Source organism: Vreelandella aquamarina (assembly GCF_044805175.1).
In the GTDB taxonomy this organism is placed as follows: Bacteria; Pseudomonadota; Gammaproteobacteria; order Pseudomonadales; family Halomonadaceae; genus Vreelandella; species Vreelandella aquamarina_B.
In genome coordinates this window covers 401,588-862,960 of sequence record NZ_CP085232.1, presented here as the reverse complement: position 1 = coordinate 862,960, position 461,373 = coordinate 401,588, and the positions used below count along the sequence as shown (strand labels likewise).

The window sequence follows — 461,373 nt, the reverse complement described above, 5'->3', positions numbered from 1 at the left end:
CTGCAAAGCACTGATCATCCCCGTACTTTCAATTCCCTAACGGTTACCGTGTGGGGCTGAAAGTGTTGCGCCACCTGTCGGTGGCGCTTGGTTGTTGCTTAGCGAATTATTTACGCTTCTTACGGTTAGCCATATGGATCGCATGGCCTTCTACCGCAAGTGCTGCCTCATGTACGGCTTCCGACATGGTCGGGTGCGCGTAGCAGGTCAGCGCGAGGTCTTCGGCGCTAGAGCCAAATTCCATCGCGATCACACCTTGGGCAATCATTTCACCCGCGTGTTGACCGACGATGTGCATGCCGAGGATACGGTCGGTTTCCGCATCAGCAATGATTTTGGCGCTACCTTCGGTGGCGTTGTTCGCCATAGCACGACCGCTGGCCGCGAACGGGAAGCTACCGGTTTTGACTTCGATACCCTTGGCTTTGGCGTCCTGCTCGGTCATACCGACCCACGCTACTTCCGGGAAGGTGTAGATCACGTTCGGAATGGTGTCGTAGTTCATCTCGGCTTTGTGGCCCGCGATGATGTCAGCCACCATGATGCCCTCTTCGGACGCTTTGTGCGCCAGCATCGGACCACGTACACAGTCACCGATGGCGTAAACGCCCGGCACGTTGGTACGGCACTGGTCGTCAACAAAGATGAAGCCACGCTCGTCCAGCTCGATGCCCACACCGTCGGCAATCACGCCTTTGGTGTAGGGGCGACGGCCAACGCAAACGATCAGCTTGTCAAAGGTCATTTCCTGTTCGCCGTTGGCATCGGTGTACTTGACGAGGACTTCTTCGCCTTTCGCTTCCGAGCCAGTCACACGGGCGCCCAGTTTGATGTCCAGACCCTGCTTCTTGAGCAGTTTTTGGGTCTCTTTGGCGATCGCAGTGTCAACCATTGGCAGGAAGGAATCCATCGCTTCCAGTACGGTCACCTCGGAACCCAGGCGGTTCCATACGCTGCCCAGCTCCAGGCCGATAACGCCCGCGCCGATCACGCCAAGACGCTTCGGCGTTTCTTGGAATTCCAGCGCGCCGGTAGAGTCAACGATCAGGCCTTCGGTCAGCGGAGTCGGCGGAATTTCTACCGGCACAGAGCCCGCTGCGATGACGATGTTGTCGGCGTCATAAGCGGTGGTGTTGCCGTCGAGGTCGGTGACTTCAACCTGCTTACCAGATACGACTTTACCGGTGCCTTCAATGGCGGTCACGCCGTTGGCCTTAAACAGGCCAGAGATGCCGCCGGTCAAGTTCTTAACGATCTTGTCCTTGCGGGCCATCATTTTCTTGACGTCCATGGTGACGTCACCGGCTTCAATACCCATGTCGTCGAAATCGTGCTTGGCTTCAACGAACTTATGCGACGCTTCAAGCAACGCTTTGGACGGGATACAGCCTACGTTTAGGCAGGTGCCGCCGTGTACGACCTTACCTTCTTTACCGATCCACTTTTCAACACAGGCGGTTTTCAGGCCCAGCTGCGCAGCGCGGATAGCCGCTACGTAACCACCAGGACCCGCACCGATAACGATCACATCAAACTTGTCAGCCATGTTGGCTCCTTTAGCTTGGTTGCCTCCTCCCATTTGGATGACATTGGGGAGGAGGCCGTGTGCGATTGCATAAGAATGCTAATGAACAGCGAAGGCGGATCAACGCGCTTCGTTATACGTCCAGCAGCAGACGAGCCGGATCTTCCAACAGCTCTTTAATCGTAACCAGGAATTGTACCGCGTCTTTGCCATCGATCATGCGGTGATCATAAGAAAGCGCCAGGTACATCATCGGGCGAATTTCAACCTTGCCGTTCACCGCCATCGGACGCTCCTGGATCTTGTGCATGCCCAGGATAGCGGTTTGCGGCGGGTTGATGATCGGTGTCGACATCAGCGAGCCAAAAATACCGCCGTTAGTGATGGTGAAAGTGCCGCCCTGCATTTCGTCGATGCCGAGCTTACCGTCGCGTGCACGCTTGCCGAAGTCGACAATGGTCTTCTCGACGTCAGCAATTTTCATGCTGTCGGTATCACGCAGAACCGGTACCACAAGGCCACGGTCGGTAGATACTGCTACACCGATATCCTGGTAGCCATGGTAAACAATGTCGGTACCGTCGATAGAGGCGTTGACGTCCGGGAAGCGCTTGAGCGCCTCGGAGGCTGCCTTAACAAAGAAGCCCATAAAGCCGAGCTTGGTGTCGTGAGCCTTCAGGAAGGTGTCTTTGTACTGCGCACGCAGCGACATGACCGCACCCATGTCCACTTCGTTGTAAGTGGTCAGCATGGCGGCTGTTTGCTGGGCCTGAACCAAGCGCTTAGCGATGGTTTGGCGCAGGCGGCTCATCGGTACACGCTTCTCGGCGCGCTCGCCCTCTACCGCAGGCGATGCCGCCGCTTTTGCCGGTGCAGAAGACTTCGCTGCTTTCTTGGCAGAGCCATCTTTCACAGCTTTCTGAACGTCTTCTTTCAGAATACGACCGCCTTTGCCGGTGCCTTCGATTTTGGACACATCCAGATCGTGCTCGGCCACCATTTTACGTGCTGCCGGGGCAAGAATTTTGTCGCCCACTTTCTCGTCAGCGCCTTCATCGTCGCTGCTGGAGGCATCGTTAGAAGCCGGTGCGCTGGTTTCATCGCTGCCGCCGCCTTCAACGAAGGTCGCCAGAATCGCTTCGGATTCTACTTGGCTGCCCTCTTCGGCTTTGATTGCTTCCAACGCGCCATCTGCCGGTGCAACGACTTCTAGCACGACTTTGTCGGTTTCGATATCGGCCAGCACTTCATCACGCTTGACCGCTTCGCCGACCTTCTTGTGCCAGGTAGCGACAGTGCCTTCCTGAATAGACTCAGGGAAGCTCGGCGCTTTTACGTCATGCTTTTTACCGCCGCCAGCAGGCTTGGACGCTGCTTTTGATTCGGTTTTTTCAGCGCTATCGCTGCTAGAAGAGCTCTCTTCCTTGCCGCCAGCGGCGCTGCCTTCGCCAATTTTGCCCAATACTTGCTCAGACTCAACGGTATCGCCCTCTTCGGCCATCACGTCGGTCAAGGTACCCGCTTCCGGTGCGACGACTTCGAGCACCACTTTGTCGGTTTCAATTTCAACAATCAGCTCGTCGCGTTCGACGCTGTCACCCGGCTTTTTATGCCACGCGGCCACAGTGCCTTCGGCAACGGATTCCGGAAAGGTTGGCGCTTTGATCTCAGTAGCCATGTCGTTTCCCTTATATGTTCTCTAAACCTGGTGGGCGCTTATACATTAAAAGCGTCTTCCACCAGCTGGCGCTGCTGTTCAGTGTGGACGGACATGTAGCCTGCTGCCGGAGCAGCCGAGGCAGGACGCCCTGCGAATTTCAACTCACGCCCAAGGCCGTCTTTCAACATATCGGCCACGGCACGCATGTGGTGCTGACTGGAGTACCAGGCGCCTTGGTTAAGCGGCTCTTCCTGACACCACACAATGTCTTCCACATTGGCATACGCCTGGAGCACTTCCAGAAGCTCTTCTTTCGGGAAGGGATACAGCTGCTCTAGGCGAATAATTGCCGTATCGTCACGCTCGTTCTCAGCGCGCCAGTTAGCGAGGTCGTAGTAGACCTTACCAGCACACATGATCACGCGGGTAACTTTGTCGGCGGCGAGATTCGCTTGGTCCGGCAGCACCATGTGGAACTTGCCGTGGGCGAGATCTTCTAGGCTCGATACTGCTTCCTTGTGACGCAGCAACGACTTCGGTGACATGACCACCAGCGGCTTGCGCAGCGGGCGAATCACCTGACGGCGCAGCAAGTGGTAGATCTGTGCGGGCGTTGTCGGTACACACACCTGCATGTTGTGCTCGGCACACAGCTGCAAGAAGCGCTCTAAACGGGCTGATGAGTGCTCAGGCCCTTGGCCTTCATACCCGTGAGGAAGCAGCATCGTTAAACCACACAGGCGGCCCCATTTGGTTTCACCCGAGGAGATAAACTGATCTACCACGACCTGAGCGCCGTTAAAGAAGTCACCAAACTGGGCTTCCCAAATTACCAGATCATTCGGAGCGGTGGTTGAGTAGCCGTACTCAAACGCCAGCACGGCTTCTTCCGACAGGAAGGAGTCGTGGATAGTGAAACGCGGCTGGCCATCGGCCATATTCTGCAGCGGCACATAGGTCGAACCATCTTTCTGGTTGTGCACAACCGCGTGACGGTGGGAGAACGTACCGCGACCCACGTCTTGGCCAGTAATCCGGATGGGGTGGCCTTGATCAAGCAGCGTGGCGTAAGCCAGCGTTTCTGCAAAGCCCCAGTTGAGCCCCATGCCGCCCGCCTGCATCTTGCGGCGATCTTCGTAGATCTTGGCAACCTGGCGCTGAACATCGACGCCATCGGGGATTTCACACATCTTCGCGGCCAGCTGCTGCAGGCGCTTCATATCGAAGGTGGTGTCTGCGTCACCGGTCCACTCATGGCCCAGGTAAGGCGCCCAATTAACAAACAGCGAGGTATTGGGTTCCTGTACCAGCGCGTTGGCAACGTGATTACCTGCCACAAGATCATCGCGGTAGGTTTCCACCATCGCCTTGGCATCGTCTTCAGTGATGACGCCCTGCTCTACCAAACGCTGCGCGTACAACGTGCGCGAGGAAGGGTGGTCTTTAATTTTGGCGTACATCATCGGCTGGGTGCCTGACGGCTCATCAGCCTCGTTGTGGCCACGGCGGCGGTAGCACACTAGGTCAATCACAACGTCTTTCTTAAACTGCTGACGGTAATCCAACGCCACTTGGGTCGCATGAATCACTGCATCCGGATCATCGCCGTTAACATGGAAAATCGGCGCCTGAACCATCTTGGCAATGTCAGTACAGTATTCCGTAGAGCGTGCATCCAGGGGGTTCGAGGTGGTGAAGCCTACCTGGTTATTGATGACAATATGTACCGTGCCGCCCGTTTTATAGGCACGGGTCTGAGACATCTGGAATGTCTCCATCACCACACCCTGGCCGGCAAAGGCGGCGTCACCATGGACGTTGATCGGCAGTACTTTGCTGCCTTCGCTGTCGTTGCGACGGTCCTGGCGGGCGCGTACGGAGCCTTCTACCACCGGAGCGACGATTTCCAGGTGCGACGGGTTGAACGACATGGCCAGGTGCACTTCACCACCCGGGGTCATCACGTTCGAACTAAAGCCCTGGTGGTATTTCACGTCGCCGGAACCGCGCTCGATGACCTTCTTGCCATCGAACTCATCGATCAAGTCCGCCGGGTTTTTACCCAGGATGTTGACCAGCAGGTTTAAGCGGCCACGGTGGGCCATACCGATCACAACCTCTTTGGTGCCGTAACCGCCTGCGCGCTGGATCAACTCGTCCATCATCGGCACGAACGACTCACCGCCTTCGAGACCGAAACGCTTAGTCCCCGGATACTTGGACGCCAGGTAGTTTTCCAAGCCTTCCGCTGCGGTCAACCGCTCCAGTACGTGCTTGCGCACGTCGTCGCTGAACTTGGGTGCACTGCGTACCGACTCAAACCTGCGCTGCAGCCAGCGCTTCTCTTCGGTATCGACGATGTGCATGATCTCGCAGCCGATGGAGCGACAGTAGGTCTGCTCCAGCGCATCCACGATATCGCGCAGCGGCGCTTTATCAATACCCAAGAAGAACGAACCGGTTTGAAACTCGGTGTCGAGGTCAGCCTTGGAGAGCTGATGGAACGACAGATCGAGGTCAGGAACGGGGGTGGGATTACGCAGCCCAAGCGGGTCGATATTGGCCTTCTGATGGCCACGGAAGCGGTAAGCGTTAATCAGCTGCAGGACTTTAACCTGCTTTTTGTTCTCACCGCTGTCGGTGGCGGCGGCTACCCGGCCCGGGCGGCTTTCACGGCCCAGTTGGTAGAACTGATCACGAATGGGGCTTAGTGGAACATCGTGGGAGGCACTGCCTTCAGGACGCGGCAGCTGATCAAAATAGCTGCGCCACTCGTCTGAGACAGAATCAGGATCGGCGAGGTACTGCTCGTAAAGCGCTTCCACGTAGTGGACATTGCCACCACTAACGTGAGAGGAACGCCACATCAACTCCATTATGCCTTGTTGCATCTCTCGGTCACCCTGCACTGATGGGGTGGTATCGGCATCGCTGCATGCTAGCAACGACATCGCTATTGCCCTGCCGGCGGGGCGGGACGTTTGCCGGCGGCGCCGACCGAAGGCCGGAAACCCTTATTCATACACGTATTTGCGACGCGATTCACACTCAGTTCATGCTCAAAAGCCGGTACTTAAAGCACCGGCTTTTAAACTTGGCTGACCACAGTGCGACGCGTCGCCGCACCGTGGAGGCCCCTATGATAACAAGCGAAGCGCCACGATTTAAGTAGCTTTATGCTGCAACTTACGTGGTACTCGCTTTTTTTCATAGGATTAGATGGTTACGTAGCATCTGCAAGCAACATTTCACGAATTTTACCAATCGCACGGGTCGGATTGAGGCCTTTCGGGCACACCGCCACACAGTTCATGATGCCGCGGCAGCGGAAAACCGAGAACGGATCTTCCAGGCTGGTTAGACGCTCACGGGTTGCCGTGTCGCGGCTGTCGGCCAGGAAGCGGTAGGACTGCAGCAGACCCGCAGGCCCTACGAACTTATCCGGATTCCACCAGAACGACGGGCACGAGGTTGAGCAGCACGCGCACAGAATACACTCGTACAAGCCATCCAGCTTGTCGCGCTCTTCCGGTGACTGCAGACGCTCAATGGCCGGTGCCGGGGTGTCATTCTGCAGGTACGGCTGAATACGCTCGTACTGCTTGTAGAACAGACCCATGTCAACCACCATATCGCGGATGACCGGAAGGCCAGGCAGCGGGCGCAGCGTCAGCTTGTTGTTTTTCACAACGTCTGACAGCGGCGTGATGCATGCCAAGCCATTTTTGCCGTTCATGTTCATGCCATCAGAACCGCAAACGCCTTCACGGCAGCTGCGGCGATAGGCCAAACCGCTATCTTGCTCTTTCATCAGGTGCAGAACATCCAGCACCATCAGGTCGCGGCCTTTGGTATCGACCTGAAACTCCTGCATATAAGGCGCGGAGTCGGTTTCCGGATTGTAGCGGTATACGGATACCTGAAGATTGGACATGGTGACTCCCTCTCGTCAGTGCGGAGATTAGTAGGTGCGAACCTTAGGCTCGAACGTATCAACGGTTTTCGGCTTGAAGTTGACGTCGCGCTTCTTCAGCTCTTTGGTCGCTGGGAAGTAGAGCGAGTGTTTCAGCCAGTTGACATCATCACGGTCAGGGTAGTCGTAACGCGAGTGGGCGCCGCGACTCTCTTTACGCTCAAGGGCAGCAATCGCCGTTGCTTCTGCCACTTCCATTAGGTTGTCTAGCTCCAGCGCTTCCACGCGGGCCGTGTTGAAAGCGTTGGACTTATCCGGCAGGTGCGCATTGGCAATGCGGCCACGCAGGTCCGCCAGCTTTTTGACACCTTCTTGCATATTTTTCTCTTCACGGAATACACCGAAAGAGTTCTGCATGATGTCTTGCAGCTCGGCCTTCAGCTCAGGGATGCTTTCGCCGCCTTCAGACTCGTTCCAGCGCGTGATGCGCTTCATCGCGGACTCGATATCAGACTCTGAAGCGTCAAGGTACTCGATACCTTCGTTCAGCGCGCCTTCGATGAACATACCGGCCGCGCGACCGAATACCACTAGATCCAGCAGCGAGTTGCCGCCCAGACGGTTAGCGCCGTGCACGGATACACATGCCGCTTCACCACAGGCAAACAGACCATTAATAATCTGGTCGTTGCCGCTTTCGTCCTGCATGATGGCTTGACCATGCACGTTGGTCGGAATACCACCCATCATGTAGTGACAGGTTGGTACCACCGGAATCGGGTCTTTCGCCGGATCAACATGGGCGAAGGTCTTGGAGAGCTCGACGATACCCGGCAGGCGCTTGCCAAGAACTTCTTCGCCCAGGTGGTCAAGCTTCAGGAAGACGTGGTCGCCTTTCTCGCCACAGCCACGGCCTTCAAGGATTTCCATGACCATGGAGCGCGCTACTACGTCGCGGCCTGCCAGGTCTTTAGCGTTGGGCGCGTAGCGCTCCATGAAACGCTCGCCATCTTTATTGATCAGATAGCCGCCTTCACCACGGCAACCCTCGGTCACCAGGGTGCCCGCACCGTAAATACCGGTCGGGTGGAACTGCCACATTTCCATATCCTGCATCGGGAAACCAGCACGCAGTGCCATACCGATACCGTCGCCCGTGTTAATCAGGGCATTGGTGGTGGACGCGTAGATACGACCAGCACCGCCGGTGGCTAATACAGTGGCTTTCGATTTAACGTGAACCACTTCACCGGTTTCAATGCACATGGCGATACAGCCAACGACATCGCCGTTGCTATTTTTTACCAGATCTACGGCATACCACTCATTCAAGAACGTGGTGTTGTTCTTGAGGTTATTCTGATACAGGGTATGCAGCAGTGCATGGCCGGTACGGTCGGCTGCCGCACAGGTACGTGCCGCCTGGCCGCCTTCACCGAAGTTTTTCGACTGGCCGCCGAACGGACGCTGGTAGATACGGCCGTTATCGAAGCGTGAGAACGGCAAGCCCATATGCTCTAGTTCGAAGACCGCCTTAGGACCTTCGGAACACATATACTCAGCGGCATCCTGGTCAGCGATATAATCGCCACCTTTTACCGTGTCGTACATATGCCAACGCCAATCATCGTTTGGATCAGCAGACGCGATGGCACAAGTAATACCACCTTGGGCGGAAACCGTGTGGGAGCGGGTTGGGAACACTTTTGACAGGACGGCTGTCTTCTTACCAGATTTCGCCAGCTCAAGCGCAGCACGCAGGCCAGAGCCACCTCCACCAATGATAATGGCGTCAAATGTCAGGCTACGAAGGTTAGACATGTATCAAGCTCCCCACAGAATTTGAATGCCCCACACCAGGTACACGAAGATGGCCAGAATGATTAGCGTCTGGACACCTACGCGCAGGCGAGTGGACTTGAGATAATCGGTGGTGACTGTCCACAAACCGATCCAGGCATGCGCGGCAATAGAGATAAACGCTAGCAGCGAGAAAATGCGCATCCAGGTTTGCTCGAACAGCCCGCTCCAAGCGTAGTAATCCAGGTTCGGGTTAAACAGCAGGTAGGCGACAACAAATACCGTATAAAGAGCCAGAATCACTGCGGAAACGCGCTGCATTAACCAATCAGACAGCCCGCTACGGCCAAAACTTGTGATGTTGGTTACCATACCCAAACTCCTGCCAGAATAATCAGAACCACACTCACTACCACGGTAGCTTGTGCTTTTTTAACGCCACCTTCTAACGTCACACCGATGTTGGCATCCATCAGCAGGTGCTTAATGCCAGCCACAAAGTGAAATGCCAAGGCAGACAGCAGCCCCCACGCAATGAGCTTGGCCAAAAAGTTGTTGGCTAGAGCATCGCTGACAGCCTCAAAGCCAGCCGGAGATGACAGGGATTTACCCAATGCCCAAAAAGCGAAAATCAAGCCAACGAACAGGATCACACCCGTGATACGGTGTGTAATCGACGTTAGCGCCGGCAATGGGAAATGTATCGTAGTTAGGTCTAAGTTTACGGGTCGTTTGCTATTCACGGCGTTATACACACTCTCTTGGCCCGCTCTGCGACAGGTCGGGCATAGCCCGAGCGGGCAGTGGTTGCTGGAAGGGGCTCGGCCGTTGCCAAGTCGGGCACGACCACCTACCTGCCGGTCGCGCGCCGTGGATTATAAGAACCTTAGCCCCTGCTGACAAACCGAACTCAGGCTTAACTCGACCATGGTGCAAGAAGATTACCGCAAGCCTGAGTCGATTTTGCGTTGCAGCATGGTTATAGTGACACTAGATTGACGGTTTGATAAGCCTGTTAACGTATCGTCAATCCCCTGACACTTCGCTGCTATGAATTCCTCGCCTATCATATACAAAGTTTATTCATAGCAACAATATGCGTATAAGTCTGTCTAGCACTTAGGCTAATTGACAAAACGTCGCACGCTTCTATAGTGGGCAAGCCTTTTCGCCGGCGCGGCATGCGAAACAACGACTTTACGTCCCAAACCGAATTCGAAAGGAGGCCAGCATGGCTGACAGGAAAGCGACATTGACGGTAGACGGTCTCGACAAAACGATCGAGCTACCCGTGTATTCCGGCACACTTGGCCCCGACGTCATTGACGTACGCGGCTTAGGTGCTGAAGGCCTGTTTACCTACGACCCCGGCTTTATGGCCACCTCTTCCTGCCAGTCCGCAATCACCTATATTGATGGCGGCAAGGGCGTACTGCTGCACCGCGGCTACCCCATTGACCAATTGGCAAAAGAGTCGAACTTTGTAGAAGTTTGTTACACCCTACTGTTCGGTGAGCTACCCAACGACGAGCAGTACGCTGATTTCGAATCGCGCATTCGCAATCACACCATGGTGCATGATCAGATCAACAACTTCTTCAAAGGGTTCCGCCGCGATGCGCACCCAATGTCGATTTTGTGCGGTGTTGTAGGCGGCCTGGCGGCTTTCTACCACGACCATATGGATATCACCCAGGAAGAAGATCGGGTGATTAGCGCTATCCGCCTGATTGCCAAAATGCCCACCCTGGCGGCCATGTCGCACAAATACAACGTTGGCCAACCTTTTAACTACCCGCGCAACGACCTGAGCTATGCAGAGAACTTCCTCTACATGATGTTCAGCAACCCGTGCGAAGAGTACAAAATCAACCCGGTATACGCGAAAGCCATGGACCGCATCTTTATGCTGCACGCGGATCACGAGCAGAACGCGTCTACCTCCACCGTGCGTCTGGCAGGCTCTACCGGTGCCAACCCGTTTGCATGTATCAGCGCCGGTATCGCAGCCCTGTGGGGCCCGGCCCACGGCGGCGCTAACGAAGCCGTACTGAACATGCTGGATGAGATCGGTGATGACTCGGAAGAGAACATTCAGCGCTTCGTGGATAAAGCGAAAGACAAGAACGACCCGTTCAAGCTGATGGGCTTTGGTCACCGCGTCTATCGCAACTTCGACCCGCGCGCTAAAGTGATGAAAGAAACCTGCGACGAAGTGCTGGCCGAGCTGGGTATGGCCGACGACCCGCAGCTCAAAATCGCTAAGCGCCTGGAACAGATTGCCCTGGAAGATGAGTACTTCATCGAGCGCAAACTGTACCCGAACGTTGACTTCTACTCGGGCATTATCCTGAAAGCCATGGGCATCCCCACCAACATGTTCACCGTGATCTTCGCGGTATCACGCACCATTGGCTGGATCTCTCATTGGCACGAAATGCTCAGCGATAGCTATAAAATTGGCCGTCCGCGCCAGCTGTATGTTGGCCATGAAAAACGTGACTATCCTAAAAAATAATCGATTGCTAACGCATTGAGCAATCTGATGAGTTACTAGGATAAAGGCCACCTCATGGTGGCCTTTTGCTTGCTATCACCCAGCATTCTTGCACCCACCCAACAACAAAGGTGTTCTATGCCATCGATTACCACCGTTGCGTTTATCGGATTAGGCGTCATGGGCTACCCCATGGCAGGCCATCTCGCCAAGCAAGGCTTAACTACGCGTGTCTACAACCGCACAGGCAGCAAGGCAGAGGCCTGGGCCAAGGAATTTGGCGGCACAGCCCACGCAACGCCCGCCGAAGCTGCTGAAGGTGCCGACTTGGTATTGGTATGCGTAGGTAACGACGATGATGTACGTCAAGTAACCACTGGCCCGGAAGGCGTTCTCAGCGCCATGGCTAGCGGAAGCTATTTGGTTGATCACACTACCGCATCGGCAGATTTAGCTTTGGAGCTAGATACCGCTTGCCGCGAGAAAGGCGTAGCGTTTATCGATGCGCCGGTATCAGGCGGCCAGCAAGGTGCCGAGAATGGCGCACTGACGATTATGTGCGGAGGCGAACAAGAGCACTTCGACACAGTAGCCCCCTTTCTCAACCACTACGCCCGGGCCGTCACGCTGATGGGCGGAGCCAGCAGCGGCCAGCTCACCAAGATGGTCAACCAAATCTGTATTGCGGGCTTGGTTCAGGGGCTGGCAGAAGGGCTGCATTTTGCCGAGCAAGCAGGCCTGGATCAGCATCAAGTCATCGACGTGATCTCCAAAGGAGCCGCTGGCTCCTGGCAAATGGAGAACCGCCACAAAACGATGATCGCCGATGAGTACAACCACGGCTTTGCCGTGGACTGGATGCGTAAGGATCTGGGCATCTGTTTAGAGCAGGCGCGCCGGCTTAATGCCACCCTCCCCGTCACCGCTCTCGTCGATCAATTCTATGCGGATATACAGCGCATGGAAGGCGGCCGCTGGGACACTTCATCACTGCTAAAACGGCTGCGAAAGCCGGAATAACGCTTGACTTTCCGGCACTGCCACCCTGAACAGGGTTTTCCACACTATCTGTGGATAACCCTGTTCACAACCACTACAAAACGTCCCACAATCGCCATGAACAGTGGCTCAGGCTTAAATTGGTTATTTTTTGATCTAAAGTAACTTATTGATTTAAAAAGACTTTAAGTAAATCGCTGATTTTTTGCGTCATATTTATGCGGTTGTGCACAACCCGTTTCACAGAGACGCAAAAGTGGACAAGTCAAGCATAATCTGGGCAAAAAACGCGTGAAATAGACGCAAGTTCTAAACGGCGGGAATGCAAAAAGAGCAAGTGAGAAAGCTCATTGCTAGTTGCGAATCATCATAATTGAGCGTGCGGATAAAGCGTGAGGTGGCGTCCCATAGGGGGTTCGAACCCCTGTTCCCGCCGTGAAAGGGCGGTGTCCTAGACCACTAGACGAATGGGACGTATCTGACCTGAAAGCGCCTTTGACAGGACAATATCAACGAGGCTGATATTGGTGGAGCCTAGCGGGATCGAACCGCTGACCTCAACACTGCCAGTGTTGCGCTCTCCCAGCTGAGCTAAGGCCCCACATGTCGCGAAGACGGAGCGTATATTACTGATTCGCCGCATCTTCGTCAAGCTTATTTACTGAAGAAAGCGCCACGCTATTCAGCAGCGATAGCGTGGCGCTTTTCCATGGCCGACAGCTAGGGCTAGTTACAGGTCGCGGTACTCTTTTTCAAAGCGTTTCGCCTGCTTTTTAGAGACACCGCCTAGCACAGCAATGGCATTGCGAAGCCGTGCCCGAGTCACGTCGGAGCCTAAAATCGCCATGGCATCCATGACCGAGGTGCTGGAGGTGCTACCCGTGATAGCAATAAACACCGGTGCCAAAAAGGCCTTCATTTTTAGCTCAAAGTGCTCTGCCAGGCTTTTCACTTCCACCAACAGTGCTTCTTTGTGCCACTCAGAGACACCTTCAAAGCGCCATACCAGGAACTGCAACAATTTCATCAGCTCTTCGCTGTCCAGCTTCACGCTGTCAAAATCATCCTTGGTGATGGCGGGCAAGCCGGAGAAGAAGTGGCCTGCCAGTGGCACTACCTGGGAGAGCGTTTCAACCCGCGGCCGCACCTGGGGCAGAATCTGCTTCACATAAGCATCGTTAAACGCCCACTCACGCAGTGCCTGCAGCAGTGCGTCATCGTCCAGATCTTCACGAATATAGACGCCGTTTAGCCACGTCAGCTTTTCCAGATCAAAGACCGGCCCCCCCAGAGAGACACGCTGGATATCGAACTCCGCCATCATCTCAGACAGGCTAAACTTTTCGCGCTCATCGGGCATCGACCAGCCCATACGGCCCAGGTAGTTGGTTACTGCCTGGGGTAAAAAGCCCATACGGCGATAGTAGTTAATCGACGTTGGGTTTTTACGCTTGGAGAGCTTGGACTTATCCGGATTGCGTAGCAGCGGCATGTGGCATAACTGCGGCATCTCCCAACCAAAGTACTCATACAGCAATTGGTGCTTGGGTGCGGAGTTAATCCACTCTTCGCCTCGCAGCACATGGGTAATGCCCATCAAATGGTCATCTACCACGTTAGCCAGGTGGTACGTGGGCATACCATCTGACTTCATCAGGATCTGGGCATCTACCTGGGTCCAATCCACTTCAATCGTGCCGCGCAACATATCGCTAACCACACACACGCCTTCGCTGGGCACGTTCATACGGATCACATAGGGCCAGCCCTCCTGCTCGCGGCGCGCTTGCTCCTCGGCATCCAAGGCTAAATCCGCTGGCTTCAACGCCAGGTGCAGCCCAGCCTCTTTACGCGATTCGCGCAGCTCATCCAGCTCTTCACTGGTACGATAGCACTTAAAGGCATGCCCGGCGTCTAGCAATTGCTGAGCATATTTTGCGTAAATATCCCCCCGCTCGCTTTGCCGGTAGGGGCCATAGGGGCCACCCACATCCGGGCCTTCATCCCACTCAAGGCCTAACCAGCGCAGCGAATCGAGAATCATCTGCTCTGATTCGGCAGTGAACCGTACCCGATCAGTATCTTCAATACGCAAAATGAACTGACCGCCGTGCTGGCGAGCAAAACAGAGGTTAAACAGCGCGATATAGGCCGTGCCTACATGGGGGTCTCCAGTGGGAGAAGGCGCGATACGAGTACGTACGGTCATCAACATGTCCTTTTGGCAATTAAGCGTGGCGCCATTATACGCACCCAACGAGTAACCAACAGCACCGGAGAGGGAACGAGTTTGCCTTAAAAGCGTCTGATCGAAAGCTCTAAGATCATAGATAGGAAGATGCGCGTTAAAGCACAATCGCTTAGTATGGTGTAGTACCTATGATTCGTGTTCATGCATGAGAATGAATCTCTCTATTTTCAGCATGTTCAGAGAGCCGCCCTAACAGGTGGAAGTACATTCAACGAGCTGATTTAGCTCATCTACAGGAAAATGAAATGGAATCGCTAGGCTCACGTATCAAGCAACTGCGACTTCGGGCCAAGCTCAACAAAGCTGCCCTTGCACGTAAAGTTGGCGTGTCAGATGTCACCATTTCTTATTGGGAGTCCGGGGCGATCAAGCAAATCGGTCACGAACGCTTAGTAGCGCTCGCCGATGCCCTTGATTGCTCGCTGGCTACCCTTTTGGAAGGTGACAGTGCGCCTCAATTGTTGACCCTGACCCATACTGGTCCCCTCCCCTGGGAACAGGTTCAGGCAACCACCATTACCGTTCCACATCATCTGCCGTTGAAGATTGATTGGAAAGCCCCCTGCGTGATGGCGACCCCAGGCAAAGAAACGGATTTTTCACCGGTATCCCCTGGTGACTTGCTGCTGCTTGGCCCGACACATGTGTTTCATAAAGCAGGCCACTACCTCATCCAGCGTGATGACCGTTTTGTTATTGAGCACTTCTCAAAAGCGCCCAGTGACACCTCGATTCATGCGGTGCTGTTAGCACACTGGTGTCCTGCCTAAAGCAACTACCTCCCCATCCCCTATTTGTCCTCAATAATGTCCACCTGGTCGCGCGTTCGTCTTGGTTCACTGCCTACCAAGAAACGGCGCGAGTAGGTGGCCACCTGTCCTAACCCATGGCGGGATTGGCTGACAAGCTCTCCCGCCAAATATTCACCCTGAGTGCCAATACGTGCCTGCACGTTTTCTGGCTGCACGGTAGCTTCACCTAGCTGCACGGTAACGGTATAGCTGCCATCCGGCAGGCCGCTTCCAGAACCCAACGGGCCCGCTTCAAATTTGCCATCCACCACGTGTGTGCGCTCTTGCCAACGTACACGGCTAATTTCGCGCTCTACCACCACTTGTAACTGGGCATCATTAGGCAAGTTAGTATCACCTTCGACCATGATGCGCCGGTCAGGCCGCAGATACGCAGAGAGAGACATCGTCACATTCAGCGGCTCAACCTGCGGTGCAGGCGGCTCCGGTTCGGAAGCACGCTCTTCAGCCACTGAGTTAGGCTGGGTTTGTGCAACTTCTTCCTCGGGTCCACTACAGCCGTGCAATAGCAGGGTAGCCACTAGCACCACGCCAACATAACCTAGCGTTTTCCCCATCATGACTCCTCGTCTTTTATGATCGGCGTCATCGCTGCCTCTTCCAGACTCTTACCATACCGCTTTTGACCGCAAAATACGCAAAAGGCTTCGCCACTATGGCAGCACACCCGTTATAACCTACGATGCCTAAACCACTTATCAGGAATTTTGTGCTTTCAACCACTTTTTTCGTACAATAAACGCCCACAGCCACCCAAGCTTCCTGCTGTCGATGACAACACCTCCGTGCCCACCACAAATCGAATTCTTCACTGTTATACGGACGATCAGCAGCATCTTTGCTAGCCTAGCGGCACTCAATGAACATTTATTCGCATACAAAGTATGCAAGTGACTGATATGACGAAACAAAGCCCAGCAGATGCGGCCCGCCGATTTTCGGTGGCCCCCATGATGGACTGGACTACCCGAGACTACCGCGCTTTCGCGCGCACGTTAACCAAGCGGGCGCTGCTGTATACCGAGATGGTGACCACCGGGGCGGTGCTGTATGGCTCCCCTCGCGAGCGCTTTTTGGGCTATAGCGAAGTGGAGCATCCGATTGCCCTGCAGCTGGGAGGCAGCGATGCGGGTGAGCTGGCGGAGTGCGCGGCGATTGCTGAAGCATGGGGCTATGATGAGGTCAACCTGAACGTGGGCTGCCCCAGTGATCGGGTGCAGAACAATATGATCGGCGCGTGCCTGATGGGCCACCCTGAAAAAGTGGCGGAAGCGGTAAAAGCCATGCAGGCGGCGGTGTCGATCCCGGTCACGGTGAAGTGTCGCATTGGTATTGATGACCAGGATGAAGACGCCGATTTAGCGCGGTTTATTGATATCGTGGCATCGGCGGGCTGTGAGGTGTTTACCGTTCATGCCCGCAAGGCGTGGCTCCAGGGGCTATCGCCGAAAGAGAACCGCGATATTCCACCGCTGAATTACCCCCGCGTGCACCGCCTAAAGCAGAGCCATCCTGAGCTGCACATTGGCATCAACGGCGGCATTAAAACTCTTGAGGAGTGCCAAGCGCAGCTTAAGCAAGTGGATAGCGTGATGGTAGGCCGTGAGGCGTACCAAAACCCATGGCTACTGGCGGGTGTAGACGAGCAGCTCTACGGTGAACCCGGTCCGGCGCGCACGCGTTTGGAAGCGGCCACGGCGTTTCGCCCTTACATTCAGCAGCGCTTGGATGAAGGGGCCAAGCTGAACCATATTACCCGCCACCTGCTGGGGCTGTTCCAGGGCTGCCCGGGCGGGCGGCGGTTCCGTCGCCATCTCTCGGAACACGCGCATAAAGAGGGCGCGGGCCTACGCTTGTTTGATGAGGCGTTGAGCCTGGTTCGGGAGCCGGAGAACGAAGCGCAGGAAATGGCATAGCCCACAATCTAGTGGCCTGTAAGCAGTGCCTACAGAACAATATAAGCTACCAAGCGCCCAGCGGTGTTGCCGCTGGGCGTTTTTTTGAGGTGTTACTGCGCGCGAACGCCTTGCACAATACGCTCGCCTACCTCTTGGTCGATATTGCGCCAGTAGTCAAAGGCGCGCTCCAAGACCGGCTCGGTAACGCCGCCGGAGAGGTGCCCCACGACATTGGAAACCAAACGGTCGCGCTGGGCATCGTCCATCACCTCACGCACCAGCGCATGTGCCTGGCTCCAGTCATCGTCGTCTTGTCTGAGGGTATACGCAGCGCGCACAAACTGCCCATCCGTTGACCACACTGCGTCTTCTGGATAGCGCTGCCCGTCTGCCTTGGGGCCGCCCTTGCTGTTCGGGACGTATACCGGGTCGGTAGCGTGGCGCATACGCATCGCGCCGCCCTGGCTATAGCTGTGCACGGGGCATTTGGGCGTATTCACGGGGATATGCCTATAGTTCACCCCCAGCCGTGCGCGGTGGGCATCGGCGTAGGAGATAGAGCGGGCCAACAGCATTTTATCCGGTGAAAGCCCGGTGCCCGGCACCATGTTGTTGGGCTCGAAGGCGGCCTGCTCGATCTCGCTGTGGAAGTCTGTGGGGTTACGGTTTAACGTCAGCTTACCCACCTCGACCAGCGGGTAGTCTTTATGGGACCACACCTTGGTCAGGTCGAAGGGGTTTACCCGATAGGTTTTGGCCTCCTCAAACGGCATGATCTGCATCTGCAGCGTCCAGGTGGGGTTATCCCCGCGCTTGATGGCCTCGAACAGGTCGCGGCGGTGGTAGTCCGCGTCGCTGCCGGCCATCTGGTCGGCCTGCTCTTGGGTCATGCATTTAATGCCTTGATCGGTTTTGAAGTGGTACTTCACCCAAAACCGTTCGCCTTCCGCATTCACCCACATATAGGTGTGGCTGGAGTAGCCGTTCATGTGCCGCCAGGTGGCCGGTACGCCGCGGTCGCCCATTAACCACGCGACTTGATGGGCGGATTCCGGTACCAGCGTCCAGAAGTCCCACTGCATATCATGGTCGCGCAGGCCGTTATCCGCGCGGCGCTTTTGGGAATGGATGAAGTTCTGGAACTTCATTGGGTCTCTCACGAAGAACACGGGGGTGTTATTACCCACCATGTCGAAATTGCCTTCCTCGGTGTAGAACTTAATGGCGAACCCCCGTGGGTCGCGCCATGTATCCGGGCTGCCGCTCTCCCCCGCGACGGTCGAAAAACGAACCAGCACATCGGTTTTGGTGCCCGGCTGCAGGAAGCTAGCTTTAGTGTACCGGCTGACATCTTGGGTGACTTCGAAGTGGCCAAACGCCCCGCTGCCTTTAGCGTGGGGTTGGCGGTCGGGAATCATCTCACGGTTAAACGCTGCCATTTGCTCCATCAGATAGTGGTCGTGCATCACAATCGGGCCATCTGCGCCCACTGATAGCGAATGTTCGTCGCTGGATACCGGAATACCGACTTCATTAGTGGTGGGATGTTGGCTATCACTGCTCATTGCTTTTCCTCCTTGTCACACTCGACATGGCACGGTCTGTACCACTGAAAAGCACCGCCCTTCGCAGGTGTATTTAACGTAAGCTAAAGCGGCCCCCACACAGGTATAGCTAACGAAGAAGTATTGCGCCATCCATGGCACCTGACTCTTGGCTATTAGATCAATAATCTTTCGCTATTAATTTTAGCTAATCAATACATCGCATCCGGTGGCGGAGCGAGGCTAGACTGAAAACTCTCAATTGCGGTTTCAGCTTCTTCGATTTCATCAAAACGTGCGATGTGGTAAAGCGCCTCGCCTTCATTCGCCAATGGTAAGCGGCTCATACCAATCACTATACCGTCGGCCATAGCGAGCACTTCGCCTTCGTCGTTACCAAATGGGTCAGCGACTTTACCGAGCACCTCCCCCTTCGCCACCCGTGCCCCCAGGCGCACTTTGGGGCGCAAAATACCGTCAATCGGCGCACGCGCCCAGCTGGAGCCATTGGCCAGCTCTGCCGGTGCCGGCGAGCGGCGGCGCTGTTCACCAGCCAGCATGCCTAAACGCCGCATCACCCGCAAAACACCTTGAACACCGGGAGCAATCGCCCACTCATCAAAACGTAGCGCTTCGCCAGCTTCATAAGTGAGTACCGGAATTCCACGATTCTGGGCATAGTGACGCAGGCTGCCTTCGCGCAGTTCTGCGTTTAGCACCACAGGCGCACCAAAGGCATCGGCCATGCGCTCAGTTTCACTACCCACACTTAGCTGCGCGCGAATCTGCGGCAAATTAGTGCGGTGGATAGCCCCTGTGTGGAGATCAATAATATGTGTGGCGTGATCAACAATCTCCTCGCGGAACAGCGCCGCAATACGGCCACCCAGCGAGCCTTTCTCACTGCCAGGGAAGCAGCGGTTCAAGTCACGCCGATCTGGTAGGTAGCGTGTTTGTTGCAAAAAGCCAAAGACGTTGACCACCGGCACTGCAATCAGCGTGCCACGCAGGCTGTTAATCGTTTTAGAGCGCAACAACCGGCGTACGATCTCTACACCGTTAATCTCATCACCGTGGATACCGCCGCATACCAGCATTACCGGCCCATCTTTGCGACCGTGCACTACCTCTACCGGAATATGCAACGGCGTATGGGTATACAGGCGCGCCACCGGCACATCGATCTGTAAACGTTGCCCAGGCATCACGGTATGCCCAGCTAAAGTGAAAGGTGCTCGCGCCATGGCTACTCCTCAGGTGTACGTTAATGCTGTGTTTGTTTAGCCACATAGCATATGTGGCCGCAAGCGTTTTAAAACAGCGTTTTCAAATATGCCTTATACGCCTTTTCAGTCTAAATGACGAGTTTCCTAACCTACATTATCAACTTAAACGGTTATCCATACAGTTTTGAATGTAAAAGAGGCAACACTTCAGATAAAATGTGCCCGTCACGTGTCGATATCGAGGTTATGGGTTCATGGCAAGGAAAACCAAAGCGGAGGCTGCCGCAACTCGCGAAGCGCTGTTAGATGCCGCTGAAGAGGTGTTTTTCGCAAAAGGCGTTGCGCGCACATCGCTGGAGCAAATTGCCCGCCATGCCGGCCTGACCCGGGGGGCTGTTTACTGGCACTTCAAAAACAAAGGTGACCTGTTCATGGCGCTGGTTGAACGGGTGCGTATGCCGTTCCAGTCACTCATGGAAGAGGTCAGTAATACTGACCCAGCCATTTCCCCGCTGGAGGCCATTCGGCTAGCTTGCCACGCGGGGTTAAACCGTCTAGAACAGCCATCACATCAGCGTATCTTATCTATTTTGCTGCATCGCTGTGAATTCTTCAGCGATATCAACCCGATCGAGATGCAGGATGAAATTGCTGAAGAGTGTTTCGATGAGATGCTCGCTGTATTTCATGTTGCCCAGCAACAGCAATTACTGCGCGAGGACATCACCCCTGAAGTTGCGACACGGTTGATGCAATCGACACTGGGCGGCCTCTTTCACGATTGGCTACGTAACCCCGATGCTTTCTCCTTAAAAGCTAGAGGTGGTGAGCTTATCGACACACTGGTCAAGGTGCTTGAACGCTAGACGTCTCGCTGCATAGCAGCAATAAACCTATACTGGGCAGGTCACCGTATAGGAGCCATCAATGGATTTACTCGAGTTCGTTCGCGTCCGTGAGCTTGATATCGCTGTCCGCATTTGGAACCCTCATGCCAAACGAACTCTGATTGCGTGGCATGGGCTTGCTCGACACGGCGGTGATTTTGCTGGCCTTGCTCGCGAACTGGGCAGTGAGTGGCGAGTCATTGCGCCCGATACACCGGGGCGCGGGCTTTCCAGCTGGTCGCTATTCCCCTCTCACGACTACCTCTACAGCCATTACATGGCCGTCGCCATTGCGCTGTTGGATCACTACCAACTCGAATACGTTGATTGGCTAGGTACTTCCATGGGTGGCCTGTTGGGCATGCTAATCGCGGCAGATGAGCAGCATCATCCGCGCATTGCACGGCTTATTCTTAACGATGTCGGGCCAGAGTTAAACAAAGAAGGACTTATTGCGCTCTCCAGCTACTTTGGCGTTACCCACCGCTTTAACAACTTTGCCGACTTAAAAGCAGAGCTGACCAAACACTACGCCAGTTTTGGCATTTCGAGTGAAGAGGAGTGGCGTGAACTTGCGCTGGGTAGCGCACGCCGCCTACCCGATGGAAGCTGGACATACCATTTCGACCCGCGCATTGGCGAGCAGTTTATCCACGATACGCCCCGCGACACCTGGGCCGATTGGGCCAATATTCGCTGCCCTGTGATGGTCATCCGCGGTGAAACCTCTACTCTGCTGGATGCCGATACTCTACCCAAAATGGCTCAAGCGCAGCCCACACTTCAAACGTTTACCGCAGAAGGCTGTGGCCATGCGCCTATGCTGAATAACGCAATACAGGTAGCGCCCATTCGACGTTTCTTAGACGCACCGTTGAACACTTTTCGTGCGCCGGAACAACCAGCCACCGCCTCGCCCTCGTTTATTCACTGGTTAGCAACGCATTGGCGGCGCTGGTTTCATTAATACAAGCGTGCGTCAGGTTGAGTAGCCATTGGGGTGGTGCTTATGTTGCAAACGCAGCTTATTGAGACGCACGCGGGTGTCCATGTAGTGCTGCTCTCCAACGCTGCGGTAAGCACCTTCACCTGCTAAGTATTTCACCAGTACGCGTCGCTCGCCCAGCTGAGGGCAGTCACCCGCTTTACAGTGCAGCTTAACGGAGCTATTGGGTTCATTCACCAGGGTCGCCGTGGCGTACTCTTCGTCTTCTCGTTCTGCCACGATCACCGTTGCCCCTAACAAGCAGCGACGCTTAAAGAGCGGGTAACGGTGCAAGGCGCGCTGGATTCCGTGACACACGGCGGCGGCAATGGGCGATGCAATCGCAAAGGCCGCCCACACCACGAGTACGCCTACCGGAACCCTTAGCATCCCCAACGATAGCCAACGCAACGCCAATAGCTCGATGGCGAGTGAAATCCCCCCTGCAAAGAGCACTAACATGCTCAGTGCCAGCGTTGCAGGCACCCCAGCAAACCCCAGAGAGACCAAGGTGCTGGCCATATGATCATCCCTCAGGCTATCACGCTCAAACAGCTCCAAAGGCGCTAGCCGAACCAGCACCAGCAGCCAATAGAGCGCTAACAGCGCCAAAAGAAAGGTAAAGATGATTGTGGGAAACTGCAGAGCAGCAGAAACGAGTGTTTGCATGGCGCGTTCTCCTCCAGGCAACTTGCCCAGTATTGCTTTCGCCTGACGTAAGCTTTATTTGTTAGCACAAGCTGAAAACGATGCTCCCTACTAGCGTAGCTCATCCTATTAGCATGCAGAGTGTCTCGTTTGAGCCGTTTCAGTACCCACCAAAAAAACGGGCACCCTGATATGAGGGTGCCCGTGGTAAGCCTAGTTTCAGGTATTACGACTGCTCGTGGCTTAGCGCAGCCTGCTCTTGTCTATCCTCTCTATTGGAATGCCGCTTACGGTAGAGCCAATCTGATACCGAGGCAATCATGGCGTAGAAGCTGGGAATAAACAGGCTGCCCAGAATGGCCACTGATGCCATACCCACCGCTACGGTAGTACCGATATGGTGGCTACTCACGTCACTTGCGCCAGTCGCCAAAGCCAACGGCATGGTGCCGAAGATAAACGCCAGCGAAGTCATGACAATAGGCCTAAAGCGGAGCTCTGCGGCAGTCACAGCCGCTTCACGGATTGATTTCCCCAGCTCTTTACGCTGCAGCTCGGCAAACTCGACAATCAGGATAGCGTTTTTCGCCGCCAGGCCCACGACCACCAGCATGCCAATCTGGACATACACACTGGTATCCAGGCCCCGCAGAACAATACCGCCGATACCGCCTAGGAAAGCAAAAGGCGTTGCGGTGAGTACCGCCAGCGGCAGCGACCAGCTTTCGTACTGTGCTGCCAAAATCAGGAACACCATTAAGATACCGAACACAATCGCCAGCGTAGCGGTATTCCCCAGGTTGGATTCCTGATACGCCGTACCGGTCCAGCCCATGCCCCAGTTATCACCCAAGGTCTCTTGAACCACCTCTTCCATGGCAGTGATCGCCTGGGCCGAACTATAGCCCGGTGCCGGGCCGCCCTGGAACTGGGCACCCGCGTATACCCCAAACCGTGACACCACTGCAGGCCCTGTTTGGCGCTCAAGGGTCACAAACTCAGAGAGCGGGATACGCTCGCCGTTACCGCCGCGTACATAGACGTTGTTGACGTCTTCCGGCGTTTTACGGAATTCGTCTTCGTTCTGTAAGTACACCTGGAAGTTACGGTTTTGGTAACTGAAGTAGTTCACGAACCCATTACCGAATGTGTTCGCCAGCGCAGAGTTAATATTCTCAAGTGCCACGCCGTAGCTAAGCGCCTTTTGCTGGTCGATTTCTGCCCTGTAAGAGGGCACATTCACGTTAAAGGTGGTGAATACCCGATTAAGCGCAGGGTGCTGATTCGCGGCCTGCATGATTTTCAGCGAGGCTTCATATAGCTCACGCGTCGATGCACCATCAAACGATTGCAAGTAGCCAGTAAAGCCACCGGTGGTAGATAGCCCCATGATCGGCGGCACGTTAAAGGCCATCGCCGAACCGCCATCAATACTCGCCCCTAGCTGCATAATGCGGCCTACCAGCTGGCTAGCCGTTAGGTCGCGCTCTGCCCACGGCTTCATGTTGATAAACATAATGCCACGGGCCGTATTCACCGCACTCGACAGAATATCGTACCCCGCCACCGCAGAAGAGTACTCAACGCCAGGGATAGCCTCTATCTGCTCACTCAACTCAGCCATATACGCCTGAGTACGGCTTAGCGATGCAGCATCTGGAAGGGAAACGCTGACCAGGACAATCCCCTGATCGGTTTCCGGCACCAGCGTTGAGGGTGTATTGGCATAGAGCCAATAGGAACCCGCACCAGCGACCGCAGTTAACGCCAGCGCCAGCACCCAGAAGCGCACCAGCTTCTTCACAAACCACATGTAAACAGCGGTGAAACCGGCAAAGAAACGGTCAAACAGCCGCAGCGGCGTGCTGATTGCACGCTTGAACGCCGACTGTTTGGTTTTATGCAGGTTATGCTTGATGAAAATAGCCGACAGTGCCGGAGTAAAGGTCAACGCCATTAACGCAGAGAGCGCCACCGAAATAGCGACAGTGATAGCGAACTGCTGGTAGATTTGCCCGGTAAAGCCACCCAGGAAAGCTACCGGCACGAACACCGCCGCCATAATCAGTGACGTGGCGATGACCGGCCCGCCGACTTCCTTCATCGCGCGGATGGTCGCATCCCGAACGCTAATATCATCCTCTTCGCTAAGCACCCGCTCTACGTTCTCGACCACCAGTATCGCGTCATCCACCACGATGCCTATCGAGAGCACCAGGGCAAACAGCGTGAGCAGGTTGATAGAGAAATCAAATAGGTAAAAACCGGCGAACGTACCGATAACTGATACCGGCACCACCGACATAGCGATGACGGTGAAGCGCCAGTTCTGCAGGAAGATAAACAGAATAACAATAACGATCAGGAACGCTTCGATAAACGTTTTGAGTACCGTTTCCACCGACGCGTCAATGAACAGCGTGGTGTCATAGGGCGTTACGTACTCAAGCCCTGGCGGAAAGCGCCCCGCCAGTTCTTCCATGGTCGCCCGCACCGCATCAGCAGTTTCTAACGCATTCGCGCCAGGCTGCTGGTTAATAATAATCGGCGTCATAGTGGCGCCGTTCAAGCGCGCATCAACACCATAAAAGGAGGCGCCCAGCTCGATACGTGCCACATCTTCCAAGCGCAGCGAGGAGCCATCCGGGTTAGTACGGAGATAGATATTCCGAAAATCATCGGTGCTCGACAGTCGACCGCCAGCGGTGATCGTGTAGGTATAAGCACGTGGGTCGCTTTGTGGCGTCGCCGCTAGATTACCGGCGGGAATCTCGGTGCTCTGAGTTCGAATAGCGCTAGCCACCTCGCTAGGCGTCAAGTCGTACTGAGCCAGCTTGTCAGGATCCATCCAGATACGCATGGCAAACTCGCCGCCGCCCAGTACCTCGGCGTTACCCACCCCGGGCACCTGGCGTAGCTCATCCAGAATGTTGAGCGTGGCGTAGTTCTGCATGTAAACCTTGCTGTAATCCCCGCTGGGCGAGGTCAAGGCAACAAGCATCAGGATGGAGTCTGAGCGAAGCTCTACGGTAACCCCCTGGGACTGCACGGCCTCCGGCAGTTGCGAAAGCGCCCCTTGCACGCGGTTATTGACGTTAATGGTATTGATGTCGCCGTCAGTACCAATATTAAACGCCACACTCAAGCTCATCGTGCCGTTATCGGCGCTGTTTGAGGTCATGTAGAGCATGTCCTCAACACCGTTGATCGCTTCCGCTAACGGTGCTGCGACCGTCTGCGCCACCGTTTCTGCATCAGCCCCAGGAAACCGAGCCTGTACAGAAACGGTAGGCGGCACCACGCTAGGGTACTGCTCAATTGGCAGTACCCGCATAGCCATCACACCCACCAGCGTCAAAATAATTGCCAAAACCGTGGCAAAAATCGGACGGCTGATAAAGAAGTTAGAGAAATTCATTATTGTGCGCCCTCTTCCCCTTCAGCAGCGGGTTGTGCACCACCGGCCTCTTGCATGGCTTCGGCCGCTTGCGCTTGCTCCTGGGCTTGCTCTTGCTCAGCCTCTTCTACGACGTCAGAAGCGCTACCCTCAAACGGCTGGGGATCAATCACTGTACCGGCTTCCAGACCGGCGGGATCACCTACTACCACGCGGTCGCCTGGTTCCAGGCCATCACGGATGATTTGCCACGGCCCGGCTACCTCACCAAGCTGCACGGTACGCTCGCGGGCTTTACTCTCTTCATCCAGGACATACACCTGCGGCCCCATTAAGCCTTGGGTGACGGCAATTTCCGGCACGGCCAGTACGTCAAAGCGCTTCAGACCTTCAATACGCACGCGCACAAACTGACCTGGCAGTACCGTGCCATCCGGGTTAGCGAACGTTGCGGATGCCTGGACGGTGCTGGTACCGGTATCTACCCGCGAACCCAAAAAGTCCAGGCGCCCTTCTAGCTCGCTTCCCGCGCGGCCATCCAAGCCAGGCACGCTAAGAATGGCGGTAATCTCGGAAGCATCACCGCTATTGCCTAACTGGCGACGCAGTTCAAACGCATCACGCTGGGGCAGTTGAAAACGTACTTCCAGTGGGTCCAGTGGCGTAATGGTCGCTAGCTCGGTACCGGGATTGACCAAATTACCAACGTTGACCTGGCTCAAACTAATCATGCCCGATACCGGTGCGGTCACGTTGGAGTACCCTAAATCCAGATTGGCACTGGTCAGCGCGGCCTCCGCCTGGGCAACGTTGGCTTGCGCTACGCGCTGTTCGGCAAGGGCCTGGTCGTACTGCTGACGACTGACAGAGTTTTGATTTAGCAGCTGCTCAAATCGCTGGGCATCGCGCTGGGCTCGGGCTAGCTCAGCACGGGCGCTCTGTAGGTCTGCCTCGCGCTGGTTAACAGTCGCTTGGTACAAGTCCGGCTCAATGGTGTAAAGCCTGTCGCCCTTTTCAACCATTTGTCCCGGCTCGAAATGACGCTCTTCGAGAAATCCACTCACCCGTGCAACCAGAGTCACTTCACTGTCGCTACGCAGCAACGAGGGATAAGATTTCTCCAGCGGTATATCTTGACGCGCTATTTCAGTGACCTCTACTGGGTGGGGCGGGGCCTCCTGTTGCTGGCTCTGCGGCTCTTGTGGCTGCTCCTGACCACACGCCGTGAGCGCCAACGCGGCTATCAGCGTCACTAGACTCGCTCTACCTGAGTGAATCACTCTATTCATGCGTCAATTTCCCATTCATTTGTCTAAATATTGACCGATAGCCACAGGGGCCTAAACAGCGGAGATTAGGTGCCTGGGGTAGGCGGCGCGCCGATATCCATGGCGCGCTGGTACGCGTCAGGCTCATTACTTTCTGGAAGGATGAAGTTCACGTCATCACCGGTCAGCCATGCGTTTACTTCTTCAATCGCTTCTACATCCAGTAACCCTGCCTGCTGGCGCAGCGACAGCAAGTTCACGACATAGTCGTAACGCGCTTCGGCGTAGTTAGCGATGGCGTTGTAGAGGTTTTGTTCGGCGTTCAGCACGTCAACGATGTTGCGCGTGCCCACCTCGTAACCGGCGCGGGTTGCCTCCAGGGCGCTACGGTTGGAAACGATGGCCTGCTGGCGGGCCTCTATCGTTTCAACGTTGTTGCTGACCTGGGTATAGAGTGAGCGTACCTGCTGAATCGTGGTGCGGCGCTGAGACTCAAAGTCGTACTGGCTGCTTTCTAGTTGGAAGGTGCCCTGGCGAATGCTGGCACTGGTGCTGCCGCCAGTATAGATCGGCAGGTTTGCAGATACCCCCACCTGAGCAGACGTGCTGTAACCACTGGCCAGGTCACTATCGCTATCGGCATACTGGTAGTTGGCAAAGGCCTGTACCGTGGGTAGGCGGCCGGCGCGCGCCAGCTCTACTCCCACGCGCGATACGTCAATACCCGCCTGCTGGGCGAGCACCTGGGGGTTACGCTCAATGGCTTGTTCTACCCAATAGTCACGGTCGGTGGGGGTAGGCAACGCGATGGGCATACTATCCCCCAGCGCCTCGATACTGGCATAGCGCTGGCCGGTCAGCTGCTCCAGCACCTCAAAGGCTACCTGGAGGTTGCTCTCTGCGGCAATGCGGTCAGCCCGGGACTGGTCGAAACTCGCCCGCGCCTCTTCCACTTCGGTAATTGCAATCAAACCCACCTCAAACTGCTCCTGAGCTTGCTCAAGCTGGCGGCCAATCGCCCGCTCTTGGGCCAAGCGCGCTTCCAACACTTCATGGGCACGCAGGATATTGAAGTAAGCACTAGCTACATCAATCAGCAGCTGCTGCTCGGTGGCAGCCAGCAGATACACCTGCTGATCGATCTGGCGCTCTGCCCGGTTAACTTCCTGGCGGGTAACGGCATTGAACAGCGCTTGAGTAGCTTCCAGCGTTAAAGAGACCGTGTTGTAGCTGTCGTCACTCACGCCGGGGTTGGGACCGCTTCCCGTGCCTCCACTGCTGGCGGAGCCCTGGCTCTCGAACTGCTCATTGTGAACGGCGCTACCAGAGGCATTCACCTGGGGCAACAGCCCACCACGGGCAACGTCGCGCGCCGCCTCGACGCCGGAAAACTCAGACCGGGCAGAGGCCAAGGCAGCATTGTTATTCAATGCGTCACGGGTGATGGTCACCAAGTCCGCCGCTTGCGCTGGCAGAATAAAAGAAGTTGTGAGCACTGCTAACAATAAGGGGCGAAAAGGGGCATTGACTGCCCAGTGTGCTAGTCGCATGGGATTGCCTCTAGGTGTCAACGTAAGAAGACGCAACAAGGCGCCATTCTGAAAGGGTGGCATTATAGTTACATTCATGTATGTATGCCAGACTTGAACTCGGTCAATTTGTGTGTACAAGCCGCATGTCAGCGCCTGCCTCTTTACCTTAGTCCAAGGTATCGTTTGCAGGGCATTTTTCATACCACGCCAGCACTATTTGCAAGTCAAACAGCCGGGGGAAACATTTAGGCCGCTACTAGTCGGTTACTCGATTAGTAGGTTCAGGCACGGTGGTACAGCAATCGACCTCGCGCTAGTAACTCGCCCCGAACAGTAGTAAAGGGATCGTAAAGAGGTGAGTAGAAGGATGAGCAGCGGGCAGGATTGGGATAGCGCTTCACGCCTCGGCCAGTCGGCCGAGGCGCTACCGCTCCATTAGGCTTCGAAAAAGCCCTTAGCTGGGGAGCCAAACAGCGTCAGCATGAAGCGATGGGGGCAATGCGTGACTAAAGCGGGTGGCGCTGCGTCAGGGCGGCCAAATAGCGCTGATAGGCCCCTTCATAGGCGGCCACACGCTCGGCATCAGGCTCCGCCAGCGAGGCCGCATCCAGATGCACCAAGCGCTCGCAGAGCGATGCCAAACTAACGCCCTCGGGCTGTAGGCCGCACCAGGCCGCTTGAATGGCTGCCCCCAGCGCGGCGGCATCGGTAATCTCGGGGCAAATCACCTGGGTATGGGTAATGTCAGCGACCATTTTCCGCCAAACCGGGCTTTTCGCCCCGCCGCCAATCAGCCGAATCTGGCTGGTGCCCGCGGCTAGCTCGCCCAGCAGCTCCAGCCCATAGCGGAGTCCAAAGGTCGCGCCTTCCATCACGCCTCGGCAGAGGTTAGCCTGGGTCATATTCAGGCTGGTCAACCCGAGAAAATCGCCGGTGGCATCGGGCAGCATGGGCACTCGTTCGCCGTTAAAAAACGGCAGCACGGTGACGCCCTCGGCACCAATCGGGGCGCTGGCGACCTGTTCGCCAAAGGCGGCCAAATCCAACCCAAACAGCTCACGCACGCGAGTCGTTGCCGAGGTCACGTTCATGGTGCAGATCAGCGGCAGCCAACCGCCGTGGCTAGCGCAAAAATTCGCCACCATGGCGCTGTCACACACCACAGAATTAGGTGAGTAAGCGCACACCGTGCCGGAAGTGCCCAAACTGAGCGTGACCAGCCCCTGGGTAATATTGCCGGTGCCAATCGCCCCCATCATGTTGTCGCCACCGCCGGAAGAGACCACCACGTTATCGCTTAGCCCCAGCTCCTGGGCCACTAGCGGGCGCACGCGGCCAGCGGGTTCATGGGCGTCAATAATCCGCGGCAGTACACGGTCAGGGTCTAGTTCTGGCGCAATGGCGGCAAACACCTCTTTCTGCCAGCACTGGGTGCGGGTATCGAAGTACCCGGTGCCCGAAGCGTCGCCTGCCTCGGTGACCCGTTCGCCGGTTAGCCAGAAGTTCAGGTAGTCATGAGGCAGCAAGAGCGTGGCGATACGCTGGTAGGCATCGGGATGATGCTCGCGCAGCCAGGCCACTTTTGAGGCGGTATAGCCGGTTTGCAGCACCAGGCCCAGCTTCTCCAGGCAGCCCGCCTCGCCCCCTAGCGTTTCCACCAGCGCGCTGTTTTGGGCGCTGGTTTCGGTATCGCACCACAACTTGGCGGGATACACCGGCATGCCATCGGCATCGAGTGCCACCATGCCGTGTTGCTGGCCAGACACACCAATACCGCGCACCTGCTTGGCATCGATCCCGGCGCGCTCAATCGCTTGAAAGAACGCGCCTTTGAGCGCCGCCAGCCACTCTGCCGGTGCCTGCTCACGGCGGCCATGCTCCCCTTCATCCAGGCGATGCGGGCGGCTGCCCTCGCCCAGAATGACGCCCCGCTCTACATCCACCACCACGACTTTGGTACTTTGCGTACCGCAATCCACCCCGATATACATCACAACGTTCCTTTGGACGCGACCAGAGCCTCAAGAGTAGCCCGTGCGCCCCGTTCATGCAGCGACTTCAGCGCCTCCAGGTAGGCGTTAAGGAAGCGAGGTTGGTCCGCCAAGTCGCCAAACAGCTCGCGGTTTTCCACGAAGGCCGCTGGATGGGTGCGGTTATTGGCGGCAATGGCCATTAACGGCTCGCGCAAGCGGTCTACGATCTCAATGGTATTACCCTGCTCGTCGACGCCTTCAGCGTAGCGTGCCCAGCTGGCCACCACGGCGGCGCTGCGCTTAATCTCACCGCCCTGGGCAAGCTGCTGGCGAATCACCGGCACTAACCATTTAGGAATGCGATCCGAGCTTTCGGCGCACAGCCGCGCCAAGGTGTCTCTGATTTGCGGGTTCGCAAAGCGCTCAATCAGCGTCAGCCGATAAGTTTCTAAATCCACCCCCGGCACGGGGGCCAGCGTCGGTGTGCCCTCTTCGCGCATGTAGCCGAGCAAGAACTCGACGAACAGTGGGTCTTGGCACACCTCATGGGCGTAGCGGTAGCCCGCCAGATAACCAAAGTAGGTAAGCGCTTGGTGGCTGGCATTGAGCAGGCGCAATTTCATTAGCTCGTAAGGCTCGACATCGTCGACGACCTGAACGCCGACCTTCTCGAAGGCTGGGCGGCCCAAGGGGAAGTGATCTTCCAGCACCCACTGGGTAAAGGGCTCGCACACCACGGGCCAAGCATCTTCAACGCCAAAGCGCTGGGAGAGCTCTTCGATATCCGTGGGCGCGGTCACCGGCGTGATGCGGTCTACCATGGCGTTGGGGAACGCCACCTCGGCGGCCAGCCAGTCGCCCAGCTCCGCACTGCGGGCGCGGGCGTAGGCGCTGAACATGCGCTTGGCGACATCGCCGTTGCCTTGAATGTTATCGCAGGACATCACCGTAAACGGCGCAATACCCCGTGCCCGGCGGCGTACCAGGGCTTCCACCACTAAGCCAAAGCTGGTGGAGGGGCGTTCAGGATGGGCGAGATCGTCGCGCACCTGGGGGGCGTCCAGGTTGAATTCTCCGGTGACCGGATGAAAGTTGTAACCGCCCTCCGTGACGGTGAGTGACACAATTTTGATGGCAGGGTCGGCCATGGTTTCGATCACCGCCTCGGGGTCTTCAGGGGCAAACAGGTAGTTCACCATGCTGCCAATCACCCGAGGCTGATACTCGCCATCGGGGTGCTTAACCACAAGGGTGTAAAGGTAGTCTTGTGCGGCGAGGGCCTGCTGCATGCGTTTGTCGCCGGGCATGACCCCAACGCCCACGATGCCCCAATCCAGCGCTTCGCCTTGGTTCATCAACGTATCCACGTACATCGCCTGATGGGCACGATGAAAACCACCGACGCCAATATGGACGATGCCAGGCGTCACGGCCTGACGATCATAGGTCGGCGTCTCAACCGCCGCACTGAGGGCACCCACATTGTGGTGATTAAGCTGGGTCATCGTCACTCTCCGGGTTATTGGCTGGGCAAGCGCGTCCTAGCGCCAGCGCTGGTCAGGTGGCACGCTGCTGGTTTTGACCAGCGCGGCGTTCAGCATGTCTTTTTGGTGGGTGCGCTCAAGCGCGCCGCTGTGGTCTTGGCCCATACAGAGCCAGCGGTTTACCAGCCGCTCCACGAGCACGGCGTCGTCCACGTCGATCATTAGCGTCCAGTCGAACAGCGCGTGCAGCGAACGCCACGGGTCTTGGTCCAGCAGCAGGTAGTTGCCTTCCACAATCACAATGCGATGCGCAGGGGTAATCAACCGCCCACCGGCACGGGCAAGGTCCAGCGGCCGATCAAAGACTGGCACGGCCACCGGCTTATCCGCTTGGCGGATGCGCGCTAAGTCGTGGCGTAACCCCTCCACATCAAAGGTGTGCGGCGCGCCTTTCACCGGCAGCTGCTCATCGCCCAGTACGGCGTTATCGAAGTGGTAGCCATCCATCGGCACCACTGCCGCCTGCCCTGGGCGCAGCTGGTTGATCGCCTCGCAGAGCAGCGCGCTGCGGTAGGATTTTCCGGCCCCCGGCGGCCCCGCCAGGGCAACCATAAAGCGCGCCTTGCCTTCGGCGGCATCCAGCAGTTGGTGGCTTAACGAAACAAGGTCAGGGCTCATGGGCGTCTTAGCTCATCCAGTTGCCGCCATCGACGTTGAGCGTCTGGGCGACGACGTAATCACTATCCTGGCTGGCGAGAAACACGGCGGCGCCGGTGTGATCTTCCGGCAGCCCCATGCGGCCATAGGGCACCGCCTCGCCCACTAGGCGCTTTTTCTCGCCCAGCGGGCGGTTCTCGTAGCGGGCAAACAGCGCATCAACCTCTTCCCACATCGGGGTGTCCACCACGCCTGGGGCAATGCCGTTGACGTTGATGCGGTGTTTGATCAAATCGAGCCCACAAGACTGGGTCAGGCTAATCACGGCGGCTTTGCTGGCGCAGTAAACACTCACTAGCGGTTCGCCACGTCGGCCCGCCTGGGAGGCCATATTGATAATTTTGCCTCCCTGACCTTGGGCCACCATGGCGCGGGCCACGGCCTGCAGGGTGAAAAACATGCCTTTAGTGTTCACCGCAAATTGTTTGTCGAAGCTGGCCTGGGTCACTTCCAGCACCGGCGCCATATCGAACACCGCCGCGTTATTGACCAAAATATCAATGCCACCAAAGCGCTCGGTGACGCTCTCCACCATGGCATCGATAGAGCCTTGGTCGCACACGTTCAGCACCACGCCCATGACCCGCTCGGCGCTGGCATCCTGCTGCAGCGTGGTGAGTGCATCTTCAATGGCCTTGGCATCGATATCGGCCACCACGACACTGGCCCCTTCAGCCAAATAGCGCTGGGCAATGGCGAGTCCGATGCCACGGGCACCGCCAGTAATCACGGCACGTTTATTGAGCAGTTTCATTGTTATCTTGTCCTTGCAGATGTAATTGCCACTCGTCCACTAAGGCGCGAAGCCCGCGCATATGGGGCAAAATTCGCCAAGCACCCGCCGCGAGCAGGCGGTTAGGCTGCTCGTCGTCGATATGGCTGGCGCCCACAAAACCAATCACCCGCATGCCGGCGGCATGGGCAGCGGTAACGCCTGCCACGCTATCCTCAACCACTAGGCAGCGGCTGGGCGGGCAGCCAAGCTCATGCGCCGCCAAGCGGTAAATTGCTGGGTCCGGCTTAGGGTTATCGACCTGCTCGGCCGTGAAAATCGGCACATCGCCCAACGCCTCTTCCAACTGTGTTGTTGCAAGCGATGCCAATACGCGGCAGCGGCGGCTGTTGGAGACCACGGCCTTAGGTAAATCGAGACTACTAACGGCGTCGTGAACCCCTGCAATCGCGGTAAGTTCTCGTGCCAGACGCGCTTCTATGGCGCTATCGACCCGCTCGGAGGCATCGGGCGGCAGCTGATGGCGGCTTAACTGCGCCAAGTGCTTAAGGATGTCGGCGGTCGTCATGCCCAGGGCTTGGCTGAGCAGCGTTGGAATATCCAGATCCGGCAGCCACTGCCCAAGGTGAGTTTCCAGGGTCTCTTCAGCCAGGGCTTCGCTATCCACCAGGACGCCGTCACAATCAAAAATCAGCGCTTTCATACCTGCGCCCCTGGCGCAGCAGGCTCGGTAGCCGCACGGTTATCCTGGCGGGTCAGGCTAGCCAGCGGGTGTTGTGACAGGCTCTCTAGCGCCAAGCCTTGGGCGTCGAACAGATGAGCACGCTCGGCGGCAAAGCCAAACTGCACGGTATCGTTCACCCGGTAGGCCACGTCGCCATCGGCCATAATGGTGATCAGTAGCTCGCCCATCTGCACGTACAGCGAGGTCTGCCCGCCTAAGCGCTCCAACACTTTAATCTGCCCACTCAGCGGGCCGTTTTCATCCAGCTGTAGATGCTCAGGACGAATACCCAGCTCCAGCGCTTCATCGCTGGCGAGCTGTTCGCCCGCCACAGGGATAGTGCAGGGCCGCCCGCCAGGCAGGCGCACGGTGACGCCATCATCACCAATGGACTGCTGCTCGACGCTGAAGAAATTCATCTTGGGCGAGCCGATAAAGCCTGCCACGAAGCGGTTACGCGGGTGGTGATAGAGCGCCATGGGCGAACCCACCTGCTCCACCACACCATCGTGTAGCACGACGATTTTATCGGCCATGGTCATGGCTTCTATCTGGTCGTGGGTCACGTAAATCATCGTGGCATCCAGCTCTTCATGCAGCCGCGCCAGCTCGATACGCATCTGCACCCGCAACGCCGCGTCCAAGTTGGAGAGCGGTTCGTCGAACAGGAAGATACTGGGGTTGCGGACAATCGCTCGGCCAATCGCCACCCGCTGGCGCTGGCCGCCGGATAGCGCTTTGGGCTTACGATCCAGCAGCGGTTCAAGCTGGAGGATCTTGGCGGCTTCCAGCACCTTGGCACGGCGCTCCTCTTTGGGCACCCCGGCCAAGCGCATGCTGAAGCCCATGTTGCCCTCAACAGTCATGTGCGGATACAGCGCGTAGCTTTGAAACACCATCGCCAAACCGCGGTCGGCGGGGCCCACCTCGTTCATGCGCTTGCCATCGATGAGAATATCGCCGTCGCTGGCGCTCTCTAGGCCTGCGATCATGCGCATCAGCGTGGATTTACCGCAGCCCGAGGGGCCAACGAACACCACGAACTCACGATCGTTAACGTCGAGATCAATGCCCTTGATGACCTTGGTGTCGCCAAACTGCTTGGTAATGTTCTTGAGTTGTAAGGTTGCCATGGGGAACTCCTTTACTTGACGGCGCCAAAGGTCAGGCCGCGCACCATTTGTTTTTGGGTCATCCAGCCGAGGATTAGGATGGGAGCGATGGCCATGGTAGAAGCCGCCGACAGCTTGGCCCAGAACAGCCCTTCGGGGCTTGAGAAGGAGGCAATGTAGGCGGTTAACGGCGCGGCTTTCGACGAGGTGAGGTTGAGACTCCAGAACGCTTCGTTCCAGCTCAAAATCACCGAGAGCAGCCCAGTCGACGCAATCCCTGGCAGGGTCAGCGGCAGTAGCAGGAAGAACACTTCCTGCAGGGTAGAGGCACCGTCCATCCGGCCCGCTTCGAGAATGTCTTTGGGCATATCTTTAAAGAAGGTGTAGAGCATCCACACCACGATGGGCAGGTTCATCAAGGTATAAATAATGATCAGCCCAGTACGGGTATCCAGCAATCCGACATCTCGGAAAATCAGATAGATAGGTACCAGAACACCCACCGGCGGCAGCATTTTGGTGGAGAGCATCCACAGCAGCGTGCCCTTGGTGCGCTTAGTGGGCAAAAAAGCCATGGCGTAGGCCGAGGGAATGGCGATCAGCAGCGCTAACAACGTGGAGCCAAACGCTACCGCGATGCTGTTCAGCGCAAAGCGGGCGTAGCCCGAGCGTGCCTGCACTTCCTGATAGCTTTCCAGCGTGGGTGAAAAGAGAAAGCTGGGGTCGGCAATCGCCGCCGTCTCGGTTTTAAAACCGGTCAGCACCATCCACAGGATAGGGAAAAAGATAATCAGCGCGATCGACCAGCCCAACAGGGTCAATACCAGTTGCCGGATGGGCAACGAGCGAGTGTGTGCTGGTGCGCTATTACGATGAGTTGTCATTGAAATGCTCCCAAGACGCCCTGGTGCCGGGGTCAGTCTTCTAAGTTCTTAGCGACCATACGGACAAGGAAAATCGCGACGATATTGGCGAGAATGATGGCAATCACCCCACCCGCCGAGGCCATGCCCACATCGAAATCCAACAGCGCTTGGATGTAGATCAAATAAGCCAAGTTGGTGGTAGCAAGCCCAGGCCCACCGGAGGTGGTGACAAATATCTCGGCAAAAATCGTCAGCAGGAAGATCATTTCAATCATGATCACCACGCTAATCGCACGCTTTAGGTGCGGCAGCGTGATAAAGAAGAAAATCGCCAGCGGCCCCGCACCATCCATCCGTGCGGCTTCCACTTGGTCTTCATCCAGCGACTGCATCGCCGTCAGCAGGATCAGTAGCGCAAACGGCAGCCACTGCCACGAGACGATGATGATGATGGAGGTCAGCGGTAGCGATGAGAACCAGTCCAGCGCGGGGAGTCCCAACGACTGTGCTAGCCACGCCAACACCCCGTTAGAGGGGTGCATCATCATATTTTTCCATACCAGCGCGCTTACCGTTGGCATGACAAAGAAGGGAGAAATCGCCAGCACGCGGGCAATGCCCCGCCCGGCAAAATCCTGTTGAAACAGCACCGCCAAGAGCGTACCGCCCACCACGGTAATCACCAGCACCCAACCCACCAGCAGCAGCGTGGTGCCCATGGCCGACCATAGCGCGGGGTCGGTCAGCAGGTACTCATAGTTTTCCAGCCCGGCGAAGCCGGTCATCTCGGGCATCAGTAAGTTGTAGCGCTGGAAAGAGAACCAGATGGTCATACCCAAGGGCACAATCATCCAGAGCAGCAACAGCGTTACTGCGGGCGCTTGAAGCGAAAGCGTTCTCAGCCCGCCGACCGTACGGCCAGAAGCACGTGTTCTATTCATGGAAATACCTGCAAGAAAACAGACCTGCGAGAACCACCGAAAGCGCCTGCCCGTGGCCAGGCAGGCGCTGAAGTGCATTAACGTTCGATATAGCCCGCCCGCTGCATCGTGCGCTCGGTAGCGCGCTGGGCGTTGTCCAGTGCCTGCTCCACCGACGTATCACCTGTCAGGGCAGCCGCAATGGTTTGGCCTACTTGTGTGCCAATCGACTGGAACTCGGGAATGCCGACAAACTGCACGCCCACATAGGGGTTCGGCTCTAGAGTAGAATCGGTAGGGTCGGCCTCTTGAATGGCGTTCAGTACGAAGCCAGCAAACGGCGCAGCCGAGGTGTACTGCTCATTGGCGTAGGTAGACTCACGGGTGCCCGGCGGTACGCTGGTCCAACCGTTCGTTTCACCGACAAGTTCGATGTACTCTTCAGACGTGGCCCAGGTAATGAACGCTTGAGCAGCCTCTTTGTGCTCAGAGGAGGCAGGGATGGCGAGCGCCCAGGACCATAACCAGTGCGAACCTTTGGGGGTTTCCGCAATGGGCGCTGGCGCAAAGCCTAGCGTACCCGCCACGTCAGATTCACTCTCATCAAAGAGCTTGCCTGCCGCCGAGGTGGCATCGACCCACATCGCGCAGTTGCCGCGTGAGAAGAGCGCTAAGTTCTCGTTAAAGCCATTGGAGCTGGCACCAGGCGGGCCGTAGTTACTGAGCAGGTCAACGTAGAACGAAATTGCGTTATTCCATGCCTCAGAGTTCAGCTGCGGATTCCACTGCTCATCGAACCAGCGGCCGCCGAAGGTGTTCACCAGCGTCGAGACAAAGGCCATGTTCTCGCCCCAGCCCGGCTTGCCGCGCAAACAGATACCCGCCAGGCCCTCTTCGCTGCCGTGGAGCTGTTCGGCCCAATCACGCACCTGCGACCACGTGGGCTGCTCGGGCATCTCGATACCTGCCTGCTCGAACAGATCGGTGCGGTAATACATCATCGAGCTTTCTGCATAGAACGGCAGGGCGTGCAGCGTGCCGTCCAGGCTCAAGCCATCGCGCACCGATGCCAGCAGATCGTCTTCGTTGTAGTCATCGGGCAGGCTGTCCAGCGGCTCCAGCCAACCGCGCTCCGCCCAAATGGGTACTTCGTAGGTGCCGATGGTCATCACGTCGAATTGCCCACCACCGGTGGCAATATCCGTGGTCATACGCTGACGCAGCACGTTCTCCTCGAGCACCACCCAGTCCAGCGTGATATCCGGGTGCGCTTGCTCAAAGGCATCGGTCAGGCTCTGCATGATGACCATGTCGTTATTGTTCACCGTCGCGACGGTGATCTCAGTTTGAGCCTGGGCTTGACCAGCCACCGCAATGGCAGCCGCTAGGGTCGTGACGGGCAAATGACGCGCGAGACGCATACAGCACTCCTCTTGGCAAATATTGGCATTGTTGTTGCCTTGATCTTATTGATCATCAACCGAACAAATGATCGTATGCAAGCCAAAAAAAAGCAAAGCCTGGAGAGTTAGACTTTACGCTAATTTATTCAATTACTTGCATATTGCAGCTGCAAAAACAGTGGTTATTCAATAGCCTCCACGATATGTCTGGCCGCAACCTCATCAGTAATCAAGCCCTTCAGCCAGCCACCACGCAGCGCGGCTAAAATGGCGGGGGCTTTATCCCGGCCACCAGCAATCCCCACCATCAGGTGTTTACCAAAACGCTCCAGCGGCAAGCTGGTGACACGCCGAGTAATTGAGCAATCAATCACTTCACCACGCCGGTTTAGCGGCCAGCCTAGCAGCTCCCCCACCGCCTCGCGGCCCAGTAGCTCATCCAGCTCGCTTTCGCTAATGAAGTGATCTTGGAAAAGCGTAGCTTGACGGTCGATGCGGCCAATGCCGATAAAGGCGGCTTCCGACTCCCGCGCCACGTCGGCAATCGCTTTAAACAGGCGCTGTGAGAGCATGGCCTCTTTTTCCGCCAGCGACTCTGCCACCACAGGGGCAGGCAATAAAAAGCGCTCGCCACCGGTTTTATCCGCTAGCACCATCACAGCGTCATAGCGGTTGGCGGAGCCATCCCGGGCGACGTTGCCCACTAGTGAGACAAAGCGATGCTGCGGCCTTTCCACGCGGCTGAGCGCTTCCACCGCTGCCCGCACAGAACGCCCGGTACCCAACGAGAGTGTGAGCGGGTCGCTGCGCTCCACTAGTCGCGCGATACGTTCAGCCCCCGCCACCGCCAGATAGTAAGCGGCACTCTCGGGGGCTTGGGTGTCGGCAGGCACCACATCGCAGTAAGTAAGATTAAAGTGTTCACGGAGCGCACTGCCAAGCGCCATGCAAGTGGAAATGGGGTGGTCAATATGCACTTTCACTAACCCCTCTTGGCGTGCCAAAGCCAGCAAGCGCTGCACGCCTGGCCTGGAAACGCCAAGCTGGGTAGCAATTTCGTCTTGTGTCATCCCACCCACGTAGGACATCCATGCGGCCCTCGCGGCCTGGTCGAGCTTTACTTCAAACTTATCCATGGGTTGGTTAGCCGCTTATGTTGAAAAACGTCATCATACAAAGCCAACGTCAATACCCATAGTGTGCTATCCGCTAACATAGGCAGTACAACGTTGCCTCAATTCCCATCAACCCCCTATTGTCAGATCACCCAAAGGGAGGCTCATAGTGATGTATAAGCTCGCATTTTTTGTGCCTATTGAAAGTGCTGAAAGCGTCAAAAACGCTGTATTCGAAGCGGGTGCAGGACGTATTGGCGATTACGAACACGCCTGTTTTCAAACCCGTGGCACCGGTCAGTTTCGGCCTCTTGAGGGGGCGGACCCACATATTGGCAAAGTGGGAGCGCTGGAAACCGTCGAAGAGCTTAAAGTTGAGATGGTGTGTGACGAGGCGTACATTCACGCCGCCATTGCCGCGCTCAAGCTCGCCCACCCCTATGAAGAGGTGGCTTACGATGTGTGGCAGCTAGCCGACCTTTAACCGGCGCAGCGCGCTACGCACTAAACGCTAGGCGCTGCCAAAATAGCGCTCCCGATCCTCGGGCGTAATTTTGCTGATATGCAGCGGAAACACGGCGCTTTCGCGGTCGGCAAAGTAGTGACGTAGCGTGCGCTCAATAGTGGGAAAGGCCAGCGCATCCCAAGGGATCTCATGCTCTTCGAATAGCGCCACTTCGAGGCTCTCTGGCCCGGCGCTAAAACCACCCACCAAATCGGCACGGAAAATCATATACACTTGGTTAATATGCGGTAGATCAATCAGCGTATACAGGTCCCCCAGCGTAACCTTGGCAAACGCCTCTTCCCAGGTTTCCCGCGTGGCGGCCTGCTGGGTGGTTTCGGCGTTTTCCATATAGCCGGCAGGGAGTGTCCAGTAGCCTTTACGCGGGGCGATTGCCCGCTTGCAGAGCAGCACCTTTGAGCCGCTGACTGGCAGCGTACCCGCCACGATACGGGGGTTTTGGTAATGGATCGTGCCACAGCCGTCGCATAGGTAGCGGGGGCGGTCGTCACCTTCGGGCACTGCAAACCGGACTTTCTCACCGCACTGACTGCAAAAGTTCATCGCGTTTTCTCTACGGCTGGTGGATAGAGGCATCACCGTGCTTGACGATGATTACCGTGGCTGGGTAAAAGAGAGCAAAGTAAAGAGACTCCTATGTTAGAGAAACTGCGCAAACAGCTGCAACAGCATACCCCTCAACGGCTAGACCACGTAGCGCTGCCGGAAGCCGCCGTACTGATGCCGATTGTCGAGCACCCTGCCCCCACGCTGCTGTTCACCCGCCGGGCTAGCCACTTGAATACCCACCGTGGTCAGGTCGCCTTTCCTGGTGGTAAACGCGAACCCGGGGATGCCGACCTGTACGCCACGGCACTGCGGGAAGCAGAGGAAGAGATTGGGCTTACCCCTGGGCTGGTGAAACCTTTGGGGCGGCTGTCAGACGTGATTTCGCTGCACGGTATTCGCGTGACGCCCTGGGTGGGTATTATTCCGCCGGACCTACCGCTGGTGGCTGACCCGGCGGAGCTGGATGCGATTTTTGAAGTCCCGTTAAGCCACTTTTTAGATGACCGGCGCACCCATACCGATGTGATTACCGTCGATGGTGTCGCCCACTATGTGCCCAGCTATCAAGTAGATGGCCACGTTATTTGGGGGCTTTCCGCGATGATGCTGGTTGAGCTGCTGGCCGAAGGGTTTGGCATGGGCATTGATCTTTACCAGCGCCCTCCCGGCGCCCTACGCCACTACCCTGAGCGCCACACCCCGCAAAAAAGCCGCCAAGGCCGCCCATCTGCAGCCGAACGCACGTCCGTTACGAGACACACGAAATGATCGCTTTAACTGAACTGGAAGCCCCCGCCCTCGACCGCAAGGCCCACCTTGGCATTGTTGAAGCGCTGGTGGAGCAGGGTTGGTATGTGGGTAAAGGCGTGATCGACCCAGCGCTTTGCCAAGCGCTGCATCGAGAGATCCATCACCTGGCCGAGCACGATGCCCTGGATGAAGCGGGCATTGGCCGAGGGCAACAGCACCACCTGCGGAAAGATATCCGGGGTGACGCCATTCACTGGCTAGACCGGGAGAGCGAAGCCCAGCGCCGCTACCTGGATGCCATGGCAGAGCTGCAGCAGTCGCTCAACCAGACACTGTTTCTTGGCCTGTTTGAGTACGAGGCCCACTTTGCCCACTACCCAGCAGGTGCCTTCTACCAGCGCCATCTGGATAGCTTTCGCGGGCGTGCCAATCGGGTGGTCTCCACCGTTGGCTACTTAAACCCCAACTGGCCTGAAGAGGGTGGGGGTGAAATGGTCATCTACCACCCCGATGAGCCTACCGTGGAAGTAGCCCGCGTGGTGCCCGAGGCAGGTACCTTTGCCTGCTTTTTATCGGAAACCATTCCTCACGAAGTACTGCCCACCCGCCAGCCCCGCGCCAGCATTGCGGGCTGGTTCCGCCGCAACGCATCGCTGGGTGGCGTGCTCGACCCTGCCCGCTAATCCATAAGCGATACGTGTTCATGAGCGATGGGAGAGAAGCCGCCCTGGCGGCAAAAGTGGCCGCCCTAGAGGCGCGCAACGCCGCGCTTGAAGAGGAGAAGCGCCACTACCAATGGCTGGCCGAGAGCACAACGGACCTGATCTCCCGTCACGCCCGGGACGGCACGTTTCTGTATGCCTCCCAGGCCGCGCGGGAGCTGCTGGGCTACGAGCCAGACGAGCTGATCGGCGTCTCCGCCTATCAGCTGTTTCATCCGGCGGATTTGAGCGACCTGCTGAATAAGTCGCCACGAGTGTACTACCACGATGGCTTCTATCAGCAAACCTACCGTTTCCGCGCCAAGGCTGGCCATTACGTATGGTTTGAAACCACCAGCCGCACCCGGCGCGATGCCACCACCGGCGAGTTATTGGATATTCTGTGTGTTTCTAGGGATGTGGGGCGACGTATCCAGGCCGAAGCCACTCGCGAGCGTCTGGCCCAAGTGGTCGAGTCCACTACCGACTACGTGCTGTTTTTAGGGCCGAACCAGCAGGTATTTAGCGCTAACGAAGCCGCCCGCCGCTGCTTTGCTCTGCCCACGGCGTCGCCCACCGCGCTAAGCACGCTTTACCAAGAGGAGTCGCTGCGCCTGCTGAACGAAGTGGTGTTTCCCGCTGTCGAGCGCTACGGCTCATGGAGCGGCGAGCTGGATATGCGCAACAACAGTGGAACCGTGCCGGTACTTAGCGTGGTACTGGCCCACCGCAGTCGGGGCGCCGAGCCGGGGCACTTTGCGTTAGTTAACCGCGATATTAGCGCCCGCAAAGCCGCCGAAGCCCAGGCGCGCCGCCACCAGGAGCAAATCGCCCACGCCAACCGCTTGGCCGCTGCAGGCGAACTTGCCTCCAATATCGCCCACGAGCTGAACCAGCCCTTGGGCGCGATTGCCAACTACACCAGCGGGGCGCTGCTCAAATGCCAGCAGCAGCCCCCTCCACCCGCCAGCGCGCTACAACTTCCGCTTGAACGCATTGACGAACAGGTGCAGCGGCTTGCCCAGCGGCTACGCCACCTACGCAGTTTTGTGCGTAAGCGTAGCCACCAAGTGCGGCCCCTGGTACTGTCGGAGGTGGTCGCGGCCGCCTGCCAGCTATGCGAATGGCAGTATCAGCAAGCGTCAATTGCCCTGACGCCGCAGCTCCCCAACGGCCTACCGCGTATCTACGCCGACCCGATTGCTCTGGAACAGGTTATCGTTAACCTGCTGTTAAATGCGCTTACCGCTAGCCGCCGAGTTAATACTGCCAAAGCGGTGTATATCAGCGCCCGGAGAAGCGGCCAGCGCCAGGTCACCTTAAGCGTCGAGGATGAAGGGCCTGGGGTGGAAGAAGCTCACCGCGATACGATTTTCGATGCCTTCTTTACCACCCGCGACGAAGGGCTCGGCATGGGGCTGGCGATCAGCCGCACGCTGGTGGAGAGTATGGGAGGCGCGCTCTCCCTACGTACCGATAGCGCCCAAGGCGCCTGTTTTGAAGTCTCACTACGTACGGAGACCGACGCGTGATGCTGTCATCCACTTCTCATTCACTCCCTCCCACCGTGATCGCTGTAGTCGATGACGATCAGGCGCTGCGTGAATCGCTGGTATGGCTGCTGGAATCCGTGGGGCTAACCACCCGCGCCTTTGCCAGCGGCGACGCCTTTTTAGCCGCCGCCCATGACGCGTTTGGCGCGCTACTGCTGGATGTTCGTATGCCGGGCATGAGCGGGCTGCAGGTGCAGCAGCAGTTAGTCGACCGGCACGCCAGCCTGCCGATCATCATGATGACAGGGCACGGCGACGTGCCCATGGCGGTGGCGGCGCTGAAAAACGGCGCCTTTGAGTTTATCGAGAAGCCTTTTAACCATCAGCAGCTGATCGAAGTGGTACAGCGGGCGTTAAGCAGTGCCGGGCAGCAACATCAGCGCAAGCAGGCACTAGCGCAGCTACGGGCGAGCTTTGAGGCGCTGCGCCCGAAAGAGCAGCGTATTGTGGTCCATGTGGCAGAGGGCATGACCAACCGTGAAATTGCCGGTCATATGGGCATTAGCGCCAAAACCGTCGAGGTTTACCGGCTGCGTGCCATGAAGGTGATGGGGGCGGCGAATGTGGCCGAGCTGGTGCGTCAGGCCGTGGCGCTGTCGCTGGTGCCCGCGCTACTGCCTGACGCTGACTAAGCCATGATTCGTTACGTCATGATCAGCTCAGCCATAATTAGCTCAGCGGCACGATTCGGCCGTTGGCATCTTCCAGCACGCGGCTGACCTGTTCGTAGTTCGCGCGGCCTTCGCCTTCGTGCTCTTCGATAAGACCGATCACGTTGAGCAGTGTTTCCATACCAAACGCTTGCTCATCGGTTGCGGTGAACGCTTGAATGTAAGCGTCTCCATCTGCCCCCCAACCCAGCTTAATCGGGGCATCGATAATATTGACTTTCGTCCCTACCGGCACCCGCCAGAACACCGCCTCGATATCCTCGGGGTACATACGGATGCAGCCACGGCTGGCACGCATCCCGATTCCATCCGGCTGGTTGGTGCCGTGAATCAGGTAGCCGGGGATGTCCAGCAGAATAGCGTACTCCCCTAGCGGGTTATCCGGCCCTGGCGGTACAACCTCCGGGGGAGGGTCGCCACGCTCGGCAGCCTCGCGGCGAATCGACTCTGGCGGGTACCACGCCGGGTTCTCCAAGCGCATGGTCGTTTCTGTAATGCCTAGCGGCGTGCTGTAAGCATCACGCCCGATACCAATAGGGTAGGTTTCTACCCGAGGCGCCTCCCCCTCCTCTACCTCAGGGTAGTAGTACATACGCAGCTCGGCCACGTTAATCACGATGCCGGTGCGGGGCTCGTCGGGGAGAATAAATTGGCTGGGAATGGTGACTTCGGTGCCCTCGCCAGGTAGCCAGATACTGACATCCGGGTTGGCCATACGAATCTCTTCATAGCCAACGCTATGTTCTCGGGCAATATCCAGCAGCGTATCCTCTGCGCTGGCGGTCACGGTATAGTTCTGCCCCACTATATTGCCCTCTTCTGGTAGCAAAAAGTGGCCTTTTGGCAGCTCGGCTTCGCTGGCTAATGCCCCTGATGCCATCAGCCATGCGCTAAGCGCCACCACGACGTTTGCTACACGGTGCTTAACATGATGAATCGTTAAGAAATATTCAACCAGGGTCATGCATTCTCCTTTTTTGCCTTACCGAAGGTAGCGTTGATATTAGTTAAGTGTTCGTTGGCTATATTGCAAAACAGGGCACAACATCTACCTTGAGAAGTGTCGCTACACAGCGAAGTGCGGGGCAATTATGCCTCTATCACTGCATTAACGACAGGAAGGAGCCGTAGCGCGTGGCCTAACAATTAGCGTCACGTTAACACTACGACGTTATTTAGGAATTAACAGGCTGGCTGTTAAGACCTACATGAACACGCAAGGAGCAGCAATGATGAAACCGACTTTTCTCAGCACGCTGATTATTCCGGCTTTAGTGGCAACCTCGGGTATCGCTCTGGCCAACGAAGCCAATGAAGAAGGCAACGTTAAGGAAGCCTCCTATCTCTCCCATGCACCGCAAGGCACCTTCCACTCGGACTCGTTAACTGGCAACCAAGTACGCAGCAGCGTTGAAAACGATGAGGATATCGGCACCATCAACGACCTGATTATTGATGAAGACGGCAAAATCAATGCGGTTGTAGTTGGTGTTGGCGGTTTTCTGGGAATGGGTGAAAAGAACGTCGCCATCGAATGGGAATCACTAGAACTGGTTAAAGAAGAAGACGGCGAAGATTACGTGATTTCGGTGAACGCTTCCGAAGAGGCCTTACAGGAAGCCCAAGAGTACCAACGCAACGACGATGAAGGCCTACATACGGAGCGTGACACCGAAATGAACAATAGCCAAGATTAATGGTTTAGTCTCGGTAGCCCATTGGGTTGCCATTGCTCGCAAAAAAGGGCCTTGCCACTCGGCAAGGCCCTTTGGGTAGGACGCTGCCCGAGGGCGGCGCCCTAGATATTCACCTTGCCGTATTAACCTTTCAGCTTGGCCGACATAGTAATATCGGCATTGAGCACTTTTGATACCGGGCAGTTAGCCTTGGCGGTTTCAGCGGCCTCTTGGAAAGCGGCCTCGTCGGCACCGCTTACGCTCGCTTCTACATCCAGATGGATACTGGAAATATCGAAACCTGCATCGCTTTGCGACAGCGTTACCCGTGCGTTGGTGTCAATGGCTTCCGCTGTGTAGCCCTTTTCACCCAGAATCATGGAAAGAGCCATGGAGAAACAGCTGGCGTGGGCCGCACCGATGAGCTCTTCGGGATTGGTACCAGGCTCGCCTTCAAAACGCTGCTTAAAAGAGTAGCCTGCGTCTAGTACGCCACTCGCTGTGGCAACTTTACCTTGCCCATCTTTAAGTCCACCTTCCCAATGTGCGCTTGCTTTACTATCCATTCTGTTCTCCTTTCCTAGGCTAGTTTGCTTCTCACAGGGAAAACGCAGTTATGCGCTCTGTGCCCATTTAGCGTAGCTGAATCTTTGCACCGATTCTATTGACGCTAGCAAATCACTGTAGCGATGCCGCGACAAGCGGTTCCGCCGACTGCACTGGGGCTGGCTGCAGCGACGTTAGGGGGCGCTCTTCGCGTTCTTCAAACGGGGTGCTGGCATCAATCGTGAGTTCTACGCGGCGGTTCAACGCACGCCCTTCAGGCGTATCATTGGTGGCCAGCGGACGGGTTTCAGCGAAGCCTTGAATCATGAGCCGCTCCTCTGACAGTTCTCCAGACTCTGCCAACACATTCGCTACAGAGGCAGCGCGCATGGCGGAAAGGTCCCAGTTACTGCGAAACTGAGCCGTATCGATGGGCACATCGTCGGTATGGCCCTCAATAGACACCATACCGGTTAAGTCCTCTAGTAGGATTGCAAGCTCTTGTAACAAGCTAGCGAAGGCAGGGGTCACTGTCGCGGTACCAGAGCTAAAAGTGCCATACTCCGCAATTCGCACTACCACGCGATACTCATCAACTTCAATCTCTGCCACGCCGTCTGGCAGTGAAGACTCCAACAGCGACTCTATACTGTTAGCCACCTGCAAGACTCGCTGGCGCTGCTGCGCTTCAATTATGCTGCGCATCGACTCTAATTGAGGTTGGTTCTGCATGGTGCGCTGGCGCACCTCCTCAAGCAAAGTACGGTCAGGCGTTGCTGGAGAAAAGTGCTGAAGGGCTGCGCTGGTGCCCATAGGCACCTGCATGGCTTCTATATCCCGCTGCACGCCAAAGGCCTTTGAAAGCTCATCTGCAACACGGCGAAACTTCTGTGCATCAATTTCAGCAAAGGAGAGTAGGAGTACAAAAAAGCACAGCAGCAGTGACATCAGATCGGCATAGGTCACCATCCAGGCGGGAATATTGGTCTGTTTCTGTGCCATAACTTATGTCCGTTTGCCTGCTGCGGCGCGCCCTTCGCTGCCCTCTTCAATACGGTGTTCGGGGGGGAGATAAATGGTTAGCATTTGCTCAAGTACACGGGGGTTCTTATCGCCTTTAATGGCTAAGAGTGCGTCAATCCACAGCTCCTGCATCTTAGCCTCCTGCCGCATACGCACCCAAAGTTTGTCTGCCAGAGGGATTGCAATCATGGTGGCAATCATCGCGCCATATAACGTAGTAAGTAGCGCGACCGCCATAGCAGGGCCGATGAGGGAAGGGTCGCCCATATTGGAGAGCATCTGCACAAGCCCAACCAGCGTACCAATCATGCCCATAGCAGGAGAGACTTCACCGAGCGCAGAGAAGACTTGGCCACCTGCTTCGTTGCGCTCTAAGGTGAGTAAACGCTCCTTCTCCATCATTTCTTTTATCATGTCGGCGCTAAATCCGTCCGCTAGCATTTGCAGGCCTTTTTTTAGAAACGGGGAGCTCACCTCTCGGCTCTCCAAGGCAATCATGCCCTCGCGGCGGGCAACCTTAGAAAGCTCTACCAGCTCGTCAATACTCTCTTGAGTCCTGGGTAGCTGAAACTTAAACGCCCGTGCCGCCGCTTTAAATGCAAACTTAAACTGCGTGAGACTAAACTTAGCTAAAACAACAAAGAGACTTCCGCCAACCACTAGCAGCAGCCCAGTAGGGTTCATAAATACTTCGGGCGAGGTCCCCATAATCACAGAGGCACCTACCAGCACGGCAGCCCCTACCAGACCAATCAGCGTTGCGAGATCCACGGCGCTTCCTCAACGAGTCAACAAAGCCATTTTACGAATAGCTGGGACAGTAGAGACTCCTGCCACAAGCGTCAATGTTGAATTAGTATTATCACAAAAGTTGACAAACTCGCCCTCTTCCCAATAAGCCTACTTCGCTTTTTGTCACTTTATCGCTAAGCTAACGGCTAACTTAATAAAAAAAGCCGTTATCTACATAAGGATACGCCATGTCACCGGCCGATGCGCTGCGCCTACTGCTGCTCTCCTCTTTATGGGGGCTGTCGTTTATTTTTATGCGCGTGGCATCACCGGAGTTCGGTGCCGTACCGTTAGTGTTGGTACGCATGGGGGTCGGAGCCTTATTACTGGTACCGCTGCTGTTGAGTCTGCACTACCTGAGGCTTATCTGGCAGCACAAAGGGCCGCTTCTGCTGCTGGGTATTGTTAATCATGTCCTACCCTTCTCGCTCCTGGCGCTGGCGACTACACGCTTAGAGGCGGGCTTTACCTCACTGATTAATGCCACCACGCCGATTTTTACGGCACTTTTAGGTGCCGCCTTTTTTGCCACGCCGGTGCAACGTCAACAATACATAGGGTTAGCGCTAGCACTGCTGGGGGTGTATGTGCTCTCGGCAAATCGGCTGGACTTTGGTTTGGGCGGCGACGGCTGGTTTATTATCGCCGTGTTAGGCGCAACCTTTTGCTATGGCATTGCAGGTAACTACTCTAAAACGCGCCTAAGTCATTTGCCAACGCGAGTGCTGGCAGCTGGTAGTAGCGCCATGTCGGCATTGGTATTACTGGTGCCCGGTGTACTGCTTTGGCCAAGCGAGCCAGTTAGCACGCTGGCTTGGGGCAACGCGTTGGCACTGGCCATGCTCAGTACCACGCTAGCGTTTCTGCTCTACTTTGGGCTGTTGGCAAGCGCAGGTGCCACTGCGACTTCAACGGTAACCTTTTTAGTCCCCGTTAGTGCTCTGCTGTGGGGCTACCTACTACTGGATGAAACCCTAAGCCTTCAGGTCGTCACGGGCATGGTGATTACCCTATTGGGCACCGCGATTGCCACCAAGCTACTGCGCTTTAAGCCTCGCGGGGCGTTACAAACACAGCATCCCCCACACGAATGACACTGCCCTCTCCTGCCGTTAACGTGGCGTTTTGGCCGAAATGCGCGCCTTTTAAATGGGGCTGAGTATTCAACGCCAAGAGCGTTTTCAGTGGTTCAGCCTGAGTAGGAATTGTGCCGGTTTGCTGATCCACAGTGGTGATTTTGCAACGCTGGCAGGGTTTGCGCAGGGTTAGTCGGCAAGCGTCGGTGGCCAGCGTTGCCCAGCGATCCTCTGCCCAAGCGTCATCGCACGCCACCACAATATTGGGCCGGAAGCGGTTCATGGGAACCGGTGGGTTCCCGCCTGCTACCAGCGCTTGGTTCAAGGCATCCAGCGAGCCGGTGGTGGTGACCAAAAAGGGGTAACCATCGGCAAAGTAGGTGTGAGCTTCGCCACCTGCCAGAAAGTCCTCTTCCACCGCACGGGTGAACGCAGTCGCAAAGCGTACCAGGCTGATACCTTTGGCCTGCTCGCCCAGCGCGGTCTCCAGCCATGCGGAAACCGCTTCGCTCTCCGCCAGCGCTTTACAGTGGTCGTCCCATACCGAGACTAACCGTAGATTGCCCTGGGGCTCTTCTAAGGAGATGGAGATAGGCGCCACGGCTGGATGGGAAAGCACAAGCGAATCCGCCGTTAGCGCTACCGACACCGTCGCCAATGCGGGCAGCTGGCGCTGGGTGACAAAGCGCTGGTGGGCATCCACCAGCATCCAGCGGCGGTCCCAGGCGAGGCCGTGGGCATGGATCTCGCTTTGGGTCACATCAATCCCCTGCAGGGATTTCACCGGATAAACCGTTAATTGGGTAATCTTCACAGCGGCCTCGCACGCTCGGGCGTCATAGGATAAAACGCTAGCCTAACGAGGTTATCGTAAGCAGCCAAACAGTTTTTAGGATGGGCGCTATAGCGTTTTACCCGTTTCGATACGATACCCCAAATCCACCACTTTCTGCTCCAGCGCTTCGCCACGGATCCGCGCTAGCAGGGCCTTTGCGGCGGCTTCGCCAATTGCCTTACGGGGCGTGACAACGCTGGCAAGGCGAGGCGTCATTGCCTGCCCAACATCGTGCCCGTGGAACCCGGCAATCGCTATGTGTTCGGGTACACCGATACCTTGGCGTAAACACTCGAAGTAAGCGCCCACGGCCACGTCGTCATTGGTACAAAAAATAGCGTCTGTTTCTGGGTAGTTACGCTGAATTTCCTGCATCAACGCAGCCCCCACGGTATAGGAGGAGCGCTGGCTGCTCTGCAGCGTCACGGGGGGTAGCCCATGCTCTTCCATGGCTTGACGATAGCCCAGCTCACGCTGGCGGGTACGTTCATCCAAACGCACGGCCAAGTAGATAACTTGGCGACGGCCGCGGCGAATCATCTCACTGACCATGTCGTAAGCGGCGCGAACGTTGTCGTAGCCCACCGCCTGCTGCAGCGGCGGACGGTGGGTATCCATGATCTCGACAATGGGAATACCCGCCGTTTCCAGCATGCGCAGGCTGCGCGGCGTGTGGTCACGGTCGGATAGGATCACACCGTCAACGTTATAGGAGAGCAGCGAGGCAAGGCTGCGCTCCTCGAGCTCTTGACTGTAGCCGTAGTGGGAAAGCATCAGGTGGTAGCCGGCTGGCTCGGTGTAGGCTTCGATCCCAACGATGACATCAGCAAATACCTGGTTGGTCAGCGAAGGAACCAACACCCCAATCGAGTGGCTGGTAGCACGGGATAGCAGGTCTGGGGCGCGATTGGGAATGTAGCCAATCTGTTCGGCAATGCTAAAAATACGTTCACGAAGCCCTTCAGAAACCGTCTCGGGGTCGCGCAAACAGCGGCTGACGGTCATCTTGGTGGCACCAACACGGTCAGCAATATCTTGTAATGTAGGGCGTTTTTTCTTCAATGGCGGCGCTGCCTTATACAATGGATGGCGATCGGGCCCTACCATAGCGAATCGCATGGCCCATCGCCTATCCCTTCCTTTAGCCTATTGAGCGGCGCGGCTCGGGTGCCAGTGTGGCGATAAAACGCTCCACTATCTCGTTAGGTGCCAGACTAATAGAGAGCGTGACCGCTTCATCACCAGCCGGGGGCTCTAAGTCCGCTAGCTGGCTCGCCAACATGCTATCGCCCTTAAAGAAGTGCCCGGCGCGGGTTTCTAGGCGCTCGCGCAGCAACTCATGGGTGCCTGCCAGGTACAGGATACGCAGAGCGCTATCCCCTTCCCGCAGGCGATCACGGTAGCGCTGCTTCAAGCCGGAACAGGCAATCACCACCGACTCATCCCGCGCCTTGTAATCGGCAAATAGCTCGGCCAGGGTCGACAGCCAGTCACGGCGGTCATCGTCATTCAGCGGTGTACCGCTAGCCATTTTGGCGACATTAGCGGGCGAGTGGTGATCATCGCCATCGATAAAGGTGGCCCCTAAGGTAGCCGCCAGCTGGTGACCCACATGGGATTTCCCCGACCCAGACACCCCCATGACGAGAATACGATGTGAATAAGTAGTCACTCGTGTCTCCTATCAGTTACCGCGAACAGCGGTGAGGTCAGGTAACCAAGTCACAATGCTTGGGAAGGCAATTAACACCACCAGCACGACCAGCAGCGCGGCATAGTAAGGCAGCATGGCTTTCACCAGCGACTCCATAGAGACTTTGCCGACGCCACACCCAACATAGAGGCAGGTGCCCACCGGCGGCGTTAGCAGCCCAATCCCCAGGATGAAGGCCATCAGCACGCCAAAGTAGGCGGCATCTACGCCGACTGAGGTGACGATGGGGGCCAGCATTGGTGCCATAATCACCATGGCGGGAGTAAGGTCCATCACAAAACCGACGAGCAGCAGGAGTGCCGCCACAATCAGCAGCAGCAAGAACGGCTCCTGGGTAATGGCCTGTACCTGACGCACCAGCGTTTGCGGAACCATGTTAATGGTTAGGAACCAGGCAATGACGGTGGCAAAGGCCAGCAGCATCATCACCATACCCGTCAGCCTTGCAGTACGAATCAGCATGCCCACAAGCTCAGTAAGCTTAAACTCGCGGTAAACCAGCAGCGAAATTGCCAGCGAGTAGAGCAGCGCAGCTACCGCCGCTTCCGTCGCGGTAAAGATGCCACCAATGATACCGCCAATCACAATCACTGGTAGCACCAGGGCCAGCCAAGCATCTTTAAAGGCTTTCCACAGTACGTCCCAGCGGAACTTACGCACGCCGCCGCCCTGCTTACTGGCCAGAATAAAGGTAGTAGCCATCAATGCAGCGCCAATGAGCAGCCCAGGTACAATGCCGGAAATAAACAGACGACTAATGGAGGTTTCGGTGACGATGCCGTAAAGAATCAACGGAATAGAGGGCGGAATAATAATACCGATCACCGAAGAGACCGTATTAATCGCCGTGGCATTGGCCGCGGTGTACCCCTGCTGCTTCATGGAGGGAATCATCATCGAGCCGGTGGCAGCCGTGTCGGCCACCGCAGAGCCGCTAATACCGCCGAAGAACATCGAGCCGGTAATCGCCACTTGGCCAAGGCCGCCGCGCATAAACCCTACCATCGCGCCAGCCAGCTCCATCAAACGGCGCGCAATGCCGCCGTTACTCATCACCTCACCAACGAGAATAAAGAACGGAATTGCCAGCAGAGGGAAGCTGTTCACCCCGCGGATGGACTGCTCAATCATGATGGAGAGCGGAATATCAGAGAGCACCGCCATCACCAGCGCAGCCACTCCCAAACCAAACGCAATGGGCAAGCCAATCACAATCGAGACTAATAAAATAGCGAGAAAAATCCACAGCATGGCGGTCACTCTCCTTGCGATTTAGCCGATGGGCCGTGTGGTTGAACAATAACGCGCACGCTCATCCATACCCGCCACAGCGATACCGCAGCGATAAAGATGACGCACAGCACGAGGGAAAGACTGACCAAACTGAGCGGCACACCCATGATGGCGGAGCGACCGCTTGAGTGGGCCAATACTTGATAACCGCCCCACACCATCACCAGCATAAGGCCGGAAATAATCAGGTGCTGTAAGCAGTAGAGCATGTGCGCAAAGCGCAGCGGTAGACGCCGCACCAGCGCATCCACGGCAATATGTTCATAGCGGGCAAATGCCGCTGCCGCACCAATGAACACCAGCCAGATAAACAGCATACGCGCCAGTTCGTCGACCCACGGTAGCGAGTGGTTGAACAGCGAGCGCCCCACCACGTTGCTGGACACCGCCACAATCAGCGCGACTAAAATCGCGCCAATCAAATACTCCATACCAAGCGTTAACCAGCGAAAGAGTGCCGGTCCTTGGCGCGTCTCTGTATCAATTTCCAGCAGTTTGCGATTGGGGTCGTCTAAATAGACCGACGGATCTTCAAACGCGGGCGCATCCAAAGAGGGTTCTGCGTTGGGAGGTGTAGAGGAGGATGTCATAAGAACTCCAGGGGGCACTGACAAGTCGGGCAGGCACAATGGCCTGCCCGATGGCGCGCTAAACGGTGCGTATTAGTTGCTGCTTTCTTCAACAATCTGCTGGATTTCAGCGATCAGCTCTTCGCCAATGCGCGGCGCCCACTCTTCGTAAACAGGCTGCACGGCTTCTTGGAACGCTGCCAGCTGCTCATCGCTCAAGCGAGTAATTTGCATACCACGGGCTTCTAACTGCTCACGCGACCAGTCATCGTACTCAGAAGAGAGCTGGATTTCGTACTCAGCGGATTGACGGGCAGCTTCCAGCACCAGCTCTTGGTACTCGGGGGCCAGACGGTTCCAAGTGCGCTCGGAGAGCATCATGATGAACGGCGTGTAAACGTGGCGGGTTTCGGTGCCGTAGTCCTGCACTTCGTTGAAGTTAGAGGTCAGAATGGTGCTCCAGGGGTTCTCCTGGCCATCCACGACGCCCTGCTCAAGGGCAGAGAACAGCTCGCCAAACGCCATCGGCGTGGGGTTAGCGCCCAATGCTTCCCAAATCGCCAGATGAACCGGGTTCTGCATGGTACGTACGCTCAGACCACGCACATCCAGACCGGCAACGTCTTCCGGCGATTCAACGGGGCGTGCGCTGTTCGAGAGCTGGCGGTAGCCGTTTTCAGAGAAGGTCAGCGCTTTTAGCCCAGTACCTTCAAAACCATCCAGCATCTCTTGGGCAACATCGCTCTGCATAACGGCAATCGCCGCTTCACGGCTGGGCAGCAGGAACGGCAGGTCAAATACAGCCAGCTCCTCTACATAGCTGGTGGTAGCCGAGCTGGAGGGATAAGTCATGTCCAGCGTGCCCGTCTGCAGCATCTCCATCATCTGAACATCGTCACCCAACTGGCTATTGGGGAACACGTTGACCGTAATGCGGCCTTCGGTGCGCTGCTCAAGAATCTCGCCAAAATACTGGCTGGAGAGAAACTGTGGAGAAGTTTCAGAAAGGCCGATGCCCATCCGTAGGGTGTGGCTACCGTGGTCAGCCACGATATCCCCATCAATGGCAGGCGGGTCGGAAAGTTCGGGGCTTTGGGCGTGGGCCATGCCAAAAGTGAGGGTGGTTGCGCCAACTAGAGTAAGCGTGCTGCGCCAAATCGCTGTCATGACGTTATCTCCAAACATTCGTTGTTGTTGATTGCTAGGTGGTTAATTGCCGGCTGCTGACTGTTGCAGGCAGGTGCGGCTACCTTGTCATTGAAGGCTATCGATTCAGTGTGGCTGCTTTTGCTAACCCTCACATTGTTACCGGTAACATTCATGAGGCAAAGGCTAGCGACCGCTTGGCACGGTGTCAAAACAAAACTGCCGACTTAAGACCAACGTCTAGGTATAACCACACACTCACTGGAAAAGCCAATATCTAAAGCGCTAGCCACCGGCAGTGACGGCACTCACCCTAAACAGCTATCTTCCACTGGCTGCTATGCCTGCATCCAAGGGGTGTCACGTCCATACACAATAAAGACAAGTTGTCTATTGGCAGCTAAACCGACTATTAGTAATTATTATTTTACAGGCTAACGATTTACCCTTGTACATACATGTTACGCCCCCATAGAGCAGAGATAACCCTTAGATTAGGCGGTTGCACTGCTCTCTTTTTCACCTATTTAACAGCGAGGCTACCATGAGCGACACGACCTACACGCCACCACGGGTATGGAAGTGGGAACCGGGTAACGGCGGCAAGTTTGCCAATATCAACCGCCCCGTGGCGGGCGCAACCTATGACAAAGCGCTACCGGTTGGCAAACACCCGCTACAGCTTTACTCGCTTGCCACCCCCAACGGGGTCAAAGTAACAGTGATGTTGGAAGAGCTGCTGGAAAAAGGCATTACGGCAGCCGAGTACGATGCGCATCTGATTCAAATCGGTGAAGGCGACCAGTTTGGCAGCGGCTTCGTTGAGGTTAACCCCAATTCTAAGATTCCTGCGCTGATGGATCACAGCGTCAATCCGCCACAGCGTGTGTTTGAATCGGGCGCCATCCTGCTTTATCTCGCCGAGAAGTTCGGTGAATTTCTGCCTTCAGACCCTGCCAAACGTACCGAATGCCTCTCTTGGCTATTCTGGCAAATGGGCAGCGCACCGATGCTAGGCGGTGGCTTTGGTCACTTCTACGCCTACGCACCTGAAAAGTACCAGTACCCCATTGACCGCTACACCATGGAAGTAAAACGCCAGCTAGACGTGCTGGATCGCCACTTGGCCGACAACCGCTTTATGGCAGGCGATGAGTACACCATTGCCGATATGGCGATTCACCCTTGGTACGGCGCGCTGGTGAAAAACCGCGTGTACGAAGCAGCCGAGTTCCTAGAGGCGCACACCTACACCAACGTGCTGCGCTGGACAGAGGAGATTGATGCCCGCCCAGCGGTACAACGTGGCCGCATGGTAAACCGCACCTGGGGCGAACCCAGCGAGCAGCTTCACGAGCGCCACGATGCCAGCGACTTCATCGAGAAAACCGAAGATAAGCGTTAATTCACGTATTAGGAAAACACACGATGTTCGATCCGAAATACGCCCAGCTGATATTTTCATGCCTGATGGCACTGTTTATGTCATGCATTATGTCGCTGGTGATTACGCTGTATAACGTGGGGTTCGTGGAAGGGATCGTGATGGTTTGGCTCAAAGCATGGCTTTTTGCCTTTGCCGTCGCGCTACCGGTGATTAACTTGGTTTCCCCCATCGTGCGGCGATTGGTGAAGCTACTGATCAAGCAGCCACACTAATGCCACCCACTCACAGAGAGTCTCATAAACTAAACGGGGCCTGCTCATCGCAGGCCCCGTTGTTATGTGGCGTCATGCCATCGCACGTGACGTGCTCTCTGCGTTAAAACTGATAACGCACATTCGCCGTGACGCTGCGACGGTCGCCGTAGCCACAGTCACCGCCGTCATAACGGCACCAGGAAACATACTCTTCATCGGTGGCGTTTTTCAGATCCACCGAGAAGTCCCCACCATCGCATCGTAAAGCGTGCTAGAGGGCACCACCGGCGCACCGCCAGAGCCAACGTTATCACCAACGTAGCGAACGCCTGCGTCAAGCCCGCGCACTTTGGCGCTGTCGCCACGGGTATCAAAGCCAAAGTTACCGGCATAAACAAGTCGTTAGGCAATACAGGCTTGGAAAGTGGTGCTGTTATTACTGCAGGCGAGAGTTGTTCAGCGAGTAGTTCCATACCCGGTAAAAGTAGAAAATATAGCCAAGCCCCAAGGTGAGAAACGAGATCACCATCCACAAAATGATATGGCCGATATTACTGAAAATATTGATATCGCAAACCATTTTCCGCTCAACGCCCGTGGCGTTATCTACCACGCTGGTACGGTTGATCACGAAGCGGGCAAAGGAGTAAGGGAAGAAAAACAGTGCAATGCCGAAGGTCACAAGGGTCAGCAGCACCCAGATCAGCAGATGGCCAATAATATCCAAAATCGAGAGATCAGCTTTGATGTTCACGGGTTGCCCTTACGCGGTGAGAAAGGGGCGCAGATTACCACTGTGCTCGCTGCCCGTGAATGGCCTATAGCGCTTTGGCCCAACACCTACTACTGGCTTTTAGGGCCGCGCACCCCCGTTAAGCTAGATTCGCTTTCCCCACCGCGCTTCACCACGCTTAACGAGCCGTCAGTTTCCAGTACCACTGCCTGCGCAGCCTCTAGGCTTAACAACCCGCTGCTACGTACGGCGGAGCGCACTTCGTCTTGGGTAACCCGCGCCTTGTGCAGTGAAGCGAGCAATAACTCACCATCATAAAGCAGCATAAGCGGTTCGCCTGTAACTACCCGCTTCACCCAGCCCACACGCACACTGAGCCACGTAATGATGAACTGCAAAGAAATTAGCAATCCTAGCGCCAGAGTGCCTTCCGCCAAGGCCACGTTTTTCGACAGCAGTACTGTCGCCAGCGTGGAACCCAAAGCCACGGTAACAATAAGATCAAAGGCATTCATTTTAGATAGCGTGCGATTGCCTGAAATGCGCAAAAACGCGACCAACACGGCATAGGCAAGCACCCCAACCACCAAAGTGCGGGCTAAGCTTTCCCAACTGCTAAAAAAGACCATGTCCATATATACTCGCTCCTAAGGGATGAAAGAGGCGTATCTTCCATTGCTCAGGGTAGCAACCATGGTTTAGGAGTGCGACGCCCACAGCTGGGTACAGCAGGTAACAGGGATTAAAAGCGCTTGGTCAGCATCACTACACCGAACTTATCCTGCTCCTCTTGGCCGTCGAACTCGCGGGTGCGCTGCAAGGCAGCGTAGGTTATCTGCCACTCTTCCCAAGCCAGTGCCACCCCAGCAGAGGCTTCGGCCACCCACTCGTTACGGTCTACCGAGTGACTATTTCTGAAGGTATTGCCATCCAGCGTTAAATTCTGCGCCATATAGTAGCCCTCCAGATTTGCGAACAGGTACCACTGCCAACCACTATTGCCATTCATCTGGTGGCGGTTGCCAGGATTAGGCGTCAACGTGGGAATACCCTGGGCATCGTCGCCCCAACGGACGCTGTAACCGGCGCTGGCATAGGTATACAGGTTACCAAGCGCTACCCCAACACTGGGGCCGTGGGAAAACTGTTTACCTGCCATTGAAATATCGTGCCACCACTGGCGGCGCATGGTCAGATTGACGATTGCCTCATCACCCAACTGGTTTTGCCAACCACGCGGCCGGTCACTGTCAGTCAATCGGTGCACTTCCCGCTGAATGCTATCCGCCTGCGAAGAAGGCCCCACTAAACCAATATCCAAATGTAGGTCTGTAGCCTGCTGCCACTGGCCAGCCGGTTTGTCTTCGTAAAGCGACACACCGCCATACACCAAGCCAGCATAAGGCCGGCCATCCTCAATCAGACGGCGGCGCTCAATCACATTAGGGGTATAAATTTGATGCACTAATCGGTAGGAAGCGCGATCAGCTTGACTGATGATGCTATCCGGCAACGCTGCCGCTAAATGCTGAGTCCAGCTTTGAGGTTTGGGGGTAAACATCCAATTCAGCTCGAAACCACTGGTGAAGTGGCCGTCATCGCTGCTGGCTAACCCATCATTTTCTAGCTTGACGGAAAGCGCACTCTCATCAGCTGCTGCCATAATAGGCAGTAGGCTAAGCGGCAATACAAACGGCACTATTTTCTTGCTAAATACGGCTCTGCGACATACAGCAGGCGTCATCATGGCTCATTCCTTGAGTTAGTCGCTGTGCAGGTATGTATCTATCAATCGAGGACAGCAAACATGGCTGATTGTATGTAATCATGCAAATAGATAGCAAGCTACTTGATGGCGTTCACTCACCTGCCCAGCATTATTTTCCTATCACGCACGCACTATTGGCACGTCAGTAAAACCTAGCACAAACTCGCCTACCGCTCCCGTAATAGCCACTGTGGCGTAATCTCATGCTGGCCGTTTTCGTCGGTGATAAAGAGAGAACCATCGCTAATCATCACCGCCCAGTTAATCGCCCGGGGCAAATCTGCTGCCACGGTGGATAGCGCCTCTTGGGGCAGCCCGGCCACGTGGACATTTTTTAACGAGGCGACAGCGGGCAGCACCTTATTCTCCCAAAGGTCTACCCGGCCATAGGCAAGTAGCGATACCCGTTCGGCCCGCCGCGAACACCAGGTCAAACGCTCGGCATCGGGCAGGCCTACCTCAATCCAGTGCAACACCCGGCCATCCAGGCTTTTTTCCCACAAGGCGGGTTCATCTACATCGGACAACCCGCGCCCGAATGCCAGCGATTCGCTGTACCAGAGGATATAAGCAATCAGCCGCGCACACAGTCGCTCTTCGGTTTCTGAGGGGTGGCGGGCCACGGTAAAACGCAGCGTCTCGTAGACGCTGCGATCAAGATCGGTCAGGTTAACATCGACTTTGTAAGGGGTAGCACTTAGCGCCATGGGAGTATCTCGTGAAGAAATTAGCGCCAGTGTAGCGGATTTACGTCATCGCCGCGCAGCTATGCGCCTTTCATCCCCAGTGCGCTCACTGCCCATTTCGACTTGACCATAACCGAAGCGATTTAGAAGTTGGGCTTACGCTTCTCAACGAAGGCGCTCATGCCCTCTTTCTGCTCCTGGCCTGCAAAGCAGAAGGCGAACAGGCTGGTTTCGAGCGCCAGGGCGCTATCAAGGTCTTGGTCCATGCCGTCGTGCACAGCCTGTTTGGCACCGCGTACCGACTGCGGCCCGTTGCCTTTGAGCTGTTGGGTAAGCTCTTCGACGTAGTTCTCAAGCTCTGCCTGGGGCATGACACGATTGACGAGGCCAATACGCAGCGCTTCGTTGGCGTCGATTTTGCGACCGGTAGTGACTAAGTCAATCGCCATAGCGGGGCCGACTCGGCGCGGCAGGCGCTGGGTGCCGCCAAAGCCTGGGATAACCCCTAGCAGCACTTCCGGCTGGCCGAAGATGGCGTTGTCGCTGGCCACTGCCCAGTCGCAGGCCAGCGCCAGTTCGCAGCCGCCGCCAAGGCAAAACCCGTTCACCAGCGCGACCACCGGCACGGGCAGCGTTTCGAGTCGCTTGATGGTGCGCAGCGCCTGACTGGCAAACGCGCGGGCCTCCTCGGGGGTCTTATCACGCATTTCGGTGATGTCTGCACCTGCCACAAAGGATTTTTCACCGGCACCGGTAATCAATACCGCACGCAATCCAGGATGTGACTCAAGCTCGATTAAATGAGCTTCTAAAGCGCTTAGCACCTCGCTATTCAGCGCATTCAAAGCTTTGGGGCGATTAATAGTGAGGCGCACTACGCCGTCGTTATCAACCTTCTCGATCACTGCGTCGCTCATGGTGGCTCCTTAGTTGTTATTGCACAGGGAAGTAGTGACCACTCAACCCTAGCGAACGCTTGGTTGGGTGGCAATCACTTCTTTTGTCGCGCTTCTTCGGCCAACGCCGTTTGTTCATCACTCGTAAATATAGAACCCACGGCCACTCTTACGGCCCAGGTAGCCTGCGGCCACCATTCGCTTAAGCAGCGGGCAGGGGCGGTATTTGGGGTCGCCAAAGCCCTCCTGCAGCACCTCCATAATCGCCAGGCACACATCCAGGCCAATCAGATCCGCCAGCGCCAGTGGCCCCATAGGGTGGGCGGCGCCTAGCTTCATGGCCTCATCAATGGCCTCCGGCGTGGCGGTGCCCTCCTGCACGATGAAAGCAGCCTCGTTAATCATCGGCACTAGCAGGCGGTTCACGGCAAACCCTGGGGCGTCCCCCACCGGTACCGCAGTTTTGCCCAGCGCTTTGGCAAGCGCTTCAATACGCGCCACGGTGGCATCCGAAGTTTGCTCGGCGCGAATCACTTCCACCAGTTTGAGTACCGGCACTGGGTTGAAGAAGTGCATCCCTACCACCCGCTCGGGGCGCTCGCATACCGCGGCTAGGCGCGTTAGCGAGAGTGATGAGGTGTTCGAAGCGAGAATGGCATCGCTGCTTAAATGGCTGAGGTCGCGGAACAGCTTCTCTTTTAGCGCGGGCTGCTCGGGGGCCGCCTCGATGATGACACTGCAGTCGCTCAGTGCATCCAAGGCGGTGGTGGTAGAGAGTCGAGCGAGCGCCTCCTGCTTCTCTTCAGCGGTCATCCTCTCTTTCGCAACAAGCTTCTCAAGCCCTTTATCGATAGCGCCTTGGGCGCGGCTAAGCTGCTCATCGGCGACATCGTAAAGCCGCACGCTAAAACCACTGGCGGCGACGACCTGGGCGATGCCTTGCCCCATGGTACCCGCGCCGACTACCCCAATCCGTTGTTCACTCATTGCGCTTCCCCTGACTGGTGCTGCTTGGCTTCTTCGCGCAGCACGAATTTTTGAATTTTGCCCGTGGAGGTTTTCGGCAGCTCGCTAAAAATCACCGTTTTAGGCACCTTAAAGCCTGCCAGCTTCTCTCGGCAGTGGGCGATGATATCGGCCTCGGTAATTTCGCCGTAGCCAATCTTTAACTTAACAAACGCACAGGGCGTTTCGCCCCACTTCTCGTCCGGCTTAGCCACCACCGCCGCCTCTTCGACCGCCGGATGGCTGTAAATGGCATCCTCTACCTCAATAGTGGAGATATTTTCGCCGCCAGAGATGATGATATCTTTCGAGCGGTCTTTAATCTCGATATAGCCATCGGCATGCCAAACCGCTAAATCACCGGTGTGGTACCAGCCACCTTCCAATGCTTTTTCTGTGGCCTCGGCGTTTTTCAAATACCCCTTCATGACGTTGTTGCCACGCATCAGAATTTCGCCAATGGTTTGACCATCTTTCGCTACCGGCTCTAACGTCACCGGGTCAGCCACGCAGAGCGCTTCCAGCATGTGGTAGCGCACCCCTTGGCGAGCTTTAATCTTGGCGCGGGATTCTAGCGGTAGCTCGTTCCAGGCCTCGCGCCAGGCACACACGGTCACCGGGCCGTACACCTCGGTAAGCCCGTATACGTGGGTGACTTCGATGCCCAGCTTCTCCACCCCGGCAATCACCGAGGCGGGCGGCGCGGCTCCTGCGGTGGTCACCTTCACCGGATGATCGAACACCCGCTTTTGATCGGCCGGCAGGTTCACCAGCCCATTGAGCACAATCGGCGCGCCGCTGAAATGGGTGACGCCCTCTTCGGCAATAAGGTCGGTGATACGTTTAGGATCGACTTTACGCAGACACACGCTAACGCCCGCATTGGCGGCAATGGTCCAAGGGAAACACCAGCCGTTGCAGTGGAACATCGGCAGCGTCCAGAGATACACTGGGTGGTGGGGCATGGCCCACTCGAGGATATTACTCACCGCATTCAGGTAAGCACCGCGATGGTGATACACCACGCCTTTGGGCTTGCCGGTGGTGCCGGAGGTGTAGTTCAGCGAAATCGCCTGCCACTCGTCGCTGGGCAGCCGGTAGGCGTATTCAGGGTCGCCCTCGGCCAGCAGCGCTTCGTACTCCACCTCACCGATGCCTTGGGTATCACCTAAGAACTCCGGGTCGGCCACGTCAATAATCAGCGGCTTGCTGTCTAGCTTTTCATCCAGTTTAGCCACGGCATCGCGAATCACCTCGGCAAACTCAGGGTCTACCAGGATGGCTTTGGCTTCGCCGTGGGCCAGCATATAGCTGATGGCATCAGCATCGAGGCGAATGTTGAGCGTATTCAGCACGCAGCCCGCCAGCGGCACGCCGAAGTGGGCCTCGAACATCGCGGGAATGTTGGGCAGCATGGCGGCCACCGTTTGCCCCGGCTGAATACCGCGTTTTTCCAGCGCCGAAGCGAGCTGGCGACAGCGTGTCCAGGTCTCGGCCCAAGTGCGTCGTGTGGTGCCGTGTACCACCGCGGGGTAGTCTGGGTAGACCGCTGCGGAGCGCTCAATAAAGGTGAGCGGCGACAGCGGCACGTGGTTCGCTACCGTGGGTGGTAAGTCTTGTTCAAAGATAGAGGTCATGATCGGTGCCTGCACTCTTGGTGTTATTAACGTGGATGTTATTAACGTGGGTGTTGTTATAGAAAGCTTTGTTATAGAAAAATTTTGTTATGGAGAGTTTTGTTACTAGGGATTCATGACCACCACCGCCGCCTCAAAGGGCGGCGGTGGTGGTTAGTTAGTAAGCGGCGTGGCTATCAAACTGGCTGAAGCACTGCCAACCCGCCTCAATCACCGCACGCTGGGCGCGGCCCACCGGCAGCCATTGGTAAATAGCAAATTCGGCGCTGCATAGCTTGGTGCGGTAAAAAGGCTCATCGCTGCCGTTATTGAGGGCGTGATGGGCATGTAGGGCCGCCATGCCCATTTGCCATGCACACAGCACATGCCCCGCTAAATTCAGCAGCGGCGTGGCATAGGCCTGTACCGCGTCGGGGCCATGTTCCGGGTTACTGCCCTGCTCTAGCACCACGGCCATCGCAGCGCCCAGGTCGTCGGCTCCGGCAGCCAGCGCACTTCCCATACCCGCCAACGCAGTCTCGCCACGCAGCGCTTCAGCGGTTTTATGCACCTCATCCAGCAGTGCGGAGAGTGCCGCGCCGCCGTCTCGCTGCAGTTTGCGGCCCGCTAAATCCAGCGCCTGGATGCCGTTAGTACCTTCATAGATAGGCGCGATGCGGGCATCGCGCAAGAGCTGGGCCGCGCCGGTCTCTTCCACATAGCCCATGCCGCCGTGCACTTGCACTCCCATGGAGGCGATATCCACCGCTTGGTCGGTAGAGAAGGCCTTCACGATCGGGATCAACACGTCGGCGCAGGCTTGCGCGGCTTGGCGTTCGGCGTCGCTCTCTGCGTGGCGAGCAATATCTAACTGCCCTGCACAGTAGAGCGCCAATGCACGCAACGCATCGGTGCGGGCGCGCATGGAGAGCAGCATGCGGCGCACGTCAAAGTGGTCGCTAATGGTGCACTCACTGCCGCCCCGCTGTTTGGGCAAACGGCCCTGGGTGCGGTCGTGGGCGTAGGCAAAGGCGTGTTGGCAGGCGCGCTCGGCAACCCCGATGCCTTGCACGCCGACCTTATGGCGCGCCTCGTTCATCATGGTGAACATATGGTTCAGCCCGCGCCCCTCCTCCCCGACGAGGTAGCCCACGGCACCACCATTTTCACCAAAGCTGAGGGTGCAAGTGGGCGAGCCGTGAATACCGAGCTTGTGCTCAATCGAAGCGCAGGTGACATCATTACGCTCGCCGAGCGTGCCGTCGTCGTTGACCAGAAATTTGGGAACCAGGAACAGGGAAATGCCCTTATTGCCTTCCGGGGCATCGGGCTTGCGGGCAAGGACGAGGTGAATGATATTCTCGGCGGCGTCGTGTTCGCCCCAGGTGATATAGATCTTTTGGCCGCTAATGCGGTAGTGATCGCCTTCCGGCACGGCCTTGGTACGCACTTTGGAGAGATCCGACCCCGCTTGGGGTTCGGTAAGGTTCATGGTGCCGGTCCAGGAGCCCTCGACCAGTTTGGGCAGGTAGGTGGCTTTTAGCGCATCGCTACCGTGGTGGGCCAGCGCCTCAATGGCACCGGCGGTGAGCATGGGGCATAGCCCCAGGGCCATATTAGCGCCGTGGAGCATCTCTTGCACCGCACTGGCCACGACTTCTGGCAGGTTCTGCCCGCCTAGTTCTTCAGACACGCCAATGCCGTTCCAGCCGCCCTCGACATAGGCGTGATAGGCGGCGGCGAAGCCTTCCGGCGTGGTCACGCTGCCATCTGTATGGCGTTTAGCCCCCTGGCGGTCGCCAACGCTATTGAGCGGGCCCCACACATCGCCCGCCAGCTTCGCGGCCTCTTCCAGCACAGCCTCAACGAGATCGGGTGTGGCCTCTTCAAACCCCGGCAACGCCAGAGAGCGGTGCGCTAACATCTCTTCGAGTACAAAGCGCAGATCGCGGACCGGCGCGGCATAATAATTCATAGCAAAACCTCAGGCAGACGCGGTGGAGTAGCAAAACCCCTAAAATAGTAAAAACACTATCACTGATAGTAGTTTCCCTACTTCCACCACACCATTAGCCCAAGGTCTCAACCTACCGGTAACCCTGTTAGCTTACTTACGCACCTCGGTTTCCACGTCATCGTAGTAGGTAATATGGCTTTCGTCTTCCTGGGGCGGGCCTACCACCGGTTCGGCAACGTCCACCTCAGGCACTACATCAGAAAGATCCTCCAGATGCTCGTGCTCCAGCGCCCCTTGTACCAGCTCTTCGGTGACGACTAACTCGGCCCCTGCGGCGGTCATCGGGGTTGTGGGCGTAAAGGGTGCCACCGGTACCGGTGCCGGACGCACGCTACGACGCCAGCCAAAGAACAGCACAAAGAATAAGCTCAGTGAACCAACAGCCCAAAATAGGCCCGCATCGCCCACGGCGGTCATCACCGGCGAGATCATCAACGGGCTGACAGTGGCACCAATCGAGTTAATCAACAAAAGACCCTGACTCATACGCACCAGTGCACCGGCGGGGGCACGGTCAGCGGCGTGGCTAACGGCAACGGGGTAGAGCGCAAACACGCCTCCGCCCAGCAGGAATAGCAACACAGCGAGCAGCGGTGTGGAGAGCGGCAGCCACAGCATGGCCGCCGAGATCACTACACAGAATGCGCTGATACCGATCAGTACCATCTGACGGTCATGGCGATCCGACCAGCGGCCAATCGGGTACTGCAGCAGCATCGCACCAAGAATCACCACCGCCATCATCTGGCCTACCTGGTTGACACTCATCCCAATGCGCTGCAGGTAGAGCGGCAGCAGCGTATAGGCCGCGGCCACCACCATGCCTGAGCCAAGGCTGCCCATCACCCCAGTGGGTGTCATGGTAATCAAGCGGAACGGCGGCAGTGGTTCGGCATGCTCAATCAGCGGCGAGACGCGAGGAATCATCGCCATCGGCAATACCGATAGTGACGCCAACAGGCCGATCACCATAAAGGGCGCGGTATCGCCCATGGAGCTGGTAATACCCAGCATTAGCTGACCAAGCACCCCGGCGGCATAGAGCGCGATCATATACAGCGCCAGCAGGCGGCCACGCACCTTTTGGTCACCAGCAGTCAGTAGCCAGCTTTCAATCACCAGGTAGACACCTACCGTGGCCCAACCGCCGATCAAGCGCAGCGCAAACCACGCCCAGGGGTCGAAGAATAGCCCTTGAAGCAGCACAGTTACCGCCACTAACGAGGCAAAGCTACCATAGGCGCGGATATGGCCGATACGCAGTAGCAGGCGATCATTAAACATCGCCCCCAAGGACAGGCCAATAAAATAGGCCGATGAAACAATCCCGATCACCGTTGCCGATTCGCCCGCTGCGTCTAAACGGACGGTAATCAACGTAGCAAGAAAGCCATTGCCAATCCCGAGAATAAACAGCCCTAACAGGGGTGCCATTGCCATGGCCAACAGTTGCCGCGACATGCGTACCTCACCTTGCTCAATGGATGAATCGTTGCCGTTAACACGCCATCACATCAAGCAGGCAAGAAAACGGGCGCGCAATTATTGCTTCCATAGGCGCAAAGTCAATGCTTTTTCGCCTTTATAGCAAGCAGATTAGTGTTTTCTAAAAATTACCACGTCATTGCCAGGAAATTCGACTGTTAAGCCTTGGTCAGCAGCCCACCAGCGAAAAGTCGCAACACTAAAAAAGCAAACGTGGGTTGGGTCATTAATATAGTGCCAGCGGGCGAAGGCTGCTTGGCTTGTGACCCGCTTGGTCATCAGCCCAAGATAGCCGCCGTGGTGAAGTTGCGCGACCCGCTGTTTCAGAACCTTTCCCGGTGCCGCCAGATGCTCTACCACCTCGGTTGCGGTAATAAAATCGTACTGGCGGGCCAGATGAGCGGCAACGGGCGCATAAAAAATATCGTACTCATCCATATCAAAGCCCGCTTCTGTAAACATCACAGAGAGCGTTGGCCCAGGGCCGCAGCCAAAATCCAGCCCTTGTGCGCCGGGGGCCAGCTTGGCTACCAGTGGAGTAAATAACCGCCCCAGAAAGCGCCGGTATCCCTTATCCTGTGGAGAGTTTTGGTGCCGGTCATACTCGTTTTTTTCATCCACGGCGCTTAAATGCTGCTCGCTAGGCACAAACACCAGCGCACACGTGGCACACTGGTAATAATCACGGCGACGGTCTTGATGGTAAAGCGCAGGCTCCTGCGTATGGCATAGCGGACAGCGTCGCATCATCGTATTCTCTGGTTTTACGTTTGTATGAAGGAAAGAGGCATGCTCTCAGGTCTGGATCATCTTGTTGTTACCGTGACCGATATGGGTCGCGCAGTGGACTTTTACTCACGCGTATTAGGCCTGGATGTACGCTACCGGGACGCCCAGCGCGTTGACCTGATGTTAGGCGATACAGCCCTGCGCCTACACCAAACCGATACCGATATCGCACCGATTACCGCCACGCCCACCCCAGGCAGCCTGGATTTATGCCTGCGCTGCCAGCTACCGCTGGATGAGTTCAAGCAGCACCTGGACGCCTTATCCATTGAGGTAGAGCTTGGCCCCGTGGCCCGCCAGGGCGCCAGCGGCCCGATTGAGTCGCTTTACCTGCGCGACCCAGACGGCAACCTACTGGAAATCTGCCGCCCAGCGGCGCGTTAAGCACCCCCCCTAAGCGTGGGCGGCCTGCGGGTGATAACTCGCACCGCCCACGCTATCATAGCGCGCAGAAAAGGTGTCCGCCGGATGCTCGAATTGAACTGAATGGAGTAGGAACGCCCATGCGCGACGACGCCCCACTGGAAGGCGAAGTGGTCGACCACCACGCTTCGCCGGAAGAGACCTCCCCCGCCCCCGATACGACCATGGCCATGGTGATTTACGCCCTCTACCTAGCCAGCTTTGTGGTGGGCTTTACCTCGCTGATCGGGGTCATTATTGCCTATGTCTATCGCGGCAAGGGGCCGGTATGGCTCGATGAGCACTACCGCTATCAGATCCGCACGTTCTGGATGGGCCTGCTCTACGGCAGTGTGGCCACCCTACTAACTCTCGTCCTGGTTGGCTTCCCCATGCTGCTGGCCCTGGCCGTTTGGTTTATTGTGCGCTGCGTGAAGGGCTTTAAAGGGCTACAGGAGAAGCGCGCGCCCTCCAATGTCGATAGCTGGCTGCTGTAACCCATGACTGAACAGGCAACTCCCCCAGCAGCAAGCTTTCAGGCCCGTGCCATTGCTAGGCTGTGGCGCACCCTCTCCCGCTGGCCGCTGCGCTGGCTATGGCGTAGCGCAGCACTCGTTGGGCCGCAGGTGTACCGGTTTAGCAAACGTGAACGCCAGGTCACCGAGATCAACCTGAAGGTGGTCTACCCCGACACCCCTGCCAGCCAACGACAATCCCTGGCCAAACAGAGCCTTCAGCACTCTACCGCGACCATGCTGGAACTCGGCCACGCCTGGATGGCATCCCCCGAGAAGGTAGAAGCCAGCATTCTAGCAGTGCATGGCCGCGATAAGCTGGACAGCGCACGGGCCGAAGGGCGCGGCGTGATTGTGCTGGCCCCTCACTTTGGCAACTGGGAAGTACTGAACTTCTGGCTATCCAGTCATTTTCCGTTTACCGCCATGTACGAACCACCCAAGATTACCGGCCTGGAGCCGATTATCCGCCATGGCCGCGAACGGATGGGCGCGAAGCTGGTGCCCACAAACCCAAGGGGCGTGGCGGCACTGCTCAAAGCGCTGAAACGTAGCGAGGCGATTGGTATTTTGCCGGACCAGGAGCCGGACTGGGGCAGCGGCGTGTTTGCACCCTTTTATAGCCGCGACGCCTACACCGCGACGCTACTGCCAAAACTGGTGGCGCGCACCCAGGCGCGAGTAGTCACCGGCGTGGCCCTACGCGTCCCCGGCAAAGGCTTTGAAATTCACTTTTTAGATGCCGACGAGCGGGTCTATAGCGCTGACGATACGGAGTCAGCGACCGGCGTAAATGCCAGCGTGGAGGCCTCCATTGCGCTAGACCCGGCGCAGTATCAGTGGGAGTACAAACGCTACCGGAAGGTGATCCAACAGCAGCAGGGCGTGCAAGACGCTAACCGCTTTCGTATTTACTAAGAGAGACCCTTATGGCCGAGCACTATATTCCGAAACAGGATACGCGTCCGACACAAATTATTTATGCTCTTTATCTAGCAGGGCTGGTCACGGCTAATGTGACGCTATTGATCGGCGTGATTATCGCCTATGTCTACCGCAAAGAAGCGGCCCCTTGGCTACAAGAGCACTATCGCTACCTCATCCGCACGTTCTGGATCGGTAGCCTCTACTTTATTGTCACGTTTACCCTGAGCCTAATCTTTATCGGCACGCTGCTCTGGCCGCTACTGGTGGTATGGCTAGGCGTGCGCTGCATTATCGGCTGGGTGGCGGTACGTAAAGGCCAGCCACCAGCACGGCCGGGCAGCTGGCTCTGGTAAACCGCCCTGGTAAATAGGAGCCGCTACTCGTCGCTGTGGCGAGCGTACACATCATCCAAACGCTCGATATCATCCTCGCCCAGGTAGCTACCCGACTGCACTTCGATCAGTTCCAGCGGGATTTTTCCTGGGTTCTCCAGGCGGTGCAGTGCGCCAATGGGGATATAGGTAGATTGATTCTCGCTGACTAGAAACGTGCGTTCCTCCACCGTTACCCTGGCCGTACCGCTGACCACCACCCAATGCTCGGCGCGATGGTGGTGGCGCTGCAGCGACAGCCGCGCACCGGGGCGCACGGTAATATGCTTCACTTGGTAGCGCTCGCCGCTGTCCATCGCCTGGAAACTGCCCCAAGGGCGATGAACCTGGGGTGAAGTATGTGGCTCGCTGCGCCCGGCTTGGGTCAGCGTTTCGACAAGCTGCTTAACGCCCTGCGCCTTGTCCCGATGGGCCACTAGCACGCTATCCGAGGTTTCCACCACGATCAGGTCTTCAACGCCGAGCGTGGCCACCAAACGGTGGTTCGCCATCACGAACGAGCGCTGGGTCTCACTCAGTACGCCATCACCCGTGACCACATTACCTGACACATCGTGTGTGTGTGCGCTCATCAGAGCATCAAAGCTGCCTATATCGCTCCACTGGGCATCCAAAGGCACCACGGCCGCTTGGCTGCAGTGTTCCATCACCGCGTAGTCGATCGACTCACTCGGGCAACGCTGAAACGCCTGTTCATCCAAGCGCAGAAAATCCAGGTCACGATGAGCACAAGCCACTGCCTCTTCGCAGGCCGCCAGCATATCGGGCTGAAGCCGCTCAAGCTCCGCCAAATAGCGGGAAGCGCGCAGCAGGAACATACCGCTATTCCACAGGGTATCGCCCTGGGCCAACAGCGCTTTGGCGCGCTCTAGGGCAGGCTTCTCGATAAACGCCGCCAGATGGCGCCCCTCCCCTAACGCCTCGCCGCAAGCAATGTAGCCATAGCCGGTTTCCGGATGCGTAGGCACCACGCCAAAGGTGACGAGATAGCCCTGCTCCGCTAGCGGCTCGGCACGCTGCACACTATCGATAAACGCCGCCGCATCGCCTATCACGTGGTCGGCAGGTAGTACCAGTAGCAGCGGGTCTTCGCCCGATTGCCTTGCCAGCAGTGCCGCGCAGGCAATCGCAGGGGCGGTATTGCGCCCTGCTGGCTCTAGTACAATCTGGCCCTCTTGCTGAGCTTCGCGAAGTTGCTCTGCCATCAAAAACCGGTGGGAGTGGTGGCCCATCAGCATGGGCGGTAGCGTCGTCAAGCCTGCCAATCGGGCGATGGTCTGCTGAAGCAAGCTCTGCGCGCCGGTTAAACGTAAAAACTGTTTAGGCATCTGCTCACGTGAGAGCGGCCAAAGCCGGGTGCCGCTGCCACCGCTCAAAATAACCGGTTGAATCATGGTGTCGTCCTTGGTGGTTGTGCTAACGGCCAAAGTCCTGCTGCAGCCAATGGCGCAGTTGGCTCATGGGCGGCGCGTCCTGCGGGCGGGCTAGGGGGGGCAACATGCCCTCCACAAAGCCGCGCTGTTTAAACGGTGCCAGTAGTGCCGGGTCACCGCTGATAATATGCACGGGCACGGCGGCGCTGGCGTCATCACCGGTAATCAGCGGAGCGGGCTGGTGGTCGCCCAGCACGATCAACAGAGTGTGTTCATCCACCACCCGTTCGGCCCAGCGCCCCGTGACGCTAACAGCGTAGTCCACTGACCACGCGTAGTGGTCACGGATGCGCTCCAAGTCCCGCCAAATCACCTCTGGCGGATCGCCTGCGTTCTCCCAGGGCGCATAGATACTGCCATCGCCCACCAGCGACCAGTTCTCCAGCACCGGTAGCACCGGCGTCCAGGGCGCGTGGCTGGAAATCAGCGCTAGCTGTGCAAACAGCGGCGCATCGCCAAGCAGCTCCCGCTGGGTGTAGTCCAGCGTAAACTGGTCAGGCATGGTCACCCAGTTGAGTGGCGGCCCTGCGTAGGGAATATCCTTAGCGGCGGCGATCTCGTCAAACCCGTAAGCACGCCCTTCCGGCCATGCCAGAGTAATCGCAGGCATCACGCTGAGCGTGCGCTGACCGGTTGCACGAAAGTCATCGATCAACGTCGAGTGGCCACTATCTAGCATCAGCCGGTACCACAGCTGATTGTCGATCCAGCGGCCGCTAAGCGTGGTGGCATGGGCCAGCCACGACTGCCCGCCTTGTATCGGTGATTCCACTAGACCCGATACTACATGCAGCTCGCTTGCTGCTAATCGGCGATTAATATCTTCTAAAGTGAGTAGCAGCGTTCGGTTATAGCGGGGGTCGTTGAGCGCAGAGACACCATACGACTCAATAAACGTCAGCAGCACATTACGCCCCGCCAACTCTGGCAGCGCCTGGGCCGCCAGGGGCGCCTCCTCCAATTGCGCAGTAAACGCTTGCCGGGCGCGATGGGTAGCCACCCCCTGCTCCCATTGAAAATGCGCCGTCTTGATAATCGGTAAAGAGGCATTGGGAACCAAGCCGCTACCCTGGAGCTGTAATAGGGCTAAACACGCCGCCGCCCCCAGCACTGCCAACGCTACTTTCCTTCGCCCCTGGCCGCGAGCCAAGTGGGTAGCGGGCATCAGCCAGCGCAGTAATCCCCAAAGCAGTAACAACAACAGCACGCCGCCCGCCAACAACAGGCAAACCGCCACAGGTTGGCCTACATTACCTACAAGCAGGTGGTAAATAGAGCGCACCAACGGCACATCCAGGTAGAGATTAAGCGGCCTTCCAAATGCTGTATAGGTGGCGGCTTCACCGAGATTGACTGCGGTTGCCAGCGCCACCGCGCTGACTACGCCACACCCGATCAAACGTCGCCAACGGCCTGAAGGTAGCAGCAGCATGGCGGGCGCAATAAACCATGCTTCCCACGCGATTAGCGGCGAACCCAACGCGCCAAATCGCCACCATAGGGGCAGGACAAGGAGCAGGTTTAGCGCGCTGGCCGTTAATAGGAGACGGAGCATTAGCACCTCTAATCACAGGCATTGAAAACCCTATAACCAACCGGGCATCGGTAGAAGGACATAGACGGTAAGCGGCTTAGAAAGGTTCGTACCGTTTACACAGCCGTTTTTTGGACCCAACTTGTTAAGCGTATAGTTTTTGTTTAGATATTTCACACAATGACGTGTTATTGACTCTCTAACAGGTAACGAAAGGAACTCGCCCATGGGTTGCCGTACTGCTGCAAAATGGATGTTGTCGTTAAGCTGGTTATTCACCCTACCCGCCACAGCCAGCGAAGATGCTGTCTTTCAACAGGTGTTAGCGCGTGCCAAACAGTTAGCCGCCTCCCCTTATCAAGCGCCCCAGGCAAACCTGCCCGATGCCCTCCAGGCGCTCGATTATGATGGCTATCGGCAAATACGCTTTAACCCAGAGCGCGCCTACTGGCGCGATGAAAGCCCCTTTAACCTACAGCTATTCCACAGCGGGTTTCTATTCCAAGCGCCGGTGACGCTGAACTTGGTAGAAGCAGGCGAGGTGACGCCACTCGACTTCACCACCGATGACTTTCGTTACGACGGTGAGGCCAGCACTCTGCTTGAGCATGATTTAAACGGCAGCGGCCACGCGGGGTTTAGGCTCCACTACCCAATTAATAACTCCGACTACGCCGATGAGTTCGCGGTGTTTTTAGGCGCCAGCTACTTTCGTTTGGTTGGTCAGCATCAGGCCTACGGGTTATCCACCCGTGGGCTGGCGATCAACACGGCCTCCGCTCAAGGCGAAGAGTTTCCTGCCTTTCGTGAATTTTGGCTGGTCACACCTGACAACGACACCGAGAGTGTCACGCTGATGGCACTGATGGATAGCCCCTCGCTCAGCGGTGCCTACCGCTTTACCCTCACCCCCGGCGAACACACCGAAGCCGAGGTGGAAGCCGAAATTTTTGCCCGCAGCGATGTGGAGAAAGTAGGCATTGCGCCGCTCACCAGCATGTTCACCTATGGCGAAGCCTCGGCCCAGCGGCCAGACGACTTCCGCCCCCAGGTGCATGACTCGGACGGCCTGTTAATGCATACCGGTAGCGGCGAATGGATTTGGCGGCCGCTGAGCAACCCTACAGCGGTGAGGGTCTCAAGCTTTGCCGACGATGCACCCCAGGGGTTTGGCCTAATGCAGCGAGAGCGCGACTTCGACCGCTACCTTGACCTGGAAGCCAACTACCACCGTCGCCCCAGCCAGTGGGTAGAGCCGCTGGAAGCTTGGGGCCAGGGCCGCGTGGAGCTAGTGGAAATCCCCACGCCGGATGAAACCCACGACAACATCGTGGCCTACTGGGTATCCGACGACACGCTAAGTGCCGGTGAATCCCAGCGCCTGCACTACCGCACCTACACCCTTAACGAACAGCCCGAAGAGCACACACTAGGGCAGGTAATTCGCACTCGCCACGGCACTGCCGCCGTACCGGGCGAAGTGGATTCCCCCTCAGCGAACCAGCGCCAGTTTGTGGTCGACTTTGCCGGTGGCGAATTAGATAACCTCGCCCCTGATGCCGAATTAGCGCTAGATATCAGCGTGCTCAACGGCGAAGCGCTGCTGCCCCAGGTAAAAGTGCTGCCCGATAACGGAAGGCGCGCCACGTTCCGGCTGCCACCCAACGGTCAGCCTAGCGATATTCGCCTACGCCTGATGCACGACGGTAAGCCGGTGACAGAAACCTGGAACTATGTGTGGTATCCCGATGCGTGATCTACACACTCCCACCCCGCCTATGCCGTGGCTCAACGCACGACGCGCCCTACTGGCCACGCTGGTCATTGGCACCAGCGCCGCAGGCTGCATAGCGATGGCCCACGTGGTCGCCAATTTAACCCTTAGCTGGCAAGTCGCTATGCTAACGCTGTTCGGTATGACCTTTAGCTGGATCGCACTGGCCTTTTGGGGAGCCGTTTGCGGCTTTGTACTCTGTGCGCTGCGCCGGAACCCATTAAGCCTTAAACGCTTAACCGCCGAGCGCCCCACGGCCAGCCGCTTGGTCAGCCGTACGGCGCTGGTGATGCCGATTTATGCGGAACCGCCCATTCCTACTATTGCTGGCCTGGAAGCCACCTGCCGCTCGCTACTGCAGCAGCCCACTCCTCAAGGTGACGACACCGCCAACGTTATTCGTCAGCATTTTGAAGTTTTTATCCTCAGCGATACTCAGGATGCTGCCCACGCTGAAGAAGAAGCTGCCCACGTGGCCGCGCTGCAGCAGCGCATGGCTGGCCAGCTAGCGATCCACTACCGCCGCCGCCCCAATAACCACGGGCGTAAAGCGGGCAATATTGCCGATTTTTGTCGGCGCTGGGGGCGCCGCTACGACTATATGGTGGTGCTGGATGCTGACAGCCTGATGAGCGGTGACACGCTGCTGCACATGGTGCATCAAATGCAACGCTACCCCACCGTAGGGCTCATTCAAACCGTGCCGATCCCCGTTGGCCAGCGCACGCTGTTTGGCCGCTTTACTCAACTGGCTTCAGCGCTTTACAGCCCCATGCTAGCGGCGGGCCAAAGCTTCTGGCAGGGCGATGCCGCCAACTACTGGGGGCATAATGCGATTATCCGAACCCGTGCCTTTATGGCCCACGCGGGGCTACCCACACTGTCGGGCAAGCCACCGCTGGGGGGTGAACTGCTAAGCCACGACTTTGTGGAAGCCGCACTGCTTAAACGCGGCGGTTGGCAAGTACTGCTGGACACTTCCGCCACGGCAGCCCTATCTCGGCGCAACCCCCACGCCAGCGCCTCGCGCAACAGTTTTGAAGCCATGCCCAGCAACCTGCTCGACTTTGCCAAGCGCGACCGCCGCTGGCTGCAGGGCAACTTACAGCACTTACGCCTGCTGACTGGCGCAGGCTTCCACCCGATCAGTCGCCTGCACTTCTTTTTTGGCGCTTTTGCCTATCTCTCGTCGCTGGTCTGGCTGGGGCTTTTACTGTGTACCAGCTTGATGGTGGGCTACCACGCCATTGACGACGCAGCCGAACCGCTACTGCCCCAAGCGCTCTCCCTGTGGCTACTAAGTACCACCTTGGGGATGCTGATTGCGCCTAAGCTACTGGGCTTACTGCTAACCTTCTGCCAATGTCCCCACGCCTTTGGCGGGCGCTTTAAACTGGTGGTCAGCACTCTATTGGAAATGGTGTTTGCCGCCTTAATTGCCCCATTGATGATGGCGTGGCATAGCCTATTTATTATTAACGTATTGATTGGTCGCGCCATCGAGTGGCAAACCCAACACCGGGGCGAGCGCTCGCTAAGTTGGCGGGAAACCTGGCGGCACACCGGCTGGATGACCCTGTGCGGCGCGCTATGGGCGGGCACCATGATGCTCTTTTCACCCTCCGCGTTTGGCTGGCTAACGCCCGCCTGGCTCGGGCTAGTGGCCGCCGCGCCGCTGGTTAAATACTCCAGCAGCGGCACCTGGGGCGGCGTGATTAGCCACCGCTTAGGCTTACTGCATACGCCCAGCATTAGCTTGAAACCGGTGCTTTTACAGGATTTTGCGAATCTCATGGCACGCAGCCCCCAACTATTAACGGAAGCACCCACGACTATACTGATGATGCCACCAGCGGAGCTGCTGGGTGAAATGCCCTGCCAGCTGCTTAAACCCACTAAATCTCCTCAAGAGCCGCCTACCTCACGCGCTAAGGAGCCCTATTAATGCCCCCGTCCACGTTACAGCGGCTACGCAGCGCCAGCGGGCTGGCCCGCTCGCTGTTTATTTACTGGCGGCCTGGGCGCCAGAGAAGCCTACAGCGGCTCTACCAGCCGTTTGTGGGGCCAGGGGATATCGCGTTTGATATTGGCGCCCACCTAGGCGACCGCAGCGCGGCCTTTCAAGCGCTGGGTGCGCAGGTAATTGCCTTAGAGCCTCAACCAGCGCTCGCCAAATGGTTCCGGCGGCTTTTAAAAAGCCCGCATATCTCACTGCTGCCGATGGCGGTTGGCCCCGAGTCAGGCTATGCGGATATCGCCATTAGCGTAGCCAACCCGACCCTCTCCACCCTAGCGACCGAGTGGCGTGGCCAAGTGGGCGAACGTAATCCCGGCTTTCAGCGGGTGCGCTGGGAGCAAACCCTGCGGGTAGAGATGACCACCCTGGATGCTTTGATTGAGCGCTTTGGCGAACCACGCTTTATCAAAATCGACGTAGAAGGGTTTGAAGCCGAGGTGCTGCAGGGGCTTAGCCATCCGGTGGCCGCGCTCTCGGTAGAGTTTGTCGCCGGCATGTTAGAGGTCAGCCACGCCTGCCTCGCGCAGATCAACCGGCTAGGCGACTACCGCTTTAACGCCATTGCCGGAGAGCAGCGCCAGTTCCGGTTTGCTACGTGGCAAACACCGGATGCCATGTCGGCATGGCTTGCTGAAGGCGCAGGGAACCTCGCGTCAGGCGATATCTACGCCTGCCGCAGTGACCACCCGCTGCTGGCGGTGCCACTCGACAACCACTAGCTGCTGACTATCCCCTCACCTAACTAACGAGATTGACATGATTTATCACTGGCAACATCTGACCGCCCCCCAGCTGCGCGCCCTTACCCAGCGCGACCCGGTGGCCGTTATCACCCTCGGGGCCATTGAGCAGCACGGCACGCACCTCCCCTTAGGAACGGACCTGATCATTGGCGAAGGCCTGCAGGCTGCCATGCTCGACAAGCTGGACCCAGCTCTTGAAGTGCTGTGCCTGCCCGCTATCGCCATCGGAGCCAGCGACGAACACGCCAGTTTTGCAGGCACCCTCAGCCTGCCCGCGCCGCTGGCGATCGCTACATTGGAAGCCTACGGCGAGAGCATTGCCCGTGCGGGCATTTATAAGCTCGTACTGATTAATAGCCACGGCGGCAATAAAGCGGTAATGGATCTAGCCGCGCTGACGCTGCGGCGGCGCTGTGGGATGCGGGTAGTAAAAGCCACTTATACACGACTACCACCGCTAGAGGGCGCCATACATGCCGACGAACTGCGCTACGGGCTGCACGGCGGGCTGCTGGAAACCGCCATGATGCAGCACTTAGCGCCGCAACTGGTGACGTTTGAAGGCTATGAACCCGCCGCTCCCGCCACGCCGCCGGAGGGCGCTCTGGTCAGCCCGGAAGGCAGCGCTGCTTTCGCTTGGCTGGGGGAGGATTTGAGCCACCACGGCGTAGCGGGAGATGCCAGCCAAGCCAACGCCGCCCTAGGTGAGCGGCTTGTTCATCACTATGCTGCACAGCTTGCCCAGGTGGTGGCGGAAACGTCTCAGCTCCCGCCGTTGGAGACATCAGCAGCGGCAGGTAAACGTTAGCGGCTGCGGCTTTCTAGCACTTCATCCAAAAAGTGGCCCGCCCGGTTGGCTTTGGCGCTCAGGTAGCGATGGTTATGGTCGGTCACGCTGCCATACAGCGCCTGGCGGGATACCACCTCAATACCGCCTTCGCGCAACGCGGCCATTTTCAGCGGGTTGTTGGTGAGTAGCTGTACCTGATCAATACTCAGAGCGTTCAGCATGTCCACCGCCACCGCGTACTGGCGTTCGTCGTCGCCAAAGCCCAGTACCTGGTCGGCATCCACCGTATCCAGGCCGCTATCCTGCAGCGTATAGGCGCGCAGCTTATTGGCTAAGCCGATCCCCCGCCCCTCTTGGGCAAGGTAGAGCAGTACACCGCCCCCCATCGCCTGGATATCGGCCACGGCATTACGCAGCTGCTCGCCGCAGTCGCAGCGCAGGCTGCCAAACAGGTCACCGGTTAAGCAGGCGGAGTGCATACGCAGCGGCACGGGGCCTTCCAGGCTATCGAGTTGGCCGATGACCACGGCAACGTGCTCGCGCAGGCCATCCGGTTCGCGGAATAGCACAAAGCGGCTATGCGGGGCATCCTCAAGGGGAATATTGGCCTCGCTCACCCGTTTCAGCATGCCGGGCGCGCCAGCCAAACACGCCAGCGCCTCTTCAGCCTTCACTTCCAACAGCCGCCCTTGGGCAATTTGCTCGGCCACCTCCTCCTGTGCCCGTTCGCTGACCACCGCAGTCAGCGCTGCCGGAATCAGTAGCGCCCGCCGCATTAGCGCTACCGCACTACGCTCTGCCGCCCCGGCGGGCTTCAAGCCGCTGAGTAGCGCGCTAGGCTTAGTGGCTGCATTTGCTACCGCTAGCTGGTTTAGCTCGTGTTCACTCACATGCTCTGGTAGTGGCAGGCAGGCGGCCTCGGCGGTGAGCGACATGCCCATGGCCTCCAGGCGGTGGCGGGTGAGTACCAGCGTGGGGCGCGCACCGGAGAGGCGTGCCAGGGCATCTACCGAGCGGCTGCCTTCCAACGCTTGCACCAGAAGGCGCTGCTCACCGCTGTTAATAACCACCGGCAAACCACGGCGAATATCAAAAATAGCGCGTTCAATGTGATACATGTAGGCCTCCAGATTGCCTAGTGATGTGGGCAAAGGTCGCTTGCGTTGAGCCGCACCGCCCCGCATGATCGGTGGTTGTTTTCAGTATGGAGGCGTCATGCCCGACTCCCGTAGTCCCCAGCAATCCTCTCCCATCGATAGTGAGACGGCGTGGGCGTGGCTGACAGCCAAGTGCGAAGGGCCGCCCGGTGCTACCGGTATATCCCTTGCCAGCGATGGCCAGTGGCACTCGCCCCAGGTGGTAACGCCTCAAGCTCAGGCGCTGTTGGATTGCCTGACGCCGCTGGCGGCCCGTCCCACCTGGGTCGTCGCCCAGTTGGGGCAGAGCCTTGATGGGCGAATTGCCACGGAAAGCGGCCATTCCCACTACATCAACGGCGCGGAAAGCTTGGTACACCTGCATCGGCTGCGTGCCTTGGCCGACGCGGTGGTAGTGGGTGCAGGCACCGCCGCCGCCGATAACCCCCAGCTCACCGTGCGCCACGTGAGCGGTTGCCACCCAACCCGCGTGGTGCTCGACCCGCGTGGTCGCGTGCCCAGCGATATCGCGCTGTTCACCAACGGAGACGTGAAAACGCTGCACCTTACCGGGCCAGAGGTCACGCCTTTGGCCAGCAGCGCTGAGCACTGCGTACTGCCCCTGAACGCTAGCGGGCAGTTCAGCCCCGCCGATGTAATTGCCCTGTTGGCAGGGCGCGGGCTGAAGCGTGTACTGGTGGAGGGCGGCGGTATCACTATTTCCCAATTTATTGAGGCTAACAGCGTAGACCGACTGCACCTGATGGTGGCACCGCTGCTGATTGGCTCCGGCAGGCCGGGCCTGCAAATGACGCCCATCGAGACCCTGGAGAACGCGCTGCGCCCTACGATGCGCTCGTTCCGGTGCGGCGACGACACGCTGTTCGATGTGGAGCTGCGGGCTTTCTAAACCACCCGACGACGATGGCCCAGAAAAAGCGGGGCCGTGCCCAGGCGTGGCGCGGGCACGTTTACCTAGCGCCACCCAAATGCCCGGTAAGCTAGAGAGCAGTACCAGCACGCCATACGCCAGCGAGATGGCGACTCCCTGGGCGGCGGGTAACCCCACCAGCACCCAAATACCGGCAGCGGCGCCTTCGCGCAGCCCCCACCCCGCAATCGAGAGCGGCACCAACATGGCTAACAGCAGCACTGGTGCTAGCGCCAGCACCTCAAGGGCAGGCATCTCGCTGCCAATAGCTCGGGCGGCGCACACCATTACTAAGCCATAGCTGAGTACAATCGCCAGCGAGGAGGCTAACTGCAGCGGCCATACGCCCCGCTGCAACAGCCCCCGGCGAATATCTCGGCCCATCGCATTGCACCAGGCGGGTAGCGTGACTCCATGCCCACGACGCAACCACTCACCTAACGCCACCAGCGCCAACAGCACAGCCACAAAGCTGGCAGCCAGCGTGAGTAGCAGGGGCACGCCTAGCGCAGCGTGCCAGAGGGGCGACGTAAACAGCGCCGCTAGCGTGAGTAGCGCCACCGCCATTTGCCCGGACGCTCGCTCAATCACCACCGCACGCCAAGCGCTGCCTTTGGAAGCCGTCTGACGAGCGTGACGGTGGGCGCGCCCTGCATCTCCCAATACGCCCCCCGGCAATAGCTGGTTGACCAGCAGCGCTAGGTAGTATTCGCGCAGGGCATAGCTAAAGCGTAGCGGGACATCCACCAAACCAGCGGTGAGCTTCCAGCGCCAAGCGCTGAGCGCTACCTGCAGCACGCTGATGGCAAGCGCCGCTAGCACCCATAACGGGGCAAGGCGCTTCACCTCCGCCAGAATGGCCGCTGGTTTTACCCATAAGGCCACCGCCGCCAGCAGCGCAAGGCTGATTAAGCCGCGCTGCACCCACGGCTGCCGCAGAAAACGCCACGCAGGCATGGGCTAGCCCTTCGCCGCTGGTAACGCCAGCAGGTCGTAATGGCCTACCCAAACACCCGCTTGCCCTCGCTCCACGGCATCCAGGCGCGCAGTGCGCCACTCGGCAATACGGGTAGCGGCATCGGGGGCCTGCTCGGTAGCCGCCTCTGCCCAACCGTTTATCAGCGAGCTAACCAACGGCTGCTGCTCATGGCTGTCCGCCACAAGCTGCCAAGGTGAAGGCGCCTCCTCCACGGTGTAGCCGTGCTGCTGTAACGCGTTCACCAGTGCCCCGTGGGCAGCGCCGCCAAGCGCCTCGCCCAAGCCTTTATCCCGCTGCTGGTGGGCGTTAAACAGGCCCAGCACAAAGCGGTCTTCCGGGTCGTCGATGGGCTGCTGCTCGGCGTCTACAAAGTACCACTCGCCGGTGACGCTTAAGCTCACCATCAGCGCCTGCTGACGCTTTGCACACTGCGCGGCCAGCGCGTCTATCCACTGTTGGGATACCAGATCCATCAGCGCCGAGGCGCTCACGACATCCACGTCTTTTAACGCCGGATGGTCGAGATTGGACAACGAGGCGCAGTGGGTTTCCACTTTCAGCGGCTGCCCCGCGGCATCGTGCAGTGGTCGCACCCGTGCTCGCGCCTCTTGCAACAAGGCCGCATCGTGGTCAAACAGCACCCAGCGCTGCGCGCTAGAGAGCCGTGGCGCTAAGAACTGCATATTGCTGCCCCGCCCGCAGCCTAGATCGGCCAATGCGGCAGGCGCAGAACGGGCCGCTAGCCACTCGTTTAGGCGGCTGACCAACGCTTCACTACGTGCGTGGCTATCCACCGCTTCGCGCAGGGAGAGCCAACTGGCGGCAAACTGGCTGCCCGCCGAGAGTTCGGTCGAGCTTTCGTCGTTCAATGCTTTGGCAAACGCGACGCCCGCCGCTTGCCAGTCGTTTAGTTCACCACGGGCTACCGCCACACCGGCACGCAATTCCGTTCGCAGCGCCTCGTTGGTGCAGAAATTGGTAATCGCGGCACTTAACGCCTCAACATCGCCCGGGGTAACGCTAATACCCGCACCTTCCGGCAGGGTATCGCGCAGCGCGCCACCGGTCGTGGTAATCACCGGCAGGCCGTGGGCCAAGGCTTCGGTGACCACCATGCCGTACCCTTCATACCAGGAGGGCAACACCAGCGCATGAGCGTTCTGGTAAGCAGCTTCAAGGGTAGGAGCATCGCATTCGCCATGCAGGGTGACGCGCTCGGCGAGCTGATGCTCATCAATCAGTTGCTGCACCTTGGCGCTGAACGCCGCATCACGGGCACCGCCATAGCAGTCACACTGCCACTGGCTACTCTCCACCTGCGCTAACGCCTTGACCAGCACATCTTGGCCTTTGCGCGGGGTTAGCGTTGCCACGCACAGTAGGCGGATAGGCTCGCCCTCGTTAGGTGCCGGGCTCATCGGTGCCTGGGCAACACCGGGCTCGACAACGGTAATCGGCGCGGTAACCGGCAGTGAGTAGTCGTTTGCCAGTTCACTTAAACGGCGGGCGGTGAAACGGCTGGTGACGATAACCCGCGCCACCGAGGCTAACCCGGTTAGCTCGCAGCGGTGCAAGCGCTGCTGCTCTTCGCTGGAAAGCCCCTGCTCGTCCCCCAGCGGGTGGTGCAGCAGCGACGTGATATCCAGCCGGTCCGCATGGCGGGCCACGATTTCCGGCAACGCGCCCATGGCAAGGCCATCGATAATCACCCGCTCGCCATCGGCCAGCGCGTCTAGCGCCTTACTCAGCGCTTGGCTGGCGGTATCATCAGCATCTGGAAAGCGGCCCTCTAGCCCTATCACGTCTACCTCAAGCCCCTGCTCGCGCAGCGCGGAGACAATCTGGGCATCGTAGATATAGCCGCCGGTGCGCTGGTTCGGGTCACCGGCGACCAATAAGGTATAGCGCTGGCTCATAACGCCCCTTCATAGCTTGCCCAGGCCACATGGGATTCATGCAGCTTGATTTCCATTTGGGTAAGGCCTTTCGCGGTCTCGCCCATTCTGCCCGCCTTAATGGCCGCGGCTAGCTGGTCGAAGATCACCTTCGCCATAAATTCGGTGGTGGTGTTCTGGCCGGAAAACTCGCTTACCTCATCTAGGTTGCGGTAGTTGTAATCCGCCAGTACTTCTTTGACGGTTTCGCTGGCCAGGCCGATATCAATTACCAGCCCGTCTTGGTCCAGCTCCGGACGCTGAAACACCACATCCACCACGTAAGTTGCGCCGTGGGTACGCTGGGCCGGGCCGAAAATCTCGCCTTTAAAACTGTGGGCGATCATAAAGTGGTCGCGAACGCATAAACGGTACATAGACTCTCCTGTGGTCATTCATCGCGCTGAATTAGGGGTAGCGTATCCGGTGGCAGAGCGCGGTGCTGTGCGGCCCGAATAGCTTAGGCGCCAGCGCGGGTAACTCGGCAAAATCGCTTTCGCCGCTGATGAGGGCATCCAGGCTAGCATCGGCCAGCAGGCGTAACGCCACTTCTAGGCGGCGGCGGTGGTTCCAGCGGGGCTGCAGTTTGGCGGGTAGCTGACCCACCTGGCTGGCACGCAGGGTTAAGCGCTGGGAGTGAAACGCGCCGCCTAACGGCAGAGAGACTTCGCCCTGGCCAAACCAGCTCATTTCAATTATGCGGCCCTCGTTGCCCACTAAACTCATGGCATGGCGTAGGCCATCCGGGTGGCCACTGGCGTGAATCACGCAGTCTTGATCCGTAGGTGCCTGCTCAGGCAGAGCAAAAGGAATGCCCAAGGCGCGGGCAAGCGCTTCGCGCTCGGGGTTAACATCAATCAGTTGCACCTCTACCCCAGGGATTCGCGCACATAAATAAGCGACCAGCGCGCCGACAACGCCAGCGCCCATCACACACACTCGCTCACCCAGCATGGGGTTGGCATCCCACACGCCGTTCAGGGCGGTTTCCATATTGGCAGCCAGTACCGCACGGCGGGCAGGCACATTATCTGGAATCGGCACCACCATCGTAGCGGGCACGATATAGCGATCTTGGTGGGGGTAAAGGCAAAAAACGGGTTGATCGACAAGCTCGCGGGGGCCGTGGGCCACGCGCCCCACGCTGCAGTAGCCGTACTTCACCGGGGTAGGGAAATCGCCCGCCTGGAAAGGCGCACGCATCCGTTGCACCTCGCTTTCAGGTACGCGGGCATTAAATACCAGCGACTCGGTACCGCGACTCACCCCGCTGTAGAGGGCACGGACCAGCACCTCGCTTTCGCCTAGGGCAGGTAGCGGTTCGTCCATTAGTTCACCGTGGCCTGGGCGTGTCACCCAAAATGCCACGGCCTTATCGGGCGCCGACATGACATTTCCTTATCGTTGAAGCGCTGTTTCCATCCATAGTGTTTAGATCACGGCGCTTAGCGTTGCTAAGTTTTGGCGTCTTTTCAATGGCACACCTATAGCTTAGCGTAGAAAGGGCATTGGTCTATTAACGCTTGCCAGCCGACACGCCGGATGGAAAAAGGGCGCGTGATGTATAGACAACCCTACACACCTATACAAGAATGGTACATAGTTAAATAATTGTATCGTTAATTTCAACTGCGGTTGGTTATCCCGCTTCGTGAGCCACCATGCCCCATGTCTCCAACTCCTCTAGCGATTCGTTCCCTAAGCGCCTTTACAGCGTCGCTGAGCTTCTGTTGGGCGCGCTGTTACTGGCCGTGATTGGCGCACTGCTCGCCCCGCTGACGGCCAGCGCAGCGAACTGGTGGGTAGCGAGTGGTTTTTATGCACTGATTAGCCTGCTGGTACTGGCGTTTTGGCCCCACGGGCCGCTGGGCTGGGCCAACCGAGTCACCCTTGGCCGCTCAGTGCTAATTTCGCTAGTGGCAGGAGCGCTGGTTGGCGAAGCGTTTATTCAGGCAATCTGGCTATGGCTGGGCGTGGCGGTCATTGCCCTGTTGCTGGATGGGGTCGATGGCTGGATAGCCCGGCGAACACGCAGCCACTCCCCGTTTGGCGCCCGGTTTGATATGGAGCTGGACGCCCTGCTGATCACGCTGCTCTGTATCGGGCTGATTGTGGAAGAATCACTCGGGCTCTGGGTACTGCTGATTGGCAGTATGCGCTACCTGTTTGTTGCCGCTAGCCTGCCCTTCCCCTGGCTGAATGAACCGCTGAATGAGAGCTTTCGCCGCAAAGCCGTCTGCGTGTGGCAGGTGGTCGCGCTACTATTAGCATTAACACCACTAACCTCGTCTTTTCTCGCCGGTTTGCTGGCGTTGAGCGCCCTGATGAGCCTTGTCTACTCATTCGGTGTGGACGTGTGGTGGCTATACCGGAAAGCCGATCATTGCAAAACTCCGCACTAACCCAGCCCATGTCGCAAGGGACCTGATGCTGCTTGGCCGACCAGCCAAGATAAGCTTGGATAAGGTGATTTTTCCTGACTATAGTAAATTTCACACGCCCCGCGCTCTGGGAGATTCTCATGGATCACTCGACAGTAGCTCCCCTCCCTTCTGCTCGGCAAACCGCACAGGCGATTGCTAACGCTTGCGAGCCTCTTCCCACGCTGGAAGAGGAAGAAGCCTTCGGCGCTCAATTTGACCGTTTCGGCGAGGCCAAGATGGTATTGCTGGGCGAGGCGTCCCACGGGACTTCCGAATTCTATCGAGCGCGGGCAGCAATTACCCAACGGCTTATCAAACATCACGGATTTAATATGGTGGCCGTTGAAGCGGACTGGCCCGACGCTGCGCATATTGACCGCCACGTTAGGCACCGCGCGGTAGTAGGCGAAGAGCGGCAGGCGTTCACTCGATTCCCCGCCTGGTTGTGGCACAACACTGAAGTTGAAATCTTTACCGAGTGGCTGCGCCAACATAATGCCAGCCTGCCCTTTGAACAGCGCACCAGCTTTCGCGGCCTGGATATTTACTCACTGCGTGCCTCCATGGTTGCCGTGCTGGATTATCTAGACCGAATCGACCCCGATGCCGCTAACCTTGCCCGCCAACGTTATGGCTGCTTAACGCCCTGGCATAGTGAACCCGCTCTGTACGGACACGCCGTCTTACGTGGCGAGCGAGACGCTTGCGAAGAGGCAGTGGTGGCGCAACTTCAAACGCTACTGGACCACCGGCTTGAGTACATGGCCAAAGAGAACGGCGAGGCCTATTTCAATGCGACCCAGAACGCCCGTGTGGTGAGAGCGGCGGAACAGTACTACCGGCTGATGTATCGTGGCTCCACCCAATCCTGGAACCTGCGTGACCGGCATATGTTCAATACGCTGCAACAGCTTATCCAGGCCAAAGGCCCTGATGCCAAGGTAGTGGTGTGGGCGCACAATTCCCATATTGGTAACGCCTCTGCCACAGAGATGGGCTGGCAGGGGCAGTTCAATATCGGCGAGCTATGTCGCACCGCTTATGGGGACCAAGCAGTGCTTATCGGTTTTGGGACGCATACCGGGTATGTCGCCGCCGCCGATAACTGGGATTCCCCCATGCAGATCAAGCAAGTGGTGCCATCACGTGCTGACTCCTTTGAGCGCATTTTTCATGAAACGCGGCTGCCACGCGCCTTAATGGATCTACGGCATTCTCACCACATGGATGCTCGTGACCGCTTAATGCCAACGCGTTTAGAACGCGCCATCGGTGTTATCTATCGTCCTGAAAGCGAATACTACAGCCACTACTTTAAGGCCTCGCTAGCAGAGCAGTTTGATGCCTACGTGTGGTTTGACGAGACCACCCCCATCACGCCGCTGCCTAGCGAAAGACCCCATGGCGTACCCGATACCTACCCGTTTGGTGTTTAGGAGCGACTCATGGCCGCTTATAGAGCACTGTTCGAAAATCGACGTGATGCAGGCCGTAAACTCGCCCAAGCATTGACCGGATCGCACTACGACCTAGTGCTGGCACTGCCCCGCGGAGGAGTGCCTGTGGCCTACGAAGTAGCCACCCGGCTAAAGCTCCCGCTTGACGTGATCATTGTGCGCAAAATTGGTGCCCCTGGGCAGCCTGAGTTTGGGCTTGGCGCGGTTGTTGATGGCGACCCGCCGCAGGTAGTGCTAACACCGCAAATGGTAGACATCTTCCAACCTTCCGAACGCTACCTTGAAGCAGAAATTCAGCGGCAGCTGGATGAGATCACCCGCCGCCGCCACGCGTACATCGGCCAGCGCCCACCGGTTAACGTTAGCGGCCGCCGAGTGTTACTGATAGATGACGGTATTGCCACTGGTGGAACGGCCAAGGCAGCCGCCAGAGCATTACGCCAAGCGGGCGCCACCAGTGTTACTCTAGCGGTGCCCGTCGCCCCGGAAACTGCATTAACCGAGCTGGCCGCCGAAGTAGATGACTACCTCAGCCTGATGACCCCCGACTATTTTAATGCCGTTGGCGCGTATTATCAGGACTTCACTCAAACCAACGATGACGAGGTGATCGCGTTATTACAAAAAGCCCAGGCTCTCAAAAACAAATAAATAGATGCTTTGTCCTTATGCTTATAACTTAAAACCACCGTAAAACAGCAATCTTTTAACTGTAAACACCTGCTACTGCCCGCCTCTTTTATTTAATAACTTCAGATCTCACCCACTTACCTTAAAAAACAAAAAAAGATGAAAAGGCCAACAAAATCAGCTAACAGACACATTGTTAGCCAAGGCTATATTAGTTCGCTATTACAAACTTTATTTTTCACTCCTTGCCTTGTTCAATGATTAAAAGCTGATAAGATTCACCGCTATTGAATCCCCCACTTTTGCGCTCAGGTATGCGGTGTAACGCATGCTGACGCAGTCGCTGTGCGCAAATGTATTACCAAAGAGTACATGTGTCATGACACCTGTTGCCCTACTATTTTTAGCGGTTTCCATGTCGGCGGATGCCTTTGCAGCTTCCATCAGTAAAGGCGCGGAACTCACCAAACCCCGCTTCCGCCATGCGGTCGGTATTGGCTTGGTATTCGGCATTATTGAAGCGATGACGCCTGTACTCGGCTGGGTAGCAGGCAAGGCTTCTCAGCAGTACGTAGAAGCCTGGGATCATTGGGTTGCATTTGTTCTACTGACCATCATTGGCCTGCATATGATGTATGAAGGGCTGAAAAAAGAAGAAAAAGTAGAGCACCGCAAACAAACGCTGTGGCTGCTGGTACTGACGGCCACCGCCACCAGCCTGGACGCCATGGCCGTGGGCGCCAGCTTGGCATTTATTGATGTGAACATCATCACCACCAGCCTTGCTATTGGCCTTGCCACCACCGTGATGGCATCGCTGGGTACACTGCTTGGTCATAAGTTTGGTAAATACGTAGGCCACTGGGCGGAACTGATAGGCGGCGTGGTGCTGATTGGGATTGGTGTCATGGTGGTCGTGGAGCATACGGGCGTATTGTAATAACGCAGCCATAAGTATGAGCAGCTGTGTTTAAGATAGAGTTTAACAGCGCTACCATTTCGGTGGTTCTAAAGAAAAACAGATATAAAAAACGGGTGGCCTATTCGCCACCCGTTTTTTATTAGTTATCCGCTAAGACGTCTTGAACCACTTCGCCTAAAGACGCAATGGCCGCATTACGCTCCTTAAACGATGCCTCGGTTTCGGTGATATAAAACACCACGACGGTGGGTGGCTGCTCCGGTGGCCAAATAATCGCGGTAATCGAGCGCGAGCCGTAACCACCCGCACCGGTTCTGTCTGCCATTACCCAATCAAACGGCATCGCAGCACGAAACAGGCCATCGGCCACCGCGTTCCCCTTCATCCATGCCTCTAACTGCTGACGAGACTCATCTGATAACACATCCCCAAGCACCAGCTTTTCTAACGTAGCCAGCATGGCGTTGGGTGTGGTGGTATCCCGCTCATCCCCTGGCGTGGCTTCGTTTAACTCGGTTTCGAAGCGGTCTAGGCGGGTAACGGGGTCATCCATGCTGCGCGCAAACGCCGTCACCGCTTCCGGTCCGCCTAGCGCTTGCAGCACTAGGTTGGCGGCGGTGTTATCGCTGGTGGTCATGGTGGCATCGCACAGCTCGAACAGCGTCATCGGCCGATGGCCCGCGTACTGCTCGGTGACCGGCGAGTAGGTGACCAAATCGGACTCTTCAAAACTGACCTCGGTTTCCAGCGCCAGTTGCCCCTCATCCACCTGCTCCAGCAGCGCGCCACAGGCCAGGGTTTTAAAGGTGCTGGACATGGCAAAGCGCTCATCCGCATTCACTTCCCAGCGCTGGCCCGTGGCTAAATTGTGGGCGGCAAAGCCAATACGCGCACCCAGGGTTTGCTCGATGCGCTCAAGCTCGGCGGTAATGCGATCCTCCTGCGCCATGACAGAAGACGAGGCAAACAACAGGCAAGCCAACAGCGCAGCACGCATCCAGCGTGGGTGGCGGTGGTTCATTGTAGATATTCCTAAGCAGTTAGGGGAAAGCGTCCGTGCTGAGTTTAGCAGGCAAGCTCTGTAAGATAAGGTACGAAATTAAAACTGAATCTCGGTCACCACATCGGTCTTAACGGAGTTAGCGATAAAGCACTTTTCATGGGCAGCATGATGAATCTGCTCAAGCGCCTCCATGGAGGGTGGCTCCCCTGCAAACACCGCCTTTGGCCGCAGCGTTACTTGGGTCATGGCGATCTTCCCATCGCTGCCCTTCTCCATTACACCCACCGCGTTATCCACATAGCTTTCTACGACAAAACCCTGCTGCGCGGCAATGGCGAGAAAGAACAGCATATGGCAACTGGAGAGCGAGGCCACGAACGCCTCTTCCGGGTCGACGTTGGCCTCGACTGAATAAGGCAACGGCACTACATGAGGCGATGACGAAGCAGGCACGCGAACGCCGCCATCAAACACCCACTCGTGCCCACGGCTATAGCGCTGATCTAGAAAGGCTTCATCAGCCCCACGGGCCCACTGAATGGAAGCGGTATACTCGGCCATTTGGGTTCCTCTGGTTAAATAGCTAGGTAGAGTAACGTCAATGCGTAAGCGCAGAACCCAGCTTAAATGTAAGGCTCGTTGATACTTGCGGCACGGTCTTTCGCTAGCTCAATGACGGCATGCCCCAGCTGCACCAGCGTGCCAAAATTAGGCTTGGTTTCAGGTTTTAATGAACGGTAAGCGCTGGTGCGACTTTTGATACCTGCTTTCGCGATCACTTGGCTATGACCAAATTGCTCCACATAAGAGCGAATAGCGGCTTGCAAAATATCAGGGCGGCCCTCTTTCATTGACTCCCAGGAAGCCTGCTTAATCACGGCTTCCATTTCTTGAACGTTAAAAAAAACGTCTGCAGACTTTTGCTCACCTTTGGTAATGGCACGCAGTGTTGCCGCAGAAAGCTCATTGCCGCTCCAATTGAGGGAGCCTTCCGGAGTTAAGGAAAAACGCTTGAAGTCTTTGATCTCAGAAAAAGGAGGCTTACTGAAGTAAGCTGCCAGATCAGCGCGGCCCTGGTAACCATCGCTGAACGTTAGCGCCAGGGCATGATCTGAAATGATATCAACATCCACGATTTTTAGCATACGTCACCTAGCTTACCTGGGTTTTCGCCATTCACTGCTTTGTGCCACATCACCATCAACTGTTCACGGTGCTCGAAAATATGGCTCTCTGCTCTCTTACGCTGCTTGCTAGGCAGATAGCCCTCTAGACATTCTCCCGTTTCAATCGCAATGATTAGCTCGTAGCTACCATACTTCACATGAAGGTGGGGTAGCTTATGTTGCTTGTTATCAAAAAAATACAAGCAAAAAGAAAGGCCTAGCAACGCATCAATTTCCGGCATGGTATCTCTAACGCCTGTTATTTCAATAGACTATAGCACCGTATCTTTAAAGAGACAAAATAGAAAAATTTCGAGGCACGGATCGTCTACGATGGAAGCATGAACGGCGATGGCCTTGGGCAGTCAGAACCGCATCGCAGAAAGAAATGACACTAGGAGAGCGAGATATGCAGACAATAGATCTAGGCGGCGTTAGCGTACCCCGTATCGGCCAAGGCACCTGGCATATGGGCGAGGATGTCGGGCAGCGACAGGCTGAAATCAGGGCGCTGCGTGAAGGCCTGGACCTGGGCATGACGCTGATCGATACCGCCGAGATGTATGCCGAGGGCGGCGCTGAAAAAATCGTTGGCGAAGCCATTCGCGGGAGGCGCGATGAGGTGTATCTCGTCAGCAAGGTTTACCCGCACAACGCCAGCACCCAGGGGGCTCAAGCCGCCTGCGAACGCAGCCTGCGCCGATTGGGCACCGATACGATTGATCTCTACCTGCTGCACTGGCGCGGCCAGTACCCGTTGAGCGAAACCGTGGAAGCGTTTGAGCGGCTGCGCGAGCAGGGCAAGATACTGCGCTGGGGCGTGTCGAACTTCGACGTTGACGACCTAGCGGAGCTAAACGCGCCCGCTTGCGCTACCAATCAGGTGCTCTACAACCCCGAAGCCCGCGGCATTGAATACGACCTGCTGCCCTGGCAAGCACAGCACCGCATGCCGCTTATGGCCTACTGCCCCATCGGGCAAGGCGGCGCGCTACTTCGTGACGCTACCCTGCAACGCATCGCCGATAAACACAGCGCCACTCCCGCGCAAGTCGCGCTTGCCTGGGCACTACGCCACCCCGGCGTCATCGCGATCCCTAAAGCCGTGAACCTGGACCACCTCAAACAGAACGCTGATGCTGATAAGGTCAGGCTCGATGACGAGGATTTGGCACAGATGGATGCCGCCTATCACCCGCCAATGTGTAAGCAGTCTTTACGGATGGTGTAACCAAGCGCCCATCAACGGCCCGTTCAGGAGAACCCTTATGGATGTCATCAGCGACACCATCGCTAGTATCCATCTAACAAAAATCATGGAGCAGGTCTGTGAATACCACTCCCCTGTGATCATTACTCGGAGTAAATCCCCATCTGTGGTCATGATGTCTCTGGAAAACTACGAGGCATTGCAAGAAACCGCTTACCTTCTACAAGCACCAAAAAACGCACAGCGCTTGCTGGAATCCATTGCCGAGCTGAAGCAAAGCGGCGGTTGAGAGAATACACGTATTGAGTGCAGTCCATACTCACCGCAAACGCCAGGGAAGCGATCTATATGGGCAAAAGGCCGATAAAAAGCTTCTTAGCCGATTCGGTAACATAATCAAAATTCACTGTTCACTCGATCCACCACCTACAATCCTCACTTGCATCTCCCCCCACCCGCCTCCTACACTCCACCCACGAACAGCTTGACGGGGTGCCGGTGATATCCGGCTGAGATGGCGCAGGGTGGGCTTTTGGCTACCAAGCGCTGGTCCCGCTGAACCTGATCCGGCTAATGCGCTGCTTTGAACGTGGCGCGGGTACCGGCGTAGGGATCAAGCGATGGCCGCGGCGCTCCTTTTACGCCACCCTTCCGTGCCATTCCCTCGATCTTTCTCGCCTGCCCTCCGGATCATTACCACCGGAGGCATCATGGGCTACCGCTTTACCGATCTCACCACCGCTTGCCAGCAAGATTGGCGCGCTTATATCGAACACGATTTCGTGCGCCAGCTGGGCACCGCCACGCTGCCTGAGGCATCGTTTCGCCACTACCTGAAGCAGGATTACCTGTTCTTGATCCACTTCGCCCGCGCCTATGCGCTGGCCGCTTACAAAAGCCCCACCCTGGCAGATTTGCGCCAAGCCCATGAAAGCTTAAAAGCCATCGTGGATGTGGAGCTGGGCCTGCACGTGGGCTTTTGCCAGGAGTGGGGTATTTCCGAGCAGGAGCTTGCCGAACTCCCCGAAGCCCGCGCCACGCTGGCTTACACCCGCTATGTATTGGATACCGGCAACCGCGGCGACCTGCTGGATTTGCACGTGGCGCTGGCCCCTTGCTTGGTGGGCTACGGCGAAATTGCCAACTGGCTGAACGCACAGCCTTCCACGCTGCGCGGCGAGCAAAACCCTTTCGATGCCTGGATTGCCATGTACGAAGGCGAGGAGTTCCAGGCCGCCATGCAGGCGGAGCTTGCGTGGCTCGATGCCCGCTTGGCCGATGTCACCCCCGCCCGCTTTCGTGAGCTTGCCAAAATCTTCCGCGATGCCACCCGCCTGGAAATCGATTTCTGGCAGATGGGTTTAGACCTTTCTCAATAATGACCAACAACAAGGAAACCGTCATGACCAAGACCGTCAAAAGCAAAACCGCCCATTTTTTAGCCGAAACCGCCCAAGTAGATGCCGCCGCCGTGGCCCCCCTGCCCGGCTCGCGCAAGGTGTACGTAGAAGGCTCGCGACCGGATATTCGCGTGCCGTTTCGGGAAATCACCCTCTCGCCCACCAAAACCAGCGGCGTGGATGAGCAGAACCCGCCGCTGCTGGTGTACGACACCTCCGGCCCCTACACCGACCCCAGCGCCCGCATCGATTTGCGCCAAGGCCTGCCAGAACTGCGCCGGGCCTGGATTGAAGAGCGCAACGACACCGAGTTTTTAGATGGCCCCACCAGCCAGTACGGCCAGCGCCGCGCCAACGACCCCACGCTGGCCCAACTGCGCTTTGATTTAACCCGCACCCCGCGCCGGGCAAAAGCGGGTAAAAATGTGACCCAGCTGCACTACGCCCGCCAGGGCATCATCACACCGGAAATGGAGTTTATCGCCCTGCGGGAAAACCAGCGCCGCCAAGCGTTAGGCACGGCGGAAGTGGAGCGCATTCTGGGCCATCAACATGCGGGCCAGAGCTTTGGTGCCAGCCTACCCAAAGAAATTACCCCGGAGTTCGTGCGCGATGAGGTGGCCCGTGGGCGGGCGATCATTCCCAACAACATCAACCACCCGGAAAGCGAGCCGATGATCATTGGCCGTAACTTCCTGGTGAAAATCAACGGCAACCTGGGCAACTCGGCGGTCACCTCTTCCATTGAAGAGGAAGTGGACAAGATGACCTGGGGCATCCGCTGGGGCGCGGATACCATCATGGATCTCTCCACCGGGCAGAACATTCACGAAACCCGCGAGTGGATCATCCGCAACTCGCCGGTGCCGATTGGCACGGTGCCCATCTATCAGGCGCTAGAGAAGGTCAACGGCATTGCCGAAAACCTCACCTGGGAGATCTTCCGCGATACGCTGATCGAGCAGGCGGAACAGGGGGTGGATTACTTCACCATTCACGCGGGGGTGCTGCTGCGCTATGTGCCGCTCACCGCCAACCGCGTCACCGGCATTGTCAGCCGTGGCGGCTCCATCATGGCGAAGTGGTGTTTGTATCACCATCAGGAGAGCTTCCTATACACCCACTTCGAGGAGATCTGCGAGATCTGCAAGCAGTACGATGTGGCGTTCTCGCTAGGCGACGGCCTGCGCCCCGGCTCCATTGCCGATGCCAACGATGAAGCGCAAATGGCGGAGCTGAAAACCCTGGGCGAATTGACCCACATTGCCTGGAAACACGATGTACAGGTGATGATCGAAGGCCCCGGCCATGTGCCCATGCACCTTGTGAAAGAGAACATGGATAAGCAGTTGGAGTACTGCGACGAAGCGCCCTTCTATACCCTTGGGCCGCTGGTAACGGATATCGCGCCGGGCTACGACCACATTACCTCCGGCATTGGGGCGGCGATGATTGGCTGGTTTGGCTGCGCCATGCTCTGCTACGTGACGCCGAAAGAGCACCTGGGCCTGCCCAATAAAGACGACGTGAAAACCGGCATCATCACCTACAAGATTGCCGCCCACGCAGCGGATTTGGCTAAGGGCCATCCGGCGGCGCAGCGTCGCGATAACGCGCTCTCCAAGGCGCGCTTCGAGTTCCGCTGGGAAGACCAGTTCAACTTGGGCCTAGACCCCGACACCGCGCGGGAATTCCACGATGAAACCCTGCCGAAGGATTCCGCCAAGGTGGCGCACTTCTGCTCCATGTGCGGGCCGAAGTTCTGCTCCATGAAGATCAGCCAGGAAGTGCGCGATACCTACCGCGACCTTACGCCGGAAAACGCCGCTGAAGGCGATGCCGAAGCGGTGAAACGCGGAATGCAGGAGCAGGCGGAGAAGTTCCGCCGGGAAGGCAGCGCGCTGTATCAGGAGGTATAAAACAAGCGATATCGCACGCTGCCGATGGCCCTCAGGAAACCTTGAGGGCCACTTTTAATACACCGTCGCGCTGGTGGGAGAACAGGTCGTAGGCCTCGACGATGTTCTCAAGCGCGTAACGGTGAGTCACCATGGGGCCAAGATCCAACCGTCCGGCGGCAATGATGCTCATCAGCCTGCGCATGCGCTCTTTGCCGCCAGGGCAAAGTGAGGTAACGATCTTGTGGTCGCCTAGGCCCGCACAGAAAGCGCCCAGCGGAATCGTCAGGTCTTGGGAGTAAACGCCCAGGCTGGAGAGCGTTCCACCGGGTTTTAGCACCCGCAGAGCGGACTCAAAAGTCTGCTGCAGGCCAAGCGCTTCAATCGCGGAATCGACGCCGCGCCCGCCGGTGATTTTGAGAATTTCCTCGACCACATCCACCTTGCGGAAATCCAGCGTTACATCCGCGCCCATCTGCTTGGCCATCTGTAAACGCTCATCAACACCGTCTACCGCAATGATCATCCCGGCCCCACGCAGCCGCGCACCCGCCGTGGCGCATAGGCCAATCGGCCCTTGGGCGAATACCGCCACAGTGTCGCCAATTTTGATACCAGCGGCTTCAGAACCGGCAAAGCCGGTGGACATAATATCCGGGCACATCAGCACCTGTTCGTCGGTTAGGCCATCCGGCACTGGCGAGAGGTTGGCCTGGGCATCCGGCACCAGCAGGTACTCAGCTTGTGCGCCGTCGATGGTGTTACCAAAGCGCCAGCCGCCCATCGGTTTATACCCGTGGCCGTGGTGGCCGCCATCCTGCGAGCAGCAATCATCCTGGCAGGCGTAGGAGGTAAAACTGGGGCAAATGGCACCAGCAATGACCCGCTGGCCTTCTTGGTAACCTTTTACATTGGCACCTAGTTTTTCGATCACGCCCACGGGTTCATGGCCAATGGTCAGGCCGCGCTCCACCGGGTACTCACCTTTCAGGATATGTATATCGGTGCCGCAGATCGTGGTGGTGGTCACACGCATCAGCGCATCGTTAGGGCCGATCTCTGGAATAGGTTTTTCGTCAATCTCGATGCGGCCTGGCTCAACGAAAATGGCCGCTTTCATCATGGTAGGCATGGAACACTCCCTCAGTGTGGTGAGTCATGGCACATCACCATTACGTCATAGCAGGCGTTCCGCTGCCTTGCACTCCATCAAGGTTGTGCACGATAAAAATAGGCGTCTGATCGGTTGTTTGTTGACCTAAATCAATGCGATCAATTATCCATAATTAGCTGCAAATACTAAAATAGTGTCATCAACTTCACCGTAGTGCTGTTTCCCTGAGCGTGGCGGCGATACTCATGGTTTCCATCTTTTCTGGCGCGATTCCGCAAAGCCATTAACCATCTTGCTTGAAGCAATATGATTGAACCCCCATAACGCCAACAGGGGACCGAAGCCCCCTGTTAATAATTAGTGCTGCATCCATTTATCGCTGTTTTTTCTGGCTCCCCTTGGCGTCACCTTTGCCTTTTTGCAGCTCGCCTTTTGCTTGCTGGGCTTTACCTTTGGCTTCGGTTTTGCTGCTGTCGGTGGTCTTGCCTGCCGCTTCTTTTACTTTACCTGCGGCTTTATTGGCCGCGCCTTTCGCTTTATCTTCTTTGCCACTTGCCATGACGAACACCTCTAATCCGTTAGTAGGGAAACTGCCGAGCGTCGAGTCAACACTGGCTACAACGTCGGCTCACTTTTCAGAGTAGTCTTTGTTATGAAAAGTGCCTCAACTAGTTTCAGGCAAGCGCGCTGGTTCCCAGCGGTTGAGCAAACATGCACTACTTGCACATTAGCCCCCAAGCGGCCACTTTCGAATGGAGTAGCGCCAGAAGGCACATTTCAGCCTCGCAAAAACATTAGCACGCTAAAAATGTATGTAAAACCCCCGCTGCAGCGTCCTTGCTCAGTCAGCGGGGTGCTTGGTTAGCGCATTAGTGCCGCTTTAGAAGCGGTAGCGCAGACCAACGCTGTAGGCATCCAGGTCATACTCCGCTTGGCTTAGGTAACGAGTGACATCAGCGCTAATGGCGAGGGAGTCAGACACATCAACTTCTGCGCCAGCGCCGAAAGAGACGTCATCATCGCGGCCGCTTTCATTTAATCCGAAACCACTGGCGGTCAATTTCACTTCTGAATAACCTAGTAGACCGAACAAGCGTGCGTTATTGCTCAGCGGAACGATACCTTTCAAGAAACCGCCAACCAGATAATCTAACTCCATATCAAGACCGTAAAGATCATCAGAGCCACCTGTCGCCCCATGGAACTCAACAGCGAGGTACTCATCTAGCTTCACGCCTGCCACAAGGCGCAGGCCAACAGCGTCAAAACTTTCATCAGCACCATCCAGGTCTAACGTCCACGCCATGGCATCAGCGCCCACATAACCCTGTGGATAGCCTGCGTCGTAACCTACGCCAAATGATTGCGCGTGTGCAGCGCCGCTCATTAACAGTGCAGAGGCAACCACTAGTGCTTTAGCTGAGACTTTCATCTTGTTCCCTTAACGTTATGGCACCTTTAAGGCACCTTTAATAAAGGCCACAAGATTAACTATATTTAACAAAAAATACAATTAAAAACCCCGCTGTATAAACTATTCGCTTAGTACAGCGGGGCTGTATTCCCTTGATAAATTATTTACTTAATATGGTAAATGCTTAGAACCGGTAACTCAGTCCTATGCTTGCTGCATCAAAATCATAAGCTGATTTATCCAGGTAGCGCATGTAGTCGGCACCTACTGATACATTTGGGGCGATATCCATTTCTGCACCCGCACCATAGGAGAAACCGCTTTCACGGTCGCTGTTGATATCAACCTCGGTGAAACCCGCTAAACCATACAGACGTATTTCAGACGCTATAGGGACAATCCCTTTTGCGTAAGCACCTGCTATGTGATCTAGTTCGGCTCCCCCATCTGAACCGCCGGTTCCCAGATGGCCTTCAACAGCAAAGTAGTCGTTAAATTGCGCGCCACCGCGCAAACGCAGCCCAACAGCATCACGTGAAGAACCACGGTCAGGGTTTAGGCTCCAGAACATGGCATCACCGCCCACATATCCTTGTGGGTACTGAAATGATTGCTGGGCTTGAGCTGATGCCGCGAAAGTACCTGCACCAACCAGAAGCGCTGCGGAGGTGAGTGATAATACGGTCATCTTCATAAGTTAAACCTCAGTTAAAGAACAGTGTTTCCTTACACAGATAAGTGTGGCCCTGCTTCTGTAAAAACGCAAATGTTATCGGCTCTTCGATAAACTCAGCACCACAATACCGCCCACTACCACTGCCCCACCGACTAGCTGACTGAAGCTCAGCATTTGGCCGAGCACCACATAGCCGATAAGCAGCGATGCCACTGGCTCGAAATTCATCACCGGGGCATTGCGCGCCATATCCAGCCGGGGCACAAAAATAAACAGAATAGAGAACGCGCTGCCGTAGAGCAGCGCCAACAGCGTTAACCCTATCCACCCCGTGCTGTTATCTGGCAGGCTCATGCCGCCAGGCATCGCGCCCAGCAACCCGCCAATAACGATAGCAATAAACACGGTCTGCATAGTGAGAAGACTACGTAGCGTACTGCCTACACCGGCTAAGCGGTGCTCGGTAATCCACAGGGCGCAGGCAAACGCAAAGGCGGCCAGCAACCCAAAACCGATACCTGCCAACCACTCTGGCCCCATGGCGTCGGCGTTGGCGATCCAGCTAGGAATATCCAGCACCACCAATAGGCCAATCAGAATGGAGCCCATAATCAGGCAGCTGCGCAGCGATGGCCTGGGGCCGCCCAGCGCCCAGCTCAATAGCGCTAGCTGGATGGGAAACGTGTTCACCAGCAACAACGCAATCACGACCGGCAACCGCGCCACGGCAGAGTAGAGGCTGACACTCTGCAGGGTAATCAGTAGCCCCACTGCTAACTGCCACGGCCAGGTGCCGGCCGGTAGCCAGAGGCGTTTTTTCTGTAGAATGACGAGCGTGAGCAGAATCAAACAAGCCACGCCCGAACGCATCAACACCGCCAGTAGCAGCCCCGTGCCGTTATCAAACGCTAGGCGGGCAGAAACATGGTTAGCAGCAAACATGGTCGCCACAGTCATCATCAGCAGAATGGCAATATGACGCGGTAGCATAGCGGGGCTTGAAGTTGGGGGCATAGGCACAGAGCGGCTCACGATAGGTAATATAAGAAACGGGACGCCGACATTTTACATAGACGGCTAACGAAATTCTCCACTGATGTTCCGCGTCGCAGGATGTTAAACTAAAGTCTATTCCTCATACCTTTTAATTACTTTATTTACAAAGGCTGTTATGAACGCACCGGTACTGGTTATTAACTGTGGCTCTTCCTCTATTAAATACGCTTTGATTGATGCTGATCCGCAGGTACCGCGCTTAGCTGGGCTAGCTGAACGCTTAGGCAGCCATGACGCCCGCTTAAAAGGCAAAACCAGCACCGGTGAGAGCTTTACCCAACCGCTGCCTAACGCCGACCACGCCGAAGCCCTGAACGCCATTCTGCAGCGTTTAGAAGGCCGCGTGCCGGGCGCGGTAGGCCACCGCATTGTTCACGGCGGCGAGCACTTCACCCAGGCGGCGCTGATTGACGACAGCGTGATCAAGGCCATCGAAACCACGGCGGCCCTGGCACCGCTGCACAACCCGGCCAACCTGGCGGGCATAGCCGCCACCCGCAAGGTGTTTCCCGAGCTGCCTCAGGTCGCCGTGTTCGATACCGCGTTCCATCAAACGCTGCCGCCCCGCGCCTACCGCTATGCACTGCCAGAAGCACTCTATACCCAGCACGGCATCCGCCGCTACGGTTTCCACGGCACCAGCCATGCGTTTGTTAGCCAGCGCGCGGGCGAACTGAGTAGCCGTGGTGCGGGCGGCTGGCTAACCGCCCACCTGGGCAACGGCTGCTCCACCAGCGCGGTATGGAACAACCAGAGCCTGGATACCAGCATGGGCTTAACCCCGCTGGAAGGCTTAGTGATGGGCACCCGCAGCGGCGACGTTGATCCTGGCCTACATGCCCACCTGCACCGCCAGCTAGGCTGGTCGCTGGATGAGATCGATAATGTGCTGAACAAGCAGAGCGGCCTGCTGGGGCTTTCCGGCCTAACCAACGATATGCGCGAAGTAGAGGGCCAAGCGATAGCCGGGCACCCTGGCGCCAAGTTGGCGCTGGACGTGTTCTGCTACCGTATCGCCAAATCGCTCGCCGCCCTTTCCTGTGCCTTACCTGCGCTGGATGGCGTTATCTTCACCGGCGGTATCGGTGAAAACTCGCCCATCGTGCGTCGTGAAGTGCTGGCGCTGCTGCCCCACTTTGGTTTCAGCTTAGACGAAGCGGCCAACGAAGCCACCATCCGCGGCAAAGAGGGCAAGCTGGATAGCGCCGGTCATCAAGGCCCGGAAGTGTGGGTGATCCCCACCGATGAAGAGGGCCGCATTGCCATGGAAACCCGCCACTGCGTGGAGACCCCCGAATGAACAGCTCCCCCGAGCAACCCCAAGCCATTCTACTGGTGCCCACCAGCGTCGGTGCCGGGCTTACGTCCGCTTGCCTTGGTTTGATTCAAGCGCTCGACACCATCGGCCTAAAAGCCGGTTTTTTAAAGCCGTTTATGCAGAACGAGCTTAACGGGCCTGGCCTTGACCGCTCCACCGCCCTGGTATCGCGCACATTGAGCCAGCGCCCGCCGTCGCCCATCTCCCAGGCGCGCCTGGAGCGCTTGCTGCGCGACGACCACACCGACGAGCTGATGGAAAACGTCATCGAGCTCTACGAGCAGGTGGTGCAGCAGGCCTATCGGGACGGCAGCGCGTTGGACTTGGTCGTGGTGGAAGGCGTGGTGCCTACCCAGCACACTACCTATGCCACCCAAACCAACGCGCAGTTGGCCCACGCGCTGAATGCGCGCATTATTTTGGTCGGCACCGGTGACCTCAACGAGCCACAGGCACTGGCAGAAGAACTGGATATGCACGCCCGTAGTTTCGGCGGCGTCAGCTCTAGCCGCACCCTGGGCGGCATCCTGATGCGTATGAAGAACCTGCCCTACGGCCAGGAAGATGACCTTTCCGCCGCGCCGGGCACTATCAAGCCGCAGTTGGAAGAGCCAGTACTTAACGAGCTGCGCCGCTATTCTCCAGCGCTCGCCACCGATCGCTTCCACCTGATTGGCGTGGTGCCTTACAGCAAAACCCTGAGTGCCCCGCGCACCCTGGATGTCGCACGGGCGCTGAATGCCAAAATGTTCAACGAAGGGGAAGCCGCCAGTCGCCGTGTGCTCTCTACCAGCCTGTGCGCCCGCAGCGCGGCCAATGCGCTACACATCTTCAAACCTAGTAGCCTAGTCGTAGCCTCCGGCGACCGTGATGACGTGGTGCTGGCCTCGGCACTGGCGACCATGAACGGCACCCAGTTGGCGGGCGTGCTGCTGACCAACGGTTTTTTACCTAACGACGGCATGATTGAAATGTGTCGCCCAGCGCTGAAAACCGGCCTGCCGGTGCTGGTGGTAGAGACCGACAGCTTAACCACGGCGCAAAACCTGAGCCAGCTAAGCAGCGAAATCCCCATGGATGATTTCGAGCGCGCCGAGCAGGTGGCACGCTACGTCGCCGCCCATATGGATTTAGAGTGGCTAAAAGCCAAACTCAGCCGAGGCTATGCCCGCCGCCTCTCACCATCGGCCTTCCGCCATCAGCTAGTGAAGCTGGCCCAGCAAGCCAAAAAGCGCATTGTGCTACCGGAAGGCGACGAGCCGCGCACCATCGAAGCGGCGATTATCTGCCAGCGCCGTGGCATTGCCGACTGCGTCCTGCTAGGTAAGCGGGAAGATATCGAGAGTGTGGCCCACCACCGTGGCCTTGCGCTACCCGATGAGCTGACCATTATCGACCCCGAAAGCACCCGCGCCAGCTACATTGGCCCGATGGTGGAGCGTCGTCGTGGCAAGCTCAACGAGCTGACCGCCGAAGCGCAGCTACAGGACAACGTGGTGCTGGGCACCATGATGCTACAGCTCGATGAAGTGGATGGCCTGGTTTCCGGCGCGATTCACACCACTGCCAATACCGTTCGCCCAGCGTTTCAGTTAATCAAGACGGCACCGGAGTACAACCAGGTGTCGTCGATCTTCTTTATGCTGCTGCCCGAGCAGGTGGTGGTCTACGGCGACTGCGCGGTCAACCCGGATCCTGACGCGGAAACACTGGCGGAGATCGCCTTGCAGAGCGCCCGCTCCGCCGAGGCCTTCGGCATCGAGCCGCGCGTAGCGATGATTAGCTACTCCACCGGCGACTCCGGCACCGGCGCGGATGTAGATAAAGTCCGCGAAGCCACCCGCATCGCCAAAGAGCGCGCGCCGCATCTAGCCATCGACGGCCCGCTACAGTACGACGCTGCCGCCATCGAGAGCGTGGGCAAACAGAAAGCCCCCGACTCCCCCGTGGCGGGCAAGGCCACCGTGTTTGTATTCCCCGACCTCAACACCGGCAACACTACCTATAAAGCCGTACAGCGTAGCGCCCGTGTGGTCAGCGTTGGCCCGATGCTGCAAGGTCTGAACAAGCCGGTGAACGACCTCTCGCGTGGCGCGCTGGTAGATGACATCGTCTACACCATCGCCCTCACCGCGATTCAGGCCAGCCAGCGGGAAAGCTAAGCACTCGCCACTTTCTACCTACGCCAACAAACGCCCCGAACAGTGGACTGTTCGGGGCGTTTTAGGCTTTGCGTCAGGTTGAATCGTTAGGTTGGTTACCAAGCATCACGCCCACATGGGCACCATGGCTTCCAGCACCATCACTAAGCTCATGGCGGTAATGGTCAGAATCGACACGCCGAACACCTTCTTCGCCCAGCGCACGTCATCGCCTAAACGGTAGCCGCATAGCGCCAGGTAGAGCCAGTAGCCACCCATGGTCAACGCCACACACAGGTAACCGGCACCTGCTTGGCTGGCCAGTACCAGCGCCAGTGACGCAGGGATGAACGCTACGATATAGCCCAGAATGTGGTGCTTAGCCCGCTTGATGCCGTGGACCACCGGCAGCACGGGTATCGAGGCGCGGCGGTAATCCGCGTAGCGGAAAATCGCAATGGCGTAGGAGTGTGGCATCTGCCACAGGCAGAAAATCACCAGCAGCATAAAGGCACCGCTGTCGAACTGCCCCGTTACCGCGCAGTAGCCCACCACCGGCGGCATCGCGCCGGAAAGGCTGCCCACTAGCGTGCCGTACTCAGAGTGGCGCTTCATGTAGAGGCTATACACCCCGACATACACGCCCCAGCCAATCACCGCCAGCGCCACCGTCAAACCGTTAGTGCCCAGCGCCAAACAGACCACGCCGGCTACCCCCAACAGCGCTGAAATCCCCAGCGCCTGGGTGATCGAGATGCGCCCCTTGGCCAGCGGGCGATGGCGCGTACGCGCCATCAGTGCATCGATATCCCGGTCAATGACGTTATTACAAGCACAGCCTGAAGCAATCACCAGGGCAATGCCCACCATCACCGAGGCAAAGGTGACCCAATCGAAAGTGCCGTGGGCAGCCAAAAAGTAGCCGCCCAGGGTTGCAATCAGGTTGCCACCAATGATCCCCGGCTTAGTAAGCGCCAGCACGTCGCGCCAGCGGCTAGGAGCCACGTTTAGCCGATCATCATGTTGAGATGCAGATGCTGCATGATCCATAACGAGCCCCCTACCACCAGGACGAATATCGTCAGTGTGAAAACGAAGGACATCACGTTCCAGCCCTCGTCGGCTTTGGTATTCATCTGCATAAACATGACCCACTGAACCGAAGTCTGCAGCACGACTGTTATAGCGATGATCACCACCGTCGTGGCGGTGCGTAACGCACCGCTCATGACGACCGTAAACGGAATCACGGTTAGCACTAAAGATAGCAGAAGCCCCGTAACATACGATTTAACGCTACCGAGGGAAGAGGCCGCCGTGCCTTTCATCATCACGGCGTAGGTGGAAGCGCCCGGTTAGGCGAGGGTGACGCTCAGCGTAGGCAACGGATGATGCGCTAACAGGCCGGGGGCACGCTCATCGTCGGTCACCACGATATCGAAATCCTCCAACGAGGCAAAATAGGCCGGGCGCACCACGCCGAACTTACTGGCATCGACAATCAACAGTCGCTTCATCGCGGTGGCAATGGCCGCCTGCTTAGGCCCTACTTCATGGAAGTGGAAGCAGCTTACTCCCCGTTCACAATCCACGCCTGCGGCAGAGATCAGCGCTTTATTAATACCCAAACGCTCAATCGCCGCCCCCATGCCGTCGCTGCCAAATGATTGGGAGGAGGCGTAGAACAGCCCGCCCAGCAGCACTAGGCGCACATTGGGCAGCGCTGCCACGGCGTTGGCAACGTTAAGGGCATAGGTGACCACCGTTAATTCATGAAAGCGGCTTAGCTGGCTGAGCAGCGGAATCAGCGTAGAGCCGCAGTCGATAAACAGCGTATCGCCCTCTTCAATAAAGCTGGCAGCCCGCTGGCAAAGGCGCTGTTTTACTTGATAGTGGCTCGCCTGCTGCTCGGAGAGATCGTAAACCGGCGTGACGCCAGGGTAGCTGGCCATCACCAGCCGCCCCCCCAATAGGCTAATCGCTGAAGGTTGCGTTGAAAGGTCCCGCCGAATCGTCATTTCGGAGACTCCGCACAGTTCGGCGGCATCGCGAAGATGCAGTGTTCCCCCGCTGGCTAGCGCTTCTTGCAGCATCGCCAAGCGCTGTGCGCTCCGGTCGTTCATAGCAGGCATCTCCTTATGATGCATGTTGTTATCAATATTAGACCCAACTGGGCTACCTATGCTGCGCTAGCCCCTCGCTTATTTCCACTGCGGCGCACCATTAGACTCCGCCATGATGCGATTACCACATTTAAACATCGTTGATGTGACAATACTTGCAAATCAACGTTAAAAAAATAACACTCAATGTTATAATTTTAACATTAACGCCAGCCCACACGACCCACAACGCCGGTACGCCAGCTGCTCTGGCACCGAGATACAACCCTGTTGAGGCTTCTATGACAGCTCTACCCCTTTCCCGCTCTTCATCATTCGTCACGCTTGGCGCTGGCGTTTTACTAACAGGCGCTGCTTTAGCAACCCCCGCGTTTGCTGACGATGCCGAGCCGCACACCCTCGACCGTCTGTGGTCGTTTGCCAACGTTTCGGTGAACTACCTGGACTGGTCGAACGGTACCGAAGCACGCACCGCCAGCAACGCGGCGAAAAGCGACTTTACGTTTGTTGAAATCGAAGGCGGCGTCGGCTTTAGCTGGGGCGAATTTTACGGCTTCTTCGATTTCGAGAACCCGACTAACGATCAGTTCGACCAAGCCAGCGGCGGTAAAGACAACTTCCGCACCGCCGGTAAAGTGACATCGCACATCTACCTGGGCGACAGCCCACTATCGATTTACGCCCACCTGTACGATTTCCGCGACTACGGCTATAACGCCCGCGAGCAAGATCAAATTCTCGGTCTGGGCTACCGCAAAACCTTTGATAATGGCCTATGGTTCAAACCGTTCATTGGCGCAGCGCGGGTACAAAGCAATAGCTACACCGGCATGAACGGCTTTATGGCAGGCTGGGTAGCGGGCTACGACTTTACGGCTCTGAACCAGAACTTCAGCGTGACCAACTGGCACGAGCAAACCTTCGGCCGTGACGACGAGTACCTGACTCAGAACTACGTGGGTGACAAGGCCGGCAGCGTGGGCACCAACGGCGCGCTGAGCCTGTGGTGGCACCCGTCTGATTTAATCACTACCGGCGTGCAGTACCGCTACTCAGAGAATAAGCTGGGTACCCCGGACGCTTACCAAAATGCGATGATCTACTCAGTGAAGTTAAACTTACTGTAATCGCTCCACACCTCACGATCTGAAGGTACTCCTATGACCCTCATCATGAGCTTGGTTGGTATGGTCACCCTAGTGGCCATCGCCCTGATCTTCTCTTACGACCGCAAGTCGATTCGGCTACGCACCGTGCTGGGTGCCTTTGCTATCCAGGCAGGTATCGGTGCGTTTGTGCTCTACGTACCGTTTGGCCAGGCAGTGCTACAAGCCATTTCAGCAGGTGTTAGCCAGGTACTGGTGTATGCCAACGACGGTATCGGTTTCCTGTTCGGCGGCCTGGCCGATGTGGAAAACGTTGGCTTCGTGTTTGCCATTAAGGTATTGCCGGTCATCATCTTCTTCTCGTCGCTGATTGCCGTGCTCTACTACCTGGGCATTATGCAGTGGGTTATTCGGATTCTGGGCGGCGCCCTGCAGAAGGCGCTGGGCACCTCGCGTACCGAATCGCTCTCCGCGACCGCGAATATTTTCGTGGGCCAAACCGAAGCGCCGCTGGTGGTGCGTCCGTTTATTGCCCGCATGACCCCTTCCCAGCTATTTGCGGTGATGTGTGGCGGCTTGGCCTCGGTGGCTGGTTCTGTTCTAGCGGGCTATGCCGCGCTGGGCATTCCGATGGAGTATCTGGTGGCGGCCTCCTTTATGGCGGCGCCAGGCGGCCTGTTGTTCGCCAAACTGATCATGCCGGAAACCCAAGACTCCGAAGACAGCGACAGCGTTTCTAAAGTCGATGAAGAGCTGAAAGAGCAGGACGACAAGCCCACCAACGTGCTGGACGCAGCGGCGTCAGGTGCGACCTCCGGCTTGATGCTGGCAGCCAACGTTGGCGCGATGCTGCTGGCGTTCATTGGCCTGATCGCGCTGATTAACGGCATTTTAGGCGGCGTTGGCGGCTGGTTCGGCTTTGAATCCCTGAGCCTTGAGCTAATTCTGGGCTGGCTGTTTGCACCGCTGGCATTCCTGCTGGGCGTGCCCTGGGAAGAAGCGACCCTGGCAGGCTCGTTCATCGGCCAGAAGCTGGTGGTCAACGAGTTTGTGGCCTATATCAACCTGGCACCTTACATCGATGGGGAACAGGTGGTGGCGGCAACGGGTCAGATGATGACGCCGCATACCATGGCGATTCTCTCCTTTGCCCTGTGTGGCTTTGCCAACCTGTCGTCCATTGCCATTCTGCTGGGCGGCCTGGGTAGCATTGCCCCCACGCGCCGCAAAGAGATTGCCCGCTTCGGTGTAAAAGCCGTGTTGGCCGGTACGCTCTCTAACTTGATGTCTGCTTCTATTGCCGGCTTCTTTATTGCGCTGAGCAACCTCACGGCGTAACGCAGCGAGTACGACACCATGCAACGGGCGCTGCTATGTTTTCGCAGTGCCCGTTTTGTCTTTTATTGATTTGCGAGAATTTCATGAACGCGACTGCCTCCCCCCAGCTCACTCAAGCCCAACTCACCCAAGCCGCTCGCCAAGCGTTGACGCTGATGGATTTGACCAGCCTGAACGACAGCGACACCGACAGCGTGATCGAAGCGCTGTGCCAGCAGGTGAAAACGCCGTTCGGCAACCCGGCGGCGGTTTGCGTTTATCCGCAGTTCATCGTCACCGCTGCCCGCGCGCTTAGCGCCCACAAACTGGAGGGTCAGGTCAAGATCGCCACGGTAACCAATTTCCCCCACGGCGGCGACGACATCATGGGCGCTGCCCGTGAAACCCGCGAAGCCGTGGCGTCTGGCGCTCACGAAGTCGACGTGGTGTTCCCCTACCGCGCGCTGATGGCCGGCGATGAAGAGACCGGCCGCGAGCTGGTAGAAATGTGCAAAGCCGCCTGCGGTGGCCAAGCGCAGTTAAAAGTCATTATTGAATCCGGCGAACTCAAAGAGCCTGCGTTAATCCAACGCGCTAGCGAGCTGGCCATTGAAGGCGGCGCGGACTTCATCAAAACCTCCACCGGCAAAGTACCGGTCAACGCCACCCTGGAAGCCGCCGAGATCATGCTCAACGCCATTAAGGCCAGCGGCAAAGACGTTGGTTTTAAAGCCGCAGGCGGGGTACGTACCGCCGAAGAGGCCGCCGAGTACCTCGCGCTGGCCGCTGACATTATGGGCCCGCAGTGGATCACACCCGAGCACTTCCGGTTTGGCGCGTCCAGCCTGCTGGGTAACTTATTGAACACGTTAGGCGGCAATGCTGATGCCGCGACCAATGGAGGCTACTAATGCCGTCTACCGCTTCCCACCACGCCCTGCTTCCCCAAGAACTGATTCGCCTAAAACGCGACGGCCAGCCGCTGCCCGCCGAAGAGATCAAAGCCTTCGTACAGGGCATCGCCGACGACCGCATCAGCGACGCGCAGATTGGCGCCTTCACCATGTCGGTGTTTTTAAACGGCATGAGCCGCGAAGAAGTCGTAGCGCTGACTACCGCCACGCGGGACTCCGGCCACGTCATGCAGTGGGATTCGCTCAACCTGCCTGGCCCGATTGTGGACAAACACTCCACCGGCGGCGTAGGTGACCTGGTATCGCTGGTGCTAGGCCCCTGGGTCGCCGCCTGCGGCGCGTTTGTGCCGATGATTTCTGGCCGTGGCCTGGGCCACACTGGCGGCACGCTGGATAAGCTGGAATCAATCCCTGGCTACGACCCCTACCCCGCGCCCGAGCGCTTCAGCGATGTCGTAAAATCCACCGGTGTGGCGATCATCGGCCAAACCGGCAACCTCGCCCCGGCAGACAAACGCATCTACGGCGTGCGTGACGTGACTGCTACCGTAGAATCCATTCCGCTGATTACCGCTTCCATCCTGGGTAAAAAGCTAGCGTCTGGCCTGGACGCCCTGGTCATGGACGTTAAGGTCGGCAGCGGCGCGTTCATGCCCACCCCGGAAAAATCCCGCGAGCTGGCGAAAAGTATCGCCAACGTGGCCACCCAAGCAGGCACGCCCACCACCGCGCTGTTGACCGATATGAGCCAGCCGCTGGCCCCGTGTGCCGGTAACGCGGTGGAAATCGTCGAAACCCTGGCGCTGCTGCGCGGCGAGCGCGCCAACAGCCGCGTGATGCAGGTCACCCGCGAACTCGCCGTCGAGATGCTGATTGCGGGCAAACTCGTAGCCAACCGCGAAGAAGCCCTCGCCAAGCTGGACAAAGCGCTCACCTCTGGCGCGGCGGCGGAAGTCTTCGCCCGCATGGTGCGCGAGCTGGGCGGCCCCGCCGACTTTATGGAGCGCTCGGACAGCTACCTGGCCACCGCCCCGGTGATTCAGGCGGTGTACCCCGAGCAGAGCGGCATCGTGCAGCGCTTCGATACCCGCGCCGTGGGCATGAGCGTGGTGGAACTGGGCGGCGGTCGCCTGCGTAACGACGCCAGCGTCGACCACAGCGTCGGCTTTAGCGATATCGTCGAAATCGGCGACCGTGTGGATAGCCAGCGCCCGCTGGCCATCGTTCACGCCCGCACCGAAGAGGCCGCCGCTCGCGCCGCTGCTCAGCTACGTGCGGCGGTCACCGTCGGTGACGCCGAGGCCACCGCCGACACCCTGCTGCAAGAGACCTTCCGAGGAGAAGCCTAATGCGCCGTGCCATTGTTTTAGTACTCGACTCTTTTGGAATCGGTAGCGCGCCGGATGCCGCGACCTTTGGCGACCAGGGTGCCGATACCCTGGGCCACATCGCCGCTGCCTGCGCCCGTGGGGAAGCAGATACTGCCGAGCGTTCCGGGCCGTTGAAGCTCCCCAATATGGCCGCGCTCGGCCTGTTCCACGCCCACCGGGATGCCACCGGTAGCGTGGCGGAAGGCGTCAGCCTGCCCGAGCAGTTGAAAGGCGCTTACGCCCACGCGAAAGAGATCTCCAGCGGTAAAGACACCCCCTCCGGCCACTGGGAAATTGCCGGTGTGCCGGTGCGCTTTGATTGGGGTTATTTCAGCGACAAGACCGACAGCTTTCCCCAAGCGCTGCTGGATAGCATCGTTCAAGAAGCCGACCTGCCCGGCGTGATCGGTAATTGCCACGCCTCGGGCACCGAAATTATTGCCCGCCTGGGCGAAGAGCACATCCAAAGCGGCAAGCCGATCGTGTATACCTCGGCGGACTCCGTGTTCCAGATTGCCGCCCACGAAGAGCACTTTGGCCTAGAGCGCCTCTACGCCCTGTGCGAAACCGTGCGCGAGCTGCTGGAGCCGTACAACATTGGCCGCGTCATCGCCCGCCCATTTACCGGCAACAACCGCGACGACTTTGCCCGCACCGGAAACCGCCGCGACTACAGCATTGAGCCGCCGACCCCCACCGTGCTGCAAAAGCTCGCCGACGCCGGTGGTGAAGTGGTGTCGATTGGCAAGATCGCCGACATCTATGCCCACTGCGGCATTACCCACAAGGTCAAAGCCAGCGGCCACGACGCCCTGATGGAGGCCACCCTGGCCGAAGTGGCGCGCACTGCCCACGAGACTAGCAACCGCCCGACCATGATCATGACCAACTTCGTGGATTTCGATTCGGTTTATGGCCACCGCCGGGACGTGCCGGGCTACGCCGCTGCGCTGGAGCACTTCGATGCCCGCCTGCCGGAGCTGCTCGCCGCCCTCAACGACGACGACCTGCTACTGCTCACCGCCGACCACGGCTGCGACCCCAGCTGGGAAGGCACCGAGCACACCCGCGAATACGTGCCGATCATGGTACGCGGCGCAGGCTTCGCCCCCGGCCCGCTGGGCGAGCGCGGCACCTTTGCCGACATTGGCCAAACCCTCGCGGCGTTCTTCGCCGTAGACGCCATGGCCGATGGCGAGAGCTTTTTACCGAACGCGGCGTAAAGGCCGACAACCCCATTAGCACGTTAATGTGCACAGCCAGCATCAACCCGTAGCGGGGGTCTTTCGCCAGGGCCGGAAAGTGTTCCCAACAATTCCGGCATTTCCGCCATCCATGGCGGTCAGATGGCGGAAGTAGCGCCCAGGGAAGGGTTTACAGCGCCCCCGCCTAGGGTTGTTCTGGCTACTAATTTTTGTAGAGGAGTGTTCCATGGCTACCCCACATATCAATGCCGAGAAGGGCGATTTCGCCGATACCGTACTGATGCCCGGCGACCCGCTGCGCGCCAAGTACATCGCTGATACTTACCTGGAGAACGTGCGCCAAGTAAACGACGTGCGCAGCATGTTCGGCTACACCGGCACCTACAAAGGCCGCGAGATTTCCGTAATGGGCCACGGTATGGGCATCCCCTCCGTCTCCATTTACGCCAAAGAGCTGATTACCGATTACGGCGTCAAGTCGATCATTCGCGTAGGCTCCTGCGGCGCGGTACGCGACGATGTCAACGTGCGCGACGTGGTGATTGGCATGGGCGCCTGCACCGATTCCAAAGTGAACCGCATGCGCTTCAACGACCACGACTTCGCTGCCATCGCCGATTTTGAGCTGACCAGCCACGCCGTTGCGGCCGCCAAAGCGCAGAACGTGCCGGTGAAAGTCGGCAACATTTTCTCTGCGGACCTGTTCTACAACCCGCAAACCGATATGGCTGAGCTGATGAAGCGCTACGGCATTGTCGGCGTCGAGATGGAAGCCGCTGGCCTGTACGGCGTGGCAGCCGAGTTCGGTGCTCGCGCACTGACCATCTGCACCGTGTCTGACCACATTCTAAAAGGCGACTCGCTCTCCAGCGCCGACCGTCAAACCACCTTCAACGACATGATGGTGATTGCGCTCGACACCGTTCTGCGCGACGACGCTGCCAACGCTTAACCGCTTGGAATCAAGCGCCCACTGAGAGGATAACGCCATGAGCCAAGCGGATCAGGCATTGGTAGACACGCTGTTGACCACCCTGGGCAACGCCTACGCGCCCTACTCCAACCATCCGGTTGCAGCGGTCATGGAGTGCCCGGATGGTCAGCAGTTTGCCGGTAGTAACGTGGAAGTGGCCCACTACAAAGGGCTATGCGCCGAAGCCTCGGCTATTTCTGCCATGATTACCGCTGGCCAGCGCGAGCTTGCCAAGGTATACGTGATGGGCCCCGGCGAGCATCTCTGCACGCCCTGCGGCGACTGCCGCCAGCGCATTCGCGAGTTCGCCACCCCCAGCACGCAAATCATGGTGCTCTCCAAGCAGGGTGAAGTGCTAAAAACCTACACCATGGACAGCCTGCTACCCGACGCCTTCGGCCCGGAGCAGCTGCCGGGGCGTTAAGAGGTTTCTCGCAACACAAGCGCCACCGGCAGCGACACATGCCGGGGCGCTTTTCCCGCCAGCGCTTCGCTCAATAACTCGACACTCATCGCCGCAATGGCCGCAATATCCTGACGCACCGTAGTCAAGCCCGTAGCCAAGGTAGGCAGGTCGTCAAAGCCGGTGACGGCCACGTCTTCAGGCACGCGGATATCGCGATCTTCCAGCGCGGCGACACAGCCGAGCGCCAGCTCGTCGGTGGCGCAGACCAGCGCATCGAATGGTAGTTGCTCAGCGCCTTCATGATTAAGAAAGCGATTGAGATGGCGGTAGCTGGTCAGGGAGTCGGAGGTAAACCGATGGGGCAGGCTCAACAGCTGCTCGCTCAGCCCCGCCTCGGCCATCGCTTGTTGATAGCCGGAAAGGCGGCTGTGGGGGCGCGGCACGTCCAACTCCCCGCCCACAAAGGCAATCCGCGTTCGCCCGTGATCAATCAGGTGGCGGGTGATTTGGTAAAGCCCCGAGACATCGTCCGGGGCCACCGAAAAGCCTTCCCCGGCGTTGCCAATGCGTACAAACGGAGTGCCCGCCGCACGCAGTACGCCTGGGCGCTCGTCTTCCCCGGTTTCCCCTAACAAAATTGCTGCGCCTGCCCGTTCGGGCAGCTCATGGGTTTGGTCGTGGTGAAAGAAGATCGGCACCATGCCCTGCTGGTGCAGCGCTACGGTCAGGTGCTGGTAGAGCAGAATATAGTAAGGACGCAGCTCGATATCCTGACGCCCAAGGGAGATTCCTACGACGGCGGCTTTGCCGCTGATGAGCTGCCGGGCCGCCGCGCTGGGCTGATAGGCCACTTCGCGGCTGATGGTAAGAATTTTATCGCGCAGCGCGTCGCTGATTCCTGGCTTGCCATTGAGCGCCCGGCTTACCGAGGCAATCGAGACCTCGGCGCGCCGGGCAATTTCACGAATGGTGGCGGTTTGCGCGCTCGGTTTGTTCTGTTTCATGCCATGCCTCAGCAATTCGGGCCCTGATTGTACAAAAAGCGGGGCCGAAAATCGCTGACTGCACAGCCTGCAGAGCCATCAACGCTACCAGCCACGCCGCCCTAGTCGCGCCAGCTCGCTATCCAACTGCTGCACCGCCTGCTCCGGCGTGACGCTGCCGGACAGCGCATCGTGAACGCGGTTGAAGATCGCGTTGGAAACACGCGGGTAGGCATCGCCGGTGACGCTGGCCGGGCGCGGCACGCCGTTCATCACCGTTTCATACAGCTCGCCAATAAACGGATGCGCGGCCAGTACCTCTTCGTCTTCATAGAGTGCTGGGCGTGTTGGGTTACGGCCAAACTCGATGGCGTGAGCTTTTTGCTGGGCTTCGGCGGTGAGATAAGCGACCAGGTCGGCGGCTGCCTGCGGCTCATCCGAATAGCGGGAGACCGCCCAGTTCCAGCCGCCCAAGGTCGCTACTGACTGCCCTTCCGGCCCGCTGGGCAGCGGCGCCACGCTGAACTTGTTCTGGATGGGCGTGCCGTCCGCTTGCCCCAGCGACCAGACATAAGGCCAGTTGCGCATAAACACCGCGTTGCCCGCCTGGAAAACGCCGCGGGCTTCCTCTTCCATGTAGTTACGCACGCCCTCCGGGCTAATATCCCCCACCCAAGAGGCCGCCAGCGCCAGGGCTTCCACCGCCTGGGGATTGTTCACCGTGACCTGCCCCTCGGCATCCACAAAGGTGCCGCCGCCGTAGCTGGCCACCCACTCCAGCGCGTTGGTGGTCAGCCCTTCGTAGGCGCGCCCTTGAAAGACGAAACCATGCATGCGCTCGTTGCCCGCTTCCCGCTCGGCGTTTTGAATGCGTCGGGCGGTATCGGTCAGCGCTTGCCAGGTCTGCGGCACGTCAGCGTCGTACTGCTCAAGCAGGTCGTGGCGGTAGTAGAGCAGTCCGGCATCGGTAAACCACGGCAACGCGACCAGCTTGCCCTGCACGGTGTTGTTCTCCATTAGCGAGGGAATAAAACCTTCCGCTGCGCCCTCCGGCAGGTAATCGTGCAAATCCACCAAGTGCTCAGCCAGCAGGCCCGGCCAGACGATATCCACCATCAGCACATCAACATCCTGTGACTGGCTGCCCAACAGCTGTTGATAGAGCGACAGTTTTTCGGTGGCCGACGCAGGCGTGGTGACGATATTGACCTGATGGCCGTTGGCCTCGGCCCAGCGCTGAGATAGCTCCGGGCAAAAATCCGCCGCCCCACCGTCGCCGCAGGCAACGGTGATCTCGGCGGCCATCGCAGGCAGCGCCGTGGGCAGCAGGGTCATAAGTAGCAGCGGTGTTTTCAGGGTATGGCGCATCGTGGAGTCCTCGTATTGTTATTGGTTGTCTTACGTTATGGATGCGTGAGCATGACAATACCTAACTAGCAATCGCCAGGCTGCGGTCCTCCAAGCTGGACACAAAGCAGGCGTCCAGCACGGTTTGAATGGCCGCACCGCGGGCAAAATCAGGCTGGTCGTTCTCCCCCGTGCGAATGCTCTCGATAAAGCGCTGATAAATGCTGGGCGTAGGCGGCGCTTTGACCGTGCTCCAGCGGGCAGGATGCACGTCATCGTTCAGGCATACCTGTACTTCGTCTTTGGAGGCATCCAGATCCACACGAATCGCGCCTTTATCGCCGTGGACGCTCAGCGTTAGCGAGTTGTGATGGCCGGTGGCCCAGCGGGTCGCCTGAATGGTCCCCATAGCACCATTAGCAAAGCGCACGCGCATTAGCGCGGTGTCGTTGGCGTCCAGCACGTAGTCGCCAATGCGGTTATCCGGCGCTTTATCGAAGCAGGTAAGCTCGCAGTTGACGCGGGTGATATCGCCCACCGGGAAGCTGGCGAAATCGACGATGTGCACACCAACATCGCCCAGCACGCCTTTACTACCGTGGGCTTCCGAGAGCCGCCACAGCCACTGGCTCTCCTGGTCCCAGCGGCCCCAGGCGTTGCTGACCAGCCAGCTTTGGCGGTAGCTGGCGTCTACATGGCGCACGGTGCCAATGGCGCCGCCGGTGACGAGCGCGCGGGCGTGCTGAATGGCGGGGGCATCCCGGTAGCTCAGGTTGACCATGTTGATGACGTTGGCAGCCTTGGCGGCGGCGGCCATCTCATGGGCATCCTCGGCGTTGGTGGCCAGGGGCTTTTCGCACAGGATATGTTTACCTGCGGCAATGGCGGCCAGCGACGTGACCTTGTGCACGCCATCCGGGGTGACGTTGCTCACCGCGTGGATATCGTCCCGGGCCAGCATGGCGTCCAGGTCTTGATACACATCGGCAATGCCGTGGCGCTCGGCAAACGCCTGGGCTTTTGGATAATCGCGGTCGCATACGGCCACGACCTCAACGCCTTCGATGCGGCCATAGTGCTTGGCGTGTTCGCCCGCCATGCTGCCTGCGCCAATAATCGCTAAACGGATCATTTGAAGCCCTCCTCACCGGGTTTATGCAAGCTTTCGCCTTTGATCTCGACCGGGTTGGGCGCCTGGTCGGCGGGCACGTTGGGGCAGCTGTCGATCCAACGGGAGCCTTCCGGCTGCGCCCAGACAACGGCATTTTTGAGTACCCGCTTCACCTGCTCGTCGTAGTAGATCGGGTAGGTTTCATGGCCAGGGCGGAAGTAGAAAATCTTGCCGTTACCGCGCTTATAGGTCAGGCCGGAACGGAATACTTCGCCGCCTTCAAAGGCGCTGATAAAGATCACCTCATCCGGGTTGGGCACCGCAAAGGGCTCGCCGTACATTTCGGTATGGGGCAGTTCCAGATAATCTCCCAGGCCCTGCACGATGGGGTGGCCAGGATTAACGACCCAAAGGCGCTCGCGCTCGCCGGCTTCCCGCCATTTCAGCGAGCAGGTGGTGCCCATCAGCCGTTTGAAGATTTTGGAGTAGTGGCCGGAGTGCAGCACGATCAAGCCCATGCCCTGCAGCACGCGCTTTTGCACGCGATCAACGGTCTCTTCCAGCACGTCGCCGTGGGCGGCGTGGCCCCACCACAGCAGCACGTCGGTATTCTCCAGCGTCTCTTCGCTGAGCCCTTGTTCTGGGTCTTGCAGCGTCACGGCAGTGGCCGACATTCCTTCTGCCTCATTCAACCCATCGGCGATGCACTGGTGCATGCCGGTAGGATAAATGCGCGCTACCACCTCGTTGGTTTGCTCGTGGACGTTTTCGCCCCACACGGTGACTCGCAGTGTCATCGCTCTCTCCCAAGCGTGTTCGTGTATGACTTCACCAGCCGTTTCGACCGGCGCCTGGGCAAAAAGTAAACGTTTACGTGATTAGAGTAAACGCTTACTTATTAGTTTTTAGTCGCATGTTCAATGTCGTGCCGCAGAGATTAGTTATCGGTGTTTTCCGCCACGCGTTCTACATCCACGATACCCGAGCGGCTGACAACGACTTTCCAGCGCGCTAGGTAAGGGGAATCTTCGCTACCGGTTTCGCGCACCACAAGGTTGAACAGGTGGCGACGCTGGACGCTTTCGCGCACCGCCTGCCCCTCTTTCAAACGGTAGATGTGGTGCTTCTCCTTGCTCATGAGGCGGGTCAGCATAGAGAGGTCGATATGCAGCGTTTCCCGGGTGTGTTCGTAACCACTGAGAAAGCGCGTGGGCGACATGCGCGAGCTGGAGCGGTAGTGCATCACCACTTCGTCCCGCTGGGCCACGGTGCGCCGCCGCATCTGCTGGATATCATCATCCAGGGCGGAGTAGCGCTTGTAGTCGAACCACTCCAACTGCCGCCCTACCAACACGTTACGGGTTGGATCAATATACTGGCGGCGCCATTTCGGGCGGCCACGGCGTAACCAGCGCCAGAGAGTATTACGCAAGTCATCCTTAAAGACTTCCCGCAGTGCATAAAGCAGCGCCATGGCCAGCACAAACAGCGCGGTGATATCCCCCAGAGCACTGCGTAGCTGCAGCACGCCCAGCGAGACAAACGCCATGACCACCGCCGTGGCCAGTGCCTTCACCGCTTTTTGCTCGCCGCTTCCCAGCTCCAGGGCGCGCTGCTTGAGGGTGATAGGGTGCTCAATCAGCCGCCGCAGCAGGCGCATTTTATTGGACATACGGGTAGGGTCTTCTACCACCCGCTCGGCGTTATACTCTTGCGCCTGCCGATACGCCGCTTCCCGCTGGCAAACCGTAATAAATCGCCGCTTGATGTCACTAAACTGCCCGCCTCGGGGCATGTGCGCTACCAGAGCCAGTAGCTGCTGCTCGGTAAACCAGGAGAGATAGTTATCGATATTGGCAAAGTACTTATATAGCCGTTCGTCGTTGGGCGGGTTGCGGCGCAGGCGTTTTAAAATGCCGTCGCTCAAGTCGCTCATTTCAATAAGTTGCTCACCCAACGCGGCAGATTTTTCCTCTCTAGCGGGCTGGTCATCCAACGGCTCCCGGCGGAGCTTACGGGCATCCGCCAACATCGCTTGGGTGGTACGCTCCAGCGCGCCTACGTACTGGTAGGCGTAGAGGCTGAGGCTCAGCCGGTAGGAGTCACTCCCCAACTGGTTACGGCTTGCCAACCGGCTGTGTACTAACGGTAAATGGTACTCATCGCTGTAGTAGGTACGCGAGACGCTAATGGCACCGTGATAAAATGCCTCTTCGGAGATCACATGGGTGCTTAGGCCCAGCTCTTTGGGCACAAACAGATACACATCAAGCGTATGCGAGGTTTCTTCTTTTAGCCGCCGCGATAGGCGCAGTTGGAAGCTGTTTTTACGCTCGACATTGATCACCTCACTAATCTCCTACTTCATTGCCAAACACGATGATATACCATGGCTAATTCACTATAGTGGCCTGCTGCAGCATGGCTACGGTTTACTTCTTCGCCTTGGAGCTAGGGAATGTCCATCGCCCGTTTTTCACCCTTTGAGCTGCTGCTGCTAAAAAGCCGCAGCCAAGTGGATACGGCTACACTGCTACTGCTGGGCTGGGTGTTGGTACACCGCCAGCACGTCTCGGAAGGCCAGCGGCGGCGCCGCTTGGCCCAAGTGACGGCGCAGTTCCGCCACGGGCACGAGCTGGGGCCGGTGATGAGCATTGCCCACAGCCAAGACCTCCATGCCATCCAACTGGCCGCCGAAGTGGTACGCAAGGAGTGCTCAAAAGAGCGTAGCCTAAGCGTGATGCACCAGGCGATTACCGTGGCGACGGATGATGGCGATATTTCGCTGGCTAATCACTATATCCTGCGCTTTTTGGCCGACCTGTTAAACGTCTCCCCCGCTACCCTGGGCACGCTTTTCCAGGAGCTGACCGGCAAACCTTTACGACCACCGGAAGACCCCAGCCGCGACGCCTACTGGCAAACCCACGACCCGGCGTATTACGCCCAAAAGGCCAAAGAGGAAGCGGAAGCCGCCCAGCGCGAAAAAGCGTCGCAAGCCCAGGAAGAACAGCAGCAGCGGGCCAAAGCGGATAAACAGCAGGAAAAGAAGCAGAGGCAGCAGGAGAAACAGCAGCAAAAAGAGGACACACGCCGTGCGAAAGCGCGGGCAGAACAGGCCAAAGCAGAACAAGCCCGCCAGGAACAGGCCCGACAAGAGCGCCAGCGCCAAGAGCAAGCCCGCCAGGAAGAGGCGCGAAGGCGCCAACAGCAGCGAAGCAGACCGCCACCGCCTGACCGCACTACGCGGGCCCTGGCCGTTCTGGGGCTGACGCCTGGCGCTAGCAAAACTGACGTGCGCCGCGCCTACCGGCGCATGGCCCAATTACACCACCCGGATCGCTACTATTCGGAGAGCGAGCATCAGGTAGCACTGGCATCGGCACGTTTTCAAAGAATTAAAAATGCTTATGATTACCTGATGCAAACTTACTGATGAGCCCCCCAACCACCGAGAATACCGTTCGAGGAGAGATAGCCTGGACTATGCGCGACCTGTATCAACGCCTAGACCTTTCGCCTGGTGCGAATGAACAGCAGATTAAAAGCGCCGTAGCCCGCTGCCCAAACAGCGCGCTACGCCAGGATGCCACCTCGGTACTAGCGGTTGAAGCGCACCGGGAAACCTACGACGCTCTGCACACTACATTAAGTGATATCGGCTGCCTGCGGGCCCGGCTGGGCCTCACCCATGGCGCCCACTGGCAGGGCGATGTGGCCAACGACTTCTCCATGCCGCCAGACAACGCGATTTCACGCCACGATGAACTGGTTGACCGCGTGAGCCACGCGGTCTCGCTTTACAACCGCTGGCGCCGGCTGCGCGGCCCCTGGTTAATCGTCGCCGTTTTCACCGTGGGGGCGGGCATAGGCCTCGCGCTGGGGTTTGCCCTGAGCCTGGGGCTTAGCATGAGGTGAAGCACCGGAGCGCTCCCGCTCATCCTGGCGTATCTCCCGCTGGGTAGGACGCGGCGCGGGTTTAGGCGGTGCCGGCTTTTTCGGTGTCTCTTCCTGGGTAGAGGGCGCCTCCTCTCCGCCTTGTTCCAGGCTCACATCGGTGCCAGAGGTATCTTCCATACGCGACTCAGAGCGCGCTTCCATACTGACACTCAAGCGCGGTACGCCCAGGTCAATCTCTTGGGCTTCCATCCGCTGCTTCAGCAGCAGGTTAAAGGCACGGGCCACATCCCACTGCATTTCCGGCGCGGTACGAAAGCGCATCCGTAAAATCGGGCAGCCCTCTTCAAAGCCCTGTACACCCTGCATTTCCAGCGGCGACCAAATATAGTGGCGCATCATCGGGTCTTTGCGCAGCTCCTGGGCAGTCTCCTGCATGAGGGTAATTGCATCGTCGATTTTCATATCGTAGGGAATACGGATACGCATCAAGGCAATGCCAAACTGGCGGGACATATTGTGGATCGACTCAATGCGGCTAAAGGTGATGATATGCACCACGCCATCGAGGTCTCTTAGCCGCACCGTGCGTAGCGTTAAGCCCTCCACCGTGCCCATATGACCGTTGATCTGCACGAAGTCGTCCACCGCCAGCGAGTCTTCGATGAGGATGAAAATACCGGTGATTAAATCCTGCACCAGCGTTTGGGCACCAAAACCGATCGCCAGACCGATCACACCGGCACCCGCCAGCAGCGGCGTCACATTAACCCCGAGGTTGGCTAGCCCCGCGATCACCGCAATGATCAAAATAGTGACAAAAATGACGTTGCGGATCATAGGAGTAATGGTTTGCGCCCGCGCCTGATTCACCCGCCGCCCACGGGAGCGTGCCGAGGAAGTTAACGCCCGCTGAATCGCGGTGTCGGCAAAGATCCACACCAGCCATGCCAGCAAAACCGTGGCCCCCAGGCTTACCAACGCCTGCCCGATTCGGGCACTAGCCACCGCCTGCTGGCCAAGCCCAAACAACGAGCCGCCCCATACCTGCATGGAGAGTTCGGCAAACACCATCCACGCGCATAGATGCGCCAGCACAAAGCCAAAGCGCTCTAGGCGCTTGCGATATTGGCTGAAGCGGCGGCGGTGGCGTCGCTTGTTAAGCCGCTCTGATTGGCGGCGCAACAGCCCGGTGACCACTAGCGTCAATACCAGCAGGCTGGCGGACACAATCGAGCGCGCCAGCGCCGTACCCACATCGCCCACGGTAATAAAGATGGCCAGCAGCGAGCCGCCCACCATTAATAGCGCGGGGATATGCCAAAGCCCGCCCAGGGCGCGAATCATTTCAACGGCGGTGCTGGCATCGCGACGCTGCTTATAGGGCCGATTGCAAATCAGGTGGCGTATCGGCCGCTGGAATTTAAAGATAAAGCGGGCGGATAATAGCGCCGCCAGCATATTCGCCAGCACCGAGACGAGGCTAGAGAGTTCAGCCCCAAGCAGCTCTACCAAACGCGTGGAGTTCACCGCATCGCCCAGGGCAATCAGCGCACCAATGACAAACAGCCCCCGCAACGCTTTATGCTGTAGCACCTGCACCGCAGGAAAGCGATGCCCTCGGCTGAAGAAGGCAATCACGGTTTCAAACACCACCGAGAGTGCACGGCCGCAGAGGCAGATATACGCCACCACCAAGACCACAGCCCGGCCCGGGCTATAGGGCAGAACTTGACCAATCCCCAGAGTAATCGCAAATGCCAGCGTCCACGGCAGCATACGGCGCAAAAAGTGGACCGCCAGCAGCCATGCCTTGGGGTCGCGGGGAAGGTCTAACGGCCAGTGGCGGCGAGTGGCTACCAAGCGCCCGAAGGCAATCATCACCACCAGCAGCACGCTCCATACAAAGGCCAGCACGGCCCCGTCAGCGACCGCACGGATAGCCTCCCCTTGGTCCGCGCCATCATTTAAGGCGCGTAAATCCTCTGCCCCTTGCACCAACTGGCGCGACCACTCATCAATAGGCGAGCCCCCCGCCTGGGCCTGCTCGCCAATGTCGGTTAGGGTATCGGCCAGTGCCCCCAGTAGCCCTTGACGTACTACGCCATCGTCCTCAGTAGCACTGGTGCTTACCTGTAGCTCCCGCAACGATGCGAGCAGCGCGGTACGCTGCTCCTCGTTCTCCAGCATGGAGATCACATCATTCAGCGACCGCTGGAACTCTTCATTGCTTACCTCGGGTTGCTCTGACGAGTCGCCGCCAGCCAGGTTAGGTAAGGAAACCCCCTGCCCTAGTGCCGTTGCGCTGAACAGCATGCCGAGCGCCACGCCTACGATGATTTTGATTATCCAGTGCTGTCGCACACGCCACTCCCAACATAAACCGGCTACAGATACCGGTAATTAACATTTACTTTGTTGAAGACGCTCAGCCTTACCGCGTGATTATGATAGGCTGACTTTTCAAACGTTCACCTCAAGGATACCGAGATGACGCTGCAAGCCCCACCTAACCGCTTAAATAAAGATGGCCAACCACGCTGCGTCGGCGTTGAAATCGAGTTCGCCGGGCTGCCGCCCCGCGACACCGCCGAGCTGGTACGCACCCTGTTTGGTGGGGAGCTTAACGTGGTAAGCCCCCATCGGCTACAGGTGGAGGGCACGCGTTGGGGGGAGTTTGGCATTGAACTGGATACCCAGTACGCCCACCCCGATAAAGCGCTGCTGGAAGAGCACCGTGAAATCGACAGTGAGTGGGCGCGCCAGCAGCACCAGCGACGGATAGAGTTCCATCAAAAAACCCGCGAGCTGATTGGCGATATGGTAACCGGCCTGGTGCCCACAGAAATTGTATGCCCGCCGGTACCCTGGGATGAGCTGGAAACACTCGATACGCTTTTTGAAGCGCTGCGGGAGAAAGGCGCCAAGGGCACGGATGCCAGCTTGCTCTATGGGTTTGGCTTGCACCTTAACCCTGAAGTCGAGCAGCTAGATGTAGAGTACCTGCTAGCGATGATGCGCGCCTATCTATTGCTGGCTAGTTGGCTGCGCGAAGAGATTAAGGTGGATATCACCCGTGAAGTGCTGCCCCACGCCAACCCGTTCCATAAAGAGTACGCCTTGAAGGTGATGGATGCCCGCTACCAGCCAGACCTAGATACCTTTATTAACGACTACCTGCAGCACAACCCTACCCGCAACCGGGAACTGGATCTGCTACCGCTGTTTGCCTATTTACGCCCCGACCATCCCCATGAACTGTTGCATGGCGAATTGACCAAGCCGCGCCCCACCTTTCACTACCGGCTGCCTAACGCACAGCTTTCCCAACCGGGTTGGGGGTCTGTCGTAGAGTGGAACCGCTGGGTGGAGGTGGAAAAGCTAGCGGCGAATACGGAGGTGCTGCGCGCGCGCTGCGATGAGTATGTGGCAGAACACAGCAAACCCTGGTGGGCGCGTTTAAAAGCCAAACTGCTCGGCCCCTTCGGTGCGTCTTAGACCTGCCGCCATTTGTTCACGCCACTTTTTCACCTTTACGGAACAACGAGACGCTATCTGCATGGCTCGACCGCTGATCGGAATTACCACGTCGGATTACAAAAGCCAGCTTGCCTGGTGCTTTGACTGGTTTGCCGTCTGGCGCCACGGCGGTAAGCCGCTGCGCCTTTCCCCCTCCCGCCCGATGCCCGAGCATCTGGATGGGCTGATTATCGGCGGTGGCGATGATATACAAGCGCACCTTTATGGTAGCGAGGTGCAGCTAGACGTGCGTTTGGACCCTGCCCGTGACGAGCTGGAGTTAAACCTGCTGAACCGCTTTATTCCACAAAATACGCCGGTGCTCGGCATTTGCCGAGGTGCCCAGCTCATCAATGTGCATTTAGGCGGCACGCTGGACCCCGATATTTACACTACCCACGAGGGCCTGAAGCGGCGGCGTACCGTGCTGCCCCGTAAAACGGTGGATATTGTCGGTGGCAGCAAGCTTTATCAACTGCTCGGCGTGACTTGGTGCCGGGTCAATAGCCTCCACCATCAGGCCGTTAACCACGCAGGAAAAGGCATTAAGATTGTTGCCCGGGATAGGGACGGGCTTGTGCAGGGAATTGAGTCCGAAGCCCACGACTTTCTAATTGGCGTACAGTGGCACCCGGAATGGCTGATCTTCAACCGCCCCCAGCAGCGCTTGATTAGCGCGCTGGTGGCGGCTGCCAAGAAAAATCGCGAACGGACTAGCTGTTGAGCGCCGCCAGTGCCGCCTCGTAATCCGGCTCGTTTTTCAGCTCAGCCACCAGCTCGCTGTGTAGTACGCGGTTGTCCGCATCCAGTACCACCACGGCACGGGCGCACAGCCCTTCCATGTTGTTGTTACACAGCGCCACTCCCCAGGCTTCCTGGAACTCCCGATGGCGGAAGGTGGAGAGCGTCTCAACGTTATCCAGCCCCTCAGCACCGCAAAAGCGCTTGGCGGCGAACGGCAGGTCAGCCGAAACCACCAATACAACGGTATCTTGCAGGCTGGAGGCCAGTTCATTAAACCGCCGGGTAGACATCGCACAGGTAGGCGTGTCCACACTGGGTATAATGTTCAACACTTTACGTTTGCCTTGGTAGGTGTCCAGCGTGACATCTTCCAGGTCGCTGTTGGTCAGCGTCATCGCCGGGGCAGCTTGGCCAACGGCAGGCAGCGTACCGGCCACATCCATCGGCTGCCCTGCGCGAGTAATCTGTTGCATATCAAGCTCCTAATGTATGGTAAAACGATAATAGCGTGAGATGTTCCAGCTTACAGCGGAAAGCCCTCTTTCGGCTATCTTTCCTCAGCCGCGACACGACAACGAGAATGCCATGGCCTGTTTAGTCATTATCAAAACCGGGGATGCCTTCCCTGAAGTGGTCGACCAACACGGTGATTTTGAGCAGCTATTCATTCAGCGGCTGGGCGATGCCTTGCCGGCGCACTTAACGCTAAGCGTATGGGATGCACGGCTCAGCGCCACCCCACCCGAAGAGATGGCGGGTGCCGTGATTACCGGTTCGCATAGCATGGTGAGCGAGCAGCCGCCCTGGAGTGAGGCGCTGAAGCCCTGGTTGCAGCAGGCGTTAGCCGATAACCTGCCGCTGCTGGGTGTGTGTTATGGTCACCAGCTAATGGCGTCCGCCTTTGGCGGTATTAGCGACTACCACCCCGCTGGCCGAGAGTCAGGCACGCGGGCTGTGCGCTTAACCCAAGCAGGCTTGCAGGACCCGCTCTTTAGCCAGCTACCGGGACACTTTCCCGCCCACCTCACCCACGCCCAGTCGGTGATGCAGCTCCCCCCTGGCGCAACAATATTGGCCCACAACAGCCACGATGCCCACCAAGCGCTGCGCTACGGGCCACGGCAGTGGAGCGTGCAGTTCCACCCTGAGTTTTCGCCTTCGGTTATGCGCGCCTACATTGAACGCCAGCGCGCCGCCCTGCGTGACCAGGGTGACGACCCGGACCAACTGCTCAATGAGATTCGCGAGACGCCGGAGGCCACTAGCCTGCTGCAGCGCTTTATCGGCTTTATTTAACGCTTCTTTTGATCTCGCCGCGACGCCAGCCGATCCGCTAAGCGGGTCGGCTCTGGTAGCTTGGTTGTGCCTAGGCAGCGCACTACCCACTCAAGGGACGTTGCCAACGTTAGCCGGTGCCCTGGCGAGACGAATACCGGCTTTACGTTAGCTCGGGAGCGTAGTACCGCCCCAATTACTTCTTGCCCGTCCATCAGCGGCACCCAGTCCCCTTTTGCCTCACCAACTTCGTCGTGCCTGCCGGTCAGCCGCGACTTGGCGATACCGATGGTGGGTAGGTCCAGCCATAGCCCCAAATGCGCCGCCACGCCAAGCCGCCGAGGATGGGCGATACCTTGGCCATCGACCATCACCAGCTGCGGCTGGGTGGTTAACTTGGCGAACGCGCCCAGCGCGGCAGGGATTTCACGGAACGAGAGCAGCCCTGGAATATAGGGCATGCGGGTGGGTTCGCGATGCACCACCTGCTCCACCACCGGTAGTTGCGGGGTCTCTTCTGGCGACCACTTCACCACGACCACCGCCGCACGAGTCACTGCCCCACTCTCTTCAAAGCCAATATCTACCCCCGCGATATACGTCACCGGGTCAATGCGGTCACGGCTCTCCAGCTGCTTGGCGAGCTGCGACTGCAGCGCAATCGCCTGCTTGGGCGAGAGGTCCCATTCATGTAGTGCAGCGTCCATGCGAACTCCTTGTGACGATTAAAGTGAGGTGGCTATAGCGTAGCCAAAAAAAATCCCCCTACGCCAGTTGGCTCAGGGCCAGTGGCATAGGGGGATCGACGTGACTCAAACGTTAGGCGATGTTAAGTGCCCAAGACTGAGTTACGCACGCTCGCGGCGGCGAACCGGTGCGTCACCATCGTCACGGCGGCGGCGCGGTGCACGCTCAGGCGCACGGTCTTCACTGATTTCCAGCGGGCGGCCAGCCACACGGGCACGAGCCATTTTCGCCAGAATCGTAGAAGGCAGGCCGCTGGGCAGCTCGACCACGGAGAAAGCGTTACGGATATCGATACGACCGATACGCGCACCTTCGATGCCACCTTCATTCGCCAACGCGCCTACCAGTTGGCCAGGCTTCACGCCGTCTTTATGGCCAACGGAGACGCGGTAGCGGGTCATGCCTTCGCTGGGCGCGCTGGAGCGTTCGCGACGAGCGCCACCCGGCTTGCCCGGTGCGCCATCACGCGGAGCACGCTCTTTACGCGGTGCCTGCAAGCGGCCAATCGGCGCTTCGTCGGCGCGGGCCATGGCGGCAAACGCACAGGCCAGCTCGACGGCATCGTGGCCTTCTTCCACCAGACGCTCGACCAGGGCGCGCTGCTCTTCGGCGCCTTTGGTCAGCGCGGCAACAACACGATGATGGAATACTTCATCACGGTGGGCGCGGATAGCGGCTTCGTCGGGCAGCGGCATTTCGGTCATTTTCTGACCGGTAGCCTGCTCCATCCAGCCGACTTTGCGGCCTTCACGGAAACCGGCGAAAGTGATCGCGATACCGCTACGGCCCGCACGACCGGTACGACCGATACGGTGTGTGTAGGCTTCCGCATCCTGGGGCAGGTCGTAGTTGATGACGTGGGTGATGCGCGGAACGTCAAGGCCACGGGCCGCTACGTCGGTGGCAATCAGCACGTCGACTTTGCCACGCTTCAAGCGAGTAATCGTACGCTCGCGCAGGCTCTGGTCCAGGTCACCGGACAGGCCGGCGGCGTTGACACCGCGAGCGGTCAACTGCTCGACCAGCGTGGTACACGCCGCACGAGTGCGCACGAAGACAATCGCGGCATCCACCGGCTCTACTTCCAGGATGCGCGACAGCGCTTCTAGCTTGGCGCCACCGTCAACGCGAACCAGGCGCTGCTCAATGTTTTCACCCGTGGTGGTACGCGATTCAATCGCTACCTTCACCGGGTTAACCAAGTAGCGGTTGACGATGCGCTCAATTTCCGTCGGCAGGGTGGCCGAGAAGAACACACGCTGGGCATCTTTCGGGGTATCGGCAACCACGCGTTTGACGTCGTCGATAAAGCCCATGCGAAGCATTTCGTCGGCTTCGTCCAGCACTAGCGCAGAGAGGCCGTCCAGCTTCAGGCTGCCACGGTCCAGGTGGTCAATCACACGGCCCGGCGTGCCCACTACCACTTGGGCACCGCGCTTTAGCGCGCCTAACTGTTCACGGTACTCTTGGCCGCCGCACAGGGTAGCAACTTCCAAGCCCTGCAGGTTTTGGCCATATTTACTAAAGGAAACAGCGACCTGCTGGGCAAGTTCGCGGGTGGGAGCAAGCACCAACACTTGGGGCTCGCGGCGCTGCATGTCGAGACGCGACAGCAGCGGCAGTGCAAAAGCAGCGGTTTTACCGGTACCGGTTTGTGCTTGGCCCAGCATATCGCGGCCTTCCAGCAACGCAGGAATGGTCTGCGCCTGGATCGGCGAAGGGATTTCATAGCCCTGTGCTTCAACAGCAGACAGAACGGCAGGCAAAAGAGCCAGATCGCCGAAGCTCGGCGAGGCGACAGAAGTCGAGGTCATTAATCACACCTTGGTAGGCCGGCTGTACCGGCAAAAAACATCGTAAGCGTCTCTGACTCTGTTTCCTGGCGCGCGTAACAGTGCGTACCAAAAAACAAGGCTCCGCAGAGCGGATATCGTCATCAGTGGAGTCGGAGACGCCGGTCGCACCTAGCATCCGGTTGGCAACACCGCTCATGCGGGCCAACCGCTGTGGCGACCTTCTGCGCCGATTTCACCCGTTTGGTGAAATACTGGAGGCGCGCCATCTTCACAGCAATGAACATCTGCAGTCAGTGAGATGTTCCCGCAAACGTTTCTGCATAGCGTGGCGGTTTCTGCTCGGCTACGGCGAAGAACGTTTATCGTCGTGATGGAGGGGTCAACACATGCGAGGAGGGCGCATCCTAACACCGCCAATAGGTTCTGACCAGTCTTTTTAATTTAACCCACATCAATACCCCGGCTTGCACTTATGTATATGTCTTCTAACCTAAGAGATGCCTGATGGCGTTCACGAACTTCAAGGAGTGATGCACATGAACTGGGATCAGATTGAAGGCAGATGGACTGAAATGAAGGGTAAAGCTCGCGCTAGCTGGGGTGAACTAACAGACGACGAGCTAACACAAATTGGCGGCAAAAAAGATCAGCTAGTTGGCAAGTTACAGCAGAAGTACGGCCTGGAACGCGAAGAAGCGGAGCGTCGCGCTGATGATTGGGCAAACGGGCTGTAAGGTCACCACCCCTTTCTGGTGCATTGGCCCCAGCGGTTAAAATGCGCTAACCCTGTCGAGCGCAAAGCGCCACCTTTTACAGCCACCTTCTACAACCACTTATTATAGCTACATGGGTTATAGCTACATGGAGAGAAGCTATGCGTAAATCAGTTCTTATCACAGCGATGACAACGGCCCTGTTGAGCGGTATGGCCTTTGGCGTTCAGGCGCAAACAGAGCCTCAAGGCATGTACGCCGCCGACGATATTCTTGATGCGGACGTGTTTTTTGCCAATGGATCAGGCGAAGAGATCGGCGAAGTCGACGACATTCTGTTTGATGAAGAGATGCGTATTTCCGCCCTCGTGATTGAAAGCGGTGCGGTACTTGGCCTAGGCGGTCGCGAGATCGTCGTGGAAACCGACCAATTCACCCTTGAGACGCACACCGAGGACGATGGTGATACCGAGCACCGCATCATGCTGAACGCTACCGCTGAAGAAGTGGAGTCGTTCCCGACGTATGACCGAGATTGGTGGGAGCAAACCAAAGCTAACGCTCGGGATGCCTGGCAAACCACCAAAGAGGGCGCAAAGAGCGCTTGGCAGACGACGCGCGAAGCAGTGGACGCCAACGAGTAACCTGACGCTCACTTCATTACTGCTAAGCGCGTTACTGACACGGAACTGATATGGAAAGGGCCACCCGTTCGCAGTGGCCCTTTTGCGTATCCTGCAAGCCGTGCTTAGCGGCGGCGTATACCCTGCCCTGGTAGACGCTCCCGGTCATGCGGGCGCATAAAGTCCAGCAGCGGCCCCGCTGGCACAATGCGCGTGGGGTTAATCGTGTCGTGGCTGTAATAATAGTGGCGCTTGATGTGATCCATATTGACGGTTTCCGCCACGCCCGGCCACTGGTACAGCTCACGCACATAGTTGGAGAGATTCGGGTAATCCTCTATGCGCTTGAAGTTGCATTTGAAGTGGCCAAAGTAAACCGCGTCGAAGCGAATCAATGTCGTGAAGAGCCGAATATCCGCTTCGGTGAGCCACTCACCCGCCAGGTAGCGCTGCTCTGACAGCCGCTTCTCAATGCGTTCCAGCGCGTCAAACAGCGCCGTCACGTGCTTTTCGTAGACCTGCTGATCAGTGGCAAAGCCAGATTTGTAAACGCCGTTGTTGATATGGTCGTACACGTCATCGTTCACTTCATCGATAACGCTACGCAAATCTTCCGGGTAAAAATCCAGGTCATTACCGGTCAGCTCGTCGAAGGCCACGTTAAAGATACGCAGTAGGTCAGCGGACTCATTGTTGACGATAGCGCTACGCTGTTTGTCCCATAGCACCGGTACCGTTACCCGCCCCGTGTAGGTCGGGTTGGTCATGGTATAGAGCTGGTGGTGGAACTCTACGTGGTTAACCGGGTCACCGCTGGAGCCTTCCTCCTGGTGATAGGTCCAGCCGTTATCCAGCATTAGCGGGCTGACGTGGGAAGTGCCTATCAGCGATTCCAACCCTTTCAGTTTGCGCATAATAAGCGCACGGTGCGCCCAGGGGCAGGCGAGCGATACATACAGGTGATAGCGATCCGCCTGCGCCGGATAACTGTCGCCTTGCGACTCTTCACTACTGCCCACCCAATCGCGCAGTTGCGCGGACTCGCGTACAAACTCGCCACCATGCTTTTTAGTGTCGTACCACTGATCAACCCACTCACCGTTTACAAGCAGTCCCATCGGGCGTCTCCTATCTTGAACGTTTTATAATGCAATTAACGTTCAGCATACTCCCGCATGGGTTAGGCTCAAGCGCATGTTTTACGGCTGTTCATTCGAGGGAATCGAATGTTGCTCGCACACCTCATTTACTGCCCGCCTTAATGCGTCAGCCATGGCGTGTGCCGCAGGGCCAGCTCGATCACGGTCACGAAAGATCAGCTGCACGGGCACCTCGCGGATAGCACCGGCACTTAGCGGCAGCGGTTTGAGCTGCCCGCTTGCCAACTCATCGGCAATGCGGGTCTCTGGTATCCAGGCAAACCCTAGCCCGCGCTTCAGCATATCCAGTGAGGTGCCCACATGGCTGACCGTCCAACGCTGTTCGGCCTTTAACCAGCCAGCATTGGTGGATTGGCGCAGCGCCGAGTCACGCACCACCAACTGGCGATGCTGGGCAAGATCACGCAGATCTAATGAACGCCCTAGCTGATGGAGCGCGTGGCTTGGATGCGCCACCGCTACAAAGCGGACGTTCACCAGTGGCTCACCTAAAAAGCCTTGGGCTTCAATACCGGTGACGACTAAATCCGCCCGGCCATCGTAGAGCATTTCGGTGCCGCCATTGAGCACGCTCTCATGCAGTTGCACCCTTACCTGCGGGTAGGTTTCCGAAAAGCAATCCAGCGCTTTTGCTTGCGCTGCCGCTGGAAAAATCTGGTCAATCGCAACGACCACTTCCGCCTCTAACCCGGCAGCAAGCCGTGAAGCAACATCTTCCAACGAGGCTGCACTCTCGATCAACTGGCGCGCTCGGCGTAGCAGCAGCTCGCCTGCTTCGGTTAAGCGCACCTGCCGACCTACCGGCTCTAGCACCTGAATGCCTAGTTGCTCTTCTAATTTATGAACCGCATGATTAAGCGTGGAGGGGCTTTTATGGATCGCCTCTGCCGCTCGTGCAAATCCACCGTGGTCCACCACGGCGGCCAGCATCTGCCACTGTGCAAGTGTTACCCGAGACATTTCGATTTCCTCGACGCTAAACAGCGAAACAGTCCGCTTCATCTTCGAAAAAACTTCACTAGGATGCCAGGAAATAGCGCTGAGTACCCGTTCACTGATAAATATTGCACAAACGGCTGCTAGCAAAGGCGGCGCATCACCCACCCTAAAACACAAAAAATTACAAAAATACTGTTCATTAACGTTAGCGCTGCCCCAATTATCTAAATTATTAGCATCGTATGTACTGAGGTTTTAGTTTAGATTCTCCACTTAGGCGCTACTAGGTACTACTTGGCAGCTCATCAAGGACATAGGAGGAAGGAAAAGCCTTTTAACCTATACGAAAACTGTATAACTCTTTCGATATGAGCAATTTTTGTCTACGATTTAAAACAACCGATGGCGGGCACTGAGCGGAAACACGCGCACTTATCATTACTTTTATTAGCAAACAGCGTTCTTAAAACTTCACTATCGTCGAATAATTCCGTTTTTCAGCGGAAGTTCGTTTTGTGTATAGATGTACAGTCTATTCACCCCTGCTTTCATGGGGTATGGTTTCCGAGTTTGCTTACTTTTATGTTAATTTTATTTCACGAACTTGGCGGCCCGTTTACCCATGTTGCGAATCCTTCATTCGCTGCCCCGCACGCATAAATTATTGTTGTTACCCGTGGCCACCATGGTCACTGTGCTGGGCGCACAAAAACTCATCACAACCTATCATGACTTAAACCAACCCCAGGCTTCCGTGGAGAGCGTGCTGGTTCCGCTACCCAGCGACTCAACCCCCGGCGTGCCTTCGCTTCATCAGGAGCGAACGCCCGTTACAGAAGCCATTGACCGCGCCTCTCGCGCGCTCGATGCTACCCGTGAACATATCCCCCTAAACGAATTAACCGCTACCGAGGTCGTTGACCTAGACGTTGTTACCAGCGCGGAAGCCTCCATGGCGAGCGAAGCCGAGGAGTCCAGCATAGCGCAGCCAGAAGCGGCGCTAGACGATGGTGCCCTTCACATAGCCATTGTGGTTGGCACCCTGACAAGCGGCATGCTCAATATCGACGACCCCGTCGACATCGCAGATGCCACTTCTTACGAAGATTATGGTGTAGAGCTTTACGACGACGATGTCTCCTTTCTTGAGCTTGAGCTTGCGGCAGACGAGCCATTTGTCCCTGAGTGGAAAACGCACATCGTTGAGCCTGGCGAAACTTTCGCCGTTCTAGCACAAAATGAACTGGGGCTGGGTTATAGCGAAGTATTATCCTTACTGGATGATCTACCCAACCCTCGCATGTTGACTCATTGGCGAGCAGGACACAGCTTCGACTATCAGCTGGATGAAGATGGTCGCTTGCTCTCCCTACGCATGATGAAGACTACCCGTGAGGGAGTACTGCTGGAGCGTGACAACGACCACTATGCGATTACGACTATCGAACGCCAAGGCGAACCGGTACAGCGCCTCTACGCCGGTAGTGTCAGCGGTAGCTTTGCGCGCTCGGCACAAGCAACCGGCCTGAGCAGCAGCTCGGTTACCGAACTCACTCGCCTGCTGGAAAAGAAGCTGGACTTCCGCCGCGACAGCCGCCGGGGGGATCAGTTTCAGGTCTTAGTTGAGTCCGATATGCTCGATGGGGAAACACTGGATTCCCGTGTACTGGCGGTGAAATACGACGGCGAGCGTATGGATCTCACCGTGGTTCGTAATGCCAACGACGACAACTTCTACACCCCAGAAGGCGGCAGTCTCGACCCTGCGTTTGCACGCCGCCCGTTTGAAGGCAACTACCGGCTGAGTTCCCACTTTAACCCGCGCCGCCTGCATCCGGTGACCGGCCGTGTTAGCCCACATAATGGCACTGACTTTGCGATGCCTATCGGCACGCCTATTACAGCGCCCGCCAATGGTCGCGTCGAGCGTGTCGGTAATCATCACGCAGCGGGGCGCTATATTGTCGTGCGCCATGACAACGGCTACCGCACTCGCTATCTGCACCTCTCCCAGCCGCTGGTTAGCCAAGGCGAGCGGGTGAATATGGGTGAGCGTATTGCCCTCTCCGGCAACACCGGCCGCAGCACCGGCCCCCACCTGCACTATGAAGTCATTGTGAACAACACGCCGGTGAACGCCATGACCGTAGAGCTGCCTGAAAACACCAGCCTAAGCGGCGATACGCTGATTGCCTTCCAGCGCCAAGCCGAGCCTCTGCTCGCGGCGCTCGAAAGCGGTGAAACCGGCACCATCAGCGTGGCCAACTACCAGCGTGAGGATGAGAGCGACGAGAGTGTCCAATAACCGCCCTCGCTCTTGCCGCAAAAAGCCGCCTGCTGAAAGGCGGCTTTTTTGTCACTGGTAGCGGCGCTTGCTATACCGCTCCATTAGAGAGCGCCGCTAACAGCGCGGCATCGCGGCGGTAGATATCTTCCCTGAACACTACTTCCCCCTGGCTATTGGGCCAGGCGGTTAGGTAGTGCAGTGCCACGGGAATACGTGTGGGCAGGTTCACATTACGGTCACTACGGCCACTGTTGATCAACGTGCTTAGTTGGTAACGGCTGCCACTATCCTGCAGCAAGAGTTGCGCGAACTCAGTAACGCCTTCCACCCGGACACACCCGGAACTTAACGCTCGCTGATCCCGCTGAAACAGCCCTCTTGCCGGAGTATCGTGCAGGTAGATCATATCGTTATTGGGAAAGCGCACGACTACTCGGCCAAGCGGGTTACTGCTGCCCGCCACTTGGCGAAGCATCACCCCGCCTGGGCGCTGCCAATCGACTGCTTCCGCATCCAGCGCTTCACCGGATAGGCTCACTACCTGAATATTCTGTCGCGTTAGATACTCCACATCCTGTCGCACCCGTGGCAGCACATCCTCACGCATGATGGTGGGCGGGATGGTCCAGCTCGGATTGATCGTTAAATGGCTAATGGCGGAGTGGATAATCGGCGTTTCACGGCTGGGCGTCCCCACTACCACCCGAGTGTCCCAGTGCTCTCCGTTGGGGCGAATATAGTGTAGCCGGTAGCCTGCGATATCCACCCATACCCGCGGCTCGGGCCGCTGCGTAGGACGAATCCAGCGGGCGCGTTCAAGGTTAACGCGCAGTTGATCGATCCGTGCCGTAACGGGCATATTGAGTGCAAGGCGGGTGCGCTCACCGACCACACCATCCTCCTGTAGCTGATGCCGCCGCTGGAAGCGCTTGACTGCCCTTTCGACCTCACCGTCGAAGGCGCGCCGGTCACTGCTGGAGGACTCCACTCCAATCATAGGGTAAGCACTGCTATCCGCCGTTAGCAGTCCTTGTTCTCCCCATAGCGTCAGACGCTGGCGTAGTGTTTGAACATCGTCACCAATATCGCCAAGGCGAAGCGGCTCTTCACGCCCGGGCAAGTAAGGCACGCTACCCTGCTTTGCCAAACGGCGGTAATGCGCTAACGCTTTGCGCAGTTGGGCATATTCGGGGGATGCTGGGCGGGCATAAGCTAATGCCTGCTGTACATCCCCCTCTTCAACTGCCTGAACTACCCGAAGAAGGGCGTAACTGCGCTCTGGGCGTGGCAGATCCCAATTAGGTTCAACGTCGCCTGGATTCACTCTACCCAGCGATAAATGATCCAGCGCCAGTAGCAGAGAGCGGGTCGCACGCACATCGAAGGTTGCTTTTGCTTGGGCGTCTAACTGCTGGCTGAGCTGGAAGTCATCCAGCAGCGAGTCGGCTTGGTAATCACTCGGTGTCAAGCCATCATCCATCAGGCTATCCAGCGCATCAACCAGTGCTTCAACACGGCTGAGGGTCTGCCAGGCAGGCTGTCCACCCCTCAGCTGGTAAAATGACCCTACCGGCAGTACCTCCCCGCTCTGCTGGATATGTTGCGCCAGTGCTTGCTGTAATGCGCCGCTACTGGGTTCGTTGGCGGTGGCAAAAAGCGGCTGGGTCAACGCAAAACAGAACGCGGCTCCCATCATCCATTGCCTGAGTGGCTGATTCTCGTTCATCGCGTCTCCTTGCGTTACTATGCAGCGCTACTATGCAGCGTTGTCGTGCGGTCTCACTCTTATCACTTGATGCCGTACAGGCTGTTCCCGTTACCGGTACGCACTGCCTCATCATAGCCGCTTACACTTACCCATCGTCAAACTATAAGCAGGATAGCGCCCAATGATTTTTCGTTCACGTATCACCAATATACTGTTTTATTTACCATTCTTATTAATTGCTTACCCGCTTCAAGCGGCCAGTTTTTTCTCGCAAATCGCAGCGGCTCCGCCCAGTGGGGTTTCTCCGCTTCACCACCAATTGCTTCAACTAGCGCCGGGGGCTACACCTGAGGCACTGCGCCTGGCTGCCCAGGCACTTAACTGCGCCGACCCTTATGCCGAACGCTTAGCCGTCATTGACTACTCGCTACCCTCCACAGAGCCACGCATGTGGGTGTTTGACCTTCAACAACACACGCTACTGTTTGAAGAGCTGGTATCCCATGGCAAGGGGTCAGGCGATGCAGTGGCCAACGCTTTCTCTAATACGCCTGATAGCCACCAATCCAGCATTGGCTTATTTCGCACTATGAACAGCTATTATGGGCGCAACGGTTATTCGCTGCGCCTAGACGGGCTAGAACCCGAAGTGAATGACCTGGCCTTTGAGCGGGCGATTGTTATCCACGGTGCGGATTACGTCAGCGATGATTTTATTGCCCAAACCGGTCGCTTAGGCAGAAGTCACGGCTGCCCCGCCGTGCGCGAAGCGGTCACTTACCCGCTGATTGATAGCTTAAAAGAAAACCAGTATGTGTTTGCTTACTACCCAGATGAGGAGTGGCTGGCTACTTCCCAGGTGATCAACTGCCCCAATGCGCTGTCATTAGCTCACCGTTAAAAAATAGGTAACGCTGAAAAACAATCACCCAGCCAAGGGGCTGGGTGATTGTTTTTCTGAGCTTAACGTAGCTCTGAGCCTAAAGTAGCTTTGCGTAAAGCCAGCCTTAGCCGCTTAGAAGGAATCCCAGTCATCGTGTTCGTGCTGACGGTTGGAGGCCTGAGGGGCTGAAGGTTTGGGTTTGGTCGCGGGCAGAGCACTTGAAGCCTGGCTAGGCAACGCTGGCGACGGAGCCTCATCGCCTAACACAAACGCAGCTAGCAGAGTGGATAGGCGCTCAGTCCCCTCCCGCAACTGTTGGGCAGCCACCGCACTATGCTGCACCATGGCCGCATTTTGCTGAGTCATGCTATCCATTTCTGCAACGGCTGTATTGATCTCACTAATGCCCGAACTCTGTTCACGGGCACCCGCGCTGATCTCGGCAATGACATCGGTGACCCGTGTCACGCTTTCAACGATCTCCTGCATGGTCGCTCCTGCATCATGCACGATTTCACTACCCTCACGGGTACGTTTAACGGAGTTATCGATCAGTTGACGGATTTCACCTGCCGCCTCGCTAGAGCGACCCGCTAGCTTTCGTACCTCTTCAGCCACTACAGCAAAGCCGCGCCCATGTTCACCAGCTCGTGCCGCCTCCACAGAGGCATTTAGCGCCAATATATTTGTTTGAAAAGCGATAGCATCCATCATGGTAATAATTTCACCAATCTGAGTGGCTGATTGGTCAATTTCAGCCATGGTGCTTTCAACCCGCTGCATAGCGGCATTGCCCTGGCGAGCCACATCAACAGCGCTATTGGAGAGCTGAGACGCTTGCTCGGCTCCCTCGGTCGTGTGGTGCACAGTAGAGGTAATCTCCTCTACCGAGGAAGAGGTTTGCTGTAAATTAGCGGCAGCTTGCTCGGTACGGCTGGCCAACTCATTCGTACCTTGGTCAATCTCATGCGAGGCTTGCAGCACACTTTGCGTTGTACGGCTAACATCTTGTAGCGTGAGCTGGATACGCTCAACAAAGGCATTAAACTGACGGGCTAGGTTACCCACCTCATCGTTTGACTCGACGGTCAGACGCTTCGTTAGGTCGGCCTCACCAGAGGCTACATCGTTCATTGCAGCGGCAGCATGGCGTATCGGGCTCAGTGCGCGACGAACTAAGAGTGCCATTAATACACCCACAGCGATAAGCAGCAGCAAAACTACCAGCCCTTTTTGCCACTGGTCTTGCTTAAACTCTTGCCATGCCTGGGCCTCAACAGCTTCCAGCCCCTCATCAATGTCACTTAGGTAGATACCTGTACCAATCATCCAGTCCCACTCGGGTATTGGCATGGCAAGCGAGTGTTTGGGTTCGGTCTCTCCTGTTGCTGGATTGATCCACAGGTAGTCATAGAAGCTATCATTACCGGTGCGAGCACGCTCTATAAGGTCGTCTACAAAAGCATTGCCTTCACTGTCGGTAATACCTGACATATCGGTATCGATGCGCTGGGGCGCTGCAGCAAGCGCTTTTGCCGTACCATCATAGCTAAAAGCAAAGACGTAGTTCTCATTGCCAAAACGGAAGTTTTGCAAGATTTTCTGAGCTTCGGCTTGGGCTTCGGCTTCGCTTAGATTTGGGTTGCCAACCAAGTGCGAAATTGCATTGCGCGCCGATTCCACCAAGTAGCGTACCGTGGTCTCTCGCTCATCCACCAGCACCTCGCGCTGTTCTACTAATGTTTCTTCGATCCGCGACATAGAGCTTTGTATTTCTAGCAGCGACAGCACCAACGCAAGCACCACCATTGGTAGCAGCGTCAACAGCACCATCTTGCTCTGCAGCGTCAACTTTAACCGCGATGAGTTGACAGTTTTCATGTAGCCCCCCTCAAAAATCATTATGATTATTTATGAAAAACAGTTACCTATTACTTTACGTAGACGTAAATGCAATATTTATTTTATTGGTTTAGTGCACCATAATTTTCCCAACACGCCAAGAGCCTTTAAGGCAAAATTCCAGCCACTCAGAGCAACGACAACCTAAAGTAACTGAGTGATGATACAAAGCAATCATCAGGTATGACATAACTCCTTTCCATATAGATGCAACAGTTTGATTTTTATCACTTAGCAGCACTCTCTTCAGGCAAGCACAAAAACCTTCTGCAATACTTTGTGACAAAACATCACATAGTGTCTCATCACTGCAGGTATCGGCTATGTTTGCCTTTATGCGCCCCTTTCAAACGATCCGCCGTTTAGAGCAGGAAGTCGCCAAGCTGCGTACTCAGCTGGCCGCAGAAAAAAACCTTCATGGCTGCCGCGCCATCAGCCTGATGTCTCCGGTTGAGTCAATGACCATGCTTCAAGCCAAGGGAGCGGAAATGCTCAACTCCTTGAGCACGGGTGCCGACCACCATGCCGAGCAGTTAGCTAGCGAGCGGGCCACGCTAACGGACTTGTTTACTCGGCTGCATCATGCCGAACAAACGGCCCAGGCGATCAAGCATCAGTGTCAACGCTTCCAGCAGGCAGGCATTCACTATGCTGCCCCCTTAGCGAGCGAACAGGCACTCAGTGAGCTGCGCAAACTTGGTGTAGAGCTATCTCGCAACGCTGGGCATACACGAGCGCTTGCCATGACCACGGCGCTTGAAGCGGCCCATCTGCAGCAGGAACCGTCAGGATTATCGGCTATCGTCAGTGACATCCAGCACCTTGCCGACCATACGCAGCACCTAGGCCACCAGTTGGATCACTGGGTTGAGCAGTTCACTTTATCGCTAAAAGAGGATGCCCGCGTACAGGCACATCAGCGGGAAACTACCACGGCGCTGGCCAACGCAGCCCAGGCAGCCGAGCAGGTCATAGAGCAGCTTACCGACCAAGCTCGCCACATGTACAAAGTGATCCACCACAGCACCACAACGGCCTGCCTGCACGCCGCTAAACTAGAGCACGCGGTTTGGAAAAGTCGTATCTACCATCAGCTACTTTCCGCCTGTTCCGATGACCCTATCACTGACCATCAGCACTGCACGCTAGGCCGCTGGTATTTTATGGGCGAAGGACAGCGCTATAAACATACTGAAGCCTATCGATTGCTGGCAGCTCCTCATCGACGCTTCCATGAGAGCGGCCTGGACGCGTTGCGCTATGCGCACCAAGGCGACCATACGGGGCAGCTGTCTTCCCTAGCGCTAATGGAGGAAGCCAGCGTGGCACTTGCCAAACAGATCGACCAGCTTATGGAACAGGCCGTTTACGAAATACCGATGCCGGCAGGCCACCCTTCCCCGCTGGCTGATGCGCCTTAAATCACTCTCCATACGTTCTTCTGTCGTACAGCTGTCTTCCTGACGACTCTCCTTCCGTAATGTGCGATTTGTGCCATGCTAAGCATGGCACTCACAACGCACACGCAAAGGATGACGATGGTAGCGGCAAAGAAGCTAGATCTCGCGTTACAGGGCGGTGGAGCCCACGGCGCTTATACTTGGGGAGTCATTGACCGGCTGCTGGAAGATGACCGTATCGAGATTGAGGGCATCAGTGGCACCAGCGCAGGCGCGATGAATGGCGTGGTAATGGCAGACGCCCTTACCCGTGGCGGAAAGCAAGCCGCACGCAAGGCGCTACGTGATTTTTGGCAAGCGGTTAGCCGTGCCGGCATGGCAAGCCCTATCCGCCGCTCGCCACTGGATGTCATCACCGGCAACTGGAGCCTGGACCACTCCCCTGGCTATATCGCGATGGACTTGATGACCCGCCTGGTGTCGCCCTACCAACTTAATCCGCTCAACCTGAATCCGTTAAAAGACATTGTCGCCGCCCATATTGACTTCGAACGGGTACGCCAATGCGACCAACTCAAGCTCTTTGTTGCCGCCACCAATGTGCGTACCGGCAAACAGCGTGTTTTTCGCCGTGAAGAGATGAGTGTCGATGCAGTCATGGCATCGGCCTGCCTCCCCTTTATGTTCCAAGCGGTGGAAATCGACGGCGAAGCGTATTGGGATGGGGGCTACATGGGCAATCCGGCCCTCTTTCCCTTAATGGAAGAGTGCAGCGCACGGGATATTCTGCTGGTACAGATCAACCCGATTCGCCGCGATGAGCTGCCCACCTCTGCGTCGGCCATCATGAACCGCCTTAACGAGATCACCTTCAATGCCGCGCTGATTAAAGAAGTACGCATGATCGCGCTGCTGAAGCACGCCCTGGAAGAACAGGGCATTGAAAACTGCTATCAGCAAGCGCTTTTTCACCGCATTAGCGGCGACCAGGCACTCGATAGCTTATCGGTCTCAAGCAAGCTTAACGCCGAATGGCCATTTTTATGCCACCTGTTTGACCAAGGCAGAGAGGCGGCAGGACACTGGATCGCAGCCAACTTTGATGCCATCGGCCAACGCTCAACCCTCGATATTGATGCGGTTTACCTGCACGAATAAGCACCTTCGACAGCCAGCGCTGCCCCATCTTAGCGCACTCTGCCCATAGGGAGTGCGCCTACTCGATGAGTTTGGTTATGTCGCCCTTCTCTGCACCGCTAAAAAAACCTTAACCTGCTGATTTAAATAACCGATGACACAGATGGCGGCATATTTGCTTACTACTAAGCAGTAGTAGTAGGCGTGGACCAGGCCCGCAAGGGTACGAGTGCGTCGAACCTGACCTTCAACGGCGAAGGCATGTTCCCGTAAACCCACAACGCACAGTGCGTTGTGTCTCGGCAACCCCGTTCTATGCTCTGTGAGGCCATCCATGGACATTCGTAATAAAGCCAACCGCATTCGGCTGCTGAACTTCTCGACCCCGCAAATGCGGGCATTTCACCTCTCCTGGTTTGCATTCCATATCTGTTTTTTTGGTTGGTTCGGCATTGCGCCGCTGATGGCAGTAGTCCGTGAGGATCTATCGCTGACCCAAACGCAAATCGGCAACACCATTATTGCCTCAGTAGCCATTACCGTGGTCGTGCGCCTACTGATTGGCGTGCTATGCGACCGTATCGGGCCACGCAAAACCTATACGGGCCTTTTGATGCTTGGCTCTATCCCCGTGATGGGCATCGGCCTGGCGAACAGTTTTGAAACCTTTTTGCTGGCACGGCTGGCGATTGGTGCCATTGGCGCTTCGTTTGTCATCACCCAATACCACACCACCATGATGTTTGCGCCCAACGTGGTCGGCACGGCCAACGCCACTAGTGCGGGCTGGGGCAACCTGGGGGGCGGCACCACACAAATCGTTATGCCGTTGATTTTTGCGGGCATGCTGATGCTAGGCGTCAATGAAGCGCTTGGCTGGCGTCTTGCCATGATGGTGCCTGGCGTTGTGCTGTTCTTTACCGGTATCGCTTATTGGCTGCTCACCCAGGATGCTCCAGACGGCAACTTCAGCGAGCTACGCGCTCGCGGTGAGCTACCCGCCGCCACCGGCGAACACGGCGCGGCCCAGAGCTTTTTAGCGGCGGCTAAGGATATCCGCGTCTGGGCGCTGTTTGTGGTGTATGGACTCTGCTTCGGCGTCGAGCTGACCATTAATAACATCGCGGCAATTTACTTCTTCGATCAGTTCGACCTCACCCTAGCAACCGCAGGCTTAATTGCTGGCCTGTTTGGCTTAATGAACATCTTTGCCCGCACCCTGGGCGGCGTCTTTTCCGATCTGTTTGCTAAGCAGGGCGGGCTTAAAGGGCGTGTACGCTGGCTGTTTATCGCTCTAGTCTGCGAAGGCATCGCGCTGGTCGCGTTTTCGCAAATGCATGTACTCAGCTTGGCGATTGGCATCATGCTGGTGTTCAGCCTATTCGTACAGATGGCGGAAGGTGCCACCTTTGGTGTCGTCCCCTTCATCAATAAAAAAGCGCTGGGTGCAGTGGCCGGTATTGTCGGTGCAGGCGGTAACGTAGGTGCGGTATCGGCCGCGTTTCTCTTCCGCAGCGAAAGCCTCAGCTACCAGCAAGGCCTCTTTTACCTTGGCGTCACCGTACTGGTGCTAGCCTCCTGTGTACTGGTCGTTCGCTTCAGTGACACCACCGAAGCCGAAGAAGCCAGCGCCTACCGCGAGGCCGCAGGTAGCGACACCGGAGCGGGGGCGCTCTCACTGCGCTAGCCGTCATTAACCCCGCCCCTGCCTGTGCATCACTGCAGGGGCGTTGTGCCGTTAGGCGGCGAGTAATAAGGAAATCAACATGTCTTCTGCCCAACAGCTACTCTTAACCGCCCTGCGCTGCGACATTGATAACCTTCACCACTTAGCGGCCACGGCCGATATCGTCAGCGATATTAGTCGGTTTATTCATATGCTGCAGCGGGAACGGGGGGCCTCAACCATCTACTTGGCTTCCAAAGGTAAGCGGTTTAAAACCCGGCTCACCACCTATGTGCAGCATAGCCAAGCGGCGGAGGCTGCCATGCGCCAGCGCTTGGCAGCGCTCGGCCAAGAAGCGCGCCCGCAGGCTACCGCGCGTTTATTACGCCGTATTGCCGCTGTCTGGCTAGCGCTGGATGAACTGAGTGAGCGACGGCAAGCGATTGACACTCTTAGCATGTCGCCAGACGCAGCCACCCAGGCATTTAACCACTTAATTAGCGGTTTACTGGCCATCGTTTTTGAAGCGGCGGATACCGCCGTTGACCCTGATATTACCCGCTCCCTGGTGGCTATTTTCCATCTTATGCAGGGCAAAGAGTTGGCGGGGCAAGAGCGCGCTTGTGGCGCTTTCGGCTTTACCCTGGGCCACTTCGATAACGCCCACCGCACGCTGCTTAACCAGCTCGTCGACACCCAGCAGCGCTGCTTCGATACCTTCGCGGAGTTTGCCACTCCCGAAGCACTCGGTGCCTGGCAGCAGGCCATATCACCAAGGACCCTGGCGGGTATCTGCCAACTTCGCGATATTGCCTGCCAGCGCTCTTACCAACAAACAGCTTCAGGCAATACGCTGGGGGAAACCTGGTACGAACTCACCACGTTGCGTATCGATACCATTAAAACGGTTGAAGATACCCTTAATACCCAATTAACCGCCCTATGCCACCATAAAATTGCCGAGGCCCAAACAGCGCTGGACCACGCAACCGCGACCCCGGAAAGATCGCTCTCGGCTCCCTGCGAACAGTTGTTAGCTCTTACACCCTCTCAGCCGCTAGGCGACCTGACCGCCAGCACCCTTCAATCCCCGCTTAGCCGCTCACTGCTTGAGCTTACCCATGCCCAATCGAGCCGCCTACAAGGGCTAAGTGACGAGCTGGAAAGTACCCGCAAGGCTCTCCGTGAGCGCAAGCTGATTGAGCGGGCAAAAGGGTTAATTATGGCTCACCAATCGATGAGCGAAGAGGAGGCTTACCGCTTTCTACGGAAAACCTCCATGGACCAAAGCAAGAGTATGGCGGATATGGCACAGTCCATCCTTGATCTTTCAGCCATGCTACAGCGAAAAGAGGAGAAACAGCACTAACCCTAATTTGCAACCTGAGTGGGTTTTAGCCATGCTGAAAGCTTCCTAGTTTAATGAGCAAGGAGAGCCAGCGATGCATGATCGTGTACTATTAATTACCGGCGCTTCCAGCGGTATTGGTGCGGCCACCGCCCGTGCGGCAGCCCGCGAAGGCTATCAGCTGGTACTTGCCGCGCGCTCAGCCGATAAGCTGGCATCGCTCGCCCAGGAACTTGGCCCGGAAAATGTGCTCACCTGCGAAGTCGATGTCACCGACCTAAGCCAACAGCAGGCGATGGTGGAACATGCCCTGGAAACCTTTGGCCGTATCGACGCGGTATTCGCCAACGCGGGTCGCGGCGGCTCACCGGGCGGATTTAGCAGCGCCGACCACGCAGCCTGGCGGGAGATGATTCTTACCAATATCTACGGCGTTGGCCTGACGCTGCAGGCCTGCTTACCGGAGTTGAAACGCCGCCAAGGCCATGTGCTACTAACCGGCTCTGCCGCGGGCCGCACTACCATTCCAGGCTCGATGTACAGCGCGACCAAATGGGCAGTGACGGGCATTGGCTACAACCTGCGGGAAGAGCTTCGCGGTACCGGTATGCGGGTGACGCTGATTGAGCCCGGCATGGTCGATACTCCCTTCTTTGATGAACCACCCGAGTACGCCCTACAAGACCGCGATATCGCCAATGCGGTGGTCTATGCGCTATCCCAACCGCCCCATGTGGACGTTAACGAAATTCTGGTGCGCCCTACGCCACCCAAAGAGTGACTCTGCCAAGCCGTCGGCTTGCATTTGCCCGCTCTTGCATTTACCCACGACCGCCCGCATAAACACAGCATTATGAAGCGTGCTAACAATTTGGCACGCTGACCATGCATGTTTATCAGGTGATTTATGAGCCAACTTGCCTCAACCGCCCTCTCTGTACTCGACCTAGCGCCCATTCGCCAAGGCGGCAACGCTGCTGAAACGTTTCGTGATAGCGTCTCTCTAGCCCAGCACACGGAGTCTTTGGGCTATCAGCGCTACTGGTTAGCCGAACACCACAACATTGCAGGGATTGCCAGTGCGGCCACCGCCGTACTGATTGGCCATGTGGCGGGGCAGACATCTACCATTCGCGTGGGTAGCGGGGGCATTATGCTGCCCAACCACCCACCCCTGGTAATTGCCGAACAGTTTGGCACCCTGGAAACCCTCTACCCTGGGCGCATTGACCTTGGCCTTGGGCGCGCGCCCGGTTCGGATGGCGCCACGATGCGTGCCATGCGCCGCCACGCCCATGCCGGAGTCGATGACTTTCCAGAGCTACTCGAAGAGCTACGCCGCTACCTAGGCGATGAAGACCCTCGCCAAACCGTTAAAGCCGTTCCAGGGCAAGGCACCCATGTCCCCATCTGGCTACTTGGCTCCAGCGGTTACAGCGCGCAGCTCGCGGCCAAGCTAGGCTTACCCTTCGCCTTCGCCGCACAGTTCGCACCGGGGTATCTGTTTGAAGCGTTACGCCTCTACCGCGACAACTTCCGCCCATCCGAACATCTGAATGCCCCCTATGCCATGGTGGGGCTACCCGTCATAGCAGCGGAAAGTGACGAGATGGCGCACTACCTAGCCACTACCGCCCAGCAAAAGTTCTTAAATTTAATCCGTGGCAAGCCGACCCAATCACTGCCACCCGTAGATGCACTCGACTGGTCCCCCATGGAGCGCGCCCAGGTAGAACAGTTTTTAGGCGCAGCCATTATCGGCGGCCCGGAAACGGTAAAGGCTCAGTTGGAGGAGTTTCAAGCGCACACCGGCGCTAACGAGCTGATGATCAATAGCGACTTCTACCGCCACACAGACCGCCTACGTAGCTATGAGATTGTTGCCCAAGCGGCAGGTCGTGCTACCTAACTCACCCTTTCGCGACAAGAAAAGCACCCGCCGCCACCATCAGCGAACCAGCAGTGCGGTTGGTGCCTTTCTGGGCGCGTTCTGATTGAAAAAAGCGCCGTGCAGAAGAGGCAAATGAGGCGACGAGCATTAAGCCCATCATCAGACCTACGAGCGTTAGGCTCACCACCAAGACCATATCACTCCGGTTAAGAACGGTGAGATCGATAAAAGTAGGTAAAAACGCGATATAGAACAGAATGACTTTTGGGTTGGAGGCCGAAATCAGAAAGCCTTGCAAAAAGCTTTTCACGATATCAAGACGCCAAGCACCGCTGCTCAGCGGAACAGCATCTAACGTCTGAGGGGTGACCTCCGCTGTCCACATTTTCCACCCTAGATAAAACAGGTAAGCCGCCCCAGCGTAGCGCAATAGCGTGAAGGCCTCTCCCCAATTTTCAGCCAGCGCTGCTAACCCGTAGAACGCCAGCAATAAATAGATTACATCGCTGACTGTCATGCCCAACGCCAGCGGAATACAAGGTCGCGCACCCGCCGACATTCCCTTCGCTAATAGCGCAAAAATACCCGGCCCTGGCGTCACCGCAAACACAAAGATGGCTAAAAAGTAGGTCAGTGCGCTTTCGATGGTCATTGCCAGGCCCTCTCTCGGTCATTTAGTGGCTTACTCGGTGGGTAACGATGCCGACTGCGCCGAGTCGCATCAGAATATGCTAACGTAGCCTGCGCCTTAATAAACGAGAAAATCCCTATGCAAACCCTTCATTTTTCGCCGATGACAGCGGACGAGTTTGCCCTATTCTGGCCAACGTTTCATGGCATTGTAGCGGCTCAGGAAACCTATGCGATAGACCCTAACATCAGCTATGAGGACGCTTTTTCACTTTGGTGCAAAACACCACTACTTAGCATCGTAGTAAAAGATGAGCAGGGTCAGCTGCTAGGTAGTTATTACTTAAAAGCGAATGCCGCTGGCCCTGGAAGCCATGTATGTAACTGCGGCTATATGGTAACCCCAACAGCGCGGGGTAAAGGCGTTGCGCGAGCCATGTGTGAACACTCCCAAGAAGCTGCGCGTCAACACGGGTTTAAAGCTATGCAGTTCAATGCCGTAGTAGCCAGCAATCAAACAGCCGTTGCCTTATGGCAACGGCTAGGGTTTAGCATTGTTGGCACGGTGCCCAACGCTTATTGCCACTCATCGCTTGGTTATGTGGATACTTACGTTATGCATAAGTCGTTATAAGGCTATTAAGAGGGTTTTCTTCTTACTGCCAGCAGGTTGCTAGCCTGCTGGTCTTCCAACGCTGCATTAAAAATGGTCTGCAAACATAAAAATTAATTTAGGCACCCTATGCAAATTAAGGCAGGTTGTAGCATCGCTGCAGCTGCGCCTCAGCGGTTTCGCTGCCTAACGCTGTTAAGTAAGCGATATTTCGTTCAGGGATAGCGGCCGTGTCGCCGTAAAAGGCAATGGCTTTCTCAACGCTGGCTTCGCGGAGCAGATGAACCATGGCATAGGGAGAACGGTTGGAATAATTCGCCGCATCCTGCGGGTCCGCATCTGCAAAGCAGTAGTCAGGATGAAACGTCGCCAGTTGGTAAACGCCTTCGTAGCCGAGCTCAAACAGCAGGTTTTCGGCAAGCTCTACATAATCAAGGTAGTGATCGAAGCTTTTAAATAGCGTGGGAAATACCAATAGCGTAGTTTCTGTCTCAGGATGCTCATTGAGCCACTCAATTTCAGCTACTAACTCTTCGAGGGCCACATCAATTTTTTTCGAGCGTACCACTTCAACGCGAATCGTGCTGTTCTCTAACTCTCGCTTAGCAAACGGACAAATATTGTGTTCCACAATAAAACCACTTACCCACGCTAGCGTTTGTGAAACTACCCGCTGATCTGTTTCTTGCGCCATACCCGACTCACCTACGATCTCAAGCCTGCTGCTATGATTGAGTGTGGCTAATGCCACATGCTAGCCACCAGTGTACAGGCAAGCCTCCTCAAATACGCTAGGCATGCTGCTGATAACGGGCCAACGCGACTTCGTAGGATTTGTGAATATGATCGCCTAGCAGTGCTCGTGCGGCTGTCGCGTCGCGCTGAAGTGCCAATTCCACTAATTGATGGTGCTGCTCATCCAGCTCTTGACGAATGGTGGGCATTTTTGGCCCCAAGCGCCGGTAGCGGTCAAACTGGTCGTGCAACTGCTCAATGAAGCGTAGCAACCATACCGAACCGCAGGGCGCCACCAAGGTGCGGTGGAACTGGGTATGCAAGCGCTCCCACTCTTCGCCTTTATCTAGTGTAATGTCAGCACGCTTTAGACGATGGGCCGCCGCCAAAAGGTCTGCTTCCCACAGCGCATCGCCATGAGCAATAGCTCGTTCCAGCGCCATCCCCTCAAGCTCGGTTCGCAGCCGTGCAATATCGTCAAGCTCTTCACGGGAAAGCTTCGGCACCCTGAAGCCCCGCTGGTTTTCCTGCTCCAGCAAGCCGTAGGCCGCCAGTTTATTAAGCGCTTCCCGCAGCGGACTTAGCCCCACTTGGTACTGCTCCTTGAGCGTATTAATGGCGAGCTTCTCCCCCGCTTTAAAGCGCCCTCCCACCAAATCGCGGCGCAATACATCATAGATAGAGCGAGATGCTTTCGTAGAGGAAAGCTGAATTGGCTTGTTCATACCGGATTCCTTTTGCGTACTTTCGCAAGGCATCAGTTGACGGAGTTTCCATAGCTAGGTGTTGACCATAGCTAGGTGTTGACGCCTCTTGTCTGGCTCACCTATATTCTATTTTAGACAAAATAATCGATTTTTTAATCTACAAACGATAAACAGACCATCGTGATGCTTTTTACTGTGATGTTAGCGCTGCGAGCAATGAGCGTATGAAGCAAACAGCTCTCTTTTGGGCGTTTTTCCGCGTCGGCATTTTCGGCTTTGGCGGCGGGCCCGCCATGATACCGCTGGTGCACGCGGAAGTCGTAACACGCCATCAATGGCTAACCGATGAAGAGTTTGCCGACGTATTAGCCATCGGTAATACCCTGCCTGGCCCCATTGCCACCAAAATGCCCGGCTACATCGGCTACCGCGTGGCCGGTATCAGCGGCTGCGCGGCCGCGGTAATTGCCATCATTCTGCCGATGATTGTGGCCATGATTGTGATGTTAGGAATTTTTAGCCGCTACCGCGATATTGGTTGGATACGCGGCATGGGGCAGGCAGTCATTCCGGTAGTGATGGTGATGATGGGCCAGCTTACCTGGGATTTCTTCGATAAATCCAAGGCGGCGCTTGGCTGGCTCACCAGCACAGTCATGGCCGCAGTAGCAGGTGCAGTGATTTATTGGCTAGGCGTACATCCCGGCTGGGTCATTGGCGCTATTCTGCTAGTCGCCCTACTGCGCCCTTCCCGTAAAAAACGCGCGGAGGGTGCCGCATGATCTACTGGGATCTCTTTTTAGCGTTTTTTATTCCCAATATCATTGGTTACGGCGGCGGCCCCGCCATTATTCCGCTGATTGAAGCGGAAGTAGTGGGTCGCTATGGCTGGATGACATCACAAGGCTTTGCTGAGACTCTGGCGCTCGGCAATGCGCTCCCCAGCCCCATTGCGACCAAAATGGCAGGCTACGTTGGCTATGAAGTCGCCGGTGTTGGTGGGGCATTCGTGGCTGTTGCCGCCACGGTGATTCCTTCGCTGCTACTTATGATCGGAGCCTTGGGGCTTCTATACCGTCACCGCGACTCCCCTCGCGTTAAACGGATGAGCCAGTGGGTGCGCCCAGTGATTGCCATGATGATGGCGTGGCTCACCCTCGGTTTTTTCACAGAAAGCATGGCGGCAAGCGGCATCATCCACACGCTGATTATCGGTACCGTGGCAACGATTGCCCTGGTCCGCTTTAACACCCACCCTGCCTTTGTCGTTATCGGTGCTTTGGTTTATGGAGGTCTCTTCCTAGGCTGATAACACCCGTATTTAGTCATCATCAATACAAATAAGAAGGGACTCCAATGCACAACGATGCACTCTATTACCCCAGCGCTTCACGGCGTATGGTTACCTTTGGCAAACGCGGTATGGTCGCCACCTCTCAGCCGCTCGCCGCCCAGGTAGGTATCACTATTTTACAGCAAGGCGGCAATGCCATTGATGCGGCGATTGCCACCGCCGCCGCGCTTACCGTGGTAGAGCCCACTTCTAACGGTATTGGCAGCGACGCCTTCGCGATTGTGTGGGTCGATGGAAAGCTACATGGCCTCAACGCCAGTGGCCCTGCCCCACAGGCGGCCACCATTGAGGCTTTGAAAGCACTGGGTCATGACACTATGCCCAACCACGGAATGCTGCCCGTCACCGTTCCCGGCGCGCCCGCTGCTTGGGTAGCTCTCTCCGAACGTTTTGGCAAGCTGCCATTCGCAGAGCTGTTAGCGCCTGCCATTGCGCTGGCGGAAGAGGGCTTTGCAGTAACGCCAGTGATCCACCAAATGTGGGAAGAGGCCTTCCATCACTACGAGGCCTACCCCGATGCTGCCTTTCAACCCTGGTTCGATACCTTTGCCCCTAAAGGCCGGGCACCGCGCCCTGGCGAGTTATGGTCCGCCCCTGACCACGCGAAAAGCTTAGCCGCGATTGCCAACACAAACGCCGAGGCGTTTTATCGCGGTGAGCTGGCCGGCGCTATTGATGCGTTCTCCCGCGAGCATGGCGGCCTCCTCCGCAAAGAGGATTTGGCCGCTTACCAGCCCGAGTGGGTCGACCCGATTAGCGTGCGCTACCAAGGCCATGATATTTGGGAAATTCCACCGAACGGCAGCGGTATGATCGTGCTGCAGGCACTCGGTATGCTGGAACGGTTAGCCCCGTGCCCAGGCGATACCGTTGAAACCCTGCACCGCCGAATCGAAGCCACGAAGCTGGCCTATATGGATGGCTTCAAGCACATCACCGAAAGCAGCGCGATGGCCCCTACCACCGAGCAAATGCTGGATGATGCCTACCTCACCGCTCGCGCTGCTTTGATTGGCGATCAGGCCGTTGACCCGTCACACGGCAACCCGCTGCAAGGCGGCACCGTCTACCTAGCCACCGCTGACGACGAAGGCAATATGGTGTCGTTTATCCAAAGTAACTTTAAAGGTTTTGGTTCTGGCATGGTGGTGCCCGGCACCGGGATTAGCCTGCAAAACCGTGGCTGGTCATTTTCGCTAGACCCTGAGCACACGAATGCCCTGGCTCCCGGCAAGCGCACCTACCACACCATCATTCCAGGCTTTATCACCAAAGATAATCAAGCCGTGGGGCCGTTTGGCGTGATGGGCGGCTATATGCAGCCTCAGGGCCAAGTGCAGGTGGTCACCGCTATGATTGAGGATCAGCTCAACCCACAAGCAGCCCTGGATATGCCCCGCTGGAAGTGGACAACCGGCAGAACCGTTGAGGTAGAAGCAGACTTCCCTAACCATTTGGCGCTGGCTCTCGCTCGGCGCGGCCATCACATCGTCAAGGTCGCTGACTCTATCAGTTTTGGCCGCGGTCAAATCATCCTCCGCGACCCTAAAACCGGCGTACTGCAAGGCGGTACTGAACCGCGCACCGATGGGGCCGTGCTGCCACTGTAGCGCTTTTCACCTCATCACCTGCTGCCCTCTAAGGGGCAGCAGGCTGGCTATCAACGCCAAAGCACCGCATCATGGCGGCCTATTGATGCTGGTGCTCCTTACTTCGATGTTGCTAACGCTATGATGCCGCCCTCCTCTTCCCCCTCATCCTCTCCGTTTAACGGTTTTTTTAGCGTGTTTCGCTACAGTCGCCGTGCGTTGGCCCTGGTATGGGAAACCTCCCGCTGGATGATGCTGGGCTTAGCGCTCTGCACGCTTGTGGCTGGCGTACTGCCCGCCGTGGCCGCCTATGTGGGCCAATTGATCGTCGATGGCGTGCTGAAGGCCATGGAAAGCTATGAGGCGGCGAGCAACCCTAACTTATGGGAGACGCTCACTCCGGTGCTGGGGTTAGTGGCGTTGGAAGGCGGCATCATTGCCCTGATGGCGTTAGCCCAGCGTGGCCTCTCGGCTCAGCAGTCGCTGTTAAGGGCGCTGCTTGGGCAGAAAGTCAACGTCATGATTTTGGAAAAAGCGGGCACGCTGTCGCTAAGCCAATTTGAAGACTCAGAGCTTTATGACCAGCTCACCCGCGCCAGGCGTGAAGCCTCGACCCGCCCACTAGCACTGGTCAATAAAACCTTTGGGCTGCTGCAAAACGCCATTTCCCTTGGCAGCTTTGCCTTTCTGCTGGTGCAGTTTTCCCCCTGGGCGCTGCTGATTTTAGTGGTGGGGGCGCTGCCGGTGTTTCTTTCCGAAGCGAAATTCTCCGGCGATGCCTTCCGGCTATTTCGCTGGCGCTCGCCGCAAACCCGCATGCAGATGTACCTGGAAACCGTGCTGGCTCGGGAAGACAGCATTAAAGAGGTCAAGCTGTTTGGTTTAGAGCAACGTTTCCTGCAGCGCTACCGGGATATCTTCCATCAGCTGTTTGCCGAAGATCGCCGCTTGACGCTGCGCCGGGAGGGTTGGGGTTTCGTGCTAGGTCTATTAGGCACGCTCACCTTCTATGCCGCTTACGGCTGGGTGGTCATCGAAACCGTCGCGGGTACGCTGACGCTGGGCCAAATGACCATGTACTTAATGGTGTTTAAGCAGGGGCAAAGCGCGCTTTCCGCCAGTCTGACCGCCATCAGTGGTATGTATGAAGATAACCTCTACCTTTCCAACCTCTACGAATATCTGGAGCAGCCCACCGAGGCCGATGCAGGCCACTTGACCCAAGGCGCCGTGCCCAACGACGGGCTGCGTTTCGAACAGGTGAGCTTTGCTTACCCCGGCGGCCACGACGTGCTGCACGATATCTCTCTGCATATCGTTCCCGGCAGCAGCCTTGCCCTGGTGGGTGAAAATGGCTCGGGCAAAACCACACTGATCAAGCTCTTGACCCGGCTCTACCGCCCCACTAAAGGGCGCATTTTGCTGGATGGCAGCGACCTTAACGACTGGGACACCCAGGCGCTGAGGGAAAGAGTTGGCGTGATCTTCCAAGACTTTGTTCGCTACCAGCTAACGGTGGGTGAAAACCTTGGTGTAGGCGACACCCACGCCTTTGAAGATACTCACCGTTGGCAGCAGGCAGCAAAAGAGGGCATGGCGGATGGTTTTATTAGCCGCCTGTCCAGCGGCTATCAAACCCAACTGGGGCGCTGGTTTAAAAACGGCCAGGAGCTATCCGGCGGCCAGTGGCAGAAAGTGGCGCTTTCCCGCGCTTACATGCGTAAAGACGCCGATATTTTAGTACTAGACGAGCCTACCGCCGCTATGGATGCCGCCGCGGAAGCCGATGTCTTTGCCCGCTTTCGTGAACACTGTCGCGATAAGATGACGATTCTTATCTCTCATCGTTTTTCAACCGTACGTAGCGCTGACCAGATTATTTTCATTGACCAAGGGCGCATTATTGAGCGCGGCACCCATGAAACGCTCCTAGAAGCCAACGGACGCTATGCAACGTTGTTCCATTTGCAGGCAGAAGGATACCACTGAGCACCCCCGCTTACTTTCAGCGCTAGTGTGCTTGTGACGAGGAGGCACTTCAAAAAAATCTTTTACAACATCGTTAAATGTAAAACTTTGTGTCACACCCCTAATCTCAACTAGAATTGGAACATTATTTTTACCCTTCCTGCGGTGTGAGATTTATCACACGATAAAATAGGTAATATTCTATGCATATCGGTGTGCTTGAAGATGATCTCGACCAACAGGCGTTTATTGAGCAGTGTCTTCTTTCTGCAGACCACGATGTATCACTGTTTGGCCGGGCAAGCGAGCTAAGGCGCGCAACTCAAGAAAAGCGCTTCGACTTTTTCATTATTGACTGGCGCCTGCCGGATGGTTGTGGCATGGATATGGTTGGTCACCTACGCCAAAATGACGGCTGGCGCGGGCCAATTTTGTTTATCACGGCAAGTCAAGATGAAGACGATGTTGTCAAGGCACTTGAACAAGGTGCCGATGATTTTTTGGCTAAACCCCTACGCCCTAAAGAGTTTCTTGCTCGAATTGCCGCCCTAGGCCGACGCGCTGGCTACGATACTCCTAGACCCTCAGCTACATGCCCAAGTGACTTTGAGATCAACAACGAGGAGCATGCTATTAGCGTGGCAGGTAAATCTGTTGAATTAACCGAGCGAGAATACCGTCTAGCCACTCTGTTTTTTTCCAAAATTGGCGAACTACTCACCCGTGCACACATTCTGGAGCTGGTATGGGGGATAAAAGGCAATGTATCAACCCGCACCGTTGATACCCATGTAAGCCGCCTACGTCGCAAACTAGAGCTAGATGGTCGTCATGGGCTTCGGCTACGCAGCATTTATCAATCAGGCTACCGGATGGAAGTTTGCCATATGGTACCGGTTGAGAGAGTGGTTAATTAAAAAAGCCGACTCGGTGGCCGGCCAAGCTGATGAGAGTCTGCAGGCTGGCAAAACAGCGTGCAGTGATGCCTGGGGAAGACATCGCCAAAACGCCTGGCTAAGCGGCTTGGCGATGCCTTCCCAGTGCGCCGTGACGGTCGTTGCGCCCTTTACGAGAGTAGCTGCCCTTACCCTTTTTAGGGGTTTGCTGCTGCATCTTAAACATCGGGGTGCGTAGCTGCGCTTTTAGCGCATTATCGCGAACTTTATGCTGTTTCACGCTTAACTCCTGGTTAATGAAGGAGAAACCTATAAGGCGTCGTTAATGGCCGCCGCCCTATAGGAACACCCTCTGCACCAACAGTTCCCATTGATACAGAGGTTTTTACTATACGCCCGTTTAGCTACCTAGCGGCTGATCATCCCATTGAGGGGCAAAATCCGGGTTCGCTATACGCTCGTGGCGATCAAGCCCAGCAATTTGCGCCATTTCCGACTCGCTCAATTTGATAGCGTGTTAACACACATGGGGAGAGCACTCTGGAACTTCAACCCTGACCTTTGTAAAAAAACGACATCCTGCCATCAATACTGCTGGTGAAGCTGCGACTGCGCGCTGGTGACGGCGGGGCTATGGGCCACCATGCTCACCACGCTACCCACCATAATCAAGCAGGGCGATGGCAGCGGCTGTGCGGCGAGGCGCTCGGGCATATCGGCCAACGTGCCCACTAGGGCCTGCTGCTCCGGCTGGCTGGCGTTGGCCACCAGCATGATCGGCCAGGTATCGGGTAGGCCCGCTTGGCGTAGGCCGTGGCAAATAGCCGCCACTTTGGAAAGCCCCATATAGAACACTAAAGTTTCATCCTGGCGCGCCAGCGACGTCCAGTCCGGCATACCCCCCTCCCGACATAGCTGCGCCGTAATAAAACGCACCTGCTGGGCGTGGCCGCGGTCGGTAAGCGGAATCCCCATCCCCGCTGCCGCCGCTGAAGCGGCGGTAATGCCCGGCACAATCTCTGCAGGCAACCCGGCCTCCGCCAAAGCTGCCAACTCTTCGCCCATACGCCCAAACACGCCGGGGTCGCCGCCCTTCAAGCGCACTACCGATTTGCCTGCCTGGGCCAGGGAGACGATCAGCTCACCAATCTCCGCCTGGGGCACGCTATGATGGCCGCTTGCCTTGCCGACGTAGTAGCGTTCGGTGCCCGGAGGAATGAGTCCTAACACCTCGTCGCCGACGAGGCGGTCATACACCACTGCGTCTGCCTGCATCAGCAACCGTGCGGCTTTCAGCGTCAGCAGTTCGACATCACCGCTGCCCGCGCCGACCAAATAGACGGTGCCTGAGTGGCAGGCACCGCTTAACGGCAGGCGTAAACGGTCAGCGGTATCGCGGCTGAAGGACGCCCACGCCCGCTGGCCCAGGCGACACAGCGCCTCAGGCCATTTCTGGGTTAACTGTTTGCTTAGTGCGCGCATGGGGCCGCTCCTCTTCAAGTATTGCTTTCAGTTCCGGTAGGCAGCTGCCGCACTGGGTGCCGCAGGCCAGCCGTGCGCCCAGCGCTTCAACGCTGGTATCGCCTGCATGAATCGCCTTCACAATGGTGGTTTGGCCTACTTGGTGGCAGCTGCATACCACGGGGCCGGTATCGACAGCGCCATCATCACAACCAGCCAGCAGACGTCGGCGGTGTTGTAACTCCAGGGTAGCGTCGTTAAACCGCGCTTCAAGCCAGGCAAGCCCAGGCAGCTCTTCGGGTGGCCCGACCATCAACCACCAGCGTAGCTGCCCATTCTCAATGCCCGCTGCGCGCAGCCTGCCTGATGCGGGGTCGTCACACCACAGCGAGGCAGGCACACCGCACCATGCCTCTACCTGCGTTAGCCAATCCGTGACCGGTTGGCTATCCGCTAGCTGCCACCGGGTACAGCTTGCCATCGGGATACGAGCCCAGTAGTCGCTGCGACACCATGGCGATGGTTGCGCATCAAATTCGTTGGCTAGCAGCAGGGTCGCCTGCCAAGCAACGGGGAGTTTGCTCACCGCTACCGCCCCCTGCTTGGCTTCCGGCTGCCCGGATAGCGGGTCGGTATAGCCTTTAATCAGTGCCCCGCTGCGACCCTGCTTGGTAAAGCAGTCGGTCCAGTGCATGGGCACGAACACTTCGCCTCGGCGCTGGGCGTTGGAGATTCGCACCCGCCCTCGGTACTCACCGGCGGCAGCGCTTAGCCTAGCCAAACCTTGATCCGCCAAGCCCGCCTGGGCGGCGTCCTCTGGATGCAGCTCGATAAACGGTTCGGCGCGGTGGTTCATCAAGCGCGGCGCACGAGCGGTTCGCGTCATGGTGTGCCACTGGTCCCGCACGCGGCCGGTATTCAGGCGCAGCGGGTAGGCGGCACTCAGCGGCTGCTGCGGCAGGCGTGGGGTAATCGGCAGTAGTTTGGCCCGACCATTTGCCGTGGCAAACTGGCCATCCTCAAATAGCCTTGCCGTACCGTGGGGTGCCTGTTGGGTAACGGGCCACTGGATCGGTGCGAGCGCATCATAAGCCGCTTGGCCCAAGCCTGCCAGCCCTGAGATATTGAACAGCCGCTGGGTGTCGCCGCTATTCTCATACCCGGAGAGGCGCGCGTGCTCATCGAAAATCTCCCACGGGTGGGTATAGCTGAACGCTTCACCAAAACCTAGGCGCTTAGCCACTTCGCAGAGTATCCACCAGTCGTGCTTCGCCTCGCCGGGGGGAGGCAGCATCCCCCGCTGGCGGGAAATTCGCCGCTCTGAGTTGGTCACCGTGCCATCCTTCTCCGACCAGCCTGAAGCGGGCAGTACGATATCCGCAAAGGGCAGCAGGTCGGTATTGGCGACGCACTCCGAGACAATTACCAGCGGGCATTTTGCCAGCGCGCGGCGCACTTTCTCTCCATCCGGCATGCTCACCGCTGGATTGGTCGCCATCACCCACAGGGCGGTAATCTCGCCACGCTCGATGGCATCAAAGAGCTCTACCGCCTTGTAACCCGGGGCGTCAGGCAGTTCTGGGGTTAAATGCTTGGTGGTCCAGAAGCGGCTAACTAACTCGCGAGCGCCCGGCGTGTGGTAGTCCATATGCGCCGCCAGTTGATTGGCCAACCCACCCACTTCTCGCCCGCCCATGGCGTTGGGCTGGCCGGTAATCGAAAACGGCCCCGCCCCCGGCAAACCGATTTTCCCACCCGCTAGGTGGCAGTTGATGATCGCGTTGCACTTATCGGTACCGCTGGAGGATTGATTCACCCCCTGGGAGTAGAGGGTGACCACATGCAGCTGGCTGGCAAACCAGTAATAGAAGGTTTCCAGGCGTTCAGGGTCCACATCACACTCGCGGGCGACGGCTTCCACGCTGCCCGCACTCTGTCCTAAACTCTGCTGGGCGGCGCTCAGCGCACCTTCCACCCCTTCGGTGTGGCGCTCTAGGTACACATTATCCAAGCGATTGTGGGCGTCCATCCACGCCAACAGCCCGTTAAATAGGTAAGCATCGCTACCCGGGCGAATGCCCAAATAGAGATCGGCAATTTCGCAGGTGTCGGTCACTCGCGGGTCGATCACCACGACTCGCATGAGCGGGTTGCGCTCTTTGGCTACCTTCAAGCGCTGATACAGCACCGGGTGATTCCAGGCAAGGTTAGACCCCACCAGCACCACCAGCTCCGCCTCTTCTAAATCCTTATAGTTGCAGGGCACCGCATCGGCACCAAAAGCGCGCTTATAGCCCGCCACGGCGGACGCCATGCAGAGCCGCGAGTTAGTATCCAGGTGCGGGGTGCCCAAGAAGCCTTTAAACAGCTTGTTGGCGACGTAATAATCTTCGGTTAATAACTGGCCAGATAAGTATGCCGCCACCGACTGCGGGCCGTGGGCGCTGCGCTGCGCCTGCAAGCGTTCGGCGGTGGTGGCGAGCGCCTGCTCCCAAGCGACCTCCTGGCCATCTACGCGCGGCTTGAGCAACCGCCCCTGTTCGCCCAAGGTTTCGTGCAGCGCGGTGCCTTTCACGCACAGGCGGCCATAGTTGGCTGGGTGCTCGCGGTCTCCTTCGACGGCGATGAGCTGCCCGTTTTCCAGCGTGGCGGTAACGCCGCAGCCGACGCCGCAGTAGGGGCAAGTGGTTCGGGCGAGCCGATTGGCCTGTGGCATGGCAGTCTCCTCCGGCGTTAAAAAGCAAAAAGCGCCCAAGCCAGCCTCTAAAAGAAGCCTGCCTGGACGCCGTTGTCTCAGGGGCACCGCTTACCGGGTGCCGTACTCATCAGTGATTTGCTGCAGTTGGTATTGTTCGACGCAATTAGTCGTTGTAATCGTTATGGGCAAAGACCCTGCACTGAGCCGTTGTTGCTTGTTACCAGAATAACTGCAAACCCTGCGCCCAGGCCGCTAAATAATCATAAAAATGTTTTAAAAACATACAATTAAAAAACACCTCATAACCCTATCGCTTGCCAAAACGCTGACCCTTGACCGATAAGCGTTTGAAGAGAGTGCACCAGCCTCCTCCAAAGCACCAACATAGGGCAAGCCTAGTAAACCGTTAGCGGCCTGCTTTTTCCTCAAACACTCTTAATATGCTGATTAGGCTGATTTTAATTCACCTGTGGCAAAAGCTGGCGGGCTTTTTGCTCACCGTAAGGTAAGACAGTTCGGCAGCCAACGGCGGTTGCTGTGCGTTATCAACAACGCCAACGGGCAACGGCGCCCCTGACACTCCCTTCTTGAAAGGGCTGTGTCAGGGGCGTTTTTTATTTGCTGAACATTATGTTTCAACCACAGGAGCTACCTATGGAAACCGCTTCCCGGTGCTCACCGAACGAACACCTCGTCATTATCGGTAACGGTATGGCTTGCCACCGACTGCTTGAAGCGCTGGTTCGCCATCCGCAGCGCCTCCGCCGTATCACAGTGGTGGGTGAGGAGCCAGTACCTGCCTATAACCGCATTTTGCTCTCTCCTTTACTGGCGGGCGAACTGGCGCCTGAGGCGCTCACTCTGCAAGACGCCGCCTGGTACGCCGATAACAACATCACACTGACGCTTGGCGACCGCGTGACCTCCATCGACCGCGAACGCCGCCTGCTTATCACGCATCACGGCGAAACCTTAAGCTATGACCGCTTGGTGCTGGCCACTGGCTCGCGCCCCACGCTGCCAGCGGTGCCTGGCATCACGCTTGACGGTGTTCACACGTTTCGTGACCTGCGCGATGCCGACGCGTTGGAAGCCATTGCACAGCAAGGCGGCAACGCCGTGGTAATTGGCGGCGGCTTACTTGGATTGGAAGCCGCTGAAGGGCTGCGTAAACGGGGCGGTAGCGCGCTCACCGTCAGCGTTTTGCAGCGCAGCGAGCGGTTGATGAACCGCCAGCTAGACACCACTGCCGCCCAATTGCTGGAAGCCACGCTGCGCGAGCGTAGTATCACTATTGAAACCGGCGCATCGCTTGCTGCCTTGGAAGATAACGGCCACGGGCAGGTGCAGTCGGTCACACTGAGCGATGGCCGAAAGCTAGCTGCCGATAGCGTCATCGTGGCGGCAGGCATTACCCCCAATGCAGAGTTGGGCCAGCAAGCCGGGCTTGAGTGCGACCGCGCTATTCTTGTGGATGGGCACCTCACCACCTCAGATGACCACATTTATGCCCTGGGCGAATGCTGCCAGTTCGAGCAGCACACTTACGGGCTGGTGGAGCCAATTTGGCGGCAGGTAGAAGTGCTGGCCGCCGTGCTGTGTGGTGAACACCCAGCGGCGTATCAAGAAGCCCCCACGGCCACCAAGCTAAAAGTCAGCGGTGTCAGCCTGTTTGCCTTTGGCCCCACCGAGGCCGCCGCCAAGCACGAAGAGCTTCGTTACCAAGACCCGGAAACCGGCGACTACTGCCGCCTGCTGCTCCATCAAGGCCGCCTCATCGGCGCGGTGCTGTATGGCGATACCCGCCACGGCCCCTGGTATTTCGAGCAGGCGCTGGCCGCGACCGACCTAACCGCGTGCCGCCACCTGTTGCTGTTTGGCGCAACCGATGCCCAAACAGCGCTCGATAACCCTCTCGACACCCTGTCATCCCCTTTATCTCTCACCCGTGAGGCGGCTTAGCTATGGTGAATCACACAATGTCTACTCCAACCACGTCTTCCAACACGCAAAAGTTGATCATTGTAGGCAACGGCATGGTCGGCCACCATTTTGCCGAGCAGCTCGTGGAAAGCGGCGCGCTGGCAGGGTTTGAGGTGACGATTTTTGGCGAAGAGCGCCACCGCGCTTACGACCGCGTACATCTATCCGAATACTTTAGCGGTCGTGATGCGGAGTCGCTGGCGCTGTGCGATGGCGATTACTACCGGACCCACGGCATCACCCTACGCAGCGGTGAAGCCGTCACGGCCATTGACCGCGAACGGCAAGTGGTAGTGACCGCGCAGGGCCGCTACCCCTATGACAAATTAGTGCTTGCGACCGGCTCCTTCCCCTTTGTGCCGCCCATTCCCGGCAACGACAGCGAAGGCTGCTTGGTCTACCGGACGTTGGATGACTTGGATGCCATTCAGGCAGCGGCCAAAACCGCCACCAACGGCGTGGTCGTGGGTGGCGGCTTGCTCGGTCTGGAAGCCGCCAACGCGCTGCGCGGGCTGAACCTGGATACCGCCGTGGTGGAGTTCGCCTCGCGCCTGATGCCCATGCAGGTAGATAGCGAAGGCGGCGAGCTGCTGAAAGAGAAAATCGAATCTCTAGGGGTTCAGGTGCTCACCGAACGGGCCACCCAGCGTATCGAACCCGGCGAATCCAGCCGCCTACGCATGGTCTTCCAAGACGACAAAGTGCTGGAAGCCGACCTAATCGTCTTCTCCGCCGGTATACGCCCCCAGGACACTTTAGCCCGCGAATGCGGCTTGACCATTGGCGAGCGTGGCGGCGTGGTGATTGATGACCAGTGCTGCACCAGCGACCCGAACATTCTCGCTATTGGCGAGGTGGCGCTGTGGAATCAGAGTATTTTTGGCCTCGTGGCGCCTGGCTACCAAATGGCCAAAACGGCCGTCGCCACGCTAACAGGAGGAGACACCCGCTTTCGCGGTGCCGATATGAGCACCAAGCTAAAGCTGCTGGGTGTGGATGTCGGCTCCATTGGCGATGCCCACGGCAATCAACACCCCGGCGCCCGCATGTTCCGCTACCTAGACCCGCTCACCCAGGTCTACCGCAAACTGGTCGTCACCAGCGACGGTAAGAAGCTGCTGGGGGCCATGCTGGTGGGCGATAACAGTGTGTATGACACGCTGTTGCAGTACTACGCCAACGGGATTGAACTGCCCCAGGAGCCTGCTTCACTCATTCTGCCGCAACAAAGCGGTGCTGCCCCGGCGCTGGGGCCGGATGCCCTGCCGGAAACGGCGATGATCTGCTCCTGCCACAACGTGACGAAAGGCAGTATCTGTAGCGCCATTGATACAGGGGCTATTGACCTTGGCAGCGTTAAAGGCACCACCAAAGCCAGCACCGGCTGCGGCGGCTGCGCGGCGCTGTTGAAAAGCGTGGTGGATCACGAATTGGAGGCCCGCGGCGTTGAGGTGGATAAATCGATCTGCGAGCACTTCTCCCATACCCGCCAAGGGCTTTACGACATCGTGCGTGTCGAAGGCATCAAGACGTTCAGCGAGCTGATGGAGAAGCACGGCAATGCCGACACCCACCGCCTGGGCTGCGATATCTGCAAACCGGCGGTGGCCTCGATTCTCGCCTCCTGCTTCAACGAACCGATTACCGATGCCGCCCACGTGCCGCTGCAGGACACCAACGACACCTTCATGGCCAATATGCAGAAAAACGGCACCTACTCAGTAGTGCCGCGCATTGCGGGCGGTGAAATTACCCCCGACAAGCTGGTGGTGCTAGGTCAAGTGGCCCAGAAATACCAGCTCTACACCAAGATTACCGGCGGCCAGCGCATCGACCTGTTCGGCGCACGGCTAGAAGACCTGCCGGCCATTTGGGGCGAACTGATTGAAGCGGGCTTTGAGACCGGCCACGCCTACGGCAAGTCGCTGCGCACAGTGAAATCCTGTGTGGGCAGCACCTGGTGCCGCTACGGCGTGCAGGACAGTGTCGGCATGGCAATTCAGCTTGAGAACCGTTACAAGGGCCTGCGCGCACCGCACAAGATCAAGTTCGGGGTTTCCGGCTGTACCCGGGAGTGCGCCGAAGCGCAGAGCAAAGACATTGGCATTATCGCCACCGAAAACGGCTGGAACCTGTACGTGTGCGGCAACGGCGGCATGCGCCCCCGCCATGCGGAACTCTTCGCCACCGATTTAGATGACGAGCAGCTCTACCGCACCATCGACCGCTTTTTGATGTTCTACGTGCGCACCGCTGACCGTTTGCAGCGAACCTCGGTATGGCGGGAAAACCTGGAGGGCGGCCTGGACTACCTGAAAGAGGTGATTCTAGAAGACAGCCTGGGTATCAGCGATGAGCTGGAGCGCCAAATGCAGCACGTGGTGGATAGCTACCAGTGCGAGTGGGCCAACGCCATCAGCGACCCGGAAAAGCTCAAGCGTTTTAGAAGCTTCGTGAACGATGCGCGACCCGACCCTTCCATCATCATGACTTCCGAGCGCGGCCAGCTACGCCCTGCCTAAACCAGCCCCTACTAATGGAGGATCACCATGACCGCCACCGCACTGAAACATACGGTAAGCACCGACGCTTGGCAGCCGCTTTGCACAAAAGCAGACCTCGTGGCCTTTTCCGGCGTCGCCGCTTGGCTGAACACACCGGAAGGCCCCGCCCAAGTGGCGCTATTTTACCTGCCTGGCCACGGCAACGAGCTCTATGCGCTGGATCACTTCGACCCTTTCTCAAATGCCTATGTGATTGCCCGCGGCATTGTCGGGGATATAAAAGGCAGTCCCGTGGTTGCCTCCCCCCTCTATAAACAGCACTTCCGTCTGGAAGATGGGCAGTGCCTGGAGGACGACAGCCTACAGCTACGCGTCTGGCGCGTGGGTTTTAAGGGCGATGAAGTATGGATTGAGGGCCAATAGACTCACCAGTAAATAGCGCCGCCGCCAAGCGGCGTTATTTTACTGCGGTATAAACCACTGACATTGCCCACCATGATGTTGCTATGCTTCCCAGCCTCTTGATTCGCTAGGCATGGGAGCCATACGTTCGTGAAGACAGAATCCAGTACTTTAGCCTTTTCCGCCTTCATGGCGCTGCTGATTGGCTGTGCCGGTATCGTGGCGACGCTAGCCTCGAACTCCCAAGCCATTATGCTGGATGGCTTGTTTAATCTTATCTACTTTAGCGTGGCATTAGTGACCATCAAGGTCAGCAAACTTGCCAGCCGCCCGGATAGCGAGTCGTACCCTTTTGGCTACAGCTATTTCGAGTCACTGGTTAACTTATGCAAAGGGTTACTGATTTTAGGCGTCTCTATCTTTGCGCTGGTGGACGCCATGGCGGCACTGCTCACCGGCGGGAGGGAAATTTCAGCGGGATTGGCGGTGATTTATGCGATCTTTGCCACCGCCGCCTGCTCGCTGACCGCCTGGGTCATGCACCGTAGCCAGCGCCATGTCAGTAGCCCTCTGGTGACTGCCGATAAAATGAACTGGCTGGTCAACAGCGTGATTTCAGGGGCAGTGCTGGCGGCGTTCTGCTTGGTGATACTGTTTGAACGCTTAGGCTGGCGGGCCGTGTTGCCCTACGTAGATGCCGTGCTGGTGATTGCAGTGGTAGTACTCTGCCTGGGGGTGCCCGTGCGTATGGCATCACAAGCGCTTAGGGAGTTACTCAACAAAACCCCGGAAGAAGCCGTTGCCGAGCCGGTACGCCAAGCGGTAGCACGCGGCCTTGCCGATATTGACACCCAGGAAGTCCGCGTGCGTATGGTGCGCCCTGGCCGCCTGCTCTACGTCATTGTCCATGTCGTACTCCCCAAAGCGTTACCCGAGGCAACGCTAGCGAACCAAGACGCCCTGCGCCAGCGCATCGATGAAGAAGTGCGCCGCTACTATTCGCCCGTAGTGTGCGACGTGGTCTTCACTGCTGACAACCGCTGGGCAGCGCCCTCTTGTGGGCTGCTAGTAGAGAAGCATTCCGCTTAACCTACATGGCAAAAAATGGCAAAGAGCGGCTCTCGGGCCGCTCTACACCTTATCGCGCTGCCGGTTTTTCTTCCCTGACTGGCCACACATCCTCATCCACCAGCTCTGGATTTTTGAGTATCGCGGGGTCGAACAGCGGTTCCTCGATGCCCTGGCGCCGCTGGCGTTCGTAATCCTTCAACACCGAGACCGCAATCGGTGCCATCAAGAGAATGGCAAACAGGTTGGTGGTCGCCATCAGCCCCATGGCAAGATCGGCAAAGTCCCAGACTACGCTGAGTTCCGCGACGGAGCCCAGCAACACCATGGCGAGGATGACGATTTTAAAAACACCAACCGCTTTTTTGGCGTGGCGGCGGAACAGGTACTCAATATTCACCGAAGAGAACGAGAAGTTCGCCAGAATAGAGGTAAAGGCAAAGAACAGAATAGCCAGCGCGATAAAGATTTCACCAAAGCCCCCCAGGTGATCCACCATGGCATCTTGGGTAAGCTGAATCCCTTCGATGCTCTCCCCCGGCGACTCCGACAGCAGCCGCTCGTACACACCGGAGAGCAGAATCACCACCGCCGTGCAGCTGCAAATCACGATGGTATCGACAAACACCCCAAAGGATTGCACCAGCCCTTGGGCCGCTGGGTGCTTCACGGTGGCCTGGGCGGCTGCGTTCGGGGTCGAGCCCATACCGGCCTCGTTAGAAAAAAGACCGCGCTTGATGCCGTTTTCCATTGCCGCCTTAATGGCGTAACCCGCCGCGCCACCTACCGCCGGGCCTAAACCAAAGGCGCTCATCACGATCAGTGAAAGCATATCGGGCACGGCGGAGAGGTTGGCAAATAGAATCCATAGCGCCACCAGCAGATAGGCAATTGCCATCACCGGCACAATCTTCTCGGCGGTGCGCGCTACCGATTTCAGGCCGCCATAGATCACAAAGCCAGCCAACACGGCAATGACCAAGCCGGTCAGCCAGTTAGGAACACCGAACGCACCGTTCATGCCCTGGGCAATGGTATTGGATTGAGCGGCGTTAAATGCCAGTCCGTAGGCAATGATCAAGAACACGGCGAACAGCGACCCCAACCAGCGCCAGCCGAGACAGCGCTCAATATAAAACGCGGGGCCACCGCGAAAGACGCCATCTTCGTTGCGGTGCTTATACACTTGTGCCAACGTCGACTCGATAAAGGCAGTAGCGAAGCCCAGCAACGCCGTCACCCACATCCAAAAAATCGCCCCTGGCCCGCCAATCCACAGCGCCAGGGCCACCCCTGCGAGATTACCGGTACCCACCCGGGCCGCCATGGAGGTGGCAAATGCTTGAAAGCCACTGATGCCATCACCAGCCCCACGAGCCGTGAAAGTCACATACGCCATATGCCTGAACAGACGAAACTGCATCCCACGCGTCATCATCGTGAACAGCAGGCCAGCACCGAGCAGCAGATAAACCAGGATATAGCTCCAGATAAAGTTGCTGACGGGCATCATGACCGCATATAAACCATCACGAAGTGGTCCTAGCACCGTTTCTAATAATTCCATCGCCTATCACTCCCTGTGGTTGTATGAGCAACTGTTCGTCACAGGTAGGAGTGTAGCTAGGTTATAGAGCAGCGCGTCATTTCAGCCCTTATTCGCCCACTGTGACCACCCAATCAGGCCGAAACATTGGCGGCGAAAACTCATCAGGATAGCCGCCGGGATTGGCGATAACGCGGGTGCCGCTGTGTAGCATATCCACCGGTTCATGTACGTGGCCGTGAATCCACAAGTCCATCTTTCCCATTAGCTGCGGGAGGTGGGAGGCAAAGGCGGGAGAGAGCGCATCGCCCAGGTACTGCTCGGGAATGCAGGCATGCAACGGTGCATGATGGCTAACGACGACACGGGGGCCATCGAAAGGCTGGTGGAGTTCACTGTTCAGCCATTCCAGCGCCTCACGGTGCACATCTTGGCTGGCTTGAGGCGTGAACACCTGGCCGGGAGACGTGGTAATAATGCGGAAATCGGGCATGTAGCGCAGCGCTTTAGCTTCGGTCTCGGCGGGGTCGCGGGTGGGGTCATCGGCATAGAGCGCAAAGTCCGTCCAGAGCGTCGTGCCGTAAAAGCGCACGCCATCAATGGTCACGCTGCGATTATCCAGCAGCTCAATATCATACCGAGCAGCTTCTAGCGCTAACTCTTGGCGCAGCAACGGCATGCAGGTGCCGTAGAACTCATGGTTGCCCGGCACGTAGAGAATAGGCAGGTCGGGAAACTGCTGCCGTGCCCACGCCAGGCCTTCTGCTCTGCGATGAATATCCCCTGCCAACACCACCACATCTGCCTCAACAGGCGGCAGCTCACGATGGCCATCAAAATGCTCTAAATGAAGATCGGATAAGACTCTCAAACGCATAGAACGTCTCACGTGATGCTTACATGGGCTTAGGCCGTTAATAGGCAAGGCGAGCGATAAATTGGCGGACGAACTCCACTACCACGTCTTCCGCCTCCCGGTGAGGAATATGACCGATACCGGGCAGCATTTCGCAGTGAGCGGGGCCTTGGGTATAGCGGGCAATGCGCTCAGGCTGGCGGTGCGAGCCGTACTCGTCTTTCTCGCCATGCAGCACAAGCGTCGGGCACTGCACTTGTTCAAGCGCAGGGATGAGTGACCACTCTGCAAACTCGGGGCTTAGCCAGGTGTTCGTCCAGGCGTTGAGCACCCAACGGGCTTTATCGCCGTGGTACTTGGCCAGCTTGGCAAACTGTTCCGGCGCTTCAAAAGCAGCTTTTGCGTCCTCAATCCCCTGCCGCGTGCGGTTTTCATTAAACGCTTGGGCGGCAATGGTCACCAACCCCTGGCACTGATCCGGGTAGCGCCCGGCGCAGTGCACCGCCATGCAGCCACCCACGCTATGGCCCAGGGCAATAAAGCGCGTTATCTGATAGGCCTCGCGTAGTGCTGCAAAGCTTCCTGTGGGTTCATCATCGATAAAACTGAGCGGCGGAGGCGTTCGGCACGCATCGGAGCGGCCAAAGCCAAGCCTATCGTAAGCAATGACCGGCTGCCGCGTCGCGGCACATAGCGCTGCGGGAAAGCTGCGCCATAGATCGACACAGCCTAGCGAGTCGTGAAACAACACAATGGGGACATCTGAGCGTGCATTGGCTGGTTCCCAGGTACGGGTAAACACGTCACCACTTGGGGTGGGCACCCAGCGGTCACATGGCTGGGTAGCCGAGGGGGTCGTCATGAGCGTCATCAGATTTTGCTCTTAGTTATTGGTTTGTTATGCGCTTAACCACCAACATAGCATGGCGCGGGACGTGTCCGCTTCTCCAGACGCAGCAACACTTCACCAGCACTATGCTGCAGCGCAACAAAAAAGGGGCTACACTGGTAAGTGTTGTCCCACCGGAGGACCATGTGATGACTATCATCAGTGCAATACCGGCGCGTGATGAGGAAGTGCTGGCTTTTTGGCAATGCCAGGCACAGTGGCAGCACGCGGCTAACGAAGCGTTTATCGCTTATTTTTGCTGAATAGCGCGATTTTCTTACTTTTACCCCTCTATAGACGAAAAGATAACACCCCAAGCCGACGCTGCCTGTCGGCTTTTTTGTATTATGAAAACCTTTTCCATTCAATGATCTATATATTTTAGCGCTTTTTTGTAAGCATTTTCTTACACGCAGTAGCAAATTGCTTACTTCTTTTGGACTAGTCAGGTCCACTGGAAGCGCCTAATATTCACACCACAGCTAATTTACCGCGCTACACAACGCAAGCTGTGTATAACAAAAACGATTCATCAACCTCATCAGGAGTGCTCGCCATGCACCATGTAGCTAAACAATGTCAGGCGATGGAAGTCGATGTCATGGAAGTATGGGCGCAGCGTGCCCAGCAGCAGCAAACGGCTTTTGATGCCATTGCAGCTTATATGCGCCAGCAGTAATACGGCGGCCAGCGCCCGGCCTTGGTGAAATACCAACCAAGCGGGCGCTGCTAATCAACGCTCACTAGATGAATTTAGCGCCCCCTAGCCCCACCCGCCCTCTTCTGCCGGCTGCCCGCCTAACTGCGCCAGATACGTCTCCTGCAGGATATACATCCGCTTTACATCACGGTATTTGCCGTTGATGAAAAACTCCTGCACTAAGTGCCCCTCTTCAATAAACCCACTCTCCTCATAGAGGTGGATCGCTTTGACATTCTGGACTGCCACAATCAAGTAAACCTTGTGCAGGTTTAAGATCGTGAAGGAGTAGTGCAGCGCCTGGCGAATCAACGAGCGGGCGAACCCTTTGCCTTGATGCTCCGGGGTAACAATGATTTGAAACTCAGCGCTGCGGTGGATGTAGTCAATCTCAATCAGCTCCACCAGCCCAATCGCGTTACCGCTGCTGTCTTCGGCAACGAAGCGCCGCTCCGCATTATCGTGAATATGCTTGTTATACAGCTCCTCCAGCTCATCAAACGACTCGTAGGGCTCCTCAAACCAGTACGACATAATGCTCTGGTTATTGTTGAGCTCATGCACAAAGCGCAGGTCGTTACGTTCCAGGGCACGCAGATAAAGGGTGGGACTCATGAAAGGCACTCGCTTATCAAACACACGGCACTCTATACAGTACTCTACACAGTACTCTACACAGCACTATCCAACAGGCAGGCGATATCAGTACATGACATAGCTATTCGTAGTGTAGCGCTTTACCCGCTGCTTAGTTATGTATCATGCCGCTCCCGCTGAAACGAGAACAGTGCACTTAATGGGTGCTGGCGTCTTTCAATCAGCGCACGCAGCAGTTGGGCACCTATCATGCTGTAAGTAATGCCATTCCCCCCATAGGCCATGGCGAAATGCACCCGTGGCCCCAGTGCTTCGTGGGGGCCGAAGTAGGGCAAGCCGTCGTCGGTTTCCGCAAAGGTGCCTCCCCAACAAAACGTCGGGTTAATCTTGAGGTCAGGCCAGAGCGCTTCGACCTTTGCCGCCAGCGTTTGAGCTTTTTCCATTACCCGCGCGTCCCGACGCTCGGCAATATCTTCATCGTCATCCTCTCCTCCGATCAACAGTCGCCCCTCTTGGGTGGAGCGCAGGTAGAGGTACGGCCGCGCCGACTCCCACACCAGGGTGTGGCCAAGCTTGCCTAACATCTCGCGGGGCAACGGATCGGTGACAAACGCATAGCTGCTGCGATTGGTAGCCACTGGCGACGGTAGCCATGACTGGCTTTCGTACCCTGCGGCGATGATGACCTGCTGACAGCGCAGCATGGCACCATTGCGTAGCCTAACGTCCACACCCTGGTCGTCACTCTCCAGCCGTTCGACCTGGGTGCGATCAAATACCTTGCTGCCCCGCCGCACCACGCCCTCCAATAGGTGATACGTCATGCGATAAGGGTCGGCGCTGGCGGCCAGTGAGGAGAGAATCGCCCCTGGCGCTGAAAAGCCGTAGCCCGCTTCGATGGCGGGCCGATCCAGCCAAGCCACCTCAAAGCCGTAGCGCTTGCGCATTGCAATTTCGGCCTTCAAAGCAGCAACGTCCTCTTCCTGGCTTGCAAAGTAGAGGCTTTGCTGGCGGCTAAACGCCACATTGCCTAGCTCAGCGGCCAAGCTTTCCAGGGAGCGGATTGCGTCGGCACAGCGACGATACGCCATTACCGCGTTGGCTTCGCCATACTGTTCGGCCAAATGCACCATATGGGTATCAATCTCATACTGCAGTAGCGCTGTACTGGCGGCAGAGCTGCCCCACCCTACGTCGCGACGCTCTAGTACCGCTACCTGATGGCCGTAACGGCTTAGCTCATCGGCAATTAAGGCGCCGGTGATCCCTCCCCCAATAATCACTGTTTCCGTTTGCAGATCATGGGTAAGCTGCGGAAAAGGGGTTAACAAACCATTTTTGACCGTCCAAAACGGGTAGCCACTTTTAAGGTCCATCTTATCGCCTATGCTAGGTTGCCATACGGTAGAGTTGGATATAAAACGATGTCGCAATGTCTGCGATAACCATAGCTGTTTATATTCATAGTGCCCTTTTCGGGAGGGCCACCTGAGTGAGAGTCTTATGATTGATTTACGTAGCGATACGGTGACACGCCCCACCGCTGCCATGCAGGAAGCCATGATGTCGGCTCCGCTAGGGGATGATGTATGGGGCGATGATCCAACGGTGAATGCCTTTCAAGCCACGCTGGCCGAGCGTACCGGTAAAGAGGCCGCGCTGCTGTTCCCCAGCGGCACCCAGAGCAACCTGGTGGGGTTAATGGCTCACTGCGAGCGGGGCGATGAGTATATTGTCGGCCAGAGCGCCCACACCTATCGCTATGAAGGGGGCGGCGCTGCCGTGTTGGGCAGCATTCAACCGCAGCCGATTGAAAACGCCCCGGATGGCAGCCTGCCGTTGGAAAAAATCGCCGCCGCCGTCAAAGCCGACGATTTTCACTTTGCCCGCACCCGGCTCTTGGCGCTGGAAAACACCATTGGCGGGAAGGTACTGTCTGCCGAGTACGTGCAGCAGGCCACCGCGCTGGCTAGAGAGCATGGTCTCGCTACCCACTTAGACGGTGCTCGGCTCTTCAATGCCGTCGTCGCGACGGACACCTCAATAAAGCAGCTTTGCCAGCCCTTCGACAGCGTTTCACTGTGCTTTTCGAAAGGGCTAGGCACGCCCATGGGCTCGGCACTGGTGGGTTCCCAAGCTTTTATCGACCGCGCTCGGCGCTGGCGTAAGGTAGTAGGGGGCGGCATGCGCCAATCAGGCATTATTGCCGCCGCCTGCCAGCACGCGCTGGATCACCACGTAGCGGATTTGGCCCACGATCACCGTCGTGCAGCTCGTCTGGCCGAAGGCTTGGCCGCCTTTCCCGCCATTGAGGTGACCTCACAGGCCACCAATATGGTGTTTGTTCAGATCGACAAAGCGCATGTCGCGCCGCTGGCCGCTTGGCTCAAGGAACATGGCGTGCTGATAGAACTGCTCTACGCCACACGGATGGTGGTGCATCGTGATATCAGCGACAGCGATATTGAGCAGGTGCTGGATATCATCAAACGCTACTTCGATCAGGCGTAACGCGTCAATCAACCCCTACAACAGCGCCGAGCCGAGCGCGAGGTGCACCGCGATGGCAGCCATCATCAGGCCAATCAGCCCATCAATGGTGCGCCAAGCGCCGGGGCGGGTGAGCCAGGGCGACAGCGCCGCGCCGCCCCAGGCCAGCAGGCTAAACCAGAGAATCGACGCCGTTGAAGCCCCTGCCACAAACACGCTGGCGCTCTCTTGCTGAGCGCCAATGGCGGGAATTAACAGCAACGTATCCAAATACACCTGCGGGTTAAGTACCGTGACAGCCAGTGTCGCCAGCAGCACGCCGCGCAGGCTACGCGCTTTGGCGCTGTTGGCCTTTAAGCCTTCGCGGCCGCTGGCGGCGCGCCACAGCGCTTGTGCCGCTAGCCAGCTCAAAAACAGCACGCCTACCCAGCGCATGGTTTCCATAGCGTTGGGCATAGTGAGCAAAAACGCGCTGGCACCAAACATACCGGCCGTGAGCAGGATGATATCCGCGCTAATGCACAGCCCCGCCGACCACCAGTGATACTCGCGGCGAATGGCCAGCCCCAGCACATAGGCGTTCTGCGCCCCAATCGCCATGATAATGCCGCCGCAAACCACTAAGCCCGTTAGATAGCTTTCCCACATCGCCACTCGCCTTATGCTTGAGTAAAGAAGGCGTTAGGGTAAGGCAAAGCCTGCATAACGAAAAATCATCTTACTAATAGTGCATTAGCACAGCTTATAAGCGGCGCAGCCCCCACATAAAGTAGGCACCACCGATCAGCGAGGCCACTAAGCCCGCCGGAATCTCATAAGGGAACATGATTTGGCGGCCCACCCAGTCGGCCAGCACCATCAGCAGCATACCGATCAAGGCAGCGCCCACTAAGTGCTGGCGGGCGCGGGAGAAGCCCATTAACCGGGCCATATGCGGTGCCAATAAGCCAATGAAGGAGAGCGGCCCCACCACCAGCGTGGCGCAGGCGGTGAGCAACGCGACCAGCAGTAACAGCGCTAAACGCGCACGATTAAGACCAATGCCCAGCGAACGCGCTGTTGCGGCTCCCATCGGCATGATGTCTAGCCAGCGGGTGAACGGCAACGCTACCAACGCCAGCCCCGCCGCCATGCTGCCTACGAGCAGCGCACTGCCTACATCAACGTAATAGGTAGAGCCTGCCAACCAGGCGATGACCTGCTGACCTCGCGGGTCGCCGCCCGCCAGTAGCACGCTGCGTACCGCATCGAACAGTGCGCTAATCGCCACGCCGCTGAGCAGCAAACGCTCAGGCACGAAGCCGCTTTTACGGTTGAGCGCTACCAGCACCAGCAGGGTCGCCAATGCGCCCAGCGTGCCAATCGCCACCAATAGGGCATTGCTTGGGGCAGGCAGCAGGTAGATACCTAAAATCAGCGCAATGGCACAGCCGCCGCTAATACCCAATACTTCCGGGCTCGCCATGGGGTTGGCGGAAAGGCGCTGCAGAATCGTGCCCGCAATCGCCAGCATCAAACCACTGGCCGCTGCGGCTATGACGCGCGGAAAGCGCCACTCAATCACGCTCCAGTTCGTCGGGGCGATCATGCTCCAGCCGTTGGCCCCCTGACCCACCAAATGGCCCACCACCATGGCCGCCACCAACGCCAGCAGCAGACCAATGGCTAGCCGGTTAGGCGCGGCGTGGCGCGTTATCACCACGCCAGACGCTTGGGGAGGACGGTCGCCCTGCAGCTTAAGGCGCTGAATTAACCACATCAGCAGCGGTGCACCTAACGCTCCCGTCACGGCGCCGGTGGGAATCAGCGTCGCCACCATGCCGGAAAAACGCTGCAGCAGGAGATCCGTCGTGGCCAGCAGCACGGCGCCTAATAGCGTCGACCAGAGCAAGCGCGCACGCAACGTGCGTGCCCCCGCCATACGCACGATATTGGGGGCCGCTAACCCAATAAAGCCGATGATACCCACCACGCTCACCACGCTACCGGTCATAAACACCGCCAGCCCTAACCCGGCAAAGCGCAAATGCTTCAGCGAAATCCCCAGGCTTTTGGCGCTGGCGTCGTCTAACTCTAAAACCGCCAAAGGACGCAGCAACAGCCACGCTGCCAAGCCGCAAATGGCCAGCCGTGGAGCCAGCGACGCCACCCCATCCCAGCCATTTTGCGCCAGGGAACCCGCGCCCCAAATCAGCAGCCCAGCCAGGGTTTCATGGTTGAACAGCAGCAAGGCCGTCGAGAGCGCGCCCAGGTAAAGATTAACCACCAGCCCCGCCAGCACCACCGCAATGGGCGCTAACCCCTGCCGCCAGGCGAGCGCAAATACCAACCCTACAGCAGCAGCGCCACCCAGCAGCGCAATCCACTCCCCGCCGATGGCCAACATCCCAGGTGCCATCAATGTGGCCGCCATCAGCGCCAAGTTAGCGCCTGATGCCACTCCCAAGGTAGTCGGCGATGCCAGCGGGTTGCGTAGCACCTGCTGCATTAACACCCCGGCTAGCGCCAAACCGCCCCCCGCCAACAGCGCAATTGTAAAGCGCGGCCACCAGGTAAAGTGCAGCAGCAGCTCATCGACGTTCTCAAAGGTAGGAAACAGCAGCGCTTGAAAGCCCGGCACGATACCGCCCTGCTGCTGAAGGCTGAGTACCAACAGCACCAACAGCGGCAAGCTCAGCAACAGACAGGTTTGCACAGGTGATGTGCCACGGCGCATTAGCATAACGACAATACCCCATGAACGACGGAAACAGAGGCATTGGCAGGCATTGTCATTGGCGCGACCTTGGCAAGCGAAAGGGTTGAAAAAATAAATGAAAGGGCGAGATTCTAAATGATAAGTATTAACACTACAATTGGGGGCATTACAGCATTACCATCATCACCACCACCTTCAGGAGCCGTGCATGTTCGACGTTCAGGGTGCCACCTTCGCTATTAACGGCAAACCCCTTCTTCAGCCCGTCCACCATACCTTTGAAGAGGGCAAGGTGTATGGCCTGATTGGTCATAACGGCTCTGGAAAATCGACACTGATCAAGCTATTGGCGCAACAGCAGCCCGTCAGCAAAGGTGAGATCTATTTCGACCAGCGCCCGTTGCATGAGTGGGGCAACCGCGAATTTGCCCGCCAGGTAGCCTATCTCCCCCAGCACCTACCTAGCGCGGAAAACCTCACCGGCCGCGAGCTAGTGGCCTTTGGGCGCTACCCCTGGCACGGGCTGCTAGGCCGCCACAATCAAAAAGATAAAGAGGCGATTGAGCGCGCCATTACGCTGACCCACACGGAAGCCTTCGCCGACCGCTTGGTAGATACGCTCTCGGGCGGTGAACGCCAGCGGGTGTGGCTCGCCATGCTGATTGCCCAAGGCAGCCGCTTTTTACTGCTGGATGAGCCGCTGGCAGCGCTGGATATCGCTCACCAAATGGAAGTATTGGCGCTGATTCGTAAGCTCTGCGACGAGCTGAACCTGGGTGTGATCATAGTTCTCCACGACATCAATATGGCGTCGCGCTACTGCGATGAGCTGATGGCTCTGCACAGCGGCCGCCTGCTGGCCCACGGCACGCCCGATGCCTTAATGCAAAGCACTACGCTGGAAGCCATTTATGGCCTACCCATGCAGGTCATGCAGCATCCTAACGGCGGGCATCGCATTGCCGTGGCCCAATAAGCGCCGATAACGGACGCAAGACTGAAAAAGAGTCGTTCTCAATTAACTCTTCAACTGATAAGCATTATCGCTTATGCTGGCGACCTGTTTACGTGCCCTCATCACGTCTTGGAGTTCGGTTATGCCTCTTGCCTTGCGCCAGCCCGACACCGCTACGCCGCTCATGCTTGCTGATTGCTATCAGGGGGCGCTTGAGCACTTTACGCCGCCGCTGATCGGCGGCGCAGTGCCGCAGAGGGCTATCAAGGCATCGCGGTGGCGCAACCCCGCCCTGCTTGAAGAGGATATGGCGCGTTACGCCAGCCGCTATCCCAACGGAGACAAGCGGGCTATTGCCTCGCTCTGGTCGAAGTGGCACTTCAGCACCGTGACCGTCCCTACGCTGACCGCCCACCTACTGTTAAATCGCGACTTACCGGTCGGGCTGGATGATCTCTATGTGATGCAAAACGAGGAAGGCTGCGCCCAGCGGATTTGGCTGCCCCATGAAGGCGAGCGTTTTACCACCCTGGACACTACCGAGCGCTTTACCACGCTGATCGAGCAACACTGGGCCCCGCTGATCGAGCGCCTTTCGGCGATTTCCGGGGCCGCGCAGCGGGTATTTTGGAGCAACGCCGGTGGCTACGTGGATTACTACGTGAACGCCCTTGCCGGGCATCCGCTGGTCAACCGGGGTGCCCTGGCCGCCACCCGAGCGCTGCTGGAATCACGCACCCTCAACGGCCAGCGCAACCCGCTGTTTGAGCCAGTACGCACCTACCAGCCTAGCGGCAGCGAAGAGGTCAAGCGGGTGCGCAAGCTCTGCTGTTTGCGCTACCTGCTTGATGAGTTTGAAGTGTGCGGTAACTGCCCGCTGGAAGGGTGCGACCGCCAGGCACGTCGCAAAGGCTGATAAGCCACCATTTACGAAGCAACCACTTACGAACTGATCTGTGCCACCGCGTCTTCACTCGCCTGGGCTCGCTGCTCACCGGTCAGCTCGCAAAGCCGCCCTTTGGACATTTCTAATAAGCGGTCCGCATGGACGAAGTAGCTGTCGTCGTGGCTAATGGCAAACACGGTTTTGCCCATCGCTTTCAAGTGGGGCAACAGCTCGCGGTAAAACAGCCGCCTGAACTGCGGGTCCTGATCAGCCGCCCACTCGTCCAGCAGCAAAATATCCCGCTCTTCGGCAATCGCCAGCAGCAGCGCCAAGCGCTTGCGCTGCCCTTGCGAGAGCTGCGTATTTACCACTCGATCACCCTGCCACTCCAGCTTCTGCTGCATCTGCAGCCGCTCAAGCCATGTCGCCACCAGTACCGGGTCGGCCGCTTTGCCACCCGGCCCCATGGCTTGGTCGAACTGGTGAAAATCGGTAAAGACGCTGGCAAAGCGCGCCCGAAACGCGGCCCACTCCTGCGGGCTTAGCTCCTTGCCATCCACACTGATCTGGCCGCTTTGCGGGCGGTAAAGCCCCGACAGCAGGCGCGCCAGCGTCGATTTACCGCTGCCGTTGCCGCCAATCAAAAACACCTGCTCGCCACGCGCCAACGTGAGATTAAGCGGCCCTACCTGAAAACCCTCGCCGCCGGATGATGGCGTGTAGCGATACACCACATTCGTCAGCGTTAAGCGCTGCCAGCCGCGGAAGTGATCCTTCACATCGAAGCCAGACTGGAACTCGGCTAGCTCCAGGCTTGCCAGCTTATCAAACGCCACCTGGGCACTGATTAACGTGGGCCATGCGCCCACGGCCTGAATTAAGGGCGTGCGTAAAAACAGCAGGGTTAAAGCAAAAGTGGCCGCCACCGCCGGGCTTGCCCAGCCCAGCACGTTGGCCATAAAGAACACCACGCCAATGGCGCCCAGCATCATAATATTGGACCAGTTATTGGCGCTGAGGTGGTAGGTGTCCGCCCGAATAATATGGTGCCGGTACGCATTGGCATTGGCGGTATAGGACTCATCGAAAAAGCGCCGTGCACGGTCGCGGTTGAGCGCCAGCTCTTTGCGCCCCTCAATGGCCGATTGATAATCCTTATACAGGCGGTCCTCGCTTTCGCGCACCTGATGGAAGTGACGATACACCTTCGACACCAGCACCCAGCCAACGCCCATGGTGAAGGCCATCCAGAGTACCGTAATGACCACCATTTCAGGCGAGAGCCACGCCAGATACACCACCGAGGCCAGGGTTAGCACCACGCCCTGCACCAGCTCCGGCAGGCGCACGAAGCCGATGGTGATATTACGCACATCGCTGGAGAGGCTTGCCAGCAGCGTGGCGTTGCCCACCTGCTCTAAGCGTTCGATATCGGTATCCAGAATCCGCTTCACCAGTCGGGAACGCAGGTCAAAAACGAAGTGGTGGCCCAGCACGGTCAGCGCAAGCTGGGTGCCCAAAGTGACGGCCAGCAACAGCAGCAGCAAGCCCAAAAACTGCGGCAGCGCCGACAGCGTACTGCCCGCCTCGATCAACCGCTGGTTAATAAAGGCGATGACGCCCACCCCAAGCCCGGCACTGAGTAAACTCAGCGCCAGTGCGCCGATAAACGGCCAGCGGTAGTGACGAAATACCACCCGCAATAACTCCATGGTGCTCCCTCTTTACACATAGGCGGCGAATTGTGACGCACTTCCCTGTCAAGTCAAACAAGAGACTGATTTTCATTTGCGGACAAGCGCCCAACTCGCTTTTACTAAGCGCCTCGGTATAACGTCACCGCCACGGCAGCTGGTAGATGGCGGTTAGTAAATGATGAATAGTAGATGGCAAATAGTAGGCAGTAGGGATAAAGCGATGGTGGACTACAAACTTCTTCAAGCGCTGGCGACCGTGGTGGAGTGCGGCGGTTTCGAGCGGGCGGGCGATTTGCTAGGCCTCTCGCAGTCGGCTATTTCGCAACGCATCAAGGCGTTAGAGGTCCGCCTGGGCCAGCCGGTCCTGGTACGCCACCCCGCTCTCGCGCCTACGCCTGCCGGCCAGCGGCTACTCGCCCACTACCAGCAGGTGCAGCTCTTAGAGCGCGATTTACACCAGGCGCTACCCACGTTGGAAAAAGCCGCACCACGCCTACGCATTGCCGTAAATGCCGATAGCGTGGTGACTTGGTGGGCCGATGCCGTGGCCGAGATTTGCCAGTCAGAAGAGGTACTGCTGGATTTGGTGATTGAGGATCAAGAAGTGGGCTTGAAGCGCCTGCGCGATGGCGATGTTGCGGCCTGCCTGTGCGCCACGCCCAACCCAATTGCCGGTGCCCGCTGCCTGCATGTAGGGGATATGCCTTATCAGCCGCTGGCTTCTCCCAGCTATGCCGCGCGCTTTTTCCCGCAAGGGCCAAGCACGGAGGCCTTTCAAACAGCACCGGCCATTGTGTTTGGCCCACACGATCAGTTACAGCACCGCTTTCTTGCCGAGTGCGGCTACCACGGCCACTTCCCCTACCACCTCTGCCCCTCTTCAGAGGGCTTTGTGCGCTTTGCCACGGCGGGAATCGGTTACGGCATGATTCCGCAGCTCCAGGCCGCCGAGCAGCTGCAAACGGGGCAGCTTGTCAATATCGCCCCCGGCTACCGCCTTAACGTACCGCTTTACTGGCACTTTTGGCGGCATAGTGGACAGCTCATACAGCGTCTAACCGAAAGGCTGAACCACATCACGCTTTAGCACCATTTTTGCTCAAGGCGCTGCAAAGAGGGCTACACTCAAGATGCTTCTAGGCTCCTGAGTCATAAAAATCTCGCACATGGCAAGTTATAAAAACGCTACTAATCTGTTGCAGCAGAACAGCCTATTGACCTATTAGCAAACAGCACAACTATCAAGCTCTTCGAGACAGGCTAGGGGTGGGGTGCGCCTGTCCGGAGCCAAAAAAAACCAAAATAGCGATATCTATGGATGCTCACTGTTGGTTAAAGCGCCTTTCGGCTGGCTTGATTGCGTTTCTTATGAGTTGGCACCTCCCGGCAAGTGCCAGCAGTACGCTGTCTCTTTCACCCGAACAGCCGCGCTACGCTTTAACGGCAGCCAGCAGCTACTGGCATGCCACGGAGCCACTCACCCTGCAAGCGCTATTAGCCCTTAACCCGCCGTTTCAGGCAGCTGATGACGAGCCAAGTTTGCACTTTGGCTACACCCAAAGCGATACCTGGCTGACCACTCGGCTCCATAATGCCTCACCGCGCCCTACTACCTGGATGGTAACGTTCGAGTATCCCTTTTTAGATCACGTCACACTCTATACCCTGCGTGAGCAGTTTAGCGACGTGCAGCACAGCGGCAGTGCCGTACCCGTGGCAGAACGCGCGTTAGCCCATCGCCAGGCGGTGTTTCCCCTTACGTTAGCCGGGGGAGAAACGGTCACGCTGTATAGTCAGGTTAGCGCTGCAGGCAGTAAGGTACTGAATTACAGCGCCATGAGGCCCGAAGCGTTTTATACCCAAAACGACCGTCATAATTTTTGGTTGGCGACCTATTTCGGCATGTTATTGGCCCTGGGTATCTACAATCTCCTGCTATTTCTTGGCCTGAAAGAGCGGGTATTCCTGCACTACACGCTGTTCACCTTTGGCTTCACGCTGGCCATTTTGACCTTTAACGGCATGGGCACGCTGATGTTCTGGAGTTTTTTAGGGGAGCACACCGCTCGGCTTGTGGCGATCGGCTTCACCTTTGCCTCGGCCATGGCCACGCTGTTCGCCCAGAGCTTTCTTAACACTGGGCGCTACAGCCCTGGCTGGCATCGCACCCTTTCGCTGTTTCGTATTGGCTGCTGGCTAGTACTTGCCGCCGTTATTGTCATACCGACCCAGCTAGCGCTGCTATTGATGGATATAACAGGGTTTATCGCTTCGCTGCTGCTATTGCTATGCGGTATTTACTGCAGCTGGCGCCGCGTGCCCAGTGCGCGGCTCTTTGTGCTGGCTTGGTCGATTTTCCTACTCGGTGCCGCCGTGTTCGCACTGCGCAATATGAGCATTCTGCCCGCTAATTTCATTACGCTACACGGTATACAGATTGGCTCTGCTATTGAGATGTTGCTGCTCTCTTTTGCCCTGGCGTCGCGCTTTAATAAGCTAAAGTGGCAAAAGGAGCGTGCCCAGGCCGAAACCGTTGCGATGTTAAAAAAGCAGGAAGCAGCACTAGAAGCGAAGGTTGCCCTGCGCACCCAAGCGCTTGAGCGGTTGGCTAACCACGATACGTTAACCGGCTTACTTAACCGCCACGGACTCGTACACCGCGCCACCACCGCCCTGGAGCGCAGCCAGCGCGATCATATTCCGTTTGCGTTAATTATGTGCGACCTCGACCGTTTTAAACCGATTAACGATAAATACGGGCATGAAGCCGGTGACTTTGTCCTTCAACAGGTAGCAAAACGCTTGGAGCACATTGCCAGGGAGAGCGACCACTGCGCCCGTTTCGGTGGGGATGAGTTTATTGTGCTGCTGGAGGACATCCAACAGCCGAAAACGCTAGAAGAGGTGTGTAACCGTATTGTGCAAACCGTTAGCTCGCCCATTAAGCTTCCCTGCGGGGCGATGGTAAACGTGGGGGTAAGCGTTGGAGTGAGCCTAAGCAGTGAAGATAACAATACGCTGGAAGACCTACTACGGGAGGCCGACCGGCAGATGTATGCCGAAAAGTCACGCCAAACCGCCCGCTTTTATGGCTATGGCTCAGCGTGACGTCGTAGAGGAGACGTGGACAGCGATTTAATCAAACAGGCTCATACGCTTCATTACATTATCGCGCTTGATACGCCAGTGGAACAGTGCGCCAGCCACATGCAGCGTAATCAGTAAGATCAGCGCCCAACCCAAGCGCCCGTGCCACATAAACAGCGTTTCCGAGAGCGCCTCATGCTTGCCCAAGAGCCCTGGCAGGTGCCAATGGAAAAACTCCACCGGAAAACCGCCCGTGGCGGTCGCTGCCCAGCCTAGAAGCGGCATGATCACCAGCCCCGCATAAAGCAAATGGTGCACACTGGTGCTCACAATGCGCTCAAAGGCATTCAAGGGCGGGTCGTGGTCCGGCACCACGAAGGCAACCCGGGTAATAATCCGCAACGTCATCAACAACAGGATGGTAACGCCCAGCGTTTTATGGCTGGTGTAGAGCAGGTTGGTCAGCGTATTCCCCACCAGTGCAACGGTGCGCTCATAGCCCAAAAACCCGAGGGTTAAGCCGCTGGCCAGTGACAGCAACACCGCCAAAGCCACCAGCCAGTGCAGCACCCGATGTGGGTAGATATAGTGATCTAACTCGTGCATTCAAAACTCCCTGCCCAGTAGCGTCGTCACCGTTAGCTTAGTTCAGCGGCGTCACGATAGAAAAATGATTGTTAGGTAATGACATACCTTATAACGCTTCGCTGGGAGCCGCTAGCTGTTCGCGAATCAATTCACCCAGCCGTCGAGCTGGCTCTGAAGGCCGGTGCGGCGCACGGTGCAACGCCAGCTCAATCATCGGCAAAGCAGGCAGCCCGCTACTCTCATCTAACGGTCGCAGCGTAGGTGTGAGCATACTCCGCGTCACAACCACCACTGCCAACCCTGCAGTCACAATCGGCGCAAGCCCCGCCATAGACTGGCTAGTGTAAGCCACTCGCCAATTCCGCCCGGCGGCCTGTAAGACCTGCTCCGCCACCTCACGAAACACATCCGCCCCTGGGGAATATAGCGCTAGCGGAATAGGGTCGCTCAATGATGGCTGCTGGTGAACCCCTACCGCCCAGACCAGCGGCTCACGGCGAATCACATCGCCCCCTGGGGAGTTGCGCTGGCGCGTTACCAGTGCAAGATCCAGTTCCGAGGCTTTCACTTGCTTGACCAAATGGGCACTGGTGCCGCACTTAACGGTTAACCCCACCGCCGGATAGAGCTGGTGAAAGTAGGCAAACACCGACGGTAGCAGCGAGGCGTAATCCTCAGGGATGCCGAGGGTGAGATCTCCGGTAATCTGGCGGGCCTGCATATCGCTCCAGGCCTCGTCGTTCAGCGTTAACAATCGGCGCGCATGGGCAAGTAAGCGCTCACCTTCAGCGGTAAAGCGCAGCCGCCGCCCATCCCGCTCATGCAGGCTAACCGCTAGCTGCGCCTCTAACCGCTGTAACTGCATACTCACCGTGGACTGGGTATAAGCCAGCCGTTTTGCCGCTGCGGTCACGCTACCGGTATCCGCAATCGCTACCAGCGTTCTTAACAGCGTTAAGTCAAACGTGGGCGCACGCATTCATCACCATTGTTGATGATATTGATCATAAAAGATCGTTATCTTGATGGTTAAAGGGGGGAGTATGCTGCGCGGCATGGACTTATTTCAAGGCTTGTTTCACTTCAAGGCTTGGATCACTGCAAGGTTTCAGGAGACGTGCTATGCACCCCATTCACTCGACGGTGGTGGTATCCCCTAAATACAGCGTATGCGCCGCCTTGGTGGCAGTGACCCTGTGGAGCGTTGCACCGCTGCTGGCTGAGTTTGCCCACGCCACCGCTCCCCTGCAGCTAACGACACTCACGCTGCTGGCAGGCGCGCTTACCACGCTACCGTTAAGCCGGCGTGCCGCTACGCAAACCTGTTCGCTAGGCTGGCGGCTAAGCGTGTGGCTCGGTATTCCGCTGCTGATCGTTGGGGCCGTTAGCAGTTACTTTATTGGAATGCGCCTAGCCCCCGCCGCCGAAGCGGCGCTCATCACCTACACCTGGCCGGTACTGTTTGTGTTATTAAGCCAATGGAGCCGCTGGGGTCGCCTGCAATGGGCGAGCGTGGCTGGTGCACTGATTGCCTTTTCCGGCGCAGCCATTTTGCTACTTCCCCAAGCGCTGAACGGTGGCTTTGGTGGCGCGGCGTCCGGCTATGGGTTGGCCTTGCTCGCCGCCTGCTGTTGGGCATTTTACTCCTGGCTGGGGCAGGCAGCCCCGATCTCTTTAACGCCCCTGCTACCGCGCTTACTGCTAGTGGCCTGTGCCATGACCAGCATCGCCAGCCTACTGCTGGAGGGCAACGCCGCACTGCCACGTGGCGAAGCGCTGCTGGCAGGTATCGCGTTAGGCCTTGGCCCTTACGGTATTGCCATGGTGGCCTGGGATAAAGCACTGCGCTTTGGCCAGGCAAGCCTGGTGGGAAGCTTGGCCTACGGCGTGCCCATTCTGGCGGCCTTGCTTCTGGTGCTGGCCGGAGTGAGTGCTTTTGATTGGCGGCTGCCCACCGCTGCACTGCTGGTGGTCGTCGGCTGCCTAAAGGCGAGCCGTTGAGGCTGGCATCATGGTTTCACTAAACAACACGCTGGCCATCAGTTCAGGCAACCAAGAGGGGGAAAACTGTGCTGCCTCGGTACGCTGCATCTCAGCCAGCGGCCACCACTGATAAAGCGGCACGGCTGCCGTTGTTGCTGTTAGCAACAGCTCCCCTTGCAGGCTGCCTTGTTCACTATCGTGATGTTCAGGGCAGCGCACCAAGAAAAAGCGCTCTTCTACCGGGTGGCCCGTCGCCTCAATGAGTTCACGCTGGCGCAAAAGCGGCCCAAGGGGGCAGCTTAGCCCGGCCTCCTCGTGCAGTAAGCGTATCGCCGCGGCGGGGTAGTCTTCGTCGTTTAATAGCTCGCCTCCCAGTGTCTTCCAAGGGGTGAGCGAAGCGTCACGTTTGAGCAGTAGATGCCCTTGTGGGTCAACAACCAGCAGGCGTACCTGCCGATGGGTTTTATTATCAATATTCATAAGCGATCCATGCCTACTGGAAAACGAATGGTGGTGAAACAAAAAAGCAGCTCCGGCAACGTGACGTTGCGGCGGGCTGCTTTTAGCGTAGTTGATAACCGTGGATTTGTTTTAGGCCATTAGACGCAGCGCGTACTAAACGGTCTACTTATTGAATAACCTGCTTTTCCAAAACAACCTGCTTGTCCAAAACAATCTACTTGCCCAAGTAACGCGGCTTAGCGACACCCTCTAACGCATCAAGTGAAACGGTAGCAAGGGCGCTGGCATAGTGGGGCAGTGTTTATTTAACGCTCAAACGTCTGGCTGCATTTCGGTGGGTTGAGCGTTCATCTGTAGCTCGAACATACCGCTGCCGCTAGCGCTAAAGCCCTGCACACTGACGGTGTAAGTACCCGGCAACAGCGCCTGCTCTAAGCGTGCGTTAGTGCCACCACCGCTATCGTCGTCGCTGTAGGAAACCCCTTCGCCGTAAAGCTCAAGATAGGCGTCGAAATCATTGGAGTTCATGCTCAGCGTCACCAGAGAGCTCTCCTCCAAGGTGAGCTGGTAGGTCAACGCTTCGCCGCTATACCAACCATTCACCATCTCACCTGGGGTTAATGCACCTTCATTGCGCAGCTCTACACCGCTGGGCAGGTCACGCGGCTCAATGGAGAGCGTGAACAGGCCGCTGTCGGTGCCGTATGCAGTACGGGCGGTTAGCTGGTAGTTACCCGGCGCGAGAAAATCAGCAATCCGCGCATCCAAATTACCAGCACTATCGTCATCTTCACGGTAGTAGCCGCTTGGGCCTTCTAATATCAGATATGCATCCACATCGCTGGAGCGCATATCGATTTGGTACATACCTGCTTCGTCGATTGCTAACTGATAGGTGATATCCTGACCACTGTACCAGCCGCTTAGCGTCTCGCCGGGCGACACTCCGCCCCCGTTCCGCAGCTCGCCATCACCAGGCAGTTCGCGCGGCTCAGCCAACAAGGTAAACAGTCCGCTCCCCTCGCCAAAGGCTGTGCGTGCGGTCACCGTGTATTCGCCAGGAGCGAGAAAGTCAGAAATACGGGCGTTTAAATTACCGGCACTGTCATCATCTTCGCGGTAATACCCGTTGGGGCCTTCAAGCTCTAAATAGGCATCAAAGTCATCGGCACGCATTTCAATCTGGTACATGCCCGCTTCTTCGATGGTCAGCGTGATCTCGCGCTCGGCAGTGTCGAGCCAGCTATCAATGGGCGTGCCCACCCCCATGGTCCCCGCATCGCTCAGCTCAATGGTGCGGCTCTCCACATTAAAGGGGCCATAGCTATGGGTATCCATACCGCTCACTACCACCATGTAATCACCGCTCTCTTCAATATGGTGGCGCACCGTATCAGCATTGGCTAACAGCTGAAGCTGGTCGTCGTATAGCGCAACAACCCCTTGAAGCGCTCCACTTAAGGATATTTCCACCAACGTGTCTTCATCGAGACGAATCCCATAGCGCTCAAATCGGCTGCCGTCCTTACCGTTCAACTCACTTGCAGCCGTAATCTCTCCTCGTGTGCCCTCACCCAGTGTCAGGTAGTCCAGGCCATGCAGTGCAGTAGGCACTGCTTCCTGTTCAACCTCTTCATCCGTGGCAGTCGCTTCAGCTACCCGCTCTTCAGCAGCAGGTGTTTGACTAGGGAGCCCTTGAGCAACAAAGTAACCAACGGCAATGCCGCCAAGTGCCACGACGAGAAGAGTAAGAGAAGAAGACTTGGCCATAGGGGCATCCTTGGTCATTGGCAATAAACGCGGTGATAGCAATACTGAATTATATGGCGCTCAGTGAGTTAAAGTGAGTACTTGATGAAAAATATTGCAGTGCAAAAAAACCCACCATTAGCCACTTTCATTGGAGTGGCATAACTCACTGAAAAGCAAGAGCATAACGATACCCAGCAAAAAGCGTGATTATGAGGGTAATTGTGCCGATCTTCTTAAAGCTTGCTGACTCCAGCAACGCCAGCTACTATCCATACGCCTACTCGGCAATTTATTGATGAATGTGGAGTCTGCTTTACGAACCACCGAGGAACTCCTATGGGAGCTTATAAGCGTATTATCCGAACGAGCTGCTTGGCTGCGCTGCTTCTATTTTTTACCGCAAATCAGGCAGTTGCTAACCAAGCAGGGTCAAACACCGAGTTACAGGAAGGAGTCGCATCGTTCTATAGCGACCGATTCCAAGGGGCCACCACCGCTAGCGGCGAGCCCTTCGACCAGCAGGCACTAACGGCGGCGCATCCAAGCCTACCGTTTGGCACCAAGGTTCTGGTCACCCGCCCGGATACCGGGCAAGAAGTTGAAGTGCTGATCAATGACCGCGGTCCTTTTGTTAAAGGGCGCATTATTGATCTCTCAAAGCGGGCAGCGCGTGCACTGGGGATGATCCGCCGCGGCACGGCACCCGTGATGATTACCCTGGTAGATTAACGGATAACACACCCGCAAGCGTGTGATACCCCTTAAACGATCAGCGTTGCAGCATAATGCTGACTAAAAGCGGCCTTTACCCAGGGCCGCTTTTTTATGTGCCTGCGTTCATTCGGCGAACTTGCAAGCCTGCTAATAGTCTTTACCCTGCAGGAAGCGTTACCCACCATCTTGATGCAGGAGGCTACGATGCTATCTCGTTTCTATACCCTAACCGACTACCCTACCGGCTTACCCAAACGCGAGCTGTTTTCCCTGGAGAGCCAGGAGCTACCCGACTTGCAGGAAGGCGAGGTTCGCATCCGCAACCGCTGGCTTTCGGTAGACCCCTACATGCGTGGCCGGATGAGCGGCGTACACACCTACGTAGCGCCCTTTGAGCTTGGCAAGCCGATGGAAGGCGGTGCAATTGGTGAAGTCATTGCCTCTCACCACCCCAATTTTAAAGCGGGCGACAAGGTGAGCCACATGGGTGGCTGGCGTGACATCGCCCAACTACAAGGAGATAGCATCACCGCCCTTCCCGATAGCAACGTGCCTGACCAAGCCTACCTCGGCGTGCTGGGTATGCCCGGCATGACCGCCTGGACAGGGCTAAACCTGATCGCGGAGTGCAAACCGGGCGATAACGTGCTGGTGAGCGCTGCTAGTGGCGCGGTGGGTTCACTGGCGGTGCAATTGGCGAAGGCGAAAGGCTGCCATGTTGTAGGTATTGCAGGCGCGGCGCATAAGCTTGCCTGGCTAGAGTCATTGGGCGTTGAGCCGGTCAGTTACCGCGACCGCGATGCCCGGGAATTAAGCGATGCTATTAAGCTGGCAAGCCCCAACGGCATTGATGTCTATTTCGAGAATGTGGGCGGCATCTGCCTGGAAGCGGCACTCAGCCAGCTAAACGAGGGGGCACGCATTGCCGTATGCGGCATGATTGATAGCTACAATGCAGAAGCCCCAACCCCAGGCCCAAGCAACTTATCGCAGCTGGTGGCACGTAAGGCCAAAATGCAGGGTTTTATCGTGGCCGATCACTGGGCCAGCTACCGCTACTTTTTGAACGAGGTAGCCCCACAAGTGGCTGAGGGCAAGCTGGAGTACAAAGAGACCGTGAAAGAGGGGCTTGAAAGCACTCCCGATGCTTTTTTAGCGCTGTTTGAAGGCGGCAATACCGGCAAAATGTTGGTAAAGCTGCCTGATTAAGCGCAGCCTGCCGCTAACGAGGTTGCGCTAGGTTAAATCCAGCGTATTTCCCCTCCCCTATTTCCCAAGCCGCGCTATGGTAAGTAGCGCGGCTTTTTTAATTATTGCTGGAAATAATTAGCCAGCTAAAAGTTAGGCCAAAGCTAGTTGCTTATTAAAATGACAGATCATCAATGTGTGTTTTAACCCATCGGCCCTGCCGATGGGTTAGGGCACGTTGGGGAGCCGTCGCTTCTATCCTTGGCTCTATCTCGGATAAAGCGGCATCAACACGTTGTTAATAGGGGTTTAACTCATGGATGAACACACGCGTGCCCGTGGTAAATGGCCGGCACTCTTATTCGGCCTGCTGCTTGTGCTAGCAGGCCTAGCCTTAGCAGTGGGCGGCGTTCAGCTGCTAATGCTAGGGGGGAGCGCTTACTATTTGATCGCCGGGGTTAGCGTTCTGGTGGCAGGGTTATTATTGGCACTGCGTAAAGGCGCGGCACTCTGGCTCTATGCGCTGATTCTGTTTGCCACGCTCGCCTGGGCGCTCTGGGAAGTAGGCCTGGACTGGTGGCAACTGGTGCCCAGGGTCGCCATACCCTGTTTAATCGGCATCATCATGCTGCTGCCCTGGTGGCGCAAGCCGCTTAACTCTCGCGGTGGCAGCATCGCTCTTATGGCCAGCATCGGCGCAGCTATTATTGCGGCCATTGCCAGCCAGTTTAGCTACCCGGGCACTATCGAAGGCACCATCGAGTCCGCCAATAACACCGAGGACGTTAACCCTGCCCAGGTAGCAGGCGACGACTGGCCCGCCTACGGCGGCACCAATGCCGGTACCCACTACTCATCACTGAGCCAGATTACCCCCGAGAACATTGGCGAGCTAGAGGAAGTGTGGCGCATACAAACCGGCGATGAGCCGGGCCCCAATGCCCCGCCAGAAATCACCAACCAGAATACGCCACTGAAAGTAAACGACAGCCTGTATATCTGCACGTCGCATAGCCGTGCCATGGCGCTGTCACCGGAAACCGGCGAAACCCTATGGGAGTTTGACCCCAATATTAGCACCATGGGCGCGGAAGACTTCTCCGGTTGGGCACATATGACCTGCCGTGGCCTCGCCTATTACGATGCTGCTCACTACGAAGCAGATGACATCGAGGGAAACAGCGCTAACGATAGCGCAGCGTCCGTGGCAGACAGCACGGCCACTGCCAGTGCCCTGTTTGATGACGGCAGCCGGTTTGCTCTCGATCTCGCCTCCCTGCTGTTTATCAGCGGTCTCGGCGATAGCCCCGCTCTGGCATCAGGTGAAGGTGAGTCTTCTGCCATGCTCAGCGCCACCGACGTCATGTGCCCCCGCAGGCTGTACCTGCCCACCGCCGATGCCCGCCTGATTGCACTAAATGCCGATACCGGCGAGCGCTGCGAGAACTTCGGCAACAACGGCGAAGTGGACCTCACCAATAACATTGGCGAGTTCTCCCCTGGCGGCTACTACTCCACCTCGCCGCCCACGGTGACTGAAAGCCTCGTTATTCTAGGTGGCCATGTCACCGATAACAGCTCCATCGACGAGCCTTCCGGCGTCATTCGTGCTTTCAATGTGCATACCGGCGAGCTGGTATGGAACTGGGACAGTGGCAACCCAGACGACACCGCCCCACTCGAAGAGGGTGAAACCTATACCCGCGGCTCTCCCAACGTGTGGGCACCCATCAGCGTCGATGAAGAATTGGGGCTTGTGTATCTACCCATGGGCAATGCCACCCCGGATCAGTACGGCGCTGACCGTTCTGAAAACGATGAAACCTACAGCGCAGGGCTTGTGGCGCTGAACCTGGACGACGGCCAAGTGGCCTGGGTATATCAGTTTGTCCACCACGACCTTTGGGATATGGACACGCCGGCCCAGCCGGTCTTGATTGACCTTGCCACGGAGAGCGGCACCCAGCCCGCCGTGATTCAGCCTACTAAACAGGGCAGCCTGTATGTACTCAACCGGGAAACCGGCGAGCCTATCGTACCGATTGAAGAAGTACCTGCTCCCCAGGGTGCCGTTGAAGGCGACTGGACTGCGGAAACGCAGCCACGCTCGGCACTGAACCTGCTGCCACCGCCGCTCACCGAGCGGGATATGTGGGGCGCGTCACCGTTCGATCAGATGATGTGTCGTATCCAGTTCCGCTCGCTGCGCTACGAAGGCCAGTACACGCCGCCCTCCTTGGAAGGCAGCATCGTCTACCCGGGTAATGTGGGGGTAATGAACTGGGGTGGCGTTGCGGTGGATCCTGAGCGCCAGGCACTGTTTACCGGCGCGAAGTACCTCGCATTCGTGTCTACGCTGGTGCCCCGTGACCAAGTGCAAGAGGGCCAAGGCTCCGCCAGCGAGCAGGGCCTACAACCCAACGAAGGTGCGCCTTATGCCGTCGAGCTGGGCCCGCTGTTGTCGATATTAGGCTTACCCTGCCAAGCGCCCTCCTGGGGCGACGTGGCGGGTATCGACCTGCAGGATGCAGAAGTCGTTTGGAAGCATCGCAACGGCACTACCCGTGACAGTATGCCCTTTGGCCTGCCAATTAGTTTAAAAGTGGGCGTTCCCGCACTGGGCGGTCCGCTGACTACCGCTGGCGGCGTCTCTTTCCTCAGCGGCACGCTGGACCAGTACCTGCGCGGCTACGACATCACCACGGGGGAAGAGCTCTACAAAGCGCGCTTACCCGCCGGTGGTCAGGCCACGCCGATGACCTATACCGGCGCCGACGGCCGCCAGTACGTGGTGGTCACGGCCGGTGGTCACGGCACCTTTGGCACCAAGATGGGTGACTACGTGATTGGCTACGCGTTGCCGGAATAACCGCTAGCTCCACGGAGTCAGCTAGCGTTTGCGGGAGGGAGCTTCAGCTCGCGACTGGTGGCTTAGCCAAGGCGCCTGACGGCGCCATTCGCCCGCTAAAGCGGCCTCCCACAGTAGACTTACCAAGCGTAATTGGTAGATCAATACTCTAACTGACTGACATGGCGGCCATAGGCCGCCCTGTATCTGGTGCTACCTCCCCCCCTGAGGCAGCCTTAAGCATAGCCAGTATTAAAAACTCAGTTCTACACCGCCGTATACGCTGCGCCCTGGGGCGGGTTCATAAAAGCGCCCAAAGGTGCCGTTCAAGCGCACATTTGAGTAGTGCTCTTCATCCAGCAGGTTACGCAGGCCCACATAGGCGCTTAGTCGAGTCTGTTGGCTTAGCTGCCAGCCGTCGCCTACCCGCAGGTTCACCAGCCAGTAGCTATCCACCGCTGTCTCATTGGCGTTATCGGCCACTAAGTCACCTACGTATTCAATTTCCAGTGTGGCAAAGCGCTCGTCGAGGTTCTCCCACGTTAGCTGGTTCACCCAGGTTTGTTCTGGAAGGCCAGGAATACGGTTGCCATCGAAGCCCTCAGAGGGGGTGGCAAACTCGTCGAACTCATAACGTGCCAGGGTGAGCGCGCTGTTAAAGCGCCACTGCTCGGCCAACTGCCACCCCAGCGCCAACTCGACACCATCACGGTTGGTATCCCCAGCGTTCTGATAGAACGTGCGGCCGCCTTCGTCGTAGGGCACCAGCTCATCGCGCACACGGACGGAGAAGAGCGCTACATCGTAATCCAGCGCCAGCGGCTCGATGTAGCCACGCAGCCCCACTTCACGGTTCCAGGCTTTTTGCGGCTCTACGCCTGGGTTGAAGCCACCGCCAGCGGGGTTGGCAAACTCAGAGAACGTCGGCGTCTCAAAGGCCGTGCCGGTATTGATATACGCCTGATGCTGTGGGCGGTAGCGGTAACTCAGCCCGGCAGAACCGCTCCACTCGTTAAAGGTGCGCTGGCCGCTCTGGTCGCCGTCGGCCAAATAGCGGTCATCTACTTCTAGTTCCACTCGGTCGAAGCGCGCTCCCAGCGAGAGTGTTACCTGCTCGGTCAGGGACAAATCCCCCTGGGCAAACACCCCAGCCGAGGTGGCGGTCTGTGTCTCTTGCGCCCACTGCTCACCGACTACCCCCTGCGGGTTAACGCCGTTGCGAAAACGCTCGTCGTCCTGGCGGGCCACATCAACCCCCGTGATATAGCTCAGCGGCAGGCTACCCAGGCTGATGTCATGGTGATACTCGGCGCTCACCCCCAGGTAATCGCGCTGGTAGCCGATGCGGCTATCACCCACATAAGGCAGTTGCTGCTCAAAATCGCGCCGCGCGATAAAGCCTTTCAGGTAAAGTTCGCCATCGCCCGCCGCTAAATCCTCGTATTGAAGGCCGACCATCTGCTGTTCAACGTTTTGGCCAGCATCCAGCGCCAGTGAATTCGGCGCGGCCTGGTCGCGGCCTTCGGCGACCTCATCAGCCTTGAGCGCGCCCGGGTCTTCCGAGCGCGGGTTATCCAGCAGGTTAATAATCGCCGTCAGCGCCCGCTCGCTGCCCAGCTTGCGGCGCAGCTTGGCATTGAGCAGATACTTCTCGGTGGAACTCTGCTCCCGGTAGCCATCTACGTTCAGCGCGGTGAGGCTGATATGGTGCGACCACTCCCCCTGCACGCCGCCATTTTGCAGTGCCATCTTCCGGTAGCCATCGCTACCGGCTCCCGTGCGTAGCCGCGTGCCGGGATTATCCCGCCCGTCGGCGGTGGTAATGTCGATTACACCACCCGCCGCATTACCGTAGAGCACCGACGACGGCCCGCGAATCACCTCAATACGCTCGGCGCTATCCAAGTCAATGGCATCCAGTTGGGCTTGCCCATCCGGCAGCGTGTAGGGAATGCCGTCCACCATGACGGTAATACCCCGTACCCCGAACGGCGCACGGGCACCAAAACCACGAATGGCAATACGCTGACCCTGGGCAAAATTATCGCGGTTCTGTAAAAACACTCCCGGCACCTGGTTGAGCGACTCATCTAAATGCACCCGCTGCTGGCCTTGAGCAATGGCGTCTTGCTCGACTGTAGAGACCGCCGCAGGCGTAGCGTAAAGCTCCCGGGCCAGGCGCGGCGCACTAACCGCCACGGTTGGCAGAACGGCTTGCGGCTCTGTGGTTGTTTGTGACCACCCAGGAGCGGCAAAGGTGGCGCTGGCCAACAACAGTGGCAGGGGTAAATGACAATTCATGGCATCCTTTCCTAACATTTCAGCAACGGGCTTTGTTAGCAACGAGCTTTGAAAGCAGTGTGGCTTAAGCGTGTGAACGATAACGGAAAACCGTAGTCGTATTTATGCGGCATTGATTAGCTAAGTGTAGCCGTAACTTCTACACTGGCGTTTATTTAGGCGAGACAACATTAACGGTGTAAGCAAAGGAGGCTTCATGGCGTTTACCGCGACTGACCCAATCAAGATGATTTTTGCAGTTATCCTTCCCCCGCTAGGGGTGTTTTTTGAGGTCGGTTTCAAAGGGCACTTTTGGCTAAATATCATATTGACGCTATTCGGCTTCATTCCAGGCATCATTCACGCCTTCTACGTCATCTTGAAGCACTAGCCTCGCATTGCAGCATTAGCAAACAAACGCCGCCTTGCCTTACGCAAAGCGGCGTTCTTTTTAACACTAGCGTTAACGGTACCAACACTTGCCGTAAAGGCAGTCATTCACAGTTGGCCGTTCATCCGCGCACCTACTAGCCGTTCCCAACAGCGTGGCCGCCTTCTTCATCAGGCGCTTCAGCCAGCGTATGCCCTTCACTTCGGGCAATCACGGTCGTGCCGACCAAGTCTCCCGTTACATTCAGCGCCGTTGCCCCCATGCCTACCAACGCATCGATGGCGGTGAGCAGCGCCACGGTTTCGATGGGCAGGCCTACTTGGGCAAACACGGTGGCGATCATGATAATGCCCGCTCCCGGCACCCCGGCCGTGCCTACCGTTACCAGCGTGCCAATCAGCACAATTTGCACCATGCTCATGAAATCCAGCGGCGAGCCGATCACGTTAGCGGCAAACACCGCTGAAATGGCAATACGGATCGCCGCCCCGTCCATATTGAGCGTCGCCCCCAGCGGTAGGCTAAAGCCTTGACCTCCTCCCCTTCTTCAGCTTCTTAGGAAGCTGCCGCCTGCGGCGGAAAGGAAAGGGATTCCCTGGTTGTCGCCTTCCAGGTTCCTGCTTCGCTGTCCGTTGCCTTCAATGCCTTGGCATTGCCGGTCTGACACAAACTCAACAGGCGTCAATTCCCGAGGGCCCCTCGGTATTTGCTGCAACTCTCGGCACCGGCGAGTAGCGCGGTGCCGGCTTGTAGGATGTTTCGAGCGGCATTGAGGTCACGGTCAATGCCCTGGGTGCCGCAGCTTGGGCAATCCCAGACGCGCACATCGAGCGGCAGTGCCTCCCGCACAAAGCCGCAGCCATGGCAGCGTTTGCTGCTGGGGTACCAGCGGTCGATCTGGACAAACTGCCGTCCCGCCCACGCTGCTTTGTACTCAAGCTGGCGAACCAACTCCCCCCAGCCGACATCGCTGATCGCTTTGGAAAGGTGACGGTTTTTAACCAGGTTCTTCACCTGCAAACTCTCCGCTGCGATCACTTGGTTGTCGTTCACGATCTGGCGGGTGAGTTGATGCAGGTGGTCACGCCGAGTATCGGCAATCTTGGCATGGCATTTAGCCACTTTTAACCGCGCCTTGGCACGGTTATTCGAACCTTTTTGCTTACGGCTCAATTGCCGCTGCGCCCGCGTCAGCTTGCGCGCATAGCGTGCCGTATGGCGGGGATTGTTGACCCGCTGACCCTCGCTGGTGACGAATAGGTCTTTCAGCCCCAGGTCGATACCGACCATTTTGGGCGTGATCGGCAGCGCTTTAGTGTCCACTTTGCACAGGCAGCTAATGAAGTAACGACCGGCGCGGTCTTTGGAAACGGTCACCGTGCTGGGTGCTGAGGGCAGGTCGCGGCTCCAGCGGATGTTGAGCGGTTCGCGGCACTTGGCCAGCGTGATTTGGCCATTGCGGTACGAAAACGCCGAACTGGCAAAGGTGGCCGACTGCCGGTGTTTCTTGGATTTAAAGTGGGGGTAGCGTGCCCGCTTGGCAAAGAAGTGTTTGAACGCGGTTTGCTGATGGCGCAAGCATTGCTGCAACGGCACCGAACTAACCTCGGTTAGAAAGGCGGTGTCCAGCTGCTTCTTGAGTTGCGTCAGGAACGCACTGGCGTCGTGATAGCCGATTTTCTCCTGGCGCTGATAGAATGCATCGGTGCGATAGCGCAGCACGGCATTCCACACAAACCGGACGCACCCGAACGTCTGCGCCAGCAGGGTTGCCTGCTCGGGCGTCGGATAGAAACGGTATCTGTAGGCGCGTTCGGTTGTCATGGCTTACACATTAGCCATCTAGTGGTAAGAAAACAAGGCGTCCTGGCGGACGCCGCGCTATCCATCCGCTCACTAAAAGTAAGCGGTTTTCCGCGCTGACTGATAAATGCTTTTCGGGATGCCTAAACGCTGTGCGGCGTTGATCGTGATGGGCAGTGTGCCGGAGCTGCTTTGGGTCGCGAAGGCGGTGGCCATCGGCGTGCGCGCCTCACCGAAAAAAGTGCGCAGCTTCACACCGAACAGCAGCATGACCGCGCAGTAAATCAACAGCTGCGCGCCAAGTGCGATATACAACACCATCACCATATCACCCAGAGAAAGCAGCGTTTCCATCCCCTGCTGGCTCACCGTTTCCGCGACGATGGCAAACACACCGATAGGTACAAAGTGCAGCACTCCTGACATCACTTTCAGGGTGACTTCGTTCAACCCCTCAATCACGCGGTAAAGCTGCTCGCCAAGCGCGTGCTGGTGCTCGGATTGGCGCATTTTCAGCAGCGCAATACCAAATACCAGCGCTGTGAAAATAATCCCCAGCATATTCAGCTCGGCAAAGGCAGACACGATATTGCTAGGCACGATATTCAGCAGTGCATCAACCACGCCAGGGTTTTCGGGCACCGAGAAGCTCGCGCTGTCGTTGAGCGTCATGCCGCTACCAGGGCTAAACAGCGTAGCAACGGCTAGGCCCACCATAATCGCCAACGCCGAGGAGGCTAAATAGTAGATAAACACTTTACCGCCCACGCGTCCTGCACTGCCTTCCCGCGATTGGTTCACCCCAACCATCAGCGTGAACAGCACAATCGGCACGATGAGGAAGGTCAGCAGCCGCAGCAGAAGATCGCCCAAGGGAGCCAGCCACACAGCCACCCCGTCGCCGCCCACAATGCCCACCAAAACGCCCAACACCAGCGCGATAGTCACGCGGAGAATGAGCGATGCCTGAAGATAGCGCTTCCAGAGATATGTCATTGAATGCCTTGTCCTGTTGATGTGAATCCGTGGCACAAACCACGTTATGGAACATCATTCATCGTTGCAGAAACAGCGTCGCTTTTTGCGTGAGTATCCTCACGCCGTTTAAATAGCTTAGCATGCCACCTATAACGACTTTTGATAGGGACGTTTGTGCCTCCCTCCTCAACGCCACGCCAGGAGCTACCATGAACAGGATCAATCCAAACAAGCTACACCACAGCAAATGGACAGCCGTGACGCCACGCAATAAGGAGAAACACTTTATCGTGACCCAACTGCTGCGTGATGAAGAGGAGAACGTGGTAGACGTTGTGCTAGAAGCCGTCCACTCCCACCGTGAAACGACGCTGGCATGGCAAGCGCTAAAAGACGAGAGCACCTGGAAAATGGGTTGGAAGTAGCGAGCTTTCCCCTACGTTAAGCAAATAAATGCAAAAAGGCTTTGACCTAAGCTCAGAAGCATGACACTGTAGCGTCAGTTGGTTAGCAAGCAGCATGGTTTCAGAAGTGTACGATCTTTTTCGGCAGCCTGATATTGTATTCCTTGTTTCACCCGCTACTTCATCTGGGTAATACCAGGAATTTTATTACGGCGCTTTAGCGCAAAGGATCTACACAATGGCAACTGGCACAGTTAAATGGTTTAACGACACCAAAGGCTTCGGTTTCATCGCTCCTTCTGACGGTGGCGACGACCTGTTCGCACACTTCTCTGAAATTCAGTCTGACGGCTTCAAAACCCTTCAGGAAGGCGCTAACGTCTCTTTCGACGTTACCCAGGGTAAGAAAGGCCTTCAGGCTTCTAACATCAAGCAAATCTCCTAAGCCCTATCTTACTAGATAGCGCTGAAAAGTTTGCTAGAACCCTCACCCTCTAGGTGAACGGTTCGAACAGAAAGGCCCGCTCAAGCGGGCCTTTCTGCGTTTGGGTGTTAAATCCGCTCCCATACGATCAGCTGAGCATCAATAGTCAGCGTTAGCTGCTCCAAGTTGGCTGCTCGCTCGCGCCCCTCCGCACTAGCACGATACAAATGCGGCGTCATGGTCAGCAAATCGCGGATAACGCCTGTCCCTTCTAGCGAAATAGCGTAGCGAATCTGCTCGGAAGCTCGGTGGGCAAACCCTTCCGGTACGTTGGTTTCTTTCTCACGAGTAGGTTTTAAGGTGGGATAAATAATTTCCCGTAGCTCGCGCAGGTGCTCCGGCCCCGCTTCTACTTGAAGCAGTTGCCCGCCCGGCTTAAGCACGCGTGCAAACTCACCGTGTACTGGAAAGCCAAACATACACAGCACGCTATCCAGCGTTGCCGACTGTACCGGCAATTGGGCGTTGCTGCCCACTACCCAACGGCTGATCGGTGCCAGCTTATCGTCTTGCTTCGCCGCCGACTGCACCGCCCACTTCGAGATATCCAGCCCCATCAGTGAAAGCGCCTGCGCGTCTGTCAGCTGTTGGGCCAACTGGCGCAGGTAGTAGCCCTCACCACAGCCTGCATCCAAGCAGCTGTAAGCTTCTGGCTGCTCACAGTGGCGCATCACTGCCTGGCTAAGCGCCTCGGCAATAGGCGCGTAATAGCCCGCCGCCAAAAAACGCTGACGGGCTGCCACCATGGCTTTGCTGTCGCCGGGGTCGGTGGAGCGCTTCTGCTGCACGGGCAGCAAATTCACGTACCCTTGTTTGGCCACATCGAAACTGTGGTTTGACGCACACCGCCAAGTGCCGCCTTCCAAATGGAGCGGTTCGCCGTCTAACGGGCAGGCCAGGGCCTGAAAAGGGGTACGATTGATCACAAAGAAGTCTCGTTGGGGCGTTTGTTGGGCATGGAAGCGCGGGACACATCTTTAAACAGCGTGGATTGCCACTGGCGAACTGCCAGCACCGAGGTAGTCCCAAAGCGCTTATGAATAGGCAGACTACTTTCTCGTTCGCATAGGGCGTGAAACTCGTTCGCCAAGCGCTGCATAATGTGCTGCCATTCGGCGCTGCCTGCCTGGGACAGCAGGCCATTCAACACCATGAGCTTGTCGGTGTCGCTATCAAAGCGCGACTGGAAAAACTCTGTAGCAATATGCTGCTGGAAAAACTGCTGAATCGGCCCGCCAGGGCGCCAACGAAAATTGGCCGCTACGCGTTTGCGTATACGATTACCCGGCAGCAGCTCGATCAGCTTTAACTGCTCAAGAGTGAGCAGATGGCGAATACACTGCGTCTCGCTCAGCTGATACTGGTGGTGAATCTCTTCGAAGCGGTAGCCATTAATCACGCACACTGCGACCAAAAACAGCTCGCGGTCGTCGACGATGCGCTGCTCTTGCGCTTGGGTCAGCTCCTGCACGCGCTGCTCGTCGGCCTGCATGGCGCTGATCAATTCAGCGAACTCCAGGTTAAGCTGGTCGCAAATCACCTCTAGGCGCTCTAAGGTAAAGTGCTTATCCGCAAATAGCCGCTTCACCGAGGCTTCGCTAAGCCCAAGCCATCGTGCCACATCGGCATAAGTATTGCCCTGAGCGCGCAGTTGGCGCTTCAGCGTATCAACCAGCGTACTTGTTTGGCTCACATGGCCTCCGACGCTTAAAAGTAGCATATAACGATACCGAAAAGCCTATATAACTCAACTTGAACGATGAGCGTTGCAACACTCACCCCGTTTGCCGACAGTGCGTTAACTTTCGGCGACTAAGGCGACACACCATGCAACCTTTGCTGCGCATCGCGGGCGCTTGGCCCTACGTGATGGCCATTTTTCTCAATGCCTTCGTAGATCTCGGGCACAAAATCGTCATTCAGAATACGATTTTCAAAAGTTACGATGGCGCGGCCCAGGTCGTGCTCACCGCCCTGGTGAACGGGCTGATTCTGCTGCCGTTTATTTTACTCTTTAGCCCGGCGGGCCATATTGCCGACAGCACGCCCAAAGTACGTGTGCTAAGGCTCTCCGCCTGGGCCGCCGTCGCAGTATCGCTGGGGATCACGGCCGCCTATTACCAAGGCTGGTTCTGGCTTGCCTTTGCGATGACGCTGCTGCTGGCCATTCAGTCGGCGTTCTACTCACCCGCCAAGTACGGCCTAGTGAAAGGGCTATTTGGTAAACCCCGGCTAGCCGAAGCCAACGGGCTAGTGCAGGCGGTTACCATTGGCGCGATCTTGGCCGGTACGGTGGCGTTTACCGCCCTGTTTGAACACTGGGTCACACCCAGCGCCAGCACGCCAAGCGACCTACTGCGCCATATCGCTCCGCTGGGCTGGCTACTGGTGCTTAATAGCGGCCTTCAGGTCGTCGCCCTTTATCGGCTCAAACTGGATGAAGCACAGCCTGCGGCTATCCCGCTCACCTGGGCACGCTACCGCAGCGGCACTGCGCTCAAAAACAATCTGAGTATTCTTGCCCGCCAGCCGGTGCTGCGCCTCTCCATCATTGGGTTGGCAACGTTCTGGTCGGTGGGGCAAGTGCTGCTGGCCGCTTTTCCCGCCTATGCCAAAGAAGCGCTCAGCCTTGAGAACACGCTGGTGCTGCAAGCCATTCTCGCCGCCAGCGGTATCGGCATTGCCCTCGGCTCGCTGCTAGCCAGCAAGCTCTCCCGCAACCGTATTGAAACTGGGTTAATTCCACTCGGCGCTGTCGGTGTCGCCGTTGGGCTGTGGTGCCTCCCGCTCCTCACCACACCCACCAGCCAAGCGCTGAACTTTGTGTTCATCGGGATGATGGGCGGGCTGTTTATTGTGCCGCTCAACGCGCTGATTCAGTTTCACGCGGCGGATCACGAGCTAGGCACCGTGCTGGCCGCCAATAACTGGATCCAGAACCTTTCGATGCTGGGCTTTTTGGTGCTCACTGCGCTGTTCGCGCTGGCGGGGGTCGATAGCCACTACCTGCTGCTGTTGGTCGCCAGCGTGGCGATGGTGGGCGGTGGCTACACCATTTTCAAACTGCCCCAGAGCTTAGTGCGCTTCATTCTCAGCTTCCTGCTTACCCGCCGTTACCGCGTAGACGTTCACGGGCTGGAAAACCTGCCCGCCCAAGGCGGCGTGCTGCTACTGGGCAACCACATTAGTTGGGTAGATTGGGCGATGGTGCAAATTGCTAGCCCGCGCCCGGTGCGCTTCGTGATGCTGAAAAACATCTACCAGCGCTGGTACCTACGCTGGTTCTTTAAAGCGCTGGGCTGCATTCCCATTGAGCGTGGCGCAGGGGCGGAGAACGCCCTGGCCGCCGTGGCCGAACAGCTCAACGCAGGGGAAGTGGTTTGCCTGTTCCCCGAAGGGGCGATTAGCCGTAATGGCCAGCTGGGTGAGCTGCGCCGTGGCTACGAACGCGCCTGCAAACATGCCCACCCAGACGTGCGCATCGTGCCGTTTTACCTGCGTGGCCTGTGGGGCAGCCAATTCTCCCGCTCGTCTAGCAAACTGAAAGAGTTACGCAACGCACCGCTGCACCGCTCGGTGGTGGTGGCCTTTGGCAAACCGCTGCCCAAAGACACCCCCGCCGACGTACTCAAACGGCGTATTTTCGAGCAGGCCACCCGCTCCTGGCTACACGCCATGGAGGAGTTGCCAACGCTGCCCAGTGCCTGGATCAACAGCGTCAAACGCAGCCCTAGCGCACCAGCACTTGCCGATACCTTAAGCCGCCCGTTGAGTGCAGGCCAAGCGCTCACCGCTAGCCTGCTGCTCGCCAAGCGCTTTCGCAAACTCAGCACCAGTGAATCGACGCTTGGTCTACTGCTGCCTACCAGTACTGCTGGGGTATTGGCCAATATGGCCACGCTGCTCGCGGGTAAAACGCTGGTGAATTTGAACTATACCGCCAGCCAAGCTGCCCTTGCCTCCGCGCTGCAGCAAGCCGATATTCGCACCGTCGTCACCTCGCGCCGCTTTGTGGAAAAGCTGAGCCAACGGGGGCTGGCAGTGGAATCGCTGCTGGAAGGCAAACAGGTGATCTACCTGGAAGACCTGCAGGCGGGGATCTCCCGGTTAGAGCGCGTCAGTACGTTTCTTGCCGTGCGCCTGCTGCCCGCTTGGCTGCTGCAGAAGCTGTTTTGCCACGGCCAGGATGCCGACGCCACGGCGGCCATTCTGTTCTCCAGCGGCAGCGAGGGGCAGCCCAAGGGCGTGATGCTGAGCCACCGCAACCTAATGGCCAATATCAAACAGACCTCCGACGTGCTGAATACCCAGCACGACGATGTGGTCATGGCCTCGCTGCCGCTCTTTCACGCGTTCGGGTTTACCGTCACCCAGCTACTGCCGCTGATAGAGGGGCTGCCGCTAGTGTGCCATGCTGACCCCACCGATGCCCCCGGCGTTGCCAACGCGGTAGCTAGGCACAAAGCCACCATCATGTTTGGTACGTCCAGCATGTTTCGCCTGTTCAACCGTAGCCCGAAAGTACAGCCCGCCCTGCTGGAAAGTTTGCGTGTCGTGGTAGCTGGCGCCGAGAAACTGGATGACAGCGTGCGCCAAGCATTTGCGCAAAAATTCGATAAGGCGATTTATGAAGGTTACGGCGCGACAGAAACCGCCCCCGTGGCGGCCGTCAATCTACCTGACGCCGTGGGCGTTCACTACCGACAGGTACAAAAAGGCAATAAACCCGGCACCGTGGGTATGCCCCTGCCTGGCACCAGCGTCAAAGTGGTTGACCCAGAGAGTTTTGAAGAGCTGCCCACCAACGAGCCAGGCATGATCATGATCAGCGGGCCGCAGGTGATGCAGGGCTATCTCAACGACCCCCAGCGCACCGAACAGGCCCTCAAAATCTTCGACGGTCAGCGCTGGTACATCACTGGCGACAAAGGGTTTATTGATGAAGATGGCTTTTTAACACTGATCGACCGCTACGCCCGTTTTGCCAAAATCGGCGGCGAAATGGTCAGCCTCAGCGCCGTTGAAGCCGCCGTCAGAGCCACACTAGATGACCCCGACACTCCGCTGATGGCGGTCAGCCTGCCCGATGCACGCAAAGGCGAACGTATCGTCATGCTTGGCGAAGCACCGCTGGATGCCGCAACGCTCAAAACCGCCCTACGCAGCCAGGGTACGTCCGCGTTAATGATCCCCAGCGACTGGCTCACCGTGGAAGAACTTCCCCGTCTAGGGTCAGGAAAAGCAGACTTTGCCGGCGCGAAACGGCTTGCCAAGGCGCAGATGGTGTTTGAGGGCAGTTAACCGCATTAGTAAAAGGGGCAGCGGCCTAGCCGCTGCCCTTTGGTTAACTACTCGGCACTGCCGTCGGGTTGGCCGCTGGGGTCGCTTGAATCACTACTGGTTTGTCCAGCCGCGCCTTGATGCTGGCTGTTTGATTTACCGCGCTGCTCCCCCCTGGCAACATCATGATGGCTAATCACCACAACATCACGGGGCCACCAATCGGGGTGCTCGTCGCGAATATAGGCCATCAGCTTCTCGCGGATGTTCATTTCCGCCGTCCAGCCTGCCATCGGGTCGGAGGTCATTAAATAGCAGGTAACCGTTTGTGCATGAGCGGTTTGGCCGGTGACGTAGCAGAGCAACTTGTGGTGCTCAATCACGCTATCCTCTTCCTTGGCGTACTCTAAAAACTTCTCGCGTACCTGGGAGATATCCGCGCTTAGGTGCAGGGTTAACTCCATAAAGCGGTACATCTTGGTGCTCTTCACCGAGAGGTTTTCAAACGGCTTCGAGGTAAAGTAGGTAACCGGCACAATTACCCGCCGCTCATCCCAGGAGCGCAGACGGATAAAGGTATAGAAAATACCCTCCACATAGCACCACTGCCCTTCAAAGATGACCAAATCGCCAATGCGGATGGGCTTGGCCAGCGAGAGTTGAAACGACGAAAGAATGTTGCCCAGCACCGCCTGTCCCGCGATACCGACCAGCACCGCCAACACGCTGGCCGAGGCCAAGAGCGATAGCCCTAACGATTCAAACAGCTGGATTTGCCCCAGCACATACACCGAAACGGCCACGACGGTAATTAAAATAATCACTCGCCGCAGGGCATAGAGCGTGGTCAGCAGCCGACGCTTATCTTTAGGTTTGGTATCGTCGATCTCCCCCACCAAGCGGCGGGTCATGCGGAGCATGATGGTATCCACCAGCCGCAGGGCAATGGTGCCTGCGCCCCACGCCATAATCGAAATCAACAGCACCCTAAAAGTCGTGGTGGCCACTGCGGAAAACGACACCACATAATCCAGCAACAACTGGGTCACCAGCGACATCACAATCAGCGCAACTGGGATACCGATCTGGTCGGCAAAAATAGTGGTAATACCCGAAGGCAGAATCCGTGCAATCAGGCCCACCACGTAGTAGGTGGCGACCCCTACCGCGCCAATGGTGATCAGGAAAATAGGGATCGCCAGCCACTCCCAGATTTTCAGCAAGCCAAACGACGCTTTGAAGCGTTCGGGAATATAGCGTTCCAGCATGGAGGGGCCATACTCCTCATACAGCGCGGGAATCGACGACACGCTCTCCGGCATAATCAACCATACGGGGTCTTCCTCACCTACCCGGTAGCGGCCTAGCCGCACATCATAGGCTTGCCCCTCTATTTGTAGCGCGGCTAGCTCGATGTTTCGCCGCGGCTGGCCTGCCATAGGGTTTTGGCCGGAAGGGTCCTCAATGGCAGCATCCTGGCGGCCCGGTAAGTCGGAAGCATTCAGCCACTCGCCCCGCCTTAACACCTCAGCGAGCTGCTTGGCCAGCTCCGCTCCCCGCTCTGGTTGCTCGGCGGGAGCGATATCCGCCAAGTTCAGCAAATGCGCTGCATCGGCGTAATTCTCATCTTCAGTGAAGTTGAGGAAGCTACGGATCGTCTCCCTGGGCGACATCCGTTTCGCCTCTTCTGGCACCTTGTCCAACCCTGCATTGATGGCATCCATGGTAAACCAACGCGGTTCCTCGCTCTCATCTCCTTGTGTTTGTGCCAAGCTAATGCTGGAAAACAGTAGCGTGACGGCCAGCACTATCCCTAGTGGCCACGAGCGGTAATTTTTCATACTTGCCTTATCGAGTGAATGTGAGCCAATACCCACCATCAACCACGCCCCCTATTGGTGGCTCTCCGTGTCGATGGTTGGTCAAAGTACAGACCACGTTACCCTATCCGGCAAGCAATCGTGGCCAGGAGGCTTACCGAGCGTGTTAGGCAGACAGCGTGCTATGGCGCTGCCACCTTTTCATATGCCATAAATATTGTACGCTTGCATAAGATTTGACGAACTTAGTTCCCCCACAGACGTCTTAAAGAAAATGATACTGCGTCTACCCGATAGATTTTTCACCCGGAGGCCCCATGTTGATAAAAATTGCAAAACCAAGCGATCTTACTGAAGCGGATGTCACCCCGGAGTCTATCTACCTGTCACGCCGACGCTTTATGGGGGGAGTCGTCGGGCTAGGGGCAGGCCTCGCCCTCTCCAACCCCGCACGCGCCAATGCCGATTACTCCGATGTTCCGCAAGGAGACGCACCCGCTTGGCTAAAAGAGAAAATTAGTGGGACAGAGTGGCGAGCCATCACGCCGGACGACCCCGATAAAGATAAGATCGCCCCTTATGATGACGCCAGTAACTACAACAACTTCTACGAGTTCGGCACCGGAAAGACAGACCCTGCCCGCCGCGCCGGAAGCCTACAGACAGAACCCTGGAGCGTCGTTATTGATGGTGAAGTCAATAATGGCGGGCGGTTTGCTCTTGAGGATATTGCGAAGCCATCGCAATTTGAGGAGCGCATCTATCGGCTGCGCTGCGTAGAGGCGTGGTCCATGGTAATCCCTTGGCTGGGCATTCCTCTGGCCGACATTATTCAGCGCGCCGAACCCACCAGCAAAGCCAAATACGTGCGCTTTGAAACGTTGGTAGACCCTGAGCAGATGCCGGGGCAACGCTCGTCTTTCTCGCTGATCGACTGGCCCTATGTCGAAGGCCTAAGGCTCGACGAAGCGATGCACCCATTAACGCTACTGGCCATGGGCATGTATGGCCGCGAACTGCCGAACCAAAACGGAGCGCCTCTGCGTTTGGTGGTGCCATGGAAGTATGGCTTTAAGAGCATCAAGTCGATTGTGCGTATTTCACTGGTAGAAGAGCAGCCGATGAACTCCTGGCAACTCATCGCGCCCAACGAGTACGGTTTCTATGCCAACGTGAATCCCGAGGTTGACCACCCACGCTGGAGCCAAGCCACGGAAAGACGCTTGCCTAACAGCCTATTTAGCCCCAACACCATCGATACGCTTATGTTTAACGGCTACGCCGATGAGGTTGCCGAGCTATACGCGGGGTTAGATTTAAAGGCGAACTACTAATGGCATCACCACGGATTTGGCTGGCTTGGCGCTTGGGCGTTTTTCTTGCGGCGCTGGCACCACTGCTGTTTTGGGGCTGGCAGGTCGCCAACCACGCTGCAGGCCCCGAACCCGGCCGTTACTTGCTGTTGAATCTAGGCATCGGCGCGCTCTGGCTGCTGCTGCTCACCTTGAGCTTAACCCCGCTCACCAAACTCACCCGCTGGAAAGGGTTTACGCTCATACGTCGGCAGTTGGGGCTATGGACGCTTGCCTATGCCACGTTGCACTTGCTTAGCTACGCTCTCTTTATTTTAGGGCTTAACTGGGCACTGCTGGGCAGCGAGCTGGTGAAACGCCCCTATATCGTTGTAGGCATGATAGCGCTCATTGGCCTTATCGTGCTGGGCGCCACCTCTAACCAGTGGTCGATGAGACGCCTGGGTAAGCGCTGGAAGCCGCTGCACAAGTTTGCCTATGTCATATTAGGCTTAGTGCTGCTCCACTTCTTCTGGGTAGTGCGTGCGGATCTTAGCGAGTGGGCGGCCTATGCCGTTGTATCGGCGCTTATTATGGCGACCCGCCTACCGCCGGTCGCCCACCGGCTGCCCAAGCTGCGCTACCGGCTTAGCCGGTAGCGCACGCTCCCCTTTCCCAAATCCCCATTTCCCCAAACTCCCACTTCCCAACGTACTCAGCTATTTATGAATTTTCTCGCAAAGCGGCTGCCAACGCAGCATGCCCAAGCCCCGGAAGAACGCTAAGCGGCGCTTGCTTGCTTCGCTTTGGGTAAAACTTGGCCCCTGACCTACACTGGATAGGCAACACAGGAGGTCGTTGCTTGGTGGAACGCCCATCATCCCATTAGCCAAGCATGGCCATTCGCTAGATCAGCATAAGGAGCATGCCGTGACAGCCAACCACACGCATACCTATCAGCGTGGGTTACCCCTCTTCCATGCGGTTTTTCTGGTGGGGTGCCTACCGCTTTTTCTAGGCGCAACGCTCTGCGACTACGCCTACTCCAATAGCTACCAAATTCAGTGGGCTACTTTTGCCTCTTGGCTCAACGCTGGCGGGCTAGTATTTGCCGGGCTAGCACTGATCAGCTCACTGATTAGCTACTTCCGCGCCCATCCGCGCAGCATTATGCTGCTGATCTATCCAGCGCTACTGCTACTGACCTGGGTGCTCGGCTTTGTAAACGCCTTGATACACGCACGGGATGCTTGGGGCATGATGCCGATTGGTTTTGCACTCTCCATGGTGGTCACCATCTTTGCGGGTACCGCCGTTTGGGTCGGTTTTTCTCGCTTTGGCCACGGAGGCAAACCATGAAGGATGCCATTCAGCTCCCTCGCCTTTACGCCGCGCCGCTCTGCTTGCTATTGGTGGTGGGCAGCGCCAGTGCCCAAGAGATAACGCGCTACGGCCCCAACCCCACGCTGCCCGAGCCTTCCCGTGGCCTGCTGCCGGATATGGGCGTGCCCGAACCCGCCGAGTGGGGCAACACCCTACCCAGCGTGCCGGAGGGCTACACCATTACCGCCATTGCCACCAACCTGCAGATACCCCGCCAAACCCTGGTACTGCCCAACGGCGATATTTTGGTGGCAGAAGGCAGTGGCGGCAGCGCCCCGCAGCTCAAACCGAAGGATTTCATTGCCGGGCTGATTAAATCCCAGGGCACCACCTCGGTGCAGAGCGGTAATCGCCTGACTCTGCTGCGCGATGCCGACGGCGACGGTCGCTATGAAGAGCAAACCACCTTTGCCGACGATCTCAACGCGCCTTACGGCCTCGCACTGGTGGATAACAACCTCTACGTGGCCAACCAAGATGCCCTGGTGCGTTTTGACTACGAAGAGGGCCAAACCCAAGCCAGCGAGCCGCCGGAGGTAATTACCCAACTACCCGCCGAGATCAACCACCACTGGACCAAAGCGATGACCGCCAGTGCCGATGGGCAGTTTCTCTATGTGGGAATTGGCTCCAACAGCAACATCACCGAACGCGGCATGGAGGCAGAGGTTAATCGAGCGGAAATTTGGCAAATCGACCCTGACACCGGCATGCACCGCCCCTACGCCACCGGCCTGCGTAACCCCACCGCTATGGCGATTCAGCCTGGCACCGAGCAGCTATGGACAGTCGTCAACGAGCGCGACGAGCTAGGCCCTGACCTCGTTCCCGATTACCTCACCACCGTGCAGGAGGGCGGCTTTTACGGCTGGCCTTACAGCTACTGGGGCCAACACGTAGACCACCGCGTTCAGCCCCGCAACCCGGAGAAAGTCGAGAGCGCCATCGCACCGGATTACGCCTTGGGTTCCCACGTGGCACCGCTAGGCCTCGATTTTTCCAATGCCGCGATGGGGGAAGCATTTGCCGACGGGGTGTTTATTGGCGAACACGGCAGCTGGAACCGCGCCGATCCGGTGGGCTATAAAGTGGTGTTTGTGCCGTTTAGCAACGGCCAGCCAAGCGGCGACCCTATTGATTTTGTCTCGGGCTTTCTCACCGATGATGGCCGCACTCGTGGCCGCCCGGTAGGCGTGACCGTTGACCCGGATGGCGCGCTAATCATTGCCGATGACCTGTCTAACGTTATTTGGCGGGTGACGCCGAATAGCCCATAAGCCCTCGGCGGGTGGTCTGCCACCCGCTCACTCTTCACGTTCCTACCCACATTGCCTCCCCATCGCGCACTTGCTTAGCGGCACTCACTATAGTTTATTAAGTGCTATCGCTACGCGGCGCTTAGCGCCTTAATGCTCACTTCGCTGATAAGAGACCGCCTATGCCCGCTGCCAATGCGCTTCACGATACACTTCTTCACGCCCACCATACGCACGGGCACGGTGCCTGCTGCTGCGGTTCGCCCATGCTTCAGCAGTTTCACGAGCGGGTGATGGCCGACCTCACACGCCGCCAGATGCTTGGCGGCACCGCTGCAGTCATGGCCATGTTTGCCGGGCTTAATGTGCCTTCAGTGGTCAGCGCGCAGCCCCGCCAAACCAACGGCCCGCTGCTGCTCACCAATCTGCAGCTCTTTGATGGTAGCGGCAGTGCCCTGCAAAGTGGCGTCTCGGTACGTATCGAAGAGGGTCGTATTCACTCCTTACTGCCCGCTGATGCCGCTGCCGAAGGGGCGCAGGTGATCGACTGCGGCGGCCGCGTACTCATGCCAGGGCTCATCGACGCCCACTGGCACACCACGCTGGCGGCAATTACCCAAACCGCCGCCATGACCGCCGATGTGGGCTACATCCACCTGGTGGCGGCCCAGGAAGCCAAGCGCACGCTGATGCGCGGCGTGACCTCGGTGCGGGATGTGGGCGGGCCTTCGTTTGCGCTACAGCGCGCCATTAATGAAGGGATTGTGGATGGCCCACGCATTTTCCCCGCCGGGGCGATGATCTCGCAAACCTCAGGGCACGGCGATTTCCGTATGCGCCACGAGATACCACGGGGCACGAACACCCCGCTTAGCGAGCAGGAGCGCCAAGGGGTCGCGGCGATTGCCGATGGGGAAGATGAAGTGCTGCGGCGCACCCGCGAACAGCTGATGCTGGGCGCCTCGCAAATCAAGCTGATGGCCGGAGGCGGCGTTGCTTCGTTGTATGACCCTCTGGACAGCACCCAGTTTACCGAGCGCGAACTGCGGGCGGCGGTAGAAGCCGCCGATGACTGGGGCACCTATGTGATGGTGCATGTATACACCCCGAAAGGCATACAGCGGGCGCTGAAGGCGGGTGTGAAATCCATCGAACACGGCCAGCTGGCCGATGAAGAAGCCGCCCGCATGATGGCAGGCGAAGGCGCCTGGTGGAGCCTGCAGCCATTTTTGCAGGATGAGGACGCCAACGTGTACCCCGACGCCGCCCGTCGCGAATCCCAGCGCCAAGTGGCCGAAGGCACCGTGCGCGCCTATGAACTCGCCCAGCGCTTCGATATTAACACCGCCTGGGGCACCGACATTCTGTTCAGCCCCCAAAATGCACCCAACCAGCTGCGCCAGCTGGCCAAGCTCACCCGCTTTTACGACCCACTCACCGTGCTTGCTATGGCCACCGGGCGTAACGGCGAACTGCTAGCGCTCTCCGGCCCGCGCAACCCCTACCCCGGCACGCTAGGCAAAATTGAACCCGGCGCCTGGGCAGACCTACTGCTGGTAGACGGCGACCCCAGCCGTAATCTGGATTTTCTGCACGACCCAGAGCAGAACCTGCGCATGATTATGAAAGGCGGGCGTATTTACAAAGACACCCGCTAGGCCACGGTTAAAACCCCAACGACGTTTAAAAGCCCATTAAACGGCGGCGCACAGGCCGGATCGCCACCAGCGCCAGCACCGCCAAAGCCAACCACTCTAACCAGTGGGGCAGCAGCTCTTGCACTTGGCTGGCCTGCTCCACCGGGTTCCAGCCCATTATTCCAATCGCCACATCGAACAGCCAGCCCACTAACACGGTCACTGCCAGCACGCTGGCAAGGTAAACGGCCAGGGCCGGGTTGCCCAACTCGCGGCGCAAAATGGCCAGTGTTGCGAGGCTGGTAATCGGCCCCGCCAGTAAGAACACCAGCGCCATGCCAGGGGAGATGCCCGCCAACAGCAGCCCCGCCGCCACCGGCGTGGCTGCCGCCGCACAGATATAGAGGGGAATACCCACCACCGCCATCAGTAGCAGCGCCAAAATGCCGCCCGAGTAGTGCGCCAGCGTATCTGGCGGTACCAGCGTCACCAACACCCCCGCCAGCAGCAGCCCGGCAAACATCCACGCGCTAATATCATCCAGCAGGTCGCTAAACGCATAACGCAGCCCCGCCTTCAGGCCGCTAGGCTCGCCGGCTTCCGCGGGGTGGTCATGGCAGCCACTTGAAGAGCAGCAGCCGCCGGAGGCTACGGCGGGTGCGGCCACGGCGGCTTCACGGGTAAAGCCCACCAGCAGGCCAGTCACAATGGCCGTTGCCAAGGCGCCGCCAACACGCACCACCACCATCAGCGGCCCCAGCAGCACGCTGGTGAGCAGAATCGAGTCCACACCCACGCCTGGGGTACTGATTAAAAACGACGTGGTAGGCCCGCGCCCCGCACCGCCCCGATGCAGCGCAATGGCGGTAGGAATCGCCCCGCAGGAGCACAGCGGCAGCGGCATCCCAATCACTGCCGCCCGCACAATGCTGCCCAGGCCGCGCCCGCCCATCCAGCGCTGCAGCAAGGTTTCCGGTAACCAGGCTTTAATTAACCCCGCAATCACCAACCCCAACAGCAGCCACGGGGCGGCGGTTAGCGCAATTTGCAACAGCTCGGAAATAAGCGTCATCTCATCACCTGCTTGCTCACAGTGGGAATAAGCGCTAGCCTAAACCCTGTAATCGTTACAGGGTCAAGCCGATGACACATGCCTACCGCATCGGGGAAGTGGCTACCCGCACTGGCTGCTCGCCAGAGAGCATCCGCCACTATGAAAAACTGGGCCTGCTGCCGCCACCCAAACGCGGCGAACAGGGTTATCGGCTGTATAACCAAGCCGCCCTGGAACGTATCGGGTTTATCCGCCATGGCCGCAGCCTGGGATTGGATCTTCACAATATCCAAGAGCTGCTTGCGCTTTCCGACCACCCGGACACCGACTGCAGCGCCGCCGATGAGATCGCCAGCCGCCATTTAGAGCACCTGGAAGAGCGTATTGCCAAGCTGCAGGCACTAGCGGATGAGCTACGCCAGGTAGTCCACCAATGCCGAGGCGGCAAAGCCGCCGACTGCCGGATTATTCAAACGCTCTATGACCACCAACCCGCCTGTAGCGCGCGGGGGTGTGGAGCCAGCGCTCGCTCCAAAGCAAGCGTTTAAGCAAACCGTATTCGCTGCTTACTCCACCGAGTCACCATGCCACTAATCTATCCTCTTTATGTAAAAATTTACTTAACCTTATTAGCAATCAAGAGAGCTTCTCACTCTGAGTTCTCGTAACTCACAGCTAACTAGCATTACGTGTGGAAACGCTCTTTTTAAAAAAAGCTATTTATAATGAGCATCAAACCTCCAAAACGAGCCCCAAAAAGCTCACTATTTTCATAATGTTATGAAAAATCTCTCTACCAGCGCAAAACATTGACCCCGGTCAATATTATCGGCCCTATTTTTCACATTATTTCACAATGTGGCAATTGCATGCTTATACAACAAAGCCCACAATCCACTCATCAAGAAAGGGAAAAATCTACATAAACCCTCTCTAAAAAATAATAAAAAAGTAAACACGCACTCCCAAATGACCATATCAACCTTGCCTAAGGGTTTATGAAATGAACCGAATCATTCATAACTTATCTATAAAGAAAACATTGACCATTGTCATGGCCACCCTAGTTTTCTTTATGCTGCTACTTTCTGCGTTGAGCATTGTCATAAATAAAAACGGGTCAAAGTCACTCTATGAGTTATCTGAGATGGGTGTGACTCAAATGAACGCTATCAATCGCTCAGAAGCTAACTTATCCCAAGCGAATGGAAGCATACGTGAATATTTAAAAACCTGGGAAGAGGGTGAAAACAGCAGTGAAGTGGAGCGCTGGAAGTCTGAAGCGGAAACCTCATTAGCCTCAGCACAGCAGCGCATAGATGAATTTAATTCAATCACCCCTCCTCCAGGTAGCCAGCGCGAAGCACTGGCTTTGGAAGCTAACCAGGCTTACCAAGCGTACATCTCACTGCTAAACAATGTACTGCAAGCCACTACCCTAAGTGCAGCCCAAGATGCTTTGCTACAAGTAGCCAGCAACAGAAGAGACTTTCAAGCTAAAGTACGCGAATTTGTACAATTAACAGAAGCTAGAAGCGCAGAAGTTTTAGTTCAAGATGAAAAGAACAGCCGCCTATCACTTATCGCCACAATCGCGATTATTGGGTTTGCACTTATCATGGTGATTTTAGCGCGAATCGTTATTATCAGAGCCATTGTCAACCCAATTAACAGCATTCTAGTCAACCTAACCGCGATCGCAAAAGGCGACTTAACGCAGGACATTCAACTGCTTGGGCGCAATGAAATCGGTGCACTACTCAATGGTTTGCAAGAAATGCAGACACAGTTAGCCGACATTGTCCAAATGCTGAAGCTGAACAGTGACAACTTATTCACCGGCACGAATGAGATCTCCATAGGCACACAGGACCTCTCATCGCGCACTGAGGAACAAGCCGCTGCGCTACAAGAAACCGCTGCCAGCCTTGATGAGCTAACCGCCACCGTCAAAATGAACGCTGACAACGCCGCAGAGGCCAATAAAATCACCTCTCGTGCTGCCAAAACAGCGCATACGTCTGCTGAAGAAGGCGAGCAGATGCTAACAATGATGCGTGAATTAGAAGAGAACGCAGCCAAAATGGGAGAGATCGTTAGTATTATTGATGGCATCGCCTTTCAAACTAACCTGCTGGCGCTCAACGCCTCTGTAGAAGCAGCACGAGCAGGTGAACAGGGCCGCGGTTTTGCAGTGGTGGCTAACGAGGTTCGCCAACTTGCCAGCCGAAGCTCGCAATCGGCTAGCCAAATCCGCTCTATGCTGGAAATGAGCCGCTCTAAAACAACCGAGTGCTCTACCCAAGCCCAAAAAAGCGGTACAACCATTCGTGAACTAGCGGAGAACGTTGGCAAAGTCTCTGCGCTAATGGCAGAAATTACCCAGGCCTCTGAAGAACAAAGCCGGGGTATTGACCAGGTAAACATTGCGATTTCACAAATCGATTCTGTCACCCAACAAAACGCTGCGCTAGTGGAAGAGTCCAGCAGCGCAGCAGCCTCACTGGAAGACCAGGCACGGCAGCTGGCAGATATTACTGCTAAGTTTAAAGTGTCAACGTATACCAAGGCGAACCACCACGCCCTAGCCACTCCAACATACTTAAAACAGATAACAAAGCGTGAACATGCAGATTCAGAAGCGGACTGGCAAACCTTCTAACTATCGGTAATAACGCTGAACCCCAGGGCGGCCCACAAAGGCCGCCCTTCTCTTTTGGAGCGCCCCGCTCGCCTTCCTACAAGCACTCGGCTAGGGTGACGTTATTTAACCGACAAACGAGAAATATCCGATGATCCAGACCAAGGAAGAACTCGACGCTATTAAAAAATCGTGCCGAGCGATGGTGACCAAAAGCGCCGGACTTTCCGCAGGCACCGCGATTATTCCGGTACCGGGCTTGGATGTTGGCTCGGACGTGGCCATTCTGATGCGGATCATTCCCAAAATTAACAGCAAGTTCGGCCTCACGCCGGAGCAGATCGACAGCCTGGACACCGAAAACAAGCTGTTCGTGATGACCGCCATCTCCAACACCGGCAGCAAAATGGCGGGCAGATACATCACCCAGAACCTGATTATCTCGCTACTCAGCAAAATGGGCGTGCGGGTAGCGGCGAAAAGCGCCTCCAAATTCGTGCCGCTAATAGGCAGCGCCGTGGCAGGCGGTATCAGCTTTACCGCCATGAAGTACATGGGCAACAGCCATATCGACGACTGCTACCACATCGCCCTCGCGGCACTGGAAAACCAGCAGCTTGAACGCGCGAAGGATAACGAAAGCGTGATTGAAGCGGATGCTCCGACCCAGGCCAATGAATCCCATAGCGACGCTTCATAGGGCCGCACCTCTAGGCGGTGGTATGCTTTAGCGACTTTTCATATTACGTAGGAGAAAGGAATGCCCGCTTATATCGTTCTGACCCGTGAACACACCCACGACAACGAAGAAATGCAGCGCTACAGCGAAAAAGCCAAAGCCGCCCGCGAAGGCCACGACCCGCAGCCGCTGGCGTTTTACGGCGATTTTGAAGTGCTGGAAGGCAGCGCGATGGAGGGCGCGGTCATCCTACGCTTTCCTGATATGGCTGCCGCCCGCGCCTGGTACCAAAGCCCCGCCTACCAAGAAGCCCGCAAACACCGTTTCCTGGGTGCCGACTACCGCGTCTTTTTGGTGGATGGCATCGAAGAGGCGTAAGGCGGCACCCTATTCGGCTCACTTGTTGAGCCGAATAGCCTCTGTATTCGGCTCAAACTCTTCTCGCGGTTCCTCTACCCCAACAATAGGTCGCGCTCGATGGGGATGAACTCGCTTGCCGCATGAATGAGCGAGGCAGCAGTGAGCTGGGGCACGCCGTAGACCTCGACGCGCTTACCATGCACTTCACGGATTTTCTGGGCCAGCAGGTCGAAATCACCATCGCCAGACACCAGCACATCCGCTTTCTCGGCGTATTCGATGGCATCAAGAGTGATGCCCACGTCCCAGTCGCCCTTGGCGGAGCCATCCGCGCGCTGAATAAACGGCTTTAGCCTTACCTCGAAGCCAATCGAACGGAGGATATTCTGGAACTCACGCTGCTTAGCGTCGCCTTTATCGATGGCATAGCAGCGGGCGGCCACCACCTCCCGGTTGGCCGTTGCCTGGGCCCAGAAACGGCGGTAATCGAAGTGTTTGCCGTAGGCCTCGCGCACGGTGTAATAGACGTTCTGGGTATCCACGAAGAGAGCAACGCGTGTCATGGCAAGGGGCCTCGGCAGTGAGTGTGCCACCATGGTACGCGATAACCGTTGCACGCGACCTTAGCGTTTGGCTCTCCAGCCCTTCACCCGCTCCTGAAGGCCCATCACGAACACGAAGAACACCGGAACGAAGAGAATCACCAGCAGTGTTCCGCTGACCATGCCGCCGAAAACACCCGTGCCTATCGCATGCTGGGTGTTGGCGCTGGCGCCAAACGCGACCATCAAGGGCACCACCCCTAAACCGAAAGCGAGTGAGGTCATCAGGATCGAACGCAGGCGCAGACTGGCGGCCTCCACCGCGGCCTCCATCAATCTCTTACCTTGCTCACGCAGTTGTTTTGCAAACTCAACAATCAGAATCGCGTTTTTCGCCGACAGCCCGATCACGGTGACCATCCCCACTTTGAAGAACACATCGTTCGGCAGGTCACGCAGCAGCATAGCGGCCACCGCCCCCAGTAGCCCCAACGGAACCACCAAGATGACCGACAGCGGAATGGTCCAGCTCTCGTAGAGCGCGGCTAACACCAGAAACACCGCCAGGATGGATAGCGCCACCAGCATGGGTGCCTGCGCAGCAGACTGTTGCTCCTGCAAGGACTGCCCGGTCCAGGCCACGGCGAAACCGGGCGGAAGCTGCTGCGCTAGACGCTCCATCTCAGCCATCGCTTCACCGGTGGAAGCCCCCGCCGCCGCACTGCCGGAAATACTAGTGGCGGGATAACCCAGGTAGCGCAATTTGTAGCGGTGTTTCGTCCCACACCGGCGTCACCACCTCTGAGAGCGACACCATGCCTCCCTGGCTATTCAGCACATGCAGCTTGAGCACATCGTCAACCTGCATGCGTGCCGACGCATCCGCTTGCATAATCACCTGCTGCATTCGGCCCTCATTCGGGAAATGCTTCCTGAGCGCCTTCCGCTTCGCTTGCCGCCGTGGCACCGTCGCGCTGCCCCCACTCCTTTAACGTGGTGAACGCCAGCGCCGTATTCGCGCCAGAGCCTGAGTCGTCAGGCGTTGCTGGCGCTGCTGGAAAACGTTCGCCAGCATGCATCGCCAGGACCCATCACCATCCAAACGCGCCAGGACGACGCTGGGTATGTGCTGCGTGTCATCGACGCTGGCCCAGGCATACCACAGGAAGATGCCGCTCATATTTTCACGGCGTTCCGACATGCACGGGATACCGAAAATGGTACGCCTGGAGACAAGCGAGGAAGTGGGCTCGGATTGGCGGTAGTCGCGGCGATTGCGAGAGCCCACCGTGGCGAGGCCAGATGCACCCCCTCTGATGAGGGCGGCTCTTGTTTTGAGTTGCGCTGGCCTACTCAATCACATAGCACGTGATTGCTTGAATAATCGGCGGTCGGTGCCATGGCATTAGATCTCAGCGCTGCCTTATTGATAGCTTCATTCGTCTTTCAGCAGTATGAAATGCTCAATCAGCCGAATCATCAACGTTTTCTGATCGGGTAGGCTTTCAGCCACTAACAGCGCTAATGCGACAAGCGTATTGTCGTTGATCAGTTGCTCAACGGGCCGGGCTAGCAAAGCTGCATTGCGACGCAAGTACCATAGAAACAAAAACGATCCACAGCGCTTATTTCCATCGGCCAGAGGGTGATTCTTGATCACAAAGTAAAGCAGATGCGCCGCTCGGGTGGCCACATTGGGGTAAAACAGTTCGTCGCCAAATCCCTGTTCGATGGTGGCCAAGGCTGAGGTCAAACCGTCGCCCCGCACCTGCCCAAACAGTTCGGTTGCTTCACCTTTAGCGATTAAGGTCTGTTTTAACTCGCCAATAGCTTTCAAGGCTTCTTCCAACTCAAGTGAGTGCATACCGGGCTGTTTGATGTTTAGCTCGGTCAATTGTTGCTCGTCGTAGCCTTGCAGCAGGCTCCAAGAACGAGCGTAATCGCTAATCACACGAGCAACCGCTTCTCCTTCTGTTGAAACCAAGCCTTGATTGGTCAGGGTTCGGCTGAGCAGATTCACCGCTTGCTCAAACTCTATGCCACGCTCGGTTAGACGGCGCTGGTTGAGGGTATAGCCTTGCACCAAATGGTCTTTTAATACTTGAGTTGCCCACTTTCGGAAATGGGTGGCACGCTTTGAGCTAACCCGATAACCAACAGAAATAATGGCATCAAGATTGTAGTGTTTGGTGCGGTATCGCTGCCCATGCTCAGCCATATGTTCCAAAATGGAACATGTGCTGTCTTCATTCAGCTCTCCACTTTTATAAATATTACTTAAGTGCTTGGTGATTGCAGGGCGCTTGGTGTTAAACAGTTCTGCCATCTGCGCTTGGCTTAACCAAACGGTCTCTTGCTCAAGCGTTACCTCTAGATGTGATTGCCCATCTTCGCTGATGAATATCTGTATTTGCTGGTCATTCATGAATGTTGCCTCTCAGGTTTACTTAAAGCGCTGTGCGACTTCAAAACAAGCACCTCCCAAGCAAGCAGCACTCAATCCAGCAGTACTCAATTCAGCAGTACTCATCTTTGCATACTAAAAGAGAGACTCCAGCGCGCCCGCCCTCAGGTGGTTAAGTAAACCTTAGCATAAAAACTGTCTATTTATACAGCAAATGTTACTAGCGCTGGGCAGGAACGAAGCGCAACACACCCACCACCACCGAGCCCACCAAAAAGCCAATCACCGCAGAGCACAGCGTATTGAAACTCCAGCCAAGCGTGCCGCCCAAGGCGCCGGTGGCCTCGCGAATGCCTAGCTCGATATGGTGTACCCATTCATAGGGCGCGTTGAACCATCCCGTTCCCTCGGCACCCAAGTTAACCATTAGGATATGCCCACCCACCCAGAGCATAGCGACAGTACCTACCACCGAGATCGTTGCCAGCACCTTGGGCATGGCCGTGACCAAGCCACGGCCCAGCGCCTGTATGCCTGAATGATCACGCTGGGCGAGTTTCAGGCCCACATCGTCCATCCTGACCAGCAGCGCCACCACGCCATACACCAGTATCGTGATAACAAACGCCACCACCACCAAGCTGGCTAGCTGTGACCAGAGCCCCTGATGAGACACCGTCGCCAGCGCAATCACCATAATTTCAGCCGACAGAATCAGGTCGGTGCGGATGGCACCACTGACGATCTTATTCTCGGCTTCTGGCCCTTTTTCGACCGCGGGCTTGTCATCGTCATGCTGGCCAGAGAGCTTATGCCATACCTTCTCCGCGCCCTCAAAAGCCAAGTAGGTGCCGCCTATCATCAGGATGATCGGCAGTAGCCCGGGCAGAAAGTGGTTCAGCAGCAGCGCCGCCGGTAGAATAAACATCAGCTTGTTGCGGATGGAGCCCAGCGCGATCTGCTTCACAATTGCCAGCTCACGCTCTGCCACTACCCCGTGCAAATATTGCGGCGTCACCGCCGCATCATCCACCACCACCCCTGCCGCCTTCGCCGTCGCACGACCAGCGGCGGCGCTCACATCGTCCAGTGATGCGGCGGCTAGCTTCGCCAAGGCGGCAACCTCATCCAGTAATCCTATTAAACCGCCAATAGCCATGGGTGCTTGCTCCGTGAATAAGCATTGCAGACAGTAAAGCACACGGTGGCTGGGGCGGGCGGTCTCTTTCGCATCCCGATTTGTACCTCTTATCCCAGCAAGTGCTCCAGCTCATGGCGTTGCTCAGCATGTTTCGAGGCGTTATCGCTTTTCAGTTTTTTCAGGTTGATGAGTTTCCAGCGTACAGCAGGCAGATTGGCTGCTTCTGGGCGGCCGATGGCATCAAAATCCGGTATACCGTCATGCAGGCTCAGTAAGAAGCGTTTGGTATTTTCATCAAAGCGTGACTGAATATCCGCAATCAACCGCTTACGTATGCTCAACAGTTCTTCGAGGCTAACAGGAGTTCTGGTCATACCCTCAAATTCTTGTGTATAAGGCTGATCAAGATCGATGAGGTTTGGATTCAATAGCTCATGTGAAGGGCGCGAAGAACTCTTCCTTAGCAACATACGGAAGGATACGTACCAGTAGCGCAACCTGCGCCTCATAAATCTCACGTGCCATCGCTAGCCCCCTCCCCCGTAAATTCTGCAGGCACCATAATACGATAGCGTGGATGAATCTTACCGCCTTTGACGAGTGCCCTATCGCCACTGCCAAGGTTGAACGCGGTGGCATCAAGACGCTTGCGCCAAGGGTGGTCATGGCGATCCGCAAAGACAAAGAATAGCCGCTTTACCTTAATCTTCTTACAACTGTGCAACAGCACGGACAGCACTTTTGGGCGTAACGTCGTCAAGCTCTCAAAGAGCATATCGAGGTGATGAAAGCTCTCGTGGTCGGGCAGCTCATCCATAGCTTCCATCACCGCCCTTTCGGGCATCGACATATTAAGCATCCACTCCCATGGCAGTGCGTCTTCATCATTGTTTCTCTGATTAGCTAGCCCTAGCGATGAGTCAGAAAACAGTGACGTGTTGCGGATTTTGATGGGGGCGGTAAGTGGTAGCTTGCTGAGCCAGCTAGGGATCGTATCACCGTATACCCAAACAGGCGCATTGCTGCCCAAACGTAAATAATGATCATACCCCTGCAAGGAGAGTGCCGTGGTGCCACCGACATGAATGTCATAACGCATGATGTGCTGCATGGAGAGCAGGCAGGTTTTCCAATCGATGGCTGTGCTGGGCGCAGGACGCCGAAATACACCTCGGTTAATCCTCTCTAGCCAGCCGTTCTCGACGTATTTACGTGCCAGAAAGCGGCTCACGCCCTGTCGTTCAAGCCAAGCGGTATCCGCCATAAACCCAGGTGGTATGGCTTCTAATACATTCTTTAATATTAATTTTTTTTGTGTACTCATAGGACACAAAGTAGCATTCAACTAAAGGATTTACTACACTCGACTTTGAAAAATATAAATTTGGTGTACCTAAAGACCACAAACTACCAGATCTATAAAGAAAAAGAACGGTATGCTCATTTACTTGTTTGTTTTCAATCCTGATACTCCCGCTGGGACTCATCGCCATAGCCTATGCTCATTAGCTATCAGGCAGCGTGATTTGCCCCATTAGATAAGGCGCAACGCGGCCTTTAATCATCACGCGCTCGCCTTCTACCACGCAGCTAAGCGCACCTTGGCGTGCCCCACCCTGGCGAGCAGTCAGCGCTTGCTTACCCAAACGCGCTGCCCAGTAGGGCGCAAGCGAGGTATGGGCCGAGCCGGTCACCGGGTCTTCTTCCACGCCGACCTTGGGGCCAAACCAGCGAGACACAAAATCCTCGTCGTCGCCTTTCGCGGTAACGGCCACACCTCGCCCTGGTAACTGTTTAAGCCGCTGCATATCCGGTGCCAGGCGATCAATCACACTCGCCTCTTCAACTACCACCACAATGTCATCCGAGATCAGCAGTTCCTCGATTTCGATACCGCCCAGGGCAGCGGCTACCTCTGCGTGCATGTTTAGCGGTGCGAGCATTTTTGCGGGGAAATCCATCACCAGCACATCGCCCTCGCGGCGAACGGTCAGTACACCGCTTCTGGTTTCAAAGGCCACCGCCTCGGCCACCACGCCCAAGGCATGGAACACCACCCAGGCCGCCGCTAAGGTGGCATGGCCGCAAAGATCCACCTCCACCGAAGGCGTAAACCAGCGCAGGTGGTAGCCCGCTTCCGTGGGTACGAAAAACGCGGTTTCGGAAAGGTTATTCTCCGCTGCAATGGCCTGCAGCAGCGCATCATCCAACCACGCCTCCAGCGGGCACACGGCTGCTGGGTTGCCTTCAAAGGGTTTTGAGGCAAAGGCATCTACTTGGTATAGGTCGATTTTCATGGCATCCAACTTATTAAATAAGCTTTTGAGGACAGAAACATATCAATACTCAGGTGACTCATTGGACTAGCCTAAACACCACTGCATAACGCGTGCTGCGCCCGCCGCCGGGCAGCTTGGAAAGGCAGCCTTTCTCCACCAGTTCTGCTAAATCCCGCGTGGCAGTGGCTTTACTCACCTTAGCCAACGATTGGTACTTGCGGGCATTAATACCCTGTGCAAACTCCTCCCCTGCGGTATCCAACAAACAGTTCAGCACATTAATTTGCCGTTCGTTCAGCACAGTAGTGGCATGGCGCTGCCAAAAGGTCGCTTTCACTAACACACGATCAATTCTTAACAGCGCCTGCTCAAGCGCCTCTTTTAGCGTATCGAGGAACCACAACAGCCAAGGCGTAATATCGAGACTTCCCTTCTGGGTGCGTTCGAGGTAGTCGTAGTAAGCGCTTCGTCGCGCCATGATCGCCGCACTTAGAGAGTAGAAACGCACCAATTGCCTCTCTGCCTGCGCGAGCGCCCGGTCGGTGACTGCGCGGGTGACGCGCACATTGCCATCGTCAAAGGGATGCAAGGTAACCAACCATAGATGTGCAATACCTGCGCGCACCAACGCATCCAGCCCCTCTGGCGGATGGTTGAACCACGTCAGAAACGCACCCAATTCGGCATCCAACTGTTCACGGGGTGGCGCTTCGAAATGGACGGTAGGCCGTTCAAGTCGCCCTGAGACTACCTGCATGAGGTGATCACCACGCAACTCGCCCACACGCATCTGACTCATCAGGCCAGGGCCTTGCACAAACAGCATGGACTGCCAAAGGCACAGCCGCTCATAGGTAAGCGGCTCATCTAACTGACGCGTAGATTGCAGCAACAGCGCTATCAGTGCCTCAGATTCTGATGTCGTTCTGCCAGGCATACCGGCCAGCTCGACACCCAACTGGCGAGCCACGGAAGACCTCACCGAGCCAACATCCAGGCGTTCGCCTTCAATTTCGCTGGTACAAATAGCATTCTGAATCAGCGCATCCATCTCCACATCCAGATCCGCCTGCCCGGGCGCAGCCTCGGATTTACCCAACACACGCCCCTGCAGCAGCCGCACGGCATCTAACGTAGGCCGCAGCGCGGATTCGTCCCACTCAAAAAGCGGCCAATGCTGTTGTTCCCAGATATACATGAGCTGATTGCCCCGCCTATTCAGATCATATTATGGGTCGTTTATGGTTGATATTTGGCTCATGGGCTAGTCAAGTCAGGAAGTTGTTTCAGGTGGGATAAAGAATACAGAAAAGCACACATTCCACTAGGGCAAGTTGAAAAACGTTTTGGCTAAATAACTGATAACTTTACGTTTTGGATAGCTTTCAAAGTTTTTCCGTTAACATCCTTCCAAGCCAAACGGCCGTTGGCGCTACCGCCCACTAATACGCCCGCTGCTGTTGAAGGAGAGGAAAACCGAAAATCTTGGGTGAATATCAATTTTCCATTCTGTGGCGCTAGTACGCCACGCTCTTGCAGGAGCTGGCGCTGCTCGCGCATGTAGTCATGGATGGAAAGAGTTTCTTCAGCACGTGCCAATGAGCCTTTGAGTACCACAAAGCCATCGGCGACTTCTTTACCAGTGCCTTCAGCCCCACGTTCGTTAAGATAAAGTGTCAGCGGCGGCTCGACTTGATCTGAAGATGACGCAGCGGCTTGGCTGCTAGCTGATTCAAACGCATCAATTCCCAATAGCGGAAAAATCACCAGCATCTCGGCTAAAAACCACTCGGCATCGGCACGGTCGGCTTCAGAAAGCGGGGGCGGTGCCGGAAAGGTGCCGTTGTCTAGCGCCCACTGGTTAGCAGTCTTCGCCAGAGCCAGTAAACCAGCTTCCAGATAACGCACGTTGGCTTTGTTCAAGCCTTCATTAGTGCTAGTAAAGGCAACCACCCGTGTCCAAAACTCCTTCCCCGACACATGCTGCTTGATACGATCTCCGAGCGAATCGGCTTCGCCTACATACAACTTGGCCGCACCATCTTCCGTTTGACCGGTGAGCACATAGACGCCCGGCTGCGCCATTTCGCTTCTGGCCAGTGCACGCTCAAGCTGTGAGCGATTAGCCACCACTGCCCTGCCCGTCCAGTTAGATTTCTCGACCACTCGTAGCCCTTCGGGCGTGCCGTCGGCGAGGAAGATGCGGATGGAGGTTGGGCGTGGGTGACTGGATGTCATTAGTCTCTCTCTTGGTCACGATACAGCGCGAGCTTTTTAGACAAGCTCACTTTTATACATTTCTGCCCAGCCCAGGGTTTTGCAGCGCATTTTTAAGGCTTTGATAAAACGCCGCCTTGAACGTCGGGTCCTGGGCGTGGAGTTTGTATAACTCCATCTCCTCCTTGCGCCGTTTCAACATCACTTCTTTCATGATTTTATCGAAGGCGATTTCACGCGAGTAGGGGTCTGGGTTATCGCTGAATTTCTGCTCGAAATCTGGATGTGCTCTCACGCTGTCCAAAATATTAAGAAACTTGACGCGCTGCTCTTCTGGCGTAGCACTCCAGCCTTGAAACCAGCGCTCGTTAAAGGTCTTGATGATCTCCTCGAGCGGGTCCTTCTGGCTCTCTTCTTCACGGTACCCACGCGGATTGGGGTTTTGCGGATCGAGCGTGGCCTCCTCGGCATCCAGTGTAATGGCATGGTTGAGCTTCGTTCTGCCCAATCCGTAGGAGGAAAGATCGACGGCCTCAAGCAGCTCATCGAGTTCATCCTGGTCCGGGTCCTGAATCTTTAGCTTCGGAATGAGGAACTTCATAAACCAGAACAGCTTTTCCCACGCCACGACTTCGAACGGCATGATCGATGCCATTTGACCGTAGATCTTGACGAACTGCTTGGCCTTGATCTTGAAGTCGATCTTGTCTTTATCCTCGAGCCCCAGCTCCGCGTTGAACCGCTCGGCGGCTGTATCAATGAGTGGGCTCAGCTTCTGGGCATCCTCCTGGTTGAAGAAACGCTGGCAGAACTCGTCCACTTCCTCCCACTCGTAAATACCGGTTTCATCGAGTGCATCTTTCAAGGCATGCAGAACGTTGACATCCGTCGCCTGCGACAGCGTCGTCACGGTGAAGAAGGGGTCGAACGCCTTTTTGATGTCGTCGACCTCGTTGAAAAAATCGAGCACGAACAGGTCTTCGGTCCGCTTGCCCAGTTTGGGCGCCGAGCGATTCAAACGCGATAGCGCCTGAACGGCCAGCACCGACTGCAGCTTTTTATCCACATACATGGCGCAAAGCTTGGGTTGATCAAAGCCGGTCAGATACTTATTGGCCACCACCAGTAACCGAAAGGTGTTCTCGACGCTCTGGCCGTTCAGCAGCATCGGCTTGCCTTTATCGTCGTAGCCATCGAAATAGAAGCGCGTCTTCTCCTCGGGGAAACCGTTCATCTCGGCTTCCGTGTACTTGATGCCGTCGACCTCCTTATCACCCGAAAAGGCAATCAACGCTTTGAACGGATTGCCGCGCTTCTCCAGCTCCTTCTGTACCGCGCGATAGTAGCGAATGGCCATCTCGATATTCTGGGTGATGATCATTCCCCGAGCCTTACCGCGCAGCTTCTTCTTGTTGACCACGTTATCGACGAAGTCTTCCACCATGACCTCGGCCTTGATGTCGATGGTTTGCTGGCGGTGTTCGACGAAGGCGCGCAGCTTCTTCTGCGCCTTGGCGGTATCGAACAGCGGGTTGTCCTCAATGGACTTCTGAATCTCGTAATAGCCTTTGTAGGTGGTGTAATTGGCCAGCACATCGAGGATGAAACCCTCCTCGATCGCCTGTTTCATGCTGTAAAGATGAAATGGCTCGTATCCGCCCTCTGGCTGCTTTACGCCGAACATTTCCAACGTACTGTTCTTGGGGGTAGCCGTGAAGGCAAAATAAGAAGCGTTGCCCCGCTGCTTGCGTGCCCGTATGGATGTGAGAATCTTGTCCTGGTTGTCCTCCTCGTCCGTTTCCGAACTTCCCCCCATGGCCTTGTTCATGTTGCCTTGAGAGTGGCTGGTTTGGCCGCTGTGGGCTTCGTCGATAATCACGGCAAAACGCTTATCAGAGAGGTCCGCGATGCCATCGATAATAAAGGGAAACTTCTGAATCGTGGTGATGATGATCTTCTTACCGTTCTCCAGCGCCGCTCGGAGATCCGAAGAGCGCATCGCCGGGGCGACGATGTTCTTCACCTCGGAGAAGTCCTTGATGTTCTCGCGCAGCTGCTTGTCCAGCAGGCGGCGGTCGGTCACGACGATCACACTATCGAACAGCGGCGCATCCAGCGCCTTCGCGCCGGGCAGGTCGGCCTGCTCGGGGTAGCTTTCGATCAGTTGGTAGGCGGCCCAGGTAATCGAATTGGATTTTCCCGATCCGGCGGAGTGCTGAATCAGGTAACTCTGGCCCACCCCATGCGCAGCGGTATGGGCCAGCAGCTTGCGTACCACGTTGAGCTGGTGATAGCGCGGAAAGATCAGGCTTTTCTTCGCCAGCGGGTCGGTGCTTTTACCTTCCAGCAGCACGAAGTGCTGGATGATACCGGCGAGACTGTCGGGCTTGAACACCTCTTCCCATAGATAAGCAGTACGGTGGCCGTTCGGGTTAGGCGGGTTGCCCGCGCCTTCGTTATGCCCTTTGTTGAACGGCAGAAACCAGGTGGCGTCCCAGGCGAGCTTGGTCGCCATCCAGGCTTCATCGGTATCGGCGGTCATATGGACCAGCACTCGCCCGAACTGCAGCAACGGCTGGGAGGCATCCCTGTCGCGGTACTGCTTCTGGCCGTGGTAACGCGCCGTCTGTTGCGTCCAGGCGTTTTTCAACTCCAGGGTGACGATAGGCAGGCCGTTGACGAACAGCACCATATCGATGGATTCGTTGGGGTTCGCCAACGAGTGATGCACCTGGCGCGTCACGCTCCACACGTTGGCGGCGAAGTTGTCGTGCACCGTCTGAGCGGAACTGGCCAGCGGCGCGGGGTACATCAAGATAAGGTGGGCATCCTCGACCAGCAGGCCTTTTTTCAATAGGTGCAGCACGCCCTTGCGCTTAATCACCTTGTCGTACTGGCCGAGAATGCGCGCCCGCCAATCGGCGGGGTGGCGGGTCTTGAGCTTGTCGAGTGCTTTCGGCTGAGTGGTTTCGAGAAACTCCCAGAACCGAGGGGTATCCAGCGCCAGCGCCGCATCGAAGTCGCTGGCATGGCCAAGGCGGTAAGCACCACTCACGCCGTAAGTAGCAGGCTCGGTAATGCCCTGCGCCTGCGCTTCACTCGTGGTGCCGGTCAGGCTGCGTTCGATGGCCTTTTCCAGCGCTTTTTCCGTGGTGTCGCTTACCGCATAACTCATGACTGCCCCTTAACTGACCTTGATTTTGCCCGTCACCGCCGCGTTGATCAGGGTGGTTTTGTATTCCTTCAGTTTGGAAATCTGCTCTTGCTTGATCGAAATAGCGTTATCCAGTTGCTCTGTTTTTTCCGCCAACCAGTCAGCGATTTGAATCTGTTCTTCAAGCGGAGGAGAAAACACTGGAAGATTTTTCAGTAATTCCTGTCCAAGCGATGCACGAGTCACGATATTCACCTCATGAGCAAAAAAAACTCGGACATAATTACAACGAAATAGAAACCGCGCGAATTCCGAGGCGATGCTTCCAACATATGGCCGGAAACGGATAAGAAATCCTGAAAATGTTGCTTTCGGCATATCGACCATTGCCGCCGAAGCGATGCCAATTTCCGAGGCAACTTCGGATGTTCTTGTAAAAAAGATGTCTCCAGCTTTTACCGAATATAGATTTTGAGTCCGAACATCCGACCTAGCCAACCCTGAAGCACTCTCTGGAAGTATTTCATTTTTGAATACATCCCCATAGGTCACGAAAGGGTCTCCTGAACCAAAATAATCCGCACCTTCACTGATACCGTTCTGGAAACGCCCCATATTGCGGAGTTTCAGGACCTCCCAATGAGCAGGAATCTCCCCAATCCAGTCGATGCCGCTGTCCTTCATAGGCGCATCAGGATTCAGGCCACGGGTGACGGCCTGCTGGATCAGGATCTGCCGACGCTCGCGAAGGAGCTTGATTTGCGCTTCCTTGATCCGCACCGCCTCGTCAATTTTGGCGCATTTGTTATCCAGAAATGACGCGATGGCGCGTTGTTCATTTAAGCCAGGAACGGGCATTAAAGAATATGAAAGCTCCTCGAAGCTGATATTCTTGCCCTCACGAATACCGACAATAGAGGTCTGAAGTTCAGAGATGAACGCCGCACTCTTGAAAAGGTAACGATAATACGCTGGAAGCAAATTCTCGCTTTTGCGTTTTAGGACCGTATAAGCTGGGGAGATAATGCCGTCATGATGACAATACTCCAACCCACCTTCGAATGAGCGAAGGCTGATAGCGAAGTCGCCTTTTTCGATGAACTTAAAGCTTTTAAGGTTTCCAGACGGCATAACCATGCGACTTTCAACCAACGTTCGCGGAACTACCCCTTGATTCTGCGTCACTGACAGCAGTTCCGCGTTCGGCATTTCCTTCTGCGAATGATCTCGGAAAAGGAACTTCATTTTTTTGATGCCCCAGTCCGCTGGAATATCCCCAAGCCACGCAGTGCCGCTGTTTATCGTAGTGTGGTATTTTGCAAAGGTTGCCGCGATATTCATTCCGCCGACTCCAACTTGGTAGCGACCTCGACACCCAGAATATCGGCAATCAAACCGTCGGCCTTTTCCTCCAGCGCTAGAATATCGTGTGTCACCTCTTCCAGACTCCGCAGTGGCTTGTGACGGTAGAAGTACTTGTTGAAGCTGATCTCGTAGCCAATCTTCACCGATTCCAGGTTGATCCAGGCTTCATCCACATGCGGTTTCACCTCGGCCTGGAAATAGCGGTGGATGCTGTCCTTGAGCGGCACGCTTTCCGCATCGCGCAAGTCGGTTGCGCTTTCATAGGTCAGGTAGCTGCCATCGTCCTGACGGTAGTAGCCGAAGTCCGAAAGTGCTTCCTCGGTACAGCCGTAGCGCTCGGTCAGGCCTCTCACACCCTCTTTCGAGAGCGAGTAGCGCTTTTCGATCACTTTATGTGCACGCTCGTCGTACCAGCTCACGGCGTTCAACAGCGCGGTTTTCTCTCCGGCGGTTAGCTTGATCTTCTGCGCCTTGAGCGTTTTGGTGACAGTGTCGCGGAAGGCGTTGAAGTCATCGGTCTCTTCCGTGCCGATCTGCTTCATCAAGGCGGTGGCGGCATCATGCAGATCGCGCAGCTTGAGCCAGTGGCGGGTATCGGTCAGTTTGCCGCGCTGCTTGGCGTTCAGGGTCATGCCCTGCTCTTCGCACCAGGCGGCAATGGCTTTGGCTTCGCCTTTCAAAAAGCCTGGTTCGTAAACCTTGTCGCCGTGGGCTTCCCACAGCCACTCCATCGGCTCCCGCAATGCTTTATCGAAGCGTAGCGGTGCGATGCGCTCGGCGCTGAAACCGGCGCGTCGGCGGTCGGGGCGCTCGATAGTGACCTTGTAGTAACCGAAGTCGTCGTTATCGAACACCTGCACGGCGATGCCCTGCGGGTCGTTGTTGGCGTCGATTTCCCGCTCGATGGGGGCGAAGTCTAGGTAGGCGTTAGTGATCGTTTCTATATGCTCGGGCGCAAATTCGCAGTTCTTGTCGCCCAGGTTCTTGCGCAGCTTGCGGTAGAGCAGATTGGCGTCGATCAACTGGACACGCCCTTTTCGGGCTTCCGGCTTGGCGTTGGTCAACAGCCAGATATAGGTGGTGATACCGGTGTTGTAGAACAGGTTGTTCGGCAGCTGGATGATGGTATCCAGCATGTCGTTTTCGATGATGTAGCGGCGGATGTTGGATTCGCCGCTGCCCGCGTCGCCGGTAAACAGGCTGGAGCCGTTGTGAACGGAGGCGATGCGCGAACCAAGCGGGCTGGTGCCCGCAGGCTTCATCTTGTTGACCATCTCCATCAGGAACAGCAACTGGCCATCCGAGGAGCGCGGAGTGGCGTCTACGGTCTCTTTATTTCCCCAATAATCCGCCAACTCCACCTGAAAGCGAGGATCGATGACATCCTTGCCCTCCTTGATGTACTTGACCTCGCTGCTCCAGCTCTTGCCGTAGGGCGGGTTGGAGAGCATGAAGTCAAAGCGTTCGGCGGAAAACTCATCGCTGGAGAGTGTGGAGCCAACGCGGATGTTCTCGGGGTTGTTACCCTTGATCATCATGTCCGATTTACAGATCGCGTAGGTCTCGTCGTTGATCTCCTTGCCGTAGAGATAGACGTCGCCGCTGGCCTTGATCTGGCCTTCCGGGTCCTTGATGTAGTTCTGCGCCTCGGTCAGCATACCGCCCGACCCGCAGGCCGGGTCATAAACCGTCATGAGCGGGGGAAGCCGATCTTTGATCGGGTCAAACATCAGGTGCGTCATGAGGTGGATCACCTCGCGCGGCGTGAAGTGCTCCCCGGCTTCTTCGTTGTTCTCTTCGTTGAACTTGCGAATCAGCTCTTCGAAGACGTAGCCCATGCCCAGGTTGGAAAGCCCCGGTAGGGTGTTGCCTTCGGGGTCTTCCGTATCGTGAGGCGTGAGGTTGATATAGGGCGAGACGAAATTCTCGATGACATCCAGCAGCACCTGTTTGTCGGCCATGTGGCGCATCTGATCGAAAAGCTTGAAACGGCGGATGATCTCCTTGACGTTATCGGAGAAACCGTCAAGGTAGTCCTCGATATTCGCCAGCAGAATCTGCTGGTTGTTGGTGGCGGTGCCGTGCAGCTTCTTTAGCGTCCAATGGCTGGTGTTGTAAAACACGTAGCCGGAGGCTTCCTTCAAGGGCTCCTCATCCAGCTCTAACGCGCCTTCGTCTTCTTTCTGGTAGCGAACCTCTTCGAGCACCGCGTCCTTGGTCGGCTCCAGTAGGGTATCCAGGCGGCGCAACACCACCATGGGAAGGATGACATCACGGTATTTGCCGCGGACATAAATATCGCGCAGGCAGTCATCGGCAATTTTCCAAATAAAAGAGACAAGGCTGTTATGAGAAACCTGATTCATTGATGAAATGTAACCTTATGATATTTAACGCTAGCCCGATTTTTAGGGCGCATGAACTGCTGTTCGCAAGCCACTAAAAAACAGGCAGAAACAGAAAGCCCGCTCATCGGCGGGCCAAGGAAATGCGACTGCTCAACAGCTAAGCTAGCAATTCAGCTCTTTAGCTTGGTCGAGAACACGCTTCTGACGAGCGATGGCGTTATGGATGACCTTGTTACGCACGGCTTGTTTCTGCTCAGCGCTCGCATGACGCGCAAAATGCGTTAGCGGGGTAGATTTCGACATTTTATCTTTCATGACTCATCCTCGCCTGATAGTAGGCTTTTCAGCTGTTCATGAGTGTAGCGCTCGGGCAGGAATGGATCAATCGAATCGATATCCTCTTCCCAGTGCTGATTTGTGTGGTCTGTGTCCTTGATGATGAGGTCGAGACAGACCCTTGAGCCGAATTCTCGTTTGACTCGATTCACCACCTCTTGAACACTGAGGAACTGTTCAATAAAGCTTTCGAGCGGAATATTTCGGCCTTCGACCTTCTCGCGACCGCAGACGAACTGCCAAGCCAGCAGCGGATGCTGATAGACATAGAATATTTGGACGTCACGCTCTCGCTTCAAAGAGCGGGCAATATTCTTGCTGGCGATATCAAAGCTTGCAAGTGTGCCATCCAGAAGGAAGGACTGCCGCTGTTTCAGCATGACGTCGTGAATTCTATCCACGAGTATCGAAACCGCGCCCTGGAACAACCTGGAATTGCTACCCGTATAGCCTGGGAGCTCTTCTCTCAGGTCATCAGGATCAATACGCAGTATTCTGCCCAGCCCTTCGAACCCTTGGGACTCTAATTCATCCAGCGCTGCAACATACTCCTTGGCTATCTCGGTCTTTCCTGCTCCAGGAGAACCCGCCATAAAAATGGAGATAGGTCGCTCTTCCGGCGCGTACTGCTCGATATCCGTTCGTTCAGAGGCAATGCGCTTCTTATGTCGCTTGGCAAAGGCTACTGCATTGGCTTTGACTTCCTCGTCGCTCATCATGCTCATTCCTGTAGATATAAGCGCACCATACAACAAAGCCGCTCAATCATGGAGCGGCTTTGCTAAGTTTAGCTAGCGATTACCTTAATTGGCGCAGAATCACTCCCACTCAATAGTAGCAGGCGGCTTACTGCTCACATCATAGGTCACCCGCGAAACCCCTTCCAACTCATTGATAATCCGGTTGGAGACCTTCTCCAGCAGCTCGTAGGGCAGGTGCGCCCAGCGGGCGGTCATGAAGTCGATGGTTTCGACGGCGCGTAGCGCGATGACCCATTCGTAGCGGCGGCCGTCGCCGACGACGCCTACCGATTTCACCGGCAGGAACACGGCGAAGGCTTGGCTGGTTTTTTCGTACCAACCGGCGGCGCGCAGTTCTTCGATGTAGATGGCATCCGCGTCGCGCAGAATGTCGGCGTACTCTTTCTTCACTTCACCGAGAATCCGCACGCCCAGGCCGGGGCCAGGGAACGGGTGGCGGTAGACCATATCGTAGGGCAGGCCGAGCTCTAGGCCGAGTTTGCGCACTTCGTCTTTGAACAGTTCGCGCAGCGGCTCGACCAGCTTCAGCTTCATGGTTTCCGGTAGGCCACCCACGTTGTGGTGGGATTTGATCACGTGCGCTTTGCCAGTTTTCGAGGCAGCGGATTCGATCACGTCTGGGTAGATGGTGCCCTGTGCCAGGAACTCCACGCCTTCAATTTTGCTGGCTTCTTCATCGAACACGTCGATAAAGGTGTTGCCGATGATTTTGCGCTTGGCTTCCGGGTCTTTCTCGCCTTCCAGCTTGCTGAGGAACAGCTCTTCGGCGTCTACGCGAATCACCTTCACGCCCATATGCTTGGCGAAAGTTTCCATCACTTGGTCGCCTTCGTTCTTACGCAGCAGGCCGTTATCGACGAACACGCAAGTCAACTGGTCGCCAATCGCTTTGTGCAGCAGCGCAGCCACAACAGAAGAGTCGACGCCGCCGGAAAGGCCCAGCAGTACGTGGCGGTCGCCTACTTGCTCGCGTACGCGCTGTACTTGGTCTTCGATGATTTGGGCGGGGGTCCACAGCTTTTCGGCTTTACAGATATCCAGCACGAAGTGCTCAAGAATCCGCTGGCCTTGCAGGGTGTGGGTCACTTCCGGGTGGAACTGTACGCCGTAGAACTGCTTCTCTTCCCAGGCCATGGCCGCAATCGGGCAGCTCGGGGTAGAGGCGGTCACGGTGAAGGTGTCGGGGGCTTTGGCAACTTTGTCACCGTGACTCATCCACACATCCAGCAGCGCTTTGCCGGTCTCGGCGTCTAGGTGGTCTTTGATGTCTTTGAACAGCGCGCTTTCGGCATCCAGGCGGATCTGGGCGTAGCCAAACTCACGCTGATGAGAGCCTTCTACCTTGCCGCCCAGCTGTTCGGCCATGGTTTGCATGCCGTAGCAGATACCAAATACCGGCAGGCCCATTTCGAACACGCACTGCGGGGCGCGGGGGGAATCCAGTTCGGTGACGGATTCCGGGCCACCGGCCAGAATGATGCCGTTGGGGTTGTACTCGCGAATCTCTTCTTCGGTGATGTCGAAGGCGCGGATTTCAGAGAATACGCCGATTTCGCGTACCCGGCGGGCGATCAGCTGGGTGTACTGGGAGCCGAAGTCGAGAATCAGGATCTTATGGGCGTGAATGTCACTCATGGCGGAGCCTCTATAACGCGGAACGGCCGCATTGGCTAAAAAGCAAGCGGCGGGGCAATGCCCGCCGCCGTGTAACTTAATGCGCTGGTTAGCTCACCCGGTAGTTGGGGGCTTCTTTGGTGATCTGCACGTCGTGGACGTGGGACTCGTTAAAGCCAGCGCCGGTGATTTGTACGAATTCCGGCTTGGTGCGCATTTCCTGGATATCGCGGCAGCCGGTGTAACCCATGGAGGCGCGCAGGCCACCCATCAGCTGGTGGACGATGGCGCTCATCATGCCTTTATAGGGCACGCGGCCTTCGATGCCTTCCGGCACCAGTTTTTCGGCACCGGCATCTTTGTCCTGGAAGTAGCGGTCGGCGCTGCCTTGGTTCTGGGACATGGCACCCATGGAACCCATGCCGCGGTAGGCTTTGTAGGTACGGCCTTGGTAAAGCTCGACTTCACCTGGCGCTTCTTCGGTACCGGCCAGCAGGCCACCTACCATCACGGCGCTTGCGCCAGCGGCAATGGCTTTGGCTAAATCGCCAGAGAAGCGTACGCCGCCATCGGCAATCAGCGGAATATCGAACGCTTTCAGCGCTTCGGCCACGTTGGAAACGGCGGTGATCTGCGGCACGCCAACGCCCGCCACGATGCGGGTGGTGCAGATGGAGCCAGGGCCAATGCCCACCTTCACGGCATCCGCGCCTGCTTCCGCCAGCGCTTTGGCAGCGGCGGCGGTGGCAATATTGCCGCCAATCACTTGAATCTGCGGGAAGTGCTCTTTGATCCAGCGAACGCGATCGATCACACCCTGGGAGTGGCCGTGGGCGGTGTCGACGATGATCACGTCAACGCCTGCTTCTGCCAGTGCTGCTACACGGTCGGGGGTTTCCGGCCCGGTACCAACGGCGGCGCCTACCAGCAAACGGCCATCGCTGTCTTTGGCGGCCATCGGATAGGTGCGGGCTTTTTCGATGTCTTGGAAGGTGACCAAGCCGCGCAGGTGGAAGGCGTCATCGACGATCAGCATTTTCTCGATGCGGTGTTCGCGCATTTTAGCTTTGCTGACTTCGAGCTCGGTGCCTTCCGGTACGGTGACTAGGCGATCGCGGGGGGTCATGATGTCGGCCACGCTATCACCGTGGTTCGGCTGGAAGCGCATGTCGCGCTCGGTCACGATACCCACCAAGGTTTCGCCTTCGACCACCGGGAAGCCGGAGAAGCCGTATTCGCGGGCCATGGCCAACAGGTCTTCCAGCTTGGCTTTAGGGCTAACGGTGACCGGATCTTTTACAATGACGCTTTCGTGCTTCTTCACCTTACGCACTTCGGCGGCCTGCTGGGCCATGGTCATGTTCTTGTGAATGATGCCGATGCCGCCTTCCTGAGCCATCGCAATTGCTAGACGCGCTTCGGTCACGGTGTCCATTGCAGCGGAAAGCAGGGGAATATTCAGCGAGAGATTGCGGGTCAGGCGGGTTTTGAGGCTGACATCCTTTGGCAGAACGTCGGAGAAGCCAGGAACGAGAAGTACGTCATCGAACGTAAGCGCTTCTTGGGCCATACGTAGCATAGCGGCAACACCCATTGAGAAGTGGGAAGATGGGGCGTGAAAAGTTAATCGCCTATTATAACGTTTTGAGGGCCACCCCAGCAATGCAGAGACGCGGTTAGGCTTATACCAATTGCTAATGACGTTCGAGAGCGCGCAGTAATATGCGCCGCTGGCAAGCCTCACGAACCTTGTTTGAGGTATCGTGTCATCCACGAAATAGTCACCAAGGCCACCGATGGAACCGACAAGCACATCACCCGCCCCCAAAGCGCTCTCCGTGAGCCAACTCAACCAGCGCGCCAAGCAAACCCTGGAGCGCGACGTGGGGGAGGTGTGGGTAGAGGGCGAGCTTTCTAACGTGTCGCGCCCGGCCTCGGGGCATATCTACTTCACCCTGAAGGATGACCGCGCGCAAATTCGCTGCGCGCTGTTCCGCCAGCGGGCGCGCTTTGTGGCCGCCCCCATGCGCGATGGCGACCAAGTGAAGCTACGCGGCCGGGTCTCGCTGTTCGAGCCACGGGGCGATTACCAGCTCATTGCCGAAGCGGTGCAGGCCGCAGGGCTTGGCGAGCTGCTGGCGGCCTTCGAGCGCTTGAAAGCTCAGCTGGAAGGCGAAGGCGTGTTCGCCAATACGCGCCCCCTACCCTTTCCACCGCGCAAGATTTTGATTTTAAGCTCCGCCACCGGGGCGGCCATTCGCGATGTGCTAGCCGTGCTGGCCGCCCGCTGGCCGCTGGCGGACGTGACATTGATCCCCGTGCCGGTTCAGGGGGCGGAAGCCGCTCCGGCCATGATTGCCGCGCTGGGGCTACTGAACCGGCAAGCACGGCTAGACCCTGCACAGGACGTGGTACTCATTACCCGTGGCGGCGGCAGCTTGGAGGATCTCTGGGCGTTTAATAATGAGCATCTGGCGCGAGCGATTTTTCATTCACGGCTGCCGGTGATGTCGGCGGTGGGTCACGAGATGGATGTCACCCTGGCGGATTTTGCCGCCGACATGCGCGCCCCTACCCCCTCCGCCGCCGCTGAGCGCCTAGTACCGGACCAGCTCGCCCTCAAGCACCAGCTCGCCCAAACAGAGCAGCGCTTACACCGAGGAGTGCAAGCGCGGTTAGAGCGAGATAGCCAGCGGCTAGACACCCTGCGCGCCCGCCTTCGCCACCCCGGCGAGCAGCTCGCCCGCCAGCGCCAGCACCTCATCGCGCTGCAGCAGCGCCTCGCCCGCGCCATGCAGCAAACCCTCGGCCAGCAGAAAGCCCAAGCGGCCCAGCTCATCCGCCGCCTCGCCAGCCAGGATATGGCAAGGCTACACCGCGCCGAAAGCGAGCGCGTGGGCAGCCTGCAGCGCCGTTTAGCCAGCGCCATGCAGCGCCTGTTGGAAGCACGCCAAGCTCGCCTGCACAGCGCCGCCCGCGAACTCAACGCCGTCAGCCCGCTGGCCGTACTCGGGCGCGGCTACGCCATCGCGCAAGATGCCCAAGGCCAAGTTATCCGCCGCGCCGAAGACACCCAGCCCGGCCAACTGCTCAAACTGCGCCTGGGCGAAGGCCGCCTCAACGTCGAAGTAAAACGGCGCTATAAGAAGCACTGAATTACCGCTCGGCAATCATTAGACGCCTTTAGATACAGCGATAGCAAAAAATTACCGTTCGGGAATATTTTGCCAGCAAGGTCATTGCCTTTCGGCTATTCTTACCGAACGGTAATTTACGAGAGGCACTCGCAATGGCGACTTCAACTCCTCCTGCGACCCTAGTACGCACCTCACAAGAACTAGGCGCGCTGATAAAACAGGTGCGCCAATCCCAAGCGCTACTGCAAAGCGACGTGGCAGGCCTTGCCGGTACCGGTAACCGTTTTATTGTCGACCTAGAGCGCGGCAAGCCTACGCTTCAACTGCAGAAGGTACTCGATACACTCGACTTGATGGGCTTAGAGGTCGTGGTTCAGCGTAAGGGGCAGCTGCATGAGCGCTGATAAAGAGGCTCTGGATCTTTACTGGAAAAACCAACGTGTTGGGCGGTTATTTAATGAGCAGCCCCTGCGCTTTCAGTATGACGACAACTGGCTAACGTCGCCTGAGGCGCGCCAGCTTTCACCACGCCTTCCAATAACAAAGCCTGTGCATAGTGGCGATGATGTACTGGCGTACTTTGAGAACTTACTGCCCGAAGGAGAGTTACGTCGCCACATCGAGCTTAGTCATCATACGACAACGGTATTTGGCCTATTAAAATCGGTAGGTGGCGACACCGCTAGCGGCTATCTATTGCTCTCGGAAGGGGAAACGCCCCAACCTGCTAGCTATCGCCCGACCAGCTGGGAAAACATCAATACGCTTTTATATAGCGGAGCGCAGAATGAGCTTTCCGAGCAGCTTGTTCACCATGCCCGTATCTCGTTAGCAGGCGCCCAGAATAAGCTGCTGCTAATGGTCGATGAACATGGCAACCCAGCTATCCCAAAGGGCGCCGCTCCTTCTAGCCATCTATTAAAACCCGATATTAGAGGTTTGAACGGTGTTTGGTGCTCTGCCCTGAATGAAACGCTGTGCATGCAGCTTGGGGCGGCACTTTCGTTAGAAGTGGCTGAGACTACCTTCCAGCCAGATACACGCGCTTGCCTGATTAAGCGATACGATCGCGTAATGAACCATAAAAACGGCCAATTAGAGCGCATCCATCAGCTAGATTTTTGCCAGTTGGCAGGTACCCCTTCAACGCTCAAATATGAAAGTGACGGAGGGCCAAATTTACTCACTTGCCGACAGCTCCTACAGCAGGTCGGCGTTCCTGCCAGTGATCTGCAACGCTTTATTCGATGGTTTTTTTACAACTTGTTGATTGGTAATAACGACAGCCACGCGAAAAACCTATCTATCCTGCATACCTCAGGCGGGGTCAGGCTGGCCCCGTTTTACGATTTAATGTGTACCACGATTTACAGCGGTTTATCCAAGCGCTTTGCCTTTCAGGTTGATGGTGTCGATCACCCCGGCAGCATTGAGCGCCAGCAGTTGGAATCTCTCGCCAAAACACTCGGCTTCAAGCCTGCTTATTTCCTTCGCCTGGGACTGCAGCTTGCAGACGAAACCCTCGTTCACTTACCGAACGCGGTACAGTGCCTTTCACAGGTTACACAGCCTGGCAATGAGCAGGTAATGCTTGAACACTTGTCACAGCGTATTACCTCTAATTGCCAAAAAATGGCTCGTCGTTGGAAAGCCGACTCAACGTCGAAGTAAAACGGCGCTACAAGAAGTAGCGCCGTGGCATGGGTGGTGAGAGGAACGGGGAATGAGCGGGAGTAACCGCTATGGCAGCGGCGGCTTGCGCGTTTCCGAGGTTTGCGTGGTGGTGTTCGCCCCTGGGGTGGTGGGATTGACGCTGGTGGGGTTAGCGCTGGTGGCGGTGTTAGTGCCTGCCCCCTGGGTGTTGCCTGACGGCGTGCTGGAACCCGCTAACCCCGGCTCGTGATGCTGGGTGGGGTTATCATTATCTTTATGCCCCTGTTCGCGCTGCTCATGGGCATGCTGTTTGACCGATTCCGCTTTGTCGTGAATCGCGTGCTGCGCTTTATCCACTTGCGCCTCGCCCATTTTGGCCGCTTGATCCATCGCTTGGTTGCGGTACTCGCCCAGGGTTTCGTTCTCTTTACGCGTCGTGGCGCTCATGCTGGCAAGCGCCGCCCCCAGAGCAAAGCCTAGCGCTCCCACCACCAGCGGGTGATCTTGAATAAAATCGGAGGAGCGGTCGCTGGCGTGATGGGCGCGCTCTTTCATGTGATCGATCCGGGGATGCGTGCCCTGCTGGGCGTGGGACATGGAATCGTGCATACGACCTCCCATTTGGTGAGCTTTGTCGCTGAACTGCTGCGCGGCCCCTTTGGTGCTATGGCCAATATGGCGGGCGCGCTCTTTGATGCCGTGGCCATGGCCGCTCGAGTCGCTGCGCGGGTCGTGCTGCCCGGCACTGGCGTGCTGTGGATACACTACTTCGTCGGGAGGCGGTGGCGTGGCGTGCGCATCGGTGGCATAGCCGTGGGTATTGCCGTAGGCGTGGCGGCTTTGCGGGTGGCGCTGGCGCAGCATTAACCAGCTAAGCCCTGCGCCGGTGAGCAGCGTAGGCACCGGATTTTGCTTTACCGTAGTGCCCAGGTTGGCAAAAAATTCATTGGCTCCGCCGTGGCGCAGGTAGTCGTAGGTGGTATGCAGCCACTGCTCTGGCGAAAAGCGCTCTTCGATTTGGTGCAGCGTGTTGTCTAACCGCTCGCGGGATTGATGAATCTCCTTTTCGATCTCATCGGGGTCGCGCCGTGGCTGGCTGTGTGAAGTATCGCGATCGCTCATTTCACCTCCTCCTTGACGTGCTGCTTATGCTGCTTCGCCAGCGTTTGATCATCGCGCAGGCTGTTCATCGTGCGATTAGGCATGAGCCCCTGGGCGCGTACTTTTTTCAGCCCAGCTTTGAGCATCACCACTCCAATCAGCGTGACCACGGCACCTACCACCACGGCAGATAACCAGGGCCGCGTTTCAGGTGGCAGCACCTCGTTTAACAGCATCACCAGCGCTGCCAGCAGGGTTAAAAACCCGCCAAACAGCACGGCACCCGCAGTGGCAATGGCCCCTACGCCTGCCATCGCTTGGTGAGTTTTTTCCGACATTTCGGCTTTGGCAAGCGCCGCCTCGCCGCGCACCAGGGCGGTCACTTCGTTAAGTAACGTGGATAGCAGCGAGCCCACTGAGCTACTTTTTTGGCTATCTGATTCCATTCTTAATCTCCCGCTTCCTGCATGAAGAGTGATGTAAGCGCTTGTTTAAAGAGATTGTTTAAAGAGATTGCTTAAAGCGTTTGGTCGGGAACACTGGTTTCAGAAGACGCGGCGGGCGCAGGCGCTTTAGCGGGTGAGCTACGCAAAAACCGCGTGACCAGAAACCCAGCGGCAATCGCGCCGCCAATAAACATGGCGGGTTCGCGACGACCATAATCTTCGGCCGCACGGCAGAGGCTGTGCAGGTCTTTATCCCGCAGGCGTTGGGAAAAGCGTTCGGTTTGGTCAGCGAGCTTTCTAGCCTGTTCCGAACAGAAGGGTTGCTCTTGGCGGTCGAACACATCGGCTGCGTTCTGAAGCACCGTGCCCAGGGTGTGGGTATGTTTGGCGGCGTTTTCACGCTGGCGGTAAAACGCGCTTTTGGCCTGCTCGCGGGCGGCGCCTTTCAACTCATCGGCGCTTTGTTGGCCTTTTTGCTTCAGTGTTTCATGGTCAGTGTGGTGATGGCCGGTGTGATGGTCAGTGGTATCGTGATGCGGTCCTTGATCGTTCATGGTGACGTTCTCCGTGTCAGTGAAACCTCACCAGAACTATAGCGAGCATCGCCCCCCTTTCAATTTAAAGCCGCCGAATTAACCAATAGTGCTCATTGTTTCAATAAATATTAACAAGATGCTCAAAGTTATATGCCTCCCTCTAAGCTGCCCTCGGCAAAGCAAAAAGGCGCTAACCTTAGCGCCTTTGTTAATAAGTACCGCTTAGGTTGACTTATTTTTTATCCGATTTGTCATCCGCATCGGGGTTGACGTGATGGGTATCGGGCATCGGATTCGCATCGTCGTGATGGTCGTCGCGCTTATCTTTCTTCTGGTCGTCTTTAGCTGGATCTGGGGTCATCTTACCTCCTACTCCTTGATGGTTGTTAAGCTTGGCGGCTGTTGAGATAGGCGTTGGGATAGCCGTTGGGATAAATAATTGGGGCAGATAGCTGGGATAAATAGCTGCCGGGATAAGCCTCCCCTCACTATAGCTGCTACCTGGGTTCTTGCCATGACACCCTACCGACCTAACAGCATTATTACTCACTTACACTTACTAAAAAAACATCGATAACAATAAGTTAAAACGATAAGTATGAGCCATTTTCTATTTATGGCCTGTTTAAATAGTCTTTATTAATTCTGTCTATTTAAAACGGTAGATAAGTGCTTAGGCAGATATTTTCATGCACAATGCGGTCAAGCTATTACATCAGGATGAGAGCATGGCAAGGCGTTTCGTATCGCTCCTCACAGAAGAAGAACAACAGGCTTTGACAGACGCCCACCAGTATGGCGAAACACGAGCCCTTCGCAGGCGTGCCCACGCGATCTTACTGAGCCATCAAGGCTATACGATCAACCAGATCAGCGACATCCTGGATGTTCGACGAAATACTCTCTCGATCTGGTTCAAGAAATGGGAAGTCTCCGGCCTTGACGATCTCATCGATAAGCCTCGCAGTGGCCGGGTGCCCATTCTGGATGACGACGATCGAGAGCGGCTGCAAGCGTTGGTTCAGGAGCACCCACATCAGATCCGAACCCTACAGGCTCGGCTGCAGGAAGAGACCGGAAAAACGTTCAGCGCGGACACCATGCGCCGGGCGTTAAAAAAAATGGGAATAGCTTCAAACGCATTCGACACTCACTGAAAGGACGACGTGATGAAACGGATTTCCGTAACACTCAGGGCCTGATGAAAGCGCTCCAGGAATGGGAAGACCAAGGCGAACATGAACTCTACTACTTTGATGAGTCAGGGTTTTCTCAGTCATCATCAGTGCCCTATGCGTGGAGCCCTATCGGTCAGCCCTGGGAGATTCCGGCCTATACCCACCGTCATCGGTTGAACGTGCTGGGGTTCCTGAGTCGGCAGGGCAAACTGGTCTACCGCACGACGACCGAGCCGGTGACGACGGCGACCGTGATCGCCGCTTTCGATCAGTTCATTGCGCAGAAAGACCCGGATACCTTTGCCATCGTCATTCTGGATAACGCCAGCATGCATCGTTCCCATGCCTTTGGGCGAAAGCGGCTGGAGTGGCTGAATCATCGCGTTCATGTCATCCATTTGTCGGCCTATTCGCCGGAGCTGAACCTGATCGAAATCCTCTGGCGTCGGATCAAGTACAGCTGGCTACCACTGACCGCCTACGAGAGTTTTGCCACGTTATGCAGCGAAGTGAATCGGGTGCTTAGCGGCTATGGCAGCGAATACATGATTAATTATGCATAGGCACTTAAGCACGCCCTATTTGCTCTTCCCTTCGCCTTTGGTCTACGTTGAAAGCTCGACACTAGGCAGCCAGCCACCCGGGGAGACGGGTCGCCCTGCCAACCAAAGTGATTCGTGCACACAAAGGAGTGACCGCACATGAGCGACCAACTGCAGCCCCCGCAGCACCAACACCAGCAGCCCGGAGACGAGTACGCCATGCGCCCGGCGCCGGAGTACATCCGCGAGAGCTATCGCGGCACCGGCAAGTTGCTCGATAAAGTGGCGATTATTACCGGCGGCGATAGCGGTATTGGCCGTGCCGTGGCCGTGCACTACGCCCGTGAAGGAGCGGATAGCGTAATTGTGCATCTCAAAGAGACCAAGGATGCCGAAGAGACCAAGCGGCTGGTAGAAGCGGAAGGCCGCCGCTGCCTGGTATTGAAAGGCGATGTGGCCGCGCCCAGCTTCTGCCGCGAGATTGTGAACCGTGCCAAGCAGGAGTTCGGCAAGATCAATATCGTGATCAATAACGCCGCCGAGCAGTACGATTGGGACGACATTACAGAGATCCCCGACGACCAACTGCTACGCACTTTCCAGACCAATCTATTTAGCCACTTCTACTTAACCAAAGCCGCGCTGCCCCACTTGGGAGAAGGCGATACGATTATCGCCACCTCCTCCATCAATGCGTTCAAGGGCAACGATACGCTGATTGATTACACTGCCACCAAAGGCGCCATTCAAGGCTTGGTGCGCTCGTTGGCGATGTCGCTGATGGAGCGCGGTATTCGCGTCAACGCCGTGGCCCCAGGCCCCATCTGGACGCCGCTGATTCCGGCCAGCTTCGAGGAGGATAAAGTAGCGGAGTTTGGCAAGCAGGTACCCATGAAGCGCCCTGGCCAACCTAGCGAAATCGGCCCGGCGTATGTCTACCTAGCCAGCGAAGAGTCGTCTTACATGAGTGGGCAAACACTGCACTTAAATGGCGGCGTGATTCTCAATACTTAGCCAGCCTTCTGGGGCGGCGTGGCCGCCCCAACCTACCACTCACCATTCACCTTTTTCCACTCACTCACTTTTACCCCGCTAACGTTTTCACCAACACCTTAGATTTACGAGCGTGGTTGTAGGCTTCGCGCTTTAACGGCGGCAGGTCTTCAAGGCTTGCGGCGCGGAAGCCGCGTTCGACAAACCAGTGGGCGGTGTGGGTGGTGAGCACAAATATTTCGGAAAGCCCGCGCTGGCGGGCTCGGCGCTCTTGGGCTTCCACTAGGCGCTCGCCGCGCTCGCCGCCCCGATAGTTGCCGTGTACGGCGACGCATGCTAGCTCACCGACGGTGGTCTCAGGGAAGACGTGTAGCGCCGCGCAGCCAATCACCATGCCGTCCCGTTCGATGACCATGTAATCATCAATCTCGTGCTCCAGGCGCTCGCGGGAGCGGGCCACTAGCATCCCGCGCCGCTCCAGCGGCTCTAACAGTTCCAGCAGGCCCGCTACGTCGTTGAGCGTGGCGGGGCGCAGCTGCTCGTAGCGGTGCTGGGTAATCATGGTACCCACACCGTCACGGGTGAACAGTTCACCCAGCAGCGCATCGTGATTGCGCCATGAGAGCAGGTGGGTGCGTGCCACGCCTTCGCGGGCGGCGGTGCAGGCAGCGCTCAAGTGTCGCGCCAATTCGCTACCCGGCGCGGCTTGCTGCAGGCGGGGCTCCGCCTCAAAAGGGGAAAGCTGACGTAACAGCGTGCCCTGCTCATCCTCCAGCCCTTCCGATTCGCCCAGCAGAATCAGCTTATCGGCTTTCAGGGCAACGGCGGCGTGCTGGGCCACTTCTGAGGCGTCTAAATCAAACACTTCGCCGGTGCTGGAGAATCCCAGCGGCGGCAGCAGTACCAGCGAGCCTTTCTCCAGTAACCCTTCGATGGCGCTGGCCCGCACCCGGCGCACTTCGCCGCTGTGGTCGAAATCCACCCCTTCGCGCACGCCAAGCGGCTTGGCGGTGACCAGGTTGCCAGAAATCACGCTTAGCTCCACGCCATGCAGCGGCGTGCTGGGTAGGCCCAGCGAGAGCCGCGCTTCCAGCCATAGCCGCTGGTGCGCTGCTACCTGCTCAACATGGGCCATCACTGCGCGGTCGGCTATCCAGCGGCCATCCACACGGGTTGGCTCTACGCCAGCGGCAGTCAGTGCCTCGTGGACCTGGGGGCGGATACCAAATACCACCACCAACCGCACGCCCAGCGTATGCAGCAGCGCTAAATCCTGGATAAGCTGCTCCCCTCGACCAGACGCCATGGCTTCGCCCTCAATCAGGATGACAAAGGTTCGCCCCCGGTGGGCGTTAATATACGGGGAAGCGTTACGAAACCAATCTACAAAGGGGAAACGTGTGTCCAAGGGCCGCTCTCCGGCAGCAGGTGAATGAAGGTAGAGCCATTTACTTTAACAGAGCACAAAAAACAGCGGCACCTTCTATTGCAAAGATCTTATCCAAAGATCGTGTGCTAAGAAGGTGCCGCTGTGGGCGTAGGCAAATGAGCCGAGCCGTGGCGTGCTACACGGGGCTAACCCCGGTGCTTAGCCAAACATACCTTTAAACATAAAGAAGAACAGAATGGCCAAACCGGCACCGGCGGGCAGCGTAATCAGCCACGACATGGCAATGGTGCCAATCACGCGCAGGTTCAGCGCCGCCATACCACGGGCCAAGCCTACGCCCAGCACCGCACCCACCAAGGTGTGTGTGGTGGAGATGGGCAGGCCGGTACCCGAGGCCAGCACTACGGTGGTTGCCGCTGCCAGCGTGGCCGCGAAGCCACGACTCGGGGTGAGTTCAGTAATGCCGGTACCCACGGTGGCGATAACCTTGTGGCCGTAGGTCACCAAACCCACCACAATGCCGCCACCACCCAGCACCAGCACCCACCAGGGCACCAGCGCGGACGCTTCAATTTGGCCACCGTTTTGCACCACGCTAATCACCGCCGCCAGCGGGCCGACTGCGTTGGCAACGTCGTTTGAGCCGTGGGCAAAGGCCATAGCGCAGGCGGTAAAGATCATCAGCACGCCGAACACCCGCTCAACGTTGGCGTAGCCAAAGTGGTCGTTGACGTTCTTTTCAAATTTGATGCGACGCTGCATCAGCACGCCAATCCCCATAATGACCAAGCCGAGCAGAATGGAGAGCAGCAGGCTTTGGTTAAAGGTTAGGTCGAGCCCCACATGGGAGAGCCCTTTGGTCAGCGTGACCATAGCAACGATAAAGCCCACCAAAAACACATAGCCCGGCACGTAGCGCTTGGCGGCGGTAAACGGGTTATCGTTTTCAAAAATCAGGTGGTGGACCGATTTAAACAGCACAAAGCCGATGGTACCGGCCAGCAGTGGGGAAACGACCCAGCTTGCCGCAATCTTGGTAACCGCTCCCCAATCCACGGTAGAAGCCCCCAGGCCTGCCACCGCGAAGCCCACAATCGCGCCCACAATGGAGTGCGTGGTGGAAACGGGCCAGCCTTTCATGGAGGCCACTAGCAGCCAGGTTCCCGCTGCCAGCAGCGCCGCTAGCATACCGTACACCAGCAGTTGTGGGTCTTCCTGCAACAGTTCAGGGTCGATGATGCCTTTACGAATGGTGTTGGTGACTTCGCCACCGGCCAGCCATGCGCCTAAAAATTCAAAGACAACCGCAATGAGAATCGCCTGCTTGATGGTGATCGCTTTCGACCCCACCGAGGTTCCCATGGCATTGGCAACATCGTTTGCGCCAACGCCCCATGCCATAAAGAAGCCAAATAAACAGGCCAGAATGATAAAAATGTCACCGTGCTGGGCAATAATCTGCATGAGTATCCCTTAGCGTGCGGTCAAAATCTGCAGGCGGCTGCCGACGCGTTCAGCGCGATCAGAGACTTCGCCCACCCACTCGATGATCTTGTAGAGAAAAATCACATCCACTGGCGGCAGCTGGCTCTCTAGCTCGAACAGCTGGCGACGAATCGCAATCTGCTGGCTGTCAGCCTGGTGCTCAAGGGTGTGTAGCTCGCGGATCATATTCTGCATCACATCGGACACGTTGCGACCAAAGCCGGATTCCAGCAGGTCTTTCAACTCTTCAAGCGCTTGGCGGGCCTGGGCCACGCAAGCCACACTGGTACGCATGTAGTCGCGCATCGGTTCGGCCAGCTCATCGGGCACACGCATTTTACGCCCCAGCATGATGCCGGTAATGTCACGCACCTTATTGGCGATCTTGTCCTGCACGCTGATCAAGTCGAGCAGGTCGGAACGCGATACCGGTAGGAACATGGTGTTGGGCAGGTTCAGCCGCAGTTCTGTTTTCAGGGTGTCGGCGTCGTGCTCTAGGCGCGTAACGTTCTCGCGCAGTTCCGCCGCCGTATCCCAATCACCGACAAGTGTTGCCTCGAAGAACGGCAGCAGTTGGTCGGCACATTCATTGGCCTTGACGATGTGGGCCAGCAGCGGCTGGAATGGCGAGCGGCCAAACATCGCGGAAAAAGGGTTGGAGGTTACCATATAGCCTTTAGCCTGTTTTCGGGGAGCCTGGAAATGGCGGGCGCCAGTATAAAGAGTGCGCCCGCCGCCGTCATGAAAAGTTCATAATGTCATCAAAATTTAACCAAAATGTCACAATAACGAGGTGGCGATTGTCATGAAAAACTCAACTAGCATGCCAGCACCGACCGAGGTGGAGCTAAAACTGGCGCTGCCACCCACCCAGCTTGGGGCACTACTGCGACACTCTGTATTAGCCAGCACCCCACCACTACAGCAGCAGTTAGCGAACACTTATTTCGATACGCCAGCCGGTGATTTAGCCGCCGCGCGGTTGGCGGTGCGCCTGCGCCAGCTGGATCACCAAGTGCTGCAAACGGTCAAAACCGCCGGTCAAGGGGGTGGCGGGCTCTCCAGCCGACAGGAGTGGGAGTGGCAAGTTCCTGATACCAGCTTAGATCAATCCGGCCTGGCCGCTCTGCCCCCTTTCCAGGGGGCGTTAGCGCAAAAAATAGCGGCGCTACGCCCCATCCTAAGTACGGACTTCACCCGCCGCAGTTGGCGGCTGGCCTGGCAAGGCAGTGAGATTGAGCTGGTGTTGGATGAGGGAGAGATCGCTTGCGGCACGGCCAAGACACCGATTTGCGAAGTTGAGCTGGAGCTAAAGGCAGGCGACCCCAAGGCGCTATGGTCGCTGGCGGTCGAGTTGGCAAGCCAAGTGCCGCTGCGCCCTTCCGATACTAGCAAAGCGGCGCGGGGCAATGCCCTGGGCCACCAGCAGTGGCCGCTGCCAAGTGCCGAGCGCCCCGCTGAATGGCTACATCGCGCCACGGTGGCGTTGGACGCCTACCACGATAGCGGTGAAGCGGCGCACTTAAACGCCGCCCAGCAGGCGTTAGCAGCACTTGCCGAGCATCCACAGCTGGATGACGCCGCTCGGGGTGACGCCGAGATGCTGCCCAAGGCGTTGGATAGCGCAGGTATGCCGACTGTCGCCTATGGCGTGGCTGCGTTAAACCTGGCCCGTCGCTTCGCCTATGAAACCGCGCTACGCTAAACACGCCACTACTATTTATTAAGCCCACTTCAGGATGACGCGATGAGCTTTCCACTTACCCCCGGTGCCGAGGGGCTTCGAACTCGGCTGTTCCATATTATTTTCGAGTCCGATACGCCGGGTGCTAAGGCGTTCGATATCGCGTTGATTATCGCCATCCTATTAAGCGTGACAGTGATCCTGCTAGGCAGCGTGGAGGTGTATGCCGAGCGCTATGGGCATATCTTTTTCTATACAGAGTGGGCTTTTACGCTACTGTTCAGCCTGGAGCTGTTGGTGCGGCTCTACTGCCTGGAGCGCCCTACGGTCTATTTAAAGAGCTTCTACGGCATTGTCGACGTCATTGCGATTATTCCGACCTGGTTGGTGCTGCTGGTGCCTGGGGCCCACGGGCTAGTGATGGTGCGGATTTTGCGGGTGCTGCGTATTTTCCGCATCTTGCGGCTGATGGAGTTTGTAGGAGAAGGCCGACTTCTACTGGATGCTCTCAAACGTAGCCTGCGCCAAATCCTGCTGTTTTTCAGTAGCATTCTCATGGTCGTCACGCTATTTGCCGCGCTGATGTACACCATTGAGTCCCCAGAGGCAGGCTTTACCAGCATTCCGATGTCGATGTACTGGGCCATCGTGAGCATGACCACTGTGGGCTATGGCGACATCGTGCCCGCTACCTCGCTGGGTAAAGCAATTACCGTGATTCTGATGCTAATTGGCTACTCGATTATCGCCGTGCCCACCGGGGTGTTTTCCGCCCAGGTGATCCGCTCAATCCGTGAAGACCGCTATTCGGAAGAGGCCTGCCCAGGCTGCGGCCACGACCGCCACGAAAAACGTGCCCGCTACTGCCTGCGCTGCGGTACGTGGCTGGATGAGAATAGCGAAGATCCGCGCAAAAAAGCGCATAACAGGAGGGGCGAAGAAGATGACTCGGCCAGCGAGACCAAGCTGTAGCGATGCCGGTTTAGCAAAACGGGGGCGCTAAGCCCCCGCCACAGCTCACCCTATCGCTAGGCTTGGAACGGCGTAACGTCCCCGCGTCCTTCCCGGATAATTTTTGGTGGCAACTCGCGCAGGTCAATCACACTAGTGGGGTCGAGATGGCAGGCACCGCCATCAATAATCAGATCCAGCTGGCCACCAAAACGCTCGCGGATCTCCTCCGGGTCGCTCATCGGCAGCTCCTCGCCTACCGGAATCAGCGTCACACTCATTAGCGGCTCGCCCAGTGCCTCCAACAGCGCGTGGGTAATGCGATGGTCGGGCACACGCACGCCGATAGAGCGGCGCTTGGGGTGCAGCAGCAGGCGCGGCACTTCGGTAGTGGCATCCAGAATGTAGGTATACGGGCCGGGAGTGTGAGCCTTCAGCAGCCGGAATACGGCGTTATTCACTTTGGCGTAGGTACCGATTTCGGAAAGGTCCGAACACACCAGGGTAAAGTTGTGCTTGTCATCCAGCGAGCGTAGCCATTTGATCTTTTCTATGGCCTTTTTTTCGCCTAGGTGGCAGCCCAGCGCATAGCCTGAATCCGTGGGGTAGGCCACCACCCCACCCTGGCGGATGATGTCGGTGGCTTGGTCGATCAGCCGCTTTTGCGGGTTTTCCGGGTGAATCTGAAAATATTGGCTCATCGATGACTCCTCGGTAGGCATTTGTTAGCAAAGATGTTTAGTAATCTCGCTTTCAGCTTAGCTGATTCAACCGCTTAGCACCCACGCGCCAGTATACCGCTGGAGGCATCGTGCAGGTGGGCCAAGCGGGGATGCTGCCAAATCGGCGGCGCGGCGGTGCGGGGCACCGGACTCATACTGCCAGGAGCCGCGTGGCTGCCAGGAAAGTGAAAGTCGCTACCCAGCGAGGCGTACAGCTCCCGCTCGACCAGTTGGCGCGCCAGATCGCGGGTGATGTCCGGGTTTTGCTGGCCGCTCACCAGCTCTACGCCTTGGCCGCCGGCTTCCATAAAGGTATCCATCAACAGGCCTCGCTTGCGACGGGTTAGCCCGTAGCGCAGCGGGTGGGCCAGCACGGCCACCCCACCGGAGGCCACTACCCAACCCACCGCCTCGCTAATCTCCGGCCAGTGGGCTTTTACATCACCCTTCTTGCCGCTGCCCAGGTAACGCTTGAACGCTCCGGCCCAATCGGCTACCACGCCTTCCGCCACCAGCGCCCGGGCGAAATCGGGCCGCCCCAGGGGGCGGTCGCTACCTGCCTGGGCGCGGGCTTTTTCCAGCGCGTTGGGCAGGCCCATTTTCTCTAGCCGCTCGGCAATCACTTCGGCACGTTTGATGCGCGCTTCCCGCTGCCGTTCAAGCCCCTCTATCAACGGCCCCTGCAGGCCACCGGGCATCAGCGCGACCACGTGAATATTGATCCCCTGCCAACGGGTGGATAACTCGCATCCTGGCACCAAGCAAAGCCCCGCTTGCTGGGCGGCATGGCCCGCCTCTTCGATGCCCTCCATGGTGTCGTGGTCGGTGAGCGCCATATGGGTCACCCCACGCTCGGCGCATAGGGTGACCAGCTCGGTGGGGGAAAGCGCCCCATCAGAAGCGGTTGAGTGCATGTGCAGATCAACCGAATAACGTTGGTCAGCATCAAAGGCGGTAGGCAGTGCAGCGGCAAGAGCGTTAGGAAGTAGTGGCATTAGCATGACGCCGTGTGGCGAGTTTGTCAGAATAGGCGTGTTGAACACGAACAAGCTCGCCATGGTGCGCGCTAACCGGGGTGCGGTCAATGCTATGGCCGATACGTTACCCCTACCTTCAAGGAGTTATGCCCATGCTTTACGCCATTATCAGTGAAGATGTTGCCAACAGCTTAGAGCGCCGCTTAGCAGCCCGCCCCGACCACCTCGCACGTCTTGAAGCGCTGCGCGATGAAGGTCGCCTTGTACTGGCTGGCCCGCACCCGGCGATTGATTCCAGCGACCCCGGCGAAGCGGGCTTCAGCGGCAGCCTGGTCGTGGCGGAATTCGAGAGTTTAGAGGACGCCCAGGCTTGGGCAGATGCCGATCCATACATCATTGCCGGGGTCTATGCCAAGGTAATTGTTAAGCCGTTCAAGAAAGTTTTGCCTTGACCAATAGGGGCGAGTGTGGAGGGTCCGCCCGCTTTTTCACAGAGCCTGTGGAAAACTCTGTGAAAACTCGGCGGACGCTTTTCTATAAGCCAGAGATAGCGCCCTGATTAACAAATTGATCATTTTTTAACCAGACACTCACCACCACGGATGCCCGCGTGACCCAACGCCCTTCTCTCACCCCCACCCTGCCCCCGCTCGCGGCGTTAACCGCCCCACAGCTGACGTGGAACGACACTTCTCCCCACTCGGACGCCTTCGACGACGTCTATTTTTCCCGTGAGGATGGGCGAGCGGAAACCGAGCATGTTTTCTTAGGGGCGAACCAGCTTCCCGAGCGTTTTGCGGCGTGGCGGGAGGCGCGGGCCTTCGTAATTGGCGAAACGGGCTTTGGTACCGGATTGAATATGCTGTGCGCCTGGGCCTGTTTCGAGCAGCATGCCCACGAAGGCGCTCGGCTGCATCTGTTATCCACAGAAAAATTCCCCCTTGGGCGGGAAGCACTGGCGCGCGCCCTGAGCGCCTGGCCGTCGCTAGCCGGTTATTCACAAGTGCTGTGCGAACTATGGCCAGAGGCGGTGAGCGGCGTTCACCGCTTGCATTTGAGCGAACGCGTCACCCTTGACCTGCATTTTGGCGACACCACCGAGCGGCTGAGCCTGCTGGATGGTCAAGTGGATGCCTGGTTTTTAGATGGCTTCGCGCCCTCTAAAAACCCGGATATGTGGCAGCCGGAACTGTTCGAGGCCATGGCCGCCCGTTCCCGCCCTGGCGCCACCTTTGCCACCTTCACCTGTGCGGGCATCGTCAAGCGCGGGCTGAAAGCGGCGGGGTTTCACTGGAAAAAAGTGCCGGGGTTTGGACGTAAGCGAGAGATGCTAGCGGGCGGTATAGAAGCCCCGCCTACAGATACGCGGCGCAACGCGTCGCCCTGGTTTACGCCCCCTGCCCACCGCGACGCAAAGCACGTGATTGTGATCGGCGCGGGCATGGCAGGCAGCAGCGTAGCGGCAGCGCTGGCGAAGCGCGGCAAGCAGGTGACGGTGATTGAGCGTGACGCCCCTGGCGCGGGCGGCTCCGGCAACCGCCAAGGGGCGCTCTATGTGAAGCTGGCGGTGGAAACCAATCATCAAAGCCGCTTCTATTTCTCGGGGTTACTGTATAGCCAGCGCTGGTTTAGCCAACTGGCGGCGGCCACCCCCCAAGAGCCGCCGCTCTGGCAGCCCTGTGGTGTATTGCAGCTGGCGTTAAGCGATAAAGAGGCGAACCGCCAGCAGCGCTTTATGGCGAATCATCCGCTGCCGGAGTCCGTTGTCTCCTCAAAGACCAATGCGCTAGGCGAGCTGGCGGACGTGCCGGTATCGGCCTCTCAGGGGCTGTATTATCCGCAGGCGGGATGGGTACAGCCAAAAAAGCTCTGCGAGCAGTGGCTGCAGCACGCCAATATCACCCTACACCAGGGCGAGGTCACTGAACTGAGGCAAACAGCTCAAGTAGCAGGCGCGTGGCAGGTGGCGCTGGCCAGCGGCGAAACGCTGCAGGCCGACCATGTGGTCATCGCCACCGCGTCATTGGCTAACCGGTTTACTCAAACCGCCGAGCTGCCGTTGCAGCAGGTGCGCGGCCAGGTGAGCGAACTAACGCTGCCCGAAGGCACCGAAGCGCCAGCGAAAGTGGTGTGTGCCGGTGGCTATGTGTCGCCGCCAATAGAGAACGTGCTGACCTTTGGCGCGAGCTTTGTGCCCAATAACGCTACGACCCACGTGGCCACAGAGGAGCACCAGCGCAATATCGACGAGCTGCGCCAAGCACTGCCGGAGTGGGCCGCCGCGCTTGAGGCATCCGGCGTTTCGTTAAGCCCAGCGGCGCTAGGGGGCCGGGCAGCGGTGCGGGCCGCCAGCCCCGATAAAACACCTTACGCTGGGCCGGTGCCCAATGCGGCGGCGTGGCGGCGGGATTACGCCGTGCTAAGTAAGGATGCCTCTAAGGTGCCGCCCATCACCGGTGAACACTACCCAGGGCTGTGGATCTCCACCGCCCACGGCTCCCGAGGGCTGGCCAGCGCGCCGCTGTGCGCGGAAGTCATCGCATCGCGTCTCTGCGATGAACCGCTTCCCATCGAGCAGCCATTGGCTGACCACCTTCACCCAGGGCGGCGCATCATTAGCGCGCTGGTGCGGGCTCAGTAATCGCCCTCTTCTTCGTCATCTGCTAACTCTCGCCCAAAGGAGCGCCACTGGGCGAGGGTCATCACTTCGGTCATTTCCAGCTCTAGGTCGTGGGCAATGATCAGCTCGTGTCGGTCAAGCTGCTGCTTAAGCTCAGCGACCCAGCCGCTCATGCCTTCGCCGGTATCGGTGGTGTCGTAGCCTTGGCGGGTGACAAAGGCTTCCAGTAGCGCGGTGAGGGTTTCCGGCGGCAACATGCGCGCCGGCACTTCGATAAATCGGCTCATTCGCTCTGCTCCCAGGCAGCCAGACGCTCGATAAAGGTGGCTTCGTCGATCACCTCTACCCCTAGCTGCTCGGCCTTGGTTAGCTTGCTGCCGGCGGCTTCGCCCGCCACCAAGCAGGTGGTTTTTTTCGAGACACTGCCCGCTACTTTGGCTCCTAGCGCCTGAAGCCTCGCCTTGCCTTCGTCACGGGTCATGCTCTCCATGGCGCCGGTCAGCACCCAGGTTTGACCCTCTAGCGGCGTGGGGCCTTGAGTAGCCTCTGACTCTTGCCAAGTAATGCCCGCCTCGATCAGCGCTTGCAGTGTTTCCAGGTTATGGGGCTGGCGGAAGAAGGTGTGGATATGCGCCGCTACTACAGGGCCTACATCGTTCACCGCTTCCAGCGCTGCTTGATCGGCGTCTTGCAGCGCTTGTAGCGTGCCGAAATGGTTAGCGACGTTGGCCGCCGTGGCTTCGCCCACCTCACGGATGCCCAGCGCGTAGATAAACCGCGCCAGGGTAGTCTGTTTGGCTTTTTCCAGGGCGTTAACCAAATTAGTGGCGGATTTCTCCCCCATACGCGGCAGGCTCTTGAGCTGTTCGACGCTGAGATGGAAGAGATCAGCAGGCGTTTTCACCCACTCCTGATCCACCAACTGTTCAATCAGCTTTTCGCCCAAGCCATCGATATCCAGCGCTTTACGACTGGCAAAGTGTTTCAGCGCCTCTTTACGCTGGGCAGCGCAGTAAAGCCCACCAGAGCACCGGGCCACCGCTTCACCCTCTAGGCGCTCAATCTCTGAGCCGCACACTGGGCAGTGGTCGGGGAAGATAATGGCCCGGGCATCCGCCGGGCGCTGGTCGATATCCACCCGCACCACTTGGGGAATCACATCCCCTGCGCGGCGAATGGCTACCGTATCGCCAATCATCACGCCCAAGCGAGTAATCTCATCGGCGTTGTGCAGCGTGGCGTTGGAGACGGTAACGCCCGCTACGGTCACCGGCGCCAGGCGCGCCACCGGGGTAATCGCGCCGGTGCGGCCTACCTGGAACTCCACATCGTTTAGGGTCGTGACTTCTTCTTGAGCAGGGAATTTAAACGCTACCGCCCAGCGGGGCGCGCGAGCCACAAAGCCCAGCTCCCGCTGGTGGCGCAGGTCGTTGACCTTAATCACCACGCCATCAATGTCGTAGCCTAGCTGGTCGCGTTTTTCACCTAGTTGCTCGCAGTAATCCACTACGGCCTCAGGGCCATGCATCGTGGTTAGCTCCGCGCTGGTACGAAATCCTAGGGTAGATAGCCGCGCCATCAGCGCGCTGTGGGTGGGATCACCCAAGTCGGGCTCCAGGCGCGCAGCTTGGTAGGCGTGAAACTCCAGCGGGCGGGTGGCGGTAATGCGCGGGTCAAGCTGACGCAGACTACCGGCAGCGGCGTTACGGGGGTTGGCAAACACCTTGCTACCTTCTTCTCTGGCGCGCTCATTCAACGCTTCAAAGCCCGAGTGGCGCATAATCACTTCGCCACGCACTTCCAGTAGCTCAGGAACGTTTGTGCCCATCAGCTTGAGCGGCACTGAGCGCAGGGTGCGCAGGTTGGAGGTAATGCCCTCCCCCGTGCGGCCATCCCCTCGGGTGGCACCACTCACTAGCACGCCCTGCTCATATACCAGCGACACCGCCGCGCCATCCAGCTTTGGCTCGCAGCTAAACTCAATCTCGCTAGCCTGACACTCCAAACGCTCTGCCACACGTTCGGCAAAGGCCACGATATCGTCGCGGCTAAAGGCATTATCCAGCGAGAGCATGGGAATGGCGTGGGCAACCTCGGGAAAGCCCTCTGCCGGTGCGGCACCAACCCGCTGAGTGGGTGAGTCGGGGGAAACCAGCTCTGGGTACTCGTCCTCCAGCTGTTTTAAGCGCTGCAGCTTACGGTCGTAGTCGGCGTCGGTTAACGTTGGCTCATCTAATACGTAGTAGCGGTAGTTAGCATCGTCCAGATCGGCGCGCAGTTGGCTGATCTCTTCCAGCAGGGTGGGGTCAAGCTGACTCATTCAGAGGTTCCGAAGACAAATAAAACAGGCGGTGAGTAACAAAAACACCCGCCTTCTTTGAGGAAGGCGGGTGCTAGCGCAACGCGGCGATTAACGCGCCTGCAGCTGGCGGTGCAAACGGTGGCGGCGTTCGAATTCGTGGACCCGCTGCCGTGCAAACTCGATGGTTTGCGCCGTCATCACGCTGCGGTTTTCATCTTTTAGCTCGCCGCCCATGTGGCGTACCACCACCATGGCGGTTTCCACCATCGCTTCAAAGGCGGCGGAGCTATCTAGCGCACCGGGCAGCGGCATCAAGAAGGTGACGCCAGGCGTTACGAACTCATCCATCTCTTCAATGGGGAAAGTGCCGGGCTTGAGCACGTTCACCATCGAGAACTGCAGCTCGCTATCGGGGCTTTCCGTTTCAAAGCGGTTGAATACGCCCATTGTGCGGCAGTAGCGCAGGCCACACGCCATCATCAGCTCAAGCAATTTGCTGCCATCAAACCCATCGGGATCACGGGCTAGCACGCTGATCACTACCAACTCATCAGCATTGGCTAGCGTCTCTTTAGCGTGCTCGCCATTCACATCATGGCGCAGAGCTTTTTCTAATGTGGGGTGAGCGCGTACAACATTGTCTTGGGCTGCATAAACATCATCGTCGTCAAAGCGCTGATAGTGCTCTTGATAGTGCTCTTCATAGCGGCTAGCGCTGTCTGCGTAACGCTCTAATTCAGGCTCGGCATGCGCCTGCTGTCGGGCGTCGCGTTGAGCGGCAGCTTCATTCGCAGCAGCGGCTTCACGAGCTTGAGCTTTTTCTTGAGCGATACGCGCTTTTTCCGCTTCAGCGGCCTGCTTCGCTTCGCGGCGCTGCTCGGCTTCCAGCGCTTTACGTTCGGCTTTTTGTTTAGCTAAGGCTTCGGCCCGCTTGGCTTTTTCAGCCTTTTTAATGGCTTTCTCTTTACGGCGTTCAATGATGCGGCGCTTAAAGGAGCGGCCAATGCCTTCAAAGTCTACCAGCCGATACTCGTCGACCTCGTCATCATCCAGCTCGCGGTCACCAACGGTATCGGCGCGTAGCTGGCGGCGTTTAGGCGAATCGGAGGCGTGCTTGGCAAATACTGCATCTTCCGGCTCGGCACGTAGGACCGGCTCAGGTTCAGGGGTAGGAATTGGTTCAGCAGCCGCTGTCGTTGGCTCTGCAGGGGCTTTGTTATTTTCGGCTTCGGCGCGGGCTTCTTCTGGCTGAGAGTCTGTATGGGCGGCATCCGGCCCAGCGTTTTGCGGCTGTTCAATGGAGGCTTCATCCTTGGCGGAGAGCGGTACCGATGCCGAACCTGCTTGGTGGGGCTGTGCTGTGTCCTCTTCCATGGCACTCATGGACGGCTCCGGGGTCGCTGGCTGGGAGGCTTCTGCGCTCAGGGCTTCTTCGCGTGCGGCGAAAATACTGGGTTCACGGCGCGGCGGTTCGCTTTGGTCACCAACGAAAGCATCAACAGACGGGCGCGTCTTGTTAGTAGCCTTCGTAGGCTTCGCTGTCGCAGGCTTTGGCTTTTCTGAAGATTTTCCTGAAGGCTTTGTAAACGAATGGCGAAACTCAGAAAGCACCTTGGATGGCCCAGGATGTTCCTGACGCTCTAGTTTAGGTTTTTGACCCAGCCCGCTGTAATCAGCAGGCTTGACGACTCGGGCACCGCCATTGGGCAGTTCCCAGTTAATTTCGGCCTCTTTCGCCTCGTCGTCTAACTCTTCTAACTTGGCGGTGGGTAAATCTTTCACCGCTTGATCTAGCCGGGGCACACGACGCTGACGCTGAAGCCTTCGCACACCGTCAACAACGATAAGCGATACCAACGCCAATCCTAGAATGATTAACCACTCTCTTAATTCCATGTCGAGCATTCCATGGGTCATCTAACCGGTTACTAAGGCGCAGTACGTAACTCACCACACCAAAATATGGGACCTTCTGATAAGTCTTCATCTAGCACCAAGCATAGCGTGGTTGCTATGAAATGGGCCACGTTTTGCTAATTTTCACACTTTTTGGCCAACATGCACGATTTTTAAGCAAGGTTTTTAATCTTATCAACCACTGAAAGCGTTATTTTTGCATTTATTTATCTCATTCGCTGCTGACTAGCAACGCAAAATCACGCTTACGACAAGCAGGCAAGCTGCTTAAAACACTCTATTTAAACGTTATGCTAGTGAATGTTCTTCCCTATCGCTAGTTTCTTCCCACACTTACTGCCAGGGTCGCTACTCAGCTCTTACGGGTATATTAGCAGGGTCTGTCTAATAGCACCCTGCTCAGATGGCCTCATACGCGCTCCCCTGCTCCTATAACCCTCTGTTATAAAAGCCATTGCAGCTGCCATTGCTAAGCACTATTCGCCATGACAACACTAGGGGGACGCGCTGGGTATACCGCTATCTGCCAAATAAGGAAATACCTTGAAAGCCGTTTCGCCTTGCTGCTGTTTACCGAACATCGAGATGCCATGCGCCCGTTAAGCGGCTGCGTCTGGCGTAGCGGCGAGGTGGTTACTCCACCAGCTCAGCGGCTTCATCAATACCCACCGAGACCAGCCGCGAGACGCCAGGTTCCTGCATGGTGACCCCCATGAGCCGTTCAGCGGCTTCCATGGCAATCTTGTTGTGAGTGATGTAGATGAATTGCACGTTTTCCGACATCTCTTTCACCAGCTTGGCGTAACGGCCAACGTTAGCATCATCTAGCGGGGCATCCACCTCGTCCAACATACAGAACGGCGCGGGGTTGAGCTGGAAGATAGCAAATACTAGCGATAGCGCGGTCAGCGCTTTCTCCCCACCCGACAGCAGATGGATGGTGCTGTTCTTCTTGCCCGGCGGGCGAGCCATGATGGCTACACCGGTTTCCAGCAGGTCGTCGCCGGTCAGGGTGAGCCAAGCAGCTCCGCCGCCGAATACGCGGGGGAACAGCGTTTGCAGCCCGTTGTTTACTTGGTCAAACGTCTCTTTAAAGCGGACACGGGTTTCCTGGTCAATCCGCTTAATTGCTCGTTCGAGTGTTTCAAGGGCTTCGGTGAGTTCGGCGTGTTGCGCTTCGAGGTAGTTACGCCGCTCGGCCTGCTGCTCGTACTCCTCGATTGCCGCGAGGTTGATGGCCCCCAGGCGGCGGATTTTATCCGAAGTGCTTTCTAGGCGCTCTTGCCAGGCAGGCTCGCTGGCATCGCTGGGTAGCGTGCTGGCAAGCTCATCGGCATTATGCCCCAGTTCCGCTAGCTGCTCGTCTTGGGCTGCTGCTTTTAGCGCCAGCGCCTGTACGTCCATACGCCGCTGCTGGAGCTGCTCGCGACTCTGTTCCAGGTTGCGTTCGTGCTGCTGGCGGGCTAACTCGTCGTTGCGCAGCTGCTCGGCCAGCGCTTGGGCCTGTTGGCGCGTCTCGTTGAGCCGCCGCTCCTGCTGTTCGCGCTGGTGGAGCAGCTCTTCAAGCTCTTCAGCGGCCAGTTCGTTGGGTTCGACCAGCATTTCGCGGGACTCTTCTAGCTCGGCAATGCGTAGCGATAGGCGCTCTTCGGTATCGCTGGAGCGGGCCTGCTGGGCGCGCAGGCTATCGCGCTCTGCTGTTAACCGTTCGCGCTCTAGGGCCAACGCCTGCTGGCGAGCCTTCAGCGGAGCATGCTGCTGATTGAGCTGTTCGCGCTGCTCTCGTTGCCGTTGGCGCTGTTCGGCGCTGGTTTCACGAGCTTCGGCAGCGGCTTCCAACTGCTCCATGGCGGTATGCCAGCGGGCGCGCTGCTCTTCTAGAGTAAGCGTTAACTCTGCTTCATCCTCTTGCAACTGGGCCAGTTCGTCGTCTAGCTCCGTGGCGCGGCTGGCTAAATGCTCCAGGCGCTGGGCAAGCCGCTGCTCCTGTACCGCTAGCTGTTGGCGGGTTGCCGCGTGGTCGCGCTCTTGCTCCGCCTGCTGTTCACGGGCAAGTTCCAGGGTATCGATGGTGTCACTAGTGACCCCGCACTGCTCCTCCAGCAGCGCCAGCGCCTCTTCCGCCTGTTCCCGCTCAGCGGTCAGTTCTTCAAAACGGCGGCGGGTAACCAGCAGCGCATCAACGCTTTCGCCATTCGCCTGCTGATGCAGCCAGCCGCGCCCGCGCCATACGCCGTCTCGGCTCACCACGCTCTCTCCGGAGGCGAGTGCCGGTAGCAGCGCTTCTGCAGCGTCAGCGGTATCGGCATAGTGAATATTGGCCAACCACTCCGTTAGCGCGCCTGCGCCTTTCACCAAATCGCTGAGGCGATTGCCTGCGCCCGCCGTGGCTGTGGAAGGCGGCGCTTGATCAATCAAGCACCACTCCGTCGCCAGCGCTTCGGGCAGCGCGTTTAGCTGATGGGCGGCTACCAGTCGGGCGTTTAACCAAGGGGCGAGTAGCCAGGAAATAACCCGCTCCCAGCCTTGGCTGACCGAAATGGCTTCACCCAAGCGAGGTGCATCGGCGAGGCCATGAGCGGCTAGCGTTTCGCTTAGCTGAGGGTCGTGGTCGGCCAGAGCGGCATCCATCAGCGCCTGCAGCGAGGCAAGTTCACCCTGCTGCTGGCTCAGCGCTGCGCGCTGCTCGTCGCGGGAGGTTACCGCTTGCTGGTAGGCGCTTTTGGCATCGCTGTAGCGCTGCTGCCACTGCTCACGCTCCACTTGGAAGGCGTCGGCACGTTGGTCGGCTTCTTCCAGGCGGGCTTGGTATTCCGCGTGCTCGTTTTGTAACGCGGTCATGTCGGCCAGCTCGCCGCGCTGCTGGCGGCGGCGCTGCGCCTCGGCCTGCAAGCGGGCAATGCGCTGCTCTAGGTCGCGCAGTTTGTCTTGGCTGCGGTCGGCGTCGCGGCTGGCCTCGCGCCAGCGGTTTTCGGCATCAGCCCACTGCTGCTCGGCGGCTTCTAGCGCTGGCGTTGCGTCGGCCAGGGTTTGTTCGAGCATGTCGAGCTGCTCTTCCAGCGCTTCATGCTCGGGCAGCAGCTCGTCAAAGCGCTCGTCGATCACCGCGAGCCGCTCTCGGTCGCTTTCGCTTACCTGAAGCTGCTCGTCGAGATCGCGGCGGGCGGTGGCAATGTCGTTGGCTAGCTGCGCTTCGCGGCTGCGGCGATGGGCCTGGTCCTGCTCTAAGCGGGCTATGCGGGTGGTGGTTTCATAAAACTGCTGCTGGTGGCGGTCCAGCACTTCGGCTAGCTCGTCGTGCTGTTCGCGGGCTTGCTCCAGGCGGGTTTCACACTGGCGAACGCCGAACACGTCTTTTTCGACGGCAATTTCCAGCTCGCGGACGCGGCTCTCTTGGTGGGACTGTTCGGCTCGCAGCGTGCGGCCACGCAGCAGGGCAAGCTCGCCTTTTAAGCGATACTCCTGCTGTTTGAGTTCCTGATAGCGCTTGGCGGCTTCGGCCTGGCGCTTGAGGCGTTCGAGCTGTTTATCCAACTCTTCGCGGATATCATCCAGGCGCTCCAGGTTCTCCTGAGTACGGCGCATCCGGTTTTCGGTTTCCCGACGGCGCTCTTTGTACTTAGAGATGCCCGCCGCTTCTTCCAGGGTGGCGCGCAGGTCATCGGGGCGCGCTTCGATCAGCCGTGAGATCATCCCCTGGCCGATAATGGCGTAGGAGCGCGGGCCAAGGCCGGTACCCATAAACAGGTCGGCGATATCCCGCCGGCGGCACTTCTGGCCGTTAAAGAAGTAGCTGGACTGGCCATCCCGGGTGACCAGGCGCTTAACGGCGATTTCGGCGTACTGGGCGTATAAGCCGCCCATGCCGCCATCACGGTTATCAAACTTCAGCTCGATAGACGCCTGCCCCACCGGCTTGCGCCCGGTAGAGCCATTAAAGATAACGTCGGCCATGGATTCGCCGCGCAGGGTTTTGGCGGAGGACTCCCCCATTACCCAGCGCACGGCGTCGATAATATTGGATTTGCCGCAGCCGTTGGGCCCGACGATGGCTGTCATATTGCCATCGAAGGGCACGGTGACCGGATCAACAAAGGACTTGAACCCAACAAGACGGATAGAGGTTAAGCGCATTGCGACCCTTAGCAGCGGTTGCGTTCGTGGGGGTTATTCAAAAACACGATTGATAACCACATTGGCGGCATTGTCTTCGCTAATGGGGCCAACGCTAACGCTCTCCAAATCGCCAAATAGGTCACCCGGCTGGGGCATTGCCTGCCCGGATTCGGATACCCGAACCACCAGACGCGCTTCACGTACCTGGGAGATTTGCGCCTGGGGCGACATGGCAGCGGAGTCGTCCAGCACTACCGTCATCGGTAGCTCGGAAACCTGGGCGCGGACCACGGCCAGCGGCGGCAGCTCGCCCGCCACATCCCGGGCGGTGATAAACACCGTAGCATCTTCGCTGACGCTATCCACCAGCGCTTCATCCAGCGATACGTTCACCCGCACGCCCTGGCTCTGGGCCGCAGCGGGCGCCTCCATCGGCACGCCCATGCGCTCTTGCGCGATGCGAATCCCGTCGCGTAACGAGGCTGCCGTATCTGGATCTTCGATATTGGCAACTGCACGACGCCAGCGGTCAACGGCGGTTTCGTAGTCGCCGCTATCAAAAGCGTGGATACCCAGCAGCCCCAGTACAATGGGCTGACGCGGGTCTAGCGCCAGAGTTTCATCCACTAGCGCCTGCACTTCAGGGGTTAGCTCACGCTCGGCCATGAAGAAGCGCAGTTGGGCCAATTGGGCAAGCAGCGGCGGGATACGCCCTTCGATGGCAATCAACCGCTCCAGCGCGTCGGCCGCTTTCTCGGCCTGGCCGGTATCCCGATAGAGCGGGAACAGCGTATTCCACACGTTCGGGTTATTCGGCTGGCGCTCGGCTTCGGCTTCCATGCGCTCTAGGAACATCGTCAGCGACCCGTCGGGGTTGTTTCTCACTTCCTCTTGAATCGCGTAGAGGGTGAGATCCCCCTCTGCCCCGTTCTGCTGGTACCAGAAGGTGCTTGCCCCTACAACGGCGACCATCACCAACGGCACCACTAGCCGCCCGGCGGTGGCGGTTTTCAGCGGGCGTTTGGTTTGTGCGGCGGTATCTTCCAGCAGGCTGCGCTCTAGCTCTAAACGATCTTCGTTAAAGCGGGTCTCATCGATATCGCCGCGCTCGTGGGCGGCTTCCAGCGAGGCTAGGCGGCGCTGGAAGATCGCCACGTTCTGCTCGGCCGAGGTATCGTTGGCTTCGAACCGGCACAGCTGGTCATGTAGCGAGCGAGCGCCACGCATCGGCGCGACCAGCAGCCAAAGCGCGGGCAGTAACAGTAAGGCAATCGCCATCCAAAGCGGTGTCATGAAGACCTCTTACGGTTAATCAGGGCATCCAGGCGGGCACGCTCTTCAGCGCTCAGCGCTTTAGCAGACGCATTGCGGCGGGCGCGTACCATGAGAACCACCACCACGACACCGAGCAGTGCCAAGCCAATGGGCAGCCCCCACAGCAGATAGGTGCGGTTCTCTAAACGGGGGTTGTAAAGAATATACTCCCCGAAACGCTGCACCATGTGGTTGATAATTTCGATATCCGACTGGCCATCCTGCAGCAGTTGGTAAACCCGCTCCCGCATGTCGGCGGAAATCGGCGCATCGGAGTCATCAATGGCTTGATTTTCGCACAGCGGACAGCGCATCGACGAAGTTAGGTCGCGGTAGCGCTGCTCCATTACCGGGTCGTCAAATTCACGGATTTCAATGCCCGCAGCCAAGGCACTAGTCGCTATCGCCAGCAGCGTAACGGTTAACAACCAACGCATTAACGCCATTTTTCCACCTCCGGCAAGATGCGCTCGCGAACATCGTCAGGCGAGATATAGCCTTTGTGGTGATAGCGAATCACCCCTTCAGCATCCACCAGAAACGTTTCCGGCGCGCCGTAAACGCCCAGGTCAAACCCTAGGTCACCCTCTGGGTCGAAAATATTGACTTCAAAGGGGTCGCCAAACTCGCTAAGAAACTCCAGCCCCTTCTCACGGGTGTCGCGATAGTTGACCCCTACCATGCGGATGCCATTATCGGCCAGCTCTAGTAGCTGGGGCATTTCCTGTTTACAGGCGGGGCACCATTCGCCCCACACGTTCACCAGGGTCACTTCACCGTTAAGTAGCGTTTGATCGACCTGACGGTTGGCATCCCGCAGCGTGGTGGCCTCGAATGCGGGAAACTCTCGCGCCATCAGCGCAGAATCCCGGTGGGAGGGGTCACGCCCCAGCCCCTGGTAGAGAAACAGCGCAATGCCCACAAAACCGATGGGTAAAAGTAGAAGCAGCAGGCGTCGCGTCATACCGTTGCCTCCTGTGTGGTTGCCTGGGTAGCGCCTGCGGGCGCTTTTTGACGCGCTGCCGCACGGCGGTAGCGCTTGTCGATGATGGCGAGAATGCCACCGAACGCCATCAGCAAGCCGCCTAACCATAGCCAGCGAACAAACGGCTTGTACTGTATACGCATGGCGTAGCTGCCATCGCCCAGATCTTCACCCATGGCGACATACAGGTCGCGGAACAGGCCCGGGCGCAGCGCCACTTGGGTCATGGGCATACCGGTGGCTAGATAGAGGCGTTTCTCCGGGCGCATGACAAAGCTGCGTCCTTCTTCACCGCGCTGGACTTGGATAATCGAGGTATCCGCCAGGAAGTTCGGGCCACGGCGGTTGGTCAGCTCGGTCATGGTGAACTGATAGCCCGCCACTTCGACGGTGGTGCCCGGCGACATACGCACGTTGCGTTCGATATTGTAGTTCGAGACCACGGCAACACCGACAATGGTAACGGCAATGCCGACATGACCAAGCACCATGCCCCAGTAGGAGAGCGAGAGTTTGCGTAATCCGGCCACCAGAGAGCTAGCGTGGCGGGTTTTATCGAACAGGTCGCGCACCATGGGCAGCACAATCCACAAGGCGGAAACAATACCCAGCGCTACCCAGAGGTTCCACTCGCCGCCATAGAGCAGCGGCATGGCTACCCCCAGCACCATCGATGCAGCACCGGCCAGCCACAGCTTACGCCATAGCTCGCGGCCTCCCATGCTCTTCCAGCGGGCAACCGGCCCAAGCCCCATAAAGATGCACATGACCACCGTTAGCGGTACAAACAGGGCGTTAAAGTAGGGCGGACCCACGCTGATTTTGCCCAGGCCAAGGGAGTCGAGAATCAGTGGGTAAACCGTACCGAGCAGTACGGTCACCGTCATGATGACCAGCAGGATATTGTTGATCAGCAGCAGCGAGTCCCGCGAGAGCCAGTTAAAGCCGACTTTGTGGCTTACCCGCGGAGCGCGCAAGGCAAACACCAGCAGCGACAGCGTGACGGTAATCGCCAGCAGCATCAGGATAAAGAAGCCGCGCGAGGGGTCGTTGGCAAAGGCGTGCACCGAGGTGAGGACGCCAGAGCGCACCAGGAAGGTGCCCATTAACGATAGCGAGAAGGTGGAGATCGCCAGTAACACCGTCCAGCTCTTAAACGAGCCGCGCTTTTCGGTGACCGCCAGCGAATGCACCAGCGCCGTGCCGGTTAACCAGGGCAGTAGCGAGGCGTTTTCTACCGGGTCCCAGAACCACCAGCCGCCCCAGCCAAGCTCGTAATAGGCCCACCAGCTGCCGAGTGCGATGCCCACGGTGAGAAACGCCCAGGCAACGTTGGTCCAGGGCCGCGCCCAGCGGGTCCAGGCAGCGTCCAAACGACCGCCCAGCAGGGCGGCAATAGCAAACGCAAACACCACCGAGAAGCCTACATAGCCCATATAGAGCATCGGCGGGTGAACCACTAGACCAAAATCCTGGAGCAGTGGGTTAAGGTCCGCGCCATCCTGGGGCATATTGGGCAACAGGCGCTCGAACGGGTTGGAGGTTACTAGAATGAAGAGCAGGAAACCGACGCACACCATGCCCATAACACCCTGCACCCTGGCCACCATATCCCGGGGCAGGTCGCCGGAAAACACCGAGGCGGCGTAGCCCCAACCAGCCAGCATCAAACTCCACAGCAGCACGGAGCCTTCATGGTTACCCCACACGGCGCTTAGCTTGTAGTACCAGGGCAGCAGGGAGTTGGAGTTATTGGCCACATTGGCCACGCTGAAATCATCCAGCATGTAGCTAGCGGTTAAACAGAGGTAAGCGATGGTGATAAATAGAAACTGGCCGGTAGCCATTGGCCGACCATAGGCCATCCACAGCGGCCGGCGGGTCGCCGCTCCTGCCAACGGCATCACCGCCTGCACCACGGCCATCAACAGCGCGATGACCAGCGCAAAGTGGCCGATTTCAGGAATCATCTTAATTAACATGGGTGCTCCGAATTAGCATAAGGCTTTACCACTTGCAGGCTGCGTCAAGCCGTTAATCGTTGCTTGTTTCTGGGGAGCCTTCCTGCTCCAGGCGCTTGCCCACTTCGGCGGCTTTGGCTTGGTAATCCGCTGGGGAGTAGCCTGCCTCTTCCAGCGCCTGGGCGACTTCGGGCGGCATATAGTTTTCATCGTGGCGCGCCAGCACTTTATCGGCATAGAGGCGGCCATCCGCCTGCAGCTCGCCCACCACCACTACGCCCTGCCCTTCGCGGAACAGATCCGGCAGGATACCGCTGTAGTAAACCTCTAGATCATCCACATAGTCGGTCACGACGAACTCGACATCCAGGCTTTCCGGGTCGCGGAAGACCGACCCCTCTTTCACCATGCCTCCGGCGCGTATTTGGCGCTCTAAGGGGGCGTCCCCTTGAGCAATTTGCACCGGGCTAAAAAACAAATTGATATTGGCGCGCAGCGCATAGAGGGTGAGTCCTACGGCCACTGCCGTAAGCGACAATAACCCCAATATGACAAATAGCTTCTGTTTACGTTTAGGCGTCATTGCGAACGTCCCCTTGAGCAGAGTTAACCGGTTCCTGCGCTGGCGGTGCGTCATACGGCTGGGCATGGCGCTGGGCTTTTTCACGGCGTACCCGGCGCTTTACCGCGCTCAGTAGCTGACGCCGCTCTTGCCGCGCATGCCACAAAATAACCAGCATTAACAGCGCAGTGACTCCCCAGGCAGCCCACACATAAACCGCATGGCCACCCATGGCAAAGAATTCATTCAGCGAGGAGAAAGCCATCAGTTCCCCTCCTCGGCAAGTTCGCGCACCCAGTGCTTGTTGGTTTCCCTACGCAGAATCTCGCTGCGGGTACGCATCAGGGTCAAGGCAATAAAAAAGCAGTAGAAACCCAACACCATAATCAACAGCGGCGCCCACATATCCATCGTCATGGCAGCACGGCCGGTAATGGTGAAGGTGGCGGGCTGGTGTAGGGTGTACCACCAATCCACCGAATACTTAATAATCGGAATATTGATAACGCCTACCATGGCCAACACCGAAGCAGCCCGAGAGCCGCTGTCTCGGCTGCTAAAGGCGCCGCGCAGAGCAATAACGCCCAAATAGAGAAACAGCAGAATCAGCATGGAGGTTAATCGCGCATCCCACATCCACCAAGTACCCCAGGTGGGAACGCCCCACACGGCACCGGAAAAGAGTGCCACGAAGGTCATCGCGGCTCCCAGCGGGGCCATCACGGTGGCGGCCATATCCGCCACCTTGATTTTCCAGACCATAAACACCAGCCCCGAGACCGCCATGGAGACAAAGATGGATTGCGCTAAAAACGCGGCGGGAACATGCACGTAGATAATGCGGAAGCTATTGCCCTGCTGGTAATCCGCAGGCGCGAACGCCAGCCCCCATACCGTACCCACCAGTAGCAGCAGTGCTGCCGCCACCCAAAACCAGGGCTGCAGCTTAGCGCTAATCGCATAAAACCACTTGGGTGATCTCAACTTATTTAAAAAGGCCCACATGGTAGTTCCGTCCTTTAACCGTTGATGCTAATGCGTAGCGATGCAGCGATCGCCCAGGGCGCTAACATCAGCGAAAGTGCTAATAGAGCCCCCAGAATAGCCAGATGCGCCGCCATGCCTTCACCGAAAATAGCGGCTTGCACGGCACCTGCGCCGAAAATAAGCACCGGGATATAGAGTGGCAGCACCAGCAAGGAGAGCAGTACCCCCCCCCGTGCAAGCCCTACAGTGAGTGCAGCCCCAATGGCACCGATCAGGCTTAAACTGGCGGTACCCAGTGCCAGCGATAGCGCCAAAACCGCATAGCTCCCCGCGGGTAGCGCCAGCATAATGCCTAGCAGCGGTGCCATAAGCGCCAGTGGTAAACCAGTGAGTAGCCAGTGCACCGCTACTTTGGCTAGCCCTAGCGCAGCCAAGGGCTGGGGTGCCAGCAGTAGCTGCTCCAGGCTGCCGTCGTCGTAGTCACTGCGAAACAGGCTATCTAACGAGAGCAGTGCCGCAAGCAGTGCGGCGACCCATAAAAGCCCCGGGGCGATGTCCGCTAACAGCGCTGGATCCGGCGAAATGCCGATGGGAAACAGGGTAATCACCAGGGCAAAGAACACCAATGGATTTAGCACTTCGCCGCGGCGACGCAGCATCAGGGTTAAATCACGCTTGAGAGTCGCTTTAATTGCCACCAGCAAACCGCCCCGGGGTTCCTGTATAACAACCTCAGGGGTGCCCGATTGAGCGTATGAACGTTGCAACGCTATCTCCTTCTTACCCCAGCTGAACGCGCCTAAGCATAGGTGACTCGGTTAATGCGTGATGAGTGGTAACCAATACACAGCCGCCAGACTGAGCATGTGCCACTAGCTGCGCCTCCAGGGCTGCAACACCTTGGCGGTCAATCGCTGTAAAGGGTTCATCTAGTACCCAGAGCGCTCGCTTGGTGAGTGTTAATCGTGCCAGAGCGATACGCCGCTGTTGTCCAGCAGAGAGCTGCCCTGCGGGCACATCTTCAAAGCCGGCCAAGCCCACGGCGGCTAGCGCTGCTTCGCGTTCGGGCTCACTCCCTTCTTCACCGCTAAGCGCCTGATACCACGATAAGTTTTCAAGCGGCGAAAGGCCTGCCTTAACACCGGGGGCATGGCCTAAATAGAGTAAATTTGCGAGAAAATGTTCACGGACTTGACGCATCGGCGCGCCGTTCCAAAAAAGCTCGCCACGGTATTCGGTTAACTGTCCTGAGAGTATTTTTAGCAGCGTTGTTTTGCCACTACCGTTCGGACCTTCAATGCGCACGATCTCACCGCTTTGAATATCGAGATCGAGCCCTTCAAACAGCCAACGGTCGTCGCGTTCACAGGCCAATTGTCGGGCTTGTAGGCACAGGCTCAAAAGACACTCCAGGCACGTTGATTTTGGGTCGAACTCTACACGGAAAGGCCCTTTCCCGCCAGTCGCGCTCTGCGGTCTTGGGTCGCAGCGTGATCTGACTCAATTTCCATTTGATAAACCCAGTGTTAAGAGAGTACTAGAACTGTATGCAAAAACAGGCTTATACTACAAATACTGTATGAATAGACATCACAGAATAAAATTACAGCTATCGACTCAATCACACGCCTTGGCAACGGGCGCTGCATGGGAGAACCGCTATGACGACTTTCCTACCCCCGCAGGTAACGTCTCACATACCTTCTTACGTACCATCTCACATACCTTCTCACCTATCCGCTCAGACGCTGCCTCAACCGGTGGCGTCATCTATACAACACTCACAGCACCTACAGCATCCCCCACAGCCACGCAGCACCTTTTTGCATACTCGCCAAGGGAACACACCGCGCCGTGTCACCCGACGCAACACTTACGCTTTGCGTATTCGCGGGGACCGTATGCGCGACTGCAACCTATTCGATGGCGACGTCATCATTATCCATCGCCACCAGCACGATGCTCATCAAGAAACCGCTGTAGCGACGATTAATCATCGAGAAGTTGCGTTAAAGCAGCTCTCTATTAGCCGCTTGGGGATTCATTTATGGCCCGAAGATGCAGCCATGCCCGACCTCTTCCTGCATAATTGCGATATCCAGGTGCTGGGCATGGTGATGGGTGTGGCTCACCACGCCGCCGAGACCCGGCACCACTAATTGGTTACCTACTCTGCCGGGAGTACTATTTGCGTTATCGAGTCCCTAATTTAGCCCCTGAGACATGGCACACCGCCGAGATTGACGTCGAAAAGAGCCAGTTCTTGGCCTGGCTGTGCCACGCACCCAACACTGCCGCCTTTGATGCGTTACTGCAGGCCGCTAAAGCCGCCCACCCCAGCGCCAGCCACCACTGCACCGCATTTATCGCCGGCCCTCCGGGGGAGCAAACACATATCGGCTTTTCTGACGACGGCGAGCCTGGCGGAACCGCAGGCCGCCCAATGTTCCAAGCGCTGCAAGGCAGCCAAATAGGCGAAATTGGCTGCGTGGTGATTCGCTACTTCGGCGGCACCAAGCTAGGCACAGGGGGCTTGGCTCGCGCCTATGCACAGGCGGTGAATGCAGGACTCGAGTTACTACCCACCCGAGAAGTTATCGAACGAGACAGCTATTTATTGAAGGTTGGCTTTGCTCATGAAGCGCAAACCCGCGCCTGGTGCGACGAGCAGTCGCTCCCTGTTCAGCAGGCGGAGTACGATGGCGACGGCGTTCGCTTGACCATTGGCTGGCCACGGGATGTGGCGCTAGACATCAGCGGTCTGGAAAACCGCCTCAAAACGGGTATTGAGCTCCAACGAGCATAAAAAAACGCGGCTTACACGAGCGCTTGCTCGGTAAACCGCGTTCTATAGCGGCAGAAGTACTATCTAACTAGCTGCTTAACCCAGGTACTTGATCATCACCCCAGCAGCCACCGCCGAGCCAATGACCCCAGCAACGTTCGGGCCCATGGCGTGCATCAACAGGAAGTTATGCGGATTCGCCTCTAAACCCACCTTGTTGGCAACACGTGCCGCCATCGGTACGGCGGAAACCCCTGCCGCGCCAATCAGCGGGTTGATGGGCATTTTGCTGACCAGGTTCATCAGCTTGGCCATCAATACCCCAGCGGCCGTGCCAATACCGAAGGCTACGATCCCCAGCCCCAGGATTCCCAGGGTTTCAAATGCCAGGAAGCTCTCGGCCATGAGCTTTGAGCCCACGGAGAGACCGAGGATAATCGTCACGATATTGATCAGTGCGTTTTGCGCGGTATCGGAGAGACGCTCCACCACGCCACACTCGCGCATCAGGTTACCGAAGCAGAACATCCCCAGCAGCGGTGCGGCGTCCGGCAGAAACAGCGCTACCGCAATCAGTAGCATCAGCGGGAAGACCACTTTTTCGAGCTTGGAGACCGGACGCAGTTGCGTCATGGTGATCTTGCGCTCTTTTTCAGTGGTCAGCAGACGCATGATCGGCGGCTGGATCAGTGGCACCAGCGCCATATAGGCGTAAGCGGCCACGGCAATCGCCCCGAGCAGTTCCGGTGCCAGCACGCTAGAGACATAAATCGAGGTCGGGCCATCCGCCCCGCCGATAATACCAATCGCCGCCGCCTGGTTGAGCGAGAAGTCCATAATGCCCATGGACGTGAGCAGCACCGCGCCGAACAGCGTGGCAAAGATACCGAACTGGGCCGCCGCGCCCAGGAATAGCGTGCGCGGGTTAGCCAGCAGCGGGCCGAAATCGGTCATCGCCCCAACGCCCATAAAGATCAGCAGCGGCGCAATGCCCGAGCCAATAGCCACTTTATAGAAGTTGTAGAGCATGCCGTCGCTGTAGCCGACACCCACCGCGATATCTTTCGCGGCCCGCAGTTGATCTGGTGCGGCCGAGTCGTGAGCGATAGCTTTCAGCGTTTCGCGCCAACCCTCGACACCGGCCAGCGGGTCAAGAGTAGCACCCAGCGCGGCCGCCATTTGCTGCAGCACGGCGGGCTTGGCGACTTCAATCGCCTGATCCAGCGCTGAAATGGCAAGGCCAGCTTCAGGAATATTAGCAAGAATACCGCCAAAGCCGATTGGCACCAGCAACAGGGGTTCGAACTTCTTATAGATCGCCAGATAGAGCAGCCCAAGCCCTACCAGGATCATAACCGCTTGGCCCAGCTCCAGGTTATAAAGCCCAGAGCCTTCCCATAAGGTGATTAATTTATCCATTCCCGAGTAGCCCTTAAAGCTCAATCAGTGCATCGCCAACGGCGACGCTATCGCCTTCGCTGACATTGACTTTAGATACCGTACCGGCACTGCTGGCACGCACTTCGGTTTCCATCTTCATGGCTTCTAGAATAATCACCACGTCACCTTCGGCCACTTGGTCGCCTGGACGCACGTTCACCTTGAAGATATTGCCCGCCAGCGGCGCGTCGATGCTAACACCGCTCGGGGCGGAGGCAGCCTCTTGGGGCTGGGCAGCAGGCTGCTCCTGGATAGCACCGATTTCACCCCCTTCAGCGACTTCGACCACGTACGCTTTACCGTTGAGCTTAACGGTGTAAGTTTCCGGACCGCCTGCCGCCGCCGGTGCCGAGGCAGTGCTGGCAGCCTCCGGCTTGGCGGGCGCTGCTGCCTGCGGGGCCTGGGGCGCTGGCTCGAAGGCATCCTTGTTGTCGCGGTTTTTGAGGAATTTCAGGCCAATCTGCGGGAACAGAGCGTAGGTCAGCACGTCGTCTATTTCCCGCTCGCCGTCAGCAAGGCGGATATTGTCAGCGCTGGCTTTCTCTTTTAGCTCGGCGGCGAGTTTATCCATCTCTGGAGAGAGGTTATCCGCCGGGCGGCAGGTAATCGGCTCGCCACCTTCCAGCACGCGCTTTTGCAACTCGGCATTAAAGGGAGCCGGCGCGGAGCCGTATTCGCCTTTCAGCAGCGCCTGAACCTCTTTAGAGATCGACTTATAGCGCTCACCCATCATGACGTTCATCACCGCTTGGGTGCCAACGATTTGCGAGGTAGGCGTCACCAGCGGAATAAAGCCGAGGTCTTCCCTTACGCGGGGAATTTCGCTCAGCACGTCATCCAGCTTATCGCCGGCACCCTGCTCTTTTAGCTGGCTCTCCATATTGGTGAGCATACCGCCCGGCACCTGAGCCACCAGAATGCGCGAATCAATGCCCCGCAGCGAGCCTTCAAAGGCGGCGTACTTTTTGCGCACTTCGCGGAAGTAGCCTGCGATATCTTCCAGCAGCTCCAGATCGAGCCCAGTGTCGCGGTCGGTATCTTTGAGCATGGCAACCACAGACTCTGTCGGGCTATGGCCGTAGGTCATCGACATAGAAGAGATGGCCGTATCGACGTTATCAATGCCCGCTTCCACCGCTTTCAGGATGGTCGAGGTGGATAAGCCGGTGGTCGCATGGCAGTGCAGGTGTACCGGAATCGAGAGTTCTTTTTTCAGCCGTGACACCAGATCATACGCTGTGTATGGCGTCAGCAGCCCCGCCATATCCTTGATAGCCAGGGAATCTGCACCCATTGCGGCAATGGTTTTTGCAAGATCTACCCAGCTATCCAGGGTATGTACCGGGCTCACCGTGTAGGAAATGGTGCCCTGTGCATGACCGCCAACTTGGCGAACCGCTTTAATAGCGCGCTCCAGGTTGCGCGGGTCGTTCATGGCATCAAACACGCGGAACACGTCAACGCCGTTCGTTTTAGCGCGCTCAACGAATTTATCGACCACATCGTCAGCGTAATGGCGGTAACCCAGCAGATTTTGGCCACGCAGCAGCATCGCTTGGGGCGTGTTCGGCATTGCCTCTTTTAGGGCGCGGATACGCTCCCACGGGTCTTCTCCTAAATAGCGAATGCACGCGTCGAAAGTGGCACCACCCCAGGTTTCTAAAGACCAGTAACCCACCTTATCCAGCTTCTCGGCGATGGGCAGCATATCGTCCAAGCGCAAGCGGGTAGCGAAAAGCGACTGGTGCGCATCGCGCAGGACAACATCAGTGATTCCCAGAGGACGTTTTGTTTCGTTCATGGTCGTGGCTCACAGTTTGCGTTATGAATTTGTAGTAAATTTAACAAAAAAATAGCAAGTAAAGCTAAAGATAGCCGTAAAAACATTCAGTTTATGGCCGGCGAGATGACCGATAACGGTGCACTGCAGCACTAATTACCGCAACTACCTCATCGTTCTGACTGCTAGTATCGGTTGTTTTTACACTATTTCGGCCCGCAGGTGCTGCGGCTGAAGCAGGCTGAAAGCGACCAATCAGCTTTGACATCAGCGTCATGCTGATTACCAAAATAGTAAGAAAAACAAAAACGAACCCCATACCCAACCCCATCAGGGCAAGACCCTCTTGGAGCAACTCCGTCTCTTGCATACCGCATTCTCCTTATTTTATAAGGTTATTGGCACACCAAATGCCTCTAACGGCGCTTGGCGCAATGAGGGTAATACACTAACCTGCCACATCCAGGATAGATTGCAATCGCGCCATAGTGGAAGTCATGGTTGTTAATTTACTACATAAAGGCAAGATCGGTCTTGCACCGATGGAAGGCGTTATCGATGCGCTCACCCGCGACCTACTGACTCGCCAGGCCGGTTTTGACTGGTCAGTGACAGAGTTTGTCCGGGTGGTGGATACCCGCCTCCCCCCACGAGTGTTTTACAAACACTGCCCCGAACTCATCGAGCGCCCGGTAGCGACGCCTAGCGGCGTGCCGGTTCATCTGCAGCTGCTTGGTTCCGACCCACAGGCGTTAGCTGAAAATGCCCGCCAAGCGCTTGCGTTAGGGGCGATCAGCGTGGACCTCAACTTTGGCTGCCCGGCCAAGCTGGTGAATCGCCACGATGGCGGCGCGTCGCTGCTACGTCAGCCCGACCGCGTCTATCAGGCAGTTAAAGCCGTCGCAGAAGCGCTAGACGGTGAAATTCCGGTCACTGCCAAGATTCGTCTGGGTTTTGCCAATCGGCGCTTAGCAGTAGCCTGCGCCCAGGCCACCGAGGCTGGCGGCGCGGCGCGCCTGGTCGTACATGGCCGCACACGGGATGAAGGCTATCGCCCACCTGCCCACTGGGAGTGGATTGGCAAAGTACGCCATCATGTTTCCATTCCCGTGGTGGCTAACGGCGATATTTGGACGCTAGAGGATTACTGGAAAGCACGCACGCTCTCTGGCTGCCGAGATGTCATGCTCGGGCGCAGCGCGCTGGCTGACCCATGGCTCGCCCCCCGCATCCGCCACTGGCAACAGAGCGGCGAACGCCTACCGGAAACCACCTGGGAAATGCGCGCCAGCGTTCTTCAAGAGTATGCCGCGCTACAGCGTCAACACCTGCCAGATCGCATCGTCGTCTCTTTGGTGAAACAGTGGTTGGCACAGATGCGCCAAGGTAATTCTGAAGCAGACCAGCACTTTCAGCGCCTAAAACGCCTGACAGATCTAGATACGCTGCTTAGCAATCTAATCCCAGCCACCACTACCATCGTCACCCACGAGACCGTGTAGGGTTAGTAGCGATATCTTACGGCCATAGATAGACAACTGGCCGTCAGACCAAAAAAAAGCGCCCTTCCGCAATATTGCGGGGGCGCTTTACACGATCGCAAGACTAACGCGCGAGCCACGTTAGTCAGGCTAGAAAGCAGAAAACCCGCTCTCCTATGAGAGCGGGTTTTTAGAATCTGGCGCGCCCGGGAGGATTCGAACCTCCGACCACCTGATTCGTAGTCAGGTACTCTATCCAGCTGAGCTACGGGCGCTTGTCAGTCAATGCTTATCAAACAACGACTAATCGATAAGCAGAGAAAACACTGTAACATCAAATACTTACTTTTGCAACTTGGCGCGCCCGGGAGGATTCGAACCTCCGACCACCTGATTCGTAGTCAGGTACTCTATCCAGCTGAGCTACGGGCGCATATCAAATTGCGATGCTACATAATGCGGTTGGCGGAGAGAGAGGGATTCGAACCCTCGATAGGGCTATAAACCCTATACTCCCTTAGCAGGGGAGCGCCTTCAGCCACTCGGCCACCTCTCCTCAACGGCACGGCGCGAATATTACCGATTCTGGCGACTGGTGTCCAGTCTTATTCCGATTTTTTTCGCGCCGACTACCATTCACCGTTTAAACGCCCTCTAATGAGCGTGATAACGGCAGTCATTTATTCGGCTTCACTTTCGCTATTACGTTCACGCTGAATACGCTGATAGATTTCTTCACGGTGTACCGCGACATCTTTTGGTGCGTTCACACCAATGCGCACTTGATTACCTTTCACACCTAACACTGTGACGGTGATTTCATCACCAATCATCAATGTTTCGCCAACGCGGCGGGTTAGGATGAGCATGGCTGATCTCCTTCTCAGACGTTTTATACAACGGGATGTGTCCGCCAGCAGCGCCACCACGCCATTATGCGGCATGGTGGCGCTTGCACCAATGGCTTTGGCCCTATGACACCCTAACCTCCCGTTGAAAGAAAGCTCACCACCACACGGCAGCGAGTCCCTTCAGCGTAGAAGGTTTAGGTCACAGTTGTTATTCAGATTCGATATCGGACCTATCGAGACCAAACGCTTTGTGTAAGGCGTTAACTGCCAGTTCCATGTGTTTCTCGTCAATCACAACAGAAATCTTAATTTCTGAGGTGGAAACCATACGGATATTGACATTTTCATCGGCCAATACGCGGAACATTTTAGAGGCAACGCCCGCGTGAGAACGCATACCCACGCCTACCAGCGACACCTTGGCAATGTTGTCGTCGCCGCGCAGCTCGCCGCCGCCCAGGTCAGGAATGACAGTCTCTTCTAATAGCTTTTTAGTAGCCTTGTAGTCGCCTTTCGCCACGGTAAAGGTAAAGTCAGTGTAATCGCCAGCTGGTGCCACGTTCTGGACAATCATATCGACTTCAATATTGGCGTCGGCAATCGGGCCCAAAATGCGTGACGCCACACCGGGGACATCCGGTGTGTTCAGCAGGGTGAGCTTAGCTTCGTTCTTAGTGAACGCGATACCGGAGATTAGCGGTTCTTCCATGGAGTCCTCGTCTTGGTCTGAATCAGCAACAATCAGGGTGCCTGGGCCGTCTTCAAAGCTAGACAGTACCCGCAGCGGCACATTGTATTTACCGGCGAATTCAACAGCGCGAATTTGCAGTACTTTGGAACCCAAACTGGCGAGTTCGAGCATCTCTTCTACGGTGATAGTTTCAAGGCGCTGCGCCCTGGAGCATACGCGGGGATCGGTGGTGTAAACACCATCTACATCGGTATAGATTTGGCACTCATCGGCCCCCAGGGCAGCGGCAAGCGCCACTCCGGTCGTGTCAGAGCCGCCACGGCCTAGCGTGGTGATATTGCCGTCTTCGTCGACACCCTGGAAACCAGCAACCACCACCACCTTGCCTGCATCCAGGTCAGATTTAAGATCATCCGTTTCAATACGCTGAATACGCGCTTTGGTGTAGGCGCTATCGGTGTGAATCCCTACCTGGGCACCTGTATGCGAAGTCGCCGGCACACCGATTTGCTGCAGCGCCATGGCCAGCAGAGAAATGGTTACCTGCTCACCTGTCGAGAGCAGCATGTCCATTTCACGCGGGGCGGGGTCATCGTTCAGGGAGTGAGCCATATCGGTCAGGCGATTGGTTTCTCCGCTCATCGCAGAGACAACGACAACTACTTGGTGCCCCTGGTCGCGAAAGCCTTTAACTTTTTCCGCCACGGCCTTGATACGGTCGACAGAGCCCACCGAGGTGCCGCCGAACTTCTGTACGTATAATGCCATATGCCGTTTTTCCTTTACGTTCGGGAATGGAGGGTGAATATTGTTATTGCTAATTTTCCTAACTAGCAAAAAGGCCGGTAGCAAATAATGCCACCGGCCCCTCTATTTAGCGAAGCGTGTTTTCTAGCCAAGCCGGAACACTGTTCAACGCATCCGGCAGCGCATCGGGCTGACTACCGCCCGCCTGGGCCATATCAGGGCGGCCGCCTCCTTTACCGCCAACTTGGGAAGCCACATGATTGACCAGCTCGCCCGCTTTCACGCGGTCAGTTAAGTCCGCAGTTACCCCAGCGATCAGGCTGACCTTGCCCGCTGCTTTATCGGCAGTGCCAAGCATGATGACGCCAGAACCCAGCTTGTTTTTCAGCTGATCCAGCACGCCGCGTAGGTCTTTGCCTGATACGCCTTCCAACTCCGTTACCAGCAGCTTCACACCGCCTACTTCTTGCACTTGGCTAAGCATATCGCTACCGGCAGCGCTGGCGAGCTTCGCCTTGAGCTGCTCAAGCTCTTTCTCCAGGCTACGATTGCGCTCCACCAGCGCATCCACACGGGCTTCTACCTGCTCGGGCTTGGTTTTCAGGCGCTCGCCAAGGCGCTGCACACGCGCTTCCTGCTCGCGGAAGTAGGCCAACGCGTTTTCACCAGTGATCGCTTCGATACGGCGTACGCCAGAGGCAATGCCCACTTCGCTCACCACGTGACAACAGCCAATATCGCCGCTACGACTGACGTGTGTACCGCCGCATAGCTCGATGGAGAAATCATCAGCGCCGATGGTCAGCACGCGCACATTATCAGCGTACTTGGCTTCGAACAGCGCAGCCGCGCCTTTGGCCTTGGCGTCCGCCAGGCTCATCTGCTCAATTTTAGTGGGCGCGTTGGCGAGAATCTGCTCGTTGACGATGCGCTCTACTTCGGCAAGCTGTTCGGCCGTCATGGGTTCAAAGTGGCTAAAGTCAAAACGCAGGCGCTCAGCGTTGACCAGCGAGCCCTTCTGCTGGACATGATCACCTAGCACCATACGCAGCGCTTTATGCAGCAGGTGGGTAGCTGAGTGGTTGCGAACCGTAGCACTGCGCAGGCTGGCATCGACTTCCCCGCGCACGCTGGCACCGACGTTCAGCGTGCCCTCGACCATCACCCCTTGGTGAAGGTGGTGACCACTCTGTTTTTGGGTGTCGGTGACCTGGAAGCGGCCGCCTTCAACGTGCAGGTAGCCGGTATCACCTACCTGCCCGCCGGACTCCCCGTAGAATGGCGTGCGATCCAGCACTACCGTGCCTTTCTGGCCAGCTTCCAGCGCCGCCAGGGCGTTGCCTTCGCTATCTACCAGCGCGGTTACAGTAGCCTGGTCGTTCAGCAGCTCATAGCCGGTGAACTGAGTTTCGCCATCCAGCTCAATCGACGCGGAGTAATCAGCGCCGAACTGGCTAGCAGCGCGTGCGCGCTCGCGCTGGGCCTCAAGCTCACGCTGAAAGCCTGCTTCATCCAGCGTCACTTCACGCTCGCGGCAAACGTCTGCCGTTAAATCAAACGGGAAGCCGTAGGTGTCGTACAGCTTGAACACGGTTTCGCCAGGCAGCACATCGCCTTGAAGCTCTTCAAGCGCTGCGTTCAGTAGACCCATGCCGTGATCCAGCGTGCGCGCGAACTGCTCTTCCTCTTTTAGCAGCACACGGGCGATTTGTTCGCTGGCATCACGCAGTTCAGGGTAAGCATCGCCCATTTCGGCGTCCAACGCGGCAACCAGCTTGTGGAAGAACGGCTCGGATGCGCCCAGCTTGTGGCCGTGGCGAATTGCCCGGCGAATGATCCGACGCAGTACGTAACCGCGACCTTCATTGGAGGGCAGCACGCCATCGGCAATTAAGAACGCGCAGGAGCGAATGTGGTCGGCAATCACGCGCAGCGACGGCGTGGTGGTGTCGCTATGCCCGGTGGCGTCAGCAGCAGCCTTGAGCAGTTGTTGGAACAGGTCGATTTCGTAATTGGAGTGCACGCCCTGCATGACGGCAGCCACGCGCTCCAGGCCCATACCGGTATCAATAGAAGGCTTGGGCAGCGGGTTGAGGGTGCCCTGGGCATCGCGCTCAAACTGCATGAAGACGAGGTTCCAAATCTCGATGTAGCGGTCGCCGTCTTCTTCCGGGCTTCCGGGCGGGCCACCCCACACTTCAGGGCCGTGATCGAAGAAGATCTCGGAACTGGGGCCACAGGGGCCGGTGTCACCCATTTGCCAGAAGTTGTCCTCATCCAGCTTGGAGAAGCGCTCGGGGTCGATCCCGATCTCCTCTTTCCAGATGCGCTCGGCTTCGTCATCGCTGATATGTACCGTGACCCACAGCTTCTCTTTGGGCAGCCCCAGGGTTTCGGTCAGGAAAGTCCAGGCAAAGCGAATGGCGTCACGCTTGAAGTAGTCGCCAAAGCTGAAGTTACCTAGCATCTCAAAGAAAGTGTGGTGACGGGCGGTGTAGCCAACGTTATCTAGGTCGTTGTGCTTGCCGCCTGCACGCACGCAGCGTTGGGCAGAGGTGGCGCGGACATAGGGGCGCGGGTCGCGGCCAAGGAATACATCCTTAAAGGGCACCATGCCCGCATTGGTGAACAGCAGCGTCGGGTCGTTGCCCGGCACCAGCGAGCTGGAAGGCACAACCGTATGCCCTTGCTCTTCAAAAAACGATAGGAAGGCCTGTCTGATCTCTGCGCTTTTCATAGGGTATCCGTAACAAGAAAGCGTGATGCCCCAGGGCGCTGTCGCCGCCACCCATTGGGGTCGCAAAGGACCCATTATAACGCAGTTGTCAAACGACTAAAGCCGCAGTTAGTGGCAGAGCCCAAACAAGCGGCTCTAGAGAGGGATTATAAACAGGAAAGTGCATAGCGGATTTGCTCGAAGTCAAACCCACGGGTTGCTAAAAAGCGTTCGCGCTTAGCACGCTCTTTGGGGTTCTCGCTTGGCGTGGAAAAGCGCCTTTCCAGCGTTTCCCGAGCAAGCTCAAACCAATCCACGGCTTCACGCTCTTCTACGGCTGCTAGCGCTGCGGTTAGCGTTTCCTGGTCAATTCCGCGTTGGCGTAGCTCGCCTTTAATGCGAATCACACCCTGCCCCCTGGCAATCCGCGAGCGGATAAAGCTTTCAGCAAAGCGCGTATCTGACTGTAGCGACTGCTCGGCCAAGGCGTCCAGGCAAGCGGCAATGTCATCGTCATCAAAGGATTTTTGCCGCAGCTTACGCGCTAGCTCAGCGCGGGAGTACTCGCGCCGAGCTAGCAGTTGAATAGCTACTTCCCGTGGGGAGGCATCCGCGTTAGAGGGGAACATGACACTCCCCTGGCAGCGAACGTCGTGAAGCCAGCAGCTTAGAGCAGGTCATCATCGCTATCAGCGGCCACATCGGCGGCAGGCGTCTCTTCCTTCTTCGGCTCGGCCTTGGCTAGCAGCTGCTCACGGATCTGGGTTTCAATTTCGTCCATGATCTCGGGATGCTCTTCCAGGTACTGCGCCGCATTGGCTTTACCCTGGCCGATCTTATTGCCTTTATAGCTGTACCAAGCGCCCGCTTTATCGACCAAGCTGCACTGCACGCCAAGATCAATCACCTCACCCGCATGGTAGATGCCCTTGCCATACAGAATCTGGAATTCGGCCTGACGGAACGGTGGCGCTACTTTGTTTTTCACTACTTTCACGCGGGTTTCGTTGCCGGTGACTTCATCGCCCGACTTCACCGAGCCTGTCCGGCGAATATCCAAGCGCACGCTGGAGTAGAACTTCAGCGCGTTACCGCCAGTGGTGGTTTCGGGGCTACCGAACATCACGCCGATCTTCATACGAATTTGGTTGATGAAGACCACTAGGCAGTTGGCATTTTTGATGTTGCCGGTGATTTTACGCAGCGCCTGGGACATCAAGCGCGCCTGCAGGCCAACGTGGGAGTCGCCCATTTCGCCTTCAATTTCCGCACGCGGAGTCAGTGCAGCCACGGAGTCGATGATAATCACATCTACACCGCCGGAGCGGACCAGCATATCGGTGATTTCCAGCGCCTGTTCACCGGTATCCGGCTGGGAAACCAGCAGGTCGTCCAGGTTGACGCCTAGCTTCTCTGCATAGCTGGGGTCCAGCGCGTGCTCCGCATCCACAAAGGCGCACACCTTACCCTGTTTTTGCGCCTGGGCAATGACCGAGAGCGTCAAAGTGGTTTTACCCGACGACTCCGGGCCAAAGATTTCGACGACACGACCAAACGGCAAACCACCGATGCCGAGGGCAATATCCAGCCCTAGGGAACCGGTGGAGACAGACGGCATGACGATGCGGGGCGCATCGCCAAGGCGCATAACGGTCCCTTTACCAAACTGGCGATCAATTTGGCTGAGTGCGGCATTAAGCGCCTTTGTGCGGTTGTCTTCCTGAGCCATGCGGAGATTCCTCATAAAAACTGTATAATTAGCCAGTAGTATGCCAAAGATTAGCGGCTAAACAAATCCTCAGCGGCAACTTTAACGATTATTTCTTGTTCGCTTGGGCGCTCAGCCGGGCCACCAAGCCAGCTAGCGCTTCGCGTACTGCTTGCTCACGCACCGCCTGGCGGTCGCCGGGGAAGTGAAAGCACTCGGCCTGCTGCTGTTCAGCACTGCCCCAAGCAATCCATACGGTACCCACCGGTTTTTCGTCGCTGCCGCCCTCCGGCCCTGCCACACCGCTCACCGAAACTGCAAAGTCGGCACCACTTTCACGGCATCCCCCCGCCACCATAGCCTTCACTACGGCCTCACTCACGGCACCATGCGCTTCAAGCGTGGCAGGTTCCACGCCAAGCAGACGGGTTTTAGCAGCGTTAGAATAGGTAATATAGCCCGTCGTGAAGTACGCCGAGCTTCCGGCCACCGAGGTAATGGCACTCGCAATGCCACCACCAGTGCAGGACTCGGCGGTCGTCACTTCAACGCCTAACTGGCGGCATAGCCGCCCCAACCGCTGGGCAAGCAGAGATAAATCAAGATTTTTGAGGCTAGAAATGCTGGGGGCCATGGTGACTCCTTCATGTAAGACCTTAGGGTAGCGTAGAATACTGCGTTTAGCTTTCTCAACGAAATTGCCCAACGAACATGCCGTAAGCCCTGCGCTTGCGCCACGCTCAATCAGGACGCCCATGTCACAGGCCAGCCCCGCTCATACGCCAATGATGGCGCAATACCTAAACATTAAGCGCGATCACCCCGAGGTACTGCTGTTTTATCGGATGGGGGATTTTTATGAGCTGTTTTTCGACGACGCTAAACGCGCCGCTGCGCTGCTGGATATTACCCTAACCCAGCGCGGCCAATCAGGCGGTAAACCCATCCCCATGGCCGGGGTGCCTTACCATAGCGCGGAAGGTTATTTAGCCCGCCTAGTGGCAAGCGGCGAGTCGGTGGCGATTTGCGAGCAAATCGGCGACCCAGCGACCAGTAAAGGCCCTGTAGAACGCCAAGTCGTACGCATCGTGACCCCCGGCACGCTGCACGATGAAGCCCTGCTGGATGCCCGGCGGGATAACGTCCTGGTGGCCGTCGCCCCCGGCAAAGAGGGTTGGGGGCTTGCCTGGCTTGAACTCTCCAGCGGGCGTTTTAACGTATTGGAAGTCGAGAGCGAAGCGGAGATGCTTGCGGAGTTAACCCGTCTCTCCCCAGCTGAGCTACTGGTGCCTGAGAGCCTGACTCTGCCTGATGCGTGGTCGCAAAAACGCAGCTTGCGTCGCCAGGGCGAGTGGCTGTTTGACTTGGAGAGCGCTACCCGCAGCCTGTGCGATCAGTTTGAAGTTAACGACTTACGCGGCTTTGGCTGTGCACACCTATCTACCGCACTGATCGCCGCTGGCGTGCTGATTGACTACGCCCGCGACACTCAGCGCTCGCGTCTTCCTCATGTAACCGCAATCAGCGTGGAGAACCGTGATGATGCGGTGGTCATCGACGCGGCCAGCCGCCGCAACCTAGAGATCGACACCAACCTTGGCGGCACCAGCGATAACACCCTGGCCAGCGTGCTGGACACCTGCACTACCGCGATGGGGTCAAGGCTTTTAAAGCGTTGGTTGAACCGCCCGCTGCGCCAGCGGGCGATTGTCGAAGGCCGCCAGGCAGGCGTTGCCCTGCTCTCTATCGATGCCGCCTATATGAGCCTGCGCGACGCGCTTAACGATGTCGGTGACGTGGAGCGCATTCTCGCCCGCGTTGCTTTGTACAGCGCTCGCCCACGGGATTTGGCGCGGCTACGGGATGCCTTAACAACGCTCCCCACGCTGGAAGCTCTGCTGGCCGATACTGATAGCGGTAGCGCCTTAGATAGCCTAAAACCTCACATTCGCCCCTACCCTGAACTGGCCGATACCCTGACGCGCGCGCTGGTCGATAATCCGCCCGTGGTCATTCGCGATGGCGGCGTCATCGCGGAAGGCTTCGATGCCGAGCTGGATGAGCATCGCGGCATGGCCGAAAACGCCGGCGACTACCTCGTTCGGTTAGAGCTACGCGAGCGCGAACGCACCGGCCTTGCCAACCTTAAAGTCGGCTATAACCGTGTACACGGCTATTTTATCGAGCTACCCCGCGCCCAGGCGCAGCACGCTCCAGCCGACTATATCCGCCGTCAAACGCTGAAAAACGCTGAGCGCTTTATTATTCCTGAGTTGAAGGAGTTCGAGGATAAAGCACTCTCCGCCAAGTCGCGGGCGCTGACGCGGGAAAAGTGGCTCTATGATCAGTTGCTAGCCGAGCTCAACGCCCAGCTGCACGAGCTACAAAACACCTCACGCGCGCTGGCTGAGCTGGATGTACTGTGTGCTTTTGCCGAGCGTGCCGACGCGCTTAACTGGGTACGCCCGCAGCTAGTGGACGCGACCGGCATTACCATTACCGCCGGACGGCACCCGGTGGTCGAACAGGTGAGCGACACGCCGTTCGTGCCCAACGATGTTATGCTAACGCCCAAGCAGCACATGCTGATTATCACCGGCCCTAATATGGGCGGTAAATCAACCTACATGCGCCAAACGGCACTGATCGCCCTGCTGGCCCATAGCGGCAGCTTCGTACCCGCCGATGCCGCCGAGATTGGCCCAGTTGACCGCATCTTTACCCGCATTGGCTCCTCGGATGACTTGGCGGGTGGACGCTCTACCTTTATGGTGGAAATGACCGAAACCGCTAACATTCTGCACAATGCCACCGAGCATAGCTTGGTACTAATGGATGAGATTGGCCGCGGCACCAGCACCTTCGATGGCCTCTCCTTGGCCTGGGCTAGTGCTGAGCACTTAGCGAAAGCGCGAGCACTAACACTGTTTGCTACCCACTACTTTGAAATGACCGCGCTGCCTGAGCAAATAGAAGGGGTCGCCAATATTCACCTCACCGCCACCGAGCATAGCGACAGCATCGTGTTTATGCACCGCATTGAGTCAGGCCCCGCTAGCCAAAGCTATGGGTTGCAGGTGGCACAGTTGGCAGGAGTGCCCACCCATGTCATTCGCCGTGCCCGTGAAAAGCTAATGACATTAGAGCAGCGGGATGTGGAGGAGCAGCAGCGCCCGACCTCGAATCAACAGACACCGCAGCAGAACGATCTCTTCGCCAGCGCGCCCCACCCAGTGGTGGAAGCACTTGGCAAGGCCGATATCGACGATTTATCGCCTCGGGAAGCGTTGGCATTGTTGTACCAGTGGCGTGAGCTGCTATAGCGAAATCGAATTAACAGATGGCGACGAGCGCTTGCCGCCAAGTAAGGGCACCACTAGAATGTCGCCCATGCTTTTTAACTTATAAAAAACCGCTGATTTATAACCATTCACGATTGACCATGACCGGGAGGCTTCTCGGTCTAGCAAGAGGGATAGCAAGATGACGTTTGTCGTTACCGAGAACTGCATCCAATGCAAATACACCGACTGTGTGGAAGTGTGCCCGGTCGACTGTTTCTACGAAGGCCCCAATTTCCTGGTAATTCACCCGGACGAGTGCATCGACTGTGCCCTGTGTGAGCCGGAGTGCCCCGCCGAGGCCATATTCTCAGAAGATGAGCTGCCGGATGGCCAGGAGCAGTTTATCGAAATTAACGCGGAGCTTGCCGAAGTGTGGCCCAACATCTCCGAGAAGAAAGACCCGCTGCCCGACGCTGAAGAGTGGGATGGCAAAACCGGTAAGCTTGAAAAGCTGGAGCGTTAATCATTCTAGCAACCATACCGGTACGTTTGAGAAAACCAGCGTTCACGCTGGTTTTTTTAACGGCCAGAAAAGCCGCCAGCTATCGCGCATAAAAAAAAGGCGACCCGTAGGTCGCCCGCTCCAAGCACTTCCTCTGACCACTCCCTGTGTCAACCTCCTCAGGCAACTTCCCTGCCAGGACTCACATCTCTGTATCACCTGGCGCACCTGCTTACATCCCGTTGCATCCTGCCTGAAGCATCCTTGCCTCCCCTTGTCCTGAGTGCATTGTGGCAGAACAACACGAGTTCTCAAGCGGCCATAAAACGCAAATAGGCGAGCCCGAGTGGCTCACCTATTTTAAAAAAACGTTTAAATTCAATTACTTAAACTAAGATTAGTGAAGAATTTCGTTTTTTCTTACAGCATTCCGAGCGAATGTCGTCGGCATTTGTAAGAGATCTCTTACAAAAACTTGAGAGATCTCTTACGAGCAGGTACAGGTTACGCGCTTACTGACCCTTAATCGCTTTCAAACCGGGGTAGTTCACATCGCCAAGCTCAGCCTCGATGACCAACAGGCGGTTGTACTTCGCCACGCGGTCAGAGCGGCACAGCGAGCCGGTTTTAATTTGGCCCGCACAAGTACCCACCGCCAAATCGGCAATGGTGGTGTCTTCGGTTTCGCCGCTACGGTGAGAAATAACCGCCGTGAAACCTGCGTCCTGGGCCATTTTGATAGCGTCTAACGTTTCAGACAGCGAGCCAATCTGATTGAACTTGATCAGAATGGAGTTGCCGATCTGCTCGTCGATCCCGCGTTTAAGGATCTTGGTGTTGGTCACGAACAGGTCGTCCCCTACCAGCTGCACTTTATCACCCAGCTTATCGGTCAGCGCTTTCCAGCCCGCCCAGTCGGACTCGTCCATACCGTCTTCAATAGAGACGATCGGGTACTCCGCGCACAGGCCTGCCAGGTAGTCAGCAAAGCCTTCGGCGTCGTAGCTCTTGCCTTCGCCGGAGAGGTTGTACTGGCCATCCTTGTAGAACTCGGAGGAGGCGCAGTCGAGTGCTAGCGTAACGTCACTGCCCAGGGTGTAGCCCGCATCGGCAACGGCCTGTTTGATGACTGCCAGGGCGTCGGCATTAGAGGCTAGGTTCGGCGCGAAGCCACCCTCATCGCCCACCGAGGTAGAGAGGCCTTTGGCAGAGAGCACTTTTTTCAGCGCGTGGAAAATCTCCGCACCCATACGCAGACCTTCGCGGAAGTTCGCGGCGCCTACCGGCTGCACCATGAACTCTTGGATATCCACGTTGTTATCCGCGTGTTCGCCGCCGTTCAGGATGTTCATCATCGGCACTGGCATACTGTACTTGCCCGGCTGGCCGTATAACTCGGCAATATGGGCATACAGCGGCACGCCTTTGGCGTTTGCCGCCGCTTTTGCCGCCGCCAGAGAAACAGCCAGAATCGCGTTAGCCCCCAGAGTGGCTTTGTTATCCGTGCCATCCAGCGTCAGCATGGCGTTGTCCAGACCGCGCTGGTCCCGCGCATCCATGCCCAACAACGCATCACGAATCTTGCCATTCACGGCCTCAACGGCTTTTAAAACGCCTTTGCCGAGGTAACGTGCCTTGTCGCCATCGCGCAGCTCAAGCGCTTCACGGGAGCCAGTAGAAGCTCCGCTGGGCGCGCAGGCAACGCCCACAGCACCGCTCTCCAGGCGAACCGTTGCCTGAACGGTGGGGTTACCGCGCGAATCGAGCACTTCCAGCGCACTGATTTCAACAATTTTGGTCATGACAGTGTCCTTTGGTTGTCGGTCTAATAGAGGGTAGGTCCAATGTATACCACGGTTTAGTGCCGCGATTAACGGATGGTTAAGGGTTCAAAGCCTTTTACCAGGGTGTCTAATTGCGACAGTTGGGTTAAGAACGGCTCCAACTGATCCAGCGGCAGCGCACAGGGGCCGTCGCACTTGGCATTATCGGGGTCTGGGTGGGCTTCCAGAAACAGCCCTGCCAACCCTACCGCCACGCCCGCACGGGCAAGCTCCGCCACTTGGGCACGGCGGCCATCGGCACTATCCGCACGGCCACCAGGGCGCTGTAAGGAATGGGTCACGTCGAAGAACACCGGGTAGCCAGTCTGCTTCATGTCACCAAAGCCCAGCATGTCTACCACCAGATTGTTATAGCCAAAACTGGTGCCCCGCTCGCACAGCATCAGGCGGTGGTTACCCGCTTCCTGAAACTTGGTGAGGATATGGCGCATTTCATGGGGGGCCAAAAACTGCGGCTTTTTGATATTGATCGCCGCACCGGTTTTCGCCATCGCCACCACTAGATCGGTTTGGCGAGCCAAAAAGGCCGGTAGCTGGATGATATCGGCGACTTCAGCCGCAGGCGCTGCCTGCCACGGCTCGTGCACATCGGTAATGATGGGCACGTTATGACGGGCTTTGATATCGGCCAGAATTTGCAGGCCTTTTTCCAGCCCTGGACCTCGGTAGGAGTGGATTGAGCTGCGGTTCGCTTTATCGAAACTGGCCTTAAAGACGTAAGGCATACCCAGCTTTTGCGTCACATTAACGTAAGCCTGTGCGACTTCATCGGCCAGCTCCGCCGACTCCAGCACATTCATGCCACCAAGCAGCATAAGCGGCAAAGAATTGCCGGCGGTTAAGCCGGCAACGTTAATATGATGCTCTTGCGATCCCTCTTGAGAACGGGATTGAGAAGACATGCTTCCCCCTTTATTCCTGAGGTGCGGCGTGGGCACGGGTACGTGCCGTTTTGTGCTCTAGCGCGGCATTGACGAAGCCCGAGAAGAGCGGATGACCGTCGCGGGGCGTGGACGTGAACTCCGGGTGGAACTGACACGCTACGTACCAAGGGTGATCCGCCAGCTCGACGACTTCGACCAGCGACTGGTCGACGCTCTTGCCCGAAATCACCAAACCAGCGGCTTCCAGATCATCGATGAACTGGTTGTTGACCTCGAAGCGGTGGCGGTGACGCTCAACGATCTCATCGGCACCGTACGCCTCGCGGGCTTTGCTGCCTGGCTTCAAGTGGCAAACCTGGCCGCCTAGACGCATAGTGCCACCTAGGTCAGAGGCCGCATCGCGCAGCTCGATCTTGCCTTCAGCGTTGATCCACTCGGTAATCAAGCCCACCACCGGATGCTTGGTGTCGTGGGTAAATTCGGTAGAGTTGGCATCCTTCCAGCCCGCCACGTTGCGCGCAAACTCAATCACCGCCACCTGCATACCTAAACAGATACCCAGGTAGGGAATGTTGTTTTCACGGGCAAACTGGGCGGTCAGGATCTTGCCTTCCACGCCGCGCTCGCCAAAGCCGCCGGGCACCAGAATGGCATCTTTGCCTGCCAGGCGCTCGGTGCCGTGACGCTCGATGTCTTCGGAGTCGATGTAGTCCACGTTGACCTTGATGCGGCCTTGGATACCCGCATGGATCAGCGCTTCGTTGAGCGACTTGTAGGCATCCAGCAGCTCCATGTACTTACCAACCATGGCGATGCTCACGGACTTCAGCGGGTTCAGCTTGGCATCGAGTACCTTGACCCACTCCGATAGATCCGCAGGCTCAGCTTCCAGGCGCAGCTTGTCGCAGACGATATCGTCCAGGCCATGCTCGTGGAGCATCAGCGGAATGCGGTAGATGGTATCGGCATCTTGCAGCGGCACCACCGCACGCTCTTCCACGTTGGTAAACAGCGCGATCTTACGACGCTCGCTCTCCTCAAGCTCCACTTCGCTGCGGCAAATCAGGATATCCGGCTGGATACCGATGGAGCGCAGCTCCTTCACGCTGTGCTGCGTCGGCTTGGTTTTGGTTTCGCCAGCGGTTTTGATGTACGGCACCAGGGTGAGGTGCATGTAAATGGCGCGGCTTGCGCCCAGCTCGCTGCGAATCTGACGAATGGACTCCAGGAACGGCAGCGATTCAATATCGCCGACCGTACCACCAATCTCCACCAGCGCCACGTCGAAGCCTTCGCCTCCAGCGTAAACGCGCTGCTTGATCTCATCAGTGATGTGAGGAATGACCTGCACGGTGCCGCCCAGGTAATCACCACGGCGCTCTTTGCGCAGCACGTGTTCGTACACGCGGCCGGTGGTGAAGTTGTTGCCCTGGGTCATTTTGGTGCGAATAAAGCGCTCATAGTGACCTAAGTCCAAGTCCGTCTCGGCGCCATCCTCGGTGACAAACACCTCGCCGTGCTGGAAGGGACTCATGGTGCCCGGGTCCACGTTGATGTACGGGTCGAGCTTGAGCATGGTGACCTTAAGGCCGCGGGCCTCGAGAATCGCCGCCAGCGAGGCCGACGCGATGCCCTTACCAAGAGAGGACACAACGCCGCCGGTCACGAAGATATATCGTGTCATGGAAAACCTGTCGAAACGTGATCAAAGGGCGTAGCAGAAAGCCACACCAGGATGGGACGACAGAATAGCAGAGTACGCCTTAAGGCTCAATTTGAACTGAAACAGCGTCAGCTCTCGGTCGCGAGCTAAAGCTGCCTCCCACCCTAGCCCTTGGCTGTACATAAGCAGTGGGAGGCCGATTTATCGGGCTAAAGGATGCCGATGCACAGTTGCCCCAGAGGTAGGTCTGCGCGAGGGCGCTGTGAACCCATCCCTGGGCGCTACTTTTGTCATCCATGACAAAAGACCCTCGTTACGACCTACCCCTGGTGCTGTTCGGCATGGCATACACACTTTACACGCCTAGGTAATCCAGAATGCCCTCGGCCGCCTGACGCCCTTCATAAATGGCGGTGACCACGAGATCGGAGCCGCGCACCATATCGCCACCGGCAAAAATTTTCTCATTGCTAGTTTGGAAGGCGTACTGACCATGCTCAGGCGCTTTGACTAGGTCCCATTCGTTGACATCGATATTGGCGCTATCGAACCACGGTGCCGGGCTTGCCTGGAAACCAAAGGCCACCACGACCGCATCGGCCGCAATGATCTCTTCAGACCCTGGCACCACTTCAGGGCGACGACGGCCGTTCTCATCCGGCTCGCCCAGGCGCGTGCGGACTACCTTCACACCTTCGACCTTATCTTCGCCCACTACCGCCACCGGCTGGCGGTTGAACAAGAACTCGACGCCCTCTTCACGGGCGTTGGCGACTTCACGGCGCGAGCCTGGCATGTTCTCTTCATCACGGCGGTAAGCACAGGTCACACTGGCCGCGCGCTGACGAATCGAGGTGCGGTTACAGTCCATCGCGGTATCACCACCGCCCAGCACCACCACGCGCTTGCCTTCCATAGAGATGAAGTCGTTCGGGTCTTTCTCGAAGCCCAAACGGCGGTTGACGTTGGCAATCAGGAAGTCCAGCGCCTTGTATACGCCGGGCAGGTCTTCACCGGGGAAGCCGCCCTGCATGTACTTGTAAGTACCCATACCCAGGAACACAGCGTCGTACTCCTGCAGCAGCGTCTCGAACTCGACATCAGTACCGATTTCGGTATTCAGACGGAACTCAACGCCCATCTCCTCGAATACCGCACGACGGCGCTCCATAACGTTCTTTTCCAGCTTGAACTCAGGGATGCCAAAGGTCAGCAGGCCGCCAATTTCCGGGTACTTATCGAATACCACCGGCTTCACGCCGTTGCGCGCAAGAATATCGGCACAGCCCAAGCCGGCAGGGCCTGCACCGACAATCGCGACTTTCTTATCGGTCCACACCACCTTGGACATATCTGGGCGCCAGCCCATGGCAAAGGCGGTGTCTGTGATGTATTTCTCTACCGAGCCGATGGTCACCGCGCCAAAACCGTCGTTCAGGGTACAGTCGCCCTCACACAGACGGTCCTGGGGGCACACGCGGCCACACACTTCCGGCAGCGAGTTGGTTTTGTGAGACAGCTCGGCGGCCTCAATAATGTTGCCTTCCACTACTAGCTGTAGCCAGTTGGGAATGTAGTTGTGTACCGGGCACTTCCACTCACAGTAGGGGTTGCCGCAGTGCAAGCAGCGGTGCGCCTGGCTGGCAGCATCGGTGGGCTTGAACGGCTCGTAAATTTCCGCGAACTCTTTGGCCCGGGTGTGCGCCGGTTTTTTCTGTGGGTCTTTACGACCCACGTCGACAAACTGAAAATCGTTGTTTAAACGGTTGGCCATGATCTCTCTCCTCGAAGCGTAGGCGCTGACGGTTATTGCGGCTGACGCCGAGACTGATCCAGCAGACTACCCAGGCTGGCCGCTTTCGGCTTCACCAGCCAAAAGTGGCGCGCGTAGTCGCTAAAGTCTTCCAGAATCGCCGCACCGCGTGCGGAACCCGTCGCGGCCACGTAGGCCTCGATCATTTCCCGCAGGTGGCGACGGTAGGCTTCCATCGCTTCGGTATTAACCCGGTGAATTTCGACCAGCTCGTGGTTGTACTTGTCCACGAAAGTCCGGTCTTCATCGAGCACGTAGGCAAAGCCACCGGTCATGCCCGCCCCGAAGTTAACGCCGGTTTCACCCAGCACGCAGACCAAACCACCGGTCATATACTCACAGCAGTGGTCGCCCGCGCCTTCGATCACGGCCGTCGCGCCGGAGTTACGCACCGCAAAGCGCTCGCCTGCGGTACCGGCGGCAAACAGCGTGCCGCCCGTTGCCCCATAGAGGCAGGTGTTGCCGATAATGGCCGTCTTGTGGCTCTCGAACTGGCTGACTTTGGGCGGCACAATCACGATGCTGCCGCCGTTCATGCCTTTACCGACGTAGTCGTTGGCATCGCCTTCCAGGTAGAGGTTCAGGCCGCGAGCGTTCCAGACGCCGAAGCTTTGGCCCGCCACGCCGGTAAAGCGCGCGGTGACCGGTGCGGCCTCAAGGCCCTCTTCACCGTAACGCTTGGCGATGGCGCCGGAGGTGAGCGCACCGACACTGCGGTCGCAGTTGGTAATGGTGAACTCAAACGTGCCACCAGACTGGGTTTCGATCGCCTCTTTTAGCGCCGCCAGCACTTCTTGGTTTTTGGCACCCGGGTCATGGGGCACGTTGCGGCTTACTTCGCAGAACTGCGGTGCATCCGCAGGCACGAAATCGTTGGCCAGCAGCGGCGATAGGTCCAGCTTACGCTGCGACGCCGTGTTGCCTTCCAGCACTTCCAGCAGGTCCGTGCGGCCAATCAGGTCGGTGAGCTTACGCACGCCCAGCATGGCCATCAGCTCGCGCACTTCTTCAGCAATAAAGCGGAAGTAGTTTTTCACCATATCTACGGTGCCGCGGAAGTGCTCGCCACGCAGGAAGTCATCCTGGGTAGCAACACCGGTGGCACAGTTGTTCAGGTGGCAAATACGCAGGTATTTACAGCCCAGCGCCACCATCGGCGCAGTACCGAAGCCAAAGCTCTCCGCGCCGAGGATCGCGGCTTTCACCACGTCCAGCCCGGTTTTCAAGCCACCATCGGTTTGCAGACGGATTTTGTCGCGCAGGCCGTTGATACGCAGCGCCTGGTGCACCTCGGGCAAGCCGAGCTCCCAAGGGGAACCGGCGTGCTTAATGGAGGTTAACGGGCTGGCCGCCGTGCCGCCGTCGTAGCCAGACACGGTAATCAAGTCCGCATAGGCTTTGGCCACACCGGTGGCGATAGTGCCAATCCCTGGCTCGGAGACCAGTTTCACCGAGACCTGTGCCTCTGGGTTGACCTGCTTGAGGTCAAAGATCAGCTGCGCCAGGTCTTCAATAGAGTAGATATCGTGGTGCGGCGGCGGTGAAATCAGCGTAACGCCGGGTACCGAGTAGCGCAAACGGGCAATCAGCTGGTTGACCTTGCCACCCGGTAGCTGGCCGCCTTCACCGGGCTTCGCACCCTGGGCTACCTTGATCTGCAATACTTCGGCATTGACCAGATACGCCGGGGTGACGCCGAAGCGGCCAGAGGCGATCTGTTTGATTTTCGAGCTGCGAATGGTGCCGTAACGCGCCGGGTCTTCACCGCCTTCACCGGAGTTGGAGCGACCGCCTGCCTCGTTCATGGCCTGGGCCAACGCTTCGTGGGCTTCGGGCGAGAGCGCGCCTAGCGACATACCTGCACTGTCAAAGCGCGGGATCAGCGCTTCAATGGGTTCGACCTCTTCCAGCGGAATCGGCGACTCAGCAGGCTTGAGCTGCAGCAGGTCACGAATAGTCGCCACCGGGCGCTCGTTCACCAGCTGGGCAAACTTCTTCCACTTAGCGTAGCTGCCCTCTTGCACGGCTGCCTGGAGTGCCTTCACTACGTCCGGATTGTAGGCATGGTACTCATGGCCATGCACGTACTTCAGCATACCGCCTTGAGAGATGCCTTTGCGGGCAATCCAAGCCTCTTTCGCCAGCAGCTCCTGCTGCAGCTGCAGCTCGGCAAAGCCGGTGCCCTGAATACGCGAGGCCATGCCCACAAAGCAGGTATCCATCACCTCATCCGACAGGCCAACGGCTTCAAACAGCATGGAGCCGCGGTAGGACGCCAGGGTAGAGATCCCCATTTTCGAGAGAATCTTAAATAGCCCTTTCTGCAGGCCTTTGCGATAGTTTTCGCGAGCGTCCGCCGGGTTGCCGGTCAGCTCGCCGGTACGGTGCATATCGGCCATTACCTGGTACGCCAACCACGGGAAGACAGCCGTTGCACCAACGCCGAACAGCACGGCCATCTGGTGAGCATCCCGGGCGTAGCCGGTTTCCACCACGATGTTAGCGTTCGGACGCAGCGCTAAACGGCCCAGGTGGGAGTGCACCGCGCCTACCGCAAGCGCCGCCTGAATAGGCAGTTGCCCTTTAGGCAGCTCAGCATCGGTCAGTACCAGAATGACTTTCCCCGCCCTTACCTGCGCTTCGGCTTCTTTACACAGCGCTTGGATCGCCTGCTGCAAGCTGTTCTGCTCTGGGTCGTAGCCCAGTGACAGGGTATGACTGGCAAAGGCAGGATCCTCTTGGTTCACCAACGCGGTAAATTTACGCGGCGAGAGTACCGGGGTCGTCAGGATCAGGCGATGAGCATGCTCGGGCGTTGCTTTGAACACGTTCAGCTCGGCCCCACAGCAGGTTTCCAACGACATCACGATCGCTTCGCGCAACGGGTCGATTGGTGGGTTAGTCACCTGGGCAAACTTCTGGCGGAAGTAGTCGGTCAGCAAACGCGGGCGGCTCGACAGTACCGCCATGGGCGTATCGTCCCCCATGGAGCCCACCGCTTCCTGGCCGCTTTCCGCCAGCGGGCGCAGCACTTGGTCGCGCTCTTCAAACGTTACCTGGAACATCTTCTGCTGCACGTTCAGCGCATCAGTATCCATAGTCTGGAAGCGCGCCAGCTCGGTCAGCGCCGACTCAAGATAGTTCGCTTCCTGCTTCAGCCAACGCTTGTAGGGGTAGGCAGACTTCAGGCGGTTATCAATATCCTGAGTGTGCAGCACTTCGCCGGTTTGAGTGTCCACGGCGAGCATTTGGCCAGGGCCGACGCGGCCTTTTGCAACAACATCTTCCGGCTTGTAGCCGTAAGTACCAATTTCAGAGGCCAGGGTGATGTAACCGTTCTTGGTAATCACCCAGCGTGCCGGGCGCAGGCCGTTACGGTCCAGCATACAGACCGCTTGGCGGCCGTCGGTCATGACCACGCCGGCGGGGCCGTCCCATGGCTCCATGTGCATGGAGTTGTACTCATAGAACGCGCGCAGCTCGGCGTCCATGGTCTCGACGTTTTGCCAGGCAGGCGGCACCATCATACGCACGGCGCGGTGCAGCTCCATACCGCCGGTCAGCAGCACTTCCAACATGTTATCCATGCTGGAGGAGTCGGAGCCGGTAGTGTTAACGATTTCGTCCAGCTTGGCGATATCCGGCAGGCGCTCGTTAACGAAGTTCGCTTTACGCGAGTTCGCCCAGCCGCGGTTGGCCTCGATGGTGTTGATTTCACCGTTATGCGCCAGCAGTCGGAACGGTTGCGCCAGCGGCCAGCGCGGCGCGGTGTTGGTGGAGAAGCGCTGGTGGAAAACGCAGATGGCGGTTTCCAGGCGCGGATCGTTGAGGTCTTTGTAGAATGCCGGTAAGTCCTCCGGCATGACCAAGCCCTTATAGGAGACCACTTCGGTAGAGAGCGAAGCCACGTAGAAGTCTTCATCGCTGCGTAGCGCCTGCTCGGCATAGCGACGGCCCATAAACAGGTCGACATCGAAGCTTTCGCTGCTACCGGGGGCAACAAATACCTGTTCGATACGCGGCAGGCAATCCAGCGCCATTGGGCCACAGACGCTTGAGTCCGTTGGCACGATACGCCAGCCCAGCACGTCAAGGCCGCGTGCGCTCAGTTCACCCGCCAGGGTTTCTTTAGCGCGATTGGCACGCGCATCGTCATTGGGCAGAAAAACCGCGCCAACGGCAAAGCGCTCGCCAAGCTCTACGTCTAGCGCTTCCTTTGCGGCAGCACGCATGAATTGCGTAGGCATTTTCAGCAGCAGGCCGCAACCGTCGCCGGTTTTGCCGTCCGCTGCAATACCGCCGCGATGGGTCATGCAGGTAAGTGATTCAATAGCCGTTTTTAGCAAGTCGTGGCTGGCTTGCCCTTCCATATGGGCAATAAGACCGAAGCCACAGTTATCGCGAAACTCGCCTGGCTGGTGAAGACCTCTATTCATGGGCGTGCCTCTAGTCAGCGTATTTTGTTAGCAGCGTTTTTATGGTATACTTTCGGGTTTTTCTTTTTTTATGGCTCTTATTACCCGCCTAAAATAGGGTGTTTTCCGCATTCGCTGCTGCAAGAAAATGGCCGCTCAGCATAGCGATTTGCTACCGCGTAGCGCAATCATCCGACGCGCGCCAACGCTTCAAAACCCTTTCGAAATCCCGTATTTGCATTCTCATTCAACAAAAAAAAGGTTGTAGCTCAAGCACTTGCAACAAAAGAAAACGATATTTTAACGCACAAAAACGATAACTAGACTTTAGTCTAGCTAGGCTAAAAACCCCCATGCCGATAGCGCATAAGGCATACGGATTCATTTCCATTCCTGGCCGTTTTCCTGCCAACGCACATAAAAAAACCCGCCGATAAAAAGGCGGGCTTCAGGGGAGAGAGCGGCTTAACCAACTACACCTTGGCCGCGCGGGTAGCTATCGAGTAGCTGGCGAAGCGTTTCGGCAGGCGTGGCATCACTCACGCAGGCATCGCCCAAGGCGTTTAATAGCACCAGACGCAGGCGAGCATCGATATTCTTCTTATCCAGCCGCATACGCACCAAGAAGTCATCTGACGACATACCCGTTGGCGCAACCAGCGGTAGGCCAGCGCTCTTGATCACTGCTTTAGCCCGCGCTAACGCATTACTGCTGATCCAGCCAAGCTGGTGAGATAGCGTCGCTGCCATCGCCATTCCCGCCCCGACGGCCTCACCGTGGAGCCAGTTGCCGTAACCTTGATGCGCTTCGATGGCGTGGCCAAAGGTATGCCCGAGGTTTAGCAGCGCACGAACGCCCTGCTCGGTTTCATCCTCGGCCACGATGTCGGCTTTGATTTGGCAACTTTTGGCAATGGCTTCCGCCACCACCGTCGGCTCAACGCGGCGCAGCGCTGCCATATTCTCTTCTAGCCAAGCTAGGAAATCGGCATCCCGGATAAAGCCATACTTAACCACTTCGGCCAAGCCCGCCGACAGCTCGCGCCCCGGCAGCGTCGTGAGGCTAGCGATATCCACTACCACCGCTTTCGGCTGCCAGAACGCACCAATCATGTTTTTGCCCAGCGGGTGGTTCACGCCGGTTTTGCCACCTACGGATGAGTCCACTTGGGAAAGTAGCGTTGTGGGCACCTGGATAAAGGCCACACCACGCTGATAGGAGGCAGCAGCATAGCCCACCATATCGCCAATCACCCCACCACCGAGGGCGATCAGCGTACAGCGACGGTTAAAGCCCGCTTCCAATAGCGCATCCCAAATGCGCCCTACCTGTTCGATGGTTTTGTACTGCTCACCATCAGGGAGCACCACCGTTCGTACATCTAGCGTATCGGGCAGGCTTGCACACAGCGTATCTAGGTAGTGGGGGGCAACGGTCTCGTTGGTCACTATCATCACCTGGCTGCCCGCCAGATAGGGCACGAAACTCTCTGGGCGGCTTAATAGCCCAACGCCAATATGGATCGGGTAGCTGCGCTCGCCTAGCTCAACGGTTAGCGTGCGTTCATGGGCTAGCTCTGTCATGGAGATACCTTTTTATGCTGTGTGCCTGCGGCTTCCAACGGGTCGACCAGACGATGTACACGGCGCAATATTTCGTTAACCACGGCCCGGGGGCTGCGCCGATCCGTGCGTACCGTGATATCAGAGGTAGCGCGGTAGAGCGGGTCACGGGTGGCAAACATATCGTTAAGCACCTGCTCACGGTTAGCGCACTGCAACAGCGGGCGGTTGCGGTCTTTGGCGGTACGTTTTAGCTGCTGCTCAACAGTGGTCATCAGGTAGACGACCGTTCCCCGCTCACGCAGCACGCGGCGGTTCTCTTCACGCAATACCGCGCCGCCGCCGGTGGCGACGACTACGTCTGAAAGCTGCGTCAGCTCATCTATCATTTGGGTTTCCCGTTGACGAAAACCGGGTTCCCCTTCCACATCAAAAATCCAGGGAATATCGGCACCGCAGCGGTCTTGTATGGCGTGATCGCTATCGTAAAACGGGCGCGATAGCTCCGCCGCCAGCAGGCGGCCTATCGTGCTTTTGCCAGCCCCCATGGGGCCAATTAAAAAGAGATTGGGTAAATCCTGCATTAGCGAACCGCCAAACCATCATCAAGTAATCGGGGAGTAATAAAGACCAGTAACTCTACTTTTTCATTGCTCTCTTCGGTATAGCGAAACAGCCGACCCAGTAACGGAAGGTCACCCAACAGCGGTGTCTTTGCCATTTGGCTCAGCTGCTCCGTCGTCAAAATACCGCCTAACACCACCGTTTGACCATTATCCACCAGCACCTGGGTTTCAATCTGGTTAGTATCAATGGGCGGCTCGCCGCCGAACTCGCTCTCGCGGAAGCTATCGTTCTTGATCACCAAATCCATAATGATGCGGTTATCCGGGGTAATTTGTGGCGTTACCTCCAGGGAGAGTTCCGCCTCTTTAAACTCGGTATCCGGGTTGCCCTCGGCATCCACACTCTGGAACGCCCGCTCCTCACCCTGGCGAATCGTTGCGGTGCGTTGGTTGGCGGTAATCACCCGGGGCTGGGAGATCGTCTGGCTTTTGCCTTCGCTTTCTAGGGCACGCAGCTCAAGGTCCAGCAGAATATCTCCTGAGAGATAGCCAAAGCTGAAACCAGTATTGGCGGCTGCCGACGAGCCTAAATCCACCGCCAACCCGCCCTGGGCACGGTTAATCCCGTTGGGGTTAATATCGCGTCGGGAGAAGGTGCCACCTTCGTTCTCAAAGCCTCGGGTACTATCGACACTCCAATTTACACCTAACTCTCGGGAGGCGGTGTCTCGGGCAATCACAATGCGTGCTTCGATTTGTACTTGACGCACAGCCACATCCAGACGGTCTAGGGTGCGCACAATATCACGCACCTGATCAGGAGTGTCTTGGATAAGCAGCGTGTTAGTGCGCTGATCAATACTCACCCGTCCACGCTCGGTGAGTAGCCCAAAACCGTCGCCTCCGCGCAGCAGTTGAGCAAGATCTTCGGCTCGGGCGTATTTCACTTCGACAAACTCGGTGACCAGTGGCGCCAGGGTTTGTTGCTGGTTGCGGGCTTCGATCTCCTGACGCTCGATCTCCGCCAGTTCATTGGCCGGTGCTACCACAATCACATTGCCCTGTTCCCGGCTGGATAGCCCCTGGCTCTGCAAAATTAGCGCCAGTGCTTGGTCCCAGGGTACATCGTTAAGATTGAGCGTCACGCGCCCTGTCACGCTATCGCTGGCGACAAGGTTGAGTCCAGTAAACTCGGCAAGCGTGGCCAGTACCGCACGCACTTCAATATCTTGGAAGTTGAGGCTTAAACGCTCTCCCGTATAGCTCTCCCCCTGCTGCTCCCGATTTTGCTGGGAGGCTTGGCTCACAGGCTGTACTTCCACAGTAAGCGTTCGCCCGCTTTGCGATGAGATCATCGCGTAAGGGCCGCTGGTTTGCAGCTCCAGTAGGGTGTCCCTCTGGCCAGTGCGGGGGGTAATGCGGGTAATGGGAGTAGCAAAATCGGTAACGTCGTAAATTTGGTTAAGCGAGTCGGGAATATCTACATTGCTTAGCTCAGCAATCACACGACCATCGCCCCCTTCTCGTACCTGTGTCACCACCCCTTCACGATCAAAAGAGACCAGCAAACGTCCCGCACCATCAGCGCCACGCCGAAAATCAATATCCGTTACCTGGGGCCCTAAAGCTGTTTCTAGGCCGCTGCCTATCCCCACGGCGGAGAGGACATCCGTGGAATCCGCACTTTCAGGGCTTAGCGTAATGCGCAGTTGATCTCCCTCTACCCGGGAGGTGTACTCCAGCGGCTCGCTAAGGTCGACCACTAGCCGTGTACGGTTATTCCCCTCTAATGCCGTAATACGCTCAACGCCTGCGCTATCCACGTTAATGCGCCGCTGGGGCAGGCTGCTTTGAGCACCCGCCAGATCCAGCGCTAAGCGCGGTGGGGTATTTAGCCGATAGCCGCGTAGCTCGGCAACACCACCACTGAACTGCAGCACCAACTCTACTTCGCCGCGACTGGTCTGACGCACATCAAGATCCGTTAGCACCGAACCCAGGGCAAAAGTGGGCATTAAGGCTAGCAGTGACAGCGTAATTCGACGAAGCATAACGGCCATAGCGTGTTATCCGGTAACAAGTAAAAATACGTAAGGTGGCACAGTGCGATATGTGCTTCTACCTACTCATCCAGGGTGAGCGATGCTTGGCGCTCCTGCCACCCCTGCAGCTGGTTAAAAATGCGTTCGGTAATGCGTACTTCTTGCGGGCCAATCGCAGTGATACGCCCGTAGTTGCTACCTACATAGTTACCCTCGCGCACACTGGTCACACTACCATCAGGCGCACTAATCAGTGCTACCTGTTTACCTCCCATGCGTAGCGTGCCAACTAAACGCAGCTCTTGCAGCTGAAACCTTTCAAGCGGTTCAGGTGCGCGCTGCGGATCTGGGGCAAGCGCACTATCCATCACTGCCACCGTGTTGTTGGCGCGGATACTTTCCGGTGCGAGGAAGGGGCTACGTGCATCACCGTAACGGTAATCCACTGGCTGATACTCTGGCATTGTCGGCATTACCATTGGGGGCTCACCCGCGGGAGTACGGCGAATCTCCTCCAATAGCGTATCAAGCTGACTTAAGTTTGCATCACTACAGCCAGCTAATAAACTAATCCATCCAAGGGTGAGTAGACGCTTCATTGGGTAGGCGCCTCTTCTTGCGCTTCTTCTATATCTTGCGCTTCTTCTATATAGCTGTAGGTACGTGCCAGCAGCGACATACGTAGCGCTCCCCCTCCCTCGCCGGCAGAAGCAAGGGTTAGGTCGTGTTGAGTGATAATACGCGCGAGCTGGCTGATATCCGCCACAAACTGCGCTAGTTCGTGATAACCACCGCGCACCTGAATATCCAGCGGGTGTTCGACGTAGTGAGTATTTCGCACAGTGGGTCTTAGGCGGATGGCTTCAATCGTTAAGCGATTTTCCACCGCCGCATCGCTGATGCTATCTAGTAGAGAAGGTATCTCAGCGCTGGTAGGCAGCATAGCGCGCATAGCCGCCATTTGTTCCTCTAAGTCCGCCAATTGCTCGCGCAGCTCGGGAAGCAGCGCCGCTTCGGATACTTTGCTGCGATACTCGCTTAATAGGCGTGTTTCTTGACGCTTGGCCGCTTCTAGCTCGGCACGTTTGTCACTTACCAGCCACCAGCTCAAACTGCCAAACGCAATGGCAAAAGCGAGCAGCCCACATAACGCTTTTAATAGCGCAGGCCACTCCCCCGCTTCTCTTATATCCAGCCCTTGCCAATCCACCTCCTGTAGCCGCCGCCACTCATCCCGCCATCGTTCACGCCTCCACATCATGGCGCTTCCTCCTCGGCAGCGACGTCTTCTACAACAGACTGCACGACATCAAACTGGAATACCCGGCTGACGCTATCCTCGCCACTGGTTACCTCGGAGAGCTGCGGTACCCCTAACCCTGGCATACTGGCAATTTGTCGCAGTTGATCCGATACCTGCCGCTCGCTCCCTGCCACGGCAGAAAAGCTAACCTGCTCTCCGTTACGGGATAGACGCTGATACACCACGCCATCCACTACGCTTGCAGCGATATTATTGAACAGTTGTACAGTGCCCACTCGCTCTGCCTGCAAGGTCTGAAACAGCGCCAGCTGCTCGCCCAACTGTTCAGCGGTCTCTTGATAGCGCTGCACGTCGGCAATTTCGTTATTCAAGCGCTCAATGTGGTTCGTGATATAGGCATTACGCTGCTGCTGAGCCGCTAACTGCTGCTGATAAATCTGCAAGACTCCCAGCCCTAACCCAATACCTGCTAAGAGCATCATCACTACCACCCCATAAAATCGGCGTGTACGCTTTTCACGGCGCGCTTCCCGCCAGGGCAGTAAATTGATCTTGATGCTCATAACCCCACCCTCATCGCCAAACCACCAGCGGTGAGCATGGCCGGTGCGTCATTAGTTAGGCCTTCAATATTGAGGCGTTTGTTCACTCGCATACGTTGAAACGGGTTGGCAATAGTGACTGACATGCCGCTATCTTCGGCAATCCGCTCAGCTAGCCCCGGGATCACACTGGAGCCGCCCGCCAGTACGATGTGCTGCACTTCGTGCTGGCGCCCAGCGGTGTAGTAGAGCTGCAGCGACCGCCCTACCTGCTGCACCACGGTTTCCAAAAACGGATTCAGCACTTTGTCGTGGTAATCGTCTGGCAAGCCGCCACGCTTTTTAGCAAAACCGGCCTCTTCAATGCTCATATCATAACGGTCACGAATGGCATCGGTCAGCTGACGCCCGCCAAACACCGTGTCGCGGCTGTAGACAATATGGCCGCCGCGTACTACGTGGAAGGCGTTCATGTTCGCCCCGATATCCACCAGCCCGACACAGGCATTAGGATCGTTATCAACGTTTAATTGGCGGCGCAGCTCAGCCAGCGAGCGCTCCATAGCAAATGTTTCCACATCTACTGCCGCAGGCTCCAGCCCCGCCCGCTCCAACGTCTCGGTGAGTTGGGAAACATCCTGCTGGCGGCAGGCGACCAGTATCACCTGCTGCTGCTCTTCATCAAACGGTGCGGGACCGAGGCAATGGAAATCGAACGCTACCTCGCTGAACGGAAACGGAATATGCCGGTCAGACTCGGCAATGATGCGCTCCTCTATCTCATCTTCGCTAAGCGAAACGGGAAACTGGAGCGTTTTAGTAATCGCGGCGCTAGCGGGAACAGCCACAGCTGCTTTACGGGTGTAGGGCTTGGCGTGCTCAACGGCTCGGCTAAGCACGTTGGCAACATCGTTAATATCGCGGATACGGCGCTCCACTACAGCGCCTTCACGCAAGGGGCGCACGGCGTAGCTTTCTACCTGGTAGTTATCGTTACACCGTTTAAGTTCAAGTAGCTTGACGGTTGCCGAAGTAATATCGACACCAATCAACCCTTTACTGGGTTTTAGTAAGCGCATACTGATTCCGGCTCCGCCTGCCTATCGTGCGAGTTTCGAGGTTACATGATTTTAAGTTAAGGCACACGCCCATGCCCCTCGCTATATCAACACTGGTGGCCGCTGCCTCCCCTTCCTATAATGGCAGCCAATTGCGCGCTATGGCGGTTATACCACCATACCTACTCTTCTTTTCACGGGTGCCCACTGTTCATGACGTTTTTACGAACTCTTGTGTTGTCACTATTTTCGCTGGTTGTCGCGCTATCTGGCGCAGTCATACTGGCGGTGATTGGTGCCGCTATCTACTTCTCGCCGGGGCTACCCGACGTGCGCCAACTGCAGGATTTTGAACTGCACACACCGCTGCGTATCTTTACTAACGACGGCAAGCTGATCGGTGAATTTGGCGAAGAGCGCCGCGTGGCGGTCGACTTCGATGACATACCCCAGAATATGGTCAACGCATTAATTGCTGCCGAAGATGCCAGTTACTTTGATCACGCAGGCGTTGACCCGCGCGGCCTAGCCCGAGCAGCGGTCGAGCTGATTCAGAGCGGTGGTACCATCCAGTCAGGCGGCTCCACCATTACCATGCAGGTCGCGCGTAACTATATGCTGACGCTAGACCAGACCTTCACGCGCAAGATCCGTGAGATTCTACTAGCCCTGCAAATGGAGCAAATCCTCAATAAAGAGGAGATTTTCGAACTCTACGTTAACAAAATTTTCTTGGGTAACCGCGCCTATGGGATTGCTGCCGCTGCCGAAACCTACTACGACAAGCCGCTCAATGAACTAAGCCTAGCCGAAACCGCCATGATTGCTGGGCTGCCCAAAGCCCCCTCCGCGTTTAACCCGCTGGCAAACTCCGAGCGCTCGCTGATCCGTCGTAACTGGATTTTGTTCCGTATGCGCGAGCTTGGCTATATCGATAACGACACCTACCAAAGCGCCGTACAAGAGCCGGTCACCGCTCGCCGTCATTACACCCAGGCCGAAGTAGAAGCGGCCTACGTGGCAGAAATGGCTCGCCAGTATGCCATCGAACGCTTTGGCGATGACGCTTACACCGGCGGCTACCGTATTTACACTACCATTGATAGCGAGCTTCAACCGTTTGCCCGTCAGGCACTGGCCAACGGTCTTATTGATTACGACCTGCGCCACGGCTGGCGTGGCGCTGAGCAGGAAGATATCGCCCCCAGCTTGGTGGAAGCCCAGGAGCAGACCAATACCCAGGGTTTAGAAGAGGAGCTATCGGAATCCCCCGAAATCCGCCAAACCGCCCGTCAAGCGGCCCAACGTAGCCAAACAGAAGTCGCGGGCGTGGATGGCGATGTGAGTAACTGGCTGCAAGTGCTAGAGCGCACACCCGACTACGGCCTGCTGCAGCCCGCCATTGTGGTAGAGAGCAGTGGCCGTGAAATGCAGGTGCTGACCCGTGGCGGCGAACTGCAAACCATTGGTTGGGAGGGCCTAAGCTGGGCGCGCCCCTACCTGAGCCCGCGCAGCCGCGGCGCCGAGCCAAGCAGTGCCAGCCAGATTGCCGAACGCGGCGACCTGATTCGCGTGATGGAAACCGGCGAAGGCTCGCTGCGCCTTTCTCAGCGCCCCGATGCCGAAGGCTCGCTGGTGGCCCAAGACCCGCGTACCGGCGCCATTCTGGCGCTGCAGGGTGGGTTTGATTTTAACGCCAGCAAATTCAACCGCGCTGTACAGGCACAACGTCAATCGGGTTCGATCTTTAAGCCGTTTATTTATCTCGCTGCCTTGGAAGATGGCGAAATGAACGCGGCCAGCGTGGTCAATGACGCGCCGGTGGTGCTGGATGACGGCAGTGATTCCCTCTGGCGGCCGGTAAACTCCAGCCGCGACTTCCAGGGGCCGATGCGCCTACGCCCAGCCCTGGCCCGCTCGCGTAACTTGGTGACCATCCGCGTCCTGCAAACCATGGGGCTAGACCACACAATCCAGTACCTAGAAGGCTTTGGCTTTGCGCCGGAGCGCCTGCCACGCGGCCTCTCCCTGGCACTGGGTAGCGCAAGCCTAACGCCCATGGAAATGACCAACGCCTACGCAGTGATCGCCAATGGCGGCTTCCAGGTATCGCCCTGGTTTATTGAACGAGTTACCCGTGACAATGATAACGAGGTAGTTGACGAAGCAAGCCCACAAGTGGCCTGTAATACCTGTGCTGAAGGCCAGGAAACGGTCGAAGTGAATGGTAAAACCTACCCAGTGGCCCCCCGCGTTGCCGACCCCGCAGCGATATATATCCTGCGCGATATGCTCCGCGACGTCATCACCTCTGGCACGGGCAGCGCAGCGCTGAGCCTCAACCGGGAAGATATCGTCGGTAAAACCGGTACCACCAACAGCCAGCGTGATGCATGGTTTGCCGGATTTAACAGCAACCTCGTCACCACGGTGTGGGTCGGTAAGGATAGCAATGACACCATTGCCGAGTACGGTGCCAACGCGGCACTGCCGATCTGGATCGACTTTATGGGCAATGCGCTCGAAGGTACGCCTTCAGCACTACCCGAGCGCCCCGATACCATCGTCACCGCACGGGTGGACCCGAACACTGGCCGCCGCCTGCACGATGACCAGTCAGGTGGTATTTCTGAGCTGTTCCACCAAGATCACTTACCAGACTTCCAGCCCCGCCGCATCAGCCAGGAGCTGGAAGAGGCCAGTGGCTCGCAAGGTTCTGGCACTGCCGAGTCGATTTTCTGATCGTGAGTCACCGCTAATCTTGGCGAGCGACGAACACAAAAGCCCGGAAACGTAAGTTTCCGGGCTTTTTTTGTACTGCTTGTATCGTAGCTGGTTGTATTAACCGGTGACCGGCGGTGCTTCGCGCTTGCTAGCCTGCCAGTTGGCCAAAATAGCGACCAGCATCACCACGACCCCGGCAATTTCCGTCCAAAGGCTTGGGTAGAACACGCCGACAATCGCACCGCCAATGGCCAGACGCGGCAGCCAGGACATACGGGTGAACAGGTACCCCTCCAGGGAAGCGGCAAAGGCACACAGCGCGAGCAAGGCAATCACTGCGTTCCAAGCCACCACAAGCACAGGCCCGCCGATAATGATCTCTGGGTTAAAGACCATAAACAGCGGAATTAGGTAGAGCCCTTTGGCAAACTTCCACGCCTGGAAACCAGTTTCCATGGGTTTACTGCCCGCAATCGCCGCCCCGGCAAACCCCGCGAGCGCAATAGGTGGCGTCACGTTGGAGTCCTGGGAGTACCAGAACACCACCAGGTGGGCGATAAGCAGCGGCACGCCGAACTCAGCGGTTAGCGCTGGCCCCACCAGCACAATCAACACGATATAGCTGGCGGTGACGGGTAGGCCCATACCCAGAATCAGGCTTGCCAGCAGTACCATCACCAGGGCCAGGACCAGGTTGCCACCGGAGAAGGCCAGCATCATGGAAGAGAACTTCAGACCCAATCCGGTCAGGCCAACTACACCGACGATAATACCGGCCACCGCACAGGCCATCGAGACGGCCACCGCGTTGCGCGCGCCCAGCTCTAACCCTTGCACTAGCTTCACCAGCCCCGCCCAAATCACCGATTTGGTACGCTCAGCGGTAACCGGCTGGCCCTGCTTGGGTGCCACAAAGAAGTACCACAGTGCATAGCGCATCACTGCCACCACCACCATGGTCACCACCGCGTAGTAGCCCACTCGCATGGGCGACATGCTCATGGCCAGTAGCCACACCAGCACCGCCAACGGCAGTAGGAAGTGCCAGCCATCTTTCATTACCTGGCGCATTTGCGGCAGTTCGCTTTTGGCCATGCCCTGCATGCCCTGCTTCAAGGCAATGATATGCACAAACAGGTAGACCGTCGCGAAATACATAATCGCCGGGAGGATACTGATTTTGACAATGTCGAGGTACGGCGTGTTGGTATATTCCGCGATCAAAAATGCGCCCGCGCCCATCAGTGGCGGCATAATTTGCCCGCCGGTAGAGGCCGCTGCCTCAATGCCCCCTGCCTGCTTGGGCTGGTAGCCCAACTTCTTCATCAGTGGAATAGTAAACGCGCCGGTGGTCACCACGTTGGCAATGGCGCTACCAGAAATGGAGCCCATGCCTGCTGATGCCAGCACGGCCGCTTTGGCGGGACCGCCCCGCTGGCGTCCAGTAGCCGCGTAGGCCATATCGATAAAGAACTTACCGGCACCGGTGCTTTCCAGAAAGGCACCAAACAGGACGAAGATAAAGATGTAGGTGGCGGCAACGCCAAGCGGCAGGCCGAAGATACCCTCTTGGCCCAGGTAGAGCTGGCCCGCCACACGGTCTAAGCTATAGCCACGATGCTCTAAAATTCCTGGCATCCACTCCCCCAGCCAGGGCAGCTCGCCACGGGGGCCAGCGAAGGCATAGATAATGGCTAACAGACCAATCACCGTCATGCCAAAGCCCACGGCACGGCGGCTAGCTTCCAGCACGGTCACCGTGGCAATGCAGGCGACTAAAATATCGGTTTCGTTCCAGAACCCGGCGCGGCTGAAAATCGCATCCAGGTTAAAGACCAAGTAGCCGCCAGTAATCAGCGCCCCGGCAAAAAAAGCCAAGTCAATGCCCCAGCCCAGCACACCGCGCTTACGGTTTGGCCCAAAGACAGGGAACATTAAAAACGCCAGCATCATAATCAGCGCTAGGTGGATACTGCGCTGATAAAACAGACCTAAGGGCTGGATACCCGCCGAATAGAGTTGAAATAACGAAAGCCCCACCGCAACGATGGTAATACACCATAAAACGAAGCGGGGTTGAATCGCATTACCGCCCGGCATCACCGCCGGTGGTGGCGTGGTTTCGTTCATGAAATCCTCGGAGCGTTAGCTAACTTAGTGGTTTTAAAACCAACTTACTTTTATTAAAACGTAATGAGATGAACGTTTTAGTCAGGGGAGATAAATTATGGCGTTTAAGGGGCTGACAGTTGAATGGTCACACGCTGCCCAGCAGCTTGCTCGCTCAAACTCACCGTGGCGTGTTCACTATCAGGCCATACCACGCGGTGATTGACCGCCGTTGATCCCACTCGCAGCACGTAGCGATTGTTGGCAACCGGTTCGTTAATCGCATTGATCCAGTACCCGCCCTCACCATCGGAGACCTGCTCGCCCCGCCCGTAGATATGTCCAAGCCCAGCGGCGAAGTCCGGTTGATGGCTACGCTCAAGCTGCATTGTGCCGTTCGCGTTGCGGTAACAGTCCAGAACCGTGAAGTGCTCGACAGAGTGCTGCCACTGGATGCACCAGCGACTACCTATCGGTGCGGCTGCATCCACTAGCGTTTCGCCCTTCTCGGTGACAACCGTTAAGCGCATAGACGACGCCGAAGCGGGGGTATCCCCCGCTTCGGCAAACGAACCAATCATTAACAGCAGCGCCATCAGTCTTAACTGCCACTGCATGGCCGTGCTCCTTGATCGGTTACGGACGCAGACGGTCCGGGATCTCAGCACCGACTTCCTCAAAATAGCGAATCGCGCCCGGATGCAGCGGTACCGGTGTAGAGTCCATGGTGAACTCGATGGTGGTATCGTTAGCTGCTGGGTGAACCGCGATCAGCTCATCAGTGTTTTCAAACAGCAGCTGGGTCAGCTGATAAGCCAGCTCTTCGTCCATATCAGAGTTGACGACAAGCACGTTAGGAATACCGATGGTCTGAACCGCTTCGTCCATACCTTCGTACATGCCAGCAGCCAGCTTATAAGGTGCGAATACCTCTTCAGCCTCTTGGGCATTGGCTACCTCTTCATCTGTGAGGCTAATCAGGCGGATATCACGAGTGGCTGCTAGGTTCAGGATAGAGCTGGTGGGCGGGCCTACACTCCAGAAACCAGCGTCGATGTCGCCATCACGAATCGCATCGGCGGTTTCGTTAAAGTTGAGACGCTGTGGCGTGAAATCATCATAGCTAACGCCGTTTGCTTCTAGCAGGGCGCGGGCGTTCAGTTCGGTGCCGCTACCCGGTGCGCCCACAGACACACGCTTACCAGCCAGGTCCGCAATGCTCTGAATATCGGACTCCGCCAGGGTAACGAGCTGTACGGCATTGGGATATACCGAGGCCAGCGCGCGGGTGTTCTCAATCTGGCGGCCATCAAAATCGCCGGTACCAGTGTAAGCTTGGTAGACCGTATCGGCCAGCGCCAGCGCCATGTCGGCATCGCCGCGCATAATCAGGCCCATATTCTCAACAGACGCACCGGTCACTTCGGCAGTCGCTTGGGCACCTTCAATATGCTCGTTGATCATTTCCGCAAAGCCGCCGCCAATGGGGTAATACACCCCACCGGTGCCGCCGGTAGCGATGGACAGCTGCTGCGCGCTGGCAGGCAGCGCCACGGCTAACATGGATGCTGCTACGGTATATTTTAGAGTTCGCATGAGCGTTTCCTCCGTCCTGATTGGACTTATAGGTATGGTTGACACATAGGAGGTGTAAAGCCCCAGCCTCGGATAACGGGTAATGGCTACCCGAGACGGTGCAAAGAAGTTAGCACGGGTGATGCGTGGGATGCTAATACAGCGCACGGCTCTCACCCTATCCCAGCAGCGCTTTTACTTGTTCTACGATATGAGCACCGATTGGCAGTGCCGAGGTGGCGGCAGGCGATGGCGCGTTGCCTACGTTCACCGTCCTCTTGGTATTCACAAACAGAAAATCATCCACCAGCTTGCCATCATTAGAGACCGCCTGGGCGCGTACCCCCGCCGGGTAAGGTGTTAGGTCGTCAAGCGTTAAGCTGGGGCAGTACTTGCGCACCAGCTCCAGGTAACCGCGCTTATAAAGCGAGTTTTTCATCTCAAACAGCCCTGGTTTTAAATGCTTACCGAGCACTTTCAAAATACCGGGATGGGTGAACATCTGACCCATATCGCTTAACGACATATCCTGCTTACGGTAGCCCTCGCGCTTCAGTGCCAGCACCGCGTTAGGGCCAACGGTCACCGTGCCATCAATCATGCGCGTTAAGTGAACGCCTAAGAACGGCATGGCGGGGTCAGGAATGGGGTAAATCAGGTGGTTGACGATCTGGTTGTGGCGCTCGGGCAGCAGGTAATACTCCCCACGGAACGGGCAAATCGTAAAGCCCGGGTCTTTGCCCAGCATACGAATCACCCGATCCGCCATTAGGCCAGAACAAGAGATTAAATAGCGGCCGGTAAACGTTTCCTGCTGAGTTGTTACCACCACTTCGTCAGCACGCTCTTCAAGGCCGGTCACGCAGTGGTTAAAGCGGATCTCACCGCCGAGGCGCGTAAACTCCGCCGCCATGGCGCGGGTCACCTCGGCATAGTTCACGATGCCGCTGGAGGGCACGAAAATGCCCGCCACGCCGGTAATATTGGGCTCGCGCTCCTTAAGCGCGTCGGCTTCCAGCCACTCCCGCTCCAGCCCGTTGGCGGCGGTGCGCTCCCACAATGCCTCCATGCGCTGCTTTTCAAGGTCATTGGTGGCTACCAGCAGTTTGCCGCAAATGTCGTAGCGCACGTTGTGCTGGTCGCAGAACTCACGCGTGGCGCGGTTGCCTTCTAGGCAAAACTTCGCTTTCAGGCTACCCGGCGTGTAGTACACCCCCGCGTGAATCACCCCGCTGTTGTGGCCGGTTTGGTGTTGGGCTGGGCCGGACTCTTTCTCGACCACCAGCAGGCGTTTATCCGGGTAGGCCTTTTGTAGCTGCATGGCGGTAGAAAACCCCAAAATGCCACCGCCAACAATGATGAAATCCCACATGAATATCGTTACCTGTGCCAAATTTTCAAAATTTATTGATAATAGCCGTTAATTCACGTTGATCGCCACGCCCCTACATTGGTCTAACCCTCATTGGTCTAAGGAGTCCCCATGGAGCACGATGCGCCGCGCCAGAACCTCGCGATTAGCGCCTACCACGCGCTAAAGCACGACATCATTCGCGGCCGCTACGCCCCTGAAGAGAAGCTCTTAATGAGCCGCCTAAAAGAGTATTACGGGGTGAGCACAGGGCCGCTGCGCGAAGCACTTTCCCAACTGGTGGCGGACCGCTTGGTGGTGGCCATCAGCCAGCGCGGCTACCGGGTCGCGGCGATGTCGCTGGCCGAACTGAACGATATCTACGACGCCCGTGCCCAGTTAGAGGGTCTGATTTTGCGCCTAGCGATTGAGCGCGGTGATGACGACTGGGAGGCCAATGTGTTGGCTACCGCCCACCGCCTAGCCAAGGTGACCGAGGTTAGTTCCCCCGACGAGCTGCTGGACGGCTGGGATTTACGCCACAAAGCGTTTCATACTGCGATTGCCAGCGGCTGTAACTCACCGCACCTGCTGCAAATGCGCGACACCCTTTTTGACCAGGTAGAGCGCTACCGCCACTTATGGCTGCAAGAGACTGTGATGTCGCCCCAAGCCCTTGAAACCAAACGTCAGGAGCATGCGGCACTGGTAGACGTCATTCTGGCGCGAAATGCTGAGCAGGCCGCCAACCTGATGCGAGACCACCTCATGACGCCGGTGCCGATCATTACTCGGGTACTTCAAGCCCGTGGCATCCGTTAAATTCTGCGTTTTAAAAAAATGTAGAAATTTTTAAATAACGGCGATACATTGGTCTCAACAAGATCACTTTTCGGAGTTCACGCTATGACACGCTTTAACTGGGACGACCCGCTTCTGCTGGAAAGCCAGCTCACCGACGAAGAGCGCCAGATCCGCGATGCGGCCCACGACTACTGTCAGGAAAACCTGCAGCCACGGGTACTCAGCGCCTTCCGTGAAGAGCGCTTCGACCGCCAAATCATGAACGAAATGGGCGAGCTGGGCCTACTAGGCGCGACGGTTTCCCCGGAATACGGCGGTGCAGGCGTTAATCACGTGGCCTACGGCCTGATCGCCCGCGAAGTAGAACGTGTGGATTCCGGCTACCGCTCAGCCATGAGCGTGCAGTCGTCACTGGTGATGTACCCCATCGAAGCCTACGGCTCCGAAGAGCAGAAGCATAAATATCTGCCCAAACTCGCCAGCGGCGAGATGGTCGGCTGCTTCGGTTTGACTGAGCCAGACCACGGCTCCGACCCTGGCTCGATGATTACCCGTGCGGAGAAAGTGGATGGCGGCTACCGCCTGACCGGCGCGAAAATGTGGATCACCAACAGCCCGATTGCCGATATTGCCGTGGTATGGGCGAAATCTGCCGCTCACGATAACCAGATCAAAGGCTTTATCGTCGAGCGCGGCACCGAAGGCTTCTCCACCCCAAAAATCGAAGGCAAGGTATCGCTGCGCGCCTCGATCACCGGCGAGATCGTGCTGGACAACGCCTTCGTTCCCGAAGAGAACCTGCTACCCAATGTTAGCGGCTTGAAAGGCCCCTTCGGCTGCTTGAATAAAGCCCGCTACGGCATTGCCTGGGGCGTGATGGGCACCGCTGAATTCTGCTGGCATGCCGCCCGCCAATACACCCTGGACCGCAAGCAGTTTGGCCGCCCGCTGGCCGCCAACCAGCTGATCCAGAAAAAGCTGGCCGATATGCAGACGGAAATCACCCTGGGCCTTCAAGCCGCCCTGCAGGTGGGCCGTTTGATGGATAGCGGCAACTGGGCACCGGAAATGATCTCGCTGATTAAGCGCAACAACTGCGGTAAAGCGCTGGATATCGCCCGCATAGCCCGCGACATGCACGGCGGTAACGGCGTGTCTGACGAGTACGGCGTGATTCGTCATATGGTGAACCTGGAATCTGTGAATACCTACGAAGGTACCCACGATGTGCACGCTCTCATTCTGGGTCGCGCGCAAACCGGCATTCAGTCATTTTTCTGATTTATAACAACGAAGCCACTTCGATCAGCGAGGCACCCAATGAGCACAGTCGCACAGCCACTAGCAGGCATTAAAGTACTCGATATTTCTCGCGTACTGGCAGGCCCCTGGTGTGGGCAGATGCTGGCCGACATGGGTGCCGAGGTGATCAAAATCGAGCGCCCCCAAAGCGGCGATGACACCCGCCATTGGGGGCCGCCCTGGCTCTCCGGCAGCGCTGAATCGGCCTACTACCTATGCGCTAATCGCGGTAAGCGCTCGGTCACGGTAGATATGGCCAAGCCCGAAGGCCAGGCGCTGATCAAACAGCTCGCCGCCCAGTCGGATGTAGTGCTGGAGAACTTTAAAGTCGGCGGGCTAAAGAAGTATGGCTTGGATTACGCCAGCTTGAAGGCGATTAACCCCGGCATTATCTACTGCTCGATTACCGGCTTTGGCCAGGAGAGCCCCTACGCCCACCGGGCGGGCTACGACTTTATGATTCAGGCCATGGGCGGCATTATGAGCCTGACCGGCAAGCCGGATAGTGAACCCGGTGGTGGCCCGGTCAAAAGCGGCGTGGCGTTTACCGATATCTTTACCGGTTTGTATGCCGCCAACGCAGTGCTGGCAGCGCTCTACCAGCGCCGCGACACCGGCGAAGGCTGCCATATCGATTTGGCTCTGATGGATGTACAGGTGGGCGTGCTGGCCAATCAGGCGCTTAACTATCTAACCTCTGGCCAAGTACCGCAGCGGCTTGGTAATGCGCATCCTAATATCGTGCCCTACCAAGCGTTTGCCACGGCGGATGGCCATATGATTGTGGCGGTGGGCAACGACGAGCAGTTCAAGCGCTTCTGCCAAGTGATCGACCAGCCGCAGTTGGCACAGGATGAGCGTTTTGCCACCAACGGCAGCCGTGTTCAGCACCGCAAGACGCTGGTACCGCTACTGGAACTCGCCCTAGCGGCACAGACAACCGATACCTGGCTCGCCGCCTTTGAAGCGGTGGGCGTGCCCTGTGGGCCGATTAACACGCTGGATCGCGTCTTTGACGATCCTCACGTAAAGGCTCGCGGCCTCAAGCAGACACTCCCGCATCGCCAAGCAGGAGAGGTTAACTTAGTCGCTAATCCAATTCGTATTAACGGCGAATCCATCAGCGCCCAAACCGCACCGCCAACACTTGGCGAACACACCGACAGCGTGTTGGATGCTATTGGCATTACCGATGAACAGCGTTTGGCACTGCGCCAAGCGGGCATCATTTAAGCTACTCTTCTGCCATGTAGCACTCACTTAAAACGCCCAGCCGGGCGTTTTTTACCAAACAGCGCGTAAAGCATCGCCCAGTCGGGCGGTGATACAAGCGCGCACCGCGTAGCGGTGCCAGATTGACGTCGCCTCACCACCCTGATATTTATACAGCATGACAAAGCGTGCCTACAAAGAACGGTTCTACCCCACCTCCGAACAGGCTGAGCTGCTGGCGCAGTCATTCGGGTGTGCCCGTTTTGTCTGGAATAATACCCTGGCCTATCGCACCGAGGCGTATCAGCAGCGCAGTGAATCGGTCTCGCACTCATCGGCGGAAAAGCGACTGGTGGGCTTAAAGGCGGAGTTTCCGTGGTTGCGGGATGTTTCCAGCGTGATCCTGCAACAAACGCTCCGCGACCAGAAAGCCGCCTTCGACAACTTCTTCAACCCAAAGCTCAAGGCGCGCTACCCACGTTTCAAGCGCAAGGATGGCCGGCAGTCGATCCGGCTGACCAAGGCCGCGTTCCGCTATCGGGAGGGTGAGATCACTATCGCAAAAGCGAAGACGCCGTTACCCATCCGGTGGAGCCGGCCACTGCCCTCTGCACCCTCTACCATCACGATTTCATGCGATCGTGCTGGACGCTACTTCATCAGTTGCCTGTGTGATGTCGTGCCAAAAGCGCTTCCGGTCACGCCCAAAACGGTCGGCATTGACCTTGGCTTGAGCGATGTGTTCATTACCAGTGACGGCGCAAAATCAGGCAATCCGCGTCATCTGAAACGCTACGAGGCGAAGCTGGCCTGCTTGCAGCGCCGGTTGGCGAAAAAACAGACAGGTTCAAACAACCGCAACAAACACCGTCGGAAAGTGGCACGGCTACATGCCAAGATCGCCGACTGTCGACGTGACGCCACCCACAAAGCGACCCGCGCCCTCATTAACGAAAACCAAGTCCTGTGCGTCGAGTCACTTAATATCATTGGTATGATTAAGAATAGACGGCTTTCTAAATCCATTAGCGATGCCGGGTGGGGTGAGTTCGTCCGGCAACTGGAATACAAGGCCGCCTGGGCGGGGCGCCAACTGGTGAAAGTGAGCCAGTGGCTCCCCAGCAGCAAGCAGTGTCATGGCTGTGGCTACAAGGTAGAGAAACTGCCGCTGTCGCAACGTCACTGGCACTGCGAAAGCTGCGGCCACCCCATTGACCGCGACATCAACGCGGCCAGGAATATACAAACCGCCGGGCTGGCGGGGTTAGCCTGTGGAGCGACCGGAGCGGGGGCAGCGGCCTAGCGGCTGTCTAGTGAAGGCGTGTGGAAGCAGGAAGGTTCTGGGGGTGATTTCAGAACCCTCGCCCAAAGCGCGAAGCGCGGCGGGTGGGGAGTGTCAGTTGCGCAGAAGTCAACACGGCGGCCAGCAACCTCTATACAAAACCTATACATGCACATATCAAAGCGCTAGACTGACGTCTAATATATGGCAGCTTCCAGCATAAGTAAGCGAACACGTCAGGAGACATTATGGGTAACTGCGCACGGGTGAACGGCAGGTGTAAACGCTGTGAGGGAGATTTGCCCTTCGACTTCACAATGGCATTCCAGCCTATCGTCGACGTCTCTCTGGCTCGCGTGGTAACCCATGAAGCGTTGGTGCGAGGCGCCAACGGTGAATCCGCCTGGAGCGTTATTTCCCAGGTGACCGATGATCTGCTCTACCTCTTTGATCAAGCCTGCCGTGTGAAGGCGATTGAGCTGGCCAGCGAGCTAGGCATGGAGAGTGATCTCTCGATCAACTTCCTTCCCAATGCGGTATATGAGCCGGAAGCGTGCATCCAAGCTACTCTGGAAGTTTCCCAGCGGGTGGGCTGGCCGATGCATAAGCTGGTCTTTGAAATTACTGAAACCGAGCGGGTACGCGACCGTCAGCACCTGCGTAATATTATTAACGCCTACCGCACTATGGGCTTTAAAACCGCCCTCGACGATTTCGGTAATGGCTACGCCAATCTAGACCTGCTTACTGATTTGGCCCCTGATAAGCTCAAGATTGACCGCGAGCTGGTGATGAACTGCGATCATAACCCACGTCGTCAGGCGCTATTGAATGCCATTATTATGCTCGCTGCCGAACTCGACATGACGCTGATTGCCGAAGGAGTAGAGACCCGCGCTGAAGCCTTATGGCTAGCGCGTGCCGGTATTACCCGCCAGCAGGGCTTTTTCTACGCCAAGCCTACCGTTGGCCAGCTAGGAACTGGATTAAGCCCGCTGCTCGAAACATTACGCAGGGAAGCCCAGCTAAGCTCGGAGCTCTGAATGACAGGTACGAATACTGACCATCTTTACCAACTAGTTAATCGCTCCAAGCGCAATACGGAAAACGTTATCAAGACTGCGCCGTTGGGGATCTGTATTACCGACCCTCAAGGGCACTTTGAGATGGTCAACCCAGCCTACTGTCAATTTTACGGCTACCAAGAAGAGGAGTTGCTTGGCCAGCACTTTACGCTGGTAGTGCCAGAAGCCTATCGCATGCAGGTGAGCCAACTGCATGATGAGTTTATTCGGGGCGACGAAAACTATGAGTTGCGCCAAGAGTGGGAAGTCCGCTGCAACAACGGTGAAACCCGCACCATTATTACTGAAGCAGCCCGCATTGAAGGTGATGACGGCAAGCCACGTAAGGTCACCTTTATTGTTGATATTACCCAGCGCAAACGGCTCGAAGAGCGCCTAACACAAGCTAACGAACGGTTAGAGTATCTGGCCCATCATGACGAACTTACTGGGCTGCTTAACCGTCGCCAAGGGCTTGCCAAGCTGGAGGAGGCACTGGAGCGTTGCCGACGCTACGGTAATCAACTCAGTATTGTGATGTTTGATCTGGATAATTTTAAAAACGTCAATGACACCTATGGCCACAGCACAGGAGATAGCGTTCTCCAAGAAGTCACCCAGGTGGTCAACCAGCAACTGCGCTCCACTGATAGTCAGGTACGCCTAGGGGGAGAGGAGTTTTTGATCATCATGCCTGAAGTCAACGCGGAGGCCGCGCATACGGCGATGGAGCGGATTCGCCAACAGGTCGAACAAACCACCTACACTGAACATCAACTGACCATGACACTATCAGCAGGCATTGCCTGCTACGTTGAAGCCTCCAGCACCAGAATGCTTGATCGCGCCGATAAGGCCATGTACCAAGCGAAACAAGCAGGGCGCAATCGTGTTGTCATCGCATCGTCATCTGTGTGATCAACGCTATTGCACACTATGCTAAAGCAACACCCTATCCTTTAAGGAGCTGAGTCATGAGCAATGCCGAGCTAAACGAACTAAAGCAGAAATACGTCGCGGCGGGCGCTGCAAGCCCCGCTACCGCCTTTGCGGACCGCGCCGAAAACGCTGAGATCTGGGACGCCGACGGCAACCGCTTTATCGACTTCGCGGGTGGCATCGGCGTTTTAAACATCGGGCACCGCCACCCGAAAGTCGTCGCCGCCGTGAAAGCCCAGCTGGATAAGGTGATGCACACCTGCCAAACGGTGATGCCCTACGAAGGCTACGTCAAAGTGGCAGAAAAGCTTAGCCACATCGTTCCCGTGCGTGGCCACGCCAAAGTCATGCTGGCCAACTCTGGTGCCGAAGCGCTGGAAAACGCGGTAAAAATTGCCCGCGCCGCCACCGGCCGCTCCAACGTCATCTGTTTTGACGGCGGCTACCACGGCCGTACTTTTTACACCATGGCGATGAATGGCAAGGTCGCGCCCTACCAAACCGATTTCGGGCCGATGCCGGGTACCGTTTTCCGTGCGCCCTATCCAGTGCCCTACCATGGCGTTAGTGAAGATGAAGCGATTCGCGGCCTGAAAATGGCGCTGAAAACCGACGCCAACCCGAAAGATACCGCAGCGATTATTCTTGAGCCGGTACTAGGTGAAGGTGGTTTCTACCCCGCGCCGAAAAGCTTCCTGGAGAAAATCCGCGAGATCTGTGACGAGCACGGCATGTTGATGATTATCGACGAAGTGCAGTCGGGCTTTGGCCGTACCGGCAAGATGTTTGCCATCGAGCATAGCGGCGTTGAGCCGGACATGATGACCATGGCCAAGAGTATGGCCGACGGTATGCCGATCTCTGCCGTGGTGGGGACCGACAAGATTATGGATGCTTCCGGCCCGAACTCCCTGGGCGGCACCTACACAGGCAGCCCCACCGCCTGCGCGGCGGCGCTGGCGGTCATGGACGTCTTCGAAGAGGAGAACATCCTCGAGAAGAGCCAAGCGCTGGGCGAGAAGCTAGCGACCCGCTTTAACGAGTGGCAAAGCAAGTTTGAGTGCGTCGATAATGCGCGCAATATGGGTGCGATGGCCGCGTTTGAACTGGTGAATAATAAAGCCGACCGCACGCCGAACCCGGAACTGGCCGCGGCGCTATGTAAAAAGGCCCGCGAAGAGGGGCTGATCCTGCTCTCCTGCGGCATGTACGGCAATACCATCCGCTTCCTGATGCCAGTCACCATCGAAGACGACGTGTTGAACGAAGGCTTGGATATCATCGAATCCTGCTTGGAATCACTGATCTAAGCACTGTTCACGCTGAGGCAACGCCGCCCGAGTGGGCGGCGTTTTTGGTTAGCGAGGCCGTCGGTCACCTTCCAGAAAATTCACGGTAAACACCGCCTTGCCATGGGTCTCAAACGACCACTTCATCACGTCGCTCAGTGCCACCATCACCTCATCGAACCCGCCAAACACCTGGGTGCTCATTCGGTTGGGGTGAACTTCCAACCCTGTGGCCTCCAGACGTTTGACCACCTCCTTCACCGCCGGCTTGAAGTCATCTGCCAGCGGGTAGTAGCTAAGCTGTACGGAAAGGTACATATCGCCTCCTTACTGATGCTGTTTCCCTAATTGATAGTTGTACGCTGCGGGCGGTGCTGCTGAATCTGCTGCCAGGCGGCCAGAATGGCCATTCGCGTCTCTTCTGGATGTTCCATGGGGAACATATGCGACCCTGGCACCAAGCTTACTGGTAGCCCGTGGCGCTTTAACCGATGCACGCGGGCGGGGGTAAGCAGATCAGACTCCTGCCCTGCCACTAGCTGAATTGGCACGCCCACTCGGCGCGGCAAACGCGACAGGTGATCCGGCAGGTGGCGGAAAATTTCCACCTCAATACGCGGGTCAAAGGTGAGCTCGGCGCTGCCATCATCTAAAAGCCGCGTGCCTGCTTCAATGTAGTCGTTGAGTGCCTCAGGGGTAAAGCGGCGAAAGAGACCGCGACGGCGCAGCGAGTTCGCCATTGCTTCTCGGCTGGGCCACACGCTGCGCCGCCCTTTTGTTTTTCCCGCGGGAGTCACACGATCCATCAGCCCAAACCGCTTGGCCGCCTTCATGGCCCAGGCATCCGGCCCCAGCATCAGCGGTGGATCGAGCATAATCACCCCGCAAAAGCGCTCCGGCTGCTTATCGGCGGCCATGGCCATCAGCGTGCCGCCCAGCGAATGTCCCACGCCTAGCAGCGGCGCGTCGGTATCGGGTAAGTAGCTCAACAGCTCATCCACCAAATTGCCCCAGTTGTGGTTCACCGGATAATCCGGGTGGTGCCCCAGCCGGTCGAGCGGGTGTAAATCAAACGACTCCGCTAGCGGGTCTAACAGGCTGCGGTAGCTCAAGCCGGGAAAGCCGTTGGCATGGGCAAACACTAAGCGGGGGCGTTGGGTGGCATCGGCAGGCATGGCAGGCTCGTGGTTAGGCTAACGGGAAAAAGCGCTATCTATCATACGTCTGTTTTAACGCGAGCGCTGAAACCCGTCAATCCATCCAAGGGTTAACCGGCTAATTAAAACAGCGAGAGCTGCTGGGCAGCGGTCTCTTCCGCCAAGCGGTAGCCCACCCCCAGCAGGCGCACAGGGCGCGCGCCTCTCGCCCACCCCACGTTCAGCAAGGTTTCGAACTGTTCCAGGTTAGGTGCGGGGTCGGCGTGTTCGACGGTGGTTTGGGTGAAGTCGTTGAACTTTACTTTGACCATCACCCCGCGCACGGCGGGGGCTGGGTCTAAGCGAGCGTAGCGGCGCTCTAAATCGCTAATCAGCTCGGGGAGCTGTCGGCGGCAGGCTTCCAAGGTGGGCAGGTCCTGGGAGTAGGTTTGCTCGGTACTAACGGATTTACGCTCGCGGTGGGTTTTGACCGGCCGCTCATCCCGTCCGTGGCTGAGCTCATGGAGCCGATGGCCGAAGCGGCCAAAGCGCTCCACCAGCTCGGTGAGCGGTCGGGCGCGTAGGTCCGCACCGGTATGAATGCCTAGCTCCGCCAGCTTTTCAGCGGTGCGTGGCCCCACCCCGTGAATCTTTTTCACCGGCAGCTGCTGCACGAAGGCGTCGATGTCGTCTGGCGTGATGACACACAGCCCATCGGGCTTGCGCCAGTCGCTGGCGATCTTGGCGAGAAACTTGTTGGGTGCGACGCCCGCCGAGACGGTAATACCGACTTCTTCTTTTACTCGCTGACGGATGGCTTCAGCCATGCGGGTAGCGCTGCCGTGATGAAGCGTAACACCGGAGACATCCAGAAAGGCTTCATCCAGTGAGAGCGGCTCGATCAGCTCGGTAATATCGCGGTAAATAGCAAACACCTGGCGAGCCACGGCTTTGTACTTCGCCATATCACCGCGAATCACCGTGAGATGAGGGCAGCGTTTGAGCGCCTGGGCCATGGGCATGGCGGAGTGGATGCCAAACTTGCGCGCCGGGTAGTTGCAAGTGGCGACCACCCCGCGCTGTTCCACACTGCCGCCAATGGCAATGGGGATATCGGTTAACGTGGGGTTATCGCGCATCTCTACCGCCGCGTAGAAGCAGTCACAGTCGCAGTGGATAATTTTGCGCACAGGTCGACCTTGCCTCCACCCTTACCTGTGAAAAAGCACAGTTTATCACAGAGGACGAAGCATTCACGTACCACAAAAGGTGCGCAATACCTGTTCACTTTCTGTCGCCGGAGCGGCGAGACGGCGCGCTTCTTCGGATTCATCAAAGGGCTGTGTGACCGCCGCGAGCAGCGTGTGGAAAGGCGCGAAATCGCCTTCTACCGCCGAATCGATCACTTCTTGAATGCGGTGGTTGCGGGGGATCACCACGGGGTTGGCGCGGCGCATGGCCTCCAGGCGTTCACTATGCTGGCTCGCTTGCTGGGCGCTTTCCCAGTCGGCCAGCCAAGCAGCGAGGCCATCGGGCTGAGTCGTCAGCGCCAGCAGTGCCTCTTTTTGGGGTTGCCCAGACGTATCCGCGCCAAGCGCTTTGGCACCAAGTACTTTGGCATAGTGCGTCAGTGCATCAAAGGTGGCGGTCATATCCATGCGGCCTTGGTGCATCTGGTTCTCCAGCGCTTCCATGAGCGGCGCAGCGCGGTCGCTTTCTGGGGCAAGGCCCAGCTTGTTGGCGTGCAGGCAGCGCTGCTCGGCGCTAAAGCGCTGGGTAAAGCCGCGAAGCACCTCGGTGGCTTGCTCTACCACGGCATCGCCCTCTTCACGCATCAGCGGCAGCAGGGTTTCGGCAAAACGGGCCAGATTCCACTGGGCAATGCCCGGCTGATTGTTGAAGGCGTAGCGCCCGCCCTGATCAATAGAGCTATACACTTTTTGCGGAACGAACTGCTCCATAAAGGCACAGGGGCCGTAATCAATGGTTTCACCGGCAATGCTGCAGTTGTCGGTGTTCATCACCCCGTGGATAAAACCCAAGCTCATCCATTGCGCCACCAGCGCCGCTTGGCGTGTGGTAACGGCTTCTAACAGCGCGAGGTAAGGGTCGTCGGCGTTGGCCGCCTCTGGGTAGTGGCGAGCAATCACATGGTCGGCCAACGCTTTGAGCGCGTCTTCATCACGGCGAGCGGCGGCAAACTGGAACGTGCCCACACGGATATGGCTACTGGCCACGCGGGTCAGCACGGCCCCCGGCTCGGCCATTTGGCGCACCACGCGCTCGCCCGTAACGACGGCAGCCAAGGCACGAGTGGTAGGCACGCCCACGGCGGCCATAAATTCACTCACCAGATATTCTCGCAGCACCGGGCCAAGGGGTGAGCGGCCATCGCCACCGCGAGAGAACGGCGTGCGGCCGCTGCCTTTTAGCTGCACATCGCGGCGCTGGCCCAGTTGGTCCACCACTTCGCCTAACAGCAGCGCGCGGCCATCGCCTAGCTGTGGCACGAAGTTGCCGAACTGGTGCCCGGCGTAACCCAGTGCTTTAGGTTCGGCCCCTGGCGGCAGCTGGTTACCGCTAAACCACTGGGCCAGCGTGGCGTCGTCGGGCCGCGTTTGCATGCCTAGCTGCGCGGCCAAGGCATCGTTAAACGCGATCAGGCTGGGCTGCGCCACGGGCGTAGGCTGGCAAGCCACCCATAAAGGCTCTGGCAGCGTGGCAAACTGGTATTCAAAGGTCAGCACGGGCAACTCCGCTTTTCAGTTTATCGTCTAGGAATACCCTAGCAGTTTACTCAAGTAATTGGCGATAGCCTGTCGCAGAGAGCCTCTTAACCAACATGAAATTGCTCGCTTTGATAGTAACCCGCCGGTATCCAAAACACGTTAGCCCTTTTTCAGACGCCCAACCGCATATTCCAGCACCGGCGTCAGTGGCGCGCGCCACTGGTGGGTTAAGAACCCATCGGCACGAGTCACACCCAGCGAGAGCGATGCCACGGGCAGCCCCATCGCGTGGGCATCGCGGCAGAAGCGGTAGCCGGAATAGACCATCAACGACGTCCCCACCGTCAGCACCGCATCGGCTTGCTGAAGCGCCGCCTGGGCCGCCAGCCGACGTACAGTAGGCACCACATCGCCGTAATACACCACCTGGGGTTTTAGGATGCCCCGGCAGCGGGGGCAGTCCAGCACTTTAAAAGTGGAGAAATCGGTTTCCAGATCCGCATCACCATCCGGCGCGTGGTGGGCTTCCAGCGCGGCGAAAGCAGGGTTCATACGGGCCATTTCGCTGTGCATGGCGTGACGCATCATTTGATAGCCGCACGCCATACAGGCCACCACGTCCGCCCTGCCGTGAAGATCAATCACCTTTTTCGAGCCCGCCCGCTGGTGCAGTCGGTCAACGTTTTGCGTCACCAGCAGCTCCACATAGCCCATCGCCTCAAGCTCCGCCAGCGCCCGATGCGCCCCACTCACCTGGGCTTCGCGCATGGCTTTAAAGCCCACCAGCGCCCGCGCCCAGTAGCGCTGGCGTACGGCAAAGGAACTCATAAAATCACCGTGCTGCACCGGCGGCGGACGCTTCCACTGCCCATCGGCATCGCGGTAATCGGGAATCCCGCTGTCGGTACTCACCCCCGCCCCGGTAATCACCCAGAGTTTGGGGTGGCGTTGGATAAACGCCGCCAGCGCTTCGCCAGCGACCACGCTGCTTTCGCTACTTTTTGAACTTTCTACGGCCTGCGTCAATGGATCACCCTAGGCAATACTGCGACAAGTCAACGATACTGTATGACAATATAAGCACATGCAATGTGCCCTCGATAGCGGAGTAAGGAGCCTCTCATGCAGTGGGATCACGAGATTATTATTGTCGGTGGCGGCATGGTGGGCGCGGCCCTGGCGGCAAGGCTAGGCCAGGCAGGCATTTCCGTAGGCTTGGTGGAGCGCGGCAGCGCCCCCACGCCCGCCAGCGGCGATTACGACCTGCGTATTTCATCGCTGAACGCCCGCTCGCTCGCCTTTGTAAAAGCCAGCGGTACCATGCTGCCCAATGAGCGCATCTGCCCGTTCCGGCATATCGATGTGGCGAATCAGGATGGCACCGGCCACTCCGTGTTCTCCGCCGAAGAGAGCGGCATGAACGACTTCGGTATCTTTATCGAAAACCGCGCCCTGCAGTATGCCTTGTGGCAGCGCTTGGAGCAGCTGCCCAGCGTGACCTGCTATACTCAGTGCGCCCCGCTGAGCACTATGGCGGCCACCACCGCCCGTATGTTGGAACTGGATAACGGCAAAACCCTGAGCGCCCGGCTGATTGTGGGTGCCGACGGCGCGCACTCTACGCTGCGCGAGCTGGCGGGCATTGGCGTTACCCGCTACGACTACCACCAGCGGGCGATGATTATTAACGTCGAGACCGAGTTACCCCAGCAAGATGTCAGTTGGCAGTGCTTCACCCCTACCGGCCCGATTGCCATGCTGCCGCTACCCGGCCATCGCGCCTCGCTAGTGTGGTACGACAGCGATGAAGCCACCAAAGCCCGCGAACAGCTTTCCGACAACGCGCTCCAGCACGCCATTGAAACCACCTTCCCCCAACGTTTGGGCAAGCTTACCCGCATTGTGGCGCGGGCCAGCTTCCCGATTAAGCGCCAGCACGCCAAGCGCTACATTGGCAAACGCCTAGCGCTGATTGGAGACGCCGCCCACGTGGTACACCCGCTCGCCGGGCAAGGGTTGAACATCGGCCTACACGACGCCGACACCCTAGCCGAGCTGATCATCAAAGGCCGCGACCCCGGCGACCACATCAGCCTGCACCGCTTCGAATGCCAGCGCCGCCTCGCCAACCAAGCGATGATTGCCGCCACCGACAGCTTCCACCACCTATTCACCGGCGCAAAACCGCTGCGCCAACTGGGCGATCTCAGCCTACACTTGGCCGAGCGGGTGCCTTTTGCCAAACGTATGATGATGCAGCAGGCCAATGGGCTAAATCCGTTCAAAATCATCTAACGCTGTCTATGCTGAGGGAGTGGCTGCCATCAGCAGCCCTAAAACAATCACAATAACCCCTCAAAAAAGGAAAGCGTATGCGACGCAAACAACCACACGCGTTTGTCACGGCTGCTACGTTAACCGGCCTAGGCCTGCTGCTGGCCACGCCCTTATGGGCATGGGATGGCGTGGTCGAGAAGCAGACGTTCGAGATGGAGAGCTTTACCACCCAGGGCGGAGAGACAATCCCTAACGTGACAGTAGGCTGGGAAGCCTACGGCGAGCTTAACGAAGCCCGAGATAATGCTATTTTGATTACCCACTTCTTCTCCGGCACCAGCCACGCGGCAGGCCGCTATGGGGCTGATGGTGAACCCACCGGCTACTGGAATGCCATCATCGGCCCCGGCAAATCGCTGGATACCGATGAGTACTACATCATCTCCTCCGATACGCTGGTCAACCTGGGGGCGAATGACCCTAACGTTATTACCACCGGGCCAGCCTCCATCAACCCTGATACCGGCGAGCCCTGGGGCATGGACTTCCCAGTCGTGACTATTCGTGACTTTGTCGAAGTGCAGCGCGCTCTGCTGGAAAGCCAAGGCATTGAATCGCTGCATGCGGTGATGGGCGCTTCTATGGGCGCCCTGCAGGCTATCGAGTGGGCCAGCGCTTACCCTGAACGCGTTGAGCGGTTGATCCCTGTGATTGGCGGCGGTGTGGCCGACCCTTGGCTGCTGGCCACGCTCAGCGCCTGGGCCGCGCCGATTCGCCTGGATGCCAACTGGAACGAAGGCGACTACTACGACGGAGAGCCGCCCACCGAGGGGCTTAAAGAGGCGCTGAAGCTGGTCACACTCAATGCCAACCACTGGCAGTGGGCCAACGAAGCGTTCAACCGTGATTGGGCGGATGACGCTCGCGACCCCGCCCAGGATATCAACGCCCGCTACGCCATCGAGCAAACCCTAGATGACATCGCCGGCGCACGGGCGAAGCTCTCCGATGCCAACCACCTGCTCTACCTAGTGCGCGCCAACCAAACCTTTATGGCAGGCCACGGCGACTCCTTAGAAGCAGGCCTAGCCGCCATCGAAGCCCCCACGCTGATGCTGTATAGCGAGAACGACCTGGTCTTCGCCCCCGAAGGCGTGCGCCGCACCGCCGAGCTGATTGAAGCAGACGGCACCGAGGTAACCTTGGAAACGCTGGAAGGCAACCGAGGCCACCTGGATGGCGTCGTCTCCATCGAGCAAGCCAGCGATACGTTGCGGGAGTTTTTGCAGTAAGGGAGAACGCGCTGGCTTCTTGGGAGCCAGCGCTAGTGAGTACCGCCCACCGTGTCATGGCTCAGAGGTTGATGAGCCGCTTCAGCTTGAAGACGCTCAACCAACCAAACTTTGATAATAGACTGGCGCGTAACACCAATTCTCGCAGCCTCACGGTCTAGTGACTCCACTACCCATGCAGGAAAATCTACGTTAATCCGTTTTTGCTCCTGATTCACACGCCGAGCCGTGGACAAGTCAAGATCGTCGATTATATCATTTTGATTTTCATCGAACTTTTTATCGAATTCTTTAGCTTTCATAGAGTTCTACCTCCTTTTTGCGAGAGCGCCTAACAAAATTAACCGAATACGCCCTTCTCGGTAGGTGACGACCGCCGACCAGTGTTTTTCACTGATCATGCCTATTAGCAAAAATCTTGGTTCGCCCTATGATTTTGCACGAATTTCTAGCAGATATGGATCCTTCCACAGCGCTTGTGCCGCTTCAAAATCAATACCGTGCTTTTCAAGGTTGGTCTGACTTTTATTATCGTCAAATTCAAACTCGCCCATGAGTATAAATTATTTCTTTTTTACTCACTCAACAAGATTTTAAAGCTAGGAATATGTGCAGCATATCTTTATGCCTAACCACGCTCCAACGCCCGCTGCACTGCCTGCTCCGCGTGGATCTCGGTGGTATCGAACAGCGGCACGCTCGTATCGGCTTGCTGAATCAACAGACCAATCTCTGTACAGCCTAAAATCACGCCCTGCGCGCCGCGCTCAGCCAGCGAATCGACGATATTTAGGTAGTCAGCTTTGGCATCTGCTTTTACAACGCCCAAGCACAGCTCTTGGTAAATTACCGAGTGCACACGCTCGCGCTGTGGCTCGGTGGGCACCACCACCTCGATGCCATGGCGCTGAAGGCGCTCGATATAAAATGCCTGCTCCATGGTGAACCGCGTGCCGAGCAGCCCCACGCAGGTAATGCCCTGCTGTTGCAGCACCTGGGCCGTGGCGTCGGCGATATGCAGCAGCGGAATGGAGACCGCCGCTTCCAGCGGCTCAGCCACCTTGTGCATGGTGTTGGTACACAGCACCAGAAAATCGGCCCCTGCCGCCTCGACCGCTTTGCCCGCCGCCGCCAGTATCTCAGCGGTGGCCTGCCAGTTGCCTTGATGCTGTAGCTTCTCTATCTCGGCAAAATCGACGCTGTACAGCACCATCTTAGCCGAATGCAGCCCGCCCAGCGCCGTGCGCACATGCTGGTTGATGAGGCGATAGTAGGTCTGCGTGGATTCCCAGCTCATACCGCCGATTAAGCCGATGGTTTTCATAGAGTCGCGTTCACAAGTTGGTGCTTGGAAAAGGATATGCTGAGAGTGCTACCCCGCCTTCAGGCAGGGCTTCTCACACATTAGCTATTAGCGTTCTCTTCGGCCACTTGGCGCAGCGCATCCACCAGTACCTCGGCGGGCTGAGCACCGGAAATCAGGTAGCGACCATCGAGAATAAATGCGGGTACGGCGTTTACTCCCGCATCCATAAAGCGCTGCTCGGCTTCACGTACTTCCTCCGTGTACTGATCGGAGCGGGCGATGGCCTCGGCGGTGTCGCCGTCCAGCCCAACCTCAATGGCCTTCTCACGCAGCACCGCTGGGTCGGCAGGATTTTTCGCTTCACCGAAGTAGGCCTCAAATAGAGCCAACTGAAGCGCCGTCTCTTGGTGTTGCGTTCCGGCCCACGCCAGCACGCGGTGGGCGGCGAAGGTATTGTTCGCCCGACGTTCCAGGGCACCCCGGAAATTCAGCCCAAGCTCCTCGGCGGCGGCCATAATCTCGCGCTGGGACTGCTCCATACTGGCCGCGTCCTTGCCATACTTGCGGCACAAGTGCTCCAGAATCGGCTCGCCTTCAGGCGGCATATCGCGGTTCAGTTCAAAAGGCTGCCAGACCAGCTCAACGTCGATCTCGCCCTTGAGTGTCTCTAGCGCTTGCTCCAAACGCCGGTAGCCAATGGCGCACCACGGGCAGGCCACATCGGATACTAGGTCGATTCTTACCTTTTGCATGGAAAGTCTCCTTGTTGGGCTCGGTCATCAGGGTGAAATGACGATAAGTCCTGGCTTGTATCATGAACAACACAAATTTCACCAGGGCGGCACCCCCTTCCTGGTGTATAGAAATGAGTTGAGTGCCTTTGTCTTGCACACATCCCGGGTGTATATTTGTACCGCATTCCCGTACTTAAAAGGTGGCCAACATGGACACAATCAGCGTCAATAAGTTTAGAGACAACCTGAAAAGTGTTGTCGAGCAAGTCATCAGCCGTCACGAACCCCTCAAGGTCACTCGGCGCGCTGGCGAAGCTTTTGTAGTGATCAGCGCAGATGATTGGGAACGAGAGCAAGAAACCCTTCACGTACTTCAAAGCAGCGCACTGACGCAGCAAATTGCCAACTCCCTTGAGACACATAAACGCCGTCAGGGCTACCAACCGACCGAAGAGCAAATGAATGAGATCGCTGGTATTTGAAGGGAATACCTGGGAAGCGTATGAAGCCATGCGCGAAAAGGACAAGCGCCTTCACAAAGCACTGTGTAAATTGCTCAAGGAAATGCTGCGCTCTGACGATCCCTCCTCTGGCTTAGGCAAGCCTGAACCGCTCAAACACAACCTCTCGGGCCTCTGGTCCAGGCGCATCTCCCAAAAAGATCGCTTGATTTACAGCTTCGACGATACCTCTATTTATGTCTTCGCTATCGGTGGGCATTACGATCAGCACTGAAAGAAATCAACGCCTTCTAGACGGCAAGAACACACAGCTTCACTCACCCTACTGGTTAGCGGCGAAGCTTCGCCTAAGCACAAAACAATTATTCACTCGCTATCTCAGTAAAGCCCCCGCTTTATCCAAGCTGTATTCGCTAAAATCCCGTGCCATGTAGAGCGCGCCTGAATAGACGCTTTGCGCCTCTTTGCGGATATTCTCAATGGAAGGCGAGGTATGGGAGATAAGCGGATAACGAGGGCTAAAGTGGGTGAGCACCAAGTTGGGCAGCTTGACCCGCTCGGCAAACGCCGCAACCTGCTTGCCGTAACTATGCCCTACCTCACCGGCCTTTTCGGCCATTGCTTCGGTGTAGGTGGCTTCGTGCACCAACACCTGTGCCCCAGCGCACGCCTCCGCCAACAGCTCGGGCTGGTCGTTGTCTCCGGCAATCACCACTTTTCTGGGGGCATGTTTGAACAGCAGATAATTCTGGCTGCGCAGCGGCTTGCCTTCAAACGCCACATCCCTCCCCTGCTTCAACTGCCCCCACACAGGCCCTCTGGGAATGCCTTGCTGGGCCAGTTTATCCACGTCCAGAGCAGCCTCCACATTGCGCTCGGTGAACGCATAGGCATAGCACGGCACCCGATGGGAAAGCGCACACGTCGCCACCGCCATATTCTCGAATTCGACGCAGGGCAGATCATCGGAGCAGATAAACTCAAGGGCGAAAGGCAAGCAGAGCTGCGTGACCGCACACGTGGCTTCCAGCCAGTCTTGAATGCCCTTTGGTGCCACAATGGTCAGTGGTGCCGTGCGCCCGCCCATGGCCGCACTGGCCAGAATGCCCGGCAGCCCGTAGCAGTGGTCGCCGTGTACATGGGTAATCAAGATGGCCTTCAGCGAATGAAACGACAGCTTGGTGTGCAACACCTGATGCTGGGTGCCCTCGCCACAATCGATCAGGTACCAGCCCTTGCCTTTGCTCTCGCGCAGGGCGATGCCAGAGACGTTGCGTTGTTTGGTGGGTACACCGGCGGAAGTGCCTAGGAAGAGTAGGTTCATGGTGTTGCTCAGATCGGTAGCGGTGATGCAGGTTATCACGTGCCAGAGCGGACCAACCTCATCGTTATCGTTCTCACTTGCAGCATACGCTGAGCGTTAGGTTGTGAGGCCATGCAAAGGATCACGCAGGTAATCCACTTGCGGACGAATTGATGCGGTTATTATGGATTCTTAGCTTGCTCTGAAGCATATTGAGCGTAGAGTAAATCAGCAAAATCTGGCCCATCAATATCAGTTCGCTTGTTAGCACCTGGTAAAGAATGGGAAAGCGCAATTGAAGCTACATATTTTTCCTCAATCTCTAAAACGTCCTCGAAGTACTTCCTATTCTGCCCAACAGCCCCTCAAAAAAGCTCACCGCATTGGCTTCCAGCCCTTCCAGGTAGTAGCCGCCCTCTTGCACCACCAACGTGGGTACATTCAGGCCCGCTACCCGGCGGCCAAGTTCCGCAAATCCCGCGGTAGAAACGGCGACCTTGGCTTGGGGGTCGCGCTCGTAAATATCGAAACCCAGTGCCAGAACAATGGCATCCGGCTCGAACAGGCGAATAGCTTGGCAAGCCTCCTCCAAGCGGTCAAAGAACACTGCTTCTTCTGAATCGTGGGGCATCGGTAGGTTGAGGTTGTAGCCCAGCCCCGCGCCTTGCCCACGCTCCTCTTCAAAGCCGGATACTGCCGGGTAGAAGTTGGTGGTATCGCCGTGAATCGAGATATACAGCACATCGTCGCGCTGGTAGAAAATTTCTTGAATGCCTTGGCCGTGGTGCATATCCGGGTCGAGCACGACGATACGCGGGTAGCGCGAGGTGAGATGCTGTGCAGCAATGGCAGCATTGTTGAGAAAGCAGAAGCCACCGGCAGAATCGATGCCCGCGTGATGGCCCGGCGGGCGCGATAACGCGTAGGCAAACCGCTCCCCGGCCAGCAACGCCTCTGCCCCAGCCACGGCACTCTGCGCCGACCAATAAGCCGACTGCCAGGTATGCTGCCCCACCGGTGCACTGCCATCCGCTAAGTAGCGCGCGGCTTCCGCTAATATGCCCCGCAGGGCGTTGGGTGAGCGCACGAAGATATTAGAGATCACCTCCTCCCCCCAGTCTTCGCCCAGGGCATGCCAGCGCCGGTGGGCACTTTCCAGAAACCGTAGATAGGCCAGCGAATGCACCGCCCTTAGCGGCCCCATGCCATGATTAACAGGTGCCTGGAGCTCAAACCCAAGCCTTTTGGCGGCAGCTAGCAGGTGCATAGCACGATCAGGAACTTCCTGAGGCGTGCGCATTTTTCCCCGGGAGAAGTAGGTTTGCGGCTGATGAAGCGCCTGGTCAGCGTGGAAGAACGTCTTCATGGGTATGGTCTCCAGTGTCTCCCACTCCCTTCACCACAAAATCGCGGGCCACCCCGATATGGTAATCAATCGCCTCACGGCAAGCGTCTGGGCGGCCACTGGCGAGCGCATCCAACAGCTTGTAATGGCTGGTCGCGATGGTGTCGGGGGCTTCATGGGTCTTGGTGATAAGTGTGATACACAGGCGCAGCTCGTGGGTCAGGTTGTCGAAGGCGCGCAGCAGCCGCTCGTTGCCCGCGTAGTGCAGCATCAGGCGGTGAAACTGTAAGTCTTCCTCAATGCGGCGCGTGCCATCGTTGCTGGCCGCTGCCTCACACAGTACCTCTACCTGCTGCTTTAGGGCACGCTCAACCCCAGCACTGTAATGCTCGGATAAACGCTGAATCGCGTGCCGTTCCAAACATAAACGCAGGTCAAAGACGTCCTCTAATTCAACGGCATTCAACGCCCGAACGAAAAAACCTCGCCGGGGTTTTGAGATCAGCAAACCTCTGCTTTCCAGCAAGCGCGCCGCCTCACGAACCGGTGCCCGGCTGACTCCTAGCTCACGGGAGAGCTGTACTTCAGAAAGCCGTTCGCCGGGTAAAAAGTGTTGCTGAATAATCGCTTGGGTTAAGTAGTCGGCCACCTGTTCAACGAGATTATGTTGCTGAATAAAGGCGCTTGGCGCCGCTAGCGGTGGGGCCATAATTTACACTCATATTAAGTATTACGTACTTTTAGTATGACGCAAAAACCGTCTTTGTCGACGGCCGATTGACGACTGTCGACAGTTTTTCCAACCACTGCTATGGTCAAAACAGGTCCCCAATAAACATCACAATCGGGCCTGAACCGTCACGCCTCGCTCGCCTAACGACTACGTAAGCCTGTTACGTGCTAATAACTGAGGAGCAGGAAACATGAAGACCCCATTGGCTTTGGCCATTTCCGCTGCAGCACTCGCCGTTTCAACCACCACCCTGGCCGAAGACCCCAAACAGGGCGGTACCATCAACACGATTATTCAGCCAGAGCCACCGGGCCTAGTGCTGGGTATGATTCAGAACGCGCCCACCCGCACCGTAGCGGGCAATATTTATGAGGGCTTACTCCGTTACACCACCGACCTAGAGCCCATGCCGCAATTGGCGGAGTCGTGGGAGGTCAGCGATGATGGTCGCACCTACACCTTCCACCTGAGAGAAAACGTTACCTGGCACGATGGAGAGCCCTTCACCGCTGAAGATGTGGTGTTCTCCGCCGATGTTTTCCACCGTGAGTTGAACCCCAGCGCCCGCGCCGTGCTGCAGCACGTGGAGAGTATCGAAGCCACCGACGATCACACCGTTGTATTTACGCTGAAGCAACCCTTCGGCCCGTTCCTGATCTCCTTCGAAGCAGGCACCTTTACCATGGTGCCTGAACACCTGTACGCAGGTACCGATTTCCGTAATAACGAGCACAACGATCACCCCATCGGCACCGGCCCGTTCAAGTTCTCCAACTGGGAGCGCGGCACGGTGATTGAACTGGTCAAGAACGAAGAGTATTACGAAGAGGGCCTGCCCTACCTGGATGGCGTTAATTGGCACATCATTCCTGACGGTGCTTCCCGTGCGGTGGCGTTTGAGAACGAGACCATTGACGTACTGCCCAGCGGCACTGTCGAGAACTTCGACATTCCTCGCCTAGCCGAGATGGATAACGTCTGCATGACCGAAGAGGGCCACGAATATTTCAGCCCCTTTGCCATGCTGTGGATGAACAACCGCGAAGGTCCCACCGCTGACAAGCGCTTCCGTCAAGCAGTGATGTACGCCATGGATCGCGAGTTCGCCAAAGATGTTCTGTGGAACGGTCTGGGCAATGTGCCGCTCTCCGCCTTTGGCTCCAATGCACGCTTCCAGAATGATGACCTAGAACCCTACGACTACAATCCAGACCGCGCCCGCGAGCTGCTGGATGAAATGGGCTACGACGGTGAAGAGATCACGATTCTGCCGCTGCCCTACGGCGAAACCTGGACCCGCTGGGCCGAAGCCGTGCAGCAGAACTTGCGCGAAGTAGGCATCAATGTCGAGACACAGGCCACCGACGTGGGCGGCTGGAACCAGCGCCTGGGCGATTGGGATTACGACCTGGCATTTACCTACCTCTACCAGTACGGCGACCCAGCGCTGGGTATTTCACGCACCTACCTTTCCGACAACATTGCCAAAGGCTCGCCTTGGAATAACGTAGAGGGCTACGAAAACGAGCGTGTCGACGAACTCTTCAACGAGGCCGCCACGGCATTCCCCGACGAAGAGCGCGAAAAACTTTACCGCGAAGTACAGGAAATCCTCCATGAAGACGTGCCCGTTGGCTGGCTGATGGAGCTGGGCTTCCCGACTCTTTACCGCTGTGATGTGAAAAACCTAGTCACCTCCGGCGTGGGTGTTAACGACGGCTTTAAAGATGCTTGGCTAGATCGCTAAACCCAAGCCACCCAGGTAGCGCCTGCTACCTGGGTTTTCCAGCCACGCCTTGAAGGTATTCGTCAGGAAACGACTTATGGTTTACGCGCGCCTCATCCTAATGCGGCTTCTCAAGGCCGTGATTGTGTTGTTTTTAATCGTTATTTTTAACTTCCTGCTGATTCAGCTGGCCCCCGGCGACCCGGCCGCCATTCTGGCCGGCGAAGCAGGTGCTGCTGACCAGGAGTTTCTCGATCAGTTGCGCGAGCGCTTTGGGCTCGACCAACCGATGTATGTACAGCTGTGGCATTACGTGTCGGGTATCGCCATGCTCGATTTCGGCTACTCCTACCGACTGGGCGTGCCGGTGTTTGATCTGATTATGGATCGCCTGCCCGCCACCCTGTTGCTGACTGGCACCGCCTTTGTGCTTTCGCTGGTACTGGGCATTGTGGCGGGTTCCATGGCCGCCGCGCGGGTCAAGAAGCCCTCTGGCTCACTGATCATGGCACTGGCGCTGGTGTTCTACGCCACGCCGTTGTTCTGGGTCGCACTGATGTCGGTGGTGGTATTTTCCGTTTACCTGGGCTGGCTACCCGCCTATGGGCTTTACACCGTGGGGGCGGGCCATACGGGGTTGGCGCTGGTGCTCGATGTGGCCAAGCACTTGGTATTGCCCGCCACCACGCTGGCGCTGTTCTTTATGGCGATTTACACCCGCATGACGCGCACGTCGATGTTGGATGCCGCTCAGCAGGATTACGTCAAAACCGCCCGCGCCAAAGGCTTGAAGCCCAGCATTATTCAGCGCCGCCATGTGTTGCGTAACGCGCTGCTGCCGATCATCACATTAGCAGGCCTGCAGGCGGGGCAGATGGTCGGCGGGGCGATCCTGACCGAAACTGTATTTGCCTGGCCCGGCATTGGGCGGCTGATGTTCGAAGCGCTGCAGCAGCGTGACTACAACCTACTGCTGGGCATTTTCTTCTTCTCGGCGGCGTTGGTGATTGTCTTCAACATCATTACCGATTTGGTGTACAGCCTGGCTGATCCACGCATCAAGAAGGGGGCCTCATGAGCTTTTTCGCACGCTTCGCGCAAAACCGTGGCGCCCTCATCGGGCTGATCATCCTGCTGCTGATTATCGCCATGGCCATACTGGCGCCGTTGCTGTTTCCTGAATCCCCCTGGCGTATGGTGCAGCGGCCCTTCTTGCCGCCGCTCTCGCAAGATGGCTTTCCCCTGGGCACCGACACCATGGGCCGCAACGTGGCCTCAGGCTTAATGCACGGTGCCTGGGTATCGCTGCTGATTGGGCTGGTATCCACCAGCGTGGCGCTGCTGATTGGTGTGCCGCTTGGTGCTATTGCCGGTTACTACGGCGGCTTGATTGACGACATCTTGATGCGCTTTACCGAGTTCTTCCAGACCATTCCCAACTTCGCGCTGGCGATTGTACTGGTGGCGATTATGCAGCCCAGCATCACCTCCATCGTGCTGGCGATCGCGATTGTCAGTTGGCCGCCGGTGGCCCGCTTAGTGCGCGCCGAGTTTATGTCGCTGCGCAACCGCGAGTATGTCGAAGCCGCGCGCTTGGTCGGTCAGTCCAACACCACGATTATCCTGCGCCAAATTCTGCCCAATACGCTGTCGCCCATTATCGTGCTGGCCTCGTTGATGGTCGCTACCGCTATTTTGTTGGAGTCCGCGCTGTCGTTTCTCGGCTTGGGCGACCCGAACGTGATGTCTTGGGGCTATATGATCGGCGCGGCGCGTACGGTGATTCGCCAGGCGTGGTGGCTGAGCTTCTTCCCAGGGGTAGCAATTCTGCTCACCGTACTGGCATTAAACCTGGTGGGTGAAGGGTTAGACGACGCACTGAACCCCAAACTATCACGCGAGCGCTAGGCGTTTGTTATGGCTGGAGTGCCTGTTATGAATGAAGCATCGACAGAAACCGTCCTCAGCATTCGCGACCTCAATATTGCGCTCCCCAAAGGGGCGGATCGTGCCCTAGCAGTGGAGGACGTGAGCTACGAGGTGAAGCGCGGCGAAATCATGTGCGTGGTGGGCGAGTCCGGCTCCGGTAAATCGATGGCCGCCAATGCCGTAATGGGGCTACTGCCCAAAGGCGTACACGCCACCCAGGGCGAGATACTCTTTGAAGGGCAGGATCTACTTGCCCTGTCGGAAAAGCAGCACCGCGCCCTGCGCGGGCTAAAAATTGGCATGATCTTCCAGGAGCCAATGACCGCCCTTAACCCGCTGATGCGGGTAGGCGCGCAAATTGCCGAGGTGTTCGAGGCTCACGGCCAGTTCACCCCCAAAGAGCGCCAGGCCCGCGCGCTGGAGCTGTTGATCGAAGTGGGCATTCCACAGCCAGAGAAAGCCATTCGCGCCTACCCGTTTGAGCTTTCCGGCGGCCAGCGCCAGCGGGTCATGATCGCCATGGCGCTGGCGTTGGAGCCCGTTTTGCTGATTGCCGATGAGCCCACTACGGCGCTAGATGTCACTACCCAGGCGCAGATTCTGGAACTGATCCGCGACTTGCAGCAGCGGCGCGGTATGGCCGTGATGTTTATCACCCATGACTTTGGCGTAGTGGCCGAAATCGCCAACCGTGTCTGTGTCATGCGCCACGGCAAGATTGTTGAACTAGGCGACGCCAAACCGGTACTCGAAACCCCTCAGGACGCCTATACCCAAGCACTAATCGCAGCCATTCCCAGCAACGCAGTACCTCCCCACCGAGAAACCAGTCAGGTCGCTCCACTGCTAGAGATCAAGCAGCTGAGCAAAGTGTTTCGTTCTCGGGGCGGTTGGCTCAAGCCTTCCCGTGAAGTGCATGCCCTTGATGATGTTTCGCTCACTCTGGCCCGGGGCGAAACGGTAGGTATTGTCGGTGAGTCCGGCTCTGGAAAATCCACTCTCGGGCGCTGCGTGGTGCGTTTAGAGCACCCCGATAGCGGCGAGCTGCTGCTCGATGGGGTAAATCTCTCCCAGCTCAAAGGCGATGCGCTACGCCGGGAACGCCACCGAGTGCAGATGATCTTCCAAGATCCTTACGCTTCGCTCAACCCACGCACCAAAGTAGGCATGGCCATAGCCCAGGGGCCGATTGCCAACGGCACGCCCAAAGCTGCAGCGCTCAAGCAGGCGGGCGAGCTGCTCGACATGGTGGGCTTGGGCGCCAGCGCCGTGGAGCGCTTTCCTCACGAATTTTCTGGCGGTCAGCGTCAGCGCATCGGCATTGCCAGGGCGTTAGCGCTTAACCCCGAACTGATCGTCGCAGACGAAGCCGTCTCGGCGTTGGATGTGTCGATTCAGGCCCAGGTGCTGGAGCTACTGGAGGAGTTAAAGCAGCGCCTTTCACTCTCGCTGCTATTCATTACCCATGACTTGCGTGTCGCCGCGCATATCTGCGACCGCATAGTGGTCATGCAGCACGGTCGCATTGTTGAGCAAGGCAGCGCTGAGCAGATTTTCCTCGCTCCACAAGAGGCTTACACCCAGGATCTGCTCAAGGCCATTCCCGGCCGCGAAGCCCCCGTAGCGGCGACAGCGTAATTTATCGAATGGGCAAGACAAAATGAGAAAGACAAGCTAAGGAAAATACATGCAAATAACCCTGGAGGCGCTGCGCGCTATTGTTGGCCCGGCCCATGTATTGACTGGCGACGATGTGCACAGCCGTCGCGTGGATTGGATGACGGGAACTCCTTGTCAAGCAGGCGCGATCGTTCGCCCAGCGGATACCGAGCAACTTTCCAAAGTGATGCGCGCCTGCTATGAGTTGCAGCAGCCGGTGGTGACCCACGGCGGATTAACCGGGCTAGTGCACGGCGCAGAGGCTAGCCCGGATGAGCTGGTGATCTCGCTGGAGCGTATGAGCGCGATTGAAGAGATTGATCAAGTGAGCGGCACCCTCACCGTGCAGGCAGGGGCACCGCTGCAACGGGTTCAGGATGCCGCCAGAGAGGTGGGCCTACAGTTCCCGCTAGATTTGGGCGCGCGGGGCAGCTGCACGATTGGTGGCAATATCGCCACCAACGCTGGCGGCGTTAGGGTGATTCGCTACGGCATGATGCGTCAGCAGGTGCTTGGCCTGGAAGCGGTAATGGCCGACGGCCGCGTGGTCAGCTCCATGAATCGCATGCTGAAAAACAACGCCGGATTCGATTTGAAGCAGCTGTTTATCGGCAGCGAAGGTACCCTGGGCATTGTGACCCGCGCGGTGCTACGCCTGCAGCCACCTACCCCCAGCGAACAAACGGCGCTGGTGGCCTGCCCTTCGTTTGAGGCTTTAACCGGGCTACTCAGCCAGATGGGCAAAGCACTGGGAGGAAGCCTTGGCGCCTTCGAGGTCATGTGGCAAAACCACTACCGACTGCTCACCGAAACGCTGGGCCGCCACAACCCGCCGATTGCTACCGAGCACCCTTTCTATGTCATTATCGAATCTTTGGGCAGTGATGCCGAACGCAATGCTACCCAATTTCGTGAAGCGCTAGAGAGCGCCTTAGCGCAGGAACTCATTGTCGATGCGGTGATTGCACAATCCAGTACCCAGCGCGATGGTTTATGGGCCATTCGTGAGGATATTGAGGGGCTCATCCAAGGGCTGGCGCCGTTATTCACCTTCGATGTTAGCCTGCCGATTGCTGAAATGCAGCGCTACACCGATGAGCTGGAGGCCCAGCTGACCCAGCGCTGGCCCGATGCGCGGCTGGTCGTGTTTGGCCACCTAGGCGATGGCAACCTGCATATTTCCGTCAGCGCCGGGAGTGCCGAGGTGTCGGTACGTCGCGAGGTGGAAGCCATGGTCTATCAACCGCTGGCAACGTTAGGCGGCTCGATCTCGGCCGAACACGGTATTGGCTTGGAGAAGCGACCCTGGCTAAGCACCTGCCGTTCAGCGGCTGAAATGGAATTGATGCAGACATTAAAGCACGCGCTGGACCCGCACCGGCTGCTGAATCGCGGTAAAATCTTACGCTAAACACTTCTTATATTTAGGATTTGGCCATGTCCTCTCATAAAACGCCCCGCTACCCTGACCACCTCACTGGTGAAGGGCCCGTGAACCCTTTCCCTGGCATTAAAGTGTTGGAGCGTCGGTTAGGCCGGGAAATTCCCCATCGACTAGGCTCTAACGAGGGGCTGGATATGCCCCACCGTGCCCTGCGGGAACACTTTGGCGATGCGGTGGCGCAGCACGTTTACTGCTATGGCGATGCCGAGGCACTGGGGGTACGCCAACGCTTGAGCGCGCAACAGAACATTCCTCTTGAGCATCTGCTGGTGGATGCTGGTGCCGACAGCCTGATCGCCCTGGCACTACGCACTACCTGCACGGCGGGAGACGCTGTAGTAAGTACCGCAGGTACCTATCCCACTTTCGGTTACTTCGCTTTGGGCCAGGGCTGCCGATTGATTGAGCCAAGCTACCATGAAGCACCCGGTGTACTCGCCCCTGACTTAGAAGCGCTAGCAGCAGCAGCCCATCAAGAAGAGGCGCGGTTGGTGTACTTAGCGAACCCAGATAACCCCAGCGGCCACCTGCATAGCGACAACGCGATTCTCAAGCTGCGAGAAGCGCTGCCCGACGAGTGCTGGCTGCTGCTGGATGAAGCCTACGGGGATTTTCGTGATGACGCGGGCAGCGAGTTCCTTGGCCAAGCGCTTCCGGGAGTGATTCGCCTACGCACGCTCTCCAAAGCTCACGGCCTCGCCGGAATGCGTATTGGCTACGCCATTGCCGAACCTGATGTGCTGGCAATGATGATGAAGGTGCGTATTCACTACGCGGTGTCGTCATTCACCCAGGCCGCTGCTGAAGTCGTGCTGGATCACCCCGAGGAAGTACACCAGCACATCGAGGCGGTCAAAGCCCGTCGCGAGCAGTTGGCGCTGCACTTTATCGGCCTGGGTGCCGACGTGCTGCCCAGCGCGACGAACTTTATCGGCATTCGACTTCCCAGCGCGGAATTGGCCGCTGCGGTACACCAGGAGCTACTGGCCGAGGGCGTATTGGTGGCCCGCCTTGCGCACCCTGAACTGGCCAACGTGATCCGTATTACGGCAGTGGAAGAAGCGCTGACCCCAGGCAGATTAGCCGCACTGGAAAAAGCGCTTCAGCAGCACGGGTAGTCACGCTTGCCCCGGTGCTATTCCAAGGCTATGCCAAGTTCATGCCGGGGTTAGCCAGTGCTGGTAAGCCTCTAGCTCGCCGCGCACCGCTTGACGGTAGAGATGCTGGAGCTGGGCGGTCACGCTTTGGGCAGCAATTGGCTCACTGGGCGGCGGTGCCCCGGCACGGCTGCCAATTCTGCGGCCGTCTAGCTCCCTCAGCGGCAGAATTTCAGCGGCGGTGCCGGTTAAAAAGGCTTCATCAGCGGTGTAGAGCTCATCGCGGGTAATACGCCGCTCTTTCACCTCAATGCCTAACACATCGCGGGCAAGCTGAATGACGCTATCGCGGGTGATGCCCTGCAGGCAGGAGGTTACTTCCGGGGTGTGCAGCACGCCATCGCGCAGCAAAAAGACGTTCGCCGCAGAAGCCTCGGCCACATAGCCTTCCGGGTCAAGCATGATGGTTTCGTCAAAACCGGCTTTTACCGCCGTATTCAGCGCCAGCATCGAATTCACGTAGTGGCCGCTGGTTTTAGCGCGACACAGGCTGATATTGACGTGATGGCGCGCCCAGGAAGAGGTTAAAGCACGCAGGCCGTGGGACGCCGCATGGGGTGAGATATAGGGTCCTAAATCCCAGGCAGCAATCATTACATGGGTGGTCAGCCCTTGAGCGCGCAGCCCCAAGCCTTCAGCACCTAAAAAAACGGTGGGCTTTAAATAAGCGCTGCTTAACCCGTTTTTAGTCAGGCTTTCGCGCTGGGCATCAATCAGTTCGGCTTCGCTAAACGGCAGCGGGATATCCAGCGCGTGGGCGCTTTCCACTAGCCTGCGCGTATGCTCCGCCACCCGAAACAGTTGGGGGCCTTGCGCTCCTGCATAGGCGCGCACCCCCTCAAAGCAGCCCATGCCATAGTGCAGCGTATGGGTAAACACATGCACTTTGGCGTCCCGCCAAGCGAGCCATTGGCCATCCTGCCAAATCCAGCCGTCACGATCATAAAGCGGTGTCATCGGGTTGTTTGCTCCCACTGTTGGTGCCAGCCATCAATTAACGCCTGCTGGTGTGGCTGCAGCGCTTGGTAGCCCCAGGCGGCAATTTCGTCGTTTTGTGGATCGAACACGGCGGTCTTACTGCCCGCAAGGGTTTGGATCACGGCATGACCGCAGAGCGGCACATAGCCTTCGGAGTAGCCGCCTTCATGCACCACCACCAGCTTGCCGCTGCAGCAGCGCTCTGCCACTGCCTTTACTTGGGCAGTCATAGTGGCGAAAGCCTGGCTGTTGAGCAGCATCTTACCTAGCGGGTCTTTGGCGCAGGCGTCATAGCCACAGGCCACCACGATTAGGTCAGGCTTGAATGCCTCCAACGCGGGCAGCACCAACGTTTCCATCGCATACGCGTACGCCCCCAGGCCACAGCCAGGGGGCAGCGGCAGGTTAAGGTTAGCGCCTAACCCAGCTCCTTCGCCCTGCTCATCGAAACCACCGGTCTCTAGCGGGTAGTTCGCTGCTTGGTGTATCGAAACGGTGAAGACATCGGGGTCGTGATAAAACGCCGCCTGCTGGCCGTTACCGTGGTGTACGTCCCAATCGAGTATCGCCACCCGTTTGGCTTGACCTAGGGCGCGGGCACGCATCACCGCGACGGGAATATTGCCCAACAGGCAGAACCCTCGGCCTTGATCGGCTTCGGCATGGTGGCCCGGCGGGCGGCATAGCGCATAGGCGTTGTTGACCTCACCCAGCGCCACGGCCTCAATGGCGGCGAGGGCCAGCCCCGCTGAGTGGGTTGCCGCCGCCCAACTGCCCGGCATATAGGGCGCGCAGTCGCCGCCATTGCCGCCCCTCGCTTTATCCCCTGTTTGCAGTTCATCCAGGTAACGCGGGGTATGAAAACGCAGCAGGTCAGAGAGCGTTGCAGCAGGCGGTTTCACCACGTGAAGCTCGTCAATCAGCCCGCTGACTTCCAAAATGTTTTTCAGCCGCCGCTTGCTCTCCGGGCTTTCCGAGGCGGCCTGGGGCTGCAAGAACTCCCCCGGCGCGGAGAAAACACCGATGGCCCCCTGGTCATGCCAAAAGCAGCGCTCGTGCCAGTAAAATCCGGTTTTACTCATGCGGTAAACCCCTGCATAAAGGCCGCTAGGTTGGCGCTTAAATGCTCGGTGGGGTAGCCACCTTCCTGCACAATTACCATCGGTAGCGAGAGCCCTGCCAAGCGTTTGCCTACCTCGATAAACGCCTCGGTTTCCACATGCAGGCCCGCTAGCGGGTCATCCTTATGGGCGTCTAACCCCAACGCGACCACCACGGCATCCGGCTCATAGCGCTGCAACTGATCGATAAGGATCGCCAGCGCATCCAAATAGACCTCGCCATCGCTGCCTACTGGTAGGGGAAGGTTAACATTGGCACCCACGCCTCCATCACTGCCCTCTTCGTCGGCACCGCCCCAGAAAAAGGGGTAGAAGTCGCTGGGGTCGGCGTGCAGCGAGCCAGTCCATACATCATTTCTGGCGTAGAAGATATCCTGGGTGCCGTTACCGTGGTGCAGGTCCACATCAATAATTGCTACCTTGGCAAAGCGTTCGCGCAGCACGGTAGCCGCCAGCGCAGAGTTGTTCAGCAGGCAAAAGCCGCCTGCGCGCTCTGGCCCAGCATGGTGGCCCGGCGGGCGGCACAGCGCATAGGCCACCGGTTCTCCGTCTAGCACCGCTTCTGCTGCCGCCTCAGCAGTGGCGGCCGAGGCCAGCGCACCTTGAAAACTGGTCGCGCTGAGCGGGCAGGCCATATCGTGCAGGTGCCAGCCCGCTTGCCCAATCGGGTGGCGGGGGTAGTGGTGGCCTCCGCCGCAAGGGTGGATATTGGGTGCTACAAACTCTGCCGCATTGGGCAGCGCCTGCCAGCGCTCATAGATTGTTTCCAAGAACGCCAGATAGCGCGGCGTATGAATCTGCTCTAGGCGCTTGCGCAGCTTGGGGGAGTCTGACTCAACTGGCGCAGCGAGCACTAAGCCAGCCTTCGCTAACCCCTGAGTCAACAGTTCAGCACGCACCGGTCCTTCCGGCGAGGCGGCGGGCTGGCCGCGCAGCAAAAAAGTAGGCGGCGCATGCAACGCCTGATCAGGATGATAAAAGCACTTCATGGGTCGCAGTCCTTAGCGAAACTATGAAACAGCAGATTCAGGCAGTGATTCCCATATTTCAATAGCAGCGGCTAAATCTTCCAGAGAAGCGCCTACCGACTTAAATAGCGTGATGGATTCCGGGTTAGAACGCCCCGGTTTAGCACCGGTTAACACCTCAGCAAGCTCCGCTTGGATGTGCTCAAACTGGAACTCACCCTCATCAATCGCTTGCAGAATATCTCCCGCTTCGCCTTTTGCCCCGGCGTAGGTATCCACAAATACTTGTGAACGGCGTAAGCAAAGCGCATCGGTTTCACGCATTTGCGGCCGAAACGCGCCAATTAAATCCAGATGCGTTCCTGGCATCAGCCACTCACCTTGAATGATCGGCTGGGTGGAAAGCGTTACACAGCTGACGATATCCGCCTCCGCTACGGCGCCGGGCAATGCCTCTACCACTTGCGTGTCAAAACGGTCTGCATACTCGTCAGCCAGCGCTGCTGCCTTGCTGGGGTTACGCCCCCAAATCAGTACTCGCTTGATGGGCCGCACACTGGCGTGGGCTTCAATCACCATAGGTGCCAGCTTGCCGGTACCCACCACCAACAGCGTTTCGGCATCCTCATTGGCTAGCACCTGGGCGGCCAGTGCAGAAGCTGCAGCCGTGCGACGCCGAGTTAACTCACTGCCATCAATGCAGGCCAGCGGCTGGCCGTACTGCCCTTCACTGAGCAGATAAAGCCCAGAAATAGCGGGCACCCCATGGTCGGCATTCTGCGGAAACACATTGACCATCTTTACGCCAATGTAGCCTGCTGCTTCCCATGCAGGCATCAGCAGCATAGTGGCTTCACCATCGGGCCGGTGCATGGCATGGTGATGGCGCGGAGGAGACTCAACGCCATTTACGAACGTTGTATGTAGCCGCTTGATCAAGCCATCCCAACCAAGCGTGCGGGCGACCTCCTCAGCAGAAACAACACGCATATTAGGCCTCCGGCAGCGCGGCAACGACCATGATTTCCACTTTCCATTCGGGCTTGGCGAGTTTGGCTTCAAGGGCAGCACGCACCGGCGGGCGGCCAGGCACCACCCAGGCATCCCAGGCAGCGTTCATCTGATCAAACTCAGCCATACTGGTGACCCACACTTGAGCAGAAATCAGGTGCTCTTTGGATGTACCCGCTTGCGCCAGTAGTTGATCAATACGTGCTAACACCTGTTCGGTTTGGCCACGCATATCGGCGGTGGTATCTGTGGGCACTTGGCCTGCGAGGTACACCGTGCCGTTATGAATCGCCACTTGGCTCATGCGAGTATTACTGTCTTGATAGGTCACGCCCATTGGGTCTCTCCAAGGAAGTTAGGGTTCCTCTTGAGACTACGACGATACGAAGCCGCATGCTTGCCCGAAACTCTGGCAAATTTGCCCAGAAGTCAGGCAAGGGGAGCAGGCGCGGCTTACCTATCAGACGAGGGGGAAATCTCGAAGTAACGACGATAGGCGCGGGAAAAACTGCCCTGGTCGCGAAAACCCACCAACATGGCAATGTGGCCAAGACTCAGCGCGCTATGGCGAACCAGCGTGCGAGCGTGCTCTAACCGCCTGCGCTGTACATAAGCCAGCGGCGTCACGCCAGTTAACTCGCGAAAGCAGCTATGGAAGTGCCCAGGGCTGAGCGCACACAGTGCGGCTAATTGTTCTACTCGGATATCATCGGCTAGATGCTGATCTATCCAAGCATCCAAACGTTCTAGATCAAGCCGTTCGCTGATGCACCGAACTAGGAGCTGGTCGGCTGTTTGTTTCGGCTCATCTTGCAGGTACATATAAAGTGCCCGCAGCAGCAGCACGGCGATTTCATTTTGCAGTGCCGGGCACTGATCAAGCTGATGAGCGAGCGCATGGGTAAGCTGATTTAAGGCAGGAGGCACTGTAAAGAAACGCGGCTTATCGAATAAGCGCTCAATCTCACTGCCCTTTTCCAGCGTGGCTAAGTGCTGCACAGGGATGTCCAGCACCAGCGTACGGTTGCTGCCATCGCCCTGATATTCGTGATGGCGCGACGAGGGGATCAAACAGCCACGGCGAGCGGTGACCCGCTCCCCCTGGCCTTCCATGGCAAGCTCGGTAACGCCACATGTCGCCAGGATTAGCTGGTGAAAATCGTGGGAGTGCGCCACCTGCTCTGGGGCCAAATTGCGGCTATGCAGCTCAAACTGGGCCATGAACTTACCATTGGGTTGATTCTCAACAAGAGCCTTCACTATACGGCGATGCCACGCTTAAAATCGAGGGTGCGTTAACGTTGCATTAACGCACCCTACAACAGGCCACTACCCTTTATGCGTCAGGCAGTGCAGCGATCACCATAATTTCCACTTTCCACTCGGGCTTAGCCAGCTTAGCTTCCAGCGCCGCGCGTACCGGCGGACGACCCGGCACTACCCAGGCTTCCCACACTTCGTTCATTTCCGCAAACTCGGCCATATCGGTCACCCACACCTGGGCAGAGATTAGGTGCTCTTTGGAGGTACCCGCCTGCGCCAGCAGTTCATCAATACGCGCTAACACCTGCTCGGTTTGGCCACGCATACCCACCGTGGCATCCGCAGGCACTTGGCCCGCAAGGTAGACCGTTCCGTTATGAACAGCCACTTGGCTCATACGCGCATTGCTTTCGTGATAGGTCACGCCCATGGTGTTTCTCCAGCGAAGGTAGGTTTTTTCTTTCGTTTATAACAACCCCGCATATTTACCATAAAAAGCGTTTAGCACTAGGCCCTAATGGGCTGAAATTTGGAATTTTTGACTCACTGACATCTTCACTAAAACGTTTTATTAGCGTGAATCATCAAACAACGGGCACAAAAAAGGGCCTAGCGATAAAACGCTAAGCCCTTGAATTTGGTGCCGGTGGCCAGACTCGAACTGGCACACCCGTAAAGGCGGCGGATTTTGAATCCGCTGCGTCTACCAATTCCGCCACACCGGCAATGGATGCGCATTATACGGAGATAACCACTCAGGTCAATCTCATCGACTGACTTTATCTACCTAAAGCGCTATCCTAGGCGGCTTGTTTGACCACTGAAAAGAGCTTATTCACATGCAGCGTGCGGACTTCCATTTCGAGCTACCCGATGAGCTAATTGCCCGCTATCCGTCCGAGCAGCGCAGTGATTGCCGTTTACTGTGTGTGGATGGTCAAAGCGGCGCGCTGGCTCATCGCCGCTTTCCTGACCTGCTGGATCTGCTGGAACCCGGCGACCTGCTGGTGTTTAACGATACCCGCGTGATTCCCGCCCGCCTGCACGGCCATAAGGCCAGCGGCGGCAAGGTGGAAATGCTGCTGGAGCGCCCGCTGGATAGCCACCGGGGGCTGGCGCATATCCGCTCAAGCAAATCGCCTAAGCCGGGCACCGAGCTGATTTTCGAGGGCGATATCCACGCCGTGGTCGAAGGCCGCCGCGATGCGCTGTTTGAACTGCGCTTTTTAGGCGATACGCCGATGATCGCGCTGCTGGAAAAGCACGGCCATATGCCGCTGCCGCCCTACATCACCCGGGAAGACGAGCTGAGCGACCGCGAGCGCTATCAAACCGTCTACGCCCGCCGCGATGGTGCCGTTGCGGCACCGACTGCCGGGCTTCATTTCGATCAGCCGCTGCTGGATGCCCTGGCCGAAAAAGGCATCAACAGTGCTTTCGTGACGCTGCATGTTGGCGCAGGCACCTTCCAGCCGGTGCGGGTGGATAACATCCTTGAGCACCACATGCACAGCGAATGGATTGAGGTGACCGAGGCCACCTGCCAGCAGATCCGCGATACCCAGGCCGCTGGCAAACGCGTGGTAGCAGTGGGCACCACCAGCGTCCGCTGCCTGGAGAGCGCCTGCATGAAAAGCGGCGACGGTAAGATTGCCCCGTTCAGCGGCGACACCGATATCTTTATCTACCCAGGCTACGAGTGGCGCTGTGTGGATGCACTGATCACCAACTTCCACCTGCCCGAATCCACCCTATTGATGCTGGTATCAGCGTTCGCGGGGTATGAGCACATCATGCAGGCCTACCGTACGGCAGTAGAAGAGCGCTACGCCTTCTTTAGCTATGGCGACGCCATGCTGCTGACCCGCTAACCGCCGCGTTTACCGATTGATTAACGAGTTATTGTGATGCGAAACGAATGCTTTATGCGCTTCGAGCGCCTAGCCGAAGACGGCCGCGCGCGCCGTGGCCGCCTGCACTTTCCCCGAGGCACGGTGGAAACCCCCGCGTTCATGCCGGTCGGCACCTACGGTACGGTCAAGGGCATGACGCCGGAGTCGGTCAAAGAGATCGGCGCGGAAATCATCCTGGGCAATACGTTCCACCTCTGGCTGCGCCCCGGCACCGATGTGATCGAAGCCCACGGCGACCTGCACGACTTCGCCCAGTGGGATAAGCCGATCCTCACCGACTCCGGCGGTTTCCAGGTATTCTCACTCGGTGAAATGCGCAAGATCACCGAGCAGGGCGTGCATTTCCGCTCGCCGGTGGATGGCAGCAAAGTGTTCATGGGGCCGGAAGAGTCCATGGCGGTTCAGCGCTCGCTGGGCTCTGACGTGGTGATGATCTTTGACGAGTGCACCCCCTACCCGGCCACCTTTGAGGAGGCCGAAAAATCCATGGAGCTGTCGCTGCGCTGGGCCAAGCGCTCCCGCAATGCCCACGGCGATTCGCCTTCCGCACTGTTTGGCATTATTCAGGGCGGCATGCACCCTGAGCTGCGTGAGCGCTCGCTCAAGGGGCTACTTGAGATCGGCTTCGACGGTCTCGCCATCGGTGGCCTCTCGGTGGGCGAACCTAAAGAGGAGATGATCAAGGTACTGGATTATCTACCCACCTGGATGCCGGACGACACCCCGCGTTACCTAATGGGCGTGGGCAAGCCGGAAGATCTCGTTGAGGGCGTACGCCGCGGTGTGGATATGTTTGATTGCGTGATGCCCACGCGCAACGCCCGCAACGGCCACCTGTTCACGTCAGATGGCACTGTTAAGATCCGTAACGCCAAGCACCGTTTTGACACCCGTCCGCTGGATGAAGAGTGTGATTGTCATACCTGCCAGAATTTCTCCCGTGGCTATCTGCACCACCTGGATCGCTGCAACGAAATGCTGGGTTCCATGCTCAATACCATCCATAACTTGCGCTACTACCAGCGTGTGATGGCTGATTTGCGCGCGGCAATCGAAGCGGGTACATTGACGACCTTTGTGGAAAGCTTCTATGCAAGGCGCGGCCTCCCAGTGCCTCCCCTTGCAGAATCTGACACCTAAACAATAAAAGCCACTGGCTGAGGCGAGTGGCTTAATCCGTTCACCCATTGAGTGTTCTAACCCAGGAGTTCCCTGCAATGCTGGATTTCTTCATCTCACCAGCCCATGCCCAAGAAGCCGCTGCTGGCGGTGGCATCGCGCAAATTGTCATGCTGGTCGGTTTCGTACTGATTTTCTACTTCCTGCTGTGGCGCCCGCAAGCCAAGCGCGCCAAGCAGCACAAACAGCTGGTCTCCGGCCTCGCCAAGGGCGATGAAGTCGTGATCGGCGGCGGTTTGGTTGGCCGCGTGACCAAAGTCAGCGACGAGTTCCTGACTCTGGAAGTCTCTGAAGGTACCGAAGTCAACGTGCAGAAAAACGCCGTGGCTGCCGTACTGCCTAAAGGCACCATTAAGTCCATCTAACGCTTGCACTCCCCCCTGCCGACCCAGTGCCAGCCACCCCGGCAGGGGTGACATGGTAGCGTCGATGGTGAACGTTGCTGTGCGCAGCCTGTCTGTGCACAGCGATTCCGTTTGTAATTGAAGGCAGGGCTTGCATGCTCAACCGTTACCCCCTGTGGAAGTATCTGCTGATACTGGTCGTCCTGGTGGTTGGCCTTATCTACTCGCTTCCCAATCTATTCCCCGCAGATCCCGCTATCCAGGTCAGCGATGCCCAAGGCAACGCCCTGGATGAACGGCAAATTACCCGCGTTGAAGAAGCGCTCAGCGAGCGCGATATCGCCGTCAAAGCTGTTGAAGAGAGCAATGGCCAGTGGCTGATCCGCCTGCAAAGCGATGATGACCAGCTTGATGCACGGGATATCGCCGCCGAGGTGCTTGGCCCCAACGCCACCGTGGCGCTTAACCTGGCGGACGCCACTCCCGGCTGGCTGCAAGCTTTCTCAGCATCCCCCATGACACTCGGCCTGGATTTACGTGGCGGTGTCCACTTCCTGCTGGAAGTGGATATGAACGCCGCGCTGACCCAGCGCCTTGAGGTGAACGCCAGCGCCATGCGCGAACTGCTGCGTGGCGAACGCATTCGTTACCGCAACACCACCATTAGCGAACGCTCCATTTCCCTTGATTTCGCCAACGCCGAAGACCGCGATGCCGCCCGCCGTTTAATCAGTCGCGACTTCCCGAACTTCGAGTACACCAGCGAAGGGGATGGCCGTGCTTCAAGCCTTGTCATGACGCTCAGCGACGTGACGGTTAATGAAATTCAGGACTACGCGATCAACCAGAACTTGACCACGCTACGCAACCGGGTCAACGAGCTGGGCGTAGCCGAGCCCATGGTACAGCGCCAGGGTCCTAGCCAGATTGTGGTCGAGCTGCCCGGCGTTCAGGACACCGTCGCGGCCAAGCGTATCGTCGGTGCGACGGCGAACCTGGAGTTCCGCCTGGAAGCGCGCAACGACACGCCAGATATGGAAACCGAGCGCTTCGAGTTCCGTAACGACCCAACACGCTCAGCGGAGCTGATGCGCGATGTGATCATTACCGGTGATAGCGTTTCCAGCGCCAGCAACAGCTTCGACGAAAACGGCCGCCCCCAGGTTAATATCAACCTGGACGGCACCGGCGGTACGCTGATGAACCGCGCCACGCGCACCAATATTGGTCGCAATATGGCGGTGCTGTTTATCGAGCATAAGAGCGAAGACCGGGTTGAAGTCGACCCCGAGACCGGCGAAGAGACCATCGTTCGTGAACCGTATACCGAGCGTGGTCTGATTAGCCTGGCAACGATTCAGAGCGCGCTGGGTAACAGCTTCCGTATCACTGGCCTAGACTCCCCCACCGAAGCCGCCGAGCTTGCCCTGCTGCTGCGTTCCGGCTCCCTGGCCGCGCCGATCTACTTCGTGCAAGAGCGCACTATTGGGCCAAGCCTGGGTGCTGAAAACATCGAACGCGGCTTGCTGTCGGTGCAGATCGGCCTGCTGCTGGTCGTACTGTTTATGCTGGTGCGCTACAAAGTGTTCGGCGTCTTTGCCAACATCGCCCTCGCACTCAACCTGACGCTGCTGGTGGCGGTCATGTCGATGCTAGGCGCCACGCTGACGCTGCCTGGCATTGCCGGTATCGTGCTGACACTGGGCATGGCGGTGGATGCCAACGTGCTCATCTTCGAGCGAATACGCGAAGAGCTGCGCAACGGTATGTCAATTCAGCAAGCTATTTATGCGGGCTACGAGCGTGCCTTTACCTCAATTGTGGATGCCAACATCACCACCCTGCTGGTCGCGGTGATTCTATTCTCGATTGGCACCGGCCCCGTGAAGGGCTTTGCCGTGACGCTTTCCATCGGCATCCTGACATCGTTGTTCACTGCGCTGCTGGTAACGCGCGCCATGGTCAACCTGACCTATGGTGGCAAGCCCGTCAAAAAGCTGTGGATCTGATGTCGATGGGATCTCAACACGCGCTCAGCACAGAATTTAAGAGGTGGTCATGAAACCCCTATCCCAACTACGCATCGACTTTATGGGACGACGCAACCTCGCGTTTGTCGTCTCCGCCGTGATGCTGATTGTCTCGATTGGTGCCATTATCTTCCAGCAGCTCAACCTGGGCTTGGACTTTACCGGCGGCACCCTGGTGGAGGTGCGCTACGGTGCCGCGCCGTCGCTGGATGCCATTCGTCAGCTGCTGGAAAACAGCGGTTTTCAGGATGTCTCGGTACAAACCTTTGGCGCTTCCACGGAAGTGCTGATTCGCCTGCAGCAAGCGTTTGATGGCGACGTGGGCAACGAGGTCGTCAACCTGCTGCAGGCCAATGGCGATAGCGTCAATCTGGTACGCGCCGAGTTCGTGGGTGCCCAGGTAGGCGACCAGCTACGTGATCAGAGTGGCTTGGGCCTGTTGGTCGCGCTGGGCGTGGTGATGCTCTACGTGGCATTCCGCTTCCAGTACAAGTTTGCCCTTGGTGCGCTGCTGGCCCTACTGCACGATGTGATCATCGTGGTAGGCGTATTCTCCGTGTTCCAGCTCGACTTCGACCTGACGGTACTGGCGGCTATTCTGGCGGTGATCGGCTACTCGCTGAACGACACCATCGTGGTCTATGACCGTATCCGTGAGACGATCCGCACCTCGCGCATCGAGGATATGCCACAGATTTTCAACGAAGCGATTAACGCCACGCTGTCGCGTACGCTGGCCACGTCGGGCACCACCGTACTGGTGCTGCTGGCGCTGCTGCTGCTCGGTGGCGATATGATCGAGAACTTCGCGATTGCCCTGCTGGTGGGTATCGTGGTGGGCACGTTCTCGTCTATCTATATCTCCGGTGCCCTGCTGATTCCGCTGAAACTCTCTCGGGAAGACCTGATTCCCACCAAGAAAGAAGTGGATGAAGAGGAAGAAGAGCTGCCCTAAACGCGTTATAGCAGCCAACGAAAAGGCCCTGCCGGAATCAACCGGCAGGGCCTTTTCATATCTTCACACCTAACGCGCTGTTCTTAGAAGTGCGGCGCCAGCTGCTTAATCAGCGCTTTGTAGAGACGCGGGCCAGCGGCCATTAGCTGGCTTTCGGCATTCACGGTCGGCTTGCCATCCGGGGTACCCATCAGCGCGCCCGCTTCTTTTAGCAGCAGCGTACCTACCTGCATATCCTGCTCTTCCAGGCCCAGCACGAAGACGCTGTCTACACGGCCTGCGGCCAGTTCGCACATATCCAGCAGGCCGCTGCCGGTCGCTACCAGGGTTTCTACCTGCGGCGCGAGCTGCTGGGTAATCGATAAGTAAGCAGGCAGATGGCTCGGACGCAGCCAGGCTTCTGGCAAGCTCATCGCCATGCGCGTGCCAGGAATAGCGGTCGGTTTGCTCACCCGCATGCGCTTGTCGTTATGCTGAGCGCCGCGGCCGCGGCTGGCGATATATTCGTCATCACCAAAGGGAGAGATCACCACCGCGTGTTCGGGGCGACCTTTAACGAGACACACCACTGAGAGTGCAAAGCCCTTTCCTGCTACCGCCAAGTTGGAGTAGCCGTGCAGCGGTTCAATTTTCCAGACGATCTCTTCACCTTCGCCTTCACCCGCTTTATAGGGCGTATAGCGGCCAGAGAAGCCGTGCTGCGGATAGCCGCGCTGCAGTTGTTGAATGATGGTCGCCTCGGCTTTACGCGCTGTGTCTTCCAGCAAGCGGTCGAGGTTAAACTCTTCATGGGCGTTTTCGATGCGTTCGCGAACGCGTAAAAAGTGCTCAACGGCGCCACGCGCAGCGCGCAGCGTAAATTGGACCATCGGATTCATGATCGGGCCTTGTCACAGTGATGTTAAAGAACGGTTCAGGCGCAATACGCCTTTTGGCGGGCAATTCTAACAGAGGCCCCTCGGGCATGCCATCGACTCATGCTAAACTGCGCGTTTTACGCACATGAACCGGGCCTACTATGCTTGAGCGCATCCGAATTGTTTTAATTGGCACCAGCCACCCTGGCAACATTGGCGGCGTGGCACGCGCCATGCACAACATGGGCTTGGCGGATTTAGCCCTGGTCGCTCCTCGCTGCGATGTCATCACCCAAGACAGCATCTCACGTGCCTCCGGTGCCGACCATCTGCTCCACCAGGCCACGGTACACGCCACACTGGAAGAGGCGGTGGCCGATTGCACATTGGCCGTTGGTGCCAGCGCCCGCTCGCGCACGCTTCCCTGGCCGATGATCTCCCCTCGGGAGCTTGCCGAGCGCTTGCCTGGCGAATGCCAGCCGGAAAACGCCCGTGTTGCATTGGTGTTTGGCCGTGAAGATAGCGGATTGACCAACGCCGAGCTGCAGCGCTGCCATGCCCATGTGCATATTCCCACCAATGCCGATTTCAGCTCGCTCAACCTTGCTGCGGCGGTTCAAGTGGTGGCTTATGAGTGCCGCATGGCGTGGTTAAGCCAGGCAGATGCCCCCACCGCTTCCGAAGATAATGACGCGCTGGCGACCCACGAAGAGCTTGAGCGCTACTTCGAGCATCTAGAGCGGACGCTGATCGCCATTGAGTTTCACGACCCCGCCCAGCCTCGCCAACTGATGGCACGCCTGCGCCGCCTTTACTTGCGGGCACGGCCTGAAAAAATGGAGATGAACATCCTGCGCGGCATTCTTTCAGCCACTGAAAAATCGGCCAAACAGAGCGGAGCAGGTAGTGCCAAGAAAGAGCATGAAGACAAATCCGCGTAACCCATAACAGCGCATTCATCACAAGAGGCGCTAGCAAAGCGGCAATGACCTAAACTTGAAGTTACGTCAACGCGCCCCAACATCGCCTTTTCGACGGCCGCTTTGCACTCACCATATTCCAATACTGTATTGCTGCTGCCTCCCTTAACGCCAAGGATCACCCATGTTTCAACGCCTGCGTGAAGACATCAATAGCGTATTTGACCGCGACCCGGCGGCACGTAATTTTCTTGAAGTGCTGACCAACTATCCCGGCCTGCACGCCCTGTTGCTGCACCGTTGTAGCCACTGGCTGTGGAAAAAGAACTTTAAGTGGCTAGCACGAACGCTATCGACCTTCTCCCGCTGGCTCACTGGCATTGAAATCCACCCAGGCGCGACCATTGGGCGGCGCTTCTTTATTGACCACGGTATGGGCGTGGTGATTGGTGAAACCGCACAGGTGGGTGACAACGTCACGCTTTACCAGGGCGTCACGTTAGGCGGCACCAGCTGGAACAAAGGCAAACGCCACCCCACCCTGGAAGATGGCGTGATTGTCGGTGCCGGTGCCAAGATACTGGGGCCGTTCACCGTGGGCGCTGGGGCCAAAATTGGCTCTAACGCGGTGGTGACTAAAGAGGTACCGGCCGGCGCGACCGTGGTCGGCATCCCCGGCAAGGTAGTGAAGCGCGCCGACCCGGATGTAGAGGAAGCGCTGGACGTAGACCCCGCCCGCCGCGAAGCCATCTGCCAGAAATTTGGTTTCGATGCCTATGGCGTCAGCCAGGATATGCCCGACCCGGTGGCGCGCTCGATGCAGGCCATGCTCGATCACATGCACGCCGTGGACGAGCGTATTGAGCGCATGTGTTCAACCCTACGCAAGCTTGACGCCAACTACCGCGACGGCCAGTTACCCGCCCTGCGGGACGAGGACTTTGCCGATATTTTGGATGAGAACGACACCGGCTGCCCTGGCCTCGGCCGCACTGCCCAGGAGCGTACCACCCAATCATCGGAAAGCAGCACCACCCGCAATAGTTGACCAAAGCACTCAGGATTTCCATAATGGCGCAACATTTGCTGCCAGCGCGCTGAAGGCTCAGCGACGAGGTATCCGCTATGCGCTTGACCACAAAAGGCCGTTACGCCGTTACCGCCATGCTGGATTTGGCGATTAACGCCCCGGACGGCCCTACCAGCCTGGGAGATATCTCCCAGCGCCAGGAAATTTCGCTCTCTTACCTGGAACAGCTGTTTGCCAGACTGCGCCGGGCGGGGCTGGTCAGCAGCGTACGCGGACCTGGCGGCGGCTACTTACTGGCGAAGCCGCCCGAGGAGATTAGCGTTTCCCAGGTCATTGACGCGGTGAATGAAACCGTCGACGCCACCCGCTGCCAAGGGCTATCCGACTGCCAGCAGGGCGATACCTGTTTAACGCACCACCTATGGTGCGAGCTATCCGGGCAGATCCGCAGCTTTCTTGACGACATTACGCTGGCACAGTTGATTCAGCGCCCTGATGTGATCCGTATCGCTACCCGGCAAAAGCAGCGGGCCAACGCTGGCATCCTCGCTTCCTCCCCATAAGGTATTGATTGCACGCTGGAACCCATGACGATGACTTCCACTCCCACGCTGCCGATTTATCTCGATTATGCCGCCACCACGCCAGTAGATAGCCGCGTGGCCGAGGTAATGCAGCGCTACTTAACGGTTGACCAGCTGTTCGCCAACCCCGCCTCCCGCAGCCATATGCTGGGCTGGCAGGCAGAGCAGGTGGTGGAACAGGCGCGCCGCCAGGTAGCTGATACGATCGGTGCCGACCCCCGCGAGATCGTCTGGACCAGCGGCGCCACCGAGGCCAACAACCTGGCGCTGACCGGCTTTATGCGTGCTAACCGCGAACGCGGCATGCACCTTGTCACCTCCTGCATTGAGCATAAAGCGGTGGTGGATACCGCCAAGGCGCTGAAGAGTGAAGGCTTTGAGGTCACGCTAATGACACCGGGGCGGGACGGGCGCATTACCCCCGAACAGCTACGTGCGGCCATGCGCGATGATACCGCGCTGGTATCACTCATGGCGGTGAATAACGAGCTGGGCAGCGTCAACGACATTGCCGCTCTGGCGGAAGTCGCCCATGACTTTGGTGCGGCTATTCATACCGATGCCGCCCAAGCGGTGGGACGCATACCGCTCGACGTGGTCGCACAGCATATCGATTTGATGTCGCTCTCCGGCCATAAAGCCTACGGCCCAAAGGGCGTGGGCGCGCTGTATGTAAAACGCCACCCGGATATTCGCGTAGAGGCACTGATTCATGGCGGCGGACACGAACGCGGTATGCGCTCGGGCACGCTACCCACCCACCAGATCGCCGGCATGGGTGAGGCGTTCGCCATTATGCAGCGGCAGCAGGATGACGACCAAGCCCACATTGCAGCGCTGCGCGAGCGCTTGTTAAGCGGCTTGGCCGACCTGGAGGGCGTTGTCCCCAACTCCCCGCTGGAGAACGCCGTTCCCAACATCCTCAACCTGGCGTTTGACGGCGTGGATGGCGAGGCACTGCTGATGGCACTGCGGGATGTGGCGGTATCAACCGGCTCTGCCTGCAACTCAGCAAGCGTAGACCCCTCTTATGTACTACTGGGCATTGGTACGCCCCGTCGGCTTGCGCTCTCATCGCTGCGTATTAGCTTTGGGCGCTTTACCCAAGAGGCCGAGATCGACCACGCATTAACCTTATTGCGCCACGCGGTGAGCGGCTTACGTGCCAACGCACGTTAGGCGGCTGATGCTCTCCTGACGCACGGCTAACGACTTCCTAAAGGAGAACGCTCCATGGCAACACTGAATATTACTCCCGCTGCAGCTGAACAAATTCACCGTGTCCTTGACGAGCGCGGGCAGGGGTTAGGCCTGCGGGTATCGGTCAAACCCAGCGGCTGCTCCGGCTATAGCTATGTGCTGGACTTTGCCGATGAAGCCCAGGATGGCGACATTCGTTTCGAGGCCCACGGTGCCAGCGTATACGTCGCCCCGGATGCGGTGGAGATGCTGGACGGCAGCGAAGTGGACTACGTCAGCGAAGGCTTGAATCGCTTTTTCCGCTTCAACAACCCCAACGTCAAAGACCAGTGCGGCTGCGGTGAAAGCTTCACGGTTTAAACCACCATCAGCGGCCGTTGCGTATCACCGGTATTCATCCCCACCGGGAGGCGCTATAATCGCGGCCACTCGGCAGCCGGTACAGCACACGGCCCTAGCCGACCACTTTTTTCCTGCGCCGCCCCGGCTTTCCGGGGCGGCAATTTCTGCTTTATCCCCTTTAAGGAGATTTCTGCATGGCGACTGAACGTACTCTTTCCATCATTAAGCCCGATGCCGTTGCTAAAAATGCCATTGGCGACATCATTGCACGCTTTGAAAAAGCGGGCCTGAAAGTCGTTGCGGCTAAAATGCTACACCTCTCTGAAGAGAAAGCGGGCGGTTTCTATGCTGAGCACAAAGAGCGCCCCTTCTTCAAAGACCTGGTTGGCTTCATGACCTCTGGCCCGGTAGTGGTACAAGTGCTGGAAGGCGAAGGCGCTATCGCTAAAAACCGTGAGCTGATGGGTGCTACCAACCCGAAAGAAGCGGCTCCGGGCACTATCCGCGCCGATTTCGCGGAAACAATCGACGCCAACGCTGTCCATGGCTCTGATTCTCCGGAAAGCGCCGAGCGTGAAATTAGCTACTTCTTCGGTAACGACGAAATTTGCCCGCGCTAAACCAAGCGCCGCCGTTTCAACCTTCGTTGCCGGCCATTTTCGCGGGGGCTTTGCCCCCGCCTCTTTCTGAACGCTGACCGCCATGACCACCACCGTAGCCCAACATACGCCTGCCCCTAACTCCACTCCCGACAGTGCACCGGCGCGCCAGAACCTGCTGGGACTCTCCCGCGAGCAGATGGAAGCGTTCTTTTTGTCGATCGGCGAAAAGAAATTCCGCGCCACCCAGGTGATGAAGTGGATTCACCAGGAAGGCATCGACGACTTCGCGGCGATGACCAACCTATCGAAAGCGCTGCGCGATAAGCTTGCCCAGCTGGCTGAAATTCGCGGCCCCGGCGTTGTCTACGAAGGCACCTCCAGCGATGGCACCCGTAAATGGGTATTAGAGGTTGAGGATGGCAGCTACGTGGAAACGGTACTGATTCCCGCCGAGAACGGTAAGCGGCGTACGCTGTGTGTCTCTTCCCAGGTGGGCTGCTCGCTGGATTGCAGCTTCTGCTCCACCGGCAAACAGGGCTTTCAGCGCAACTTAACCGCCGCCGAGATTATCGGCCAGGTGTGGGTCGCCCAACGCAGCGTTGGCCCCCGTCGTGATACCGCCAACCGCCCAGTGACCAACGTGGTCATGATGGGCATGGGTGAACCGCTGCTCAATTTCGATAACGTCGTGCCTGCTATGAAGCTGATGCTCGACGATAACGGTTACGGGCTATCCAAGCGCCGCGTCACGCTCTCTACCTCCGGCGTGGTGCCGATGATGGATAAGCTGGGCGACGAGCTAGACGTCAGCCTAGCCATCTCGTTGCACGCCTCCACCGACGAGCTGCGTAACGAGCTGGTGCCCATCAACCGTAAGTACAACATCCGTGCCCTGCTGGATGCCTGCCACCGCTATCTGGCCAAGTGCCCCGATAACCGTCAGGTCACCATCGAGTACACGCTGATTAAAGACGTCAACGACCAGCAAGAGCACGCCGAGCAGCTCGCTGCTTTACTGAAAGAGCTGCCGTGTAAAATCAACCTGATTCCGTTTAATCCGTTCCCCAACTCGGGGTACGAGAAGCCGTCGCGTAACCAAGTGATGCGCTTTCAACAGTGGCTGTACGATTTAGAGTACAACGCCACTGTGCGGACCACTCGTGGCGACGACATCGACGCCGCTTGCGGCCAGTTGGTAGGCCGCGTAAAAGACCGCACCAAGCGCAGCGCACGCTATATTCAGTCGGTCCAGCTCGACGCCGACTAACCGTCGCTGTCTTGACTTCCACTCGGCACGGCGCTTTGATGGACACGTTTTTTCTAAGTGCTAACCCAGCACTCACGTTACAGCACTGACTCATCAGTATTGACTCAAGAGGGCGTAGATGATCGGTCACCGCAGGCGCATTACCCCTTTCAGGGTGCCCATGCTGTCCGTACTTGCCGGCAGCCTACTGCTAGCGGGCTGCGCCACCTCTAGCCAAGAGGTTAGCGAAGCCAGCCCTGAGGCTGTGGAAGCCTACACACAGCTTGGCGTCGCTTACCTAGAGCGTGCTAACCTGCCTCGCGCGCTAAACGCCCTCGACCGTGCCCTAGAACTAGACCCACGCCACCCCGAGGCACTTCAGGCGCTCGCGCTGGTCTATCAACAGCAAGGAGAGAGCGACCTCGCCAACCGCTACTTCCAGCAAGCGTTGAACGCAGCACCTTCATTTACTCGCGCGCGTAATAACTATGCTGCGTTTTTGTATGATCAGGCCCAGTTTGCACAGGCCTGTGAACAGTTAGAAATGGCATCTCAAGATGCCCAGTACGCCAATCGCGCCCAGCTATTCACCAACCTTGGGCAGTGCTATTTGGCACTAGACGACGTTGCTAAAGCGCGCGAACGTTTGCAGCGTGCGCAAAGTATCGACCCGCGCAACCCACGCGGGTATTTAATGTTAGCCGAACTAGAAGTTTCACAGGGCAATTACGATCAGGCCTGGGCGCCGCTGCAAAACTACCTGCAGCTAGCAGGCCCAGACCCAGTAGCGCTGGAGCTGGCGATTGATGTCGCCCTCGCCCGTGGTGACAACGCCGCGGCTGCCGACTACCAGCGCTTGCTTAACCATTAATTAGCCCTGATCACCTAAATTATTGAAGGATGCTCAGCCATGAGCGACACACAATTACACGACAGCGTTACGACTGCCAGCAGCACCGCTACCCCCGGCGAACTGCTTTCCCGCCAGCGCGAAGCACTTGGCGTTTCGCTAAACGATGCCGCCCGTGCGCTCAACCTACGCCCAGCGGTCGTTGATGGTTTAGAGAAAGATAACTACGAAGAGATACCCGTGGCCGCTTACCGCCGCGGCTACCTGCGCGCCTACGCCAAATACCTAGGCATGGACGAGCGCCTCGTGCTGGAGGCCTACCAAGCCCGTCACGGCAACAGCGACGCTGAGCGTAAAGTCACGCCGGTTACCGTCACTAAACCACCCTCGAAAATGGGGGCCTGGCTATTTAAGATGGTCACGCTGCTCGTCATCATAGGCTTGATCGCCGTCACTGTAGCTTGGTGGCAAAGTCGAGGCGGCAGCGAGCCGCCAAGCATTGGGACGTCCCCTTCTTTTGAAGAGAACGAGGCGCCTAACAGCGAACCTGAACCAACTCCTGAACCCGCACCGGTGGTTACACCTGAACCCGCCGACACCGAGGAGTTGACCAACGATTCGGCCAACAATGAGCCCGCCGGCAGTGTCAGCGGTGATAGCACAGCGCCTGCCGCTGCCAATGATGCACCAACCGCCACAGAAGAGGAGGCACCGGCCACTCAAGTGGTTGAAGCCGACGCCGCTACCGAGGTCACTGAAGCGCCTGCCGAAGAGGTGGCGGAGACGGAGCCTGCGGCTACCGCTACCCCCAACCTGCTGGAGCTGACCTTTAACGAGCAGTCTTGGACCGAAATTTTCGACGCCAACAACCAGCGCGTATTCGTCGGCCTACAAGCGCCCGGCACCACCGCGAGCGTTGAGGGCGAGCCGCCTTTTCGTTTAACTATTGGCAATGCTACCGGCGTTGAGCTGCGCTACCAAGGTGAGGTTGTAAACCTCGCCGAGCGCGCCGGTGCCAATAACGTTGCCCGCTTTACCCTGGGAGAGTGACCCGTCTTATGCACGCCCCTTCTCCGATTAAACGCCGCCCGTCACGCCAAATCCATGTTGGCAATGTGGCGGTAGGCGGTAATGCACCAATTTCGGTGCAAAGCATGACCAACACCAACACCCTGGATGTAGACGCCACGGTGGGTCAAATTCAGCAGCTGGAAAAAGCCGGGGCAGACATCGTACGCGTCTCCGTACCGGATATGGACGCCGCCGAAGCCTTCGGCAAAATCAAGCAGCGGGTGGCCGTGCCCCTCGTTGCGGATATTCATTTTGATTACAAAATCGCCCTGCGCGTGGCCGAACTGGGGGTGGACTGCCTACGCATCAACCCCGGCAACATTGGCCGGGAAGACCGCGTGCGTGCGGTAGTGAGCGCCGCTCGCGACCACGGCATCCCAATCCGTATCGGGGTCAATGCCGGGTCGTTGGAAAAAGACCTGCAAAAAAAGTACGGCGAGCCTACCCCCGCCGCGCTGGTCGAGTCCGCCATGCGCCATATTGACCACCTTGACCGTCTCGATTTCCAGGAGTTTAAAGTCAGCGTGAAAGCGTCTGATGTGTTTATGGCGGTGGCCGCTTATCGCGACCTTGCCACCCGCATCGAGCAGCCGCTGCACCTGGGTATTACCGAAGCGGGCGGCCTGCGTTCAGGCACGGTGAAGTCCTCCATTGGCCTTGGCATGCTGCTGATGGACGGTATCGGCGATACCATCCGCGTCTCGCTGGCCGCCGACCCGGTAGAGGAGATCAAGGTCGGGTTCGATATGCTCAAGAGCCTGAAGCTACGCGCCAAGGGCATTAACTTTATCGCCTGCCCCAGCTGCTCGCGGCAAAACTTTGACGTCATCAGCACCATGAACCAGCTCGAAGAGCGCCTGGAAGACGTGATGACGCCGCTGGATGTCTCGGTGATTGGCTGTGTGGTCAACGGCCCCGGCGAAGCCAAAGAAACCGATATTGGCCTGACCGGCGGCTCGCCAGCCAACTTGGTCTATATCGACGGCAAACCGGCGAGCAAGCTGCGTAATGACCATCTTGTGGACGACTTAGAGAAGCTGATCCGCGATAAAGTGCGCCAAAAAGAGCAGCAGCAAGAGAAGATGATTGCGCGCAGCGTTTAACGCCTCGCATTGCCGGCACGGGGCGGTGTATTCCCCGCGCCCCGCATGCTGCCGCCCAGACAAGGAGTTTTCATTGAGCAAGTCCGCCGCTAAAAAGATTCAAGCCATCCGTGGTATGAACGACCTATTGCCCAGCGACAGCCCACGCTGGCAATTTTTTGAGGCCAAAGTACGCCAGCTAATGCACCGCTACGGCTTCGATGAAATTCGTACGCCGATCGTGGAGCAGACGGCGCTGTTTGCCCGCTCGATTGGTGAAGTCACCGACATCGTCGAGAAAGAGATGTACACCTTCGACGACCGCAATGGCGACAGCCTCACCCTGCGCCCTGAAGGCACCGCCAGCTGCGTACGGGCGGCCATGGAACACGGCTTGCTGCATAACCAAACCCAGCGGCTTTGGTACCAAGGGCCGATGTTCCGCCACGAACGTCCCCAGAAAGGGCGTTACCGTCAGTTCCACCAGGTCGGCGTAGAGACATACGGCTTTGATGGCCCAGACATCGACGCCGAGGTTATCCTGCTCTCGGCGCGGCTGTGGCAAGAGCTTGGCTTGATGGAGCACGTCACCCTTGAGCTGAACTCCCTGGGTTCCGCTGAAGCGCGGGCCGCCTACCGCGACAAACTGGTGGCCTACTTCGAGCAGCACCAGGACGTTCTCGATGACGACTCCAAACGGCGTCTGACCAGCAACCCGCTGCGTATTCTGGACTCGAAAAACCCTGACATGGCCGAGATGCTCAACGCGGCCCCACAGCTGATGGACCACCTGGACGAAGCATCACGGGAGCACTTCGATCAGCTCAAAGCGATGCTGGATGCCGCCGGTATTCCCTACGTGGTCAACCCACGCCTAGTGCGTGGCTTGGACTACTACTGCCGCACGGTGTTCGAGTGGACCACCACTGCGCTGGGCAGCCAAGGCACCGTATGTGCCGGTGGCCGCTATGACGGCCTAGTAGAGCAGCTTGGCGGCAAGCCCACGCCAGCGGTGGGCTTCGCCATGGGGATCGAGCGTTTAGTTCTGCTGCTTGAAACGCTCAACCTGGTACCTGATGAGGCCCTGGGCGGCTGTGACGCTTATCTGGTGCCCATGGATGACAGCGCCACCGTGGCCGCTCTCACCCTAGCCGAGCAGCTACGCAGTGCGCTGCCTTCCCTGCGCCTACAGCTACACTGCGGCGGCGGCAGCTTCAAGAGCCGGATGAAGAAGGCGGATAAGAGCGCCGCGCCGGTGGCAATTCTGCTGGGTGAGGATGAGCTCGCCAACCAAACCGCCACACTGAAGTTTCTGCGCGATGACCGCGAGCAGCAGCAGGTGGCCCAGGCAGCGCTGGCCGAGACTCTCCACGAGTTACTGCCTAACCTACCGTCTCATTAACGTAACTGCCCCCCAGCGATGCCTGGGGCGGATGAACACTCGTTAGCCGCAAAAGCGGCTGACCCATGAAACAGGAGGCCGCCCGTGGCGGAGCTGAGAAGCGAAGAAGAGCAGCTAGAAGTCGTCAAACGCTGGTGGAAAGAGAACGGAACCTCGCTGATTGCCGGTGCCGTTCTCGCTGCGGCGGGCGTCTTTGGTTGGAACGCGTGGCAGAACTATCAAGAAGGCAAAGCGGAAGCCGCCTCGGTTCGCTACCAGCAGTTAATTAACATGACCGCTGGCACCACCTTGGAAGAGGACCAGCTAAGCGCGGCGCAGACGCTGATCGAGGAGCTGACCGACGAGTACGGCAACACCCTGTATGCCGAGCTTGCACAGCTATTGGAAGCCCGCCTTGCGGTACAGCAAGGCGACCTTTCAGCAGCCAAGCAGGCACTGCAGGACGTGGCCAGCAACTCCTCACGCCGCTATGTGCAAAGCCTAGCTTGGCTACGTTTGGCGCGTATTGAGATAGCCGAAGGCAACCCGGAAGCCGCCCTCGCGTTGCTTGATCAACCCATTTCCGACGCGCTGGCCGCCCAGCAAGCCAACGTGCGTGGCGATGCTTTCCTGGCTCAAAACCAGCCGGAGCAGGCGCGCGAAGCATGGCAAACCGCGCTGTCAGTCGCCCAAACGCAGAACCAGCCGCTTTACGGCGTGCAGTTCAAGCTTGACGATCTCGGCGCCGAGGAGGTGACACAGTGATGATGACTAGCCTGAAAAAACCGCTCTTTTCCAAACACCTGATGCGTACCACGCTGGGTGCCGTGGCGCTGGCGCTGCTGGCCGGCTGTGCCAGCAAAGGCGAACCGGCGTTCACCCCCAAAGAGCTGCGTAGCTTTGACGAAACGTCATCGCTGGACAGCGTTTGGGATCGCCGCGTAGGCGATGGCTTTGGCAGTGCCCGCTACCCCATCGCGCCTTCCCGTGAGGGCGATACCGTCTTCGCTGCGGATGCCTCCGGTTTGGTGGCCGCGTTCAACGCCAGCAGCGGCGAACGTGAGTGGGAAATCGAGCTGGACACTCCGCTTTCCAGTGCGCTGAACGCGATTGCCGGCCAGGTATATCTCGGCACCCGCAACGGTGAAGTGATCGCCCTTAACCAGCGCGATGGCAGCGTTGCTTGGCGCTCACGGGTCTCCAGCGAAGTGCTGGCGGCTCCACAAGCTAACCAGCAGCTGCTGTTGGTGCAGAGTGTAGACGGTCAAATCACCGCCCTGGACCGCGCCAGCGGTGAAGAGCGTTGGGTCTATACTAGCTCGCAGCCAGCACTAACGCTGCGCGGCACCGGAACGCCCATGGTCATTGACCCGGTTACTTTTGTGGGCTTGGCCAATGGCCGCCTCGCCACGCTGGATAACCGCAGCGGCCAAGCCCTGTGGGATATGCAAATTGCCACGCCGCGCGGACGCAGCGACGTTGAGCGCCTGGTGGACCTGTCGGGCCAGCCGGTACTTAGCCCCGATGGCCGCCTGTTCGTGACCAGCTACAATGGCCGTGTGGTTGCGCTGGAAGCAACCCGTGGTGGCGTGCTGTGGGAAACCAACCTCTCCAGCCGCCACACGCCGATTCTGGTAGGCGATTTCCTGTTTGTGGTCAGCGACGACAGCCATATCGTGGCCCTGGATGCCAACAGCGGCCAGGAGATTTGGCGTAACGATGATTTGGAAGATCGCTGGCTCACCGCCCCCGCCTTTGCCGATGGCCGCCTAGTTGTGGGTGATTTCGAGGGTTATGTCCACCTGATCGACGCCCGCGAAGGTAACCTGGTAGGCCGTACGCGCATCGACGACTCGGGCATTAGCGTGCGCCCGGTCACTGAAGGCAGCACCATTCATGTCCAGGCCAACAATGGTCGCCTGGAAACCCTGGAAGTAACTCCATGACACCCGTCATTGCATTAGTCGGTCGCCCCAATGTGGGCAAATCGACGCTGTTTAACCGTCTGACCCGCTCGCGCGATGCGCTGGTGGCAGACTTTCCTGGCCTGACCCGCGACCGTAAATACGGTAACGGCATGCTGGGTGGCAAAGCGTACACCGTCATCGATACCGGCGGTATCAGCGGTGACGAAGAAGGCATCGATGCCGCGATGGCCGAGCAGTCCCTCGCGGCCATCGACGAAGCCGATATCGTGCTGTTCCTGGTCGATGCCCGCGCCGGGCTGAACGTCGCCGATGAAGCGATCGCCAACCACCTGCGCGTCAATCAGAAGAAAACCTGGCTGGTGGTCAACAAGACCGACGGCTTGGAAGAGCACTCGGCCATGGCCGACTTCTGGAAACTGGGCCTGGGCGACCCGTGGCCGATTGCCGCCGCCCATGGCCGCAACGTATCGCTGCTGATCGATACGGTGCTTGAACCCTTCCCCGAGCGGGATGCCAGTATCCCCGCCGACACGGGCACCAAAGGCATCCGTATTGGCGTCATCGGCCGCCCGAACGTGGGTAAATCCACGCTGGTTAACCGCCTGCTGGGCGAAGACCGCGTGGTGGTATATGACGAAGCGGGCACCACCCGTGATGCCATCGAAATCCCCTTCGAGCGTAACGGCAAGCCGTATGTGCTGATCGATACCGCAGGCATTCGTCGGCGCAAGAACGTGCGTGAAATCGCCGAAAAGTTCTCGATCATCAAGACGCTGGATGCGATCAAAGAGAGCCATGTGGCCGTCATGGTGCTGGATGCCCGCAGCGGCTTGGTCGAGCAGGACCTTCACCTGCTGGATTACGTGCTCACCACCGGCCGTGCGCTAGTGCTGGCCGTGAACAAGTGGGATGGGTTGGAGAGCGAAGCCAAAGAGAAGATGCGCGCCGATATCAAGCGCCGTCTGGGCTTTGCCGACTATGCCGAGCTGCACTTCATTTCCGCGCTGCATGGCACCGCAGTGGGCGATTTATACCCCTCCATTGAGCGGGCGTTTAACGCCGCCAACGCGCACTGGTCGACCAACCGTCTCACCACGCTGCTGCAGGATGCGGTAAGCCAGCATCCGCCTCCCATGGTGAATGGACGCCGCATCAAGCTGCGTATGGCTCACCAGGGTGGCAGCAACCCGCCGATTATCGTGGTACACGGCAACCAGACATCGTCGCTACCCGAGGCTTATCGCCGCTACCTGACCAACACCTTCCGCAAAGTGTTGAAGGTGCGCGGCACGCCGATGCGCTTTGAGTTCCGGTCGGGCAACAACCCGTTCGATAACATGGCGGGCGCCAGCGATAAAGAGAAAGCCAAAAAGCGCGAGCTTAACCGTACCAAAGAGGCGCGCAAAAGCCGCCGTTAAGCGATGCTCCTCTGCTCAACGCCCGCTGACGATTCAGCGGGCGTTTTTATTACCCTCTCCAACCGCAAATCTGCTTGACAGACACCCTCGCCCGCCCTCAAATAGCGGCGCTTTTCGGCACCTGCCCTGCAGATACTTGCTCTATCACTCTTGCCCTTCTTAGGAGGGACGTACATGCACTACGCTTTTCGTCGCGGACGCGGCTTGGTTTTACTGCTGCTGGCGAGCCTGTTAACCGGCTGCTTGGCGCTGCCCCAAACGGGACTGTTTGCCTTTCGCTTAGCAGTCACATCGCTGGGGATCGAAGACGTGCGCATTGGCCCTTACAGCGTCAATGCCGGGCTGGATACCAGCGACTTATCGAGCTTGCTGGCCTCTAGCCTGGGTGCTGGCAGCTTGCCGGTGCAAGCCACCCTGGCGATGGGGCTTGGCCTGCCCGCCGGTATGCCTCCGGTGGAGATGTCTGGCTTTCGCTGGACGCTGGACATGCCTGGCATAGACCCAGTGCAAGGTAATTATGAGCAGAACGTTACCCTCACATCGGGGCAGGACGCCAACCTCCGCCTGCCGGTGGCCTTTGATGTTCTAGCTGCAGACCACCAGCAAATGACGCCAATGCTAGAGCTGGCCAGCCAACTCGCCAGCCAGGGGGAACTGCCTGCGGGCAGTGAGATAGCCATCACCCCAGGAGATTTGCGCGGCCTGGGCATGACGCTACCCTCTGGCCTGCTCACGCCCACCATTCGCTTGAACGTGGGCGCCGACGGGCAGCTCATACCCCAACGCTAGGCTGCCAAGCGCACTACTCACCGCGCTCATGAAGGCGTTTGCGGCCCACGTACTGGGCCGCAAACTGCCACGCCGTGCGGCCGCTTCGCCCACCGCGCAGCGTGGCAAAACGAATCGCTTCCGCTCGGGCTGTATCGTCCCAGTCCTGCTGCTCACCAATACGCCCTACCCAGTGTTCACACACTTCTAAATAGGTCGCTTGGCTGAACGGATGGAAGCCAAGCCACAGGCCGAAACGATCCGAGAGGGAAATTTTCTCTTCCACCGCATCGCCGTGGTGCAGCTCTTCGCCTACCAGCCGTGAACCGCTGTTGTCCTCCATCGACTCCGGCAGTAGGTGACGGCGGTTCGAGGTGGCATAGAGCAGCACGTTCTCCGGTGGCCCGGTCAGTGCGCCGTCTAACACGCTCTTAAGCGCTTTATAGGCGTCGTCGTTACCTTCAAATGATAGGTCGTCGCAATACACCACAAAGCGGTGCGGCTGATGGCGCAGTTGTTCCACCAGCAGCGGTAGGCTGGCAAGATCATGGCGGTCGACCTGGATCAGCCGCAGACCTGCGCCTGCCAGCGAATTAAGCAGCGCGCGTATCACCGATGATTTACCGCTGCCCCGCGAGCCCCAGAGCAGCGCGTGATTGGCGGGCAGCCCCTGCAAAAAGGCGCGGGTGTTATCGACCAACGCTAGCTTCTGGCGCTCAATGCCCAGCAGGTCGTCCAGGGTCATGGTGTCTCTCGGCGGTACCGGCACCAACCGCCCGCCCAGTGGGTGGCGCTGCCAGATGGCCGCGACATGGGTGTTCCATTCCACCGGCGTAGGCGCAGGCGGCAGCCAGTGGTCTACATGATCGAGTAACCGCGCTAGGCGCTGGCTTAATTCAGCATCCATCGACATCCCCGGAGTAAGTTACGATAAGGGTTGATTTACCACTAACAGTGGTTATTAACCAGCGCGAAAAACCGCTTACTTTTAGTGAGCGGATGGATAGCGCGGCATCCGCAGGATGCCCTTGCTGACGTTTTGTACAGTGCTATACTACGCATGTCGACACGACCTACCAAGGGGCACTCGGAAAGTGACGTCTGTGGAGACGATGTGAGACCTGGGGGACATGAGTTGGTTCGCCACCGTAAAAATCCCCACCGTGGGACTTTTACGGCGATAACCAAGCCATTCCCTCGGGCAATCGTCTTGGAAACAGAAACCAGGAAAGTAACAACCTGGGAATCCTCTTCCTTTCCGTCGCCAGACGGCAGCGCAAGTTGAGGGAGGGGAGGATGTCAACTTGTGTGCAAGGTTCCCCACTCGTCTATAAGGAAACTGTTATGCGTTGGCTTCGCCCATTAGCGATTACGGCGCTCTGCGCCTCAATCGCAGCCTGCTCGACCTCCCCCACCGGCCGTTCACAGCTACTACTGCTCTCCGATAGCGAGCTAAACGAGATGGGCCGTCAGGCGTTCACCCAATACCAGCAGGAGCTACCCACTGCGGGCCAGGCAAGCCATCGCTATGTGCAGTGTATTGCGGATGCCATTGTGGCGGAACTGCCTGCCGAGCAACAGCAGTTAGACTGGCAGATCCGTGTGTTTGAATCCGAGCAGCCCAACGCCTTTGCCCTTCCCGGCGGCTACATGGGCGTGAATACTGGCATGTTAGAGATTGCTACCAACCAAGACCAGCTGGCCTCGGTGATAGGACACGAGATTGGTCACGTTTTGGCAAGCCACGCCAACGAGCGTGCTTCGACCGAAAGCGCTACGTCGTTAGGCCTGTCGGTTATTTCCAGTGCTTCTGGAATGCAGTCTGCTGGCGGCCAGCAGCTCATGGGCGTTTTGGGAATGGGTGCCCAATACGGCATCGTGCTGCCGTTCTCCCGTGCCCATGAGAGCGAGGCTGATGTGATTGGTCTGGACCTCATGGCACAAGCAGGCTTCGACCCACGTCAAAGCGTCACCCTGTGGGAGAATATGCAGGCAGCCACCGGCGGAGGCGCGCCCCCCGTATGGATGTCGACCCACCCCGGGCAAGGCCAGCGCATTCAGGGCCTCCAAGCCAACATGGATCGGGCACTGACGAGTTATGAGCAGGCCCGCAACAACGGCCGCACTCCCAACTGCCCGCGTCCATAGCGGCACTTAGAGGTTCCCATGATCCGTTTGGGTTTACTGCTGTTAGTCCTGCCGATTCTGGCACTGCTGGGCGTCTATTTTTGGGAGCTGGGGGACGTTCGCGCCTGCCAGCTTGAGGGCGGCTACTGGAATTATCTGGAAGGAGCTTGCTACGACACACCGCAGCCCTTTGTGTCGTGGTTACAGCGCTCGCCGCTACTGGTGAACGGCGGCATGCTGTTATCCGTGGTGGGGCTGGTGATGTGTATGGTGGGGTTTTATACCAAGCCGCGCTAGCCTAGGCACCGCATGCATGGGGGGGCAATTCCGCCCCCATTGCCTTCGCCTATCCCCTACCGCCTATCCCCTACCGCCTAATAGTTGAGCGATTGGCGCAGAAGCGTACGCACGCTGGCCGTCTCGGGTCGAACGTTGCGCCATAGGAAAAACGACTCGGCGGCCTGCTCGACCAGCATCCCTAAACCATCCAGCAGTTTGGCGCCCCGCGGCCCCGCCCACTGGAGGAACACCGTCGGCTCTGAGCCGTACATCATGTCGTAGGCCCAGGCACCTTTGGCAAACAGCGTTTCCGGCAGCGGCGGCAGCTCGCCTGCTAGGCTGGCGCTGGTGCCGTTAATCACCAGATCAAACTGTCCTTCGATTGTTGCAAAACCGCCGCCCTGGATATTACCCAGGTCGGCAAACGCTTGGGCCAGCTGCTCGGCTTTCTCCTCGGTGCGGTTGACGATAACGACCTCACTGGGCTGCTCCGCCAGCAGCGGTTCCAATACGCCACGCACCGCGCCGCCTGCGCCGATGACCAGCACACGCTTACCCGCTAGGGGGACGCGATGGTAGGCCAAATCCCGCACTAACCCGATACCGTCGGTGGTATCGCCGTAGGTACGCCCGTTACCGCCCACAATCAGCGTATTCACCGCCTGGGCGCGCTTGGCGCGGTGGCTCAGGGTATCGCAAAGCGCAAAGGCATCACCTTTAAAGGGTACGGTCACGTTGGCGCCACGGCCACCGGCGGCCACAAACGCCCGCCATGCGTCGGCAAAGCCCTCTACCGGCGCCAGCTCGGCGGTGTAACTCATGGCCTGATGGGTCTGGCTGGCAAACTCACCGTGGATCAGCGGCGATTTAGAGTGTTTGATTGGATTACCAAACACACAGTAGCGATCACTCATCTCAACTCCTTAGGCGTTGTTCTGCTGGGCGGCCTCGGCCAGCCAATCGCGTGGCACTAAATAGTCGTGCAGTTGTGCTTCACGGCTGCCCGGCTCGGGAGTAAAAGCGTACTCCCAACGGGCCAGTGGCGGCATGGACATCAGAATGGACTCCGTGCGCCCGCCGCTTTGCAGGCCAAACAGCGTGCCACGGTCCCATACCAGGTTGAACTCCACATAGCGGCCGCGACGGTAGAGCTGGAAATCCCGCTCGCGCTCTCCCCAGGCATCCTGCTTGCGGCGCTCGACAATAGGGAGGTAAGCGTCCAGAAAGCTATCCCCCACCGCCCGCTGGAATGCAAAGCACTCCTCGAAGCTGCCTTCGTTCAAATCGTCAAAGAATAGCCCGCCGACGCCACGGGTCTCTTCGCGGTGCTTCAGATAGAAGTAGTCGTCGCACCACGTTTTGTAGCGCTCGTAAACACCCTCACCAAAGGGGGCGCAGGCCTCGCGGGCCACTTGGTGCCAGTGCACCACGTCCTCAAACACCGGGTAGTAGGGGGTTAGGTCAAAACCGCCGCCAAACCACCACACCGGCGGTTCGCCCTCTTTTTCGGCAATGAAGAAGCGCACGTTGCCATGGCTTGTGGGCACGTTGGGGTTTTCCGGGTGCATCACCCAGGAGACCCCCACCGCGTGGAAGCTGCGCCCGGCCAGCTCTGGCCGCGCCGCAGTGGCGGAAGGCGGCAGTTGGGCACCAAACACGTGGGAAAAGTTGACGCCGCCTTTTTCAAATACCGCGCCCGACTCCATTACCCGCGAACGCCCGCCGCCGCCCTCTTCACGCTGCCAGCTATCCTCTTTAAAGGCGGCACGACCATCAGCGGCGGCAAGGCCTGCACAGAGCCGTTCCTGGAGGTCGAGAAGATAGGTTTTAACGTCGTCTAGGTGCTCGTGGGCCACGGTAACTCCTGAAGGGCTAAGGCGTGATTCGTCAGTCGTAAGTCAGTAATAAATAGTAGGTCGTGCTTAGGCAGTGACGAGTAGAAACGCGCTGGTTATTAAGCGCGCATCACTTTACCGGACACTAAGTCCCTGATGGTGCTGGGCTTGGCATTACCACCCAACTCACCTGCCACGATGGCGGCTACGTCATCGCCAAAAATCGTGGCGACTTCTTCCGCGCTCATGGCGGGCGGGTCACCGGCCCGGTTAGCAGAAGTGGAGACAAGCGGCCCGCCAAAGGCGTCGCACAGCGCTTTCATCAGCGGATGGTCGGTCACCCGCAGGGCAACGCTTTGGTGGGCACCACGCACCAAGCCGTGGCTGCGGCCATTGTCCGGCACCAGCCAAGTATTCGGGCCTGGCCAACTGGCCGCCAACGGCGCATGGAGTTCCAACGGCAGCTGGCTTAACCAGGGCTGAAATTGCTCGATACTCGCCGCCACCAGAATCACGCCCTTGGCTGGGTCGCGCGCTTTGATACGCATTAAATGCGCTAGCGCTTCATCGTTGTCGGGGTCACAGCTTAGCCCCCACACCGCTTCCGTTGGACATGCAATGACGCCGCCTGCGCGCAGCGCGCTTACCGCCGCCTTCACGTCAACCGCCGGTTTCATAGACGCTCCTGATAAGCTCTCAGCCAATCACAAAATTGAACTTGCATCTTACCACGGCGCTGCCAGACGTACCCAGCCACCCGCCTGCTGCGTCACTTTGCCATCCAGCTCCAGCATCAACAGGCGCTGCTGGCACTCGCTCACCGAAATACCGGTGCGCTGCACCAGCACATCAATCGGCGTAGGCGATGGGCCTAATGCGTTAAATAGGCTATCCGCCGACGGCGATTCCCCCTTCGGCGGATGCGGCGACGGTTCATCGGTTTCATCTCCTAGCGGCGCAGGCATAAAGCGTGGCACCCAATGCTGTAGCTCTTCGAGAATATCGTCCACATGGCGTACCAGGGTGGCACCGCTACGCAACAGCTGCAGACAACCACGAGCCTGGACATTATGCAGCGAACCCGGCAGCGCAAACAGCTCGCGCCCCTGCTCCAGGGCGAGGCGGGCGCTGACGAGCGAACCGCTTTTCTCGGTGGCCTCGACGACCAGGGTGCCTAGCGCAAGGCCGGTGACAATTCGGTTGCGGCGGGGGAAAAAGGCTGGGCGAGCCACCGTGCCGGGTGGGTGCTCAGAGAGCAGCAGACCACCGGGAAGCGTACTAAGCTGTTCATGCAGATCCCGATGGCGGGCGGGGTAGATGACATCAATCCCACAGCCAAGCACGGCAATGGAGCTTCCACCTGCGGCGAGCGCCGCACGCTGGGCGATGCCATCCACGCCTAGCGCCATCCCGCTGACAATGCACCAGCCGCGGTTGGCCAGCTCCCGGGCAAACGCCTGGGCATGCCCGCTCCCCTCCGAGGTAGGACGACGGGTGCCGACCATGGCAAGGCCAGGGGCTTCTAACGCGCGGAGATCGCCTTGGGCCCACAGCACCGCTGGCGGGTCGGGCAGCTGGTTTAAAAGATCCGGCCATGCAGGGTGGTCGCGGTGAATCAGGTGACGGTTGGGGGCTTCTTGTAGCCAGGAGAGGGTGTCGTTGACCTCTTGTTGGAGCGGGCTACGCTCTGGCTGGGCCAGCCACAGCCGCAGGGCATTGGCGGCATTGCTGGGCAAGGTTGCCAGCCAACCTTGGGGCCATTGGGGCTTGCGCGCCACCAGTTGTGCAATCCGTGCAGCGCCCATACCGGGCAGTGCATTAACCACCAGCCACTCCTTAGCATCCATAGAGCTCCCCTTGCATCAAATTGTTGTATACACCTTAACGCGTCGGCGTGCTGACCCTATCACCTACCGCTAGCACCCGAGAGGCCTGCATCACCAAGGCATAGCTCATGTGGTTGTAGGGCCTGAATACCATCACCAATCCTGCCTCGGTATTGGGTAGCCGCAGTAGCTCTTGAGTACGGGGGTCGGTCACCAGCTCCCCCTGCTGGTCGACGCGCAGTACATGCCCTGGCTGAAGGCCATCCTGGGTGCCGAGATCCAGCGCTACTACTTGCAAACGCCCAATAAATCGCACCCCGCCGGGTACCGCAACAATTTGGCCAGCTACGCTATTCAACGGTGCTCGGGGAACAAAGGCTTCGCTTAGCTCACGCTCCGCTAGCGGCAGCAGGATGTCGTTATTACGTACCTCTTGGTTAGCCGTGAGTACTTCAATACGCGCGATATCACCCTCACTGCTCAGGTAGCGCGCCTCGCCAATATTGATTAACTCTTCCCCCAGCAGCGTGCCATCGGCCGCCATATAGGGTTCCCCTGGGCGATAGATACCTAGCCGCCCCCTAGGCGGCACATCACCACGCACATACAGGGTATCGCCTGCGCCGCTAATCAAGCGTTGATCATCACCACCCACGACATAGGCCAGCTCTTGAAGAGACGCCCCTGGCTCCACCACGCGATGCTCCCGTAGAAAGGCGTGCACTACCTCCATTGGAATGGGAGTAATGGCTTCTCGCTTAGGCACCGTACGCATCTGCGGTGAGAGCTTTACGACCTCCTGGCCCCGCTCCACAGAAAGGCACGGCTGGCCTTGGCATGCCCCCAATATCAATACATCGCCGGGGTAGATAAGGTGAGGATTACGAATTTGCGGGTTTGCCTGCCACAGCGAAGGCCACTGCCAGGGAGAGTGCAGATAGCGTGCGGAGATATCCCATAGCGTATCGCCCGCCACCACTTCGTAACGTTCGGGGGCATCGCGACGCAGCCGCTCCCAGGCGGAAGCCGACTGGCTAGCCAGTAGCACCCACATTAAGAGCGCACTAAAGACGCTATAATAAAGAGACTTTCGAGCCACCATCCCGTTCTCCCTTGGCAGTGGTTGGTGAAGCGGTGTAAGAGGCTGCACAGCGTCGCGCATGCCCAGGAACAGTGTCAGCATGATATAGTGGCTAATAGTAAAGCAGTTAGGCTTGCCGACACAGAACGCAGCCTACTCATCTTAAAGACTCAGCATAACGGTGATTGTAACGCCATGGCCAAACTTCCTATTCTTGAATTCCCCGACGAGCGCCTTCGCACCAAGGCGGTACCGGTGGAAACCGTCGACGATGAGGTTCGTCAACTCGTCGACGATATGTTGGAGACCATGTACGACGCGCGCGGCATCGGCCTTGCGGCAACGCAAATTGATGTGCATCGCCGCGTAGTGGTAATGGATGTCAGCGACGACAACTCCCAACCGCTGGTGCTCATCAACCCCCGCTATGAGCCCATCGGCGAAGAGAAAGAGCCGCTCTCAGAAGGCTGCCTGTCGATCCCTGAATACTACGCTGAAGTGCCGCGCTACCTAAAAGTGAAGCTTAATGCGCTGGATCGTAACGGTGAGCCCTACGAGCTGGAGGCGGATGGCCTCTTAGCCCACTGCATTCAGCATGAGTACGACCACCTGGAAGGCGTCCTATTTGTGGACTACCTATCACCGCTTAAGCGCGACCGGGTGATGAAAAAAATGCAAAAGCGCCACAAGCTGATGAACGACGCCTAAGGCGCACTTTACAACATGGCCACTGGCCGAGCTGACACGCTAACTCCCACGGGCATGGCTCCGTGAACCGTAGCGCTGCCTCTCGGCCTTTATGCGTTTCATACGCCGCACTTTTCTCTCTTCATCCAGGGGTTCATCACCATGTCACCGTTACGCGTTGTTTTTGCTGGCACGCCAGACTTCGCCGCTTCCAGCCTTGCTGCCGTTCTCGACAGCGAACATGAAGTCGTGGCGGTTTATACCCAGCCAGACCGCCCCGCTGGCCGGGGGCGAAAACTCACCCCAAGCCCGGTTAAACAGCTGGCTCAAGAGCACGGGCTGCCGGTGTATCAACCCGTCAGCCTGAAAGACGCCGACGCCCAGGCCGAGCTGGCGGCCTTAAACGCCGATGTTATGGTCGTGGTCGCTTACGGGCTACTGCTCCCTCAGGCGGTGCTGGACACCCCGCGCCTAGGCTGCATCAACGTGCATGCCTCGCTGCTGCCCCGCTGGCGGGGCGCGGCGCCTATCCAGCGTGCCATCGAAGCGGGCGACAGCGTCTCCGGTGTGACCATTATGCAAATGGATGCAGGGCTGGATACCGGTGCCATGCTGTATGAAGTGCGTACCCCAATTACCTCCCGCACCACTGGTGGCGACCTGCACGACCGGCTGGCCATTCAAGGCGCCAATGCGCTGGTGAACGTGCTGGACCAGCTGGATAGCGGCAGCCTGGAGGCAACGCCCCAGCCGGAAGAGGGCGTGACCTACGCCGCCAAGCTCAGCAAAGCGGAGGCCGAGCTAGACTTTACTCAGCCTGCCGAACAGCTGGCGCGCAAAATCCGCGCCTTCAACCCCTGGCCGGTGGCTTGGTGCACGCTAGGTAACGACCGCCTGCGCCTACTCATGGCCAGCGTCGAGCAAGGTGAGCAGCCGCCATCGCCCCCCGGTACGCTGCTAGAACATGGTGATGAACACCTGCGTATTGCCTGCGGAGAGCAGGGGCAAGAAGTGCTGTGCGTCAGCCGTGCCCAGCTACCTGGCGGCAAAGCGATGGCGGTACGCGACTTATTAAACGCCCGCCAAACGCCACTCACCATTGGCGTTCGCCTTGGACAACCCGCGCAAGGAGATAGCCAATGAGTCAACAGCGCCCCGCCAAAGGCGGCAATGGCCAGGATGTTCGCGCAGCGGCTGCCCGTGGCCTTGTGCCGATATTGACCCAGAAAGGCTCGCTAGCCGGCCTGGATGAGCATAGCGTTATCGCCCGTGACCGCAGCCTGCTGAAAGAACTTTGCTACGGCACCTGCCGTCGCCTGCCACGCCTGGAAGCACTGGCTAGCCAGCTCCTCAAGCAGCCGTTCAAAAAGCGCGATGCGGATATCCACGCCCTGCTGCTGGTCGGCATCTACCAGCTGCTCTACATGCGTATTCCCGCCCATGCAGCGGTAGGCGAAACCGCCGGGGCAGCACGCTTACTCGGTAAGGAGTGGGCTACCCGGGTGCTGAACGGCTGCCTACGCCGCCTGCAGCGTGAAGCTGATGCCCTGCAAAAAGTCGTTGACCGTGATGAAAACGTTGCCCTGGAGCATCCTCCCTGGCTGCTGGACGCCCTGCGCCACGCCTGGCCCGAGCAGTGGCGCGCCATTGCCCAAGCCAATAACGAACCAGGGCCAATGACCCTACGCGTCAACCAGCGCCATAACGACCGTGAAGCGTATCTTCAACAGCTGACCGAACAGGGGTTAGATGGGCACCTCTGCTGTCACGCCCCGGATGGCATTACGCTCACTACCCCCTGCGATGTCTCTGTGCTGCCCGGTTTTGAGCAGGGCCACGTCAGCGTGCAGGATGAAGCGGCACAGCTCTCAGCGGCGCTGCTTGGCCCGACTCTGGCACCCCGCCCAGGCGCCCATGTCCTGGACGCCTGCTGCGCCCCCGGCGGCAAAACCGCGCATTTGCTGGAGCAGTTTGATATTGCGCTGACTGCCATTGATAGCGACAACCAGCGGTTGGCGCGGGTGGACGATACGCTCAGCCGCTTAGGGCTGAGCGCCGAGCTAAAGCATGCCGATGCCACCACCCGCGACTGGTGGAGCGGCACCCCGTTCGACGCCATTTTGCTGGATGCCCCCTGCTCGGGTACGGGCGTGATTCGTCGCCACCCGGATATCAAGGCGCTGCGCCGTAAAGAGGATATTCGCCAGCTTGCTAAGCTACAGCGCCAGCTGCTAGATAACCTCTGGCCGCTGCTGCGCCCCGGCGGCACGCTGCTCTATGCCACCTGCTCGGTGCTTCCCGAAGAGAACGCGGCGCAAATCGATGCGTTTCTGGCCCGCACGCCGGATGCCCACGCCACCACGCCCCATGATGTGGCCTGGGGCGAGCAAAGCGGCCAGGGCCGCCAGCTGTTTCCCGCCCCGAGCAGTCACGACGGCTTTTTTTATGCCAGACTAGAGAAGCGAACCGCCTAAACAGCGGTATCGCCCTAAGCCGTTATTTCATGACAAGCAAGGAGATAGCATGAGTCATCACACCTATAAGCACATTGAGCTAACCGGTTCATCCGAAAAAGGTATTGAGGAAGCCGTGCAGAACGCACTGACCAAAGCGTCGGAAAGCGTCCACAACATGCGCTGGCTCGAAGTCACCGATACCCGGGGCCATATTGAAGATGGTCGCGTCGCCCACTGGCAGGTAACGATTAAAGTTGGCTTCACGCTAGAGTAATCCCTACCTGCTTTTCAACGGCGGCTGGTTTACACTGGCCGCCGTCTTTATTGCAGCGCACACCGTCTGCCGGTAACGCGCTGGCGCTTACAACGGAACCGTGCTTAGCAATGAAAATCATCATTCTTGGCGCCGGCCAGGTCGGCGGCACCCTCGCAGAGCACCTCGCCCGCGAAGAGAACGACATCACCGTCGTCGATACCGACGGCGCAAAACTACGCGAACTGCACACCAAGCTGGATATCCGCACGGTCACCGGCGCGGGCTCCTACCCGATCGTGCTGCGTCAGGCGGGCTGCGAAGACGCCGATATGCTGATCGCGGTGACCAACACCGACGAGATCAATATGATCGCCTGTCAGGTGGCCCATACGCTGTTTCGCACCCCCACCAAAATTGCCCGGGTGCGCTCCACTGCCTACCTCACCCGTAAGGGCCTATTCGCCCACGAAGCGATTCCCATCGACGTGCTGATCAGCCCTGAGCAGGTAGTCACTGACCATGTACGCCGCTTGATTGAGCACCCCGGCGCGCTGCAGGTACTGGAGTTTGCCGGAGGCCTGGTGCAGCTGGTGGCGGTGAAGGCCTTCTACGGCGGCCCGCTGGTGGGTCAGGATTTGGCGTTTTTGGGCAAGCATATGCCCAACGTGGAAACCCGCGTGGCAGCGATTTACCGCCGCAATCGGCCGATCATTCCCCGGGGCGACACGGTGATCGAAGCCGACGACGAGGTGTTCTTCCTGGCGGCCCGACGGGATATCCGCGCGGTGATGAGCGAGCTGCGTAAGGTGGAGCGCGACTTCCGCCGGGTGGTGATTGCCGGGGGCGGCAATATCGGCGAGCGGCTGGCGGAGCACCTAGAGCACAGCCATCAGGTGAAGATTATCGAGCACAGCCTGGAGCGCTGCACCACGCTCTCCGAGCGGCTGGATCGTACCGTGGTGCTCCACGGCAGCGCCACCAGCAAGCGGCTGCTGGAAGAGGAGAACATCGAAGACTGCGATATCTTCTGCGCGCTGACCAACGACGACGAGGTGAACATCATGTCGTCGCTGCTCGCCAAGCGGCTGGGGGCGAAGAAGGTTCTCACGCTAATCAACAACGCCGCCTATGTGGATTTGGTCCAGGGCGGCGATATCGACATCGCCATCTCCCCCCAGCAGGCCACCATCGGCAGCCTGCTGACCCACGTGCGCCGGGGCGATATCGTCAACGTGCACTCGCTGCGTCGCGGGGCGGCGGAAGCCATCGAAGCCATCGCCCACGGCGATAAGCAGTCGTCCAAGGTGGTGGGCCGTACCATCGCCGAGATCGACCTGCCGGAAGGCACCACCATCGGTGCCATTGTGCGGGGTAAGGAGGTCATCATCGCCCACGGCGACGTGCTGGTGGAGAGTGGCGACCACGTCATCCTGTTTGTGATCGACAAGCGGCGAATCCGCGACGTTGAACGCCTATTCCAGGTCGGCTTAACGTTTTTCTAAGAACCGTGCCAGCGTTATGAGACAACCACCACTATGAGCTTGCGGGTCATTTTACGCATTTTAGGGCTGCTGTTGATGCTCTTTAGCCTCACCATGCTGCCTCCCATGCTGATGTCACTCTGGTTTCGCGACGGCGTTTGGCACGCCTTTATGAGCGGGGTGGCCATTACGGTAATCACCGGGCTACTGCTCTATTTGCCCAATCGCCGCTCCCATAAAGAGCTACGTATCCGCGACGGGTTTATTATCGCGGCGATGTTCTGGACCGTACTGGCACTATTCGGCTCGCTGCCGCTGATGCTCTTCGGTGAAGGGTCGCTAAGCATTACCGATGCGGTATTTGAATCCTTTTCCGGCTTGACGACCACCGGTGCCACGGTGATTACCGGCATTGATTTTCTACCGGAATCGGTACTTTACTACCGCCAGCAGCTGCAGTGGCTAGGCGGGATGGGGATCGTGGTGCTGGCCGTCGCTATTTTGCCTACCCTGGGCGTCGGGGGGATGGCTCTTTACCGCACCGAAATACCAGGGCCGCTAAAGGACTCCAAGCTAACCCCACGGATTACCGAAACCGCCAAAGCGCTCTGGTATATCTACGCCACGCTCACCATTGCCTGCATGGTGGCCTATATGCTGGCAGGTATGGACTGGTTTGATGCGCTAGGGCACAGCTTTTCCACCGTCGCCATTGGCGGGTTCTCCACCTACGATGCCAGTATCGGCTACTTTAATAGCGCCGCCATCGAGCTGATCTGCATTAGCTTTATGCTGATCTCGGCCTTCAGCTTTAGCCTGCACTTTATTGCCTGGCGGGAAAAGCGCTTGCTGCACTACTTCCAAGACCCCGAAGCACGTTTTCTCATGCTGTTTTTAGCCGGGCTGACCATCATTACCGTGATTACCCTATGGCTGACCGATACTTACGACGATATCGTGGGGCTACGCCACGCGCTGTTTGAGGTTGTCTCAGTCGCCACTACCGCAGGCTTTGCCGTTGCGGATTTCTCTAGTTGGCCGGGCGCGCTGCCCTTCCTACTATTTGTGGCAGCGTTTGTGGGCGGCTGTTCCGGCTCTACCGGCGGCGGCATGAAGGTGATCCGGATTATCCTGATTCTGAAACAGGGGATGCGCGAGGTCATGCGGCTTATCCACCCCAACGCGGTGATCGCCGTTAAAGTTGGCAAAGTCAGCGTTCCCGATAGCATCGCCCAGGCCGTATGGGGCTTTTTCTCGGCGTATGTGATGCTGTTCTTCTTGATGCTGGTGGGCGTAATGGCCACGGGAGTCGATCAGGTGACGGCGTGGTCTACCGTTGGTTCGGCGCTGAACAACCTTGGCCCCGCCCTGGGAGAAGCCAGCAGCCACTATGGCGATCTGCCCAGCCTCGCCAAATGGATTTTAGTGCTTGCCATGCTGCTGGGCCGCCTGGAAATTTTTACGGTACTTGTGCTGTTTACCCCAGCGTTTTGGCGGCGTTAAACGCGCCCTGCTGGTTACCAATTTTGTAGAGACCTTTTAATGACTCAAGATGATGCAACACCGCTGGCCCAAGAAAGTGTTTCACTCCCTGCCACCAGCGGCCCGCTGAAAACCGTCAGCGTGGGCGGCACGCGCTATACGCTGCTCGGTACCGCCCACGTCTCTGCCGAAAGCGCCGACGACGTTCGCCAACTGATCGACAGCGGCCACTTCGATGCCGTCGCCATCGAGCTTTGCGATGCCCGCCACCACAGCATGGATAATCCCGATGCTATGGGCGAGCAGGACTTGTTTCAGGTGTTCAAGCAAGGCAAAGCGGGCATGGTCGCGGCAAGCCTCGCGCTGGGCGCGTTTCAGCAGCGGATTGCCGAGCAGTCCGGCATTCAGCCGGGGGCCGAAATGCGTGCGGCGGTGGAAGAGTGCCGCACCCGCAATCTGCCGCTGCTGCTGGTCGATAGGGACGTAGGTATCACCTTAAAACGTATTTACCGCAATGTGCCCTGGTGGCAGCGCTTCTCGCTGTTTTCAGGGCTGATTGGCAGCGTACTCTCCCGCCAGGATGTCTCCAAAGAGGACATCGAAAAGCTCAAAGAGGGCGACATGCTGGAGGCCACCTTCAGCGAGTTTGCCGCCGAATCCGAAGCGCTCTACACCCCGCTGATCCGTGAGCGTGACCGCTATATGGCACTGCGTTTGGCGGAAGAAGCGCCGCCTGGGCGCTACCAGAACGTGTTGGTGGTATTGGGCGCCGGCCATTTAAAAGGCACGGGCGAGCACCTGGAAACGCCGCTGCCGGAAAACCCCACGATTGAGCGAGAGTCCCTCGAAGCCACGCCGCCGCCTTCCAAGCTATGGAAAGCCGCCCCCTGGCTGATTACGGCGCTCGTCATTACCGGTTTTGTGGTGGGCTTTTCACGCAATACCGACCTCGGCTGGCAGCTGGTGATCGAGTGGTTTTTGATTAACGGGATTTTATCCGGTGGGGCCACGATCGCCGCCCTCGCCCACCCAGTCACCGTGATTGCCACCTTCTTTGCCGCGCCGCTCACATCGCTAAACCCAACGATTGGGGCCGGTTTTGTTGCTGCCGGTGTGGAGCTCTATATGCGGAAGCCCAAGGTGCGCGACTTCTCCACCCTGCGCCATGACGTGACGCAGCTGAAAGGCTGGTGGAAAAACCGTGTGTCTCGCACTCTGCTGGTCTTTATTCTCGCCACGCTGGGTTCAGCGGTGGGCACCTGGGTAGCCGGCTTTAGAATCGCCGGTGCCCTGTTCGGCAGCGGTGCTGCGTGAGTACGATCAAACAAGCGCCGTGGCAGGCCGATGCGCTGCTCCTACTGGTCACTATCGTGGCTGCCGGGGGCTGGATATTCTCCAAAGAAGCGCTGGCAGGTATGCCGCCTCTGCTGTTTATTGGCACACGCTTTTTACTCGCTGGGCTGATATTGCTTGGGTTTGCCTGGCCTGCCCTCCGGCGCATGCCGTTACGTCGAGTGCGCCGCGGCCTGCTGGTGGGCGTTTTGTTCAGCGCTGCCATCGCTTTTTGGGTGCTGGGGCTTAACTACTCCGACCACCTGGGTGAAAGCGCCTTTATCAACAGCTTAGGCATTCTGCTGGTGCCCGTGGTGGCCCGGCTATTGTTTGGCGACCGCCCACCGCGCAGCACCTGGATAGCGCTGCCCATTGCATTGCTCGGCTTTGCCCTACTGTCGCTCAACGCGGGGTTTCGAGTGGAAGCCAGCCAGCTACTGATGGTGTGCGCCGCGCTCTGCTTTGCGCTGCTGATCAACGTCAATACCCGGGTAGTTCGCAATGTGGCGGCACTGCCATTGACGACGCTACAGCTTATCTCGGTAGGCGTGGTGTTGACGGGGCTTTCCCTGGTGGTAGAGCATCAGCCGCTGGCCCTGAGCACCTCAATTCTCGGCTGGTTTATGGCTAGCGTGCTGCTGGCCAGCTCGCTGCGCTTCTTTCTTCAGATTAAAGCCCAGGGAATGACCACCCCCAGTCATGCGGCGGTGATTCTCATGCTGGAAGCCGTTTGGACCGCGCTATTTGCCGCCTGGTGGTTTGGGGAAACCATGACCGCGCTGCAACTGCTGGGCTGCAGCCTGATTTTCGCCGCGCTGCTGATCAACCGCTGGTACTGGGTACGCAAAGTGCTGCTGCGCTGGCTGCCCGGCACAGCGCCTGAGCGCTAGTCCTCACTAGCATTATCAGCGGACTCTTGTCGCCGCTTCAGCAGCCGCTGCATCGCAGCGGTGGGTTCCTCAATTTTGCGGTAGTAGCGGCTCTCGGCGTAGCTATCGTTGAACACATCAAAGTAGTCATCCAGCACGCTCGCCGCCGTTACATCGCCGCTTTGACGCAGCAGCTCAATCGCCACCTCGGCGGTGCACAGATGCGCTTTCGAGGCGGGCTTGCGCAGCCGGTAGCGGGTCTCCCGCTCGGTACGCAGCGGTAGAACCGGCAGTGCATCCAGGTAGGGGCTTTTGCGGAACATACGCCGCGCCTGACGCCACGTGCCATCTAAAATGATAAACACCGGAATGCGCGCCTGCTGCTTGGCGGTATGCACGGCATCAATATCCACCACGCGGTCGGCGTAATCCGGCTGGTCGTCAGGAAAAATCACGAACGGCGCGTAGCGCGGATCTTCCAATAACGCTGCCAGCGTGTCGTCCGGCGCGGTGCGATACCAGGTAAACACGCGAGTGTTGGTGAGCACGTCGCCTATCAAACGCCCGGTATTGGTCGGTTTGTAGTGCTCAATGGAGTGGGTCAACAGCCATACCTGGGCATCGCTCTCCGCCTTCACCTGATACGGGCAGAGGCAGTTCAGCTCGGGCAGGTTGCACCCTTCGCAGCGTTTGACGAAGCTGCCCCGCGCTTTGAATTCACGCCGAGGCGGGCGCGGATGCCCGGTGGCCGGGTCGCGGTCGGTCAATGCATCGTGTTCGGGGGGCAGCGAGGTCGCGTCAGGCATCTGCGCTCCAGTGGATCGTCAAAGGGCGCAGAGTATAAAGCAGGCCATACATCCTGACGAATACTCCCTACAGTCAAGCACCATGGTAAACCAATCCACTTCAAAAAGTTGACACGTTTAGCACAGCCCCGCTAGAGTCCTGTCAACTTTCAAAAAAATATAGGTTTACCCGTGACCGCTACCTCGACCACTACTTCAACTGCTTCTTACGCGGCGGATGCCGCGCCGCGCCACGACTGGACGCTTGACGAGATCAACGCGCTGTTTGCGTTGCCCTTTAATGACCTACTGTTTCAAGCCCAGCAGGTGCATCGGGCGCACTTCGATGCCAATGCGGTGCAGGTCTCTACCCTGCTGTCGATTAAAACCGGGGCCTGCCCGGAAGACTGCAAGTACTGCCCCCAGTCGGGCCATTACAACACCCAGTTGGAAAAAGAGAAGCTGCTGGAAATTGAAAAAGTGGTCGCCCAAGCTAAAGCAGCCAAAGAAGCAGGCGCCAGCCGCTTTTGCATGGGAGCCGCGTGGCGCAGCCCACGGGATAAAGATTTAGTGGTGGTGGAAGAGATGGTACGCCAGGTGAAAGCGCTGGGGCTTGAGACCTGCATGACGCTGGGTATGGTCGACGGCGAGCAGGCCACACGGCTGGCCGCTGCTGGCTTGGACTACTACAACCACAACCTCGATACCTCCCCGGACTACTACGGCGAAATCATCACCACCCGCACCTACAGTGACCGCCTGGAAACCCTGACCACCGTGCGCGATGCCGGTATGAAAGTGTGCTCGGGCGGTATTTTAGGCATGGGTGAAGGCGCACAGGATCGCAGTGCGCTGCTGCAACAGCTCGCCAAGCTCTCCCCGCACCCTGAGTCCGTGCCTATCAACATGCTGGTCAAAGTGCCGGGTACGCCGCTGGAGAACGTCGATGATTTAGACCCACTGGAGTTCATCCGCGCCATTGCCGTGGCGCGCATCATGATGCCCCAGAGCCATGTGCGCCTCTCCGCAGGCCGCGAGCAGATGAGCGAATCCACCCAAGCGCTCGCCTTCCTGGCCGGTGCCAACTCCATCTTCTACGGCGACAAGCTGCTGACCACCGGCAACCCTCAGGCAGAGCGCGACCGCGCACTGTTTGCCAAGCTGGGCCTGCACCCCGAGCGCCGCGACACCTGCGAGGATGACGCACAGCGCGCCGAGCGGCTGGCTCAGCAAACCCAGCGCCATGCCCAGGCTGAACTCGCCGCGATGCTGGCGGTGGATGCCAGTGTCTGAGGTGTGGCACCAGCGCTTAGCGGCAGCCCGCGATGAGCGCGAGCGCCAGCAGCGCTGGCGCAACCGCCGAGTCTCTACCCATACGGCACTCGACTTTGCAGGCAACGACTATCTGGGCCTTGCCCAGGACTCACGCGTACAGGCGGCCCAGGCGGAAGGAGCACAACGCTTTGGCGCAGGGGCCGGCGCGTCGCACTTAGTCAGCGGGCACCTGGGCATTCACGATGCCCTGGAAGAGACGCTGGCCGAGTGGACCGGACGGGAGCGGGCGCTGCTGTTCTCCACGGGCTATATGGCGAACCTGGGCGTACTGCAGGCGCTAGCGGATCCCCACACCGCGATTTTCCAGGACCGTCTTAACCACGCCTCACTGCTTGATGGTGGCGCGCTGAGCGGTGCCCGCTCCCGGCGCTACCACCACCGCGATGGTCACGACTTACAGCGTTTGCTTGCGCGCAGCACGGCCACTCACAAGCTAGTGGTGAGCGACGGCGTGTTCAGCATGGATGGCGATATCGCTGACGTCGGAGAACTTGCCCACATCAGCCAGCAGCACGGCGCCTGGCTGATGATCGACGATGCCCACGGGTTCGGCGTGCTCGGAGAAAACGGCGCGGGATGCGTGGCGGGTTTTAATAGCCAGGCCGTGCCGATCTTGGTCGGCACCTTGGGCAAAGCGCTGGGCACCGCCGGGGCGTTTGTGGCGGGGGACGCCGCGCTGATTGAGCACCTTATTCAGTTTTCCCGCAGCTATGTGTACACCACCGCCCAACCGCCCAGTATTGCCGCCGCCACGCTAGAAGCGCTCACCATCGTGCAGCGGGAGCCGGAGCATCGCCAGCGGCTCGCTCGCCATATTGATTACTTCCGCCAGCAGGCCATCGCCTTGGGGCTACCCCTCGGCCACTCCCACACGCCGATTCAACCGCTGCTGCTGGGAAGCGAGCAGCGCACCCTGGCCTGGGCGGCCACGTTCGATGTGCACGCTATCCAGGTAGGGGCGATTCGGCCACCCACGGTGCCCAACGGCGAGTCGCGGCTGCGTATCACGTTAAGCGCCCGCCATACTCAACGGGATATCGATCGGCTACTGGAGGTGGCCGCTGCCTGCCTGAACGAGGAGCAGCGATGAAGCTCATCCTACTCTCGGGCTGGGGCGTCGACCGCCGTATATGGCAACCGCTGGCGGAGCATTGGCCCAGCACTGTCGAACCCAGCGCAGTGGAGTGGCCCGGCTACGGCGAATCTCCGGCGCTACCTACCCCCACACACATTGAAGCGCTCGCCGAGCGTATGGCACCTGAGTTACCCAGCAATGCCGTTTGGGTGGGCTGGTCGCTGGGTGGGTTGCTGGCCACAGCGCTTCTTGATCACCTGCCGCCACCCAAAGCCTTGCTGCTGCTGGGCGCAGGCAGCCGCTTTTGTAGTGACGCGGAGGATGATGGCGGTGTGACGAGTGACGAGCTTGCCAGCTTTCAGTTCGCCTTCCGCCGTGACCCCGTTGCTACGTGGCGGCACTTTCTGCGCTGGCAGGCCCAGGGCGAACCCAATGCCCGCGAGGTCCATCGCCAGCTACGAGCACAGTTAGGTAAGACTCCCCACGCCGATACCGACACGCTCGCGCAAGGGCTCATGTGGCTTGAGACGCTGGATAACCAGGCAATGCTTGCCAATCCTCCCTGCCCTATCCGCCTACTGGCAGGCGCCCACGACCCGCTGCTATCAAGCAGCACGCGCCAGCAAGCGCTTCGGCTGGAAGCCGCAGGGCACTGCCCCATGCTCTCCCAGCCCGCCCAGCTAGCGGCACGGCTGGCCGAGCAGGCCACGCGCGCGCACCAGGAGCCGCGATGAACACACCGGCCACCTCGCTGCCACTGCCCCGCTGGCAGGAGCGTGTTGCTCGGGCTTTTTCCCGGGCGGCACCTCGCTATGATGCCCTCGCTAGCGCCCAGCGCGACATTGGCGAAACACTCTGGCAAACGCTACCGGAGAGCGCTCAACAGGTGCTCGACCTTGGCTGCGGCACCGGCTACTGGACCCAGCGGCTGGCGACCCACTACCCAAACGCCACCATCACCGGGCTAGACCTAGCGCCCGGTATGCTCGCCCACGCCCAGGCGCAGTATGGCGATGCCATACGCTGGCAACAGGGAGATGCCGCCGCGCTGCCGCTGAACGACGCAAGCGTGGATCTTGTGTTCTCTAACCTGGCGATTCAGTGGTGCCCGGATATCGGCGCGGTGCTGCGGGAGTTGGCGCGGGTGCTCGCCCCTGGCGGGCAGGCGCGAATCACCACGCTGCTGCCCGGCACGCTGAACGAAGTCGCCACCGCCTGGCAGCGGCCCGAGGCCTTGCTGCAAACGCCGGATGCCAGCGCCGTACAGCAGGCGATTCAGCAAAGCAGCCTGAGCCTCACCCAGCACGCTTGCGAGCAGCGGCGTTTTTTCTACCCCGACCTGAACGCCGTCATGGCCTCTATCAAAGGCGTGGGTGCCCAAGTGGCCAGACCCAACGCTCGGCTGACCCGCCAAGCGCTTGCCACCGCCCAGGCCCGCTATGAATCGCTGCGCACGCCACAGGGGCTGCCAGTGAGCTACCACTGCCTGACGCTACAACTGGAAAGCGCGACATGAATAACACTTATTTCGTCACCGGTACCGACACCGACGCGGGCAAAACCCTAGCCACCAGCGCGCTGCTGTGCGCCGCCCGCCAGCGCCAGCTCACCACGCTAGGGTTAAAGCCCATCGCCTCTGGCAGCGAAGCCACGCCCAGCGGCCTGCGCAATCACGACGCCCTAGCGCTACAGGCGCAGAGTTTCCCGCCGGTGGAGTACTCAACGGTCAACCCCTGGGCTTTCGCTCCCGCCATTGCGCCGCATCTCGCCGCCCTGGAAGCAGGTGCAGTGCTTAACGTGGCAAGGGTTACTCAGGCGCTCAGCGACACATTAATCGACACGCCACGGGATCTGACGCTGATCGAAGGCGCAGGCGGCTGGCTGGTGCCGCTGAACGAGGAGGAGGACTTTTCCGACCTGCCCCGCACGCTCGGGCTGCCGGTGATTCTGGTGGTTGGGCTGAAGCTGGGTTGCCTTAACCATGCCCGGCTCACCGCCGAGGCCATCGCCGCCGATGGCTTAACGCTGGCGGGCTGGGTAGGCAGCGTGGTGGACCCCGCCTTTGCCGACGACAGCCCGCGCTTTTCGGCCAATGTGGCGCTGCTGAAACGCGCCCTTCCCGCCCCTTGCTTGGGCATCATTCCTCATTTGGCTACGGCGGATGCGACCACCGCGCAGCGCTACCCCTCCCTTGACGCGCTGCTCCCCATCGCCACCCAGGAGACGACGCCATGAACTCCCCCGTTTGGCACCCCTACGCCCATCTCAAAACCCAAACGCCTGCGCCCAAGGTGGTCGGCGGCAGCGGCAGCTACTTTACGCTGGAAAGCGGCGAGCGCCTGCTGGATGCCACCTGCTCTTGGTGGTGCATGATTCACGGCTACGGCCATCCGCGCCTTGTCGCCGCCATTCGCGAGCAGGCCGGAGAGCTTTGCCATGTGATGCTGGGCGGCCTGACCCACAACCCCGCCGACCAGCTGGCAAGGACGCTGGTACGCACCACCCCGCCGGGGCTGAACCATGTGTTCTACTCCGATAGCGGGTCGGTGGGCATGGAAGTGGCCATGAAGATGGCGCTGCAGTATCAGGTGCTGAGCGGCCACCCCGGCAAGCGCAAAATGCTCTCGTTAATGAAGGCGTACCACGGCGACACCACCGGCTGCATGGCGGTGTGCGACCCCGAAGAGGGTATGCACAGTCTGTTCGCCAGCCTGCTGCCTCAGCACCACTTTGCCCCAGCCCCCACGGCCCCCTTCGACGCGACGCCTGAGCAGGTGGAGCGGAACCTCGCCGGGCTGCGGGAGGTGCTAGCGCGCCACCACCATGAGATTGCCGCGCTACTGATGGAGCCGCTGCTGCAAGCGGCGGGCGGGCTGAACATGACCTCGCCGGACTACCTGCGCGGCGCGCGAGCGCTGTGCGATGAGTTTGGCGTGCTGCTGATTTTCGATGAAGTCGCCACCGGCTTTGGCCGCACCGGCAAGCTGTTTGCCGCCGACCACGCGGGCGTCACGCCAGACATTATGGTGCTCTCCAAAGGGCTGACCGGCGGCTACTTGGGCCATGCGGCCACGCTGGCTACCGACCGGGTTCACAGGGCGTTCATTGGCGACAGCGAGCACCACGCCTTTATGCATGGCCCCACCTTTATGGGCAACCCGCTAGCCTGCCGCGTGGCGCTGGAGAGCCTGAAGGTGTTCGAGGAGGAGCATTACCTGGAGAAGATTGCCGCGCTCAGCCAAACGCTACGGCGCGAGCTGCTGGAGGACGCGGCGCTAAGGGCGCACCCTGCCGTAGCGGACGTGCGCGTATTAGGCGCAACGGCGGTGATCGAAGCCCACAGCAGCGAAGCGCTGAAAGGCGTTACCGCATTTGCCCGAGCGCGGGGCGTGTGGCTACGCCCCATTGGCCGCTGGCTTTACACCATGCCCGCCTATATCGCGACGGACGCCGAGCTCACCCAGATTACCGGGGTGATGAAAGCGTGGTTTTTAGAGCAGCATCATCCAACGTCATGAACAGGTCAGGTGAGGACGTAGAGAGTGATCCTGCCGCTCAAGGCAGTATCAAATTCCCCTGCTTACGCCACTGGTTAACCAGCGCTGGCACGCCTTCCCCCGCCGTGGTATTGATCGCCAGCACGCCGGGTGGGCTGAGCTCATCGGCGTCGGGGTCTACCAGCGCGCAGGGGGTGTCGTCATCGATATAGGTGAGCAGCGATGCGGCGGGCATTACCGCCAGCGAGGTGCCGACGACGAGCAGGAAATCCGCCTGGCTGACCAGCTCGCAGGCCTCTTCGAACAGCGGCACCGCCTCGCCAAACCACACCACGTCCGGGCGCAGCTGGCTGCCCTTATCGCACACATCGCCCAAGGCAATTCCGCCCTTTAACAGCGGGTAACGTAGCCGTGCATCCACCGATGAGCGTGCCTTCAAAATCTCGCCGTGCAGGTGCAGCACGTGGCGCGAGCCTGCCCGTTCGTGCAGGTCATCAATATTCTGGGTAATCACGCTGACCTGAAAGCCATCCTGCTCCAGCGCCGCCAGCGCTTTATGGGCGCCGTTGGGCTTCGCTCGGCGAATCTGCTCCCGGCGCTGGTTATAGAACGCCAGCACCCGCTCCGGGTCTTGCCGCCACCCTTGCGGCGTGGCGACCTCTTCCACCGGGTGCTCCTCCCAGAGGCCATCGCTGGCGCGGAAGGTTTGGATACCGCTCTCCGCGCTGATTCCCGATCCGGTAAATACCACCAAGTGCGGGGCTGAAGTCATGCTGTCCTCGGCTTACGTCGTCCAGTAAACGCCTAATGTACCAGCTGCCCCACGGTGCCCGCGAACCGCTGCTTGTTGCGATACGGGTACACGTCAATCACCCGCCCATCCAGAATCGCCCGCTGCAGCGCCAGCCAGTAGTCCGGGTCGAACAGCTCCGGGTGCTGCTCTGTGAACAGCGCGCGAAGTTCCGGGTTGGCAAACATAAACGGGCCAAACTCTTCAGGGAAAATATCGTTGGGGCCAATGGAAAGGCTGGCCCCGCCATCCATGTAGCTGTCATACCCGTGGGATTTGGGAATATGGCGGAAGCGGCACTCGGTGAGATAGCTCACCTCGTCGTAGTCGTAGAAAATCACTCGCCCGTGGCGGGTGACCCCAAAGTTCTTCAGCAGCATATCGCCAGGGAAAATATTCGCCGCCGCCATCTGCTTGATGGCGTTGCCGTAATCTTTTAGCACCATTACCCGCTCATCGGCGCTGCACTGCTCCAGGTAGATATTCAGCGGCGTCATCATCCGCTCGGTGTAGCAGTGCTTGATGATCACTTTGTCCTCTTTCAGCGACACCGTGGAGGGAGCCACCTCCAGCAGGTGGGCCAAACACTCTGGCTCGAAGTGATCCTGGCGGACGATAAAGTTAGAAAACTCCTGGGTATCGGCCATTCGCCCCACCCGGTCGTGGCGTTTTACCAGCCGGTACTTTTCCCGCACGATCTCGTGGGTGACCTCTTTGGCGGGGTCGAACTTATCCTTAATAATCTTGAACACGGTGCGAAAGCTGGGCAGTACGAATACCGCCATCACCATACCCCGCACCCCCGGCGCGATGATGAACCGCTCTTCGCGTTTAGCCACCTGCTGGTTCAGAGCGCGGAAAAATTCGGTTTTGCCGTGTTTGAAAAAGCCAATGGCGGCGTACAGCTCGCCCTCAGGCTTGTGGGGCATCAGCTGTTTTAGGTAGGAGACGAACTCCCCCGGCACCGGCACGTCTACCTGAAAATAGGCGCGGGTGAACGAGAAGATGATCGACACTTCATCGGTTTCGGTGAGCACCGTATCCAAATGCAGGCAGGGGTCGCCGCCCTGCTGCTCGCCGTACCCTTCGCCATGCAGAACTGGCAGCACCAGCGGCACCTGCTCGCCACCGCCTAAAATACGCCCGACCAGATACGCCCCTTTGTTACGGTAAAAAACGCTGTTGAGTAGCTCCACCTGGGCATCCTCCGCCTGCCAAATCGCGGCGGGAAGCTGAGTTTCCAGCAAGCCAGCGCCGAGCTGGCTATCGCGTTCCAAGTTGGCAAAGGGGGACTCAAACGGTGCTTCGCTCAGCGCCCAAGCGAGTGCCCCCGCCCAGTCGCCATTGACGTAATGCCTGCGGCACAGCTCAATGCCCGAACGGTGGGCCGCATCTTCCCGGGAACTGTAGACAAACATCCAGTCGTTGCGGATATGGCGATGCTGAAAGACTGAGCAGAACAGCGAATTAAAGAAGGTTTCCGCCAGCTCGTAATCCAGCCGCTGGCTAATCAACTGGGCGTAGTGCCCCCGCGCTTCCCGCCATGTTTCGCAGTGGGCCAGCACGTCCTGGGCAAAGGTGCGCTGCAAGCGGTCGAGCGTCTCCTCGACTTTTTCACCGTACAGGTTGATCCGCGCGGCGGAGGCCTGCTGCGCTTCACGCCAGGCGGCGTCGCGAAAACGGCGGCTGGCATCCGAGGTGATCTGTTTAAAGCGCGCACGGTACTCATCAAAACCGTGCAGCACGGTGGCCGCTAAGCGGTATGCGGGGGAGTGTTTCATCACGCTGGCTCACGTCGATAAGGTGACTCTAAGATTCTGTGAACGGCACACTACATACGAGACGACCTTAGTCCTGTGAGTATTAGCCCTGTGAGTGCAAGTCCTGCTCGTAGGGCGCAATGAAGGCCACCTCTAGGCGAAACGGCCCGGCAGTGCGGTCGGCAATCAAAAAACCGAGCTGGTGAACGGTGCGTGGGTCGAGGGGCGGCGCGCTGGAAAGCAGCGTGCCTCGGCGCACCGCCTCGAACTGTGCCCAAGTAACATGCAGCGTTTCCCACTGGTGGGCCTTAGGCGTGAAGACCACGCGGTAGGCACTGGCCTCGTCCAGCGCGCTGTTTTTGAGCCTTAGCTGATAGGTGCGACCATCGCCGCGCACGCGAAGCGCAATCCCTTGGCCGTGTGCTAGGGTCTGCTCAAAGCCGTCAGGTTCACGGCGTACCGAGGCAAAGCCGCCGCCGTTTTCTAGGGAGACCTCACCGCAAAAGCAGCCCAACCCCTTCTCCACACGAAAGCCACTGCGAGATACGCCGCCCATCACGCCATCATCTACGGCGTACCAACGCGACTGCTCTGCATCGACCATGCTTGTATCGGTAAAATTAAGCGTCATCAAAGCTCCCTACCTTCACCAGTCCTTGACATCCTCCGATCACTAAATCAGAGATAGTTAATAGTGACGACTAAACAGCAGTTTAGCGATCTTCCCTTAACAAATACTATATAAGCCAAATAAATATAATAGCTTTTGTTAAACGACAATATTAGCCAGCATTAAAAATGCACTTCTTGAAACAGTTCATCACGCAAAACAAAATTTTGAAATTAAAAAACACGTAACAAAAACGTAAAACACAAAAAGAAAACTTTTATGGTATATACCAACAAATCAAATTGTTTTTTCTGATTGATGTCATAAAAAAGGATGATGATGGCAAGACATTAGTCGGCAGTAGCGCTACAATTCTAAATTATAAGCAATGAAACAAATTATTATTAATCATTGCCCTCTTACTGTGCGTGATGACCGGCGTACTTCAACAAATTATAAAAATAGCATGACCAGCCTCCGCTTTAGCAGGTTGCCTCCATCACCTGCTGAGTTACTGCCCTAGTAACCTTATATCTTTGCTAACGAGGGGAATACATGAAAAACATTCGCATCCAGCATAGCCTAACTGCCGCCATGGTGCTGCTGATTGTGATGGTGTTAGCCATTGGGACTCTCGCCATTTCATCCGCACGAAACAGCTTAAGTGATATTAATGAGCTAGCTGAACTGAGCGCCGAGCAGGTGGCCGCAGCAAACCGCATGGAAGTAAACCTCATGGAATTGCGGCTGCGCATGGCCAAATTTGTTGACTACAGCAGCGAAAATAACCCCGATACAGATATTGCCCTGGTGCAAGCCCAGCGTAGCTTAGAGCGGACTATAGAGCGCTTTGAAGAGCTAAACGCCTACGATGTCACCGAAGGGCAGGAGCGCTACCCGTACTACATAGAAGTCATTACCCGCTTTGAAGAGTTGGTAACGCCAGCACTGCAGCAAGCGATGGCTGAGGGCGACCCCACACAAATTGCTGTGCAAGAGCAGCGCCTTGATGCAGAAGCAGGCTCCCTTACCGACGCTGCTCGTGAATTCGCCCACTTTGCAGCCAATCGGTCAAATGAGATGCAGAGTGGAGCTAGCACCGCCAACCAGCGCATTATTTGGACAGTCGCTACCGTGCTGCTGATCTCACTGTTGCTTTTTGTAGGGCTACAGATTGGATTGCGCCGTTTCATAGTGTCGCCTCTTAGCCGTGCGGTCACCATTTGCGAGAATATTTCACAAGGTGATCTTACCAGCCGTATTGATGATGAAGGCCGCAACGAAATCGGCAAGCTGTATCAAGCCATGCAGGCAATGCAGGTTAAGCTGACCGATATGATGGTAACACTCAACCAAACAAGCCAAATGGTGGCTCATAGCGCCCGTGAAATCGCCAGCGGAAGCGAAGACCTAGCCTCTCGTACCGAAGAGCAGGCCAGTGCACTGCAAGAAACCGCCTCTAGCATGGAGGAGATGTCTTCCACGGTTAGCCACAATAACCAAACGGCCAGTACTGCCAGCGAGTTAACTCATACGGCTTCTTCTAAAGCCAGCGACGCGCGTAAAGAAGTAGAACAAACCACTGCGCTCATGAAGGATATGGAACAGCACTCTCAGCGCGTTCAGGATATTATCCAAGTTATTGAAAGCATTGCTTTTCAAACCAATATTCTGGCACTGAATGCATCTGTTGAAGCCGCCCGTGCAGGCGAACACGGACGCGGTTTTGCGGTTGTCGCAGGAGAAGTACGCAAGCTTGCTACGAAGACCTCCGAATCGTCGGGAGAAATTCGCAGCATCATTGATGACATTGCGACACGTATTAAAGAGGGTGCACGACAGTCAGAGCGCAGCGGTGAGGGCATGGAGAGTACCGTTACCGCGGTACAGCAGGTCACCGAACTAATGAAAGAGATCGCGCTTGCCGTTAATGAACAAGAGAGCGGTATTAATCAGGTCACAACAGCCATTACGCAAATGGACTCTGCTACTCAGCAAAATGTCTCTTTGGTTTCAGAGACCAGTACAGCAGCCGCTTCTTTGCAAGATGAAGCTAACCGTCTCGCAGAGCTCATCGCGACGTTTAAATTAAATGCATCGCAGTCAACCACCCGCTCGGCCCCAAAACCCTTTACCGCGGCTCATTCACTGCCCGCACAAAAGCAAACGCTTAGCCATGCACCGGTGAAGCGCAGTGCAGAGCCGGAGTGGGAGGAGTTTTAAGCGTCATCTCGCCCCCTCTTAAGCAACGGTTTGGCTTCAGGAGCTAACGCTAACGTGCTGATTGTCACCCGCTAACGTTAGCTCTGTTATCAATTCGTCACTGCGGTACCAAACGTGAAATCATCATTATTGGGCAAGCCCCCGATAGGCACCCACGAGATCAAGAGTGAGCAGCAGGTTGAGCACATGCTAGCGCGTTTTCACGCGCTCTTTTCGTATCACCCAGACGGTATTTTCGAACTAGACTGCAGCGGAAAATTGCTACATTGCAACGCTGCCTTCTCACGCCTAACCGGTTTAGATGCAAGTCACCTAGGCGTCGAGATACTTCAATGGGTTCACCCCGATGCGCAAATAGCAGCACAGAGAGCGTTTTTTCAAACGCTTTCAGGTACCTCTGTGCAACAACAAATAACCGCGCTACATGCTGATGGGCATCACCTGCAGCTTGACGTGACGTTGACCCCTATTACGGTTGATGAAACCGTTATCGGTCTGTACGGTATCTGCCACGATATTTCGCAGCGCAAACGTGATGAAGAGGAGCTTCGCCTACTCAAACGGGGTATTGAAGCAAGCCCTAATGGGGTCGTTATGGCTGACGCCACACAGCCAAGCCTGCCCCTTGTTTACATTAATAGCGCATTTACGGATATAACCGGCTACCGCGCAGAAGAGGTACTCGGTACAAACTGCCGGTTTCTCCAGGGTGACGGCAGCAGTTCAAGCGCCATTGCCACTATACGCCGCGGTATTGCACAGCAAGAAGATGTGCAGGTGCTGATACGTAACTACCGCAAAGACGGGCAACCATTTTGGAACCAGCTATCCATCAGTCCTGTTTTTGATAACGCTGGCCTCTGTACGCACTTTATTGGCATACAGCAAGATATCACCCAACAGCGCGAGCAAGAGGCTCGTATTGCTTACCATGCAACACACGACACGCTCACTGGCTTGCCTAACCTAGGGGCATTACAGGCGCATTTGGAAACAGCGTGCCAACACTGCATAGAGCAACAGCAACAATTGGCGGTACTGTATCTCGATTTGGATGATTTCAAGCCAGTCAATGATGCATTAAGCCACTGGATGGGCGATCAGCTACTCAAGCAGGTTGCTCAGCGGCTGTTAGATAACGTCACAGCGGGTACCATGGTAGCTAGGCTCTCTAGTGATGAATTTGTCATACTCCTAGCCCCCTACGAAACAGAAAACGACGTGATCGCCCTTGCCAATCGGCTGATAACAGCGATTGCTCACCCTTTCACCTTGCAAAAACATAGCCTACATATTAGTGCGAGCGTGGGTATTGCCTCTAATAAAGGCGCTCTCGTACAAGCACACGAGTTGTTACACCAAGCAAGCGCAGCGATGGAAGACGCCAAGCGCCAAGGCCGCAATACGTGGCAGTGGTACTGCAGCGATACCGTTGATAACGTTGCCGAGCACGTTATCTTGCGCCGAGAACTTCAGGACGCCATTCAGCACCACCAGTTTGAAACCTATTACCAACCCATTGTTGATGCTAAAAGTGGCACAATACAGAGCGTAGAAACGCTAATACGCTGGCACCACCCCACCAAGGGCCTGGTGTCACCGGGTGTCTTTATGCCTGTTGCCGAGCAAACGGGACAGATTATTGAAATTGGCCGCTGGGTGTTAGAAAAAGCCTGCTGCGACATTGCCAAGCTCAACCTGAATCGGCCTACTCCTTTGGCGGTGGCCGTGAATATCTCTCCTATGCAGTTCAGGCGCAACGGTTTTCTGAAAGAAGTCAAAGACGCGCTCGACCAAAGTGGACTTCCACCGGCATTACTGGAACTAGAGGTCACCGAAGGCACTTTGATGACCAATACCGCACAAGCGGTAGCCCTGCTGAATGAAGTACGCAACCTCGGCATTAGCGTCGCCTTGGACGATTTTGGCACCGGCTTTTCAAGCCTAAGCTACCTACGCGACTTACCTATCAGCAAGGTAAAGCTGGATCGTCTATTTATCCGAGAAATCGCGAAAAACGCGAAAAATGCCGCGATTGTGCAAGGCGTCATCACCATGGCCCACCACCTCAATTTGGCGGTGGTGGCAGAAGGCATTGAAACCCAGGAAGAGCAGCAAGATCTTCAACAGCGCCAGTGTGACTTACTGCAAGGCTTTTTATTTTCCAGACCCATACCGTTTATAACACTTAAGCAGCTGCCTTACGTTCTCACACCGCCGTAGCAAGGAGCTAACTACCTTTTCTAATATTAATAATGCTACCCATCAGGGTAGCCTCTTTAAGACAGGAATACTTTCGTGCTCATGCGCCGTCTTCACTTTCGCCTGCTTCTAGCCATTAGCATACCGCTGATCGTGGTCTCGTCTACGCTATTGCCTATTTTGAATGTGCACATGGAAACGCAGCTAGGTAGCTTGCGCGCAAAAGCGGATGCCGTACTAAAAGTGGGCCAAGAGACATTAACGCGAGATATTAACGAAAGCCTAAACTACGCTCTCGCTATTGCTGAGATGCCCGCTCTGCGGCAGTACCTCATGTTACAAAGTAGTAACGTGCTAGCTAACCAGCGCTCTGAACAGCTCTACTCGCTTAGCGAGCTGTCTCAGCTATCGACCTTTTTAGACACCTTGATTAGCCACTACCCCCGCTACTCCACCTTTGTGCTAATGGATAACCTAGGCCGTGAGATGTTGCGTGCCCCACAAAGCGCTGAAACCCGGCCTACCATCTTTGGTAACCATGCCAGTACTGACTATTTTCAAGAAGCCTCAAAGCTATTACCTCGCGATATTTATATTTCGCCCCCGGGGCGGAACTTACAGTACGAGGCCTTTAGCGGCGAAGTCATCCCTGTCGTTAATATTGCAACACCCGTTTTCAGCGCTACTGGCGATCGACTCGGTGTAGTGCTGCTTCGTCTAAACTGGGACTATTTAACCAAAGTGCTGCAACAGGCGATGTTGCTAGATAGCCAAGCCAGCATGCTACTCGTGGATGCCCAAGGGCGCTGGCTACTTAACACCTCCCCCACCCCCTCAAATCACTTAATGTTTGGTGGCAACTATGCCAACCTAGCGCCCGATTACTGGGCAGCCCTACAGCAACGTAACAAAGGCTATGCCACGTTAGATAATCACCTTTTACACTTTCAAACTGAGGATATCCGCACCCAACGCTATCGCAGCTTAGCCGGACAGCTCTTCAGTCATAGTGATTTTCACCCTTGGGTGCTAGGCGTGGCCTTTCCTCGCCCTACTTGGCAATCATTAATTAAGCAAGAAACCACCGTCGTCTGGTTCTTGCTGCTTACATACGGCATAGCCATGTCGTTTGGCGTATTTTGGGCATTTAGCAGCCAACGGCAAAGCCAGCTGCGTAGAGCAGCCCAGCGTCAGGCGATCGAAGTTAGCGACCTATATGAAAACGCACCATGCGGATACCATTCGCTGGATAAAAAAGGCCGCGTTGTCAAAATGAATAAGACAGAGCTTAAATGGCTTGGCTACCCAGAAAAAAAGGTACTTGGTAAAGCTTACTATCGTAATTTTATTTCGCCAGAGACACAGCCAGCGTTCGACGCTGCGTTTGCGAAGGTGCAACAAGGTCAAGAAGCCAGCGCCGAGTGCAGCCTGCTAACCTACCATGGCGAACGACGCCATGTGATGATTCAGGCCTCTGCTTATCAGCGCAATGGGCGATTTGTTCACTCCCGCGCGACTGTTTTTGACTTAACCGAGCGCAAACAGCTCGAAGAGAAGCTGCGCGCCCAAGCAATGACCGACCCACTCACGGGTGTCTACAACCGTCGCTATTTACAAAACCAAGCAGCGATTGAAATGGCAAGGGCACGGCGTCACCACTACCCTATTGCCCTCCTGGCAATTGATATTGACCACTTTAAACACATCAACGATGAATACGGGCACGATGCAGGCGACGATGTCTTAAAGCACTTCACTCAGGTCATTATCAGCCTACTTCGCCAAGAAGATTTGCTATGCCGCGTAGGTGGTGAAGAATTTGCCGTCCTCCTACCTAACACGGAACTCCCCCAGGCAGAGCAAGTGGCCGAGCGTATACGGAAAGCAATAGAGAATGCCGAGGTCACGATAGAGAGCGAAGGGACTCAACAAACCATAAAAGTCACTACTTCACTCGGTGTCACCTTAGTAGATGAGATAGAAACATCGCTCAAACCAGCCATTAAGCGTGCTGATATTGGGCTATATCAAGCAAAAGAGGCCGGACGAAATCGCGTCACCATCAACTAGAAAAATTAACCGCCCTTTTTCACAAAGGGCGGTTTGAACCGTACCGGTTTTCTCGGAGACCCGTTAGTTTGAGTCAAGCAGCCTTATTTGCCTGACTCTGTTGCTCATAATACATGGCTTCTCGCTCTGCTGGTGGGATGTGGCCAATCGGCTCCAGTAACCGCCGGTGATTGAACCAGTCGACCCACTCCAACGTTGCAAACTCAACCGCTTCTAGTTGCCGCCATGGTCCGCGTCGGCGAATCACTTCGGTCTTGAAAAGCCCTATCACGGTTTCAGCCATTGCGTTGTCGTACGAATCGCCCACGCTTCCGACAGAGGGCTCAATGCCGGCATCTGCTAAACGTTCCGTGTAGCGAATTGAGACGTATTGAACGCCTCGGTCGCTGTGGTGAATAAGATCACCTTTAGGTCGCTGAGGGCGCTCATGAAGCGCCTGTTCAAGCGCATCCAACACCATATCGGTTCGAGGTGTACTGGAAACTCGCCAGCCGATGATTCGGCGAGCAAACGCATCAATGACGAAGGCGACATAAACAAAGCCCTTCCATGTGGCAACGTAGGTAAAATCTGATACCCACAGTGCGTTCGGCTGAGCTGGCTGAAACTGCCGCTTGACCAAATCCGCCGGACAGGCCTTGTTAGGGTCAGATACAGTCGTACGCACCGGCTTACCACGTATCACACCGCGCAGCCCCATTTGGCGCATCAGGCGAGCGACGGTGCAGCGAGCCACCGGAGTGCCTTCTCGGTGTAGTTGACGCCAGACTTTGCGGATGCCGTAGACACCGAAGTTCTCTTCCCAGACGCGCTGAATTTCGGCCCTCAGCCAGCGCTCACGTTTATTGCGGGGAGGCGCTCGGTTGGGCTCGCGTGCGCGGGCACGATGCTCATAGTACGTCGACGGGGCGATCGGCAGGACACGGCAGATCGGCTCGACCCCGTATAACGCTCGGTAATCTTCGATAAAGTTGATCATCACTTCCCGCGGCGGTCGAGCTCCGCCTGGGCAAAATACGCAGAGGCCTTTCGTAGGATCTCGTTGGCTTGCTTCAACTCTCGGTTTTCACGCTCTAGCGCTTTGATCCGTTCACGCTCGGAGGTCGTAGCGCCTTCCCGACGCCCTGTGTCACGCTCGGCCTGTCGGACCCAACTGCGCAGTGTTTCAGGCGTACAGCCGATTTTTGGGGCGATGGCACCGAGGGCTGCCCACTGGGAGGAATAATCGGCCTCGTGGTCGAAGACCATACGTACCGCCCGCTGGCGAACTTCAGGGGAATATCGATTTGATTTACTCATGGCTCCATCCTCTCAAGGTTTGGAGCCTCCGGGAATCCCGGTACGGTTCAGTTGGGTGGCTCATCAGAGCTTTTGGAATTTCACCCCATAGTCATTGGGGTCAACCACTTCTTCCAGCCTACCTATTTGAGCAAAGTCCCCTTCCTCCAGTACGCTATCAATATTGGTATCCGGGAATGCCAGATTCTTCACGACATTTACCTTAATTGGCATTCCCTTACTGTCGATATCAATAATCCACGCCAAGAATCCACCGGAAAATTTGGCTAAGCTACCAATCGGGTAAAGCCCGTAGCATTGAATGTACTCAACCAACGTGGCTTTGTCGTAGCATTGATCGTTATCACTCACAAGGCGGTACGCATCGAGCGGTGTTCGTGGTTTTATGCCGTTACGCTCATAGGTCAGTTTGTTCACTGCCTTAATAACGGACATCAAAATCACATTTTCAGACAGTTCTGAGCCTTTCAGGCCATACGGATACCCCGTACCATCTAAACGCTCATTGGCGTGTAGCAATATATCTTGACATACGGGGCTAGGCTTCCAGTTTAATTCGGTTAGCTTATCCCACAAAGTGGTTACATGTTGTTTCAGTAATACCTTCTGCCGGGGTGTCATATTAGACTTCAGTGAGGGCAACTCCTCACTGACTAGTAACGGTTTACCCATCGTGTGCAACAAGGCACCAACAACCACTTCTCTTACCTGGGTAGAGTGCGCATCACGGATGAGCATAATATCTGCCATCTGAACAGCAACCCGCACTGCATGCCTAACCCACTCTGGTTCATTATGCAAAAAGGTAAGTGCATACAGCAGCGCTTTGCGATTTTCCCTCACTAAGTAAAGAATAGAGTCTGCGCAATCATAAATCACCTGTTCAGGAAAGTGATTTCGGCTCTTAATATACATCAACGCATACTGCATTTGATGCGCTAACTCTAAAATACCGCGCTGCATAGGCGATTGCCGCTGGCGCTTTTTTTGATCTATTTCTTCACGCTGCAACATTTTTTTCTCTCTTGCGCCTGGCACAAATAGTTGAGAGTGTCCTGTTAAACGGTCGTTGGCACCCGATCGAAAGGCAGCCTCCCTTTCTACTTCATTAACAATGTAATAAAGCTCTTCAGATTGATGCGGTTCTAAACTTGCAAACTCTATCCCCAATGCAGCATACCCATGACTTCCAAAGGGCCGCATATGCCGCACCACACCTTCTGTAAAAAAACTCGCACCGCTAGGAAACTCAATGGTGACCCCAGGCACATGCTGCCCAACTGTTAGCGGCACAGCATCTTCGATAGCAACATCGACTAAGCAGCCGCCAACAGAAAGGTTTCTCAAATTACCGGCAACAACCAACCCACCTACAAATACCTCGACACTTACTCTCGCACGCATACCCAAGATAAAAGGTATACGCACAGCGCCGCGCTGCTCCATTAAAAATACAGAACTTGGCAACTGGCACTCTAAACGGTAAGCACCACTATCTACTTTCACCACCTTAGCAGCCACATTGCTAATACTGTGAATATCACGTGCTAATGCCGAGTTTTTTACCGTGCCATCTAGCGGTCGCAGAGCCTCAATATCAAAATTAATCAAACCATTGTTTAAATAGTTATCAATACTGTGTCCATAATACTCCACCTTAAGTATTAGCAAGCCAGTTTCGATATCAAGCTCCATTATTTCAGCTTGCAGTGCATAAGGCATATCTTTCGCATAGATGCAAAGGGTATGCTGGCTTTTTAGGAATGACTGTATAACCTGTGCAGAAGGGTTGTGTAAGGGAGCAGAGGAAGCAGGCATAAAAACACCATTTTTTAAGTATTTTTTTCAGTTTAGGATGCAGTGTGGCTGCCTGCGCAGTTTAATACTTAGCCAGCTAAAAATACTAGCTATCTCTCAACATTTTTAATAAAACTTCGACAAAAGCTATAAATCTAAAATCGCGCAGATAGCTATTATCTAAAACAAGCCCAAAGCCAATACTTAATTAAAATTATTTATAATGATAGTTAACAAAAAAGCTAAAAAACAACGAATAAAATAACTGGCAGTAGAATAATAACTGCCCCTCTTCCCCCCTCCTGCACACCTCTCATATATTACGCCAGCGCCTTTGCGGCCGACATGGTTATCACCCAGAGCTACGGTGGAGCTTCCCTAAGGTCCATGCTATAGATATTAATCTGCGGCCATACACCACCCACATGCCGCACCAGCACCTGTGAGGGCTTATGCTAAACACCACCACCTGGAACCGACTTCGCTACAGCGCTTACGCCCCCTTATATGACATGGTGGTTTCCAGAGCGCTGCGCAAACCCCGCCGCTTAGCACTGGGGCAAGTCGATTGGGAACCAGGCATGCGGGTGCTGTTGGTGGGCGCGGGCACAGGTTTGGATCTCCCCTTTCTACCTCGTGAATTGGAAGTACACCTGACCGATCTCACACCCGCCATGGTCAAACGGGCCAGTGCCCGGGCCGAACGTTACCAGCGCGATGTAGCCTGCCGTGTGATGGATGCCTCTGCACTAGAGTATGAAGACGAATATTTTGATGTCGTGATAATGCACCTGATTTTGGCGGTTATGCCCAACCCAGAAAAGGGGCTAGCGGAAGCCTATCGCGTGCTAAAACCAGGCGGGCAGCTATGTGTCATGGACAAGTTCCAACCGGACTCAGCCCCCTCAACAGCAGGCCGACGAGCACTTAACATGCTTACCTCTTTTATCGCCACCGATATCACCCGGCAAGCAACGCCGCTACTCCAACAAGCGGGTTTTCATATTCAGCGTGACGAGCCTGTATTGATGAACGGGCTGTTTCGCGCCCTGCTTGCGGCTAAGTAGTCACACTGCACCACCAATAGCGATACAACCTTGATGCACATATAACCTCCATGTATAACAGATGAGACATGCACATCCGCTCACTGCCCTGGAGGTTCTATGCCAAAAGCCGCTATCAGACGCTTTCACCACCTTCCTGATGATGAACAATCACGAGTGATTGAGATGGCATGGGAAGACCGCACGCCCTTTGAAGCAATCGAAAGACTGTTTGGCCTAGGCGAACCTGATGTCATAAATATCATGCGCCACCAGCTTAAGCCTGCCTCGTTCCGCCTATGGCGTAAACGCGTGACTGGCCGCACTACCAAACATCAAGCGCTGCGCTCTCCAAATGTCCAGCGTGGCTACTGCCCCACGCAATACAAACGTTAACATACAACAGCACCTGCACTTAACGTGTCTCTGCTTTTCTTCACCCACCTGCCTATAGGCCTATAAAGAGAGTGTCGCTGACGGGGAGCTGGGATCGACCGGGTGCGCCAGCGCCTGCCAGGCGTCATAGGTGGTAAAGAACACCTGGCCAGTGAGCTCGTGATAGAACGCCGTGTGCTTTAGGCGATCCATCACTGGCCCTTTCACCTCAGCCAAGTGAAGCGTAGCCCCAGCGTCTTTCAACCGACCATTGATCGCCTCCAGGCTATCCAGTGCCGAAGCATCAATCACATTCACCGCCTGACAGATAAGGACGATGTGCTTGAGCGACGGCGAGCGGGCAGCCAGTGCCATGACGGTATCTTCGAGATAGCGGGCGTTAGCAAAATAGAGGCTTTCATCAATGCGCAGCATGGCCACATGCTCGTCGGTTTCCACCTGATGGCGCTTCACGTTACGGAAATGCTCGGTGCCCGGCACCCGCCCTACCACGGCGCTATGAGGCTGACTGGTGCGGTAAAGGTGTAGCCCCAGCGAGAGCACCACCCCGCTGATAATGCCCACTTCCACGCTATGCATAAGCGTCAGCAACAGGGTGGCGACCATCGCTACCCCGTCGCTGCGAGAGTATTGCCAAGTCCGCTTTATGGCGGGCAAATCAATCAACGTCCCCACTGCCACGATAATCGTGGCGGCCAGCGTGGCGGTGGGTAAAAAGGCCAGTAATTCAGTGAGTAGTAGCGTCGCCAACACAATCCCAAGCGCTGTAAAAGCCCCCGCCAGCGGCGTTGCTGCCCCAGCTTCAAAATTGACCACCGAACGTGAGAATCCACCCGATACCGGCGAACCGCCGCTAACGCCAGCGCCAAGGTTCGCCATGCCAAGCGCAATCAGCTCTTGGTTGGGGTCGATACGCTGGCGGCGTTTGGCAGCCAGGGTCTGCGCTACCGACACCGACTCCACAAACCCCACCAAGCTAATCAGCAATGCTGCAGGTAGCAGGCCGAGCCATAGCGATTGATCGAGATTCGGCAGCGCAACGGCAGGCAGGCCACTGGGCACAAACCCCACCACATCAACCCCGCGTTGCTCCAACTGAAAGCCCCAGGCCAGCAACGTGGTCACCATGACCGCTGAAATAGGTGCCGCTTTGACCATTAACCCTGCCCAACTGGCCGACATCCCCAGCTTGGTCAGCCAGCCATTCAAGCGCTTGCGACACACCCATAGATACGCCCATACGCCTAGGCCAATGAGTAGTGTTATCACGCTCACCTGTTGCCACTGGCTAAACAGCGCTCGCAGCAGTTCCACCACGTTATGGCCGGATGCTTCGACACCAAAAATGTGCTTCAACTGGCTGATAGCGATTAAAATTCCCGAAGCGGTCACAAACCCGGAGATCACCGGATGGCTGAGAAAGTTGACTAAAAAGCCCAGCCGGAGCACGCCCATCGCGATGAGAATCAGCCCCGAGAGCGCAGCCAGCACCAGCGCCGCGCCGATATATTCCGGGCTGCCAGGCACGGCAAAACTGCTGAGCGCCGAAGCTGTCATTAGTGCAGCCACCGCCACCGGCCCAACCGCCAAGCTCGCACTGGTGCCGAAGATGGCGTAAAGCACCAACGGCAGCATGCTGGCATAGAGCCCCATTTCCGGCGGCAACCCTGCCAGCATGGCGTAGGCCAACGCTTGCGGCACCAGCATCAGCGTGACGATCACTGCGGCGAGTACATCCCGCGTTAGCAAGCCTCGGTGATAGGTTCGCAGCCAGCCCACTAACGGCACCCAACGCTCAATGGCCATAGTAATTACTCATGTTGTGAGCTTATGTTGTGAGCTCATGTTGTGAGGTTGCGCTCAGTCCCAGGCAGCGCCTTCCAAGGCATCCAGGGGGATTTTCAGATAGCGCTTGCCGTTGGCTTCCGGCTCTGGGAGACGACCACCGCGAGTATTCACCTGCAGCGCGTGCAAAATCAGCTTGGGCATAGGCAGCTCGCTATCCCTCTTATGGCGCAGTGCGATGTACTCCTCCTCACTTTTGCCCACCAAGTGCGGATTGTTAGCACGTTGTTCAGCGATGCTACTTTCCCATTTTGGCTCGCGGCCATCGGGCATATAGTCGTGGCCGGTGAACAGCCGCGTAGCGTCAGGCAACGTGAGAATCTGCTGAATAGAGTGCCATAAGGTCTTGGCATCGCCACCGGGGAAGTCCGCTCGTGCCGTGCCGAAATCAGGCTGGAACAGGGTGTCGTGGACAAAGGCAGCATCACCGATCACGTAAGTGATGGAGGCCAGCGTATGGCCAGGGGAGTACAGCACGCGGGCGCTAAGTTCGCCGATGGCAAACGTATCGCCTTCGACAAACAGCGTGTCCCATTGTCGCCCATCGGTGGGCATCTCCGGCCAATGATAGATCTCCTTCCACAACGCCTGCACTTTGGTGACATATTGACCAATCGCCGTCGGTGCCCCGGTTTTCTCTTTTAGATACTGGGCTGCGGAAAAGTGGTCTGCATGGGGGTGTGTATCCAGTATCCATGCCACTGTCAGGCCCTTTTCTTTTATATATTCCAGCAGCGCATCAGCGCAGAAGGTGGCCGTTGCGCCAGATTTCTCATCGAAATCCAGCACTGGATCAATGATTGCGCACTGCTTGGTGGCGGGGTCGCTGACGATGTATTGAACGCTAAAGGTACGCGGATCATAAAAACCTGCCACGTCGGGTGACCCCGCACCAGTGCTTTGAGAAAAGGCAAAGGTTCGCATACGGACTCCAGACTATCTAAATGGTTGCTGATACTAAGCAACGAAATATTTTAACCGTTATAAACATAGCCCATTTTGGAATATAAGCAATCACCACGAAAAAACCGCCAGCCTGGATAACAGGTGGCGGCAATAGATGGCAGCGCTGGGTAATAAGCTGCGATGGTTTAAAACGCTTTCTCCAATGCAAAGCGCGGCTGGGTGTGGCCCTCTTTGGTAACGCTTTCGGTAAACATCGCTAGGGGGCGTACCCACAGGCCGTAATCACCGTAAAGCGCGCGATAGACCACCAGCGGTTCTTCGCTTTCGCTGTGTTGGGCGGTACCCATCACTTCGTAAAGGTTGCCTTTGTAGTGGCGGTAAATACCGGGAACAGGCGCGGTCATTCGCTTTCCTTTTGAGTCGCGTGGTTGGTGGCGGGCTGACTAGCTTTTTTGGCAAGGCGCTCCAGCACTTTGGAGGCGGCAACGAAGCCAAAGGTGCCGGTGAGAAAGGTCGCCGCGCCGAAGCCGGAGGCGCAGTCCAGCCGGGTGGCGTCACCGCTGCCGGGCTTTTGCAGGCACACTTCACCGTCGGCACTGGGGTAGACCAACTGCTCGTCGGAGTAGACGCACTCCACTGAAAAGCGCCGCTTGGGATTGCGGGAGAAGCCGTAGTCTCGGCGCAGCCGCGAGCGCACTTTGGAGAGCAGCGGGTCGTGCTCGGTGCGGGTCAAGTCCGCCACTTGAATGCGCGTGGGGTCGGTTTGCCCACCCGCCGCGCCGGTGACGGTAATCGGGATTTTGCGCCGCTTGCACCAAGCGATTAGCGCGGCCTTAGCGATCACGCTGTCGATGGCATCCACCACATGGTCGGCATCCTCGGGAATGCGCTCGGCCAGATTAGTGGGCGTGACGAAAGCGGTATCCGCGATGATCTCTATCTCGGGGGCAATCAAGCGGCAGCGCTCGGCCAGCACCTCCACTTTGGGCTGGCCGATGGTGCCATCCAGCGCGTGGAGCTGACGGTTGACGTTGGAGACACACACGTCGTCCAGATCAATCAACGTAAGCTTGCCAATACCCGAGCGGGCCAGCGCCTCTACCGTCCAGCTACCCACGCCGCCTACCCCAACCACGACCACATGGGCACGGCGGAATGCCTGCGCCGCACGCTGGCCGTAGAGGCGTCGAATACCGCCAAAACGGAAGTCATAATCGCTAGAAGAAGTCGTGGATTCGTTCAATGACATGGGCTGGCTCACAGTGCTTGCAGGGCAGAAGGCGTGGCAATGGGCGGCGTTCGCACGCTATCTAGGGGTAAATGCCCCTGCCAGCCAAACTGCTCGAACAGATTTTTCATCGTCTCATCCACGGCGCAGCTGAGCTGAATGCGCTTATCCAGCAGCGGGTGATCAAACGCTAAATAGGTCGCGGCGAGCAGCAGCCGCGGGGCGGCCAGCTGCTCGGCAAAAAAGCGGTTGTGGACACTTTTGCCGTGCTTGGCGTCGCCAATAATCGGGTAGCCACGGCGGGATAAGTGGCGGCGAATTTGATGCCGCCGCCCGGTCAGCGGCCGCGCTTCTACCAACGAGTAGCGGGCGACGGGGTAGCGGTCTACCTGCACCGGCAGCTCTACGCTGTCCAAGCGGCGAATATCGGTCATCGCGGGCATGGCGGGCATTTCGGCCTTGGGGCGCGTGCCATCCTCCTCACGCAGCGGGTAATCCAACCGCTCCTGCTCCGGTGCTTTGCCGCGTACCACCGCTAGGTAGCGCTTTTCCACCTGGCGTTCGCTAAACCCTTCGCTGAGCAAGGCAGCCACCTCGGAGGAAAGGCCAAACACTATGACACCGGAGGTGGGCCGATCCAGCCGATGCACCGGGTAGACCCGCTTGCCCAACTGGTCACGCAGGCGTTGGAGCAGAAACTCGGTTTCCCCGCGCGCCAGCGCTGAGCGATGCACTAACAGCCCAGATGGCTTATGCACCGCTACAAGATGCTCATCCTGATAAAGGATGTTGAGTGGCTGCATGGAACTCCTCGATACACAAGCATAGAACTGAGACATGACAAACTGAGGGGTGCTGAATAGCGGGCTATTGTCGCGGCTTGGCGCGCTAATGTCATCCGTTGCCCGCATACGAGGCGGGGATTTCGTCGCCATTGGCAGAGTGACGGTGGGCCAACTACTGTTACAGAGTGCCCTTTGTGAGGGCTTCCACGGATAAGGAAAGGAGCAATAATAATGCGCTATTCACTACCCCTTGCTGGTATCGCAGCGAGTATGCTGCTGGCCACCACGGTACAGGCCAATGAACCGCTTAAAGTTGAAATGCATAAGGTCAGCGCCGACGGTGTAGAGGAGTCCATCGGCACGGTGGCCATTGAGCATACCGAGTATGGCGTTCTGCTCACCCCGTCGCTCACCGGCCTGGAGCCGGGCGTGTATGGCTTTCACGTCCACCAAAATGCCAGCTGTGAACCCGCCGAGAACGACAGCGGCGAGATGACCGCCGCGTTGTCGGCAGGTGGCCACTACGACCCGGAAGAAACCGGCACTCACCAAGGCCCCTATGGTGAAGGTCATTTGGGCGACCTACCGGTGCTAACCGTGAATGAGGATGGCGAAGCCAACCTACCGGTACTGGCACCACGCTTGAGCATGGAAGACATGCCGGGCCGCAGCCTGATAATTCATGCTGGTGGCGATACCTACGCCGATGAACCGCATCTGGGCGGTGGCGGTGCCCGCATGGCCTGCGGCGTTGTTTCCTCTTAATCTGCTACTCGCACCAACCAAAAAAACGGGCAGCCTGGTAAAGGCTGCCCGTGTTTTATTGGCTTTCACTAAGCGGCGGCTGACGTCTTACTCTTCGTCGGTGGCCATCGCCATGTGTTTTTGCAGGTAGTTCTGGATACCCACTTGCTCAATCAGTTTTAGCTGCGTTTCGATATGGTCGATGTGGCCCTCTTCATCGGCCAGCAGGTCACGCAGTAGGTCGCGGGTCACGTAATCTTTTACGCTTTCGCAGTAGGTAATTGCTTCAATGTAGTCATTGCGGCCGTCGTGCTCAATCTTCAGATCGCACTCCAGCATCTCTTTGACGTTTTCACCGATGTGTAACTTACCGAGGTCTTGAAGGTTCGGAATGCCTTCCAGGAACAGGATGCGCTCAATCAGCTTGTCAGCGTGCTGCATCTCTTCGATGGACTCATCGTACTCCCACTTGGCCAGCACTTTCAGACCCCAGTCCTTGTACATCTTGGCATGCAGGAAGTACTGGTTGATAGCGACTAGTTCGTTGCCCAGTGCGATATTGAGATGCTGAATAACCTTCGGATCACCTTTCATGCCATCACCTTTTTTAGCGTTGGATCTTATCAGACGGTACTTGCCTAATCGTACTTATTTAGCAATACCGTTTTTCAAAAGTACCATTACATTAGCTAAGGAGTATAGGCCATTAAAAGGCTGACTCCCAACGATGTTGGGAGTATAGACAGAAAAGAAAAAAATTCAAACAAATCAATTATTTGCCAATGATAAGTCTAACAAGAGTGATTCGCGTCATACGGCGTAAGCGAGACTCATATCAGACTCTAAGCGAGCGGCCTGAACAGCTTCGCGGGTGAGCGACTTGGCAAAGCAGGCGCACTTACCGCACTGGGTACCGCAGCCGGTGGCTTCGCGTACTTCTCGCCAGCTGCGCGCTCCGTCGCTAACTTGTTGGCGAATCTGATGGTCGGTAACTCCCTTGCACACGCATACGTACATGGCAACACCTCATAAAGATCATGAGGTGAATGTAAATGATTCGCATACATCTTTTCAAGTAAAAACGTTGTTCTTTAGTACCGATTCGCCTTAACTCTATTAATATGCACGCTAACCTGCTGGCTCAACAGTTATTTTTTTGCCACATCCACGGAAAATTATTTTTTCGGCAAGACCACGGTTTCTGTCTTGGAAGCAATGTCTGGCCAGCTTCTGCGTTGGCCATCAAAGAGCACCCACCAGTAACCAATTCCGAAGGCAGCAAGGGAGAGCCATGCCGTGGCACAGCGAATCAGGCTCTGCTTCAAGGTAATCGCATGGCCATCTAAGGTTTGTACGCGCAGCCGCCAGGCTTGCATGCCGAGCGTCATACCTCCGCGACGCCAGGAATACACGAAGAACAGTGTCACAAAAAACAGCAGCAACAGCCGCAAGCTCCAAATATCCACTGCAGTGGAGCCGATCTCCTCTGCCGCTTGGCCCAGCACGAAGCGGAAAAACACCAAATGCACCACGGTAACCGCGATCCAAATGGCTGTGACTAAAAAGCCATCGTAAAGCATGGCGCCTAACCGTCGGCCCAGCCCGGCTGGCCAAACGTCGTCTAACTGGGTGAAGCGTCGCGTGTTTATCACTGTCTTATCCCCTATTTCAATAATGCGATCCAACTAGCCATTGCGACGCAAGAAGTAGATCCCTACTGCCGCGCAGGCAAGCGTTGGCACCAGCACTGCCCAAACGGGTGAAAAGCCAAAAATAGTGGAAGCGGGTGCCAGCAAATCTTGGACATATTTAAAGATAAGGCCCGTCACCACGCCAAAAAATACCCGCGTGCCCGCCGCTACCGAGCGCAGCGGGCCAAATACAAACGAAGCGGCAATCAGCACCAGCGAGCCCATGGTGAGCGGCAACAGCACTTTCTGCCAGAAGTAGAGCAGTGGCTGATCCGCCTGCAAGTTTTGGCTTTGCAGGAAGTTGGCGTACTCCCATAGCTCGCTGGGCGCTTGGCTTTCGATATCGCGTAGCAAGCGCTCCAACTGGGTAGGCGTTAGCGCCGTTTCCCAGGCAGCTGTTGGCTGGTAGTCCGATTCAGTGCGGTCATCGAAAATGCGTGTCGTGGTGACACCCTCCAGCAGCCAGGCGCCCTCGTCCCAGTAGGCGCGATTAGCATGGGTGGCTTCGACCAAGCGGCGCTCATCGAAGCGGTAGCGGGTTAAATCCAGCACCACGTTATCCGCCCGAATGGCCCCAAAGCGGTAAACGCTGTCGCCCTCGAACTGCCAGCCGCTGCGAGTCACCAACATGGCGCCCTCACCTTGGCGCTGCTCCAAGCGCCACGCTTCGGCGTACTGCTCAGTCCGTGGGCTGACAAACTCCGCGATGAGCAGCACCACCACTACCACCAGCAGCACGGGCTTCATCACGCCCCAGACAATTCGCGCCAGTGAACGGCCAGCCGCGCGCATCACCGTTAGCTCATTGCTAGAGGCCATGCTGCCCAGGCCAATTAGGGCACCAATCAGCACTGCCACTGGGGCGTATTGATAAAAGCGCCAGGGCAGCCGCATCCCCAAATAGAGCAGCACGTCTAGCGCGCTATAATCGCCTTGGGTATCACCTAAATCGCCAATGTAGGCAATGGTGATATCCAGCCCTAGCAGTACAAACTGCACTACCACAATGGCTGCGAGTACGTTGCGGGCGATATAGCGATCCATTTGATCCATAGCGATCAGCATTAGCGCATTCCTTTACGTTGCGAGTGCCACAGCAGCAGCAACCCAAGCCCTAAGAACAGGCCATGCACAGGCCACACGCCCACAGCGACCGCGAGAGAGCCGCCGCCGATAGCATCCACCGCGGCCAGCAACAGGCTTAAATAGGCGACATAAAGAAATACCGCAGGAAGCAGCTTGCCGAAGCGCCCTTGGCGCGGGTTCACTTTAGAGAGCGGCTGGGCCAGGAGCGCCAAAATAAATACCATGAACGGCAAGCCTACCCGCCACTGAAACTGCGCCTGGGCCCGTGGGTCCGGGTCGTTCCACAGCTCGGTGGTGGTCGCATACTCAAGCGAGTTTAGCTCCTGGCGGTCACGGCTTAGCCCTAGTCGAAGCGTATAGCGCTCAAAAATTAAACGTTCTGCATCACGCCGCCCTGGCGTTACGCCGTAGCGCTCACCATCTTCTAACACTAAAAAGCGGCTACCAGTTTCAACACTTGTCTCCTGGTAGCCCGTTCCCGCTCGGGTAATATAGCTATGCGTCTTTTCAGCACCAGCCATGGGCTGCTCATGTACCAGCACCTCCTGCATCTTTGTACCGTCGCTGGTGAAATCGGTGATGTAGGCCGTGCGCCCGCCGCCAAAATCTTGAAAGCGCCCTGGCGCTAGTACCGAGACATCCAAACGACTACGCTGCTCCTCCAACGCGGCCTCGGTCTTCAGCGCACCGGCCGGTGTTAGCCACAGGCTGCACAGCCCTACCAGCACTGCCACCACCGTTGCAGGCAGCAGGGTTACCCGTAAAAGCCGCGTAGGACTCATGCCGCAAGCCACCATCACGGTGATCTCACTATTCATATAGAGCTGCCCATAAGCCAGCAAAATACCTAGGAAAAACGACAGCGGCAGGATTAACTCCATGAACCCAGGCAAGTGAAAGGCCATCAGGCTGCCTAGAATCGTGACGGGAAAATCGCCCTCGGCGGCGTCCGAAAAATAACGGATAAAGCGGCTGCCCATAATCACCAGCAGCAGAATGCCCGCCACGGCGGACATCGTCGTTAGCACTTCACGAGTTAAGTACCGAAATAAAATCAACGCACTCTCCAACTAGTGGTGCAGGTTGCCATGCAATGCGCCCATGGCTTGGGTACACTAATCAAACTGGTAGCAAACACTAAATAACGGGGCATTATCCCGAATCACTCGTTGCTTGTCTTGTTGGAGACATCATGGAATTTTCCGTTCAGACCGCGAACCCAGCCAAAGCCGAAACGGCTTGTCTCGTTCTCCCCGTTTATAAAGGTAGCGATTTACTGCCCGCTGTCGCCAAACTAGACGATGCCAGCGAGCGGTTAATCGGCCAACTATTGGAACGTGGCGATTTCGATGCGTCGCTGGGCAATACCCAATTAGTGCCCTTCGCACCGGGCCTGGGGGCCGACCGCATTCTGCTGGTAGGCTTGGGTGAGCGTGACAAATGCCAAGAGGCTGCGTTTATTAAAGCCTTGGACGCTGCGATGACGGCCCTAACCAAGCTTCCCATCGATGAAGCCTGCGCTACCTTTACCGATGTGCCGTTGGCAGATCGCGATGCTGCTTGGAAAGCCCGCAAAACCCTGGAAGCCGCCGAGCGCGCTATCTACCGGTTTGATCAATTCAAGTCATCTCCCGCCAAAGCGCCCAGCTTAGCGAAGCTCACGCTGATTGTTAGCGATGCCGACGATGCACCGCTCGCCAAGCAAGGGGCCGCGCTAGGTACCGCAATAGGCCAAGGGATCAACTTCACCCGCACCCTGGGTAACCTGCCGGGCAATATTTGTACGCCCCGCTATTTAGCTGAGCAGGCAGAAGCGCTGGGGCGCGACTCTCAAGGCGCACTTGCCGTCGACATTTTAGACGAAGAGGCGCTGGAAACCCTGGGCGCCCACTCGTTACTCTCCGTGGGCCGTGGCAGCAACGAGCCAACACGGCTCATCGTGATGAAGTACCAAGGCGCAGAAAACCCAGAGGAAGCGCCCCACGTACTGGTAGGTAAAGGCATCACCTTCGATACCGGCGGCATTTCGTTGAAGCCCGGTGAAGGCATGGATGAGATGAAGTTTGATATGAGCGGCGCGGCCAGCGTATTCGGCACCGTCAAAGCCGTGTTGGCCATCAAACCCAAACTCAACATCGTGTTCATCGTTGCCGCCGCTGAGAACATGCCCGACGGTGCCGCCACCAAGCCAGGCGACATCATCAAGACCCTCAAAGGGCTGACGGTGGAAGTACTCAACACCGATGCCGAAGGCCGTTTGGTGCTGTGCGACGCGCTCACCTATGCCGAGCGCTTCACGCCCGCCAGCGTGGTGGATATTGCCACATTAACAGGCGCGGCCATTATTGCCCTGGGCCATCACGCCACCGGCCTGCTCTCCAATGATGACGATCTCGCCCTTGACCTGCTGGATGCCGGTGAAACCGCCTGGGACCGCGCTTGGCATCTGCCGCTATGGGATGAGTACCAGGAGCAGTTGGATTCCAACTTCGCCGACCTTGCCAACATTGGCGGTCGCCCGGCCGGCACCATTACCGCCGCCTGCTTCCTGTCGCGCTTTGCCGACCACTTCCCCTGGGCGCACCTGGATATCGCGGGCACCGCTTGGCACTCCGGCAAACAGAAAGGCGCCACCGGCCGCCCAGTGGGGCTACTCACCCAGTACCTGCTGGACCGTGAAGCCGACGCCCAGGTCGAAAATAGCGACGTCTAACCACACAAACCGGCCAACAATGGTTGCCTTTCGTTAACGCAACCGTTAAACCTGAAAGCATTAGCGTGTGCCCTTGATTCATAGGCGCACGCTACCCCAAACGATACGCTTATATACGCCCTTCGGGGCTTGGCTCTAGCGGAGAGAATACGCCGTGCCCACAGCTTCAGATACTCAGTTAGCAACACGCTTTGAAACCCTGCCATCCAATCAGCCGATGGCCGATGAGATCCGCAACAACATCCTGAAAAACCCGGGTTTTGGCAAACATTTTACCGACCACATGGCCCATGTACGCTGGACCGTCGATGCCGACTGGCACGGCCACCAAGTACGCCCCTACGGCCCGCTCACCCTGGACCCCGCCGCTTCCGTGCTGCACTACGGCCAGGAAATTTTCGAGGGCATCAAGGCGTATCGCCATGCCGACGGCTCGATTTGGACCTTCCGCCCAGAGAAAAACGCTGAGCGCTTCCGCCGCAGCGCCCGCCGCCTAGCGCTGCCCGAGCTTTCTGATGAGGACTTTATCGGCTCGTTGAAAGCGCTGCTGGCCCAAGACCACGCCTGGGTGCCTACCCCGGCAAACGATGCCGACGAGTGCAGCCTCTACCTACGCCCATTTATGATCGCCTCCGAGGCTTTCCTTGGCGTGCGCCCGGCTCACGAAGTGGACTACTACGTGATTGCATCCCCGGCGGCGGCCTACTTCAAAGGCGGTATCGAACCGGTCTCTATCTGGCTCTCTTCCCACTACAAGCGCGCGGCCCCCGGCGGTACCGGCTTTGCCAAGTGCGGTGGCAACTACGCCGCCTCCCTAGCCGCCCAAAAAGAAGCCGCTGCCAACGGCTGCAGCCAAGTGGCCTTTCTGGATGCCGCTGAAAACAAGTGGATCGAAGAGCTGGGCGGCATGAACCTATTCTTCGTTTACAAAGATGGTCGCATCGTCACGCCGCGCCTGACCGACACCATCTTGGAAGGCGTCACCCGCAACTCCGTCCTCACCCTGGCCAAGGATGCGGGCCTCACCCCAGAAGAGCGCGCGATCAGCATTGACGAGTGGCGCGAAGGTGCCGCCTCCGGCGAGATTACCGAGGTGTTCGCCTGCGGTACGGCTGCCGTGATTACCCCGGTTGGCGAACTGGTCACTGAAAACGAACGTATTCGCCTGCAGGGCGATGGCAATAACGAAGTGGCTAAGCGCATTCGCAAGACACTGCTCGACCTTCAGTATGGCCGCAGCGACGATAAGTACGGCTGGCTGACCCGGTTGGTATAACACCGCTGGTTTCACCCGCACCCTTGCCGCCACTGACCGTTGCGGCAAGGGTGCCAAGCGCGTTGACCCCGCTGGAGCCACCCATGGCACGCATCGATTTCTATATTCTGCCCGACACCACGCTGGAAGCGCGCCTACAGTTCGCCTGTAAGCTGGCCGAAACCATTCATCGCAAAGGGTACCGGCTGCACCTGCACTGCGAAGACAAAGCCCTCGCCGAGCAGGCCGACGAAGCGCTGTGGCAGTTCCGCGATGATGCTTACCTGCCCCATGCGCTGGAAGATAGCGAGCTGGCCGCCAGCGTACCCATTACCCTGGGCTGGCAAACCCTGCCCACCCCACAGGCAGAAACCGCCCTGCTCAACCTCCACCCGGATATTCCTGAGGGGATAGAGCACTACGCCCGAGTGGCAGAAATTATCAACCAGCACCAGCAAGTACTGGTCGCCAAACGCGCCTGCTGGCAGCGTTACAAGGCGCTTGGACATGAGGTCGTACCGCACAAGCTGGGGTAGTTCTGATGAATGAGAAACCTGCGTCGCTAGCAACATCACCAGAGGGTTACGCCGACTGGCTTGCTGAACTCAAAAAGCGCATTCATCAAGCGCAGCAACGGGCAACGCTGGCAGTCAATCAAGAGTTAGTACTGCTCTACTGGCAAATAGGGCAGGATATTCTACAGCGCCAAGCCGAGCAGGGCTGGGGCGCTAAGGTCATCGACCGGCTAGCCCATGATTTGCGGACAACCTTTCCCGACGTGAAAGGATTTTCTCGAGCCAACTTGATGTATATGCGTGCGTTTGCCGAAGCTTGGCCGGATGCTGAAATTGTCCAACAGGCTGTTGGACGATTACCGTGGGGGCACAACCTCGTCCTACTGAGCAAGCTAAAAGATTACTCAGATCGTTTAGCCTATGCCCATGCTGCCTTAGAGCATGGTTGGTCACGCAACATACTGGTGATGCAGATTGAGACCCGCTTACTGGAACGCCAAGGGGCTGCTGTCACCAACTTCGAGGCCAGCTTGCCTAAGCCACAATCAGACTTAGCTCGAGAATCGTTGAAAGACCCTTACCGCTTTGATTTTCTTGGGCTGTCTGCCGAGTCACAGGAGCGTGAAGTAGAAGGAGCATTGGTACGTCATGTGACAGAGTTTTTGCTTGAGCTGGGTGCAGGCTTCGCTTTCGTCGGACGGCAAGTGTTGCTGGATGTAGGCGGCGAAGAGTTTTTCCTGGATCTGCTGTTCTACCATCTCAAGTTACGCTGTTATGTCGTCATCGAGCTAAAGACTGGCAAGTTCAAGCCCGAACACCTGGGACAACTGGGCTTTTATCTCACGGCAGTTGATCGCCAGCTTAAGAATGAACACGACAATCCGAGCATTGGCCTATTACTTTGTAAGAGCAAAAACAAGATCGTGGCCGAATATGCGTTAAGCGACAAATCCCAGCCAATGGGCATTGCAGAGTACAAGCTACTGGAATCGCTACCCGCTGAGCTGCAAACCGGCCTGCCCAGCATCAAGCAGATCGAGCAGGAGCTTGGTGATAGTGACCGCATGGGAGAAAATAATACTTAGCGCCTTTACCCAGCGCTTCTGACACTGCAGTGCTTCACTAGCAGCCATGGCGTTGCCAAACGCGCCTGCTGGCAGCGCTACAAAGCGCTTGGACATGAGGTCGTACCGCACAAGCTGGGGTAGCGCTCTACAAGTTAAAAGTCCCAAGCCCCATAACAACAACTCAATGGATGAGACTGCCGATGCTTTCCCATACCTTGTTAGCCCGCACGCCACTAGCGGTTATCGTCATCGCCCAGCTGTTTGGCACCTCGCTATGGTTTAGCGTTAACGGCGTTGGCTTAGCGCTTCAGGAAGCCGTAGGCCTGAGCGAGAGCGACCTCGGGCTACTCACCATTGCCGTGCAGGCGGGCTTTATTACTGGCACCCTGCTGATTGCCACCACTGGCCTAGCCGACCGGGTGCGCGCCAGCCACCTGTTTGCGATGTCTGCCGTACTCGGCGCGCTGATTAACGCGGCCTTTATTAGCGTCGCGGATAGCGTCACATTAGCGGCAGTGGCGCGTTTCTTCGTCGGGCTTTGCCTTGCGGGCATCTACCCACTCGGCATGAAGCTAGTGGTGAGCTGGACACCCACTCATGCAGGCTCGGCGCTTGGCTGGCTGGTCGGTATGCTCACCCTTGGCATTGCTTCGCCGCACCTGCTGCGTGGCCTTACCCTACACCTGCCTTGGCAGTGGCCGCTGCTGTTGGCATCTGCCCTCGCCCTATTGGCTGCGCTGATGATTTTCCAGCTCGGCGTTGGGCCACACCTTCCGGCTAAGGCCAACGGCGGGCGGCCCTGGGCAGGGCTTGCCGCATTTAAGCAAAAGAACTTCCGCGCCGCCGCGCTAGGTTACTTTGGCCACTGCTGGGAGCTTTACGCCCTCTGGGCACTGGTGCCCTTTTTGGTCGCCAGAGAGCTGGAACGCTTAGGCGCAGCCCCCGGCCTGCAGCCGTGGCTCAGCTTTGCGGTCATCGCCCTGGGGCTTCCCGGCTGCGTATGGGCAGGTGGGTGGAGCCGACGTATCGGTAGCGCGCGGGTCGCGTTTATTGCGCTGGCGGTATCTGGCACGCTGTGTCTTATCTATCCGCTGTTAGGTGGCACTTCCCCCTGGCTGCTAATGGCGTTACTCGCGTTTTGGGGCGTTAGCGTGATTGCCGACTCCGCCCAGTTCTCTGCCCTGGCCTCCGCTAGCGCGCCCCCCGAGCGGCTAGGCGCGGCGCTGGCCATGATGAATGCGATTGGTTTTGGCCTAACGATTCCTTCGATTGCCCTGGTAACGGCCTTATGGGCCAACCAAGGCCCCTGGGTGATCTGGTGGCTGCTGCCTGGGCCAGTGCTTGGGCTGATAGCCATGCGTGGATTGCACCTGCGGACGCATCTCCGTACAACACAACCCTGACGAGCGCAGGGCGTTCGCGCTATACTTGCCCCCATTTTTTGCAAGCCGTGAGCCGACTCCCCATGGAAAAGACCTACCAACCCGAACAGATCGAAACCCGCTGGTACGAACGCTGGGAAGCCGATAACCGCTTCGCCCCGTCTGGCCGCGGCAAACCCTTCTCGATCATGATTCCGCCGCCCAACGTGACCGGCAGCCTGCACATGGGCCACGCGTTCCAGGACACCATCATGGATACCCTGACGCGCTGGAAGCGGATGCAGGGCAACAACACCCTGTGGCAGGTAGGCACCGACCATGCCGGTATCGCTACGCAGATGCTGGTGGAGCGTAAGATTGCCGCCGAAGAGGGCAAAACCCGCCACGACCTCGGCCGCGATGCGTTTATCGATAAAGTGTGGGAGTGGAAGGAAGAGTCCGGCGGCCACATTACCCGCCAGCTGCGCCGCATGGGCGCCAGCGTCGACTGGAGCCGCGAACGCTTCACTATGGACGACGGCTTCTATAAAGCGGTTCAAGAAGTCTTCGTGCGCCTGCATGAAGAGGGCTTGATCTACCGCGGCAAGCGCTTGGTGAACTGGGACCCCACCCTGCACACCGCCATTTCCGACCTGGAAGTGGAAAACAAGGAGCAGCAGGGCAGCTTCTGGCACTTCCGCTACCCGCTGGCCGATGGCGTCAAAACCGCCGACGGTAAGGATTACGTAGTGGTCGCCACCACCCGCCCGGAAACCCTGCTGGGCGATACCGGCGTGGCGGTCAACCCAGACGACCCGCGCTACGCCTCCTTGGTGGGCAAGTTCATCGAGCTGCCGCTGGTAGGTCGCCGCATTCCCATCGTGGCGGATGAGCACGCCGACATGGAGAAAGGCTCCGGCTGCGTGAAGATCACCCCAGCCCACGACTTTAACGACTACGAGGTCGGCAAGCGCCATAACCACTTGCTGATCAACGTCTTCACCAAAGATGCGACGATTCTTGAGCAGGCGGAAATTTTCGACCTGAAAGGTCAGCCGCAGCCCGATGAAGACGCTACCCTGCCGGCCAAATACGCGGGCTTGGATCGCTTTGAAGCACGCAAGCAGATCGTTGCGGATATGGAGGCACTCGGCCTGCTGGAGCAGGTGGAGAGCGTTAACAACACCTTGCCCTACGGCGACCGCTCCGGCGATGTCATCGAGCCGCTGCTCACCGACCAGTGGTTCGTGGCAGTGGAGAGCCTCGCCAAGCCCGCCATCGAAGCGGTAGAGAACGGCGACATTCAGTTCGTGCCGAAGAACTACGAGAACATGTATTTCGCCTGGATGCGTGACCTGCAGGACTGGTGTATCTCTCGCCAGCTGTGGTGGGGCCACCGCATTCCCGCTTGGTACGACGCCGACGGCAATGTTTACGTGGCCAGAAGCGAAGAGGAAGCCCGCGAGAAGCATGGCCTGGGCGCTGACGTGGCACTGACCCAGGACGAAGACGTGCTGGACACCTGGTTCAGCTCGGGCCTGTGGACGTTTGGCACTCTGGGCTGGCCGGAAAAAACCCCAGAGCTGGAAACCTTCCACCCCTCCAGCGTGCTGGTGACGGGTTTTGACATCATCTTCTTCTGGGTCGCCCGGATGATCATGATGACGCTGAAATTCACCGGCGAAGTGCCCTTCAAAACCGTCTACGTACACGGTTTGGTGCGCGACGGCCAGGGCCAGAAGATGTCCAAATCCAAGGGCAACGTGCTGGACCCTATCGACCTGATCGATGGCATCAGCTTAGACGCGCTGCTGGAAAAACGCACCGGCAACATGATGCAGCCTCAGAAAGCTAAAGCGATTGCCAAGGCGACCAAAGAAGAGTTCAAAGACGGTATCGAAGCCCACGGCACCGATGCGCTGCGCTTTACGTTCCTTTCCCAGGCCACCACCGGGCGCGATATCAAGTTTGATATGAACCGCCTGGACGGCTACCGCAACTTCTGTAACAAGCTGTGGAACGCCTCTCGCTACGTGCTGATGAATGCCGAAGGCGAAGATTGCGGCACCAACGGCGAAGAGGTCGAACTCTCTCTTGCGGATCGCTGGATTATCTCCCAGCTACAGAAAACCGAAGCGCAAGTCACCAAAGCCATGGACGAGTATCGCTTCGACCACGCCTCCCAAGCGCTGTATGAGTTCGTTTGGAACGAGTACTGCGACTGGTATCTGGAACTGTCCAAGCCTGTTTTATGGGACGAAGCGGCCAGTGCCGAAGCCAAACGCGGCACCCGCCGCACCCTGGTGCGGGTACTGGAAACCATTCTGCGCTTGGCCCACCCGATGATGCCCTACATCTCGGAAGAGATTTGGCAGCGGGTGGCACCGCTGGCGGGCACCTACGTGGGCGATGGTGCCTCCATCATGCATCAGGCGTGGCCGGAAGCCGACGAGAGCAAGATCGACGAGCAGGCCACCCGCGACATCGAATGGCTGAAAGGCGTGATTATCGCCGTGCGCAACATCCGCGCCGAGATGAATATTGCCCCCGGCAAGCCGCTGGATGTGCTGCTGACCAAAGGCCAGCCCGAAGACGCCGAGCGTCTGGAGCAGAACCGCCGCTTCTTGGCCAAGCTGGCCAAGCTGGAAAGCGTGACGTGGCTAGCCAACCCAGAAGACGCCCCGCTTTCGGCCACGCAGCTGGTCGGCGATATGGAAGTGCTGGTGCCCATGGCGGATTTGATCGATAAAGACGCGGAGCTTGCTCGCCTCGCCAAAGAGATCGAAAAGCAGGATAAGCTTATCGGCGGCATCGAGAAGAAGCTGGGCAACGAGGGCTTCATCGCCAAAGCCCCCGACGCCGTGATCGAAAAAGAGCGCGGCAAGCTAGCGGAATTCCAATCAGCCAAAAAGCTGTTGGAAGAGCAGCAGGCTAAAATTTCGGCCATGTAAGTAAGTCAGTGCTTACTTATTCATCTCAACGGCACCCCATCGGGTGCCGTTGTCGTTAATACAGCCGCCGTTTTTCACACTACGGAACGCACTATGCCTACACTCTCTGAGACTCGCCTGCAGGCATTAGCCCATATCCTGCAGCAAGCAGGGATCGACTATCAATCGCTGTCGCCCATGGCCGATACCGGCCTGGCCCATGACCACGTGTGGATTCACCGCGATGGGGATGACTGGGTGACGCGGCTGCCCAAGCAGAGCCAGATGAACCTGCCCCCAGCGGAAAATTTGACGTATCAAGCCGCCTGCTACGAACGGGCCAGCCAAGGCGGGCACACGCCACGCCTACACGGTGTACTACCACCCAGCAAGGCACTGCCGCGCGGCGCGCTGCTGGTCGAGGCGATTCGCGGACGCTTGGCCGAACTCCCCCAGGACCTGCCTGCCATTGCCGACACCCTCGCCAGCCTGCACCGCCAGCCGCTGCCTCGCCAACGCCCGCCGCTGCTGGCCCCCAAATCGCCTTGGCAGGCCATGGTGGAGGAGGTGTCTCAACAGGCCCAGTGGTTGAGCGATGCCCAGCTCCCCAGCGGTATTCACCTGCGTATTCAGCAGGAGCTAGATTTACTGCCCCGCACCCTGGATGACGCCGCTCCTACGCTGATCAGCTTCGATACGCACCCCGGCAACTTTTTAATCACCGACGATGGCCGGGCGGTGCTGGTGGATCTTGAGAAGTGTCGCTATGGCCTACCGGGCATCGATTTAGCCCACACCTCGCTCTACACCTCGACCACTTGGGACCTCAACAGCCAAGCGGTACTCAGCCTGGATGACGTCGTTGCGTTCTATCGTCGCTGGCAGGCTGCGATGGCCACAGCGCCTGAGATTACGTTGCCAAGTGTGGATACGCTGATTGCTTGCCGACGCGCCACCTGGCTGTGGTCGCTCACCTGGTGTGCCAAGTGGCGCGCTCAGCACCTGCATCGCCAGGATGACGAGCGCCGGGGGGAGGATTGGTCGGCCGAGCTGACCGATGCGGTCGTGATCGACCACGTGCGCGACCGTGTCGAGCACTACCTCTCGCTGCCCATTATCGAACACGTCCACAGTGAACTTCAGTGCCTACAAACCGCTCTATAACCAACTGATTTGATGAGGTGTGCGATGAAACCACGCTCTGCTCTGGCCACCGCCGTGGCGCTTGCTCTAGTCACCTTCACCGCACCTGCGGTCGCCGCTCCCGACCCGCAAGAGTGGGAGAGCGTACTGGACGCCGCCAACGGCCAAACCGTGTACTGGAATGCCTGGGGCGGCGATGCGCGCACCAATCGCTACATTGCCTGGGTCGCAGAGCAGATGCAGGAGAGCTATGGCGTTCGCGTGGAGCACGTGAAACTCGACGATACCAGCAGCGCCGTGGCGCGGGTGCTGGGTGAGCAGCAGGCGGGTAACGACAGCGAGGGCAGCATCGACTTGATTTGGATCAACGGCGAAAACTTCGCCGCCATGCGCGAGCAAGACCTGCTGTTTGGGCCTTTTGCGGAATCGCTGCCGAACTTCGCCCTCACTTACCCTGACGATAACCCCGAAGTCGTCACCGACTTCACCCTGCCCACCGAAGGCTACGAGTCCCCCTGGGGCAAGGCGCAAATCACTTTCTACTACGACAGTGCCCAAACCGACACGCCGCCTCAAAGCATTGAGGCACTACTCGCCTGGGCCAAAGAGCATCCCGGCCAGTTTAGCTATCCGCGTATCCCCGATTTCACTGGCAGCACGTTCCTCAAGCAAGCGCTGATCGAACTGACCGATCAAGATGAAGCGCTTTACTCGCCGGTCGAAGACGCCGATTTCGAGGAGATCACCGCTCCGCTGTGGGCTTACTTGGACGAGCTTCACCCGCATTTATGGCGCAGCGGCCGTAGCTTTCCCGAATCCGGCCCCAACCTTCGTACGCTAATGAGCGACGGCGAACTCAGCCTCGCTTTCTCGTTCTACCCCACCGATGCCGCCGTGGCGGTGATGGAGTATGAGCTGCCGGAAAGCGTGCGTAGCTATGTGCTGGAAGGCGGCACACTGGGCAACGTGCACTTCGTGGCGATTCCCTATAACTCGCCCCATAAAGCAGGTGCAATGGCGCTGGCTAACTTCCTGCTCTCACCGGAAGCCCAGGCCCAGAAGCAGTCGCTCAGCATGTGGGGCGACCGCAGCGTGTTAGCGATCCCACAGCTCGACCCCAGCGACCAAACGCTCTTCGAGCAGGGCGACAGCCACCCAGCAGCACTGCCCGCCGATGCGCTCTCCAACACCCTAGCAGAACCCCACCCCAGTTGGATGAATGCCCTACAGGATGCTTGGCTTGAGCGTTACGGTGTCAACTAAACCGGGCCTCTGCACACCCATGAGGTTACCTGACCCATGCTGCGGCTAGCGCCTATCGCGATCATTGCCCTGCTGGTGATTCCCGTCACCGCAGGGCTTGGCATGGTGCTGCTGCCTGCTTTTGGCTACTTGCCGGTACTGGGGAGCGAGCAGGCCAATCTCTCCGCTTGGCAAATGCTGTTCGCCCAGCCGGGGCTTGGCCGCTCGGTGGCGGTGAGCTTTGCCAGCGGCCTGGCCAGTACGGCGCTGGCGCTGCTGATCGTCGTGCTGTTTTTAGCCGCCAGCCAAGGCACTTGGCTGGACCGCAGCCTACGACGCTTGGTGTCGCCCCTGCTGGCGATTCCCCACGCGGCGGTGGCATTCGGCTTTGCGTTCTTGATCGCGCCTTCCGGGCTGATGGCACGGCTCATCTCCCCTTGGCTCTCGGGCTGGGAGGCGCCTCCCGATGCGCTGATCGTAAACGACCCCTGGGGGTTGGCGCTCACCTTTGGCCTGGTACTCAAAGAAGCCCCGTTTCTCTTGTTGATGAGCCTAGCGGCGCTGCCCCAATTACAGGCGGAACAGCGCCTGCGACTGGCGCGGTCGCTGGGCTATGCGCCCACGCTTGCCTGGCTCAAAGTGGTGCTTCCTTCGCTCTATCCGCTGATTCGCCTGCCGGTGTATGCGGTCATCGCCTACGCGACCTCCGTGGTGGATATGGCACTGATACTGGGGCCACGCTTGCCGCCCACCTTGAGCGTCTCGATTCTTGGCTGGTTTAGCGATCCAGACATTACCCACCGCTTTATGGCATCAGCCGCCGCGGTGCTGCAACTGGGCGTGACGCTGGCCGCGCTGCTGAGCTGGTGGCTGTTAGAGCAGCTAGCCCGCAGGCTGAGCCAGCGCTGGCTGACCAACGGCGACCGGCAGCGGGGGGAAGCCCTCTTCACCGTAACAGGCCGAGCGGGGCTAACCCTGGCAAGCCTAGCCGCGCTGGCCGCGCTGGTCGGGTTAGGGCTTTTCTCGGTGGCCGGGTTTTGGCGTTTTCCTGAGCTGCTGCCGGAGTCGTTTACTGTCGATCACTGGCAGCGCAGCGCCGACATGCTGGCCGGACCGCTGGTGAATACCGCGCTGATTGCGCTGCTCTCGACCGGCTTGGCGGCCGTGTTGGTCGTCGCCACCCTTGAAAACGAGCAGCGCCAGCAGCTTCACCCTACCCGTTCGCTCTGGCTGCTCTATTTGCCGCTGCTGGTGCCGCAAATCGCATTTTTATATGGCTTAGTGGTGGCCGCCGAGCGCCTGGGCATTCGCCCCCAGCTAGCGCTGGTGGTAGCGGGCCACCTGCTGTTCGTCCTGCCTTATATATATCTCTCGCTAGCCGAGGCCTACCGCCGCTTAGATCCTCGCTGGCTGTATATCGCGCAGTCGCTGGGCGTCTCTCGCAGCCGGGCGTTTTGGCGCGTGCGGCTGCCGCTCCTGCTCGCCCCGCTGCTCACCGCCGTGGCGGTGGGCTTGGCGGTGAGTATTGGCCAATATTTACCCACCCAACTATTAGGCGCAGGCAGAGTCCCAACGGTGACCACCGAAGCCGTGGCGTTGGCCTCTGGAGGAAACCGCCGCTTGATCGGCGTGTGGGCGCTGGTGCAAGCGGGCCTGCCGCTTGTAGGCTTTATGGCCGCCGTCGCCCTGCCCCGGTGGCTAGGCGCTCCACGCCGTGCCCCTCTCAGCATCAACGTTCAACGCCAAGGTTAAGACGCCCTGTGGATAAGGAACCTCGTGAATAACGCTGCCAATGCCCTGACCCTAGAGCAAGTAAGCATTCACTTAGCTGGCCGCCTGCTGCTGCATGTGAACGCCACGGTGGCCCCCGGCGACGTGCTCACCGTGATGGGCCCCTCGGGTTCCGGCAAATCGACACTGCTGGCCTTTATCGCCGGTTTTTTACAGAGCACGTTCACCGCCCAGGGGCAGGTTCGCCTTGGCGACACCGACGTGCTACGCCTGCCCGCCGAGCAGCGCGGCGTTGGCCTGCTGTTTCAAGACCCGCTGCTGTTTCCCCACTTGAGCGTCGGCGGCAACCTGCGTTTTGGCCTGCCCCATCGCAGCCCGCAGAAGAGCGCACAGGTTGCCAAAGCGCTCGACCAGGTAGGGCTTGCGGGTTTCGAAGCCCGCGACCCGGCCACGCTCTCTGGCGGGCAGCAGGCCAGGGTGGCGTTGATGCGTTTGCTGCTCTCCCAGCCCCGCGCCGTGCTGCTGGATGAACCCTTCTCCAAACTCGATACGGCGCTGCGCCAAGAGATGCGCGCCTTGGTCTTCGGCCAACTGCGGGAGGCGGGCCTGCCTGCCCTGCTCGTTACCCATGACGAAGCCGATGCCACCGCCGCAGGAGGGCCGATCATTGCCCTTGGCTGATCGACACCCCGCGCATACGCCCCTGAGCATCATCATTCCCATGCTCAATGAAGCAGCGGTTATTCAGGCAACGCTCACGCGGCTGCAACCGCTGCGCGCCTCAGGCGTTGAACTCATCGTCGTCGATGGCGGCAGCACCGATGCCAGCGTGGCCCTTGCAGCACCGCTGGCCGATGCGGTACTCAGCAGCGCCCCCGGACGAGCACGGCAGATGAACCTTGGCGCGCAGCACGCCCACGCCCCGACGCTGCTTTTTTTGCATGCCGATACCCAACTGCCCCCCGGCGAAGAGCAGCGTGCGGTGGCGAATCTACAAAAGGCGCTGGCCCAACACGCCTGGGGGCGATTCGATATTCAGCTCGCGGGGCGAAGCCGCTGGCTGCCGGTGGTCGCGAGCTTGATGAACTTGCGCTCGCGGATTAGCGGTATCGCGACCGGCGACCAAGGCATCTTTGTGCGCCGCGATACGTTTTGCGCGCTGGGCGGCTTTCCCGATCAGCCGCTGATGGAGGACATCGAACTCAGCAAACGCCTGAAGGCACATTCGCCCCCCGCCTGCCTGCGCCAGAAGGTGATAAGCTCGGGCAGGCGCTGGGACGAGTTCGGCGCTTGGCCCACCATTCGCCTCATGTGGCGGCTACGCTTCCGCTATTGGCGCGGTGTCAGCGCCACTCAATTGGCTAAGGAGTACCGCGATGCACGTTAAGCCCGCCGCGCCCCACCTGCACCTGCTGGCCAAAGCGCCGCTGCCGGGGCAGGCCAAAACGCGCCTGATTCCGTTTTTAGGTGCAGAGGGTGCCGCCGAGGCTCACGCCACCATGGTGCGCCACTGTGTTGCCACCGGCTGCGAAGCGCTGGGGGCGGAGAATGTCACGCTGTGGACCTCGTTAGACCACCGCCACCCGCTGTTTTTAGAGCTTCAGGCCCAACACGGCATAGCCCTGGCCGCGCAGCATCAGGGCGATGTGGGCAGGCGCGTTCGCCATGCACTAAACAGCACCGACGGCCCCGCCATGGTGATGGGCACCGACTGCCCCAGCATTACCAGCGCCATGCTCAAGCGCTGCCGAGCAGCCTTGAGCACTTTCGCCGTGGTGATTCTACCGGCCGAGGATGGCGGCTATGGGCTGATTGGCAGCCACCAGGATCACCCGAGCCTGTTTGAAGACATCCCCTGGGGCACCGAACAGGTATTGAGCGTGACGCAAGCGCGCCTTGCGGCGTTGGGCCTGGAAGCCGCCTACCCAGATACCATGTGGGACATCGACCGCCCCGAAGATTGGCAGCGCTGGCAACAGTTGCGTCACGCCAGCGTGTAAGGAAACGTTCCGTTTTAGCACTGAGTACGAACCCCTTTTCCCAAGGAGCCTGCCATGAACCGTCAGCGCCTGCTGATGATTGCCCTACTGCTACTAGCCGTGATTGGCTTCTACGTTAGCGGCGCCCATACGTTCTTCACTCTGGATACCCTGCAGGCCTACCGCAGCGATTTTCAGGCAGCGTTCCAGCAGTCGCCCTGGCAGGTGGCGGGCATCTTCTTTGCGGTGTATGTGGCGATGGCTGCGCTCTCGCTGCCCGGCGCGTCGCTGTTAACGCTGCTAGGCGGCGCGCTGTTTGGGTTGGGCTGGGGGCTAGTGATCATTTCGTTTGCCAGCGCCATCGGTGCGACGCTCGCCTTTCTACTCTCCCGCTTTCTGTTTCGTCAGCCCATCGAAAAACGCTTTCCTCGCCAGTTCGACACAGTGAACCGGGGCGTCGAGAAAGATGGCGCGTTTTATCTGTTCACCCTGCGCTTGGTGCCCATTTTTCCGTTTTTCATGATCAACCTCGTGATGGGGCTAACGCGGATTAAAACCACCACGTTTTACTGGGTGAGCCAGCTCGGCATGCTGCCTGGCACGGCGGTTTACGTGAATGCGGGCGGCCAGCTCGGCGAGCTGGAAAGCCTGAGCGGCATTATCTCGCCTGGGCTCATCGCCTCGTTTGCGCTGCTGGCGGTGTTCCCCTGGGTGGCCCGGCGCATTGCGCTGATGGTGCAAAAGCGCAACGCCTACAAAGGCTTCACTCGCCCTAGCCGTTTTGACTACGACATCGTGGTGATTGGCGGCGGCTCGGCGGGGCTGGTGACCAGCTATATCGCCAGCGCCGTGAAAGCCAAGGTGGCTCTCATCGAAAAGCACAAGATGGGCGGCGACTGCCTTAATACTGGCTGCGTGCCTTCCAAAGCATTGATCCGGGCAGCCCGTGCGGCCCATGACATTCGCACAGCAGACCGCTTTGGCGTGAGCGCCAGCGAGCCCAGCGTGGATTTCGCCAAGGTGATGGGGCATGTGCATCAGGCCATCCGCGATATCGAGCCCCACGACAGCGTCGAGCGCTACACCAAGCTCGGCGTGGAGGTGTATCAAGAGCACGCCACCCTGGTGTCACCATGGGAAATTCGCGTGGGTGATCAAACCCTCACCGCTCGCCATATCGTGCTGGCCACCGGAGCGCGCCCTCGCGTGCCGCCCTTGCCCGGCATCGAGCACGCGCCGCTGCTCACCTCTGAAAACCTCTGGTCGCTCACCGAGCTGCCCAAACGGCTGGTGGTGCTGGGTGGCGGTGCGATTGGCTGCGAACTGAGCCAAAGCTTTGCCCGCTTAGGTAGCCATGTCGTCTTGGTAGAGGGCGCGCCGCAACTGCTGGGCCGGGAAGATAATGAGGTGGGCGAGCACGTAGAGCGCACGCTCACCCAAGAGGGCGTGACGGTGATGACCAGCGCGAAAGCGCTGGAGGTGAACCAAGTCGACGGGGAGCATCAGCTTGTTATTGAACACTTGGGTGAACGCAGTACCTTAGCGTTCGATTACCTGCTGGTGAGCGCGGGCCGTCAGGCCAACGTGGAAAGGTTAGGACTAGAGGCGCTAGGGATTACCACCACCGACGGCGGCACGCTGGCCCTCAACGAGCGGCTGCAAACGCGCCTGCCTAACATCTGGGCCTGCGGCGACTTAGCGGGCCCCTACCAGCTTACCCACGCGGCCGCCCATCAGGCATGGCACGCGGCCGTGAATGCGCTATTTGGCGAGCTGAAAAGCTTCGCGGTGGATTACCGCTTTATGCCCGCCGTTACCTACGTGCAGCCGGAAGTAGCGCGAGTGGGGCTCAACGAAAAAGAGGCCACCGCGAAAGGCGTGGCCTTTGAAGTGACCCGCTACGCCATGAGCGAAAGCGACCGCGCCATTGCCGAAGGCGCCCCCGAAGGGTTTATCAAGGTGCTCACCGTGCCGGGCAAAGACAAGATTCTGGGAGCGACAATCGTCGCGGAGAACGCCGGGGAGTGGCTGGGCGAGTTCACCATCGCCATGAAACACGGGCTGGGGCTGAATAAACTGCTCGGCACCATTCACCCCTACCCCACGCTAGGCGAAGCGGCCAAAGCCACCGCAGGCGTTTGGAAAAACGCCCATAAGCCAGAACGAGTGCTGGCACTGCTGCAGAAGTACTTTACCTGGCGGCGCGGTGAGCGCCAATGACACGGCAGCTCGTACTAATTGGCGCAGGCCACGCCCATGCCTTTGTGCTGGAGGCGTTTGCTCAGCGCCCAGATAACGCGGTGTCGATCACCGTGGTGAGCGACAGCCAACTGGCCGCCTACTCAGGCAGCGTGCCTGCGTGGCTTTCTGGGGAGTGCACGCTGCGGGAGACTCAAATGGATATCGCGGCGCTCTGCCAGCGGGCGGGGGCTTGTTTTATTGCCTCTCCGGCTGTGGCGTTCAGCACGAGCGAGCGCCAGGTAACGCTGGCGGATGGCAGTATGATTGCGTTTGACGTGGCCTCCTTCAACGTCGGCTCAACGCTCGCGTTGCCACACGTCATCGACCCGCAAAGCGATGAGTGTATCGGGGCGAAAAGTATTGAGGTGAGTGCGCTGCCCACGCTGCTAGCCATGCGCCCGCTCAGCTCGCTACACCACCGCTGGCAAGCATTACGCGAAGAGGTGGCCCAACTGCCTGCCGGGGCACGCCAGAACGTTGTGAGCGTAGGCGGCGGCGCAGCAGGCTGCGAGACGCTGATGAGCGTCCTGGCGCAGCTTCGCCAACAGCGCCCGGACATTCACTGGCAGGGCGCGCTAATCAGCGCCGGTGATGCGCTGCTGCCCGGCGCAGGCTGGCTGCCCCGCTGGTTAACGGCGCGGGCGCTCACACGTGCGGGCGTACGCGTCCATACAGGTGTGCGGGGGCGCGCCTTGGTACCCGGCGGCGTGAAAACCGACACTGGCGAGCACGTCGAAGCGGATATCGTGCTCTGGGCGACCGGGGCCGTAGGCCAAACGTGGCTGCAGCAAACGGCGCTGCCGCTGGATGAGAAAGGTTTTATTTCTGTGGATGCGTCGCTTCAAGTGACCGGCCATCCCGGCCTTTTTGCCGCTGGCGACTGCGCTGCACTGCGTTCTTCCCCACTCCCTAAGGCTGGCGTTTATGCGGTGCGCATGGGCCCCGTATTGGCTGACAATCTGCGGGCTGCCTGTCACGGTAAAGAACTCACCCCGTGGCAGCCCCCGCGTCGCGTGCTGGCACTGATAGGCACCGGCGACGGCCACGCGATTGCCAGCCGCGGGGCGATTGGCTTTTCGGGCCGCTGGGTGTGGCAATGGAAAAAGCGGATTGATGCGCGCTTTATTGCTCGCTTCAATCCGCCTTTTAACGATTAGGCCGGTCCGACTGCGTTAGTTAGCTTCCCGCCAACCGCCGAGGACACGGCTATCCGGCCCAAAGAACACCAAACGGTCGTGGTCGATCAAGTAGCGATACGCAGTATCCAGCATATCGGTGACCCGCTTGGCGTCTTCCATATTCGGGCAGGCCATGCGGGTGGAGGCTAGCTCGCTGAACTCGATGCGCTGGCTTTCGCCCAGGCTCACCTTGCCGGTGAACTGGTTACAGCCATCCGAACCGCTGACCTTGCCGTCGCGGCCAATGCGGAAGTAAGGCGTCTCGGGCATGGAGAGCCGCTCATCGGTCCCTACTAACAGTAAGTTCCAGCGCTGCTCGACCACTGGCCCAGAGAGCGTGCCGCCTTGCGGCGCGTCGGTTCGCTCTTGCTGTGGTGCGCTGCTGCAAGCACTGACCAGTAGGGCTAAGCCTATCCCCAACAGCACATTACGGGTTTGTCCTTTCACCTTGTTAATACTCCCTGTTAAACGTTACCAACTACCGCTGTTTTCCATGGATGCCCACGGCTCTTGAGGCGCTAGCGCATCGCCTTTTTGCAGCAGCTCAACGGAGATACCGTCCGGCGACTTCACAAACGCCATGTGGCCATCGCGGGGCGGACGGTTGATGGTGACACCGTTGTCCTGAAGCTTCTGGCAAAGTGCGTAAATATCATCAACTCGGTAGGCCAAGTGGCCAAAATTGCGCCCGCCGGTGTACTCCTCCGGGTCCCAGTTATAGGTCAGTTCAAGCTCGGGCGCCGTGAGACGCTCTGAGCGCGCTTCATCCTCTGGGGCAGCTAGAAAAACAAGCGTAAAGCGGCCTTTTTCGTTCTCTTTACGGCGCACTTCTTTGAGGCCTAGCAGGTCACAATAAAAGTGAAGCGAAGCGTCTAAGTCGCTGACACGTACCATGGTATGTAAGAACTGCATGTCACTTCCTCTTCATTGAAAGGTGGTAACCCTATGGTGTTAAACAGTATAGGGAGTTACGGCCATCAGTGCGTGGTTCAATTAAAACATAGACAACATTGCGACAATAAAATAAAAATCACACACTCTGTACAATGAAGTTACCGCTTTTCCATTGGAAATTGGCATGTCGAGGAGAGGTCTTTGGATTCGATTACGCAAGCAGCGCTTGGAGCAGCGGTAGGCGGCGCAGTGCTAGGTAAACGCCTAGGGCGCAAGGCCATTCTGGTGGGTGCGCTGCTGGGTACTCTGCCCGATTTGGACGTCGCATTGGATTACGGCGATGCCATTGCCAATGTCACAGAGCATCGCGGTTTCAGCCACTCACTGTTTGTGCTCACCGGTTTGGCAACGCTCCTGGCGGCGCTGTGCGCACGGTTTGTCCCAGCGCGGGATATCACGTTTAGTCGCTGGTGGTGCTTTTTTACGCTGGTGTTAGTGACTCATCCGCTGCTCGATTCGCTGACGACCTATGGCACGCAGCTGTTCTGGCCATTAGACACCCCGCCTGTGGCCTGGCCTATCGTGTTTATTATTGATCCCTTTTATAGCTTGCCGCTACTCATTGCGCTGATTATTGGGATTGCCTCAAAGAGAGTACACCGTGCCTGCCGCACGGGGCTGGCTATCTCTTGCGTTTATCTAATGATGGCAGCTGGTGCCAAATGGAGTGTCGAGCAGCGCCTAACCCCTGCCTTAGCCGATGCCGATTTACAGTCGGCCCCCGTTTTGATCCAACCAACGCCGTTTAACATTGCGCTGTGGCGCGCGACGGTTATCGATGAAGACCATTACTACGAGAGCTTGATCAGCGTGTTCGATCGTGACCGGGTTCCAGCGCTGGAACCTTTGCGCCGTAACGTCGAGCTGGAAGCCAGCGCGCTGGAAGGGCCGCTGGGGCAGCGGCTGACGTGGTTCACCGGGCCGTTTTTACGCTTTGAGACGCGCTACATCAATGGCCAAGAGACGCTCATCGCCACTGATATTCGGCTAGGCTTTCCTGGATTTCACCCGTTCAACTTTACCCTGGCGACCCGTGACGGTGACCGCTGGCTTCCGGTAGAGATCAGCGAAGAGGTACGCAGCCCCAGAGGATTACACTTGGCCACGCTGGCTCGGCTGGCCGCCCGGGCGGGCGGCGATGTATCGGCTCTGTGTGCCAGCGATTACGTAGAGCCGCAGTGGCGCGCAGAGCCGTTTCTGTATCACTGTTAAAATGCTAAAGGCTAGGGCGCGATGCCCTGGCCACACCCTTTGTACTGCTCGCCGCCGATGGTGAGCGTCACGCGGGCCGGATAAGGTTCACCGCTCATGTCATCAAAGCAGGCACCCGACTCAATGCGTACGCGGAAAAACTCCTCGGCGTTAGCGTTTTCGATCACTACCCTGCCCGCCTCGTTGTCCATCACGCTAACCATATAGGGCATAGTGGTGGTTTCGCTGCCGTAGGCGGTGGTCCAAGTCATCACAGGCGTGTCGTTCGCCAACTCAATCGACCAGCCAGGCTCGTTACCTCGGGCTAAAAACATCACGCCTGGGTGGCTGGCTCGGGTCGCAATATCCCGGTGAATCCCCTGCTGGCATTGTAGTTGCCCACGCGGCGTTTCGATTTGCGCCTGTTCGCCACGATTCCAGAAGCTGATCTCACCCTCCTGATAGCGGGCACCGCTGGCAACCACGGCTTGAGGCAGCCGCCACGCGCCGTGCAGCGACCACAGCCGCAGCTCTTCACCATTAACGGCAGTGACGAGGTCCTGGTTCGCTGGCTGGCAGTTCCAGGCCTGAAAGCGCTCGGCGCTGCCGGGGAATAGCGCAGAAGGTAGCAGCGGTGCGCCGCTCTGCACGGTGGTGGTTACCGACTGCTGCGGGGCGGTGGCACTGGCCGCGCAGCCTGCCAGCAGAAAACCGGCCGCCACCGCAGCGACGAATCGTAGTGAAGTGACACTAGCAGTCATGGAATACACTCCCTGTTTATACCCCTAATAGTAGCAAGCTGCTGTGGTTACTTACGTTTAAAGGCGCTGAGATCGTGAGGATCAAAGGTGTTCACCTCTTTGGGCAACCCCAACGCTTCACGTTTGATTTTAACCTGCATTTTTTCTGCTAGGCGCTCGGCATCGTCATCGGTAGTGCGGCCATTTAGCTCGGCAAGCTGGGCCATGCCCTGATGGTAAAAGGTCAGAATATCCAGCGCTAGGCGGTTATCCTCTTCCACTGCGCGGCGCAGCGGCTGTAAATAGCTGCTGATGCGCGACAAGTGGTGTTTAAGCTGCCAAACGTAGCGCATTTCAGCCATCCAAGGGCGCTCTTTGAGCGCGGCGAACATGGCGCTGGTAGCGAGCAGGCCCAGCAGTACACCCAGCGCGTTCAGCCAGAAACTGCTGCCAAAGGTGGTGGTGAGGAGCATGGAAAACAGCAGGCCAAAAATAATCAGCTGCCCAGCCATCGCCACGCTGATAATACGTGCTTTGCGCTGGTAAGAAGCGGGGTCTTGCTGTTCAAGGGAAAAGGCCATGGCCAACCTCGTGATCAAAGGGGACCCTTATGATACGGGGCTGGCCGGGGCAGTCAACGCGCTAGGGCTAGCAACATCTGTCAATCATGATGCATCTTTCGATCAGCTCTATTCACGTGCTGACCAAGCTCTATATCAAGCCAGAACCAATGGTCGCAACTGCGCCCCATGCTGTAATCCGTTGAGGCCCGCAGAGCGAACTGCACAATGAACAGGTACAACTAGTGTGAGTTTGTCGAGGTTTCCCGCACAAAGTGATAACACTTTAAAAACAATCTATTAGCGATTTAACATTAAGAGAGTATTAAGAAACCAGCGCTAACCCATTGACACGTATCAATTTTTTTAATTAAGCAGCAGCGTACCCTTAACGTACTCCGATCCTTCGTTTTCATGCGAACGACCTTTCCATCAGTTAAGGAGGCGTTATGGACGCCCTACGCCGCTCGCTGTTAGGCCAGTTGGCTAGGCTTAGTGCAGGTGCTGCTCTTGTGCCGCTCTCAAGCCTTGCTCATGCTGCCATTAATCAGCAGCCCACCCGTCGTGAAGGCGATCCTACCAAACGCTATGGCATGGTAATTGACCTGCGCCAGTGCATTGGTTGCCAAGCGTGTACCGTGTCTTGTCATATTGAGAATGCCGCGCCGCTGGGTCAGTTTCGTACCACGGTGTCACAATACGAAGTACAGCATCAGCAAAGTGGCGAACTCGCCACCTTTATGCTGCCTCGACTTTGCAATCACTGCGAGAACCCACCCTGCGTGCCCGTCTGTCCAGTGGAAGCCACTTACCAACAGCAAGACGGCATTGTGGTGGTAGATAGTGATCGCTGTGTGGGCTGCGCCTACTGTGTTAACGCTTGTCCTTACGATGCGCGCTTTATTAACGAGCGCACCCAAACGGCTGATAAATGCACGTTTTGTGCCCATCGCTTGGAAGCAGGTCTGTTACCGGCTTGTGTTGAAAGCTGCGTAGGCGGGGCACGCATTATTGGCGATATGCGCGACCCAGAAAGCCAAATCAGCCGCATGATCCGTGAGCACCGTGACGCTCTAATGGTGCTGCAACCTGACAAAAATACGCTTCCCCACGTGTTTTATCTCGGCATGGATGAGCGTTTCACTACTCGCCCCGTCGCGGAGCCTGTCGCGCTTGAAGTACTCGATCCCCACGGCCAGGAGATGGGTTATGAATTCCACCATTGAATTGCTCGCGCCTCGTTATGACATCGCCTGGTACCCTTGGGCAGTACAGTACTTTTTCATGATCGCCCTCTCCTATGCCTGCCTTTGGTTGGCGGCACCCGCTTTGATCTTTGGTAAAAAAGGGTGGCTCCCCACTGCGCGCTTGGCTCTCATTGGTTGTGTGAGCACCTCGCTGGTTGCGCCTGTTGCCCTATTAGCAGATTTACACCAGCCGCTGCGTTTTTGGCATTTCTACGCTTACGCTAACACACACTCTTGGATGTCGATTGGCAGTGTAGTACTCCCCCTTTACTTGGTAAGTGTGCTGGGTTTTGCCTGGCTGGCCTGGCGGCCTGCACTGCAGGCGCAGCGTCGTGCAACAGGGCTGAGTGGATGGATAGCTAGGTGGTTGAGTATGGGAAATGCTCCTACCCCCCGGATACTGGTGGTACTAGTGGGCCTGGCGGCGCTTGTCTTCGCGAGCGGCATTATGCTCTACACCGGTGCAGAACTAGCTATTGTTAAAGCTCGCCCATTGTGGAATACCCTTTGGTTACCTCCCATGCTGGTCGCCACTGGATTTATCGCCGCTGCAGGGCTGGTATTAGTATTGAACCGCGTCAGCGGCCTTGCGTCAGATGCGGCTAACCGTCAGATGCTTTATGTGCTTCTTGTTTTCTGTGCACTGGCAGGCTTGATAGCGCTGAGCTGGTTCCTGGACGGCGTAAATGCTGATGAAGGTTCAGTGGCGGCTGCATTGGCGTCTGTTCGCTATAGCGATTCCTGGCGACAGACGGCGTTATGGGGCGGCATAACCGTCATCGCACTGCTGGCTGCTACTCTATTTCTACTAACGCGCTCGTCTCTGCGCCAACCAGCGTGGTTTGCCTGGGCATGGCTGTTAGGGTTAGTGGCGCTCCACATGGGCTGGATGTTCCGCTGGGTGGTGCTGATGGATGTGCAGCATGTGGCCCGCAACAGCGCAGGTTTTCACCATTACGGTATTCCCGCTGGTTCTTCTGGCATCTTAGGGATTGTGGGCACCTTCGGGCTTTGGCTCGCTGCCATCTTAGTGATTGATCTATTGATACCTTGGCGGCAAGCCCAACAAGGGGATCGACGCGCGGCCAACCATCACACTACTTCTAACGCCCCCTTCACCGCTAACCAAGGAGCGCATCCTCATGGCTAAGTCTGCTAAGAACCCCTCACGCCGTCGTTTTTTAAAAGGGGCTGCTGCTGCGGGTGGCGCGGCAACGTTTGCTGTGGGTTATGCTGATCCATTGGCAAAAATGGCCAAGGGCGTTACCGGTAGCGCTGGTGAAAAGCCCCAGCACAAGATTCATGGCAACTCACTCACCCCAGAATACCGTGTTGATTTGAAGACCGGCGAGCTCACGCGAACACCGGACCAGCGGGTAGCTTTTACGATTTGCTACGGCTGTACCACACAGTGTGGTGTTAGGGTGCGTGTCGACGATACCAGCGGCGAGGTACTGCGTGTCGCTGGCAACCCCTATCATCCTTTATCCGCGGATGATCATTTACCGATGCGCACTCCTGTGGCCGATGCGTTACGCAGCGTTAGCGCCTACGGTGAACAGGGGCAGGTCAACCGCTCGACTGCCTGCGCCCGCGGCAATGCTATGATGAGCCAAATCACCAACCCATTTCGTATTGACCACTGCCTTAAACGCGTAGGAGAGCGTGGTAACCGCGAGTGGCAAAAAATCTCTTTCGAGCAGCTGATCGAAGAGATCTGCGAAGGTGGCGACCTATTTGGCGAAGGCCACGTTGACGGCCTGCGCGCTATTCACGACCACGACACGCTGATTGACCCTAACAATCCAGAGTATGGCCCCAAAGCTAACCAACTGATGGTGATGGAAGCCACCGACTATGGGCGCTCAGACCTTCTTAAGCGATTTACCTTAAACGCTTTCGCGACCCGAAATTACGGCCATCACGGTGCTTACTGCGGTTTAGCGTTTCGTATGGGGTCTGGGGCTGTGATGAACAACATCGTGACGAATGCCCATGTCAAACCGGACATTCAAAACGCACGATTTATCATGTATATCGGCTGTGCCCCCAGCCAAGCAGGCAACCCATTCAAGCGCCAAGGACGTTTACTGGCACAAGCACGCGCTGCTGGAACGCTCGAATATGTTGTCGTCGATCCTGCATTGAATGCGGCGACGTCTCATGCTGCCGATAATAACCGTTGGGTGCCTATCCGCCCCAGCACCGATAGCGCTTTCGCCATGGCCGTGATTCAGTGGCTACTGGATAACGAAGGCTATGCACACGACTTTCTTGCCCTACCGGGTAAAGCCGCTGCTGATGCCGCAGGCGAAACCACGCACTCCAATGCCACCCACTTAGTGATTGATACCTTCGAACACCCACGCCGCGGCTACTTTTTACGCGCCAGTGATCTGGGCCTTGCCGAAGCTGGTAGCGATACGGATATGCCAATAGTCGTTTCAGGTGGTGAACTCGCACTAAGCGAAGAGGTGATGGCTGCCGAGCTATTTGCCGAGCGCCCTGTAACGCTGGCGGATGGCACAACGGTCACCGTAAAAACCAGCCTGACGCTGCTGCGTGAAAGTGCCCATGAGTACGACCTGGACACTTACGCTGAGCATTGCGGCATCGCTAAAGACACCATTATAGATTTGGCCCGCCGCTACGCCCTTCATGGCCGACAAGCAGCGGTTAACTGCCACGGTGGTATGATGTCAGGTAACGGCTTCTACGCTGCCTTTGGCGTACAGATGCTCAACCTACTGGCAGGCAACTACAATAGGAAAGGTGGCAGTGCCGTGGGCGGCGGCACCTTTAAAGGAACCGGAGAAGGGCCACGTTACGATTTAGCCAACTTTCCTGGCAAACGCGGTCCTCAGGGCGTGTTTCTCTCTCGCTCACGCTTCCCCTATGAACGCTCGTCAGAATATCAGCGCAAAGTTGCCGCAGGAGAAAATCCCTATCCGGCCAGAGCCCCTTGGCGCTCGTTAGCGCCGCCAACGCTCACAGAACATTTGCCCTCAGCACTCGATGGCTACCCCTACCCGATCAAAGCAGTCATTGGCTGCATGGCTAACCCTATTTATGGGCAGGCAGGATTACAAAAAGTCATTGTCGATAAACTCAAAGACCCCAAACGCTTAGGGCTTTTTGTGGCAGTGGATGGGTTTATCAATGAAACCAATCGCTATGCAGACTACATCGTTCCTGATTCAGTAATGTACGAAGTATGGGGCTTTACAGGCGCTTGGAAAGGTGCACTGGGCAAACTCACCACTGCCTGCTGGCCCGTCGTGGAACCGCGCCAACAGAAGACCGCCGAAGGCGAGCCGGTGTCCATGGACAGCTTCTTTATTGCCGTGGCTAAGCGGCTGGGGCTACCGGGATTTGGTGACGACGCCATTCCTGATGCGGAAGGCAACCTACACCCGCTACATCGTGCTGAGGATTATTACCTCCGAGCAGCCGCGAATATCGCCTTTCAGGATGACCCACTACCGGAGGCAGATCCAGCAGATATAGCCCATAGTGGCATTACGCCACTACTGCCAAGACTTGAGCGCACGCTTAAAGCGGATGAGCGTGGCCGGGTGGCCTATCTATACGCCCGAGGTGGACGGTTTGAAGATGCCAGCGAACACTTTGTGGGTCATCATTTAAAGCATCAGTGGAAACAAACACTGTGTGTTTACAATGAATCTGTCGGCACGAGTATTGACACTACCAATGGCCTACCCAACAGCGGCGTGCCGTGTCATCGGCTGCCGCAACTAGCGAACAAACAAGCCATGCGCGACGTATTTTCAGAGCGGGAATGGCCGCTGCTGGCGTTCTCGTTCAAGTCCAACCTGATGAACTCCTACGCGATTGGCAACGAGCGCCTGCGCATGATCAAGCCCTACAACCCCGTACAAATGCACCGCCAGGATGCCGAGCGCTTCGGTATCCAGCACGGCGATACCATCCACATTGAAAGCCCTGGCGGCAGCGTGGTGGGGCTCGCCCTGGTCAGCGAAAGCGTTGTGCCAGGCGCACTGGGCATTGAGCACGGCTATGGCCACAAGGATTTAGGTGCCACCCCCCATCGTATTGATGGCGTTTCGCAGCCGGACATGCCCTGGATGCGGGCGGGCATCAACATCAACGATCTGGGCTTCAAAGACCCAACGCGAGATATTGATGGCACCTGGCTGGAACCCATTACAGGAGCCAGCGTTCGACAGGGGTTACCCGTTAGGGTCATGAGATTAGCCTCATCCCTGGATTAGCACTGCGTAATATAGTGAATGCCGCCCGACTGATGCTCTGTGCATTGAGCCGGGCTTTTATCGCACGGCCACAACCTAGAGAGCGTGAAAATCATCCTGCACGGTGATGCCACGGCGATTTTCCTGGACATGACACCGCTGACATGAACTAGTCGATGATCGTCGCCGAACATTACCTAGCTAGCAACAGAGCTTCATTACTGTCATGCACCTCGCCCCCCCCTGAACCTGAACCTGAAGACAATAGGCAGCCCGTAAGCATCAACCGTCCAATGAATCTGCCAATACCCCTGCCATGAAGCGTCAACAGCCTCTAATCACGGATAGTAGCTCGGAGGTATTCTTCGCAGTCATCTACCGAAAGTGGCTTAGCGTATAAAAACCCTTGCCCTGCGTCACAACCCAGAGCCTGAAGGCGCACGGCCTGATCCTTTGTTTCAATTCCCTCGGCAAGTACACCAAGCCCCAAGCTATGTCCCATTTGGATGATCGCCTTGGTAATTGCTAGGCTTTGCTGACCGCTCAGTAGCTCCTGGGTGAATGATTGATCTATTTTTAAGCGATGGAGAGGGAACTGCTGCAGATAGTTTAAACTTGAGTAACCAGTTCCAAAGTCATCTATGGCAAGTGTGACACCCAATTCACGCAGCGCATTGAGCTTATCAAGAACTTGCTCAACGCCTTGCATTACGACACCTTCGGTAACCTCCAACTCCAATAGATTGGGCTGAAGGCCTGTACGGGAAAGAACGTCACTTACGCGTTCACAAAAATTAGCTTGCTGGAATTGATGCGCCGAAATATTCACGGCGATAGACCCGGTCGTTAATCCCTGAGCCACCCAGTAAGCGTGTTGGTAGCAAGCTGTTTCCAGCACCCAGTGGCCAATCGGGATAATTAGGCCGCAGTGCTCGGCTATGGGAATGAATTGGCCAGGGGAAACAAGACCACGGGAAGGACTCTGCCATCGCACCAATGCCTCCAGCCCAAGCACCTCACCAGTGCTCAGAGCCAACTGCGGCTGGTACATTAAAAATAATTCGTTACGCTCAATGGCACGATGCAAGTCGCTTTCAAGCGTCAAATAATCCAGCGCTTTCATGTTCATTTCAGGCGCATAAAACTGATACCGGTTACGGCCCAGTTGCTTAGCAACGTACATGGCTGTATCTGCATTACGCATCAAGGTTTCAGCATTCTCCCCGTCGTCGGGGAAACACGCTATGCCAATGCTGACACCCAAGACAATGTCAGTCTCTTCCAGAGTGAAGGGAGCGGTAACAACGGAGAGAAGCTTTTCTGCAATGGTAGAGGCTTCTTGCGCATTCTTAATGCCGGTTAAGGCCACGATAAACTCATCACCGCCTTGCCGGCTTACCGTATCCTCGACACGCACGCAGCTAGACAAGCGCTTCGCCACTTCTTTAAGAAGCTGATCCCCCATCGCATGCCCAAATACATCATTCACATGTTTGAACAGGTCAAGGTCTAGAAAAAGTAGTGCTACATGTTGGTGATGCCGATGAGCGTATGACAGCGCTACATTGAGCCTATCAGTTAACAGTAAACGATTTGGCAAGCCCGTCAGCGAATCATGAAGCGCCATGTGGCTAAGCCGCTGGTTAGTCCAGTGACGCTCGGCCGCGGCACTAAGAATATTGGCAACCCCTTGCAAAAAGCTAGCATCATCAGACGAGAAATGTCGGACCGTAGCGGAGTAGGCGCTTAGTACACCGACAGGTTGTTCCAACCCTCCCACCACGACATCGATACCGCTCACAATGTCATGGGAAGCAAGTAGGTCAGATCGAATGAATCGTGGCTCTTCACGGAAATCATAAATAATCACGGGGTCGTGTGACTCAAGGACACGATATATATGCGTTTGCTTTTGAGGATCCACGACTGATTGTCCAATCCAGCCTGGTTTCCAGCCAATACCGGCTTGTAAGACCAAATTTTTTTGAGCCCCCTCCAAGACCAGAACGTTGCTAAACTCCACGCTCAAACCTTGGGCGATTGCCGACACAGCTTCCGCATACACTTCATCGAGGCTGGCGGCAGATAAGGCAAGTCTTCCTAGGGAAGCAACCAGTAGCTGTTGTTGCGCCCGTATGCGAAGGGCCAGTTCAGCATGTTTTCGATCCGAAATATCCTGAATCGTGCCAAAGAAGCCGGTGACTTCACCACGATCATTTTTTCTAGGCACAGCGACAATTTGAACATACGCTGCATTATCACCACTTGTCTTGGTTCGGAGGTCAAATCTTTGCGTTTGACCGGTAGAAACTCCCAAGCTCATCATTTTTTTTAAAACAACAGCGCTTTCAGCATCGAAGAGCTGCGCGCTTTCATACAAGTTTTGGGGTGGTCCTAAACGGCTGTCTCTTCCTAACAATCGATATACGACGGGCGACCAAATGGTTTTTTCGGTGACTGGGTTATATTCCCAATCACCGATTTTACCAACGTGCTGAGCCTCATCTAATCGCTCTTGGATGCGCTTCAGGTCGTCAATATCCGTGCATGTGCCGAACCATTTAACGATATTTCCCTTAGCATCGCGCATTGGTAAGGCTCTGCCGAGCATCCAACGATATACCCCATCCCACCGACGAAGCCGGTATTCAATTTCATAGGGTTCACCGCTGCTTGTCGCTTGAAGCCAGCGCTTAGCAGCACGTTCTCGATCCTCTGGATGAAACGGCGGATTCCAGCCAAACCCTAGGCTCTCTTCAAGTGTCAGCCCAGTATAATCCAGCCAGTATTGATTAAAGTCGATGTGCCAGCCGTCAGGTCGGGTAACCCAAACGATTTGCGGAATCGTTTCTACCAAGGTACGAAATTCCGCCTCACTGGTGCGCAACGCATCCTGGATCCGGTTTAGCTCTGCGTCGCTGTCGACTGCTAATCGACCTGCTCGCCGTTTGCTACTCACCCTGACGTTTGCCCATTTTCATGACTCACAACAATTAATTCTAGTGAACCACACTACACCAAACTAGAGGGAAAAACACCCGCATTGCACTTCCCAACTATTGTTGAGAAATATGGCATTCAATCAGCCGCCTAGGAAGGAATTTCACTGCGTCTTCCCCATGCTGAAAACAGCGTCGCTCATTGGCTCCTCCTATGCGATAGCATCTCGACCTGCTTGACTACCAGCACGACCGCTTCGGCAGATTTATCGAGCGGATACTTGTAACGATGCAGCGCAGTGCAAGCGCTCAGCAAGTTCCATTGCGGTGGACATAGGGTATGCCGAGATACTGATGATCCCCGCTTATTCATACAACAAACCTAAACGATGTATTCAAGGCTAATTTCCTCACCCGCCCGATGCCCTTCATCGGCGAAACCGACTAGCAGCATCACGCAAACCTCATCTCAGCTGTCTGCAACGATCCTTACATATCACGACGATTGTGTAATCAAATGGCAATAACATTTGCCATTTGTATGAAATAGGTAATATATTTGCTCCTAAAAATCTATACAACAATAATACTCCCCTGAAAATACCTATACGAACAGGAAGCCATCATGCGCAACAACGGACCGGTGACTCAGCGGGAGTACGTCCTCGACGACGGGGATGTTCTGATTTCAAAAACCGACAGCCAAAGCCACATTCTTTACGCCAACCAAGCCTTTATTGATGCAAGTGGGTTCAGCTTTGAAGAGCTTTACTCCTCGCCACACAACATCGTGCGTCATCCGGATATGCCAGAATCGATATTTAAGGATATGTGGCAAGACTTGCAAGCGGGCAAATACTGGTCAGGGTTGGTTAAAAACCGGCGTAAAAACGGCGACTACTACTGGGTTCGAGCCAACGTGGTGCCTATTCGCGAAGGTAAGACAGTCACTGGCTTTTGCTCCATTCGCATTAAACCCAGTACACAAGAAGTAGCGCGCGCCGAAGAGGTGTACCGCGATATTCGTTTGCAAGGTGGACGCTATGAAGTCAAACATGGCGTTGCCTATCGCCGTTCGATGCGTCGACTCATGCCGCTTAATTTTAAAAGCATGCGTGTGAAATCCGCATTATCGGCGATTGCCGGGTTTAGCCTTTTCGGTGGGTTAGGTATTGCCGCTTCCATCACCCTTAACCAGCTTGCGCCCCAAAGCAGCGCGGGTGTCACGTTTCTTGCGCTTAGTTTGGTGGGTGGTGTGGGTGTTGGGGCGTGGCAGTTGTTTAACGGCTTACGCAACCGGCGTTTTATGTATAAAACCAACGACTTTGCGCTCCAGCTAGCGGCTGGCAACCTAGAAGCCGATATACCCTGCATGGGTAAGCGGGAGATGGATAATACCCTAGGCACCATGAATTTTATGCGCCGCTCGCTTGAAGCGTTGATTGGTGATCTCAACGAACGCGTCACCCGTGTTCGCCCTGCTGTGGAAAGTATCTCGAAGGGCAATGACGCCATGGCCGCACGCCTAGAGCAGCAGGCATCGGCCGTGCAGCAAACCGCCGCAAGCGCCGAAGAAATCTCCTCTACCGTGACGCAAAGCGCCGATAATGCTACCCAAGCTAGCAATGCCTCTGTTGGCAACGTCAACGAGGTTGACCATGCCAGCCAAGTGATGGGCAATCTTGCTAACGCGATGGAAGAGATCACTCAGCACGCCGATAATATGGCCGGCATTGTCAGTACGATCGATACCATCGCCTTTCAAACCAACATTTTGGCGCTCAACGCTTCCGTGGAGGCCGCGCGCGCTGGTGAGCACGGACAAGGCTTTGCGGTCGTAGCGGAAGAAGTGCGCAAACTTGCCAGCCAATCTGCTGATGCAGCAAAGCAAGTTCAAAGCTTGATTGACCAAGCTCGCCAAAGTATCCATGGCTGCCAAGCACAAGCGCATGAAGCGACTAACGCAATGGAAAAAATTCGCGCGGCGAGCCACCGAGTGAACGACCTGATGGGCGAAATTACCGCAGCGACTCACGAACAAAGCCAAGGTATTCGCCAAATCAGCAGCGCTATTAGCGATATTGACCACAGCACCCAATCCAGCGCTGCAAATATGGCCACCTACAAAGAGGCCGCCACCGAGCTTACCCAACAGATTCATGGACTCTCGCACAGCGCCATGGCGTTTTTAAATGAGCAGGAGCGCTTGGCTTACCTCCAAACACTAACCAGTGCCAATACGCAGGCATCGCAACAAAAAGTAACCAATGCACTCCCACAGGTGCTTCACTCGACCCATAAGATACCGACATCGTACCGTTTGGGCCGAGAGACACCAGCATCCGAATGGGTAGAGTTTTAATCCGCGAAAAGAGGCGGTTCGTGTTGAAGCCCCATCACGAAACGTCATGCAATGGTATTTGCCTACTGCCCAATGTCTGGCTAAGACTTACTTACCTACCAGACAAGATTGTATATACAGCGAATAAATATTGATGAGAGTAATACAGCATGGACGAAACATGTTCAGGCGTTGAAGGTGCTTATAGCGCTGAGCTGTTAGCTACGGCAGTTAACGGCATCATTGTGTCTGATAAACGTGGCCTCATCTTGCAGGTCAATCAGGCAGCGGAAGCGTTATTCGGATATGCACCGGGAACTTTGGTGGGTCACTCCATCACCGTTTTAATGCCCAAACCTGCTCGCTGTCGCCATCCAGATTATATGGCCGTCTACTTTGAGTACGGCTCACGTTACATGGTGGGAGCTACACGGGAAGTTGAGGGCGTCGATCGCACTGGCAACAAAGTGCCTCTGCTTATCTCTGTCAGCACTTTTATGGAAAACGGCGAGCCTCGCTTTGCTGCTTTTCTTCAGGACTTCAGCGAACGCAAGTACGAAGAGCAGGTGCTTAAAAGAGTTAACGCAGCGCTCGAAAAACGGGTGTGCGAACGCACAGCGCAATTGGAGAAGGAAGTAGAAAGCCACCGGCAAACCATCGCTAGACTCGAACTCGTCAACAAGGTCATAGAACGTACCACCCATGCAGTCGCGATCACTGATGCCGATAATCGCATTCTCTATGCCAACCCAGCCTATGAAAAAATGACAGGCTACAAACTCAAGAATGTTATCGGCAAAAAGCCGTCCATTTCTAAGTCTGGCCGGCATGGCCCCGAGTTCTATCGCAAAATGTGGGCCGCCTTAATTAAAGATCTGCACTGGGAAGGAGAAATCTGGGATCGCAGTGAAGACGGTGTCGTCTTTCCTAAGCTGATGAGCATCGACCGGCTGGTGGACGAAGAAGGCAAGACACGTAACTTTGTTGCTATATTCCACGATCTTTCTGAGCAAAAAGCATCGGAAGAGGAAATCGAGCGGTTACAGCATTATGATTCACTCACGATGTTGCCTAACCGTTCACTGTTTCGCCATCGCCTACAGCACGAGTTCGAAGTTTCCCGACGCCAAAAGACGTGTGTTGGCGTCATGCTCATAAATATCGACCGTTTCAAACAGGCCAATGATACATACGGCTTTCCCGCTGGCGATCAACTGCTGGTAGAAGTGGCTGAGCGCTTGTCGATCGCGGTACGCCGAACCGATCTTGTTGCGCGCCAAGAAAGCCGCCGTGAACGCCATCCCGATGTCGTTTCCCGTGTAGGGGGTGACGACTTTGCTGTTATTCTCAATGACCTTAAGCGACCTGAGAATGCCACCATTGTGGCAATGCGAATACTGGACGCAATGAGCGAGCCTTTCACGGTTCACAACACGTCCGAAACCATCGAAGACGTATTCCTTCAAGCGAGTATCGGTATCGGCATCTATCCCAATAATGCCGATAATATTGACGAGCTGGTACGAGTAGCAGAGACCGCCTTGGTAGAGGCCAAATCACATGGGGGTGGCGAATTTCGTTTCTTCTCAGATAGCATGAATCAGAATAGTGCTGCACGGGCACGCCTAGAAAGCGATTTGCGTCGGGCCGTGTCGGAAGAAGCCTTCACCTTGCATTACCAGCCCAAACTAGACCTCACCACAAACCGCTTCTCCAGTATGGAGGCGCTGGTTCGCTGGCCTCGCGATGATGGCATGGTGCCGCCTGGCGACTTTATTCCTCTCGTCGAAGAAACCAACTTAATTGTGCCATTAGGTGCTTGGGTAATGCGCCGTGCCTGCCGGGATACCATGGCACTGAGCGAGCGTATCGGCTGGGTGCCGGGTATTGCGATTAACCTTTCCGCTCGTCAGTTCCGCCAGCCAGGCCTTATTGATGATGTGCGCGACGCTATTGAGGAGAGTGGCATACCTCCCGAGAAGGTCGAGTTGGAAATTACCGAAGGCATGGTAATGGATGATGTCGAGACTGCGATTGAAACCATGCGAGCGCTGCGCAATCTCGGTGTTCAACTGGCCATCGATGACTTTGGCACAGGCTACTCGTCGCTGAGCTACCTCAAACGCTTCCCAGTGAATACGCTCAAGCTTGATCGAGCCTTCATTCGAGACCTGCCGCAGGGTACAGAGGATGCCGCCATTACTGAGGCTGTGATAGCACTTGCCAAGGCGTTGAAGCTGCATGTAGTCGCCGAGGGCGTAGAAACGAGAGATCAGCTGAACTTTCTCAGCATGCGGCACTGCGCTTATGTTCAAGGCTTTCTGTTGGCCCGGCCTGGGCCGCTTGAGAACATGCCCGCAGTCTTTACCAGCGGTTTTATTTGATAAATATAACGCTCTACTGCCTAACTGGCATGCAGCAAATGTTTGAACATTCTCCAGCACCCTTTTGCTTAGAGAACAATAGGTAGCGACAGCAGTAAATCAAGGATTTCTATGCAAGAGCAGATAGACGAGGACATCTTCGGGTATTAACCCAGTCAATATGGTTTGTGCAATGAATATTGCTGTCCCACGAGAGAGCAGCTAATTCGGCGCTTCAAGAACGTCGAAAAAGGCTAGACGCTACATTGCTATTGGATTTTGGCCTGCCCGGATTGCTCAATGTAGCCGCAAAGTAACTACAGATACCTACCGGCGCATCAAACGCTGAGAACATGAAGAGGCTCAGGAGGCGGTAACAGCACGCCTTGATCAGATGACGGATATAATGCGCATCCGTCGTAAAACAGTTGAGTATCTCTTTGGTAGGTTAAAAGCGTGGAGGGGAGCAACTCTCTTTTTAACCAAAGGGCTTAAGAACGTCACCACGGAAATGAGCCTTCATGTGCTTGCCTACAACATGAAACGCGTTATGAATATCCTTAGCACCACGGTTTTCATCCAAGTGGTGCGAGCATTAGCTGAACTTGGCTATACCGCCCTTACTAGAAGTCGGTAATGCTCTATTGAACACGAATCTCAACGGCTGGATGTATACCGCCATTATGGGTGCGCAGTGAAATACGCTCGTTGAGCTAAGCACTTGCTGCAGGAGGGGATAGATCAAAAAAGAAAAAGCCCTTTCGTAAAAAGGACTTTTCGAGGTAGATAAGACCGGCAAGATACTCTTGCTGCCACTGTTTCATCTCAGTAACAACACCTACCAATCGCCTTAAGCCATTTGCAGCCCCAATATGTCGCGGGCTTGCTGCCAGGTGGCAACCGGGCGCTGATATTTTTCGCACAGCGCGACGGTTCTCTCGACAAGGGCGGCGTTGGAGGCGGCTAAGGTATCGCGATCTAGCCGCACGTTATCTTCAAGCCCGGTGCGGGTATGGCCGCCTGCTGCAATCGACCATTCATTAAGCCGGTATTGGTTGGCCCCAATGCCTGCGCCGCACCACTGGGCGTCGGGGGCTAGTCGCTTGAGTGTTTCAATAAAGAAGTCAAAGCTGTGTTTGTCGGCGGGCATTGAGTTTTTAACCCCCATGACGAACTGGACGTAAAGCGGCGCTTTTAACTTGCCCTGCTTTGAGAGCGCAACCGCCTGATGGATGTGCGAGAGATCAAACGCCTCAATTTCAGGCTTCACGTTGTACTTGAGCATTTCGCCCGCCAGCCACTCCACCAAATGGGGAGGGTTCTCGTAAACACGGCTGGGAAAGTTATTCGAACCCACCGATAGGCTAGCCATATCCGGTTTCAGCGGCAGCATGCCGCCGCGAGCTTCACCGGCACCGGATCGGCCACCGGTGGAAAGCTGGATAATCATGCCTGGGCAGTGTTTCTTAAGCCCTTCCATCAGGCGGCCAAACTTCTCTGGGTCGGATGACGGCGTTTGGTCGTCGTTACGCACATGGCAATGCGCAATACTGGCACCCGCTTCAAAGGCCGCCTGGGTACTTTCGATTTGTTCATTGACCGTAATGGGCACCGCAGGATTATTCTCTTTACGTGGCAGGCTTCCCGTAATGGCAACACAGATAATGCATGGCTGAGACATAAGCACCTCGATTTATTTTTATAAGAGCAGCTAATAATAGGAATTAACGTTAGATGTAATACGGCTAACACCTAGCGTTAAGAGAAGCGCGCCAGTAATTAATAAAACGTTATTGTTAGCTATTAACGGCTGCACTCACTGTACTGGGGCGATTAAAACACCGCCCCTTTTGCTTTTCATAATGCAAGAGATAGAAAAAAGTCCAATTTGGTCATATTAACAACGAGGCGCTCTGTCCTTGGAGACAAGACGGCCTGAGAATGCCTATCACAAGGTTGCACTTCTGTTATTCGCAACGCCGATTTAACAACGCACGTCCTTGTTAGCGCCGCCTACCGGCACACCACCAGCACATTCTGGTGTACGTGGCAGCGCATACTGACCCACAACAAAACTTACAAGGTGACCTCATGGATAACACTCGACTCAAAGGTAAACACTGTCTCATTACTGGTGCTGCGCGTGGCATGGGGGCGGCTGTCGCTGAGCATTATGCCGCGCAAGGGGCTAAGGTCTGCGTGGCAGACCTCAACATTGAGGGGTGCGAAGAGGTCGCTCAGCGCATCAAATCAAAAGGTGGCGATGCTATTGCCATTAAGTTGAATGTGACTAACCGGGCAGAAGTACAGGCAGCCGTTAAAGCCACGGTAGAAGCGTTTGGTAGTTTAAACGTGATGGTGAACAATGCCGGTATCAATAAGCCATTAATGTTTCTGGATATCACTGAAGAGAATTGGCATCAAATTATGGATGTTAATGCGCTGGGTTGCTTACTCGGCATGCAAGAAGCCGCTAAACAGATGATTAGCCAGGGCAAAGAAAGCGGCCCTTATAAAATCATTAACGTGGGCTCGATTCTTTCCCGTCAGGCATTTGACGATGTGGTGCCCTACTCCTGCAGCAAGCATGCCGTGCTGGCGATGATTAACGGCGGTGCAAAAGCACTGGTTGATCACAACATTACCGTTAACGGCTATGCCCCAGGCGTGGTGCGCACCGAGCTTTGGGAACAGCTGGATAAAGACTTAGTCAGCATCGGCAAATTCGAGAAGCAGGGCCAGTCGATGGACGAGCTGGCTGAAAAAATGATTCTGATGAAGCGTTACTCTTACCCAGAAGATGTAGTCGGCACCGCGTCGTTCCTCGCCAGCCAAGAGTCTGATTACATGACTGGGCAGCTGCTGATGATCGATGGCGGCATGATCATGCAGTAAGCCTCCAGCAAAAAAGCCACCGCCCCCATACCTGCCTCTCAGGTATGGGGGCACTTTTTTTCACCTGCTCAATAATGGCCCTTTTCCCGCATAACGTTATCAGCGCGCTCTTGGGCGATAGAAAGGGCTTTTTTTATCGAACGCCGCCCGTCTAGCACCTCGAAAATTTCATTACCTGCGATGTTGATAAGCTCAGTAATGCCAGGAACCGGCGGGCGTGGCCACGCCTGCAAAACATCCTGCTTCGCCATATCATCGACAATCGTAATCAACGGCGACAGCGCGGACACTTCCGGGTCTTGGCTAACGCTAAAACGCGGTGTGACCAAGCTACCGTTCATGATGTAGAGCTTAGACATATTGGGCGACGTGAGGTGTTTTAACGCCGTCCACACGGCTTCCACCCGCTCTTTGGATAGGTTGGCAGGTATCGCCAGCGCATACCCACCAATAGGCGTAATAGCCCTGCCGTGATTGCCCACCGGATGAGATAAATACCCGGTATTGCCGTATGCCGGAGATCGCTTATCAAACTCAATCAAGGGGGCTAGCAGCGTGTAGCAGTAAGCCATGCACGACTCACCCGAAGCATAGGACTGCGCCCGTTCGTACCAGGACATATTGAGAATATTCGGCGGAGAGTATTTAAGAATATCCAGCATATACTCGCAGGCTCGGTAAGCGGCATCTGATTGAAACATGGGGCGCAGCTGCTCACCGCTGGCGTTTTGAAAATCAAAGCCGCCTGCATAAAGCGGTAGATCGACTATCGGTTGCCCAAATTTAGCCATGAGAAAGCTAAACGTATGCCCAAGCGGCGTGCCACGGGCGGCATTCCAAGCGATGCCGTATCGCCCCTTGGCAGGGTCGTGCAACTGCCGTGCGACTTTTACCAAAGCCTCGGTGGTGCTGGGGGGCGTTAACTGCGCTGCGGCCAAAATATCCTTGCGATAACAGAGCAGTTCAGGGGTGGTTTGCACCGGTATGCCGTACTGGCAGCCCGCATAGCCAGCGCTTTGGATCGCCATGGGATGGAAGTCAGAAAGATCGTAACTATCACGCTGGATGAGCGCGTCTAGCGGCATCAAAACGCCCTGCGCCACCAAGTCGCCAAACCAGGGTAAGTCGCAGGCGACAATGTCGTAGCGGGATTTCGCTAAACGGGCATTGTCGAGAATATCGTCCAGCAAGTTATCAATGGAGCGCGCTTTATTGCGAATTTCTAGACCGAAAATGGATTCTAGCTGCCGCTTTAAATTATGCATGGCCATAAAGGTAGGGTCCGCATGCGCCAGCACACGTAAGCCCCCTTTCAGCTCCAGCCGTGCGGAAAGCACAGCGGGCGTCGAGATCACCTGCTGAGACGCTGACGTACCTAAAAATATCTTGCTGCCAGATTCTGAGGCGGGGTCGATCCCAAACAGCGGGCCCAGCAGGCCCTTAATGCGCTCCGCGTAGCTTTCCCACTCCTCTATCATCTGTGGGGAAGGATACAGCGAGACGGTTTTTCCAGTCTTTGTGCGTGGGCGCGAAATCAGAAGGCCGCGCTGCATAATGCTTTCAATACCGCGCTTGGCGGTGCCGTAGGTCAGCCCTGAGGCATCCGCCAGCGAGGTAGGCGTGGTTAACCGGCCCGCCAGATGGTTGCGCATCACGTGCAGCAACATGCGCATCTCACGATACCCCAGCGACATCGAGAGCGTGGATTCTGTCTCGTTTTCAAACTTCTCAATGAACTCAATGAAGCGCGCTAACTCGGTGTTCGATATTTTGGAAACGGGCGTTTGCGATAGCTTGTCGTAAGGCCCTTCAGGGTGCGTATCGTCAAACAGGGTCAGCCCACTGGCCTCTTTTCTCATGATGGCTCCCACGCCTTAGGTGGCACTCTAGGCTTTAACTTACTCCATCGATAATCAGCCGGATACCTAACAAAATGAGTAGGCAAAGAATCACGCGGAAAAACAGCTCGCCATCCATCCGCCGCTGAATGATCAACCCTAACTGGATGCCCAGCCATGCCACCGGCATCAGTAGCAGGGCGATGGTGAGATTATCGAACGTTACCATGCCAAGCAGCGTATAGGGCACCAGCTTTACCAAGTTGGTGATCGCCAGAAACACCACCGCCGTGCCTAAAAACTGCTGCTTGGTGAGTTGGCACTGCAGCAAGTAAAAATTCAGCGGTGGGCCGCCCGCATGGGCAATAAAGCTGGTAAACCCGGCGATTCCTCCACACAGACGCCCCACCCAAGTGGGCATCAGTCGGCCGCGTAGCGGTTTAAGCAGCCCCCACAGGCCAAACAGCACGGAAAAAATACCCAGCAGCAGTGTCAGCAGCGCCTCATCAAACCAGCCATAGGTGAAGTAGCCCACCGCAACGCCCAATATCGCAGGCGGAAACATCAGCCATAACAGACGATCTACCCGCTGTCGCCACCACGCTTTTAGGCTAAACACGTCCATCACAATCAGCAGCGGTAGCATCACCGCCACCGCAAAGGTGGGGCTTGCCTTTAGCGAGATCAGCGGTACAGCAACCACCCCCACCCCACCCGCAAACCCTGATTTGGAAATCCCTGTCAGTAACACGGCCATTATCATCAGTGCCACAAATACCCAATCAAATGCCATACGAACACCCCTTTTAGATTGCGCCTTAACGCCGGGCCACCCACGCAGAAAAAAGGGCCATGACAGGCACGGCCCTTTTTCGGTAGGTCAACCAATATGAGTACGTAAGGCGTGCTTACAGCACGGTGCACACTTCATCGAAGGAGAAGCGGTCGCCACGTGGGAACAGGGCGCTGGCATCGCCATAGCCTAAGTTGCACAGGAAGTTGCTCTTCACTTTACCGTCTGGGAAGAACTCTTCATCCACCGCGGCGTTATTGAAGCCCGACATAGGGCCTGCATCCAAACCAAGCGCACGGGCCGCTAAAATCAAATAGCCGCCTTGAATAGAGCTATTGCGGAACGCCGTAGAGTGAATGAAGTCCGGTTTGCCTTCAAACAGCGATTTGGCGTCTTTGTTATGGGCAAACATACGCGGCAGGTGCTCGTAAAACTCGGTATCAAAACCAATCACTGCCACCACCGGGGCTTTCATGGTTTTTTCCTGATTACCTGGCAAAAGCGCTGGCTTCAGGCGTTCCTTGGCTTCGTCAGTGGTCAGGAAAATAATCCGCGATGGTTGGCAGTTCATTGAGGTGGGACCGAAATGCATCAGGTTATACAGTTCGCGCAGCGTTTCCTCGCTCACCTCACGGTCCTGCCAAACGTTATGAGTGCGCGCTTCTGTGAATAGGGTGGCCATCGCTGCTTGATTAATCGTTGTCATGGTGTTGCCTCTTTCGGTTTAACCCGCTCAGTAGGAGCCAGGCGTTCAGGGTGAGTCGTTCAGGCTGTCTTTAAGCCGAAGTCGTACTGAAAATAACGGTAAGGAGTGTCCATCTGCCGGCCATCGGGCGCCTGCCCCGCTGGCTTTTGCACGAACTCCTTCACCAAGGAGTCCTTCACGCCAAATACCGCGTCAGAGTCGAGGTAGGGGTCGTATTCCGCGAAGATTTGGGTCACCAGGGTTTCGTAGCCCGGTGCCATCAGCATGAAATGCACATGGGCGGGGCGATAAGGATGACGACCAGTAATCTCAAGCATTTTGCCAACCGGCCCATCGGTCGGGATGGGATAAGGAGACGGCGTTACCGTCCAGAAGGCGTAGCGGCCCTGGTTGTCAGTGTGGAAACGGGCGCGCAATGAGGCGCTTTCAAGCTCTGGCTTTTGAACGTCATAAAAGCCTTCGCTGTCCGACTGCCAAACGTCGATGGCAACATTCGCCAATGGTTTGCCATGCGCGTCGTGCACGTAACCTTCGATGAACAGTGGCTCCCCTTCAACGCCCCAGTTAATGGCATCGCCCTGGTTGGCCTGGGGAGGGTCAGCGACGTAAAAAGGCCCTAACACGGTGCTTTCGGTAATCTTAGGGTCGCTGCTTGCGTGGTTAATCGCATCCACCAGCATGGTGACACCCAGGGTGTCAGACAGCAGGATAAACTCCTGGCGTTCGTCGTCGCACATTTGCCCTGCACGGGTGAGAAACTCAATCGCCTGAGTCCACTCTTTCTCGGTGGGCTTCACCTCGCGTAGATAGGCATGCAGGTGTTTGACCAAGCCATTGAGCAGCGTTTTCAGCCGTTCATCTTCACAGCGTGAAAACTCATCCATCACGGCGGCGGTAATATTGTCGGTGGTGAGATTACGCATGTGTGTGCCCTCCCTGCGTGACTGGCGAAGGTTCACCCAACCCTGATAGGCGCTCGGTATGATGCACGGTGGCGATATAGTCATCGTTACCATGCCCGGTGGCGATCAGGGCGGTGTAAGCTTCGCGCATTTGCGCTGCTAGCGGGGTCGAGACCCCAGTGCCGTGGGCGCAGTCGAGGATAAGATCAAGATCTTTGGCCATCTGCGCGGCGGAAAACGTCGAGGTAAAATCCCGCGCTAACAGGGGCGGTACCTTGTACTTCACCATGGGGGAGCCCACCGCGCTGTCAGAGATCAGCGCCAACATAGCGTCCCACTCAATATTTCCTTTACGTGCCAGTGTCAGCGCTTCACTCATCATCCCGGCACTGACGGCAATCATCAGGTTGATGGCCAGTTTGGCCACCCGGGCCTGCTCTTCGTAGCCCAGCCAATACTGCGCTTTGGTAAACGCTGCAAATACGGGTTTGGCCGCTTCCAGCGCTTCTCGTGGGCCGGAAACCATCGCGGAAAGCGTGCCCGCCTCTGCCGCGACGGGGTTACCGGATACCGGGCTGCGCAGATAGACCACACCGTGAGCCGTTGCCGCCTCAGCCACTCGCGCAGAGGCTTCCACACTCACCGTGCTTGTCTCAATCAAGGTGCTGCCGGGCAACATGTGACGAATCAGCTCGCCAGACTCAAGGCACAGACTGATCAATGCGCGGTCGTCGGGGATGGAGACAAACACCAAGTCGCAACCGGCCACGGCCTCTGCCAGCGTTTGATGGGGTGTCACTCCGATCTCTGCAGCAAGAGCAAGGCGCTGCGCCGATAGATCAAAGCCTTGAACAGGAGTGCCGGATTGAATGATACGAGCAGCCATCGGCAAACCCAGTTTACCCAAGCCTACCCACGCCACTTTGAGGGTCGTTGAAGGCGTTGCAGAAGCGGTTGTCATGGGGTGACCTCCTGTGTTGATTGCGCTTCACGCGCCAGCAGTTCGGCGTGAATGCGGTGGCCGGATTTGGCCAGCTCAGCGATGCCCTGCTGAGTCTCAATTAGCAGACGGCCGCCACGTTTTTTGAACTGCCCGGCCACCATCACGCTGTCGACGTTGGCAAGGCTGGTTTGCATGACCACCGTAGAAACTGGGTCGTTCACCGGCTGCATGTTGAGCTGGTTGCTATCCAGCAGCACTATGTCGGCCTGCTTACCCGGCGTGAGGCTGCCAATACGGTCATCAAGACCCAATGCTTTTGCTCCATCGAGGGTGATCCAGCCCAGCGCTTCCCTGGTGGTAATGGTGGAGGTATCGGGGATCTTGCCCTGCTCACGGCGGGAGGCGTCGTTATCAAGAGCGCGCTGCATACCTAGCGCTGCCCGGGCGACGCTGAACATGTCTCCGGAGAGCACCGATTCGAGATCCACACCCAAAGACACCACGCCGCCGTTCTTACGAACGAGCCCGGTCACCGGGAAACCGTGGCCTTGGGTCATCTCGTTTTCAGGGGCAATGGAGAACGTCACACCGCTGGCGCAGAACCGGGACATTTGGCCTTCGTCCAAACTTTGGCCATGCACAATGTTGATATCAGGGCCTAACAGGTCACGCGCTTCCACTTCGTCCCAGGCACCGGGGGCCACTGCTTCACCGCCGCCCTGGTGCATCGAGGCGACCAGGCCAAACTCTTTGGCCAAAGCAAAATCCTGCAGCGTCACCTCTAGGGTTGAGTAGTGAGGGCCAAGAATGGCCATGCCTAAGGTGACAAGCCCTTCTGGGTTTGCCAGCTCGCCGTTCAGCAGGCGCTCTATCTCATGGCGGGGATGGGGAATTTCACTGAAGTGCGGCTGGCCAGGTTGAGGGTCGGGCTTAGGCGAGCCGTGCAGAAACAGCGCGCGAATGCCTGATTCCTTGAGCCCTTTCACAGCGGCATCGGTGTGCTCCGGGGTCGGGTTGTTATGGCACCAATCACCCAGCGTGGTGGTACCGCAATTCAGCTGGTTAATCGCACCCATCCGGGTGGCAATGTGGATATCCTCGGGCGTAAATAGCTCCGCAAGGCCACGGTGAACATGGCGAAAATACTCCAGCAGCGTCCAGTTGGCGGCAACGCCGCGCAGGCCGGTCTGCCAAGTATGCATATGGGCATTCACCAACCCGGGAATCAGGATACCGCCGCTGCAGTCGATCACCTCGGCTGCGTGTGCCTTGGGGTGATCGGTCAGGTCATGCCCCACGGCGACGATACGATCACCCTCGATCAGTACCTGGCCATCGCTCAGCTCGCCCAACTGCGGGTCCATGGTGACAATCGTGGCGTTAACAAACAGCGTGTTCATTGGCCACCTCCACTCTCCGCCTGCGGCCGTTTCCCCGACTGAGCATCACTGAGCAAACGGTGAATACCCTTGGCTTCCACATCGCGTGGGTTCCAGTAAGGGTTGCGGGTCGCAATCTCCGTAGCCCGATCTACATCGTCTACGCTAAAGCCTAGTTCGGAGAGTGCGCTTGGGGCTCCGACGGCACGCCCTAAATCGTAAAGGCCAGCCGCCGCGTCATCACAGCCCAGCGCACGCCCAATACGCGCCATCGCTTCCGGCACCGCTGGCGCGTTATAGGCCAGCGCATAAGGCAGCACAATGGTGTGCGTTTCCGCATGGGGAAGGTTGAAAGAGCCGCCGAGGGTATGGCACAGCTTGTGATGCAGCGACATGCCCACCGAGCCCAGGCAAGTGCCGCACAGCCAAGCGCCGTAGAGCGCATCAGAGCGCGCTTCCACATAGGTAGGGTCGTTGGCAATTACCGGCAGGCTGCGCGCCAGCGCCGCAATCCCCTCCTCTGCCATCAGCGCAATCACCGGATTGCAGTCGCGGGCGTAAAGCGCCTCTACCGCATGGGCAATCGCGTTAATCCCGCTGGTGCCTGACATCACTGCTGGCAGCGTTAGGGTCAGGTCAACGTCATAAATGACCGTTTCCGGCAGTACGTCCAGGGTGCGCTGGGTGGTTTTGATGCCGTCGCTCGTTTCACCCAGGATCGGCGTCATTTCTGAGCCAGCATAAGTGGTGGGTATCGCGATCTGAGGCAAGCCAGTACGTAAGGCAATCGCTTTACCCAAGCCAATCGTTGAACCGCCACCGATGGCCACCGTGCAGTCTACGTTGAGCTCTTGGACCACCTGTAGAGCATGTTTGGTCACCTCGACCGGCGTATGCATCACAGCATCCGCATAAACACCCACGCCTTTATCGCCCAGCAGTTCTAGTACGCGTTTTGCCTGCTCGTGCTGCTGAGACGTGGCTAACACTAGGGCGCGTGAACAGCCGAGATGTTCAAGCTCTTCTCTCAGCTGAGCCAGCGTACCTTGGCCAAATACCACCCGGGATGGCAGGCCATCATAAACAAAAGGTTGCATAAAACATTCCTTAGTCGTTTGAAGTGGGCTGTGTGCTCTCTTCTCTCTAGAAAGCACATCCGTCGCAGCAGGTGAGCTAGCTCGCCTGCGCCTGCTTTCCCATACCGGTAATCGCTTGCACTAACTCGTCCTCGCTGACGTTGTCACCATCGAACTCAGCGGTGACGCGGCCGTCATACATCGCGATAATGCGGTTACTCAGGCCCAGGACCTCGGGCATTTCTGAGGAGATCACCAGCACGGCGTAGCCAGATTTAGCCAAGTCTTTGACGAGCGTGTGGATTTCGGACTTGGAGCCGACGTCAATACCCCGCGTTGGCTCATCGAGTATGAGCAGCTTAGGGTATGTATGCAGCCACTTGCCGATGACGATCTTCTGCTGATTCCCGCCGCTTAAATTGCCGACCTTTTGGCGCCAGCTGGGGGTTTTGATTTTCATGGCCTGGTGATACTTGTCGTAGACTTCGCGCTCTTTTGCACTAGTCATAAACCCCAGTGACGACACGCTGGAGAGGCTGGCCAATGTCATGTTGTCACGACAGTTCATGCCCAGAATCAGGCCCTGATCTTTGCGGTCTTCCGGTACTAACGCGACGCCGCTCACCACCGCATCGTGGGAGTTACGAAAATTCACCACCTCACCATCAAGCACGACGTCACCAGCCGAAGGTTTACGCAGGCCAAAGATGGTTTCTGCCACTTCTGAGCGGCCCGCGCCTACCAGTCCGTACATGCCGACAATCTCGCCCTTACGAACGTTAAAGCTGACATCTTCAAAGACTCGCTTCACTGACAGGTTGCGGACTTCCAGCATGTTGCCGCCGAAATCACTGGGTTTGCTGGCATGATCAAGCTCTAAACTGCGGCCGATCATCATCCGTGTGATTTCATCTTCGTTGGTATCAGCGGTGTTGACCGTACCGGTGTACTCGCCGTCTCGCAGCACTGAAATGCGGTGTGATAGATGGAAAATCTCATCCATGCGGTGCGAGATATACACAATGCCCACTCCCTGCTCACATAACGAATTGATCACGTCATAGAGCACCGGCTTTTCGTGGTCGGTAAGCGATGCCGTGGGCTCGTCAAACACCACCACGCGAGGGGTAAACGCCAGCGCACGGCCAATCTCTACCATTTGCTTCTTAGCAATGGATAACGAACCCACAATGTCGTCGTGTTCAAAACCGCACTTTAGCGTCGCCAGAATCGCGTTGGTGTCTTCCCGCAGCTTTCGCCAATCCACGCGATTGAACGACTTTCTGGGCAGGCTGCCGAGAAAGATGTTTTCAGCAACCGTCATTTCAGAGACCAGCGACTGCTCCTGATGGATCAGAACGACCCCCGCACGTTTGGCATGCTTGGGATTCTCAAAGGCCATTTCCTGGCCGCCTAGAATAATCTTACCTTCGTTGGCCTGGTGCTTACCGGCCAGCACTTTCATCAGGGTCGATTTGCCAGCCCCGTTCTCACCCAGCAAGGCATGTACCTCACCGGGGCGAACGTCAAAATCAACGTTATTGAGCGCGACCACACCGGGGAATCGTTTCGTGATGCCTTTAAGTTCCAGGATGGGTGCCACATCAATGGGCTGACGTGATTGCGTTGAAGAGGCGTTCATATCCGCACCTCCTTGGCCGAGGGTGCATTAAGCTTCTTATCAATGATCAGAACAGAGATGAGAATCGCGCCGAGAATAACGAGTACGTAAAAAGCGGGCACCTGCATCAAGTTCATGCCGTTGCGCAGAATACCGATGGCCAGTACGCCGCCTAGCGTGCCGACAATGCTGCCGTAGCCACCCGTTAACTTCGTGCCGCCCAGCACTACCGCCGTGATCACCCAAAGCTCGTAATCTCGGCCTAGATTAGGCGTGGCGGCCCCCATTTGACTGGCAAGCAGCACACCCGCGAGTGCCGCGAAAAACCCTACGGTGATGAAGTTAATCATCATGTGACGACCTAGACGGATACCCGCATCAATCGATGCTTCAGGGTTACCACCTACGGCAAAGGTGTTGCGACCGTGCCCTGTACGGGTCAGCACTAAGTGCATAATGAGCGTGCACACCAAGAAGATGATCGCCAGTGTCGGCATGGGGCCTACCGTGCTCATGCCGAAATCAGAGAACGCAAAGTTCATGGCATAAAACGACTGCTCACCGGTGTAGAGGAAGATTAAACCGCGAACCCCCAGCATCGCCCCTAGCGTTACGATGAAAGCGTTCACGCCTGTTTTCCAAACGATTAAGCCATTCAGTGCCCCTAACAACATGCCAGAGCCAAGCGCAGCCAAGATGGCGAACGTCATACTGAACTCTTGAAGACCTACCACCAGAGAAGCGGCCAGCCCAAGCGTTGCGCCCACCGATAGATCAATGTTGCCGTTGATCATGACCAGCGTCATGCCAAGTGCAATCAGGCCAATCGTCGAGGTTTGAACCAAAATATTGGTAATATTCCCCCATGACAGAAAATACTCTGACATGAAGCTGAAGAAGATAAAGATGGCGATCACGAACACCCAAATAGGCTGGATAATCGTTTTACCTCGGAAGAAACCTTTAATAGACATCATGTGTACTCCTCCGCGTTATGAGTGGGTTGTCAGCAAGCGTTTACGCTTATTGGCAAGATCCAGCCATACCGCCAAGATGATGATGACCCAGGTCACTATCCACTGGATGTAATAGGGGTAGCCCATCAAGAGCAGTCCATTTTGGATAAACCCTAAGATCAATACCCCCACCACCGTTTTCCAAATGCTGCCCGCGCCACCCAGTAAGCTAGTGCCGCCAAGAATGATGCCGGCCAACACCAGTAGCTCGTACCCCTGCCCTACGTTGTTTTGCGAGCCCATCACTCGCGAACCAAGAACAAGTGCTGCACAGGCCACACAGAAGGCTGAAATCAGGTAGGTGCTAAAGACGCACCAGTTTTTACGAATTCCAGAGTAAACGGCGGCCATCGGGTTACCACCGACGGCAAAAATGCGGCGGCCGTAACCGGTGTAAGACATTACGACTTGAACCAAAATGGCCAACACTACGAAGAGCAATATGGGAACGGCAATGCCGCCGATATAGCCTCGGCCAAAGAACGCGAACCAAGTGCCTTCTTGATTGGCGATATCAACGTTCTGACCACCGCTGTAAATCAGCACAAAACCTTGTATGGCCGACAGCATGGCGAGCGTCACGATGAGCGAGTTAAGGCGCAAAAAGCCAATTAATACGCCGTTCACGGCACCAATCATGAGCGTTAATACGAACATGATGAGAATGGCATTTGTTGGGCCGACCTTATCGTGCAGATCCACCACCAATACCGTCGAGAATGACAGCATCGAACCCACCGAAAGATCCAAATTCCCGCCGATAATGACGACCGTTACCCCGACCGCAATAATGCCAATAATGGAAGCCTGTCGAACCACCGTCATAATGTTCGACTGAGAAAGAAACTGCTCAGAGAACAGCGAAAAAACGAACATGCCAATCAGAAAAAATATCAGAATTCCCTGGGCCGAGAGGAAGCTCATAACGCTTGCCTTGCTGAGCCTTTCTGGCGATATCCTTGATTTGGATTGTTGTGCAGAAGCCATGCTATTCACCTGTAAAAATCACTTTGGAAAGCGCTGATGAGCGCAATGGACAACCCGGTTATCCATTGCCTCTTTCAGCGCTGCCCAGCGCAGGAAACCTGTCGTCAGGTTGATACTGCTCCTCGGCGCAGGCACTTAACGCGCCATACGCCAGACAGCACGCTTCACCTAAAAAACGGGGCGGTCGAACTCGCTGAGGTTGTCAGCCGTGATTTTGGGGGTTTCGAAGAAGTTCATTTTAGGAACCTCTTCACCGGCCAATACATCCAGGGCCGTTTGCAGGGCGGCTTCTGCATCGTCAACAGGTGACTGATAAATAGAGCCGTAGTACTCGCCACGCTCAATGGCATCGTAGCCAACGGCGAAGTTAGTGGCGCCAATGAAGATAATCTCGTCTGCCCGGTCAGCGCCCTTCACGGCGTTGAGTGCGCCAACACCCATGTTGTCATCCCCCGAATAGACCCCATCGATACGGTCGTATTTCGTCAGGAAGTCTTCCATGACGCGCTGGGCACGCTCTCGGTTCCAGTTGCCTGGCTGCGTTTCCAACAGCTCCACTCCAGGGCAAACTTCCGCCAGACGATCTTCAAAACCAGCCGCCCGCTCTATCGCCGTGGTATACCCAGGCTGGCCGGCAATTTGCACAATCTGGCCTTCGCCACCGAGGGCATCGCACATCATTTCAGCAGAGGAAATACCCTGCTGAACGTTATCCGGCCCAGAGAAAGCGGAGATAAACTCCATGCCCGCTTCAGCGATTTTAGAGTTGGTCACCACAACAGGAATGCCAGCGCTATGTGCTTGGCGAATCGCAGGGATGACCGCTTGGCCATTGGTTGGCCAAATAATGATGGCATCGACACGCTGCTGAATCAGGTCCTGCATTTGGCCGATCTGTCGGGCCACATCGCCACCGGCGTCCAGCACCACGACATCTACATTACCTTCACGTTCTGCAGCGGCTTCAAACGCGCTTTCATACGTCGTCTGATAACTATCGACACCCACGTTGTTTTGAGTAATACCTATACGATAAGGGCCTTCGGCGTGCGCTGTCGCAATCGACATCAATGTGG

410 protein-coding genes, 6 tRNA genes, 3 pseudogenes, 1 riboswitch and 1 other annotated feature (1 of these 421 running past the window's edge) are annotated in these 461,373 nt (G+C 57.4%); of the genes and pseudogenes, 186 read left to right on the top strand and 233 right to left on the bottom strand.

From position 1 onward, the window contains the following. Window positions 1-106: 106 nt before the first annotated feature. From lpdA to sdhC, 7 genes are all read right to left on the bottom strand, one after another. Window positions 107-1,546, bottom strand: a complete 1,440-nt coding sequence (gene lpdA / locus LG300_RS04035) for a dihydrolipoyl dehydrogenase (RefSeq protein ID WP_404377117.1) — start codon at window positions 1,544-1,546, stop codon at window positions 107-109. Between the two features lie 112 nt (window positions 1,547-1,658). Then, window positions 1,659-3,203, bottom strand: a complete 1,545-nt coding sequence (odhB, locus tag LG300_RS04030; protein ID WP_404377116.1) for a 2-oxoglutarate dehydrogenase complex dihydrolipoyllysine-residue succinyltransferase — start codon at window positions 3,201-3,203, stop codon at window positions 1,659-1,661. Window positions 3,204-3,241: 38 nt separating this feature from the next. After that, entirely contained in the window at window positions 3,242-6,076 is a 2,835-nt protein-coding gene (locus LG300_RS04025; RefSeq protein WP_404377983.1) for a 2-oxoglutarate dehydrogenase E1 component, read from the bottom strand. Between the two features lie 332 nt (window positions 6,077-6,408). Further along, complete coding sequence (locus LG300_RS04020; protein WP_016914530.1) at window positions 6,409-7,119, bottom strand: succinate dehydrogenase iron-sulfur subunit; 711 nt, start codon at window positions 7,117-7,119, stop codon at window positions 6,409-6,411. A gap of 27 nt (window positions 7,120-7,146) precedes the next feature. Beyond that, complete coding sequence (sdhA, locus tag LG300_RS04015) at window positions 7,147-8,919, bottom strand: succinate dehydrogenase flavoprotein subunit (RefSeq protein WP_404377115.1); 1,773 nt, start codon at window positions 8,917-8,919, stop codon at window positions 7,147-7,149. Between the two features lie 3 nt (window positions 8,920-8,922). Then, on the bottom strand, window positions 8,923-9,270 hold the full coding sequence (gene sdhD, locus LG300_RS04010) for a succinate dehydrogenase, hydrophobic membrane anchor protein (RefSeq protein WP_404377114.1): 348 nt from the start codon (window positions 9,268-9,270) through the stop codon (window positions 8,923-8,925). Beyond that, window positions 9,264-9,641, bottom strand: a complete 378-nt coding sequence (sdhC, locus tag LG300_RS04005) for a succinate dehydrogenase, cytochrome b556 subunit (protein ID WP_404377113.1) — start codon at window positions 9,639-9,641, stop codon at window positions 9,264-9,266. The genes sdhD and sdhC overlap by 7 nt, the downstream gene beginning before the upstream one ends. Before the next feature lie 488 nt (window positions 9,642-10,129). Here sdhC and gltA point away from each other — a divergent pair, with 488 nt between their 5' ends. Both gltA and LG300_RS03995 read left to right on the top strand, forming a co-directional pair. After that, the gene (gene gltA / locus LG300_RS04000; protein WP_404377112.1) at window positions 10,130-11,416 is read left to right on the top strand and encodes a citrate synthase; all 1,287 of its coding nucleotides are present in this window, start codon (window positions 10,130-10,132) and stop codon (window positions 11,414-11,416) included. Between the two features lie 117 nt (window positions 11,417-11,533). After that, window positions 11,534-12,415, top strand: coding sequence for an NAD(P)-dependent oxidoreductase (locus tag LG300_RS03995; RefSeq protein ID WP_404377111.1), 882 nt, complete (start codon window positions 11,534-11,536; stop codon window positions 12,413-12,415). 377 nt (window positions 12,416-12,792) lie between these two features. Here the strand turns inward: LG300_RS03995 and LG300_RS03990 are convergent. The 3 genes from LG300_RS03990 to gltX form a co-directional block, all read right to left on the bottom strand. After that, window positions 12,793-12,868: transfer RNA gene (locus LG300_RS03990), tRNA-Glu, on the bottom strand. A 51-nt stretch (window positions 12,869-12,919) separates the two neighbouring features. Then, window positions 12,920-12,995, bottom strand: a tRNA-Ala gene (locus LG300_RS03985). A gap of 129 nt (window positions 12,996-13,124) precedes the next feature. Continuing rightward, complete coding sequence (gltX, locus tag LG300_RS03980; protein ID WP_404377110.1) at window positions 13,125-14,603, bottom strand: glutamate--tRNA ligase; 1,479 nt, start codon at window positions 14,601-14,603, stop codon at window positions 13,125-13,127. Window positions 14,604-14,890: 287 nt separating this feature from the next. On the opposite strand from gltX, the gene LG300_RS03975 reads away from it, so the two are divergent. After that, the gene (locus tag LG300_RS03975; protein WP_404377109.1) at window positions 14,891-15,415 is read left to right on the top strand and encodes a helix-turn-helix domain-containing protein; all 525 of its coding nucleotides are present in this window, start codon (window positions 14,891-14,893) and stop codon (window positions 15,413-15,415) included. A 20-nt stretch (window positions 15,416-15,435) separates the two neighbouring features. Here LG300_RS03975 and LG300_RS03970 read toward each other — a convergent pair whose 3' ends face one another. Continuing rightward, entirely contained in the window at window positions 15,436-16,014 is a 579-nt protein-coding gene (locus tag LG300_RS03970) for a hypothetical protein (RefSeq protein ID WP_404377982.1), read from the bottom strand. A gap of 342 nt (window positions 16,015-16,356) precedes the next feature. Here LG300_RS03970 and dusA point away from each other — a divergent pair, with 342 nt between their 5' ends. After that, window positions 16,357-17,373 carry a tRNA dihydrouridine(20/20a) synthase DusA gene (gene dusA / locus LG300_RS03965; protein ID WP_404377108.1) on the top strand — a complete coding sequence of 339 codons (1,017 nt, stop codon included), beginning with the start codon at window positions 16,357-16,359 and terminating at the stop codon, window positions 17,371-17,373. Between the two features lie 92 nt (window positions 17,374-17,465). Here the strand turns inward: dusA and LG300_RS03960 are convergent, their stop codons facing one another. Beyond that, a complete protein-coding gene (locus LG300_RS03960; RefSeq protein WP_404377107.1) occupies window positions 17,466-18,920 on the bottom strand; it encodes a catalase in 1,455 nt (484 codons plus the stop codon). A 191-nt stretch (window positions 18,921-19,111) separates the two neighbouring features. Beyond that, window positions 19,112-20,143 (bottom strand): succinylglutamate desuccinylase/aspartoacylase family protein, encoded by a 1,032-nt coding sequence (locus tag LG300_RS03955; protein ID WP_404377106.1) that lies wholly within the window; start codon window positions 20,141-20,143, stop codon window positions 19,112-19,114. 236 nt (window positions 20,144-20,379) lie between these two features. On the opposite strand from LG300_RS03955, the gene LG300_RS03950 reads away from it, so the two are divergent. Both LG300_RS03950 and LG300_RS03945 read left to right on the top strand, forming a co-directional pair. Beyond that, a complete protein-coding gene (locus LG300_RS03950; RefSeq protein ID WP_404377105.1) occupies window positions 20,380-20,991 on the top strand; it encodes a TetR family transcriptional regulator in 612 nt (203 codons plus the stop codon). 61 nt (window positions 20,992-21,052) lie between these two features. Then, window positions 21,053-21,979 (top strand): alpha/beta fold hydrolase, encoded by a 927-nt coding sequence (locus LG300_RS03945; RefSeq protein WP_404377104.1) that lies wholly within the window; start codon window positions 21,053-21,055, stop codon window positions 21,977-21,979. Between the two features lie 12 nt (window positions 21,980-21,991). On the opposite strand, the gene LG300_RS03940 is transcribed toward LG300_RS03945, so the two are convergent. From LG300_RS03940 to LG300_RS03875, 14 genes are all read right to left on the bottom strand, one after another. Next, complete coding sequence (locus tag LG300_RS03940) at window positions 21,992-22,666, bottom strand: hypothetical protein (RefSeq protein WP_404377103.1); 675 nt, start codon at window positions 22,664-22,666, stop codon at window positions 21,992-21,994. 205 nt (window positions 22,667-22,871) lie between these two features. Next, window positions 22,872-26,063: an efflux RND transporter permease subunit gene (locus LG300_RS03935; RefSeq protein WP_404377102.1), complete on the bottom strand. Its 3,192-nt coding sequence runs from the start codon at window positions 26,061-26,063 to the stop codon at window positions 22,872-22,874. Then, window positions 26,063-27,331 (bottom strand): efflux RND transporter periplasmic adaptor subunit, encoded by a 1,269-nt coding sequence (locus LG300_RS03930; RefSeq protein ID WP_404377101.1) that lies wholly within the window; start codon window positions 27,329-27,331, stop codon window positions 26,063-26,065. The genes LG300_RS03935 and LG300_RS03930 overlap by 1 nt, the downstream gene beginning before the upstream one ends. Window positions 27,332-27,396: 65 nt before the next feature. Then, on the bottom strand, window positions 27,397-28,860 hold the full coding sequence (locus LG300_RS03925; protein WP_404377100.1) for a TolC family outer membrane protein: 1,464 nt from the start codon (window positions 28,858-28,860) through the stop codon (window positions 27,397-27,399). Between the two features lie 488 nt (window positions 28,861-29,348). Next, window positions 29,349-30,833 (bottom strand): xylulokinase, encoded by a 1,485-nt coding sequence (gene xylB, locus LG300_RS03920; protein WP_404377099.1) that lies wholly within the window; start codon window positions 30,831-30,833, stop codon window positions 29,349-29,351. Continuing rightward, complete coding sequence (locus LG300_RS03915; protein ID WP_404377098.1) at window positions 30,833-32,320, bottom strand: mannitol dehydrogenase family protein; 1,488 nt, start codon at window positions 32,318-32,320, stop codon at window positions 30,833-30,835. The genes xylB and LG300_RS03915 overlap by 1 nt, the downstream gene beginning before the upstream one ends. 36 nt (window positions 32,321-32,356) lie before the next feature. Beyond that, window positions 32,357-32,977: a nucleoside/nucleotide kinase family protein gene (locus LG300_RS03910; RefSeq protein WP_404377097.1), complete on the bottom strand. Its 621-nt coding sequence runs from the start codon at window positions 32,975-32,977 to the stop codon at window positions 32,357-32,359. Window positions 32,978-32,984: 7 nt separating this feature from the next. After that, a complete protein-coding gene (locus LG300_RS03905) occupies window positions 32,985-33,770 on the bottom strand; it encodes an L-iditol 2-dehydrogenase (protein WP_054640932.1) in 786 nt (261 codons plus the stop codon). Then, entirely contained in the window at window positions 33,754-34,452 is a 699-nt protein-coding gene (locus tag LG300_RS03900; protein WP_062359319.1) for an HAD family phosphatase, read from the bottom strand. The genes LG300_RS03905 and LG300_RS03900 overlap by 17 nt, the downstream gene beginning before the upstream one ends. After that, the gene (locus tag LG300_RS03895) at window positions 34,449-35,606 is read right to left on the bottom strand and encodes an ABC transporter ATP-binding protein (protein ID WP_253017011.1); all 1,158 of its coding nucleotides are present in this window, start codon (window positions 35,604-35,606) and stop codon (window positions 34,449-34,451) included. The genes LG300_RS03900 and LG300_RS03895 overlap by 4 nt, the downstream gene beginning before the upstream one ends. Before the next feature lie 11 nt (window positions 35,607-35,617). Then, the gene (locus tag LG300_RS03890) at window positions 35,618-36,469 is read right to left on the bottom strand and encodes a carbohydrate ABC transporter permease (RefSeq protein ID WP_404377096.1); all 852 of its coding nucleotides are present in this window, start codon (window positions 36,467-36,469) and stop codon (window positions 35,618-35,620) included. Window positions 36,470-36,501: 32 nt separating this feature from the next. Then, entirely contained in the window at window positions 36,502-37,392 is an 891-nt protein-coding gene (locus LG300_RS03885; RefSeq protein ID WP_062359322.1) for a carbohydrate ABC transporter permease, read from the bottom strand. 77 nt (window positions 37,393-37,469) lie between these two features. After that, on the bottom strand, window positions 37,470-38,792 hold the full coding sequence (locus tag LG300_RS03880) for an ABC transporter substrate-binding protein (protein ID WP_404377095.1): 1,323 nt from the start codon (window positions 38,790-38,792) through the stop codon (window positions 37,470-37,472). A 164-nt stretch (window positions 38,793-38,956) separates the two neighbouring features. Beyond that, window positions 38,957-39,910, bottom strand: a complete 954-nt coding sequence (locus LG300_RS03875) for a sugar-binding transcriptional regulator (protein WP_404377094.1) — start codon at window positions 39,908-39,910, stop codon at window positions 38,957-38,959. Between the two features lie 151 nt (window positions 39,911-40,061). On the opposite strand from LG300_RS03875, the gene LG300_RS03870 reads away from it, so the two are divergent. After that, window positions 40,062-40,373 carry an NGG1p interacting factor NIF3 gene (locus tag LG300_RS03870; RefSeq protein ID WP_404377980.1) on the top strand — a complete coding sequence of 104 codons (312 nt, stop codon included), beginning with the start codon at window positions 40,062-40,064 and terminating at the stop codon, window positions 40,371-40,373. A 27-nt stretch (window positions 40,374-40,400) separates the two neighbouring features. Here LG300_RS03870 and LG300_RS03865 read toward each other — a convergent pair whose 3' ends face one another. Beyond that, window positions 40,401-40,958 carry an NUDIX hydrolase gene (locus LG300_RS03865; RefSeq protein WP_404377093.1) on the bottom strand — a complete coding sequence of 186 codons (558 nt, stop codon included), beginning with the start codon at window positions 40,956-40,958 and terminating at the stop codon, window positions 40,401-40,403. 93 nt (window positions 40,959-41,051) lie between these two features. Here LG300_RS03865 and LG300_RS03860 point away from each other — a divergent pair, with 93 nt between their 5' ends. Genes LG300_RS03860 through LG300_RS03845 form a run of 4 tightly spaced genes read left to right on the top strand, consistent with a single transcriptional unit; the run spans window position 41,052 to window position 44,600 of the window. Then, window positions 41,052-41,732 carry a CoA pyrophosphatase gene (locus tag LG300_RS03860; protein WP_404377092.1) on the top strand — a complete coding sequence of 227 codons (681 nt, stop codon included), beginning with the start codon at window positions 41,052-41,054 and terminating at the stop codon, window positions 41,730-41,732. Beyond that, window positions 41,729-42,397: a 2OG-Fe(II) oxygenase gene (locus LG300_RS03855; RefSeq protein WP_404377090.1), complete on the top strand. Its 669-nt coding sequence runs from the start codon at window positions 41,729-41,731 to the stop codon at window positions 42,395-42,397. Before LG300_RS03860 ends, LG300_RS03855 begins: the two co-directional genes overlap by 4 nt. A 20-nt stretch (window positions 42,398-42,417) precedes the next feature. After that, on the top strand, window positions 42,418-43,947 hold the full coding sequence (locus tag LG300_RS03850) for an ATP-binding protein (protein ID WP_404377089.1): 1,530 nt from the start codon (window positions 42,418-42,420) through the stop codon (window positions 43,945-43,947). Then, window positions 43,947-44,600 (top strand): response regulator transcription factor, encoded by a 654-nt coding sequence (locus LG300_RS03845; RefSeq protein ID WP_404377979.1) that lies wholly within the window; start codon window positions 43,947-43,949, stop codon window positions 44,598-44,600. Before LG300_RS03850 ends, LG300_RS03845 begins: the two co-directional genes overlap by 1 nt. 37 nt (window positions 44,601-44,637) lie before the next feature. Here LG300_RS03845 and LG300_RS03840 read toward each other — a convergent pair whose 3' ends face one another. Beyond that, window positions 44,638-45,519, bottom strand: coding sequence for a L,D-transpeptidase family protein (locus tag LG300_RS03840; protein WP_404377978.1), 882 nt, complete (start codon window positions 45,517-45,519; stop codon window positions 44,638-44,640). Window positions 45,520-45,868: 349 nt separating this feature from the next. Between LG300_RS03840 and LG300_RS03835 the strand changes: the two genes are divergently transcribed. Continuing rightward, on the top strand, window positions 45,869-46,336 hold the full coding sequence (locus LG300_RS03835; RefSeq protein WP_404377088.1) for a PRC-barrel domain-containing protein: 468 nt from the start codon (window positions 45,869-45,871) through the stop codon (window positions 46,334-46,336). Window positions 46,337-46,458: 122 nt separating this feature from the next. Here LG300_RS03835 and LG300_RS03830 read toward each other — a convergent pair whose 3' ends face one another. The 3 genes from LG300_RS03830 to LG300_RS03820 all read right to left on the bottom strand — a co-directional run bounded on the left by LG300_RS03830 (window position 46,459) and on the right by LG300_RS03820 (window position 48,655). Further along, on the bottom strand, window positions 46,459-46,881 hold the full coding sequence (locus LG300_RS03830; RefSeq protein ID WP_404377087.1) for an OsmC family protein: 423 nt from the start codon (window positions 46,879-46,881) through the stop codon (window positions 46,459-46,461). A 112-nt stretch (window positions 46,882-46,993) separates the two neighbouring features. Then, the gene (locus LG300_RS03825) at window positions 46,994-47,863 is read right to left on the bottom strand and encodes a flagellar motor protein MotB (RefSeq protein WP_404377086.1); all 870 of its coding nucleotides are present in this window, start codon (window positions 47,861-47,863) and stop codon (window positions 46,994-46,996) included. A 3-nt stretch (window positions 47,864-47,866) separates the two neighbouring features. After that, on the bottom strand, window positions 47,867-48,655 hold the full coding sequence (locus tag LG300_RS03820; protein WP_404377085.1) for a MotA/TolQ/ExbB proton channel family protein: 789 nt from the start codon (window positions 48,653-48,655) through the stop codon (window positions 47,867-47,869). A 209-nt stretch (window positions 48,656-48,864) separates the two neighbouring features. Here LG300_RS03820 and LG300_RS03815 point away from each other — a divergent pair, with 209 nt between their 5' ends. Next, the gene (locus LG300_RS03815) at window positions 48,865-49,770 is read left to right on the top strand and encodes a DMT family transporter (protein WP_404377084.1); all 906 of its coding nucleotides are present in this window, start codon (window positions 48,865-48,867) and stop codon (window positions 49,768-49,770) included. Here LG300_RS03815 and LG300_RS03810 read toward each other — a convergent pair. From LG300_RS03810 to LG300_RS03785, 6 genes are all read right to left on the bottom strand, one after another. After that, complete coding sequence (locus LG300_RS03810; protein WP_404377083.1) at window positions 49,724-50,566, bottom strand: MOSC domain-containing protein; 843 nt, start codon at window positions 50,564-50,566, stop codon at window positions 49,724-49,726. The two genes, LG300_RS03815 and LG300_RS03810, sit on opposite strands and share 47 nt — an antisense overlap. Before the next feature lie 87 nt (window positions 50,567-50,653). Next, entirely contained in the window at window positions 50,654-51,649 is a 996-nt protein-coding gene (gntR, locus tag LG300_RS03805) for a gluconate operon transcriptional repressor GntR (RefSeq protein ID WP_404377977.1), read from the bottom strand. A gap of 79 nt (window positions 51,650-51,728) precedes the next feature. Beyond that, window positions 51,729-52,259: a gluconokinase gene (locus LG300_RS03800; RefSeq protein WP_404377082.1), complete on the bottom strand. Its 531-nt coding sequence runs from the start codon at window positions 52,257-52,259 to the stop codon at window positions 51,729-51,731. A 12-nt stretch (window positions 52,260-52,271) separates the two neighbouring features. Further along, window positions 52,272-53,552, bottom strand: coding sequence for a TRAP transporter large permease (locus LG300_RS03795; RefSeq protein ID WP_404377081.1), 1,281 nt, complete (start codon window positions 53,550-53,552; stop codon window positions 52,272-52,274). A 5-nt stretch (window positions 53,553-53,557) separates the two neighbouring features. Further along, entirely contained in the window at window positions 53,558-54,184 is a 627-nt protein-coding gene (locus LG300_RS03790) for a TRAP transporter small permease (RefSeq protein WP_404377080.1), read from the bottom strand. Window positions 54,185-54,256: 72 nt separating this feature from the next. Next, window positions 54,257-55,330: a TRAP transporter substrate-binding protein gene (locus tag LG300_RS03785; RefSeq protein WP_404377079.1), complete on the bottom strand. Its 1,074-nt coding sequence runs from the start codon at window positions 55,328-55,330 to the stop codon at window positions 54,257-54,259. Between the two features lie 523 nt (window positions 55,331-55,853). Between LG300_RS03785 and yghU the strand changes: the two genes are divergently transcribed. Next, window positions 55,854-56,714: a glutathione-dependent disulfide-bond oxidoreductase gene (gene yghU / locus LG300_RS03780; RefSeq protein WP_404377078.1), complete on the top strand. Its 861-nt coding sequence runs from the start codon at window positions 55,854-55,856 to the stop codon at window positions 56,712-56,714. Between the two features lie 23 nt (window positions 56,715-56,737). Continuing rightward, entirely contained in the window at window positions 56,738-56,968 is a 231-nt protein-coding gene (locus tag LG300_RS03775) for a DUF2798 domain-containing protein (RefSeq protein ID WP_404377077.1), read from the top strand. Window positions 56,969-57,386: 418 nt separating this feature from the next. Here the strand turns inward: LG300_RS03775 and LG300_RS03770 are convergent, their stop codons facing one another. The 10 genes from LG300_RS03770 to LG300_RS03725 form a co-directional block, all read right to left on the bottom strand. After that, entirely contained in the window at window positions 57,387-57,704 is a 318-nt protein-coding gene (locus tag LG300_RS03770; RefSeq protein ID WP_404377076.1) for a DUF6693 family protein, read from the bottom strand. A gap of 89 nt (window positions 57,705-57,793) precedes the next feature. Then, on the bottom strand, window positions 57,794-58,318 hold the full coding sequence (locus LG300_RS03765) for a DUF421 domain-containing protein (RefSeq protein ID WP_404377075.1): 525 nt from the start codon (window positions 58,316-58,318) through the stop codon (window positions 57,794-57,796). Between the two features lie 107 nt (window positions 58,319-58,425). After that, the gene (locus tag LG300_RS03760) at window positions 58,426-59,430 is read right to left on the bottom strand and encodes a lipid A deacylase LpxR family protein (protein WP_404377074.1); all 1,005 of its coding nucleotides are present in this window, start codon (window positions 59,428-59,430) and stop codon (window positions 58,426-58,428) included. Window positions 59,431-59,618: 188 nt separating this feature from the next. After that, window positions 59,619-60,158 carry a YaeQ family protein gene (locus tag LG300_RS03755; protein WP_404377073.1) on the bottom strand — a complete coding sequence of 180 codons (540 nt, stop codon included), beginning with the start codon at window positions 60,156-60,158 and terminating at the stop codon, window positions 59,619-59,621. Window positions 60,159-60,280: 122 nt separating this feature from the next. Continuing rightward, entirely contained in the window at window positions 60,281-61,054 is a 774-nt protein-coding gene (locus LG300_RS03750) for an enoyl-CoA hydratase-related protein (RefSeq protein ID WP_404377072.1), read from the bottom strand. 117 nt (window positions 61,055-61,171) lie between these two features. Beyond that, complete coding sequence (locus tag LG300_RS03745; protein WP_404377976.1) at window positions 61,172-62,068, bottom strand: 3-hydroxybutyryl-CoA dehydrogenase; 897 nt, start codon at window positions 62,066-62,068, stop codon at window positions 61,172-61,174. After that, window positions 62,017-63,675 carry an acyl-CoA synthetase gene (locus tag LG300_RS03740; RefSeq protein WP_404377071.1) on the bottom strand — a complete coding sequence of 553 codons (1,659 nt, stop codon included), beginning with the start codon at window positions 63,673-63,675 and terminating at the stop codon, window positions 62,017-62,019. The genes LG300_RS03745 and LG300_RS03740 overlap by 52 nt, the downstream gene beginning before the upstream one ends. A gap of 157 nt (window positions 63,676-63,832) precedes the next feature. Continuing rightward, the gene (locus LG300_RS03735) at window positions 63,833-65,629 is read right to left on the bottom strand and encodes an acyl-CoA dehydrogenase (RefSeq protein ID WP_404377070.1); all 1,797 of its coding nucleotides are present in this window, start codon (window positions 65,627-65,629) and stop codon (window positions 63,833-63,835) included. 132 nt (window positions 65,630-65,761) lie between these two features. Then, window positions 65,762-67,132 (bottom strand): MFS transporter, encoded by a 1,371-nt coding sequence (locus LG300_RS03730; protein WP_404377069.1) that lies wholly within the window; start codon window positions 67,130-67,132, stop codon window positions 65,762-65,764. 135 nt (window positions 67,133-67,267) lie between these two features. Next, entirely contained in the window at window positions 67,268-67,906 is a 639-nt protein-coding gene (locus LG300_RS03725) for a class I SAM-dependent methyltransferase (protein WP_404377068.1), read from the bottom strand. A gap of 39 nt (window positions 67,907-67,945) precedes the next feature. Here LG300_RS03725 and LG300_RS03720 point away from each other — a divergent pair, with 39 nt between their 5' ends. From LG300_RS03720 to LG300_RS03705, 4 genes are all read left to right on the top strand, one after another. Beyond that, window positions 67,946-68,329, top strand: a complete 384-nt coding sequence (locus LG300_RS03720; protein WP_404377067.1) for a VOC family protein — start codon at window positions 67,946-67,948, stop codon at window positions 68,327-68,329. Between the two features lie 119 nt (window positions 68,330-68,448). Continuing rightward, window positions 68,449-68,844 carry a DUF4870 family protein gene (locus tag LG300_RS03715; protein WP_404377066.1) on the top strand — a complete coding sequence of 132 codons (396 nt, stop codon included), beginning with the start codon at window positions 68,449-68,451 and terminating at the stop codon, window positions 68,842-68,844. A 3-nt stretch (window positions 68,845-68,847) separates the two neighbouring features. Further along, complete coding sequence (locus LG300_RS03710; protein WP_404377065.1) at window positions 68,848-69,780, top strand: lysophospholipid acyltransferase family protein; 933 nt, start codon at window positions 68,848-68,850, stop codon at window positions 69,778-69,780. Window positions 69,781-69,791: 11 nt separating this feature from the next. After that, entirely contained in the window at window positions 69,792-70,142 is a 351-nt protein-coding gene (locus LG300_RS03705; protein ID WP_404377064.1) for a DUF4870 family protein, read from the top strand. Window positions 70,143-70,165: 23 nt separating this feature from the next. On the opposite strand, the gene LG300_RS03700 is transcribed toward LG300_RS03705, so the two are convergent. Together LG300_RS03700 and LG300_RS03695 are read right to left on the bottom strand one after the other, a co-directional pair. Then, a complete protein-coding gene (locus LG300_RS03700; RefSeq protein ID WP_404377063.1) occupies window positions 70,166-71,575 on the bottom strand; it encodes a mannose-1-phosphate guanylyltransferase/mannose-6-phosphate isomerase in 1,410 nt (469 codons plus the stop codon). Between the two features lie 22 nt (window positions 71,576-71,597). Further along, on the bottom strand, window positions 71,598-73,169 hold the full coding sequence (locus LG300_RS03695; protein WP_404377062.1) for an alkaline phosphatase: 1,572 nt from the start codon (window positions 73,167-73,169) through the stop codon (window positions 71,598-71,600). A 205-nt stretch (window positions 73,170-73,374) separates the two neighbouring features. Here LG300_RS03695 and LG300_RS03690 point away from each other — a divergent pair, with 205 nt between their 5' ends. From LG300_RS03690 to LG300_RS03675, 4 genes are read left to right on the top strand one after another with little or no spacing between them, the layout of a single operon-like run. Further along, the gene (locus LG300_RS03690; RefSeq protein WP_404377061.1) at window positions 73,375-74,904 is read left to right on the top strand and encodes a glucan biosynthesis protein; all 1,530 of its coding nucleotides are present in this window, start codon (window positions 73,375-73,377) and stop codon (window positions 74,902-74,904) included. Beyond that, window positions 74,897-76,867 (top strand): glucans biosynthesis glucosyltransferase MdoH, encoded by a 1,971-nt coding sequence (mdoH, locus tag LG300_RS03685; protein WP_404377060.1) that lies wholly within the window; start codon window positions 74,897-74,899, stop codon window positions 76,865-76,867. The genes LG300_RS03690 and mdoH overlap by 8 nt, the downstream gene beginning before the upstream one ends. Next, on the top strand, window positions 76,867-77,658 hold the full coding sequence (locus LG300_RS03680; RefSeq protein ID WP_404377059.1) for an FkbM family methyltransferase: 792 nt from the start codon (window positions 76,867-76,869) through the stop codon (window positions 77,656-77,658). Before mdoH ends, LG300_RS03680 begins: the two co-directional genes overlap by 1 nt. 37 nt (window positions 77,659-77,695) lie before the next feature. Further along, window positions 77,696-78,490 carry a creatininase family protein gene (locus tag LG300_RS03675; protein ID WP_404377058.1) on the top strand — a complete coding sequence of 265 codons (795 nt, stop codon included), beginning with the start codon at window positions 77,696-77,698 and terminating at the stop codon, window positions 78,488-78,490. Here the strand turns inward: LG300_RS03675 and ribA are convergent. Continuing rightward, on the bottom strand, window positions 78,487-79,590 hold the full coding sequence (ribA, locus tag LG300_RS03670; protein ID WP_404377057.1) for a GTP cyclohydrolase II RibA: 1,104 nt from the start codon (window positions 79,588-79,590) through the stop codon (window positions 78,487-78,489). The two genes, LG300_RS03675 and ribA, sit on opposite strands and share 4 nt — an antisense overlap. Window positions 79,591-79,654: 64 nt before the next feature. On the opposite strand from ribA, the gene LG300_RS03665 reads away from it, so the two are divergent. Then, window positions 79,655-80,518 (top strand): RibD family protein, encoded by an 864-nt coding sequence (locus LG300_RS03665; RefSeq protein ID WP_404377975.1) that lies wholly within the window; start codon window positions 79,655-79,657, stop codon window positions 80,516-80,518. A gap of 105 nt (window positions 80,519-80,623) precedes the next feature. On the opposite strand, the pseudogene LG300_RS03660 reads toward LG300_RS03665, so the two are convergent. The 4 genes and pseudogenes from LG300_RS03660 to LG300_RS03645 all read right to left on the bottom strand — a co-directional run. Then, window positions 80,624-81,496, bottom strand: a pseudogene (locus LG300_RS03660) (YbhN family protein); the annotation flags it as partial. 3 nt (window positions 81,497-81,499) lie between these two features. Continuing rightward, window positions 81,500-83,434 carry a glycosyltransferase gene (locus LG300_RS03655; protein WP_404377056.1) on the bottom strand — a complete coding sequence of 645 codons (1,935 nt, stop codon included), beginning with the start codon at window positions 83,432-83,434 and terminating at the stop codon, window positions 81,500-81,502. Next, window positions 83,431-83,829 (bottom strand): 6-pyruvoyl trahydropterin synthase family protein, encoded by a 399-nt coding sequence (locus LG300_RS03650; RefSeq protein WP_404377055.1) that lies wholly within the window; start codon window positions 83,827-83,829, stop codon window positions 83,431-83,433. Before LG300_RS03650 ends, LG300_RS03655 begins: the two co-directional genes overlap by 4 nt. 31 nt (window positions 83,830-83,860) lie before the next feature. Further along, entirely contained in the window at window positions 83,861-84,841 is a 981-nt protein-coding gene (locus tag LG300_RS03645) for a zinc-binding alcohol dehydrogenase (protein ID WP_404377054.1), read from the bottom strand. 272 nt (window positions 84,842-85,113) lie between these two features. Between LG300_RS03645 and LG300_RS03640 the strand changes: the two genes are divergently transcribed. The 4 genes from LG300_RS03640 to LG300_RS03625 all read left to right on the top strand — a co-directional run bounded on the left by LG300_RS03640 (window position 85,114) and on the right by LG300_RS03625 (window position 88,902). Beyond that, complete coding sequence (locus LG300_RS03640) at window positions 85,114-85,854, top strand: CDP-alcohol phosphatidyltransferase family protein (RefSeq protein WP_404377053.1); 741 nt, start codon at window positions 85,114-85,116, stop codon at window positions 85,852-85,854. 119 nt (window positions 85,855-85,973) lie between these two features. Continuing rightward, window positions 85,974-87,311 carry an erythromycin esterase family protein gene (locus LG300_RS03635; RefSeq protein ID WP_404377052.1) on the top strand — a complete coding sequence of 446 codons (1,338 nt, stop codon included), beginning with the start codon at window positions 85,974-85,976 and terminating at the stop codon, window positions 87,309-87,311. Window positions 87,312-87,320: 9 nt separating this feature from the next. Next, on the top strand, window positions 87,321-87,983 hold the full coding sequence (locus LG300_RS03630) for a phosphoribosyltransferase (protein WP_404377051.1): 663 nt from the start codon (window positions 87,321-87,323) through the stop codon (window positions 87,981-87,983). Between the two features lie 358 nt (window positions 87,984-88,341). Then, the gene (locus LG300_RS03625; RefSeq protein WP_083023102.1) at window positions 88,342-88,902 is read left to right on the top strand and encodes a manganese efflux pump MntP family protein; all 561 of its coding nucleotides are present in this window, start codon (window positions 88,342-88,344) and stop codon (window positions 88,900-88,902) included. Between the two features lie 121 nt (window positions 88,903-89,023). Here the strand turns inward: LG300_RS03625 and bla are convergent, their stop codons facing one another. The 4 genes from bla to LG300_RS03605 all read right to left on the bottom strand — a co-directional run bounded on the left by bla (window position 89,024) and on the right by LG300_RS03605 (window position 91,295). Beyond that, window positions 89,024-89,905 carry a class A beta-lactamase gene (bla, locus tag LG300_RS03620; protein ID WP_404377050.1) on the bottom strand — a complete coding sequence of 294 codons (882 nt, stop codon included), beginning with the start codon at window positions 89,903-89,905 and terminating at the stop codon, window positions 89,024-89,026. A 78-nt stretch (window positions 89,906-89,983) separates the two neighbouring features. Continuing rightward, the gene (locus tag LG300_RS03615; protein WP_404377049.1) at window positions 89,984-90,448 is read right to left on the bottom strand and encodes an OsmC family protein; all 465 of its coding nucleotides are present in this window, start codon (window positions 90,446-90,448) and stop codon (window positions 89,984-89,986) included. Window positions 90,449-90,510: 62 nt separating this feature from the next. Next, complete coding sequence (locus LG300_RS03610) at window positions 90,511-91,032, bottom strand: DUF2442 domain-containing protein (RefSeq protein ID WP_404377048.1); 522 nt, start codon at window positions 91,030-91,032, stop codon at window positions 90,511-90,513. Next, window positions 91,026-91,295: a DUF4160 domain-containing protein gene (locus LG300_RS03605; RefSeq protein ID WP_399842105.1), complete on the bottom strand. Its 270-nt coding sequence runs from the start codon at window positions 91,293-91,295 to the stop codon at window positions 91,026-91,028. Before LG300_RS03605 ends, LG300_RS03610 begins: the two co-directional genes overlap by 7 nt. Before the next feature lie 167 nt (window positions 91,296-91,462). Here LG300_RS03605 and LG300_RS03600 point away from each other — a divergent pair, with 167 nt between their 5' ends. The 4 genes from LG300_RS03600 to thiC all read left to right on the top strand — a co-directional run bounded on the left by LG300_RS03600 (window position 91,463) and on the right by thiC (window position 95,582). Continuing rightward, window positions 91,463-92,284 (top strand): aldo/keto reductase, encoded by an 822-nt coding sequence (locus tag LG300_RS03600; protein WP_404377047.1) that lies wholly within the window; start codon window positions 91,463-91,465, stop codon window positions 92,282-92,284. Window positions 92,285-92,321: 37 nt separating this feature from the next. Continuing rightward, window positions 92,322-92,552: a type II toxin-antitoxin system Phd/YefM family antitoxin gene (locus tag LG300_RS03595; protein ID WP_404377046.1), complete on the top strand. Its 231-nt coding sequence runs from the start codon at window positions 92,322-92,324 to the stop codon at window positions 92,550-92,552. Between the two features lie 189 nt (window positions 92,553-92,741). Then, window positions 92,742-92,893, top strand: a riboswitch (TPP riboswitch). Window positions 92,894-92,973: 80 nt separating this feature from the next. Next, a complete protein-coding gene (tenA, locus tag LG300_RS03590; RefSeq protein WP_404377973.1) occupies window positions 92,974-93,642 on the top strand; it encodes a thiaminase II in 669 nt (222 codons plus the stop codon). Window positions 93,643-93,665: 23 nt separating this feature from the next. After that, window positions 93,666-95,582: a phosphomethylpyrimidine synthase ThiC gene (gene thiC / locus LG300_RS03585; RefSeq protein WP_404377045.1), complete on the top strand. Its 1,917-nt coding sequence runs from the start codon at window positions 93,666-93,668 to the stop codon at window positions 95,580-95,582. A 31-nt stretch (window positions 95,583-95,613) separates the two neighbouring features. On the opposite strand, the gene LG300_RS03580 is transcribed toward thiC, so the two are convergent. From LG300_RS03580 to LG300_RS03560, 5 genes are all read right to left on the bottom strand, one after another. Continuing rightward, window positions 95,614-96,693 (bottom strand): NAD(P)-dependent alcohol dehydrogenase, encoded by a 1,080-nt coding sequence (locus LG300_RS03580; RefSeq protein ID WP_404377044.1) that lies wholly within the window; start codon window positions 96,691-96,693, stop codon window positions 95,614-95,616. A 355-nt stretch (window positions 96,694-97,048) separates the two neighbouring features. After that, window positions 97,049-97,234: a CsbD family protein gene (locus tag LG300_RS03575; RefSeq protein WP_404377043.1), complete on the bottom strand. Its 186-nt coding sequence runs from the start codon at window positions 97,232-97,234 to the stop codon at window positions 97,049-97,051. Between the two features lie 321 nt (window positions 97,235-97,555). After that, on the bottom strand, window positions 97,556-98,107 hold the full coding sequence (locus LG300_RS03570; protein ID WP_404377042.1) for a porin family protein: 552 nt from the start codon (window positions 98,105-98,107) through the stop codon (window positions 97,556-97,558). Window positions 98,108-98,273: 166 nt separating this feature from the next. Further along, a complete protein-coding gene (locus tag LG300_RS03565) occupies window positions 98,274-98,783 on the bottom strand; it encodes a porin family protein (RefSeq protein ID WP_404377041.1) in 510 nt (169 codons plus the stop codon). Window positions 98,784-98,858: 75 nt separating this feature from the next. Continuing rightward, window positions 98,859-99,779 (bottom strand): EamA family transporter, encoded by a 921-nt coding sequence (locus LG300_RS03560; RefSeq protein WP_404377972.1) that lies wholly within the window; start codon window positions 99,777-99,779, stop codon window positions 98,859-98,861. 157 nt (window positions 99,780-99,936) lie between these two features. Between LG300_RS03560 and LG300_RS03555 the strand changes: the two genes are divergently transcribed. Together LG300_RS03555 and pta are read left to right on the top strand one after the other, a co-directional pair. Then, complete coding sequence (locus tag LG300_RS03555; protein ID WP_404377040.1) at window positions 99,937-101,121, top strand: acetate/propionate family kinase; 1,185 nt, start codon at window positions 99,937-99,939, stop codon at window positions 101,119-101,121. Next, window positions 101,118-103,301, top strand: coding sequence for a phosphate acetyltransferase (gene pta, locus LG300_RS03550; RefSeq protein ID WP_404377039.1), 2,184 nt, complete (start codon window positions 101,118-101,120; stop codon window positions 103,299-103,301). The genes LG300_RS03555 and pta overlap by 4 nt, the downstream gene beginning before the upstream one ends. A 105-nt stretch (window positions 103,302-103,406) precedes the next feature. Here the strand turns inward: pta and cyoE are convergent, their stop codons facing one another. Genes cyoE through LG300_RS03535 form a run of 3 tightly spaced genes read right to left on the bottom strand, consistent with a single transcriptional unit; the run spans window position 103,407 to window position 105,403 of the window. Further along, on the bottom strand, window positions 103,407-104,330 hold the full coding sequence (gene cyoE, locus LG300_RS03545) for a heme o synthase (RefSeq protein ID WP_404377038.1): 924 nt from the start codon (window positions 104,328-104,330) through the stop codon (window positions 103,407-103,409). Further along, window positions 104,288-104,611 carry a cytochrome o ubiquinol oxidase subunit IV gene (gene cyoD, locus LG300_RS03540; protein ID WP_404377971.1) on the bottom strand — a complete coding sequence of 108 codons (324 nt, stop codon included), beginning with the start codon at window positions 104,609-104,611 and terminating at the stop codon, window positions 104,288-104,290. Before cyoD ends, cyoE begins: the two co-directional genes overlap by 43 nt. 24 nt (window positions 104,612-104,635) lie before the next feature. Then, window positions 104,636-105,403 (bottom strand): DeoR family transcriptional regulator, encoded by a 768-nt coding sequence (locus LG300_RS03535; RefSeq protein WP_404377037.1) that lies wholly within the window; start codon window positions 105,401-105,403, stop codon window positions 104,636-104,638. 281 nt (window positions 105,404-105,684) lie between these two features. Between LG300_RS03535 and LG300_RS03530 the strand changes: the two genes are divergently transcribed. From LG300_RS03530 to cdd, 7 genes are all read left to right on the top strand, one after another. Next, window positions 105,685-106,530, top strand: coding sequence for an outer membrane protein OmpK (locus LG300_RS03530; protein WP_404377036.1), 846 nt, complete (start codon window positions 105,685-105,687; stop codon window positions 106,528-106,530). A 33-nt stretch (window positions 106,531-106,563) separates the two neighbouring features. Next, complete coding sequence (locus LG300_RS03525) at window positions 106,564-107,847, top strand: NupC/NupG family nucleoside CNT transporter (RefSeq protein WP_404377035.1); 1,284 nt, start codon at window positions 106,564-106,566, stop codon at window positions 107,845-107,847. A gap of 83 nt (window positions 107,848-107,930) precedes the next feature. After that, entirely contained in the window at window positions 107,931-108,737 is an 807-nt protein-coding gene (gene deoC / locus LG300_RS03520; RefSeq protein WP_404377034.1) for a deoxyribose-phosphate aldolase, read from the top strand. Then, the gene (gene deoA / locus LG300_RS03515) at window positions 108,737-110,089 is read left to right on the top strand and encodes a thymidine phosphorylase (protein WP_404377033.1); all 1,353 of its coding nucleotides are present in this window, start codon (window positions 108,737-108,739) and stop codon (window positions 110,087-110,089) included. Before deoC ends, deoA begins: the two co-directional genes overlap by 1 nt. Beyond that, window positions 110,089-111,333 carry a phosphopentomutase gene (locus LG300_RS03510; protein WP_404377032.1) on the top strand — a complete coding sequence of 415 codons (1,245 nt, stop codon included), beginning with the start codon at window positions 110,089-110,091 and terminating at the stop codon, window positions 111,331-111,333. Before deoA ends, LG300_RS03510 begins: the two co-directional genes overlap by 1 nt. 208 nt (window positions 111,334-111,541) lie before the next feature. Beyond that, window positions 111,542-112,267 (top strand): purine-nucleoside phosphorylase, encoded by a 726-nt coding sequence (gene deoD, locus LG300_RS03505; protein ID WP_253504079.1) that lies wholly within the window; start codon window positions 111,542-111,544, stop codon window positions 112,265-112,267. 37 nt (window positions 112,268-112,304) lie between these two features. Then, the gene (gene cdd / locus LG300_RS03500; protein ID WP_044629006.1) at window positions 112,305-112,712 is read left to right on the top strand and encodes a cytidine deaminase; all 408 of its coding nucleotides are present in this window, start codon (window positions 112,305-112,307) and stop codon (window positions 112,710-112,712) included. Here the strand turns inward: cdd and LG300_RS03495 are convergent. From LG300_RS03495 to LG300_RS03475, 5 genes are all read right to left on the bottom strand, one after another. Continuing rightward, entirely contained in the window at window positions 112,709-113,698 is a 990-nt protein-coding gene (locus LG300_RS03495) for a LacI family DNA-binding transcriptional regulator (RefSeq protein WP_404377031.1), read from the bottom strand. The two genes, cdd and LG300_RS03495, sit on opposite strands and share 4 nt — an antisense overlap. Before the next feature lie 84 nt (window positions 113,699-113,782). After that, window positions 113,783-115,045: an ABC transporter substrate-binding protein gene (locus tag LG300_RS03490; protein ID WP_404377030.1), complete on the bottom strand. Its 1,263-nt coding sequence runs from the start codon at window positions 115,043-115,045 to the stop codon at window positions 113,783-113,785. 61 nt (window positions 115,046-115,106) lie between these two features. Beyond that, complete coding sequence (locus tag LG300_RS03485; protein WP_404377029.1) at window positions 115,107-116,156, bottom strand: Gfo/Idh/MocA family protein; 1,050 nt, start codon at window positions 116,154-116,156, stop codon at window positions 115,107-115,109. Next, the gene (locus LG300_RS03480) at window positions 116,153-116,932 is read right to left on the bottom strand and encodes a ThuA domain-containing protein (protein ID WP_404377028.1); all 780 of its coding nucleotides are present in this window, start codon (window positions 116,930-116,932) and stop codon (window positions 116,153-116,155) included. The genes LG300_RS03485 and LG300_RS03480 overlap by 4 nt, the downstream gene beginning before the upstream one ends. 140 nt (window positions 116,933-117,072) lie before the next feature. Then, window positions 117,073-118,482, bottom strand: a complete 1,410-nt coding sequence (locus tag LG300_RS03475; RefSeq protein WP_404377027.1) for a hypothetical protein — start codon at window positions 118,480-118,482, stop codon at window positions 117,073-117,075. Window positions 118,483-118,593: 111 nt separating this feature from the next. Between LG300_RS03475 and LG300_RS03470 the strand changes: the two genes are divergently transcribed. Together LG300_RS03470 and LG300_RS03465 are read left to right on the top strand one after the other, a co-directional pair. Beyond that, on the top strand, window positions 118,594-119,571 hold the full coding sequence (locus LG300_RS03470; protein ID WP_404377026.1) for a J domain-containing protein: 978 nt from the start codon (window positions 118,594-118,596) through the stop codon (window positions 119,569-119,571). Continuing rightward, window positions 119,571-120,053 (top strand): hypothetical protein, encoded by a 483-nt coding sequence (locus LG300_RS03465; protein WP_404377025.1) that lies wholly within the window; start codon window positions 119,571-119,573, stop codon window positions 120,051-120,053. Before LG300_RS03470 ends, LG300_RS03465 begins: the two co-directional genes overlap by 1 nt. Here LG300_RS03465 and LG300_RS03460 read toward each other — a convergent pair. Continuing rightward, window positions 119,970-122,396: a mechanosensitive ion channel domain-containing protein gene (locus LG300_RS03460; RefSeq protein WP_404377024.1), complete on the bottom strand. Its 2,427-nt coding sequence runs from the start codon at window positions 122,394-122,396 to the stop codon at window positions 119,970-119,972. The two genes, LG300_RS03465 and LG300_RS03460, sit on opposite strands and share 84 nt — an antisense overlap. Window positions 122,397-122,522: 126 nt before the next feature. Here LG300_RS03460 and LG300_RS03455 point away from each other — a divergent pair, with 126 nt between their 5' ends. Next, on the top strand, window positions 122,523-123,530 hold the full coding sequence (locus tag LG300_RS03455; RefSeq protein WP_404377023.1) for an amidoligase family protein: 1,008 nt from the start codon (window positions 122,523-122,525) through the stop codon (window positions 123,528-123,530). A 61-nt stretch (window positions 123,531-123,591) separates the two neighbouring features. Then, entirely contained in the window at window positions 123,592-124,275 is a 684-nt protein-coding gene (locus LG300_RS03450; RefSeq protein WP_404377022.1) for a gamma-glutamyl-gamma-aminobutyrate hydrolase family protein, read from the top strand. Here the strand turns inward: LG300_RS03450 and tpx are convergent. Beyond that, window positions 124,265-124,768: a thiol peroxidase gene (gene tpx / locus LG300_RS03445; RefSeq protein WP_404377021.1), complete on the bottom strand. Its 504-nt coding sequence runs from the start codon at window positions 124,766-124,768 to the stop codon at window positions 124,265-124,267. The two genes, LG300_RS03450 and tpx, sit on opposite strands and share 11 nt — an antisense overlap. A gap of 112 nt (window positions 124,769-124,880) precedes the next feature. On the opposite strand from tpx, the gene LG300_RS03440 reads away from it, so the two are divergent. After that, a complete protein-coding gene (locus LG300_RS03440) occupies window positions 124,881-125,591 on the top strand; it encodes a glutamine amidotransferase (protein ID WP_404377020.1) in 711 nt (236 codons plus the stop codon). Here the strand turns inward: LG300_RS03440 and nfi are convergent. Continuing rightward, window positions 125,588-126,277 carry a deoxyribonuclease V gene (gene nfi / locus LG300_RS03435; RefSeq protein ID WP_404377019.1) on the bottom strand — a complete coding sequence of 230 codons (690 nt, stop codon included), beginning with the start codon at window positions 126,275-126,277 and terminating at the stop codon, window positions 125,588-125,590. The genes LG300_RS03440 and nfi overlap by 4 nt on opposite strands. A 141-nt stretch (window positions 126,278-126,418) precedes the next feature. Continuing rightward, the gene (locus LG300_RS03430) at window positions 126,419-128,131 is read right to left on the bottom strand and encodes a DEAD/DEAH box helicase (RefSeq protein ID WP_404377018.1); all 1,713 of its coding nucleotides are present in this window, start codon (window positions 128,129-128,131) and stop codon (window positions 126,419-126,421) included. 518 nt (window positions 128,132-128,649) lie between these two features. On the opposite strand from LG300_RS03430, the gene LG300_RS03425 reads away from it, so the two are divergent. Beyond that, the gene (locus LG300_RS03425) at window positions 128,650-128,847 is read left to right on the top strand and encodes a CsbD family protein (RefSeq protein ID WP_253016862.1); all 198 of its coding nucleotides are present in this window, start codon (window positions 128,650-128,652) and stop codon (window positions 128,845-128,847) included. A 140-nt stretch (window positions 128,848-128,987) separates the two neighbouring features. Continuing rightward, window positions 128,988-129,470, top strand: a complete 483-nt coding sequence (locus tag LG300_RS03420) for a PRC-barrel domain-containing protein (protein ID WP_404377017.1) — start codon at window positions 128,988-128,990, stop codon at window positions 129,468-129,470. Between the two features lie 104 nt (window positions 129,471-129,574). Here the strand turns inward: LG300_RS03420 and LG300_RS03415 are convergent, their stop codons facing one another. Both LG300_RS03415 and LG300_RS03410 read right to left on the bottom strand, forming a co-directional pair. Further along, window positions 129,575-130,567, bottom strand: a complete 993-nt coding sequence (locus tag LG300_RS03415) for a glutathione S-transferase family protein (protein WP_404377016.1) — start codon at window positions 130,565-130,567, stop codon at window positions 129,575-129,577. Window positions 130,568-130,648: 81 nt separating this feature from the next. Next, window positions 130,649-131,569, bottom strand: a complete 921-nt coding sequence (locus LG300_RS03410; protein WP_404377970.1) for a LysR family transcriptional regulator — start codon at window positions 131,567-131,569, stop codon at window positions 130,649-130,651. A 601-nt stretch (window positions 131,570-132,170) separates the two neighbouring features. Here LG300_RS03410 and LG300_RS03405 point away from each other — a divergent pair. Next, window positions 132,171-133,853, top strand: coding sequence for a peptidoglycan DD-metalloendopeptidase family protein (locus LG300_RS03405; protein WP_404377015.1), 1,683 nt, complete (start codon window positions 132,171-132,173; stop codon window positions 133,851-133,853). A 70-nt stretch (window positions 133,854-133,923) separates the two neighbouring features. Here the strand turns inward: LG300_RS03405 and LG300_RS03400 are convergent, their stop codons facing one another. Continuing rightward, window positions 133,924-135,561 carry a murein L,D-transpeptidase gene (locus tag LG300_RS03400; protein WP_404377014.1) on the bottom strand — a complete coding sequence of 546 codons (1,638 nt, stop codon included), beginning with the start codon at window positions 135,559-135,561 and terminating at the stop codon, window positions 133,924-133,926. Window positions 135,562-135,724: 163 nt separating this feature from the next. Here LG300_RS03400 and LG300_RS03395 point away from each other — a divergent pair, with 163 nt between their 5' ends. Continuing rightward, window positions 135,725-136,444, top strand: coding sequence for a murein L,D-transpeptidase catalytic domain family protein (locus LG300_RS03395; protein ID WP_404377013.1), 720 nt, complete (start codon window positions 135,725-135,727; stop codon window positions 136,442-136,444). A gap of 114 nt (window positions 136,445-136,558) precedes the next feature. On the opposite strand, the gene LG300_RS03390 is transcribed toward LG300_RS03395, so the two are convergent. Then, complete coding sequence (locus LG300_RS03390; RefSeq protein WP_404377012.1) at window positions 136,559-138,307, bottom strand: methyl-accepting chemotaxis protein; 1,749 nt, start codon at window positions 138,305-138,307, stop codon at window positions 136,559-136,561. Between the two features lie 344 nt (window positions 138,308-138,651). On the opposite strand from LG300_RS03390, the gene LG300_RS03385 reads away from it, so the two are divergent. The 6 genes from LG300_RS03385 (at window position 138,652) to LG300_RS03360 (ending at window position 145,788) form a co-directional block, all read left to right on the top strand. Continuing rightward, window positions 138,652-139,749, top strand: a complete 1,098-nt coding sequence (locus tag LG300_RS03385; RefSeq protein ID WP_404377011.1) for a CZB domain-containing protein — start codon at window positions 138,652-138,654, stop codon at window positions 139,747-139,749. Window positions 139,750-139,866: 117 nt separating this feature from the next. Then, entirely contained in the window at window positions 139,867-140,886 is a 1,020-nt protein-coding gene (locus LG300_RS03380) for a patatin-like phospholipase family protein (protein ID WP_404377010.1), read from the top strand. A gap of 313 nt (window positions 140,887-141,199) precedes the next feature. Further along, a complete protein-coding gene (locus LG300_RS03375; protein WP_404377009.1) occupies window positions 141,200-142,552 on the top strand; it encodes a NarK family nitrate/nitrite MFS transporter in 1,353 nt (450 codons plus the stop codon). 79 nt (window positions 142,553-142,631) lie between these two features. Further along, window positions 142,632-143,900 (top strand): nitrate- and nitrite sensing domain-containing protein, encoded by a 1,269-nt coding sequence (locus LG300_RS03370; protein ID WP_404377008.1) that lies wholly within the window; start codon window positions 142,632-142,634, stop codon window positions 143,898-143,900. Between the two features lie 73 nt (window positions 143,901-143,973). Then, window positions 143,974-144,660, top strand: a complete 687-nt coding sequence (locus LG300_RS03365) for an SDR family oxidoreductase (protein WP_404377007.1) — start codon at window positions 143,974-143,976, stop codon at window positions 144,658-144,660. A 126-nt stretch (window positions 144,661-144,786) separates the two neighbouring features. Further along, a complete protein-coding gene (locus LG300_RS03360) occupies window positions 144,787-145,788 on the top strand; it encodes an LLM class flavin-dependent oxidoreductase (RefSeq protein WP_404377006.1) in 1,002 nt (333 codons plus the stop codon). A 1-nt stretch (window position 145,789) separates the two neighbouring features. Here LG300_RS03360 and LG300_RS03355 read toward each other — a convergent pair whose 3' ends face one another. Then, the gene (locus tag LG300_RS03355; RefSeq protein ID WP_404377005.1) at window positions 145,790-146,422 is read right to left on the bottom strand and encodes a LysE family translocator; all 633 of its coding nucleotides are present in this window, start codon (window positions 146,420-146,422) and stop codon (window positions 145,790-145,792) included. A 117-nt stretch (window positions 146,423-146,539) separates the two neighbouring features. Here LG300_RS03355 and LG300_RS03350 point away from each other — a divergent pair, with 117 nt between their 5' ends. Next, window positions 146,540-147,034 carry a GNAT family N-acetyltransferase gene (locus LG300_RS03350; RefSeq protein WP_404377004.1) on the top strand — a complete coding sequence of 165 codons (495 nt, stop codon included), beginning with the start codon at window positions 146,540-146,542 and terminating at the stop codon, window positions 147,032-147,034. 115 nt (window positions 147,035-147,149) lie between these two features. Here LG300_RS03350 and LG300_RS03345 read toward each other — a convergent pair whose 3' ends face one another. Both LG300_RS03345 and LG300_RS03340 read right to left on the bottom strand, forming a co-directional pair. Further along, window positions 147,150-147,707, bottom strand: a complete 558-nt coding sequence (locus LG300_RS03345) for a DUF1415 domain-containing protein (RefSeq protein WP_404377002.1) — start codon at window positions 147,705-147,707, stop codon at window positions 147,150-147,152. A gap of 97 nt (window positions 147,708-147,804) precedes the next feature. Beyond that, window positions 147,805-148,473: a GntR family transcriptional regulator gene (locus LG300_RS03340; protein WP_404377001.1), complete on the bottom strand. Its 669-nt coding sequence runs from the start codon at window positions 148,471-148,473 to the stop codon at window positions 147,805-147,807. Window positions 148,474-148,679: 206 nt separating this feature from the next. Here LG300_RS03340 and LG300_RS03335 point away from each other — a divergent pair, with 206 nt between their 5' ends. The 5 genes from LG300_RS03335 (at window position 148,680) to LG300_RS03315 (ending at window position 154,283) form a co-directional block, all read left to right on the top strand. Then, window positions 148,680-149,237, top strand: a complete 558-nt coding sequence (locus LG300_RS03335; RefSeq protein ID WP_404377000.1) for a chromate transporter — start codon at window positions 148,680-148,682, stop codon at window positions 149,235-149,237. Beyond that, window positions 149,234-149,764, top strand: coding sequence for a chromate transporter (locus LG300_RS03330; RefSeq protein ID WP_404376999.1), 531 nt, complete (start codon window positions 149,234-149,236; stop codon window positions 149,762-149,764). The genes LG300_RS03335 and LG300_RS03330 overlap by 4 nt, the downstream gene beginning before the upstream one ends. A 47-nt stretch (window positions 149,765-149,811) precedes the next feature. Continuing rightward, entirely contained in the window at window positions 149,812-151,419 is a 1,608-nt protein-coding gene (locus LG300_RS03325; protein ID WP_404376998.1) for a gamma-glutamyltransferase family protein, read from the top strand. Between the two features lie 120 nt (window positions 151,420-151,539). Beyond that, window positions 151,540-153,387 carry an ABC transporter ATP-binding protein gene (locus LG300_RS03320; protein ID WP_404376997.1) on the top strand — a complete coding sequence of 616 codons (1,848 nt, stop codon included), beginning with the start codon at window positions 151,540-151,542 and terminating at the stop codon, window positions 153,385-153,387. Between the two features lie 182 nt (window positions 153,388-153,569). Beyond that, entirely contained in the window at window positions 153,570-154,283 is a 714-nt protein-coding gene (locus tag LG300_RS03315) for a response regulator transcription factor (protein WP_404376996.1), read from the top strand. A gap of 97 nt (window positions 154,284-154,380) precedes the next feature. On the opposite strand, the gene arfA is transcribed toward LG300_RS03315, so the two are convergent. The 3 genes from arfA to LG300_RS03300 form a co-directional block, all read right to left on the bottom strand. Beyond that, a complete protein-coding gene (gene arfA / locus LG300_RS03310; RefSeq protein ID WP_404376995.1) occupies window positions 154,381-154,542 on the bottom strand; it encodes an alternative ribosome rescue factor ArfA in 162 nt (53 codons plus the stop codon). A gap of 305 nt (window positions 154,543-154,847) precedes the next feature. Continuing rightward, the gene (gene cobA / locus LG300_RS03305; protein WP_404376994.1) at window positions 154,848-155,744 is read right to left on the bottom strand and encodes a uroporphyrinogen-III C-methyltransferase; all 897 of its coding nucleotides are present in this window, start codon (window positions 155,742-155,744) and stop codon (window positions 154,848-154,850) included. Beyond that, complete coding sequence (locus tag LG300_RS03300; protein WP_404376993.1) at window positions 155,704-158,439, bottom strand: molybdopterin-dependent oxidoreductase; 2,736 nt, start codon at window positions 158,437-158,439, stop codon at window positions 155,704-155,706. The genes cobA and LG300_RS03300 overlap by 41 nt, the downstream gene beginning before the upstream one ends. Before the next feature lie 636 nt (window positions 158,440-159,075). Here LG300_RS03300 and LG300_RS03295 point away from each other — a divergent pair. From LG300_RS03295 to LG300_RS03280, 4 genes are all read left to right on the top strand, one after another. Continuing rightward, window positions 159,076-160,383 (top strand): NAD(P)/FAD-dependent oxidoreductase, encoded by a 1,308-nt coding sequence (locus tag LG300_RS03295; protein WP_404376992.1) that lies wholly within the window; start codon window positions 159,076-159,078, stop codon window positions 160,381-160,383. A 17-nt stretch (window positions 160,384-160,400) separates the two neighbouring features. Further along, window positions 160,401-162,926, top strand: a complete 2,526-nt coding sequence (nirB, locus tag LG300_RS03290; protein ID WP_404376991.1) for a nitrite reductase large subunit NirB — start codon at window positions 160,401-160,403, stop codon at window positions 162,924-162,926. A gap of 27 nt (window positions 162,927-162,953) precedes the next feature. After that, entirely contained in the window at window positions 162,954-163,331 is a 378-nt protein-coding gene (nirD, locus tag LG300_RS03285; RefSeq protein ID WP_404376990.1) for a nitrite reductase small subunit NirD, read from the top strand. Window positions 163,332-163,460: 129 nt separating this feature from the next. Beyond that, window positions 163,461-164,399 (top strand): cation diffusion facilitator family transporter, encoded by a 939-nt coding sequence (locus LG300_RS03280; protein ID WP_404376989.1) that lies wholly within the window; start codon window positions 163,461-163,463, stop codon window positions 164,397-164,399. 49 nt (window positions 164,400-164,448) lie between these two features. Here the strand turns inward: LG300_RS03280 and LG300_RS03275 are convergent, their stop codons facing one another. The 3 genes from LG300_RS03275 to LG300_RS03265 form a co-directional block, all read right to left on the bottom strand. Beyond that, a complete protein-coding gene (locus LG300_RS03275) occupies window positions 164,449-165,945 on the bottom strand; it encodes an alanine/glycine:cation symporter family protein (RefSeq protein WP_404376988.1) in 1,497 nt (498 codons plus the stop codon). 88 nt (window positions 165,946-166,033) lie between these two features. Continuing rightward, window positions 166,034-166,801, bottom strand: coding sequence for a metallophosphoesterase (locus tag LG300_RS03270; RefSeq protein ID WP_404376987.1), 768 nt, complete (start codon window positions 166,799-166,801; stop codon window positions 166,034-166,036). A gap of 37 nt (window positions 166,802-166,838) precedes the next feature. Next, window positions 166,839-167,651 carry an alpha/beta fold hydrolase gene (locus LG300_RS03265; RefSeq protein WP_404376986.1) on the bottom strand — a complete coding sequence of 271 codons (813 nt, stop codon included), beginning with the start codon at window positions 167,649-167,651 and terminating at the stop codon, window positions 166,839-166,841. Between the two features lie 574 nt (window positions 167,652-168,225). Here LG300_RS03265 and LG300_RS03260 point away from each other — a divergent pair. Continuing rightward, on the top strand, window positions 168,226-168,348 hold the full coding sequence (locus tag LG300_RS03260) for a hypothetical protein (protein ID WP_404376985.1): 123 nt from the start codon (window positions 168,226-168,228) through the stop codon (window positions 168,346-168,348). Between the two features lie 84 nt (window positions 168,349-168,432). Here the strand turns inward: LG300_RS03260 and speG are convergent, their stop codons facing one another. Together speG and LG300_RS03250 are read right to left on the bottom strand one after the other, a co-directional pair. Continuing rightward, entirely contained in the window at window positions 168,433-168,984 is a 552-nt protein-coding gene (gene speG, locus LG300_RS03255; protein ID WP_404376984.1) for a spermidine N1-acetyltransferase, read from the bottom strand. Window positions 168,985-169,121: 137 nt separating this feature from the next. Beyond that, complete coding sequence (locus LG300_RS03250; RefSeq protein ID WP_404376983.1) at window positions 169,122-170,342, bottom strand: NAD(P)/FAD-dependent oxidoreductase; 1,221 nt, start codon at window positions 170,340-170,342, stop codon at window positions 169,122-169,124. A 127-nt stretch (window positions 170,343-170,469) separates the two neighbouring features. Here LG300_RS03250 and ltaE point away from each other — a divergent pair, with 127 nt between their 5' ends. Continuing rightward, window positions 170,470-171,477, top strand: coding sequence for a low-specificity L-threonine aldolase (gene ltaE / locus LG300_RS03245; RefSeq protein WP_404376982.1), 1,008 nt, complete (start codon window positions 170,470-170,472; stop codon window positions 171,475-171,477). A gap of 15 nt (window positions 171,478-171,492) precedes the next feature. Here ltaE and LG300_RS03240 read toward each other — a convergent pair whose 3' ends face one another. After that, a complete protein-coding gene (locus tag LG300_RS03240; protein ID WP_404376981.1) occupies window positions 171,493-172,104 on the bottom strand; it encodes a LysE/ArgO family amino acid transporter in 612 nt (203 codons plus the stop codon). Window positions 172,105-172,198: 94 nt separating this feature from the next. Further along, window positions 172,199-174,178: a Fe(3+)-hydroxamate ABC transporter permease FhuB gene (gene fhuB, locus LG300_RS03235; protein WP_404376980.1), complete on the bottom strand. Its 1,980-nt coding sequence runs from the start codon at window positions 174,176-174,178 to the stop codon at window positions 172,199-172,201. Between the two features lie 184 nt (window positions 174,179-174,362). Between fhuB and LG300_RS03230 the strand changes: the two genes are divergently transcribed. Together LG300_RS03230 and fhuF are read left to right on the top strand one after the other, a co-directional pair. After that, the gene (locus tag LG300_RS03230) at window positions 174,363-175,130 is read left to right on the top strand and encodes an ATP-binding cassette domain-containing protein (RefSeq protein WP_404376979.1); all 768 of its coding nucleotides are present in this window, start codon (window positions 174,363-174,365) and stop codon (window positions 175,128-175,130) included. Window positions 175,131-175,251: 121 nt separating this feature from the next. After that, on the top strand, window positions 175,252-176,025 hold the full coding sequence (gene fhuF / locus LG300_RS03225) for a siderophore-iron reductase FhuF (RefSeq protein WP_404376978.1): 774 nt from the start codon (window positions 175,252-175,254) through the stop codon (window positions 176,023-176,025). 26 nt (window positions 176,026-176,051) lie between these two features. On the opposite strand, the gene LG300_RS03220 is transcribed toward fhuF, so the two are convergent. Beyond that, window positions 176,052-177,707: a multidrug ABC transporter permease/ATP-binding protein gene (locus LG300_RS03220; protein WP_404376977.1), complete on the bottom strand. Its 1,656-nt coding sequence runs from the start codon at window positions 177,705-177,707 to the stop codon at window positions 176,052-176,054. Between the two features lie 205 nt (window positions 177,708-177,912). On the opposite strand from LG300_RS03220, the gene LG300_RS03215 reads away from it, so the two are divergent. Both LG300_RS03215 and LG300_RS03210 read left to right on the top strand, forming a co-directional pair. Beyond that, window positions 177,913-178,779: a LysR family transcriptional regulator ArgP gene (locus LG300_RS03215; RefSeq protein ID WP_404376976.1), complete on the top strand. Its 867-nt coding sequence runs from the start codon at window positions 177,913-177,915 to the stop codon at window positions 178,777-178,779. A gap of 281 nt (window positions 178,780-179,060) precedes the next feature. Continuing rightward, window positions 179,061-180,800: a diguanylate cyclase domain-containing protein gene (locus LG300_RS03210; RefSeq protein WP_404376975.1), complete on the top strand. Its 1,740-nt coding sequence runs from the start codon at window positions 179,061-179,063 to the stop codon at window positions 180,798-180,800. 27 nt (window positions 180,801-180,827) lie between these two features. On the opposite strand, the gene LG300_RS03205 is transcribed toward LG300_RS03210, so the two are convergent. Both LG300_RS03205 and LG300_RS03200 read right to left on the bottom strand, forming a co-directional pair. After that, window positions 180,828-181,385, bottom strand: a complete 558-nt coding sequence (locus LG300_RS03205) for a cytochrome b (RefSeq protein WP_404376974.1) — start codon at window positions 181,383-181,385, stop codon at window positions 180,828-180,830. Between the two features lie 88 nt (window positions 181,386-181,473). Next, window positions 181,474-182,346 carry a LysR substrate-binding domain-containing protein gene (locus tag LG300_RS03200; RefSeq protein ID WP_404376973.1) on the bottom strand — a complete coding sequence of 291 codons (873 nt, stop codon included), beginning with the start codon at window positions 182,344-182,346 and terminating at the stop codon, window positions 181,474-181,476. A gap of 143 nt (window positions 182,347-182,489) precedes the next feature. Here LG300_RS03200 and LG300_RS03195 point away from each other — a divergent pair, with 143 nt between their 5' ends. Continuing rightward, window positions 182,490-183,368, top strand: coding sequence for a DMT family transporter (locus LG300_RS03195; RefSeq protein WP_404376972.1), 879 nt, complete (start codon window positions 182,490-182,492; stop codon window positions 183,366-183,368). On the opposite strand, the gene LG300_RS03190 is transcribed toward LG300_RS03195, so the two are convergent. After that, entirely contained in the window at window positions 183,351-183,830 is a 480-nt protein-coding gene (locus tag LG300_RS03190; protein WP_404376971.1) for an NUDIX domain-containing protein, read from the bottom strand. The two genes, LG300_RS03195 and LG300_RS03190, sit on opposite strands and share 18 nt — an antisense overlap. A gap of 294 nt (window positions 183,831-184,124) precedes the next feature. Then, a complete protein-coding gene (locus LG300_RS03185; RefSeq protein WP_404376970.1) occupies window positions 184,125-185,582 on the bottom strand; it encodes a hypothetical protein in 1,458 nt (485 codons plus the stop codon). Window positions 185,583-185,900: 318 nt separating this feature from the next. Here LG300_RS03185 and LG300_RS03180 point away from each other — a divergent pair, with 318 nt between their 5' ends. The 3 genes from LG300_RS03180 (at window position 185,901) to LG300_RS03170 (ending at window position 190,335) form a co-directional block, all read left to right on the top strand. Continuing rightward, window positions 185,901-186,293: a septal ring lytic transglycosylase RlpA family protein gene (locus LG300_RS03180; protein WP_404376969.1), complete on the top strand. Its 393-nt coding sequence runs from the start codon at window positions 185,901-185,903 to the stop codon at window positions 186,291-186,293. Between the two features lie 189 nt (window positions 186,294-186,482). Beyond that, the gene (locus tag LG300_RS03175) at window positions 186,483-187,487 is read left to right on the top strand and encodes an NADP-dependent oxidoreductase (RefSeq protein WP_404377969.1); all 1,005 of its coding nucleotides are present in this window, start codon (window positions 186,483-186,485) and stop codon (window positions 187,485-187,487) included. A 295-nt stretch (window positions 187,488-187,782) separates the two neighbouring features. Next, window positions 187,783-190,335 (top strand): glucose/quinate/shikimate family membrane-bound PQQ-dependent dehydrogenase, encoded by a 2,553-nt coding sequence (locus LG300_RS03170; RefSeq protein WP_404376968.1) that lies wholly within the window; start codon window positions 187,783-187,785, stop codon window positions 190,333-190,335. 231 nt (window positions 190,336-190,566) lie between these two features. Here the strand turns inward: LG300_RS03170 and LG300_RS03165 are convergent, their stop codons facing one another. Further along, a complete protein-coding gene (locus tag LG300_RS03165) occupies window positions 190,567-192,615 on the bottom strand; it encodes a TonB-dependent receptor family protein (protein ID WP_404376967.1) in 2,049 nt (682 codons plus the stop codon). Between the two features lie 196 nt (window positions 192,616-192,811). On the opposite strand from LG300_RS03165, the gene LG300_RS03160 reads away from it, so the two are divergent. Continuing rightward, the gene (locus LG300_RS03160; RefSeq protein ID WP_035538925.1) at window positions 192,812-192,985 is read left to right on the top strand and encodes a YqaE/Pmp3 family membrane protein; all 174 of its coding nucleotides are present in this window, start codon (window positions 192,812-192,814) and stop codon (window positions 192,983-192,985) included. Window positions 192,986-193,121: 136 nt separating this feature from the next. On the opposite strand, the pseudogene LG300_RS03155 reads toward LG300_RS03160, so the two are convergent. The 3 genes and pseudogenes from LG300_RS03155 to LG300_RS03145 form a co-directional block, all read right to left on the bottom strand. Beyond that, window positions 193,122-193,514, bottom strand: a pseudogene (locus LG300_RS03155) (dicarboxylate/amino acid:cation symporter); the annotation flags it as partial. A 152-nt stretch (window positions 193,515-193,666) separates the two neighbouring features. Further along, window positions 193,667-194,809, bottom strand: a complete 1,143-nt coding sequence (locus LG300_RS03150) for an RNA-guided endonuclease InsQ/TnpB family protein (protein WP_404376966.1) — start codon at window positions 194,807-194,809, stop codon at window positions 193,667-193,669. A gap of 72 nt (window positions 194,810-194,881) precedes the next feature. Next, complete coding sequence (locus LG300_RS03145) at window positions 194,882-195,784, bottom strand: dicarboxylate/amino acid:cation symporter (protein ID WP_404376965.1); 903 nt, start codon at window positions 195,782-195,784, stop codon at window positions 194,882-194,884. Between the two features lie 191 nt (window positions 195,785-195,975). On the opposite strand from LG300_RS03145, the gene LG300_RS03140 reads away from it, so the two are divergent. Both LG300_RS03140 and LG300_RS03135 read left to right on the top strand, forming a co-directional pair. After that, complete coding sequence (locus LG300_RS03140) at window positions 195,976-196,191, top strand: TIGR02450 family Trp-rich protein (protein ID WP_404376964.1); 216 nt, start codon at window positions 195,976-195,978, stop codon at window positions 196,189-196,191. A 217-nt stretch (window positions 196,192-196,408) separates the two neighbouring features. Next, complete coding sequence (locus LG300_RS03135; protein ID WP_009095703.1) at window positions 196,409-196,615, top strand: cold-shock protein; 207 nt, start codon at window positions 196,409-196,411, stop codon at window positions 196,613-196,615. Window positions 196,616-196,722: 107 nt separating this feature from the next. Here LG300_RS03135 and LG300_RS03130 read toward each other — a convergent pair whose 3' ends face one another. Next, window positions 196,723-197,577 (bottom strand): putative RNA methyltransferase, encoded by an 855-nt coding sequence (locus LG300_RS03130; protein WP_404377968.1) that lies wholly within the window; start codon window positions 197,575-197,577, stop codon window positions 196,723-196,725. Next, complete coding sequence (locus LG300_RS03125) at window positions 197,577-198,347, bottom strand: helix-turn-helix domain-containing protein (RefSeq protein ID WP_404376963.1); 771 nt, start codon at window positions 198,345-198,347, stop codon at window positions 197,577-197,579. Before LG300_RS03125 ends, LG300_RS03130 begins: the two co-directional genes overlap by 1 nt. Window positions 198,348-198,481: 134 nt before the next feature. On the opposite strand from LG300_RS03125, the gene LG300_RS03120 reads away from it, so the two are divergent. After that, window positions 198,482-201,955, top strand: a complete 3,474-nt coding sequence (locus LG300_RS03120; RefSeq protein WP_404376962.1) for an acyl-[ACP]--phospholipid O-acyltransferase — start codon at window positions 198,482-198,484, stop codon at window positions 201,953-201,955. Between the two features lie 47 nt (window positions 201,956-202,002). Here LG300_RS03120 and LG300_RS03115 read toward each other — a convergent pair whose 3' ends face one another. Then, window positions 202,003-203,775 carry a mechanosensitive ion channel family protein gene (locus tag LG300_RS03115; RefSeq protein ID WP_404376961.1) on the bottom strand — a complete coding sequence of 591 codons (1,773 nt, stop codon included), beginning with the start codon at window positions 203,773-203,775 and terminating at the stop codon, window positions 202,003-202,005. 296 nt (window positions 203,776-204,071) lie between these two features. On the opposite strand from LG300_RS03115, the gene msrP reads away from it, so the two are divergent. From msrP to LG300_RS03090, 5 genes are all read left to right on the top strand, one after another. After that, window positions 204,072-205,088: a protein-methionine-sulfoxide reductase catalytic subunit MsrP gene (msrP, locus tag LG300_RS03110; RefSeq protein WP_404376960.1), complete on the top strand. Its 1,017-nt coding sequence runs from the start codon at window positions 204,072-204,074 to the stop codon at window positions 205,086-205,088. After that, entirely contained in the window at window positions 205,088-205,705 is a 618-nt protein-coding gene (msrQ, locus tag LG300_RS03105) for a protein-methionine-sulfoxide reductase heme-binding subunit MsrQ (protein ID WP_404376959.1), read from the top strand. The genes msrP and msrQ overlap by 1 nt, the downstream gene beginning before the upstream one ends. A gap of 271 nt (window positions 205,706-205,976) precedes the next feature. Further along, the gene (locus tag LG300_RS03100) at window positions 205,977-206,405 is read left to right on the top strand and encodes a DUF2231 domain-containing protein (protein WP_404376958.1); all 429 of its coding nucleotides are present in this window, start codon (window positions 205,977-205,979) and stop codon (window positions 206,403-206,405) included. Then, on the top strand, window positions 206,402-207,706 hold the full coding sequence (locus LG300_RS03095; protein WP_404376957.1) for a PQQ-dependent sugar dehydrogenase: 1,305 nt from the start codon (window positions 206,402-206,404) through the stop codon (window positions 207,704-207,706). The genes LG300_RS03100 and LG300_RS03095 overlap by 4 nt, the downstream gene beginning before the upstream one ends. Before the next feature lie 161 nt (window positions 207,707-207,867). Further along, a complete protein-coding gene (locus LG300_RS03090; RefSeq protein WP_404376956.1) occupies window positions 207,868-209,343 on the top strand; it encodes an amidohydrolase family protein in 1,476 nt (491 codons plus the stop codon). A 25-nt stretch (window positions 209,344-209,368) separates the two neighbouring features. Here the strand turns inward: LG300_RS03090 and LG300_RS03085 are convergent, their stop codons facing one another. After that, window positions 209,369-210,394 carry an SO_0444 family Cu/Zn efflux transporter gene (locus LG300_RS03085; RefSeq protein WP_404376955.1) on the bottom strand — a complete coding sequence of 342 codons (1,026 nt, stop codon included), beginning with the start codon at window positions 210,392-210,394 and terminating at the stop codon, window positions 209,369-209,371. Between the two features lie 71 nt (window positions 210,395-210,465). Between LG300_RS03085 and LG300_RS03080 the strand changes: the two genes are divergently transcribed. The 4 genes from LG300_RS03080 to LG300_RS03065 all read left to right on the top strand — a co-directional run bounded on the left by LG300_RS03080 (window position 210,466) and on the right by LG300_RS03065 (window position 214,074). Next, window positions 210,466-210,924: a helix-turn-helix domain-containing protein gene (locus LG300_RS03080; protein WP_404376954.1), complete on the top strand. Its 459-nt coding sequence runs from the start codon at window positions 210,466-210,468 to the stop codon at window positions 210,922-210,924. A 455-nt stretch (window positions 210,925-211,379) separates the two neighbouring features. Then, complete coding sequence (locus LG300_RS03075) at window positions 211,380-213,038, top strand: methyl-accepting chemotaxis protein (RefSeq protein WP_404376952.1); 1,659 nt, start codon at window positions 211,380-211,382, stop codon at window positions 213,036-213,038. A 130-nt stretch (window positions 213,039-213,168) separates the two neighbouring features. Continuing rightward, window positions 213,169-213,717 (top strand): hypothetical protein, encoded by a 549-nt coding sequence (locus LG300_RS03070; RefSeq protein WP_404376951.1) that lies wholly within the window; start codon window positions 213,169-213,171, stop codon window positions 213,715-213,717. Window positions 213,718-213,777: 60 nt separating this feature from the next. Next, entirely contained in the window at window positions 213,778-214,074 is a 297-nt protein-coding gene (locus tag LG300_RS03065) for a DUF1330 domain-containing protein (protein ID WP_404376950.1), read from the top strand. Window positions 214,075-214,148: 74 nt separating this feature from the next. Here the strand turns inward: LG300_RS03065 and LG300_RS03060 are convergent, their stop codons facing one another. The 3 genes and pseudogenes from LG300_RS03060 to LG300_RS03050 all read right to left on the bottom strand — a co-directional run bounded on the left by LG300_RS03060 (window position 214,149) and on the right by LG300_RS03050 (window position 215,677). Then, window positions 214,149-214,619 carry an NYN domain-containing protein gene (locus LG300_RS03060; protein WP_404376949.1) on the bottom strand — a complete coding sequence of 157 codons (471 nt, stop codon included), beginning with the start codon at window positions 214,617-214,619 and terminating at the stop codon, window positions 214,149-214,151. A gap of 60 nt (window positions 214,620-214,679) precedes the next feature. After that, window positions 214,680-215,490: pseudogene (locus tag LG300_RS03055) on the bottom strand (efflux RND transporter permease subunit). Between the two features lie 22 nt (window positions 215,491-215,512). Then, window positions 215,513-215,677, bottom strand: a complete 165-nt coding sequence (locus tag LG300_RS03050) for a hypothetical protein (RefSeq protein WP_404378064.1) — start codon at window positions 215,675-215,677, stop codon at window positions 215,513-215,515. Here LG300_RS03050 and LG300_RS03045 point away from each other — a divergent pair. After that, complete coding sequence (locus LG300_RS03045; RefSeq protein WP_404376948.1) at window positions 215,641-215,970, top strand: sensor histidine kinase; 330 nt, start codon at window positions 215,641-215,643, stop codon at window positions 215,968-215,970. The genes LG300_RS03050 and LG300_RS03045 overlap by 37 nt on opposite strands. 63 nt (window positions 215,971-216,033) lie before the next feature. Here the strand turns inward: LG300_RS03045 and rhuM are convergent, their stop codons facing one another. The 14 genes from rhuM to guaB all read right to left on the bottom strand — a co-directional run bounded on the left by rhuM (window position 216,034) and on the right by guaB (window position 233,796). Continuing rightward, window positions 216,034-216,924: a RhuM family protein gene (rhuM, locus tag LG300_RS03040; RefSeq protein ID WP_404376947.1), complete on the bottom strand. Its 891-nt coding sequence runs from the start codon at window positions 216,922-216,924 to the stop codon at window positions 216,034-216,036. Window positions 216,925-217,222: 298 nt separating this feature from the next. After that, on the bottom strand, window positions 217,223-218,161 hold the full coding sequence (locus LG300_RS03035; protein ID WP_404376946.1) for a DUF808 domain-containing protein: 939 nt from the start codon (window positions 218,159-218,161) through the stop codon (window positions 217,223-217,225). An 89-nt stretch (window positions 218,162-218,250) separates the two neighbouring features. Further along, complete coding sequence (locus tag LG300_RS03030) at window positions 218,251-218,517, bottom strand: hypothetical protein (protein WP_229755447.1); 267 nt, start codon at window positions 218,515-218,517, stop codon at window positions 218,251-218,253. Between the two features lie 140 nt (window positions 218,518-218,657). Continuing rightward, window positions 218,658-219,467, bottom strand: coding sequence for a type IV toxin-antitoxin system AbiEi family antitoxin domain-containing protein (locus tag LG300_RS03025; RefSeq protein ID WP_404376945.1), 810 nt, complete (start codon window positions 219,465-219,467; stop codon window positions 218,658-218,660). Between the two features lie 181 nt (window positions 219,468-219,648). Continuing rightward, a complete protein-coding gene (locus tag LG300_RS03020; RefSeq protein ID WP_404376944.1) occupies window positions 219,649-220,440 on the bottom strand; it encodes a PhzF family phenazine biosynthesis protein in 792 nt (263 codons plus the stop codon). Between the two features lie 58 nt (window positions 220,441-220,498). Then, window positions 220,499-221,620 (bottom strand): Fic family protein, encoded by a 1,122-nt coding sequence (locus LG300_RS03015; RefSeq protein ID WP_404376943.1) that lies wholly within the window; start codon window positions 221,618-221,620, stop codon window positions 220,499-220,501. A 152-nt stretch (window positions 221,621-221,772) separates the two neighbouring features. After that, a complete protein-coding gene (locus LG300_RS03010) occupies window positions 221,773-222,660 on the bottom strand; it encodes a GIY-YIG nuclease family protein (RefSeq protein ID WP_404376942.1) in 888 nt (295 codons plus the stop codon). A gap of 52 nt (window positions 222,661-222,712) precedes the next feature. Next, window positions 222,713-225,814 (bottom strand): type I restriction endonuclease subunit R, encoded by a 3,102-nt coding sequence (locus LG300_RS03005; RefSeq protein ID WP_404376941.1) that lies wholly within the window; start codon window positions 225,812-225,814, stop codon window positions 222,713-222,715. A 9-nt stretch (window positions 225,815-225,823) separates the two neighbouring features. After that, window positions 225,824-227,134: a restriction endonuclease subunit S gene (locus LG300_RS03000; RefSeq protein WP_404376940.1), complete on the bottom strand. Its 1,311-nt coding sequence runs from the start codon at window positions 227,132-227,134 to the stop codon at window positions 225,824-225,826. After that, on the bottom strand, window positions 227,131-229,524 hold the full coding sequence (locus LG300_RS02995; RefSeq protein ID WP_404376939.1) for an N-6 DNA methylase: 2,394 nt from the start codon (window positions 229,522-229,524) through the stop codon (window positions 227,131-227,133). Before LG300_RS02995 ends, LG300_RS03000 begins: the two co-directional genes overlap by 4 nt. A 144-nt stretch (window positions 229,525-229,668) precedes the next feature. Next, entirely contained in the window at window positions 229,669-229,821 is a 153-nt protein-coding gene (locus tag LG300_RS02990) for a hypothetical protein (protein ID WP_168444433.1), read from the bottom strand. Continuing rightward, complete coding sequence (locus LG300_RS02985) at window positions 229,818-230,561, bottom strand: zeta toxin family protein (RefSeq protein WP_404376938.1); 744 nt, start codon at window positions 230,559-230,561, stop codon at window positions 229,818-229,820. Before LG300_RS02985 ends, LG300_RS02990 begins: the two co-directional genes overlap by 4 nt. Before the next feature lie 99 nt (window positions 230,562-230,660). Further along, on the bottom strand, window positions 230,661-232,238 hold the full coding sequence (gene guaA / locus LG300_RS02980) for a glutamine-hydrolyzing GMP synthase (RefSeq protein ID WP_404376937.1): 1,578 nt from the start codon (window positions 232,236-232,238) through the stop codon (window positions 230,661-230,663). Between the two features lie 88 nt (window positions 232,239-232,326). After that, complete coding sequence (gene guaB, locus LG300_RS02975) at window positions 232,327-233,796, bottom strand: IMP dehydrogenase (protein WP_404376936.1); 1,470 nt, start codon at window positions 233,794-233,796, stop codon at window positions 232,327-232,329. 217 nt (window positions 233,797-234,013) lie between these two features. On the opposite strand from guaB, the gene xseA reads away from it, so the two are divergent. The 3 genes from xseA (at window position 234,014) to LG300_RS02960 (ending at window position 237,025) form a co-directional block, all read left to right on the top strand. Beyond that, window positions 234,014-235,372, top strand: coding sequence for an exodeoxyribonuclease VII large subunit (xseA, locus tag LG300_RS02970; protein ID WP_404376935.1), 1,359 nt, complete (start codon window positions 234,014-234,016; stop codon window positions 235,370-235,372). Between the two features lie 134 nt (window positions 235,373-235,506). Further along, on the top strand, window positions 235,507-235,758 hold the full coding sequence (locus LG300_RS02965) for a transcriptional regulator (RefSeq protein WP_253506405.1): 252 nt from the start codon (window positions 235,507-235,509) through the stop codon (window positions 235,756-235,758). Next, on the top strand, window positions 235,748-237,025 hold the full coding sequence (locus LG300_RS02960) for a type II toxin-antitoxin system HipA family toxin (RefSeq protein WP_404376934.1): 1,278 nt from the start codon (window positions 235,748-235,750) through the stop codon (window positions 237,023-237,025). The genes LG300_RS02965 and LG300_RS02960 overlap by 11 nt, the downstream gene beginning before the upstream one ends. Window positions 237,026-237,094: 69 nt before the next feature. On the opposite strand, the gene LG300_RS02955 is transcribed toward LG300_RS02960, so the two are convergent. The 4 genes from LG300_RS02955 to LG300_RS02940 form a co-directional block, all read right to left on the bottom strand. Further along, complete coding sequence (locus LG300_RS02955) at window positions 237,095-238,129, bottom strand: DUF3618 domain-containing protein (RefSeq protein WP_404376933.1); 1,035 nt, start codon at window positions 238,127-238,129, stop codon at window positions 237,095-237,097. Next, window positions 238,126-238,554, bottom strand: a complete 429-nt coding sequence (locus LG300_RS02950) for a phage holin family protein (protein WP_404376932.1) — start codon at window positions 238,552-238,554, stop codon at window positions 238,126-238,128. The genes LG300_RS02955 and LG300_RS02950 overlap by 4 nt, the downstream gene beginning before the upstream one ends. Before the next feature lie 71 nt (window positions 238,555-238,625). Continuing rightward, window positions 238,626-239,108 (bottom strand): hypothetical protein, encoded by a 483-nt coding sequence (locus LG300_RS02945; RefSeq protein ID WP_404376931.1) that lies wholly within the window; start codon window positions 239,106-239,108, stop codon window positions 238,626-238,628. A 214-nt stretch (window positions 239,109-239,322) separates the two neighbouring features. After that, entirely contained in the window at window positions 239,323-239,451 is a 129-nt protein-coding gene (locus tag LG300_RS02940) for a hypothetical protein (RefSeq protein WP_404376930.1), read from the bottom strand. 367 nt (window positions 239,452-239,818) lie between these two features. On the opposite strand from LG300_RS02940, the gene LG300_RS02935 reads away from it, so the two are divergent. Both LG300_RS02935 and LG300_RS02930 read left to right on the top strand, forming a co-directional pair. Further along, a protein-coding gene (locus tag LG300_RS02935) for an IS630 family transposase (protein ID WP_404377967.1) occupies window positions 239,819-240,831 on the top strand; the annotation gives its coding sequence in 2 pieces (ribosomal slippage) (window positions 239,819-240,203 and window positions 240,203-240,831; 1,014 coding nt in all). 138 nt (window positions 240,832-240,969) lie between these two features. Then, complete coding sequence (locus LG300_RS02930; RefSeq protein WP_404376929.1) at window positions 240,970-241,824, top strand: SDR family oxidoreductase; 855 nt, start codon at window positions 240,970-240,972, stop codon at window positions 241,822-241,824. Window positions 241,825-241,894: 70 nt separating this feature from the next. Here the strand turns inward: LG300_RS02930 and argA are convergent, their stop codons facing one another. From argA to LG300_RS02915, 3 genes are all read right to left on the bottom strand, one after another. Further along, a complete protein-coding gene (gene argA / locus LG300_RS02925; protein ID WP_404376928.1) occupies window positions 241,895-243,211 on the bottom strand; it encodes an amino-acid N-acetyltransferase in 1,317 nt (438 codons plus the stop codon). 180 nt (window positions 243,212-243,391) lie between these two features. Continuing rightward, the gene (locus LG300_RS02920; protein ID WP_404376927.1) at window positions 243,392-244,657 is read right to left on the bottom strand and encodes an inorganic phosphate transporter; all 1,266 of its coding nucleotides are present in this window, start codon (window positions 244,655-244,657) and stop codon (window positions 243,392-243,394) included. A gap of 9 nt (window positions 244,658-244,666) precedes the next feature. Further along, entirely contained in the window at window positions 244,667-245,347 is a 681-nt protein-coding gene (locus LG300_RS02915) for a TIGR00153 family protein (protein WP_404376926.1), read from the bottom strand. A 136-nt stretch (window positions 245,348-245,483) separates the two neighbouring features. Here LG300_RS02915 and LG300_RS02910 point away from each other — a divergent pair, with 136 nt between their 5' ends. Further along, entirely contained in the window at window positions 245,484-246,383 is a 900-nt protein-coding gene (locus LG300_RS02910) for a CYTH domain-containing protein (RefSeq protein ID WP_404376925.1), read from the top strand. A gap of 42 nt (window positions 246,384-246,425) precedes the next feature. After that, entirely contained in the window at window positions 246,426-247,334 is a 909-nt protein-coding gene (locus LG300_RS02905) for an ion transporter (RefSeq protein WP_404376924.1), read from the top strand. 56 nt (window positions 247,335-247,390) lie between these two features. Here the strand turns inward: LG300_RS02905 and LG300_RS02900 are convergent, their stop codons facing one another. Both LG300_RS02900 and LG300_RS02895 read right to left on the bottom strand, forming a co-directional pair. Then, entirely contained in the window at window positions 247,391-248,014 is a 624-nt protein-coding gene (locus LG300_RS02900; protein WP_404376923.1) for an L-threonylcarbamoyladenylate synthase, read from the bottom strand. A gap of 74 nt (window positions 248,015-248,088) precedes the next feature. Then, window positions 248,089-249,030: a PHP domain-containing protein gene (locus LG300_RS02895; protein WP_404376922.1), complete on the bottom strand. Its 942-nt coding sequence runs from the start codon at window positions 249,028-249,030 to the stop codon at window positions 248,089-248,091. 134 nt (window positions 249,031-249,164) lie between these two features. Between LG300_RS02895 and LG300_RS02890 the strand changes: the two genes are divergently transcribed. Continuing rightward, a complete protein-coding gene (locus LG300_RS02890; protein ID WP_404376921.1) occupies window positions 249,165-249,464 on the top strand; it encodes a YciI family protein in 300 nt (99 codons plus the stop codon). A gap of 158 nt (window positions 249,465-249,622) precedes the next feature. Continuing rightward, complete coding sequence (mnmC, locus tag LG300_RS02885; RefSeq protein WP_404376920.1) at window positions 249,623-251,653, top strand: bifunctional tRNA (5-methylaminomethyl-2-thiouridine)(34)-methyltransferase MnmD/FAD-dependent 5-carboxymethylaminomethyl-2-thiouridine(34) oxidoreductase MnmC; 2,031 nt, start codon at window positions 249,623-249,625, stop codon at window positions 251,651-251,653. On the opposite strand, the gene LG300_RS02880 is transcribed toward mnmC, so the two are convergent. The 13 genes from LG300_RS02880 to ccmA form a co-directional block, all read right to left on the bottom strand. Then, entirely contained in the window at window positions 251,647-251,919 is a 273-nt protein-coding gene (locus LG300_RS02880) for a YheU family protein (protein WP_044629984.1), read from the bottom strand. The two genes, mnmC and LG300_RS02880, sit on opposite strands and share 7 nt — an antisense overlap. Next, window positions 251,916-253,952 (bottom strand): NAD-dependent DNA ligase LigA, encoded by a 2,037-nt coding sequence (gene ligA, locus LG300_RS02875; protein WP_404376919.1) that lies wholly within the window; start codon window positions 253,950-253,952, stop codon window positions 251,916-251,918. The genes LG300_RS02880 and ligA overlap by 4 nt, the downstream gene beginning before the upstream one ends. Before the next feature lie 90 nt (window positions 253,953-254,042). Further along, on the bottom strand, window positions 254,043-255,830 hold the full coding sequence (gene zipA / locus LG300_RS02870) for a cell division protein ZipA (RefSeq protein WP_404376918.1): 1,788 nt from the start codon (window positions 255,828-255,830) through the stop codon (window positions 254,043-254,045). Window positions 255,831-256,484: 654 nt separating this feature from the next. Continuing rightward, window positions 256,485-259,985 (bottom strand): chromosome segregation protein SMC, encoded by a 3,501-nt coding sequence (gene smc / locus LG300_RS02865; protein ID WP_404376917.1) that lies wholly within the window; start codon window positions 259,983-259,985, stop codon window positions 256,485-256,487. A gap of 33 nt (window positions 259,986-260,018) precedes the next feature. Further along, window positions 260,019-261,260, bottom strand: a complete 1,242-nt coding sequence (gene ccmI / locus LG300_RS02860) for a c-type cytochrome biogenesis protein CcmI (RefSeq protein ID WP_404376916.1) — start codon at window positions 261,258-261,260, stop codon at window positions 260,019-260,021. Beyond that, complete coding sequence (locus LG300_RS02855) at window positions 261,257-261,727, bottom strand: cytochrome c-type biogenesis protein (protein ID WP_404376915.1); 471 nt, start codon at window positions 261,725-261,727, stop codon at window positions 261,257-261,259. Before LG300_RS02855 ends, ccmI begins: the two co-directional genes overlap by 4 nt. After that, entirely contained in the window at window positions 261,718-262,245 is a 528-nt protein-coding gene (locus LG300_RS02850) for a DsbE family thiol:disulfide interchange protein (protein ID WP_404376914.1), read from the bottom strand. The genes LG300_RS02855 and LG300_RS02850 overlap by 10 nt, the downstream gene beginning before the upstream one ends. After that, a complete protein-coding gene (locus LG300_RS02845) occupies window positions 262,242-264,248 on the bottom strand; it encodes a heme lyase CcmF/NrfE family subunit (protein ID WP_404376913.1) in 2,007 nt (668 codons plus the stop codon). Before LG300_RS02845 ends, LG300_RS02850 begins: the two co-directional genes overlap by 4 nt. Before the next feature lie 52 nt (window positions 264,249-264,300). Further along, entirely contained in the window at window positions 264,301-264,810 is a 510-nt protein-coding gene (gene ccmE / locus LG300_RS02840; RefSeq protein WP_404376912.1) for a cytochrome c maturation protein CcmE, read from the bottom strand. Beyond that, entirely contained in the window at window positions 264,800-265,054 is a 255-nt protein-coding gene (ccmD, locus tag LG300_RS02835; RefSeq protein ID WP_404376911.1) for a heme exporter protein CcmD, read from the bottom strand. The genes ccmE and ccmD overlap by 11 nt, the downstream gene beginning before the upstream one ends. Then, on the bottom strand, window positions 265,054-265,794 hold the full coding sequence (locus LG300_RS02830; protein ID WP_404376910.1) for a heme ABC transporter permease: 741 nt from the start codon (window positions 265,792-265,794) through the stop codon (window positions 265,054-265,056). The genes ccmD and LG300_RS02830 overlap by 1 nt, the downstream gene beginning before the upstream one ends. 14 nt (window positions 265,795-265,808) lie before the next feature. Further along, window positions 265,809-266,549 (bottom strand): heme exporter protein CcmB, encoded by a 741-nt coding sequence (gene ccmB, locus LG300_RS02825; protein WP_404377966.1) that lies wholly within the window; start codon window positions 266,547-266,549, stop codon window positions 265,809-265,811. A 7-nt stretch (window positions 266,550-266,556) separates the two neighbouring features. Next, window positions 266,557-267,177 carry a cytochrome c biogenesis heme-transporting ATPase CcmA gene (ccmA, locus tag LG300_RS02820; protein WP_404376909.1) on the bottom strand — a complete coding sequence of 207 codons (621 nt, stop codon included), beginning with the start codon at window positions 267,175-267,177 and terminating at the stop codon, window positions 266,557-266,559. Window positions 267,178-267,599: 422 nt separating this feature from the next. Here ccmA and LG300_RS02815 point away from each other — a divergent pair, with 422 nt between their 5' ends. Together LG300_RS02815 and LG300_RS02810 are read left to right on the top strand one after the other, a co-directional pair. After that, window positions 267,600-267,935, top strand: a complete 336-nt coding sequence (locus LG300_RS02815) for a LexA family protein (RefSeq protein ID WP_404376908.1) — start codon at window positions 267,600-267,602, stop codon at window positions 267,933-267,935. Between the two features lie 29 nt (window positions 267,936-267,964). Continuing rightward, window positions 267,965-268,582, top strand: coding sequence for an IMPACT family protein (locus tag LG300_RS02810; protein ID WP_404376907.1), 618 nt, complete (start codon window positions 267,965-267,967; stop codon window positions 268,580-268,582). Window positions 268,583-268,657: 75 nt separating this feature from the next. Here LG300_RS02810 and LG300_RS02805 read toward each other — a convergent pair whose 3' ends face one another. The 3 genes from LG300_RS02805 to LG300_RS02795 all read right to left on the bottom strand — a co-directional run bounded on the left by LG300_RS02805 (window position 268,658) and on the right by LG300_RS02795 (window position 272,151). Beyond that, the gene (locus LG300_RS02805; protein ID WP_404376906.1) at window positions 268,658-269,980 is read right to left on the bottom strand and encodes a sodium ion-translocating decarboxylase subunit beta; all 1,323 of its coding nucleotides are present in this window, start codon (window positions 269,978-269,980) and stop codon (window positions 268,658-268,660) included. Between the two features lie 13 nt (window positions 269,981-269,993). After that, complete coding sequence (oadA, locus tag LG300_RS02800; protein ID WP_404376905.1) at window positions 269,994-271,802, bottom strand: sodium-extruding oxaloacetate decarboxylase subunit alpha; 1,809 nt, start codon at window positions 271,800-271,802, stop codon at window positions 269,994-269,996. A 91-nt stretch (window positions 271,803-271,893) separates the two neighbouring features. Next, window positions 271,894-272,151 carry an OadG family protein gene (locus LG300_RS02795; RefSeq protein ID WP_404376904.1) on the bottom strand — a complete coding sequence of 86 codons (258 nt, stop codon included), beginning with the start codon at window positions 272,149-272,151 and terminating at the stop codon, window positions 271,894-271,896. Between the two features lie 127 nt (window positions 272,152-272,278). Between LG300_RS02795 and LG300_RS02790 the strand changes: the two genes are divergently transcribed. Further along, window positions 272,279-273,283: a tRNA dihydrouridine synthase gene (locus tag LG300_RS02790; RefSeq protein WP_404376903.1), complete on the top strand. Its 1,005-nt coding sequence runs from the start codon at window positions 272,279-272,281 to the stop codon at window positions 273,281-273,283. 177 nt (window positions 273,284-273,460) lie between these two features. Here LG300_RS02790 and LG300_RS02785 read toward each other — a convergent pair. From LG300_RS02785 to LG300_RS02745, 9 genes are all read right to left on the bottom strand, one after another. Further along, window positions 273,461-273,537 (bottom strand) — tRNA-Arg (locus tag LG300_RS02785). Window positions 273,538-273,618: 81 nt separating this feature from the next. Continuing rightward, window positions 273,619-273,695: transfer RNA gene (locus tag LG300_RS02780), tRNA-Arg, on the bottom strand. A gap of 30 nt (window positions 273,696-273,725) precedes the next feature. Further along, window positions 273,726-273,818 (bottom strand) — tRNA-Ser (locus LG300_RS02775). 124 nt (window positions 273,819-273,942) lie between these two features. Beyond that, the gene (gene csrA / locus LG300_RS02770; protein WP_039180068.1) at window positions 273,943-274,131 is read right to left on the bottom strand and encodes a carbon storage regulator CsrA; all 189 of its coding nucleotides are present in this window, start codon (window positions 274,129-274,131) and stop codon (window positions 273,943-273,945) included. 190 nt (window positions 274,132-274,321) lie between these two features. After that, window positions 274,322-275,572 (bottom strand): aspartate kinase, encoded by a 1,251-nt coding sequence (locus LG300_RS02765; RefSeq protein WP_404376902.1) that lies wholly within the window; start codon window positions 275,570-275,572, stop codon window positions 274,322-274,324. Window positions 275,573-275,678: 106 nt separating this feature from the next. Next, entirely contained in the window at window positions 275,679-278,288 is a 2,610-nt protein-coding gene (gene alaS, locus LG300_RS02760; RefSeq protein WP_404376901.1) for an alanine--tRNA ligase, read from the bottom strand. A gap of 146 nt (window positions 278,289-278,434) precedes the next feature. After that, window positions 278,435-278,896 (bottom strand): regulatory protein RecX, encoded by a 462-nt coding sequence (locus LG300_RS02755; RefSeq protein WP_404376900.1) that lies wholly within the window; start codon window positions 278,894-278,896, stop codon window positions 278,435-278,437. A 38-nt stretch (window positions 278,897-278,934) separates the two neighbouring features. Then, on the bottom strand, window positions 278,935-279,996 hold the full coding sequence (gene recA, locus LG300_RS02750) for a recombinase RecA (protein WP_404376899.1): 1,062 nt from the start codon (window positions 279,994-279,996) through the stop codon (window positions 278,935-278,937). 88 nt (window positions 279,997-280,084) lie between these two features. Beyond that, window positions 280,085-280,609: a CinA family protein gene (locus LG300_RS02745; RefSeq protein ID WP_404376898.1), complete on the bottom strand. Its 525-nt coding sequence runs from the start codon at window positions 280,607-280,609 to the stop codon at window positions 280,085-280,087. 121 nt (window positions 280,610-280,730) lie between these two features. On the opposite strand from LG300_RS02745, the gene mutS reads away from it, so the two are divergent. Both mutS and fdxA read left to right on the top strand, forming a co-directional pair. Continuing rightward, window positions 280,731-283,298, top strand: a complete 2,568-nt coding sequence (gene mutS / locus LG300_RS02740; RefSeq protein ID WP_404376897.1) for a DNA mismatch repair protein MutS — start codon at window positions 280,731-280,733, stop codon at window positions 283,296-283,298. A gap of 160 nt (window positions 283,299-283,458) precedes the next feature. After that, window positions 283,459-283,782, top strand: coding sequence for a ferredoxin FdxA (fdxA, locus tag LG300_RS02735; RefSeq protein ID WP_404376896.1), 324 nt, complete (start codon window positions 283,459-283,461; stop codon window positions 283,780-283,782). Window positions 283,783-284,273: 491 nt separating this feature from the next. Here fdxA and eno read toward each other — a convergent pair whose 3' ends face one another. From eno to pilM, 12 genes are all read right to left on the bottom strand, one after another. Next, complete coding sequence (eno, locus tag LG300_RS02730) at window positions 284,274-285,563, bottom strand: phosphopyruvate hydratase (protein WP_404376895.1); 1,290 nt, start codon at window positions 285,561-285,563, stop codon at window positions 284,274-284,276. Window positions 285,564-285,631: 68 nt separating this feature from the next. Beyond that, on the bottom strand, window positions 285,632-286,507 hold the full coding sequence (gene kdsA / locus LG300_RS02725; RefSeq protein ID WP_404376894.1) for a 3-deoxy-8-phosphooctulonate synthase: 876 nt from the start codon (window positions 286,505-286,507) through the stop codon (window positions 285,632-285,634). Between the two features lie 10 nt (window positions 286,508-286,517). After that, window positions 286,518-288,173, bottom strand: a complete 1,656-nt coding sequence (locus LG300_RS02720) for a CTP synthase (RefSeq protein ID WP_404376893.1) — start codon at window positions 288,171-288,173, stop codon at window positions 286,518-286,520. A gap of 334 nt (window positions 288,174-288,507) precedes the next feature. Continuing rightward, the gene (locus LG300_RS02715; protein WP_062362444.1) at window positions 288,508-289,926 is read right to left on the bottom strand and encodes an FAD-dependent oxidoreductase; all 1,419 of its coding nucleotides are present in this window, start codon (window positions 289,924-289,926) and stop codon (window positions 288,508-288,510) included. 32 nt (window positions 289,927-289,958) lie between these two features. Further along, window positions 289,959-294,401, bottom strand: coding sequence for a glutamate synthase large subunit (gene gltB / locus LG300_RS02710; RefSeq protein ID WP_404376892.1), 4,443 nt, complete (start codon window positions 294,399-294,401; stop codon window positions 289,959-289,961). Between the two features lie 444 nt (window positions 294,402-294,845). Further along, the gene (gene aroB / locus LG300_RS02705) at window positions 294,846-295,964 is read right to left on the bottom strand and encodes a 3-dehydroquinate synthase (protein WP_404376891.1); all 1,119 of its coding nucleotides are present in this window, start codon (window positions 295,962-295,964) and stop codon (window positions 294,846-294,848) included. Further along, window positions 295,961-296,527 (bottom strand): shikimate kinase AroK, encoded by a 567-nt coding sequence (gene aroK / locus LG300_RS02700; RefSeq protein ID WP_404376890.1) that lies wholly within the window; start codon window positions 296,525-296,527, stop codon window positions 295,961-295,963. Before aroK ends, aroB begins: the two co-directional genes overlap by 4 nt. Continuing rightward, the gene (gene pilQ, locus LG300_RS02695; protein WP_404376889.1) at window positions 296,527-298,569 is read right to left on the bottom strand and encodes a type IV pilus secretin PilQ; all 2,043 of its coding nucleotides are present in this window, start codon (window positions 298,567-298,569) and stop codon (window positions 296,527-296,529) included. The genes aroK and pilQ overlap by 1 nt, the downstream gene beginning before the upstream one ends. A gap of 62 nt (window positions 298,570-298,631) precedes the next feature. Next, on the bottom strand, window positions 298,632-299,150 hold the full coding sequence (locus LG300_RS02690; protein WP_404376888.1) for a pilus assembly protein PilP: 519 nt from the start codon (window positions 299,148-299,150) through the stop codon (window positions 298,632-298,634). Then, on the bottom strand, window positions 299,147-299,812 hold the full coding sequence (locus tag LG300_RS02685; protein ID WP_404376887.1) for a type 4a pilus biogenesis protein PilO: 666 nt from the start codon (window positions 299,810-299,812) through the stop codon (window positions 299,147-299,149). Before LG300_RS02685 ends, LG300_RS02690 begins: the two co-directional genes overlap by 4 nt. Beyond that, window positions 299,809-300,378 (bottom strand): PilN domain-containing protein, encoded by a 570-nt coding sequence (locus LG300_RS02680; protein ID WP_404376886.1) that lies wholly within the window; start codon window positions 300,376-300,378, stop codon window positions 299,809-299,811. Before LG300_RS02680 ends, LG300_RS02685 begins: the two co-directional genes overlap by 4 nt. Continuing rightward, window positions 300,375-301,436 carry a type IV pilus assembly protein PilM gene (pilM, locus tag LG300_RS02675; RefSeq protein ID WP_404376885.1) on the bottom strand — a complete coding sequence of 354 codons (1,062 nt, stop codon included), beginning with the start codon at window positions 301,434-301,436 and terminating at the stop codon, window positions 300,375-300,377. Before pilM ends, LG300_RS02680 begins: the two co-directional genes overlap by 4 nt. Window positions 301,437-301,628: 192 nt before the next feature. Here pilM and LG300_RS02670 point away from each other — a divergent pair, with 192 nt between their 5' ends. Then, window positions 301,629-304,157: a penicillin-binding protein 1A gene (locus LG300_RS02670; RefSeq protein ID WP_404376884.1), complete on the top strand. Its 2,529-nt coding sequence runs from the start codon at window positions 301,629-301,631 to the stop codon at window positions 304,155-304,157. 99 nt (window positions 304,158-304,256) lie between these two features. On the opposite strand, the gene LG300_RS02665 is transcribed toward LG300_RS02670, so the two are convergent. The 4 genes from LG300_RS02665 to lhgO all read right to left on the bottom strand — a co-directional run bounded on the left by LG300_RS02665 (window position 304,257) and on the right by lhgO (window position 309,195). Further along, the gene (locus LG300_RS02665) at window positions 304,257-306,269 is read right to left on the bottom strand and encodes a TRAP transporter permease (RefSeq protein WP_404376883.1); all 2,013 of its coding nucleotides are present in this window, start codon (window positions 306,267-306,269) and stop codon (window positions 304,257-304,259) included. 104 nt (window positions 306,270-306,373) lie between these two features. Continuing rightward, window positions 306,374-306,865 carry a DUF1850 domain-containing protein gene (locus tag LG300_RS02660; RefSeq protein ID WP_404376882.1) on the bottom strand — a complete coding sequence of 164 codons (492 nt, stop codon included), beginning with the start codon at window positions 306,863-306,865 and terminating at the stop codon, window positions 306,374-306,376. Between the two features lie 19 nt (window positions 306,866-306,884). After that, entirely contained in the window at window positions 306,885-307,844 is a 960-nt protein-coding gene (locus LG300_RS02655) for a TAXI family TRAP transporter solute-binding subunit (RefSeq protein WP_404376881.1), read from the bottom strand. Between the two features lie 157 nt (window positions 307,845-308,001). Continuing rightward, entirely contained in the window at window positions 308,002-309,195 is a 1,194-nt protein-coding gene (lhgO, locus tag LG300_RS02650; protein WP_404376880.1) for an L-2-hydroxyglutarate oxidase, read from the bottom strand. 111 nt (window positions 309,196-309,306) lie between these two features. On the opposite strand from lhgO, the gene csiR reads away from it, so the two are divergent. The 7 genes from csiR to gabT all read left to right on the top strand — a co-directional run bounded on the left by csiR (window position 309,307) and on the right by gabT (window position 317,087). After that, entirely contained in the window at window positions 309,307-309,996 is a 690-nt protein-coding gene (gene csiR / locus LG300_RS02645; protein ID WP_263067610.1) for a DNA-binding transcriptional regulator CsiR, read from the top strand. Between the two features lie 84 nt (window positions 309,997-310,080). Continuing rightward, window positions 310,081-311,259, top strand: coding sequence for an acyl-CoA dehydrogenase (locus LG300_RS02640; protein WP_404376879.1), 1,179 nt, complete (start codon window positions 310,081-310,083; stop codon window positions 311,257-311,259). 39 nt (window positions 311,260-311,298) lie between these two features. Then, on the top strand, window positions 311,299-312,513 hold the full coding sequence (locus LG300_RS02635; RefSeq protein WP_404376878.1) for a CaiB/BaiF CoA transferase family protein: 1,215 nt from the start codon (window positions 311,299-311,301) through the stop codon (window positions 312,511-312,513). A gap of 157 nt (window positions 312,514-312,670) precedes the next feature. Beyond that, window positions 312,671-313,795 (top strand): RNA-guided endonuclease InsQ/TnpB family protein, encoded by a 1,125-nt coding sequence (locus LG300_RS02630; protein ID WP_404376877.1) that lies wholly within the window; start codon window positions 312,671-312,673, stop codon window positions 313,793-313,795. A gap of 227 nt (window positions 313,796-314,022) precedes the next feature. Then, complete coding sequence (locus LG300_RS02625; protein ID WP_404376875.1) at window positions 314,023-314,817, top strand: EAL domain-containing protein; 795 nt, start codon at window positions 314,023-314,025, stop codon at window positions 314,815-314,817. Then, on the top strand, window positions 314,818-315,756 hold the full coding sequence (locus tag LG300_RS02620; RefSeq protein WP_404376874.1) for a diguanylate cyclase: 939 nt from the start codon (window positions 314,818-314,820) through the stop codon (window positions 315,754-315,756). It abuts the gene before it with no gap. Window positions 315,757-315,812: 56 nt separating this feature from the next. Next, the gene (gene gabT / locus LG300_RS02615) at window positions 315,813-317,087 is read left to right on the top strand and encodes a 4-aminobutyrate--2-oxoglutarate transaminase (RefSeq protein WP_404376873.1); all 1,275 of its coding nucleotides are present in this window, start codon (window positions 315,813-315,815) and stop codon (window positions 317,085-317,087) included. A 48-nt stretch (window positions 317,088-317,135) separates the two neighbouring features. Here the strand turns inward: gabT and LG300_RS02610 are convergent, their stop codons facing one another. From LG300_RS02610 to LG300_RS02590, 5 genes are all read right to left on the bottom strand, one after another. Further along, window positions 317,136-317,384 carry a YkoF family thiamine/hydroxymethylpyrimidine-binding protein gene (locus LG300_RS02610; RefSeq protein WP_404376872.1) on the bottom strand — a complete coding sequence of 83 codons (249 nt, stop codon included), beginning with the start codon at window positions 317,382-317,384 and terminating at the stop codon, window positions 317,136-317,138. Between the two features lie 26 nt (window positions 317,385-317,410). Further along, the gene (locus LG300_RS02605) at window positions 317,411-318,241 is read right to left on the bottom strand and encodes an alpha/beta fold hydrolase (protein ID WP_404376871.1); all 831 of its coding nucleotides are present in this window, start codon (window positions 318,239-318,241) and stop codon (window positions 317,411-317,413) included. Between the two features lie 104 nt (window positions 318,242-318,345). Then, window positions 318,346-319,392 (bottom strand): DNA polymerase IV, encoded by a 1,047-nt coding sequence (gene dinB, locus LG300_RS02600; RefSeq protein WP_404376870.1) that lies wholly within the window; start codon window positions 319,390-319,392, stop codon window positions 318,346-318,348. 63 nt (window positions 319,393-319,455) lie between these two features. Continuing rightward, on the bottom strand, window positions 319,456-320,949 hold the full coding sequence (locus tag LG300_RS02595) for a YdiU family protein (protein WP_404376869.1): 1,494 nt from the start codon (window positions 320,947-320,949) through the stop codon (window positions 319,456-319,458). A 141-nt stretch (window positions 320,950-321,090) separates the two neighbouring features. Next, window positions 321,091-321,957, bottom strand: a complete 867-nt coding sequence (locus LG300_RS02590; protein ID WP_404376868.1) for an NAD-dependent protein deacetylase — start codon at window positions 321,955-321,957, stop codon at window positions 321,091-321,093. A 96-nt stretch (window positions 321,958-322,053) separates the two neighbouring features. On the opposite strand from LG300_RS02590, the gene LG300_RS02585 reads away from it, so the two are divergent. Next, window positions 322,054-323,226: a UbiH/UbiF/VisC/COQ6 family ubiquinone biosynthesis hydroxylase gene (locus LG300_RS02585; protein ID WP_404376867.1), complete on the top strand. Its 1,173-nt coding sequence runs from the start codon at window positions 322,054-322,056 to the stop codon at window positions 323,224-323,226. Window positions 323,227-323,303: 77 nt separating this feature from the next. Then, complete coding sequence (locus LG300_RS02580; protein ID WP_404376866.1) at window positions 323,304-324,500, top strand: homoserine O-acetyltransferase; 1,197 nt, start codon at window positions 323,304-323,306, stop codon at window positions 324,498-324,500. Window positions 324,501-324,532: 32 nt separating this feature from the next. Here the strand turns inward: LG300_RS02580 and brnA are convergent, their stop codons facing one another. The 4 genes from brnA to LG300_RS02560 all read right to left on the bottom strand — a co-directional run bounded on the left by brnA (window position 324,533) and on the right by LG300_RS02560 (window position 326,558). Next, the gene (gene brnA / locus LG300_RS02575) at window positions 324,533-324,802 is read right to left on the bottom strand and encodes a type II toxin-antitoxin system BrnA family antitoxin (RefSeq protein ID WP_399846518.1); all 270 of its coding nucleotides are present in this window, start codon (window positions 324,800-324,802) and stop codon (window positions 324,533-324,535) included. Window positions 324,803-324,928: 126 nt separating this feature from the next. Beyond that, on the bottom strand, window positions 324,929-325,054 hold the full coding sequence (locus LG300_RS02570) for a BrnT family toxin (RefSeq protein ID WP_404376865.1): 126 nt from the start codon (window positions 325,052-325,054) through the stop codon (window positions 324,929-324,931). A gap of 74 nt (window positions 325,055-325,128) precedes the next feature. After that, window positions 325,129-325,824 (bottom strand): aspartate/glutamate racemase family protein, encoded by a 696-nt coding sequence (locus tag LG300_RS02565; protein WP_404376864.1) that lies wholly within the window; start codon window positions 325,822-325,824, stop codon window positions 325,129-325,131. Between the two features lie 80 nt (window positions 325,825-325,904). Further along, on the bottom strand, window positions 325,905-326,558 hold the full coding sequence (locus LG300_RS02560; RefSeq protein ID WP_404376863.1) for a DsbA family oxidoreductase: 654 nt from the start codon (window positions 326,556-326,558) through the stop codon (window positions 325,905-325,907). 191 nt (window positions 326,559-326,749) lie between these two features. Here LG300_RS02560 and LG300_RS02555 point away from each other — a divergent pair, with 191 nt between their 5' ends. Together LG300_RS02555 and LG300_RS02550 are read left to right on the top strand one after the other, a co-directional pair. After that, the gene (locus LG300_RS02555) at window positions 326,750-327,022 is read left to right on the top strand and encodes a type II toxin-antitoxin system Phd/YefM family antitoxin (protein ID WP_404376862.1); all 273 of its coding nucleotides are present in this window, start codon (window positions 326,750-326,752) and stop codon (window positions 327,020-327,022) included. Continuing rightward, window positions 327,003-327,275, top strand: coding sequence for a Txe/YoeB family addiction module toxin (locus LG300_RS02550; RefSeq protein WP_404376861.1), 273 nt, complete (start codon window positions 327,003-327,005; stop codon window positions 327,273-327,275). The genes LG300_RS02555 and LG300_RS02550 overlap by 20 nt, the downstream gene beginning before the upstream one ends. A gap of 99 nt (window positions 327,276-327,374) precedes the next feature. Here the strand turns inward: LG300_RS02550 and LG300_RS02545 are convergent, their stop codons facing one another. The 3 genes from LG300_RS02545 to LG300_RS02535 all read right to left on the bottom strand — a co-directional run bounded on the left by LG300_RS02545 (window position 327,375) and on the right by LG300_RS02535 (window position 330,358). Next, on the bottom strand, window positions 327,375-328,325 hold the full coding sequence (locus LG300_RS02545) for a ribonuclease Z (RefSeq protein WP_404376860.1): 951 nt from the start codon (window positions 328,323-328,325) through the stop codon (window positions 327,375-327,377). A 301-nt stretch (window positions 328,326-328,626) separates the two neighbouring features. After that, a complete protein-coding gene (locus tag LG300_RS02540) occupies window positions 328,627-329,670 on the bottom strand; it encodes a histone deacetylase family protein (protein ID WP_404376859.1) in 1,044 nt (347 codons plus the stop codon). Next, a complete protein-coding gene (locus tag LG300_RS02535) occupies window positions 329,648-330,358 on the bottom strand; it encodes a GntR family transcriptional regulator (RefSeq protein ID WP_404376857.1) in 711 nt (236 codons plus the stop codon). Before LG300_RS02535 ends, LG300_RS02540 begins: the two co-directional genes overlap by 23 nt. A 214-nt stretch (window positions 330,359-330,572) precedes the next feature. On the opposite strand from LG300_RS02535, the gene LG300_RS02530 reads away from it, so the two are divergent. From LG300_RS02530 to LG300_RS02505, 6 genes are all read left to right on the top strand, one after another. Continuing rightward, a complete protein-coding gene (locus LG300_RS02530) occupies window positions 330,573-332,129 on the top strand; it encodes an ABC transporter substrate-binding protein (protein ID WP_404376856.1) in 1,557 nt (518 codons plus the stop codon). Between the two features lie 76 nt (window positions 332,130-332,205). Next, the gene (locus LG300_RS02525; protein WP_404376855.1) at window positions 332,206-333,186 is read left to right on the top strand and encodes an ABC transporter permease; all 981 of its coding nucleotides are present in this window, start codon (window positions 332,206-332,208) and stop codon (window positions 333,184-333,186) included. Further along, window positions 333,183-334,016, top strand: a complete 834-nt coding sequence (locus LG300_RS02520) for an ABC transporter permease (protein WP_404376854.1) — start codon at window positions 333,183-333,185, stop codon at window positions 334,014-334,016. The genes LG300_RS02525 and LG300_RS02520 overlap by 4 nt, the downstream gene beginning before the upstream one ends. 27 nt (window positions 334,017-334,043) lie before the next feature. Continuing rightward, on the top strand, window positions 334,044-335,675 hold the full coding sequence (locus LG300_RS02515) for an ABC transporter ATP-binding protein (protein ID WP_404376852.1): 1,632 nt from the start codon (window positions 334,044-334,046) through the stop codon (window positions 335,673-335,675). Window positions 335,676-335,724: 49 nt separating this feature from the next. Continuing rightward, window positions 335,725-337,107 carry an FAD-binding oxidoreductase gene (locus tag LG300_RS02510; RefSeq protein ID WP_404376851.1) on the top strand — a complete coding sequence of 461 codons (1,383 nt, stop codon included), beginning with the start codon at window positions 335,725-335,727 and terminating at the stop codon, window positions 337,105-337,107. Window positions 337,108-337,133: 26 nt separating this feature from the next. Next, entirely contained in the window at window positions 337,134-338,258 is a 1,125-nt protein-coding gene (locus LG300_RS02505) for a pyridoxal phosphate-dependent aminotransferase (protein ID WP_404376850.1), read from the top strand. Between the two features lie 39 nt (window positions 338,259-338,297). Here the strand turns inward: LG300_RS02505 and LG300_RS02500 are convergent, their stop codons facing one another. From LG300_RS02500 to LG300_RS02465, 8 genes are all read right to left on the bottom strand, one after another. Next, window positions 338,298-339,254, bottom strand: a complete 957-nt coding sequence (locus tag LG300_RS02500; RefSeq protein ID WP_404376849.1) for a branched-chain amino acid transaminase — start codon at window positions 339,252-339,254, stop codon at window positions 338,298-338,300. Continuing rightward, complete coding sequence (locus LG300_RS02495; protein WP_404376848.1) at window positions 339,251-340,357, bottom strand: class II histone deacetylase; 1,107 nt, start codon at window positions 340,355-340,357, stop codon at window positions 339,251-339,253. Before LG300_RS02495 ends, LG300_RS02500 begins: the two co-directional genes overlap by 4 nt. Further along, entirely contained in the window at window positions 340,354-341,385 is a 1,032-nt protein-coding gene (locus LG300_RS02490; RefSeq protein ID WP_404376847.1) for a histone deacetylase family protein, read from the bottom strand. Before LG300_RS02490 ends, LG300_RS02495 begins: the two co-directional genes overlap by 4 nt. A 21-nt stretch (window positions 341,386-341,406) precedes the next feature. Continuing rightward, the gene (locus LG300_RS02485) at window positions 341,407-342,354 is read right to left on the bottom strand and encodes an ornithine cyclodeaminase family protein (protein WP_404376846.1); all 948 of its coding nucleotides are present in this window, start codon (window positions 342,352-342,354) and stop codon (window positions 341,407-341,409) included. A 1-nt stretch (window position 342,355) separates the two neighbouring features. Then, a complete protein-coding gene (locus LG300_RS02480) occupies window positions 342,356-342,712 on the bottom strand; it encodes a RidA family protein (protein ID WP_404376845.1) in 357 nt (118 codons plus the stop codon). A 116-nt stretch (window positions 342,713-342,828) separates the two neighbouring features. Further along, a complete protein-coding gene (locus LG300_RS02475) occupies window positions 342,829-343,596 on the bottom strand; it encodes an AraC family transcriptional regulator (protein ID WP_404376844.1) in 768 nt (255 codons plus the stop codon). A 115-nt stretch (window positions 343,597-343,711) separates the two neighbouring features. Further along, complete coding sequence (locus LG300_RS02470; protein WP_054641705.1) at window positions 343,712-344,068, bottom strand: RidA family protein; 357 nt, start codon at window positions 344,066-344,068, stop codon at window positions 343,712-343,714. Between the two features lie 208 nt (window positions 344,069-344,276). Beyond that, a tRNA-Leu gene (locus LG300_RS02465) sits at window positions 344,277-344,363 on the bottom strand. A 114-nt stretch (window positions 344,364-344,477) separates the two neighbouring features. Between LG300_RS02465 and queA the strand changes: the two genes are divergently transcribed. The 5 genes from queA (at window position 344,478) to secF (ending at window position 350,059) form a co-directional block, all read left to right on the top strand. Beyond that, a complete protein-coding gene (gene queA, locus LG300_RS02460) occupies window positions 344,478-345,509 on the top strand; it encodes a tRNA preQ1(34) S-adenosylmethionine ribosyltransferase-isomerase QueA (RefSeq protein WP_404376842.1) in 1,032 nt (343 codons plus the stop codon). Between the two features lie 36 nt (window positions 345,510-345,545). Next, window positions 345,546-346,691: a tRNA guanosine(34) transglycosylase Tgt gene (gene tgt, locus LG300_RS02455; protein WP_404376840.1), complete on the top strand. Its 1,146-nt coding sequence runs from the start codon at window positions 345,546-345,548 to the stop codon at window positions 346,689-346,691. A 77-nt stretch (window positions 346,692-346,768) separates the two neighbouring features. Continuing rightward, entirely contained in the window at window positions 346,769-347,095 is a 327-nt protein-coding gene (yajC, locus tag LG300_RS02450) for a preprotein translocase subunit YajC (protein ID WP_044628915.1), read from the top strand. Between the two features lie 134 nt (window positions 347,096-347,229). Then, a complete protein-coding gene (gene secD / locus LG300_RS02445; RefSeq protein WP_404376838.1) occupies window positions 347,230-349,083 on the top strand; it encodes a protein translocase subunit SecD in 1,854 nt (617 codons plus the stop codon). 49 nt (window positions 349,084-349,132) lie between these two features. Further along, on the top strand, window positions 349,133-350,059 hold the full coding sequence (gene secF, locus LG300_RS02440; RefSeq protein WP_404376836.1) for a protein translocase subunit SecF: 927 nt from the start codon (window positions 349,133-349,135) through the stop codon (window positions 350,057-350,059). An 83-nt stretch (window positions 350,060-350,142) separates the two neighbouring features. On the opposite strand, the gene LG300_RS02435 is transcribed toward secF, so the two are convergent. Then, on the bottom strand, window positions 350,143-350,937 hold the full coding sequence (locus tag LG300_RS02435) for an inositol monophosphatase family protein (RefSeq protein WP_404376834.1): 795 nt from the start codon (window positions 350,935-350,937) through the stop codon (window positions 350,143-350,145). A gap of 140 nt (window positions 350,938-351,077) precedes the next feature. Here LG300_RS02435 and trmJ point away from each other — a divergent pair, with 140 nt between their 5' ends. The 15 genes from trmJ to LG300_RS02360 all read left to right on the top strand — a co-directional run bounded on the left by trmJ (window position 351,078) and on the right by LG300_RS02360 (window position 365,359). Then, entirely contained in the window at window positions 351,078-351,857 is a 780-nt protein-coding gene (trmJ, locus tag LG300_RS02430; protein WP_404376831.1) for a tRNA (cytosine(32)/uridine(32)-2'-O)-methyltransferase TrmJ, read from the top strand. A gap of 163 nt (window positions 351,858-352,020) precedes the next feature. After that, window positions 352,021-352,884 carry a serine O-acetyltransferase gene (gene cysE / locus LG300_RS02425; RefSeq protein ID WP_404376829.1) on the top strand — a complete coding sequence of 288 codons (864 nt, stop codon included), beginning with the start codon at window positions 352,021-352,023 and terminating at the stop codon, window positions 352,882-352,884. A 77-nt stretch (window positions 352,885-352,961) separates the two neighbouring features. Beyond that, complete coding sequence (gene iscR, locus LG300_RS02420; protein WP_404376827.1) at window positions 352,962-353,429, top strand: Fe-S cluster assembly transcriptional regulator IscR; 468 nt, start codon at window positions 352,962-352,964, stop codon at window positions 353,427-353,429. Window positions 353,430-353,453: 24 nt separating this feature from the next. Then, window positions 353,454-354,629 carry an aminotransferase class V-fold PLP-dependent enzyme gene (locus tag LG300_RS02415; protein ID WP_404376825.1) on the top strand — a complete coding sequence of 392 codons (1,176 nt, stop codon included), beginning with the start codon at window positions 353,454-353,456 and terminating at the stop codon, window positions 354,627-354,629. Between the two features lie 54 nt (window positions 354,630-354,683). Continuing rightward, the gene (locus LG300_RS02410; protein ID WP_404376824.1) at window positions 354,684-355,010 is read left to right on the top strand and encodes a HesB/IscA family protein; all 327 of its coding nucleotides are present in this window, start codon (window positions 354,684-354,686) and stop codon (window positions 355,008-355,010) included. Between the two features lie 176 nt (window positions 355,011-355,186). Continuing rightward, window positions 355,187-355,612 (top strand): nucleoside-diphosphate kinase, encoded by a 426-nt coding sequence (gene ndk, locus LG300_RS02405; protein WP_404376823.1) that lies wholly within the window; start codon window positions 355,187-355,189, stop codon window positions 355,610-355,612. 82 nt (window positions 355,613-355,694) lie between these two features. After that, a complete protein-coding gene (gene rlmN, locus LG300_RS02400) occupies window positions 355,695-356,861 on the top strand; it encodes a 23S rRNA (adenine(2503)-C(2))-methyltransferase RlmN (protein ID WP_404376822.1) in 1,167 nt (388 codons plus the stop codon). A 118-nt stretch (window positions 356,862-356,979) separates the two neighbouring features. Further along, window positions 356,980-357,711 carry a type IV pilus biogenesis/stability protein PilW gene (gene pilW / locus LG300_RS02395; RefSeq protein WP_404376821.1) on the top strand — a complete coding sequence of 244 codons (732 nt, stop codon included), beginning with the start codon at window positions 356,980-356,982 and terminating at the stop codon, window positions 357,709-357,711. 39 nt (window positions 357,712-357,750) lie between these two features. Further along, window positions 357,751-358,740 (top strand): RodZ domain-containing protein, encoded by a 990-nt coding sequence (locus LG300_RS02390; RefSeq protein ID WP_404376820.1) that lies wholly within the window; start codon window positions 357,751-357,753, stop codon window positions 358,738-358,740. Window positions 358,741-358,748: 8 nt separating this feature from the next. Then, the gene (gene ispG / locus LG300_RS02385) at window positions 358,749-359,864 is read left to right on the top strand and encodes a flavodoxin-dependent (E)-4-hydroxy-3-methylbut-2-enyl-diphosphate synthase (RefSeq protein ID WP_404376819.1); all 1,116 of its coding nucleotides are present in this window, start codon (window positions 358,749-358,751) and stop codon (window positions 359,862-359,864) included. A 73-nt stretch (window positions 359,865-359,937) separates the two neighbouring features. After that, entirely contained in the window at window positions 359,938-361,245 is a 1,308-nt protein-coding gene (gene hisS / locus LG300_RS02380) for a histidine--tRNA ligase (protein WP_404376818.1), read from the top strand. A gap of 84 nt (window positions 361,246-361,329) precedes the next feature. Then, window positions 361,330-361,989: a YfgM family protein gene (locus LG300_RS02375; RefSeq protein ID WP_404376817.1), complete on the top strand. Its 660-nt coding sequence runs from the start codon at window positions 361,330-361,332 to the stop codon at window positions 361,987-361,989. Further along, a complete protein-coding gene (gene bamB / locus LG300_RS02370) occupies window positions 361,989-363,170 on the top strand; it encodes an outer membrane protein assembly factor BamB (RefSeq protein WP_404377965.1) in 1,182 nt (393 codons plus the stop codon). The genes LG300_RS02375 and bamB overlap by 1 nt, the downstream gene beginning before the upstream one ends. After that, complete coding sequence (der, locus tag LG300_RS02365) at window positions 363,167-364,570, top strand: ribosome biogenesis GTPase Der (RefSeq protein WP_404376816.1); 1,404 nt, start codon at window positions 363,167-363,169, stop codon at window positions 364,568-364,570. The genes bamB and der overlap by 4 nt, the downstream gene beginning before the upstream one ends. Window positions 364,571-364,744: 174 nt before the next feature. Further along, entirely contained in the window at window positions 364,745-365,359 is a 615-nt protein-coding gene (locus tag LG300_RS02360) for a hypothetical protein (protein WP_404376815.1), read from the top strand. Window positions 365,360-365,372: 13 nt separating this feature from the next. Here the strand turns inward: LG300_RS02360 and LG300_RS02355 are convergent, their stop codons facing one another. Beyond that, window positions 365,373-366,245 (bottom strand): ATP-binding protein, encoded by an 873-nt coding sequence (locus tag LG300_RS02355; RefSeq protein WP_404376814.1) that lies wholly within the window; start codon window positions 366,243-366,245, stop codon window positions 365,373-365,375. A 437-nt stretch (window positions 366,246-366,682) separates the two neighbouring features. Between LG300_RS02355 and LG300_RS02350 the strand changes: the two genes are divergently transcribed. After that, entirely contained in the window at window positions 366,683-367,486 is an 804-nt protein-coding gene (locus LG300_RS02350) for a M48 family metallopeptidase (RefSeq protein ID WP_404376813.1), read from the top strand. An 18-nt stretch (window positions 367,487-367,504) separates the two neighbouring features. Then, entirely contained in the window at window positions 367,505-367,762 is a 258-nt protein-coding gene (locus LG300_RS02345) for a hypothetical protein (RefSeq protein ID WP_404376812.1), read from the top strand. Window positions 367,763-367,839: 77 nt separating this feature from the next. Here LG300_RS02345 and aroE read toward each other — a convergent pair whose 3' ends face one another. The 5 genes from aroE to LG300_RS02320 all read right to left on the bottom strand — a co-directional run bounded on the left by aroE (window position 367,840) and on the right by LG300_RS02320 (window position 372,459). Next, complete coding sequence (gene aroE, locus LG300_RS02340; RefSeq protein ID WP_404376811.1) at window positions 367,840-368,658, bottom strand: shikimate dehydrogenase; 819 nt, start codon at window positions 368,656-368,658, stop codon at window positions 367,840-367,842. 9 nt (window positions 368,659-368,667) lie between these two features. Further along, window positions 368,668-369,600 (bottom strand): oxygen-dependent coproporphyrinogen oxidase, encoded by a 933-nt coding sequence (hemF, locus tag LG300_RS02335; protein ID WP_404376810.1) that lies wholly within the window; start codon window positions 369,598-369,600, stop codon window positions 368,668-368,670. 98 nt (window positions 369,601-369,698) lie between these two features. Beyond that, entirely contained in the window at window positions 369,699-370,256 is a 558-nt protein-coding gene (locus LG300_RS02330) for an L-threonylcarbamoyladenylate synthase (protein ID WP_404376809.1), read from the bottom strand. 48 nt (window positions 370,257-370,304) lie between these two features. Beyond that, window positions 370,305-371,426, bottom strand: a complete 1,122-nt coding sequence (gene dprA / locus LG300_RS02325; RefSeq protein ID WP_404376808.1) for a DNA-processing protein DprA — start codon at window positions 371,424-371,426, stop codon at window positions 370,305-370,307. Between the two features lie 34 nt (window positions 371,427-371,460). Then, window positions 371,461-372,459 carry a LysM peptidoglycan-binding domain-containing protein gene (locus LG300_RS02320; RefSeq protein WP_404376807.1) on the bottom strand — a complete coding sequence of 333 codons (999 nt, stop codon included), beginning with the start codon at window positions 372,457-372,459 and terminating at the stop codon, window positions 371,461-371,463. 222 nt (window positions 372,460-372,681) lie between these two features. Here LG300_RS02320 and def point away from each other — a divergent pair, with 222 nt between their 5' ends. From def to LG300_RS02280, 8 genes are all read left to right on the top strand, one after another. After that, window positions 372,682-373,194: a peptide deformylase gene (gene def / locus LG300_RS02315; RefSeq protein ID WP_404376806.1), complete on the top strand. Its 513-nt coding sequence runs from the start codon at window positions 372,682-372,684 to the stop codon at window positions 373,192-373,194. Between the two features lie 141 nt (window positions 373,195-373,335). Further along, complete coding sequence (fmt, locus tag LG300_RS02310) at window positions 373,336-374,316, top strand: methionyl-tRNA formyltransferase (protein ID WP_404376805.1); 981 nt, start codon at window positions 373,336-373,338, stop codon at window positions 374,314-374,316. Next, entirely contained in the window at window positions 374,313-375,647 is a 1,335-nt protein-coding gene (gene rsmB / locus LG300_RS02305) for a 16S rRNA (cytosine(967)-C(5))-methyltransferase RsmB (protein WP_404376803.1), read from the top strand. The genes fmt and rsmB overlap by 4 nt, the downstream gene beginning before the upstream one ends. Window positions 375,648-375,696: 49 nt before the next feature. Then, on the top strand, window positions 375,697-375,903 hold the full coding sequence (locus LG300_RS02300) for a dodecin (protein WP_404376802.1): 207 nt from the start codon (window positions 375,697-375,699) through the stop codon (window positions 375,901-375,903). A 110-nt stretch (window positions 375,904-376,013) separates the two neighbouring features. Beyond that, window positions 376,014-377,387 (top strand): Trk system potassium transporter TrkA, encoded by a 1,374-nt coding sequence (gene trkA / locus LG300_RS02295; RefSeq protein ID WP_404376801.1) that lies wholly within the window; start codon window positions 376,014-376,016, stop codon window positions 377,385-377,387. Window positions 377,388-377,420: 33 nt separating this feature from the next. After that, window positions 377,421-378,869: a TrkH family potassium uptake protein gene (locus LG300_RS02290; protein ID WP_404376800.1), complete on the top strand. Its 1,449-nt coding sequence runs from the start codon at window positions 377,421-377,423 to the stop codon at window positions 378,867-378,869. 39 nt (window positions 378,870-378,908) lie between these two features. Beyond that, window positions 378,909-380,162 carry a TraB/GumN family protein gene (locus tag LG300_RS02285; protein WP_404376799.1) on the top strand — a complete coding sequence of 418 codons (1,254 nt, stop codon included), beginning with the start codon at window positions 378,909-378,911 and terminating at the stop codon, window positions 380,160-380,162. Continuing rightward, complete coding sequence (locus LG300_RS02280; RefSeq protein ID WP_404376798.1) at window positions 380,159-381,070, top strand: DMT family transporter; 912 nt, start codon at window positions 380,159-380,161, stop codon at window positions 381,068-381,070. The genes LG300_RS02285 and LG300_RS02280 overlap by 4 nt, the downstream gene beginning before the upstream one ends. Here LG300_RS02280 and LG300_RS02275 read toward each other — a convergent pair. Continuing rightward, entirely contained in the window at window positions 381,067-381,855 is a 789-nt protein-coding gene (locus LG300_RS02275; RefSeq protein WP_404376797.1) for a tRNA-uridine aminocarboxypropyltransferase, read from the bottom strand. The genes LG300_RS02280 and LG300_RS02275 overlap by 4 nt on opposite strands. A 171-nt stretch (window positions 381,856-382,026) precedes the next feature. Between LG300_RS02275 and bioB the strand changes: the two genes are divergently transcribed. Genes bioB through bioA form a run of 6 tightly spaced genes read left to right on the top strand, consistent with a single transcriptional unit; the run spans window position 382,027 to window position 387,762 of the window. Next, on the top strand, window positions 382,027-383,127 hold the full coding sequence (gene bioB / locus LG300_RS02270; RefSeq protein ID WP_404376796.1) for a biotin synthase BioB: 1,101 nt from the start codon (window positions 382,027-382,029) through the stop codon (window positions 383,125-383,127). Then, window positions 383,114-384,259 carry an 8-amino-7-oxononanoate synthase gene (gene bioF / locus LG300_RS02265; protein WP_404376795.1) on the top strand — a complete coding sequence of 382 codons (1,146 nt, stop codon included), beginning with the start codon at window positions 383,114-383,116 and terminating at the stop codon, window positions 384,257-384,259. Before bioB ends, bioF begins: the two co-directional genes overlap by 14 nt. Next, on the top strand, window positions 384,256-384,978 hold the full coding sequence (locus LG300_RS02260) for an alpha/beta fold hydrolase (RefSeq protein WP_404376794.1): 723 nt from the start codon (window positions 384,256-384,258) through the stop codon (window positions 384,976-384,978). Before bioF ends, LG300_RS02260 begins: the two co-directional genes overlap by 4 nt. Continuing rightward, complete coding sequence (gene bioC, locus LG300_RS02255) at window positions 384,975-385,760, top strand: malonyl-ACP O-methyltransferase BioC (RefSeq protein ID WP_404376793.1); 786 nt, start codon at window positions 384,975-384,977, stop codon at window positions 385,758-385,760. Before LG300_RS02260 ends, bioC begins: the two co-directional genes overlap by 4 nt. Next, window positions 385,757-386,479 carry a dethiobiotin synthase gene (gene bioD, locus LG300_RS02250; protein WP_404376792.1) on the top strand — a complete coding sequence of 241 codons (723 nt, stop codon included), beginning with the start codon at window positions 385,757-385,759 and terminating at the stop codon, window positions 386,477-386,479. Before bioC ends, bioD begins: the two co-directional genes overlap by 4 nt. After that, a complete protein-coding gene (bioA, locus tag LG300_RS02245; RefSeq protein WP_404376791.1) occupies window positions 386,476-387,762 on the top strand; it encodes an adenosylmethionine--8-amino-7-oxononanoate transaminase in 1,287 nt (428 codons plus the stop codon). The genes bioD and bioA overlap by 4 nt, the downstream gene beginning before the upstream one ends. Window positions 387,763-387,799: 37 nt before the next feature. On the opposite strand, the gene LG300_RS02240 is transcribed toward bioA, so the two are convergent. The 3 genes from LG300_RS02240 to LG300_RS02230 all read right to left on the bottom strand — a co-directional run bounded on the left by LG300_RS02240 (window position 387,800) and on the right by LG300_RS02230 (window position 390,922). Beyond that, the gene (locus tag LG300_RS02240) at window positions 387,800-388,513 is read right to left on the bottom strand and encodes an SIR2 family NAD-dependent protein deacylase (RefSeq protein ID WP_404376790.1); all 714 of its coding nucleotides are present in this window, start codon (window positions 388,511-388,513) and stop codon (window positions 387,800-387,802) included. A gap of 32 nt (window positions 388,514-388,545) precedes the next feature. After that, window positions 388,546-390,312 (bottom strand): bifunctional isocitrate dehydrogenase kinase/phosphatase, encoded by a 1,767-nt coding sequence (gene aceK, locus LG300_RS02235; protein WP_404376789.1) that lies wholly within the window; start codon window positions 390,310-390,312, stop codon window positions 388,546-388,548. An 82-nt stretch (window positions 390,313-390,394) separates the two neighbouring features. Continuing rightward, a complete protein-coding gene (locus tag LG300_RS02230; protein ID WP_404376788.1) occupies window positions 390,395-390,922 on the bottom strand; it encodes a CIA30 family protein in 528 nt (175 codons plus the stop codon). Window positions 390,923-391,456: 534 nt separating this feature from the next. On the opposite strand from LG300_RS02230, the gene LG300_RS02225 reads away from it, so the two are divergent. The 3 genes from LG300_RS02225 (at window position 391,457) to LG300_RS02215 (ending at window position 397,396) form a co-directional block, all read left to right on the top strand. Next, window positions 391,457-393,124 (top strand): methyl-accepting chemotaxis protein, encoded by a 1,668-nt coding sequence (locus LG300_RS02225; RefSeq protein ID WP_404376787.1) that lies wholly within the window; start codon window positions 391,457-391,459, stop codon window positions 393,122-393,124. A gap of 186 nt (window positions 393,125-393,310) precedes the next feature. Beyond that, window positions 393,311-395,347: a putative bifunctional diguanylate cyclase/phosphodiesterase gene (locus tag LG300_RS02220; RefSeq protein ID WP_404377964.1), complete on the top strand. Its 2,037-nt coding sequence runs from the start codon at window positions 393,311-393,313 to the stop codon at window positions 395,345-395,347. Window positions 395,348-395,428: 81 nt separating this feature from the next. Beyond that, a complete protein-coding gene (locus LG300_RS02215) occupies window positions 395,429-397,396 on the top strand; it encodes a GGDEF domain-containing protein (protein ID WP_404377963.1) in 1,968 nt (655 codons plus the stop codon). Between the two features lie 73 nt (window positions 397,397-397,469). Here LG300_RS02215 and LG300_RS02210 read toward each other — a convergent pair. Beyond that, window positions 397,470-398,695 (bottom strand): IS3 family transposase gene (locus LG300_RS02210; RefSeq protein WP_336275339.1). Its coding sequence is split into 2 segments (ribosomal slippage): window positions 397,470-398,410 and window positions 398,410-398,695, totalling 1,227 coding nucleotides; the frame shifts between segments, so codons are not numbered across the junction. Next, window positions 398,301-398,417, bottom strand: a sequence feature (AL1L pseudoknot). It overlaps the preceding gene by 117 nt. Before the next feature lie 63 nt (window positions 398,696-398,758). Further along, window positions 398,759-400,513: an HD domain-containing phosphohydrolase gene (locus tag LG300_RS02205; RefSeq protein ID WP_404376786.1), complete on the bottom strand. Its 1,755-nt coding sequence runs from the start codon at window positions 400,511-400,513 to the stop codon at window positions 398,759-398,761. Window positions 400,514-400,944: 431 nt separating this feature from the next. Here LG300_RS02205 and LG300_RS02200 point away from each other — a divergent pair, with 431 nt between their 5' ends. Further along, window positions 400,945-401,559 carry a class I SAM-dependent methyltransferase gene (locus LG300_RS02200; RefSeq protein WP_404376785.1) on the top strand — a complete coding sequence of 205 codons (615 nt, stop codon included), beginning with the start codon at window positions 400,945-400,947 and terminating at the stop codon, window positions 401,557-401,559. 99 nt (window positions 401,560-401,658) lie between these two features. Then, window positions 401,659-401,934 carry a TIGR03643 family protein gene (locus tag LG300_RS02195; protein ID WP_404376784.1) on the top strand — a complete coding sequence of 92 codons (276 nt, stop codon included), beginning with the start codon at window positions 401,659-401,661 and terminating at the stop codon, window positions 401,932-401,934. Between the two features lie 60 nt (window positions 401,935-401,994). Here the strand turns inward: LG300_RS02195 and LG300_RS02190 are convergent, their stop codons facing one another. From LG300_RS02190 to LG300_RS02170, 5 genes are all read right to left on the bottom strand, one after another. Next, entirely contained in the window at window positions 401,995-403,740 is a 1,746-nt protein-coding gene (locus LG300_RS02190; RefSeq protein WP_404376783.1) for a SulP family inorganic anion transporter, read from the bottom strand. Between the two features lie 54 nt (window positions 403,741-403,794). Continuing rightward, entirely contained in the window at window positions 403,795-404,703 is a 909-nt protein-coding gene (locus LG300_RS02185) for an MBL fold metallo-hydrolase (protein WP_404376782.1), read from the bottom strand. A gap of 167 nt (window positions 404,704-404,870) precedes the next feature. Continuing rightward, window positions 404,871-405,089: a DUF1653 domain-containing protein gene (locus tag LG300_RS02180; protein WP_404376781.1), complete on the bottom strand. Its 219-nt coding sequence runs from the start codon at window positions 405,087-405,089 to the stop codon at window positions 404,871-404,873. Further along, entirely contained in the window at window positions 405,086-405,934 is an 849-nt protein-coding gene (gene tcdA / locus LG300_RS02175; RefSeq protein ID WP_404376780.1) for a tRNA cyclic N6-threonylcarbamoyladenosine(37) synthase TcdA, read from the bottom strand. The genes LG300_RS02180 and tcdA overlap by 4 nt, the downstream gene beginning before the upstream one ends. 8 nt (window positions 405,935-405,942) lie before the next feature. Further along, complete coding sequence (locus tag LG300_RS02170) at window positions 405,943-406,716, bottom strand: pseudouridine synthase (protein ID WP_404376779.1); 774 nt, start codon at window positions 406,714-406,716, stop codon at window positions 405,943-405,945. Between the two features lie 213 nt (window positions 406,717-406,929). On the opposite strand from LG300_RS02170, the gene sodC reads away from it, so the two are divergent. After that, entirely contained in the window at window positions 406,930-407,463 is a 534-nt protein-coding gene (gene sodC, locus LG300_RS02165) for a superoxide dismutase [Cu-Zn] SodC (protein WP_404376777.1), read from the top strand. Between the two features lie 87 nt (window positions 407,464-407,550). Here the strand turns inward: sodC and bfr are convergent, their stop codons facing one another. The 5 genes from bfr to lptF all read right to left on the bottom strand — a co-directional run bounded on the left by bfr (window position 407,551) and on the right by lptF (window position 411,277). Continuing rightward, entirely contained in the window at window positions 407,551-408,036 is a 486-nt protein-coding gene (bfr, locus tag LG300_RS02160; RefSeq protein WP_404376776.1) for a bacterioferritin, read from the bottom strand. Window positions 408,037-408,252: 216 nt separating this feature from the next. After that, complete coding sequence (locus tag LG300_RS02155; protein ID WP_044630650.1) at window positions 408,253-408,459, bottom strand: bacterioferritin-associated ferredoxin; 207 nt, start codon at window positions 408,457-408,459, stop codon at window positions 408,253-408,255. Between the two features lie 158 nt (window positions 408,460-408,617). Further along, window positions 408,618-409,091: an RDD family protein gene (locus tag LG300_RS02150; protein ID WP_404377962.1), complete on the bottom strand. Its 474-nt coding sequence runs from the start codon at window positions 409,089-409,091 to the stop codon at window positions 408,618-408,620. 36 nt (window positions 409,092-409,127) lie between these two features. Next, window positions 409,128-410,198: an LPS export ABC transporter permease LptG gene (gene lptG, locus LG300_RS02145; protein WP_404376775.1), complete on the bottom strand. Its 1,071-nt coding sequence runs from the start codon at window positions 410,196-410,198 to the stop codon at window positions 409,128-409,130. Beyond that, on the bottom strand, window positions 410,198-411,277 hold the full coding sequence (gene lptF / locus LG300_RS02140) for an LPS export ABC transporter permease LptF (RefSeq protein ID WP_404376773.1): 1,080 nt from the start codon (window positions 411,275-411,277) through the stop codon (window positions 410,198-410,200). Before lptF ends, lptG begins: the two co-directional genes overlap by 1 nt. Window positions 411,278-411,411: 134 nt before the next feature. Between lptF and LG300_RS02135 the strand changes: the two genes are divergently transcribed. The 14 genes from LG300_RS02135 (at window position 411,412) to LG300_RS02070 (ending at window position 429,553) form a co-directional block, all read left to right on the top strand. Further along, window positions 411,412-412,932 (top strand): leucyl aminopeptidase, encoded by a 1,521-nt coding sequence (locus tag LG300_RS02135; RefSeq protein WP_404376772.1) that lies wholly within the window; start codon window positions 411,412-411,414, stop codon window positions 412,930-412,932. A 154-nt stretch (window positions 412,933-413,086) separates the two neighbouring features. Continuing rightward, window positions 413,087-414,208, top strand: coding sequence for a branched-chain amino acid aminotransferase (locus LG300_RS02130; protein WP_404376771.1), 1,122 nt, complete (start codon window positions 413,087-413,089; stop codon window positions 414,206-414,208). Window positions 414,209-414,291: 83 nt separating this feature from the next. Next, entirely contained in the window at window positions 414,292-414,723 is a 432-nt protein-coding gene (locus LG300_RS02125; protein WP_404376770.1) for a DNA polymerase III subunit chi, read from the top strand. Window positions 414,724-414,728: 5 nt separating this feature from the next. Then, the gene (locus LG300_RS02120) at window positions 414,729-415,787 is read left to right on the top strand and encodes a YhcG family protein (RefSeq protein WP_404376769.1); all 1,059 of its coding nucleotides are present in this window, start codon (window positions 414,729-414,731) and stop codon (window positions 415,785-415,787) included. Between the two features lie 182 nt (window positions 415,788-415,969). Next, a complete protein-coding gene (locus LG300_RS02115) occupies window positions 415,970-417,172 on the top strand; it encodes an MFS transporter (RefSeq protein WP_404376768.1) in 1,203 nt (400 codons plus the stop codon). Between the two features lie 62 nt (window positions 417,173-417,234). Then, complete coding sequence (locus tag LG300_RS02110) at window positions 417,235-420,081, top strand: valine--tRNA ligase (RefSeq protein ID WP_404376767.1); 2,847 nt, start codon at window positions 417,235-417,237, stop codon at window positions 420,079-420,081. A gap of 93 nt (window positions 420,082-420,174) precedes the next feature. Next, window positions 420,175-421,224 carry an aminoglycoside phosphotransferase family protein gene (locus tag LG300_RS02105; RefSeq protein ID WP_404376766.1) on the top strand — a complete coding sequence of 350 codons (1,050 nt, stop codon included), beginning with the start codon at window positions 420,175-420,177 and terminating at the stop codon, window positions 421,222-421,224. Window positions 421,225-421,248: 24 nt separating this feature from the next. After that, window positions 421,249-422,466, top strand: a complete 1,218-nt coding sequence (locus LG300_RS02100) for an ABC transporter substrate-binding protein (protein ID WP_404376765.1) — start codon at window positions 421,249-421,251, stop codon at window positions 422,464-422,466. A gap of 36 nt (window positions 422,467-422,502) precedes the next feature. Further along, window positions 422,503-424,197 (top strand): ABC transporter permease, encoded by a 1,695-nt coding sequence (locus tag LG300_RS02095; RefSeq protein WP_404376764.1) that lies wholly within the window; start codon window positions 422,503-422,505, stop codon window positions 424,195-424,197. Between the two features lie 24 nt (window positions 424,198-424,221). After that, window positions 424,222-424,857, top strand: a complete 636-nt coding sequence (locus tag LG300_RS02090; RefSeq protein ID WP_404376763.1) for an ATP-binding cassette domain-containing protein — start codon at window positions 424,222-424,224, stop codon at window positions 424,855-424,857. After that, on the top strand, window positions 424,844-425,563 hold the full coding sequence (locus LG300_RS02085) for a TIGR04283 family arsenosugar biosynthesis glycosyltransferase (RefSeq protein WP_404376761.1): 720 nt from the start codon (window positions 424,844-424,846) through the stop codon (window positions 425,561-425,563). The genes LG300_RS02090 and LG300_RS02085 overlap by 14 nt, the downstream gene beginning before the upstream one ends. Then, window positions 425,553-426,176 carry a TIGR04282 family arsenosugar biosynthesis glycosyltransferase gene (locus LG300_RS02080; RefSeq protein WP_404376760.1) on the top strand — a complete coding sequence of 208 codons (624 nt, stop codon included), beginning with the start codon at window positions 425,553-425,555 and terminating at the stop codon, window positions 426,174-426,176. The genes LG300_RS02085 and LG300_RS02080 overlap by 11 nt, the downstream gene beginning before the upstream one ends. A 54-nt stretch (window positions 426,177-426,230) precedes the next feature. Beyond that, complete coding sequence (locus tag LG300_RS02075) at window positions 426,231-428,375, top strand: FAD-dependent oxidoreductase (protein WP_404376759.1); 2,145 nt, start codon at window positions 426,231-426,233, stop codon at window positions 428,373-428,375. Then, entirely contained in the window at window positions 428,372-429,553 is a 1,182-nt protein-coding gene (locus tag LG300_RS02070; protein ID WP_404376758.1) for an FAD-dependent oxidoreductase, read from the top strand. Before LG300_RS02075 ends, LG300_RS02070 begins: the two co-directional genes overlap by 4 nt. 15 nt (window positions 429,554-429,568) lie before the next feature. Here the strand turns inward: LG300_RS02070 and LG300_RS02065 are convergent, their stop codons facing one another. Together LG300_RS02065 and gloA are read right to left on the bottom strand one after the other, a co-directional pair. Further along, the gene (locus LG300_RS02065) at window positions 429,569-430,021 is read right to left on the bottom strand and encodes an META domain-containing protein (protein ID WP_404376757.1); all 453 of its coding nucleotides are present in this window, start codon (window positions 430,019-430,021) and stop codon (window positions 429,569-429,571) included. A 24-nt stretch (window positions 430,022-430,045) separates the two neighbouring features. Continuing rightward, the gene (gene gloA, locus LG300_RS02060) at window positions 430,046-430,486 is read right to left on the bottom strand and encodes a lactoylglutathione lyase (RefSeq protein WP_404376756.1); all 441 of its coding nucleotides are present in this window, start codon (window positions 430,484-430,486) and stop codon (window positions 430,046-430,048) included. Window positions 430,487-430,669: 183 nt separating this feature from the next. On the opposite strand from gloA, the gene LG300_RS02055 reads away from it, so the two are divergent. Continuing rightward, window positions 430,670-431,740, top strand: coding sequence for a metal-dependent hydrolase (locus tag LG300_RS02055; RefSeq protein WP_404376755.1), 1,071 nt, complete (start codon window positions 430,670-430,672; stop codon window positions 431,738-431,740). Between the two features lie 11 nt (window positions 431,741-431,751). On the opposite strand, the gene LG300_RS02050 is transcribed toward LG300_RS02055, so the two are convergent. Beyond that, window positions 431,752-432,480 (bottom strand): MliC family protein, encoded by a 729-nt coding sequence (locus tag LG300_RS02050; protein ID WP_404376754.1) that lies wholly within the window; start codon window positions 432,478-432,480, stop codon window positions 431,752-431,754. 47 nt (window positions 432,481-432,527) lie between these two features. After that, the gene (locus tag LG300_RS02045) at window positions 432,528-433,040 is read right to left on the bottom strand and encodes a DUF3087 family protein (RefSeq protein WP_404376752.1); all 513 of its coding nucleotides are present in this window, start codon (window positions 433,038-433,040) and stop codon (window positions 432,528-432,530) included. A 428-nt stretch (window positions 433,041-433,468) separates the two neighbouring features. Here LG300_RS02045 and dsrO point away from each other — a divergent pair, with 428 nt between their 5' ends. Genes dsrO through LG300_RS02030 form a run of 3 tightly spaced genes read left to right on the top strand, consistent with a single transcriptional unit; the run spans window position 433,469 to window position 438,519 of the window. Beyond that, the gene (dsrO, locus tag LG300_RS02040) at window positions 433,469-434,245 is read left to right on the top strand and encodes a sulfate reduction electron transfer complex DsrMKJOP subunit DsrO (RefSeq protein ID WP_404376751.1); all 777 of its coding nucleotides are present in this window, start codon (window positions 433,469-433,471) and stop codon (window positions 434,243-434,245) included. Then, entirely contained in the window at window positions 434,229-435,416 is a 1,188-nt protein-coding gene (nrfD, locus tag LG300_RS02035; protein WP_404376750.1) for an NrfD/PsrC family molybdoenzyme membrane anchor subunit, read from the top strand. Before dsrO ends, nrfD begins: the two co-directional genes overlap by 17 nt. Further along, complete coding sequence (locus LG300_RS02030) at window positions 435,409-438,519, top strand: molybdopterin dinucleotide binding domain-containing protein (RefSeq protein WP_404376749.1); 3,111 nt, start codon at window positions 435,409-435,411, stop codon at window positions 438,517-438,519. Before nrfD ends, LG300_RS02030 begins: the two co-directional genes overlap by 8 nt. A gap of 313 nt (window positions 438,520-438,832) precedes the next feature. Here the strand turns inward: LG300_RS02030 and LG300_RS02025 are convergent, their stop codons facing one another. After that, window positions 438,833-441,457 carry an EAL domain-containing protein gene (locus tag LG300_RS02025; protein WP_404376748.1) on the bottom strand — a complete coding sequence of 875 codons (2,625 nt, stop codon included), beginning with the start codon at window positions 441,455-441,457 and terminating at the stop codon, window positions 438,833-438,835. Window positions 441,458-442,062: 605 nt separating this feature from the next. Here LG300_RS02025 and LG300_RS02020 point away from each other — a divergent pair. From LG300_RS02020 to LG300_RS02010, 3 genes are all read left to right on the top strand, one after another. After that, window positions 442,063-443,799, top strand: a complete 1,737-nt coding sequence (locus LG300_RS02020) for a methyl-accepting chemotaxis protein (protein ID WP_404376747.1) — start codon at window positions 442,063-442,065, stop codon at window positions 443,797-443,799. A gap of 149 nt (window positions 443,800-443,948) precedes the next feature. Continuing rightward, window positions 443,949-446,162, top strand: coding sequence for an EAL domain-containing protein (locus tag LG300_RS02015; protein ID WP_404376746.1), 2,214 nt, complete (start codon window positions 443,949-443,951; stop codon window positions 446,160-446,162). Window positions 446,163-446,547: 385 nt separating this feature from the next. Next, window positions 446,548-446,778 (top strand): transposase, encoded by a 231-nt coding sequence (locus LG300_RS02010; RefSeq protein WP_404376745.1) that lies wholly within the window; start codon window positions 446,548-446,550, stop codon window positions 446,776-446,778. Between the two features lie 213 nt (window positions 446,779-446,991). Here LG300_RS02010 and LG300_RS02005 read toward each other — a convergent pair whose 3' ends face one another. Then, complete coding sequence (locus LG300_RS02005; protein ID WP_404376744.1) at window positions 446,992-447,822, bottom strand: 3-keto-5-aminohexanoate cleavage protein; 831 nt, start codon at window positions 447,820-447,822, stop codon at window positions 446,992-446,994. Window positions 447,823-448,232: 410 nt separating this feature from the next. Here LG300_RS02005 and LG300_RS02000 point away from each other — a divergent pair, with 410 nt between their 5' ends. Continuing rightward, window positions 448,233-449,036 carry an SDR family NAD(P)-dependent oxidoreductase gene (locus LG300_RS02000; protein ID WP_188638763.1) on the top strand — a complete coding sequence of 268 codons (804 nt, stop codon included), beginning with the start codon at window positions 448,233-448,235 and terminating at the stop codon, window positions 449,034-449,036. A 68-nt stretch (window positions 449,037-449,104) separates the two neighbouring features. Here LG300_RS02000 and LG300_RS01995 read toward each other — a convergent pair whose 3' ends face one another. The 11 genes from LG300_RS01995 to LG300_RS01945 all read right to left on the bottom strand — a co-directional run. Next, window positions 449,105-450,895: an ABC transporter substrate-binding protein gene (locus LG300_RS01995; RefSeq protein ID WP_404376743.1), complete on the bottom strand. Its 1,791-nt coding sequence runs from the start codon at window positions 450,893-450,895 to the stop codon at window positions 449,105-449,107. Between the two features lie 34 nt (window positions 450,896-450,929). Continuing rightward, entirely contained in the window at window positions 450,930-451,667 is a 738-nt protein-coding gene (locus LG300_RS01990; protein ID WP_404376742.1) for a sulfite exporter TauE/SafE family protein, read from the bottom strand. 115 nt (window positions 451,668-451,782) lie between these two features. Continuing rightward, the gene (locus LG300_RS01985) at window positions 451,783-452,373 is read right to left on the bottom strand and encodes a malonic semialdehyde reductase (protein WP_404376741.1); all 591 of its coding nucleotides are present in this window, start codon (window positions 452,371-452,373) and stop codon (window positions 451,783-451,785) included. A gap of 59 nt (window positions 452,374-452,432) precedes the next feature. After that, window positions 452,433-453,296 (bottom strand): intradiol ring-cleavage dioxygenase, encoded by an 864-nt coding sequence (locus LG300_RS01980; RefSeq protein WP_404376740.1) that lies wholly within the window; start codon window positions 453,294-453,296, stop codon window positions 452,433-452,435. Then, on the bottom strand, window positions 453,289-454,236 hold the full coding sequence (locus tag LG300_RS01975) for an NAD(P)-dependent oxidoreductase (RefSeq protein WP_404376739.1): 948 nt from the start codon (window positions 454,234-454,236) through the stop codon (window positions 453,289-453,291). The genes LG300_RS01980 and LG300_RS01975 overlap by 8 nt, the downstream gene beginning before the upstream one ends. Then, window positions 454,233-455,618 carry an amidohydrolase family protein gene (locus tag LG300_RS01970; protein ID WP_404376738.1) on the bottom strand — a complete coding sequence of 462 codons (1,386 nt, stop codon included), beginning with the start codon at window positions 455,616-455,618 and terminating at the stop codon, window positions 454,233-454,235. Before LG300_RS01970 ends, LG300_RS01975 begins: the two co-directional genes overlap by 4 nt. Then, window positions 455,615-456,694, bottom strand: coding sequence for a maleylacetate reductase (locus LG300_RS01965; protein ID WP_404376737.1), 1,080 nt, complete (start codon window positions 456,692-456,694; stop codon window positions 455,615-455,617). Before LG300_RS01965 ends, LG300_RS01970 begins: the two co-directional genes overlap by 4 nt. 76 nt (window positions 456,695-456,770) lie before the next feature. After that, window positions 456,771-458,315, bottom strand: coding sequence for a sugar ABC transporter ATP-binding protein (locus LG300_RS01960; RefSeq protein ID WP_404376736.1), 1,545 nt, complete (start codon window positions 458,313-458,315; stop codon window positions 456,771-456,773). Further along, window positions 458,312-459,271, bottom strand: a complete 960-nt coding sequence (locus tag LG300_RS01955) for an ABC transporter permease (protein ID WP_404376735.1) — start codon at window positions 459,269-459,271, stop codon at window positions 458,312-458,314. The genes LG300_RS01960 and LG300_RS01955 overlap by 4 nt, the downstream gene beginning before the upstream one ends. Window positions 459,272-459,286: 15 nt before the next feature. Next, window positions 459,287-460,297 carry an ABC transporter permease gene (locus LG300_RS01950; RefSeq protein WP_404376734.1) on the bottom strand — a complete coding sequence of 337 codons (1,011 nt, stop codon included), beginning with the start codon at window positions 460,295-460,297 and terminating at the stop codon, window positions 459,287-459,289. Window positions 460,298-460,465: 168 nt separating this feature from the next. After that, window positions 460,466-461,373, bottom strand: the 3' portion of a protein-coding gene (locus LG300_RS01945) for a sugar ABC transporter substrate-binding protein (protein WP_404376733.1). It continues 31 nt past the right edge of the window; only the last 908 of its 939 coding nucleotides appear in the window; its start codon lies beyond the right edge, outside the window; the stop codon is at window positions 460,466-460,468.

What these genes read in the sequence shown, in the direction of transcription:
- LG300_RS03765 (WP_404377075.1), bottom strand. Translation starts at nt 58,318, where the DNA reads ATGGACATGGTCTTTTTTAGCAGTTGGGAAAGCTTAGCCCGCACTTTG.
- LG300_RS03405 (WP_404377015.1), top strand. Translation starts at nt 132,171, where the DNA reads ATGTTGCGAATCCTTCATTCGCTGCCCCGCACGCATAAATTATTGTTG.
- LG300_RS02220 (WP_404377964.1), top strand. Translation starts at nt 393,311, where the DNA reads ATGCTAGCGCGTTTTCACGCGCTCTTTTCGTATCACCCAGACGGTATT.
- speG (WP_404376984.1), bottom strand. Translation starts at nt 168,984, where the DNA reads ATGAGTCCCACCCTTTATCTGCGTGCCCTGGAACGTAACGACCTGCGC.
- LG300_RS03875 (WP_404377094.1), bottom strand. Translation starts at nt 39,910, where the DNA reads ATGGATAAGTTTGAAGTAAAGCTCGACCAGGCCGCGAGGGCCGCATGG.
- gltX (WP_404377110.1), bottom strand. Translation starts at nt 14,603, where the DNA reads ATGACCGTACGTACTCGTATCGCGCCTTCTCCCACTGGAGACCCCCAT.
- LG300_RS02330 (WP_404376809.1), bottom strand. Translation starts at nt 370,256, where the DNA reads ATGAAACCGGCGGTTGACGTGAAGGCGGCGGTAAGCGCGCTGCGCGCA.
- LG300_RS03880 (WP_404377095.1), bottom strand. Translation starts at nt 38,792, where the DNA reads ATGCGTCTCGCGCGTCATTTGCCCGTCACGACCCTAGCGGCTGCCATT.
- LG300_RS03535 (WP_404377037.1), bottom strand. Translation starts at nt 105,403, where the DNA reads ATGAACGACCGGAGCGCACAGCGCTTGGCGATGCTGCAAGAAGCGCTA.
- LG300_RS03795 (WP_404377081.1), bottom strand. Translation starts at nt 53,552, where the DNA reads ATGCTGTGGATTTTTCTCGCTATTTTATTAGTCTCGATTGTGATTGGC.
- thiC (WP_404377045.1), top strand. Translation starts at nt 93,666, where the DNA reads ATGACCAAGACCGTCAAAAGCAAAACCGCCCATTTTTTAGCCGAAACC.
- LG300_RS03025 (WP_404376945.1), bottom strand. Translation starts at nt 219,467, where the DNA reads ATGAGTACACAAAAAAAATTAATATTAAAGAATGTATTAGAAGCCATA.
- LG300_RS03430 (WP_404377018.1), bottom strand. Translation starts at nt 128,131, where the DNA reads ATGACCTCGACTTCTGTCGCCTCGCCGAGCTTCGGCGATCTGGCTCTT.
- LG300_RS01980 (WP_404376740.1), bottom strand. Translation starts at nt 453,296, where the DNA reads ATGCGTAATCTCACCACCGACAATATTACCGCCGCCGTGATGGATGAG.
- cysE (WP_404376829.1), top strand. Translation starts at nt 352,021, where the DNA reads ATGTTTCAACGCCTGCGTGAAGACATCAATAGCGTATTTGACCGCGAC.
- LG300_RS02125 (WP_404376770.1), top strand. Translation starts at nt 414,292, where the DNA reads ATGGCACGCATCGATTTCTATATTCTGCCCGACACCACGCTGGAAGCG.
- nfi (WP_404377019.1), bottom strand. Translation starts at nt 126,277, where the DNA reads ATGGACGCTGCACTACATGAATGGGACCTCTCGCCCAAGCAGGCGATT.
- LG300_RS03325 (WP_404376998.1), top strand. Translation starts at nt 149,812, where the DNA reads ATGCACAACGATGCACTCTATTACCCCAGCGCTTCACGGCGTATGGTT.
- LG300_RS03555 (WP_404377040.1), top strand. Translation starts at nt 99,937, where the DNA reads ATGAACGCACCGGTACTGGTTATTAACTGTGGCTCTTCCTCTATTAAA.
- LG300_RS02985 (WP_404376938.1), bottom strand. Translation starts at nt 230,561, where the DNA reads ATGATGAGCGACGAGGAAGTCAAAGCCAATGCAGTAGCCTTTGCCAAG.
- LG300_RS02655 (WP_404376881.1), bottom strand. Translation starts at nt 307,844, where the DNA reads ATGCGAACTCTAAAATATACCGTAGCAGCATCCATGTTAGCCGTGGCG.
- LG300_RS03175 (WP_404377969.1), top strand. Translation starts at nt 186,483, where the DNA reads ATGCTATCTCGTTTCTATACCCTAACCGACTACCCTACCGGCTTACCC.
- LG300_RS03930 (WP_404377101.1), bottom strand. Translation starts at nt 27,331, where the DNA reads ATGAATAGAGTGATTCACTCAGGTAGAGCGAGTCTAGTGACGCTGATA.
- LG300_RS03960 (WP_404377107.1), bottom strand. Translation starts at nt 18,920, where the DNA reads ATGAGCAGTGATAGCCAACATCCCACCACTAATGAAGTCGGTATTCCG.
- LG300_RS03455 (WP_404377023.1), top strand. Translation starts at nt 122,523, where the DNA reads ATGACGCTGCAAGCCCCACCTAACCGCTTAAATAAAGATGGCCAACCA.
- fdxA (WP_404376896.1), top strand. Translation starts at nt 283,459, where the DNA reads ATGACGTTTGTCGTTACCGAGAACTGCATCCAATGCAAATACACCGAC.
- LG300_RS03160 (WP_035538925.1), top strand. Translation starts at nt 192,812, where the DNA reads ATGGCGTTTACCGCGACTGACCCAATCAAGATGATTTTTGCAGTTATC.
- LG300_RS03145 (WP_404376965.1), bottom strand. Translation starts at nt 195,784, where the DNA reads ATGACATATCTCTGGAAGCGCTATCTTCAGGCATCGCTCATTCTCCGC.
- LG300_RS02680 (WP_404376886.1), bottom strand. Translation starts at nt 300,378, where the DNA reads ATGAGCATCAAGATCAATTTACTGCCCTGGCGGGAAGCGCGCCGTGAA.
- LG300_RS02155 (WP_044630650.1), bottom strand. Translation starts at nt 408,459, where the DNA reads ATGTACGTATGCGTGTGCAAGGGAGTTACCGACCATCAGATTCGCCAA.
- sodC (WP_404376777.1), top strand. Translation starts at nt 406,930, where the DNA reads ATGCGCTATTCACTACCCCTTGCTGGTATCGCAGCGAGTATGCTGCTG.
- secF (WP_404376836.1), top strand. Translation starts at nt 349,133, where the DNA reads ATGAAACCCCTATCCCAACTACGCATCGACTTTATGGGACGACGCAAC.
- LG300_RS03700 (WP_404377063.1), bottom strand. Translation starts at nt 71,575, where the DNA reads ATGATTCAACCGGTTATTTTGAGCGGTGGCAGCGGCACCCGGCTTTGG.
- LG300_RS03215 (WP_404376976.1), top strand. Translation starts at nt 177,913, where the DNA reads ATGGTGGACTACAAACTTCTTCAAGCGCTGGCGACCGTGGTGGAGTGC.
- LG300_RS02190 (WP_404376783.1), bottom strand. Translation starts at nt 403,740, where the DNA reads ATGGCCATTGAGCGTTGGGTGCCGTTAGTGGGCTGGCTGCGAACCTAT.
- LG300_RS02030 (WP_404376749.1), top strand. Translation starts at nt 435,409, where the DNA reads ATGGCTAAGTCTGCTAAGAACCCCTCACGCCGTCGTTTTTTAAAAGGG.
- LG300_RS02715 (WP_062362444.1), bottom strand. Translation starts at nt 289,926, where the DNA reads ATGGCCAACCGTTTAAACAACGATTTTCAGTTTGTCGACGTGGGTCGT.
- LG300_RS03835 (WP_404377088.1), top strand. Translation starts at nt 45,869, where the DNA reads ATGATGAAACCGACTTTTCTCAGCACGCTGATTATTCCGGCTTTAGTG.
- LG300_RS02745 (WP_404376898.1), bottom strand. Translation starts at nt 280,609, where the DNA reads ATGGCCCCCAGCATTTCTAGCCTCAAAAATCTTGATTTATCTCTGCTT.
- LG300_RS03675 (WP_404377058.1), top strand. Translation starts at nt 77,696, where the DNA reads ATGATTTATCACTGGCAACATCTGACCGCCCCCCAGCTGCGCGCCCTT.
- LG300_RS03030 (WP_229755447.1), bottom strand. Translation starts at nt 218,517, where the DNA reads ATGACCAGAACTCCTGTTAGCCTCGAAGAACTGTTGAGCATACGTAAG.
- LG300_RS03655 (WP_404377056.1), bottom strand. Translation starts at nt 83,434, where the DNA reads ATGAGCCAGCGCTATACCTTATTGGTCGCCGGTGACCCGAACCAGCGC.
- guaB (WP_404376936.1), bottom strand. Translation starts at nt 233,796, where the DNA reads ATGCTACGTATGGCCCAAGAAGCGCTTACGTTCGATGACGTACTTCTC.
- LG300_RS03715 (WP_404377066.1), top strand. Translation starts at nt 68,449, where the DNA reads ATGCGCGACGACGCCCCACTGGAAGGCGAAGTGGTCGACCACCACGCT.
- LG300_RS02905 (WP_404376924.1), top strand. Translation starts at nt 246,426, where the DNA reads ATGAGCTTTCCACTTACCCCCGGTGCCGAGGGGCTTCGAACTCGGCTG.
- LG300_RS01955 (WP_404376735.1), bottom strand. Translation starts at nt 459,271, where the DNA reads ATGATGTCTATTAAAGGTTTCTTCCGAGGTAAAACGATTATCCAGCCT.
- LG300_RS03970 (WP_404377982.1), bottom strand. Translation starts at nt 16,014, where the DNA reads ATGGGGAAAACGCTAGGTTATGTTGGCGTGGTGCTAGTGGCTACCCTG.
- aroE (WP_404376811.1), bottom strand. Translation starts at nt 368,658, where the DNA reads ATGAGTGATCGCTACTGTGTGTTTGGTAATCCAATCAAACACTCTAAA.
- msrQ (WP_404376959.1), top strand. Translation starts at nt 205,088, where the DNA reads ATGGCATCACCACGGATTTGGCTGGCTTGGCGCTTGGGCGTTTTTCTT.
- LG300_RS02275 (WP_404376797.1), bottom strand. Translation starts at nt 381,855, where the DNA reads ATGCCTGACGCGACCTCGCTGCCCCCCGAACACGATGCATTGACCGAC.
- LG300_RS02765 (WP_404376902.1), bottom strand. Translation starts at nt 275,572, where the DNA reads ATGGCATTATACGTACAGAAGTTCGGCGGCACCTCGGTGGGCTCTGTC.
- LG300_RS03350 (WP_404377004.1), top strand. Translation starts at nt 146,540, where the DNA reads ATGCAAACCCTTCATTTTTCGCCGATGACAGCGGACGAGTTTGCCCTA.
- LG300_RS02110 (WP_404376767.1), top strand. Translation starts at nt 417,235, where the DNA reads ATGGAAAAGACCTACCAACCCGAACAGATCGAAACCCGCTGGTACGAA.
- LG300_RS02105 (WP_404376766.1), top strand. Translation starts at nt 420,175, where the DNA reads ATGCCTACACTCTCTGAGACTCGCCTGCAGGCATTAGCCCATATCCTG.
- LG300_RS02000 (WP_188638763.1), top strand. Translation starts at nt 448,233, where the DNA reads ATGGATAACACTCGACTCAAAGGTAAACACTGTCTCATTACTGGTGCT.
- LG300_RS02880 (WP_044629984.1), bottom strand. Translation starts at nt 251,919, where the DNA reads ATGAGCCGATTTATCGAAGTGCCGGCGCGCATGTTGCCGCCGGAAACC.
- LG300_RS02120 (WP_404376769.1), top strand. Translation starts at nt 414,729, where the DNA reads ATGAATGAGAAACCTGCGTCGCTAGCAACATCACCAGAGGGTTACGCC.
- LG300_RS02685 (WP_404376887.1), bottom strand. Translation starts at nt 299,812, where the DNA reads ATGATGTGGAGGCGTGAACGATGGCGGGATGAGTGGCGGCGGCTACAG.
- LG300_RS02610 (WP_404376872.1), bottom strand. Translation starts at nt 317,384, where the DNA reads ATGTACCTTTCCGTACAGCTTAGCTACTACCCGCTGGCAGATGACTTC.
- LG300_RS01950 (WP_404376734.1), bottom strand. Translation starts at nt 460,297, where the DNA reads ATGGCTTCTGCACAACAATCCAAATCAAGGATATCGCCAGAAAGGCTC.
- LG300_RS02910 (WP_404376925.1), top strand. Translation starts at nt 245,484, where the DNA reads ATGAAAAACTCAACTAGCATGCCAGCACCGACCGAGGTGGAGCTAAAA.
- LG300_RS02890 (WP_404376921.1), top strand. Translation starts at nt 249,165, where the DNA reads ATGCTTTACGCCATTATCAGTGAAGATGTTGCCAACAGCTTAGAGCGC.
- LG300_RS02900 (WP_404376923.1), bottom strand. Translation starts at nt 248,014, where the DNA reads ATGAGCCAATATTTTCAGATTCACCCGGAAAACCCGCAAAAGCGGCTG.
- LG300_RS02845 (WP_404376913.1), bottom strand. Translation starts at nt 264,248, where the DNA reads ATGTTAATTAAGATGATTCCTGAAATCGGCCACTTTGCGCTGGTCATC.
- LG300_RS03380 (WP_404377010.1), top strand. Translation starts at nt 139,867, where the DNA reads ATGGTAGCGGCAAAGAAGCTAGATCTCGCGTTACAGGGCGGTGGAGCC.
- LG300_RS02630 (WP_404376877.1), top strand. Translation starts at nt 312,671, where the DNA reads ATGACAAAGCGTGCCTACAAAGAACGGTTCTACCCCACCTCCGAACAG.
- LG300_RS03755 (WP_404377073.1), bottom strand. Translation starts at nt 60,158, where the DNA reads ATGGCGCTAAGTGCTACCCCTTACAAAGTCGATGTTAACCTGACCGAT.
- LG300_RS02690 (WP_404376888.1), bottom strand. Translation starts at nt 299,150, where the DNA reads ATGAAGCGTCTACTCACCCTTGGATGGATTAGTTTATTAGCTGGCTGT.
- smc (WP_404376917.1), bottom strand. Translation starts at nt 259,985, where the DNA reads ATGCGCTTAACCTCTATCCGTCTTGTTGGGTTCAAGTCCTTTGTTGAT.
- LG300_RS03525 (WP_404377035.1), top strand. Translation starts at nt 106,564, where the DNA reads ATGACCCTCATCATGAGCTTGGTTGGTATGGTCACCCTAGTGGCCATC.
- LG300_RS03170 (WP_404376968.1), top strand. Translation starts at nt 187,783, where the DNA reads ATGGATGAACACACGCGTGCCCGTGGTAAATGGCCGGCACTCTTATTC.
- ccmD (WP_404376911.1), bottom strand. Translation starts at nt 265,054, where the DNA reads ATGGCTTTCTCCTCGCTGAATGAATTCTTTGCCATGGGTGGCCATGCG.
- LG300_RS02240 (WP_404376790.1), bottom strand. Translation starts at nt 388,513, where the DNA reads ATGACTTCAGCCCCGCACTTGGTGGTATTTACCGGATCGGGAATCAGC.
- LG300_RS01965 (WP_404376737.1), bottom strand. Translation starts at nt 456,694, where the DNA reads ATGCAACCTTTTGTTTATGATGGCCTGCCATCCCGGGTGGTATTTGGC.
- LG300_RS02285 (WP_404376799.1), top strand. Translation starts at nt 378,909, where the DNA reads ATGACTCAAGATGATGCAACACCGCTGGCCCAAGAAAGTGTTTCACTC.
- LG300_RS02180 (WP_404376781.1), bottom strand. Translation starts at nt 405,089, where the DNA reads ATGACCGCGCCTGTTCCCGGTATTTACCGCCACTACAAAGGCAACCTT.
- LG300_RS03950 (WP_404377105.1), top strand. Translation starts at nt 20,380, where the DNA reads ATGGCAAGGAAAACCAAAGCGGAGGCTGCCGCAACTCGCGAAGCGCTG.
- LG300_RS02345 (WP_404376812.1), top strand. Translation starts at nt 367,505, where the DNA reads ATGATCCGTTTGGGTTTACTGCTGTTAGTCCTGCCGATTCTGGCACTG.
- gltA (WP_404377112.1), top strand. Translation starts at nt 10,130, where the DNA reads ATGGCTGACAGGAAAGCGACATTGACGGTAGACGGTCTCGACAAAACG.
- LG300_RS03595 (WP_404377046.1), top strand. Translation starts at nt 92,322, where the DNA reads ATGGATGTCATCAGCGACACCATCGCTAGTATCCATCTAACAAAAATC.
- LG300_RS02670 (WP_404376884.1), top strand. Translation starts at nt 301,629, where the DNA reads ATGACGTTTTTACGAACTCTTGTGTTGTCACTATTTTCGCTGGTTGTC.
- LG300_RS03910 (WP_404377097.1), bottom strand. Translation starts at nt 32,977, where the DNA reads ATGAGCCCTGACCTTGTTTCGTTAAGCCACCAACTGCTGGATGCCGCC.
- LG300_RS03390 (WP_404377012.1), bottom strand. Translation starts at nt 138,307, where the DNA reads ATGAAAACTGTCAACTCATCGCGGTTAAAGTTGACGCTGCAGAGCAAG.
- LG300_RS03075 (WP_404376952.1), top strand. Translation starts at nt 211,380, where the DNA reads ATGAACCGAATCATTCATAACTTATCTATAAAGAAAACATTGACCATT.
- LG300_RS03860 (WP_404377092.1), top strand. Translation starts at nt 41,052, where the DNA reads ATGTTAGAGAAACTGCGCAAACAGCTGCAACAGCATACCCCTCAACGG.
- LG300_RS02805 (WP_404376906.1), bottom strand. Translation starts at nt 269,980, where the DNA reads ATGGATAAATTAATCACCTTATGGGAAGGCTCTGGGCTTTATAACCTG.
- xseA (WP_404376935.1), top strand. Translation starts at nt 234,014, where the DNA reads ATGGAACCGACAAGCACATCACCCGCCCCCAAAGCGCTCTCCGTGAGC.
- LG300_RS02580 (WP_404376866.1), top strand. Translation starts at nt 323,304, where the DNA reads ATGCGACGCAAACAACCACACGCGTTTGTCACGGCTGCTACGTTAACC.
- sdhD (WP_404377114.1), bottom strand. Translation starts at nt 9,270, where the DNA reads ATGGTAACCAACATCACAAGTTTTGGCCGTAGCGGGCTGTCTGATTGG.
- LG300_RS03695 (WP_404377062.1), bottom strand. Translation starts at nt 73,169, where the DNA reads ATGCTCCGTCTCCTATTAACGGCCAGCGCGCTAAACCTGCTCCTTGTC.
- bioC (WP_404376793.1), top strand. Translation starts at nt 384,975, where the DNA reads ATGAACACACCGGCCACCTCGCTGCCACTGCCCCGCTGGCAGGAGCGT.
- LG300_RS03790 (WP_404377080.1), bottom strand. Translation starts at nt 54,184, where the DNA reads ATGACATCCTCCTCTACACCTCCCAACGCAGAACCCTCTTTGGATGCG.
- LG300_RS03830 (WP_404377087.1), bottom strand. Translation starts at nt 46,881, where the DNA reads ATGGATAGTAAAGCAAGCGCACATTGGGAAGGTGGACTTAAAGATGGG.
- LG300_RS03730 (WP_404377069.1), bottom strand. Translation starts at nt 67,132, where the DNA reads ATGTCGCGGCAACTGTTGGCCATGGCAATGGCACCCCTGTTAGGGCTG.
- LG300_RS02930 (WP_404376929.1), top strand. Translation starts at nt 240,970, where the DNA reads ATGAGCGACCAACTGCAGCCCCCGCAGCACCAACACCAGCAGCCCGGA.
- ccmI (WP_404376916.1), bottom strand. Translation starts at nt 261,260, where the DNA reads ATGACACCGCTTTGGATGGCGATTGCCTTACTGTTACTGCCCGCGCTT.
- LG300_RS02415 (WP_404376825.1), top strand. Translation starts at nt 353,454, where the DNA reads ATGACGATGACTTCCACTCCCACGCTGCCGATTTATCTCGATTATGCC.
- LG300_RS02545 (WP_404376860.1), bottom strand. Translation starts at nt 328,325, where the DNA reads ATGAACCTACTCTTCCTAGGCACTTCCGCCGGTGTACCCACCAAACAA.
- LG300_RS02515 (WP_404376852.1), top strand. Translation starts at nt 334,044, where the DNA reads ATGAATGAAGCATCGACAGAAACCGTCCTCAGCATTCGCGACCTCAAT.
- LG300_RS03275 (WP_404376988.1), bottom strand. Translation starts at nt 165,945, where the DNA reads ATGGAATTATTAGAAACGGTGCTAGGACCACTTCGTGATGGTTTATAT.
- LG300_RS03140 (WP_404376964.1), top strand. Translation starts at nt 195,976, where the DNA reads ATGAACAGGATCAATCCAAACAAGCTACACCACAGCAAATGGACAGCC.
- fhuF (WP_404376978.1), top strand. Translation starts at nt 175,252, where the DNA reads ATGCCTCTTGCCTTGCGCCAGCCCGACACCGCTACGCCGCTCATGCTT.
- yghU (WP_404377078.1), top strand. Translation starts at nt 55,854, where the DNA reads ATGAGCGACACGACCTACACGCCACCACGGGTATGGAAGTGGGAACCG.
- LG300_RS02525 (WP_404376855.1), top strand. Translation starts at nt 332,206, where the DNA reads ATGGTTTACGCGCGCCTCATCCTAATGCGGCTTCTCAAGGCCGTGATT.
- LG300_RS02665 (WP_404376883.1), bottom strand. Translation starts at nt 306,269, where the DNA reads ATGAACGAAACCACGCCACCACCGGCGGTGATGCCGGGCGGTAATGCG.
- LG300_RS02290 (WP_404376800.1), top strand. Translation starts at nt 377,421, where the DNA reads ATGAGCTTGCGGGTCATTTTACGCATTTTAGGGCTGCTGTTGATGCTC.
- sdhA (WP_404377115.1), bottom strand. Translation starts at nt 8,919, where the DNA reads ATGTCTAACCTTCGTAGCCTGACATTTGACGCCATTATCATTGGTGGA.
- LG300_RS03260 (WP_404376985.1), top strand. Translation starts at nt 168,226, where the DNA reads ATGCACCATGTAGCTAAACAATGTCAGGCGATGGAAGTCGATGTCATG.
- LG300_RS03005 (WP_404376941.1), bottom strand. Translation starts at nt 225,814, where the DNA reads ATGAGTTATGCGGTAAGCGACACCACGGAAAAAGCGCTGGAAAAGGCC.
- LG300_RS03895 (WP_253017011.1), bottom strand. Translation starts at nt 35,606, where the DNA reads ATGGCAACCTTACAACTCAAGAACATTACCAAGCAGTTTGGCGACACC.
- LG300_RS02260 (WP_404376794.1), top strand. Translation starts at nt 384,256, where the DNA reads ATGAAGCTCATCCTACTCTCGGGCTGGGGCGTCGACCGCCGTATATGG.
- LG300_RS02960 (WP_404376934.1), top strand. Translation starts at nt 235,748, where the DNA reads ATGAGCGCTGATAAAGAGGCTCTGGATCTTTACTGGAAAAACCAACGT.
- LG300_RS03480 (WP_404377028.1), bottom strand. Translation starts at nt 116,932, where the DNA reads ATGACACTGCGAGTCACCGTGTGGGGCGAAAACGTCCACGAGCAAACC.
- LG300_RS03360 (WP_404377006.1), top strand. Translation starts at nt 144,787, where the DNA reads ATGAGCCAACTTGCCTCAACCGCCCTCTCTGTACTCGACCTAGCGCCC.
- LG300_RS02640 (WP_404376879.1), top strand. Translation starts at nt 310,081, where the DNA reads ATGACACGCTTTAACTGGGACGACCCGCTTCTGCTGGAAAGCCAGCTC.
- LG300_RS02360 (WP_404376815.1), top strand. Translation starts at nt 364,745, where the DNA reads ATGCACTACGCTTTTCGTCGCGGACGCGGCTTGGTTTTACTGCTGCTG.
- LG300_RS03425 (WP_253016862.1), top strand. Translation starts at nt 128,650, where the DNA reads ATGAACTGGGATCAGATTGAAGGCAGATGGACTGAAATGAAGGGTAAA.
- LG300_RS03400 (WP_404377014.1), bottom strand. Translation starts at nt 135,561, where the DNA reads ATGAACGAGAATCAGCCACTCAGGCAATGGATGATGGGAGCCGCGTTC.
- LG300_RS03890 (WP_404377096.1), bottom strand. Translation starts at nt 36,469, where the DNA reads ATGACAACTCATCGTAATAGCGCACCAGCACACACTCGCTCGTTGCCC.
- LG300_RS02520 (WP_404376854.1), top strand. Translation starts at nt 333,183, where the DNA reads ATGAGCTTTTTCGCACGCTTCGCGCAAAACCGTGGCGCCCTCATCGGG.
- LG300_RS03720 (WP_404377067.1), top strand. Translation starts at nt 67,946, where the DNA reads ATGCTCTCAGGTCTGGATCATCTTGTTGTTACCGTGACCGATATGGGT.
- LG300_RS03265 (WP_404376986.1), bottom strand. Translation starts at nt 167,651, where the DNA reads ATGACGCTCATGACGACCCCCTCGGCTACCCAGCCATGTGACCGCTGG.
- LG300_RS03340 (WP_404377001.1), bottom strand. Translation starts at nt 148,473, where the DNA reads ATGAACAAGCCAATTCAGCTTTCCTCTACGAAAGCATCTCGCTCTATC.
- der (WP_404376816.1), top strand. Translation starts at nt 363,167, where the DNA reads ATGACACCCGTCATTGCATTAGTCGGTCGCCCCAATGTGGGCAAATCG.
- LG300_RS03885 (WP_062359322.1), bottom strand. Translation starts at nt 37,392, where the DNA reads ATGAATAGAACACGTGCTTCTGGCCGTACGGTCGGCGGGCTGAGAACG.
- LG300_RS03465 (WP_404377025.1), top strand. Translation starts at nt 119,571, where the DNA reads ATGAGCCCCCCAACCACCGAGAATACCGTTCGAGGAGAGATAGCCTGG.
- pilM (WP_404376885.1), bottom strand. Translation starts at nt 301,436, where the DNA reads ATGCGCTTACTAAAACCCAGTAAAGGGTTGATTGGTGTCGATATTACT.
- gltB (WP_404376892.1), bottom strand. Translation starts at nt 294,401, where the DNA reads ATGAATAGAGGTCTTCACCAGCCAGGCGAGTTTCGCGATAACTGTGGC.
- ribA (WP_404377057.1), bottom strand. Translation starts at nt 79,590, where the DNA reads ATGTATCACATTGAACGCGCTATTTTTGATATTCGCCGTGGTTTGCCG.
- LG300_RS03735 (WP_404377070.1), bottom strand. Translation starts at nt 65,629, where the DNA reads ATGAATTATTATGCCGCGCCGGTCCGCGATCTGCGCTTTGTACTCGAA.
- bamB (WP_404377965.1), top strand. Translation starts at nt 361,989, where the DNA reads ATGATGACTAGCCTGAAAAAACCGCTCTTTTCCAAACACCTGATGCGT.
- LG300_RS02995 (WP_404376939.1), bottom strand. Translation starts at nt 229,524, where the DNA reads ATGAATCAGGTTTCTCATAACAGCCTTGTCTCTTTTATTTGGAAAATT.
- eno (WP_404376895.1), bottom strand. Translation starts at nt 285,563, where the DNA reads ATGACCAAAATTGTTGAAATCAGTGCGCTGGAAGTGCTCGATTCGCGC.
- LG300_RS02795 (WP_404376904.1), bottom strand. Translation starts at nt 272,151, where the DNA reads ATGCAAGAGACGGAGTTGCTCCAAGAGGGTCTTGCCCTGATGGGGTTG.
- LG300_RS03640 (WP_404377053.1), top strand. Translation starts at nt 85,114, where the DNA reads ATGCCCCATGTCTCCAACTCCTCTAGCGATTCGTTCCCTAAGCGCCTT.
- LG300_RS03165 (WP_404376967.1), bottom strand. Translation starts at nt 192,615, where the DNA reads ATGAATTGTCATTTACCCCTGCCACTGTTGTTGGCCAGCGCCACCTTT.
- LG300_RS02555 (WP_404376862.1), top strand. Translation starts at nt 326,750, where the DNA reads ATGGACACAATCAGCGTCAATAAGTTTAGAGACAACCTGAAAAGTGTT.
- LG300_RS03020 (WP_404376944.1), bottom strand. Translation starts at nt 220,440, where the DNA reads ATGAAAATCGACCTATACCAAGTAGATGCCTTTGCCTCAAAACCCTTT.
- LG300_RS02490 (WP_404376847.1), bottom strand. Translation starts at nt 341,385, where the DNA reads ATGAAGTGCTTTTATCATCCTGATCAGGCGTTGCATGCGCCGCCTACT.
- LG300_RS03220 (WP_404376977.1), bottom strand. Translation starts at nt 177,707, where the DNA reads ATGGAGTTATTGCGGGTGGTATTTCGTCACTACCGCTGGCCGTTTATC.
- LG300_RS02485 (WP_404376846.1), bottom strand. Translation starts at nt 342,354, where the DNA reads ATGCGTGTTGTTTCTGCTGAGGAGGTCGCCCGCACGCTTGGTTGGGAT.
- LG300_RS02950 (WP_404376932.1), bottom strand. Translation starts at nt 238,554, where the DNA reads ATGGAATCAGATAGCCAAAAAAGTAGCTCAGTGGGCTCGCTGCTATCC.
- tcdA (WP_404376780.1), bottom strand. Translation starts at nt 405,934, where the DNA reads ATGTCATTGAACGAATCCACGACTTCTTCTAGCGATTATGACTTCCGT.
- LG300_RS02920 (WP_404376927.1), bottom strand. Translation starts at nt 244,657, where the DNA reads ATGCAGATTATTGCCCAGCACGGTGACATTTTTATCATTCTGGCCTGT.
- LG300_RS03195 (WP_404376972.1), top strand. Translation starts at nt 182,490, where the DNA reads ATGCACCCCATTCACTCGACGGTGGTGGTATCCCCTAAATACAGCGTA.
- LG300_RS03450 (WP_404377022.1), top strand. Translation starts at nt 123,592, where the DNA reads ATGGCTCGACCGCTGATCGGAATTACCACGTCGGATTACAAAAGCCAG.
- LG300_RS03680 (WP_404377059.1), top strand. Translation starts at nt 76,867, where the DNA reads ATGCCCCCGTCCACGTTACAGCGGCTACGCAGCGCCAGCGGGCTGGCC.
- nirD (WP_404376990.1), top strand. Translation starts at nt 162,954, where the DNA reads ATGACCGCCACCGCACTGAAACATACGGTAAGCACCGACGCTTGGCAG.
- LG300_RS02300 (WP_404376802.1), top strand. Translation starts at nt 375,697, where the DNA reads ATGAGTCATCACACCTATAAGCACATTGAGCTAACCGGTTCATCCGAA.
- lptG (WP_404376775.1), bottom strand. Translation starts at nt 410,198, where the DNA reads ATGCTGATCGCTATGGATCAAATGGATCGCTATATCGCCCGCAACGTA.
- LG300_RS03410 (WP_404377970.1), bottom strand. Translation starts at nt 131,569, where the DNA reads ATGTCTCGGGTAACACTTGCACAGTGGCAGATGCTGGCCGCCGTGGTG.
- LG300_RS03355 (WP_404377005.1), bottom strand. Translation starts at nt 146,422, where the DNA reads ATGACCATCGAAAGCGCACTGACCTACTTTTTAGCCATCTTTGTGTTT.
- xylB (WP_404377099.1), bottom strand. Translation starts at nt 30,833, where the DNA reads ATGTATATCGGGGTGGATTGCGGTACGCAAAGTACCAAAGTCGTGGTG.
- LG300_RS02535 (WP_404376857.1), bottom strand. Translation starts at nt 330,358, where the DNA reads ATGGCCCCACCGCTAGCGGCGCCAAGCGCCTTTATTCAGCAACATAAT.
- LG300_RS03900 (WP_062359319.1), bottom strand. Translation starts at nt 34,452, where the DNA reads ATGAAAGCGCTGATTTTTGATTGTGACGGCGTCCTGGTGGATAGCGAA.
- LG300_RS03240 (WP_404376981.1), bottom strand. Translation starts at nt 172,104, where the DNA reads ATGTGGGAAAGCTATCTAACGGGCTTAGTGGTTTGCGGCGGCATTATC.
- LG300_RS02500 (WP_404376849.1), bottom strand. Translation starts at nt 339,254, where the DNA reads ATGACACCGCTTTATGATCGTGACGGCTGGATTTGGCAGGATGGCCAA.
- LG300_RS03085 (WP_404376955.1), bottom strand. Translation starts at nt 210,394, where the DNA reads ATGACGCTTATTTCCGAGCTGTTGCAAATTGCGCTAACCGCCGCCCCG.
- LG300_RS03185 (WP_404376970.1), bottom strand. Translation starts at nt 185,582, where the DNA reads ATGGCCAAGTCTTCTTCTCTTACTCTTCTCGTCGTGGCACTTGGCGGC.
- LG300_RS03865 (WP_404377093.1), bottom strand. Translation starts at nt 40,958, where the DNA reads ATGAACTTTTGCAGTCAGTGCGGTGAGAAAGTCCGGTTTGCAGTGCCC.
- LG300_RS02945 (WP_404376931.1), bottom strand. Translation starts at nt 239,108, where the DNA reads ATGAACGATCAAGGACCGCATCACGATACCACTGACCATCACACCGGC.
- yajC (WP_044628915.1), top strand. Translation starts at nt 346,769, where the DNA reads ATGCTGGATTTCTTCATCTCACCAGCCCATGCCCAAGAAGCCGCTGCT.
- LG300_RS03870 (WP_404377980.1), top strand. Translation starts at nt 40,062, where the DNA reads ATGTATAAGCTCGCATTTTTTGTGCCTATTGAAAGTGCTGAAAGCGTC.
- LG300_RS01975 (WP_404376739.1), bottom strand. Translation starts at nt 454,236, where the DNA reads ATGACAACCGCTTCTGCAACGCCTTCAACGACCCTCAAAGTGGCGTGG.
- LG300_RS03855 (WP_404377090.1), top strand. Translation starts at nt 41,729, where the DNA reads ATGATCGCTTTAACTGAACTGGAAGCCCCCGCCCTCGACCGCAAGGCC.
- LG300_RS03035 (WP_404376946.1), bottom strand. Translation starts at nt 218,161, where the DNA reads ATGGCTATTGGCGGTTTAATAGGATTACTGGATGAGGTTGCCGCCTTG.
- LG300_RS03850 (WP_404377089.1), top strand. Translation starts at nt 42,418, where the DNA reads ATGAGCGATGGGAGAGAAGCCGCCCTGGCGGCAAAAGTGGCCGCCCTA.
- LG300_RS02895 (WP_404376922.1), bottom strand. Translation starts at nt 249,030, where the DNA reads ATGCCACTACTTCCTAACGCTCTTGCCGCTGCACTGCCTACCGCCTTT.
- bla (WP_404377050.1), bottom strand. Translation starts at nt 89,905, where the DNA reads ATGAACCACCGCCACCCACGCTGGATGCGTGCTGCGCTGTTGGCTTGC.
- LG300_RS03705 (WP_404377064.1), top strand. Translation starts at nt 69,792, where the DNA reads ATGGCCGAGCACTATATTCCGAAACAGGATACGCGTCCGACACAAATT.
- deoA (WP_404377033.1), top strand. Translation starts at nt 108,737, where the DNA reads ATGCCGTCTACCGCTTCCCACCACGCCCTGCTTCCCCAAGAACTGATT.
- LG300_RS03935 (WP_404377102.1), bottom strand. Translation starts at nt 26,063, where the DNA reads ATGAATTTCTCTAACTTCTTTATCAGCCGTCCGATTTTTGCCACGGTT.
- LG300_RS01990 (WP_404376742.1), bottom strand. Translation starts at nt 451,667, where the DNA reads ATGGCATTTGATTGGGTATTTGTGGCACTGATGATAATGGCCGTGTTA.
- LG300_RS03385 (WP_404377011.1), top strand. Translation starts at nt 138,652, where the DNA reads ATGTTTGCCTTTATGCGCCCCTTTCAAACGATCCGCCGTTTAGAGCAG.
- LG300_RS03000 (WP_404376940.1), bottom strand. Translation starts at nt 227,134, where the DNA reads ATGAATATCGCGGCAACCTTTGCAAAATACCACACTACGATAAACAGC.
- LG300_RS02215 (WP_404377963.1), top strand. Translation starts at nt 395,429, where the DNA reads ATGCGCCGTCTTCACTTTCGCCTGCTTCTAGCCATTAGCATACCGCTG.
- LG300_RS03270 (WP_404376987.1), bottom strand. Translation starts at nt 166,801, where the DNA reads ATGCGTTTGAGAGTCTTATCCGATCTTCATTTAGAGCATTTTGATGGC.
- pilQ (WP_404376889.1), bottom strand. Translation starts at nt 298,569, where the DNA reads ATGGCCGTTATGCTTCGTCGAATTACGCTGTCACTGCTAGCCTTAATG.
- LG300_RS03420 (WP_404377017.1), top strand. Translation starts at nt 128,988, where the DNA reads ATGCGTAAATCAGTTCTTATCACAGCGATGACAACGGCCCTGTTGAGC.
- LG300_RS03645 (WP_404377054.1), bottom strand. Translation starts at nt 84,841, where the DNA reads ATGTCGGCGCCCGATAAGGCCGTGGCATTTTGGGTGACACGCCCAGGC.
- bioF (WP_404376795.1), top strand. Translation starts at nt 383,114, where the DNA reads ATGCCAGTGTCTGAGGTGTGGCACCAGCGCTTAGCGGCAGCCCGCGAT.
- nirB (WP_404376991.1), top strand. Translation starts at nt 160,401, where the DNA reads ATGTCTACTCCAACCACGTCTTCCAACACGCAAAAGTTGATCATTGTA.
- cobA (WP_404376994.1), bottom strand. Translation starts at nt 155,744, where the DNA reads ATGCGCGCACTAAGCAAACAGTTAACCCAGAAATGGCCTGAGGCGCTG.
- aroK (WP_404376890.1), bottom strand. Translation starts at nt 296,527, where the DNA reads ATGCAGGATTTACCCAATCTCTTTTTAATTGGCCCCATGGGGGCTGGC.
- LG300_RS03365 (WP_404377007.1), top strand. Translation starts at nt 143,974, where the DNA reads ATGCATGATCGTGTACTATTAATTACCGGCGCTTCCAGCGGTATTGGT.
- LG300_RS02470 (WP_054641705.1), bottom strand. Translation starts at nt 344,068, where the DNA reads ATGGGCGTGACCTATCACGAAAGCAATGCGCGTATGAGCCAAGTGGCT.
- LG300_RS03580 (WP_404377044.1), bottom strand. Translation starts at nt 96,693, where the DNA reads ATGCCTACCATGATGAAAGCGGCCATTTTCGTTGAGCCAGGCCGCATC.
- iscR (WP_404376827.1), top strand. Translation starts at nt 352,962, where the DNA reads ATGCGCTTGACCACAAAAGGCCGTTACGCCGTTACCGCCATGCTGGAT.
- dprA (WP_404376808.1), bottom strand. Translation starts at nt 371,426, where the DNA reads ATGGATGCTAAGGAGTGGCTGGTGGTTAATGCACTGCCCGGTATGGGC.
- LG300_RS03415 (WP_404377016.1), bottom strand. Translation starts at nt 130,567, where the DNA reads ATGGGACTGCTTGTAAACGGTGAGTGGGTTGATCAGTGGTACGACACT.
- LG300_RS02620 (WP_404376874.1), top strand. Translation starts at nt 314,818, where the DNA reads ATGACAGGTACGAATACTGACCATCTTTACCAACTAGTTAATCGCTCC.
- mutS (WP_404376897.1), top strand. Translation starts at nt 280,731, where the DNA reads ATGTCACAGGCCAGCCCCGCTCATACGCCAATGATGGCGCAATACCTA.
- bfr (WP_404376776.1), bottom strand. Translation starts at nt 408,036, where the DNA reads ATGAAAGGTGATCCGAAGGTTATTCAGCATCTCAATATCGCACTGGGC.
- LG300_RS02230 (WP_404376788.1), bottom strand. Translation starts at nt 390,922, where the DNA reads ATGACGCTTAATTTTACCGATACAAGCATGGTCGATGCAGAGCAGTCG.
- deoC (WP_404377034.1), top strand. Translation starts at nt 107,931, where the DNA reads ATGAACGCGACTGCCTCCCCCCAGCTCACTCAAGCCCAACTCACCCAA.
- LG300_RS03205 (WP_404376974.1), bottom strand. Translation starts at nt 181,385, where the DNA reads ATGCACGAGTTAGATCACTATATCTACCCACATCGGGTGCTGCACTGG.
- LG300_RS02660 (WP_404376882.1), bottom strand. Translation starts at nt 306,865, where the DNA reads ATGCAGTGGCAGTTAAGACTGATGGCGCTGCTGTTAATGATTGGTTCG.
- LG300_RS04020 (WP_016914530.1), bottom strand. Translation starts at nt 7,119, where the DNA reads ATGTCCAATCTTCAGGTATCCGTATACCGCTACAATCCGGAAACCGAC.
- LG300_RS03210 (WP_404376975.1), top strand. Translation starts at nt 179,061, where the DNA reads ATGAGTTGGCACCTCCCGGCAAGTGCCAGCAGTACGCTGTCTCTTTCA.
- LG300_RS02200 (WP_404376785.1), top strand. Translation starts at nt 400,945, where the DNA reads ATGCTAAACACCACCACCTGGAACCGACTTCGCTACAGCGCTTACGCC.
- LG300_RS02070 (WP_404376758.1), top strand. Translation starts at nt 428,372, where the DNA reads ATGACACGGCAGCTCGTACTAATTGGCGCAGGCCACGCCCATGCCTTT.
- ispG (WP_404376819.1), top strand. Translation starts at nt 358,749, where the DNA reads ATGCACGCCCCTTCTCCGATTAAACGCCGCCCGTCACGCCAAATCCAT.
- LG300_RS02550 (WP_404376861.1), top strand. Translation starts at nt 327,003, where the DNA reads ATGAGATCGCTGGTATTTGAAGGGAATACCTGGGAAGCGTATGAAGCC.
- LG300_RS03300 (WP_404376993.1), bottom strand. Translation starts at nt 158,439, where the DNA reads ATGCCACAGGCCAATCGGCTCGCCCGAACCACTTGCCCCTACTGCGGC.
- LG300_RS03785 (WP_404377079.1), bottom strand. Translation starts at nt 55,330, where the DNA reads ATGACAGCGATTTGGCGCAGCACGCTTACTCTAGTTGGCGCAACCACC.
- fhuB (WP_404376980.1), bottom strand. Translation starts at nt 174,178, where the DNA reads ATGCTAATGCGCCGTGGCACATCACCTGTGCAAACCTGTCTGTTGCTG.
- LG300_RS03065 (WP_404376950.1), top strand. Translation starts at nt 213,778, where the DNA reads ATGCCCGCTTATATCGTTCTGACCCGTGAACACACCCACGACAACGAA.
- LG300_RS03335 (WP_404377000.1), top strand. Translation starts at nt 148,680, where the DNA reads ATGAAGCAAACAGCTCTCTTTTGGGCGTTTTTCCGCGTCGGCATTTTC.
- LG300_RS03845 (WP_404377979.1), top strand. Translation starts at nt 43,947, where the DNA reads ATGCTGTCATCCACTTCTCATTCACTCCCTCCCACCGTGATCGCTGTA.
- LG300_RS02135 (WP_404376772.1), top strand. Translation starts at nt 411,412, where the DNA reads ATGGAATTTTCCGTTCAGACCGCGAACCCAGCCAAAGCCGAAACGGCT.
- LG300_RS03625 (WP_083023102.1), top strand. Translation starts at nt 88,342, where the DNA reads ATGACACCTGTTGCCCTACTATTTTTAGCGGTTTCCATGTCGGCGGAT.
- LG300_RS03925 (WP_404377100.1), bottom strand. Translation starts at nt 28,860, where the DNA reads ATGCGACTAGCACACTGGGCAGTCAATGCCCCTTTTCGCCCCTTATTG.
- LG300_RS03600 (WP_404377047.1), top strand. Translation starts at nt 91,463, where the DNA reads ATGCAGACAATAGATCTAGGCGGCGTTAGCGTACCCCGTATCGGCCAA.
- tpx (WP_404377021.1), bottom strand. Translation starts at nt 124,768, where the DNA reads ATGCAACAGATTACTCGCGCAGGGCAGCCGATGGATGTGGCCGGTACG.
- LG300_RS02075 (WP_404376759.1), top strand. Translation starts at nt 426,231, where the DNA reads ATGAACCGTCAGCGCCTGCTGATGATTGCCCTACTGCTACTAGCCGTG.
- LG300_RS03080 (WP_404376954.1), top strand. Translation starts at nt 210,466, where the DNA reads ATGACACATGCCTACCGCATCGGGGAAGTGGCTACCCGCACTGGCTGC.
- LG300_RS02195 (WP_404376784.1), top strand. Translation starts at nt 401,659, where the DNA reads ATGCCAAAAGCCGCTATCAGACGCTTTCACCACCTTCCTGATGATGAA.
- LG300_RS03375 (WP_404377009.1), top strand. Translation starts at nt 141,200, where the DNA reads ATGGACATTCGTAATAAAGCCAACCGCATTCGGCTGCTGAACTTCTCG.
- lpdA (WP_404377117.1), bottom strand. Translation starts at nt 1,546, where the DNA reads ATGGCTGACAAGTTTGATGTGATCGTTATCGGTGCGGGTCCTGGTGGT.
- LG300_RS02540 (WP_404376859.1), bottom strand. Translation starts at nt 329,670, where the DNA reads ATGAAGACGTTCTTCCACGCTGACCAGGCGCTTCATCAGCCGCAAACC.
- LG300_RS03565 (WP_404377041.1), bottom strand. Translation starts at nt 98,783, where the DNA reads ATGAAGATGACCGTATTATCACTCACCTCCGCAGCGCTTCTGGTTGGT.
- zipA (WP_404376918.1), bottom strand. Translation starts at nt 255,830, where the DNA reads ATGGAATTAAGAGAGTGGTTAATCATTCTAGGATTGGCGTTGGTATCG.
- LG300_RS01985 (WP_404376741.1), bottom strand. Translation starts at nt 452,373, where the DNA reads ATGACAACGATTAATCAAGCAGCGATGGCCACCCTATTCACAGAAGCG.
- LG300_RS02390 (WP_404376820.1), top strand. Translation starts at nt 357,751, where the DNA reads ATGAGCGACACACAATTACACGACAGCGTTACGACTGCCAGCAGCACC.
- LG300_RS02050 (WP_404376754.1), bottom strand. Translation starts at nt 432,480, where the DNA reads ATGACTGCTAGTGTCACTTCACTACGATTCGTCGCTGCGGTGGCGGCC.
- LG300_RS03120 (WP_404376962.1), top strand. Translation starts at nt 198,482, where the DNA reads ATGCAACCTTTGCTGCGCATCGCGGGCGCTTGGCCCTACGTGATGGCC.
- deoD (WP_253504079.1), top strand. Translation starts at nt 111,542, where the DNA reads ATGGCTACCCCACATATCAATGCCGAGAAGGGCGATTTCGCCGATACC.
- LG300_RS03665 (WP_404377975.1), top strand. Translation starts at nt 79,655, where the DNA reads ATGATCGGTGGTTGTTTTCAGTATGGAGGCGTCATGCCCGACTCCCGT.
- rhuM (WP_404376947.1), bottom strand. Translation starts at nt 216,924, where the DNA reads ATGGCAGAACTGTTTAACACCAAGCGCCCTGCAATCACCAAGCACTTA.
- nrfD (WP_404376750.1), top strand. Translation starts at nt 434,229, where the DNA reads ATGAATTCCACCATTGAATTGCTCGCGCCTCGTTATGACATCGCCTGG.
- tgt (WP_404376840.1), top strand. Translation starts at nt 345,546, where the DNA reads ATGCGAAACGAATGCTTTATGCGCTTCGAGCGCCTAGCCGAAGACGGC.
- LG300_RS03135 (WP_009095703.1), top strand. Translation starts at nt 196,409, where the DNA reads ATGGCAACTGGCACAGTTAAATGGTTTAACGACACCAAAGGCTTCGGT.
- LG300_RS03015 (WP_404376943.1), bottom strand. Translation starts at nt 221,620, where the DNA reads ATGTATATCTGGGAACAACAGCATTGGCCGCTTTTTGAGTGGGACGAA.
- LG300_RS03485 (WP_404377029.1), bottom strand. Translation starts at nt 116,156, where the DNA reads ATGATCCGTTTAGCGATTATTGGCGCAGGCAGCATGGCGGGCGAACAC.
- aceK (WP_404376789.1), bottom strand. Translation starts at nt 390,312, where the DNA reads ATGAAACACTCCCCCGCATACCGCTTAGCGGCCACCGTGCTGCACGGT.
- fmt (WP_404376805.1), top strand. Translation starts at nt 373,336, where the DNA reads ATGTCACCGTTACGCGTTGTTTTTGCTGGCACGCCAGACTTCGCCGCT.
- LG300_RS02015 (WP_404376746.1), top strand. Translation starts at nt 443,949, where the DNA reads ATGGACGAAACATGTTCAGGCGTTGAAGGTGCTTATAGCGCTGAGCTG.
- LG300_RS02955 (WP_404376933.1), bottom strand. Translation starts at nt 238,129, where the DNA reads ATGAGCGATCGCGATACTTCACACAGCCAGCCACGGCGCGACCCCGAT.
- pilW (WP_404376821.1), top strand. Translation starts at nt 356,980, where the DNA reads ATGATCGGTCACCGCAGGCGCATTACCCCTTTCAGGGTGCCCATGCTG.
- LG300_RS03575 (WP_404377043.1), bottom strand. Translation starts at nt 97,234, where the DNA reads ATGGCAAGTGGCAAAGAAGATAAAGCGAAAGGCGCGGCCAATAAAGCC.
- ligA (WP_404376919.1), bottom strand. Translation starts at nt 253,952, where the DNA reads ATGAGTCAGCTTGACCCCACCCTGCTGGAAGAGATCAGCCAACTGCGC.
- LG300_RS02005 (WP_404376744.1), bottom strand. Translation starts at nt 447,822, where the DNA reads ATGTCTCAGCCATGCATTATCTGTGTTGCCATTACGGGAAGCCTGCCA.
- dsrO (WP_404376751.1), top strand. Translation starts at nt 433,469, where the DNA reads ATGGACGCCCTACGCCGCTCGCTGTTAGGCCAGTTGGCTAGGCTTAGT.
- def (WP_404376806.1), top strand. Translation starts at nt 372,682, where the DNA reads ATGGCCAAACTTCCTATTCTTGAATTCCCCGACGAGCGCCTTCGCACC.
- LG300_RS02100 (WP_404376765.1), top strand. Translation starts at nt 421,249, where the DNA reads ATGAAACCACGCTCTGCTCTGGCCACCGCCGTGGCGCTTGCTCTAGTC.
- LG300_RS03330 (WP_404376999.1), top strand. Translation starts at nt 149,234, where the DNA reads ATGATCTACTGGGATCTCTTTTTAGCGTTTTTTATTCCCAATATCATT.
- LG300_RS03750 (WP_404377072.1), bottom strand. Translation starts at nt 61,054, where the DNA reads ATGAGCGACGCAGTGATCGAGAAGGTTGATAACGACGGCGTAGTGCGC.
- LG300_RS02020 (WP_404376747.1), top strand. Translation starts at nt 442,063, where the DNA reads ATGCGCAACAACGGACCGGTGACTCAGCGGGAGTACGTCCTCGACGAC.
- LG300_RS02560 (WP_404376863.1), bottom strand. Translation starts at nt 326,558, where the DNA reads ATGCAAAAGGTAAGAATCGACCTAGTATCCGATGTGGCCTGCCCGTGG.
- LG300_RS02585 (WP_404376867.1), top strand. Translation starts at nt 322,054, where the DNA reads ATGCAGTGGGATCACGAGATTATTATTGTCGGTGGCGGCATGGTGGGC.
- LG300_RS02080 (WP_404376760.1), top strand. Translation starts at nt 425,553, where the DNA reads ATGCACGTTAAGCCCGCCGCGCCCCACCTGCACCTGCTGGCCAAAGCG.
- LG300_RS03945 (WP_404377104.1), top strand. Translation starts at nt 21,053, where the DNA reads ATGGATTTACTCGAGTTCGTTCGCGTCCGTGAGCTTGATATCGCTGTC.
- LG300_RS02510 (WP_404376851.1), top strand. Translation starts at nt 335,725, where the DNA reads ATGCAAATAACCCTGGAGGCGCTGCGCGCTATTGTTGGCCCGGCCCAT.
- LG300_RS02495 (WP_404376848.1), bottom strand. Translation starts at nt 340,357, where the DNA reads ATGAGTAAAACCGGATTTTACTGGCACGAGCGCTGCTTTTGGCATGAC.
- cdd (WP_044629006.1), top strand. Translation starts at nt 112,305, where the DNA reads ATGAGCCAAGCGGATCAGGCATTGGTAGACACGCTGTTGACCACCCTG.
- LG300_RS02095 (WP_404376764.1), top strand. Translation starts at nt 422,503, where the DNA reads ATGCTGCGGCTAGCGCCTATCGCGATCATTGCCCTGCTGGTGATTCCC.
- queA (WP_404376842.1), top strand. Translation starts at nt 344,478, where the DNA reads ATGCAGCGTGCGGACTTCCATTTCGAGCTACCCGATGAGCTAATTGCC.
- LG300_RS02205 (WP_404376786.1), bottom strand. Translation starts at nt 400,513, where the DNA reads ATGCCTGCTTCCTCTGCTCCCTTACACAACCCTTCTGCACAGGTTATA.
- LG300_RS03320 (WP_404376997.1), top strand. Translation starts at nt 151,540, where the DNA reads ATGATGCCGCCCTCCTCTTCCCCCTCATCCTCTCCGTTTAACGGTTTT.
- LG300_RS03840 (WP_404377978.1), bottom strand. Translation starts at nt 45,519, where the DNA reads ATGGCATCAGGGGCATTAGCCAGCGAAGCCGAGCTGCCAAAAGGCCAC.
- LG300_RS03490 (WP_404377030.1), bottom strand. Translation starts at nt 115,045, where the DNA reads ATGCGCCATACCCTGAAAACACCGCTGCTACTTATGACCCTGCTGCCC.
- LG300_RS03560 (WP_404377972.1), bottom strand. Translation starts at nt 99,779, where the DNA reads ATGCCCCCAACTTCAAGCCCCGCTATGCTACCGCGTCATATTGCCATT.
- LG300_RS03630 (WP_404377051.1), top strand. Translation starts at nt 87,321, where the DNA reads ATGGCCGCTTATAGAGCACTGTTCGAAAATCGACGTGATGCAGGCCGT.
- LG300_RS02915 (WP_404376926.1), bottom strand. Translation starts at nt 245,347, where the DNA reads ATGGTAACCTCCAACCCTTTTTCCGCGATGTTTGGCCGCTCGCCATTC.
- LG300_RS02755 (WP_404376900.1), bottom strand. Translation starts at nt 278,896, where the DNA reads ATGTTCCCCTCTAACGCGGATGCCTCCCCACGGGAAGTAGCTATTCAA.
- tenA (WP_404377973.1), top strand. Translation starts at nt 92,974, where the DNA reads ATGGGCTACCGCTTTACCGATCTCACCACCGCTTGCCAGCAAGATTGG.
- LG300_RS03530 (WP_404377036.1), top strand. Translation starts at nt 105,685, where the DNA reads ATGACAGCTCTACCCCTTTCCCGCTCTTCATCATTCGTCACGCTTGGC.
- LG300_RS03050 (WP_404378064.1), bottom strand. Translation starts at nt 215,677, where the DNA reads ATGCATGCTGGCGAACGTTTTCCAGCAGCGCCAGCAACGCCTGACGAC.
- LG300_RS03190 (WP_404376971.1), bottom strand. Translation starts at nt 183,830, where the DNA reads ATGAATATTGATAATAAAACCCATCGGCAGGTACGCCTGCTGGTTGTT.
- LG300_RS03955 (WP_404377106.1), bottom strand. Translation starts at nt 20,143, where the DNA reads ATGGCGCGAGCACCTTTCACTTTAGCTGGGCATACCGTGATGCCTGGG.
- oadA (WP_404376905.1), bottom strand. Translation starts at nt 271,802, where the DNA reads ATGAACGAAACAAAACGTCCTCTGGGAATCACTGATGTTGTCCTGCGC.
- LG300_RS03940 (WP_404377103.1), bottom strand. Translation starts at nt 22,666, where the DNA reads ATGCAAACACTCGTTTCTGCTGCTCTGCAGTTTCCCACAATCATCTTT.
- LG300_RS02320 (WP_404376807.1), bottom strand. Translation starts at nt 372,459, where the DNA reads ATGTGGGTGCTACTGGCTAGCCAGTCGGCTTCCGCCTGGGAGCGGCTG.
- LG300_RS02350 (WP_404376813.1), top strand. Translation starts at nt 366,683, where the DNA reads ATGCGTTGGCTTCGCCCATTAGCGATTACGGCGCTCTGCGCCTCAATC.
- kdsA (WP_404376894.1), bottom strand. Translation starts at nt 286,507, where the DNA reads ATGTCTTCTCAATCCCGTTCTCAAGAGGGATCGCAAGAGCATCATATT.
- LG300_RS02790 (WP_404376903.1), top strand. Translation starts at nt 272,279, where the DNA reads ATGGTTGTTAATTTACTACATAAAGGCAAGATCGGTCTTGCACCGATG.
- lhgO (WP_404376880.1), bottom strand. Translation starts at nt 309,195, where the DNA reads ATGTGGGATTTCATCATTGTTGGCGGTGGCATTTTGGGGTTTTCTACC.
- LG300_RS02940 (WP_404376930.1), bottom strand. Translation starts at nt 239,451, where the DNA reads ATGACCCCAGATCCAGCTAAAGACGACCAGAAGAAAGATAAGCGCGAC.
- LG300_RS02475 (WP_404376844.1), bottom strand. Translation starts at nt 343,596, where the DNA reads ATGGCCCAGTTTGAGCTGCATAGCCGCAATTTGGCCCCAGAGCAGGTG.
- LG300_RS03060 (WP_404376949.1), bottom strand. Translation starts at nt 214,619, where the DNA reads ATGACACGCGTTGCTCTCTTCGTGGATACCCAGAACGTCTATTACACC.
- gloA (WP_404376756.1), bottom strand. Translation starts at nt 430,486, where the DNA reads ATGCAGTTCTTACATACCATGGTACGTGTCAGCGACTTAGACGCTTCG.
- LG300_RS03070 (WP_404376951.1), top strand. Translation starts at nt 213,169, where the DNA reads ATGATCCAGACCAAGGAAGAACTCGACGCTATTAAAAAATCGTGCCGA.
- LG300_RS01970 (WP_404376738.1), bottom strand. Translation starts at nt 455,618, where the DNA reads ATGAACACGCTGTTTGTTAACGCCACGATTGTCACCATGGACCCGCAG.
- LG300_RS02185 (WP_404376782.1), bottom strand. Translation starts at nt 404,703, where the DNA reads ATGCGAACCTTTGCCTTTTCTCAAAGCACTGGTGCGGGGTCACCCGAC.
- LG300_RS02830 (WP_404376910.1), bottom strand. Translation starts at nt 265,794, where the DNA reads ATGTGGGCCTTTTTAAATAAGTTGAGATCACCCAAGTGGTTTTATGCG.
- msrP (WP_404376960.1), top strand. Translation starts at nt 204,072, where the DNA reads ATGTTGATAAAAATTGCAAAACCAAGCGATCTTACTGAAGCGGATGTC.
- LG300_RS02115 (WP_404376768.1), top strand. Translation starts at nt 415,970, where the DNA reads ATGCTTTCCCATACCTTGTTAGCCCGCACGCCACTAGCGGTTATCGTC.
- LG300_RS03095 (WP_404376957.1), top strand. Translation starts at nt 206,402, where the DNA reads ATGAAGGATGCCATTCAGCTCCCTCGCCTTTACGCCGCGCCGCTCTGC.
- LG300_RS03570 (WP_404377042.1), bottom strand. Translation starts at nt 98,107, where the DNA reads ATGAAAGTCTCAGCTAAAGCACTAGTGGTTGCCTCTGCACTGTTAATG.
- LG300_RS02410 (WP_404376824.1), top strand. Translation starts at nt 354,684, where the DNA reads ATGGCAACACTGAATATTACTCCCGCTGCAGCTGAACAAATTCACCGT.
- LG300_RS02530 (WP_404376856.1), top strand. Translation starts at nt 330,573, where the DNA reads ATGAAGACCCCATTGGCTTTGGCCATTTCCGCTGCAGCACTCGCCGTT.
- LG300_RS03230 (WP_404376979.1), top strand. Translation starts at nt 174,363, where the DNA reads ATGTTCGACGTTCAGGGTGCCACCTTCGCTATTAACGGCAAACCCCTT.
- LG300_RS02850 (WP_404376914.1), bottom strand. Translation starts at nt 262,245, where the DNA reads ATGACGCGACGCCTGCTGCTTCTACTTTTACCCATCGGTTTTGTGGGC.
- LG300_RS03605 (WP_399842105.1), bottom strand. Translation starts at nt 91,295, where the DNA reads ATGCCGGAAATTGATGCGTTGCTAGGCCTTTCTTTTTGCTTGTATTTT.
- ltaE (WP_404376982.1), top strand. Translation starts at nt 170,470, where the DNA reads ATGATTGATTTACGTAGCGATACGGTGACACGCCCCACCGCTGCCATG.
- cyoE (WP_404377038.1), bottom strand. Translation starts at nt 104,330, where the DNA reads ATGGATCATGCAGCATCTGCATCTCAACATGATGATCGGCTAAACGTG.
- ccmE (WP_404376912.1), bottom strand. Translation starts at nt 264,810, where the DNA reads ATGACGCCTAAACGTAAACAGAAGCTATTTGTCATATTGGGGTTATTG.
- LG300_RS03710 (WP_404377065.1), top strand. Translation starts at nt 68,848, where the DNA reads ATGACTGAACAGGCAACTCCCCCAGCAGCAAGCTTTCAGGCCCGTGCC.
- LG300_RS02720 (WP_404376893.1), bottom strand. Translation starts at nt 288,173, where the DNA reads ATGACACGATATATCTTCGTGACCGGCGGCGTTGTGTCCTCTCTTGGT.
- bioD (WP_404376792.1), top strand. Translation starts at nt 385,757, where the DNA reads ATGAATAACACTTATTTCGTCACCGGTACCGACACCGACGCGGGCAAA.
- recA (WP_404376899.1), bottom strand. Translation starts at nt 279,996, where the DNA reads ATGGCTCAGGAAGACAACCGCACAAAGGCGCTTAATGCCGCACTCAGC.
- LG300_RS03115 (WP_404376961.1), bottom strand. Translation starts at nt 203,775, where the DNA reads ATGAAAAATTACCGCTCGTGGCCACTAGGGATAGTGCTGGCCGTCACG.
- LG300_RS02855 (WP_404376915.1), bottom strand. Translation starts at nt 261,727, where the DNA reads ATGGCGTTAATGCGTTGGTTGTTAACCGTTACGCTGCTGGCGATAGCG.
- rlmN (WP_404376822.1), top strand. Translation starts at nt 355,695, where the DNA reads ATGACCACCACCGTAGCCCAACATACGCCTGCCCCTAACTCCACTCCC.
- LG300_RS03295 (WP_404376992.1), top strand. Translation starts at nt 159,076, where the DNA reads ATGGAAACCGCTTCCCGGTGCTCACCGAACGAACACCTCGTCATTATC.
- rsmB (WP_404376803.1), top strand. Translation starts at nt 374,313, where the DNA reads ATGAGTCAACAGCGCCCCGCCAAAGGCGGCAATGGCCAGGATGTTCGC.
- ndk (WP_404376823.1), top strand. Translation starts at nt 355,187, where the DNA reads ATGGCGACTGAACGTACTCTTTCCATCATTAAGCCCGATGCCGTTGCT.
- LG300_RS03345 (WP_404377002.1), bottom strand. Translation starts at nt 147,707, where the DNA reads ATGGCGCAAGAAACAGATCAGCGGGTAGTTTCACAAACGCTAGCGTGG.
- LG300_RS03470 (WP_404377026.1), top strand. Translation starts at nt 118,594, where the DNA reads ATGTCCATCGCCCGTTTTTCACCCTTTGAGCTGCTGCTGCTAAAAAGC.
- LG300_RS03975 (WP_404377109.1), top strand. Translation starts at nt 14,891, where the DNA reads ATGGAATCGCTAGGCTCACGTATCAAGCAACTGCGACTTCGGGCCAAG.
- LG300_RS02570 (WP_404376865.1), bottom strand. Translation starts at nt 325,054, where the DNA reads ATGGGCGAGTTTGAATTTGACGATAATAAAAGTCAGACCAACCTTGAA.
- LG300_RS02045 (WP_404376752.1), bottom strand. Translation starts at nt 433,040, where the DNA reads ATGGCCTTTTCCCTTGAACAGCAAGACCCCGCTTCTTACCAGCGCAAA.
- LG300_RS03775 (WP_404377077.1), top strand. Translation starts at nt 56,738, where the DNA reads ATGTTCGATCCGAAATACGCCCAGCTGATATTTTCATGCCTGATGGCA.
- LG300_RS03690 (WP_404377061.1), top strand. Translation starts at nt 73,375, where the DNA reads ATGGGTTGCCGTACTGCTGCAAAATGGATGTTGTCGTTAAGCTGGTTA.
- LG300_RS02010 (WP_404376745.1), top strand. Translation starts at nt 446,548, where the DNA reads ATGCGCATCCGTCGTAAAACAGTTGAGTATCTCTTTGGTAGGTTAAAA.
- bioA (WP_404376791.1), top strand. Translation starts at nt 386,476, where the DNA reads ATGAACTCCCCCGTTTGGCACCCCTACGCCCATCTCAAAACCCAAACG.
- secD (WP_404376838.1), top strand. Translation starts at nt 347,230, where the DNA reads ATGCTCAACCGTTACCCCCTGTGGAAGTATCTGCTGATACTGGTCGTC.
- LG300_RS01960 (WP_404376736.1), bottom strand. Translation starts at nt 458,315, where the DNA reads ATGAACGCCTCTTCAACGCAATCACGTCAGCCCATTGATGTGGCACCC.
- LG300_RS03615 (WP_404377049.1), bottom strand. Translation starts at nt 90,448, where the DNA reads ATGGCCGAGTATACCGCTTCCATTCAGTGGGCCCGTGGGGCTGATGAA.
- LG300_RS03740 (WP_404377071.1), bottom strand. Translation starts at nt 63,675, where the DNA reads ATGACCTCTATCTTTGAACAAGACTTACCACCCACGGTAGCGAACCAC.
- LG300_RS02605 (WP_404376871.1), bottom strand. Translation starts at nt 318,241, where the DNA reads ATGCCTGCCGATGCCACCCAACGCCCCCGCTTAGTGTTTGCCCATGCC.
- LG300_RS03635 (WP_404377052.1), top strand. Translation starts at nt 85,974, where the DNA reads ATGGATCACTCGACAGTAGCTCCCCTCCCTTCTGCTCGGCAAACCGCA.
- LG300_RS03200 (WP_404376973.1), bottom strand. Translation starts at nt 182,346, where the DNA reads ATGCGTGCGCCCACGTTTGACTTAACGCTGTTAAGAACGCTGGTAGCG.
- gabT (WP_404376873.1), top strand. Translation starts at nt 315,813, where the DNA reads ATGAGCAATGCCGAGCTAAACGAACTAAAGCAGAAATACGTCGCGGCG.
- trkA (WP_404376801.1), top strand. Translation starts at nt 376,014, where the DNA reads ATGAAAATCATCATTCTTGGCGCCGGCCAGGTCGGCGGCACCCTCGCA.
- LG300_RS03150 (WP_404376966.1), bottom strand. Translation starts at nt 194,809, where the DNA reads ATGACAACCGAACGCGCCTACAGATACCGTTTCTATCCGACGCCCGAG.
- LG300_RS02990 (WP_168444433.1), bottom strand. Translation starts at nt 229,821, where the DNA reads ATGAAAGATAAAATGTCGAAATCTACCCCGCTAACGCATTTTGCGCGT.
- LG300_RS03760 (WP_404377074.1), bottom strand. Translation starts at nt 59,430, where the DNA reads ATGATGACGCCTGCTGTATGTCGCAGAGCCGTATTTAGCAAGAAAATA.
- LG300_RS03010 (WP_404376942.1), bottom strand. Translation starts at nt 222,660, where the DNA reads ATGACATCCAGTCACCCACGCCCAACCTCCATCCGCATCTTCCTCGCC.
- LG300_RS03915 (WP_404377098.1), bottom strand. Translation starts at nt 32,320, where the DNA reads ATGACCCAGCTTAATCACCACAATGTGGGTGCCCTCAGTGCGGCGGTT.
- LG300_RS02625 (WP_404376875.1), top strand. Translation starts at nt 314,023, where the DNA reads ATGGGTAACTGCGCACGGGTGAACGGCAGGTGTAAACGCTGTGAGGGA.
- cyoD (WP_404377971.1), bottom strand. Translation starts at nt 104,611, where the DNA reads ATGATGAAAGGCACGGCGGCCTCTTCCCTCGGTAGCGTTAAATCGTAT.
- LG300_RS02170 (WP_404376779.1), bottom strand. Translation starts at nt 406,716, where the DNA reads ATGCAGCCACTCAACATCCTTTATCAGGATGAGCATCTTGTAGCGGTG.
- LG300_RS03250 (WP_404376983.1), bottom strand. Translation starts at nt 170,342, where the DNA reads ATGGACCTTAAAAGTGGCTACCCGTTTTGGACGGTCAAAAATGGTTTG.
- LG300_RS03495 (WP_404377031.1), bottom strand. Translation starts at nt 113,698, where the DNA reads ATGAAACAGAACAAACCGAGCGCGCAAACCGCCACCATTCGTGAAATT.
- LG300_RS02565 (WP_404376864.1), bottom strand. Translation starts at nt 325,824, where the DNA reads ATGAAAACCATCGGCTTAATCGGCGGTATGAGCTGGGAATCCACGCAG.
- LG300_RS02965 (WP_253506405.1), top strand. Translation starts at nt 235,507, where the DNA reads ATGGCGACTTCAACTCCTCCTGCGACCCTAGTACGCACCTCACAAGAA.
- LG300_RS03905 (WP_054640932.1), bottom strand. Translation starts at nt 33,770, where the DNA reads ATGAAACTGCTCAATAAACGTGCCGTGATTACTGGCGGTGCCCGTGGC.
- trmJ (WP_404376831.1), top strand. Translation starts at nt 351,078, where the DNA reads ATGCTTGAGCGCATCCGAATTGTTTTAATTGGCACCAGCCACCCTGGC.
- LG300_RS03610 (WP_404377048.1), bottom strand. Translation starts at nt 91,032, where the DNA reads ATGCTAAAAATCGTGGATGTTGATATCATTTCAGATCATGCCCTGGCG.
- guaA (WP_404376937.1), bottom strand. Translation starts at nt 232,238, where the DNA reads ATGAGTGACATTCACGCCCATAAGATCCTGATTCTCGACTTCGGCTCC.
- LG300_RS01995 (WP_404376743.1), bottom strand. Translation starts at nt 450,895, where the DNA reads ATGAGAAAAGAGGCCAGTGGGCTGACCCTGTTTGACGATACGCACCCT.
- LG300_RS02480 (WP_404376845.1), bottom strand. Translation starts at nt 342,712, where the DNA reads ATGGGCGTGACCTATCAAGACAGTAATACTCGCATGAGCCAAGTGGCG.
- LG300_RS03815 (WP_404377084.1), top strand. Translation starts at nt 48,865, where the DNA reads ATGTCACCGGCCGATGCGCTGCGCCTACTGCTGCTCTCCTCTTTATGG.
- LG300_RS04025 (WP_404377983.1), bottom strand. Translation starts at nt 6,076, where the DNA reads ATGCAACAAGGCATAATGGAGTTGATGTGGCGTTCCTCTCACGTTAGT.
- LG300_RS03995 (WP_404377111.1), top strand. Translation starts at nt 11,534, where the DNA reads ATGCCATCGATTACCACCGTTGCGTTTATCGGATTAGGCGTCATGGGC.
- LG300_RS03650 (WP_404377055.1), bottom strand. Translation starts at nt 83,829, where the DNA reads ATGTACCGTTTATGCGTTCGCGACCACTTTATGATCGCCCACAGTTTT.
- pta (WP_404377039.1), top strand. Translation starts at nt 101,118, where the DNA reads ATGAACAGCTCCCCCGAGCAACCCCAAGCCATTCTACTGGTGCCCACC.
- LG300_RS03315 (WP_404376996.1), top strand. Translation starts at nt 153,570, where the DNA reads ATGCATATCGGTGTGCTTGAAGATGATCTCGACCAACAGGCGTTTATT.
- mdoH (WP_404377060.1), top strand. Translation starts at nt 74,897, where the DNA reads ATGCGTGATCTACACACTCCCACCCCGCCTATGCCGTGGCTCAACGCA.
- LG300_RS03725 (WP_404377068.1), bottom strand. Translation starts at nt 67,906, where the DNA reads ATGATGCGACGCTGTCCGCTATGCCATACGCAGGAGCCTGCGCTTTAC.
- aroB (WP_404376891.1), bottom strand. Translation starts at nt 295,964, where the DNA reads ATGACAGAGCTAGCCCATGAACGCACGCTAACCGTTGAGCTAGGCGAG.
- LG300_RS03395 (WP_404377013.1), top strand. Translation starts at nt 135,725, where the DNA reads ATGATTTTTCGTTCACGTATCACCAATATACTGTTTTATTTACCATTC.
- LG300_RS03090 (WP_404376956.1), top strand. Translation starts at nt 207,868, where the DNA reads ATGCCCGCTGCCAATGCGCTTCACGATACACTTCTTCACGCCCACCAT.
- LG300_RS02225 (WP_404376787.1), top strand. Translation starts at nt 391,457, where the DNA reads ATGAAAAACATTCGCATCCAGCATAGCCTAACTGCCGCCATGGTGCTG.
- LG300_RS02355 (WP_404376814.1), bottom strand. Translation starts at nt 366,245, where the DNA reads ATGGATGCTGAATTAAGCCAGCGCCTAGCGCGGTTACTCGATCATGTA.
- odhB (WP_404377116.1), bottom strand. Translation starts at nt 3,203, where the DNA reads ATGGCTACTGAGATCAAAGCGCCAACCTTTCCGGAATCCGTTGCCGAA.
- LG300_RS02635 (WP_404376878.1), top strand. Translation starts at nt 311,299, where the DNA reads ATGAGCACAGTCGCACAGCCACTAGCAGGCATTAAAGTACTCGATATT.
- dusA (WP_404377108.1), top strand. Translation starts at nt 16,357, where the DNA reads ATGACGAAACAAAGCCCAGCAGATGCGGCCCGCCGATTTTCGGTGGCC.
- LG300_RS03825 (WP_404377086.1), bottom strand. Translation starts at nt 47,863, where the DNA reads ATGGCACAGAAACAGACCAATATTCCCGCCTGGATGGTGACCTATGCC.
- LG300_RS03370 (WP_404377008.1), top strand. Translation starts at nt 142,632, where the DNA reads ATGTCTTCTGCCCAACAGCTACTCTTAACCGCCCTGCGCTGCGACATT.
- alaS (WP_404376901.1), bottom strand. Translation starts at nt 278,288, where the DNA reads ATGAAAAGCGCAGAGATCAGACAGGCCTTCCTATCGTTTTTTGAAGAG.
- brnA (WP_399846518.1), bottom strand. Translation starts at nt 324,802, where the DNA reads ATGAAAGCTAAAGAATTCGATAAAAAGTTCGATGAAAATCAAAATGAT.
- csiR (WP_263067610.1), top strand. Translation starts at nt 309,307, where the DNA reads ATGGAGCACGATGCGCCGCGCCAGAACCTCGCGATTAGCGCCTACCAC.
- LG300_RS03510 (WP_404377032.1), top strand. Translation starts at nt 110,089, where the DNA reads ATGCGCCGTGCCATTGTTTTAGTACTCGACTCTTTTGGAATCGGTAGC.
- LG300_RS03180 (WP_404376969.1), top strand. Translation starts at nt 185,901, where the DNA reads ATGGGAGCTTATAAGCGTATTATCCGAACGAGCTGCTTGGCTGCGCTG.
- LG300_RS02505 (WP_404376850.1), top strand. Translation starts at nt 337,134, where the DNA reads ATGTCCTCTCATAAAACGCCCCGCTACCCTGACCACCTCACTGGTGAA.
- LG300_RS02435 (WP_404376834.1), bottom strand. Translation starts at nt 350,937, where the DNA reads ATGAATCCGATGGTCCAATTTACGCTGCGCGCTGCGCGTGGCGCCGTT.
- csrA (WP_039180068.1), bottom strand. Translation starts at nt 274,131, where the DNA reads ATGCTCATCCTAACCCGCCGCGTTGGCGAAACATTGATGATTGGTGAT.
- LG300_RS03440 (WP_404377020.1), top strand. Translation starts at nt 124,881, where the DNA reads ATGGCCTGTTTAGTCATTATCAAAACCGGGGATGCCTTCCCTGAAGTG.